The organism is Sphingomonas sp. GW821-FHT02B09, from assembly GCF_059421875.1.
The window spans coordinates 1,074,022-1,525,901 of record NZ_JBWKVV010000001.1 but is presented as its reverse complement, the minus strand read 5'-3'; the positions used below and the strand labels follow the sequence as shown (position 1 = coordinate 1,525,901).

At 68.3% G+C, this 451,880-nt stretch carries 409 protein-coding genes, 7 tRNA genes, 1 other RNA gene, 2 pseudogenes and 2 riboswitches (1 of these 421 running past the window's edge); of the genes and pseudogenes, 217 read left to right on the top strand and 202 right to left on the bottom strand.

From position 1 onward, the window contains the following. The first annotated feature begins 148 nt into the window (after nucleotides 1-148). From AC07U4_RS07060 to AC07U4_RS07045, 4 genes are read left to right on the top strand one after another with little or no spacing between them, the layout of a single operon-like run. Complete coding sequence (locus AC07U4_RS07060; protein ID WP_495194889.1) at nucleotides 149-1,222, top strand: SufB/SufD family protein; 1,074 nt, start codon at nucleotides 149-151, stop codon at nucleotides 1,220-1,222. Beyond that, nucleotides 1,219-2,421 (top strand): aminotransferase class V-fold PLP-dependent enzyme, encoded by a 1,203-nt coding sequence (locus AC07U4_RS07055; RefSeq protein WP_495194888.1) that lies wholly within the window; start codon nucleotides 1,219-1,221, stop codon nucleotides 2,419-2,421. Before AC07U4_RS07060 ends, AC07U4_RS07055 begins: the two co-directional genes overlap by 4 nt. After that, the gene (locus AC07U4_RS07050; RefSeq protein WP_495180551.1) at nucleotides 2,418-2,876 is read left to right on the top strand and encodes an SUF system Fe-S cluster assembly protein; all 459 of its coding nucleotides are present in this window, start codon (nucleotides 2,418-2,420) and stop codon (nucleotides 2,874-2,876) included. Before AC07U4_RS07055 ends, AC07U4_RS07050 begins: the two co-directional genes overlap by 4 nt. Continuing rightward, nucleotides 2,876-3,229 (top strand): HesB/IscA family protein, encoded by a 354-nt coding sequence (locus AC07U4_RS07045; protein WP_038661475.1) that lies wholly within the window; start codon nucleotides 2,876-2,878, stop codon nucleotides 3,227-3,229. Before AC07U4_RS07050 ends, AC07U4_RS07045 begins: the two co-directional genes overlap by 1 nt. A 46-nt stretch (nucleotides 3,230-3,275) precedes the next feature. Here the strand turns inward: AC07U4_RS07045 and AC07U4_RS07040 are convergent, their stop codons facing one another. Continuing rightward, nucleotides 3,276-4,427, bottom strand: a complete 1,152-nt coding sequence (locus AC07U4_RS07040) for an N-acetyltransferase (protein WP_495180552.1) — start codon at nucleotides 4,425-4,427, stop codon at nucleotides 3,276-3,278. A 155-nt stretch (nucleotides 4,428-4,582) separates the two neighbouring features. Here AC07U4_RS07040 and AC07U4_RS07035 point away from each other — a divergent pair, with 155 nt between their 5' ends. Both AC07U4_RS07035 and AC07U4_RS07030 read left to right on the top strand, forming a co-directional pair. Further along, nucleotides 4,583-5,674, top strand: coding sequence for a fatty acid desaturase family protein (locus AC07U4_RS07035; protein ID WP_495194887.1), 1,092 nt, complete (start codon nucleotides 4,583-4,585; stop codon nucleotides 5,672-5,674). A gap of 55 nt (nucleotides 5,675-5,729) precedes the next feature. Beyond that, complete coding sequence (locus AC07U4_RS07030) at nucleotides 5,730-6,266, top strand: hypothetical protein (protein ID WP_495194886.1); 537 nt, start codon at nucleotides 5,730-5,732, stop codon at nucleotides 6,264-6,266. Between the two features lie 263 nt (nucleotides 6,267-6,529). On the opposite strand, the gene lptG is transcribed toward AC07U4_RS07030, so the two are convergent. The 8 genes from lptG to obgE form a co-directional block, all read right to left on the bottom strand. Continuing rightward, the gene (lptG, locus tag AC07U4_RS07025) at nucleotides 6,530-7,621 is read right to left on the bottom strand and encodes an LPS export ABC transporter permease LptG (protein ID WP_495194885.1); all 1,092 of its coding nucleotides are present in this window, start codon (nucleotides 7,619-7,621) and stop codon (nucleotides 6,530-6,532) included. Then, nucleotides 7,618-8,814, bottom strand: a complete 1,197-nt coding sequence (lptF, locus tag AC07U4_RS07020; protein WP_171009336.1) for an LPS export ABC transporter permease LptF — start codon at nucleotides 8,812-8,814, stop codon at nucleotides 7,618-7,620. Before lptF ends, lptG begins: the two co-directional genes overlap by 4 nt. Nucleotides 8,815-8,894: 80 nt before the next feature. Beyond that, nucleotides 8,895-10,775 (bottom strand): ATP-binding protein, encoded by a 1,881-nt coding sequence (locus tag AC07U4_RS07015; protein ID WP_495195025.1) that lies wholly within the window; start codon nucleotides 10,773-10,775, stop codon nucleotides 8,895-8,897. A gap of 144 nt (nucleotides 10,776-10,919) precedes the next feature. Continuing rightward, nucleotides 10,920-12,182 (bottom strand): serine palmitoyltransferase, encoded by a 1,263-nt coding sequence (gene spt / locus AC07U4_RS07010; RefSeq protein ID WP_495194884.1) that lies wholly within the window; start codon nucleotides 12,180-12,182, stop codon nucleotides 10,920-10,922. After that, on the bottom strand, nucleotides 12,179-12,427 hold the full coding sequence (locus AC07U4_RS07005) for an acyl carrier protein (protein WP_038666809.1): 249 nt from the start codon (nucleotides 12,425-12,427) through the stop codon (nucleotides 12,179-12,181). Before AC07U4_RS07005 ends, spt begins: the two co-directional genes overlap by 4 nt. Before the next feature lie 43 nt (nucleotides 12,428-12,470). Further along, nucleotides 12,471-13,373, bottom strand: coding sequence for an NAD-dependent epimerase/dehydratase family protein (locus AC07U4_RS07000; protein WP_495194883.1), 903 nt, complete (start codon nucleotides 13,371-13,373; stop codon nucleotides 12,471-12,473). A 190-nt stretch (nucleotides 13,374-13,563) separates the two neighbouring features. Then, the gene (gene proB / locus AC07U4_RS06995) at nucleotides 13,564-14,667 is read right to left on the bottom strand and encodes a glutamate 5-kinase (RefSeq protein ID WP_495194882.1); all 1,104 of its coding nucleotides are present in this window, start codon (nucleotides 14,665-14,667) and stop codon (nucleotides 13,564-13,566) included. A 278-nt stretch (nucleotides 14,668-14,945) separates the two neighbouring features. Continuing rightward, nucleotides 14,946-15,992, bottom strand: a complete 1,047-nt coding sequence (obgE, locus tag AC07U4_RS06990; protein ID WP_495194881.1) for a GTPase ObgE — start codon at nucleotides 15,990-15,992, stop codon at nucleotides 14,946-14,948. Between the two features lie 122 nt (nucleotides 15,993-16,114). Between obgE and AC07U4_RS06985 the strand changes: the two genes are divergently transcribed. After that, on the top strand, nucleotides 16,115-17,101 hold the full coding sequence (locus tag AC07U4_RS06985) for a helix-turn-helix domain-containing protein (protein ID WP_495194880.1): 987 nt from the start codon (nucleotides 16,115-16,117) through the stop codon (nucleotides 17,099-17,101). Nucleotides 17,102-17,585: 484 nt separating this feature from the next. Here AC07U4_RS06985 and AC07U4_RS06980 read toward each other — a convergent pair whose 3' ends face one another. Further along, nucleotides 17,586-18,170, bottom strand: coding sequence for a TetR family transcriptional regulator (locus AC07U4_RS06980; RefSeq protein ID WP_495180771.1), 585 nt, complete (start codon nucleotides 18,168-18,170; stop codon nucleotides 17,586-17,588). Between the two features lie 67 nt (nucleotides 18,171-18,237). Here AC07U4_RS06980 and AC07U4_RS06975 point away from each other — a divergent pair, with 67 nt between their 5' ends. After that, the gene (locus AC07U4_RS06975) at nucleotides 18,238-19,089 is read left to right on the top strand and encodes a metal-dependent hydrolase (RefSeq protein WP_495180560.1); all 852 of its coding nucleotides are present in this window, start codon (nucleotides 18,238-18,240) and stop codon (nucleotides 19,087-19,089) included. A 51-nt stretch (nucleotides 19,090-19,140) separates the two neighbouring features. After that, nucleotides 19,141-19,797: a YoaK family protein gene (locus tag AC07U4_RS06970; RefSeq protein WP_495194879.1), complete on the top strand. Its 657-nt coding sequence runs from the start codon at nucleotides 19,141-19,143 to the stop codon at nucleotides 19,795-19,797. Here the strand turns inward: AC07U4_RS06970 and AC07U4_RS06965 are convergent. The 4 genes from AC07U4_RS06965 to hspQ form a co-directional block, all read right to left on the bottom strand. Then, complete coding sequence (locus tag AC07U4_RS06965; protein ID WP_495194878.1) at nucleotides 19,794-20,336, bottom strand: GNAT family N-acetyltransferase; 543 nt, start codon at nucleotides 20,334-20,336, stop codon at nucleotides 19,794-19,796. The two genes, AC07U4_RS06970 and AC07U4_RS06965, sit on opposite strands and share 4 nt — an antisense overlap. A gap of 174 nt (nucleotides 20,337-20,510) precedes the next feature. Continuing rightward, complete coding sequence (gene rpmA, locus AC07U4_RS06960; protein ID WP_037534549.1) at nucleotides 20,511-20,780, bottom strand: 50S ribosomal protein L27; 270 nt, start codon at nucleotides 20,778-20,780, stop codon at nucleotides 20,511-20,513. A 29-nt stretch (nucleotides 20,781-20,809) separates the two neighbouring features. Further along, nucleotides 20,810-21,106 carry a 50S ribosomal protein L21 gene (gene rplU, locus AC07U4_RS06955; RefSeq protein WP_017979337.1) on the bottom strand — a complete coding sequence of 99 codons (297 nt, stop codon included), beginning with the start codon at nucleotides 21,104-21,106 and terminating at the stop codon, nucleotides 20,810-20,812. Nucleotides 21,107-21,243: 137 nt separating this feature from the next. After that, nucleotides 21,244-21,624 carry a heat shock protein HspQ gene (gene hspQ / locus AC07U4_RS06950; RefSeq protein WP_038661436.1) on the bottom strand — a complete coding sequence of 127 codons (381 nt, stop codon included), beginning with the start codon at nucleotides 21,622-21,624 and terminating at the stop codon, nucleotides 21,244-21,246. A gap of 125 nt (nucleotides 21,625-21,749) precedes the next feature. On the opposite strand from hspQ, the gene AC07U4_RS06945 reads away from it, so the two are divergent. Continuing rightward, nucleotides 21,750-21,839, top strand: a tRNA-Ser gene (locus AC07U4_RS06945). Between the two features lie 239 nt (nucleotides 21,840-22,078). On the opposite strand, the gene AC07U4_RS06940 is transcribed toward AC07U4_RS06945, so the two are convergent. The 6 genes from AC07U4_RS06940 to AC07U4_RS06915 form a co-directional block, all read right to left on the bottom strand. Continuing rightward, a complete protein-coding gene (locus AC07U4_RS06940; RefSeq protein WP_495189861.1) occupies nucleotides 22,079-22,420 on the bottom strand; it encodes a hypothetical protein in 342 nt (113 codons plus the stop codon). 80 nt (nucleotides 22,421-22,500) lie between these two features. Next, nucleotides 22,501-23,145, bottom strand: coding sequence for a TetR/AcrR family transcriptional regulator (locus AC07U4_RS06935; RefSeq protein WP_169742527.1), 645 nt, complete (start codon nucleotides 23,143-23,145; stop codon nucleotides 22,501-22,503). A gap of 40 nt (nucleotides 23,146-23,185) precedes the next feature. Continuing rightward, nucleotides 23,186-24,328, bottom strand: coding sequence for an FMN-dependent L-lactate dehydrogenase LldD (gene lldD / locus AC07U4_RS06930; protein WP_137897432.1), 1,143 nt, complete (start codon nucleotides 24,326-24,328; stop codon nucleotides 23,186-23,188). Further along, nucleotides 24,325-25,245 (bottom strand): alpha/beta hydrolase, encoded by a 921-nt coding sequence (locus tag AC07U4_RS06925; protein ID WP_038661301.1) that lies wholly within the window; start codon nucleotides 25,243-25,245, stop codon nucleotides 24,325-24,327. Before AC07U4_RS06925 ends, lldD begins: the two co-directional genes overlap by 4 nt. Then, nucleotides 25,242-26,003, bottom strand: a complete 762-nt coding sequence (gene lra1 / locus AC07U4_RS06920; RefSeq protein ID WP_038661300.1) for an L-rhamnose 1-dehydrogenase Lra1 — start codon at nucleotides 26,001-26,003, stop codon at nucleotides 25,242-25,244. Before lra1 ends, AC07U4_RS06925 begins: the two co-directional genes overlap by 4 nt. Beyond that, nucleotides 25,993-26,733 carry an IclR family transcriptional regulator gene (locus AC07U4_RS06915; protein WP_425423997.1) on the bottom strand — a complete coding sequence of 247 codons (741 nt, stop codon included), beginning with the start codon at nucleotides 26,731-26,733 and terminating at the stop codon, nucleotides 25,993-25,995. Before AC07U4_RS06915 ends, lra1 begins: the two co-directional genes overlap by 11 nt. Before the next feature lie 155 nt (nucleotides 26,734-26,888). On the opposite strand from AC07U4_RS06915, the gene rhmD reads away from it, so the two are divergent. The 10 genes from rhmD (at nucleotide 26,889) to AC07U4_RS06865 (ending at nucleotide 41,911) form a co-directional block, all read left to right on the top strand. Then, entirely contained in the window at nucleotides 26,889-28,070 is a 1,182-nt protein-coding gene (rhmD, locus tag AC07U4_RS06910) for an L-rhamnonate dehydratase (RefSeq protein WP_495194877.1), read from the top strand. Nucleotides 28,071-28,080: 10 nt separating this feature from the next. After that, nucleotides 28,081-28,938, top strand: coding sequence for a 2,4-didehydro-3-deoxy-L-rhamnonate hydrolase (locus tag AC07U4_RS06905; RefSeq protein ID WP_495194876.1), 858 nt, complete (start codon nucleotides 28,081-28,083; stop codon nucleotides 28,936-28,938). Continuing rightward, nucleotides 28,935-29,684: an SDR family NAD(P)-dependent oxidoreductase gene (locus tag AC07U4_RS06900; RefSeq protein WP_038661297.1), complete on the top strand. Its 750-nt coding sequence runs from the start codon at nucleotides 28,935-28,937 to the stop codon at nucleotides 29,682-29,684. Before AC07U4_RS06905 ends, AC07U4_RS06900 begins: the two co-directional genes overlap by 4 nt. A gap of 48 nt (nucleotides 29,685-29,732) precedes the next feature. Then, nucleotides 29,733-30,653, top strand: coding sequence for an amidohydrolase family protein (locus tag AC07U4_RS06895; protein WP_495194875.1), 921 nt, complete (start codon nucleotides 29,733-29,735; stop codon nucleotides 30,651-30,653). Continuing rightward, nucleotides 30,653-31,882 (top strand): sugar MFS transporter, encoded by a 1,230-nt coding sequence (locus AC07U4_RS06890; RefSeq protein WP_495195024.1) that lies wholly within the window; start codon nucleotides 30,653-30,655, stop codon nucleotides 31,880-31,882. The genes AC07U4_RS06895 and AC07U4_RS06890 overlap by 1 nt, the downstream gene beginning before the upstream one ends. A 134-nt stretch (nucleotides 31,883-32,016) precedes the next feature. After that, the gene (locus AC07U4_RS06885) at nucleotides 32,017-34,011 is read left to right on the top strand and encodes a TonB-dependent receptor (RefSeq protein WP_495194874.1); all 1,995 of its coding nucleotides are present in this window, start codon (nucleotides 32,017-32,019) and stop codon (nucleotides 34,009-34,011) included. 32 nt (nucleotides 34,012-34,043) lie between these two features. After that, the gene (locus tag AC07U4_RS06880) at nucleotides 34,044-34,370 is read left to right on the top strand and encodes a hypothetical protein (protein WP_495194873.1); all 327 of its coding nucleotides are present in this window, start codon (nucleotides 34,044-34,046) and stop codon (nucleotides 34,368-34,370) included. Next, a complete protein-coding gene (locus AC07U4_RS06875) occupies nucleotides 34,370-36,580 on the top strand; it encodes a glycoside hydrolase family 3 C-terminal domain-containing protein (RefSeq protein ID WP_495194872.1) in 2,211 nt (736 codons plus the stop codon). The genes AC07U4_RS06880 and AC07U4_RS06875 overlap by 1 nt, the downstream gene beginning before the upstream one ends. 17 nt (nucleotides 36,581-36,597) lie before the next feature. Continuing rightward, nucleotides 36,598-39,462, top strand: a complete 2,865-nt coding sequence (locus AC07U4_RS06870) for a glycosyl hydrolase (RefSeq protein WP_495194871.1) — start codon at nucleotides 36,598-36,600, stop codon at nucleotides 39,460-39,462. Nucleotides 39,463-39,496: 34 nt separating this feature from the next. After that, nucleotides 39,497-41,911, top strand: coding sequence for an alpha-L-rhamnosidase-related protein (locus AC07U4_RS06865; RefSeq protein ID WP_495194870.1), 2,415 nt, complete (start codon nucleotides 39,497-39,499; stop codon nucleotides 41,909-41,911). A gap of 12 nt (nucleotides 41,912-41,923) precedes the next feature. Here AC07U4_RS06865 and AC07U4_RS06860 read toward each other — a convergent pair whose 3' ends face one another. Then, nucleotides 41,924-43,357, bottom strand: a complete 1,434-nt coding sequence (locus AC07U4_RS06860; RefSeq protein WP_495194869.1) for an NAD-dependent epimerase/dehydratase family protein — start codon at nucleotides 43,355-43,357, stop codon at nucleotides 41,924-41,926. Nucleotides 43,358-43,541: 184 nt separating this feature from the next. Further along, nucleotides 43,542-43,691 carry a hypothetical protein gene (locus AC07U4_RS06855; RefSeq protein ID WP_495194868.1) on the bottom strand — a complete coding sequence of 50 codons (150 nt, stop codon included), beginning with the start codon at nucleotides 43,689-43,691 and terminating at the stop codon, nucleotides 43,542-43,544. Nucleotides 43,692-43,815: 124 nt separating this feature from the next. Here AC07U4_RS06855 and AC07U4_RS06850 point away from each other — a divergent pair, with 124 nt between their 5' ends. Continuing rightward, nucleotides 43,816-44,118, top strand: coding sequence for a hypothetical protein (locus AC07U4_RS06850; protein ID WP_038661277.1), 303 nt, complete (start codon nucleotides 43,816-43,818; stop codon nucleotides 44,116-44,118). 164 nt (nucleotides 44,119-44,282) lie between these two features. Here AC07U4_RS06850 and AC07U4_RS06845 read toward each other — a convergent pair whose 3' ends face one another. Both AC07U4_RS06845 and AC07U4_RS06840 read right to left on the bottom strand, forming a co-directional pair. Beyond that, nucleotides 44,283-44,660 carry a response regulator gene (locus tag AC07U4_RS06845; RefSeq protein WP_245640867.1) on the bottom strand — a complete coding sequence of 126 codons (378 nt, stop codon included), beginning with the start codon at nucleotides 44,658-44,660 and terminating at the stop codon, nucleotides 44,283-44,285. Further along, nucleotides 44,657-46,192 (bottom strand): sensor histidine kinase, encoded by a 1,536-nt coding sequence (locus AC07U4_RS06840; RefSeq protein WP_495194867.1) that lies wholly within the window; start codon nucleotides 46,190-46,192, stop codon nucleotides 44,657-44,659. The genes AC07U4_RS06845 and AC07U4_RS06840 overlap by 4 nt, the downstream gene beginning before the upstream one ends. Before the next feature lie 326 nt (nucleotides 46,193-46,518). Here AC07U4_RS06840 and gntA point away from each other — a divergent pair, with 326 nt between their 5' ends. From gntA to AC07U4_RS06825, 3 genes are read left to right on the top strand one after another with little or no spacing between them, the layout of a single operon-like run. Further along, nucleotides 46,519-47,199 carry a guanitoxin biosynthesis heme-dependent pre-guanitoxin N-hydroxylase GntA gene (gene gntA / locus AC07U4_RS06835; RefSeq protein ID WP_081974365.1) on the top strand — a complete coding sequence of 227 codons (681 nt, stop codon included), beginning with the start codon at nucleotides 46,519-46,521 and terminating at the stop codon, nucleotides 47,197-47,199. A gap of 11 nt (nucleotides 47,200-47,210) precedes the next feature. Beyond that, a complete protein-coding gene (locus AC07U4_RS06830; protein ID WP_495194866.1) occupies nucleotides 47,211-47,870 on the top strand; it encodes a DUF1989 domain-containing protein in 660 nt (219 codons plus the stop codon). Next, the gene (locus tag AC07U4_RS06825; RefSeq protein ID WP_495194865.1) at nucleotides 47,867-48,073 is read left to right on the top strand and encodes a ComEA family DNA-binding protein; all 207 of its coding nucleotides are present in this window, start codon (nucleotides 47,867-47,869) and stop codon (nucleotides 48,071-48,073) included. The genes AC07U4_RS06830 and AC07U4_RS06825 overlap by 4 nt, the downstream gene beginning before the upstream one ends. A 96-nt stretch (nucleotides 48,074-48,169) precedes the next feature. Here AC07U4_RS06825 and AC07U4_RS06820 read toward each other — a convergent pair whose 3' ends face one another. Then, nucleotides 48,170-51,622 carry a TonB-dependent receptor gene (locus AC07U4_RS06820; protein ID WP_495194864.1) on the bottom strand — a complete coding sequence of 1,151 codons (3,453 nt, stop codon included), beginning with the start codon at nucleotides 51,620-51,622 and terminating at the stop codon, nucleotides 48,170-48,172. A gap of 363 nt (nucleotides 51,623-51,985) precedes the next feature. Here AC07U4_RS06820 and AC07U4_RS06815 point away from each other — a divergent pair, with 363 nt between their 5' ends. The 5 genes from AC07U4_RS06815 to AC07U4_RS06795 are packed head-to-tail and all read left to right on the top strand — an operon-like array spanning nucleotide 51,986 to nucleotide 59,055. Then, the gene (locus AC07U4_RS06815; RefSeq protein ID WP_495194863.1) at nucleotides 51,986-53,443 is read left to right on the top strand and encodes a tryptophan halogenase family protein; all 1,458 of its coding nucleotides are present in this window, start codon (nucleotides 51,986-51,988) and stop codon (nucleotides 53,441-53,443) included. Then, nucleotides 53,440-54,924, top strand: coding sequence for a tryptophan 7-halogenase (locus AC07U4_RS06810; RefSeq protein WP_495194862.1), 1,485 nt, complete (start codon nucleotides 53,440-53,442; stop codon nucleotides 54,922-54,924). Before AC07U4_RS06815 ends, AC07U4_RS06810 begins: the two co-directional genes overlap by 4 nt. Next, nucleotides 54,921-56,525 (top strand): tryptophan halogenase family protein, encoded by a 1,605-nt coding sequence (locus tag AC07U4_RS06805; protein ID WP_495194861.1) that lies wholly within the window; start codon nucleotides 54,921-54,923, stop codon nucleotides 56,523-56,525. Before AC07U4_RS06810 ends, AC07U4_RS06805 begins: the two co-directional genes overlap by 4 nt. Then, on the top strand, nucleotides 56,522-58,048 hold the full coding sequence (locus tag AC07U4_RS06800; RefSeq protein ID WP_495194860.1) for a tryptophan halogenase family protein: 1,527 nt from the start codon (nucleotides 56,522-56,524) through the stop codon (nucleotides 58,046-58,048). Before AC07U4_RS06805 ends, AC07U4_RS06800 begins: the two co-directional genes overlap by 4 nt. After that, nucleotides 58,045-59,055, top strand: a complete 1,011-nt coding sequence (locus AC07U4_RS06795) for a cupin-like domain-containing protein (RefSeq protein ID WP_495194859.1) — start codon at nucleotides 58,045-58,047, stop codon at nucleotides 59,053-59,055. Before AC07U4_RS06800 ends, AC07U4_RS06795 begins: the two co-directional genes overlap by 4 nt. Before the next feature lie 12 nt (nucleotides 59,056-59,067). Here the strand turns inward: AC07U4_RS06795 and AC07U4_RS06790 are convergent, their stop codons facing one another. Further along, nucleotides 59,068-60,081, bottom strand: coding sequence for a cupin-like domain-containing protein (locus tag AC07U4_RS06790; RefSeq protein ID WP_495194858.1), 1,014 nt, complete (start codon nucleotides 60,079-60,081; stop codon nucleotides 59,068-59,070). Nucleotides 60,082-60,277: 196 nt separating this feature from the next. On the opposite strand from AC07U4_RS06790, the gene AC07U4_RS06785 reads away from it, so the two are divergent. Beyond that, the gene (locus tag AC07U4_RS06785) at nucleotides 60,278-60,799 is read left to right on the top strand and encodes a hypothetical protein (RefSeq protein WP_495194857.1); all 522 of its coding nucleotides are present in this window, start codon (nucleotides 60,278-60,280) and stop codon (nucleotides 60,797-60,799) included. Between the two features lie 11 nt (nucleotides 60,800-60,810). On the opposite strand, the gene AC07U4_RS06780 is transcribed toward AC07U4_RS06785, so the two are convergent. Beyond that, entirely contained in the window at nucleotides 60,811-62,010 is a 1,200-nt protein-coding gene (locus tag AC07U4_RS06780; protein ID WP_495194856.1) for a helix-turn-helix transcriptional regulator, read from the bottom strand. A 294-nt stretch (nucleotides 62,011-62,304) separates the two neighbouring features. On the opposite strand from AC07U4_RS06780, the gene AC07U4_RS06775 reads away from it, so the two are divergent. From AC07U4_RS06775 to AC07U4_RS06755, 5 genes are all read left to right on the top strand, one after another. Next, nucleotides 62,305-64,014: a beta strand repeat-containing protein gene (locus tag AC07U4_RS06775; RefSeq protein WP_495194855.1), complete on the top strand. Its 1,710-nt coding sequence runs from the start codon at nucleotides 62,305-62,307 to the stop codon at nucleotides 64,012-64,014. 65 nt (nucleotides 64,015-64,079) lie between these two features. Next, nucleotides 64,080-64,433 (top strand): hypothetical protein, encoded by a 354-nt coding sequence (locus AC07U4_RS06770; RefSeq protein WP_038661244.1) that lies wholly within the window; start codon nucleotides 64,080-64,082, stop codon nucleotides 64,431-64,433. Then, nucleotides 64,430-65,128: a C39 family peptidase gene (locus AC07U4_RS06765; protein WP_495189865.1), complete on the top strand. Its 699-nt coding sequence runs from the start codon at nucleotides 64,430-64,432 to the stop codon at nucleotides 65,126-65,128. The genes AC07U4_RS06770 and AC07U4_RS06765 overlap by 4 nt, the downstream gene beginning before the upstream one ends. 1 nt (nucleotide 65,129) lies before the next feature. Next, a complete protein-coding gene (locus AC07U4_RS06760; RefSeq protein ID WP_495194854.1) occupies nucleotides 65,130-65,837 on the top strand; it encodes a hypothetical protein in 708 nt (235 codons plus the stop codon). A 30-nt stretch (nucleotides 65,838-65,867) separates the two neighbouring features. Next, nucleotides 65,868-67,211, top strand: coding sequence for a transporter family protein (locus AC07U4_RS06755; protein WP_495194853.1), 1,344 nt, complete (start codon nucleotides 65,868-65,870; stop codon nucleotides 67,209-67,211). A gap of 13 nt (nucleotides 67,212-67,224) precedes the next feature. On the opposite strand, the gene AC07U4_RS06750 is transcribed toward AC07U4_RS06755, so the two are convergent. From AC07U4_RS06750 to cobA, 6 genes are all read right to left on the bottom strand, one after another. After that, on the bottom strand, nucleotides 67,225-68,853 hold the full coding sequence (locus AC07U4_RS06750; protein WP_038661236.1) for a histidine kinase famiy protein: 1,629 nt from the start codon (nucleotides 68,851-68,853) through the stop codon (nucleotides 67,225-67,227). Between the two features lie 101 nt (nucleotides 68,854-68,954). Next, nucleotides 68,955-69,713, bottom strand: coding sequence for a phosphoadenylyl-sulfate reductase (locus AC07U4_RS06745; RefSeq protein ID WP_495194852.1), 759 nt, complete (start codon nucleotides 69,711-69,713; stop codon nucleotides 68,955-68,957). After that, entirely contained in the window at nucleotides 69,706-70,137 is a 432-nt protein-coding gene (locus AC07U4_RS06740; protein WP_137897461.1) for a DUF934 domain-containing protein, read from the bottom strand. The genes AC07U4_RS06745 and AC07U4_RS06740 overlap by 8 nt, the downstream gene beginning before the upstream one ends. Then, on the bottom strand, nucleotides 70,130-71,761 hold the full coding sequence (locus AC07U4_RS06735; protein ID WP_495194851.1) for a nitrite/sulfite reductase: 1,632 nt from the start codon (nucleotides 71,759-71,761) through the stop codon (nucleotides 70,130-70,132). Before AC07U4_RS06735 ends, AC07U4_RS06740 begins: the two co-directional genes overlap by 8 nt. Nucleotides 71,762-72,334: 573 nt before the next feature. After that, nucleotides 72,335-72,631, bottom strand: a complete 297-nt coding sequence (locus AC07U4_RS06730) for a DUF2849 domain-containing protein (protein WP_038661225.1) — start codon at nucleotides 72,629-72,631, stop codon at nucleotides 72,335-72,337. Then, nucleotides 72,628-73,458 carry a uroporphyrinogen-III C-methyltransferase gene (cobA, locus tag AC07U4_RS06725; RefSeq protein ID WP_052075550.1) on the bottom strand — a complete coding sequence of 277 codons (831 nt, stop codon included), beginning with the start codon at nucleotides 73,456-73,458 and terminating at the stop codon, nucleotides 72,628-72,630. Before cobA ends, AC07U4_RS06730 begins: the two co-directional genes overlap by 4 nt. Nucleotides 73,459-73,804: 346 nt before the next feature. On the opposite strand from cobA, the gene AC07U4_RS06720 reads away from it, so the two are divergent. Together AC07U4_RS06720 and AC07U4_RS06715 are read left to right on the top strand one after the other, a co-directional pair. Next, nucleotides 73,805-74,200 carry a hypothetical protein gene (locus AC07U4_RS06720; protein WP_495194850.1) on the top strand — a complete coding sequence of 132 codons (396 nt, stop codon included), beginning with the start codon at nucleotides 73,805-73,807 and terminating at the stop codon, nucleotides 74,198-74,200. Nucleotides 74,201-74,305: 105 nt separating this feature from the next. Further along, entirely contained in the window at nucleotides 74,306-75,085 is a 780-nt protein-coding gene (locus tag AC07U4_RS06715; protein ID WP_495194849.1) for an EAL domain-containing protein, read from the top strand. A 325-nt stretch (nucleotides 75,086-75,410) separates the two neighbouring features. Here the strand turns inward: AC07U4_RS06715 and astD are convergent, their stop codons facing one another. Further along, nucleotides 75,411-76,823: a succinylglutamate-semialdehyde dehydrogenase gene (astD, locus tag AC07U4_RS06710; RefSeq protein ID WP_038661219.1), complete on the bottom strand. Its 1,413-nt coding sequence runs from the start codon at nucleotides 76,821-76,823 to the stop codon at nucleotides 75,411-75,413. A gap of 84 nt (nucleotides 76,824-76,907) precedes the next feature. Next, on the bottom strand, nucleotides 76,908-78,266 hold the full coding sequence (locus tag AC07U4_RS06705) for a protein adenylyltransferase SelO family protein (RefSeq protein WP_495194848.1): 1,359 nt from the start codon (nucleotides 78,264-78,266) through the stop codon (nucleotides 76,908-76,910). A 37-nt stretch (nucleotides 78,267-78,303) separates the two neighbouring features. Here AC07U4_RS06705 and AC07U4_RS06700 point away from each other — a divergent pair, with 37 nt between their 5' ends. From AC07U4_RS06700 to AC07U4_RS06690, 3 genes are read left to right on the top strand one after another with little or no spacing between them, the layout of a single operon-like run. After that, entirely contained in the window at nucleotides 78,304-79,161 is an 858-nt protein-coding gene (locus AC07U4_RS06700) for an alpha/beta fold hydrolase (protein ID WP_495194847.1), read from the top strand. Beyond that, nucleotides 79,158-80,351, top strand: coding sequence for a DUF418 domain-containing protein (locus AC07U4_RS06695; RefSeq protein ID WP_495194846.1), 1,194 nt, complete (start codon nucleotides 79,158-79,160; stop codon nucleotides 80,349-80,351). Before AC07U4_RS06700 ends, AC07U4_RS06695 begins: the two co-directional genes overlap by 4 nt. Nucleotides 80,352-80,394: 43 nt before the next feature. Continuing rightward, nucleotides 80,395-81,528: a glycosyltransferase gene (locus AC07U4_RS06690; RefSeq protein ID WP_495194845.1), complete on the top strand. Its 1,134-nt coding sequence runs from the start codon at nucleotides 80,395-80,397 to the stop codon at nucleotides 81,526-81,528. A gap of 427 nt (nucleotides 81,529-81,955) precedes the next feature. Here AC07U4_RS06690 and AC07U4_RS06685 read toward each other — a convergent pair whose 3' ends face one another. Then, a complete protein-coding gene (locus tag AC07U4_RS06685; RefSeq protein ID WP_137898754.1) occupies nucleotides 81,956-82,414 on the bottom strand; it encodes a hypothetical protein in 459 nt (152 codons plus the stop codon). A 171-nt stretch (nucleotides 82,415-82,585) separates the two neighbouring features. On the opposite strand from AC07U4_RS06685, the gene AC07U4_RS06680 reads away from it, so the two are divergent. From AC07U4_RS06680 to AC07U4_RS06670, 3 genes are read left to right on the top strand one after another with little or no spacing between them, the layout of a single operon-like run. Further along, nucleotides 82,586-83,989: an NAD(P)H-dependent flavin oxidoreductase gene (locus AC07U4_RS06680; RefSeq protein WP_038661204.1), complete on the top strand. Its 1,404-nt coding sequence runs from the start codon at nucleotides 82,586-82,588 to the stop codon at nucleotides 83,987-83,989. 16 nt (nucleotides 83,990-84,005) lie between these two features. After that, nucleotides 84,006-84,308: a nucleotidyltransferase domain-containing protein gene (locus AC07U4_RS06675; protein ID WP_495194844.1), complete on the top strand. Its 303-nt coding sequence runs from the start codon at nucleotides 84,006-84,008 to the stop codon at nucleotides 84,306-84,308. A gap of 9 nt (nucleotides 84,309-84,317) precedes the next feature. After that, on the top strand, nucleotides 84,318-84,470 hold the full coding sequence (locus AC07U4_RS06670) for a hypothetical protein (RefSeq protein WP_495194843.1): 153 nt from the start codon (nucleotides 84,318-84,320) through the stop codon (nucleotides 84,468-84,470). 25 nt (nucleotides 84,471-84,495) lie between these two features. Here the strand turns inward: AC07U4_RS06670 and AC07U4_RS06665 are convergent, their stop codons facing one another. After that, the gene (locus tag AC07U4_RS06665) at nucleotides 84,496-84,693 is read right to left on the bottom strand and encodes a YMGG-like glycine zipper-containing protein (RefSeq protein ID WP_038661201.1); all 198 of its coding nucleotides are present in this window, start codon (nucleotides 84,691-84,693) and stop codon (nucleotides 84,496-84,498) included. Between the two features lie 94 nt (nucleotides 84,694-84,787). Then, nucleotides 84,788-85,780 (bottom strand): 2-hydroxyacid dehydrogenase, encoded by a 993-nt coding sequence (locus AC07U4_RS06660; protein WP_495194842.1) that lies wholly within the window; start codon nucleotides 85,778-85,780, stop codon nucleotides 84,788-84,790. A 100-nt stretch (nucleotides 85,781-85,880) separates the two neighbouring features. On the opposite strand from AC07U4_RS06660, the gene AC07U4_RS06655 reads away from it, so the two are divergent. After that, nucleotides 85,881-86,369, top strand: coding sequence for an SH3 domain-containing protein (locus AC07U4_RS06655; RefSeq protein WP_038666721.1), 489 nt, complete (start codon nucleotides 85,881-85,883; stop codon nucleotides 86,367-86,369). A 267-nt stretch (nucleotides 86,370-86,636) separates the two neighbouring features. Here AC07U4_RS06655 and AC07U4_RS06650 read toward each other — a convergent pair whose 3' ends face one another. Next, a complete protein-coding gene (locus tag AC07U4_RS06650) occupies nucleotides 86,637-87,824 on the bottom strand; it encodes an acetyl-CoA C-acyltransferase (protein ID WP_495194841.1) in 1,188 nt (395 codons plus the stop codon). A gap of 469 nt (nucleotides 87,825-88,293) precedes the next feature. Here AC07U4_RS06650 and AC07U4_RS06645 point away from each other — a divergent pair, with 469 nt between their 5' ends. The 6 genes from AC07U4_RS06645 (at nucleotide 88,294) to AC07U4_RS06620 (ending at nucleotide 93,195) form a co-directional block, all read left to right on the top strand. Then, nucleotides 88,294-88,512 carry a hypothetical protein gene (locus AC07U4_RS06645; RefSeq protein WP_495194840.1) on the top strand — a complete coding sequence of 73 codons (219 nt, stop codon included), beginning with the start codon at nucleotides 88,294-88,296 and terminating at the stop codon, nucleotides 88,510-88,512. Between the two features lies 1 nt (nucleotide 88,513). After that, nucleotides 88,514-89,266 (top strand): prepilin peptidase, encoded by a 753-nt coding sequence (locus AC07U4_RS06640; protein WP_495194839.1) that lies wholly within the window; start codon nucleotides 88,514-88,516, stop codon nucleotides 89,264-89,266. Then, on the top strand, nucleotides 89,263-89,694 hold the full coding sequence (locus tag AC07U4_RS06635; RefSeq protein WP_495194838.1) for a hypothetical protein: 432 nt from the start codon (nucleotides 89,263-89,265) through the stop codon (nucleotides 89,692-89,694). Before AC07U4_RS06640 ends, AC07U4_RS06635 begins: the two co-directional genes overlap by 4 nt. A gap of 129 nt (nucleotides 89,695-89,823) precedes the next feature. Then, the gene (locus tag AC07U4_RS06630; RefSeq protein ID WP_495194837.1) at nucleotides 89,824-91,242 is read left to right on the top strand and encodes a carbohydrate porin; all 1,419 of its coding nucleotides are present in this window, start codon (nucleotides 89,824-89,826) and stop codon (nucleotides 91,240-91,242) included. Between the two features lie 107 nt (nucleotides 91,243-91,349). Further along, on the top strand, nucleotides 91,350-92,312 hold the full coding sequence (gene glpX / locus AC07U4_RS06625; protein ID WP_495194836.1) for a class II fructose-bisphosphatase: 963 nt from the start codon (nucleotides 91,350-91,352) through the stop codon (nucleotides 92,310-92,312). 151 nt (nucleotides 92,313-92,463) lie between these two features. Beyond that, nucleotides 92,464-93,195 (top strand): CPBP family intramembrane glutamic endopeptidase, encoded by a 732-nt coding sequence (locus AC07U4_RS06620; protein WP_495194835.1) that lies wholly within the window; start codon nucleotides 92,464-92,466, stop codon nucleotides 93,193-93,195. On the opposite strand, the gene AC07U4_RS06615 is transcribed toward AC07U4_RS06620, so the two are convergent. The 4 genes from AC07U4_RS06615 to AC07U4_RS06600 form a co-directional block, all read right to left on the bottom strand. Next, nucleotides 93,167-93,928: an ABC transporter permease gene (locus tag AC07U4_RS06615; RefSeq protein WP_038661182.1), complete on the bottom strand. Its 762-nt coding sequence runs from the start codon at nucleotides 93,926-93,928 to the stop codon at nucleotides 93,167-93,169. The genes AC07U4_RS06620 and AC07U4_RS06615 overlap by 29 nt on opposite strands. Then, the gene (locus tag AC07U4_RS06610) at nucleotides 93,925-94,854 is read right to left on the bottom strand and encodes an ABC transporter ATP-binding protein (RefSeq protein WP_495194834.1); all 930 of its coding nucleotides are present in this window, start codon (nucleotides 94,852-94,854) and stop codon (nucleotides 93,925-93,927) included. Before AC07U4_RS06610 ends, AC07U4_RS06615 begins: the two co-directional genes overlap by 4 nt. 250 nt (nucleotides 94,855-95,104) lie before the next feature. Beyond that, nucleotides 95,105-95,818 carry a DsbA family protein gene (locus tag AC07U4_RS06605; protein ID WP_495194833.1) on the bottom strand — a complete coding sequence of 238 codons (714 nt, stop codon included), beginning with the start codon at nucleotides 95,816-95,818 and terminating at the stop codon, nucleotides 95,105-95,107. Further along, nucleotides 95,815-97,167, bottom strand: coding sequence for a M48 family metalloprotease (locus AC07U4_RS06600; protein WP_495194832.1), 1,353 nt, complete (start codon nucleotides 97,165-97,167; stop codon nucleotides 95,815-95,817). Before AC07U4_RS06600 ends, AC07U4_RS06605 begins: the two co-directional genes overlap by 4 nt. 366 nt (nucleotides 97,168-97,533) lie before the next feature. Here AC07U4_RS06600 and AC07U4_RS06595 point away from each other — a divergent pair, with 366 nt between their 5' ends. The 3 genes from AC07U4_RS06595 to AC07U4_RS06585 are packed head-to-tail and all read left to right on the top strand — an operon-like array spanning nucleotide 97,534 to nucleotide 101,949. Beyond that, complete coding sequence (locus AC07U4_RS06595) at nucleotides 97,534-100,053, top strand: penicillin-binding protein 1A (RefSeq protein ID WP_495194831.1); 2,520 nt, start codon at nucleotides 97,534-97,536, stop codon at nucleotides 100,051-100,053. Between the two features lie 55 nt (nucleotides 100,054-100,108). Further along, nucleotides 100,109-101,236 carry a peptide chain release factor 2 gene (prfB, locus tag AC07U4_RS06590; protein WP_038661167.1) on the top strand — a complete coding sequence of 376 codons (1,128 nt, stop codon included), beginning with the start codon at nucleotides 100,109-100,111 and terminating at the stop codon, nucleotides 101,234-101,236. Beyond that, the gene (locus AC07U4_RS06585) at nucleotides 101,233-101,949 is read left to right on the top strand and encodes a class I SAM-dependent methyltransferase (protein ID WP_495194830.1); all 717 of its coding nucleotides are present in this window, start codon (nucleotides 101,233-101,235) and stop codon (nucleotides 101,947-101,949) included. The genes prfB and AC07U4_RS06585 overlap by 4 nt, the downstream gene beginning before the upstream one ends. Before the next feature lie 188 nt (nucleotides 101,950-102,137). Here AC07U4_RS06585 and AC07U4_RS06580 read toward each other — a convergent pair whose 3' ends face one another. Continuing rightward, complete coding sequence (locus tag AC07U4_RS06580) at nucleotides 102,138-102,527, bottom strand: JAB domain-containing protein (protein ID WP_495194829.1); 390 nt, start codon at nucleotides 102,525-102,527, stop codon at nucleotides 102,138-102,140. A 78-nt stretch (nucleotides 102,528-102,605) separates the two neighbouring features. Between AC07U4_RS06580 and AC07U4_RS06575 the strand changes: the two genes are divergently transcribed. Both AC07U4_RS06575 and AC07U4_RS06570 read left to right on the top strand, forming a co-directional pair. After that, nucleotides 102,606-103,400 (top strand): thymidylate synthase, encoded by a 795-nt coding sequence (locus AC07U4_RS06575; RefSeq protein ID WP_137898742.1) that lies wholly within the window; start codon nucleotides 102,606-102,608, stop codon nucleotides 103,398-103,400. Then, nucleotides 103,397-103,861, top strand: coding sequence for a dihydrofolate reductase (locus AC07U4_RS06570; RefSeq protein ID WP_495194828.1), 465 nt, complete (start codon nucleotides 103,397-103,399; stop codon nucleotides 103,859-103,861). The genes AC07U4_RS06575 and AC07U4_RS06570 overlap by 4 nt, the downstream gene beginning before the upstream one ends. Nucleotides 103,862-104,035: 174 nt before the next feature. On the opposite strand, the gene AC07U4_RS06565 is transcribed toward AC07U4_RS06570, so the two are convergent. Both AC07U4_RS06565 and AC07U4_RS06560 read right to left on the bottom strand, forming a co-directional pair. Further along, on the bottom strand, nucleotides 104,036-105,184 hold the full coding sequence (locus AC07U4_RS06565; RefSeq protein ID WP_495194827.1) for a saccharopine dehydrogenase family protein: 1,149 nt from the start codon (nucleotides 105,182-105,184) through the stop codon (nucleotides 104,036-104,038). Between the two features lie 347 nt (nucleotides 105,185-105,531). Next, the gene (locus tag AC07U4_RS06560) at nucleotides 105,532-107,301 is read right to left on the bottom strand and encodes an ABC transporter transmembrane domain-containing protein (RefSeq protein WP_495194826.1); all 1,770 of its coding nucleotides are present in this window, start codon (nucleotides 107,299-107,301) and stop codon (nucleotides 105,532-105,534) included. Nucleotides 107,302-107,475: 174 nt separating this feature from the next. On the opposite strand from AC07U4_RS06560, the gene AC07U4_RS06555 reads away from it, so the two are divergent. Then, a complete protein-coding gene (locus tag AC07U4_RS06555) occupies nucleotides 107,476-108,708 on the top strand; it encodes a polyhydroxyalkanoate depolymerase (protein WP_495194825.1) in 1,233 nt (410 codons plus the stop codon). 39 nt (nucleotides 108,709-108,747) lie between these two features. On the opposite strand, the gene AC07U4_RS06550 is transcribed toward AC07U4_RS06555, so the two are convergent. The 3 genes from AC07U4_RS06550 to AC07U4_RS06540 all read right to left on the bottom strand — a co-directional run bounded on the left by AC07U4_RS06550 (nucleotide 108,748) and on the right by AC07U4_RS06540 (nucleotide 111,279). Continuing rightward, nucleotides 108,748-109,230 carry a pyridoxamine 5'-phosphate oxidase family protein gene (locus AC07U4_RS06550; RefSeq protein WP_495194824.1) on the bottom strand — a complete coding sequence of 161 codons (483 nt, stop codon included), beginning with the start codon at nucleotides 109,228-109,230 and terminating at the stop codon, nucleotides 108,748-108,750. Nucleotides 109,231-109,583: 353 nt separating this feature from the next. Then, a complete protein-coding gene (locus tag AC07U4_RS06545) occupies nucleotides 109,584-110,762 on the bottom strand; it encodes an acetyl-CoA C-acyltransferase (protein WP_495194823.1) in 1,179 nt (392 codons plus the stop codon). 58 nt (nucleotides 110,763-110,820) lie between these two features. Next, nucleotides 110,821-111,279: a MaoC family dehydratase gene (locus AC07U4_RS06540; protein WP_495194822.1), complete on the bottom strand. Its 459-nt coding sequence runs from the start codon at nucleotides 111,277-111,279 to the stop codon at nucleotides 110,821-110,823. Nucleotides 111,280-111,438: 159 nt separating this feature from the next. Between AC07U4_RS06540 and putA the strand changes: the two genes are divergently transcribed. Together putA and vapB are read left to right on the top strand one after the other, a co-directional pair. Continuing rightward, nucleotides 111,439-114,390: a bifunctional proline dehydrogenase/L-glutamate gamma-semialdehyde dehydrogenase PutA gene (gene putA / locus AC07U4_RS06535; protein ID WP_495194821.1), complete on the top strand. Its 2,952-nt coding sequence runs from the start codon at nucleotides 111,439-111,441 to the stop codon at nucleotides 114,388-114,390. A gap of 391 nt (nucleotides 114,391-114,781) precedes the next feature. After that, nucleotides 114,782-114,973: a type II toxin-antitoxin system VapB family antitoxin gene (gene vapB, locus AC07U4_RS06530; RefSeq protein ID WP_495194820.1), complete on the top strand. Its 192-nt coding sequence runs from the start codon at nucleotides 114,782-114,784 to the stop codon at nucleotides 114,971-114,973. A gap of 25 nt (nucleotides 114,974-114,998) precedes the next feature. Here vapB and AC07U4_RS06525 read toward each other — a convergent pair whose 3' ends face one another. Continuing rightward, nucleotides 114,999-116,195, bottom strand: a complete 1,197-nt coding sequence (locus AC07U4_RS06525) for a mechanosensitive ion channel family protein (protein ID WP_495194819.1) — start codon at nucleotides 116,193-116,195, stop codon at nucleotides 114,999-115,001. A gap of 11 nt (nucleotides 116,196-116,206) precedes the next feature. Next, nucleotides 116,207-117,223, bottom strand: coding sequence for a DNA topoisomerase IB (locus tag AC07U4_RS06520; RefSeq protein ID WP_038661134.1), 1,017 nt, complete (start codon nucleotides 117,221-117,223; stop codon nucleotides 116,207-116,209). Nucleotides 117,224-117,334: 111 nt separating this feature from the next. On the opposite strand from AC07U4_RS06520, the gene AC07U4_RS06515 reads away from it, so the two are divergent. Further along, nucleotides 117,335-117,901, top strand: coding sequence for a DJ-1/PfpI/YhbO family deglycase/protease (locus AC07U4_RS06515; RefSeq protein ID WP_038661131.1), 567 nt, complete (start codon nucleotides 117,335-117,337; stop codon nucleotides 117,899-117,901). A 1-nt stretch (nucleotide 117,902) separates the two neighbouring features. Here AC07U4_RS06515 and AC07U4_RS06510 read toward each other — a convergent pair whose 3' ends face one another. The 3 genes from AC07U4_RS06510 to AC07U4_RS06500 all read right to left on the bottom strand — a co-directional run bounded on the left by AC07U4_RS06510 (nucleotide 117,903) and on the right by AC07U4_RS06500 (nucleotide 120,718). Beyond that, a complete protein-coding gene (locus AC07U4_RS06510) occupies nucleotides 117,903-118,937 on the bottom strand; it encodes an acyltransferase family protein (protein ID WP_495194818.1) in 1,035 nt (344 codons plus the stop codon). Nucleotides 118,938-119,199: 262 nt separating this feature from the next. Beyond that, the gene (locus AC07U4_RS06505; protein ID WP_495194817.1) at nucleotides 119,200-120,558 is read right to left on the bottom strand and encodes a putative O-glycosylation ligase, exosortase A system-associated; all 1,359 of its coding nucleotides are present in this window, start codon (nucleotides 120,556-120,558) and stop codon (nucleotides 119,200-119,202) included. Next, entirely contained in the window at nucleotides 120,551-120,718 is a 168-nt protein-coding gene (locus AC07U4_RS06500; RefSeq protein ID WP_495194816.1) for a hypothetical protein, read from the bottom strand. The genes AC07U4_RS06505 and AC07U4_RS06500 overlap by 8 nt, the downstream gene beginning before the upstream one ends. Before the next feature lie 781 nt (nucleotides 120,719-121,499). Between AC07U4_RS06500 and AC07U4_RS06495 the strand changes: the two genes are divergently transcribed. Beyond that, on the top strand, nucleotides 121,500-122,735 hold the full coding sequence (locus tag AC07U4_RS06495; RefSeq protein ID WP_495194815.1) for a TIGR04063 family PEP-CTERM/XrtA system glycosyltransferase: 1,236 nt from the start codon (nucleotides 121,500-121,502) through the stop codon (nucleotides 122,733-122,735). Further along, entirely contained in the window at nucleotides 122,708-123,448 is a 741-nt protein-coding gene (locus AC07U4_RS06490) for a hypothetical protein (protein ID WP_495194814.1), read from the top strand. The genes AC07U4_RS06495 and AC07U4_RS06490 overlap by 28 nt, the downstream gene beginning before the upstream one ends. A gap of 52 nt (nucleotides 123,449-123,500) precedes the next feature. On the opposite strand, the gene AC07U4_RS06485 is transcribed toward AC07U4_RS06490, so the two are convergent. Further along, a complete protein-coding gene (locus AC07U4_RS06485; RefSeq protein ID WP_495194813.1) occupies nucleotides 123,501-126,632 on the bottom strand; it encodes a TonB-dependent receptor in 3,132 nt (1,043 codons plus the stop codon). A gap of 247 nt (nucleotides 126,633-126,879) precedes the next feature. Between AC07U4_RS06485 and AC07U4_RS06480 the strand changes: the two genes are divergently transcribed. Further along, nucleotides 126,880-128,448 (top strand): spinster family MFS transporter, encoded by a 1,569-nt coding sequence (locus AC07U4_RS06480; RefSeq protein WP_495194812.1) that lies wholly within the window; start codon nucleotides 126,880-126,882, stop codon nucleotides 128,446-128,448. 64 nt (nucleotides 128,449-128,512) lie between these two features. Here AC07U4_RS06480 and AC07U4_RS06475 read toward each other — a convergent pair whose 3' ends face one another. Next, complete coding sequence (locus AC07U4_RS06475; protein ID WP_137898728.1) at nucleotides 128,513-129,049, bottom strand: superoxide dismutase family protein; 537 nt, start codon at nucleotides 129,047-129,049, stop codon at nucleotides 128,513-128,515. Between the two features lie 21 nt (nucleotides 129,050-129,070). Then, nucleotides 129,071-129,646, bottom strand: coding sequence for an RNA 2',3'-cyclic phosphodiesterase (gene thpR, locus AC07U4_RS06470; RefSeq protein WP_495194811.1), 576 nt, complete (start codon nucleotides 129,644-129,646; stop codon nucleotides 129,071-129,073). A gap of 134 nt (nucleotides 129,647-129,780) precedes the next feature. On the opposite strand from thpR, the gene AC07U4_RS06465 reads away from it, so the two are divergent. From AC07U4_RS06465 to AC07U4_RS06450, 4 genes are all read left to right on the top strand, one after another. Continuing rightward, entirely contained in the window at nucleotides 129,781-130,533 is a 753-nt protein-coding gene (locus AC07U4_RS06465; protein WP_495194810.1) for a Bax inhibitor-1/YccA family protein, read from the top strand. 79 nt (nucleotides 130,534-130,612) lie between these two features. Further along, nucleotides 130,613-131,392: a transglutaminase-like domain-containing protein gene (locus AC07U4_RS06460; protein ID WP_038661108.1), complete on the top strand. Its 780-nt coding sequence runs from the start codon at nucleotides 130,613-130,615 to the stop codon at nucleotides 131,390-131,392. Between the two features lie 69 nt (nucleotides 131,393-131,461). Continuing rightward, nucleotides 131,462-131,737: a hypothetical protein gene (locus AC07U4_RS06455; protein ID WP_137898726.1), complete on the top strand. Its 276-nt coding sequence runs from the start codon at nucleotides 131,462-131,464 to the stop codon at nucleotides 131,735-131,737. A 400-nt stretch (nucleotides 131,738-132,137) separates the two neighbouring features. Continuing rightward, complete coding sequence (locus AC07U4_RS06450) at nucleotides 132,138-132,692, top strand: hypothetical protein (protein WP_038661102.1); 555 nt, start codon at nucleotides 132,138-132,140, stop codon at nucleotides 132,690-132,692. A 15-nt stretch (nucleotides 132,693-132,707) separates the two neighbouring features. Here the strand turns inward: AC07U4_RS06450 and AC07U4_RS06445 are convergent, their stop codons facing one another. The 3 genes from AC07U4_RS06445 to AC07U4_RS06435 all read right to left on the bottom strand — a co-directional run bounded on the left by AC07U4_RS06445 (nucleotide 132,708) and on the right by AC07U4_RS06435 (nucleotide 134,333). Beyond that, nucleotides 132,708-133,436: an extensin-like domain-containing protein gene (locus tag AC07U4_RS06445; RefSeq protein ID WP_495194809.1), complete on the bottom strand. Its 729-nt coding sequence runs from the start codon at nucleotides 133,434-133,436 to the stop codon at nucleotides 132,708-132,710. After that, nucleotides 133,436-134,182 carry an NUDIX hydrolase gene (locus AC07U4_RS06440; protein ID WP_495194808.1) on the bottom strand — a complete coding sequence of 249 codons (747 nt, stop codon included), beginning with the start codon at nucleotides 134,180-134,182 and terminating at the stop codon, nucleotides 133,436-133,438. The genes AC07U4_RS06445 and AC07U4_RS06440 overlap by 1 nt, the downstream gene beginning before the upstream one ends. Before the next feature lie 75 nt (nucleotides 134,183-134,257). Then, a tRNA-Ala gene (locus AC07U4_RS06435) sits at nucleotides 134,258-134,333 on the bottom strand. 247 nt (nucleotides 134,334-134,580) lie between these two features. Here AC07U4_RS06435 and AC07U4_RS06430 point away from each other — a divergent pair. Both AC07U4_RS06430 and AC07U4_RS06425 read left to right on the top strand, forming a co-directional pair. After that, nucleotides 134,581-135,789: a DUF2171 domain-containing protein gene (locus AC07U4_RS06430; protein WP_038661098.1), complete on the top strand. Its 1,209-nt coding sequence runs from the start codon at nucleotides 134,581-134,583 to the stop codon at nucleotides 135,787-135,789. Nucleotides 135,790-135,899: 110 nt separating this feature from the next. Beyond that, nucleotides 135,900-136,889 carry an NADP-dependent oxidoreductase gene (locus tag AC07U4_RS06425; protein WP_137898722.1) on the top strand — a complete coding sequence of 330 codons (990 nt, stop codon included), beginning with the start codon at nucleotides 135,900-135,902 and terminating at the stop codon, nucleotides 136,887-136,889. On the opposite strand, the gene AC07U4_RS06420 is transcribed toward AC07U4_RS06425, so the two are convergent. Next, on the bottom strand, nucleotides 136,886-138,004 hold the full coding sequence (locus tag AC07U4_RS06420) for a hypothetical protein (protein ID WP_495194807.1): 1,119 nt from the start codon (nucleotides 138,002-138,004) through the stop codon (nucleotides 136,886-136,888). The genes AC07U4_RS06425 and AC07U4_RS06420 overlap by 4 nt on opposite strands. Nucleotides 138,005-139,028: 1,024 nt before the next feature. Then, entirely contained in the window at nucleotides 139,029-141,761 is a 2,733-nt protein-coding gene (locus AC07U4_RS06415) for an Rne/Rng family ribonuclease (protein WP_495195023.1), read from the bottom strand. 473 nt (nucleotides 141,762-142,234) lie between these two features. On the opposite strand from AC07U4_RS06415, the gene AC07U4_RS06410 reads away from it, so the two are divergent. Continuing rightward, the gene (locus AC07U4_RS06410) at nucleotides 142,235-143,479 is read left to right on the top strand and encodes an N-acetylmuramoyl-L-alanine amidase family protein (protein ID WP_495194806.1); all 1,245 of its coding nucleotides are present in this window, start codon (nucleotides 142,235-142,237) and stop codon (nucleotides 143,477-143,479) included. 411 nt (nucleotides 143,480-143,890) lie between these two features. On the opposite strand, the gene ypfJ is transcribed toward AC07U4_RS06410, so the two are convergent. Beyond that, entirely contained in the window at nucleotides 143,891-144,805 is a 915-nt protein-coding gene (gene ypfJ, locus AC07U4_RS06405) for a KPN_02809 family neutral zinc metallopeptidase (protein WP_495194805.1), read from the bottom strand. 102 nt (nucleotides 144,806-144,907) lie between these two features. Here ypfJ and AC07U4_RS06400 point away from each other — a divergent pair, with 102 nt between their 5' ends. Together AC07U4_RS06400 and AC07U4_RS06395 are read left to right on the top strand one after the other, a co-directional pair. Next, on the top strand, nucleotides 144,908-145,693 hold the full coding sequence (locus AC07U4_RS06400; RefSeq protein WP_495194804.1) for a 3-hydroxybutyrate dehydrogenase: 786 nt from the start codon (nucleotides 144,908-144,910) through the stop codon (nucleotides 145,691-145,693). Next, nucleotides 145,690-146,304, top strand: coding sequence for a DUF4893 domain-containing protein (locus AC07U4_RS06395; protein WP_495180628.1), 615 nt, complete (start codon nucleotides 145,690-145,692; stop codon nucleotides 146,302-146,304). The genes AC07U4_RS06400 and AC07U4_RS06395 overlap by 4 nt, the downstream gene beginning before the upstream one ends. 275 nt (nucleotides 146,305-146,579) lie before the next feature. On the opposite strand, the gene AC07U4_RS06390 is transcribed toward AC07U4_RS06395, so the two are convergent. Continuing rightward, on the bottom strand, nucleotides 146,580-147,242 hold the full coding sequence (locus tag AC07U4_RS06390) for a hypothetical protein (protein WP_495194803.1): 663 nt from the start codon (nucleotides 147,240-147,242) through the stop codon (nucleotides 146,580-146,582). Nucleotides 147,243-147,341: 99 nt separating this feature from the next. Here AC07U4_RS06390 and AC07U4_RS06385 point away from each other — a divergent pair, with 99 nt between their 5' ends. The 4 genes from AC07U4_RS06385 (at nucleotide 147,342) to AC07U4_RS06370 (ending at nucleotide 152,416) form a co-directional block, all read left to right on the top strand. After that, the gene (locus AC07U4_RS06385; RefSeq protein WP_495194802.1) at nucleotides 147,342-147,752 is read left to right on the top strand and encodes a DUF2946 family protein; all 411 of its coding nucleotides are present in this window, start codon (nucleotides 147,342-147,344) and stop codon (nucleotides 147,750-147,752) included. A gap of 68 nt (nucleotides 147,753-147,820) precedes the next feature. After that, nucleotides 147,821-149,863: a TonB-dependent receptor gene (locus tag AC07U4_RS06380; RefSeq protein WP_495194801.1), complete on the top strand. Its 2,043-nt coding sequence runs from the start codon at nucleotides 147,821-147,823 to the stop codon at nucleotides 149,861-149,863. Further along, complete coding sequence (locus tag AC07U4_RS06375) at nucleotides 149,860-150,963, top strand: PepSY-associated TM helix domain-containing protein (protein WP_495194800.1); 1,104 nt, start codon at nucleotides 149,860-149,862, stop codon at nucleotides 150,961-150,963. Before AC07U4_RS06380 ends, AC07U4_RS06375 begins: the two co-directional genes overlap by 4 nt. Before the next feature lie 349 nt (nucleotides 150,964-151,312). After that, nucleotides 151,313-152,416 carry a mechanosensitive ion channel family protein gene (locus tag AC07U4_RS06370; protein WP_495180632.1) on the top strand — a complete coding sequence of 368 codons (1,104 nt, stop codon included), beginning with the start codon at nucleotides 151,313-151,315 and terminating at the stop codon, nucleotides 152,414-152,416. Here the strand turns inward: AC07U4_RS06370 and AC07U4_RS06365 are convergent. From AC07U4_RS06365 to otsB, 3 genes are read right to left on the bottom strand one after another with little or no spacing between them, the layout of a single operon-like run. After that, nucleotides 152,355-153,776, bottom strand: coding sequence for an alpha,alpha-trehalose-phosphate synthase (UDP-forming) (locus AC07U4_RS06365; protein ID WP_137899855.1), 1,422 nt, complete (start codon nucleotides 153,774-153,776; stop codon nucleotides 152,355-152,357). The two genes, AC07U4_RS06370 and AC07U4_RS06365, sit on opposite strands and share 62 nt — an antisense overlap. Further along, complete coding sequence (locus tag AC07U4_RS06360) at nucleotides 153,758-155,536, bottom strand: glycoside hydrolase family 15 protein (RefSeq protein ID WP_038661070.1); 1,779 nt, start codon at nucleotides 155,534-155,536, stop codon at nucleotides 153,758-153,760. The genes AC07U4_RS06365 and AC07U4_RS06360 overlap by 19 nt, the downstream gene beginning before the upstream one ends. A gap of 23 nt (nucleotides 155,537-155,559) precedes the next feature. Continuing rightward, nucleotides 155,560-156,306 (bottom strand): trehalose-phosphatase, encoded by a 747-nt coding sequence (gene otsB, locus AC07U4_RS06355; RefSeq protein WP_495194799.1) that lies wholly within the window; start codon nucleotides 156,304-156,306, stop codon nucleotides 155,560-155,562. Between the two features lie 146 nt (nucleotides 156,307-156,452). On the opposite strand from otsB, the gene AC07U4_RS06350 reads away from it, so the two are divergent. Continuing rightward, the gene (locus tag AC07U4_RS06350; RefSeq protein ID WP_495194798.1) at nucleotides 156,453-156,743 is read left to right on the top strand and encodes a hypothetical protein; all 291 of its coding nucleotides are present in this window, start codon (nucleotides 156,453-156,455) and stop codon (nucleotides 156,741-156,743) included. Nucleotides 156,744-157,052: 309 nt separating this feature from the next. Here the strand turns inward: AC07U4_RS06350 and AC07U4_RS06345 are convergent, their stop codons facing one another. Genes AC07U4_RS06345 through AC07U4_RS06330 form a run of 4 tightly spaced genes read right to left on the bottom strand, consistent with a single transcriptional unit; the run spans nucleotide 157,053 to nucleotide 161,793 of the window. Beyond that, the gene (locus tag AC07U4_RS06345) at nucleotides 157,053-157,757 is read right to left on the bottom strand and encodes a phosphocholine cytidylyltransferase family protein (protein WP_495194797.1); all 705 of its coding nucleotides are present in this window, start codon (nucleotides 157,755-157,757) and stop codon (nucleotides 157,053-157,055) included. Then, complete coding sequence (locus AC07U4_RS06340; RefSeq protein ID WP_038661061.1) at nucleotides 157,757-158,848, bottom strand: inositol-3-phosphate synthase; 1,092 nt, start codon at nucleotides 158,846-158,848, stop codon at nucleotides 157,757-157,759. The genes AC07U4_RS06345 and AC07U4_RS06340 overlap by 1 nt, the downstream gene beginning before the upstream one ends. Further along, on the bottom strand, nucleotides 158,845-159,705 hold the full coding sequence (locus AC07U4_RS06335; protein WP_495194796.1) for a CDP-alcohol phosphatidyltransferase family protein: 861 nt from the start codon (nucleotides 159,703-159,705) through the stop codon (nucleotides 158,845-158,847). The genes AC07U4_RS06340 and AC07U4_RS06335 overlap by 4 nt, the downstream gene beginning before the upstream one ends. 42 nt (nucleotides 159,706-159,747) lie before the next feature. After that, nucleotides 159,748-161,793, bottom strand: a complete 2,046-nt coding sequence (locus AC07U4_RS06330) for an NAD(+) synthase (RefSeq protein WP_495194795.1) — start codon at nucleotides 161,791-161,793, stop codon at nucleotides 159,748-159,750. Nucleotides 161,794-162,246: 453 nt separating this feature from the next. Here AC07U4_RS06330 and AC07U4_RS06325 point away from each other — a divergent pair, with 453 nt between their 5' ends. From AC07U4_RS06325 to AC07U4_RS06300, 6 genes are all read left to right on the top strand, one after another. After that, the gene (locus AC07U4_RS06325) at nucleotides 162,247-162,615 is read left to right on the top strand and encodes an ArsC family reductase (protein WP_495194794.1); all 369 of its coding nucleotides are present in this window, start codon (nucleotides 162,247-162,249) and stop codon (nucleotides 162,613-162,615) included. 57 nt (nucleotides 162,616-162,672) lie between these two features. Next, nucleotides 162,673-163,548, top strand: a complete 876-nt coding sequence (gene panB / locus AC07U4_RS06320) for a 3-methyl-2-oxobutanoate hydroxymethyltransferase (RefSeq protein WP_495194793.1) — start codon at nucleotides 162,673-162,675, stop codon at nucleotides 163,546-163,548. A gap of 286 nt (nucleotides 163,549-163,834) precedes the next feature. Further along, nucleotides 163,835-164,590: a tetratricopeptide repeat protein gene (locus AC07U4_RS06315; RefSeq protein WP_495194792.1), complete on the top strand. Its 756-nt coding sequence runs from the start codon at nucleotides 163,835-163,837 to the stop codon at nucleotides 164,588-164,590. Further along, a complete protein-coding gene (locus AC07U4_RS06310; protein ID WP_038661044.1) occupies nucleotides 164,587-165,912 on the top strand; it encodes an outer membrane protein assembly factor BamB family protein in 1,326 nt (441 codons plus the stop codon). Before AC07U4_RS06315 ends, AC07U4_RS06310 begins: the two co-directional genes overlap by 4 nt. Before the next feature lie 211 nt (nucleotides 165,913-166,123). Beyond that, the gene (gene der / locus AC07U4_RS06305; RefSeq protein WP_495194791.1) at nucleotides 166,124-167,497 is read left to right on the top strand and encodes a ribosome biogenesis GTPase Der; all 1,374 of its coding nucleotides are present in this window, start codon (nucleotides 166,124-166,126) and stop codon (nucleotides 167,495-167,497) included. Nucleotides 167,498-167,590: 93 nt separating this feature from the next. Then, nucleotides 167,591-168,004, top strand: a complete 414-nt coding sequence (locus AC07U4_RS06300; protein WP_038661039.1) for an Hpt domain-containing protein — start codon at nucleotides 167,591-167,593, stop codon at nucleotides 168,002-168,004. 128 nt (nucleotides 168,005-168,132) lie between these two features. Here the strand turns inward: AC07U4_RS06300 and AC07U4_RS06295 are convergent, their stop codons facing one another. Further along, nucleotides 168,133-169,710, bottom strand: coding sequence for a glycosyltransferase (locus tag AC07U4_RS06295; RefSeq protein WP_495194790.1), 1,578 nt, complete (start codon nucleotides 169,708-169,710; stop codon nucleotides 168,133-168,135). Between the two features lie 103 nt (nucleotides 169,711-169,813). Further along, nucleotides 169,814-170,104, bottom strand: a complete 291-nt coding sequence (locus AC07U4_RS06290; RefSeq protein ID WP_156143788.1) for a hypothetical protein — start codon at nucleotides 170,102-170,104, stop codon at nucleotides 169,814-169,816. Nucleotides 170,105-170,161: 57 nt separating this feature from the next. Here AC07U4_RS06290 and AC07U4_RS06285 point away from each other — a divergent pair, with 57 nt between their 5' ends. Both AC07U4_RS06285 and AC07U4_RS06280 read left to right on the top strand, forming a co-directional pair. Continuing rightward, nucleotides 170,162-170,809: a peptidylprolyl isomerase gene (locus AC07U4_RS06285; protein ID WP_495194789.1), complete on the top strand. Its 648-nt coding sequence runs from the start codon at nucleotides 170,162-170,164 to the stop codon at nucleotides 170,807-170,809. 71 nt (nucleotides 170,810-170,880) lie between these two features. Then, nucleotides 170,881-171,279 carry a glycine zipper 2TM domain-containing protein gene (locus tag AC07U4_RS06280; protein WP_038661030.1) on the top strand — a complete coding sequence of 133 codons (399 nt, stop codon included), beginning with the start codon at nucleotides 170,881-170,883 and terminating at the stop codon, nucleotides 171,277-171,279. Between the two features lie 51 nt (nucleotides 171,280-171,330). Here AC07U4_RS06280 and bfr read toward each other — a convergent pair whose 3' ends face one another. The 3 genes from bfr to purL all read right to left on the bottom strand — a co-directional run bounded on the left by bfr (nucleotide 171,331) and on the right by purL (nucleotide 174,607). Further along, the gene (gene bfr, locus AC07U4_RS06275; RefSeq protein WP_495195022.1) at nucleotides 171,331-171,846 is read right to left on the bottom strand and encodes a bacterioferritin; all 516 of its coding nucleotides are present in this window, start codon (nucleotides 171,844-171,846) and stop codon (nucleotides 171,331-171,333) included. A gap of 108 nt (nucleotides 171,847-171,954) precedes the next feature. Further along, the gene (locus AC07U4_RS06270; RefSeq protein ID WP_081974359.1) at nucleotides 171,955-172,125 is read right to left on the bottom strand and encodes a (2Fe-2S)-binding protein; all 171 of its coding nucleotides are present in this window, start codon (nucleotides 172,123-172,125) and stop codon (nucleotides 171,955-171,957) included. Nucleotides 172,126-172,387: 262 nt separating this feature from the next. Further along, complete coding sequence (gene purL, locus AC07U4_RS06265) at nucleotides 172,388-174,607, bottom strand: phosphoribosylformylglycinamidine synthase subunit PurL (protein ID WP_495194788.1); 2,220 nt, start codon at nucleotides 174,605-174,607, stop codon at nucleotides 172,388-172,390. Between the two features lie 107 nt (nucleotides 174,608-174,714). Between purL and AC07U4_RS06260 the strand changes: the two genes are divergently transcribed. Further along, the gene (locus AC07U4_RS06260; RefSeq protein WP_495194787.1) at nucleotides 174,715-175,020 is read left to right on the top strand and encodes a polyhydroxyalkanoic acid system family protein; all 306 of its coding nucleotides are present in this window, start codon (nucleotides 174,715-174,717) and stop codon (nucleotides 175,018-175,020) included. Between the two features lie 127 nt (nucleotides 175,021-175,147). Here AC07U4_RS06260 and fghA read toward each other — a convergent pair whose 3' ends face one another. Genes fghA through AC07U4_RS06245 form a run of 3 tightly spaced genes read right to left on the bottom strand, consistent with a single transcriptional unit; the run spans nucleotide 175,148 to nucleotide 177,510 of the window. Then, complete coding sequence (gene fghA / locus AC07U4_RS06255) at nucleotides 175,148-175,984, bottom strand: S-formylglutathione hydrolase (protein WP_495194786.1); 837 nt, start codon at nucleotides 175,982-175,984, stop codon at nucleotides 175,148-175,150. Between the two features lie 3 nt (nucleotides 175,985-175,987). After that, nucleotides 175,988-176,371, bottom strand: a complete 384-nt coding sequence (locus AC07U4_RS06250) for a VOC family protein (RefSeq protein ID WP_495194785.1) — start codon at nucleotides 176,369-176,371, stop codon at nucleotides 175,988-175,990. Nucleotides 176,372-176,403: 32 nt separating this feature from the next. After that, the gene (locus tag AC07U4_RS06245; protein WP_137899019.1) at nucleotides 176,404-177,510 is read right to left on the bottom strand and encodes an S-(hydroxymethyl)glutathione dehydrogenase/class III alcohol dehydrogenase; all 1,107 of its coding nucleotides are present in this window, start codon (nucleotides 177,508-177,510) and stop codon (nucleotides 176,404-176,406) included. A 135-nt stretch (nucleotides 177,511-177,645) separates the two neighbouring features. On the opposite strand from AC07U4_RS06245, the gene AC07U4_RS06240 reads away from it, so the two are divergent. From AC07U4_RS06240 to AC07U4_RS06225, 4 genes are read left to right on the top strand one after another with little or no spacing between them, the layout of a single operon-like run. Further along, a complete protein-coding gene (locus AC07U4_RS06240) occupies nucleotides 177,646-178,299 on the top strand; it encodes a PepSY-associated TM helix domain-containing protein (protein WP_495194784.1) in 654 nt (217 codons plus the stop codon). Between the two features lie 54 nt (nucleotides 178,300-178,353). Beyond that, on the top strand, nucleotides 178,354-178,833 hold the full coding sequence (locus AC07U4_RS06235) for a DUF2271 domain-containing protein (RefSeq protein WP_495194783.1): 480 nt from the start codon (nucleotides 178,354-178,356) through the stop codon (nucleotides 178,831-178,833). Nucleotides 178,834-178,847: 14 nt separating this feature from the next. After that, complete coding sequence (locus tag AC07U4_RS06230) at nucleotides 178,848-179,687, top strand: DUF4198 domain-containing protein (protein WP_495194782.1); 840 nt, start codon at nucleotides 178,848-178,850, stop codon at nucleotides 179,685-179,687. Between the two features lie 10 nt (nucleotides 179,688-179,697). Continuing rightward, on the top strand, nucleotides 179,698-180,663 hold the full coding sequence (locus AC07U4_RS06225; RefSeq protein WP_495194781.1) for an FAD:protein FMN transferase: 966 nt from the start codon (nucleotides 179,698-179,700) through the stop codon (nucleotides 180,661-180,663). A gap of 289 nt (nucleotides 180,664-180,952) precedes the next feature. Here AC07U4_RS06225 and AC07U4_RS06220 read toward each other — a convergent pair whose 3' ends face one another. Together AC07U4_RS06220 and AC07U4_RS06215 are read right to left on the bottom strand one after the other, a co-directional pair. Next, nucleotides 180,953-181,597, bottom strand: coding sequence for a histidine phosphotransferase family protein (locus tag AC07U4_RS06220; protein ID WP_495194780.1), 645 nt, complete (start codon nucleotides 181,595-181,597; stop codon nucleotides 180,953-180,955). After that, complete coding sequence (locus tag AC07U4_RS06215) at nucleotides 181,598-182,056, bottom strand: M67 family metallopeptidase (RefSeq protein WP_052075545.1); 459 nt, start codon at nucleotides 182,054-182,056, stop codon at nucleotides 181,598-181,600. It lies immediately after the preceding gene. Nucleotides 182,057-182,073: 17 nt separating this feature from the next. Here AC07U4_RS06215 and AC07U4_RS06210 point away from each other — a divergent pair, with 17 nt between their 5' ends. From AC07U4_RS06210 to mtgA, 4 genes are all read left to right on the top strand, one after another. Beyond that, on the top strand, nucleotides 182,074-183,021 hold the full coding sequence (locus AC07U4_RS06210) for an RluA family pseudouridine synthase (protein WP_495194779.1): 948 nt from the start codon (nucleotides 182,074-182,076) through the stop codon (nucleotides 183,019-183,021). Nucleotides 183,022-183,083: 62 nt separating this feature from the next. Next, nucleotides 183,084-183,986, top strand: coding sequence for an RNA polymerase sigma factor RpoH (gene rpoH / locus AC07U4_RS06205; RefSeq protein ID WP_038660996.1), 903 nt, complete (start codon nucleotides 183,084-183,086; stop codon nucleotides 183,984-183,986). Between the two features lies 1 nt (nucleotide 183,987). Then, complete coding sequence (locus tag AC07U4_RS06200) at nucleotides 183,988-185,319, top strand: flavin monoamine oxidase family protein (protein WP_495194778.1); 1,332 nt, start codon at nucleotides 183,988-183,990, stop codon at nucleotides 185,317-185,319. Between the two features lie 9 nt (nucleotides 185,320-185,328). Beyond that, complete coding sequence (mtgA, locus tag AC07U4_RS06195) at nucleotides 185,329-186,003, top strand: monofunctional biosynthetic peptidoglycan transglycosylase (RefSeq protein WP_495194777.1); 675 nt, start codon at nucleotides 185,329-185,331, stop codon at nucleotides 186,001-186,003. A gap of 137 nt (nucleotides 186,004-186,140) precedes the next feature. On the opposite strand, the gene AC07U4_RS06190 is transcribed toward mtgA, so the two are convergent. Then, nucleotides 186,141-186,464, bottom strand: a complete 324-nt coding sequence (locus tag AC07U4_RS06190) for a YbaB/EbfC family nucleoid-associated protein (RefSeq protein WP_038660987.1) — start codon at nucleotides 186,462-186,464, stop codon at nucleotides 186,141-186,143. After that, complete coding sequence (locus AC07U4_RS06185; protein WP_495194776.1) at nucleotides 186,461-188,107, bottom strand: DNA polymerase III subunit gamma/tau; 1,647 nt, start codon at nucleotides 188,105-188,107, stop codon at nucleotides 186,461-186,463. Before AC07U4_RS06185 ends, AC07U4_RS06190 begins: the two co-directional genes overlap by 4 nt. 113 nt (nucleotides 188,108-188,220) lie before the next feature. On the opposite strand from AC07U4_RS06185, the gene AC07U4_RS06180 reads away from it, so the two are divergent. The 3 genes from AC07U4_RS06180 (at nucleotide 188,221) to AC07U4_RS06170 (ending at nucleotide 190,479) form a co-directional block, all read left to right on the top strand. Next, entirely contained in the window at nucleotides 188,221-188,499 is a 279-nt protein-coding gene (locus AC07U4_RS06180; RefSeq protein ID WP_495194775.1) for a hypothetical protein, read from the top strand. Between the two features lie 96 nt (nucleotides 188,500-188,595). Continuing rightward, nucleotides 188,596-190,350, top strand: coding sequence for a single-stranded-DNA-specific exonuclease RecJ (gene recJ / locus AC07U4_RS06175; RefSeq protein ID WP_495194774.1), 1,755 nt, complete (start codon nucleotides 188,596-188,598; stop codon nucleotides 190,348-190,350). A gap of 54 nt (nucleotides 190,351-190,404) precedes the next feature. Further along, nucleotides 190,405-190,479, top strand: a tRNA-Glu gene (locus AC07U4_RS06170). Between the two features lie 452 nt (nucleotides 190,480-190,931). On the opposite strand, the gene AC07U4_RS06165 is transcribed toward AC07U4_RS06170, so the two are convergent. Then, nucleotides 190,932-191,153 carry a hypothetical protein gene (locus AC07U4_RS06165; RefSeq protein WP_447797028.1) on the bottom strand — a complete coding sequence of 74 codons (222 nt, stop codon included), beginning with the start codon at nucleotides 191,151-191,153 and terminating at the stop codon, nucleotides 190,932-190,934. A gap of 174 nt (nucleotides 191,154-191,327) precedes the next feature. Between AC07U4_RS06165 and AC07U4_RS06160 the strand changes: the two genes are divergently transcribed. Continuing rightward, nucleotides 191,328-191,546 (top strand): hypothetical protein, encoded by a 219-nt coding sequence (locus tag AC07U4_RS06160; RefSeq protein WP_137899030.1) that lies wholly within the window; start codon nucleotides 191,328-191,330, stop codon nucleotides 191,544-191,546. Between the two features lie 4 nt (nucleotides 191,547-191,550). Here AC07U4_RS06160 and AC07U4_RS06155 read toward each other — a convergent pair whose 3' ends face one another. Together AC07U4_RS06155 and AC07U4_RS06150 are read right to left on the bottom strand one after the other, a co-directional pair. Then, nucleotides 191,551-191,955, bottom strand: coding sequence for an HIRAN domain-containing protein (locus tag AC07U4_RS06155; protein WP_495194773.1), 405 nt, complete (start codon nucleotides 191,953-191,955; stop codon nucleotides 191,551-191,553). A gap of 9 nt (nucleotides 191,956-191,964) precedes the next feature. After that, nucleotides 191,965-193,005: a potassium channel family protein gene (locus AC07U4_RS06150; RefSeq protein ID WP_495194772.1), complete on the bottom strand. Its 1,041-nt coding sequence runs from the start codon at nucleotides 193,003-193,005 to the stop codon at nucleotides 191,965-191,967. 655 nt (nucleotides 193,006-193,660) lie between these two features. On the opposite strand from AC07U4_RS06150, the gene AC07U4_RS06145 reads away from it, so the two are divergent. From AC07U4_RS06145 to mgrA, 4 genes are all read left to right on the top strand, one after another. Continuing rightward, nucleotides 193,661-194,371 carry an ABC transporter ATP-binding protein gene (locus AC07U4_RS06145; RefSeq protein ID WP_495194771.1) on the top strand — a complete coding sequence of 237 codons (711 nt, stop codon included), beginning with the start codon at nucleotides 193,661-193,663 and terminating at the stop codon, nucleotides 194,369-194,371. After that, nucleotides 194,364-196,889, top strand: a complete 2,526-nt coding sequence (locus tag AC07U4_RS06140) for an ABC transporter permease (RefSeq protein ID WP_495194770.1) — start codon at nucleotides 194,364-194,366, stop codon at nucleotides 196,887-196,889. The genes AC07U4_RS06145 and AC07U4_RS06140 overlap by 8 nt, the downstream gene beginning before the upstream one ends. Next, nucleotides 196,889-197,956, top strand: a complete 1,068-nt coding sequence (locus tag AC07U4_RS06135; protein WP_495195021.1) for a lipocalin-like domain-containing protein — start codon at nucleotides 196,889-196,891, stop codon at nucleotides 197,954-197,956. Before AC07U4_RS06140 ends, AC07U4_RS06135 begins: the two co-directional genes overlap by 1 nt. A 79-nt stretch (nucleotides 197,957-198,035) precedes the next feature. After that, a complete protein-coding gene (mgrA, locus tag AC07U4_RS06130) occupies nucleotides 198,036-199,121 on the top strand; it encodes an L-glyceraldehyde 3-phosphate reductase (RefSeq protein ID WP_495194769.1) in 1,086 nt (361 codons plus the stop codon). A gap of 8 nt (nucleotides 199,122-199,129) precedes the next feature. Here mgrA and AC07U4_RS06125 read toward each other — a convergent pair whose 3' ends face one another. From AC07U4_RS06125 to AC07U4_RS06115, 3 genes and pseudogenes are all read right to left on the bottom strand, one after another. Then, nucleotides 199,130-199,465, bottom strand: coding sequence for a hypothetical protein (locus tag AC07U4_RS06125; protein ID WP_495194768.1), 336 nt, complete (start codon nucleotides 199,463-199,465; stop codon nucleotides 199,130-199,132). Nucleotides 199,466-199,583: 118 nt separating this feature from the next. After that, nucleotides 199,584-199,985: a DUF2076 family protein gene (locus AC07U4_RS06120; protein WP_495194767.1), complete on the bottom strand. Its 402-nt coding sequence runs from the start codon at nucleotides 199,983-199,985 to the stop codon at nucleotides 199,584-199,586. Nucleotides 199,986-200,024: 39 nt separating this feature from the next. Next, nucleotides 200,025-200,130, bottom strand: a pseudogene (locus tag AC07U4_RS06115) (hypothetical protein); the annotation flags it as partial. 163 nt (nucleotides 200,131-200,293) lie between these two features. Between AC07U4_RS06115 and AC07U4_RS06110 the strand changes: the two are divergent. Further along, nucleotides 200,294-200,950 carry a sulfite oxidase-like oxidoreductase gene (locus tag AC07U4_RS06110; protein WP_495194766.1) on the top strand — a complete coding sequence of 219 codons (657 nt, stop codon included), beginning with the start codon at nucleotides 200,294-200,296 and terminating at the stop codon, nucleotides 200,948-200,950. Between the two features lie 6 nt (nucleotides 200,951-200,956). Here AC07U4_RS06110 and AC07U4_RS06105 read toward each other — a convergent pair whose 3' ends face one another. Continuing rightward, entirely contained in the window at nucleotides 200,957-201,745 is a 789-nt protein-coding gene (locus AC07U4_RS06105) for a metallophosphoesterase (RefSeq protein WP_495194765.1), read from the bottom strand. After that, nucleotides 201,742-202,488 carry a hypothetical protein gene (locus tag AC07U4_RS06100; RefSeq protein WP_495194764.1) on the bottom strand — a complete coding sequence of 249 codons (747 nt, stop codon included), beginning with the start codon at nucleotides 202,486-202,488 and terminating at the stop codon, nucleotides 201,742-201,744. Before AC07U4_RS06100 ends, AC07U4_RS06105 begins: the two co-directional genes overlap by 4 nt. Nucleotides 202,489-202,685: 197 nt before the next feature. Between AC07U4_RS06100 and AC07U4_RS06095 the strand changes: the two genes are divergently transcribed. Beyond that, complete coding sequence (locus AC07U4_RS06095; RefSeq protein WP_137899040.1) at nucleotides 202,686-203,759, top strand: aldose epimerase family protein; 1,074 nt, start codon at nucleotides 202,686-202,688, stop codon at nucleotides 203,757-203,759. Here the strand turns inward: AC07U4_RS06095 and AC07U4_RS06090 are convergent. Beyond that, a complete protein-coding gene (locus AC07U4_RS06090; RefSeq protein ID WP_495194763.1) occupies nucleotides 203,746-205,002 on the bottom strand; it encodes an MFS transporter in 1,257 nt (418 codons plus the stop codon). The genes AC07U4_RS06095 and AC07U4_RS06090 overlap by 14 nt on opposite strands. A 340-nt stretch (nucleotides 205,003-205,342) precedes the next feature. On the opposite strand from AC07U4_RS06090, the gene AC07U4_RS06085 reads away from it, so the two are divergent. The 9 genes from AC07U4_RS06085 (at nucleotide 205,343) to AC07U4_RS06045 (ending at nucleotide 212,617) form a co-directional block, all read left to right on the top strand. Beyond that, nucleotides 205,343-207,637: a chemotaxis protein CheA gene (locus AC07U4_RS06085; protein ID WP_495194762.1), complete on the top strand. Its 2,295-nt coding sequence runs from the start codon at nucleotides 205,343-205,345 to the stop codon at nucleotides 207,635-207,637. After that, a complete protein-coding gene (locus tag AC07U4_RS06080) occupies nucleotides 207,637-208,062 on the top strand; it encodes a chemotaxis protein CheW (protein WP_495194761.1) in 426 nt (141 codons plus the stop codon). The genes AC07U4_RS06085 and AC07U4_RS06080 overlap by 1 nt, the downstream gene beginning before the upstream one ends. Nucleotides 208,063-208,127: 65 nt before the next feature. Next, the gene (locus AC07U4_RS06075; RefSeq protein WP_038660946.1) at nucleotides 208,128-208,493 is read left to right on the top strand and encodes a response regulator; all 366 of its coding nucleotides are present in this window, start codon (nucleotides 208,128-208,130) and stop codon (nucleotides 208,491-208,493) included. Between the two features lie 17 nt (nucleotides 208,494-208,510). Then, nucleotides 208,511-209,617 carry a chemotaxis-specific protein-glutamate methyltransferase CheB gene (gene cheB, locus AC07U4_RS06070; protein ID WP_495194760.1) on the top strand — a complete coding sequence of 369 codons (1,107 nt, stop codon included), beginning with the start codon at nucleotides 208,511-208,513 and terminating at the stop codon, nucleotides 209,615-209,617. Then, nucleotides 209,614-210,462 (top strand): CheR family methyltransferase, encoded by an 849-nt coding sequence (locus tag AC07U4_RS06065; protein WP_081974355.1) that lies wholly within the window; start codon nucleotides 209,614-209,616, stop codon nucleotides 210,460-210,462. The genes cheB and AC07U4_RS06065 overlap by 4 nt, the downstream gene beginning before the upstream one ends. Before the next feature lie 41 nt (nucleotides 210,463-210,503). Next, on the top strand, nucleotides 210,504-211,193 hold the full coding sequence (locus AC07U4_RS06060) for an N-acetylmuramoyl-L-alanine amidase (RefSeq protein ID WP_137899044.1): 690 nt from the start codon (nucleotides 210,504-210,506) through the stop codon (nucleotides 211,191-211,193). 152 nt (nucleotides 211,194-211,345) lie between these two features. Next, nucleotides 211,346-211,714: RNase P RNA component class A (gene rnpB, locus AC07U4_RS06055), an RNA gene on the top strand. A gap of 43 nt (nucleotides 211,715-211,757) precedes the next feature. Further along, nucleotides 211,758-212,297, top strand: a complete 540-nt coding sequence (locus tag AC07U4_RS06050) for a J domain-containing protein (RefSeq protein WP_038666657.1) — start codon at nucleotides 211,758-211,760, stop codon at nucleotides 212,295-212,297. Next, nucleotides 212,282-212,617, top strand: a complete 336-nt coding sequence (locus AC07U4_RS06045) for a (2Fe-2S) ferredoxin domain-containing protein (protein WP_495194759.1) — start codon at nucleotides 212,282-212,284, stop codon at nucleotides 212,615-212,617. Before AC07U4_RS06050 ends, AC07U4_RS06045 begins: the two co-directional genes overlap by 16 nt. Here AC07U4_RS06045 and AC07U4_RS06040 read toward each other — a convergent pair. From AC07U4_RS06040 to AC07U4_RS06000, 9 genes are all read right to left on the bottom strand, one after another. Continuing rightward, the gene (locus AC07U4_RS06040; RefSeq protein WP_038660940.1) at nucleotides 212,608-213,012 is read right to left on the bottom strand and encodes a SufE family protein; all 405 of its coding nucleotides are present in this window, start codon (nucleotides 213,010-213,012) and stop codon (nucleotides 212,608-212,610) included. The genes AC07U4_RS06045 and AC07U4_RS06040 overlap by 10 nt on opposite strands. A 123-nt stretch (nucleotides 213,013-213,135) precedes the next feature. After that, nucleotides 213,136-213,369 (bottom strand): hypothetical protein, encoded by a 234-nt coding sequence (locus AC07U4_RS06035; RefSeq protein ID WP_038660937.1) that lies wholly within the window; start codon nucleotides 213,367-213,369, stop codon nucleotides 213,136-213,138. Nucleotides 213,370-213,526: 157 nt separating this feature from the next. Then, on the bottom strand, nucleotides 213,527-213,805 hold the full coding sequence (locus AC07U4_RS06030; protein ID WP_137898917.1) for a hypothetical protein: 279 nt from the start codon (nucleotides 213,803-213,805) through the stop codon (nucleotides 213,527-213,529). A gap of 12 nt (nucleotides 213,806-213,817) precedes the next feature. Then, nucleotides 213,818-214,081, bottom strand: a complete 264-nt coding sequence (locus tag AC07U4_RS06025) for a hypothetical protein (RefSeq protein WP_137898918.1) — start codon at nucleotides 214,079-214,081, stop codon at nucleotides 213,818-213,820. 14 nt (nucleotides 214,082-214,095) lie between these two features. Continuing rightward, the gene (locus tag AC07U4_RS06020) at nucleotides 214,096-214,404 is read right to left on the bottom strand and encodes a hypothetical protein (protein ID WP_249340674.1); all 309 of its coding nucleotides are present in this window, start codon (nucleotides 214,402-214,404) and stop codon (nucleotides 214,096-214,098) included. A gap of 44 nt (nucleotides 214,405-214,448) precedes the next feature. Then, nucleotides 214,449-214,823, bottom strand: coding sequence for an envelope stress response membrane protein PspC (pspC, locus tag AC07U4_RS06015; protein WP_038660925.1), 375 nt, complete (start codon nucleotides 214,821-214,823; stop codon nucleotides 214,449-214,451). 1 nt (nucleotide 214,824) lies between these two features. Further along, nucleotides 214,825-215,097, bottom strand: a complete 273-nt coding sequence (gene pspB, locus AC07U4_RS06010; RefSeq protein ID WP_038660922.1) for an envelope stress response membrane protein PspB — start codon at nucleotides 215,095-215,097, stop codon at nucleotides 214,825-214,827. Further along, a complete protein-coding gene (gene pspA / locus AC07U4_RS06005; RefSeq protein ID WP_038660919.1) occupies nucleotides 215,093-215,758 on the bottom strand; it encodes a phage shock protein PspA in 666 nt (221 codons plus the stop codon). The genes pspB and pspA overlap by 5 nt, the downstream gene beginning before the upstream one ends. A 63-nt stretch (nucleotides 215,759-215,821) precedes the next feature. Continuing rightward, nucleotides 215,822-215,959 carry a hypothetical protein gene (locus AC07U4_RS06000; protein WP_169742524.1) on the bottom strand — a complete coding sequence of 46 codons (138 nt, stop codon included), beginning with the start codon at nucleotides 215,957-215,959 and terminating at the stop codon, nucleotides 215,822-215,824. Between the two features lie 174 nt (nucleotides 215,960-216,133). On the opposite strand from AC07U4_RS06000, the gene pspF reads away from it, so the two are divergent. Further along, a complete protein-coding gene (pspF, locus tag AC07U4_RS05995; protein WP_137898919.1) occupies nucleotides 216,134-217,186 on the top strand; it encodes a phage shock protein operon transcriptional activator in 1,053 nt (350 codons plus the stop codon). A gap of 86 nt (nucleotides 217,187-217,272) precedes the next feature. Continuing rightward, nucleotides 217,273-217,878, top strand: coding sequence for a superoxide dismutase (locus tag AC07U4_RS05990; protein ID WP_137898920.1), 606 nt, complete (start codon nucleotides 217,273-217,275; stop codon nucleotides 217,876-217,878). Nucleotides 217,879-218,020: 142 nt separating this feature from the next. Here the strand turns inward: AC07U4_RS05990 and AC07U4_RS05985 are convergent, their stop codons facing one another. The 3 genes from AC07U4_RS05985 to mtaB are packed head-to-tail and all read right to left on the bottom strand — an operon-like array spanning nucleotide 218,021 to nucleotide 220,946. Next, nucleotides 218,021-218,659 (bottom strand): inner membrane-spanning protein YciB, encoded by a 639-nt coding sequence (locus tag AC07U4_RS05985; protein WP_495195020.1) that lies wholly within the window; start codon nucleotides 218,657-218,659, stop codon nucleotides 218,021-218,023. A 35-nt stretch (nucleotides 218,660-218,694) separates the two neighbouring features. Then, complete coding sequence (ftsY, locus tag AC07U4_RS05980) at nucleotides 218,695-219,633, bottom strand: signal recognition particle-docking protein FtsY (protein ID WP_495194758.1); 939 nt, start codon at nucleotides 219,631-219,633, stop codon at nucleotides 218,695-218,697. Further along, nucleotides 219,630-220,946 (bottom strand): tRNA (N(6)-L-threonylcarbamoyladenosine(37)-C(2))-methylthiotransferase MtaB, encoded by a 1,317-nt coding sequence (gene mtaB, locus AC07U4_RS05975; protein WP_495194757.1) that lies wholly within the window; start codon nucleotides 220,944-220,946, stop codon nucleotides 219,630-219,632. Before mtaB ends, ftsY begins: the two co-directional genes overlap by 4 nt. Between mtaB and AC07U4_RS05970 the strand changes: the two genes are divergently transcribed. The 5 genes from AC07U4_RS05970 to rimM all read left to right on the top strand — a co-directional run bounded on the left by AC07U4_RS05970 (nucleotide 220,945) and on the right by rimM (nucleotide 224,421). After that, nucleotides 220,945-221,520, top strand: a complete 576-nt coding sequence (locus AC07U4_RS05970; RefSeq protein ID WP_495194756.1) for a DUF924 family protein — start codon at nucleotides 220,945-220,947, stop codon at nucleotides 221,518-221,520. The two genes, mtaB and AC07U4_RS05970, sit on opposite strands and share 2 nt — an antisense overlap. Before the next feature lie 259 nt (nucleotides 221,521-221,779). Beyond that, nucleotides 221,780-223,288, top strand: a complete 1,509-nt coding sequence (gene ffh, locus AC07U4_RS05965) for a signal recognition particle protein (protein ID WP_137898922.1) — start codon at nucleotides 221,780-221,782, stop codon at nucleotides 223,286-223,288. 40 nt (nucleotides 223,289-223,328) lie between these two features. Beyond that, nucleotides 223,329-223,751 (top strand): 30S ribosomal protein S16, encoded by a 423-nt coding sequence (gene rpsP / locus AC07U4_RS05960; RefSeq protein ID WP_495180683.1) that lies wholly within the window; start codon nucleotides 223,329-223,331, stop codon nucleotides 223,749-223,751. A gap of 57 nt (nucleotides 223,752-223,808) precedes the next feature. Beyond that, nucleotides 223,809-223,955 (top strand): hypothetical protein, encoded by a 147-nt coding sequence (locus tag AC07U4_RS05955; protein ID WP_169742523.1) that lies wholly within the window; start codon nucleotides 223,809-223,811, stop codon nucleotides 223,953-223,955. After that, on the top strand, nucleotides 223,921-224,421 hold the full coding sequence (gene rimM / locus AC07U4_RS05950; RefSeq protein WP_495195019.1) for a ribosome maturation factor RimM: 501 nt from the start codon (nucleotides 223,921-223,923) through the stop codon (nucleotides 224,419-224,421). The genes AC07U4_RS05955 and rimM overlap by 35 nt, the downstream gene beginning before the upstream one ends. Nucleotides 224,422-224,795: 374 nt before the next feature. Here rimM and AC07U4_RS05945 read toward each other — a convergent pair whose 3' ends face one another. Beyond that, on the bottom strand, nucleotides 224,796-225,701 hold the full coding sequence (locus AC07U4_RS05945; protein ID WP_495195018.1) for an NAD(P)/FAD-dependent oxidoreductase: 906 nt from the start codon (nucleotides 225,699-225,701) through the stop codon (nucleotides 224,796-224,798). Nucleotides 225,702-225,755: 54 nt separating this feature from the next. Between AC07U4_RS05945 and AC07U4_RS05940 the strand changes: the two genes are divergently transcribed. The 4 genes from AC07U4_RS05940 to rplS are packed head-to-tail and all read left to right on the top strand — an operon-like array spanning nucleotide 225,756 to nucleotide 227,540. Continuing rightward, the gene (locus tag AC07U4_RS05940) at nucleotides 225,756-226,028 is read left to right on the top strand and encodes an antitoxin (RefSeq protein ID WP_038666638.1); all 273 of its coding nucleotides are present in this window, start codon (nucleotides 225,756-225,758) and stop codon (nucleotides 226,026-226,028) included. 3 nt (nucleotides 226,029-226,031) lie between these two features. Then, complete coding sequence (locus tag AC07U4_RS05935; protein WP_495194755.1) at nucleotides 226,032-226,421, top strand: type II toxin-antitoxin system VapC family toxin; 390 nt, start codon at nucleotides 226,032-226,034, stop codon at nucleotides 226,419-226,421. Further along, on the top strand, nucleotides 226,418-227,143 hold the full coding sequence (gene trmD, locus AC07U4_RS05930) for a tRNA (guanosine(37)-N1)-methyltransferase TrmD (RefSeq protein WP_495194754.1): 726 nt from the start codon (nucleotides 226,418-226,420) through the stop codon (nucleotides 227,141-227,143). Before AC07U4_RS05935 ends, trmD begins: the two co-directional genes overlap by 4 nt. Before the next feature lie 4 nt (nucleotides 227,144-227,147). Further along, nucleotides 227,148-227,540: a 50S ribosomal protein L19 gene (rplS, locus tag AC07U4_RS05925; RefSeq protein ID WP_495194753.1), complete on the top strand. Its 393-nt coding sequence runs from the start codon at nucleotides 227,148-227,150 to the stop codon at nucleotides 227,538-227,540. A 58-nt stretch (nucleotides 227,541-227,598) separates the two neighbouring features. On the opposite strand, the gene AC07U4_RS05920 is transcribed toward rplS, so the two are convergent. From AC07U4_RS05920 to AC07U4_RS05900, 5 genes are all read right to left on the bottom strand, one after another. Then, complete coding sequence (locus AC07U4_RS05920; protein ID WP_137898928.1) at nucleotides 227,599-227,949, bottom strand: hypothetical protein; 351 nt, start codon at nucleotides 227,947-227,949, stop codon at nucleotides 227,599-227,601. Then, complete coding sequence (locus AC07U4_RS05915) at nucleotides 227,942-229,489, bottom strand: PepSY domain-containing protein (RefSeq protein ID WP_495194752.1); 1,548 nt, start codon at nucleotides 229,487-229,489, stop codon at nucleotides 227,942-227,944. The genes AC07U4_RS05920 and AC07U4_RS05915 overlap by 8 nt, the downstream gene beginning before the upstream one ends. After that, nucleotides 229,486-229,803, bottom strand: coding sequence for an iron transporter (locus AC07U4_RS05910; protein WP_137898930.1), 318 nt, complete (start codon nucleotides 229,801-229,803; stop codon nucleotides 229,486-229,488). The genes AC07U4_RS05915 and AC07U4_RS05910 overlap by 4 nt, the downstream gene beginning before the upstream one ends. A 104-nt stretch (nucleotides 229,804-229,907) precedes the next feature. Beyond that, the gene (locus tag AC07U4_RS05905; RefSeq protein ID WP_495194751.1) at nucleotides 229,908-230,288 is read right to left on the bottom strand and encodes a hypothetical protein; all 381 of its coding nucleotides are present in this window, start codon (nucleotides 230,286-230,288) and stop codon (nucleotides 229,908-229,910) included. A 524-nt stretch (nucleotides 230,289-230,812) separates the two neighbouring features. Next, a complete protein-coding gene (locus tag AC07U4_RS05900) occupies nucleotides 230,813-232,003 on the bottom strand; it encodes an MFS transporter (RefSeq protein WP_495194750.1) in 1,191 nt (396 codons plus the stop codon). Nucleotides 232,004-232,115: 112 nt separating this feature from the next. Here AC07U4_RS05900 and AC07U4_RS05895 point away from each other — a divergent pair, with 112 nt between their 5' ends. Continuing rightward, nucleotides 232,116-232,706, top strand: a complete 591-nt coding sequence (locus tag AC07U4_RS05895) for a TetR/AcrR family transcriptional regulator (RefSeq protein WP_495194749.1) — start codon at nucleotides 232,116-232,118, stop codon at nucleotides 232,704-232,706. A gap of 117 nt (nucleotides 232,707-232,823) precedes the next feature. On the opposite strand, the gene rpoD is transcribed toward AC07U4_RS05895, so the two are convergent. From rpoD to AC07U4_RS05880, 3 genes are all read right to left on the bottom strand, one after another. Beyond that, entirely contained in the window at nucleotides 232,824-234,860 is a 2,037-nt protein-coding gene (gene rpoD / locus AC07U4_RS05890; protein ID WP_137898933.1) for an RNA polymerase sigma factor RpoD, read from the bottom strand. Next, nucleotides 234,860-236,740: a DNA primase gene (dnaG, locus tag AC07U4_RS05885; RefSeq protein ID WP_495194748.1), complete on the bottom strand. Its 1,881-nt coding sequence runs from the start codon at nucleotides 236,738-236,740 to the stop codon at nucleotides 234,860-234,862. The genes rpoD and dnaG overlap by 1 nt, the downstream gene beginning before the upstream one ends. A 420-nt stretch (nucleotides 236,741-237,160) precedes the next feature. Further along, complete coding sequence (locus tag AC07U4_RS05880) at nucleotides 237,161-237,613, bottom strand: GatB/YqeY domain-containing protein (protein WP_495194747.1); 453 nt, start codon at nucleotides 237,611-237,613, stop codon at nucleotides 237,161-237,163. A gap of 144 nt (nucleotides 237,614-237,757) precedes the next feature. Here AC07U4_RS05880 and carA point away from each other — a divergent pair, with 144 nt between their 5' ends. The 4 genes from carA (at nucleotide 237,758) to greA (ending at nucleotide 243,018) form a co-directional block, all read left to right on the top strand. After that, nucleotides 237,758-238,939, top strand: a complete 1,182-nt coding sequence (gene carA / locus AC07U4_RS05875; RefSeq protein ID WP_137898935.1) for a glutamine-hydrolyzing carbamoyl-phosphate synthase small subunit — start codon at nucleotides 237,758-237,760, stop codon at nucleotides 238,937-238,939. After that, nucleotides 238,936-239,139: a DUF4177 domain-containing protein gene (locus AC07U4_RS05870; RefSeq protein WP_038660871.1), complete on the top strand. Its 204-nt coding sequence runs from the start codon at nucleotides 238,936-238,938 to the stop codon at nucleotides 239,137-239,139. Before carA ends, AC07U4_RS05870 begins: the two co-directional genes overlap by 4 nt. A 1-nt stretch (nucleotide 239,140) precedes the next feature. After that, a complete protein-coding gene (carB, locus tag AC07U4_RS05865; RefSeq protein WP_495194746.1) occupies nucleotides 239,141-242,464 on the top strand; it encodes a carbamoyl-phosphate synthase large subunit in 3,324 nt (1,107 codons plus the stop codon). Between the two features lie 77 nt (nucleotides 242,465-242,541). Next, nucleotides 242,542-243,018, top strand: coding sequence for a transcription elongation factor GreA (gene greA / locus AC07U4_RS05860; RefSeq protein ID WP_038660865.1), 477 nt, complete (start codon nucleotides 242,542-242,544; stop codon nucleotides 243,016-243,018). Nucleotides 243,019-243,427: 409 nt separating this feature from the next. Here the strand turns inward: greA and AC07U4_RS05855 are convergent, their stop codons facing one another. The 5 genes from AC07U4_RS05855 to AC07U4_RS05835 form a co-directional block, all read right to left on the bottom strand. Then, nucleotides 243,428-243,658, bottom strand: a complete 231-nt coding sequence (locus AC07U4_RS05855) for a DUF4170 domain-containing protein (protein WP_038660862.1) — start codon at nucleotides 243,656-243,658, stop codon at nucleotides 243,428-243,430. A gap of 112 nt (nucleotides 243,659-243,770) precedes the next feature. After that, the gene (locus AC07U4_RS05850) at nucleotides 243,771-244,154 is read right to left on the bottom strand and encodes a hypothetical protein (RefSeq protein ID WP_052075537.1); all 384 of its coding nucleotides are present in this window, start codon (nucleotides 244,152-244,154) and stop codon (nucleotides 243,771-243,773) included. A gap of 44 nt (nucleotides 244,155-244,198) precedes the next feature. Continuing rightward, entirely contained in the window at nucleotides 244,199-244,534 is a 336-nt protein-coding gene (locus tag AC07U4_RS05845) for a DUF3618 domain-containing protein (protein WP_495194745.1), read from the bottom strand. Continuing rightward, nucleotides 244,531-244,872 (bottom strand): phage holin family protein, encoded by a 342-nt coding sequence (locus tag AC07U4_RS05840; RefSeq protein WP_495194744.1) that lies wholly within the window; start codon nucleotides 244,870-244,872, stop codon nucleotides 244,531-244,533. Before AC07U4_RS05840 ends, AC07U4_RS05845 begins: the two co-directional genes overlap by 4 nt. A gap of 8 nt (nucleotides 244,873-244,880) precedes the next feature. Next, a complete protein-coding gene (locus AC07U4_RS05835) occupies nucleotides 244,881-245,336 on the bottom strand; it encodes a hypothetical protein (protein WP_495194743.1) in 456 nt (151 codons plus the stop codon). A 136-nt stretch (nucleotides 245,337-245,472) separates the two neighbouring features. Between AC07U4_RS05835 and eno the strand changes: the two genes are divergently transcribed. Together eno and AC07U4_RS05825 are read left to right on the top strand one after the other, a co-directional pair. Beyond that, nucleotides 245,473-246,750: a phosphopyruvate hydratase gene (gene eno / locus AC07U4_RS05830; RefSeq protein WP_038660852.1), complete on the top strand. Its 1,278-nt coding sequence runs from the start codon at nucleotides 245,473-245,475 to the stop codon at nucleotides 246,748-246,750. A gap of 32 nt (nucleotides 246,751-246,782) precedes the next feature. Then, nucleotides 246,783-247,106, top strand: a complete 324-nt coding sequence (locus AC07U4_RS05825; protein WP_052075787.1) for a septum formation initiator family protein — start codon at nucleotides 246,783-246,785, stop codon at nucleotides 247,104-247,106. 223 nt (nucleotides 247,107-247,329) lie between these two features. On the opposite strand, the gene AC07U4_RS05820 is transcribed toward AC07U4_RS05825, so the two are convergent. Further along, nucleotides 247,330-247,722 carry a hypothetical protein gene (locus tag AC07U4_RS05820; RefSeq protein WP_495194742.1) on the bottom strand — a complete coding sequence of 131 codons (393 nt, stop codon included), beginning with the start codon at nucleotides 247,720-247,722 and terminating at the stop codon, nucleotides 247,330-247,332. 280 nt (nucleotides 247,723-248,002) lie between these two features. Between AC07U4_RS05820 and AC07U4_RS05815 the strand changes: the two genes are divergently transcribed. Then, nucleotides 248,003-248,440, top strand: coding sequence for a hypothetical protein (locus tag AC07U4_RS05815; RefSeq protein WP_038660845.1), 438 nt, complete (start codon nucleotides 248,003-248,005; stop codon nucleotides 248,438-248,440). 247 nt (nucleotides 248,441-248,687) lie between these two features. Here AC07U4_RS05815 and AC07U4_RS05810 read toward each other — a convergent pair whose 3' ends face one another. Further along, the gene (locus AC07U4_RS05810) at nucleotides 248,688-249,266 is read right to left on the bottom strand and encodes a response regulator (RefSeq protein WP_495194741.1); all 579 of its coding nucleotides are present in this window, start codon (nucleotides 249,264-249,266) and stop codon (nucleotides 248,688-248,690) included. Nucleotides 249,267-249,302: 36 nt separating this feature from the next. Here AC07U4_RS05810 and AC07U4_RS05805 point away from each other — a divergent pair, with 36 nt between their 5' ends. After that, complete coding sequence (locus tag AC07U4_RS05805) at nucleotides 249,303-250,874, top strand: alpha-N-arabinofuranosidase (RefSeq protein WP_495194740.1); 1,572 nt, start codon at nucleotides 249,303-249,305, stop codon at nucleotides 250,872-250,874. 186 nt (nucleotides 250,875-251,060) lie between these two features. Here AC07U4_RS05805 and AC07U4_RS05800 read toward each other — a convergent pair whose 3' ends face one another. The 4 genes from AC07U4_RS05800 to map all read right to left on the bottom strand — a co-directional run bounded on the left by AC07U4_RS05800 (nucleotide 251,061) and on the right by map (nucleotide 255,012). Continuing rightward, nucleotides 251,061-252,380, bottom strand: coding sequence for an ABC1 kinase family protein (locus tag AC07U4_RS05800; RefSeq protein ID WP_495194739.1), 1,320 nt, complete (start codon nucleotides 252,378-252,380; stop codon nucleotides 251,061-251,063). After that, nucleotides 252,377-253,444 carry an SDR family oxidoreductase gene (locus AC07U4_RS05795; protein ID WP_495194738.1) on the bottom strand — a complete coding sequence of 356 codons (1,068 nt, stop codon included), beginning with the start codon at nucleotides 253,442-253,444 and terminating at the stop codon, nucleotides 252,377-252,379. The genes AC07U4_RS05800 and AC07U4_RS05795 overlap by 4 nt, the downstream gene beginning before the upstream one ends. 66 nt (nucleotides 253,445-253,510) lie before the next feature. Continuing rightward, nucleotides 253,511-254,188 carry a GNAT family N-acetyltransferase gene (locus tag AC07U4_RS05790; RefSeq protein ID WP_495194737.1) on the bottom strand — a complete coding sequence of 226 codons (678 nt, stop codon included), beginning with the start codon at nucleotides 254,186-254,188 and terminating at the stop codon, nucleotides 253,511-253,513. Next, nucleotides 254,185-255,012, bottom strand: coding sequence for a type I methionyl aminopeptidase (gene map, locus AC07U4_RS05785; protein ID WP_495194736.1), 828 nt, complete (start codon nucleotides 255,010-255,012; stop codon nucleotides 254,185-254,187). Before map ends, AC07U4_RS05790 begins: the two co-directional genes overlap by 4 nt. 50 nt (nucleotides 255,013-255,062) lie before the next feature. Here map and AC07U4_RS05780 point away from each other — a divergent pair, with 50 nt between their 5' ends. Beyond that, a complete protein-coding gene (locus AC07U4_RS05780) occupies nucleotides 255,063-255,821 on the top strand; it encodes a competence/damage-inducible protein A (protein WP_495194735.1) in 759 nt (252 codons plus the stop codon). Nucleotides 255,822-255,949: 128 nt separating this feature from the next. On the opposite strand, the gene AC07U4_RS05775 is transcribed toward AC07U4_RS05780, so the two are convergent. From AC07U4_RS05775 to AC07U4_RS05745, 7 genes are all read right to left on the bottom strand, one after another. Continuing rightward, nucleotides 255,950-257,866 carry an alpha-L-fucosidase gene (locus tag AC07U4_RS05775; protein ID WP_495194734.1) on the bottom strand — a complete coding sequence of 639 codons (1,917 nt, stop codon included), beginning with the start codon at nucleotides 257,864-257,866 and terminating at the stop codon, nucleotides 255,950-255,952. A gap of 159 nt (nucleotides 257,867-258,025) precedes the next feature. Then, nucleotides 258,026-260,347, bottom strand: a complete 2,322-nt coding sequence (locus AC07U4_RS05770; RefSeq protein WP_495194733.1) for a GH92 family glycosyl hydrolase — start codon at nucleotides 260,345-260,347, stop codon at nucleotides 258,026-258,028. Next, nucleotides 260,344-261,870 (bottom strand): glycoside hydrolase family 125 protein, encoded by a 1,527-nt coding sequence (locus AC07U4_RS05765; protein WP_495194732.1) that lies wholly within the window; start codon nucleotides 261,868-261,870, stop codon nucleotides 260,344-260,346. The genes AC07U4_RS05770 and AC07U4_RS05765 overlap by 4 nt, the downstream gene beginning before the upstream one ends. Next, on the bottom strand, nucleotides 261,870-264,416 hold the full coding sequence (locus tag AC07U4_RS05760; protein WP_495194731.1) for a glycoside hydrolase family 3 C-terminal domain-containing protein: 2,547 nt from the start codon (nucleotides 264,414-264,416) through the stop codon (nucleotides 261,870-261,872). Before AC07U4_RS05760 ends, AC07U4_RS05765 begins: the two co-directional genes overlap by 1 nt. Nucleotides 264,417-265,488: 1,072 nt before the next feature. Further along, entirely contained in the window at nucleotides 265,489-268,059 is a 2,571-nt protein-coding gene (locus AC07U4_RS05755; RefSeq protein WP_495194730.1) for a beta-mannosidase, read from the bottom strand. After that, nucleotides 268,056-270,386 (bottom strand): beta-N-acetylhexosaminidase, encoded by a 2,331-nt coding sequence (locus tag AC07U4_RS05750; RefSeq protein ID WP_495194729.1) that lies wholly within the window; start codon nucleotides 270,384-270,386, stop codon nucleotides 268,056-268,058. The genes AC07U4_RS05755 and AC07U4_RS05750 overlap by 4 nt, the downstream gene beginning before the upstream one ends. A gap of 206 nt (nucleotides 270,387-270,592) precedes the next feature. Beyond that, a complete protein-coding gene (locus tag AC07U4_RS05745) occupies nucleotides 270,593-273,382 on the bottom strand; it encodes a TonB-dependent receptor (protein ID WP_495194728.1) in 2,790 nt (929 codons plus the stop codon). Between the two features lie 433 nt (nucleotides 273,383-273,815). Here AC07U4_RS05745 and AC07U4_RS05740 point away from each other — a divergent pair, with 433 nt between their 5' ends. The 7 genes from AC07U4_RS05740 to nagE all read left to right on the top strand — a co-directional run bounded on the left by AC07U4_RS05740 (nucleotide 273,816) and on the right by nagE (nucleotide 284,795). Next, complete coding sequence (locus AC07U4_RS05740; RefSeq protein ID WP_495194727.1) at nucleotides 273,816-274,589, top strand: copper homeostasis protein CutC; 774 nt, start codon at nucleotides 273,816-273,818, stop codon at nucleotides 274,587-274,589. Between the two features lie 76 nt (nucleotides 274,590-274,665). Continuing rightward, nucleotides 274,666-275,403 (top strand): GntR family transcriptional regulator, encoded by a 738-nt coding sequence (locus tag AC07U4_RS05735; protein WP_038660807.1) that lies wholly within the window; start codon nucleotides 274,666-274,668, stop codon nucleotides 275,401-275,403. 40 nt (nucleotides 275,404-275,443) lie between these two features. Then, entirely contained in the window at nucleotides 275,444-276,463 is a 1,020-nt protein-coding gene (locus AC07U4_RS05730) for an SIS domain-containing protein (protein WP_495194726.1), read from the top strand. Next, nucleotides 276,460-277,596, top strand: a complete 1,137-nt coding sequence (nagA, locus tag AC07U4_RS05725; RefSeq protein WP_495194725.1) for an N-acetylglucosamine-6-phosphate deacetylase — start codon at nucleotides 276,460-276,462, stop codon at nucleotides 277,594-277,596. The genes AC07U4_RS05730 and nagA overlap by 4 nt, the downstream gene beginning before the upstream one ends. After that, nucleotides 277,593-280,508, top strand: coding sequence for a beta-galactosidase GalA (gene galA / locus AC07U4_RS05720; RefSeq protein ID WP_495194724.1), 2,916 nt, complete (start codon nucleotides 277,593-277,595; stop codon nucleotides 280,506-280,508). Before nagA ends, galA begins: the two co-directional genes overlap by 4 nt. A gap of 94 nt (nucleotides 280,509-280,602) precedes the next feature. Continuing rightward, nucleotides 280,603-283,092 carry a phosphoenolpyruvate--protein phosphotransferase gene (gene ptsP, locus AC07U4_RS05715; protein ID WP_495194723.1) on the top strand — a complete coding sequence of 830 codons (2,490 nt, stop codon included), beginning with the start codon at nucleotides 280,603-280,605 and terminating at the stop codon, nucleotides 283,090-283,092. After that, entirely contained in the window at nucleotides 283,089-284,795 is a 1,707-nt protein-coding gene (nagE, locus tag AC07U4_RS05710) for an N-acetylglucosamine-specific PTS transporter subunit IIBC (protein ID WP_495194722.1), read from the top strand. Before ptsP ends, nagE begins: the two co-directional genes overlap by 4 nt. Before the next feature lie 12 nt (nucleotides 284,796-284,807). Here the strand turns inward: nagE and AC07U4_RS05705 are convergent, their stop codons facing one another. After that, nucleotides 284,808-285,350, bottom strand: a complete 543-nt coding sequence (locus tag AC07U4_RS05705; RefSeq protein ID WP_495194721.1) for a pseudouridine synthase — start codon at nucleotides 285,348-285,350, stop codon at nucleotides 284,808-284,810. 109 nt (nucleotides 285,351-285,459) lie between these two features. On the opposite strand from AC07U4_RS05705, the gene AC07U4_RS05700 reads away from it, so the two are divergent. After that, nucleotides 285,460-285,533: transfer RNA gene (locus AC07U4_RS05700), tRNA-Gly, on the top strand. Nucleotides 285,534-285,656: 123 nt separating this feature from the next. On the opposite strand, the gene AC07U4_RS05695 is transcribed toward AC07U4_RS05700, so the two are convergent. Further along, nucleotides 285,657-286,163, bottom strand: a complete 507-nt coding sequence (locus AC07U4_RS05695; protein WP_495194720.1) for a hypothetical protein — start codon at nucleotides 286,161-286,163, stop codon at nucleotides 285,657-285,659. Between the two features lie 254 nt (nucleotides 286,164-286,417). Between AC07U4_RS05695 and AC07U4_RS05690 the strand changes: the two genes are divergently transcribed. After that, a complete protein-coding gene (locus tag AC07U4_RS05690) occupies nucleotides 286,418-287,272 on the top strand; it encodes a hypothetical protein (RefSeq protein WP_495194719.1) in 855 nt (284 codons plus the stop codon). Between the two features lie 184 nt (nucleotides 287,273-287,456). Next, nucleotides 287,457-288,890, top strand: coding sequence for an NAD-dependent succinate-semialdehyde dehydrogenase (locus AC07U4_RS05685; protein ID WP_495194718.1), 1,434 nt, complete (start codon nucleotides 287,457-287,459; stop codon nucleotides 288,888-288,890). 212 nt (nucleotides 288,891-289,102) lie between these two features. On the opposite strand, the gene AC07U4_RS05680 is transcribed toward AC07U4_RS05685, so the two are convergent. The 5 genes and pseudogenes from AC07U4_RS05680 to AC07U4_RS05660 form a co-directional block, all read right to left on the bottom strand. Then, entirely contained in the window at nucleotides 289,103-289,495 is a 393-nt protein-coding gene (locus AC07U4_RS05680; protein ID WP_495194717.1) for an MAPEG family protein, read from the bottom strand. Between the two features lie 95 nt (nucleotides 289,496-289,590). Further along, nucleotides 289,591-290,592 carry an inorganic phosphate transporter gene (locus AC07U4_RS05675; RefSeq protein ID WP_038660785.1) on the bottom strand — a complete coding sequence of 334 codons (1,002 nt, stop codon included), beginning with the start codon at nucleotides 290,590-290,592 and terminating at the stop codon, nucleotides 289,591-289,593. A gap of 3 nt (nucleotides 290,593-290,595) precedes the next feature. Continuing rightward, nucleotides 290,596-291,252: pseudogene (locus AC07U4_RS05670) on the bottom strand (DUF47 domain-containing protein); the annotation flags it as partial. A 204-nt stretch (nucleotides 291,253-291,456) separates the two neighbouring features. Next, nucleotides 291,457-292,620, bottom strand: coding sequence for a GGDEF domain-containing protein (locus AC07U4_RS05665; RefSeq protein WP_495194716.1), 1,164 nt, complete (start codon nucleotides 292,618-292,620; stop codon nucleotides 291,457-291,459). A 116-nt stretch (nucleotides 292,621-292,736) separates the two neighbouring features. Then, nucleotides 292,737-294,869 (bottom strand): histidine kinase dimerization/phosphoacceptor domain -containing protein, encoded by a 2,133-nt coding sequence (locus tag AC07U4_RS05660; RefSeq protein WP_495194715.1) that lies wholly within the window; start codon nucleotides 294,867-294,869, stop codon nucleotides 292,737-292,739. A gap of 162 nt (nucleotides 294,870-295,031) precedes the next feature. Between AC07U4_RS05660 and AC07U4_RS05655 the strand changes: the two genes are divergently transcribed. Then, on the top strand, nucleotides 295,032-295,829 hold the full coding sequence (locus AC07U4_RS05655) for a metallophosphoesterase family protein (RefSeq protein WP_495194714.1): 798 nt from the start codon (nucleotides 295,032-295,034) through the stop codon (nucleotides 295,827-295,829). A gap of 29 nt (nucleotides 295,830-295,858) precedes the next feature. On the opposite strand, the gene AC07U4_RS05650 is transcribed toward AC07U4_RS05655, so the two are convergent. The 3 genes from AC07U4_RS05650 to rpoB all read right to left on the bottom strand — a co-directional run bounded on the left by AC07U4_RS05650 (nucleotide 295,859) and on the right by rpoB (nucleotide 305,283). Further along, nucleotides 295,859-296,005, bottom strand: a complete 147-nt coding sequence (locus tag AC07U4_RS05650) for a hypothetical protein (protein WP_495194713.1) — start codon at nucleotides 296,003-296,005, stop codon at nucleotides 295,859-295,861. Between the two features lie 597 nt (nucleotides 296,006-296,602). After that, nucleotides 296,603-300,892 (bottom strand): DNA-directed RNA polymerase subunit beta', encoded by a 4,290-nt coding sequence (gene rpoC / locus AC07U4_RS05645; RefSeq protein ID WP_038660775.1) that lies wholly within the window; start codon nucleotides 300,890-300,892, stop codon nucleotides 296,603-296,605. A gap of 236 nt (nucleotides 300,893-301,128) precedes the next feature. Further along, nucleotides 301,129-305,283: a DNA-directed RNA polymerase subunit beta gene (rpoB, locus tag AC07U4_RS05640; RefSeq protein WP_038660772.1), complete on the bottom strand. Its 4,155-nt coding sequence runs from the start codon at nucleotides 305,281-305,283 to the stop codon at nucleotides 301,129-301,131. A gap of 378 nt (nucleotides 305,284-305,661) precedes the next feature. Between rpoB and AC07U4_RS05635 the strand changes: the two genes are divergently transcribed. Both AC07U4_RS05635 and AC07U4_RS05630 read left to right on the top strand, forming a co-directional pair. Then, nucleotides 305,662-306,831 carry a hypothetical protein gene (locus AC07U4_RS05635; RefSeq protein ID WP_495194712.1) on the top strand — a complete coding sequence of 390 codons (1,170 nt, stop codon included), beginning with the start codon at nucleotides 305,662-305,664 and terminating at the stop codon, nucleotides 306,829-306,831. 83 nt (nucleotides 306,832-306,914) lie between these two features. Beyond that, nucleotides 306,915-307,895, top strand: coding sequence for a PAS domain-containing protein (locus AC07U4_RS05630; RefSeq protein ID WP_495194711.1), 981 nt, complete (start codon nucleotides 306,915-306,917; stop codon nucleotides 307,893-307,895). A gap of 132 nt (nucleotides 307,896-308,027) precedes the next feature. Here the strand turns inward: AC07U4_RS05630 and rplL are convergent, their stop codons facing one another. Then, nucleotides 308,028-308,405 (bottom strand): 50S ribosomal protein L7/L12, encoded by a 378-nt coding sequence (gene rplL, locus AC07U4_RS05625; RefSeq protein WP_038660769.1) that lies wholly within the window; start codon nucleotides 308,403-308,405, stop codon nucleotides 308,028-308,030. Nucleotides 308,406-308,481: 76 nt separating this feature from the next. Beyond that, complete coding sequence (gene rplJ / locus AC07U4_RS05620; protein ID WP_037530318.1) at nucleotides 308,482-308,997, bottom strand: 50S ribosomal protein L10; 516 nt, start codon at nucleotides 308,995-308,997, stop codon at nucleotides 308,482-308,484. Nucleotides 308,998-309,588: 591 nt separating this feature from the next. Between rplJ and AC07U4_RS05615 the strand changes: the two genes are divergently transcribed. The 3 genes from AC07U4_RS05615 (at nucleotide 309,589) to AC07U4_RS05605 (ending at nucleotide 313,666) form a co-directional block, all read left to right on the top strand. After that, nucleotides 309,589-312,081, top strand: a complete 2,493-nt coding sequence (locus AC07U4_RS05615; RefSeq protein WP_495179828.1) for a PhoX family protein — start codon at nucleotides 309,589-309,591, stop codon at nucleotides 312,079-312,081. 141 nt (nucleotides 312,082-312,222) lie between these two features. Next, the gene (locus tag AC07U4_RS05610; protein WP_052075532.1) at nucleotides 312,223-312,744 is read left to right on the top strand and encodes a PilZ domain-containing protein; all 522 of its coding nucleotides are present in this window, start codon (nucleotides 312,223-312,225) and stop codon (nucleotides 312,742-312,744) included. Nucleotides 312,745-312,820: 76 nt separating this feature from the next. Continuing rightward, nucleotides 312,821-313,666 carry an oxidoreductase gene (locus AC07U4_RS05605; RefSeq protein WP_495194710.1) on the top strand — a complete coding sequence of 282 codons (846 nt, stop codon included), beginning with the start codon at nucleotides 312,821-312,823 and terminating at the stop codon, nucleotides 313,664-313,666. A gap of 345 nt (nucleotides 313,667-314,011) precedes the next feature. Here AC07U4_RS05605 and rplA read toward each other — a convergent pair whose 3' ends face one another. Together rplA and rplK are read right to left on the bottom strand one after the other, a co-directional pair. Continuing rightward, entirely contained in the window at nucleotides 314,012-314,704 is a 693-nt protein-coding gene (gene rplA / locus AC07U4_RS05600; RefSeq protein WP_137898387.1) for a 50S ribosomal protein L1, read from the bottom strand. A gap of 4 nt (nucleotides 314,705-314,708) precedes the next feature. Further along, entirely contained in the window at nucleotides 314,709-315,140 is a 432-nt protein-coding gene (gene rplK / locus AC07U4_RS05595) for a 50S ribosomal protein L11 (protein ID WP_037530328.1), read from the bottom strand. 196 nt (nucleotides 315,141-315,336) lie between these two features. On the opposite strand from rplK, the gene AC07U4_RS05590 reads away from it, so the two are divergent. Beyond that, nucleotides 315,337-317,583 carry a S9 family peptidase gene (locus AC07U4_RS05590; RefSeq protein ID WP_495194709.1) on the top strand — a complete coding sequence of 749 codons (2,247 nt, stop codon included), beginning with the start codon at nucleotides 315,337-315,339 and terminating at the stop codon, nucleotides 317,581-317,583. Nucleotides 317,584-317,590: 7 nt separating this feature from the next. On the opposite strand, the gene dinB is transcribed toward AC07U4_RS05590, so the two are convergent. Next, nucleotides 317,591-318,682: a DNA polymerase IV gene (dinB, locus tag AC07U4_RS05585; protein WP_495179832.1), complete on the bottom strand. Its 1,092-nt coding sequence runs from the start codon at nucleotides 318,680-318,682 to the stop codon at nucleotides 317,591-317,593. 68 nt (nucleotides 318,683-318,750) lie between these two features. Between dinB and AC07U4_RS05580 the strand changes: the two genes are divergently transcribed. Then, nucleotides 318,751-319,344: a cysteine hydrolase family protein gene (locus tag AC07U4_RS05580; RefSeq protein ID WP_038660748.1), complete on the top strand. Its 594-nt coding sequence runs from the start codon at nucleotides 318,751-318,753 to the stop codon at nucleotides 319,342-319,344. A 185-nt stretch (nucleotides 319,345-319,529) separates the two neighbouring features. On the opposite strand, the gene AC07U4_RS05575 is transcribed toward AC07U4_RS05580, so the two are convergent. The 3 genes from AC07U4_RS05575 to AC07U4_RS05565 all read right to left on the bottom strand — a co-directional run bounded on the left by AC07U4_RS05575 (nucleotide 319,530) and on the right by AC07U4_RS05565 (nucleotide 320,193). Beyond that, nucleotides 319,530-319,979 carry a hypothetical protein gene (locus AC07U4_RS05575; protein WP_495179834.1) on the bottom strand — a complete coding sequence of 150 codons (450 nt, stop codon included), beginning with the start codon at nucleotides 319,977-319,979 and terminating at the stop codon, nucleotides 319,530-319,532. Nucleotides 319,980-320,007: 28 nt separating this feature from the next. Continuing rightward, nucleotides 320,008-320,084: transfer RNA gene (locus tag AC07U4_RS05570), tRNA-Arg, on the bottom strand. Nucleotides 320,085-320,116: 32 nt separating this feature from the next. Then, nucleotides 320,117-320,193: transfer RNA gene (locus tag AC07U4_RS05565), tRNA-Pro, on the bottom strand. Nucleotides 320,194-320,333: 140 nt separating this feature from the next. Here AC07U4_RS05565 and pnuC point away from each other — a divergent pair. Beyond that, a complete protein-coding gene (gene pnuC / locus AC07U4_RS05560; protein WP_495195017.1) occupies nucleotides 320,334-320,906 on the top strand; it encodes a nicotinamide riboside transporter PnuC in 573 nt (190 codons plus the stop codon). Then, nucleotides 320,903-321,427 (top strand): AAA family ATPase, encoded by a 525-nt coding sequence (locus AC07U4_RS05555; protein WP_137898391.1) that lies wholly within the window; start codon nucleotides 320,903-320,905, stop codon nucleotides 321,425-321,427. Before pnuC ends, AC07U4_RS05555 begins: the two co-directional genes overlap by 4 nt. A gap of 39 nt (nucleotides 321,428-321,466) precedes the next feature. On the opposite strand, the gene AC07U4_RS05550 is transcribed toward AC07U4_RS05555, so the two are convergent. Continuing rightward, the gene (locus tag AC07U4_RS05550) at nucleotides 321,467-322,348 is read right to left on the bottom strand and encodes a CsgG/HfaB family protein (protein WP_495195016.1); all 882 of its coding nucleotides are present in this window, start codon (nucleotides 322,346-322,348) and stop codon (nucleotides 321,467-321,469) included. A 197-nt stretch (nucleotides 322,349-322,545) separates the two neighbouring features. Between AC07U4_RS05550 and lepA the strand changes: the two genes are divergently transcribed. Then, entirely contained in the window at nucleotides 322,546-324,369 is a 1,824-nt protein-coding gene (gene lepA / locus AC07U4_RS05545; protein ID WP_038660738.1) for a translation elongation factor 4, read from the top strand. A gap of 57 nt (nucleotides 324,370-324,426) precedes the next feature. On the opposite strand, the gene AC07U4_RS05540 is transcribed toward lepA, so the two are convergent. The 5 genes from AC07U4_RS05540 to AC07U4_RS05520 all read right to left on the bottom strand — a co-directional run bounded on the left by AC07U4_RS05540 (nucleotide 324,427) and on the right by AC07U4_RS05520 (nucleotide 328,838). After that, a complete protein-coding gene (locus AC07U4_RS05540) occupies nucleotides 324,427-324,840 on the bottom strand; it encodes a hypothetical protein (RefSeq protein ID WP_495194708.1) in 414 nt (137 codons plus the stop codon). Between the two features lie 77 nt (nucleotides 324,841-324,917). Continuing rightward, on the bottom strand, nucleotides 324,918-325,199 hold the full coding sequence (locus AC07U4_RS05535; protein ID WP_495194707.1) for an AbrB/MazE/SpoVT family DNA-binding domain-containing protein: 282 nt from the start codon (nucleotides 325,197-325,199) through the stop codon (nucleotides 324,918-324,920). A gap of 332 nt (nucleotides 325,200-325,531) precedes the next feature. After that, nucleotides 325,532-326,506 (bottom strand): hypothetical protein, encoded by a 975-nt coding sequence (locus AC07U4_RS05530; protein WP_495194706.1) that lies wholly within the window; start codon nucleotides 326,504-326,506, stop codon nucleotides 325,532-325,534. Nucleotides 326,507-326,628: 122 nt separating this feature from the next. Beyond that, entirely contained in the window at nucleotides 326,629-327,087 is a 459-nt protein-coding gene (locus tag AC07U4_RS05525; RefSeq protein ID WP_495194705.1) for a YaiI/YqxD family protein, read from the bottom strand. A gap of 11 nt (nucleotides 327,088-327,098) precedes the next feature. Next, entirely contained in the window at nucleotides 327,099-328,838 is a 1,740-nt protein-coding gene (locus AC07U4_RS05520) for a DEAD/DEAH box helicase (RefSeq protein WP_495179837.1), read from the bottom strand. Between the two features lie 419 nt (nucleotides 328,839-329,257). Here AC07U4_RS05520 and AC07U4_RS05515 point away from each other — a divergent pair, with 419 nt between their 5' ends. The 7 genes from AC07U4_RS05515 to mtnP all read left to right on the top strand — a co-directional run bounded on the left by AC07U4_RS05515 (nucleotide 329,258) and on the right by mtnP (nucleotide 336,842). Then, complete coding sequence (locus AC07U4_RS05515) at nucleotides 329,258-330,517, top strand: MFS transporter (protein WP_495194704.1); 1,260 nt, start codon at nucleotides 329,258-329,260, stop codon at nucleotides 330,515-330,517. A 325-nt stretch (nucleotides 330,518-330,842) separates the two neighbouring features. Then, nucleotides 330,843-332,081: an SLC13 family permease gene (locus AC07U4_RS05510; RefSeq protein ID WP_038660724.1), complete on the top strand. Its 1,239-nt coding sequence runs from the start codon at nucleotides 330,843-330,845 to the stop codon at nucleotides 332,079-332,081. 348 nt (nucleotides 332,082-332,429) lie between these two features. Further along, nucleotides 332,430-332,765, top strand: coding sequence for an iron-sulfur cluster insertion protein ErpA (erpA, locus tag AC07U4_RS05505; RefSeq protein WP_038660722.1), 336 nt, complete (start codon nucleotides 332,430-332,432; stop codon nucleotides 332,763-332,765). A gap of 3 nt (nucleotides 332,766-332,768) precedes the next feature. Then, nucleotides 332,769-333,539, top strand: a complete 771-nt coding sequence (gene xth, locus AC07U4_RS05500) for an exodeoxyribonuclease III (RefSeq protein WP_038660720.1) — start codon at nucleotides 332,769-332,771, stop codon at nucleotides 333,537-333,539. Then, complete coding sequence (locus AC07U4_RS05495; RefSeq protein WP_495194703.1) at nucleotides 333,536-334,333, top strand: transporter; 798 nt, start codon at nucleotides 333,536-333,538, stop codon at nucleotides 334,331-334,333. The genes xth and AC07U4_RS05495 overlap by 4 nt, the downstream gene beginning before the upstream one ends. A gap of 251 nt (nucleotides 334,334-334,584) precedes the next feature. Continuing rightward, nucleotides 334,585-335,982, top strand: a complete 1,398-nt coding sequence (locus tag AC07U4_RS05490; RefSeq protein ID WP_495194702.1) for an amino acid permease — start codon at nucleotides 334,585-334,587, stop codon at nucleotides 335,980-335,982. Then, a complete protein-coding gene (mtnP, locus tag AC07U4_RS05485; RefSeq protein ID WP_495194701.1) occupies nucleotides 335,979-336,842 on the top strand; it encodes an S-methyl-5'-thioadenosine phosphorylase in 864 nt (287 codons plus the stop codon). The genes AC07U4_RS05490 and mtnP overlap by 4 nt, the downstream gene beginning before the upstream one ends. 13 nt (nucleotides 336,843-336,855) lie before the next feature. Here mtnP and AC07U4_RS05480 read toward each other — a convergent pair whose 3' ends face one another. The 3 genes from AC07U4_RS05480 to AC07U4_RS05470 all read right to left on the bottom strand — a co-directional run bounded on the left by AC07U4_RS05480 (nucleotide 336,856) and on the right by AC07U4_RS05470 (nucleotide 341,116). Beyond that, nucleotides 336,856-337,329, bottom strand: a complete 474-nt coding sequence (locus tag AC07U4_RS05480) for a DUF2141 domain-containing protein (RefSeq protein ID WP_137899751.1) — start codon at nucleotides 337,327-337,329, stop codon at nucleotides 336,856-336,858. Nucleotides 337,330-337,622: 293 nt separating this feature from the next. After that, on the bottom strand, nucleotides 337,623-340,307 hold the full coding sequence (gene acnA / locus AC07U4_RS05475) for an aconitate hydratase AcnA (RefSeq protein ID WP_495194700.1): 2,685 nt from the start codon (nucleotides 340,305-340,307) through the stop codon (nucleotides 337,623-337,625). Nucleotides 340,308-340,459: 152 nt separating this feature from the next. Beyond that, the gene (locus tag AC07U4_RS05470; protein ID WP_495194699.1) at nucleotides 340,460-341,116 is read right to left on the bottom strand and encodes a L,D-transpeptidase family protein; all 657 of its coding nucleotides are present in this window, start codon (nucleotides 341,114-341,116) and stop codon (nucleotides 340,460-340,462) included. A gap of 176 nt (nucleotides 341,117-341,292) precedes the next feature. Between AC07U4_RS05470 and AC07U4_RS05465 the strand changes: the two genes are divergently transcribed. The 6 genes from AC07U4_RS05465 (at nucleotide 341,293) to AC07U4_RS05440 (ending at nucleotide 344,588) form a co-directional block, all read left to right on the top strand. Next, the gene (locus AC07U4_RS05465) at nucleotides 341,293-341,847 is read left to right on the top strand and encodes a hypothetical protein (RefSeq protein WP_495194698.1); all 555 of its coding nucleotides are present in this window, start codon (nucleotides 341,293-341,295) and stop codon (nucleotides 341,845-341,847) included. Nucleotides 341,848-342,136: 289 nt separating this feature from the next. Then, the gene (locus AC07U4_RS05460) at nucleotides 342,137-342,394 is read left to right on the top strand and encodes a hypothetical protein (RefSeq protein ID WP_495194697.1); all 258 of its coding nucleotides are present in this window, start codon (nucleotides 342,137-342,139) and stop codon (nucleotides 342,392-342,394) included. Nucleotides 342,395-342,476: 82 nt separating this feature from the next. Further along, complete coding sequence (locus AC07U4_RS05455; protein WP_495194696.1) at nucleotides 342,477-343,196, top strand: helix-turn-helix domain-containing protein; 720 nt, start codon at nucleotides 342,477-342,479, stop codon at nucleotides 343,194-343,196. Nucleotides 343,197-343,239: 43 nt separating this feature from the next. Continuing rightward, on the top strand, nucleotides 343,240-343,605 hold the full coding sequence (locus AC07U4_RS05450; RefSeq protein WP_495194695.1) for a hypothetical protein: 366 nt from the start codon (nucleotides 343,240-343,242) through the stop codon (nucleotides 343,603-343,605). Nucleotides 343,606-343,650: 45 nt separating this feature from the next. Next, a complete protein-coding gene (locus tag AC07U4_RS05445) occupies nucleotides 343,651-344,118 on the top strand; it encodes a hypothetical protein (protein ID WP_495194694.1) in 468 nt (155 codons plus the stop codon). Beyond that, nucleotides 344,115-344,588 carry a hypothetical protein gene (locus AC07U4_RS05440; protein WP_249340769.1) on the top strand — a complete coding sequence of 158 codons (474 nt, stop codon included), beginning with the start codon at nucleotides 344,115-344,117 and terminating at the stop codon, nucleotides 344,586-344,588. The genes AC07U4_RS05445 and AC07U4_RS05440 overlap by 4 nt, the downstream gene beginning before the upstream one ends. 7 nt (nucleotides 344,589-344,595) lie before the next feature. Here the strand turns inward: AC07U4_RS05440 and AC07U4_RS05435 are convergent, their stop codons facing one another. Next, complete coding sequence (locus tag AC07U4_RS05435; protein WP_038660692.1) at nucleotides 344,596-344,781, bottom strand: hypothetical protein; 186 nt, start codon at nucleotides 344,779-344,781, stop codon at nucleotides 344,596-344,598. Nucleotides 344,782-344,924: 143 nt separating this feature from the next. Between AC07U4_RS05435 and AC07U4_RS05430 the strand changes: the two genes are divergently transcribed. Further along, entirely contained in the window at nucleotides 344,925-345,356 is a 432-nt protein-coding gene (locus AC07U4_RS05430; RefSeq protein WP_495194693.1) for a phasin family protein, read from the top strand. A 31-nt stretch (nucleotides 345,357-345,387) separates the two neighbouring features. Here the strand turns inward: AC07U4_RS05430 and AC07U4_RS05425 are convergent, their stop codons facing one another. The 4 genes from AC07U4_RS05425 to AC07U4_RS05410 form a co-directional block, all read right to left on the bottom strand. Continuing rightward, nucleotides 345,388-345,891 (bottom strand): GNAT family N-acetyltransferase, encoded by a 504-nt coding sequence (locus tag AC07U4_RS05425; RefSeq protein WP_495194692.1) that lies wholly within the window; start codon nucleotides 345,889-345,891, stop codon nucleotides 345,388-345,390. 54 nt (nucleotides 345,892-345,945) lie between these two features. Continuing rightward, nucleotides 345,946-347,544 (bottom strand): efflux transporter outer membrane subunit, encoded by a 1,599-nt coding sequence (locus AC07U4_RS05420; protein ID WP_495194691.1) that lies wholly within the window; start codon nucleotides 347,542-347,544, stop codon nucleotides 345,946-345,948. Then, complete coding sequence (locus AC07U4_RS05415) at nucleotides 347,541-350,792, bottom strand: efflux RND transporter permease subunit (protein ID WP_038660681.1); 3,252 nt, start codon at nucleotides 350,790-350,792, stop codon at nucleotides 347,541-347,543. Before AC07U4_RS05415 ends, AC07U4_RS05420 begins: the two co-directional genes overlap by 4 nt. Nucleotides 350,793-350,934: 142 nt before the next feature. Further along, nucleotides 350,935-352,116 carry an efflux RND transporter periplasmic adaptor subunit gene (locus AC07U4_RS05410; protein ID WP_245640851.1) on the bottom strand — a complete coding sequence of 394 codons (1,182 nt, stop codon included), beginning with the start codon at nucleotides 352,114-352,116 and terminating at the stop codon, nucleotides 350,935-350,937. Nucleotides 352,117-352,305: 189 nt separating this feature from the next. On the opposite strand from AC07U4_RS05410, the gene rpiA reads away from it, so the two are divergent. The 6 genes from rpiA to AC07U4_RS05380 all read left to right on the top strand — a co-directional run bounded on the left by rpiA (nucleotide 352,306) and on the right by AC07U4_RS05380 (nucleotide 359,171). After that, complete coding sequence (gene rpiA / locus AC07U4_RS05405; RefSeq protein WP_495194690.1) at nucleotides 352,306-353,013, top strand: ribose-5-phosphate isomerase RpiA; 708 nt, start codon at nucleotides 352,306-352,308, stop codon at nucleotides 353,011-353,013. A gap of 80 nt (nucleotides 353,014-353,093) precedes the next feature. Next, nucleotides 353,094-355,169 (top strand): transketolase, encoded by a 2,076-nt coding sequence (gene tkt, locus AC07U4_RS05400; RefSeq protein ID WP_495194689.1) that lies wholly within the window; start codon nucleotides 353,094-353,096, stop codon nucleotides 355,167-355,169. Next, nucleotides 355,162-356,286, top strand: a complete 1,125-nt coding sequence (gene tal, locus AC07U4_RS05395; RefSeq protein ID WP_038660669.1) for a transaldolase — start codon at nucleotides 355,162-355,164, stop codon at nucleotides 356,284-356,286. The genes tkt and tal overlap by 8 nt, the downstream gene beginning before the upstream one ends. Nucleotides 356,287-356,626: 340 nt before the next feature. Continuing rightward, nucleotides 356,627-357,610 carry a phosphogluconate dehydrogenase (NAD(+)-dependent, decarboxylating) gene (gene gnd, locus AC07U4_RS05390; protein WP_038660666.1) on the top strand — a complete coding sequence of 328 codons (984 nt, stop codon included), beginning with the start codon at nucleotides 356,627-356,629 and terminating at the stop codon, nucleotides 357,608-357,610. Beyond that, nucleotides 357,607-358,428, top strand: coding sequence for a Cof-type HAD-IIB family hydrolase (locus tag AC07U4_RS05385; protein ID WP_495194688.1), 822 nt, complete (start codon nucleotides 357,607-357,609; stop codon nucleotides 358,426-358,428). The genes gnd and AC07U4_RS05385 overlap by 4 nt, the downstream gene beginning before the upstream one ends. After that, a complete protein-coding gene (locus tag AC07U4_RS05380) occupies nucleotides 358,425-359,171 on the top strand; it encodes an HAD-IIB family hydrolase (protein WP_038660660.1) in 747 nt (248 codons plus the stop codon). The genes AC07U4_RS05385 and AC07U4_RS05380 overlap by 4 nt, the downstream gene beginning before the upstream one ends. A 4-nt stretch (nucleotides 359,172-359,175) precedes the next feature. Here AC07U4_RS05380 and AC07U4_RS05375 read toward each other — a convergent pair whose 3' ends face one another. The 7 genes from AC07U4_RS05375 to aroQ all read right to left on the bottom strand — a co-directional run bounded on the left by AC07U4_RS05375 (nucleotide 359,176) and on the right by aroQ (nucleotide 365,514). Further along, nucleotides 359,176-360,522, bottom strand: coding sequence for a glycoside hydrolase family 27 protein (locus AC07U4_RS05375; protein WP_495194687.1), 1,347 nt, complete (start codon nucleotides 360,520-360,522; stop codon nucleotides 359,176-359,178). Nucleotides 360,523-360,672: 150 nt separating this feature from the next. After that, nucleotides 360,673-362,085, bottom strand: a complete 1,413-nt coding sequence (gene glnA, locus AC07U4_RS05370) for a type I glutamate--ammonia ligase (protein ID WP_137899601.1) — start codon at nucleotides 362,083-362,085, stop codon at nucleotides 360,673-360,675. A 96-nt stretch (nucleotides 362,086-362,181) separates the two neighbouring features. Continuing rightward, complete coding sequence (locus AC07U4_RS05365) at nucleotides 362,182-362,520, bottom strand: P-II family nitrogen regulator (RefSeq protein ID WP_495194686.1); 339 nt, start codon at nucleotides 362,518-362,520, stop codon at nucleotides 362,182-362,184. Nucleotides 362,521-362,698: 178 nt separating this feature from the next. Then, nucleotides 362,699-363,040, bottom strand: a complete 342-nt coding sequence (locus AC07U4_RS05360) for an arsenate reductase family protein (protein ID WP_495194685.1) — start codon at nucleotides 363,038-363,040, stop codon at nucleotides 362,699-362,701. Nucleotides 363,041-363,211: 171 nt separating this feature from the next. Continuing rightward, on the bottom strand, nucleotides 363,212-364,561 hold the full coding sequence (gene accC / locus AC07U4_RS05355; RefSeq protein WP_038660647.1) for an acetyl-CoA carboxylase biotin carboxylase subunit: 1,350 nt from the start codon (nucleotides 364,559-364,561) through the stop codon (nucleotides 363,212-363,214). Nucleotides 364,562-364,564: 3 nt separating this feature from the next. Then, nucleotides 364,565-365,065, bottom strand: a complete 501-nt coding sequence (accB, locus tag AC07U4_RS05350) for an acetyl-CoA carboxylase biotin carboxyl carrier protein (protein ID WP_038660644.1) — start codon at nucleotides 365,063-365,065, stop codon at nucleotides 364,565-364,567. Nucleotides 365,066-365,079: 14 nt separating this feature from the next. After that, complete coding sequence (gene aroQ, locus AC07U4_RS05345) at nucleotides 365,080-365,514, bottom strand: type II 3-dehydroquinate dehydratase (RefSeq protein ID WP_495194684.1); 435 nt, start codon at nucleotides 365,512-365,514, stop codon at nucleotides 365,080-365,082. A 340-nt stretch (nucleotides 365,515-365,854) separates the two neighbouring features. On the opposite strand from aroQ, the gene thiS reads away from it, so the two are divergent. The 5 genes from thiS to AC07U4_RS05320 all read left to right on the top strand — a co-directional run bounded on the left by thiS (nucleotide 365,855) and on the right by AC07U4_RS05320 (nucleotide 368,643). Then, the gene (gene thiS, locus AC07U4_RS05340) at nucleotides 365,855-366,862 is read left to right on the top strand and encodes a sulfur carrier protein ThiS (RefSeq protein ID WP_137899606.1); all 1,008 of its coding nucleotides are present in this window, start codon (nucleotides 365,855-365,857) and stop codon (nucleotides 366,860-366,862) included. 104 nt (nucleotides 366,863-366,966) lie between these two features. Further along, a complete protein-coding gene (locus tag AC07U4_RS05335; RefSeq protein WP_038660638.1) occupies nucleotides 366,967-367,149 on the top strand; it encodes a CsbD family protein in 183 nt (60 codons plus the stop codon). Nucleotides 367,150-367,228: 79 nt separating this feature from the next. After that, complete coding sequence (locus AC07U4_RS05330) at nucleotides 367,229-367,513, top strand: hypothetical protein (RefSeq protein ID WP_038660635.1); 285 nt, start codon at nucleotides 367,229-367,231, stop codon at nucleotides 367,511-367,513. Nucleotides 367,514-367,585: 72 nt separating this feature from the next. Next, nucleotides 367,586-367,780 (top strand): hypothetical protein, encoded by a 195-nt coding sequence (locus AC07U4_RS05325; RefSeq protein ID WP_038660633.1) that lies wholly within the window; start codon nucleotides 367,586-367,588, stop codon nucleotides 367,778-367,780. Continuing rightward, nucleotides 367,777-368,643, top strand: a complete 867-nt coding sequence (locus AC07U4_RS05320; RefSeq protein ID WP_495194683.1) for a type 1 glutamine amidotransferase — start codon at nucleotides 367,777-367,779, stop codon at nucleotides 368,641-368,643. The genes AC07U4_RS05325 and AC07U4_RS05320 overlap by 4 nt, the downstream gene beginning before the upstream one ends. Here the strand turns inward: AC07U4_RS05320 and AC07U4_RS05315 are convergent. The 9 genes from AC07U4_RS05315 to AC07U4_RS05275 form a co-directional block, all read right to left on the bottom strand. Continuing rightward, nucleotides 368,640-370,286 carry a thiamine pyrophosphate-binding protein gene (locus tag AC07U4_RS05315; RefSeq protein WP_495194682.1) on the bottom strand — a complete coding sequence of 549 codons (1,647 nt, stop codon included), beginning with the start codon at nucleotides 370,284-370,286 and terminating at the stop codon, nucleotides 368,640-368,642. The genes AC07U4_RS05320 and AC07U4_RS05315 overlap by 4 nt on opposite strands. A 64-nt stretch (nucleotides 370,287-370,350) precedes the next feature. Next, nucleotides 370,351-370,734 (bottom strand): hypothetical protein, encoded by a 384-nt coding sequence (locus AC07U4_RS05310; protein ID WP_038660624.1) that lies wholly within the window; start codon nucleotides 370,732-370,734, stop codon nucleotides 370,351-370,353. A gap of 467 nt (nucleotides 370,735-371,201) precedes the next feature. Then, on the bottom strand, nucleotides 371,202-372,185 hold the full coding sequence (locus AC07U4_RS05305; protein WP_171009555.1) for a type II secretion system F family protein: 984 nt from the start codon (nucleotides 372,183-372,185) through the stop codon (nucleotides 371,202-371,204). A gap of 19 nt (nucleotides 372,186-372,204) precedes the next feature. Then, nucleotides 372,205-373,176, bottom strand: a complete 972-nt coding sequence (locus AC07U4_RS05300; protein WP_495194681.1) for a type II secretion system F family protein — start codon at nucleotides 373,174-373,176, stop codon at nucleotides 372,205-372,207. 10 nt (nucleotides 373,177-373,186) lie between these two features. After that, nucleotides 373,187-374,461, bottom strand: coding sequence for a CpaE/TadZ family protein (locus tag AC07U4_RS05295; RefSeq protein ID WP_038660609.1), 1,275 nt, complete (start codon nucleotides 374,459-374,461; stop codon nucleotides 373,187-373,189). Then, nucleotides 374,461-375,093 (bottom strand): CpaD family pilus assembly protein, encoded by a 633-nt coding sequence (locus AC07U4_RS05290; protein WP_495194680.1) that lies wholly within the window; start codon nucleotides 375,091-375,093, stop codon nucleotides 374,461-374,463. Before AC07U4_RS05290 ends, AC07U4_RS05295 begins: the two co-directional genes overlap by 1 nt. Nucleotides 375,094-375,128: 35 nt before the next feature. Continuing rightward, nucleotides 375,129-376,712 (bottom strand): type II and III secretion system protein family protein, encoded by a 1,584-nt coding sequence (locus AC07U4_RS05285; RefSeq protein ID WP_495194679.1) that lies wholly within the window; start codon nucleotides 376,710-376,712, stop codon nucleotides 375,129-375,131. Nucleotide 376,713: 1 nt separating this feature from the next. Then, nucleotides 376,714-377,748 (bottom strand): Flp pilus assembly protein CpaB, encoded by a 1,035-nt coding sequence (gene cpaB / locus AC07U4_RS05280; RefSeq protein WP_038660604.1) that lies wholly within the window; start codon nucleotides 377,746-377,748, stop codon nucleotides 376,714-376,716. Between the two features lie 78 nt (nucleotides 377,749-377,826). Beyond that, on the bottom strand, nucleotides 377,827-378,294 hold the full coding sequence (locus AC07U4_RS05275; protein ID WP_495194678.1) for an A24 family peptidase: 468 nt from the start codon (nucleotides 378,292-378,294) through the stop codon (nucleotides 377,827-377,829). Between the two features lie 51 nt (nucleotides 378,295-378,345). Here AC07U4_RS05275 and AC07U4_RS05270 point away from each other — a divergent pair, with 51 nt between their 5' ends. Then, a complete protein-coding gene (locus AC07U4_RS05270; protein WP_495194677.1) occupies nucleotides 378,346-379,278 on the top strand; it encodes an alpha/beta fold hydrolase in 933 nt (310 codons plus the stop codon). Further along, nucleotides 379,275-380,354: an NAD(P)/FAD-dependent oxidoreductase gene (locus AC07U4_RS05265; RefSeq protein ID WP_495194676.1), complete on the top strand. Its 1,080-nt coding sequence runs from the start codon at nucleotides 379,275-379,277 to the stop codon at nucleotides 380,352-380,354. The genes AC07U4_RS05270 and AC07U4_RS05265 overlap by 4 nt, the downstream gene beginning before the upstream one ends. 153 nt (nucleotides 380,355-380,507) lie before the next feature. Here the strand turns inward: AC07U4_RS05265 and rnhA are convergent, their stop codons facing one another. From rnhA to ispH, 3 genes are read right to left on the bottom strand one after another with little or no spacing between them, the layout of a single operon-like run. Continuing rightward, the gene (gene rnhA, locus AC07U4_RS05260) at nucleotides 380,508-380,972 is read right to left on the bottom strand and encodes a ribonuclease HI (RefSeq protein WP_038660592.1); all 465 of its coding nucleotides are present in this window, start codon (nucleotides 380,970-380,972) and stop codon (nucleotides 380,508-380,510) included. Next, nucleotides 380,969-381,922 carry a homoserine kinase gene (gene thrB, locus AC07U4_RS05255; protein ID WP_495194675.1) on the bottom strand — a complete coding sequence of 318 codons (954 nt, stop codon included), beginning with the start codon at nucleotides 381,920-381,922 and terminating at the stop codon, nucleotides 380,969-380,971. The genes rnhA and thrB overlap by 4 nt, the downstream gene beginning before the upstream one ends. 52 nt (nucleotides 381,923-381,974) lie before the next feature. After that, a complete protein-coding gene (gene ispH / locus AC07U4_RS05250) occupies nucleotides 381,975-382,946 on the bottom strand; it encodes a 4-hydroxy-3-methylbut-2-enyl diphosphate reductase (RefSeq protein WP_495194674.1) in 972 nt (323 codons plus the stop codon). A 169-nt stretch (nucleotides 382,947-383,115) separates the two neighbouring features. Between ispH and AC07U4_RS05245 the strand changes: the two genes are divergently transcribed. The 7 genes from AC07U4_RS05245 (at nucleotide 383,116) to proS (ending at nucleotide 391,171) form a co-directional block, all read left to right on the top strand. Continuing rightward, entirely contained in the window at nucleotides 383,116-383,751 is a 636-nt protein-coding gene (locus AC07U4_RS05245; RefSeq protein WP_495194673.1) for a hypothetical protein, read from the top strand. A 99-nt stretch (nucleotides 383,752-383,850) separates the two neighbouring features. Next, a riboswitch (glycine riboswitch) is annotated at nucleotides 383,851-383,943 on the top strand. Beyond that, nucleotides 383,944-384,049: riboswitch (glycine riboswitch) on the top strand. A 58-nt stretch (nucleotides 384,050-384,107) separates the two neighbouring features. After that, complete coding sequence (gene gcvT, locus AC07U4_RS05240) at nucleotides 384,108-385,313, top strand: glycine cleavage system aminomethyltransferase GcvT (RefSeq protein ID WP_495194672.1); 1,206 nt, start codon at nucleotides 384,108-384,110, stop codon at nucleotides 385,311-385,313. Next, a complete protein-coding gene (gene gcvH, locus AC07U4_RS05235; RefSeq protein ID WP_495194671.1) occupies nucleotides 385,313-385,684 on the top strand; it encodes a glycine cleavage system protein GcvH in 372 nt (123 codons plus the stop codon). The genes gcvT and gcvH overlap by 1 nt, the downstream gene beginning before the upstream one ends. Before the next feature lie 247 nt (nucleotides 385,685-385,931). Then, a complete protein-coding gene (gene gcvPA, locus AC07U4_RS05230; protein WP_495194670.1) occupies nucleotides 385,932-387,290 on the top strand; it encodes an aminomethyl-transferring glycine dehydrogenase subunit GcvPA in 1,359 nt (452 codons plus the stop codon). Then, the gene (gene gcvPB, locus AC07U4_RS05225; RefSeq protein ID WP_495194669.1) at nucleotides 387,287-388,861 is read left to right on the top strand and encodes an aminomethyl-transferring glycine dehydrogenase subunit GcvPB; all 1,575 of its coding nucleotides are present in this window, start codon (nucleotides 387,287-387,289) and stop codon (nucleotides 388,859-388,861) included. The genes gcvPA and gcvPB overlap by 4 nt, the downstream gene beginning before the upstream one ends. 175 nt (nucleotides 388,862-389,036) lie before the next feature. Next, complete coding sequence (locus tag AC07U4_RS05220) at nucleotides 389,037-389,555, top strand: CcdC protein domain-containing protein (RefSeq protein ID WP_495194668.1); 519 nt, start codon at nucleotides 389,037-389,039, stop codon at nucleotides 389,553-389,555. Between the two features lie 86 nt (nucleotides 389,556-389,641). Then, nucleotides 389,642-391,171, top strand: coding sequence for a proline--tRNA ligase (gene proS, locus AC07U4_RS05215; RefSeq protein WP_495194667.1), 1,530 nt, complete (start codon nucleotides 389,642-389,644; stop codon nucleotides 391,169-391,171). A gap of 275 nt (nucleotides 391,172-391,446) precedes the next feature. Here the strand turns inward: proS and trhO are convergent, their stop codons facing one another. Next, nucleotides 391,447-392,385 carry an oxygen-dependent tRNA uridine(34) hydroxylase TrhO gene (trhO, locus tag AC07U4_RS05210; RefSeq protein WP_495194666.1) on the bottom strand — a complete coding sequence of 313 codons (939 nt, stop codon included), beginning with the start codon at nucleotides 392,383-392,385 and terminating at the stop codon, nucleotides 391,447-391,449. Nucleotides 392,386-392,464: 79 nt separating this feature from the next. Between trhO and AC07U4_RS05205 the strand changes: the two genes are divergently transcribed. From AC07U4_RS05205 to AC07U4_RS05195, 3 genes are all read left to right on the top strand, one after another. Further along, nucleotides 392,465-394,684 carry a ribonuclease R family protein gene (locus AC07U4_RS05205; RefSeq protein WP_038660566.1) on the top strand — a complete coding sequence of 740 codons (2,220 nt, stop codon included), beginning with the start codon at nucleotides 392,465-392,467 and terminating at the stop codon, nucleotides 394,682-394,684. Next, on the top strand, nucleotides 394,681-395,010 hold the full coding sequence (locus tag AC07U4_RS05200) for a hypothetical protein (protein WP_038660563.1): 330 nt from the start codon (nucleotides 394,681-394,683) through the stop codon (nucleotides 395,008-395,010). The genes AC07U4_RS05205 and AC07U4_RS05200 overlap by 4 nt, the downstream gene beginning before the upstream one ends. Before the next feature lie 168 nt (nucleotides 395,011-395,178). Beyond that, on the top strand, nucleotides 395,179-397,689 hold the full coding sequence (locus AC07U4_RS05195; RefSeq protein WP_495194665.1) for a TonB-dependent receptor domain-containing protein: 2,511 nt from the start codon (nucleotides 395,179-395,181) through the stop codon (nucleotides 397,687-397,689). 274 nt (nucleotides 397,690-397,963) lie between these two features. On the opposite strand, the gene rpsI is transcribed toward AC07U4_RS05195, so the two are convergent. The 5 genes from rpsI to AC07U4_RS05170 all read right to left on the bottom strand — a co-directional run bounded on the left by rpsI (nucleotide 397,964) and on the right by AC07U4_RS05170 (nucleotide 402,469). After that, nucleotides 397,964-398,512, bottom strand: coding sequence for a 30S ribosomal protein S9 (gene rpsI, locus AC07U4_RS05190; RefSeq protein WP_038660557.1), 549 nt, complete (start codon nucleotides 398,510-398,512; stop codon nucleotides 397,964-397,966). Next, a complete protein-coding gene (rplM, locus tag AC07U4_RS05185) occupies nucleotides 398,512-398,991 on the bottom strand; it encodes a 50S ribosomal protein L13 (protein WP_038660554.1) in 480 nt (159 codons plus the stop codon). The genes rpsI and rplM overlap by 1 nt, the downstream gene beginning before the upstream one ends. A 138-nt stretch (nucleotides 398,992-399,129) precedes the next feature. Then, nucleotides 399,130-400,167: a COX15/CtaA family protein gene (locus AC07U4_RS05180; protein ID WP_495194664.1), complete on the bottom strand. Its 1,038-nt coding sequence runs from the start codon at nucleotides 400,165-400,167 to the stop codon at nucleotides 399,130-399,132. Nucleotides 400,168-400,484: 317 nt separating this feature from the next. Next, nucleotides 400,485-401,576 (bottom strand): LLM class flavin-dependent oxidoreductase, encoded by a 1,092-nt coding sequence (locus AC07U4_RS05175; RefSeq protein WP_495194663.1) that lies wholly within the window; start codon nucleotides 401,574-401,576, stop codon nucleotides 400,485-400,487. Continuing rightward, on the bottom strand, nucleotides 401,573-402,469 hold the full coding sequence (locus tag AC07U4_RS05170; RefSeq protein WP_495194662.1) for an aldo/keto reductase: 897 nt from the start codon (nucleotides 402,467-402,469) through the stop codon (nucleotides 401,573-401,575). The genes AC07U4_RS05175 and AC07U4_RS05170 overlap by 4 nt, the downstream gene beginning before the upstream one ends. 30 nt (nucleotides 402,470-402,499) lie before the next feature. Here AC07U4_RS05170 and AC07U4_RS05165 point away from each other — a divergent pair, with 30 nt between their 5' ends. Both AC07U4_RS05165 and AC07U4_RS05160 read left to right on the top strand, forming a co-directional pair. Next, the gene (locus AC07U4_RS05165) at nucleotides 402,500-403,585 is read left to right on the top strand and encodes a Gfo/Idh/MocA family protein (protein ID WP_495194661.1); all 1,086 of its coding nucleotides are present in this window, start codon (nucleotides 402,500-402,502) and stop codon (nucleotides 403,583-403,585) included. A 12-nt stretch (nucleotides 403,586-403,597) separates the two neighbouring features. Then, nucleotides 403,598-404,665, top strand: a complete 1,068-nt coding sequence (locus AC07U4_RS05160) for an NAD(P)H-dependent flavin oxidoreductase (protein WP_495194660.1) — start codon at nucleotides 403,598-403,600, stop codon at nucleotides 404,663-404,665. Here AC07U4_RS05160 and AC07U4_RS05155 read toward each other — a convergent pair. Further along, a complete protein-coding gene (locus tag AC07U4_RS05155; protein WP_038660543.1) occupies nucleotides 404,647-405,561 on the bottom strand; it encodes a LysR substrate-binding domain-containing protein in 915 nt (304 codons plus the stop codon). The two genes, AC07U4_RS05160 and AC07U4_RS05155, sit on opposite strands and share 19 nt — an antisense overlap. On the opposite strand from AC07U4_RS05155, the gene AC07U4_RS05150 reads away from it, so the two are divergent. The 10 genes from AC07U4_RS05150 (at nucleotide 405,560) to AC07U4_RS05105 (ending at nucleotide 421,398) form a co-directional block, all read left to right on the top strand. Beyond that, entirely contained in the window at nucleotides 405,560-405,736 is a 177-nt protein-coding gene (locus AC07U4_RS05150) for a hypothetical protein (RefSeq protein WP_171009295.1), read from the top strand. The genes AC07U4_RS05155 and AC07U4_RS05150 overlap by 2 nt on opposite strands. Next, on the top strand, nucleotides 405,733-408,933 hold the full coding sequence (locus AC07U4_RS05145) for an efflux RND transporter permease subunit (RefSeq protein WP_495194659.1): 3,201 nt from the start codon (nucleotides 405,733-405,735) through the stop codon (nucleotides 408,931-408,933). Before AC07U4_RS05150 ends, AC07U4_RS05145 begins: the two co-directional genes overlap by 4 nt. Continuing rightward, on the top strand, nucleotides 408,926-410,101 hold the full coding sequence (locus tag AC07U4_RS05140; protein WP_495194658.1) for an efflux RND transporter periplasmic adaptor subunit: 1,176 nt from the start codon (nucleotides 408,926-408,928) through the stop codon (nucleotides 410,099-410,101). The genes AC07U4_RS05145 and AC07U4_RS05140 overlap by 8 nt, the downstream gene beginning before the upstream one ends. Then, complete coding sequence (locus AC07U4_RS05135; protein WP_495194657.1) at nucleotides 410,088-411,485, top strand: efflux transporter outer membrane subunit; 1,398 nt, start codon at nucleotides 410,088-410,090, stop codon at nucleotides 411,483-411,485. The genes AC07U4_RS05140 and AC07U4_RS05135 overlap by 14 nt, the downstream gene beginning before the upstream one ends. Nucleotides 411,486-411,736: 251 nt before the next feature. Further along, nucleotides 411,737-414,217 carry a glycoside hydrolase family 9 protein gene (locus AC07U4_RS05130; RefSeq protein ID WP_495195015.1) on the top strand — a complete coding sequence of 827 codons (2,481 nt, stop codon included), beginning with the start codon at nucleotides 411,737-411,739 and terminating at the stop codon, nucleotides 414,215-414,217. Between the two features lie 38 nt (nucleotides 414,218-414,255). After that, nucleotides 414,256-416,352 carry a right-handed parallel beta-helix repeat-containing protein gene (locus tag AC07U4_RS05125; RefSeq protein ID WP_495194656.1) on the top strand — a complete coding sequence of 699 codons (2,097 nt, stop codon included), beginning with the start codon at nucleotides 414,256-414,258 and terminating at the stop codon, nucleotides 416,350-416,352. A gap of 93 nt (nucleotides 416,353-416,445) precedes the next feature. Further along, entirely contained in the window at nucleotides 416,446-417,561 is a 1,116-nt protein-coding gene (locus tag AC07U4_RS05120; protein ID WP_495194655.1) for a Gfo/Idh/MocA family protein, read from the top strand. A gap of 237 nt (nucleotides 417,562-417,798) precedes the next feature. Further along, entirely contained in the window at nucleotides 417,799-420,105 is a 2,307-nt protein-coding gene (locus AC07U4_RS05115; protein WP_495194654.1) for a GH92 family glycosyl hydrolase, read from the top strand. A gap of 112 nt (nucleotides 420,106-420,217) precedes the next feature. Then, nucleotides 420,218-420,685, top strand: coding sequence for a sterol desaturase family protein (locus AC07U4_RS05110; protein WP_038660516.1), 468 nt, complete (start codon nucleotides 420,218-420,220; stop codon nucleotides 420,683-420,685). Continuing rightward, entirely contained in the window at nucleotides 420,682-421,398 is a 717-nt protein-coding gene (locus AC07U4_RS05105; protein WP_495194653.1) for a fatty acid desaturase, read from the top strand. The genes AC07U4_RS05110 and AC07U4_RS05105 overlap by 4 nt, the downstream gene beginning before the upstream one ends. Nucleotides 421,399-421,409: 11 nt before the next feature. On the opposite strand, the gene AC07U4_RS05100 is transcribed toward AC07U4_RS05105, so the two are convergent. Then, a complete protein-coding gene (locus AC07U4_RS05100; RefSeq protein ID WP_495194652.1) occupies nucleotides 421,410-421,997 on the bottom strand; it encodes a TetR/AcrR family transcriptional regulator in 588 nt (195 codons plus the stop codon). Nucleotides 421,998-422,145: 148 nt separating this feature from the next. On the opposite strand from AC07U4_RS05100, the gene AC07U4_RS05095 reads away from it, so the two are divergent. Then, nucleotides 422,146-422,958 (top strand): MDR family NADP-dependent oxidoreductase, encoded by an 813-nt coding sequence (locus tag AC07U4_RS05095; protein WP_495194651.1) that lies wholly within the window; start codon nucleotides 422,146-422,148, stop codon nucleotides 422,956-422,958. 218 nt (nucleotides 422,959-423,176) lie between these two features. On the opposite strand, the gene AC07U4_RS05090 is transcribed toward AC07U4_RS05095, so the two are convergent. The 3 genes from AC07U4_RS05090 to AC07U4_RS05080 all read right to left on the bottom strand — a co-directional run bounded on the left by AC07U4_RS05090 (nucleotide 423,177) and on the right by AC07U4_RS05080 (nucleotide 425,220). Next, nucleotides 423,177-424,103 (bottom strand): MlaA family lipoprotein, encoded by a 927-nt coding sequence (locus AC07U4_RS05090; RefSeq protein WP_495194650.1) that lies wholly within the window; start codon nucleotides 424,101-424,103, stop codon nucleotides 423,177-423,179. A 152-nt stretch (nucleotides 424,104-424,255) separates the two neighbouring features. Then, nucleotides 424,256-424,885, bottom strand: coding sequence for a hypothetical protein (locus tag AC07U4_RS05085; protein WP_495194649.1), 630 nt, complete (start codon nucleotides 424,883-424,885; stop codon nucleotides 424,256-424,258). Nucleotides 424,886-424,914: 29 nt separating this feature from the next. Beyond that, nucleotides 424,915-425,220: a hypothetical protein gene (locus AC07U4_RS05080; RefSeq protein WP_495194648.1), complete on the bottom strand. Its 306-nt coding sequence runs from the start codon at nucleotides 425,218-425,220 to the stop codon at nucleotides 424,915-424,917. A 150-nt stretch (nucleotides 425,221-425,370) separates the two neighbouring features. Here AC07U4_RS05080 and AC07U4_RS05075 point away from each other — a divergent pair, with 150 nt between their 5' ends. Both AC07U4_RS05075 and AC07U4_RS05070 read left to right on the top strand, forming a co-directional pair. Continuing rightward, nucleotides 425,371-426,057 (top strand): HAD family hydrolase, encoded by a 687-nt coding sequence (locus AC07U4_RS05075; protein ID WP_495194647.1) that lies wholly within the window; start codon nucleotides 425,371-425,373, stop codon nucleotides 426,055-426,057. 71 nt (nucleotides 426,058-426,128) lie between these two features. Continuing rightward, the gene (locus tag AC07U4_RS05070; RefSeq protein ID WP_038660499.1) at nucleotides 426,129-427,322 is read left to right on the top strand and encodes a DUF2252 family protein; all 1,194 of its coding nucleotides are present in this window, start codon (nucleotides 426,129-426,131) and stop codon (nucleotides 427,320-427,322) included. A gap of 14 nt (nucleotides 427,323-427,336) precedes the next feature. Here the strand turns inward: AC07U4_RS05070 and AC07U4_RS05065 are convergent, their stop codons facing one another. The 3 genes from AC07U4_RS05065 to AC07U4_RS05055 form a co-directional block, all read right to left on the bottom strand. After that, entirely contained in the window at nucleotides 427,337-427,699 is a 363-nt protein-coding gene (locus tag AC07U4_RS05065) for a thiol-disulfide oxidoreductase DCC family protein (protein WP_495194646.1), read from the bottom strand. Nucleotides 427,700-427,832: 133 nt separating this feature from the next. Continuing rightward, the gene (locus AC07U4_RS05060) at nucleotides 427,833-430,913 is read right to left on the bottom strand and encodes a TonB-dependent receptor plug domain-containing protein (RefSeq protein WP_495194645.1); all 3,081 of its coding nucleotides are present in this window, start codon (nucleotides 430,911-430,913) and stop codon (nucleotides 427,833-427,835) included. A gap of 134 nt (nucleotides 430,914-431,047) precedes the next feature. After that, nucleotides 431,048-434,095 (bottom strand): glycosyl hydrolase family 28-related protein, encoded by a 3,048-nt coding sequence (locus AC07U4_RS05055; protein ID WP_495194644.1) that lies wholly within the window; start codon nucleotides 434,093-434,095, stop codon nucleotides 431,048-431,050. A gap of 175 nt (nucleotides 434,096-434,270) precedes the next feature. Here AC07U4_RS05055 and AC07U4_RS05050 point away from each other — a divergent pair, with 175 nt between their 5' ends. After that, nucleotides 434,271-434,855 (top strand): gluconokinase, encoded by a 585-nt coding sequence (locus tag AC07U4_RS05050; protein ID WP_495194643.1) that lies wholly within the window; start codon nucleotides 434,271-434,273, stop codon nucleotides 434,853-434,855. Between the two features lie 126 nt (nucleotides 434,856-434,981). Next, nucleotides 434,982-435,119: a hypothetical protein gene (locus AC07U4_RS05045; protein WP_495194642.1), complete on the top strand. Its 138-nt coding sequence runs from the start codon at nucleotides 434,982-434,984 to the stop codon at nucleotides 435,117-435,119. Nucleotides 435,120-435,217: 98 nt separating this feature from the next. Here AC07U4_RS05045 and AC07U4_RS05040 read toward each other — a convergent pair whose 3' ends face one another. Together AC07U4_RS05040 and AC07U4_RS05035 are read right to left on the bottom strand one after the other, a co-directional pair. Beyond that, entirely contained in the window at nucleotides 435,218-435,895 is a 678-nt protein-coding gene (locus tag AC07U4_RS05040; RefSeq protein WP_038660491.1) for a FadR/GntR family transcriptional regulator, read from the bottom strand. Between the two features lie 21 nt (nucleotides 435,896-435,916). Further along, on the bottom strand, nucleotides 435,917-437,263 hold the full coding sequence (locus AC07U4_RS05035) for a GntT/GntP/DsdX family permease (RefSeq protein ID WP_495194641.1): 1,347 nt from the start codon (nucleotides 437,261-437,263) through the stop codon (nucleotides 435,917-435,919). A gap of 498 nt (nucleotides 437,264-437,761) precedes the next feature. On the opposite strand from AC07U4_RS05035, the gene AC07U4_RS05030 reads away from it, so the two are divergent. Both AC07U4_RS05030 and AC07U4_RS05025 read left to right on the top strand, forming a co-directional pair. Continuing rightward, entirely contained in the window at nucleotides 437,762-438,034 is a 273-nt protein-coding gene (locus AC07U4_RS05030; RefSeq protein ID WP_038660485.1) for a response regulator transcription factor, read from the top strand. Nucleotides 438,035-438,091: 57 nt separating this feature from the next. Next, nucleotides 438,092-441,091, top strand: coding sequence for a glycosyl hydrolase family 28-related protein (locus tag AC07U4_RS05025; RefSeq protein WP_495194640.1), 3,000 nt, complete (start codon nucleotides 438,092-438,094; stop codon nucleotides 441,089-441,091). A gap of 104 nt (nucleotides 441,092-441,195) precedes the next feature. Here AC07U4_RS05025 and AC07U4_RS05020 read toward each other — a convergent pair. Both AC07U4_RS05020 and AC07U4_RS05015 read right to left on the bottom strand, forming a co-directional pair. Further along, nucleotides 441,196-441,270 (bottom strand) — tRNA-Glu (locus AC07U4_RS05020). Nucleotides 441,271-441,351: 81 nt separating this feature from the next. Beyond that, nucleotides 441,352-442,725, bottom strand: a complete 1,374-nt coding sequence (locus AC07U4_RS05015; RefSeq protein ID WP_038660482.1) for a class II 3-deoxy-7-phosphoheptulonate synthase — start codon at nucleotides 442,723-442,725, stop codon at nucleotides 441,352-441,354. A gap of 199 nt (nucleotides 442,726-442,924) precedes the next feature. Between AC07U4_RS05015 and AC07U4_RS05010 the strand changes: the two genes are divergently transcribed. Both AC07U4_RS05010 and AC07U4_RS05005 read left to right on the top strand, forming a co-directional pair. Beyond that, on the top strand, nucleotides 442,925-443,938 hold the full coding sequence (locus AC07U4_RS05010; protein WP_495194639.1) for a hypothetical protein: 1,014 nt from the start codon (nucleotides 442,925-442,927) through the stop codon (nucleotides 443,936-443,938). A gap of 52 nt (nucleotides 443,939-443,990) precedes the next feature. Continuing rightward, nucleotides 443,991-444,983, top strand: coding sequence for a M48 family metallopeptidase (locus tag AC07U4_RS05005; RefSeq protein WP_495194638.1), 993 nt, complete (start codon nucleotides 443,991-443,993; stop codon nucleotides 444,981-444,983). Nucleotides 444,984-445,004: 21 nt separating this feature from the next. On the opposite strand, the gene cysS is transcribed toward AC07U4_RS05005, so the two are convergent. Both cysS and AC07U4_RS04995 read right to left on the bottom strand, forming a co-directional pair. Next, a complete protein-coding gene (gene cysS / locus AC07U4_RS05000; RefSeq protein ID WP_495194637.1) occupies nucleotides 445,005-446,432 on the bottom strand; it encodes a cysteine--tRNA ligase in 1,428 nt (475 codons plus the stop codon). A 47-nt stretch (nucleotides 446,433-446,479) separates the two neighbouring features. Beyond that, entirely contained in the window at nucleotides 446,480-447,967 is a 1,488-nt protein-coding gene (locus AC07U4_RS04995) for an ArnT family glycosyltransferase (RefSeq protein ID WP_495194636.1), read from the bottom strand. 211 nt (nucleotides 447,968-448,178) lie between these two features. On the opposite strand from AC07U4_RS04995, the gene AC07U4_RS04990 reads away from it, so the two are divergent. From AC07U4_RS04990 to AC07U4_RS04970, 5 genes are all read left to right on the top strand, one after another. Next, nucleotides 448,179-449,057, top strand: coding sequence for a glycosyltransferase family 2 protein (locus AC07U4_RS04990; protein WP_495189819.1), 879 nt, complete (start codon nucleotides 448,179-448,181; stop codon nucleotides 449,055-449,057). After that, nucleotides 449,050-449,853: a ChbG/HpnK family deacetylase gene (locus AC07U4_RS04985; RefSeq protein ID WP_495194635.1), complete on the top strand. Its 804-nt coding sequence runs from the start codon at nucleotides 449,050-449,052 to the stop codon at nucleotides 449,851-449,853. The genes AC07U4_RS04990 and AC07U4_RS04985 overlap by 8 nt, the downstream gene beginning before the upstream one ends. Before the next feature lie 63 nt (nucleotides 449,854-449,916). Beyond that, a complete protein-coding gene (locus tag AC07U4_RS04980) occupies nucleotides 449,917-450,423 on the top strand; it encodes an RNA polymerase sigma factor (RefSeq protein ID WP_495194634.1) in 507 nt (168 codons plus the stop codon). Beyond that, on the top strand, nucleotides 450,420-451,370 hold the full coding sequence (locus AC07U4_RS04975) for a FecR family protein (protein ID WP_495194633.1): 951 nt from the start codon (nucleotides 450,420-450,422) through the stop codon (nucleotides 451,368-451,370). The genes AC07U4_RS04980 and AC07U4_RS04975 overlap by 4 nt, the downstream gene beginning before the upstream one ends. Further along, nucleotides 451,324-451,880: the start of a TonB-dependent receptor gene (locus tag AC07U4_RS04970; protein WP_495194632.1), read on the top strand. The gene runs 1,825 nt beyond the window's last position; 557 of the gene's 2,382 nt are visible here — the first part of the coding sequence; the start codon lies at nucleotides 451,324-451,326; its stop codon lies off the right edge, out of view. The genes AC07U4_RS04975 and AC07U4_RS04970 overlap by 47 nt, the downstream gene beginning before the upstream one ends.

Sequence of the window (451,880 nt, the reverse complement as noted above, 5' to 3'; positions counted from 1 at the left end):
TTGTGCTGACGCGCAAGAAGGCTCGCGCTGCAGGCGGCGTCGCGTCTTCTTCTCTTCTTCTCCGCGCCTCTGCGCCTCTGCGCGCAAAAAACCTTTCTTCTCTTCGCGTCTTCGCGCCTTCGCGTGACACCATTCAGCGAGCCGCCGCATGACCGCCGTTCTCGAATTGCCCACCACGCGCGAGGAAGCGTTCCGCTGGGCCGACATGCCCGCGCTGCAAGCCGCCCGCGCGCTGACGCCGCAGTCGGCGTCGGTGCCAGACGCGATCCTGCCCGACGCGGCGCGACTGGTGTTCGTCGACGGCGATCTCGATACCGATGTCAGCCGTCCCGGCGACCTCGCCATCGTCCCGGAAGCCCTTGCCAGCGATCACCCGCTTGCCCGCCATGCTGCGGGCGACGGTCACCGGATCACGCTCGCGCCGCGCACCGTCACCACGATCGAGATCGCCCGCGTCAACGCCGGCGGGGACTGCCAGACGCCGCTCGTCATCACGCTCGGCGAGGATGCCGTGCTGACGCTGGTCGAGAGTTTCACCGGGGCCGGCTGGACCAACACGCTGACCCGGTTCGAGCTGGGACAGGGCGCGCGGGTGATGCGCGCGGTGCGCATCGTGCAGGACGCCGGCTTCGTCTCGACCCGCGACGAGGTGACGATCGCCGAGGCCGCCAGCTTCGTCTCGGTCGCACTCGGCGCCACCGCGGCGGGGACGCGGCTCGACGCGGCGCTGACGCTGAATGGCGACGGCGCCTATGCCGAGCTTGGCGGCGCGCTGCTGACGCGCGACGACCAGCGGCAGGAATGCGCGGTGCGCGTCCGCCACGCCAAGCCCAACGGCCAGTCGCACCAGCTCTGGCGCGCGGTTGCGGCGGATCGCTCGACGGTGAGCCTCGCCGCCGCGGTCGAGGTGGCGCGCGACGCGCAGAAGACCGACGGCGAACAGAGCCTGCGCGGTCTGCTCCTCCAGCGCACCGCGACGGTCAACCTCAAGCCCGAACTTGAGATTTTCGCCGACGACGTGAAATGCGCGCACGGCGCGACGGTCGGCGAACTCGACGCGCGCGCGCTCTTCTACATGCAGAGCCGCGGCATTCCCGCGCCCCGCGCCAAGGCGCTGTTGACGCGCGCGTTCGTGGCGGATGCGCTCGATCGGATCGCCGATGAGACGGTGCGCGACACGTTCGCCGCGGATGCCGACGCGTGGCTGGAGCAGACGCTGTGAGCGAATCCCCCCTCGACCGCGTCGCCGACTTTCCGGCGATCCCGGCGGGATGGGCCTATCTCGACACGGCGGCCACCGCGCAGAAGCCGCAGGTCGTGATCGACGCGATCGCGCGGGCCTATGGCGAGACCTATGCGACGGTGCATCGCGGCGTCTACCAGCGCTCGGCCGACATGACCGTCGCCTATGAGGCGGCGCGCGCCAAGGTCGCACGCTTCATCGGCGCGACGACGTCCGATGAGATCGTCTTCGTCCGCGGCGCGACCGAGGGGATCAATCTCGTCGCGCAATGCTGGGCGGCGACGCAGCTCAAGGCGGGCGACCGCATCCTGCTGTCGATGCTGGAGCATCACAGCAATATCGTGCCTTGGCAGATGGCCGCCGAGCGCGTCGGCGCGGCGATCGACGTGCTGCCGCTGACCGCGGATCATCGCATCGATCTCGATGCGATGGAGCGGATCCTCACGCCGCAGCACAAACTGGTCGCGCTTGCGCACGTCTCGAACGTGCTCGGCTCGGTGCTCGACGCGAAGCGCGCGACCGATCTGGCGCATGGCGTCGGCTCGAAGATCCTGCTCGACGGCTGTCAGGCGGTGCCGCGGATCGCGGTGGACGTCGCGGCGATCGGTTGCGATTTCTACGTTTTCTCCGGTCACAAGCTGTACGGTCCGACCGGGATCGGCGTGTTGTGGGGTCGCGGCGCGCTCTTGTCGCAGATGCCGCCCTATCAGGGTGGCGGCTCGATGATCGACCGCGTCACTTTCGCGAAGACGACCTATGCGCCGCCGCCGGGCCGGTTCGAGGCGGGGACGCCGCATATCGTCGGCGCGCTCGGCCTTGCCGCGGCGATCGATTATGTCGAGGGGATCGGGCTCGACCGCATCCATGCGCACGAAACCGCTCTGGTCCGCGACGCACGCGCGGCGCTGGCGTCGCTCAACTCGGTCCGCCTGTTCGGGCCGGAGGACAGCGCCGGCATCGTCAGTTTCGCGGTCGAGGGGGTGCATCCGCACGACGTCGGCACCATCTTGGACGAAGGCCGGGTGGCAATCCGCGCCGGCCATCATTGCGCGCAGCCGCTGATGGAGGTGCTGGGCGTCGACGCGACCGCGCGGGCGAGCTTCGCGGTCTATAACGGTCCGCAGGACATCGAGGCGCTGGTCAAGGGCGTCGAACGAGTGACGAGGATATTCGGGTGAGCGATGCGATCCGTATCGAGGAAGTGGACGCGGTGACGCCGGCGCCGCGCGCGCGCGTCGAGGACGTGGCGGACAGCGCGCCGCGCGAACGCGACTATCTGACCGGCTTTCTCCAGCAGCAGCCGCAGGGCGATGCGCCGGGCGAGCCCGGCGGCGCGCTGTACGAGGCAGTGATCGACGCGCTCAAGGAGATCTACGATCCCGAGATTCCGGTGAACATCTACGATCTCGGGCTGATCTACGGCGTCGAGGTCGCGGACAACGGTCAGGCGGTGGTGACGATGACGCTCACCACGCCGCATTGCCCGGTCGCCGAATCGATGCCCGCCGAGGTCGAGATGCGCGTTGCCGCGGTGCCGGGGATCGCCTTCGCCGACGTCAATCTCGTATGGGATCCGCCCTGGGACCCGCAGAAGATGTCGGACGACGCCAAGCTCGAACTGGGGATGCTGTGATGGCCACGACCCTGCGCCAGCGGCCGGCGCCGCTGATCCTGACCGCCAATGCCGACGCGCGCATCGCCGACCTGATGGCGCGCGCGCCGGACGGCGCGATCGGCGTTAAGCTCTCGACGCCGCGCCGCGGCTGTTCGGGGCTCGCCTATTCGGTCGATTACGTCACCGAGGCCAAGCCGTTCGACGAGCGGATCGAGACGCCCGGCGGCACTTTGTTCGTCGACGGCGGCTCGATCCTGTATCTCGTCGGGTCGACGATGGACTGGGTCGAGGACGATTTCACCGCCGGCTTCGTGTTCAACAACCCCAATGCCAAGGGCGCATGCGGTTGCGGGGAAAGCTTCACGGTCTGACCCGATCGGCTCCTCCCTCGTGCGGTGGGGGAGGAGCCCGCCGGGTCTAAAGGTCCCGCCCGTAGATGTTGTAGACCTTGTTGACGCGGCTATCGATCGTCTCGGCGATCGAGCGCATGCCCTGATTGTCGTCGAGGATCCAGCCGATCTCGCCGCGGCTCGCGCCGTAATGCTGGACCGAGGCGACGCGGATATATTCGATCATCATGAAGGCGAGCTGGCTCGCCATCCGCGACGCCTGCAATTCCTTGACGACGCCCATTAGCGGCACGCGCATCGTCCGTACCTTGGGCTTGCGCAGCCACAGCAGCAGCTTGGCCCAGCCGAACGGCAGCAGCGAGCCGTTGAGCGGCTTCAGCGGCTCGTTCAGGTCCGGAAGCGTAATCATGAATGCGACCGGCTTGCCGTCGAGTTCGGCAATGCGGATCAGGTCGTTGAACACGATCGGCTTGAGCTTGACGCCGACGTCCTTGATCTCGGGCGGGGTGAGGGGGACGAAGCCCCAATTGTCGCTCCACGCATCGTTGAGGATCGACAGGATGATCGCCGCCTCCTCCTCGAACTTGCGCTTGTCGACCTCGCGCACGACGATGCGCGGGTTGTTCTCGCCGGAGCGGATGATCCGTTTGACGATCGGCGGAAATTCCTGGGTAATGTCGAGCTCGTAGGTGAAGAGCTGCTTGACCTGCTGGTAGCCCGCACGCTCGATCCAGCCCTGATATTCCGGCTTGGCGTGGCCCATCATGATCGTCGGCGAATGATCGAAGCCCTGCACGAGCAGCCCCGGCTCCTCCCACACCGATTGCGAGATCGGACCGAGGGCGCGGGTCATGCCCTGCTCGCGCAGCCAGCCCTCCGCCTTGGCGAGGAGCGCGACGAACACGTCCTCGCGCTCGGCTTCCATCGACCCCCATTGACCGACACCGGGACCGAATCCCTGTTCGGCCGGCATCGTCAGCGCCAGCGTGTCGATATGCGCCGAGATACGCCCGACCACCCTACCGTTCTCGCGGGCGAGGAACAACTGCACCTTGGCGTGGCTGTACCAGCCGTTCTTTTCCGGCGTGATCAGGCCCAGCGCCTCGCCCTTCAGCGGCGGGACCCAGGCGGCATCGTCCTTGTACAGCCGGAACGGCAGGTCGACGAACGCCTTGCGTTCGCTCTTGGTGGTGACGGGGGTGATCGTCAGGTCGCTCATTCGGGCCTCCCATTTTGGCCCGCGATCTAGCACGGCGGCGCGGCAAGGCGAGTGACGTTTCCGTCATCAGTGATCGATATGTTGCGGCGCCGCAGCGACCGGGGCGCCTGTAAATGCCACGCTATCGCCACTATCTTCACGCAATGGACCAAGCCATGGAACGCTCGCTGACCCTATCCCGCGCCCCCGTCGCCGAGCCGGCCGGACGCGCGCCGCGCGTGCGGATCGCCGACGACAAGGCGATGCTGCGTGCGGCGGCGGAGGCGACGCGCGACCTGATCGCGCCACGCCCCGGCGTCTATTGGGCCGACCTGATCGGGTCGGTGGCGGTCGGCTATGGCGCGCTGGCTGCTGCGGTGACCGTCCGGGAGACCGGCTGGGTGGTGCTCGCTGCCGTCGTGTCGGCGCTGGCGCTGTATCGCGCGCTTAGTTTTATCCACGAAATCAGTCACATGAAGCATAGTGCCGTGCCCCGCTTCCGCGGTGCTTGGAATGCGCTGGTCGGCGTGCCGATGCTGGTGCCGAGCTTCATGTACGAGGGCGTGCACAACCTCCACCATGCGAAGACGCGTTACGGCACGTCGGAGGACCCGGAATATCTGCCGCTCGCGCTGATGAAGCCGTGGACGCTGCCGGCGTTCGTGGTGATCTCCGCACTGGCGCCGCTCGGGCTGCTGATCCGTTATGCGATCCTGTCGCCGCTGTCGCTGCTGTCGCCCAAGTTCCGCACGATCGTGATGGAGCGCTATTCGGCGCTGGCGATCAATCCGTCGTTCCGCCGTCGCGCCCCGGAAGGCGAGGCGCGGACGATGTGGGATCGGGTCGAGACTGCGGCGAGCCTGTGGGCGATCGCGGTCGTGGTGCTGACCGCGACGGGGGTCTTCCCGCTGCGCAGCGTCGCAATCGCGCTGGCGATCGGGTCGGGCGTCGCGGTGGTCAATCAGGTCCGTACCCTCGTCGCGCATCTCTGGGAGAATGACGGCGAGCCGATGTCGGTGACCGCGCAATATCTCGATTCGGTCAACGTGCCGCCGCCGGCGCTGTTGCCGGCACTGTGGGCACCGGTCGGCCTGCGCTATCACGCGCTCCACCATCTGCTGCCGAGCCTGCCGTATCACGCGCTCGGCGAGGCGCATCGCCGGATCACCGCGGCGGTCGAGCAGGGGTCGCCCTATCACAAGGCGAGCTATGCCGGTCTGCCGGGATTGGTGAACAAGATCGTGCGGAGCACGTTCCATCCTCGGTAACCAGAGGATTGCGCTATAATAGGGCAGGACGGTTGCCGAAGGTGGGGGTCGGAAGATGATCATTTGGTCCGGCATCGTAGCCCTGCTGGCCGTTCCGGCGGTCGCCGCCGATACCCTGCCGCCGGGGACGGTCACTCTCACCGTCGTCGATGACGGCAAGACCGATGGACCCGAGATTCCTGCGATCGCCGATGCGGTCGGCGATGCCTTCAATTCCGCCAATTATCTCGTCCTGCCGGCGACCGGTCCGAGCCGCTATCGTGCCCGGGTCGCGATCGACCATGAGCAGCGCGGTCTGGTCGGGGCGCCTTCCGGAACCAAGGCGCCTGCCGCCAGCGTCGCCAATTGGGGCGGGGGCGTGCAACTCGCGCTGCCGACGCAGAAGCAGGATCTGCGCGCGCTGATCGTGACGCGGATGACGATCACGCTCACCGTCTGGCGCGACGGGCGGACCTTGTGGACGGGCAGTGCGGTGACCGCGCAGGTCGGCGGCACGCAGGCGAACGCGCCGGCGGTCGTCGGTGCGAAGCTGGCGGGTGCTCTGGTGTCGCGGATGCCGGCGGTGCTCGAGGGGCCTTTGTCGGTGCCGTAAGGTGGTCGGACGGAAGAAGGTTGGTTCGCGCAGAGGCGCGGAGGTGTTGCGTTCGCCGTGTCAGCGGCTCTTCCTACCAAGGTCTCGCAGTTACAGGACCACGGCCGCCCCACACGATACCTTTCCGCGCCTCCGCGCCTCCGCGTGAATCGATAACATCACCCCGTTGGTGCTGAGCCTGTCGAAGCACCCTGAGACTCACCTGCCCTTCGACAGGCTCAGGGCGAACGGTTGGGGGGGCGGAGCAGCTTCTTTCAGCCGTCCTATTCCTCGGTGCGGATCAGGACCGCTTCGCCGATCAGCAGGAACAGCAGGAACGGCGCCCAGGCGGCGAGGAAGGGCGGGTAGGCGCCGAGATTGCCCATTGCGAGTGCGAAATTGTCGGCGACGAAATAGGCGAAGCCCAGCGCCATGCCGATAACCGCACGCACGAACAATTGCCCCGACCGCGCGATGCCGAACGCCGCGACCGCGCCGAGCAGCGGCATCAGCACCGCTGACAGCGGGCTGGAGAATTTGTGCCAGAGCGTGCCTTCGAGCGACTTGGTCGGCCGGCCGGCGTCGCGCAGGTCGCCGATCGCGGCGTGGAGCGCGGCGAAGTCGAGCCCGTCGGGATTGACCGCACCCAGAGTGAACTGGTCGGGGCGGACGCCCGGCGCGACCTTGACCGTGCCGAGGTTGCTCAATTTGCCGGTGGCGACGTCGAAGCGCGTCGCCGGGCTGATCGCCCAGCCGTTGCCGGCATGGCGGCCGATCGGCGCCTTGATGATCGCGACCAGCTCGCCGCCGGTGCGGTCGTAGACGGTGACGTTGCCGAGCCGCACCTGCTCGCCGCGCCCGCGCACCTGCTGCACCGCGATCAGGTCGTCGCCGTCGCGCACCCAGACATTGGTCCGGTCGCCGCGGTCGATCGGCAGCGCGCCGTAATCGGCGTCCTTCCACTGGTCGAGCGTCGCGGTGGCGCGGCTGACGATCCGTTCATTGAACGCGAAGCTGAGCCCGGCGACGCCGAGGCTGGCGACAAGCAGCGGCGCCAGCACCTGATGCGCCGACAGGCCGCCGGCCTTCAACGCGATGACCTCGCTGTTCTGGTTCATCGTGATGAGCGTCAGGATGGTGCCGAGCAGGACCGAGAAGGGCAGCAGGAAGGCGGCGATCTGCGGCGCGCGCAGTCCGACATATTGCCACACCTGTTCCTGCGTATTGCCGGGATGGGCGAGGATCTGGCCCGATTCGCTGAGCAGGTCGAGCGTCTGCAGGATCAGCAACAGCGCGGCGAGCAACCCGAAGGTGCGCACCAGGAACATCCGCCCCATGTAGATCGCGACGGTGCGCGACGGGAAGAAGCTGCTCATGCCGCCTGCTCCTTCTTGCGGCCGCGGCCGGGCAGATAGCGGGTGACGAGCTTGGCGAGCTTCGAGAAGGCGCGTTCGAGCGCGCCGATCGGTTGCCCGCCGGGGACATAGGCGATCTGATAATACATCCAGAGGATGATCCCGGCGAAGATGCAGAAGGGGACCCAGAGCGCGATCAGCGGATCGATCCGGCCGAGCTCGCCGATCGAGGCGGCATATTCGTTCACCTTGTGATAGGCGACGATCATCACGATCGCGAGGAACACGCCGAAGCCCGAATTGGAGCGTTTGGGCGGCACGCCGAGCGCGATTGCGAGCAGCGGCAACAGGAACATCGTCGCCACCTCGACCAGACGGAAGTGGAATTCGGAGCGGCTGCTGTCGCGCTGCTCCTCGCTCTGCGCGCGATGGCCGAGCTTTGCGAGCTCGGGCAAGGTGAATTCGAGGTTGCGGCCGCCGCGCTGGCGGAAATTCTCGTAGCGCGGCAGCGGGATCGGCAGATCGTGCGAGGTGAAGGTCAGCACCCGCGGCACGGTGAAATTGGGCGCCTTGTGCACCAAAGTGCCCTTGGTCAGGCGGAAGATGATCGTGTTGGGATCGTCGGTGGCGAGGAACTGGCCCGACTGGGCGGTGACCGAATAGCTGGTGCCCTTGTCGTTGTAATATACGAAGATGCCGTCGAGCTTGCGGCCCTTGTCATGGCTCTGCTCGATGCGCAGCGTCATGCGGTCGCCGAAATGGGTGAACTCGCCGACCTTGATCGACGCGCCCAGCGCGCCGGTGCGCAGCTCGAAGCGCAACTGCTCGTAATAATAGCGCGCCTTTGGCTGGACGAAGCCGACGATCGCGATGTTGAGCGCCGCGAGGATCAGCGCGTACATGAACGGCACGCGCAGCATCCGCGTATAGCTGACCCCCACGGCGCGCAGCACGTCGAGCTCCGAATTGGCGGCGAGGCGGCGGAAGGCGAGCAGGATGCCGAGCAGCAGACCGATCGGGATACCGAGGCCGAGATATTCGGGCAGCAGATTGGCGAGCATCCGCCACACGACGCTGACCGGCCCACCCTCGGTGGCGACGAAGACGAACAGGCGCTGGATACGGTCGAGCACCAGCAGCATGGCGGCGATGGTCAGCGTCGAGAATAGCGGCAACGCGATCAGCCGGGCCATGTAGCGGTCGAGGGAGGTCATGCGGTCAGGGGCTCGGGCCGGGGCGGGGAGCGGCCGGTATAGGCGCGGGTGTCGGCAACGTCAGCTAAAATTCCCGTGGCTCATTCGGCGGCTATCTGCTGCGGCGGGGCGGGGCGTTCGGTCGCCATCGCCTTGCCGATCGCGCGCTCCAGCCCGCTGAGCGTGAACGGCTTGCGGAGCACCGGATGACGGCCGAATTCGCTCGCATTCGCCTCGCCGGCGAAGCCGGTGACGAACAGCACGGCGATATGCGGGTAATGCGGGGCGAGGGCGGCGATCATCTCCGGCCCGGTCTGCCCCGGCATCAGCACGTCCGAGATGATGAGATCGATGTCGTCGTTGCCGGCGAGCAGCGCCGGCGCCTTGAGCGGCGCGTCGCAGGCGATGGCGCGATGGCCCAGCTCCTCCAGCGCCATCATCGTCGCGGCGAGCACGCGCGGATCGTCCTCGACGACGAGCACGCGCAGCGCCTCGGCGAGCGGCGCGACGGTGACCGGCGCGACGACCGCGGCGGGCGCGGCGGTGCCGGCGCTGGTGTCGCGCGGCAGATAGAGGGTGACGGTGGTGCCGCATCCGGGCGCGGTCTCGATCGCGATGCCACCGCGCAACTGCCGCACGAGGCCGAAGATCTGGCTGAGGCCGAGGCCGGTGCCCTTGCCCGCCGCCTTGGTGGTGAAGAAGGGTTCGTAGACGCGTTCGAGCACCTCGGGCGTCATGCCGGTGCCGGTATCGGTGACCGCGAGCGTGACGTAATCGCCGGCGCAGCAATCGTCGACATGATCGTCGGCGAGCGACGTCGCGCCGGTCGCGATGACCAGCCGGCCGCGACCGTTCATCGCGTCGCGTGCGTTGACCGCGAGGTTGAGCACCGCATTTTCGAGCTGCACACGATCGGCATGGACCTGCCAGCCGCGCGCATCGTCGCGGACGACGACGGTGATCGCATCGCCGAGCGTGCGGTCGATCAGCTCGGACATGCCCGACACCAAAGCCGCCGCGGCGATCGGTTCGGGCTTGAGCGATTCCTCGCGGCTGAAGGCGAGCAGCCGCCGGGTCAGCGCCGCGGCGCGATTGGCGCCGTCGGTCGCATTGTCGAGATGCCGCGCCACCGTCGCCGGATCATGGCCGACCGCGCGCCTTGCCAGTTCGAGCCCGCCGAGGACGACCGCGAGCATATTATTGAAATCGTGGGCGATGCCGCCGGTCAGCTGGCCGACCGCGTCCATCTTGTGGATCTGGCGGACCTTCGCCTCCTGCACGCGCAATTCGTCGGTCGCCTTGGTCACCGCAGCGGCGAGTTCCTCGGCGCGCTCGCGTTCCTCCTCCGCCTCGGCGCGGGCAAGGGCGCGCTCGCCGACCGCGTGCAGCGTGAACCAGCCGAGCACCAGCGCGCCGACGACGATGAGCACGCCGAAGATCGCCAGCACCGTCGCGATGCGGCTCGACCGGTCGACGGTGCGCATCGCGTCGGCGGTGCGCTGGTCGAGCAGGGCGCGTTCGCGGGTGATGATCTGGTCGAGCGTCGTGTCGATCGCGGTCAGCGTCGGCGACTGGCGCGCCTTGTAATAACGGGCGAGCGCCTGGCTGTTCTGGCCGTAGGTGGTGCTGAGCGCGGTCAGCGACAGCTCCTCGCCGCGCCGTTCGTAGGCGGCGCGCAGGCGGCGGACGCGGGCGCTCTGCTCCGGCGTGTCGACGGTCAGCCGTTCGAGCCGGCCGAGCTGCGTTCCGGCGAGGCGCCATTGGTCGTAATAGAGCTGGCCCAGCTCCTTCTCGGCCTTGCCGCTGATGACGTAGCGGCCGAGCGACGCCTCGGAGCGGGCGATCGTGCCCGACACGGTGCGGGCGAGGATCATCACGTCGTAGCTGTGCGCCTGCGCCTGCAACGCGCGGTCGCGCTGGCGGTTGGCCTCGCCCAGCGTCACGATGAGCGCGACGAGCACCGCCGCGCCGAGCAGACCCATCACGACGAGCGTGATCGTCCGCCAGGTCGCGTCGCCCTCCAGGGTCCCTACGGAGACCGTTTCGGCGTCGTTGCGAGTCACGGGCGTGAGGCTAGTCCGTTTCCCGCCGCGTGGAAAGCCGCCGCGGCGTGCGCCGCGGCAGGCTCAGCCGATCGCGCCCACGGCCTGCCCCGCGGCGCGGAAGGCGGCGAGCACCGCGTCGAGCTGCGCTGCGCTATGTTCGGCGCACAGCGAGCAGCGCAGCAGGAAGGTGCCGGCGGGGGTCGCCGGCGGGCGCGCCATGTTGACGTAGACGCCACCGTGCAGCAGCCCCTGCCACATCGTCACCGCCTGTTCCTGGTCATCGAGGATCACCGCGACGATCGCGCTGTCGGGGGCCTCGGTGCCGAGCCTGAAGCCCATCGCCTTGAGGCCGCCGTGGAGCTGGCGGGCGTTCGCCCAGAGCTGCGCGCGCTTGTCGTGCGCGGTCATCAGCTTGCGGATCGACGCCGCGGCGGTCGCGACGACCGACGGCGGCAGCGAGGCGGTGAAGATATAGGCGCGGCAGGCGAGGCGGATCGCCTCGAACTTCGGATGGTTCGACACGCAGAAACCGCCGACGGTGCCGACCGATTTCGAGAAGGTGCCGACGACGAAGTCGACGTCCGCCTCAAGCCCCTGATCCTCGTACACGCCGCGGCCGTTGGGGCCGTAGAAGCCCATCGAATGCGCCTCGTCGCTCAGCACCATCGCATCGTGCTTCTTCGCGACCGCGACCATCTCCCTGAGCGGCGCGACGTCGCCGAGCATCGAATAGACGCCTTCCAGCACGACGAGCTTGCCCGCCTCCTTGGGCAGGCGGCCGAGCCTTTTGTCGAGATCCTCGACGCTGTTGTGGCGAAAGCGGACGATCTCGGCATTGCCCTGCTTGCAGCCGTCGTAGATCGAGGCGTGGCTGTCGGCGTCGAGGATGACATATTCGCCCTTGCCGACGAGCGTCGAGATCATGCCGAGATTGGCCATATAGCCGGTCGAGAAGACGATCGCGCCGGTCGTACCGTAGAAGTCGCGCAGCGCCTGTTCCGCTTCCATATGGTCGCGGAAGGTGCCGTTGAGCATGCGGCTGCCGTTGGTGCCCGAGCCGAACCGGTCGAGCGCGGCATGGCCGGCGGCGATGACGTCGGGGTCGAACGTCATTCCCATGTAATTGTAGGTGCCGAGCAGGATCGTGTCGCGGCCGGCGATCACCGCCTCGGTCGGGCTCTTCACCTGTTCCATCACGATCGCGAACGGATCGGTGACGCCGGTGTCGATCAGCGCCTTGCGCTCGGCGATGAGCGAATCGAACTTGCTCATCAGGTCGCGCTCGGGCGCGACCGGGGCGGGGTCGAGGTCGAGCGTTTCGGACTGCAGGCCGGTCTCGGTCATGCGTCGCCCTTCAGCTTGGCGACGGCATCGGCGAGCTGGCCGACCGTCTCGATCTCCGCCTGCATGTTCATCGTGATGATGATCTCGAACTCGTCCTCGATCGCCGCGACGAAGTCCATCACGGTCAGGCTGTCCCACTCCAGATCGCCCTGGAAGGTGGTCGCCTCGGTCAGCGCGACGCCTTTCTTGTTGAACGGTTCGATCTGGGCCTTGATCGTGTCGAGGATCTGGGTGCGGTCGGTCATCATACTATCCTGGATGGCGGCCAAATACGGCAGGGTTGCGGCGCTATAGCAATCCGTTGGCGCGATACCATCGCGCGGTTGCGGCGAGGCCTGCCTCCGGGGCGACGGACGGCGTCCACAGATCGGCCGGCGGGCGCAGCGCAGGGCGGGCGGTCCAGTCCGGGTGGGCGAGATAGTTCGCGCGATCGGCGGTGAGTTTGGCGGCCGATCCGCGCAGGCCCCTGTCGAGCTTCGCACCGAGATGGAGGATCGCCCTGGGCAGGTGCACCGCGAGCACGTGGCTCCGGCCGACCGCGCGGCCGATCGCCTGCGCCATCTCGTCATGGGTGAGCACGTGACCGTCGTCGACCTCGTAGAGCGCGGGCGGCAGGTCGCGCGTGGCGAGCGTCAGCAACAGGCGGGCGAGATCGTCGACCGCGACCAGCGACACCTTGCCGCGCGGCGGCAGCAGCGCGAGGCCGAGCTTCGCGGCGCGGAACAGGTCGCGCATCTCCATGTCGCCGGGGCCATAGACGCCGCTCGGGCGGACGATGCTCCACGCGAGGGGGCTGGCCTCGACCAGCGATTCGGCCTCCGCCTTGGACCAGCCGTAGTTGGACAGCGCGGGTTCGCGTGCGGACAGCGACGAGACGTGGACGAAGCGGCGGACGCCGGCGGCGGTCGCGGCGGCGAGCATGGCGCGCGTGCCGTCGATATTGCCGGCGACGAAGCCGGTGCGGTCGGGCGCGTTCACCACGCCGGCGACATGGACGATCGCGTCCGCGCCATCGGCGAGCGCGGCGAGGCTGTCGGGCCGGTCGAGCGCGCCTTCGATCCAGATGACGCCATTGCGGCCGGGTTGCGGCCGGCGGGTGAGCGCGCGGACGTGATGGCCGGCGGCGAGCGCCCGATCGAGGAGGGCGCCGCCGACGAACCCCGTCGCGCCGGTGATGGCGAGGGTGGTCATGAAGCGGCTCCTGCGATCGCGCCGGTAATGCTCGCGACCTCTACAAAGGACGATTTGTGCTCCTGCGAAAGCAGGAGCCCAGGGGTTTCGAAGACGGACAGCGGTCGTCTGCTTGGCCCTGGGTTCCTGCTTTCGCAGGAACACTGGAATGGTCGGGCCACCGGTCGGCCTCTCGAAGAGGCTGGCGATCTCACAGCAGCGCCAGATGGTTGCGGTGGACCAGTGCGGCGCGGGGCGCGTACCCCAAGATCACCGCCTGATCTTCCGAGCGCGTGCCGAGCAGACGCAGCGCCTCGTCCGCCGCATATTCCGACAGGCCGCGCGCGATCGTGCCGTCCGGCCCCTCGATCGTCACCAGATCGCCGCGGCCGAACGCGCCCTCGACCCGCGTCGCGCCGGCGGCGAGCAGGCTGCCGCCTGCAACCAGCGCGCGCGCCGCGCCGGCATCGACGTGGATGCGGCCGCGGGCGGTCAGCCCGCCCGCCAGCCACGCCTTGCGCGCCGGTGCGGCGCGTTCGGCGACGAACAAAGTATGCCGCTGCGCCCCGGCGAGCGGGTGATCCAGCCGTCCGCTGGCGATGGCGAGATGCGCGCCGGCACCGGTGGCGATCCGTGCCGCGGCGATCTTCGACACCATGCCGCCCGATCCCATGCCCGACGCCGATCCGGCATCGGCCATGCCCGCGACCGCGTCGATCCGCTCGACCCGTGCGATATGCCGTGCCGCCGGATTGGTGTGCGGGTTGGCGTCGTAGAGGCCGTCGACGTCGGACAGCAGCACGACGCCCTGCGCCCCCGCCGCCTGCGCGACGCGCGCGGCGAGCCGGTCGTTGTCGCCGAAGCGGATCTCTTCAGTGGCGACGCTGTCGTTCTCGTTGATGACCGGCACCACGCCGAGCCCGAGCAGCCGGCCCAGCGTCGCGGCGGCGTTGAGATAGCGGCGGCGGTCCTCGAGATCGTCGAGCGTCACCAGCATCTGCGCGGCGGTGAGGCCGTGGTTGCCGAGCAGCTCCGCCCAGGTCTGGCTGAGCGCGATCTGGCCGGTCGCGGCGGCGGCCTGCGCGTCCTCGAGGCTGGCGCGGCCGCCCTTGGCGAGCCCGAGTCGCCGCGCGCCGAGCGCGATCGCACCCGACGAGACGATCGCGACCTGCTGGCCGTCGCGGACGCGCGCGGCGATGTCGGCGACCAGCGTCGCAAGCCAGTCCCGCCGTACCGCGCCATCGGGGGCGACGAGCAGGGCGGAGCCGACCTTGACGATCAGGCGCGGGCAGGAGGCGGGCGGGAAGAGGGGCATGGGGTGGGGTCTAGCGAGGGATGACCGACAGCATAAGTCCTCGGTTACCTGTCGACGCAGGGCCGATAGATATGGCCGCTTGGTTGTCGTCGCCCTTTCCACACTCCCTCGTCACCCCGGACTCGTTCCGGGGTCCACTCCGCGGCGAGGAGGGGGCTCGAGGCGAGAGCGCACGCTTGCGGTACGGTGGACCCCGGAACGAGTCCGGGGTGACGGTCCCGGGGTGCTATCGATCGAGCCCCATCGCTGTAGCGATTCAGACGAACGGGCGCATCGCCTCACACCGGCGACCAGGTGATCTCGTCCTCGCCCTCGTCGCTGTCCGGCACCGTATCGGGCGCCGGGTCGATCGCCTCGAGCAATTTGTCGAGCACCCAGTCGACGCCGGTGCCGGCGGCGCCCGACAGCGGGATGACGTCGGTGCCGCTTTCCTCCGCCAGTTCGGCGGACAGCGCCTCGATCAGTTCCTCGTCGAGCATGTCGATCTTGTTGAGCGCGACGATATGCGGCTTGTCGACCAGCCCGCCGCCATAGGCCTCCAGCTCGTCGCGGACGATGCGATAGCTTTCGGCGACGTCGTCGTCATTGGCGTCGACCAGATGCAGCAGCACGCGGCAGCGTTCGATATGGCCGAGGAACCGGTCGCCGATCCCGGCACCGTCGGCGGCGCCTTCGATCAGGCCGGGAATGTCGGCGACGACGAACTCGCGGCCGTGGTGGCGGACGACGCCGAGCTGCGGCCGCGTCGTGGTGAAGGCATAGGCGCCGACCTTCGCCTGCGCATTGGTCACCGCGTTGATGAAGGTCGATTTGCCGGCATTGGGCAGGCCGACGAGCCCGGCGTCGGCGAGCAGCTTGAGCCGCAGCCAGACCCACGCCTCCTGCTCGGGCCAGCCGGTGCCGTGCTGGCGCGGCGCGCGGTTGGTCGAGGTCTTGTAGCTGGCGTTGCCACGGCCGCCGTCGCCGCCGCGCAGGAACATCTCGCGCTGGCCGACATGGGTGAAGTCGAGCAGCACCTCGTCCTTGTCCTCGGACAGCACCTGCGTGCCGACCGGGACCTTGATGACGAGGTCGTCGCCCCCGCCGCCGGTGCGGTTGCTGCCCGAGCCGCCCGAGCCGCGCGGCGCGCGGAAATGCTGGGTGTAGCGGAAGTCGATCAGCGTATTGAGGCCGGCCACCGCCTCGAAGATGATGTCGCCGCCCTTGCCGCCGTTGCCGCCGTCGGGGCCGCCATATTCGATGAATTTTTCACGTCGGAAGCTGACGGCGCCGGGGCCGCCCGAGCCGGAGCGGACGTAGATCTTGGCCTGGTCGAGAAAATGCATGCCGCCTCTTTAGCGTGCCCCGCGCGAACGGCCACCCCCGCGGCGGCGGCGCCATCGCCGATCGCGTGCGACAAGAGCAGTGTACGGCGATTTCGGCGGGCGCTAAGATCCGGCGGGTGACGATGCCGCGCGATTCCCGGGCCGATCCGGCCGCCGAACGACTGGCGTGGCAGCGTGTCTTCAGTGCGGACGGGCTGCCGGCGAGCGAGCGCTATGCCTGCTGGCGCGACGCCGATATCGCCGGCCTGTCGACGCGGTTCGACACGACGCCGCACGAACCCTTCACCGTCGCGATGGACTGGCTCGATCTCGGCACGATCGGCATCGGGCAGGCGCGGATCACCGCGCAGGACTGGGTGCGGCGGAGCGACACGATCGCGCGCGACCGAAGCGACGATCTGGTCGTCAACGTTCGGCACCACGGCGGCGCGCGCGGCGACATGGCCGGCCGCGATCTCGTCGCGCCGGGCGGATCGATCGTGCTGGCCGACCTCGCGCAGACGCAGGCGCATGGATCGGAGGCATCGGTCAGCACCGGCTTCACGCTGCCACGCGCGATGGCGGAGCGGCTGCTGCCGGCGACGGTGCGCAGCCTGCACGGCCATGTCATCGCGCCGGAGCAGGCGGCGCTGCTCGTCTCGCATCTCGCGACGTTGCGCGACACCGCGCATCATCTGCCGGTGACCAGCGGCCCGGCGCTGGCGCAGACCGTGCTCGATCTGTTCACCATCGCGCTCTCCGCCAGCCTCGGCACCGCACCGGCCGATACCGAACAGCATGAGCGCGGCCTGTCGTTCGAACTGCGCGAGACGATCGAGCGGCACCTGGGCTCGCCGTCGCTCAACACGACGCGGCTCAGCCGCGCGCTCGGCGTGTCGCGCTCGACGTTGTACCGGCTGTTGCAGGAGGAGGGCGGGGTGCAGGCCTATATCCGCACCCGCCGGCTGGCGAGGATCGCCGAAAGCCTGCGCACGGCGGGGGACCGGCAGACGATCGCGATGCTCGCGGAGCGATGGGGCTTTTGCGATGCCGCCTATCTCGGCCGGGCGTTCCGCGAGGTCTATGGCATCACGCCGGGCGACTATCGCGCGCGGCATACGGGGAGCTAGGCGGAAACGACGTTCGTCCGTCACCCCGGGCTCGACCCGGGGTCCCGCTTCTTCTGATCGGCACGCGCAAAGGGATGAAGCGGGACCCCGGATCAAGTCCGGGGTGACGGATCGAAGGTGTGGGACGTCGTGGCACCGATGCATGGCGATCGGTCATGGACAGCGGTAACCGCCGACCGGCGTCGCGACCCCCATCGCGATACCGATCGACGGCACCGTCAGGCAGATGCCTGGAGCATCCGCCTATCCGTGCATCCTCCACCCGTGGCAGCGTGCCTTGCTGCGGCCGCCGCCTTCGCTTGTCCGAGTCGGCGCCATCGGCCGTCCGACCGGCCTTGGCGTCGTGCGGGTGATCGGCGGTCGAGCGCGCGATATATCACGCAATCGCGGCCGCCAGCCCCTCGTGCCGCCGTCCTACCGGCTCGTGCCGCGGCGGTGCAGGGGCGGCGGCATTGACGCCGTGCCACGCGACATTGGCGATGGCTCAGCCGTCCGCCGCGAGCGGCGCGGCGAGCATCGTCGCGGCAAGCGCACGCGCCCGGTCGCGCGGCAGGCCCAATGCGCGTGCCATCGGCGCCCCGAGCAGCGCGTCGCCCAGCGCCATCAGCACCAGATGCAGCGTTTCGTCCTGGATCGGGCGGCAGGCGGGTTCGACCCCGGCGGCGAGGTCCTCGACCAGCGCGCGCACCGCGGAGAGGATGGGATCGAGCGCGTCGCGGTTGCCGGTGAGGATCATCCAGCTCGCCAGCGCGCCGGCGCCACCGCCGTCGAAGGCGTCGAACACCAGATCGACGATCCGACGCGGGTCGGGCTCCGCCGGCCGATCGAGGAGCAGCGCATCGCGGATCGTCGCGGTGATGTCGCTCGTCATCCGCGCGATCAGCGCCAGCTGCAGCCCCTCGGCCGAGCCGAAATGGTGGAGCAGATTGGCGTGGGTCCGCCCGATCCGGCCGCCGACCGCCTTGAGCGTCACCGCCTGCGGGCCGGCCTCGATCAGCAGCGCCTGCGCGGCGGCGAGCGCCGCCTCGCGGGCGTCGGCGGGGGACAGGCGTTTGCGGAGGGTTGCGATCGACACAGCGGAGGCCTATTTACATGAATGTCAGTATGAGGACGCGAGTCCTGTGTTGGAGGTTTCCATGGCGAAAGCAACCACGCCCGACGATCTGGTCATCACCCCGCGCGACCGCCGCTTCGGCCGGGGCACGCGCATGGGCCGCTGGTGGCTCAACGACGATCCGGTCGCGACCGCCTTCTACAATGCGCTCTCGGTCACCTTTCCCAAGGGCGAGGGCTATTTCGTCGACAGCGTGCGCAAGTTCCGCGACGGCACCCCGCCCAAGCTGACCGGCGAGATCAACGCCTTCATCAAGCAGGAGGTGATGCACACGCGCGAGCATGTCGCGTTCAACCGCCATGTCACCGATCAGGGCTATGACGTGCGCCGGCTCGACAAGGACGTCGACGACGCGCTCGCGCTGACCAAAGGGCGGCCGCCGATCGCCAGCCTCGCCGCGACCACCGCGCTCGAACATTTCACCGCGATGCTGGCGCACGAGCTAATCGCCAATCCCCGGCATCTCGCCGGCGGCGAGGAACAGGCCAAGGCGCTGTGGTTGTGGCACGCCGCCGAGGAGATCGAGCACAAGGGCGTCGCCTACGACACCTGGCTGCATGCGACCAAGGACTGGCCGCGTTTCACGCGCTGGCGGGTCAAGTCGATGGTGATGCTGATCACCACCTGGCGGTTCTTCACCGGGCGGACGCGCGGCATGCTCGAATTGCTGCGGCAGGACGGAATGACCGGGCCGAAGGTGTGGGCGCGGCTGTTCTGGTATGCGTTCGGCAACCCCGGGATGGCGCGCAAGGTCGCCGGGGTCTGGGCGGCCTATTTCCTGCCCGGTTTCCATCCCTGGAAGCATGACGACCGCGCGTTGATCGGGCTGGCGGAGAGCGATTACGAGGCGGCGGTGCTGCCGCGCCCGGCGTGATGCGCCACGACGGGCTTCAAACGCTGCCGTGAAACGCGCTAGGGTCGCGGCATGACGCGATACGGCAAAAGGTTCTGGCTCCTGGGTGCGGCGATGGCCGGGCTCGCCGGTTATGTCGACGCGATCGGATTTCTCAAGCTGGGCGGGCTGTTCGTCTCGTTCATGAGCGGCAATTCGACGCGACTCGCGGTCGGGCTGGCGCTGGGACTGCCCGTCGCCGGAGTCGCGGCGGGGCTGATCGCCGCTTTCGTCGGCGGGGTGGTGGCGGGCACGATCGTCACCGTCGCCGCCGGGGCGCGCCGCAAGCCGGCGGCATTGATCGGCGTCACGCTGCTGCTCGCCGGTGCCGCGGCGACCGACGGCCGGGTGTCGGTCGGCGCCACCACCGCTTTGCTCGCCGCGGCGATGGGGATGGCCAACACCTTGTTCCAGCACGATGGCGAGGTCAGCGTCGGCGTCACCTATATGACCGGGGCGCTGGTCAAGTTCGCGCAGCGGCTGGCGGCGGCGATGATGGGCGGGCCGCGCTGGGCGTGGCTGCCCTATCTGTTGCTGTGGTGCGGCCTCGTCGGGGGCGCGGTGCTCGGCGCGCTCGTCTATCCGCGACTCGGTACCGTCAGCATCACCGCGGCGGCCGGGGTCGCGGCGCTGCTGACGGTCTATGCGGCGCTGCTCGGTCCGGCCGATCGCGTCGCGGTGAGAGCCTAAGCGGCGATCGGCATCGGCTCGCATCGGTCGACGAGGTCGAGCTCGTAGCTGAGCGTCGCCGCCGCCTCGGCCCGGGCCGGCGAGTGCCGCGTCGCGGTCCGGCCGGTGGCGCGGAAGCCGAGCTTGCGCAGCACCGCGCCCGAGGCGGGATTGTCGGCGAAATGCCAGGCGTCGAGGCGGCGCAGCGGCAGCGCGTGGCGCGCCATGTCGATCACCGCACGCCCCGCCTCTGTCGCATAGCCGCGTCCCCAGGCCGACGGCGTCAGCCAATAGCCGAGGTTGGGCGCGCCTTCATGCTCCGAGATGCCGATCCCGCCGATCAGCGCCGGCGCGCCGCGGTCATGCGCGACGATCACGAAGCGCGCCTCGTCATGCGCACGCGGCGCGGCGCAGAACGCCTCGGCATCGGCGAGGCGATAGGGGTGGGGGACGCGCAGCAGCATCCGGATGACCGCGTCATGCCCGATCGCCTGCGCCAGCGCCGCGGCATCCTCCGGCCATGCCGGCCGCAGCGTCAATCTCTTGGTCCTGGCGAACATTTCTCGCTCTCTCCTCGGCCGCGCCCATGCCACGCGCCTGTGACGCGGCAGGGACAAAAGGTTGGGGAGCAAGAAAAAAGGGAGCCGGGGTGACCCGCCTCCCTGATTTGGTTGGCACCGCCTGGGCGGTGCGACCGGGTCACCCTGGTGGGCAACCCGGCTGGTCACCCGATGTTATTCGGCGGCTTCCGCCATAATCTGCACCGAGCAGAATTTACGGCCGAGCTTGCCCTCGTGGAATGCCACGCGGCCGTCGACGAGCGCGAAAAGGGTGTGATCCTTGCCGATGCCGACATTGGCGCCCGGATAGAATTTGGTGCCGCGCTGACGCACGAGGATGTTGCCGGCGATCGCTTCCTGACCACCGAACTTCTTCACGCCGAGGCGACGACCGGCCGAATCGCGACCGTTGCGCGACGAACCGCCTGCTTTCTTATGTGCCATGCTGCTCTACTCCTGTTCGCGCTTGTGGCTCAGCCGACCGAGACGATCTTGAGGATCGTGTGGTTCTGGCGATGGCCGTTCTTGCGGCGATAATTGTGACGGCGGCGCTTCTTGAAGACGATGACCTTCTCGCCCTTCGCCTGCGCGACGATCTCGGCGGCGACGGTGAGGCCCTCGACGCTCTTCAGCTCCGAGCCTTCGCCCGCGAGCAGGACGTCACCCAGCGTGATCGATGCGCCGGCTTCGCCGTCCAGCTTCTCGACGACGATCTTGTCTCCGGCGGCGACGCGATACTGCTTGCCGCCCGTGCGCACGACTGCGAACATGGCTTTAGTCACTTCCCAAAAAACATATGCCCACTCGGGAAGGCCCGGCGGGATGAGCGGTGGCAGCTAAGGAAAACGCGGGGCGCTGTCAACCACCGGCGCCGCGATTCTGCGGTCCGCCGGCGATTCCGCTCGACTCAGTGGCGATGTTCGCGGCGCAGGGCGTAGCGGCCGTCGGCGAAATCGGTGAACAGGCCGGCGATCGCCGGATGATCGATCGGCTCGTCGCTTTCGTCGGCGACCAGATTCTGCTGGCTGACATAAGCGATGTAGCTCGATTCCATATTCTCGGCGAGCAGATGGTAGAACGGCTGCTCCTTGGTCGGGCGCACGCTCTCCGGAATCGCCTCATACCATTCGTCGGTATTGGAAAAGACCGGATCGACGTCGAAGATCACGCCGCGGAAGTCGAACAGGCGGTGACGGACCACGTCGCCAATCGAAAAGCGGGCATGGGCGATCGCGGGGACATCGATGTCGCCGAAGGGCAGCACACCGGTAGGATCGTGACGAGGCATGAGCGCAATCTAGGGGTCTTTCTGCGCCGCACAAGCGCAAGGGTGCTTGCCAGCGCAAAACGAACCCGTTAGAGGCGCGCCCTCGACCGACCGATCAGGCCCTCGCGCCTCGAAACGTCTTCTGCGGAGAGGTGGCAGAGTGGTCGATTGTACCGCACTCGAAATGCGGCGTGCCTTTGCGGGCACCGAGGGTTCGAATCCCTCCCTCTCCGCCACTTACCGCTGACGATACGAGACATTTCCCGATCCACGGGGCCTGTCCGGCTAACCGGGGCAAATACCGGAACACCCATTCGGATGGCGTTGCGCGTAGATCGCCAATGACGCCTGCTGCGCGGTCGCTGGCGAGGCGTCGGCCACCGGGCGGTCGATACTGCCCGAGCGGATCAGCAGGCGCAAAAAAAGGCTGCCGATGATGTCTCGGCAGCCCATGGCATCGGATAAGGGTCAGGCATTACTTCGCCGCTGCGGCCGGCTTGGCGGGCAGTTTCGCGAAGTCGGCGTCGATCGCTGCCAGCACCTTGTCGGTCACCGCATCGGGCGAATATTGCTGGATGTCCTTCAGCGTCATCGCCCGCGCCATGTCGATCTGGTCGTTGGTCGTCATCCCCGGGACGTGCTTCTCGATCACGGCCTTGGCGGCCGGATCGTCGAGCAGCGTACCAATCTCGGTCGTCGACGTCGAATAATGGGCCGCCGTCGCGGTCGCGGACGCGGCGGGCGGCTTGGCGGCCTGCGCGTTCACGAGCGTCGCGGGGGCCAGAAGAAGGGCGGCAGCTGCCATCAACGTACGCATAGATATCCTCTCATCACGCAGCGTCGGGGCTGCCAACAGTTATATCGTACGGTACCGTATCTATGTCAATGACTGGCCGGTCACCAGATCGCGCGGGCGGCCATGATGATGTCCACCGTCCGCTCGCCGTAAGCGTCGAATTCCGCGTTGCTGACGGTCCGGATCAGGCTTTGCTGGAGATACCAGCCCGTCATCGACGCGACGATGCGCGTGGCGATGCTTTCCGGATCGCGCGCGGGAATGCCGTCTCTTGCGGCGGCGTCGCGGATGTCCCGAGCGATCAGGTTGATGATATAGAGCGAGCCGACGTCGTGCATCGATTTGGCGAGTTCCGGAAAGCGGCCGGCGGTCGAAACGATGATCCGCTGGAACGCCTGCACTTCGGGATTGTCGTGCGACCGGGCGATGACGCGGACATGGTGGCGCAGCCGCTGGTCGATGTCGTCGGTCAGTTCGCTATCGGCCTCGGACGCCTCCGCCGACCATCGCGCGACCGCATCCTCGACGATCGCGTGGAACAGCGCCTCCTTCGAGGGGAAGCGACCGTATAGCGTCGTCTTGGACACGCCGAGTTCGAAGGCGATCGCTTCCATCGCGACGGCATCGAAGCCGTTTTCCAGAAAATGGCGACGCGCGGTGGCGATCAGCGCATTGTCGATCGCCTCGACCTGCTTGGCCGTCGGCCGGCCGCGGCGGGGTACGAATGTCGGAGCAGCCTTGGTCATGGCGTCGCCCATATAAGACTGGCCCCGCGATACCAAGCCGTCAGCGGACCAGCGCGCTGCGGTCGAGCGAGGCGATCGTCGTGCGCGCGGTCAGCGCCATGGCCACGCGCATCTCCGCTTCCATGAGCTGCAACATGTGGGTGACGCCCTTTTCGCCGGCCGCGGCCAGCGCGTAGACCCAGGCGCGGCCGAGCAGCACGCCGTGCGCACCGAGCGCGAGCATGCGGACGACGTCCAGGCCGGAGCGGATGCCGCCATCCGCCAATACCGTCAGCCGATCCCGCACCGCATCGGCGATGATCGGCAATGCCGCGGCGGTCGACGGGACGCCATCGAGCTGGCGCCCGCCATGATTGGACACGACGATCCCGTCCGCCCCGAGCGTCGCCGCGGCGCGCGCATCCTCCACGTCGAGAATGCCCTTGATGACGAGCGGCCCGTCCCAGCTCTCCCGGATGAACTCGAGGTCGCGCCACGAGACCGTCGGATCGAAATTGTTGCGCATCCACGCGAAGAAGTCTTCGAGACCGGTGTTCTTGCCGAGCACGGGGGCGACGTTGCCGAGCTGATGCGGCCGCCCGCGGACGCCGACGTCATAGGCCCAGGCCGGCCGCAGCATTGCCTGGACGGTGCGCCGGGCGGACCCCATGAACCCCGACGCCCCCGCCAGCCCCGATCGATAGTCGCGATAGCGCGACCCGGGGACGGGCATGTCGACGGTGAAGATCAGCGCGGAGCAGCCCGCGTCCTTCGCCTGTGCCATCAGGTCGCGCATGAAGCCGCGATCGCGGATCATATAGAGCTGGAACCAGAAGGGCGCATCGGTGCCGGCCGCGACCTCGGCGATCGGGCAGGCGGAGACCGTCGACAGGCAGAAGGGTATCCCCGCCTTGCTTGCCGCGCGCGCCGCCTGGACCTCGCCCCGTCGCGCGTTGAGGCCCGCGAGGCCGATCGGCGCCAGCGCGATGGGCATGGCGAGATTCTGCCCGAACAATTCGGTCGTCAGGTCGAGCGCCGAAACGTCGGTGAGGATCCGCTGCCGCAAGGCGATCGCCTCGAGATCCGCGATGTTCCGCCGCAACGTCACCTCGGCATAGGAGCCGCCGTCGATATATTCGAACAGGAAATGCGGGAGCTTGCGGCGCGCGAGGTCGCGGTAGTCGAGAGCCGATGCAGCCTTCATGGTCTTGCCTTCAGGAAGCCGTTGAACGTGATCCAGCGCAACAGCCCGTCGATCCAGCCTTGCGTCGTGGTGCCCTTGACGCCCAATCCGAAGCCATGTCCACTGCGTTGATAGGCATGGAATTCGAACGGACGGCGTGCCGCGGCCCAGCTTTCGAGCAGACCGTAGCCGGCGCGACCGGACAGCGGATCGTCGGTCGCCATCGCCACGAACATCGGCGGCGCATCGGCGGGTACCGCGATCCGCTCCATCGGCGGGTAGATCGGCGCGATGAAGGCGGGCCGATCGGCGGGCGCCGCCTGAAGCGTGACCCCCAGCGTCGTCCGCGCGCCGGCCGAGAAGCCGATCATGCCGACCCGCGTCGGATCTATTCCCCATTCGCCCGCGCGCGCGCGCACCAGGCGCAGCGCGGCGATGCCGTCGGCGACGGCATAGGACGGCGTCGTGATCTTCAGTCCCTCGCCGGGCTTGCCGATCCAGTTCGTCATCCGCGCCGACATCGCGCGACCAAAGCCGGCCGGGTCGCGCGGCGTCGGGTCGACGCGGTATTTCAGGACGAAGGCGGCGATGCCATGATCGGCCATGACCCGGGCGACCTCCATCCCCTCGTGGTCCCAGGACAGCGTCATGAAGCCGCCGCCCGGGGCGATCACCACCGCGGCGCCGGTGCGCTTGCCGACATCGGGGAGCACCGGCACCAGACTCGCCGACACGGTGTTCCGGACCGACATCGCCCCCGGCTTGCCGTTCCACTGTTCGGGACCGTTGCCGTTCGGCACATCGCCGGTGCGGAGCGGCAATGCGGTCGCGAATTCCGCGGGGACGGGCAGCGACGGCGGCACGGTCTGCGCGGGAGCCGCGAGCGGCGCGAGGAGGAGGGCCAGAAGGGCGGCGGCGCGCATCGGTCTGCCGATCATTGCAGGTTCACATAGGCGCCGCCGTCGACGAGCAGCGCCGCGCCGGTGACGTAGCGCGCCATGTCGGAAGCGAGGAAGACGATCGGACCGGCGAGATCCTCGGGTTCGCCGAGCCGGCCGAGCGGAACCCGCGCCGCCATCCGCTCGCGCTTGCCGGTATCCGCCAGATCGTCGCGGTTGATCTCGGTGAGGATCGTGCCCGGCAGGACCGAATTGCAGCGGATGCCGTACCGGCCGAGCGCGATCGCGGCGGATTGCATCAGCGAATGCACGCCCGCCTTGGTCGGCGTGTAATGCGTCTGATATTCGCCCCCGACCAGCGCCGATATCGACGAAACGGCGACGATCGCGCCGCCACCGCCCTGCGCGACCATCCGGTTGGCGGCGGCCTGCACCATATAGAAGGCGCCGTGCAGGTTGACCGCCATGGTCCGCTCGAACGTCGCGGCCGGCATGTCGAGAAACGCATGGAACGGACAGATGCCGGCGTTGGACACGAAGACGTCGACCCGGCCCAGCGCATCCGCGGCCCGGCCGACGAACGCCGTCGCGGTATCGGGCTCGGCGACGTCGCCCTTCAACGCGACGCCGCGACGCCCGAGCGCCTCGATGCGGGCGACGACGTCGTGCGCGCCTGCATCCGCGCCGATATAGTTGATCGCGACATCGGCACCCTGACGGGCCGCCTCGACCGCGGCGGCGGCGCCGATCCCCGACGACCCGCCGGTGATGAGGACCGTCTTCCCTTCAAGCAACAATGGGGCTCTCCTTGTCGGACCATCCGAGGTCCCGGCTGATGTCGTGCGCGGTCGTGACGACCAGATCGGCCAGATCCCGCATGCGCGCGTCGTTCATATATTGTGCGGCGCTCGACACGCTGAGCGCGCCGACGATCGCCCCGCCGGCATCGCGCACCGGCGCGGCGACGCAGCGGATCTGGTCTTCGTTCTCCTCGAGGTCGAAGGCGCAGCCGGTCGCGGCATAGTCGCGCATCCGCGCCAGCCACAGGTCGCGATCGACCGGCAGGCCGCCGTCGCGCGCATCGGCGTCGAGCTGCGCGATCCAGAAGGCGGCGGGCCGGTCGATCATCAGCGCCTTGCCGAGCCCGGTCGAGGTGAGCGGCTGCCGGTCGCCGATCCGCGACGAGATCGTGATGCGGCGCCGGCCGGGCATCTTGTCGAGGTAGAGCGCGCGGTCGCCGTCGAGCACGCCGAAATGCACCGTATCCTCGGTCCTGGCGGACAGCTCCTCGAGATGCGGCCGCGCGACCTGGACGATGTCCGCCTGCTCGTGCGCAAGCTGTCCCAGTTCGAGCAGCTTCGGCCCGAGCCGATAGCCGGCACGCGGCGTGAACGCGAGATAGCCGCGCTCCACCAGCGAGGAGGCGAGGCGATGCGTCGTGCTGCGACTGAGCCCGAGCTGCGCCGCCATCGGCGTCAGCGTCGTCGCGCCGCGCGCGACCGCCTCGACCACGTCGAGGCCCCGCATCAAGGTCTGGCTGCCGCCCGCCCCGGTCTGGGGCTGGGCCGCGTTTCTCTCCGGTTCCATCCCACGGGCTTACACCATGTTTCATCATGTGGAAAATATTTATTGTACGTAGTCGTATCCTTTAGGTATGCGAGGGGCAACGCAGGAGAGGAATCATGCTGGCGAAGATCAAGCACGTGCGGGCATTTGTCGTGCGCGGCGGTGGCGCGGACTATCACGACCAGGGGGAGGGCCACTGGATCGACGATCACATCGCGACGCCGATGGCGCGCTATCCCGAATACCGCCAATCGCGGCAGAGCTTCGGGATCAACGTGCTCGGCACGCTGGTGGTCGAGATCGAGGCGGACGACGGCACGATCGGCTTCGCGGTGACCACCGGCGGCGAGCCTGCCTGCTATATCGTCGAGAAGCATCTCGCGCGCTTTCTCGAAGGCCGCAACCCGGCCGACTACGAGAAGATCTGGGACCAGATGTACTTCTCGACCCAATATTACGGGCGCAAGGGGCTGGTCATCAACGCCATCTCGGGCGTCGACCTCGCGCTGTGGGACCTGCTCGGCAAGCTGCGGCAGGAGCCGGTCTATCAACTGCTCGGCGGCGCGGTGCGCGACGAGCTGCAATTCTATGCCACCGGCGCGCGCCCCGATGTCGCCAAGGAGCTGGGCTTCATCGGCGGCAAGCTGCCGCTGCACCATGGTCCGGCCGAGGGGCTGGAGGGACTGCACAAGAACGTCGCCCTGCTCGCCGACATGCGTGAGAAGGTCGGCCCCGATTTCTGGCTGATGTACGATTGCTGGATGGCGCTCGACGTCGATTACGCCACCCGCCTCGCCATCGCCTGCCATGACCATGGCCTCAAATGGATCGAGGAGGCGATCAGCCCCGACGATTATTGGGGCTATGCCGAGCTGAAGCGCAACGTCCCCAAGGGGATGCTGGTCACCACCGGCGAGCATGAGGCGACCCGCTGGGGCTTCCGCATGCTGCTGGAGATGGACTGTTGCGACATCATCCAGCCCGATGTCGGCTGGTGCGGCGGCGTCACCGAATTGCTCAAGATCTCCGCGCTGGCAGACGCCAAGGGCAAGATGGTCGTGCCGCACGGCTCGTCGGTCTACAGCTATCACTTCGTCGTCACGCGCCACAATTCGCCGTTCGCCGAATTCCTGATGATGCATCCCGGCCCGACCGAAGTCGTGCCGATGTTCGCGCCGCAGCTGCTCGGCGAGCCGGTGCCGGTCAACGGCCGCCTCAAGGCGAGCGCCCTGGATAAGCCCGGCTTCGGCGTCGAGCTGAACCGCGCCGTGCCGCTCCACCGCCCCTACACCCATTGAGGATCGACCCATGAAGCTCTGCCGCTATGGCCCCAAGGGCGACGAGACGCCCGGTCTCGTCGACGCCGACGGCCACATCCGTGACCTGTCGGGCATCGTATCCGACATCACCGTCGAGGCGCTGCGGACGCTCGCCGGCGTCGACGCGGCGACGCTGCCGCTGGTCGGGGGCGACCCGCGCTACGGCGTGCCGCTCGCCGGGATCGGCAAGATCGTCGCGATCGGCCTGAACTATCGCGATCATGCGATCGAATCGAACCTGCCGATCCCGACCGAGCCGATGATGTTCATGAAGGCGCTGTCGAGCCTGAACGGACCGGACGACGACGTGATGCTGCCGAAAGGCGCGACGCATGGCGATTGGGAAGTCGAGCTGGGCGTGGTGATCGGCAAGACCTGCCGGTACGTCGATCGCACCGCGGCGCTGGATCACGTCGCCGGCTACGTGCTGGTCAACGACGTGTCGGAGCGGTTCAACCAGAAGCAGCGCGGCACGCAATGGTCGAAGGGGAAGGGGCACGACACCTTCTGCCCGGTCGGCCCGTGGCTGGTGACGCCGGACGAGATCGGCGATCCGCAGGATCTCGCCATGTCGCTCGACGTCAACGGCGTGCGGATGCAGACCGGCAACACGAAGACGATGATCTTCGCGGTCGACGAACTGATCTCCTACGTCAGCGAATATGTCACGCTGGAGCCGGGCGACCTGCTCATCACCGGCACGCCGCCCGGGGTCGGCGAGGGCAAGAAGCCCGACGCGATCTACCTCGCGGCCGGCGACACGATGACGCTGTCGATCGCGAAACTGGGCACGCAGACGCAGACCGTCGTCGCCTGGCGGCACCCGCGCACGGGAGAGGCGGCATGACGATCTTCCCCGGCCGCTTCGCCGGCCGCGCCGCGATCGTCACCGGCGGCGCCTCCGGCCTCGGCAAGGCGGTCGCCAAACGGATCGTCGCCGAGGGCGGCACGGTCGCGCTGTGGGATCTCAACGCCAGCATGCTCGAGGCCGCGGCGGCCGAGGTGGGCGCGACGCATGTCGCCGCGCTCAACGTCGCCGAACTGTCCGAGGTGGAGGGCGCCTTCGCCGAGAGCCATGCGGCGCTGGGCAGGGTTGACGTGCTCGTCTGCTCCGCCGGCATCACCGGCGCCACCGCGCCCGTGCACGAATATCCCGTGCAGAGCTGGCTGAACGTGATGAGCGTCAACGTCGACGGGCTGTTCTATTGCAACCGCACGATCGTGCCGGCGATGCTGGCGCAGGGCTATGGCCGGATCGTCAACGTCGCCTCGGTCGCGGGCAAGGAAGGCAATCCCAACGCCTCGGCCTATTCGGCATCGAAGGCGGCGGTGATCGGCTTAACCAAGAGCCTCGGCAAGGAACTGGCGGGGAAGGGCGTCGTCGCCAATGCGATCACGCCGGCGACGTTCGAAAGCCCGATCCTCGCGCAGCTGCCGCAAAGCCAGGTCGACTATATGCGCTCCAGGATCCCGATGGGACGGCTCGGCGAGGTCGACGAGAGCGCCGCGATGGTCTGCTTCATGGCGTCCGAAGAGTGCAGCTTCACCACCGCGGCGACCTTCGACACGTCGGGCGGCCGTACGACCTTCTGATACGAAATCGCGGTGACCCGGAACGCCGGGCGCCCCGGGGAGAGGATTATGAACGACATCCCCTTCGTCGACGCGCACGTCCATTTCTGGGACCTCGCGCAGCTGCGCTACGATTGGCTCGCCCCGCCGTTCGGCGACGGCGGGCCGAACGGCGACGTCTCGGCGATCGCGCGAACCTATCTGCCCGCCGATTACCGGGCGGAGACCGCCACGTGGACCGTCGCCGGCGTCGTCCATATCGATGCCGGCGCGCGGCCGGACGAGGATCTGGCGGAGACCGCCTGGCTCGACCGGCTGGCGGATGCGGGCGGTCTGCCGACGGCTATCGTCGCTTTCGCCGACCTGACCGCGCCCTGCGTCGACGATGCGCTGCATCAGCAGGCGCAGTCGCGGCGCGTCCGCGGCATCCGCCAGATCGTCAACTGGCATGCCGAGACCCGGCGGACCTATACGTTGCAGGATATGACGCTGATGCCGGAATGGCGCCGCGGCTTTGCGCGACTGGCGGTACATGGCCTGTCGTTCGATCTGCAATGCTATCCCGGCCAGGTCGCCGGCCTCGTCCCCGTCCTGTCGCGGCACGACGACGTGCCGGTGTTCCTCAACCACATGGGGATGCCGGTGCTGACCGATGCCGATGGCCTTGCCCGATGGCGGGAGGGCATCCGCCAGCTCGCGGCGCTGCCGCACGTCGCGATCAAGATCTCCGGCATGGGCTTTGCGTGGCGCGACTGGACCGAGGATCGCGTCCGCCCGCTCATCCGCGAGGCGATCGAGCTGTTCGGCACCGACCGCGTGATGTTCGCCAGCGACCTGCCGACCGATCGATTGTTCGGGACGGTCGACCGGCATCTGTCCGCCTATCATGCCATCGTCGCCGATTTCAGCCGCGCTGAACGCTGCGCCTTGTTCGGCGGCAACGCCAATCGCCTCTACCGCCTCGATCTCGATCTGGAGACCCGCCCGTGATGCCTCCCGTCCCCGTCCATGCGGCGGAGGTGCCGCGGCGCACCCTGCGCGTCGCGCTGTCCTTCGCGATCAGCCTCTTCTTCATCTGGGGGCTGGCCTACGGCCTGCTCGACGTGCTCAACAAGCATTTCCAGGACACGCTGCACGTCGGCACGGCCGAATCGACGTGGCTCCAGATCGCCTATTTCGGCGCCTATCTCGTCGTCAGCCTGCCCGCGGGGCTGTGGCTGGCGCGGGCGGGCTACAAGATTGGCATCCTCACCGGGCTGGCGGTGACGGCGATCGGCGCCTTCCTGTTCATCCCGGCGGCGGCGTCGGGTACGTTCCTGCCGTTCGTGCTGTCGATGTTCGTGCTCGCCGCGGGCCTCGCCTGTCTCGAAACCGCCGCGGACAGCTATGTCGCGGTGCTCGGCCCGCCCGAGGATGCCTCGCGTCGGCTCAACCTCGCCCAGTCGTTCAACGGGCTCGGCACGTTCATCGGGCCGCTGATCGGCGGGACGCTGTTCTTCGCCGACGGTCCTGCCGCGGCGGGCGGCGCGCATGACAACGTGCGGATGATCTATGCCGGCATCGGCGTCGCGATCGTCGTCTTCGCGCTCTTCGTGGCGCGGGCGCATCTGCCGGAGATTTCGGAAGACAGCCACGCCGTCGAGGGCGGACGCAGCGGCGGCATCCTCGCGCGCCGCCACTTCGTGCTCGGCGTGGTGACGCAGGCGATCTACATCGGCGCGCAGGTCGGCATCGGCGCGTTGTTCATCAACGTCGCGGTGACGACCTGGGACGGGCTGACCGCGCGCGGCGCAGCCTATCTCCTGTCGTTCGCGCTGATGACCTATATGGTCGGGCGGTTCGCCTCGACCGCGTTGCTCGCCCGTGTCGGACCGCGCCAGTTGCTGACCGTGTTCGCGGTGGCGAACGTCGTCCTGTCTCTCGTCGTCGCCGCGGGTATCGACCGCGTGTCGCTGATCGCGATGATCGGCGTCTTCTTCTTCATGTCGACGATGTTCCCGACCATCTTCGCGCTCGGCGTCCGCGATCTCGGCCGCGGCGCCAAACGCGGCGCGTCGGCGATGGTGATGGCGATCGGCGGCGGCGTCGCCTTGCCCTATCCGATGGGGTTGCTTGCCGAGCGCTACGGCGCACCCGCGGCATTCGTGCTGCCGGCCGTCTCGTTCGCGATCGTCGCCCTCTACGGCTGGCGCTTCTCGAAGCTCGAGAACGAGCGCTGAGCCCATCGTCACGGGATAATATGATACGAGACCGAACTATATATTGACTCTCGATAGATCAGCCTGCAAGAACTGATCCCACAATATGGTACGTTCCACGTAAGGCGCGGCCATCCGCTTAGGGGAGGACGATCATGCGTCTGAAAACCGTTTCGATCTTGTCGGTATCGTGCACCGCGCTGATGACGGCGCCTGCGTTCGCGCAGCAGGCCGCGGACTCCGCGACCACGCCGGCGCCTGCTGCGACCCAGTCGGCGACCGATACCGCGACCACGCCGCCCGCGCCGGGCGATAGCGGCGACATCATCGTCACCGCCAACAAGCGCGCCGAGCGGCTGCAGGACGTGCCCAAATCGGTCGACGTCGTGCAGGGCGACACGATCCAGAAGCTCAACCTGCGCAGCTTCGCCGAGATCGATCAGCTCGCGCCCGGCCTCAGCCTGACGGCGAAGGAACCGACGACGAATTCGGTCACGCTGCGCGGCGTCGGCTTCGATCCGAATTCGGGCACGTCGCCCACCGTCGACATCTATTTCAACGAGACCCCGCTCGACGCGAGCAGCGCCTTCCGCGCGCTGTACGACGTCGGCCAGATCGAGGTGTTGCGCGGTCCGCAGGGGACGCTGCGCGGCCGGACGTCGCCCTCCGGCGCGATCACGATCGCGACGCGGCGCGCCGACCTCAACGAGATCGACGGCTATTTCCAGCAGACGCTGACCACGCAGCAAGGCATCAATTCGCAGGGCGCGGTCAGCGTACCGCTGATCCCCGGCGTTCTTGCCGTTCGCGCCGCGGGCCTGTTCGACCGCAACATCGGGACGGGCGTCACCAATTTGCGCACCGGCGATCAGGATCGCGACAAGACCGAGAGCGGCCGTCTCAGCGTCGCGTTCCAGCCGACCTCGCGGCTCAATTTCGATCTGACCTATCAGTATCTGAACAACCGGACGCTCACCAGCCCGATGCTGTTCACGCTGCCGGGCCAGACCACGAACCCCGTGCTCACCCCGTCCGACCGCAGCGCGCTGGTGACCAAGCCGGGCCGCTACAATTACAAGGGGCATATCGTCAGCCTCGCCGCCGGACTCGATCTCGGCGGCGTCGCCGTGAATTACATCGGCGGGTATCAGAATATCGATCAGGGCCGGGTCAACGACATCGCTTATGGCGGATCGCTGCCCAATTTCTCGCAGAACCAGTCGTTCCAGACCAAGAACGAGCAGATCTCGCAGGAGCTGCGCCTGACCTCGCAGGGCAATCGATTCTGGAACTTCCTAGTCGGCGGCTATTACGAGCACAGCACCTCGAACACGACGGTGGCACAGGACCAGTATCTGTTCCAGTTCGTGCCGGCCGGGACGCCGCCGCAATTCGTTCCCAAGCTCGACGTCGGCGTACTCGTGCCGAGCAAGTCGGATACCTATGCCGTCTTCACCGATCACCGTTTCCAGGTGACCGGCAAGGATCAGCTGCAGGTCGGTCTGCGCTATCAGGAGACGAAGGTCCGCAGCGACTTCGTCCAGACGCTGAGCGGCGCGATCCTCGGCCCGGTGCCGATCGTCAGTTCCGGGGGCAGCCCGGACAATCGCAACCGGACCTTCCGTCAGCTCACTGGCGGCGCCAGCTTCCGGCATGAATTCAGCCGCGACCTGACCGCCTATGCGACCTACGGGCGGTCGTATCGACCCGGCAGCCTCAATACCACGACGGCGCGGCTCGACGAGAGCCTGCTGGTCACCAAGCCGGAAACGTCGAACAATTACGAAGTCGGCATCAAGGGGGCGTTCGCCGACCGAAAGGTGCAGTTCACGCTGGCGCTCTACCAGCAGGACTTCAAGAATTACCTGCCTATACCAACTCCTACCTCGCCGTATCGACGGGCAAGGACGGCGTGGTCGACAACAATGCCGCGCTCACCTTCAACGGCGATGCCCGCGTGCGCGGCGTCGAGGGTACGCTGTCGACGCGCATCGGCACCCAGCTCCAGCTCGGGCTCAGCGCCACCTACAACGATGCCAAGTTCAAGAATGCGACCGCGCCCTGCAACGACTTCAACGGTGACGGCATCCCCGATTCGGTCGGTGCGCAGCGCGTGCCGGTCGGCCAGAACGTCGCCTTCTGCCGCTTGAACGGTCGCCTCAGCGATCAGGCGCCATGGGGCGTGAGCGTCAACGCCGAATATCGCGTGCCGGTGAGCGGCAATCGCGAACTGTTCCTGCGCGGTCTCGCCAATTACGTACCGAAGCGCGAGGATCCGTTCATCAACGTCAAATATGGCGACCTGCTCAACAACAGCGTCTTCTTCGGCGTGCGCGGACCCAACGACAGCTATGAATTCTCGGTATTCGCCAAGAACCTCGCCAACGTCGCGGTGCTGACGACGCGGGGGTCGACCCAGGTCGACTATAGCGCGTTCCCGACCGGCTATTCGGTCGGCACGGCGGTGCGGCCCCGCGAATTCGGCCTCAACTTCCGGGTGACCTACTGATGACGATGCGGCGGATCGCATGTGTGGCGCTGCTCGCGACGTCGTCGATCGCCACCGCGCAATTCGCAGATCGTGCACGATCTGCGGATGCGCGGGCGGCGGCGACGGTGCAGGCGATGACGCCGGAAGAGAAGATCCGGCTGCTGCACGGCCCGATGCCGTCGCTGCTCCCCGCCGCCAAACGTCCGGCCGGCGTGCCGATCGGCGCGGGGATCATCATGGGGGTGCCGAGGCTCGGCATCCCCGATCTCACCGAGACCGATGCCAGCCTCGGCGTGTCCAACCTCAACGACCTGCGCAAGGGCGACGTCGCGACCGCGCTGCCGTCGGGGATGGCGCTGGCGGCGAGCTGGGACCCGGCCGTCGCGCGCGAGGGCGGCGCGATGATCGGCGGCGAGGCGCGCGACAAGGGCTTCAACGTCATGCTGGTCGGCGGGGTCAATATCGTCCGCGACCCGCGCGCCGGCCGCAATTTCGAGTATCTCGGTGAGGACCCGTTGCTTGCCGGTACGCTGGTCGGCGCGCAGATCGCCGGCGTCCAGTCCAACCACATCATCGCGACGATCAAGCATTTCGCCGCCAATGCGATCGAGACCGGGCGCAGCGTCCATAGCGTCGACATGGCGGAGGCGCCGTTGCGCGAGAGCGACTTGCTCGCCTTCGAGATCGGTATGGAGAAGGGCGATCCCCATGCGGTGATGTGCGGCTACAATCGCGTGAACGGCGTGTACTCCTGTGAGAATCCGTTCCTGCTCAACGACGTGCTGCGGCGGGACTGGGGCTTCGAGGGCTTCGTCATGTCGGATTGGGGGGCGGTGCATTCGTCCGAGGCGATCCTGAAAGGGCTCGACCAGCAATCGGGCGAGCAGATCGACGGCAAGCGCTGGTTCTCCGACCTGATGCAGACCGCGGTCAGCGAGGGCCGCGTGCCGCAGGGCGCGATCGACACCTCGGTGCGCCGTATCCTGCGCACGATGTACGACAGCGGCGTCGTCGATCACCCGGCGACCGGCGGCGCGACGATCGACTATGCGAGGAACGGCGCGGTCGCGCTGCGTGCGGCGGAGGCGGGGATCGTCCTGCTGCGCAACGAGGGCGGGGTGCTGCCGCTCGCCGCGACTGCGCGCACGATCGTGGTGATCGGCGGCCATGCCGATATCGGCGTGCTGTCGGGCGGCGGGTCCAGTCAGGTTCGCCCGGTCGGCGGCTTCACGCTGGAGGAACGGCAGACGGGTGGCGGCGCGGCATCGTTCGCCAAGCGCAGCTATGGCGGCACCGCGCCGCTCGCGGCCCTGAAGGCGATCCGGCCCGACGCGCACATCACCTTCGTCGATGGCAGCGATCCGGCCGCCGCCGCGGCCGCCGCCAGAAGCGCGGATGTCGCGATCGTCTTCGGCGAGAAATGGTCGACCGAGGCCGCGGACAACAAGGACCTGTCGCTCGACCGCAACGGCGATGCGCTGATCGCCGCGGTCGCCGCGGCCAATCCCCGCACCGTCGTGGTGCTGGAGACGGGCAATCCCGTCGCGATGCCGTGGCGCGACCGGGTGCCGGCGATCGTCGCGGCATGGTTCCCCGGCCAGCGCGGCGGAGAAGCGATCGCGCGCGTGCTCACCGGCGCGGTCAACCCGTCGGGGCATCTGCCCGTCACCTTCCCGGCGTCGCTTGCGCAACTGCCCAATCCGGTGCTGCCGGGCAGCGATGCGGTGCCGGCCGATGCGGCGACGCGGGCGACCTATGGCCTGATGGCCGGCACCAAGCCGTTCGCGGTGACCTTCCCCGAAGGCGCGGACGCCGGCTATCGCTGGTATGCGGCCAAGGGGCTCGTGCCGCTCTATCCGTTCGGGCACGGGCTCAGCTACACCAGCTTCCGCTACGACCGGCTCGCCGCGACCGGCGGCAAGGCGTTGACCGTGCGCTTCTCCGTCACCAACACCGGGCAGCGCGCCGGCGCCGACGTGCCGCAGGTCTATGTGACCCGGCCGGGCAAGGCCAAGCGCTTGATCGGCTGGGGCAAGCCGATGCTGGCGCCGGGCGAGACCCGCGAGGTGTCGGTGGTCGCCGACCCGCGCGTGATCGGCGATTACGACGCCAAGGCGCGCCGCTGGATCGTGCCGGCCGGAGCCTATGGCATCGAGGTCGGGCCTTCGGCGACGCAGACCAGCCTGCGTGCGCAGGTCAGGCTCTCGAAACAAACCCTGAAGCCCTGATAGAGGATCGAACCGCCATGCGGCTCCACGCGATGATGACCGGGGCGTGTCTCGCCGCATTGATGCTGACGGGGGCGCCCGCGGTGGCGCAGTCGCTGGAGGACGGGTTCCGTAATCCCCCCAAGGAAGCGCGCCCGCGCTTTCGCTGGTGGTGGCCGGGCGGGGCGGTCAACGATGCCGAGATCGAGCGCGAGATCGGCGTCATCGACGCGGCGGGCTTCGGCGGCGCGGAGATCCAGGCGCTGGCCCCCAATTTCGCGACGCTGACGCCCGACGAAAAAGCGCGCGTCAACGATTATGCCGAACCCGCTTTCTTCGGCCATGTCCGCGCAGCGGCGAAGGCCGCAGCGGCGCGCGGGCTGACGCTCGACTATACGCTCGGATCGGCATGGCCGTCGGGCGGCGGGTTCGCCATTCCGCCCGAAAAGGCGTTCGTCGAGCTGACCATGGCGCGCACGCAGGTGACCGGCGGCACCGGGGCGCCGGTCAAGCTGGTCATGCCGGCGCGGACCAAGCGGCTCGGCGCGCTTTCGATGTTCGACGCGCGCGTGAAGGACCCGCGCGTGGCGGACTGGCCGGCACGGATGGACGCGCAGGCGAGGATCGTCGCGGTCGTGGCGATGCGCGGCACCGCGCCGCAGCTGAAGACCGATGCGAGCACGATGATGGGGGTGGAGCTTTCCCCGTGGAAGGACGTCATCGCTTCGGGTGCGCTCGACACGGCCAGCGCGGTCATCCTGACCGACAAGCTCCGGACCGACGGCACGCTCGACTGGCAGGCGCCGGCGGGGACATGGCAGGTCTTCGTCTTCAAGCAATATGCCTCGAACATGGGCGTGCTGGGTTCGGCCGGGCAGGGGCCGCAGCTCATCCTCGATCACATGGACCCGGCCGCCTTCGCCGCGCATGCCGCGCGCATCGGCGATCCGCTCGGCACGAAGCCCGTCGGCATCCGCTCGACCTTCGTCGACAGTCTGGAGCTGATGCAGGACCTGCCGTGGGGGCGTCAGTTCCTCACCGAGTTCCGCAAGCGGCGCGGCTACGACCTGACGCAATATCTGCCGCTGACCTTGCAGCCGGGCTGGATGCAGGCGTGGAACGAGCATTTCTCGCCGCCCTATTTCAAGGCCGGCGACGCCACCGCCGAGCGCGTCCGCAGCGATTATCGCCGGACCGTGTCCGACCTGATGTTCGACGGCTTCATCAAACCCTATGTCGCGTGGAACCACGCGCACGGCCTGCAAGCCAAGTTCCAGGCGCACGGCGGCGCGATTGACATCGTGCGCGGTTACGGCATCGTCGATATTCCCGAGACCGAGGATCTGGTCCACGAAGGCGATCCCTATTTCATGCGGTTCGCGCGCTCCGGTGCCGACCTCTACGGCCACCGGATCGTCTCCGCCGAAAGTCTGGTGTGGAAGGATCACCCGTATGACGTGACGCCGGACCAACTGCGCCGCCGCGCCGACCTGATCTTCGCCGGCGGGGTCAACAGCCTGGTCGTGCACGGCCATGATTATCGCCTGACCGATGGCGCGTGGCCGGGCTGGCACGCCTTCCAGCCCAGTCCCTTCGCGCTCGGCTTCAGCACGATGTTCACCGAAAGCAATCCGATCTGGGCCGGCGTGCCGACGCTCGCGCGCTATCTCGGCCGCATGCAGTCGGTGTTGCAGCAGGGGCAGCCCGTCGTGCCGCTCGCCTATTTCTACGGGCAGACCGGCTATTATGTCGGGATCGAGGATGGGGGGGCGGGCAAGCAGGCCGCCGAAAAGGCCTTCATCGCGGGCGGTTACGATTTCGACCGGATCAATCCCGATGCGATCGCCGACGCCCGCGTCGAACGGCGCCAGCTCGTCGCCCGCGGTGGCGCGCGCTATCCTGCGCTGGTGCTGCCGCCGATCGCGGGCATCCGCGCCGAGACCGCCGAGGCGATCGCCCGTTTCGCCAAGGCCGGATTGCCGGTGATCTTCACCGATCGCACGCCGGATCGCGACGAAGGCCTGGCGGATGCGGTCCGGCGCGACCGTCGCGTCAAGACCGCGATCGCCGCGACGCTGAAGGCCGGCGGCCGGGTCCTGCCGCTCGGCGGGATCGTGCCGGCGCTGCGCACGGCGCGCGTGCCGGCCAATCTGGCCTTCATCACCGGCGATGTCGCGGATGTCGTCTATGTCCAGCGGCGCGTCGGCGACCGCACGGTGACCTTCGTCCACAATCTGGCCGACAGCCCGCGCGATGCCGGCATGATCCTGCCCGGCGCGGGCGGCGTGTCGCGCTGGAACGCGATGGACGGGTCGATCGCCCCCGTCGCGGTCGAGCCCGGCGGTGCCGGCGTGCGCATCGCGCTGCCGCTGGCGGGGGGCGAAAGCGCCCTGCTGGTAGCCGATCCGGCCACCGGGCCACGGGACGTGATCCCGCGGGTCGCGGTCGAACGGATCGCGCTGCCCGCCTCGGGCTGGACGTTCGGCGCGGCCGGACATAGCGGACGGCAGCCGTTCAGCAGCACGATCGATGCCATTACGTTAGGCGACTGGCGTTCGATCGACGGTCTTTCGTCCTTTTCGGGAACGGGGACCTACCGGCGGCGGATGCAGGTCGAGCCGGGCTGGCTTTCCGGGGGCAAGCCGCGGATCATCCTCGATCTCGGCGCGGTGCACGACATGGCGACCGTGTCGGTCAACGGCCGTGCGCTGCAACCGGCGATCACCGCGCCGTTCCGCGTCGATATCACCGACGCGGTCCGCGCCGGAACGAACGATCTGGCGATCGCGATCGCCAATACGCCGCAGAATGCGATGATCGACCCGAAGCTGGCGGGATACAAGATGTTGAAGCCGGTACCCGCCGGCCTCGTCGGGCCGGTGACGATCGAGATCCGGCGATGATGCCGGCACAATGGTGCGCGACGGAGAGTCCATGATGAAAGCCTCGGCATCGATCGCGCTGATCCTCGCGGGCGTCAGTGGCGCAGCCATCGCCCAGCCGGCGGCGCAGGGCTGGATCACCCAGGCGGATCTGCCCGCAGCCGCCAATCCGGTGGTTCTGCATTTCCGGCGCACGGTCGATCTTGCCGTGCAGCCCCGCCGCTATCCGGTGCGGGTGAGCGCGGACAATCGCTTCATCCTCTACGTCAACGGCCGGCGGGTGGCGGCAGGGCCATCGACCGGCGACGTCGCACATTGGCGCGAGACGGCGGTCGATCTCGCACCCTATCTGACGCGCGGCCGCAACGTCGTCGCCGCGGTCGTATGGAACGGCGTCAAGCCGCTGAAGCTGCCGCCGGACCCGACACCGCAACAGGTCCGGAACGCCGAGGGGGCCGCGCTCTTCACGCAGACCGCGCCCAATTTCCAGCAGAGCGTCGCGACCGGCTTCCATCTGGCGGGCGATGGCGAGGCGGCGGCGCTGTCGACCGACCGTCCCGGCTGGCGGGTGCGCCGCGATGCGGGGCACGGCTTCGAGAACGGCTGGCGACAGATCATCAAGGGCGGCTGGTTCTATGTCGCCGGTCATCCCGAAACGATCGACGCGGCCAAGGCGGATGTCGACTGGACCGGCCCGGTCGAGCGCGGCGCCGGCTGGCAGGACGCCGTGGCGGCGCCGGAGGCGGCCGGGCGCACGCTCGTCGCTGACCGCTTGCCGCTGCAATCCTATGACGCCACCACGCCCGGTACGGTCGTCCGCACCGACCTTCCCGGCGGCGCGCGTTTTCCACGGCAAGCCGTGACGGTGCCCGCCAACAGCAGCGTCAAATTGCTGATCCAGCGCGACGCGATGGTCTCCGCCTATCCCGAACTCGACGTGAGCGGCGGGGCGGGATCGACGATCACGCTGACCTGGTCGGAGGCGCTGTACGATGCCAACCGCAAGAAGGGCGACCGCAACCTGATCGGCGATCGCGCCATCTTCGGTATCCACGACACCTTCCTGCCCGATGGCCGGCCGCGGACCTTCGCACCCTTGTGGTGGCGGACGTGGCGCTATGCCGAGATCGCGGTGACCACCAAGGCGCAGCCGCTCGTGCTGACCGGGTTGCGCGCGTTCGAGACCGGCTATCCGTTCCGTCAGGTCGGCCGTTTCGCCAGCGACGATCCGACGCTGACCCGCATCTTCGACGTGGGCTGGCGGACGGCGCGGATCGACGCGCACGAAACCTATATGGACACGGCCTATTGGGAGCAGCTACAATATACCGGCGATACCCGGTTGCAGATGCTGATCTCCTACGCGGTCGCCGGTGATCCCCGCCTCGCCGAACAGGCGATCGATGCCTATGCCGGATCGAACGTCGACGGCGGCCTGATGGACGGTGCCTATCCGCAGCGAACCAGCAACGTCATCGCGCCGTTTTCGCTGATCTGGGTCGCGATGCTCGACGACTGGCGGATGCGGCAGCCCGACACGGCGCCGATCGTCCGCCATCTGGATCGGATGCGGCAGGTGATCGACTGGTTCCAGCCGTGGCAGCAGCCGAGCGGCCTGCTCGGCAAGAACCCGCAATGGAATTTCATCGACTGGGTCGGCCAGCCCGCCACCGACCGCAAGATCTTCCCGTCCTATGGCAGCACCAATGAAAGCTGCCTGATGAGCGTCAGCTGGCTGGGCGCCTTGCAACAGGGTGCGCGGATCGAAGCGGCGTTGGGCGACAGGGCGCGGGGCGAGGCGGACGCGGCGAAGGCGGAAGCGGTCAAGCAGGCGATCCGCACCCGCTGCTGGGTGCCCGCCCGCGGCCTGTTCGCGGACAATCCCGACGGCACGGTCTTCAGCCAGCATATGAACGCGCTGGCGATCCTGTACGATGTCGCGACGCCGGAGGAAGCGAGGGCGATCCTCGACCGGATCGTCGCGCCGGGGAAGGGGATCGACGCGCCCGCCGGCATGTTCACGACCAGCTATTATTTCGCCTGGTATCTCGCACAGGCGTTCGTCCACGCCGGGCAGGGGGACCGGTATCTGCGGCTGCTCGATACGTGGCGGGATCTGCTCAAGCTCAACTATACGACTTGGCCGGAGGAACGCGGCGACACGCGCTCGGACAGTCACGCCTGGAGCGCGCATCCGACCGCGGACCTGCTCGGCATCGTTGCCGGCATCGGGCCGGGCGAGGCCGGATACCGGTCCGTCCGGATCGCGCCGGCGCTCGGCGATCTGAAGCGGGTCGATGCGACCGTGGCGACGCCTGCCGGCCCGGTGCGTGTCCGTTATCGGGTCGAGGGCAGCAGCATGACGGCGGAGATCACCCGGCCCGCGTCCCTGCCGGGCAGCTTCGCTTGGCGCGGGCGCAATTACTCGCTCAGCAGGCCGACGACGCGGCTCACGCTGCCGCTGCGCTGACCCGACGCCGCGTCACGCATCGGCGGCGGCGGTCGGTTCGGTCCAGACCTGCTGAAAGAACGGGCTGCGCTCGGCGGCCCGATCGTAGGAGGTGCTGTCGATCTGGCAGGTCGGGCACCAATGGCCGCCGCGCAGCAGCAGGTTGGGCGTCATCGCGAAGCGGTGGCCGAGCGCGCAAGACCAGTCCACCGGCCGATCCGGTCCGTCGCAACTCTCCGCGTGACACTGGCCACCCCGGAAATGCGCCGCGTCCTGCAGATCGGCGAGCCGCCAGTCGGCGGGCGCGATCGTCTCGTCATAGCCGTGGTCGAGCAGCGTCGGCGTGCGCGACGGCTGCTTCAGTTCGAACGCCGCCCAGTCGCGCGGGATCGCTTCCCACGCGGCGCGCGAGCCGAAATAGGCGGCGATGTGCGCCGCGTCGTCGGTTGCGAACCAGTGCAGCGATCCGCCCGGCGCGGCCGCGAGGTTTTCAATGCGCTTGCGCACCATCTTCGGCAGCAGCTTCGGCACGAGCCGGGCGAGCGCCGGCATATGCCGGGGCGCTTCCGCCAGATAATCGGGCACCGACTGTTCGCGGAACGGCACCAGCGCCTCGAGCCGGTCGCTATCGGCATACCATTGGCCGTGAAAATTGCGCGTCGCGAACCAGTGCGGGCGCAGGACGTCACGGTAACCGGCCATGCTGCCGGCCATGAATTCATGGTTGACGACGCGCGACGCGGCGCCGCCACCGATATTGTAGAAGCCGCGCCAGAAGCTGTCGGGAACCGCGTCGTCGCATACCGCCGCCATCAGCCGGCCGCTGTCGTTGGCCGTCGACCATTCGAATACGCCGTTGAGCGGATTGTGGAACATGATCGGATCGAACATCCGCCACATGTCGAAATGCGCCATGCCGCTCTGGCGCAGGGATACCCAGTGCCGGATGCCGCTTTCGGCCACGATCGCCTCAGCCTGGGTCTTAGTTACGGCATAATGATCGTAGGTGCTGATCTTGATCGGATCGCCGGTCCGGCCCCAATGGATCGGCGCGTTGCGGCTGCCGGTCTGGGCGACCGTGCCGATATAGACCAATCGGGTACGATCCGGATCGCCGACACGCTTGATTGCCGCGACGATATTGCGCGCGCCCCCGACGTTCACCGCGCTCACCGTCGCGGGCGGCAGATGATCCGCCAGCGGGGAGACCAGTCCCCCGACGTGCAGCACGACATCCGCCCCACGGACGCCGGTCTCGATCGAGCGCGCATCGGTCAGATCGCCGGTGACGATCTCGACGCCGTTCATGCCCATCATCCGCCGCGCGAATTTTCCGTCGCGCTCCTCCGGGCGGAGGAGGACACGGAGCGCGATATCGTCCTTCGCGGTCAGTCGCTTGACCGCCTCGCGACCCATGTTGCCGGTCGCCCCGGTGAGAAACACGACCTTCGTCGACAACGACCCCATCCTGACGCCCCTCGTTCTACGTTCGCTTTTGATTAGTACGCTATCGTATCTTAATCAACCGGTCGTTCGCAGCGGTACGGTGGTGTCGTGAGCCGGCAGGCGGAGAGGCGTTCAGCGAGGCAGGTGCGGGTCCTGCTGCCGCTCTGACGGCAGGATGCCGGACGTGATGGTGTGGATGCTCAGGTCAATGACCGCGCATTCGGCCATTGTTCTGCACCGTGGCGATGCATTCGGTGAGCAGCGCCGCGGCGAGCGTGTGTCCGATCAGATCGGCTTCGACGAGGGCCGCATCCAGCAATGCAAGCAGCCGACCGTTATCCATTTGGCTCGTCATTCGCGTCTCCCTGTGGCATTGGACGCGTGCCGCGGACGGTCGATACACCGCCAGCTTGGTGGCGACTACCGAAATGCGGATGGATCAGGGGTCAACAATGGCGTCATTCGAAAGCTGTCTTGATATGGCCAAGACGCAGGTGGCGCTGAGGGCCTTGCGCTATGGCCATTTTCCCGCCGACATCTTCGATGAATATGCGTGGGACATGATGCTTCACATGTACATTGCCGCGCTGCGGCGACAGACGATGTACATCGACAATGCCGTCAATCTCACGTCGAAGAACAAGATGATCGGTGACCGCTGGATAAAGCACCTGCGGGCGGAAGGCATGATCGAAGTCGACGACGATGTCGTGGCGCTGAGCGAGACGGCGTTGCAGCGGATGAACGCCTATCACGAAGAAGCCCTGACCGCGGTCGAATAGGCCGGATCGACGCTCGTCGGCGCCGCGACTTCTCCTTCCCTGCCGTCACCCCGGGCTCCCACTTTCCCGATGGGAACCCGTGAAGGATGTAGCGGGACCCCGGATCACGTCCGGGTGACGGACCGCCAGAGCAAGAGCCGCTGCGATAATGGATGTCGAGCGGCTCAGGCCGCCATCTGCTGGATCGTGCTGATGACGCGATCCTGACGATAGGGTTTGGAGAAGAAGATCGCATCGGTCGGCAGCGTGACGCCGGTCGGCCACGGCTTTTCCGAGGTGATGATGATCTTGATCGGCGGCCATCGGTCGCGGACGCACGCGGCGAGTTTGATGCCGTCGATGCCGCCGGGCATGTCGATGTCGGTGAAGACGATGCGGATGTCCGGGCGCCTCTCCAGCACGGCGATTGCCGCGCTGGCGCTGCCGACGTCGATCACCGCGAAGCCGGCATCCTCGATCATGTCGGTGGCGAACAGGCGGAGAAGCGGTTCGTCTTCGACGACGAGCACGACGGGACGTTCGATGATAGCTGTCCCGATCACGTCTGCGCCAACTGGCGGACCGACGCGCGCAGGTCGGCTTGCAGCCCGTCGGGTTCGAAGCGCAGGTCGACGCCGCCGGTCCCCGCCAGGCCGAGCCGCACCAGCTTCGACCCGAAGCCGCGCCGGCTCGGCGCGATGACGGGGGGTCCCCCCGTCTCGCGCCAGCGCACCACGAGCTCGTCGCCAGCCTGCGTCGTCTCCACGCGCCAATTCACCTCGACATGCCCTCCGGTCTGACACAGCGCGCCATATTTGCATGCATTCGTCATCAACTCGTGCATGACCAACGAAAAAGACAAGGCCGCGCGCGAGCCGAGCGCAACCTCGGGACCGTCCATGTGAACGCGATCGCTGAAGCCGACCGCCTCGACGACCGCCGCGGCGACGACGCGCAGGTCGGCATCGGTCCAGCTCTTCTGCAACAGCACGTCATGCGCCGCGCTGAGCGCCATCAGCCGCTGCTCGAAGCTTTCGACGGGGCGGCGATCGGGAACGTCCCGCAGCGTCTGGCTCGCGATCGCCTGTACCATCGACAGCATGTTCTTCAGGCGATGCGCGATCTCGCCGTTCAGCATCTCCTGCTGCTGCTCGGCACGCACGCGCGAGACGCCGGCTTCCAGCCGGTCGGCGACGCTGCGCAGGAAGGTCAGCTCCTCCGGCTGCCAGATGCGCCGCGCGGCGGCGTTGACGATCAGCACCGCCACGGTGCGGCCATGCTGGCGAACCGGCATGTTGACCAGCGCGTGGACACCGATAGCCGTCATGGCACCGGGATTGTCGATGGTCCGCGGATCGGTCAGCACATTCTCGATGACGAGCGGCTCGCCGCGCACGAGGTGATCGCGGATGGCGCCATAATCCTCGAACCGGTGCCGGCCCGCGATGCTGGCGGTGCCGGGCGCCGTCCAGTCGGGCTCGACGTCGATGTGGCGGACATCCTCGTCGACCGAGCCGAATCCGGCTCTCGACACCTGGAGCACGGCGCCAACGATCGCCGACGCGGCGCGGGTCATCGCCTGAACGTCGTGGCTGTTGCGGATGCTTTCGCCGATCTGGACGAGCGCGGTCTGCAATTCGGCGAGGCGTTCGCTGCCACGCGCGATCCGCCGCAGTTCGAGATGGTCGCTTGCCTGCCGGGCGAGCGCATTGAGCAAGGTCTTCTGCGTATCGCTCAACCCGCCGGGACGCGCCTCGGTATCGATCACGCACAGGCGTCCGACGATTTCGCCCGACCGCAGCGTCAACGGCGCGCCGGCGTAATAGCGGAACGCGCGGTCCCCGGTCACGAGCGGATTGTCGTTGGTCCGCATGTCTGCGGTCAGATCGGCGACCTCGAGCACGCCGGGATCGTCGATGTCGAGCCGGCACACCGACTGATGGATGGGCGTTTCGCTGACATCAAGGCCGATCCTCGCCTTGAACCACTGGCGATCGGTGTCGAGCAGACTGATCAGCGCGATCGGCGCATCGCACGTCTGCGAGGCGATGAAGACGATGTCGTCGAACGCCTGCTCTTCAGGCGTGTCCAACACGAGCAGTCTCGCAAGCGCTTCTGCCCGACGGGCATCCTTATCGTCTGCCACCCTGCGCCCTATCGTTCTCAGATCCACCCCCCGGCGGACGTTACGTAGGGTAAGCTACTGTTATCGGGTCAGTGTCAAGCCGGCATCGCCGGATCGCGACCGGCCGGCGCGGTCGCCGAGTGGTTCGTCGAGAGAAGCCCTTCGTTGCGATCACGGATACCGGCATTCGCTCATTCCCCGATGTGGCTTTTCTGATTGAGCCGGATCAAGGTCGGCCCGGATCAGGAACGCCGCGAAGCGCGCCTCGTTCTCCTGTCATGCTATCAACGAAACCGATGTTCAGCTGGGCGGACCCCAGTGAGGACGAAGCGAGCCTGCTGCTCTCCGCCTATATCGCCGATCAAGGCTTCCCCTGCGTCGGCGCCAAGGCGGCGCTGGCGAAGGGGACGCTCGACATCCTCGGCGCGCGCGACATCGCGAGTGCGTGGGACGATCTGCGCATTCACGATCGCCTGCGCTGTTTTGCCGCGCAATATCGGGCAGAGCCGTCGTTGTTCCGCAGTTTCGCCGTCGTCTTCTCCGGGCCGGACGACCTCAGCGAGGAAGCGTTCGAGCGGGCGATCTGGCAGCGCATCCAGTCGCTGTCGGACAAGGACGTGTGGCTGGGGCAGGCGTGGGACGAACGCGTCAGTCCCGATCCGTCCAACGCGCATTTCTCTTTGTCCTTCGGGGGCGAGGCGTTCTTCGTCGTCGGGCTCCATCCGCGTGCCAGTCGCCCGGCACGGCGCTTTTCGCGCCCGACGATGATCTTCAACCTGCACGATCAGTTCGAGACGCTGCGCGAGCAGGGCAAGTATGAGACGATGCGCGAGAAGATCATGGTGCGCGACGAGGTGCTCGCCGGTTCGCGCAACCCGATGCTGTCGCGCCATGGCGAGGCGAGCGAGGCGCGCCAATACAGCGGCCGGGCCGTCGATGGCGGCTGGCAGTGCCCGTTCCGGTATTCCGGCAAGTGAGGGATCATCAATTGGCCGATCGAACCGTCGAGATCCCGGAGCGGAGCGGCGACGCGTTTCGGCTCGCCAAAGGGCAGGTTCTCACGGTGATCGATCCGCGCGGATGCCAGGTCGCCGATCTCCTCGCCTTCCGGGCCGAGGACCTGGGTGAAGTGCTGTCGTCGGGCCGGACGCTCGATTATGCCGAGACGATCCGCCTGACCACGGGGCACACGCTCTACTCCAATCGATCGAATGCGATGCTGGAGATCGTGGCGGATACGGTCGGCGTGCATGATTTCCTGCTGACGCCATGCTCCTACGCGACGTTCGACCATTTCTATCCCGAACTCCCCCGGCACCGGGGATGTTTCGGCAATCTGGCCGCGGCGCTCGCACAGTTCGGTGTGACGCCGGATCAGATTCCGGTCGCGTTCAATTGCTTCATGAACGTGCCAATCGATGCGGCGACCGGCAGGCTCTCGGTTTTGCCACCGATCAGCAAGGCCGGCGACAGCATCAGCTTCGTCGCGCAGATGGATCTGGTGATCGGTCTCACCGCCTGCTCGGCGCCGGCGTCGAACGGCGGATCGTTCAAGCCTATCCATTATGTCGTCCACGATCAGGCGTTGGGCGGCCCGTCGTACGAAGGCGGCGCGGTCCTTTCGTCAGGAGAGCAGGCAGACCCATGAACGCCAATTCCCCAATCGACATCAACACGGCGACCGCCGACGCGCTGGATGCGATTCCCGCGCTGAAGGGCCACGGCTTCGAGATCGTGCGCTATCGCGACGATCGCGGCGGGTTCAGCGATCTTCGTCAGCTGGCGGAGGTGCCGGGCATGGCGCATGTCGCGGACAGTCTCGGCGACGCGGTGACGATCGGCAGCGGCTGACCGTCCAAGCGGGACGGCGAGCTGTCACGAATCGGACAGCCGCCCCACCCCATCTGTGGACAGAAGGGGAGGGGCGGCTGCTGCAAGTGCCGACCGTCAGTAGTTGGCGCGCAGGATGATGGAATACCGACGATCGTTCGTGAAATAGGATCGCGGCGCCAGATCGTTGGATCCGGCTTTATACGCCTGCAGAAGCTTGGTGGTCGTATTCGTCAGGTTCACCCCCTGAACGCCGAGCTTGATGTACTTGTTGATATTGATGAACGCCGAGGCGTCGAGCTGCCCGGTCGAGTCGTTGAAGATCGACGTATAGGGGAAGATCACGTCGGCTGCGGTCAGCAGGAACCGCGAACGCCAGTTGTAGGCGGCGCGTAACGAGATCGGTCCCTTTTCGTAGAAGGCCGTCGCGTTGAAGTTGTGCTTCGACAATCCTTCCAGCGGCAGATTGCCCTTGGCGACGGTCGACCCGGACGACGGCGTGCCACCGTTCAGGAAGGAATTGGGAAGGCCCGAACTGTCGATGAACGTATAGTTGCCGTTGAAGCCAAGACCATTCAGGAAGCCGGGCAGGAAGTCGAACGTCTGTTGATAGGCAACCTCGAAGCCCCTGATCTTGCCCTTGCCGGCGTAATTTGCCGGACCACGCGCCTGGATGTTCTGCGTGATGCCATTGTTGGTGATCGAGCGATTGACCAGCGACTGATAGAAGAAACCGTCGACCGTCTTGTAAAAAGCGTCGACCGACAACTGGCCGACACGGGCGAAATACCATTCCGCGGTCGCGTCGAACTGCCACGCCGTGGCCGGCTTCAGGTAGGGATTGCCGGCGTTGATCGTGACGGTGCCCGAACCCGGCTCCAGTGCATAGGTCACATAGGGGCGGATGTTGGCGAAGTCCGGACGCGTCAGCACCTTCGATCCCGCGAGGCGGATGACCACGTCGCGCGTTACCCCCACCTTGAGGTTCGCGCTCGGCAGGAAATAGCCGTAGCTGTTGGTGAAGAACGCGGGTTGTGACGCATAGCCTGCGGTGGCGAACGACCGCAGCCGCTCATATTCGGTCGCGCCCAGATTGCAGACGCCGCCCGGTTGCGTGACCTGGACGGTGCCGTCCGGCAAGGTTCGCGACGTCGCGACGCAGCGGGTGGCATAGGGATCGACCACGCCCAGTTCGCTGCGATTGGGTACCGCCGTTTCGGACTGCGAATTGACCGTCGTGCGGACGTAGCGCAGGCCGACGTTACCCGACACGCGGATGTTGCCGAACAGCGGATCCTTGCTGCCGAACTGCAGCATCGCATAGGCCGAGCTGTCCTGTTGCGTGACGTTCGACACTTCCGAGGGGAGGAACGACGTTCCCGGGATCGCGCCGGCGCGCTGGCCCGCTGCCAGGAACCGGTTCGTCGCGGTGGCGCCGTTGGTGTTGCGCCAGATGTCGTTCTGCGTCTGGAAGAAGCTGGTCGCCGAATTGTAGCCGTTGATCAGGTCGCCGTTGTAGTAATAAGCGCTCGGCGGAGCGCTGGTCTTGCCCCTAAAGAAATTGTCGAAATTGTACAACGACGATCGGCTGGTGTCGCCCTGGTTGAAGGTGACCGGCGCACCCGACCAGATCTCGCTGATCGCGCCCCAATTGTATGCCGTGTAGCGTACGTCCTGCGTCCGCTCGGCATAGCGTGCGCCGAATTTGATCCGGTTCAGGAAATTGCCGTCGTCGAACTTGTAGGCGAAATCGCCCTTGATCTGATATTCCGAGCCGACGCTGTGCTCGATGTGGTCCATCGCCGCGCGCCAGAACTGGAAGTCGCGGCTCTGGAAATACTGGCTGTCGGTCGCGGCGGCGAGCGCCGGGTTGGGCGTCGCCCAATTGGCGGCAAGCGTCAGCGGCTTGTGCGGAACGACGATCGGCAGATTGCCGGTCAGGTCGAGTTCGGAATCGGCGAAGGTCGAGCCGAACACGCTGAGATCGGTCACGTCGTGCTTGGCATAGGTATAGTCGACGTCGAGCCCGATCGACCAATGATCGTCCGGATTGATCTTCAGGTTGAAGCCGGCATCCTTGACGAGGTTCTCGTCATAGACCTGCCGCCGCGACAGCGACTGCTGCGTGCCGCCGGTCGGCACGGTGGTGGTCGCCGTTCCGCTCGACGCGGTCCGCCAGCCGGCGCCGGGGAGGGTGACGAAGCCGCTCTGGAACAGCCCGTTGCTGTCATAGGTGAAATTGGGATAGGCGCCGCCGGCCGGATTGTAGCCGTTGCCGCGCTGGTTCGCGCCGAACTGGAACTGGCCTGCGCCATTGAGCTGGCATTCCGCGCGCGTCGTCGCATTGCCCGCGCCGTTGATCGGTCCGTTGCTGTTCTGCTGACAGCCAGCCGGATAGGTGCTGTATTCCGACAGGTCGGGCGCGGTCTCGAACGTATGTTCGCCCCAGGCATTGGTGGAATGGGTACGCAGGAACTGCGCGGTGAAGGTGGTGCGCTCGTCTGTGCTTTCCCACTGGACGGCAAGCGCCTGACCATCGCGCTTGCGATCATAGTCCTGGCTGCGGAACTGGCCGCCGATCGGGGCATAGGCGATGCCGGTGGGGTCGGCGAAGCCGTCCGCGCCCGCCGTACCGGTGGCGCCGCAGACGTTCGCCGGGTTGGGGAAGGCCGCGCCGCCGACGCCGTTGATCGTGCCGGGCGGCAACGTGAAGGCATCGGTATTGCCGGGGAGCTGGTTGCGGCAGGTCACCGTCGTGTTGGTTCCGGTACCGGTCGCCGCCTGGACGCCATCGCGGGTCTGGAAGTTGGTGACCTGAATGCCGTCGGCGCGGCTCTTCAGGCGCGAATAGGATCCGTTGACGAGGATGCCGAACCGGCCGATCGGCGTGTCCCAGGTATCCGAGACGAGCAGCGAGCCGGTCGGCGCCCACTTCTTCGCGAAGTCGCCATAATTCGCCTCGAGGCCGCCACCGATGTGGAAGCCCTTGTTGTCGAACGGCTTGCGCGTGTTGAGATTGACCGTGCCGGCGAGCCCGCCCTCGATCAGATCGGCCGTGGCGTTCTTGTAGACCTCGACCGAGCCGAGCAGTTCGGAGGGCACGTCGGCGAAGTTGATCGCCTGACCGCCGATACCGGCGGAGAAGGTGTCGCGGCCGTTGAATTCCGAGCGGACGAAGTTGAGGCCGCGGACGTTGACACCCGAGCCCTCGACCGAGAAATGGTCCGGATCGTTGTTGCCGGCAAAGCGGTTGATCGACACGCCGGGCACGCGTTGCAGCGCCTCGGTCACCGAGCGATCGGGAAGCGCGCCGATGTCCTGCGCCGTGATCGCGTCGACGACGGTGTCGGAATTGCGCTTGATCGTCTGTGCATTGGCGAGGCTCTGCCGGATGCCGGTGACGACGATGTCGTTCTCACCCGCCTCGTCGCGGGCATCGGCTCCCCCGCTCTGCGGTGCGGCGGGATCGCCACCCGGCACGTTGGTCGACGTCGCCGCCCCCGCGGTGTTCTGGCCGCTGGCGGCACCGGTCTGTGCATAAGCGGGTACGCCGAGTGCGAATACGCACATCGCGGTAGCCGAAACGCTGCTGAGAATAGCCCGGCTACGAGTCCGGGTACGAACCACGCGCGCAAGCTGCCTATCGTCGGCCATCATAACATCCCCAACTGTCTTCCCTATCGATGTCTCGGCACGGCAGACCGTGCGGCATCTTGGAACTTCAGGTACGACCGGAAAATGCTCAAGGCAAGCCAATTTGTTTGCGCTACCACGAACTTCCGGATTGCGGGCGAAAGACGGTTCCCGGGCACCCAAATTCCGGTATGACGCGGACAAGGGCGGAGGAAATTACCGCGCTGGTCATGGGCAGAGTGGATGGAACGGGCGGAGCGGCAGCGGGTAGTGGTCGTCGGAGGGGGGGCATCCGGCTGGATGGCCGCCACCGCGCTCGCCAAGCTGTTGCCCAGCCGATGCACCGTTGCGCTGATCGAATCGGAAGCCATTGGAATCGTTGGGGTTGGGGAAGCAACCCTGCCGCATATCCGGGCCTTCAACGAGCGCCTCGGCATCGTCGAAGCCGAGTTCATGGCGGCGACGCGCGCCACTTTCAAACTCGGTATCGAGTTTCGCGACTGGGGGCGGATCGGGGACAGCTACATCCATCCCTTCGGCACGTTCGGACGCGGCAGCGGCGAGGTGCAGTTCCACCATTATTACTCCCGCCTGCTACGCGCCGGCGTGCCGCTGCCGCCGATCGAGCATTATTCGATGGCCTGTTCGCTGGCGCGGGCCAACCGCTTCGGCCAGCCCGCGCGCGACCCGCAGCAGATCGCTTCGACCTTCGGGTATGCCTATCAATTCGACGCGGTCGCCTTCGCGCCCTATCTGCGGCGCATTGCCGAGGGGCTCGGCGTCCGTCGTACCGAGGGCAAGGTCGTCGCGGTGGAACGCGATGCGCAGAGCGGCGACGTCACCGCGCTCGTGCTCGCGGATGGGCGACGCGTCGAGGGCGATCTGTTCGTCGACTGTTCGGGCTTCGCCGCCTTGCTGATCGGCAAGGAATTGGCCGAACCGTTCGAGGACTGGTCGCGCTGGCTGCCGGCCGATCGCGCCGTCGCGATGCCGTGCCGGACCGCGACGGCGGTGACGCCGTACACCAGCGCGATCGCGATGCCGTCGGGCTGGCGCTGGCGTATCCCGCTGCAGCATCGCACCGGCAACGGCTATGTCTTCGCAAGCGACTTTCTGTCCGAAGGCGCCGCGACCGACGCATTGCTCGCCGCGGTGGAGGGCACGCCCCTCGCGGATCCGCGCGTTCTGCGGTTCAAGGCCGGACGACGCACGCGCAGCTGGGTGAACAACGTCGTCGCGGTCGGCCTCGCGTCGGGATTTCTCGAGCCGCTGGAATCGACGAGCCTCTATCTGGTCCAGCAGGCGATCACCGCGCTGATCGAGCTGTTCCCCGAGAAACGCATCGCCCCGGTCGATCGCGACGAGTTCAACCGCCTGATCAACATGGAATATGATCGCGTTCGCGATTTCCTGATCCTGCATTATCACGCGACCGAGCGCGACGATTCGCGGTTCTGGACCTACGTCCGGACGATGCCGATCCCGGACAGCCTTGCGGAGAAGATGGCGTTGTTCAGGCGCCGCGGCCGCGTCGTCAAATATCGCGAGGGCGCGTTCCTCGATGCCAGCTGGGTCTCGGTTTATCTCGGGCAGCGCGTCGTTCCGACGGGCGCAGACCCGCGGGCGGCGGCGCCGTCCACCGACAGCCTCGTCGCGGGGCTCGAACGGATGCGGGGCGAGATCGCCGCGGCGGTCGGCGCGATGCCGGCGCATGCCGCCTTTCTCGCCGATTATTGTCCGATGCCGGCCGCCGCGTGACGCCGCTCGACGCGCCCATCACGCGCATCGCGGTTGTCGGCGGCGGGATCGTCGGCTGGTCGGCGGCGGTGGCGCTGCGCCGGCGCGTGCCCGGCGTGGCGGTGACGATCGTCGCGACGCCGCCGCCGCCCGACGCGCTCGCGGATCGCATCGCGCAGACGCTGCCGTCGACGATCGGCTTCCACGACGACCTCGGCCTGAGCGAGGACGATGCGGTGTTGCGCGCCGGCGGCATATGGCGGCTGGGCAGCGCGTTCGAGGGCTGGGCCGGGGATCTGCCGCCCTATGTCCATGCTTATGGGCCGTGTGGCCAGCCGTTCGGAACCGCCTCTTTCCACCATCACTGGCTGCGCGCGGCGCGGGCGGGGACCGCGGCGCCGTTCGAGGCGCATGCACCCGCGGCGATGCTGGCACGGGCCGGGCGGATGCCGATCCCGCCGGCAGGAATCGTCGCGGAGGTGCAGGCGGCGGTGATGCTGGACGTGCCGCGCTATCGGGCGATGCTGGAGGCGTTCGCGCGGCATCTGGGGGTCGAGGTGCGCGACGGCGAGGTCGCCACGGTGCGGCGGCGCGGCGACGACGGGTTCGTCGAAGCGCTGCTGTTGACGGACGGCACCGTGGTGGCTGCGGACCTGTTCGTCGACGCCTCCGGTCCCCGCGCGACCGTGCGCGCCGCGATCGACGATGTCCGGGAGGACTGGCAGCGCTGGCTGCGGTGCGACCGGCTGGTCACGGCGGATGGGCCGCCGGAACGAATGACCGCGCTGGATCAGGTCCATGCCATGCCGGCAGGCTGGCGCTGGCGCACGGCGACGGTGGACCGGACGTCGCATGGCCTTTGCTTTGCGGGCGCCTTCCTGTCCGAGGCCGACGCGCAAGAGGCGCTGGCGACGGCGGGCGCGACGGCGATCGCGCCGGCGGTCGCCTTCCGCCAGGGCACCCGGCCAGAGCCGTGGGCGCACAATTGCGTGGCGGTCGGCGATGCCGCGACGGTGATCGAACCGCTCGACTTCACCAACCTGCATCTCGCCCACAGCGCGATCGACCGGATCGTCGCAATGCTGCCGGGCCGCGCCTGCCATCCGCTGGAGATCGCCGATTACAACCGGCAGGCGCAGGCGGAGGTGGTCCGCGTGCGCGACTTCGTGCTCTGTCACTATGCCACGGCGCAGCGCCCCGAACCGTTCTGGCGCGTTTCCGAACCACTCCCGGACAGCCTCGCCCGGACGCTGGCGGCGTTTCGGGAGCGTGGCCGCCTGCCGTTCTTCGAGGAGGAGACCTTCTCGCGCGACGACTGGCTGACGGTGCTGATCGGGCAGGGAACGATGCCGCGCCGCATCGATCCGCTGATCGAGACGACCGACGCCGCCGACAGCGATCGCGCCATGGCGGCCTATCGCGCGGCGATCGGCCAGGCGGTGTCGCGATGTCCCGATCTCGACGCGTATTTTCACTCACAGCGGAAACGGCTCGGCAGATGAACGAACATACGATCCGCAGCGTGGTCATCCTCGGCGGGGGAACGGCAGGCTGGATGGCGGCGGCGGCGATGGCACGCTTCCTCAACAACGGCGTCACGCGCGTCACGCTGATCGAGTCCGAGGAGATCGGTACGGTCGGCGTCGGCGAGGCGACGATCCCGCCGCTGCGCACCTTCAACAGCATGCTCGGCATCGACGAGCATGAGTTCATCCGCGAGACCGGCGGCACCTACAAGCTGGGGATCGAATTCGTCGGCTGGGGCGACATCGGCGAACGCTATTTCCATCCGTTCGGCGCGCACGGCCACGACCTCGGCGGGGTGCATTTCCACCAGCTCTATCTGCGCGAGCGGCAGCGGCGGGTGCTGCCCGATATCTCCGCTTGGTCGATGAGCGCGGTGGCGGCGCAGGCCGGCAAGTTCGCACCCCCGGCACCGCAAGCGCAATCGGCGGTCAAGGACCTGTTCTATGCCTATCACTTCGACGCGATGCGCTACGCCGGCTTCCTGCGCCGCTTCGCCGAACGCAACGGGGTGCAGCGGATCGAGGGCAAGGTCGTCGCGGTGGCGCAGCGGCCCGAGGACGGTCATGTCACCGCGCTCAAGCTGGAGGACGGGCAGACCGTCGGCGGCGACCTGTTCATCGATTGCTCCGGCTTCCGCGGCGTTCTGATCGAGGAGACGCTGGAGACCGGCTATGAGGATTGGCGGCACTGGCTGCCGTGCGATCGTGCCGTCGCGGTGCCGAGCGCCTATAGCGGCGATCCCGATCCGTTCACCCGCGCTACCGCGCGCGGATCGGGCTGGCAGTGGCGGATTCCGTTGCAGCAGCGCATGGGCAACGGGCTCGTCTATTGCAGCGACTTCCAGCAAGCCGATGACGCCGAGCGCGAATTGCTAGCCAATCTGGAGGGCGCACCGCTCGCGGCGCCGCGTCATCTCGCCTTCACCACCGGTCGCCGCAAGCTGGCGTGGAACCGCAACGTCGTCGCTTTGGGACTGGCGAGCGGCTTCATCGAGCCACTCGAATCGACCTCGATCCACCTCGTCCAGTCCGGTATCGCGCGGCTGATCGCGCTGTTCCCCGACCGGCGCTTCGATCCGGTCGAGCGCGACGAATATAACGCGCAGATGCACGAGCTGTATGCCGACGTCCGCGACTTCGTCATCCTCCATTACAAGGCGACGCGGCGCCGCGACACGCCGTTCTGGGATCGCTGCCGCACGATGGACATCCCCGACAGCCTCGCGCGCAAGCTCGCGCTGTTCCGCGGCAAGGGGCGGGTGTTCCGCGAGAACCGCGAGCTGTTCGCGACGACGAGCTGGGTCAGCGTGTGCCTGGGCCAGGACATCGTGCCGCAGGAGTACGAACCGGCGGTCGACGCGCTCGACGAAGAGCGGGTCGCCGGCGCGCTGGAGGAAATGCGCCGCGAATATCTCGACATCGCCGGTCGTCTGCCGAGCCATGGCGACTTCCTTCGCCATATCTCCGGCCAGCCTGCCGCGCCGGCGACCGCACCCGCGGCGCCGACCACAGCCGCCGGTCCGACCTTCTCGTTCGCATCGGAATCGCCGTTCGATTTCTCGGCGGACCCGCTGTGAGGGACGATGCGATCCGCCGCGTCGTGATCGTCGGCGGCGGCACCGCGGGATGGATGGCGGCGGCGGCGATGTCGCGCGTCCTCGGCGAGATGCCCGGGCTGACGATCGAACTGATCGAATCGGACGAGATCGGCACCGTCGGCGTCGGCGAGGCGACGATCCCGCAGATCGTCCTGTTCAACAAGATGCTCGGCCTCGACGAGGCGCAGTTCATGCGCGAGACGCGCGCGACCTACAAGCTCGGCATCGAGTTCGTCGACTGGGTCCGTCCCGGCCACCACTACGTCCACCCCTTCGGCAGCTACGGGCTCGACATGAAGGGGATCGAATTCCACCATTTCTGGCTGAAGGGGCAGGCGCTCGGCGATATCACGCCGCTCGACGCCTATTCGCTGGCGATCGTCGCCGGCCTGCAGGGGCGGTTCGGCCATCCGCGGCCGGACCAGCCGGGATCGCCGCTGTCGAAGCTGAGCTATGCCTTCCAGTTCGATGCCGGCCTGTACGCACAGCTCCTGCGGCGGCTGGCGGAGGCGAACGGCGTGCGCCGTATCGAAGGGCGGATCGTCGCGGCCGAACGCGACGGCGAGACCGGCCACGTCAGCGCGGTATCGCTCGCCTCGGGCACGCGGGTCGCGGGCGACCTGTTCATCGATTGCTCGGGCTTTCGCGGCCTGCTGATCGAAGGCGAGATGCAGGCCGGGTTCGAGGACTGGAGCGCATGGCTGCCCTGTAACCGCGCGGTGGCGGTACCCTGCACGCACGGCGGCGACCGGCAGCCGCTCACCCGCTCGACGGCGCGTGCGGCGGGGTGGCAGTGGCGCATTCCGCTGCAGCATCGCATCGGTAACGGCTACGTCTATGCCAGCGACCATCTGTCCGACGACGAGGCGGCCGCGACATTGCTCGCCAATCTCGACGGTGCGCCGCTCGGCGATCCCCGCTTCCTGCGCTTTACCGCCGGGCATCGCCGCCGTGCCTGGGTCGGGAACGTCGTCGCGCTGGGACTGGCCGGCGGGTTCCTCGAACCGCTGGAATCGACGAGCATCCACCTCGTCCAGTCGGCGATCGCGCGGCTGCTGACCTATTGGCCGACGCGCCGTTTCGACCGAGTCGAGATCGACAAGTTCAACGCCGCGCATGTCGCCGATTATCTCGACATCCGCGATTTTCTTGTTTTGCACTATAAGGCAACGCAGCGTCGCGACACCGCCTTTTGGGATTATTGCCGCATGCTGGCACCGCCGCCGGGACTCGCCGAGAAACTCGCCGTCTTCGCCGCCAACGGCCGGGTCTTCCGTGAGCACGACGAACTGTTCACCGAGACGAGCTGGCTGTCGGTGATGGTCGGGCAGGGCGTGGCGGCGGGCGGATATCATCCCGCCGCCGATCTGCTGTCGGATGCCGAGACGCTGTCGCGGCTCGACCATATCCGGCGCGTGGTGGAGGAGACGGCGCATCTGCTGCCCCGGCAGGACGAGCTGCTGGCACATTACGGCTGCGCGATGACGGGCGTCGCTGCATGACCGCGCAGGCGCTGCCCGAGATCGCTAACGTCGACCGGCGCACCTTCGACAACGAAATCCGCCCCGCCGGCCGGCCCGTGGTGCTGCGGCAGGTCGGGCGCGACTGGCCCGCGGTGCAGGCCGCGCAGCGTTCGGCGGAGGAGGGCGTCGCCTATCTCCAGCGGTTCAGCCACGGCGAACCGGTCGCCGCGATCCTCGGCGAACCATCGATCGGCGGCCGGTTCTTCTACAACGACGATCTCACCGGGATGAACTTCGTGCGCGGGCAGACGCCGCTCGACCCGTTCCTCGCGCGGCTGCTGCGCGATCGGGATCGCCGCGAACCCTTCGCGATGGCGGTCCAGTCGGTGCCGCTGCCCACCTTGCTGCCGGGGTTCGCCGAGGCGAATGCGACGGATCTGGTCGCGCCGGATGTGGTGCCACGAATCTGGCTGGGCAATGCGATCCGCGTCGCGACGCATTACGACCTCATGGAGAATATCGGCGTGGTGGTGATGGGGCGGCGACGCTTCACGCTGTTTCCGCCGGATCAGGTCGCCAACCTCTACATGGGGCCGCTGGAACTGACGCCGGCGGGCACGCCGGTCAGCCTCGTCGATCCCGACGCGCCGGATCTCGCGCGCTTCCCGCGCTTCGCCGACGCCGCCAAGGTCGCCCAGACCGCGACGCTGGCGCCGGGCGACGCGATCTACATCCCGTTCCACTGGTGGCATGCCGTCGAGTCGCTCGATCCGGTCAATGCCTTCGTCAACTATTGGTGGAATGCGGCGCCGGCCGAGCTGGGCAATCCCTATGACGCGCTGCTCCACGCGCTAATGGCGATCGCCCCGCTGCCGGCGGATCAGCGCGACGCGTTCCGCGCCGTCTTCGACCATCTGGTGTTCCGCGGACAGGGCGATCCGGCCGCGCATCTGCCGGATGCGGCGAAGGGCGTGCTGGGACCGATCGACGCGACCACCGCGGCCCGCATCCGCGCGACGTTGCGCGACGGCCTCGCCCGGCCGTAACCGCGGGCCGGCCTAGCGCTTGCCGCCGAGCAAGCGGACTAGGAAGTCGCGCAGCCGCTCGGTGCGGGCGGGGCTTGCCGCGGCGAGGATGCCGCGCGCCGCGACGGGGAGATGGTCGCCGACTTCGTCGGCACCGTCCGCAAAGACATAATGGTCGAACCATCCCCGCCACGCGAGGCGCTGCGCCGGCGGAAGATCGCGCACCGCCATCAGCGCGTGGACCAGCGCGCCGAAGGGCGATGCCGCCTGCGCGTCGCCCCACCAGTAATTCACCAGCACGTTGAGCGGGTCGAGCGCCGCGACGTGGTGCCACCAGATCGCCGGCACGAAGATCGCATCGCCCGGTCCGAGCTCCGCGACCTGTGCGTGTGCCAGCGCCGCGGCGAACCGCGGATAGCGGGCACGATCGGGATTCTCGGGATCGACCATGCTCGACGGCGGTCCGGCCATCGTATGGTCGAGCGGGCCGACGTAAAGGTTGGCGATCTGGTCGGGGGGGAACAGGGTGAATCGCCGCCGCCCGTGGACGACGCAGGCGATGTTGCTCGATTCGTCGTAATGCGTCGCGACGCGGGTGGCGTTGCCGATCCACAGCCGCGCGGGCGCATCGCCGGTCGGCAGGCCGAGGTGGTTCTCCGCGTCCCAGCCCGGCAGATGCTCAGGCGCCGTCGCCGCGTTGGCGTAGAGCGCGTGGGCATCGACGGCGCCGTCTTCGCTGTAGCGGACGAGCTGACCGAGCAATTGCCGCAACGCGACCTTCTGCCGCTGGAAGTTGAAGCCGGTCAAATCGTCGTTGTAGAAGAAACGTCCGGCGATTTCCGGCGCGCCGATCATCACGTCGAGCGTCTGCCCGCCCTCGAATGCGGCGAGATAGGTCGCCATCGCGCGATCGCCGCCGCGCCCGGCGCGCACCGCCGCCCACGCGCCGACCTGCCCGCGCAGCACGACCGGCACATAGCCCCCCGCGATCTCGCGCGCGAAGGTCGCGGCGTCTACCGCAGGGCGCTCGATGACGGCCGATGTCATCCCCGGTGGCTTTCCATGTCTCTTGCCTCTCGATGGGTGGCGCCGTGCATGTGGTTAGAGGGCCGGCTTCGATACAAATGAAGCGTGATTTCCGACTGTTACCGGTCCGCCGCAGCCATGGAATTGTCAAGAGCGCGCCGCGCGGCTTGTGGACAAAAGGGGTACATATAGTTAACGGCCGCGGATGGCGGCATCCTTGTTTCTTCTTCTCGCGGTGGTGTTCGCGTTTACCGGCGGCAATGGGCCGTGGGTCATGATCGCGACGATCGTGCTGGCGGCGGCGGCGGGGACGCGGCTGCCCGACCTCGACACGCCGCTGCGGCTGCGGCATCGTAGCGCGCTGACCCATGGTATCCTGCCGCTCGCGGTCGCGCTGCTCGATCATCGGACGTGGCCGGTGGCGGCCGGGCTGGGGTTCGGGATCGGCGTCCATCTCGCGGCGGACCTGTTTCCGGGCACGATGCGGGGCTATGCGACGATCAAGCTGCCCCTGTGGGGCGCGATCGGCGTGGTGCCGTCCTATCTGTGGATCGCGATCAATGCGGCCGCCAATCTGGTCGGCGGAATCGTTGTGCTGGAGCGGATCGCGACGCAGCGGGTGGTCGCCGGCACGCTGGCGGCGACGGGCGTGCTCGGCGCGGCCTATCTGCTGCGCGCGCAGGGCGGGTGGCCGGCGCTGGCGATGCTGGCATTGCTCGGCTGGCTGATGACGCGATAGCGCGGCGGCCATCAGCGCAGGCGGGCGTGGTCGCGGTGCGCGGTGCGGATGAGATTGCTGAAGATCAGGCGGACGAGATCGACCTGCCGGTTGCTGCCGGTCTTGACGAACACCTGCTTGAGATAGCCGCGCGCGGTGCTGACCTTGACGTGGAGCGATTGCGCCGCCGCCGCCAGCGTCTGGCCCGAGGCGAGCAGGCAGGCGAGTTCGGTCTCGACCCGCGACAGGCGGAACAGCTTGCAGACGGGCTCGGCGAGCTGGTGGATGTCGAGCCCGGGATCGACGAAGAACAGCAGCGCGCCGCCTTCGTCGGGCGCGTCCGCCGCGCGTGGCGTGCAGACGAACGACGTCACCAGCGGCGGGCCATGGTCGCGGTGCAGCATCAGCAGCGACATCGGCGCGAGCGCCGCGGTCGATCCGGCATGCGCCAGCACGTGGCCGACCGCGTTGGAGAAAGCGCCGGCGTCGCCGCGGTGGGTCGCCTGCACCTGGCCACGATGTTCGCGGATGCCGTCCTGCCGGTCCATCAGCAGCCGTGCCGCATCGTTGGCGAAAGCGATCTGGCCGTCGCCGGAGAGCAGCACGATGCCGATCGCGACCAGGTTCAGCCCGGCGCTGACCCCCTCCGCGACGCGCCGCTCGAGCCGCGTCGATTGCCACAGGCGCAGATAGGCGGAGACGCTGGGCCATTCGCGCAGCGACGCGCGCTCGATGGCGATGCGACGGTGCTCGTCGACCGCCGCGAAGAGCAGATTGACGAAGAGGGCGGCGTGGCCCGGCGTGTGCGGGACCGGGATCACCAGCGCCGCGGCGTCGTGCGGCGGCGCCAGCTGTTCGCACCAGACCGGCGCCGGCAGGCGGCGATCCGCCGCCGAGTCGATCCGGTCGGCGATGCGCAGCAGCGATGCGACGAAGGCGTCGCCGAGGCCGGCGGCGGCAAGGCAGCTCGGCACGCCCTGGCGCGGCGAGCCGGTCAGCGCCCAGCCGTCGGCCCCGAGCGCACGCGCGAAATGACCGACGACCAGGGCGATGTCGTCCGCCGCAGAGGTGGGCTGGTCATCGGTATCCAGAACGATGCGGGCGATACGATCGGCGACCGGCGCCGGTTCCGTCGTAGAATATAGCGCGCCCTGCTCATCGTACGGCGGCAGCCCGTCGCTGCATATGGCGGCCGTACGGAAGAGCAGGGGCAGATGTCTGTCTGCCGCCACCGGACCATCTCTCCCTGCGTCGACCCGTTCGACTCCCGTCGGGCCTCTCTTCGCACGCCTACTCGTCGGTCATTCTTGCAACATAGGATAACCTGTTTTGAAACAACGACAATAGGGGGAATTCACCCCCCATTTGGGGGTAAAGGCGGCCCCCAGATGGATGGGGAATTGGCCCGCAAAGGGGGGTAATCGTGAACGCAGCATTAACTCTATGAGTCGGTCCGGCTCGGTCAGCAGCAGCGTTGCCGGGCTTAGAGGATCGCCGGGGGTACCGGCCAACAAGGGATGCCTGCCATGAAATCGCGCCTTCTGATCGCCGCATCACTTCCCGTCTTGGCATGGACCGCATCGGTCCAGGCCCAGACGACCCAGCCGGGCTCGACCTATTCCACCACCACGACCAACACCGGCACCGCGGCCGGCGGCGACGCGGCGAACGGCTCGTACAATGCCGACAATTCGCGGGTCGACACCAACAGCTCGACCAACACCGATGCGTCCAACCGCTCGCTGACCTATGCGTATACGTCGAATAAGGCGGTGACCGACAATTCGGTGCTCACCCACACCGACACCGATACCAACAGTTCAGTCAACGACAGCAACAACACCGCGACCAACACCGACGCGTCGGATCGGTCGACGAGCTGGACCGACGGATCGAACCGGTCGACGACCAACACCGACAATTCCAACCGCTCGACGACGAACACGGACGGATCGAACCGGTCGACGACCGCCACCGACAATTCGAACCGCTCGACGACGAACACCGACGCATCGAATCGCTCGACGACCAGCACCAACAATTCGATGAACGACAGCAACAACACGGCGACCAACACCGCCACCGACGCCTCGAACCGTTCGACGACGTGGACGGACGGGTCGAATCGCTCGACCACCAACACCGATAATTCGAACCGGTCGCAGACCTCGACGGACAGCAGCGGCGCTTCGGGCGCGCAGGTCGCCGCCAACAACGGCAGCACCGCCACCGACAGCCGCAACCAGTCGGTGACCAGCACCGACAATGCCGACCGGTCGTACACCGACAATTCGGATCGCTCGACCACGACGCACACCAGCACCACCAATTCGGCGGCGAGCGGCGCGCAGGTCGCGGCGAACAACGGCGCCAGCGCGTCGGACAATCGCAACCAGTCGGTGACCAATACCGACAATGCCGATCGGTCGTACACCTATAACGACAATGCCGATCGCTCGACGGTGAACACCGACAATTCGGATCGCTCGACCAGCAACACGACGCGCAATTCGTCCGCCTCGGGTGCCCAGGTCGCCTCGAACGGCAGCGGCTCGGCGACCGACAGCCGCGATCAATCCGACAATTCGCACACGTCGAACACGACGACCAACACCACCACCAACACCGACAATTCGGATCGTTCGACCAACACCTCGACCAGCAGCGCGTCGGGGGCGCAGGTCGCCTCCAACGGCAGCGGCTCGGCGACCGACAGCCGCAACCAGTCGACGACCGACAATTCCGACCGGTCGAACCGCTCGCAGAACAGCTCGGCGACCGGCGCACAGGTCGCGGCGAGCAACGGCGACGCCACCGACAGCCGCAACCAGTCGACCAACGACAATTCGGATCGCTCCAGCCGCAACACCGCGCGCAACGAGGGCAGCGGTTCGGTCGCGACCGGTGGCGACGCTAGCTATGCCGACAGTTCGTCGCGCAGCACCGGCTATGCCACGGCCGGCACCGGCGCCGCGTCGACCTCGAACGTGTTCGGCGCCAGCGCGGTCGTCTCGTCGGCGACGCTGGCCAGCTACGTCACCGGCGTCCGCGTCGATTACAACCAGACGCCGGGTGGCGCGAGCGGCGCGGTCGACAACAGCCTGACCACCGGCGACGGCGCGTTCCAGAACCTCGCCGGGCTGCAGTCGCTCAACATGAACACCGGAGCGGGTGCATCGCAGAACTCGGCGGTCAACGTCAGCGTCTCGGCCGGGTCGATCAACCTCGGTCAATAAGCCGCACGGCGGAAGGGGTGGCGGTGTCACCCCTTCCTTCCATCGATCGATTGGGAGACCGAGCCATGCGTATTCTCTTCATCGGTGCCACGCTGCTGGCGGTCGCGACGCCCGCCATCGCTGCGGCACAGGCCGTCCCGTCGGTGCCGGCGGCCAGCCCGTTCGAAGCGGCGGATGCGGTCGACGATACCGCGCTCAATGCGGTCACCGGCCAATCCGACCTGTCGCAGGTGATCCGCGCGCAGAACACCGGCGTGGTCAGCGGCAACAGCGTCAACGGCCATTCCGAGACCGGCACGATCAGCTTCGATTCCAGCGCGTTCCAGAACCTCAACGGCCTGTCGCTGCTCAGCGCGAACACCGGCAACAACGTGTCGATCAATTCGTCGCTGAACGTGAACGTCGCGATCAACCAATGATGCGTGCGGCGGTGGTCCTGGCGCTGGCGACGATGGTGGCGGGATGCACCGGCATGCCGCTGCCCGAAGGCGGCAACGGCGTGAACTTCTCGCCGACGCTCAACTTCGCCACGCCGGTGACCAGCCTGATCGGCCGCCGGTTCGAAACGGTCGTGCGCCAGCAATATGACTTCAGCTGCGGCTCGGCGGCGCTGGCGACGCTGCTGCGCTATCATTACGACGATCCGCAGAGCGAGCAGAGCGTCTTCCTCGGCATGTTCCGCGACGGCGACCAGGCGCAGATCCGGCGGCTGGGCTTTTCGCTGCTCGACATGAAACGCTATCTGGCGGCGCGCGGGATCGCCGCGGACGGCTTCAAGGTCAGCGTCGAACAGATCGCCAAGGCGGGGATTCCCGGCGTCGCGCTGATCAACTTCGACGGGTATCGCCACTTCGTCGTGGTCAAGGGGATCGACGACCAGACGCTGCTGCTCGGCGATCCCTCGCTCGGGCTGCGGCGCGAGACCATCCGCCGTTTCGCGAAACAGTGGAACGGGGTGTTCTTCGTGCTGAGCGGCCGCAACGCGATCGGCCGATCGCATTTCAACATGGCCGCCGACCTGGTCCGCGCGCCGCACGGCCGCCCCTTCCTCAGCGCCGATCCGCTGGAGAGCGCGCAGCTCGCGCTGACCCGCCCGCAATTGGGAGAGTTCTGACATGCCGATCGCCTTGCTGATCGCCGCGGCGCTCGCCGGCGCCGCCGTGCCGGACGACGATCCACCCGCGGTTCCCGATGCCGAGCTGGCGACGATGCGCGGCGGACTGCTGTTGCCCAACGGACTGAACGTCGCGATCGGCATCGACATCCAGACGCGGATCGACGGCGTGCTCGCGCTTCACACCATCTATTCGAGCGAAGGGCCGAACGCCGGGGTGCGCGTCTATACCGACGGGACGACCAGCCCCAGCGCGGCGCCCGGCACCGTCACCGTCGCGACCGGCGATCCCGACTGGCCGACCGTCTCGGTCTCGCGGACGCCGACCGGGACCACGGTGACCGCGCCGGGATCGGACACGCCGGCCAGCGTCAACATCGTCGCCGGTCCCGCAACCGGCTGGCTGGATGCCGCGGGCCAGACGCTGGTGCCGGTGACCGCCAACGGCCCGGCGGTGGCGGCGAGTTCGGGGAGCGTGCGGCTGACCAGCGACGATCGCGGGACGCAGGTCGCGCTCGTCACCCCGGCGACCGAGATCCGCCATCTCGTCGGCCAGGCGACCGGCGCGGTCATCGCGAACACCGGCAACGACCGCGCGATCGACACGGTCAGCACGATCAACGTCAATCTGGTCGGCCTGCCGGTCGCGCTGATGAACGGCGTGCTGCTGGTCAACCGGATCGCCGCGGATGCCGCCGGACAGCGCTGAACGACAACGACCTAGAGGGGATCACCATCGATGCGACCGGCCGTCTGCCATGCCTTCCTTCCACTCGGCCTGATCGCACTGCCGGCATCGGCCCAACAGACGGTATCCCCCGCCGCCGCGGCCGTGCCTGCTGCCGCCGACGGCACCGAGGATCTGCGCCGCACCCTGGCCAGCGAACGGCAGGAACTGGAGCGGCAACAGCGGGCGCTCGACGAACAGCGCGCCCGTATCGACCGGCTCGAAGCGCGCCTGTCCGGGCGGAGCGAGCCCGATCGTGCGGTCGCGCAGACCGCGCTGCCCCCGGGCGGCGTGCCGCTGCCCGCCTCGCCACCGCCCGCGCCGCCGCGCGCCGCCGCCGCCTCGGGAGCGCAGGTGCAGACGGTCGGCGAGGCGCCGTCCGATCAGCGGCAGGTGCAGGTCGCGGTGCTCGCCGAACAGGGCGGCATCATCACCAAGGCGGGGCGCGCCACCGTCGAGGTCAATTTCGAATATGCCCGCGCCGATCGCAACCAGGTGGTGTTCCGCGGCGTGCAGATCCCGGAGGCGGTGCTGATCGGCGTCTTCGACATCAACGAGAGCCGGCAGGACGTGCTCACCGTCGGCACTGTCGGGCGGCTGGGGCTGACCAGCCGGCTGGAGATCAACGGCCGGCTGCCGTTCGTCTATCGTTCGGACAAATCGGTGCTGGCGCCGGTCGCCAACCCGAACCAGCCCAATGCCGGGCAGCTCGATCGGCCGGTGAGCGGCGCCAATATCGGCGATATCGACTTCGGCCTGCGCTATCAGATCACCGACGGGCGTGACGGCGCGCCCTATCTGATCGCCGGCGTCCAGGCGGTGGCGCCAACCGGCACCGATCCGTTCAAGGTGCCGCGCGACGCGCTCGGCAATGCACTGAAGGGGGCAACCGGCGCCGGCTTCTGGGGCGTGACGCCGAACCTGACCGCGATCCTGCCGACCGATCCCGCCGTGCTGTTCGCGACGCTCGGCTATACCTATAATTTCGCCCGCGACATCAACCGGCAGATCGGCGCCGCCTATATCGAGCGCGTCGCGCCCGGCAACCAGCCGTCGGCCAGCGCGGGGATCGCGATCGCGCTCAACCCGCGGACGTCCATCAGCTTCGGCTATGCGCAGACCTGGGCGTTGGGCACCAAGACGCGGGTACGCGCGCTGAACCAGACCACGCAGGCATTGGGCGAGGCGATGACCGCGGAGAGCCGCGACCTGCAGATCGGCCGGCTGCTCTTCGGCGTGAGCTACCGCACCTCGCCCTCGACGACGCTCAACTGGAACGTCGAGGTCGGCGCGACCGATGACGCCGCCGACGTCCGCACGACGTTGCGCATCCCGTTCACCTTCACCGCATATTAATCGACGCGGCGGGTCAGCCGACGCCGGTGGGGCCGTCGATGACACGGCGGACCTTGGTGGCCAGCTCGCTGCGCTTGTAGGGCTTCTGGATCAGCTCGAACTCGGCGCCGCGCGCATCGACGCGTTCGATCGACGATTCGGCATAGCCGGTGGTGAGCAACACGCGCATCCGCGGGCGACGACGCTTGACCTCGCGGGCGAGCATCACGCCGTTCATCCCGCCGGGCATGATGAGGTCGCTGAACAACAGGTCGATCGTCCCGGCGCCGTCGAGCAGCTCCAGCGCCGCATCGGCATTGTCGGCACGCAGCACCGAATAGCCGAAATCGGTCAGCACCGCCTCGGCATAGTCGCCGACATCGGCCTGATCCTCAACCAGCAGCACCGTCTCGTTGCCGCGTTTGTCGGCGAGCGGGCGCGACGGCTGCGATCCCTGCGGTTCGACCGCGGCGGCCTCGCACGGGAACAGCATCCGCACGGTGGTGCCGTGGCCTTCCTCCGAATAGAGCCGCAACGAGCCGCCCGATTGCTTCATGAATCCATAGACCATCGACAGGCCGAGCCCGGTGCCCTTGCCCTGATCCTTGGTCGTAAAGAACGGTTCGGTGACGCGGGCGAGGATCTCCGGCGACATGCCGGTGCCCTGGTCGGCGATCGTCAGCATGACATATTCGCCGGGTTCGAGCTCGCCGAAGCCCTTGTCGCCCGCCTCGATCGTCCGGTTGCTCGCCTCGATCGTGATCGTGCCGCCGTCGGGCATCGCATCGCGCGCATTGAGCAGGATGTTGATCACCGCCAGCTCGGCCTGCGTGGGGTCGATCCGGGCGTTGCAGATGCCGGCGCCGCGGTGGATGTCGACGGTGATCGCGCCGCCTGCGGTGCGCTCGATCAGCGGCTGCAACTGGTCGAGCAGATCGTCGAGGTTGACGACGCGGCCCTGCAGCTTCTGCTTGCGCGAGAAGGCGAGCAATTGCTGGGTGAGCGACGCGCCGCGTTCCGCCGCCTGCATCACCGCGCGCATCGAGCGGGCCGCCTTCTTGCGATCGAACTCGCCGTCGCGCTCCAGGTTGTTCAGGATGATGTCGCCGAAGCCCTGGATCACGGTCAGCAGGTTGTTGAAGTCGTGCGCGACCCCGCCGGTGAGCTGGCCGACCGCCTCCATCTTCTGCGCCTGGCGCAGCGCATCCTCGGCGTCGCGGCGGCGGGTGACGTCGAGCTGCGAGGCGAAGAAATAAACCAGCTCGCCATCGGCGTCGAACACCGGCGACATGAACAACGCATTCCAGAAGGCGGCGCCATTCTTCTTGTAATTGAGGATCTCGACCGAGGTCTCGTGACGCTGCTCGATCGCCCGGCGCAGGTCCGCAACCGTCTCCGGATCGGTGTCCGGCCCCTGCAACAGGCGGCAGTTGCGCCCGAGCAGCTCGTCGAGGCCGTAGCCGGTCATGTTGATGAAGGCGGGATTGGCGAAGACGATGGGATTGTCGTGCTGATGCGGGTCGGTCACGATCATCGGCATCCGCGTCGTCGACACCGCCGCGAAGAAGATGCCGTTCTTGTCGTCGCCCATGTCGTGGTTGACGAGGCTTTGCAGATGCGGCGGTGGACCACCCCGTGGTTTTTCCGGCGTACCGTCGGCCATGACGTTCCAAGCGCTAGAGTAAGGCTTGGCCGCGTGGCACCGCCGATCGTGCGGGAAAACCCACTTGGGTTACAGTTGTTCCCAGTTCGGGATGATCCGGATCAGAACGCCGGGTCGTCGCCGGGCAGCGTCGAGACGTGGATGCCGCATTCCACCTTGTCCCAGCCGCGCCAGCGACCGGCGCGCGGGTCTTCCCCGGGCTTGACCTTGCTGGTGCACGGCGCGCAGCCGATCGACAGATAGCCCTGCGCCTCCAGCGGGTGACGCGGCAGGTCGTGCTCCTCGAAATAGGCGTCGAGCTGGCTCTTCGACCAGTCGGCGAGCGGGTTGAGCTTGAGCCGGCCCTCGTCCTCCTCGAAGCGCGGCAGCGCGGTGCGGGTGCCCGCCTGGAAGCCCTTGCGGCCCGAGATCCACGCGTCGAACGGCGCCAGCGCGCGGCGCAGCGGCTCGACCTTGCGGATCTCGCAGCAGCCGTCGGGGTCGTAGGACCAGCGCATGCCGGTCGCATCCTTCAGCCCGAGCATACGCGGATCGGGGCGGAAGACGCGCAGGTCGGTGAGGCCGAGCTTCTCCGAAAGCTCGTCGCGATAGGCGAGGGTTTCGCCGAACATCTTCTGCGTGTTGGTGAAGATCACCGGCACGTCCTTGTCGATGCTCGCCACCATGTGCAGCAGTACCGCCGACTCGGCGCCGTAGGACGAGACGGAGGCGATGCGGCCGGCGAGTTCGCCGATCAGCAACTCGCGCAGCATGTCCGCCGCAGGCACGCCGGCGAAGCGGATCTGCATCGCCGCGGCATCCGCCGTGGTAAAGGGCGGCGCGACGTCCATCACGTCGAGCGCGCGGGCGGGCTCACCCATGACGCAGCTTCCACACCGGCACCACCGCATCGGCGGCGGGCTGGTAGCGATAGTCGTAGCGGTCGAGGCTGCGCTGCAGCGTGTCGGCGTCGATCGGGGCTTCGGGCGCGAAGCTGTCGAAGCCGCAACGGCGCATCAGCGGCAATTGGTCGACGAGCACGTCGCCCGCCGCGCGCAGCTCGCCGGTATAGCCGGCCTCGCGCAGCACCCGCGCGGCGCTATAGCCCCGACCGTCGCGAAAAGAGGGGAAACTAACCTCGACCAATGCGAGCTGGCCGAGCTGCGGCAGCAGGGCGCGCGCGTCCTCGCCGGCTTCGAGGCGAACGGCGGTGGCGTTGCTCTGGCCGAGGAAGGCGTCGAGCGTCACCGCGGGCTCGTCGTGCGGCTCGTCGTCGCGGAAGCGGAGCAGGGCTGCATCAACCATAGATCGCCTCCTTGAAGGGTTCGAAGCCGATGCGGCGATAGGTGTCGAGGAAGCGCTCGCCGGGCTCGCGTGTCGCGAGATAGCGGGCGGTGACGCGCTCGATCGCGTCGACGACGCCATCCTCGGAGAAGCCCGGTCCGGTGATCTTGGCGAGGCTGACGTCCTCCGCGCCCGAGCCGCCGAGCGAGAGCTGGTAGTTTTCGGTGCCCTTCTTGTCGACGCCGAGAATGCCGATGTGGCCGGCGTGGTGGTGGCCGCAGGCGTTGATGCAGCCCGAGATCTTGAGCTTCAGTTCGCCAAGGTCGCGCTGGCGGTCGCGGTCGGCGAAGCGCGCCGCGATCTTCTGCGCCAGCGGGATCGAGCGGGCGTTGGCGAGGCTGCAATAATCGAGGCCCGGGCAGGCGATGATGTCGGTGATGAGGTCGAGGTTGGGCTCGGCGAGACCGGTGTCCGAGAGGCGCCGCCAAACTTCACTAAGGTCGCGCATAGCGACGTGCGGCAGGACGATGTTCTGCGCGTGCGTCACACGTAACTCATTGAATGAGAACGTTTCCCCTAGTTCGGCGAGCAGCTCGATCTGGTCGGCGGTGGCGTCGCCGGGGATGCCGCCGGCGGGCTTGAGGCTGACGTTGACGATCGCATAGCCGGCCTGCTTGTGCGCGGCGACGTTCTGGTCGAGCCAGACCGCGAAATCGGGATCGCTGCGGTCGATCGCGGTCGGCGCGTCCGCGTCGAAGGCGGGGGCGGCGAACATCGCGGTGATCCGGTCGAGCTCGGCCCGGGGCGGATCGATGCCGAGCTGCTTGACCGCGAGGAACTCCTCCTCGACCTGGCGGCGATATTCGTCGGGGCCGATCTCGTGGAGCAGGATCTTGATCCGCGCCTTGTAGATATTGTCGCGGCGACCATAGCGATTGTACACGCGCAGGCACGCCTCGAGATAACTCATCAGATCATCCGAGCCGACGAAGTCGCGGACGAGATGGCTGATCATCGGGGTCCGGCCCATGCCGCCGCCGACATAGATCGCCGCGCCCAGTTCGCCGTCGCGCCGGACGAGCCGGATGCCGATGTCGTGGAGGCGCATCGCCGCACGATCCTCTTCCGCGGCGATCACCGCGAATTTGAACTTGCGCGGCAGGTAGCTGAATTCGGGGTGGAAGGTGCTCCACTGGCGGATCAGCTCGGCCCAGGGGCGCGGATCGGCGACCTCGTCCGCGGCGGCGCCGGCATATTGGTCGGCGCTGATGTTGCGGATGCAATTGCCGCTGGTCTGGATCGCATGCATCTCGACCGTCGCGAGGCGGGCGAGGATGTCGCACGTGTCGGCGAGCTTGATCCAGTTGAACTGGAGGTTCTGACGCGTGGTGAAATGGCCGTAGCCGCGGTCGTAATCGCGCGCGATGCTGCCGAGCATCCGCATCTGGCGGCCGTCGAGCGTGCCATAGGGGATGGCGACGCGCAGCATATAGGCGTGAAGCTGGAGATAGAGGCCGTTCATCAGCCGCAGCGGCTTGAACTGGTCCTCGGTGAGCTGGCCCGACAGGCGGCGCTCGACCTGATCGCGGAACTCGTCGACGCGGGCATCGACGATCGCCTGGTCGTATTGGTCGTATTTATACATGATCGGCTTTCCGGCCTGCGTGCGTGGCGAAGGCTGTTGGGTTCGCGCGAAGACGCGAAGACGCGAAGAGAAGAAGGTTTTTGTTCGCTCGGGGGCGCGGGGGCGCGGACATGGCGTTCGTGCAGTGGCCCGGGGCGGCAGACAGAAGAAGGTTTTTGTTCGCGCAGAGGCGCGGAGGCGCGGACGGGGTGCGCTGGTGGCGCGCGGAATGGCCGCCACCCGCCTTCGTCATCCCGGCGAAGGCCGGGACCCACGGTTGCGGTGCCGCTCGGGGGTGGGGGCGCGGCTTGTTCCAGGTAATTTGGGCCTCACTTAGCCTCGACCGATCCGGCACGAAGCTGGTGATAGCGGTGTTACCGTTCCGCGTCTCACTCGTCGCATCGCGTCCATGGGTCCCGACTTTCGTCGGGATGACGGGATGGGGGAGGGCATGCGTGCGTACCAGCCACGGCCCTGCCGGCCGCCGCCGATAAGCGCGCGAGCCGGTTACGGCAGGCGCAACTCCTCCGCGCCTCTGCGCCTCTGCGCGAACCAAAACCTTCTTCCGTTCGCGGCGTCGCGTCTTCGCGCGCATCATATCACCCAGCTTCCCGCGGACGGGTCGGCCGGCTTGAGCGTCAGGTCGGGTCGCACGGTCGGACCCAGCGCACGGATGCGGTCCTTGATATGCGCCGGTCGCGGGCCGTCGGGCGTCGGGATCGCGTCGATCAGATAGGGCACGTTGACGCGGCGTGCGCCTTCCTCGGTGCGCAGGATGCCCTCGCCCTCGGTGCCGACGTCGACCGCATCCTCGACATGGCGCGACCAGCCGGTGCCGGTCCACCACACGACGTCGCCGGTCGGAAGGTCGTTGCCCGTCAACAGTCTCATGCTGCGGTCTCCTCGGCGGGCCCCACGAAAGTATTACTTTCGTGGGTTCCCTCGGCGATCCGCGCCCAGCGGGCAAGCTTGTCCTCGGCGTCCGAGAGTTCGACGACCTCGCCGACGACGATGATCGCCGGGCTCTGCACCGCCTCGCGCGTCACCATCGCGCCGAGATCGGCGAGGAGGGTGCGGATCGCGCGGCTGCCCGCCAGCGTGCCGCGTTCGAGCACCGCGACGGGCATGTCGGGGGCGACGCCGTCGGCCATCAATTTGTCGGCGATGTCGCTGGCGGTGGCGACGCCCATGTAGATCACCAGCGTGCGACCCTGACCGGCGAGGCCCGACCAATCCTGATCGCTGAGCCCCTTGCACTGGCCGGCGACGAAGCTGACCGCGCTGCTGTGGTCGCGATGGGTGAGCGGCAGCATCGCCTCCGCCGCGCAGCCGAGCGCCGCCGAGACGCCGGGGATGACCTCGACCTTGAGGCCGGCGGCGCGCACCGCCTCGACCTCCTCGCCGCCGCGGCCGAAGATGAAGGGATCGCCGCCCTTGAGCCGGACGACGATCGCGCCGGTCTTGACGTGCGCGACGATGAGGGCGTTGATCGCCTCCTGCGGCAGCGTGTGGCGCGCGCGGCTTTTCGCAACGGAGATGCGCTGCGCCTGCGGCGGCGCGATGTCGAGCACGCGCGGATCGATCAGGCCGTCGTGGACGACGATATCGGCACTGCGCAGCGCCTCGACCGCGCGGACGGTGAGCAGGCCGGGATCGCCCGGACCGGCACCGACCAGGATGACGCGCCCGCGGGCGTTGGGGTCGAGAAGCGTAGCCATATCCGCCAGATGGGCCGGGGCGGACGGACGGACAAGCCAGCGTTGCTTTGGCGGGGGTTAGGGGAGCTTGTGGCTACGGTCGGAGAGCGAGTGACGATGGCCGCGAAAAGGAGCAACTCGTTGCCAGTCCAAAACGGACAGGTATACTTCCGGGTGATCAACAGGGAGTATCACGATGTCTGCTGCCGAAGCCGATCTAGTCGAACGTATTGCGCGCCTCGAGCGGCGGTTGCGGATCGCATCCATCGCGGTCGTTCTCGCAGTGGCCTGTTGCGGGTTGACGTTTCTGGGCGCTGTGAGCAACCGGGCCAGTGCGGCGCCGGCAGCGGCGCCGAAAATAGTCGACGTGCTGCGGGTGCGCCAACTCGACGTGGTCGACCACGCCGGCGTCACGCGCGTCAAGCTCGCTGCGCCGCTGCCCAACGCGACGATCGACGGCAAGACGCTGACCCGCGGTGGCCGACCGCAGGATACGATGTCGGGGATGCTGCTGTTCGATGCCGAGGGCGTCGAGCGCAGCGGTTACGTCACGGCCGATCACGGCTATTCCAACGTCCTGCTGACGCTCGACGACAAGCACAAACAGCATGCCATGTTCATCGCCGAGCCGACCGGCGCGACGACGCTTCGCCTTTTCAACGGCAATACGCAGGATCGCGTCGACGTCGGTATCGACGAGGACGGTCCTTCCATCACGATGGTCCGCCGCGGCAAGGAATTCTACCGTCAACCCGCCCGATAGCGATGGCGGCGGCGGGGTGGCGGACGGCATCGTGACCACGCATGAGTGCGAAGGATAACCCCATGTTCACGAAGCCTTAGCACCCGTGTCGATAGGCAAGGCAGCATGATACAGGTCAAGCCAGCCGGATGTCAGGGATGCCGCGGCGAGGAGCATGATTTCGCCATCGCGATGGCGTTCCAGCCGATCGTCGACGTCACCACCGGGCAGCCCTTCGCCTATGAAGCGCTGGTGCGCGGCGCGGATGGCGCCGGGGCGGCGAGCGTGCTGGCGCAGGTGACGCCGGAGAATCGCTACGCCTTCGACCAGCAATGCCGGGTCGCGGCGATCGAGGGCGCGGTGGCGGCGGGGATCCTCGACGGCGATGCGCGATTGTCGATCAACTTCCTGCCCAATGCGGTCTATTCGCCGCTCGCCTGTATCCAGCTGACGCTGAAGACCGCGCATGCGACCGGCTTTCCGACCGACCGGCTGATCTTCGAATTCACCGAGAACGAGGAGATGACCGACACCGCGCACGTCAAGACGATCGTCGAATCCTATACCGCGATGGGCTTCGGCACCGCGATCGACGATTTCGGCGCGGGTCATGCCGGGCTCGGGCTGCTCGCCAAATTCCAGACCGACTATATCAAGCTCGACATGGATTTGATCCGCGGCATCGAACAGAGCCTGCCGCGACGGATGATCGTCGAGGGCGTGGTGCGCATCGCCGAGTCGCTCCGCATCGCGGTGATCGCCGAGGGGATCGAGACGGTCGAGGAATATAAGACGCTGGCCGGGCTCGGCATCCGCTACATCCAGGGCTATCTGCTCGCGCGGCCGGGGTTCAGATGCTTGCCGGCGGTGACTTTGCCCGAGGCGCGTCGCGTCGCGGTCGGGTGAGGCCGGCGGCGCGGTAGAAGGCGATGCGGATCAGAAATAGCTGATCACCGATGCGTCGCCATCGGGATTACGCGCAGCGGCACGGGCGAGGAGCGCGCGCTTTGCGGTTTCCGCGCGAAATGTCATGAGTTGATACGTCCGCGCCCACGCCGTCACCCCGGACTCGTTCCGGGGTCCACGCCGCGGCGAGGAGAAAGGCTGGAGGCGAGGCGGCTTCCCTGCGGCCCGGTGGACCCCGGAACGAGTCCGGGGTGACGAAGCTTTTGGGGTCAGCGGCTCGCGCCTCGCTTGCCTCCGCGTTGCCGCGTTCCTCCTGTGTGCCGCGTCAGGCGTCGCGCAGGCCGATGCCGATGTTGGCGCGGGCGGCTTCGGCTTCGTTGCTGACCACCGGATAGGCGCAGTAATCGGCGGCGTAATAGGCGCTGGGGCGGTGGTTGCCGCTCCAGCCGATGCCGCCGAACGGCGCCGACGACGAGGCGCCGTTGGTCGGGCGGTTCCAGTTGACGATGCCGGCGCGAATGCCCGCCCAGAAGCGGTCGTAGAGCGCCGGGGTCTGGCTGACCAGCGCCGCCGACAGGCCGTAGCGGGTGGTGTTGGCGAGCGCGATCGCCGCGTCGAAATCGGCGGCGCGATAGACTTGCAGGATCGGGCCGAACAGCTCGATGTCCGGGTGTTCGGTGGCCGCGGTCATGTCGATCAGCGCCGGGGTGAGGAAGGGGCGATCGGCCACGGTGCGCTCGAGATGGCGGATCGGGCGGCCGCCGCGCATCAGCAGGGCGAGGAAGCTCTCGCTCAACTGGTCGGCGACGTCATTGTCGATCACCGGCCCCATGAACGGCTGCGGATCGTCGTGCGGGCTGCCGACGATCAGCCGGCCGACCATCGCGCAGATCGCGTCGATCAGCGGCTCGTAGAGACGATCCTCGACGATCAGGCGGCGCGCGGCGGTGCAGCGCTGGCCGGCGGTGGTGAAGGCGGACTGGATGACCAGCACCGCGGCCGAATGCAGATCGGGCGTGTCCCAGACGATGATCGGATTGTTGCCGCCCATCTCCAGCGCGAGGATCTTCTCGGGCTTGGCGGCGAAGGCGCGGTTGAGCGCGAGGCCGGTGCGCGCCGAGCCGGTGAACAGCAGGCCGTCGATATCGTCGTGGTCGGCGAGCGCCTTGCCCTCCGCCGGGCCGCCGATCAGCAGACGGACGCAGGCTTCGGGCACGCCGGCGGCGCGATAGCAATCGACGAGGAAGGCGCCGCTCGCCGGGGTCTTTTCCGACGGCTTGAAGACCACCGCATTGCCGGCGAGCAGCGCCGGGACGATATGGCCGTTGGGCAGGTGCACGGGGAAATTGTACGGCCCGAGCACCGCGAGCACGCCATGCGGCTTGTGGCGCAGCGCCATGCGGCTGCCCATCGGCGATTCGAGCCGGCGCTGCGCGGTGCGTTCGGCATAGGCGCTGACCGAGATGTCGACCTTGGCGATGACGCTGTCGATCTCGGTGCGCGCCTCCCACAGCGGCTTGCCGGTTTCGCGCGCGAGCAGGTCGGCGAAGGCTTCGTGACGCTGGCGGACGACGTTGCCGAAGCGGCGCATCGTCTCGATGCGGACGGTGAGCGGCTGCGCGGCCCAGCGCGCCCAGCCGGCGCGGGCGGCGCCGACCTCGGCATCGGCGTCGCCGATCGCGCCGCTCCACAGCTCGGCACCGGTGGCGGGTTCGTAGGAGATGATCGCGTCGGCCATGCGTACCCTGTCTGTGCTGTTCAAGGGGTTAGGCGAATGGCGGCGGGGCGGCAAGGTGGGGGCGGGGGTGGTGTGGGGAGGCTGCTACGCCAGCGCCTCGCCCATCTGTCGGATCGCGGCTACCTTCGCATTTAGCGCGCTCCAGTCGTCGGCCTCGGCGATCGGCGTCCAGATCGCCTCGACCTCGTCGATCAGCATGCTGCAGGGGTCGCCCTGCCAATAGGCGTGGCTGCGGTCCTTGCGCGGGGCATAAGCGGCGAGCGCGTCGCGGAACGGCTGCCAGTCGTCGCCGTAGCCGTCGGGCAGCGTGCCGCCGAACACGTCGAAGAAGAAGCGGTCGAGCGGCACGGCGGCGCTGCGCAGCGCGCGTTCCATCGTCTGCACCAGCGCCCGGTCCGCCTCGTCGCCGCGCGGCAGCACGCCGAGCCGCCAAAGCAGCGCGGCGGCGATCTCGGGCTGGTAGCGCGGGCCGAACGTCTCGAGCGTGGCGATCAGCGGATCGCTCTCGGCGATCAGGCGCAGCGAGGCGGCGAGCTGCATCACGTCCCAATGGATCGCCTCGGGCTGGCGGCCGAAGGCGTAGAGGCCGGCGTGGTCGAAATAGGCGGCGGTGAACGCCGGGTCCCAGCTCGGGGCGAAGCGCCACGGGCCGTAGTCGAAGCTCTCGCCGGTGACGTTGATGTTGTCGCTGTTCAGGACGCCGTGGACGAAGCCCGCCGCCATGTAGCGCGCCGCTAGCGTCGCGGTGCGGCCGACGACGAGGTCGAGCAGGCGCAGCGGATCGTCCGAATCTTCGTCGTAGAGATTGGCGAGGACGTAGCGGACCAGCGCGCGCATGCCCGCCTCGTCCCGATGATAGGCGAGCCGCTGGAAACTGCCGATGCGGATATGGCCGTGGCTCAGGCGTACCAGCACCGCCGAGCGCGTCGGCGACGGTTCGTCGCCGCGCATCAGTTGCTCGCCGGTCTCGATCAGCGACAGCGTGCGGCTGGTGGGGACGTTGAGCGCCTCGAGCATCTCGGTGGCGAGGATCTCGCGCACGCCGCCCTTCAGCGTCAGCCGGCCGTCGCCGAAGCGGCTGTACGGCGTGGTGCCCGAGCCCTTGGTGCCGAGGTCCATCAGCCGCCCGTCCGCGTCGCGCACCTGCGCGAAGGTGAAGCCGCGGCCGTCGCCGATCTCGGGATTGTACTGGCGGAACTGATGGCCGTGATAGCGCAGCGCGAGCGGCTGCGGCAGCGTACCGGGCAAGGGCACGAACCGGCCGAACGCCTCGGTCCATTCGTCGTCGCCCAGCGTGTCGAGCCCGATTTCGCCGGCGGCGCGGTCGTTGCGGAAGCGCAGCCGAGTTGCGGGGAAGTCGGCGGCGGCGACCGGATCGGCCAGCGTCGGTCCGAGATCGAGCAACGCGGTGGCGGGGCGGTATGCTTGCGGGGATGGGGGCATGTGTGGATATGGAGGTCGCCAACCGCAGGACGCAACCATGGCCGCTTATGAAAACTGCTATTGGCTGTCGGCCGACGGGCTGAAGCTGCATTATCGTTTCTATCCGGGCGACGAGCGCCTGCCGCCGGTGCTCTGCCTGCCCGGCCTCACCCGCAACGCGCGCGATTACGACGCGCTGGCGGCACGGCTGTCGGGGCGGCGGCAGGTGATCGCGGTCGATTTCCGCGGCCGCGGCAAGAGCGAATATGCCAAGGATCCGATGACCTATGTCCCCGCGACCTATGTCGCGGACGTGCAGGCGCTGCTCGCCGAGCGCGGTATCGCGCGCGTCGTCGCGGTCGGCACCTCGCTCGGCGGGATCGTGACGATGCTGCTCGCGCAGGCGGGGGCGGGGATCGCCGCGGCGCTGCTCAACGACGTCGGGCCGGAGATCGAGGCGAGCGGGATCACCCGCATCCGCGGCTATGTCGGCAAGGGGAGCAGCTGCCCGACCTGGATGCACGCCGCGCGCGCGTTGCAGGACGGCAATGCCGACGTCTATCCCGACTGGAAGATCGAGGATTGGCTGGCGATGGCCAAGCGCGTCTACCGGCTGACCAGCAGCGGGCGGATCGTGCTCGATTACGACCTCAAGATCGCCGAACCGTTCCGCACGCCGGGCAACGAGAGCGGGCCGGACATGTGGGCGGCACTGTCGGCGTTGCGCGCGGTGCCGGTGCTGATCGTCCGCGGCGGTCGCTCCGACGTGCTGTCGCAGCCGGTGGCGGAGCGGATGCTGGCGGCGCTCGATCGGGGCGAACTGGTGACGCTCCCCGGCGTCGGCCATGCGCCGACGCTGAGCGAGCCGGCGTTGCAGGCGCCGATCGACGCCTTGCTGGAGAAAGCGGTAGCGTGACGCCCGCCGGCGACGAGCCGGATGGGGCGCCGCGGCTCGTCCTGCTCGATATCCTGCGCGGGGTGGCGATCCTCGCCATTCTGCTGATGAACGTCAGCGAGATGGGCGCGTCGATGACCGCCAATTGGTCCGACATCCGCCATATCGGCTGGAGCGGCGCCGATCGGGTGGCATGGTGGCTCGACACATTGCTGGTCGAGGGGACGGCGCGCGCGCTGCTTGAGATGCTGTTCGGCGCGGGGATGCTGATCCTCACCGAACGGATCGCGGCGGCGAGCGACAATCCGCTGGCGGTGGCGCTGCGTTACGGCTGGCGCAATGCGGTGCTATGGGCGCTGGGCATCGCGCACATGTTCCTGCTGCTGTGGCCGGGCGACATCCTGCACACCTATGCGGTGGCGGCGCTGATCGCCTGCGGCTTTCGGACGCTGTCGACGCGGGCGCTGTTCGTCCTCGGCCTGTCCTATGCGGCGTTCACGCTGGCGAGCGGCTTGACGACCGAAATGCCGGCGGCGGCGCGGGTGCAGATGGCGCGGGAGAATGCCGCCGCGGTGACCCGCGAGGATCGCTTCGGCCACGGCAGCCCTGCCGACTGGACCGCGGGGCAGCGCCGCGTCGGACTGGAGCGGCTCGGCGGCGAAGAGATCGTCTACGTCTGGGAGGCGGCGGCGACGATGCTGATCGGCGCGGGGCTGTTCCGGCTGGGGGCGTTGCAGGGTGGCTGGTCGCGGCGGCGCTATTGGCGGATGCTCGCCTGGGGCTATGGCATCGGATTGCCGCTGCGCGTGTATGGCGCGTGGGAGGCGACGCGCTTCGACGGCCGGATCGGCGTCGCGTGGATGTGGGACGATATCGCGCGGCTCGCGATGACGCTGGGGCATGTCGCGGCGGTCGCGCTGCTCGTCGGCAGCGCACGCGGCGGGCGGTGGCTGGCGCCGTTCGCGGCGGCGGGGCGGACCGCGCTGACGCTGTACGTCGCGCAGACGCTGATCGTGTCGTGGCTGATCTTCTCGCCTTACGGGCTTGGCCTGTACGGGCGGATGGGCTGGGCGGCGATGATGGCGCTGGCGCTTGCGGTCGACGCGCTGCTGCTATGGGCGGCGGTGCTGTGGGTGCGGCGGTTCCGCATCGCGCCGGTCGAATGGGCGTGGCGATCGGTGGTCGAGGGACGCTGGCTGCCGCTGCGGTAAACCGTTCTTCCGCGAACCCCGCCGCGCCGCTACACGACACGGCATGCCGCAACTCGTTCACATCCTGCACCTCCATTCGAGCTTCAGCCTGGGCGGCAAGGAGGCGCGGGCGGTGCGGCTGATGAACGCCTTTGGCGATGCCGCGCGGCACACGATCGTCAGCGGCGTGCCCGACCAGCTCGGCGCGCGCGCCTCGATCGCCAAGGCCGTGCGCTACGAGATCGCGCAGGACCCGCCGGCGCTGACCGGGCGGCCGTCGGTGGCGCGCTACGAGGCGCTGGCCCGATTCATGCGGCGCTTCGATCTGGTGCTGACCTACAATTGGGGGGCGATCGACGGGGTGATGGCGCGGCGCGTCTTTCCCAAGGGCGCGCCTCCGCTGGTCCATCACGAGGACGGTTTCAACGCCGACGAGGCCAAGGGGCTGAAGATCGAGCGCAACGTCTATCGGCGGATCGCGCTCGGCGCGGCGCATGCACTGGTGGTGCCGTCCGAGGTGCTCGAGGACATCGCGTTCAGGACGTGGAAGCAGCCGGCGGCGCGGGTGCATCGTATCGCCAACGGCATCGACACCGCCCGTTACGCGCAGAAGCCCGACCTGCGCGCGATCCCCGGTTTCGTGCCGAACGGCAAGGAGGTGGTGATCGGCGCGCTCGCCGGCCTGCGCGAGGTCAAGAACCTGCCGCTGCTGGTGCGCGCCTGCGGCGGCATCGCCGGCCGGTTCCGGCTGGTCATCGTCGGCGAGGGGCCGGAGCGTGCGGCGATCGAATCGACCGCGCGCGCGATGGGCATCGCCGATCGCGTGGTGATGCCGGGGTTCCTCGGCGAGCCGCATCGCTTCGTCGGCCATTTCGATATCATCGCGCTGTCCTCGGCGAGCGAGCAATTTCCGATCAGCGTCGTCGAGGGCATGGCGGCGGGCCTGCCGGTGGTGAGCACCCCGGTCGGCGACGTACCGCGGATGGTGTCGGCGGAGAATGCGCCGTTCGTCACCGGCGGCGACGAGGTGCTGCTGCGCGATGCGTTGCAGACGCTGGTGTCCGATGCGGCGCTGCGGTCGCGGGTGGGCGCGGCGAACCGGGCGAAGGCGCGCGCCGCGTTCGACGAGGCCACGATGATCGCGCGGTACAAGGCGCTGTACGGCGCGGCGTTGGGACGGCCGGGGGTGCTGGGGTAGGGCTGGTGTTCGTTTCGCGACTTCGTCGCCGGGGCAGGGCTGTCGCATATGAAGTCTTGTGTGGGTCCGCTGTGTTCCAGACCCACCCCGTCACCCCGGACTTGTTCCGGGGTCCACCCTGCGGCGGGGAGAAAGGCTGGATTGGATACCCTTCCCTTGCGGCTGGGTGGACCCCGGAACAAGTCCGGGGTGACGAATCTCTTGGGGAAACCGATCGAGCCTCATCGGCGTAGCCATATGCGATAGCTCCGGGCGCGCGGGCTGCGGGATCAAGTCGCACTTCGGCTCAAGGCGAGCCTTCTGCAGAAATCCGCTTTTTACCTACTGAGCTCGTACCCCGGCCTCCGCCGGGTACGGTCCGGGCGTGGGGCGGAGCGGCTTTCGCACGATGTCCGCCGGCGTGGGAGCGCGGGCCCTGCCGTCGGGCTCACGCCTCCTCGGCGAGTTCCTCGCCGAGCCGTGTGGCGAAGTGGAGCGCGGCGGCGGCGCCGCCGGAGGTCGCCAGCGCAAGGTCGGCGGCGCCTTGCAGCAGGCCGTCCTCGACCTCGGGTTCCTGCGCCTCGGCGGCGGCGATGGTCGCGGCGAGGATCGCGCGGGCGTCGGTTTCGCCATAGGTCAGCGCGAACGCGTCGAGCGCGGCGGCGAAACAGGCGTGGTCGCTGACCGGAGCGGCGCCATGCTGCTGGAGCGAGGCGCAGGCCGCACCAAGGACATAGGCGCGCGACCAGGCCGAGCCGGTCGGACCGTGATCGGGCAATGCGCCAGCGACGCAGCCGAGCTGCGCGAATTGCGGCAGCAGCAGCGTGCCGAGCGGCGACTGGGGCTGCACCGGCAGCAAGGCGCCCGGCGCCCGCCGCGGCGCGATCAGGTGATTGAGGACCCCCATCGGTATTGCCTTCCCCTCGCGTGACGCGTCGATCGCGCCTGTGTGGCGCAACGGGGTTAACCGCGGCCTAAGCCGCGACGGGGGGCGGCGGCGGGCGCGCAATTTCTTCGCTTCCGGGCATCCTTCTTGTATAGCCGGTCGTATTTACCCCCGGATGAGGTGCATTTTTCCGTGTTCAAGGGCCTGAAGCCGATTGTCTACAATGGCCGCGAGGTCTGGCCGCTCGTCGAGGGCGGCAAGGGCGTTGCCGCGACCAACCATGCCTCTGCCGGAGCATGGGCCGCCGCCGGTGGCATCGGTACGGTTTCCGCGGTCAATGCCGACAGCTACGATCCCGAGGGCAAGATCATCCCGCAGGTCTATCGCGCGCTGACCCGCCGCGAACGGCATGAAGAGCTGGTCGAATATGCCATCGAGGGCGCGGTGCAGCAGGTGCATCGCGCCTATGAGATCGCCGGCGGCAAGGGTGCGGTCAACATCAACGTGCTGTGGGAGATGGGCGGCGCCCAGCGCATCCTGCACGGCGTGCTGGAGCGGACGCGCGGCATGGTCGCGGGCGTCACCTGCGGCGCCGGCATGCCCTACAAGCTGTCCGAGATCACCGCCTCCTACGGCGTGTCCTATCTGCCGATCGTGTCGTCGGGCCGGGCGTTCCGCGCCTTGTGGAAGCGCGCCTATTCGAAGGCGGCGGAATGGCTGGCGGCGGTGGTCTACGAAGACCCCTGGCTCGCCGGCGGCCACAACGGCCTGTCGAATGCCGAGGACCCGCTGAAGCCGCAGGATCCGTTCCCGCGCGTCGCCGAATTGCGCGCGGTGATGCGCGAGGGCGGCATCCCCGACAGCACGCCGATCGTGATGGCGGGCGGCGTCTGGTATCTGCGCGACTGGAACGACTGGATCGACAATCCGGAACTCGGCACGATCGCCTTCCAATATGGCACGCGGCCGCTGCTGACGCAGGAAAGCCCGATCCCGCAGGACTGGAAGGCCAAGCTGACCGAGATCGAGGAAGGCGAGGTGCTGCTGCACCGCTTTTCGCCGACCGGCTTCTATTCGTCGGCGGTGCGCAATCCGTTCCTGCGCAATCTGGAAGCGCGGTCCGAGCGGCAGATCGCCTTTTCGACGCAAGAGGCGGGCGATCACGTCTTCCAGCTTGACGTCGGCGTGAAGGGCAAGAATTTCTGGGTAACGCGCAACGACCTGCTGCGCGCGCGCCAGTGGTTCGGCGAAGGCTATACCGATGCGCTGAAGACGCCGGACAATACGCTGGTCTTCGTGACGCCGGTCGAGAAGGGCATCATCCGCAAGGATCAGGCGGATTGCATGGGCTGCCTGTCGCAATGCTCGTTCTCGAGCTGGGCGGATACCGACACCAATTCGACCGGGCGGCTCGCCGATCCGCGCAGCTTCTGCATCCAGAAGACGCTGCAGGATATCGCGCATGGCGGCGACATCGACCAGAATCTGATGTTCGCCGGCCATGCGGCGTATAATTTCAAGCGCGATCCGTTTTACTCGAACGGCTTCGTGCCGACGGTGAAGCAATTGGTCGATCGCATCCTGACCGGGGACTGAGCGGACCGTCGGCGCGATGGACGCGGCGGTCGAGACGGCATTGGTCGCGGTGGCGCAGGCGATGCGCGCCGCGGTCGCGCCGTGGTGGATCGTCGGCAGCGCGGCGGTGGTGCTGCTCGGCGGCGAGACCGCGGTGGCCGATATCGATCTGTTGACCGGCGAGCGCGACGGCCGGGCGCTGGCGGCGCGATTGGGCGTTGCGCTGGTGGCGATCGACGCGCATCCGCGCTTCCGGTCGCGGGTGTTCGCACGCTGGCAGCGAGCGGATCGCGACGTCGAGATCATGGGCGGGCTGATGCTCGCCGAAGGCGCGGGCTGAACGGCGCTGGTGCCGGCGACGCGGGTGGCGGTCGCCGTCGGTGGCGAAACGCTGTTCGTGCCGGCGCGGCACGAGATGATCGCGATCCTCGGCCGCTTCGGGCGGGACAAGGATCGCGCGCGGGCGCGACTGCTTGCCCGGTGTACGGGAGCGCCGGGTTGAGGCGCTCGACGCTCCCGAACCTCGTTTAGTCGGCGACGGTGCCGACGACCGCGCCGCCGGCGCCGCCGACCGCCGCACCCTTTTCGACGCTGCCGCCGGTCGCCGCGGCGACGCCCGCGCCACCTGCGGCGCCGATGCCGGCACCCTTGAGCGTCGAACAGGCCGACAGGCTGATCGCGGAGCCGAGCAGGAGCGCGGAGACGGCGAGCGGCTTGATCTTCATCGTTGATTTCCCTTGCTGATCTGAAGCGGCATAAATGGTGCTGCGCAGCAAGATGTTCCGGCCGGCAACATTTTGTCACCGGGCGGCGGGGCGATCAGGCCCAGCCTTCGAGCACCTGATCGGGCGGGCGATGGCCGTCCGCCCACATGCGGATGTTCTGGATGACGCGCTCGCCCGACGCCTGCCGACCTTCGAGCGTCGCCGAACCCATATGCGGCGTCATCACCACATTGGGCAGCGCGAGCAGCCTAGGATCGATGCGCGGCTCATGCTCCCACACGTCGAGCCCGGCGCCGGCGAGCCGGCCCGCCTCAAGCGCGTCGACCAGCGCGCCTTCGTCGAGGATGCCGCCGCGCGATGTGTTGATGACATAGACGTGGGTGCGCATCAGGCCGATGCGGCGGCGGTCGATCAGGTCGCGGCTGTCGGCGTTGAGCGGCGTGTGGATGCTGACGATATCGGCGAGGCCGAGCAGGTCGTCGAGATCGGCATGGAAGGTCGCGCCCAGCTCCGCTTCGACGACGGCGGGCAGGCGGCGGCGGTTGTGGTAATGGATCGACAGGCCGAAGGCACGCGCGCGCCGCGCCACCGCCTGGCCGATCCGGCCCATGCCGACGATGCCGAGCGCCTTGCCGCCGATCCGGTGGCCGAGCATGCCGCCGGGGCTCCAGCCGTGCCATTCGCCTGAGCGCACCAGTTTCTCGCCCTCGGCGAGCCGGCGCGGCACCGAGACGATCAGCGCCATCGCCATGTCAGCAGTATCCTCGGTCAATACGCCGGGCGTGTTGGTGACGATGATGCCGCGCGCGCGCGCCGCCTTGAGCGCGATATGGTTCACGCCGGCACCGTAATTGGCGATCAGGCGCAGCCGCTCGCCCGCGCCTTCGATCAGCGCGGCGTCGATCTCGTCGGTGACGGTGGGGACGAGCACGTCGCAATCCGCCATCGCCGCGGCGAGCTGGTCGCGCGTCATCGCCGCGTCGCCGCGATTGCTGGTCGTGTCGAACAGCGCCTCGAGCCGGTCCATCACCGTGTCGGCGAGCTCGCGGGTGACGATCACCCTGGGGGTCTTGCGGGGCTCTGGCATCGCGGCATCGGCTTGGCGGAGCGCGTGGGTCGCGTCAACGGATCGTTGCTCCTGCCCGCGTCCGCGCTAGAGAGGGGCATCCAGATTGAGGAATGTTATGATGCGCCATTGGGCTTTAGCGGTCGCGGGACTGGCGATGCTGGCGGTCGACGGCGGCGCGCTGGCCGCCGAGGCGAAGAAGACGTTGCCTTATTATGCGTCGATCAACGCCGGGCGCGCGCGGATGCGCACCGGCCCCGACAAGACCTATCCGGCGAGCTGGCTGTACCAGCGCGCCGATCTGCCGGTGCGCGTCGTCGCGACGTTCAAGCAATGGCGCAAGGTCGAGGATCCCGACGGCACGCAGGGCTGGATGCTCGCCGCGCTGCTGAGCGAACGGCGGACGGCGATCGTCCGCGGCGCGCAGCCGGTCGAGATGCACGAACGCGCGTCGAGCGGCGCGAAGCTGCTGTGGCGCGCCGCACCGGGCGTCGTCGGGCGGCTGAGCGCCTGCGGCGGCGGCTGGTGCCGCTTCGACGTGCGCGGGCAGGCGGGCTTCGTCGAGGTCGGAAGCCTGTGGGGTGTCGAGCCGACCGAGCGGCTGCCGTGATGTGCTAGGCGCTCCCCTCCCGTGCAGGGGAGGGCTATCGCATATGGCTGCGGTAATGAGGTTCGATCGGTGTCCTCATCAGATCCGTCACCCCGGACTCGTTCCGGGGTCCACCGGGCCACAGGAGAACGGTAACGCATCAAGCCTTTCTCCTCGCCGCAGGGTGGACCCCGGAACAAGTCCGGGGTGACGGGGTAGGCCTGGGACACGGCAGGCTCAATCGAGCGTCCATATGCGCTAGCCTCCCGTGCAGGGAGGGGAGGCGCGTCAGTTCATCAGTTCGACCGCCATCGCGGTCGCCTCGCCGCCGCCGATGCACAGCGACGCCATGCCGCGGCGCTGGCCGTTCGTCTCGAGCGCCGACAGCAGGGTCGCGAGGATGCGCGCGCCGCTCGCGCCGATCGGATGGCCGAGCGCGCAGGCGCCGCCGTGGACGTTGAGGCGGGCGGGGTCGATGCCGAGATCGTGGATCGCGATCATCGACACCACTGCGAACGCCTCGTTGACCTCGAACAGGTCGATGTCGTCGCGGCTCCAGCCGGCGCGGTCCATCGCCTTGCGCATCGCGAACACCGGCGCGGTGGTGAATTTGGCCGGATCGTGGGCGTGCGCGGCATGCGCGACGACGCGGGCGATCGGGGTGAGGCCGAGCCGCTCGGCGACGCTGGCGCGAGTCATCACCAGCGCCGCCGCACCGTCGGAGATCGACGAGGCGTTGGCGGCGGTGATCGAGCCCTCGCGCGAGAAGGCAGGCTTGAGCGTCGGAATCTTGGCGACGTCGCCCTTGGCCGGCTGTTCGTCGAGCGCGACGGTGGTCGAACCCTTGCGGCCGTTCACCTCGACCGGCACGATCTCGCGATCGAACGCGCCCGACCCCTGCGCGCGCTGCGCGCGGTGCAGCGACTCGATCGCGTAATCGTCCATCGCCTTGCGGGTGAACTGATAGTCGGCGGCGGTATCCTCGGCGAAATTGCCCATCAGCTTGCCGGGCTCATAGGCATCCTCGAGCCCGTCGAGATACATATGGTCGTAGAAGGTATCGTGGCCGATGCGCGCGCCGCCGCGATGCTTGCGCGAGAGATAGGGGGCGTTGGTCATGCTCTCCATCCCGCCGGCGACGAGCAGGTCGACCGACCCCGCGGCGAGCGCATCGGCGGCCATGATCGCCGCCTGCATGCCCGATCCGCACATCTTGTTGACCGTCGTCGCCTCGACATGCGTGCCGAGACCCGCGCCGATCGCCGCCTGGCGGGCGGGGGCCTGGCCGAGGCCGGCGGGCAGGACGCAGCCCATGTAGATACGCTCGATCGCCTCCGCCGAGGCTCCGGCACGGTCGACCGCGGCCTTGACCGCGGCGGCGCCGAGCTCGGTCGCCGAGGCGCCGGCGAGCGCACCCTGGAACGAGCCCATCGGCGTGCGGGCGTAACTGACGATGACGACGGGATCGGTGGACATACGCTCTCCGGTGTTTCTAGTTGAGGGCGATCTAGGGCGTGGCAGGGGGCGGGGCAATGACGGGATACGGCAGGTCCAGCGTTGCTGCCGGTCGGCATAATGGTCGCGGGAGGAAAGGCCGTTCTCAATCCTCCCCTTGGCGGCAGGGCTATCGCATATGAAGGTCGGTATGGGTCCGCCGTCTGCCAAATCCACCTCGTCACCCCGGACTTGGTCCGGGGTCCACTCTGCGGCGAGGAGAAAGGCATGATCCGACACCATTCTCTTGCGGCCCGGTGGACCCCGGAACGAGTCCGGGGTGACGAAGAAGATGGGCAAGCGGCTCGATCCTCAACACCGCAGCCATATGCGATAGCCTTGCCCTTGGCGGCCGAGGAATTGATCGGCGGGATACAATTCCACGCCCGCTCGCTCAGCCGCCATGGAAGAATATATCGAGCCTATACGGTGGTTTGCGTCGATCAGCGGGATGATTGCGGCGACCGTCGTGGCGTTGGACTGGGGGCGGCGCGATACCGGATGGGCGATGGTGCTGTTCTGCCTGTCGGCGGTCGCGTGGCTGGTCGGTGCGGCGGTGATGCGCGACTGGGCGCTGGGATCGCAGAACATCGTGCTGCTGCTGATCGATCTGCTCGGTGTCTATCGCTATCTCATCCGCGATCCCGATCCGGAGACCGGAGGGGCATGACGTGAGCGCCGTCGGCTGGGCGGCGCTGCTCGGCGGGCTGGGGGCGATCTTCGGCAGCTTCATCGCGGCGCTGGTGATCCGCTGGCCGGCGGGGCGATCGATCGCGGACGGACGGTCGGCGTGCGACGCATGCGGGCGTACGCTCGCGCCGGTCGAGCTGGTGCCGATCCTCAGCTTCGTGGCGCAGCGCGGTCGGTGCCGGGGCTGCGACGCGCGGATCGATCCCGGCCATCTGTGGATCGAGCTGGCGGCGCTGGCGATCGGCATGCTGGCCGGGGCGGTCGCGCCCGGTTGGGCCGGCGTGGCGGGGGCGGTGTTCGGCTGGCTGCTGCTGGCGCTCGCGGCGCTCGATATCGTCGCCTTCTGGCTGCCCGACCGGCTGACCGCACTGCTCGCGCTGGCCGGGCTGGCGAGCGGCGCGGTGGGGCTGGCGCCCGCGCTGGCGGATCGGCTGATCGGCGGCATCGCCGGCTATGCGGCGCTCGCCGGGATCGCGCTGGGCTACAGGGCGTGGCGGGGCCGCGAGGGGATGGGCGGCGGCGATCCCAAGCTGATGGGGGCGATCGGATTGTGGCTCGGCTGGCGGATGCTGCCGGCGGTGCTGGTGATCGCGAGCCTGGTCGGGCTGGGGGTCGCAGTGTTCGCGCATCTCAGCGGGCGGCGCATGGCACGCGACACCGCGCTGCCGTTCGGCGCATTGCTCGGCGTGGCGGCTTACCCGGCGTGGCTGGCCATGGTAACGATCGCGCCATGATCGCGCTGTTCCTCGCCGTCGTCGCCCAGACCGCCGCGCCCGCTGCCCCCGCCGCGCCGTCCGTACTCGGACCGATCGGCCAGCAGCGGCTGCCGGCCAAGGGCTGTGCCGCCTATCTGTGGAACCCCGCGGACCGGCAATTGGTGGCGATGGCGGTCGCCGATCCGGCGACGCTGCGCCTGTCGATCGGCGGCAAGACGATCGACCTGGTACGAAGCGGCGGCGGCGAGGGGCCGGGCCGGCTCGGCTTCGCCGAGGCGATCGACTATCGCGGCGGCGATCTCAGCGTGCGGCTGGCGATGGAGATCGTCCAGCAGGACGGGCTGACCGCGGGGGCGCGGGTGCCGAGCGGGTCGATGCAGATCGAGCGGCCGGGGCAGGATACGATCGCGGTGCCGGTCGCAGGCCTGATCGGCTGTCGCAGCTGAGGCACGACGCGGCGAGCGTTGCCGATCGGCCACAATCGCCAAAATCGTTTCGGCTGGCGAACCAATGGCGGTTCGGTCCGTTGTCGACCCTGCGGGGGCGGGTCTCCGCGTTGCTCCGACGGACCTTCGATGACGCTACGCTTCGTATTCTCCAGCCTTTCCATCGCCATGTTGCTCACCGGCACCGCGCACGCCCAACAGGTCGATGTCGGCGCCTCCGCGCCGCCGCCCGACACCGCCGAGGCGACCCCCGACAGCAGTCAGGGCGATACCCAGCACCGGCCTCGCACCGCAATCGCCCGCACCCGCGATACCTCGCCCTCGGCACTGATCGGTGACACGCAGAGTGCGCCGCCGCCTGGCCTGATCGGCGACTGGCAGGAGATCCGCACCCGGCTCGGCCAGCGCGGTATCGGCGTCACCGCGCGTTATGCCTCGGAAAGCGGCTACAATGTCGCGGGCGGCGACCGGAAGCTGTTCCGCGAGACCGGCCAGTTCGACGCCGGCGTCCTGCTCGACCTCGACAAGCTCGCCGGTCTGACGGGCGGCGCGTTCCAGGCGACGGTGACGTGGCGGCGCGGGCGCAACCTGACTGCGGATGCCGGCATCGACTCGCTGCAGCAGGTGCAGGAGGTCTATGGCCGCGGCCAGACGGTGCGCGTGACGCAATTGTGGTATGAGCAGCGGATCGGCCCGCGCGTCGAGATCAAGCTCGGCCGTACCAATCCGGGCGAGGATTTCGCGGTCTTCTCGTGCCATTTCATGAATTTGAGCTTCTGCGGCGCGCAGCCGGGCAATCTCGTCGGCGATTATTGGCAGAATTGGCCCGTCGGCCAATGGGGTGCGCGGGTCCGGGTCGACCTCCCGCGCGACCTGTACGTGCAGGGCGGCGTCTATGAGATCAATCCGCGCAATCTCGACAACGACTTCTTCGTCTGGCGCTTCCACGGTGCGACCGGCGCGCTGATCCCGGTCGAGGTCGGCTGGACGCGCGGCGGTGACGACGGGCAGGTCGGTTCGTACAAGGTCGGCGCATGGCTCGGCACCGCGCGGGGCGACGACGTGCTGCTCGACGTCAATCGCAATCCCAGCGTCGTCACCGGCCTGTCGCCGCTCCAGCATACGAGTCGCTACGGCGTCTACGGGACGATGCAGCAGCAGCTCACCGGTACGTCGAAGGACGGCAAGGCGCTGACCGGTCTGTCGATGTTCGCCAATGTCACGCAGGCGGACCGGGCGACTTCGGTAACCGACAACCAGGTGTCGCTGGGGGTGTTCTACAAGGGGCTGGTGCCGGCGGTGCCGGGCGACGTGCTCGGTGTCGCCGCGGCGCGGACCAACGTCAACGGCCGCGCCGCGACCGCCGACCGGCTGATACCGGGGACGCCGGTGCGCCATGCCGAATATGCCGCGGAGGTCTATTACAGCATCCATCCGGCCGACTGGCTCGAGCTCAGGCCCAACCTGCAATATATCCACCATCCCGGCGGGGTGCGCGAGGCGCATGACGTCGGCGTATTGGGGATGAAGGCGGCGATCACGCTGTGAGGGGTGGGGTACGATCCTGATGCGCCCCGGCGCGGGACGCGTTGGCGCTTGTCGTTGCCGCTCCGCCGGGGTACACCGCTGTTATACACGTTAAACAGAGGTATAGCATGCAAGCCGCCAGCCAGGTCCTCGATCGCGTCCTCGTCCTCGAGATGGTGCGCGTCACCGAAGCGGCGGCGATCTCCGCCTCGACGCTGACCGGGCGCGGCGACGAGAAGGCCGCCGACGCCGCCGCGGTCGAGGCGATGCGCGCGGCACTCAACGAGCTCGACATCGACGGCACCGTGGTGATCGGCGAAGGCGAGCGCGACGAGGCGCCGATGCTGTTCATCGGCGAGAAGGTCGGCACCGGCAACGGCCCGGAGATCGACATCGCGCTCGATCCGCTGGAGGGCACGACGATCTGCGCCAAGGCGGGACCGAACAGCCTCGCGGTGCTGGCGATCGCCGAAAAGGGCGGCCTGCTCAACGCGCCCGACGTCTATATGGACAAGATCGCGGTCGGCCCGAACCTGCCCGCCGGCGTCATCGATCTCGACAGGACGCCGACGGAGAACGTCCATGCGATCGCCGCCGCCAAGGGCGTCGCGCCGCACGAGATCATCGCCTGCGTACTCGACCGGCCGCGTCACGAGGCGCTGATCGCCGAGCTGCGCAGCATCGGCTGCGGCGTGATGCTGATTGGCGACGGCGACGTCGCGGGGGTGATCGCCACCGCCGATCCCGATACGACGATCGACGTCTATATGGGGTCGGGCGGCGCGCCCGAGGGCGTGCTGGCTTGCGCGGCGCTGCGCTGCGTTGGCGGCCAGTTCAAGGGCCGGTTGCTGTTCCGCAACGACGACGAGCGCGCGCGGGCGCGCAAATGGGGCATCGCCGACCTCGACAAGCAATACGACCTCGAAGAGCTGGCCAAGGGCGACTGCATCTTCGCCGCGACCGGGGTCACCGACGGGTCGCTGCTCGAGGGGGTCAAGCGCCGCAAGGGCAAGATGACCACCGAGAGCGTCGTGATGCGCGCCTCGACCGGCACGGTGCGCTGGGTCAAGGGCGAACACCGCACGGATTGATCCGGGGAGGGGAGTGCGGTTATCCTAGGCGGTCGTCACCCCGGACTTGGTCCGGGGTCCACAGTGCCGCAGGCGAGCGGTGCCGCCTCCAACCCTTCTCCTCGCCGCGGAGTGGACCCCGGAACAAGTCCGGGGTGACGAAGTGATCTGAATGCTCGCCATCCTCCTCGTCCTCACCGTCGGCTATCAGCTCGTGTTGCTGCGGCGCGGGCGAATGTTCGCGTGGCGGCGTATCGCGTTCGGGGCGCGTCATCTGCGTTGGGCGGCGACCTTGTGGCTCGGCTATGGCGTTACCGCGCTTGTCGGCTTGCTCGGCGTGCAGCGTCTGTCGGGTATCGGCACGCTGCCCGCGGAATTCCTGCCGCTCGCTTTCTATCTCGGCGTCCCGCCCGGCACGATCGATGCGCAGACCGTCGCGATCGGGCTCGGCGCGGGGAGCCTGCTCGGGCTGATCCTCACCTGGTGGCGGGCGCGGCGCGGGCGGGCGCCGTGGACCGCGGGCGACGCCCGATCGGTGATGCCGACCAGCGACGCCGACCTCTGGCCTGCCGCGGTGCTGGCGCTGGCCGCCGGGACGGCGGAGGAATTGTTCTACCGCCTCTGGCTGCCGCTGATCGTCGCGATGGCGACCGGATCGGGGCTCGCCGGGGTGATCGTCGCCACCACCGCCTTCGCCGCGATGCACCGCTATCAGGGTCGGGTCGGCATGGCGGCGACCTTCGTCGGCGGCGGACTGCTGACCGCGCTCTACATGGGGACCGGCGCGCTCTGGGTGCCGATGGGCGTCCACGTGCTCGTCGACCTCAACGCGCTCGTGCTGCGCCCGGCATTGTCGGCGCGGGTGCGGCGGCGGCTCAGTTCTTCAGCCGCCAGCCGCTCTTGAAGATCCACGCGATGATGCCGAGGCAGACGACGAGGAAGCCGAGCGTCACGCCGAGGCTGACCGCGATATCGACGTCGCCCTTGCCGAAGAAGCTCCAGCGGAAGCCGCTGACCAGATAGACGACCGGGTTGAACAGGCTGACCGTCCGCCACGGCTGCGGCAGCATGTCGATCGAATAGAAGCTGCCGCCGAGGAAGGTCAGCGGCGTGATCAGCAGCATCGGCACGAAATTGAGCTGTTCGAAGCTCTTCGCCCAGATGCCGAGGATGAAGCCGAACAGGCTGAAGGCGATCGCGGTGAGCAGCAGGAAGGCGATCATCGCGCCAGGATGGAGGACGCGGATCGGCACGAAGAAGGCCGATGTGGCGAGGATGATGACGCCGAGCACCACCGACTTGGTCGCCGCCGCGCCGACATAGCCGAGCACCATCTCCATCGCCGACACCGGCGCGGACAGCAATTCGAAGATCGTGCCGGTGAATTTGGGGAAATAGATGCCGATCGAGGCATTGCCGACGCTCTGCGTCAGCAGCGACAGCATGATGAGTCCCGGCACGATGAAACTGCCGTAGCCGACGCCGTCGACGCTCTGCATGCGGCTGCCGATCGCGCCGCCGAAGACGATGAAATACAGGCTGGTGGTCAGCACCGGCCCGACGAGGCTCTGCCACAGGGTGCGCAGCGAGCGCGCCATTTCGAAGCGATAGATCGCCCAGACGCCGTGGAGGTTCATGCGCGTTGTCCCACCAGATCGACGAAAATGTCCTCGAGGCTGGATTTGGAGGTCTCCAGATCCTTGAAGCCGAGATGCCGCTCGGCGAGTTCGCGCAGCAGCGAGGGGATGCCGGTATGTTCCTCGGTCGCGTCGAAGACGTAGCGCAGCACCTTGCCGTCGCTCTGCAGGCTGAGCTGCCAGCGTTCGAGGCCCGCAGGAACGGCGTCGAGCGGCTCGACCAGCGTCAGGTCGAGCTCGCGCTTGCCGAGCTTGTGCATCAGCGCCGCCTTCTCCTCGACGAGCAGCAGCCGGCCCTTGTCAATCACGCCGACGCGGTCGGCCATCTCCTCGGCCTCCTCGATATAATGGGTGGTGAGGATGATCGTCACGCCGCGTTCGCGCAGGCCGTGGACCAGCTTCCACATGTCGCGGCGGAGCGCAACGTCGACGCCCGCGGTGGGTTCGTCGAGGAACAGGACCTCCGGCTCGTGCGCCAGCGCCTTGGCGATGAGCACGCGGCGCTTCATCCCGCCCGAGAGTTCCATGATCTTGGAATCGCGCTTGTCCCACAGGGAGAGGTCGCGCAGCACCTGTTCGATATAGGCGCTGTGGCCCGAGCGGCCGAACAGCCGGCGCGAGAAGGTGACGGTGGCGAGCACCGTCTCGAACATGTCGACCGACAGTTCCTGCGGCACAAGGCCGATGCGGCGGCGGGCGGCCTTATAGTCGGTGATGGCGTCGTGACCGGCGACCTGGATCGTGCCGGTCGAGGGGGTGACGATGCCGCAGATGATGCTGATCAGCGTCGTCTTGCCGGCGCCATTGGGGCCGAGCAGCGCGAAGATCTCGCCCTTGTTGATCGTCAGGTCGACGTGATGGAGCGCGGTGAAACCGCCCTTGTACGTCTTGGAGACGCCGGCGATGGCGAGAATCGGTTCTGGCATTGGGGTCCCCCGGAGTGGGCCGGAGATAGGGCGGGGGGTGTCGGTTGGTAAGGGGGTGATATCCTTGGGGTTGCTGTTCATTTTCGTCATCCCGGCGAAAGTGATGACGAAGGGTGGCGATACCTTCCTCGACCATTGTCACTCCCACGAAGGCGGGAATCCATAGACGCTGACGATGCGGTTCTTGCCGTGAGGCCTGCGCGTATGGATCCCCGCCTTCGCGGGGATGACAGTGTGTGGGAAGCGGGGTCTATTTCCCCCGCGCGGCGGCGATCGCCTTTTCCAGTTCCTCGACCGGCAGTGCGCCGGACAGCACGCGGTTGCCGACCACCCAGCTCGGGGTGCCGTTCATGCCGAGCTTGGCCGCGGTCGCCATGTTCTTGGCGATCTCGCCATCGATCGCGCCGGTGTCGAGCGCCGCCAGCGTCACGCCCGCCTTCGCCGCCGCGCCCTTGATCGAGGCGTCGCTCACCGGCCCGCCCGCGTAAAGCGCGTCGTGGAAGCCGAGGAACTTGCCCTGCTGTGCCGCCGCGAGGCTGGCGCGCGCCGCGGTGCGGCTCGCCTCCGACAGGATCGGCAGGTCGCGATAGACGATGCGCAGGTTCGAATCGCGCTTGAGCAGGTCGGCGATCATCGGCAGCGACGCACGGCAATAGCCGCAATTGTAATCGAAATATTCGACCAAAGTGACGTCGCCCTTGGGATTGCCGGCCCAGGCGCTGCCGAACGGCGTCAGGATCGCGTCGCGATTGGCGGCGACCGTCTCGCCCGACTGGCGCTCCTGCAACGCCTGCATCGCCTGCGGGATGATCTCCGGATGGGAAAGAACGTAATCGTGGACGACGCGCTCGATCCGCGCCCGATCGGCGCCCCCCGGTGACGTGAAACGCTCGGAACTCCACACGGCGCCGGCGCCGATCAGGCCGCCGAGCACCGCGACCAGCGGCAAGGTGTAACGGCTCATCGTTTCTTATATTTCTTCGGATTGTCGTCCATGTCGTTCTGCGCGGCCATCGTAATGTCTTGCGCGCGGATCCAATCGGACGTGTTGGCGGGAAGGTTGGCGAGCGCATAGCGCGCGCTCTGCGCGGCGGTACGGTGGTCGCCCTCCATGCTGGCACGCTCGGCGGTGGCGAGCGCGGCGCGCGGCGTGTCGCCGGTCAGCTCATAGACGGTGCCGAGCTGATACCAGGCGAACGGATTCTCGTCGTCGCGACCGACCGCGACGCGCAGCACCTTGATCGCTTCGGGATAATTGGCCTTGTTCTCGGTCGCGATCAGCGCGTGGCCGAAGGTGGTGGCGATCAACGGATTGTTGCGCGAGCCTTCGGTGGCGGCGCGTAGCGGCGGAATCGCGTCGACGGGGCGGCCGGCCTCGAGCAGGATCTGGCCACGGATTTCCTGGAAATAGGGATCGTCGGGTTTGGCCTTGATCAGCGCGACCGATTCGGCGTCCGCCTTGTCGGGATAGCCGGCCTTATGCCAGGCATAGGCACGGGCGTAATGCGCGTAGATGCTGCCGTCGCTCTCGGGGAAATCCTTCAGCGTCCGGTCGGGCGTCATCACATAGCCCTCCAATTTCGCCTTCACGCGCCGGAAGCGCTCCTCCAGCGCGGGGTCGGACGGCTTGCTCCATGCCGGCGAATTCTGCAGCACCGCGGTGAGATTGGCGATCCGCTCGCCGGACAGCGGGTGGGTCTGCATGAACGGATCGATATTCTCGACGCCGTAGCGATATTCCTGCTGCTGTAGCGTCTTGAAGAAGCTCAGCATGCCCTTGCCGGTGACCCCCGCGGCGTTGAGGAAGCGCGCGCCGGCGGCGTCGGCGGAGTTTTCCTGCGTCCGGCTGAACGAGAGATATTTCGCCATGCCGGCGGACTGGCCGAGCGCCATCAATCCCGCGCCGGCCTCGCCCGCGCCGGCGGCCACCGCGGCGAGGCCGAGCACCATCGACAGCAAGGTGATGTGCATCGCCGGCTTGATGCCGTTGTCGGCGAGGACGACGTGACCGTCGGCGATATGGCCGAGTTCGTGCGCGATCACGCCCTGCACCTGGTTGGCATTGACCGCCGCCTGCAACAGGCCGGAGTGGACGTAGACCGTCTGCCCGCCGGCGACGAAGGCGTTGATCGATTCGTCGTTGATCAGCACGACCTTGACGTCGCGCGGCGACAGGCCGGCGGCCTTGACCAGCGGCACCGCCATGTCGCTGAACATCGACTCGGTCTCGGCATCGCGCAGGATCGATTGCGCCTGCACGGGCGCAGCGGAGACGAGCGCCGCGACGGCGGCGAAGCAGGCGAGACGTTTCATGCTGGGGACGGTCCGGAAGATCACGGCGTGAGTATAGGCGGGCGGCGTGGGGAGGTCACGGCGAAAGCGGTGCGCGCCTCGGGCTGAACAGGGGATGAGTGGTGTCCCAATTCCTCCCCCGCCAGGGGGAGGTGGCGCCGCGAAGCGGTGACGGAGGGGGAGGACAGGGCGGCAGCTTTACTGCAGGGCTGCCACCCTGTCCCCCCCCTCCACCACTCGGCTTGCGCCGAGCGGTCCCCCTCCCCCTGGCGGGGGAGGAATTGAGAGCCGCTCCCTTCGACTTCCCGGCGTGCACCGGAATGACGGCGTACGTGGGGGTGAGGGTGGCAACCGGGCGCGAACCTGCTACACGCCGGCGCCTGAACCATGGCGTCCGAAGCTCCCCGCACCTCCCGATTCACCGCATTCCGCGATCAAGGCGGGCTGCGCGGCCTCGTGCGTCGCGTCTGGCGGCGCTGGTGGGTCAAGGGGCTGGCGATCCTCGCGCTGCTCGCGGCGATCGGCTATGGCGTGCTGTGGGTGACGATCCTGCGCGACCTGCCCTCGGTCGACCAGTTGCGCACCTACGAACCGCCGCTGCCCACCAACGTGCGCGGCATCGACGGGACGCCGATCCAGTCCTACGCCCGCGAACGCCGCGTCGAATTGAGCTTCGCCGAATATCCGCCGATGCTCGTCCGCGCCTTTCTCGCCGCGGAGGACAAGACCTTCTTCGAGCATCACGGCGTCGACTATCCCGGCCTCGGCGGTGCGGTGATCGATTATGCGCGCAAGTTCGGCACCGGCCGGCGCGCCAAGGGCGGCTCGACCATTACCCAGCAGGTCGCCAAGAACCTGTTGATCGGCAACGCCTATTCGCCGACGCGCAAGCTCAAGGAGGCGATCCTCGCCTATAAGATCGAGGATACGCTGACCAAGCCGCAGATCCTCGAACTGTATCTCAACCAGATCGCGCTGGGGCGGAACGCCTTCGGCGTCGAGGCGGCGAGCCACGCCTATTTCGACAAGGAGCTCGACGAGCTCGACCTCGCGCAGCTCGCCTATCTGGCGATCCTGCCCAAGGGGCCGTCGAACTACGATCCCGTCCGCCACGCCGATCGCGCGATGACGCGGCGCAATTACGTGCTCGGCGAGATGCTGCGCAACGGCTTCATCACCCAGGCACAGCACGACCAGGCGGCGGGCGAGCCGCTCGGCACGATCCTGCGCCGCACGCCGAAATTCGAGCGCGTCGGCGGCTATTTCGTCGAGGAGGTGCGGCGCCAGCTGATCGGCAGGTTCGGGGAAACCGCGCGCGACGGCCCCTATGGCGTCTATCAGGGCGGGCTGTGGGTGCGCACCTCGCTCGACACGCGGTTGCAGGATCTTGCGGCGGAGGCGCTGCGCGATGGTCTGTTGCGCTACGATCGCGGCCGCGGCTGGGCCGGGCCGATCGCGCACAAGGACATCGACGCCGACAACTGGCTGCAGACGTTGCTCAACACCAATATCGGCCTCGACTATAGCGACTGGCGCGCGGGCATCGTGATCGCGCGCGACGGCGACGCGTGGCAGATCGGGTTTTCCGACGGCCAGACCGGTCGTCTGCCGCGCGGCAACGCCCAAATGCCGGTTCGCGGCAAGGGCGGTACGAGCTTCGGCGCGATCGAGCCGGGCGACATCATCGCGGTGGCGCCGGCGGGGGGCGAATACAGCCTGCGCTCGGTCCCCAAGGTCTCCGGCGGCTTCGTCGTCGAGGAGCCGGCGACCGGCCGCGTGCTCGCGATGCAGGGCGGCTTCGACAGCCGGTTGCAGGCGTTCAACCGCGCGACGCAGGCGCTGCGCCAGCCCGGCTCGACGATCAAGCCGATCGTCTATTCCGCCGCGCTGGAGAATGGCATGACGCCGGCGTCGATCATCATCGACGGACCGTTCTGCGTCTATCAGGGCGCGCGGCTCGGGCAGAAATGCTTCCGCAACTTCGGCAATATGCGCGCCGCCGGGCCGCATACGATGCGCTGGGGCATCGAACAGTCGCGCAACCTGATGACCGTGCGCGCCGCCGCGACCACCGGCATGCCGAAGGTGGTCGACGTGATGAAGCGGATGGGGGTGGGCGACTACCAGCCCTATCTCGCCAATGCGCTCGGCGCCGGCGTCACCACGGTCAGTCGCATGGTCAACGCTTATGCGACGCTCGCCAACAACGGCCGCGCGCACGCGCCGACGCTGATCGACTTCGTCCAGGATCGCCACGGCAAGGTCATCCTGCCCGAGAATTGGCGCGCCTGCGACGGCTGCAACGCGCGCGACTGGGACGGCAAGGCGATGCCGCGCCCCGGCGACCGCGCGCGGCAGGTGATCGATGCGATGACCGCCTATCAGATGGTCCATATCACCGAGGGCGTGATCCAGCGCGGCACCGCCGTCGTGCTGCGCGATCTCGACCGGCCGATGTTCGGCAAGACCGGCACGACGACCGGCCCGACCGACGTCTGGTTCGTCGGCGGTACGCCGCAGTTCATCGGCGGGCTGTACGTCGGCTACGACACGCCGACCAATCTCGGCGGCTATGCGCAGGGCGGCACGTTCGCCGCGCCGATCTTCAAGGAGTTCGCGGTCAAGGCGTATGAGGGACTCGAGAAGATCCCGTTCCGCGCGCCCGCCGGCATCCGCATGGTGCGCATCGACCGGGCGAGCGGGCGGCCGGTCTACGGCACCTTCCCGACCGACGCCGATCCCAAGGCGGCGGTGATCTGGGAGGCGTTCAAGCCGCAGAGCGAGCCGCGCCGCGCGATCCATCGCGGGCCGTCACCGACCGCCGCGGCGGCGGCCAGCGCACCCACCCGCGCGGCCAATACGCCCCGCGACAGCGATTTCTTGCAAAGACAAGGCGGAATCTACTAGCGCCTGCTCCTACATAGGCGCTTCCATCGCCATTCAGCTTACCCGGAGAGTTCCCATGCGCGCCGAAGCGCAGTCCCACGTCGACAGCATCAAAGAGGCACTGGCATTGCTGCGCCGGTTCCTCGATTGGGACCGTGCGCTCCGCCGTCTCGACGAACTCAACGCCCGCGTCGAGGACCAGGCGCTATGGAACGACCCCAAGGCTGCGCAGGAGGTGATGCGCGAGCGGCGGCGCCTCGACGAGGCGATCACCGCGACGCGCGCGATCCAGTCCGAGCTCGACGACACGGTCGAGCTGATCGAGATGGCCGAGGCCGAGGGCGACACCGCGATGGAGGCGGAGGGCGTCGAGGCGCTTGCCGCGCTGGCGGAACGCGCCGATCGCGACAAGATCCAGGCGCTGCTCGCCGGCGAGGCCGACGCGAACGACACCTATATCGAGATCAACTCGGGCGCCGGCGGCACCGAGAGCCAGGACTGGGCGGGCATGCTGCAGCGCATGTACACGCGCTGGGCCGAGCGCCGCGGCATGAAGGTCGAGCTGATCGACTATCACGCCGGCGAACAGGCGGGGATCAAGTCGGCGACGTTGCTGGTCAAGGGCGAGAATGCCTACGGCTATGCCAAGACCGAAAGCGGCGTGCATCGCCTCGTCCGCATCAGCCCCTATGACAGCGCGGCGCGGCGCCACACCAGTTTCTCGAGCGTCTGGGTCTATCCGGTCATCGATGACGACATCCAGGTCGAATATAACGAAAGCGACTTGCGCATCGACACCTATCGCGCGAGCGGAGCGGGCGGCCAGCACATCAACACGACCGATTCGGCGGTGCGCATCACGCACATTCCGACCGGCATCGTCGTGCAGTGCCAGAACCAGCGATCGCAGCACAAGAACAAGGCGGAGGCGTACAACCAGTTGCGCGCCCGCCTGTACGAGCGCGAACTCGCGATCCGCGAACAGGCGGCAAACGCCGAGAATGCGACCAAGACCGATATCGGCTGGGGGCATCAGATCCGCAGCTACGTGCTCCAGCCGTATCAGCTGGTGAAGGACCTGCGCACCGGCACGACCTCGACCGCGCCAAGCGACGTGCTCGACGGCGCGCTCGATCCGTTCATGGCGGCGGCGCTGTCGCAGCGCGTGACCGGCGAAAAGGTCGAGGTGGAGGACGTGGATTGAGCCTGCGCCGGACCCTGATCGTCGCGTCCGTGCTGGCGCTGGCCGCGTGCGACGGGTCCAAGCCGCTGATCAAGCGCGACGAACAGCCGATGCTCTTTCCCGTGGCGGATCGGCCGGTGGCGCATATCGTCTCGGCGCGCTGGTCGAACGAGGAGGCGCGCGACCGACTCAACGAGGCGAGCGAGGTGATGAACAAGGCGGGTATCGCCAAGGGCATGACCGTCGCCGACATCGGTGCGGGCGAGGGCTATTACACGATCCGTCTGGCGAGCCGCGTCGGCAAGGCGGGGCGCGTGCTGGCGGAGGATATCGTCGCGAGCGTACGTGACATGCTCGCCGAGCGCGTCGCGCGCGAGGATCTGGAAAACGTCTCGGTCCGGCTGGGCGCGCCCGCCGACCCCAAGCTGCCCGATGCGAGCTTCGACCGGGTGCTGATGGTCCACATGTACCACGAGATCGAGCAGCCCTATGAATTCCTGTGGCGACTGCGGCCGGCGCTGAAGCCCGACGGGCTGGTCGTCGTCGTCGACGCCAATCGCCAGACGCAGAACCACGGCACCCCGCCGGCGCTGCTGCGCTGCGAGTTCGAGGCGGTCGGCTATCGTCAGGCGTCGATGACGGAGATGCCCTCCGCCGGCGGCTATCTGGCGACCTTCCGCGCGGTCGGGCCGCGGCCGGAGCCGGAGGCGATCAAGCCCTGCGTCCTCCGCTAGGCGGAGACGCGCCGAGCGGGATCGTATTCAGTCAAAGTCCTCCCCCGCCAGGGGGAGGTGGCATGCCGCAGGCATGACGGAGGGGGAGGACACGCAGTGGTCGCTTACCTCCCCCTCCGTCACGGCTTCGCCGCGCCACCTCCCCCTGGCGGGGGAGGATTTACGCAAAGCCCTGAGGTCGGGCCCGCCTAGATCAGTCCTGCGTCGCGCAGGCTCGTCACCTCGGCGCCCGCGACGATCAGATGGTCCGCCAGCACCAGATCGAGCGCGTCCGCCACCCGTGCGAGCGCGCGCGTATAGGCCATGTCCGCGGCGCTCGGCCGGGTGCTGCCGCGCGGATGGTTGTGCGCCAAAACCAGCGCCGTCGCGTCGAGTCGCAGCGCCTCGGCGATGATCGTGCGCAGCGGCGGCGTTACCGTATCGGCGGACCCGACGAAGTCGGACCGGCCGAGAAGCGTCCATTGCGGATCAAGATAGAGCACCACCGCGCGCTCGATCGCCGCGTCCGCCAGCCCGGTGAGCAGGACGGCAGCCGCGCGCGCATCGGCGATCACGATCGAAGCAGAGAGATCCGGCACCAGCGATCCTTGCCGCAGCCACCCGCGCTACGCAGCAAAAAGCTCGCCCAAATCGGCCGCAGGCGGTACGCGTCGCGCATGCGGCAATATCTCGATCTCATGGACCGCGTGCTGACCAGCGGCGCGGAGCAGATGGACCGGACCGGCACCGGCACCTTGTCCGTCTTCGGCGCGCAGATGCGCTTCGATCTGGCGCAGGGCTTCCCGGTGCTCACCACCAAGAAGCTGCACCTGCGCTCGATCATCATCGAATTGCTCTGGTTCCTGCGCGGCGACACCAACGTGCGCTGGTTGCAGGAGCAGCAGGTCCGCATCTGGGACGAATGGGCAGACGCGGCGGGCGACCTCGGCCCCGTTTACGGCAAGCAATGGCGGGACTGGGTGGCGGCGGACGGTCGGCACATCGACCAGATCGCGGAACTGGTCGAGCAGATCAAGACGCAGCCCGCCTCGCGCCGCCAGATCGTCTCCGCCTGGAACCCCGGCGACCTCCACGCGATGGCGCTGGCGCCCTGCCACTGCCTGTTCCAGACGCATGTCGCCAACGGCCGGCTGTCGCTGCAACTCTATCAACGGTCGGCGGATATCTTCCTCGGCGTGCCGTTCAACATCGCCAGCTACGCGTTGCTGACCCACATCCTCGCGCAGCAATGCGGGCTCGAGGTCGGGGAGTTCATCTGGACGGGCGGCGACTGCCATCTCTACACCAATCACCTCGATCAGGCGCGGCTGCAACTGACGCGGACGCCGGGGCCGCTGCCGCGGCTGGAGATCCTGCGCCGGCCCGAATCGATCGACGCCTATGCCTATGAGGATTTCGTGCTGCACGATTATGCCGCGCAGCCGCATATCAAGGCGGCGGTGTCGGTGTGATCAGCTTCCACCTGGCGCGCGCCGACAATGGCGTGATCGGTCGCGACGGCGGCTTGCCGTGGCGGCTGCCCGCCGATCTCAAGCGCTTCAAGGCGATGACGCTGGGGCGGCCGATGGTGATGGGGCGCAAGACGTTCGAGAGCTTTCCCGCGCCCTTGCCGGGGCGGCGGCATATCGTGCTGACGCGGGACCGCCGCTGGTCGGCGGCCGGCGCCGAGGTGGTTCACGACGTCGATGCCGCGCTGGCACTGGCGGGCGACGACGTCGCGGTGATCGGCGGGGCGGAGGTGTTCGCGCTGTTCCGCGATCGGGCGGACCGGATCGAGCTGACCGAGGTGCATTGCGCCGCCGAGGGCGACGTGACGATGCCGGGCTTCGACGGCTGGCGTGAGGTGGCGCGGGAGGACGTCGCCGCCGAAGGCGAGCGACCGGCCTATAGTTTCGTGACGTTGGTGCGCTAGGCCGGATCGATATTCGGTCTCCTGTCGGGTCCCGGAGGGCGATGGTCGCCGAAGCTTCGCCCTTTTGTCGCCCCGGCTTGAGTCGAAACCTCTGCAAAAGCCCCCCGGTGCTCCTGCGAGTGCAGGAGCACTATAGTGAACCACGGATGATGCGACCTTTCGCGGAGGTTTCGATCACCCGGCGGTGAAGGTCAGGCCCGCCTTGTCCTGCAACCGGTCGCGCAGCGTCGTGCCGAGCAGCGCGCCCGGCGTCCACACGCCGCCCGCGCCTTCGGTCTCGAGCAGGCAGCGCGCGGTCTCGGCGATCATCTTGCTGGTCGAACCATAGCCGGGATCGCGATCGCCGGTGACCACCGCGTCGAAGCGTGCGCCGTCCGGCATCAGGCCGACGAACAGCAGGTCGTAATGGCCCGCGTCGCGCTCCGCCTTGCTCGGGCCCTCGCCGGGCTTGGGTCCCTTGTCGCTGGCGAGCGGATTGAGCTTGGCGATCGCCTCTGCGGCGGCCTTGCCCATCTCGCCGAGGCCGGCGACCATCATCTCGTCGTAGACGAAATCGGTGCCGTAGCGGTGGCCGAGCAGGAAGTTGGTGCGGTGGACGTTCTTGGTGTTGATCGCCGCCATGATGAACGGCGCGACCCACGTGTTGAGCGTCGCGTCGAATTCCGGGAACAGCCCGGTCGGCTGGTGCGGGCCGCTGAACCCCGGCGTCAGCGCGAAGGGATTGGCGAGCAGCCCGAGGATCGACGGATCGCGCGCCGCTGCGGCGAGCGTCGCCTTGAGGCTGGCCGCCGTGCCGCCTGAGAAACCGCCCTGCATCGCTCGGACGCGGCCCTTCACCCGCGGCGCGGGGTGGCCGTATTTCGCTCGTGCACATTCCTGCAAGGTCAGCACGCCGAGATCGAAGGGGATCGAATCGAAACCGCAGGAAAAGACGATGCGCGCGCCGCTCGCCTGTGCGGCGGCGTGATGCGCGTCGATCATCTGGCGCATCCAGGCGGGCTCGCCGCACAGATCGACATAAGCGGTGCCGGCGGCGACGCAGGCGGCGACCAGGGCTGCGCCGTAGCGTTGGTAGGGGCCGACGGTGGTGACGACGACGCGGGTCGATTCGGCCATCGCCTTGAGCGAGGCGGGATCGTCGGCGTCGGCGACGATCAGCGGCGTGTCGGCGGGCGCGCCGATCAGATCGCGCACCTCCTCCAGCTTGGCGCGGCTGCGCCCGGCCATCGCCCAGCGCGTGACCTGCTGCTGAACGAGATATTCGGCGACGAGGCGGCCGGTAAAGCCGGTCGCGCCATAGACGATGATGTCATGGTCGCGCATGGGTCTCTCCTGTTCTGCTGTCCGTACCGGTGATGGGCGTGGACGGGCGCGGGATCAAGATGCTGCCGTCCTCGCTCACCCCCTCCCGTCATTTCGGCAAAAGCGAAATCTTTGCAAAAGCGCCCCAGTGCTCCTGCGAAAGCAGGAGCACTGGAGTTCCGCACGCCATACGAGGTTGTTTTTGCTTGGCTCTGGCTCCTGCTTGCGCAGGAGCACTGTGACCTCGCCCCACCCACATCGTCATCCCCGCGAAGGCGGGGATCCATAAACGCTGACGTCCGCGATGGAGCCGCACGGTCCGCGCGTATGGATCCCCGCCTGCGCGGGGATGACGGTCAAGGCGAGGGCTAGGCCGCCTCGCTGAACTGCAAACTCGCCAGCCGGGCATACAGCCCGCCGCGGCCGATCAGCGAGGCGTGGTTTCCTTCCTCGACGGTGCGACCCTGGTCCATCACCACGATCCGCTGCGCGGCGCGGACGGTCGCGAGCCGGTGCGCGATCACCAGCGTCGTGCGATTCTCCATCAGCCGGTCGAGCGCCTGCTGCACCAGCCGTTCGCTCTCGGCGTCGAGCGCGCTGGTCGCCTCGTCGAGCAGCAGGATCGGCGCGTTGCGCAGCAACGCGCGCGCGATCGTCACGCGCTGGCGCTGGCCGCCCGACAGCCGCGCGCCGCCCTCGCCGAGGTTGGTGTCGAGCCCCTGCGGCAGCGCGCGCAGGAAGTCGGCGGCATTGGCGACCTCGGCGGCGGCCCAGAGTTCGTCGTCGGTCGCCTCCCAATGGCCGTAGCGCAGATTGTCGCGTGCGCTGGCGCCGAAGATCACCGTGTCCTGCGGCACCATCGCGATCTGGGCGCGCACCGCGGCGGGATCGGCCTCGCGCAGGTCGACGCCGTCGAGCAGGATGCGGCCCTCCGCCGGATCGTAGAAGCGCTCGGCGAGCTGGAACAGCGTCGACTTGCCCGCACCCGACGGACCGACCACCGCCACCGTCTCGCCGGCGCGGATCGCCAGCGTGAAATCCTCGAGCGCCGCCACGTCTGGCCGCGTCGGATAATGGAAGCGGACATGATCGAACGTCAGCGCGCCGCTGACCGGCACCGGCAGCGGGATCGGCGCAGCGGGGCGGGTGATCTCGGGTTGTTCGCGCAGCAGCTCGGCGAGCCGGCCGGCGGCACCGGCGCCGCGCAGCAGGTCGCCATAGACTTCGGTCAGCGCGCCGAACGCGCCGGCGACGATGCCGCCGGTCAGCACGAAGGCGGCGATCGCGCCGCCGGTGATGCGGCCGGCGGCGACGTCGGTTGCACCCTCCCACAACACCAAAGTGATCGAGCCGAAGATCAGGAAGATCATGATCGCGGTCATCACCGCGCGCAGGCCGATGCGGCGCTTGGCCGCGGCGAAGGTGGCATCGACCGCAGCGGTGAAGCGCTGCGCCTCGCGCGGTTCCTGACCGAAGGCCTGGACGATCTTCATCGCGCCCAGCGTCTCGGTGGCGAGCGAGCCGACGTCGGCGACGCGGTCCTGCGACGCGCGCGACAGGTTGCGGATGCGGCGGCCGAGCACGGTCACCGGCAGGATGATGAGCGGGATGCCGAGCAGCAGCATGCCGGCGAGTTTCGGCGACAAGGCGAACAGGTAGATCATGCCGCCGACGCCGGTAAAGGTGTTGCGCAGCGCGATCGACACGGTGCTGCCGACGACGCCCTCGATCAGCGTGGTGTCCGAGGTGAGGCGCGAGGCGATCTCCGATGGGCGGTTTTCCTCGAAGAAGCGCGGCGTCAGGCCGAGCAGATGCGCCTGCACCTGCGTGCGGATGTCGGCGACGACGCGCTCGCCGAGCCAGGAGACAAAATAGAAGCGTATCGCGGTGGCGATGGCGAGCACCGCGACGATCATCAGCAGATAATGGAAGGAGGACGCCACCGAGCCCTCGCCGCCGGGCGTGAAGCCGCGGTCGATCACCCGCTTGAAGCCATAAGGGATGCCGATCGTCGCCGCCGACGTGGTGGTGAGCGCGGCGAGCGCGATGGCAAGCTGGCGCGGATAGGCGAGGACGCGATCCCACACGAGGCGCAGGTCGCCGAGGCGGCGGGTGGTCGGTAGCGGAGGTTTGGCCATCCTTACCGCGCCTAGCAGGCGTGGCGGAGCGGCTCAACGGCACCAGCCGATGCGGGCAGGGGCCTCGTCGGCGATCTCGGGCGTTCAGACTGATCGGAGCGTATCGTTGGTCCGATTGCATCGAACGTGATACGGATTACGTATACGGCAACCTTTTTGGGCGAAGAAATCAGCATGCTCTACGATGCCTATGAAATGCAGCGCTCGATGCTGGCCGGGGCGAGTGCCATGGCCAGCTTCGGTGCCGACTGGATGCGCAATCCCGCCAATCCGTGGTCGTATATGGATGGCGGATCGGTGGTCAGTTCGGCGCTCGAGGTGTTCGCCCATGCCTCGGCGACGCGCAGCAAGCCGGCGTTCGGATTGACGCACACGACCGTTGACGGCCGCGAGGTCGCGGTGACCGAGGAGATCGTGCTGCAGAAGCCGTTCGGTCAGCTCAAGCACTTCCGCCGCGAAGGCGTCGAGGGTGGACCGAAGCTGCTGATCGTCGCGCCGATGTCGGGCCATTTCGCGACGTTGCTGCGCGGTACGGTGGAACGGATGCTGCCGAGCGCCGACGTCTACATCACCGACTGGCGCGACGCGAAGCTGGTGCCGCTGAGCGACGGGCGGTTCGACCTCGACGATTATATCGATTATCTCATCGCGTTCCTGGAGACGATGGGGCCCAACGACGGACAGGGCGGCACGCATATGCTCGCGGTCTGCCAGCCGTCCGTGCCCTGCTATGCCGCCGTCGCGCTGATGAGCGCCGACCAAAATCCGAGCCGTCCGCGCACGCTGACGATGATGGGCGGTCCGGTCGACACGCGCGAGGCGCCGACCGCGGTCAACACGCTGGCCACCGAGCGGCCGCATGCCTGGTTCGAGCAGAATGCGGTGGTGACCGTGCCGATGATGTATCCGGGCGGCGGACGGAAGGTCTATCCGGGCTTTCTCCAGCTTGCCGGCTTCATGTCGATGAACCTCGGCAACCACATGATGTCGCATTGGGAGATGTTCAAACATCTCGTCCAGGGCGACGAGGAAAGCGCCGACGCCACCAAAGGCTTCTACGAGGAATATCGCTCGGTCTGCGACATGACCGCGGAATTCTACCTGCAGACGGTCGAGCTGGTGTTCCAGAAGCATGCCTTGCCGAAGGGCGAGATGATGCATCGGGGGCGGCGGGTCGATCCGGCGGCAATCACCGACGTCGCGGTTCTGGCGATTGAGGGAGAGCGCGACGACATTTCCGGTCTGGGACAGACCAAGGCGGCGCTGACGTTGGCGACCAATTTGCCGGACGAGAAGAGGCGGTATTATATGGCGGAGGGTGCCGGTCATTACGGCATCTTCAACGGCTCGAAGTGGCGCAACCGGGTGGCGCCGGTGGTCGAGGAATGGATCGCGGCAAACGGCTGACCGCGATAACGGGGCGGCGCGGAGCCGCCCCGGTTTCGATCAGGCGACCGAGCCGACCACGGCGTGGCTGCTCGATTCGTCGCCATGAATGGTGCCGCCGAAGAGCATCTTGACGCGGCCCGAGATCGAGATGTCGGTCTCCCACAATTCGGCGCTGTCGATGTCGAAGCGCAGCAGCGTCAGGTTCGGGTCCTGCCTGCCGCCGGGAAACCATGCCTCGACCTGGTTGTTCCAGAGCTTGTCGATCTGCGCGGGATCGTTGTCGGTGGTCACCGAGCCGGCGAGGCAGGCGAAGAAGTCGTGCCCCTTGCCGACGAACTGCGCCATGGCGTCGCCGCCCTTGGCGATGCGATTGTCGCGACCGGCGAAGAAGAACAGCGTGTTGGGCTGATCGTCGTCGATCTGTGCGGTCATCGGTTCGGAATGCTCGCCATCGATCAGGCCGATCATCACGAACGGGCTGCTGCGCAGCTTCTCGAGGAACTTGGCAGCGATTTCCTGCGGGCTGTGCTGATCGGCCATGCGTCTTCTCCTATGGGGTCGGCGGGAGAACGAGCATCGCTGGGGTTGGTTGCGCGATAGGGCCGGTGTGGTCATGATCGCTCGCGGCGGCGCTCCTGCCGTCACGACAGAGGAGTAAGTCTGTGAAGCTTGCCGATCTGTGCCTGATCTTAGGCGTGCTCTTCAGCTTCGGGACCTTCGTCCTGAAGATCATCGAAGTGGCGCGCCACAGATAAGGTGCCGGGCGGGGCTCGTGCTGACACGCGGGCCCCAAACGCATTGAGCCCCGACCGCTGACACAGCCGGGGCTCGAACAGAGGGCAGCCTGTGAAGTTGCCGGAACTTACATACTCGTCCGGACACCGACTTTCAACTCACAGCACCTCGAACAGGCCCGCCGCGCCCATGCCGCCGCCGACGCACATCGTCACGACGACATACTTCGCGCCGCGGCGCTTGCCTTCGATCAGCGCATGGCCGGTCATACGCGCGCCCGACATGCCGTAGGGATGGCCGATCGAGATCGCGCCGCCGTTGACGTTGAGCAGCTCGTCGGGGATGCCGAGCGTGTCGCGGCAGTAGAGGACCTGCACTGCGAACGCCTCGTTGAGCTCCCACAGGCCGATGTCGGCCATCGTCAGGCCGTTCTTCTCGAGCAGCTTGGGGACGGCATAGACCGGGCCGATGCCCATTTCGTCGGGCTTGGTGCCGGCGACCGCCATGCCGACATAGCGGCCGAGCGGGGTGAGGCCGCGCGCGGCGGCGACGCTCTCCTCCATCAGCACCGCGGCCGAGGCGCCGTCGGAAAGCTGGCTGGCGTTGCCGGCGGTGATGACGCCGTCGGGGCCGACGACGGGTTGCAGCGCCTGCAAGCCTTCCAGCGTCGTGTCGGCGCGGTTGCCCTCGTCCTTCGACAAAGTGACGTCCTTGGTGCTGACCGCCTTAGTCGCCTTGTCGACCACGTTCATCGTCGCCGACAGCGGCACGATCTCGGCGTCGAAGCGGCCGGCGGCCTGGGCCGCCGCGGTGCGCTGCTGCGACTGGAGGCCATAGGCGTCCTGCGCCTCGCGGCTGATGCCGTAGCGCTTGGCGACGACTTCGGCGGTCTGGAGCATAGGCATGTAGATGTCGCCGTGCATCGCGATCAGCTGCTTGTCGGGGGCGACGCGCATCTGCGGGGTCTGGACGAGGCTGACGCTCTCGACGCCGCCGCCGACCGCGATGTCCATGCCGTCGAGCACGATCTGCTTGGCGGCGGTGGCGATCGCCATCAGGCCGCTGGCGCATTGGCGGTCGAGCGACATGCCCGGCACCGAGATCGGCAGGCCGGCGCGCAAGGCCGACTGGCGGGCGATGTTGCCGGCCTGATGGCCCTGCTGGAGCGCGGCGCCGATCACCACGTCCTCCACCTCGGCGCCGTCGAGGCCGGCGCGCTGGACCGCGTGGCTGATCGCATGGGCGGCGAGCGCCTGCGGCGTGGTGTCGTTGAAGGCGCCGCGATAGGCGCGGCCGATCGGGGTGCGGGCGGTGGAGACGATGACGGCGGAGCGCATGGGCTAACTTCCCTAACTTCACGCATAAAGCGTGGGGTGGATATCCAGAAAACTTATATTAAACAAAGGCTTGGCTGATCCATTCGGCGATCAGCGCGGGCTTGTCCGCGCCTTCGATCTCGACGGTGAATTCGGTCGACTGTTGATATTGGCCGGGTCGCTTTTCGTCGAAGGCGAGCAGGCGGAAGCGGCCGCGCACGCGGCTGCCCGAGCGGACGGGGGTGAGGAAGCGAACCTTGTTGCCCCCGTAATTGACGCCCATCTTCACGCCCGCAAGCTGCGGCGCGTCGGGCACGCTCGCGGCGAGCAGCGGCATCAGCGACAGCGTCAGGAAGCCGTGCGCGATGGTGCCGCCGAACGGCGTCGCGGCGGCGGCGACGGGATCGACGTGGATGAACTGGCGATCGCCGGTCGCCTCGGCGAACCGGTCGATCATCGCCTGGCTGACCTCGACCCAGTCGGAGACGGTCTCGGTGCCGATCCGGTCCCGCATCTGGTCGGCGCTGATCGTCGTCACGGCAATTCCTCCGTTGGTTTCCGGCGCCGCCTTTTGGCGCCCGACATTTGGCGCTAGATGCGACGCATTCTCTAGGCGCGGGAGGGTGTCTCTCGCAAGCCTTGGCCGACCGAAAGCTTGAACATGTCCTCTGCCGTAACGTCCGATGCCCGCAAAACCATGTCGCAACTGTATCGGGCGAGCGAACCCGATGTTCTAAAACCGTTGCTCGACCGCGCCGCGACCTCGCCTGATTCGCGTGGGCGGATCATCGACCACGCCTCTGGCCTGCTCGCCGACCTGCGCGCAGCGCAGAACCGCGGCTGGGTGAACCAGTTCCTGCAGGAATATCGGCTCAATTCGTCGGAGGGCGTCGCGCTGCTCAGCCTCGCCGAGGCGTTCCTGCGCGTGCCCGATCCGGAGACCGCCGATCTGCTGATCGCGGACAAACTGGGCGACGCCGACTGGCGCGCGCACGCGGGCCAGTCGAACAGCAAGTTGGTCAATACCGCGACCTGGGGTCTCGTCGTCGGCCGCGTGCTGGTCGGCGAGGGGCCGTCGGGGCCGCTGCGCCGGCTGATCAGCCGCGCCGGCGAGCCGTTCGTCCGTCAGGCGGTGGGCACGGCGATGAAGAAGATGGGCGAAATCTTCGTGATGGGCCGGACCATCGACGAGGCGATGCGGCGGATGCGCAAGCCCGACAACAAGGGCTTCACCGCGAGCTTCGACATGCTCGGCGAGGCGGCGCGCACCTTCGCCGACGGCCGGCGCTATTTCGACGCCTATGTCGGCGCGATCGATGCGGTCGGCAACGATCCGGCGGCGGGCCATTCGATCTCGGTGAAGCTGTCGGCGCTGCATCCCCGCTACGAAGTGGCGCGGTGGAGCGAATGCGTGCCGGCGCTGACCGAGATGCTGGAGGCGCTGGCGGTGCAGGCGGCGGGCAAGGGCATCGCGCTGACCGTCGATGCCGAGGAATCCGAGCGGCTGGAGATGAGCCTCGACATCATCGGGTCGGTCGCGGCGCTGCCGAGCCTGAAGGGCTGGGACGGATTCGGCATGGCGGTGCAGGCCTATGGCAAGCGCGCGCGACCGGTGGTCGCCTGGGCGAACGCGCTCGACCGGGTGATGAACGTGCGGCTGGTCAAGGGCGCCTATTGGGACAGCGAGATCAAGCGCACGCAGGTCGAGGGGCTGGCCGACTATCCATTGTTCACCCGCAAGGCGGCGACCGACGTATCGTATCTGGCGGTGGCCAAGGACATGCTGGCGGCGGAAAACATCCGTCCTGCCTTCGCCAGCCACAATGCGCTGACCGTCGCGACGATCCTCGAATGGGCGGGCAATTCGCGCGATTTCGAGTTCCAGCGGCTGCACGGCATGGGCGACGGCCTGTACGAGCGGCTGGTGCGCGAGAACGGCTATCACTGCCGCATCTATGCGCCGGTCGGCGGGCATCGCGACCTGCTGGCCTATCTGGTGCGACGGCTGCTGGAGAATGGCGCGAATTCGAGCTTCGTCCATCAGCTCGCCGATGCGCGGCTGAGCGAGGACGAGATCCTCGCCGATCCGGTGGCGAAGATCGCCGCGGTGGGCGGCGCGCGGCATCCGAGCATCCCATTGCCCAAGGACCTGTTCGCGCCGGGGCATCGCAATTCGCGCGGGCTGGACCTGAGCGACGTCGCGACGCTGGACGCGACGGTGCGGGCGGTGAAGGCGCCGCTCGCGCTCGGCGATACGCCGGCCGCGATCGCGGCGGAGGCGGGTGCCGCGGTAGCGGCAGCGGTCGGACGCGCGCAGGCGGCGTTCCCGAGTTGGTCGCGGACCCCGGTGGACGCGCGTGCCGCCTGCCTCGAACGGCTCGCCGATTTGCTCGAGGAGAATCGCGACCGGTTGATGGCGATCTGCGTGCAGGAGGCGTTCAAGACGATTCCCGATGCGATCGGCGAGGTGCGCGAGGCCGCCGATTTCTGCCGCTATTATGCGGGCGAGGCGCGCAGCCGGTTGCGCGCGGTCGAGCTGCCCGGGCCGACCGGTGAGCGCAACACGCTGCACATCGAGGGACGGGGCGTGTGGGCGACGGTGGCGCCGTGGAACTTCCCGCTCGCGATCTTCCTCGGCCAGACGGTGGCGGCGCTGGTCGCCGGCAACAGCGTCGTCGCCAAGCCCGCGCCGCAGACGCCCGAGATCGCACGTTTCGCGGTGGAACTGGCGCATCGCGCCGGGGTGCCCGAGGATGCGCTGGTGCTGGTGACCGGCGGGCCGGAGGTCGGCGCGGCGCTGACCGCGGACGTGCGCGTCGCCGGCGTCGCCTTCACCGGATCGACCGCGACCGCCAAGCGGATCGCGCGGACGCTGGTGGCCGACGACGATCGGCCGATCGTGCCGCTGATCGCCGAGACGGGCGGGATCAACGCGATGATCGTCGACAGCACCGCCTTGCCCGAACAGGTGGTGGCGGATGTCGTCACCTCGTCGTTCCGCTCGGCGGGACAGCGCTGTTCGGCGCTGCGGCTGCTGCTGGTGCAGGCGGATGTCGCCGAGGCGGTGATCGAGATGCTGAGCGGCGCGATGGACACGCTGCGGCTGGGCGATCCTGCCGACCCCGCGACGGATGTCGGGCCGGTGATCGATCGCGCCTCCTACGACAAATTGATGGCCTATCGGGCGAGCGTGACCGAGCGGACGGTCAAGACGCTGGCGGCGCCGGCCGACGGGCTGTTCGTGCCGCCGACGCTGGTGCGGCTCGATGCGATCGAGGATCTGGATCGCGAGTGGTTCGGGCCGATCCTGCACGTCGCGACCTGGGAGGCGGGCAAGCTGGAGGAGACGATCGCGCGGGTCAACGCCAAGGGCTATGGCCTGACGATGGGGCTGCACAGCCGCATCGCCCGCGCCGCCGAGGTGACCGAGGCGGCGGCGGCGGTCGGCAACCTGTACATCAACCGCTCGATGATCGGCGCGGTGGTGGGGTCGCAGCCGTTCGGCGGCGAGGGACTGTCGGGCACCGGGCCGAAGGCGGGCGGGCCGCATTACCTCTACCGCTTCTGCGCGGAGCGGGCGGTGTCGGTGGACACCACCTCGGCCGGCGGGAATGCGACGCTGCTGTCGCTGGACGAAGGGGGGATTTGAGGGGCGGGGTGTTCGGGGGGCGGGCGATCGTTCCTGAGACTCGTCACTCCGGAACGGGTCCGGCGTGAGGACGTGCATCGAACCTATCTGGCGCTGCTACATGCGGTAACTTTGGCGGAGCCGGAGCCGAGACGGGTGATCAGCACAGTGTTCCTGCGAACGCAGGAACCCAGGGCCAAGCAGAACAACAGCTTGCAGCGTTCGGGACTCCTGGGCTCCTGCGTTCGCAGGAGCACTGGTGGAGTTGCAGCGGTTCGCCTCCAGCGGGAGGTCAGGCGTTTTGCAGAGGTCGATCGGGACAAAGAGATCGTTACACGGAGATATATCGCGCGCCGTCGCTCGCTGTACTATATCCTTGCGTCACATCCCATTCGACCGGGGAGAAGATGCTATGGCCCGTACGACTCTGTTCCGGTCGAACCGGTCGCAGGCCGTGCGCCTCCCCAAGGATGTCGCGTTTCCCGAAGGCGTTCGGGAAGTGACGATCCTGCGTGACGGGGTCCGGCGCGTGATCGTGCCGGCCGATCAGGCGTGGGACGATTTCTTCGCGGCGCCGGGGGTCGAATTAAGCGAGCGCGAGTAGCTTGAGACCGGCAACCTCGGCGAATTCATGCGGGTGGATGGTCTGCGTTGCGAGGATTGGCTGCCGGCGAACTGACCGGCGCATCCGTCGCCGCCGCATAGGGCATCACCAATGTGCCGTCGGGAGCGGCGGTGTAGTTGGTTTGCGTCGGATAGGGGATGGAGATCCCCTCTGCGGCGAAGCGGGTCATGATGCCGACCATGATGCGGTCGCGCATCGGGTGGGCGGTGGCCCAATCGTCGCCGGGGATGTCGAATTGCAGCGCGAAGTCGAGGCTGGAGGCGCCGAACGTCTCGAAGCCGGAGCGGGCGACGGTGCCGCCCTCCGCCTCGACGATCTCGCGGAGCAGGGCCGGGATGCGCGCGAGCGTCTCGGGCGGGGTTTCGTAGGCGGCGCCGATGGTGAAGCCGATACGGATGTGGTCGCGCACGCTGGTGTTCTGGATCTCCTTGTCGAGCAATTGCTTGTTGCTGATGACGCGGAGCTCGCCGGTGAAGGCGCGGATGCGGGTGCTCTTGAGGCCGATCGATTCGATGACGCCGCTGGTGGTACCGTAGCTGATCTTGTCGCCGCGGCGGAACGGACGGTCGAAGATGATCGCCAGCGCCGCGAACAGGTCGCCGAAGATGCCCTGCGCGGCGAGGCCGATGGCGATGCCGCCGACGCCGAGACCGGTGACGTTGACGCCGAGATTGTCGAGCACGACGACCAGCGCCACCGCGAACAAAGCGACGGTGACGAGCAGGCGGATGAGGCCCATCGCGCTGAGCAGCGCCTCGCCGCTGTAATGTTCGCTGCTGGTGCGATGCTCGATCGCGCCGAGGATCAACTCGCGCGCCCAGATCGCCGCCTGGAAGACCGAGGCGACGGTCCACAGGAAATTGACCGTGGTGGCGACCTGGCTCGGTGCGCCGGCGTAGCCGACGACCAGTTTGGCGGCGAGCATCACGATGAAGAAATTGCTGGTGCGGGTGATCGCGCGGCCGAGGATCGTGCCCCAGCCGCGACGGCCGACGTCCTTGCCGCACAATTTCCTGCCGAGCCGACGCAGGCCGTGCAGCGCGATGACGATCACCGCGCCGATCGCGAAGGCGATGAGGATCTGCAGCCAGTGGGTGTGCAGCCAGATCTCGCTGGCGGTGTAGAATTCGCCGATCTGGTTCTGGACGGTGTCGGCGTCGAAGATCGGCGCCTTGGCCGCGGCGGTGGTATTGGCAGACATGACGGACCTTTTCAGGCGGCGGCCTTGAGGACGGGCAGCGCGGCCGGCGTTCCCGCTTCGAGGAACGCGATGAGGCCGCGTTCCTCGCGGCTGAGATAACGCGCCGAGCGCGGCAGGCGGAGCGCCTTGCGGAAGGCGCTCTGTCCCTTTTTCACGAGGTCGATGAGCGAGGGGTGAACGTAGCTCTTGCGCGCGATCGCCGGCGTGTTGCCGAGCCGCGCGACGACGGGTTCGAGCAACGCCTTGAGGCTGAGATCGGCCTCGGCCGAGGCGAGCGCCTCGAACGCGGTGACGCTGGCGCCCCAGGTGCGGAAATGCTTGGCGGTGAAGTCGCCGCCGCCGGCGCGGCGGATATAGTCGTTGACGTCGGACGAGGTCACCGGATGCGCCTCGCCGGCATCGTCGACCCAGGCGAACAGATGCTGTTCGTCGAGATCCTGCATCTTCTTGACGGTGGCGGCGAGGCGCTTGTCGGTCACCTGCATGTCGCGCTCCTTGCCCGACTTGCCCTTGTAGCGCAGCTTCAGCGTGTCGCCGCGGACGCTGCCGTGATCCTTGCGCAGCGTGGTCGCGCCGTAGCTCTCGTTCGCCTCGGCATAGGCTTCGTTACCGACGCGGATATGGCCGATGTCGAGCAGCCGGACGACCGCGGCGATCGCGCGGTCCTTGCCCAGGCCGCGCGCGGACAGATCGGCTTCCACCCGCTTGCGGATTTTCGGCAGGCAAAGGCCGAAATCGGCGCATTTCTCGTATTTCGCCGCCTCCTGCGCCTCGCGGAAGCCGGTGTGGTAGCGATATTGCTTGCGGCCCTTTTCGTCCCAGCCGATCCCCTGGATATGGCCGTTGGCGCGCGGGCAATACCAGGCGTCGCGATAGGCGGGGGGCAGGCCGACGGCGTTGAGCCGGTCGATCTCGTCGCGATCGGTGATGCGGGTGCCGTCGGGGGCGAAATAGGCCCAGCCGTTGCGCACCTTCTTGCGGGTGATGCCGGGTTTCGAGTCGTCGCAATAGACTATTCGCGCTGCCACCCTTTGCTCCTTGTGTGCGGGTCGTCCGAAAATGCGCGGGGGTCGCCGTCTGTTCCGGAACGTGCGGCGGGCGCGACTGTTGGTGCGTCGCATCCCCACAGGAGACATGACATGGCCGACCTTGCCCAAGCGCGCGTGCTGATCCTCGCCACCGACGGTTTCGAGCAGGACGAACTCTTCAAGCCGCGCCAGGCGCTGCTCGACGCGGGGGTGCAGATCAGCCTCGCCTCGATCAAGACCGATCCGATCCAGGGCGTCGTCAACGACAGCGAGAAGGGGGAGAGCATCACCCCCGACCTGACGCTCGACGACGTCGACACCGACGATTACGACGCGCTGTTGCTGCCGGGCGGCGTCGGCAACCCCGACAAGATGCGGTTGCAGGACCGGGCGATCGAGATCGTCACCGAATTCATGGAGGACGACAAGATCGTCGCGGCGATCTGCCACGCGCCGTGGCTGCTGGTCGAGGCGGACGTGGTCGACGGACGCCGGGTGACGAGCTGGCCGTCGGTGCGCACCGATCTGGAGAATGCCGGCGCCGACGTGGTCGACGAGCAGGTGGTGGTCGACGGCAATCTGATCACCAGCCGCAAGCCGGACGATATCCCCGCGTTCAACCAGGCGATCCTCGATGCGCTGGCGGAAGAGCTGGCCGAGGAGAGCGAAGAGGCGTGAGTCAGCGCGATTCCTCCCCCTGGCGGGGGAGGAACAGGCGGTTGACGTGGTGTTGCGCGGGGCGTTCGACCAAGCGGTACAAGGCGGCCGACACGATCAGCACCAGCAGCAGGTAGAGCGCGATCAGCGGCGGGGCGAGCGTGGCGGCGGCGAGCGGGAGCTTGAACGCCTTCCACAGCAGGAAGTGCGACAGATAGGTCGCGTAGCTGATCTCGCCGAGCCAGTGGAGGCGGCGGCCCTCGAGCGGATGGCCGGGGCGGCCGGCGGTGAGGGCCAGCAGCAGCAGGAGCGCGGCGAAGGTCGCGGGCGCGACGAGCGTTTCCGGCGTCCCGAGCACCCATGCGGCGGCGGTCGTGAGAGCCGCCAATGCCGGCCAGATCGCGCGTGGCTGGCGCAGGTAGAGCGCGGCGAGCAGCGTGCCGGTGCCGAATTCCGTCAGGCAGCGGGTGAGGCCGTGGCGGGGAATGTCCTCGCCCAAGGATGCGGCGCCGTGCATCGCGATATTGAGGGCGAGCAGGAGCGCTGCGACCAGCGCGAGCAGCGCGACGCTCGGCAGCTTGCGCCAGTCGATCGCCAGCGCGAGCAGCGGAAACAGCAGATAGGCGGCGAGTTCGCAGCTGATTGACCAGGCGGGGTCGTTCCAGCGCAGCGCGTCGGTGACCCCCCAATTCTGGACGAGCAGCAGGTGCAGCGGCAGTTCGGCGAAGGGAAAGGCGGGGTCGGTGCGGCCGGTCGTGCGGAGCAGCAGCGCGAGCGCCACCGCGGCGGCGAGCATCACCGCGTGCAGCGGCCAGATGCGGGCGATGCGCTTTTGCAGGAAGCGCGGGATGGCGGCGGGATCGCGCAGCCGCGCGTGCCAGCTCAGCCAGATGACGAAGCCCGACAGCAGGAAGAAGACATCGACCGCGAGATAGCCTTTGGCGAGCACCGCCTCGACGGCGGGCGGCAGGCCGGCGATGCCGCCGCGGATATGATAGAGGACGACCAGCCACGCCGCGATGCCGCGGACGCTGGTGAGCGCGCGCAATTCGGTCATCGGCGGGATGGGGTGCGCGCGGGTGCGACACGCGGTTCGTCACCCCGGAGATGATCGAGACCTCTGCGAAAGTCGCCCAGTGCTCCTGCGAAGGCAAGAGCCCAGAGCCAAGCAAAGAAACGTCTTATGGCGTTCGAGACTCCTGGGCTCCTGCTTTCGCAGGAGCACTGGGTTGGTTTGCCGGTAGTCGGGACGTTCGCCGAGGTCTCGGATGAGCCCGGGATGACGGATTGGGCTCGGTCCGGCCAGCGCAGGGGACGGGTCACGCCGTCACCGACCCTGCCGCGCGTGGCCGCCGCATCGGTGCCTGCGCCGTCTCCGCGCGGCGCCGCGCGAGATAGGAATCGAGGCCGATCTGGGCGCCGATCAGCATGTAGACGAAGGGCTGGAAGGCGATCGCGATGAAGGCGGCGCCGAGCAGATAGACGAGGTGCGCGGTCTGCAAGGCCGCCGCCAGCGGTCCCGCCCAGCCGAACGGCCCGGCGGGGTCGCGGTAGCGGCGGCGCAGCACCTCCATGCGGACGATGCCGATCAGGCTGATGCCCAGCCACAAGGCGAGGCCGAGATAGCCCTGTTCGCCGAGCATCTCGAAATAGGCGCTGTGATAGCCGCGCGCCTTGTCGGTGACCGCCTGGTCGGACACCGCGGGGGCGGGGCCGGCGCCGTCGGTCTTCTTGATCTCGTAGCGGATGTGGTTGCCGCGATACGCCTCGAAGCCGCCGCCGAACGGATGCGCCTTGGCGTAGTCGATCGTCCATTGCCACACCGCGAGCCGGGTCGAGGCGGATTCGTCGGCGTCGTGGCTCTTGATCGTGCTCATCCGGTCGGTGAAGCTCGCCGGCAGGAACGGCACCGCGATCACCGCGGCGGCGGCGATCATCGTCAGATACAGCATCTTGCGGCGCGCGTTGCGCAGCGACAGCAGTGCGACGAGCACGATGCAGAGCAGCCCGGTGCGCGTCGAGGTGCCGATCGGGATCAGCAGGCAGGCGAAGATCAGGCACAGACAGAAGCCCTTCACCTTCCAGTCGGGGCGGAAGATCGTGCCGTAGCGCATGAACCACGCGATCAGCGGCACGATCGCGATCGCGACGGTGGAGATGGTGCTGCCTTCGTAGAGGCCCGAATTGTTGTTCACCATGAGGTCGAGCTGGCCATAGCCGCCGCCGCCCGCCGCGGTCTTGATGCCGCCGACGATGATGATCGAGGCGGCCGACAGGATCATGAACAGCAGCAAGGCCTCGATCCTGAGCCGCGTGCGCAGCGTCAGCGGCAGGAAGGCGGCGAAGGCGAGGCATTTCCACACCCAGTCCCATTTGTCCTTCGCATCGAGCGGAAAGTCGGCGCCGAGCGTGGTCGCCCAGCAATAGAGCAGCAGCGCGACGATCAACCCTTGCCGCGGCGTGAAGCGGCTGTCGCTTTTGTCGTCCATCAGCAGCCAGCCGCCGACCGCCAGCGCCACCGCGATCAGCGAGATCGGCACGGTGTTGAGCAGGATGTAGGTCAGTCGCTGCGGTGAGACGATGTCGATATAGACATAGGCGAGGACGAGGATGAACGGCCGCCGCAGCCCCATGCCGAAGATCGCGGCGAGGAAGGCGACGAAGACGAGGTCACGCACCGGGCCGGTCGTCCTCGGGCGGGTTTTGGGGGGGATTGCCGCGGGCGCGCCAGTGGCGGGGCGGCGGCGCTTCCGAATCGAGATCGGTGCGCTTGAACAGCAGCCATGCGGCGAGCAGCATCAGCCCATGGGTGAGCGCCAGCGACAGATTGTCGATCATCGGGTCGGGGCGTCTGCGGTCATCCGCCAAGCCTATGGGATGGTGGGGGTTGATGCCACGTTAAGTGCGTTGCGGGTCGGGGGGGGGTAGAGGCGGCCGGCCGGGGGTGTGGGCTGTCCTGTATCGCTACGATGATGACGGGCGAGCCGCTTCCCCATCGTATTCGTCACCCCGGACTCGTTCCGGGGTCCACCGGTCCGCCGGGAAACGGCATGACGCTCAAGCCTTTCGCCTCGCCGCGGCGTGGACCCCGGAACAAGTCCGGGGTGACGGGGATGGGTTGGGAAAGGCCGGCGTTCCTCATGCGCAACTCTGCCAGTGCTCCTGCGGACGCAGGAGCCCAGGAGTCCCGGACGCTGTAAGCCGTTGCTCTGCTTGGCCTTGGGTTCCTGCGTTCGCAGGAACACTGTGAAAGGCGTGCCAAGGCTTTTTCAACAGTTCGCCTGCGCCGGGGTATGCAGCAGAGCGGCGGCGACACGTTTCGGGCGACGGGAAGAAGGGTGGTTCGCGCAGAGGCGCAGAGGCGCAGAGGCGCGGAGGCGCGGAGGTGTTGCGTGTGTCGGCGCCGTGGCGATCTTCATTCAGACGAGAGAGCGGGCCACGCTTCACTATGCGCTCCATCTCCGCGCCTCCGCGCCTCTGCGCGAACATATCTTCTTCTTACATGAAGGTGTGGGCGGTGCCGCCCGGCCCCGGATGCCGGTCGGGTTCGGCACGCCGGTGCAAAGGGGCGCCGCACCAATTGACGCGTCCTTAAGCCGCTGTGGCATAAGCGTGGGTGATGCGTATCCTCCACGTCCTCGATCACGGTCTGCCGCTCCAGAGCGGCTATACCTTCCGTACGCGCGCGATCCTGAAGGCGCAGGAGCAGCGCGGTTGGCAGGTGGCGGCGGTGACCGGGCCGCGGCAGGGTGCGGTGGCGGATGCGGTCGAGGCGGTCGACGGGCTCACCTTCCATCGCACGCAGGCGGCGTTGAAAGGCGGTGTCGTCGGCGAGCTGGCGGGGATCGCCGCCTTCGCGCGGCGGATCGCGGCGGCGGTCGATTCGTTCCGGCCCGACGTGCTCCACGCGCATTCGCCGGTGCTCGACGCGCTCGCGGCGCTGCGCGTCGCGCGGCGGCGGGGATTGCCCCTGGTCTATGAAATCCGCGCCTTCTGGGAGGATGCCGCGGTCGGCAACGGCACCGGGCGCGACGGATCGGCGCGCTATCGCGCGACGCGGGCGCTGGAGACCTGGGCGGTGCGGCGCGCCGATGCGGTGGCGGTGATCTGCGAGGGGCTGCGCGGCGATCTGATCGCGCGCGGCATCGACGGCGACAAGATCGTCGTATCGCCCAATGGCGTCGACCTGACGGTGTTCGGCGCACCGGTGGCGCGCGATCCGGCACTGGCGGCGGAACTGGGGCTGAACGAGGCGGAGACGATCGGTTTCATCGGCAGCTTCTACGATTACGAGGGCCTCGACGATCTGATCGCGGCGATGCCGGCGCTGGTCGCCGCACGGCCCCGTGCGCGGCTGCTGCTGGTCGGCGGCGGGCCGATGGAGGCGGCACTGCGCGCGCAGGCGGCGGCGTCGCCCGCGGCGGCGGCGATCCGCTTCGTCGGGCGCGTGCCGCATACCGAGGTGGAGCGCTATTACGCGCTGGTCGACGTGCTCGCCTATCCGCGCAAGGCGATGCGCCTGACCGAGCTGGTGACGCCGCTCAAGCCGCTGGAGGCGATGGCGCAGGGCAAATTGGTCGCCGCCTCGGACGTCGGCGGGCATCGCGAGTTGATCCGCGACGGCGAGACGGGCACCTTGTTCGCGCCCGACGATCCGGCGGCGATCGCCGGCGCGCTGGCCGGGCTGCTCGCCGACCGCAGCGGCTGGGACCGGCGCCGCGCGGTGGCGCGGGCGTTCGTCGAGCAGGAGCGTAACTGGTCGTCAAACATTTGTCGTTACGAACCGATTTACCAGCGGCTGACGGCGGCCGCGACAGTGGATGGATCATGGCAGCGTTCCCCGGCCGGTATATGAAGCGGTCTCACGTCACCGCATGGATCGCGCCCGCGGGCGGCGCGCTCGCCGGGCTCGCCGTAGCGGCGCTGTTCCTGCTGCTGCCGCAGACGACGCTGGAGGATTGGGTATGGCAGAGCGGCTTGCCCGCGCTGGTCGCGGTGGCGGCGCCGCCGCTCGGCGACACGGCGCGTGCGGTGCTCGCGCTGGCCGGCGGCGGGCTGGCGGCGGCGGTGACGTGGTCGGCCTTGTTCCTGCTGTTCGGTGCAGGCGGACTGTTCGCGCCGAGGCCGGCGGCGGACGGCGGCGTACCGGTGCTGCGCCGGGCCGACGCGCATCCCGACGCGCCGGCACGCCGGCCGATGTCCGCCGCCGACCTCGGTACGCCGCTGCCGCCGCCGGCACCGCCGGCGAGCGACGCGGCGACGGTGGCGCAGGAGGGAGCGCCGGCGAGCGATGCGGCATTGCCCGAGGAACGGTCGATCCCGGCCGATCTCGACCTGCCGCTCGCCGCCTTCCACCCCGACGCCTTGCCCGAAGTCCCGCGCGAGCCGGTGCGCCCGGTACTGCCGCTGCGGCCGCCCGCCACCGTTGTAGCGGAAGTTCTGCCCGCGCCGTCGGAACCGCCTCAGCCCGTCGCACCGACGGACCCAGCGGGGCCATCGGAGGTGCCGTCAATCGAGGCGCTGATCGACCGGTTGGAACGCAGCACGCGCCGGAAAGCGCGGGCATAAGAAAACCGGCTCCGCGCGACACGCGAAGCCGGTGATCGGTTGGTCGAGCCGTTTAGAAGTCGAAGGAGAGTTGCAGACGTGCGCTGCGGCCATCCTGATATTGGGTTACGGTGCGATAATAAGGCGAAGCCTTCCCCTCACCGTCGGTGCCGTTCTCGTTCAGGTTGAGCTTGGGTTGACGATTGAAAACGTTAAACACCGTTGCCCGCAACGTCATCGCTGCCGAGCCCACGTCGAACTTATAACTGACGTCGAGGTCGTTGACGAACAGCCAGTCGCTCTTGAACACCGAGCCACGAGGGATGAGTTGCACCGGACGCGACACGGTCGGATCGGTATTGATCGAGCCATCCGCATTGACCTGGCAGAACAGACCCGCTGCGCCGTAAGCCGCCGAATACGGATCGATAGCCTCGGGCACACGGCCGATGCAACCATAGCGACGCGGTGAATAGGCCTGCAGCTTGCCGCCAATGTTCAGTCGATCAAAGAGCAGATAGCTGCCCGCCAATTTGATGACGTGACGCTTGTCATTCGGCGAATAGCCGTAAGTGCCCAGAGTAAGGCCGGGTTGATCGAAGTCGGTGGTCAGTCCGGTGTCACTCTGACCGTTGTCGGTCTTCACGCCACCCTCATAGTTACCAATGGTCTTTGAATAGGTGTACGAAGCATCGAGGCTCCAGACGCCGTCAAATTCTCGATGCGCCTCGAAGGTCATGCCCTTGTAAGTCCGACGGGCTTTGTGGTAGCCGAGGTCCGCCGCAGAAAAATCCACCGTTCGCAATGTCGTCTCGCCGTTGATCGGGTCGGACAAGGTAATCCGTGACGCGCTGCCCGGATTGATCAGGACATATTGATGGAAGCCGTCCCAGATCGTGTTGCAACCGCTGACCTTCTGCTTCACACAATAAGCATTGACCGCTTGGTCGATCGACGAGTCTTCCAGCACTTCATTGAGCTTGGTGTAGGTGAAGTAAGCGCCTACGCGCCAGCGCGTTCCGAGCCGCTTTTCATAACCGAGGATATATTCGTCAGCGGACTGAGGCTTTAGCTGCCGGGCCACCGTCGTCTCGGCCGACTTCGGCTGACCGTTGCCGGTCACGCTGCACGCCAACGCACCATCGTCAGGGCATGCGGCCGCATTGGTATAATTGATCGGGTTTCCGAGGATCGGCACATTGGCATTGGTCAGTCCGTTGAAGAGGGCAGTACGCGTGTAGTAGGTTTCGCCTCCTGTCAGCCGGATATTGGTGTTGGAGGCGACGGGAACAAACAAGCGACCGAAGCTGCCGTAGATCTTGTCACGGCGGTCGCCGACGGGATCGAAGGTGAAGCCAAGGCGCGGCCCCCATTGGTTGCCGGATTTGTAGAACGTCTGCTTCAACGCATTGTCGTTGGTGAAGCGGTCGTTGCGAATTCCGAGATTGACCGTCAGCCGATCGCTGAACAGGGACCAACTGTCCTGCAGATAATAGGCTTCATTGAGCGACGTGAAGCGGCCTTCGTTGAAATAGGTCGTGCGACGCACATAATTCGTGCCGACGGCGAGGTTGTAAGGATTGCCGGTCTGCGCGGTGTACACGGTGTAGAACAGGCCGCCACCGCCGCCGCGGGATGCGGTGACCGAGGTCAGTTCCTCGCGATCATAGCCGCCCTTGAAATGGTGCGATCCCAGAAAATTGAAATAGATATCCGCATCAGCACGATAGAATTTGCGGACGTCGTTATCGTCACTGCGACCGCCGCTGGAGCGCGTCAACGGCACCACGGCTAAAGGATTGCGGGCGTCGCTGACGGAGGGAGTGTTGGCATTGCTCTCGTTAAAGGACTGGGAGAAATAATTGTTCTCATTGCGGCCATATGCCGCCGAGACGGTCAACCACTTGCTGAAGACCCCCGTGTAGCGTCCGACATAATTTTCACCGCCGTAGGAGGCAAGCGTCCGCCCGGCGTAGGGGCCATCCTTGTTCGTGAGATAGTTGTAGCGTCCGTAACCCGGCGCCGCACTACCGTAGGTGTTGAAGAACTGGTCGCCCTTGGTGCTCCAGTAGGTGAACTCCAGGCGCTGGCCATTGACGATCACCGCATCGATCTTGCCGCCGTAGAAAGGGGACGACGTACCGAAATACGTCCGCGACGTGCCGAGATACTTCGAGGGATCATTGACGTCGGCGGTACGCGGATCGCCGAGGAACTGACGGGACGCGGTCACGCTCCTATTGTTGCGCGCCTGGTAGAGGCCGTAGAAGAACAGATGGTCCTTGATGATCGGGCCTGACAACTGGAATGTTGTGGATCGCGACTCGATCCTCCCCCCGTCATTATCGGAATAGAAGGTGTCGTGGGTCCGCGTGCGCAATCCGTCGGGGTTCCAGGAGAAGAGCAGACCGCCGTGGAACTCGTTCGAGCCGGACTTAGTGGTCGCGCTGGTGAAGCCGCCGGTCGACCGGCCGAACTCCGCAGCATAGCCCCCGGATTTGACTTCGATCGTTTGATAGAAGTCAAACGGCACGCCCGCAGGGCTGAGGCCCTTGCGGAAGTCGGTGATGTTGAGGCCGTTGACGAAGAAAGCGTTCTCCGACACCGCACCGCCGTTAGTAGAGGCGAGACCACCGAACGCGCCTGATCCGCTCGCCGTCCCCGGCGCCAGCAGCAGTACCGAGGTGAGATCGCGCGCAACGGGTAGCCGTGCCGCAACGTCCGCGACGTTGATGACCTGGCCGGTCGTCGTCATATCAAAATCCGCGGTCGCGATACGCTTGCTCGTCACGACGATATCCGTGCCGGCGGTATCGCTGCTACCAGCCTTGGCGAGCCGGAACTGATTGGACGCGGAGCCGGGCGCGAGACGGATGTTCGTCTCGACATAGGTATCGTAGCCATCGGCATCCACGGTGAATTGATAGTTGCCTTGGCGTAATTCGGGGATGCCGTAGACGCCGTTGTCGTTGGTCGTGACGGTGCGCGTGAAGCCCTGATCGACGGATCGGATCGTGACGCGCGCCTTGGGAATCGGGCGGCCCGACGAATCAAGCACCGTTCCACTCGCACTGAAACTAGAGAATCCCTGCGCCTCTGCGGCGGGCATCAGGCCACCGCCAACATTAGCGACTGCCATCATTCCAATTGCCACCGATGCGAGGAGCTTCGTGCGCAGCCCCTTTCCGTCATTCATCATTGTCATGCCCCTCTTTCACCCTGTTTTCGGATATCGTATCCGATATAAGAGAATGATCGTTATGGACATGAACTCAATGCAGATATTGGTTCGGCGTACAGAAGGTGCGTAGAATGTCGCTATTTTGTCACATAATGGTTACGAATGTTACGATCGCATCGGTAGCGATGTTGGTACGGTAACTCGATCGAAAGTCAGGCTATCGCTTTCCAGCGGCTCTGTTAGCCTCCGGCGAAACGCGCGGGAGAGGGCGATGGGCGGGACGGTGGCGGAAGCGGGCGGTGGGGAACAGCAGGCGTCGCGCTACGCCTGGTACGTGCTCGGTATCCTGTTCGTCGTCTACGTGCTCAACTTCATCGATCGGCAGGTGATCTCGATCCTCGCCGAGGACATCAAGCGCGATCTCCACCTCAAGGACGAGGACCTCGGCTTCCTCTACGGGACCGCGTTCGGCGTCTTCTATGCGCTGTTCGGAATCCCGCTCGGGCGGCTGGCGGACAGCTGGCATCGGGTGCGGCTGATGACGGTCGGGCTGGCCCTGTGGTCGACGATGACCGCGCTGTCGGGCTTCTCGCGTACCGGCGGGCAATTGGCGCTGGCGCGGATCGGCGTCGGAGTCGGGGAGGCGACCGCGTCGCCGTCGGCCTATTCGCTGATCTCGGACTATTTCCCCAAGCGGCTGCGCGCGACGGCGCTGTCGATCTATTCCGCGGGGCTGTACGTCGGTGGCGGCGTGTCGCTGTTCATCGGCGGGTTGATCGTCCAGGGCTGGAACCGGGCATGGCCGGGCGGCGGGCCGCTGGGACTGGTCGGCTGGCAGGCGGCGTTCCTCGCCGTCGGGCTGCCGGGGCTGGTCGTCGCCGGGTGGATCGCGACGCTGCGCGAGCCGGTCCGCAGGCTGGTCGAGGGGCTGCCCGAGCCGGAGCGGCATCCGGCGCCGTTCCAAGCCTTCTTCGCGGAGTTGCTGACGATCATCCCGCCGCTGACGCTGATCGGTGCGGCGCGGGGCGGGGTGCGGGCGCTGCTCGTCAATCTTGCCGGGCTGGCGGTGGTGAGCGGCGTGGTGGCGCTGCTGATCGCGCTGGGCGAGCCGAAGCCGCAATGGCTGGCGGTGGGGACGGGCGTCTATGCGGTGTTCTCGTGGGGGTGCGCGTTGCGGCGGCGCGATCCGGCGACCTTCGCGCTGATCGTCGGGACGCCGGCGTTCCTGTGCACGGTGGTGGCTTATGGGCTCAACGCCTTCCTGAGCTATGCGGCGAACTTCTGGGCGGCGCCTTATGCCTTGCGTACGCTCGGCGAGACGCCGGCGCGGGCGGGGCTGTTGCTCGGCAGCAGCGGCGCGCTCGCCGGCTTCCTGGGGGTGACGATCGGCGGGGTGGTCGCCGACCGGCTGCGGCGGGGCAATCCGGCGGGGCGGCTGATCGTGGTGATGGTCGGCGCCGGCGTGCCGGTGCCGTTCCTCATCGCGGCGTTCACCGCGAGCGATGTCTGGGTCTTCTATCCGTGCCTGTTCCTCGCCGGGATCACCGCCAGCGGTGCGCTGGGCTCGGCGGCGGCGACGACGCAGGATCTGGTGCTGCCGCGGATGCGGGGGACGGCGACCGCGACCTTCTTCATCGGGACGACGTTGCTCGGGCTGGCGATGGGGCCGTATCTGGCGGGGCGGATCTCGACGCTGTCGGGGAGTTTGTCGGTCGGGATGCTGTCGCTGCTCGCGGTGGTGCCGCTGACCTTGGGCTGCGCGGTGGCGGCATACAGGTTGGTGCCGGCGGCGGAAGCCTCGCGCGAGGCACGGGCGCGGGCGGTGGGGGAGGTGGTTTAGGAGGACTCCTGCCGGCGGTGCCGGAGTGGGCGCTGCCCACTCCGGTCGTCCGTTACGGCGCGGCTTAGGCGGCGCCGAAGACGCCGCAGGCGATGCGGCCGCCGCTGTTGCCGGCGGGGTCGGTCATCAGGTCGTCGGGGCCGGCGTGGATGACGATCGCGGCGCCGTCGGTGTCGAGCAGACCGGCCATCGTCGCGCCGGGCACCGTCACGCCGAGCGTGCCGCGGCCGTCGGTGCCGACGATCAGGTTGGGCAGATCGCCCTCGTGCGGACCCTGCGGGTTCATGCTGCCGTGCTTCATCGTCGTCGGGTTCCAATGGCCGCCGGCGGTGGTGAAGTCGGGCGCGTCGCAGCGGCCGGTGGTGTGGATGTGCGCGCCGTGCGTACCGGCGGGGAGGCCCTTGACGTCGACGGTGTAGCGGATGCCGCCGGCGACTTCGGTGGCGGTGGCGCGGCCGGCGTCGAGGCCGGTGGCGGTGCGCAGCGATGCGGTGGCGCGGGCACCGCCGGCGGTGGGGCTGCCGACTGCGACCTCCTCCTTCTGGGTGCAGGCGGCCAGCGCCAGCGAGGACAGGCCGGCGAGGATGAGGATAGCGCGCATCAAAGGTCTCCCGAGGTTTCCTTACGAACCCGGCATGACCTGCGGCGGTTCCGCGGGCGGCGCAAGGGGCCAGCGCATCACCGGCGCATAGCTGGCGCCCTCGCCGCCGAGATGGCTTTCGTAGAGGATCAGATGCGGCATGGTGAAGGCGGGGCTGGCGAGGCCGGCATGGACCGCGAGCCAGCCGTCGATCTCCGGTGCGGCACCGGCGCTGCGCGGCAGGCGGGCGAGCGTGACGTGCGGCCGATAGGCGCGTCGTTCGGGCGGCAGGCCGGCGCGGACGCAGGCCTGATCGACCTTGCGGGCGAGATGGTGGAGCGCGTCGCCCGGCGCGAGCCCGGCCCACAGGGTGTCGGTGCGGCCCTTGTGCGCGAAGCGGCCGACGCCGGCGATCCTGACCTGCGGCGCAGGGGCGTACAGGCCGGCGAGCGCGGCGGCGACATCCTCCGCCTGCGGCCGGTCGACGTCGCCGATGAAACGCAGGGTGCAGTGGAGTTGCGCATCGTCCTGCCAGCGGGCGTGCGGCACCCCGCCGGTCGCGGCGAGCAGCGATTCGCGGATCGCGGGGGGCGGACACAGGGCGACGAACAGGCGCATGGCGGGACCGGCGGCTCTTTGTAAAGTTCTGTTGCTTCGGAACCGAGGCTTAGCCGGTTTCGCTTGAAAAGGGACCGCGGCAGGCCGATATTTCGGTCATCCGACATCTGGTCGGTAAAGGAGTTTTGGATACCATGGCTAACTGGTCTGACCCCCGGCCGAGCGCCGCGCCGTTCGGGGCCTCGCGCACCGACGCAGCGCGCAGCGGTGCCTATGACGCGGGTCTGCGCTCGTACATGCTGTCGGTCTACAATTATATGGGATCGGGCGTGCTGCTGACGGGCATCGTCGCGCTGCTGTTCGCCTGGGGCGGGGCGTCGTCGCCGGCCGCACAGGTGTTCATGGGTGGCGGCATCCTGCGTTACGTGCTGATGTTCGCGCCGCTCGGCGTCGTCTTCGCGATGAGCTTCGGGCAGGGGCGCATGCAGACCTCGACGTTGCAGATGCTGTTCTGGGCGTTCGCGGTGCTGATGGGCCTGTCGCTGTCGACCATCTTCCTGGTCTATAGCGGTACGTCGATCGCGGGTGCGTTCTTCTCGACTGCGGCGGGCTTCGCCGGTCTCAGCCTCTACGGCTATACGACCAAGAAGGACCTGTCGGCGTTCGGCACCTTCCTGCTGATCGGCCTCGTCGGTCTGATCGTCGCGAGCCTGATCAACCTGTTCCTGCAGTCGAGCGTGATGGAGCTGGTCATCAGCATCCTCGGCGTGCTGCTGTTCGCGGGCCTCACCGCCTATGACACGCAGCGCACCAAGAGCCTGTACTTCCAGGTCGCAGGGTCGGACATGGTCGGCAAGGCCGTGATCATGTCGGCGCTGTCGCTGTACCTCGACTTCATCAACATGTTCCTGTTCGTGCTTCGCCTGTTCGGCGCACAGCGCAACTAAGACCGACGTTCGATCGTCATATCGGGAGCCCGGTGGCCGATGCCGCCGGGCTCTTTCGTTTGTCCCGAAGGAATGGCCGATGCGGATCTCGATCGAAGTCGACCTCGATTATGCCATCATGGGGCCGCCGACCGACGTCTTGCTGCAGATCGAGGCAGCGGCGATGGCCGACCAGCGTATCGTCTCGGAGGCGCTGACGGTGTGGAGCGACACGCCGGTGGTCGCGGTCCGTGGCGAGGAGGGCATCGGCCAACGCTGCTGGATCCGCGCCGAGAACTGGCTGAAGGCGGAATATCGCGCGGTCGTCGAGATCGACCGGCAGCCGGTCGATCTCGCGCGCCTGCCGGCGACGCCGGCGCGGGCGCTCGACGGGGCGCTGGTGCCGTACCTATTGCCGAGCCGCTATTGCCAGTCGGACCGGCTGGAGGGCTTCGTGCGGCGCGAGTTCGGCGGCATGGGCGGCGGCGCGCTGGCGGTGGCGCTCACGGACTGGGTGGCGGATGCGCTGGAGTATCGCGCCAATACCAGCAGCGGCGAGACGACGGCGATCGATACCTTCGCCAGCCGCTCGGGCGTGTGCCGCGATTACGCGCATCTGCTGGTCGCGCTGGCGCGGGCGGGGGAGATTCCGGCGCGCTGCGTCGCTGCCTATGCGCCGGGCGTCGATCCGCCCGATTTCCATGCGGTCGCCGAATTGTGGCTCGACGGCGCGTGGCGGATGATCGACGCGACGCGGATGGCGCCGGCCGAGACGATCGCGCGCGTCTGCGTCGGCCGCGATGCAACCGACATCGCCTTCATGACGGTGTTCGGCATCGCCCAGTTCGTCAACCAGCGGGTGCAGGTGACCGCGGGCTGATCGCCTGACCGGCAGGAACGGAAACGATCCGGCAATCGTTGCTCCTTGGTAAACTCAGGAGGGTGTCACATGACCGGAATCGACGAAAAGGCTCTTGACAGCCTGTCGGTCGCGCCGTCGGCCAGCAACCAGGAGCGCGACCCGCGCCAGGATGCCGGACAGGACAAGTCGATCAACAAGCGTCTCGAGAAGAACCCCGGCAGCGCGGATGCGCGGCTCGACGCCGGTCTGGACGAATCGATGGATGCGAGCGATCCGCCGTCGCTGACGCAGCCTGGTCACGATCACGATCCGGCGCCCTCGTCGGGCTATGACGAGGATGCGGAGCGCAACCGGCAGGGTTGAGGCTTCGCGCGGAATGGAGCGAACGGCGGTCCCGCGAGGGGCCGCCGTTTTGCTGTGTGGAGACTGGATGCGGGCGTTCCGGTTCCTAAAACGATCCGTCACCCCGGACTTGTTCCGGGGTCCACGGGGCCGCAGGCGCGCGGTCTCGCCTCAAGCCTTTCTCCTCGCCGCGGGGTGGACCCCGGAACGAGTCCGGGGTGACGGGGTGGGTTTGGCGGCGGACCGCCATAGCCGCCGCGAGCGCCTTTGCGACCAAATGCACTCCGCTCGTCGCAACGGATGTTGCGCTGCAACAGCTTTCGTGATGCTTTTGTTACGTCGGACGGTCCCGCGTTAAGGATGCTGTTAACCATCGTGGCGCAGGATCGGCCCGACTTCTCTGGCGGGGTGGGTGACGATCATGGGTGCCAAGAACAGACCGGCCGAAGGCGCGATGACGCTGGCGGAAATGAAGGAATTCGCGGGGTTTCCGAGTTCGACGCAGCGGTACATCCGGCGCAGCCTCGATATCGGGCTCGACCGCGACGATGCGATGACGCGCTGGTCGCGCGACATCGTCGAGGCGGCGAGCATCCGCGCGCAGGCGCGCCTGTATCGCGCGCTGCCCGAACTGCGCCAATTGGTGCCCGACGATGCCGATCTCGCCGCGGTCGAGCCGTTTCTGGCGCCGCTGGTGACATTGGTCGGGTTCGATCTGGGGCAGGGGCGGCTGACCAGCTTCTCGGCCTTCCGCTTCCTGTACGAGCGGCTGATCGGCGCGTCGGCGCGGCCATGGCTGCCGAGCGCATTCTGCGCGGCGGCGGCGCTGCCGCACCTGCACCCCGAGGTGCGGCGCAAATTGCTCCAGTCGATCAGCGAGGCGGCGGCCACCGCGTCGGGCTGGTCGAACCGGCAGCCGGTGTTCTTTCCGCACTGGGTGGAGAAGGTCGATACCGGGGCGGCCTTGCCGCACTGAGCGGGAGGCGCCGCATCATCGGCAGGCGCGCCACCCCGCGGCCCGGTCCGCCTGGTCGAGGTGGAGGTGATCGCGGTGGGCGGCGTTGTAATCGGGGGACAGCGTCGTCGCGAACAGCTGGCAGGCGCCGTCGCGGACCTCGTGCAGGAAGGCCGCCTTCGCGCCCTCGCCGCGCCAGTCGCCGACGACGGTGATGCGGCGGCCGTCGGCAAGGCGGAAGCCGGCGACGTCGACCGCGTCGGCGGTCGCGTGTTCGCTCCACGTGCCGGCATCGCGGCCGTAGATGCGGCGGCAGGAATAGCTGCCGAAATGGTCGATCGTCACGACGCGGCTACCGAAATGGCGTTGTGCGGCGGGCTGGACGACGTTCCATTCCCACGTGGCGAGCGCGGCGGCGACCGGACAGGCGACGCCGAGGCCGGCGGGGCTGAAGCCGATCGTCCGGGCGCCGCCTGTGGTCAGGCGGATGCCGTCGTCATACCCGCAATCCCCCGCGCCGCGCCGCGGCGGCAGCACGGTATAGCGGACGCCAGCGTGGTCGAGCAGCGCGCGGCATTGCGGAAAGTCGCGGGTGAGCGCGGTGAGCTTGCGGCCGGTGAACAATCCGGTCGGCGCGCCGAGGTCGAGCGGGGTCCACGGCATGTCCTGCGGCCGCCCGCGGGCGATCGCCCACAGCAGCAGCGCCGCCGCGCCGAGCGCGAGCAGCGCCGCGATCCAGCCGATTGCCCGACGCAAGGCACGCATCAGCCGCGCTGCGCCCGCGTCATCGCCTCGCCGGTGACGGGATAGCCGAGGTCGTCGGGGATGCAGAGGTGCGGCACGCCGTCGCGCGTCTCGACGAAGGGCGTGATGGTGCGGATCGGATAGGCGCGCGCCTGCGCGACCGCTGCGCCGTGATCGGCGAATAGCGCGAGCCGTTCGAGCGTGCGGCGCGTGGGGTAGATGATCGTCGCGCGGCCGGCATCCGCCTCGGCGAGCAAAGCGGCGGCGCCGGTCCAGACGAGGCGGACGTTCTCGGTCGCGTCGACGGTCGCCGCGGCGCCTTCCGGCGCGCGGGCGAGGAAGAAGAGCGTATCGAAAATCCGCGTCGTCCGATGATCGGGCAGCCAGCGCGCGAACGGCACCAGGGCGTCGAGGTCGAGCGTCAGCCCCGCGTCGGCGAGAATCGCGGCGAATGGCGCGCCGCCGTGCAGCCGCGCGCGGATCGCCGCCAGCGTCGCCGCCGGGGGAACGGGGTGGAGGCCGATGGCGAGGCCGGCTTCCTCGATCGTCTCGCGGATCGCGGCGATGCGCGCGGCGCCGTCGTCGCCCGCGCCGATCGTCGCGGCGAGCGCGTGGTCGCCGGGATCGATCTGGCCGCCGGGAAACACCATCGCACCGCCGGCGAAGACCATCGCCTTGGCCCGCTCGACCATCAGCAGGTCCGGCGGCGCATCGCGACGGTCACGGAAGACGACGAGCGTCGCGGCGGGGATCGGTGCACTGGCCATAGACCGGTGTAACGCGGCAGCGGGCCGTTGGTAGCGCCGGCACTGTCGGGGATCGGTGGAGGGATAGCGGGGTGGTGGTGGAGCTGAGGGGAATCGAACCCCTGACCTCTGCAGTGCGATTGCAGCGCTCTCCCATCTGAGCTACAGCCCCGCACCCCGGCTCGGGCGAGCCCGAGAGCGACGCCATTAGCCGCCCCTTGCGGGCGATGCAACAGGCCCGATCGACCCATCCGAAAATTCCCATGCGACGGACCGATGGCTGCGTGCGACGCAAAATCGTTGCCCTGCCGTAACTTCAGGAACGAAGGCGGGACCTGATCTTTATCTGGATCAGGAGCACGGTCGCGCAGCAACGACGCGACCGGCACCCGCAGGAGCTATCCTACAAGGAGACGATCATGGTCTACGAACGCAATCCCCGCAGCAACGCACCGGGTGACACGTACGGGCGCGACGACGGTCAGGGCTACGGCCGCGACTATGGCTCGGGCCGGGACTATAGCTATTCGAGCGCACGCGAATATCAGGCGGCCGGCCGGCTCGATGGCGACCGCCAGGGCTATGGCGCGCGCGACTATGGCAACCAGCGCTACGATCGCTACGACCAGAGCCGCGGACGCGACGATTACGGCGCGACGCGCGGCGGCTATGATCGTTACGCCAACGACGGGCGCGACAGCCACGGCCGGTACGATCAGGACCGGCAGTCCGACTATCGCTATGGCGAGCGCAGCCGCTACGGCGCCGACGCCGGCCGCGATCGTGGCGAACGCGAATATCACGGCAGCTACGGGTCGGGCGGTCACCGGTTCGAGGATTTCGGCCCGTCTCGTCATGCCGACGACGACGATTATCGCAATCGCGCCCGCGGCGGCCGGGATCAGGGTCAGGGCCGGCAGGGCTATGGGCGTCAGCCGCAAGGCTATGACTATGAGGATCGCGGCTTCTTCGCACGCGCCGGCGACGAGGTGCGCTCGTGGTTCGGCGACGAGGAAGCGGAGCGCCGTCGCGACTTCGATTCGCGGCTCGACGAGCGCGCCTATAACGATCGCGACAACGACTATCACAGCTGGCGTCGCGGCCAGATCCAGTCGCTCGATCGCGACTATGACGAATATCGTCGCGAGCATCGCTCGAAGTTCGAGAATGAGTTCAGCTCGTGGCGCACCAACCGCCAGTCGCAGCGCGACCTGCTCAACAAGGTCGAGGAGCATGCGGACGTCGTCGGCTCGGATGGAGAGCATGTCGGCACCGTCGACAAGGTACGCGGTGACCGCATCCTGCTGACCAAGAACGACGCCGACGCCGGCGGTCGCCATCACTCGATCCCGTCGAGCTGGCTGCAGTCGGTCGACGGCAAGGTGACGCTGAGCAAGACTGCGGCGGACGCCAAGAAGGCGTGGCGCGACGAGGAGCGCAACCAGGCGCTGTTCGGCGACGATGACGACGGGGCGCGCCGCGAACCCTATGCGACGGGTCGTTCGGCCGCGACGCAGACGCAGGCGGACGGCACGCGTTCGACCTCGTCGGCGAGTGCCAGCAGCAGCGGTACGACCGGCACCGACGGCGACAAGACGCTGAACCGGAGCTTCTCGGGCACCTATTGAGCCCGATCGAAGACCCACGCGAAGGCCCGGGCTTGTCCCGGGCCTTTTGCGTTGCGATCTGCAACGGATCGGCCCAGACTGGTCGGCCGGATTTTGAGGAGAATGAAACGATGGCACGAGCGTGGAGCCTGACGTCGCGGCCGCAGGGCCTGCCGACCAGCGACAATTTCGCGCTGATCGATCTCGATCGCCGCGACCTCGGCGAGGGCGAGGTGCGGATCGCCAATAGCTGGCTGTCAGTCGATCCGTATATGCGCGGGCGGATGAACGACGTGAAGAGCTACACGCCGCCGTTCGAGATCGGCAAGCCGATGGACGGCGGCGCGATCGGCACGGTGGTCGAGAGCCGCTCGGACCGGTTCAAGGAAGGCGACACCGTCCAGCATTTCGCCGGCTGGCGCGACGAGGCGGTGCTCCCCGCCGACCAGGTCCAGCCCCTGCCCGAACTCGACGTCGATCCGCAGGCCTATCTTGGCCAGCTCGGCATGCCGGGGATGACCGCCTATTTCGGCTTGCTCGAGGTCGCCGGCGCCAAGGAGGGCGATACGGTGTTCGTCTCCGCCGCGGCGGGTGCGGTCGGATCGACCGTGGTGCAGATCGCCAAGGCCAAGGGGCTGCGGGTGATCGGCTCGGCGGGTGGTGCGGAGAAATGCGCCTGGGTGGAGTCGCTCGGCGCCGATGCGGTGATCGATTACAAGAGCGGTACGCCGGTGGTGAAGGCGCTCGGCGAGGTCGCGCGGAACGGGATCGACGTCTATTTCGACAATGTCGGTGGCGAGCATCTCGATGCGGCGCTGGCGCATGCCAATTTGCACGCACGGTTCGCGGTGTGCGGGATGATCGACGTCTACAACAGCAGCAAGCCGACCGAATTGCGCTACCTCGCGCGGCTGATCGGCAATCGTATCCGCATCCAGGGGTTCATCGTCAGCGACTTCAAGGATCGCTCCGCCGACTTCTATCGCGACATGGGCGGTTGGCTGAAGGACGGCAAGCTCAAGCGCAACGAGACGGTGTTCGAGGGGCTGGAGACGATGCCCGAGGCGTTCCTCGGCCTGTTCTCGGGCGGGAACATGGGGAAGATGCTGGTGCGTCTCTAATCCATGGCGCGGGCGTAGAGGCGGTCGATGCGCTCGCTCAGCACCGAGCGGTCGACCAGCCGATAGTGCCGATCGAGTTCGCGCTCCATGAATTCATAGGCGGCGCGATCGGTGACGGCGGGATCGACGCTGCTGATCACGACATAGCCCGGGCGTCGCGCCATCACCCGCCGCAGCTCGGCGTGCGGGTCGATGCCGGTCGTCCGGTTGTCGCCCCGCTCGCTGAGGAAGGTCGGGAAGGCATAAGCGGTCGGGACGCAGGAGCGGGTGAGCTGGTAGAGGATCGGATCGCCCTGGAAGACGAACAGGCACCCCGCGGGTGACTGGCCGATCCGCGCCGCGAGGCGGCGGACGCCTGCGCCATCGCCGCGGGTGGTGCGCAGGATCGCGGTGTTGATCGCGACATAGGCGAGACCGATCAGCAGCACGGGAACGACGACCGGCACCCTGCTGATCCGATGCGCGAGCAGCGGCGCGGCGAGGATCGACAGCGGCAGGACGAGCGGGAGCGCGTAATGATCGAAATAGGTCCCGAACACGAGCAGACCGACGATCGCCGCGGCGGCCCAGCCGGCGAGCAGCGGACCGATCGGCCGTATCCTGCGGAGCCGTGGAACCGCGAGCGCCGCGACGATCGCGATCGGCAGGAGATGCGCGCCGATCAGCGCGAGCCGCGCGATCATCAGCGCGGCGTCGGGGGGCTGGCGGAGGAACACCGATTGGAAATTGGCGAACACCAGCGTGTCGAGCGCGCCGATATGCCAGTAGAAGGCGACGACGGCGGCGGTCGGCAGCAAGGCGATCAGGCACCATGACAGCGCCGCGATTGCCGTGGCCGGCAGGCTTGCGCCGGTACGCAGCGCGCGGACGACGAGCGCGAGGCCGAAGAACGTGCCTTCGAACAGCACCGAATATTTGATCTGCAAGGCGAGGCCGAACAGGGCCATGACGAGGCACGACCGGGCGTAGGCGCTGCGGTCGAAGCGGCGGCGGCGATAGGCGCCGACGACGCACCACGCCGCGAGCGCGACGGGCAGGTTGTAGAAGACCGGGCTCTGGCCGCCGTCGCCGGCGTTGACCGAGAGGTAGACGATATAGACGAGGCCGGCGAGCATCGCCGCGCCGGGCGGCGCGACGTGGCGCGCGATACGTGCGACGCACCATGCGGTCAGTGCGGCGAAGATTGTGGCGACGATCTGATAGGCGAGGATGCCGTCACCGCCGAAGGCGCGGATCGCGGCATAGATCAGGAACAGGCCGAACGGCTTGCGATCCCAGAAGTCGATGAAGGGCAGGCCGAGGCCGTGCCAGAGCCGATCGCCGACCAGCAGATAGAATTGCTCGTCGATCTGGATGACCGGATTGCCGAACTGCCATCCCCGGATGGCGAAGGCGGCGAGGGTAAGGAGGAGCAGGCTCGGCCAGCGAGACGCCGACGGTTCTGGAGCGACGGCGGAAATGGCACGGACCTCAGCGGAGTGGAAGGGTCGCTATCGGGGGACGGACGGTGTTCGTCAAACGTCCAATTTGGTCCGGTACGGGTGCGGTGTGGTTTGGAGGCTCTGGCAGGCCGTTTAGCGGTCGTCACGGGGCCTTGGTGCGGGGTCCCGTTCCTTTCGTGGTGGCGGGAAGAAGCGGGACCCCGGCGCAAGGCCGGGGTGACGGGAGGGTTGGAGGTTACCCCGAACGGGTTCTTCCCTCCATGGCGGGCGGGGCTATCGCCTATGGCTATGGTGATGAGGCTCGATCGATTTCCTCACTAGGTTCGTCACCCCGGACTCGTTCCGGGGTCCACCGGGCCGCGAGGGAATGGTCAAATCGAGCCTTTCTCCTCGCCGCCGAGTGGACCCCGGAACAAGTCCGGGGTGACGGGGCGGTTTGGAACGTGAGGGACTTACACTTACGTCCCTATCTGATCCCTCCTGGGGTAGGCCTATCGCCTATGGCCGTCTGCATGCTTCGGACGGTTTTCCAAAACCACCCCGTCACCCCGGCCTTGCGCCGGGGTCCCGCTTCTTCCGACGGTGCGGAGAAGCGGGATGCCGGATCAAGTTCGGCATGACGGAGATATAAATGCCGTCGCGCAACTTCAAATGGTCATCTGCGCTCCCCCTCCCATGGAGGGAGGGGGAGTGGGGATCAGGCGCCGAAGGTGCGCTGCCACCAGCCGCGGCGCGGCGTGTCGCCGGCCTCGTCGGCAGCAGCGTCGGTGTCGACCTCGGCTGCCGGGGTGGCTTCCTCCTGCGTCGGGGCGGGCGTCGGCTCGACCGGGGCGGGGGCCTCGATCGTGTCCGCCGGCGCCGCCTCGGTCGTCGCGGCCTTGCGGGTGCGGCGACGCTTCGGCTTGTCCTCGGCGACGGGGGCCTCCGCCGGTGCTTCCGGGGCGGGCGCCTCGGTCACCGCCTCGACGTCCGCCTTCTTCTTGCGGGTGCGCTTCGGCTTGGCGGCCGGTTCCTCGGCGACCGGTTCGGCGACCGTCGCGGGTGCGGCTTCCTCGGCCACCGTCTCGACGGCGGCTTCGGTCGCCGGGGCGGCGGCGCTGCGGGCGCGGGGACGGCGGCGCGTCTTGGGCGCCTCGACCGGGGTCGCGTCCTCGACCGTCGCCGGTTCGGGGGCGTTGAGGCCGGTGATCACCGGACCGGCATCGCCGGCTTCGACGATCGGCTCGAGATCGGCGGGCGGCAGATCGTCCTCGGCGGTGTCGCCACCGGCCTCGACGGTCTGCGCGGCGTCGGCGCCGCCCTCCTGACGACGGCCACCGCGGCGACCGCGACGGCCACGGCGACGACGGCCTTCGCCCTCGGGACGCTCGCCGGTCTCGGCATGCGTCGTCTCGGCGTCGCCGGCAATCGCCTCGGCCTCCACGCCGTCCTCAGCCTCGCCTTCGGTCTCGCCGCCGGTCTCGTCCTGCGACGCCTCGCCATTCTCGTCCTTGCGGCCGCGACGACCGCGGCGGCGACGACGGCGGCCACGACCGCGGCCCTCGCCCTCGTCCTCGCCGCGCTCCTCGCGCTCGGGACGACGGCCGCCTTCGCGACGCGGCTCTTCCTCCGCCTCGACGATCTCCTCGTCTTCCTCTTCCTCCTCGATCTCCTCGGGGACGTCGTCATATTCCTCTTCGACGAGCGCCTCGATCTTGGGGGCGTAAGCGGGCGGCGGGCCGGAGGCCTCGACCGACATGCGCGCGCCCTCTTCCTCGCGATCGGGGATGATCTCGACCTGGACGCCGTAGCGATCCTCGATTTCGGCGATATCGGCGCGCTTGCGGTTGAGGACGTAGATCGTCGCTTCCTGGCTGGCGCGCAGCGTCAGCAGCGAGCCGCGGCCGCGCGCGGCCTCTTCCTCGATCAGGCGCAGCGCCGACAGGCCCGCCGACGAGGCGGTGCGGACGAGGCCGGTGCCTTCGCAATGCGGGCAGGCGCGGGTCGAGGCTTCGAGCACGCCGGTGCGCAGCCGCTGACGGCTCATCTCCATCAGGCCGAAGGACGAGATGCGGCCGACCTGGATGCGGGCGCGATCGTCCTTGAGCGCGTCCTTCATCGCCTTCTCGACCTTCCGGACATTGGAATTGTTGTCCATGTCGATGAAGTCGATGACGACGAGCCCGGCCATGTCGCGCAGGCGGAGCTGGCGCGCGATCTCCTGCGCGGCTTCCAGATTGGTCGCGGTCGCGGTCTGCTCGATATTGTGCTCGCGCGTCGAGCGGCCCGAGTTGATGTCGATCGACACCAGCGCCTCGGTCGGATTGATGACGAGATAGCCGCCCGACTTCAGCTGCACGACCGGATGATACATCGCGGCGAGCTGGTCCTCGACATGCGCGCGCTGGAACAGCGGCACGGCGTCGGCATATTGCCGCACGCGGCGTGCGTGGCTGGGCATCAGCAGCTTCATGAAGTCCTTCGCCTGGCGGAAGCCTTCCTCGCCCTCGACGATGACCTCGTCGATATCCTTGTTGTAGATGTCGCGGATCGCGCGCTTGATGAGGTCGCTGTCGCCATAGACGAGCGCCGGCGCCGCCGAACTCAGCGTCGCCTCGCGGATACCGTCCCACAGCCGCGCGAGATAGTCGAAGTCGCGCTTGATCTCGACCTTGGTGCGCTGGAGGCCGGCGGTGCGGACGATGCAGCCCATCGACGGCGGCAACTGCATGTCGGCCATGATCGACTTCAGGCGCTTGCGATCCGACGCGTTGCTGATCTTGCGGCTGATGCCGCCGCCATGCGACGTATTGGGCATCAGCACGCAATAGCGGCCGGCGAGCGACAGATAGGTGGTCAGCGCCGCACCCTTGTTGCCGCGCTCTTCCTTGACGACCTGGACCAGCAGCACCTGACGGCGGCGGATGACGTCCTGGATCTTGTAGCGGCGGCGCAGGTTCATGCGACGCTGGCGCAGCGCCTCGACCTCCTCGTCATTGGCGCTGCGCGGCTTCTTCGACGTGCCCTCGGCGGCGCCTTCGCCCTCGTCGTGCTCGCCGTCGTCGTGATGGTCGGCGTCGTCGAAATCGTCGTGGTCGTCGTCGCCGTGCTCGTCGCCGTCGTGATCGTCGTCGTCGCCGTCATGTTCGGCGCGCAGCGCGGCTTCCTCGGCGGCATGCTCCGCCTCCTCGCGCAGCAGCGCGTCGCGATCCTCCTTGGGGATCTGATAGTAATCGGGGTGGATTTCGCTGAACGCGAGGAAGCCGTGGCGATTGCCGCCGTAATCGACGAACGCCGCCTGCAGCGACGGTTCGACGCGGGTCACCTTGGCGAGATAGATATTGCCCTTGAGCTGCTTGCGCTCGGCGCTTTCGAAATCGAATTCCTCGATCCGGTTATTCTTGACGACGGCGACCCGGGTCTCTTCCCGGTGGCGTGCGTCGATCAGCATACGCGTGGTCATTGAACGGTCTCCGCGCGCGTGGCGCTCCTGCAACCGGGTCGCAGGGCGCGCATGCGCGTTGATAGATGGCGCCGGGCGGACCGGCGCGGGATGGTGAGAATGCGTCTGCTCGCCGCGCACGTCGGGGGGCACGGCCCTCCCACACGCTCGCCACGCCGCCGGCCGAGGCCGGGCGGTGTCGAGCGTTGGATAAGTGCGTCATGCGAGCGTCAACCTGGTTAGAACCGCGCCAGGACGGCGCGGGGACCGATGCGTCGCTTGCACGAATGAAGCGCGACGCACGGGTGCAGTCCGTTGGTAGCATTGCGCTTCTCGTATCGCAACTGGCACGAATCTGCCGGAGCGGCGGCAAATTCATGCCGAATCGTGCATTAACCGCGCCGCGCAACCGGGCGTTGGCGCCTGCCGGTCATGATGCTCGTTCAGGCACCGGCCAGACGCCGGCGCCCAAGGAACGTGCCATGGCTTTTCGCTGGACCGGCGCCCCCGCGGCGCGGCAAGGTCGCCCGATGATCGCGATCGTTGCCCTGATCCTCGGCTGGTGCGCGAGCGTGCCGGCGCATGCCGCGACGGCGATCCGCAGCGTCGTGGTCGACGGCGGCCGCATCGTCGTGCGGTTCGACGGGCCGGTGATCGACGCGACGGGCGTGGTGCTGCGCGGCAGCCGCCAGATCGCGGTCGACGTCGCGCAGGCGATCCCCGGTGCGGAGGTGGTCACCGGCGGGCTGGTGCGGAGCATCAGGCAGATGCGGCAGGGCGACGGCACGCGGTTGCTGCTCGATCTCGCGCGACCGGCGGTGATCGCCGACGGCGGCTTCGATGCCGACGGCAATCTGGCGCTGTCGATCGCACCGGCGACCGCGGCGCGGGTCGCCGCGGCGGCTGCGGCGGGGCCGGTGCGCTTCTTCGCGGTCGATCTGGGCGAATGGGGGGCGCGGCCCAAGTACAAGCTGTCGATTCCCGTGCCGCCGCCGGCGCGTGCCGCGGCGCTGCCACGCGTGCGTGGCGACGACAGCCGGCCGCTGGTGGTGATCGACGCCGGTCATGGCGGGGTCGATCCGGGCGCGATCAACGCGGTCACCGGGCTGCGCGAGAAGGACGTGACGTTGCGCATCGCGCGCTCGATCCGCGATGCGTTGCTGGCGAGCGGGCGGGTGCGGGTGGCGCTGACCCGCGACGACGACCGCTATCTGGTGCTGCGCGAACGCTATGGCATCGCGCGGCGGCTGAAGGCGAGCCTGTTCATCTCGGTCCATTGCGACAGCGTCGGCAGCGGCGATGCGAGCGGCGCGTCGGTCTATACCCTGTCCGAAGTGGCGTCGGACAAGGAGGCGGCGCGGCTGGCGCTGCGCGAGAACAAGGCGGACGTGATCGCCGGGGTCAATCTGGGCGATGCCGGGGCGGACGTCTCGTCGATCCTGATCGATCTCGCGCAGCGCGAGACGATGAACAGTTCGGCGAGCTTCGCCCGGCTGCTCGGCCGCGAGGCCAAGCCGCGCATTCCGACCAAGCCGGTGTTCCACCGCATGGCGTCGCTGATGGTGCTCAAGGCGCCGGACATGCCGTCGATCCTGTTCGAGACGGGCTATATCTCCAACCCGGTCGATGCGGCGTTCCTCGACAGCCCGGCGGGCCGCGAACGGATCGCCGACAGCGTGACCAAGGCGGTCGAGGTGCATTTCGCCCGGCAACTGGCGGGGCGTTAAAGCGGATTGCCATTCACCCAAATTCCTCCCCCGCAAGGGGGAGGTGGCAGGCCGGAGGCCTGACGGAGGGGGAGGGCACGAAACAGACGTGGTCGCTTACCTCCCCCTCCGTCACGGCTTCGCCGCGCCACCTCCCCCTGGCGGGGGAGGAATTTTGCGTCGACGACCTCGAATGTCGATCCGGTCTAGTTCGCCTTCATTCGGGGGAGGGGGATCGGATATGCTCGTCCGAGTGATTCGGACGACTTTATAAAGCTACTCCGTCACCCCGGCCTTGCGCCGGGGTCCCGCTCCTCCAGACGGGGCGAAGAAGCGGGATGCCGGATCAAGTCCGGCATGACGGGGGCTGTAAATGCTGTCCCAGCTTCCAGTCGGTCCTATGCGATAGCGGGGTCGAGGGCGGGGCGGCCGTCAGATCGCGCCGCTGAACGTGTCGCACTGGGCGGGGTCGCCGGTCTGGATGCCGCGTTGCAGCCAGTGCATGCGCTGCGCCGAGGTGCCGTGCGTGAAGCTGTCGGGGACGACGCGGCCGGTCGATTCCTTCTGAAGCGTGTCGTCGCCGATCGCCTGCGCGGCGGTCAGGCCCTCTTTGAGATCGCCCGGCTCCATGCGGCTGCGGTTCTGCGCGGCCCAGACGCCGGCATAGCAATCCGCCTGCAGTTCGAGGCGGACCGAGGCGGCATTGCCTTCGGTTTCGCTGCCGCTGCGCTGGACGTTCTGCACCTTGTCCGACGTGCCGAGGAGATTCTGGATGTGATGGCCGAATTCGTGCGCGATCACGTAATCCTGCGCGAAATCGCCCTTGGCGCCGAAACGGTTGGCGAGTTCGTCGAAGAAGCTGGTGTCGAGATAGATGCGCTGGTCGGTCGGGCAATAGAACGGCCCCATCGCCGATTGCGCGGCGCCGCAGCCCGACTGGCCGTTCTGCGAGAAGAAGCGCAGGCCGGGCGCGGCGAAACGCTGGCCGCTCTGCGCGAACAGCGCGGTCCAGGTCTTCTGCGCCGAGCTGAACGCGTCGCAGGCCGCTTTCTTGGCGGGATCTGAGGTGCAGACCGCGGTGGCCGAGCCGCCTTCGGACGGCGCGCTCCGCGTCACCTGCGTGCCGCTGCCGCCACCGCCGCCGACGAGGCTGCCGAGATTGCCGAGCCCGCCGAACACCGCCATCAGCAGCAGCACGACGACGATGCCGCCGCAGCCGAAGCGGCTGCCGATCAGCGGCAGCAGGCCGAACAAAAGGCCGCCGCCGCCACCGCCGCCACCGAAACCGCCGCCGCGGTTCCCCTGATCGCCGACGTCAATATTGGGATCGAAATCGTCGAGGCGCATGCAAGGCTCCGTTTAGCTTGCGTTACGAATGCCCAACCCCGCCCCCGGTTGCAACAGCGCGCGCATCGACGCAGACGGGAGGCATAGCAGGAGAGCACGTCTATGGTCCTCAAGGGCAAGACCGCGATTGTCACCGGGTCCACGTCGGGTATCGGCCTCGCCTATGCGCGGGCGTTCGCCGCGGAAGGCGCGGCATTGGTCATCAACGGCTTCGGCGAGGCGGAGGCGATCGAGACGATCCGCGCCGGGCTCGCCGCGACGAGTGGCGCGGCGGCGCTGTACGATGCCGCCGACATGACCAAGCCCGACGAGATCGCCGCGCTGGTCGAGCGCGCGGTGCGCGAGACCGGCCGCGTCGACATCCTCGTCAACAATGCCGGCGTCCAGCATGTCGCGCCGATCGAATCGTTTCCGCCCGAGCGGATGGAGGCGATCCTGGCGATCAACCTGACCAGCGCCTGGTATGCGATGCGCGCCGCCGTTCCGCACATGAAGGCGCAGCGCTGGGGGCGGATCATCTCGACCGCTTCGGCGCACAGCCTCGTCGCGAGCCCCAACAAATCGGCCTATGTGATGGCCAAGCACGGGCTGGTCGGGCTGACGAAGACGGTCGCGCTGGAGACGGCGCAGCATGGCGTGACGGTCAATTGCATCTCGCCGGGCTATGTCTGGACGCCGCTGGTCGAGGCGCAGATCCCAGATACGATGACCGCACGCGGGCTGACCCGCGAGCAGGTGATGAACGACGTGCTGCTCGCCGCGCAGCCGACCAAGGAGTTCGTGACGCCCGAGCAGGTGGCGGCGCTTGCGCTGTTCCTGTGCCGCGACGAGGCGAAGGCGATCACCGGCGCCAATCTGTCGGTCGACGGCGGCTGGACCGCGGCATGAGGGTGGGGCGTTTTCTGGCGGTGACGCTCGCCGGCGCGATGCTCGCCACCGCCGCGGTGCGCGCGCAGGACACGGGCGACAGCGACTGGCGCAAGGTCGCGACGCGGCAGGACCGCGAACGCCTGCGCGGCTGGCGCGACGCCTGGATACAGGCGCTGACCAAGGTGCGTGCGACGCCCGAGGGACGCGAGCGGCTCGCCGCCGACGCGGACCTGTTCGACCCCGACCGGGTGATCGAGGGCGCGGCGCTGCTGCCCGGCGTCTATCGCTGCCGGGTGCACCGGCTCGGCGGGATCGGACCGGGGGCGCGACCGCTGCTGAGCGGCGGCTGGACGAGCTGCCGGGTGAGCGAGACGGGGATCGTCCGCCAGTTCGTCACCGACGGCGACCAGAGGGCGAGCGGCAATCTGTTCGACAGCACCGATTCACGGACGATCTTCCTCGGGACGCTGGCGCTCGGCGACGAGGACCGGCCGATGCGCTACGGCCGCGACCGGCAGCGCGACATGGCGGGGCTGGTCGAGCGGATCGGCACCGCGCGCTGGCGGCTGGTGCTGCCGTTCCCGGGCTTCCATTCGACGCTCGACGTGATGGAGATCGTGCGGGGCTAGGCGGGGGATCTAGGCGGGATCGACCTTCTTCGTCTTAGCATAGTTCCTCCCCCGCCAGGGGGAGGTGGCATGCCGCAGGCATGACGGAGGGGGAGGTAAGCCACACGTCCGTTCCGTGTCCTCCCCCTCCGTCACGGCTTCGCCGCGCCACCTCCCCCTGGCGGGGGAGGATTTGTCACCTTCCACGAGTTGAATGTCGATCGATCCTAGCCTCTACCAACGCGGTAGCCTCACCGTGCTTCGACAGGCTCAGCACGAACGGGGAGGGGGTGCGGTCAGTGTGCCGGTAGCGGCTGGACCATCGCTACCGGCGCCGCAACCGGTGGCACCGGGCCGGTCGCCGCCGCGCTCACCGGCACCGCCGTCAACGGCGGCAGCGAGGCGAGATAGGCCTTGCCGTGCATGTGGATCACCGCGACGCGGTCTGGGTTGGCCGCCGCGACCGCCTGCAGATAGGATCGCGGCTTCTTCATCAATTTGGGATGATCGAGGCCGGTCAGGCCGGCGATGCGGGCGGCTTCCTTGACGAAGTGGATGCAGTTGCGATCGTTGAGATTGTAGCGTCCGTCGCCGGTCTTCTCGTCCCAGGCGGCGATCAGCGTCAGCATCTGCGCATATTGTGCGTCGCTCAGCACCACCGAGAATTGGGCGTCGCTGGTGCCGATGTAGAAGGGGCGCGAGATGTCGAGCCGACCGGCGACGCTGCCCATCAGCAGCGCGGGCGAAACCGACTTGGCGGTGAAGCCGTAATTGACGTCGACCGGCGGCCCGCCGGCATCCTGCACGCCGCGCAGCGTGAAGAAGGCGTGCGGGAAGCTGTTGCCCAGTTCGTGGCTCCAGAAGGTGATCGTCACCGCCGCCCACGCCGGAGCCGACCCGAACAGCGTGCCGAGCAGCAGCAGCGTAGCGAGGAGCGGGCGGAGCAGGGACCGGTGCATGGTGTTCATACTAGACGGAATATTAGCCCGCGGACATTACGATTATCCTACCTGATCCAGGTCGATGACAGGGGCTGCGGCCTCGCCTAAGACGCAGCCGTGACGTCGCTCCGCCGCCTGTTGCTGGATCATCGCACGCTCGCTTTGTGGCTGGCGGCGCTGGCGCTTGCGGTGCGGCTGCTGGTGCCGGCAGGGTTCATGGTCGGCAGCGTCGACGGGCGGCCGGTGCTGCAAATGTGCAGCGGCTACGGTCCGGTCGCGCCGATGGCGATGGCGCATGGCGGCCATCACGGTTCGGGCGGCCATCGCGAGGCCGATCATCCCGCCACCGACATGCCCTGTCCCTATGGCGCGCTGGCGCAGGCGGCGACGACGCCGGTCGATCCGGTGTTGCTGGTGCTCGCGATCGCCTTCGTCATGGCGCTCGGCGTGCGCGCGATGCGCTGGCCGGCGTTGCGCGACCGCGCGCATGTGCGGCCGCCGATGCGCGGACCGCCGCAGCTTTCCTGATCCATCCACAACGACACTGACGGTGCGGCCCGGGAGAGGGCACGCGCCAGGATCGGGAATTGCCTGCAATGATCTTCCTACGAACCGCCACGGCGGCGGCGGGCGTCGCGCTCGCCCTCGCCCCCGTCCTCGCGACTCCGGCATGGGCGCAGCGCCACGACCATGATGCTGATACCAACGACACCAGTTTCTCGGTCGGCGACATCGTCGTCACCGCGCGCGACATGGCGCGCTCGACCAGCAATATCGTCACCTCGATCGACCGGCTCGGCGGCGACGTCGCGCAGCGGCAGAGCGTCGACAACACATGGGAGCTGTTCGCGCGGTTGCCCGGCGTCTCGCTGACCGACTTCAACCAGGGGACGACCTCGGGCCGCTTCTCGATCCGCGGCTTCAACGGCGAAGGCGAGATCAATGCGGTCAAATTGCTGATCGACGGCGTGCCGAGCAACGCCAACGACGGCGGCATGCCGTTCATCGACGCGGTGATGCCGCTCGACATCGCGCAGGTCGAGCTGGTGCGCGGCACCGCCGATCCGCGCTACGGCCTGCATGCGATCGCCGGCAGCGCCGATATCGCGACGCGGATCGGCGGCACTTATCTCGACGCACGGGGTCTCGGCGGGGCGTTCGGCACTGCTGAGGGACAGCTTTCGGCGGGTGTCGAGACGGGCAGGCTCAGCCAGAATTACTTCGTCGGCTATCGCCACAGCGATGGTTTCCGCGATCACGCCGGGCTCGACCGGGTGAGCCTCGCGGGCAAATGGTTCTACGACTGGGGCGCGGTGCGGCTCGGCGGGATCGCGCGCTACGCGCAGGTCGAGGCGCAGGAGCCCGGCTATCTCACCGACGCCGACGCTTATGCCGACCGGCGGCGCTCCTATCCGGTCTCGGCGACCGACGGCGGGCGGCGGCAGATGAGCCAGTACAGCCTGCACCTCGATGCCGATCTCACCGATACGCTGGCGCTGAGCGCCAAGGGCTATGCCAACGGGCTGCACGACGACCGCTTCGTGCGCTTCTCGGCGACGGTGGCGCAGCAGCGGCGGCTGGCGCGCGAGGACCAATATGGCGGACTGGCAACGCTCCATTATCACCCGAGGGTCGCCTTCCTGCACCGGCTGATGCTGGAGATCGGCGGCGACGTGCAGGTGCAGGATAACGAAAGCCTGCGCTGGCTGACCGCCAGCCGCATCATCACCAGCCAGACGCGCGACCAGGCGTTCGGCCTGACCGTCGCGGGCGGCTATGCGCAGGCGGTGATCGAGCCCACCGCCTGGCTGAGCATCACGCCGGGCTGGCGGTTCGACACCGTCTCCGGATCCCTGCGCAACCGGCTGAACGGGCAGCGCTATCCGATCAACGACTATGGCACGATCAGCCAGCCCAAATTGAGCGTCGCGATCACCCCGCTGGCGGGCGTCACCGCTTACGGCAATTACGGCCGGACGTTCCAGATCGGCGTCGGCGCGGGAGCCTATAAGGTGCCGCCGCGCACCACCGACCTCGCGCCGTCGATCAACGAGGGCTGGGAGGCGGGGGTAAAGCTTGCGCGCGGCCGCTGGCTGGAGGCGCGCGTCGCGCTGTGGGAGCAGACCGCGAGCGGCGAGATCAAGCGGCGGCTCAACGATCCTTCCGGCGACAGCGACAATCTCGGCGCGACGCGGCGGCGCGGGCTCGACGTGCAGGTCAGCGTGACGCCCGTGAAGGGGGCCAATCTGTGGGGCGCCTATTCGTACCAGCGGGCGCGGATCGTCACCCCCGATCCGGCGACGCCGTCGCAGGCGGGCAATTGGATCGACCATGTGCCGCAGAATTTGTTCTCCGGCGGGGTCGATGTCGTTCCCGTCGAGCGGTGGCGCGTATCGCTGTGGGGCAATGGCCAGTCGAGCTACGAGTTGACGCCCGCCAATACCTTGCCGCGCTACGGCGCCTATCTGGTGGTGACCGGCGAGGTGGCGTGGCGGGTGCTGCCGCAGCTCGAGGTGGCGGCGCAGCTGAAGAACATCGGCAACCGTCGTTACGAATATGTCTGGTATGACGGGACGCAGCTGCTGCACTCCCCGGCCGACAGCCGCGCGCTTTATGGCAGCGTGCGGCTGACGCTGTGAGGGCGCGGGTCGTCGTCCGGCGCATCCATCTGTGGCTGGGGCTGAGCGTGGGCGCGTTGTTCGCGCTTACCGGGCTGACCGGGAGCGTGCTGGTCTTCTACACCGCGATCGACGGCGCGCTGCATCCGGGCCTCGCGCAGGTGGCGGCGGGGGCGCGGCCCACGTCGTGGCAGGCGGTCTATGGCGCCCTGCACCGTGCCGAGCCGGGGCGGACGGGCGCGTGGCGGATCGAGGTGACGCCCGACGGCGGGCCGATCCCATTGCGCTATTACCAGCCCGTCGAGACGCGGGGGCGGGCGTTCGCGCCGCTGATGCTGTGGCTCGACCCGGTCAGCCTGCGGGTGGTGCGGCGCAGCCATTGGGGCGATTACTGGACGACGTGGATCTACGATCTCCATTACCGGCTGCTGCTCGAGGCGCCGGGGGCGATCGTGATGGGGATCGCCGGGATCGTCATGCTCGCGATGCTGGTCAGCGGCTTGTGGGCGTGGTGGCCGCGACCCGGCGGATGGCGCCGTTCGCTGGCGTGGAAGCGCGGTGCGGTGCGGTCGCGGCGCCTGTACGACTGGCACAAATGGACGGGGATCGGCGGGGCCTTGGTGCTGATCGTCGTGACGGTGACGGGGGCGATGCTCGACCTGCCCGATCAGGTGCGTCCCGTGGTGGCGCGAACCTCGCCGTTGTTCGCGCCGCCGCGATTGTCGAGCGTGCCGCGGGCGGTCGGGGCCTTGCCGCTCGACGATCTGGTGCGGCGGGCGGAGCGGGCGCTGCCGGGCGGCGCGCTGGCGTGGATCGAGACGCCGACGGATGCGCGCGGCGTGGTGCGGATCAATTTCGCGCTGCCCGGTGAGCCGAGCCGGCGCTTCCCGCGCAGCAACGTGTGGCTCGACCCCTATGACGGGCGGGTGCTGGCGGTACGCGACGCGCGGCGCGACAGTGGTGGCGACGTGCTGCTGACGTGGCTGCATCCGCTGCACGACGGCGAGGCGTTCGGGTTGCTCGGGCGGTGGCTGGTGTTCGTGTCGGGGCTGCTGCCGGCGGCGCTGTTCGTCACGGGGGTGTGGCGGTGGCGGGTGCGGGCGCGTTCCGCGGCTGGCTGAGGAGGTGATCACGCGAAGACGCGACGAGAATGGTTCACGCGGAGGCGCGGAGGCGGGGAGAAGAGATACGTGTTTTCGGAGACATGCCTGATCTCGCTGATCCACCCCCGGCCCGTTCGCCCTGAGCTTGTCGAAGGGCAGGTGAGTCCCACCGTACTTCGACAAGCTCAGTACGAACGGTGGTGGAAGGATGCCGGGTGATCCACGGACCCGACCCTCAATCTCACAGGCTCAACGCTTCAGCGTAAATCATTCGTCTCACGCCTCCGCGTAAACACCCTTCTTCGCAGCCGCAGCATGAACCATCGCAAGCAAGGGAGCCTTAACCGCGGTCGTGCGTGTTAGCCCGATGCGTATCCCCTATCTCGACGTGACGTTGCCCGAATGGCAGGCCCGGCTGGCCGGGGTATTGGTCTTCGTGCTGATCCTGGCGGTGGTGCATCGCATCCTGTTCGCGGTGCTGCGCAAGGTCGCCAGCCGGACCGCGACCAAGACCGACGATATCCTCATCGCGCGGCTCGGGCGGCCGACCTTCTGGCTGATGATCGGCGTCGCACTCGCCGCGTCGGGGCCGGGGCTCGACCTGCCGCGCTATTGGGAGACGATCTGGCAGCGGGTGATCGGATTGCTCACCCCGGCGATGTTCGGCTGGATGCTGCTCGCCGCGCTCACCGCCTATCGCGACCTCAGCGAGGTGCGGTTCGACATCACCGCCACCGACAATCTGCGCGCGCGGCGGCGGCGTACGCGGATCAGCATCCTCCACCGAATCGGCGTGTTCGTGCTGATCCTGCTGACCGTGATGATGATGCTGATGAGCATCCCCAGCGTCCGCACGATCGGCGTGACGCTGGCGGCCTCCGCGGGCGTCGCCGGCCTCGCGATCGGTGCCGCGGCGCAGCCCGCGCTCAAGAACCTGATCGCCGGCATCCAGATGGCGTTCACCGAGCCGATCCGCATCGACGACGTCGTCATTATCGACAATGAATGGGGGCGGATCGAGGACATCCGCCTGACCTATGTCGTCGTGCGGATCTGGGACGACCGGCGGCTGGTGGTGCCGGTGTCCAAGTTCCTCGAGAACAGCTTCCAGAACTGGACCCGCGAGACGAGCGCGTTGCTCGGCTCGGTCTTCTGGTATCTCGATCCCGCCGCCGACGTGCCGCGCATCCGCGCCAAGCTGGAGGAGGTCGTCCGCGCCAATCCGCGCTGGGACCAGCGCTTCTTCAATCTGCAGGTGACCGATTCGAAGCCGGACGGGACGATGGAGCTGCGCGGGCTGATGACCGCCAAGGACGCCTCGACCGCTTTCGACCTGCGCTGCGACGTGCGCGAAGCGATCTATGCCTTCATCCGCGCCGAAATGCCCGAGGCGCTGCCCCGGGAACGTCTCATGCGGGCTCCGTCTGCTCCTGCTCCGTCTCCACCGTCGGACCCATCAGCGCATCGGTGAAGGTCTTGCGCCACCAGCCGATATCCTCGCGGGTGATGACGTCCATCATCTTGGTCCAGCGTTCGATCCGTTCCTCGCGCGGCATGCGCAGCGCGAGCATGATCGCGTCGGACATCTCCTCGGCGGAATAGGGATTGATCAGCACGGCGTCGGTGAGCTGGCAGGCGGCACCGGCGAAGCGCGACAGGATCAGCACGCCGGGGTCCTCCGGATTCTGCGCCGCGACATATTCCTTGGCGACGAGGTTCATGCCGTCGCGCAGCGGCGTGACGAGGCCGATCTTGGCGGCGCGATAGATGCCGGCGAGCACGTCGCGCGGATAGCCCTGGTTGACGTAGCGGATCGGCACCCAGTCGATATCGGCATAGCCGCCGTTGATCCGCCCCGCGAGACCTTCGAGCGTGCTGCGGATCTTCTGATAGCTGCCGACGGTCGCGCGGCTGGGCGGCGCGATCTGGAGCAGGGTGACTTCCTTGCGCTCTTCCGGATGCTCGTTAAGGAAGCGTTCGTAGCCGAGGAACCGCTCCTCCAGCCCCTTGGAATAATCGAGCCGGTCGACGCCGACGATCATATCGCGGCCGACCGCGGCGTCGCGCATCTGGCGGAAGGCGAGGCGCCCGCGCGTGCTGGTGGCGAGGCCGGCGAATTCCTTGGCGTCGATGCCGATCGGGCAGGCCATCACCTTCACCCGGCGATCGTCGAGCACCAGCTCGTCGCCTTCCATCCGCGCGCCGAGTTCGGCGAGCGCATAGTCGCGGAACGAATGCAGCCATTCGTCGGTGTGGAAGCCGATGACGTCATAGGCGAACAGGCTGCGCACCAACGCCTGTGCTTCGGGCAGGATCGACAGCAGCCGGCGCGGCGGCCAGGGAATGTGCAGGAAGAAGCCGAGCCGGTTGGTCGCGCCGCGTTTGCGCAATTCCTCGCCGAGCGGGAACAGGTGATAGTCCTGGATCCAGACCGCGTCGTCCTCTTCGATCAGCGGCTGGACGGTATCGGCGAAGCGTTCGTTGACGCGCTGATAGCCGCCGGCGAATTCACGTTCGTATTCGGCCAGATCGACCCGGTAATGGAACAGCGGCCAGAGCGTGCGGTTGGCATAGCCGTTGTAGTATTCGTCGATATCCTGCTCTTCGAGGTCGACGGTGGCGGTGGTGACGCCTTCGTTGCGCTGGAAGGTGATCTGGCCGGTATATTCGTCGGTCTGATCGCCCGACCAGCCGAACCAGATCCCCTTATATTCGCGCAATGCGGAGGCGAGCGCGACCGCAAGGCCGCCCTGTGCACCGGAGTCGGAGCCCTTCGGGGCAGAAACGCGATTGGATATGATGATCAGGCGGCTCAGCGGATCGAACTCCATGGTTTAGACAACAGGGCGGCACAGTTGATCATGCCGACCAGCGAATAGGTCTGCGGGTAATTGCCCCACAATTCCCCCGATGTCGGGTCGATATCCTCGGAGAGAAGCCCCGCTGCGGTGCGCCGTGCCAGCATCTCGTCGAACAGCGCGCGCGCATCGGCGTGGCGGCCGGTGAAATGCAGCGCCTCGATCAGCCAGAAGGTGCAGACGTTGAACGCCGTTTCGGGCAGGCCGAAATCGTCTTCGGTATCGTAGCGCAGCATGTGGCTGCCACGGCGCAGGCCCTTTTCCACCGCCTCCAGCGTGCCGATGAAGCGGGGATCGTCGGGCTCGAAGAAGCGCAGGTCGAGCAGCTGGATCAGGCTGGCGTCGAGATCGTCGCCCGAGAAGGTCGCCGACATGCGGTTGGTCTCGGGCCGCCACGCGCGCGTCTCGATTTCGGCGCGTATCGTGTCGGCGCGATCCTGCCAGAAGGCGCGACGATCTTCGAGGCCCAGGACGTGCGCGGCATTGGCGAGCCGGTCGCACGCCGCCCAGCACATCGCCGACGAATAGGTGTGGACGCTCTGCCGCGTGCGCAGCTCCCACAATCCGGCGTCGGGCTGGTCGTGGAACTGCCACGCCCGTTCGCCGACATGTTCGAGGCTCTCGAAATCCTCGCGCCCCGACTGGCGGAACAGCCGCTGGTCGAAAAAGGCGTGGACGCTGCACAGCACGATCTGGCCATAGGCGTCGTGCTGGATCTGCTCATAGGCCTGATTGCCGACGCGCACCGGTCCCATGCCGCGATAGCCGGTGAGGCCGGGGGCGAAGCGTTCCTCGAGCGTCGGTTCGCCGAGCACGCCGTACAGCGGCTGGATATGACCGCCCGCCGCGCTGTCGACGATGTTGCGCAGATAGCCGAGATAGCCCTCCAGCACGTCGAGCGCGCCGAGCCGGTTGAGCGCCTGTACGGTGTAATAGGCGTCGCGCACCCAGCAATAGCGATAGTCCCAGTTGCGCTCCGACCCGGCGTGTTCGGGGATCGAGGTGGTGAGCGCGGCGACGATCGCGCCGGTCTCCTCGTGCTGGCACAATTTGAGCGTGATCGCCGAGCGGATCACCACGTCCTGCCATTCGAGCGGGATGGCGAGGCCGCGCACCCATTCCTGCCATTCGGTGATCGTCTGCGCGAGCATCGCCTCGAGCGTCTCGGCGAGGTCGCCGCTGAAGCTTTCGTCCGGCCCGAGGAAGAAATGCAGCGGCCGTTCGAGGCGGAAGGCGCGCTCTTCCTGCACCATGCCGATCGGCGCGGTGGTGGTGAGACGCAGCTGCATCGAATCGAGCAGGATGCGCAGATGGTTGGAGCCGCCTATCTGTTCGCGGCAGGTGCCGCCCCAGCCGCAGGTGGTGCGCAGCTTGACGGTGACGCGCGGGCTGCCGGCGATCGGCCGGACGATGCGCGCGAAGGCGACCGGGCGATAGGTGCGCCCCGTCCGCACGAAACGCGGGCAGAAGTCGGTGACTTCCAGCACGTTGCCGGCATCGTCGGTATGCGTGCTGACGAGGATCGGCGTGTTGCGGATATAGTGCTGTTCGACCTTGACCGAATTCTCGATGCCGATCGACCAATAGCCGCTGTCCGGCTCCGCGCCGCCGACCAGCGCCGAGAAGAGCGGATCGCCGTCGACGCGCGGCACGCACGCCCAGACGAAGCGGCCGGCCCGGTCGATCAACGCGCTGACCTGGCAATTGCCGATCGGCCAGAGGTCGACGCTCATCGCGGACGCATCGGGCTCAGGGGTCATGCGGCGAGGCTTTCGGTTGCGGCTTCGAGCCATTGGAGGGTCTGGGCGACGGTATCGAGACGATAAGCGGCGGCAGTGTCACGCGGCGCGCCGATCAGCACGCCGGCGCCGCCGAGCGTACGCGCGGCGACCATCGCCGGCTCGTCGGTATCGTCGTCGCCGAGGAAGACGGGGCGGCGGCCGGCCATCGCGGGACTCTGCATGAGCGCGTGGAGCGCCGTGCCCTTGTCGGCGCCGGGGACGCGCACCTCGACCATCATCTTGCCGGTCTGGAGGTGCAGGCCGGCGTCGGCGGCGAGGCGGGTGGCGAGGGCGTGCGCCGCGGTTTCGGCGGCCGGCTCGGCGCGATAGTGGAGCGCGGCGCCGAGCGGCTTCTCCTCGACCAGCACACCCGATGTTGCAGTTGCGAAGGCTTTCATCTCGGTCACTATACGGTCGAGGGTGGCCGGGCGTTCCGCGCGTTCGTGCCGTCCGTCGGGCCAGCGCACCTCAAGCCCGTGGCTGCCCGAGATGGCGAAATGCGGATCGCCGAACAGGGCGCGGATGCCGCCGACCGGGCGGCCGGAGATGATCGCGACGCGACCGTCGAGCCGATCCGACAGCCGCTCGATCAATGCGGCGAGGCGCGCGTCGACCGCGACCGCCTCCGGATGCTCGGCGAGCTCGACGAGCGTGCCGTCGAAGTCGAGGAACAAAGCGGCGTCGCGGAGCAGGTCGGCGGGGGGCGGGGGGAGGTGCGTCACGCGGCGCGGTGTCGGGGATCAAGCGGCGGGGGTCAAGGTGGTGGCGGGCGGCTGATGCGGACGGGCTACCGGGAAGATGATGGCGTACGGAACAGTAGTGGTGCTAGGCTGTTGTTCTAGACGTTAGAACAAAAGGCTGAGTCACCATGAAGCTTGCCGTTTCGATCATCGTAAGTCTGGCCGTCTGCGGGTCGGTTTCGGCACAGACGCGGGCAGGAACGCCGTATCCTTCGACTGCGGAGGTTCGCGGTGCGGGAGAGAATGCACTGAACCGAATGGCGTTCAATGCTTATTACGGATCCGGCACGCGGGGTGCCGAAAAGCAGTGCCTGACGGTACGCAAGACCGGCCGGACGGTCTGCAAGACCCAGGACGACTGGAAGCGCGAGGCCACGCGGATCGCATCTGCGCAGCGACAGGATAGTATCGACCGCTGACGTTCGTTGCGAAGACGTTTCTCTAATTCGCCAGTTTCGGCATCGGATTAAACAATCCTCCCCCGCGGGGGAGGGATGTCGTATATGGCTGCGGTGATGAGGTTCGACCGGCTTCCTCATATGGTTCGTCACCCCGGACTCGTTCCGGGGTCTACTGGGCCGCAGGGGAACGGTGTCGAATCAAGCCTTTCTCCTCGCCGCAGGGTGGACCCCGGAACAAGTCCGGGGTGACGGAGTAAGCTTAGAACACGGCAGGGTCCAAATGAACGGCTAGGTGCGAAAGCCCAATCCCGCGAGGGGAACGCCGGGTCAGGCCGCGAGCTTGGTCATCCAGCCTTCGGCGTGGGCGAATGCCGGCGCGTCGTCGACGTCCAGCCAGTCGAGGTCGCTGCAATCGACGATCTTGGCGCTGCCTTCGGCGGCTAGCAGGCGGACGCCTTCGGTGAGCGACGGGCTGTCGAGCGTTGCCAGCACCTCGAAGAAGCGTTGCGAGACCGCGAAGATGCCGGTGTCGTAGCAATCGTGCGGTTCGAGGCCCTTGCCGATCGCGACGATCGCGTCGCCGCGCGTCGCGACGCAGGTGACGTCGAGCGGGTCGACCCAGGCATGGCCGAGACGGCGGTCGATGCCGAGCCGCAGGCCGTCGCCGGCGCCCGCCCTGGCGAGACGGCGATAGTGGCGCGGCTGGACGAGGTGATCGCACATCGCGAGCACCGCGCCCTGGGGCCCGATCAGCGCGCGCGCCGCCAGTGCCGACACGCCGTTGGGCTGGTGATAGTCGGTCATCACCGTCACCACCTCGAGCGGCCATTGCCGGCCGGCGAGGTGGGCGGCGATCGCGTCGGCGCCATAGCCGAGCGAGACGATCGCGCGGGTCAGCCCCGCCGCCGCCATGCCGTCGAGCGCATGGTCGATCAAGGCGCGCCCCGCCACCGGGCAGAGCGGCTTGAACGGCGTCACCGCACGGAGCCGGCTGCCCTGTCCGGCGGCGAGCAGCAGGCCCGTGGTGATCATCAGGCGGCCTTGATGAACGCTTCGACCGCGGTCTGGGCGAGGTCGTCGGTCATCTGCGTGCGCGGATGCTTGCAGAAATAGGCGCTGGCGGGATCGATGACGCCGGCGATGCCGCGGTCCTTGGCAATCGCCGCGCAGCGGATCATGTCGATCGCGACGCCCGCCGAATTGGGCGAATCCTCGACCGAGAGGCGCAGTTCGAGGTTCATCGGCACGCCGCCGAACAACTGGCCTTCCATGCGCAGGAAGCAGACCTTGTTGTCGTTCTGCCACGGCACGTAATCCGACGGGCCGATGTGGACGTTGTCGTCGTCGAGCCGCTCCGCCGCGACCGACTGGACCGCCTCCGTCTTCGAGATCTTCTTCGATTCGAGACGGCGGTGGTTCGACATGTTGAGGAAGTCGGTGTTGCCGCCGGTGTTGAGCTGATAGGTCCGGTCGAGCTTGACGCCGCGCTTGGCGAACAGGTCGGTCAGCACGCGGTGGACGATCGTCGCACCGAGCTGTGCCTTGATGTCGTCGCCGATGATCGCGACGCCGGCATCCTCGAACTTCTTCGCCCATTCGGGGTTCGACGCGATGAACACCGGGATGTTGTTGACGAAGGCGACGCCCGCCTCGAGCGCGCATTCGGCGTAGAATTCGGTCGCCTGCTGGCTGCCGACGGGCAGGTAGTTCATCAGCACGTCGGTGCCGCTCGCCTTCAGCTCGGCGACGACGTCGGCCTTGCTCGGCTGCGTGTCGTTGGCGACGATGAAGGTGCGGTCGTCCTTATAATCGGCCATATGGTCGGCGACGCCGTCGAGCACCGCGCCCATCTTCACGACGGTGCCGGTCGCCGGCACGTTGGCGGCGAAGACGGCGGTGCAGTTCGGCTTGGCGAAGATCGCCTCGGCGACGTCCTTGCCGACCTTGCGCGTGTCGACGTCCCAGGCGGCGACGACCTTGATGTCGGAAGGCTTATAGCCGCCGAGTTCCCAGTGCATCAGGCCGACGAGATCGTTGGCGCCTTCGCGATAATGCTCCAGCCCCTGGACGAGCGAGCTCGCGCAGTTGCCGATGCCGACGATGGCGATGTTGATGCTCTTCATGAATGACCCTGTTCGCTTGGATAAAGAATGGACTGCGGCGTGGCGCCGTGAACGAAACGGCGCTCGACGCGCCGGTGGCGGTAAAGACCGACCGCGCAGACCAGCGTCAGCGGGACGATCTCGAACCAGAAAAAGAGGCGTGGGCTGCCGAGCAGGCACGCGGCGCACACCGCCCAGACGCGGACGTTGGCGGTGAGCAGCGACTGCAGCCGCATCACCGGAACGGCGGCGGCGGCATAAGCGGCGGCGAAGGCGGACGGGTTCTCGGCGGCTCCGAAGCGGCGCTCGAACGGCATCGAGATGCGGTCGACCGACCCCGCGACGCTGTCGTACAGGCGGACGAGGACCATGCCGGTCGGCACCGGCACCGTGGCAAGCGGCGTGCCGCGGGTGCGGCGGTGGAAGCGGGCGCGCTCGCCTTCGTAAAGGCTCGACTGGACCGCGTGGCAGCCGCCCGCGGCGATGGCGAGCATCCAGCCGCCGGTGGTGCCGATCGTCCAGGCGAGCGACAGATAGATCAGCGCGAAGACACCGTGGTCGCACAGCCCGTCGAGCGTGCGGCCGAGCGCGCTCGCGGTCTTGGTCGCGCGCGCGATCATGCCGTCGAGTCCGTCGGCGACCAGCCAGGCCACCGAGAACACCAGACCGACCAGCGCCATCGCCGGATCGCGCCAATGCGCATAGGCGATCGCCGCGACCGTGCCGCAGGCGAGGCCGATCAGCGAGACCATATTGGCCGAGACACCGTGCCGCAGGGCAAGGGGGAGCAGGGCGTGCGACGCTGGGTGAATCAAATAGAGATTCGATGGGTCCTCGATCCGGCGATCGCGCGAGCCATCCCGGGGAGGCGGTGTCATCAGATCTTCATAATGCGCCTGCCCCCTTATAAAGGCAAGATTCTATGGAACGTTTCGGCGCAACTCGTCGAGCCACACGGCCGCCGTGCCGTCCGAGGGCGCGCGCCAGTCGCCGCGCGGGCTCAACGCGCCGCCGCCCGACACCTTCGGCCCGTTGGGAATGGCGGAACGTTTGAACTGGCTGAGCTGGAAGAAACGGACGACGAACCGCTCCAGCCAATGTTTGATCGTCGGCAGATCGTAGGCGGTGCGCGCCTCGGCGGGAAAGTCCGCCGGCCAATGCCCTGACGCCGCGTCGCGCCACGCATGCCAGGCAAGAAAGGCGACCTTCGACGGGGCGAGCCCGTGACGGACGACGTAATGCGCGAAGAAGTCGTTGAGCGGATAGGGGCCGATCATCGACTCGGTGCTCTGCATCGTGCCGTCGGCCCCGGCCGGGACGAGCTCGGGGGAGATCTCCTGGCCGAGGATCGTCGACAGCACCCCGTTGGTGGCCTCGTCATATTGGCCGGTGCGGATGCACCAGCGGATCAGGAACTGGATCAGCGTCTTGGGCACGCCGCTGTTGACCGCATAATGGCTCATCTGGTCGCCGACGCCATAGGTGCACCAGCCCAGCGCCAGCTCGCTGAGGTCGCCGGTGCCGAGCACGATGCCGCCGCGCTGGTTGGCGAGGCGGAACAGGTAATCGGTGCGCAGCCCCGCCTGCACGTTTTCGAAGGTGACGTCGTAGATCGCCTCGCCTTTGGCGAAGGGGTGGCCCATGTCGGCGAGCATCTGGCGCGCGGCGGGACGGATGTCGATCTCGTCGGCGGTGCAGCCGAGCGCGCGCATCAGCGCCCAGGCGTTGCTCTTGGTGGCGTCGCCGGTGGCGAAGCCGGGCATGGTGAAGCCGAGGATGTCGGCGCGCGGCCGGCCGAGCCGGTCCATCGCCTTGGCCGCGACGATCAGCGCATGCGTCGAGTCGAGGCCGCCGGACACGCCGATGACCAACGTCTTCGATGTCGTGGCGGCGAGCCGCTTGGACAGCGCCTCGACCTGAATGTTGAAGGCTTCGTAACAATCCTCGTCGCGGCGGGCGGGGTCGTTGGGGACGAAGGGGAAGCGGCGGATCGGCCGTTCGAGACCGATGTCGGTGAGGCTCGGCTGATGCGCGAAGCCGATGCGGCGGACGCGTGTCTCGGGATGACCGGCGGCGGCGGCCGAATCGTTGAACGTGCCGTTGCGCAGCCGCTCCTGCACGATCCGTTCGAGATCGACGTCGACGACGGCGAGTTCGGGCGCCTGCACGAAGCGCTTCGATTCGACCATCAGGTCGCCGCATTCGTAGACGAAGCCCTGACCGTCCCACGCGACATCGGTGGTGCTCTCCCCCGGTCCGGCGGCGGAATAGACGTAGGCGGAAGACGTGCGCGCCGATTGCGCGGCGGCGAGCAGCATCCGCTCGCGCCCCTTGCCGATGACGATGTTGGAGGCGCTGAGGTTGCAGCAGATCGTCGCGCCCGCGATTGCGCCGGCGGTCGAGGGCGGGGTGGGCGCCCAATAATCCTCGCAGATTTCGGCATGGACGACGAAGCCGGGCAGATCGTCGGCGGCGAAGAGCAGGTCGGTGCCGAACGGCACGTCGGCGTCGCCGAGGCGGATCGTCAGGCCGTGCAGGCCGAGGCCGGAGGCGAACCAGCGCTTTTCGTAATATTCGCGGTAATTGGGCAGGAAGGTCTTGGGCACGACGCCGAGGATGCGGCCGCGGTGGAGTGCGACCGCGGTGTTGTAGAGCCGGCCGTTGCGGACCAGCGCGGCGCCGACGAGCAGCAGCGGGGCGAGACCGGCGGTCTGTTCGGCGACCGCGAGGACCGCGGCCTCGCTGGCGCGCTGCTGCGCCGATTGCAGATGGAGATCGTCGATCGCGTAGGAGGTGAGGTTGAGCTCGGGGAAGACGACGAGATCGACGCCGCGATCGTGCGCCTCGCCCGCCATCGCGACGGTCGCGGCGACGTTGGCGGCGACGTCGCCGACGCTGGCGAGCGGCGTCGCGGCGGCGACGCGGGCGAACTGATGGCGGTGGATCGAGGGGAAGGCGTCGGTCATGGGGCGGTGGTAGCCGTGATGGGATGCGGGTTCTACCCGTGCAACGAGCGGGTTCAGGGGATGATCCGGGGAGGGGGCCGCGGATCGCGTGAGGCCGCCCCTCCGCGATCGGATAGGTCGTGCGGATGCGCGTTCTCCCATCGTCATCCCGGCGCAGGCCGGGACCCATGGATGCGGAACGCCGATGGTGGGGCCGACGCTGGTTGCATCGTGTCCATGGGTCCCGGCGTTCGCCGGGATGACGATAGGGCGTACGTCCGATCACCTCGGGGCAACGCGGAGGGTCATACGGGGACACCCCTTCCGTCGTCATCCCCGCCTGCGCGGGAATGACGGTTTTGGGGGTGGGGGATACGCTCTCTCCCAACCGTCATTCCGGCGCAATCCGAACCCTTGGGGCGCGGTGCCGATGGCGCGCGTGGCGTCCTGCTCACGGCGTGGTAAGGGCGACGCATGAGCACGATCGTTTATGGCATCCGCAATTGCGACACGGTGAAGAAGGCGCGGGCGTGGCTGGACGGGGCGGGGATCGCCTACGATTTCCACGACTATAAGACGCAGGGCGTCGATCGGGCGCGACTGGAAGGCTGGGTGGCGCGGCGCGGCTGGGAGGTGCTGCTCAACCGCGCCGGGACGACGTTCCGCAATTTGGCCGAGGCGGACAAGGCCGATCTCGACGCGGCGCGCGCGGTGGCGCTGATGTGCGCGCAGCCGTCGATGATCAAGCGGCCGGTGGTCGAGGCGGACGAGACGCTGCTCGTGGGGTTCAAGCCGGCCGAATGGCAACAGGCGTTGGGGGAAGGCGACGCCGCGACACGGTGAGCAGGGCGCCGATCGTCGGCTCTGGATCGCGTCCGCGCCGCGCGGTACAGCCGCGCGATGTCCACCACCTATACCATCGATACCGCCACCAGCCGCGCCAATCCCACCCCGGCGCCGCGCAAGCGCTTGACCGTGCCGGCGATCCGCCGGCGCAAGTCGAGCCGGGAGGGCGGCGGCGAGCCGTTGGTGATGCTCACCGCTTATACCGTGCGTACCGCGCAGTTGCTCGATCCGCATTGCGACATGCTGCTGGTCGGCGACAGCCTGGGGCAGGTGATCTACGGCCTGCCGTCGACGGTGCCGGTGACGCTGCAGATGATGGCGGCGCATGGCGCGGCGGTGGTGCGTGGCAGCTATCATGCCGTCGTCGTCATCGACATGCCGTTCGGCAGCTACGAGGCCTCGCCGCAGCAGGCGTTCGAAAGCGCGGCGTTCCTGCTCAAGGAAACCGGCGCGGCGGCGGTGAAGCTGGAGGGCGGCGAGGCGATGGCGCCGACGGTGCGCTTCCTCAGCGAACGCGGCATCCCGGTAATGGGCCATGTCGGGCTGACGCCGCAGGCGGTCAACGTGCTCGGCGGCTATGGCGCGCGCGGCAAGAGCGAGGCGGAGGCGGCGAAGATCGTCGCCGACGCCACCGCCATCGCCGAGGCGGGCGCCTTCGCGGTGGTGATCGAGGGCGTGATGGAGCCGATCGCGATCCGCATCACGCAGGCGATCGCCTGTCCGACGATCGGCATCGGCGCCTCGGCGCAATGCGACGGGCAGGTGCTGGTGGCGGAGGACATGCTCGGCCTGTTCGAGCGGACCGCGCGCTTCGTGAAGCGCTACGACGACATGGCCGGACGGATCTCCGCCGCCGCCGAAGCCTATGCCGACGAAGTCCGCGCGCGCGTCTTTCCGGGACCCGAGCAGATCTATCCCGCGAAGGACTAGGGTTGATAATATTCAGTCGAATTCCTCCCCCGCCAGAGGGAGGTGGCGCGGCGAAGCCGTGACGGAGGGGGAGGACACGGAACCGAAGTCGTCGCTTACCTCCCCCTCCGTCATGCCTGCGGCATGCCACCTCCCCCTGGCGGGGGAGGAATTTGGTTGCGGCGAGGAGTGTCGCTCTTGCTCAGGAACGCGACGCCCTCAACCCGCCACATTTCCCGTGCTTTCGTTTCGCCGACGTCGCCGCTAAGAGTGCGCGCCACTTCCTCTGTCTGTTCCGGAGCCCTCCTTGGCCCTCACGCCGCAAAACAACCAAGCGTTCCTGCGCGAAGTCGACGACGAGCTGCGCCGCGATCAGTTGACCACCTTCTGGGAGCGCTACGGGCGCTGGACGATCGCGGGAATCGTGGTGGCGCTCGCGGCCTTCGCCGGCGTCCTCTACTGGCAGCATCGCCAGACCGAGGCGGCGGGCGTCGAGGGCGAGCAATTGCAGGCGGCCTATGACTCGCTCGGCGCGGGGCAGGCCGATCAGGCGAACAAGGCGCTCGCGCCGATCGCCAGCTCGGGCCGCGAGGGCTATCGCGCGCTCGCGCTGATGACGCAGGCCGACATCCTGCTCGGCAAGAAGCAGGACAAGGCCGCCGCCGCGCTCTTCGCCAAGATCGCCGCCGACACGAGCCTCGCGCAGCCGTTTCGCGACATCGCGCTGATCCGCCAGACCACCGCCGAATTCGACACGCTGAAGCCGCAGGTCGTCATCGAGCGGCTGCGGCCGCTGGCGGTGCCGGGCAACGCCTATTTCGGCAGCGCCGGCGAGCTGGTCGCGATCGCCTATCTCGACAGCGGCCGCAAGGACCTCGCCGGCCGGCTGTTCGGCCAGCTCGCGCAGAGCGACGCCGTCCCCGACTCGATCCGTCAACGCGCGGTTCAGATGGCCGGCACGATGGGGGTCGATACCGCGGGTGCCGACGGCGGCGCGACCGTGCGCATCGTCTCTCCCGCCAGCGCGGCCGCGGCACAATCGAAGGAAGCACCTGCGCAATGACGACCAGATATCGGGCCTCGGTGGCCGTCGCCGCGCTGATCGCGCTGTCTTCCTGCGGCATCTTCAAGGGCGGCGCCAAGAAGACCCCGACGGTCGGCGAGCGCGTGCCGATCCTCGCCTCCGAAAACGCGATCGAGGCGGACAGCACGATCGCCGACATCCAGGTGACGCTGCCCGCTGCCGAGGCGAACGATGCCTGGACGCAGCCGGGTGGCAATGCCGCCAAGTCGATGGGTCAGCTCGCACTCGCCGCGACGCCGTCGCGCGCGTGGCAGGCGTCGATCGCCGGCGGCTCGAACCGCGAGCGGCTCGGCGCGGCGCCGGTGGTCGCTGACAACAAATTGTTCGTTGTCGACGTCGCCGCGCAGGTCCATGCCTTCGCCGCTGATACCGGCGCGAAATTGTGGGACGCCTCGGTCAGCAGCGGCGACGAGAACCGCCCGGCGCGCTTCGGCGGCGGCGCGAGCTACGACGAGGGCCGCGTCTTCGCGACCGACGGCGTCGGCGACGTCGTCGCGCTCAATGCCGCGGACGGCAAGGAGATCTGGCGCGCCAAGCCGGGCGGGCCGCTGCGCGGCGCGCCGACCGTCGCCAACGGCTCGGTCTATGTGCTGAGCCAGGACAATCAAATCTTCGCGCTCGATCAGAGCGACGGCAAGGTCCAGTGGGCGCAGTCGGGCACGCTCGAGACGCAGGGCGTGTTCGGCGTCGCCGCGCCCGCCGCCAGCCAGGGGACGGTCGTCGCCGGTTTCTCGAGCGGCGAGCTCAACGCCTATCGCTACGAGAACGGCCGCGTGCTGTGGGGCGATGCATTGTCGCGCACCTCGATCACCACCTCGGTGTCGAGCCTGTCGGACATCGACGCGGCGCCGGTGGTCGACAATGGCCGCGTGTTCGCGGTCGGCCAGGGCGGACGCATGGTCAGCCTCGACCTCGCCACTGGCCAGCGGCTGTGGGAGCAGAATTTCGCCGGCATCTCGACGCCGTGGATCGCGGGCGAGTGGCTGTTCGTCGTCACCGACGACGCGCGCCTCGTCTGCCTCGCTCGGTCGAACGGCAAGGCACGCTGGATCGCGCAATTGCAGCGGTTCAAGAACGCCAAGAAGAACAAGGGGCCGCAGGTCACCTGGTTCGGCCCGGTGCTGGCGGGCGGGCGGCTGGTGCTGACCAATTCGCTGGGGCAGGTGGTGTTCGCCTCGCCGACCGACGGCAGCATCGCGACGACGGTCGAGGCGAAGGACAGTTTCGCGCTGCCGCCGATCGTGGTGAAGTCGACGCTGTATACGCTGGGGCAATCGGGCAAGATCACCGCATATCGATAATTGCAAAATCCTCCCCCGCCAGGGGGAGGGGGACCGCTCGGCGCCAGCCGAGCGGTGGAGGGGGAGGACAGGGTGGGAGCCTCGTTATCGAAGCTCCCGCCCTGTCCTCCCCCTCCGTCAGCGCTACGCGCTACCACCTCCCCCTAGCGGGGGAGGAGTGAGGGTCGTGCGGGAGTTGGTATTTCCCGCCACCTCTTCTAAGAGCCGGGGCATGTCCCGTATTCCCACCGTCGCGATCGTCGGCCGTCCCAACGTCGGCAAGTCGACGCTGTTCAACCGTCTGGTCGGCAAGAAACTCGCGCTCGTCGACGACCGGCCCGGCGTCACCCGCGACCGGCGCGAGGGCGATGCGCATCTGATCGGCCTCGACTTCCGCGTCATCGACACCGCGGGCTATGAGGATCACGACGCCCAGACGCTGCCCGGCCGGATGCGCATCCAGACCGAGGCGGCGATCGGTCAGGCGGACGTCGCGCTGTTCCTGTTCGACGCGCGCGCCGGCATCGTGCCGCTCGACGAGGAGATCGGCCGCTGGCTGCGGTCCTCGACCACGCCGGTGATCCTCGCCGCCAACAAGGCCGAGGGCAGGGCGGGCGAACAGGGTATCCTCGAATCGCTCAGCCTCGGCTTCGGCGACCCGGTGCAATTGTCCGCCGAACATGGCGAGGGGATGGGCGACCTGTTCGAGGCGCTGCTGCCGCATATCGAGAAGGCGCTCGCCGCAATTCCCGAGGAGGACGGGGACGATCGGCCCGACGCACCGCTCAAGCTCGCGATCGTCGGTCGGCCCAACGCGGGCAAGTCGACGCTGATCAACCGCATGCTCGGTGAGGACCGGATGATCACCGGCCCCGAAGCGGGGATCACGCGCGATTCGATCGCGGTCGACTGGCTGTGGCAAGACCCGAAGGGCGAACCGCGCCCGGTGCGGCTGATCGACACCGCCGGCATGCGCAAGCGCGCCAAAGTGCAGGACAAGCTCGAGAAGATGTCGGTCGCCGACGCGCTGCACGCGGTCGATTTCGCCGAGGTCGTCGTGCTGCTGCTCGATGCGACGCTGGGGCTGGAGGCGCAGGACCTGCGCATCGCCGACAAGGTGCTCGAAGAGGGGCGCGCGCTGGTGATCGCGCTCAACAAATGGGACGTGGCCGAAAATGCCTCGTCTTTGTTCAACGGCGTCAAACGCGCGCTCGAGGATGGCCTGTCACAGGTGAAGGGCGTCACCGTGATGACGGTGTCGGCGGCGACCGGCAAGGGCATCGACCAGCTGATCCAGGCGGCGTTCGATACGCGCGAGGCATGGTCGAAGCGCGTCGGCACCGGCGAGATGAACCGCTGGTTCGAACGCGCGATCGAGGCGAACCCACCGCCCGCGCCCGGCGGCAAGCGGATCAAGATGCGCTACGTCACGCAGGTCAAGACGCGGCCGCCGAGCTTCGTGGTGTTCGGCACCCGCGTCGACCAATTGCCGGCAAGCTACGAACGCTATCTCGTCAATTCGATGCGCAAGGAACTGGGCTTCGGCGCCGTTCCGGTCCGCATGACCTTTCGCGCGCCGAAGAATCCGTTCGACAACAAGGAATAAGCGGCAAGACTTGGCAACGTCGTGTTTACCGCTTGGGCTTAGGATCGCCGGCGAACCGATGTGGGATGTCCCCACGGCCGAGGGGAGAAGGCAGTGTCGTTCGCAGGCAGCACGTTGGTGGACTGGGCCGTGTTCGCGCAGGCGCGCAGCGACCTCGGCGCCGGTTTCGTGCGCATCCTCGGCTATTTCCGCGAAGACGGCGTCAAGTCGGTGGTCGCGATCGAACAGGCGATGCGTACCAGCAGCGCCGCGGCGATCGTCATCCCCGCCCATACGCTGAAGGGCGAGGCGCGCCAGTTCGGCGCCGAGCCGCTGGCGACGCTGGCCGAATCGATCGAGGAACTCGCCCGCGGCTGCGTCGAGCGGCAGGACACCTGCGAGGAGGCGCTGGAACTGGTCGTGCAACTGCGGCCGCTGTTCTTCGAAACGCTCGGCCTGCTCGAACGCGAAGCCAATCCGCTCGTCCCGCGCCGGCCGGTGCCGGGGGGCTTCGGGCGGAAGATCTGAGGCGGGATCGACCTTCACTGGCGCCGCGGCTCCTGGGCTTTTGCGTCCGCCGCAGGAGCACCGCGCTTTCTCAAAAGTCTTGATCAAGCCCCGGGTGACGAAAGAGCGAACTTAAACGATTAAGGCCGTCAGGCCAAGCCGTTGATACCGGCGACGGCACCCGCGAATATCGTCGGCAGGCCATGATCGACATACAGCGCGCGGGCATAATCGAGCAGGACGTCGTGGCGATAGGCGGTCATGTCGTTGCCGAAAGCGATCACCGCATAATGTTCGGCCAGCGCTGCCAGCAATCCTTGCTGGTCGGCGGGATCTAGGCATTGGATCTCAAAGTGGATCACCTGCGGCCGGGCGCCGTGCACGAGGATGTCGTCGATGATCTCGCGGTCCATGCCTTCGGAATCGACGCCGAGGATGTCGGGGGCTCGCCCGCCCGCTTCGGCAAGCATCATCGGGTGATCGATGACCGGAACGGGGATGCGATCGATGCAGCGCTGGATCCGCTCGGTCGTCGCCGCGTCGATCGTCTTGCCGCCAAGGGCGTTGCGGTCGTCGTAGACCGAAGAGATACCGAGCACCCAGTCGGGAAGGGCGAGAGCGACGGCGCGGGCCGGATCGATCGCGTTCAGGATCAATGTGCCGGCGCGCGCGCCATAAGCGACGGGAAGCAGGCGGCTGTTGCAATTGCCGGCATAGGCCTGTTTCAGCATCGCGAAGAGATGCGGGTTGGGCTCGAGCAGTACCGCCGGCGGGTCGTAATTGACCAATGCCGGGCGCAGCGGGTCGACCAGCGTGCCGTCGGCGGCGCCGATCTGCCACACCATGCGATTCGCATCCTGCGACAACAGCCAATCGACCACTTTGGCGAATTCGAAGGCAGGCCGATCATGGGATCTGATCGCCAGATCCGGGAACAGCGCGGGGCCGACCTGCAGCGTCTTTTCCCGGATGTCGCGGATCGTGTCGATCATTGCGGCGGCATCCTGCGCCCATGGTCCGTCGAGGCGCGCAACGATGGCGGCGGTCTCGGCGATATCACCCTTGCCGAGCAGCTTTAGCGCGATGTCCTGCTTCGCGGCGGGTGTCAGCCACGATCCGCCCCAGATATGCACGCCGAACGTCTGATCGAGGTCGCGCATCCGGGTCGCCGCCAGCGGTTCGTCGTAGAGATAGGGATAGAAAGCGGCGGGTGGCAGCCGCCGGTGCGGGTGCCGTTGCAGCGCCGCGCCGAATAGCCACGGACCGGTGGCGACATTGGGACGCGTCTCGTCGATCGGGCTTTGCAGGATATGGTTGGTCAGTTCCAGGAACAGCGGGTGGCCGGGCGGCGTGGCGATGAAGCCGATCGAGCAGTAATCGGTAGCCTCGGTCTCATTGCAGACCGTAAGCCGGCTCGTCATGTCATCGACGGCGAACGGCATATGTGGCTTGATGTCGCAGTCGAGATAGATGCCCCCCTCCGCATGGAGGATCTCGTAGCGGGCGAGGTCGGCCCGGGTGGCGTGGCTCCTGAACTCGCGAAGGCGATCGCGGCTGAGCGGCAGTCGATCGATGTCCGCATCCGTCCAGGTGACGAACCGGCATTGCGGAAACTGACGCTGCCACGCCCGCCAATATTGCTCGTACCGCTCGGGAATTGTCGCATCGCCGAACCAGATGCGATGGAAGGTCGTCACTAAGGCATTGCGGCGGCTGGAACAGGTCATCGTGCGTCATGTCTCCCCGGCGGACATCCGCAGCGTGGGCATGTCGTCCAGGGATATTGTAGACGTGGGGGAAGGTCGGCGTTTGCCGCGATGGAAGATTGGATCAGGGAAACCGCGGGGGAGAGTCCGTCAGCCGGTACACTCGATCCCCCGCGTCCCGAAACGTGCCGGTGCCGGCTTTTACCGGCTGGCTCCGCTCCGTATATTTCGTTGACGGCGCGTTCTGGGCAAGGATCGAATAGCGTAGTCCGCGGCCAAAAAAAAGGCCGGTCTTGCGACCGGCCGAAAAGTTTTTAGGAGAGGATGCCTGAAAGGCACGGTCTTTGTGCATCGCAGCAAGGATCGGTGCAATTGCAAAAGGCGCAATCACGCTTTCGTTAATGACAATCGTCATGCCGCCTCGGCGACCGCGACGGTTGTGCCCGCGTCGGGATCGGCATAGCGGGGTGGCATGCGTCTGCCCCTGATCCTGCTTGCCACCATCGCTCTGTCCAGCGCCACGCCGGCGGCGGCACCGCGCGAGCCCGCCGTCGTCCGGGTGCGGCTCGACACGCCTTATGGCCCGATCGTGCTGGCGCTGGATGCCCGCCATGCGCCGCGGACGGTCGCCAACTTCATGGGCTATGTCGATGACGGGCGGTTCGACGGGATGAGCTTCTATCGGTCCGCTCGCAATCGCAGTGCGCCGACCTATGGCTTCATCCAGGGCGGTATCCGCACCGATGCGCGGCGCATCCTGCCGCCGTTCCCGCTGGAGACGACAGCGATGACGGGGCTGCGCCACGTCGACGGCACGATTTCGATGGCGCGGCGTGCCGAGGCCGGGTCGGCGGGTGGCAATTTCTTCATCACCGTCGGCGCGATGCCGAGCATGGACGCCAAGGGCGACTATCCCGGCTATGCAGCCTTCGGTCATGTCGTGTCGGGCATGCCGGTGGTGAAGCGTATCCTGGCGCTGCCGACCGGGGGCGGGATGGGCGGACAGTTGCTGCTGAAGCCGATCCGGCTGGTCGCCGCACGCCGGCTGACCGGCACGCCGCACCCCACGGGGCTGGTCAAGCCGTGGCTGATGAAGACCACGGATCGCAAAGCGAATTGAGCCATATCAAGGGGCTGGTGCAACCATTGCCCGCCGGCCCGGTTATCACGCTATCTTTCAGGAGAGCAGCGATGAAGACCGGATTTCTAGCCGTACTGGCGACCGTGGCGATGGTATCGCCGATCGCCATGGAGCCGGCCTCCGCGCAGCGCGGTGATCGGTATCAGGATCAGCGGCGCGACAATCGCTGGCAGGGCGACAATGACGGCAATTGGGACCCCGCCAATTCCTATCGCGACGGCCGCTATCGCGAGCGCCGCCTCGGCCGCGACGACCGGATCTATCGTGGCCGCGACGGCCGCGCCTATTGCAAGCGCAACGACGGCACGACGGGCCTGGTGGTCGGTGCAGTCGGCGGCGGCGTGCTCGGCAACCTCGTCGGCGGCGGCACGCTGGGCACGCTGCTCGGCGCGGGCGGCGGCGCGTTGCTCGGCCGGTCGGTCGATCGCGGCAAGGTCAAGTGCCGCTAAGCTGAACGTGCGACGGCCCCGCGATCACGCGGGGCCGTTTTGCATTGGAGATCAGCCGTTGAGGTGCGGCGCGGCGCCGGTTTTCGGCGAGTCATGCTCGCTGATCGAGTTGAGCTGCACGTAATTGTGGATACCCATCCGCTCGATCATCTCGAACTGGCGCTCGAGCGTGTCGACATGCTCTTCCTCGCTGGCGAGGATCCGCGTGAACAGGTCGCGGCTGATGAAGTCCTTGACCTCCTCGCAATAAGCGATCGCGCCCTTGAGCTGGACGACGGCTTCTTCCTCCATCGCGAGATCGGCGCGGAGGATCTCCTCCACCGTCTCGCCGATGCGCAGCCGGCCGAGCAGCTGGAAATTGGGGAGGCCGTCGAGGAAGAGGATGCGCTCCGACAGCCAGTCGGCGTGCTTCATCTCGTCGATCGATTCCATCCGCTCATACTGGGCGAGCTTGTAGACGCCCCAATGGTCGAGGACGCGATAGTGCAGCCAATATTGGTTGATCGCGGTCAGCTCGTTCTTGAGCGCTTCGTTGAGATATTCGATGACCCTCGGGTCGCCCTTGATCGCCATATGTCCACCCTAGATTGTCCGTGTTGCGGACGATCTAGGCTTCGGAAGGGTAGGGCTGCAAGCAAAAAACCGCAGAAATCTGCCGTTTTTACGTTGCGAACGTCAGGCAGCAGCGCGTTCGGTGTCGATAATGGCTCTCGCTACCACGACGCATTGGCCGCATTTCGCCCGGCAGCCGAGCGATTGATAGGCCTGGCAGGCCGTCTGGCAGCCGCTGCGTGCGGCGGCACGGACCTGGGATTCTCGTATGGCATTGCAAACGCAGACAACCATGGATGCTCCTCGCTTCGCCGCCTGTATGCGGATACTGCGAGACGTTCGCAAGTGGATTTGCGACTAATTCGCAGTCGCTAACACACGGTTCGTCGCAACTGCGAAAATCCTCCCCCGCCAGGGGGAGGGGGACCGTTCGGCGTTAGCCGAATGGTGGAGGGGGAGGACAGGTGGGAGTTCCGTTACGGAGCTCCCACCTGTCCTCCCCCTCCGTCACGCCTTCGGCGCGCCACCTCCCCCTGGCGGGGGAGGAATCGGAACCTCAAGCCAGCGCCGAGTCGGTACCCATCAGTTTCGGGAAGAAGCCCTCGTGGGCGCTGCGCAGCGCCTCGATCGTGACGACGTCATCGCGGTCGGGGCGTTCGAAGATCAGGCGCTTGCCGCCGGTGCGGCCAAGCGGTTCGGCTTCGACGCCGGCGGCGTGCGCGGCGCCGAGGAAGTCGAGCAAAGCATGGTCGTGGACGGTGACGACGTAGACGCCCTGATCCTCGGCGAAGAAGGCGCGGGCGCAGTCGAACGGCTGCTTGCGGTCGATCATCGCGCCGATGTTGCCCGCGAGCGCCATCTCGGCGAGCGTCACCGCGATGCCACCGTCGGAGACGTCGTGGACGGCGGAGAGCTGGCCGTCGGCGATCGCCGTCCGGATCAGGTCGCCGGCCTTGCGCTCGGCGGCGAGATCGACCGGCGGCGGCGGGCCTTCCTCGCGGCCGTGGCATTCGCGCAAATAGAGCGACTGGCCGAGATGGCCGCCGCGCTTGCCGACGGTCAGGATGATGTCGCCGGTGCCCTTGAAGGCGATCGTCGCGTTCCTGGTCCAGTCCTTGAGCAGGCCGACGCCGCCGATCGCCGGGGTCGGCAGGATCGCGCTGCCGCCGCCGGTCGCCTTCGATTCGTTGTAGAGGCTGACGTTGCCCGAGACGATCGGGAAGTCGAGCGCGCGGCACGCCTGCGCCATGCCGTCGAGACAACCGACGATCTGGCCCATGATCTCGGGCCGCTGCGGATTGGCGAAGTTGAGGCAGTTGGTGATCGCGAGCGGCGTCGCTCCGACCGCGGTCAAGTTGCGCCACGCCTCGGCGACCGCCTGCTTGCCGCCCTCGACCGGGTCGGCGAAGCAATAGCGCGGCGTGCAATCGGTGGTGATCGCCAGCGCCTTGTCGGTGCCGTGGACGCGCACCACCGCGGAGTCGCCGCCGGGGGCCTGCACCGTGTCGGCGCCGACCATGTGGTCGTATTGCTCCCAGATCCAGCGGCGGCTGGCGACGTCGGGCGAGCCCATCAGCGTCAGCAGGTCGGCGGCGATGTCCTTGCTTTCCGGCACGTTGGCGAGCGGCGCGGGCTTGGGCGTCGGGACGTGCGGACGATCGTACAGCGGCGCCTCGTCGGCGAGCGGGCCGAGCGGGATGTCGCAGACGGTTTCGCCCTTGAAGGTCAGCACCATGCGACCGGTGTCGGTGACGCGGCCGATGACCGCGAAGTCGAGCTCCCATTTGCGGAAGATCGTCTCCGCCTCGGCCTCGCGGCCGGGCTTGAGAACCATCAGCATGCGCTCCTGCGATTCGGAGAGCATCATTTCGTACGGCGTCATGCCGGTTTCGCGCTGGGGGACGTCGTCCATCACCAGTTCGATGCCGACGCCGCCCTTCGACGCCATCTCGACCGAGGAGGAGGTGAGGCCGGCGGCGCCCATGTCCTGGATCGCGACGATCACGTCGGTCGCCATCAGTTCGAGGCACGCTTCGATCAGCAGCTTTTCGGTGAAGGGATCGCCGACCTGCACGGTCGGGCGCTTGGCGTCGGCGTCCTCGCCGAAATCGGCCGAGGCCATCGTCGCGCCGTGGATGCCGTCGCGGCCGGTCTTGCTGCCGACATAGACGATCGGATTGCCGATGCCGCTGGCGGCCGAATAGAAGATCTTGTCCTGATCGGCGACGCCGACGGTCATCGCATTGACGAGGATGTTGCCGTCATAGGCGGGGTGGAAATTGACCTCGCCGCCGACCGTCGGGACGCCGACGCAATTGCCGTAGCCGCCGATGCCGTGGACGACGCCGGCGATCAGGTGGCGCATCTTGGGGTGCGTCGGCGAGCCGAAGCGCAGCGCGTTCATATTGGCGACCGGCCGCGCGCCCATCGTGAAGACGTCGCGCAGGATGCCGCCGACGCCGGTCGCCGCGCCCTGATAGGGCTCGATATACGACGGGTGGTTGTGGCTCTCCATCTTGAAGATCGCGGCTTGGCCGTCGCCGATGTCGATCACGCCGGCATTCTCGCCGGGGCCGCAGATCACCTGCGGGCCTTCGGTGGGGAGCTTCTTGAGGTGGATGCGGCTCGACTTGTAGCTGCAATGCTCGGACCACATCACCGAAAAGATGCCGAGCTCGACGAGATTGGGCTCGCGGCCCAGCGCGTGCAGGACGCGCTCATATTCTTCCGTGGACAGGCCGTGGTCGGCGACGATCTGGGGCGTGATCTCGGTCATGCGCGGGGCCTTAGCGGGGCGGGGCGGGTTCGTCACCATCGCTGATCGGTTGACGCTGCCCGACGGACACGGGCAGGGCGCGCGGCACTTGATTTCTGGAGACGATGATGGCCGCGATTCCGTTCGACATTCCCCACAGCCTCGGGCGCGCGGAGGCGCGGCGGCGGATCGAGGCGGGGCTGCCCAAGCTGGCGCAGCATATTCCCGGCGGCGGCACGGTCGATGCCGAATGGACCGGGCCGGATGCGCTCGCGCTGGCGATCGTCGCGATGGGACAGAAGGTCGCGGTCGACATGGCGGTGGGCGAGGGCAATGTCAGCGGCACGGTCAAGGTGCCGATGATGCTGGCGATGATGTCCGGCCCGATCGCCGAATTCGTGAAGACGAGTGCGGAGAAGATGCTGAAGGTATAACCTCTCCACGCCGACATCGTCCTCACCCATCGCCGGCTTCGCCGTCTCTCCCTCTCCCGGTGGGAGAGGGAAGGGGCCCGCCCGGCGCAGCCGGGTGGGAAGGGTGAGGACGGGGCGCTTCGCTGCCTTACGTCAACCGCTCGACGTGCCACGCGAGGTGGTCGGCCATGAAGGTCGAGATGAAATAATAACTGTGGTCGTAGCCCGGCTGCATGCGCAGCGTCAGGTCGATGCCCGCCGCTTCACATGCCGTCGTCAGCAACTGCGGCTTGAGCTGTTCTTCGAGGAACTGGTCGGCATCGCCCTGATCGACGAGCAGCGCGGGCACGCGCGCACCGTCCTCGATCAGCGCGACCGCATCGTGGCGGCGCCACGCGGCGCGGTCGTCGCCGAGATAGCCGCCGAGCGCCTTCTCGCCCCACGGCACTTGGCTCGGCGCGACGATCGGCGCGAAGGCGGAGATCGCCCTGAACCGCTCGGGCAAGGTCAGGCCGATGGTCAGCGCGCCGTGGCCGCCCATCGAATGGCCCATGATCGACTGGCGATCCATGTCGGCAGGGAAATGCGCGGCGACCAGCGCCGGCAGCTCCTCGGTGACATAGGACCACATGCGGAAATGCGGCGCCCACGGTGCCTGCGTCGCATCGACGTAGAAGCCCGCGCCCTGACCCATGTCATAGGCGCGATCGTCCGCGACGCCCTCGCCGCGCGGCGAGGTGTCGGGGGCGACGAAAATGAGCCCGAGTTCGGCGCAGGCGCGGCGGTATTCGCCCTTGTCGGTGACGTTGGCGTGGGTGCAGGTCAGTCCCGACAGATACCAGACGACCGGCAGCCTCTGCCCTTCGTCATGCGGCGGCACGTAGACCGAGACGGTCATCGGCGTGCCGGTCACGGTCGAGTCGTGGCGGTAGACGCTCTGCGTGCCGCCGAAGGCTTTGGCGGTGGAGACGGTCTCGAACGTCATCGCTCAGGCCGCCATGCGATGCGCGGCGCACACCTTGTTGCCGGCGGGATCGCGCAGATAGGCGAGATAGAGCTTGCCGAAGGGCGATTCGCGCGGGCCGGGCGCCTCCTCGATCGCGGTGCCGCCGTTGGCGAGGCCTGCGGCATGCCATGCCTCCACCGCCTCGGGTGAGCCGGCGGCGAAGCCGATCGTGCCGCCATTGGCGTGGCAGGCGGGCTCGCCGTTGATCGGCTTGCTCAGCAGCAGCCGGCCACCGGCATGCATATAGGCGGTACGGCCCTTGGGATCGCTGATCCCGGCAGGCACGCCGAGTGCGCCGAGCGCTGCGTCGTAGAAGGCTTTCGAGGCAGCCATATCGTCGGTGCCGAGCATGACGTGGGAAAACATCTGGTTTGTCCTTGTAGCGCCGAATGCGCGGGTCAGTAGATCACGACGCTGCGGATGCTTTCGCCGGCATGCATCAGGTCGAAGCCCTTGTTGATCTCGTCGAGCGTCAGGCGATGCGTGATCATCGGGTCGATCTGGATCATCCCGTCCATATACCAGTCGACGATCTTCGGCGTATCGGTCCGCCCGCGCGCGCCGCCGAAGGCGGTACCGCGCCAGTTGCGCCCGGTGACGAGCTGGAACGGCCGCGTGCTGATCTCCTTGCCCGCCTCGGCCACGCCGATGACGATCGACGTGCCCCAGCCGCGGTGGCAGCATTCGAGCGCCTGGCGCATCACGTCGGTGTTGCCGGTCGCATCGAAACTATAGTCGGCGCCGCCGTCGGTGAGCTGGACGATATGCGCGACGATGTCGCCGACCTGCTTGGGATTGGCGAAATGGGTCATGCCGAAGCGGCGGCCCCAATCCTCGCGGTCGGGGTTGATGTCGACGCCGACGATCATCTTCGCGCCGGCGAGCTTCGCGCCCTGGATGACGTTGAGGCCGATGCCGCCGAGGCCGAAGACGACGACGGTGTCGCCCGGCTGCACCTTCGCGGTGTGGACGACCGCGCCCACTCCGGTGGTAACGCCGCAGCCGACGTAGCAGCTCGTGTCGAACGGCGCGTCGGGGCGGATCTTGGCAACCGCAATCTCGGGCAGCACGGTGAAGTTCGAGAAGGTCGAACAGCCCATGTAATGGAAGATCGGCTGGCCCTTGTAGCTGAACCGGGTGGTGCCGTCGGGCATAAGCCCCTTGCCCTGCGTCGCGCGGATCGCGGTGCACAGATTGGTCTTCTGGCTGAGGCACGACTTACACTGGCGGCATTCGGGCGTGTAGAGCGGGATGACGTGATCGCCGACCGCGACGCTGGTCACGCCCGCACCGACCTCGCGGACGATGCCGGCGCCCTCGTGGCCGAGCACGCTGGGGAACAGCCCCTCGCTGTCGAGCCCGTCGAGCGTATAGGCGTCGGTGTGGCAGATGCCGGTCGCCATGATCTCGACCAGCACTTCGCCGGGCTTCGGCCCTTCGAGGTCGAGTTCGACGATCTCGAGCGGCTTCTTGGCTTCGAAGGCGACGGCGGCGCGGGTCTTCATGGGGCAGGCTCCGGTAAGGCGTGCGCGGCGGTTACCGCCTGTCGGTAGGGCAGGGCAAGCACAGGGTGGGCCATGCGGATGATACTCATTCGCAAGACGGTTGAAATATGTGGCTTTGCCCGCTAGCCGGGAGCGGTGAGCACCGTCCGATCCGTTTCCGCCGCTCCGGCACGTCAGGCCAAGCGCAAATGGCGCGGCTGGTGGCTCAAGCAATTGCACAGCTGGCACTGGATGAGTGCGGCGGTGTCGCTGATCGGCATGCTGCTGTTCGCGGCGACCGGGATCACGCTCAACCATGCCGCGTCGATCGGCGCGACGCCGGTGGTGACCGACCGGGCGGGGACGCTGCCGCCGCCGTTGCTGCGTGACCTCAAGGCACCGGCGGCGGCCGATGCGGCCTTGCCGCCGCGGGTTGCGGCGGCGGTGGCGCGCGCTGTGGAGCTCGATGCGGCGGGCAAGCCGGGCGAATGGTCGGACAGCGACGTCTATGTCGCGCTGCCGCGGCCCGGCGGCGACGCCTGGGTCAGCATCGACCGGACGAACGGCAGGATCACCGCCGAAGTGACCAGTCGCGGCTGGATCGCCTATCTCAACGACCTACACAAAGGCCGCAATGCCGGAGCAGCGTGGGGCTGGTTCCTCGACGTGTTCGCGGTCGCCTGCATCCTGTTCACGCTGACCGGACTGCTGCTGCTGCAGATGCACGGCAAGCACCGGCCGGCGACCTGGCCGATCGTGGCGCTCGGCGTGATCGTTCCGGTCGTGCTGATCCTCGTCTTCATCCACTGATGCCGTGCCGCCGATATCCGACGAGAATTGATTGATTTGAAAGGGGAACGAACCATGCGCCCAACGACCTTTGCCCTGCTCGGCGGCGTGATCGCCGCGCCGGCGGGTGCCGCGACCGTCACCGTGACGATCCCCAAACAGGACGTCGCCGAATATCATCGGCCCTATGTCGCGATCTGGCTGGAGCCCGCCGGCGGCGGCGCGGCGCGGACGGTGGCCCTGTGGTACGAGACCAAGAAGACCGGCAAGGATGCGGGCACCAAATATCTCGCCGATCTGCGCGCCTGGTGGCGCAAGGGCGGGCGGTCGATGACCGTCCCCGCCGACGGCATCAGCGGCGCGACGCGCGCGCCCGGCCAATATAGCGTCAAGCTGCCCGACGGGCTGAAGCCCGGCGCCTATGTGCTCACCGTCGAGGCGGCGCGCGAGACCGGGGGACGCGAGCTGGTGACGTTGCCGCTGACCGTCCCCAATCCCAGCGCGCGCGGATCGGGCAAGACCGAGCTCGGCGCCCTCACCGTCTCCGCCCGCTGAAAGGAGCGCATATCATGAAGCCCTTCACCGTCCGCCTGCTCGCCGCCGCGGCGCTGCTCGCCACGCCGGCGATGCTCTCCGCGCATCGCATGTGGCTGCTGCCGTCGGGCACGGTCTTTTCCGGCACCGACAGCTGGGTGACGATCGACGCCGCGGTGTCGAACGACCTGTTCTTCTTCGATCACCAGCCGCTGCGGCTCGACGGGATGAAGGTCTGGCAGCCCGACGGCACGCCGGGGCAGCTCCAGAATGGCGCGACCGGGCGCTATCGCTCGGTATTCGACGTCCAGCTCGACAAGCCGGGGACGTGGAAGGTCGGCACCGCCATGTCGGGGGTGATGGGCAGCTTCAAGGTCGACGGCGTCGAGAAGCGCGTCGGCGGTCGCGGCGGCCCGCCGCGTCCCGGCCAGCCGGCGCCGCTGACCGTCGCCGACATCCCGGCCAATGCGACCGACGTAAAGCTCACCGAGATGTTGTCGCGCAACGAGGTGTTCCTGACCGCGGGCGCACCGACGACGACGGTGTTCGCGCCGACCGGCAAGGGCCTCGAATTCGCGCCGGTGACGCATCCGGACGAGCTGATCGCCGGCGAGGCGGCGAAATTCCGATTCCTGATCGACGGCAAGCCGGCGGCGGGGCTCAAGGTCACCGTCATTCCGGGCGGCAAGCGCTATCGCAACGACGAAAACGCCATGACCCTGACCACCGGCGCCGATGGCGTGGTGAGCGTGACCTGGCCGGCGGCGGGTATGTATTGGCTCAACGCCACCGCAACGGACGCGAAGACCACGACGCCGCGCGCGACCGAGCGACGGATGAGCTACGTCACGACGCTGGAAGTGCTGACGCCGTGACGGCGGCGCGGTGAGGATCGCGCTTCCCGCGGCGATCTCCGCGGCGGCGATCGCGGCCTGCGATCCGGCGGTGGTGGTGACCGACCTCGGCGGCGAGACGATGGGGACGCGGTGGAGCGTGCGCGTCGTCCTGCCGACCGGGCTGGATGCGAGCGCGGTGCACGCGGCGGTGGTCGCGCGGCTCGACGCTATCATCGCGGAGATGAGCCACTGGCTGCCTACGTCGTTGCTGTCGCGCTTCAATCGCGCGGCGGCGGGGAGCGCGATGGTGCTGCCGCCCGACTTTGCGGAGGTCATGGCGGGTGGGCTGGCGATCGCCGAGGCGACCGGCGGCGCGTTCGACCCGGCGATCGGACGGCTGGTCGATCTATGGGGTTTCGGGCCGGTGCCGGTGGCTGCGGTGCCGGATGCGGCTGCGCTCGAAGCGGCGCGGGCCGCCTCCGGCTGGCGGCGGCTCGGCTGGAGCGCCGGCGATCGGCGGCTGTCGCAGCCGGGCGGGGTGGCGCTCGATCTGTCGGGGATCGCCAAGGGCTTCGCCGTCGATGCGGTGGCGGCGACGCTGGCACGGCTCGGTGTCGTCCATACCCTGGTCGAGATCGGGGGCGAACTGGTCGGGCGCGGGGTGCGGCCGGACGGCCAGCCGTGGTGGGTCGATCTGGAGGCGCCGCCGGGGGTGGATGTCGCGCCGCTGCGCATCGCGCTGCACGGGCTCGCGGTGGCGACCTCGGGGGATTATCGGCGCGGGGGGCATACGATCGATCCGCGGACGGGGCGGTCGACGGATAACGGCGTGGTGTCGGTGAGCGTGATCGCGGCGGATGCGCTGAGCGCGGATGCCTGGGCGACCGCGCTGACCGTGCTCGGGCCGGACGCGGGTCGCGCGCTGGCGGCCGGGCAGGGCGTCGCGGCGCGGATCGTGGTGGAGGGTGGGGACGAGACCCTGACCCCGGCGTTGGAGGCGATGCTGGCGGACTGAGCGGGATGGTTGGAGGCTGCTGAATTGTATGCCCGCGAAAACGGGCGTTCAGGTCGGCCCTACGCTTTCCCAACCCACACCGTCACCCCGGACTCGTTCCGGGGTCCACCAGGCCGCGAGAGAGCGATTTCGCCTCAAGCCTTTCTCCTCGCCACAGGGTGGACCCCGGAACGAGTCCGGGGTGACGGATCCTTTGGGGATATTGATCGAGCCTCATCGCCGTCGCCATATGTGATCGCCCTGTGCGACCGCGGCCGCACATTGGGAGATCAGCGGCGCCCCCCTCCGCCTACTTCCCCCGGAACACCGCGCCGAAGATCATGATCGTCTCGGTGGGTTCGCTGATTTGGATCGTGCCGCCGACCTGCGTCACCAGGCTGTGGACGAGATAGGCGGCGGCGGTGCGCGGGGTGACGCCTTCGGGGCCTTCGCCGTGGTTGAGCGCGGTGCGCAATTCGGGCGCGAGGATGATGCGCGGCCCCTCGATCTTGACGACGATCTCGAGCTGGCCGTTGTTCTCCTCGCCGCCGACGTCGAGCGTGCCGCCGCGCACCAGCGATTCGCTGGCGATCAGCGTCAGGTTGAGCATTACCTTGAGCGCCGCCTTGGGCAGCGTCTCCGCCTCGACCCACCAGTTGAAGGTGGTGCGCTTGTTGTCGATCAGCAGCCCCTCGATCGCCGCCTTCGCCTCGCGGCTGTCGACCTGCTCGCCGAAGCCGCCGGCGCCGCCGAAGGCGAGGCGGAAGAATTTGAGCTTGTTGGCCGAGGCGCGGGCACTTTCGCTGAGCAACTGGAAGACGCGTGCGCGCATCTCCTCGTCGGTCTCGTCGGTCAGCAGTTCCAGCCCGTTGTTGAGCGCGCCGACCGGCGAGAGCAGGTCATGGCACAGCCGCGAACACAGCAGGCTGGCGAAATCGACCGGGCTGACGGACATTCAGGTTCCTCGAAAAAGCGACGACCGATGTGGCCGAGCCGGCTCCGGTGCGCAAGGGTCGTCGCCGAGCGCGACGGGATCGAACCGTCCCTCGACGGCACCGCCAGCGCCGGCACGCCAGCCGCGCAGCACGCCACCCGCGGCGATCAGCCACAAGGCGCCGTCCGGCGCGGCGCTCGCCGCGTCGCGCGGGGAGGGGCGGGGATCGCCGTTGGGGTGCGAATGATAATGGCCGACGATCGCCGGACCGCCGCTGCGCTGCGCGCGATGCGCGGCGATCAGCGCGGCGGGGTCGATCTCGAACCAGCAAGCCGGATCGGCCGCGACGTTGCGGCACGGCTGGATCGCGGTGATCGCGGTCGCGGTGCCGAACAGCAGGCCGCAGACCTCGGCTTGTGGCGTAGCGGCGGCGTCGCGCAGGATCTGTCCGACAAGATCGCTTGTAATCGCCACCGTCATGCCCACATCCCTACCCCATGGACCGGGGGGTTTCCATCATCGACGCGACGATCGCACCGGCGGCGAACGGCTGGCGGCTGGATCGCGCGCTCGCCGACGCGGTGCCGACGCTGTCGCGCGAGCGGCTCAAGGTGCTGATCGCCAGCGGCGCGGTGACCCGCGACGGGCTGATGGTCCGCGATGCCGCGAAGAAGGCGGCGGCGGGCGATACGTTCGCGGTCGCCGTGCCGGTGCCGACGCTGCCGCATAACGAAGCGCAGGATATCCCGCTCGTCGTCGCCTATGAGGACGAGCATCTGATCGTCGTCGACAAGCCCGCCGGGCTGGTCGTCCATCCCGCCGCGGGCAATCTCGACGGAACCCTGGTCAACGCGCTGCTCCATCATTGTCAGGGCTCGCTGTCGGGGATCGGCGGGGTCGCGCGGCCGGGGATCGTCCACCGCATCGACAAGGACACGTCGGGGCTGATGGTCGCCGCCAAGACCGACCGTGCGCATGAGGGGCTGGCGCGCCAGTTCCACGACCACAGCATTGACCGCCGCTATCGCGCGATCGTCGGCGGCGTGCCGCGGCCGGCGGCGGGCAAGGTCGACGCACCGCTCGCGCGCTCGGCGACCAACCGCAAGAAGATCGCGATCGTCCAGGGCGGCAAGCGTGCGGTGACGCATTTCGCCACGATGCAGGTGCTGCGCGACGCGGCACTGGTCGAATGCCGGCTGGAGACGGGGCGGACGCATCAGGTCCGCGTGCACATGGCCTCGATCGGCCACGCCTTGCTGGGCGACCCGGTCTATGGTAGAACAAAGGGTGCTCAAAAGGCGCTGCTCGAAACCCTCGGTTTCCGCCGTCAGGCCTTGCATGCGGCGCATCTGGGGTTCATCCATCCGGTGAAAACCACCGCTTTGGCGTTCGATAGCGTTATGCCTGCCGATATGCAGGAACTGTTCACCGAGCTTCACGTATAGGTTCGAGCCGTTCGTCGCCGCAGTGCGGGACGAATGCCTCCGCAAGAAAGGGAGATCAGATCATGGCAGCCCGCAGCAACGTCCCCGCGACGATTCCTGCCCTCGGCGGGGAGCAGAGCCTCAACCGCTACCTGTCCGAGATCAAGAAATTTCCCATCCTCGCGCCCGAGCAGGAGTTCATGCTCGCCAAGCGCTTCCAGGAGCATGGCGACACCGATGCGGCGGCGCAGCTCGTCACCTCGCACCTGCGGCTCGTCGCCAAGATCGCGATGGGCTATCGCGGCTATGGCCTGCCGACGTCGGAGCTGATCTCCGAGGGCAATATCGGCCTGATGCAGGGCGTGAAGAAGTTCGAGCCCGATCGCGGCTTCCGCCTCGCCACCTATGCGATGTGGTGGATCCGCGCGTCGATCCAGGAATATATCCTGCGCTCGTGGAGCCTGGTGAAGATGGGCACCACCGCGGCACAGAAGAAATTGTTCTTCAACCTGCGGCGGATGAAGTCGAAGCTCGACGCGTTCGAGGACGGCGACCTGCGGCCCGAGCATATCACCAAGATCGCCACCGATCTCGGCGTCGCCGAAAGCGACGTGATCAGCATGAACCGCCGCATGGCGATGGGCGGCGACACGTCGCTCAACGTCTCGATGCGCGAGGACGGTGAGGGCCAGTGGCAGGATTGGCTGCAGGACGACGCGCCGTTGCAGGACAGCGTCGTCGCCGAGGCGCAGGAGGCGGATGTCCGCCACGGCATGCTCGTGTCGGCGATGGACGACCTCAACGACCGCGAAAAGCACATCCTGACCGAGCGCCGACTGACCGACGATCCGAAGACGCTCGAAGAGCTGAGCCAAGTCTATGGCGTGTCGCGCGAGCGCGTCCGGCAGATCGAGGTGCGCGCGTTCGAGAAGCTCCAGAAGGCTATGATGCGCATTGCCGGCGAGAAGCGGCTGCTCGCGGCGTAAGATGGTCGGCACCGTCGTGATTGGCGGCGGTGCGGCCGGCATCGCGGCGGCGCGGCGGCTCCGCGATGCCGGCGAGGACGTGCTGCTGGTCGAGGCCGGGAACCGGCTCGGCGGGCGGGCGCATAGTCTCCGCCTGTCGGACTTGCAGCGCGCCGCTTCCCCTATCCCGTTCGCCCTGAGCCTGTCGAAGGGCCTCTCTCCGCCGCCGACCGGGGCTTCGACAGGCTCAGCCCAAACGGACCGGGAGGCGGTCCTCGACGCCGGTTGCGGCTGGCTCCATTCCGCCGGACGCAATCCGTGGACTGCGATCGCCGAGCGCGAGGGGTTTATGATCGACCGTTCGTCGCCCAATTGGGGCGTGCAATGGCGCGGCCTCGGCTATCCGCCGGAGGAACAGGCGGCGTTCCGCGCGGCTTACGAACGATGGGACGAGTCCGCCCATGCGGCGCTCGACGGTTCCGATCGGCCCTTGTCCGACTTCGTCAGCGCCGGGGACGCGCCATGGCGGCCGATGATCGATGCGATCTCCGGCTATGCCAATGGCGCGCCGCTCGACCGCGTCTCGCTGCACGACTGGGCGGCATATGAGGATGCGGCGACCGAGGACAATTGGGCATTGCCGGCGGGCTATGGCACGCTTATCGTCCACCACGCCGGCGATGTGCCGGTGCGGCTGAACACGCCGGTGACGCGGATCGATCATGCCGGCCGGACGATCCGTCTCGACACTCCCGCCGGGACGATCGCAGCCGACCGCGTCGTCCTCGCCATCCCGACCACCGCTTATGCGGAGATCGTCTTCGATCCGCCGCTGCCCGAGAAGCAGGAGGCTGCGGCGGCACTGCCGCTGGGGCTCGCCGACAAGGTGTTCCTCGCGGTCGATTGCCCCGAATGGCCGGCGCAGGCGCATCTGATCGGCGATCCGCATAGCGCCTGCACCGCGAGCCACCGGCTGTCGCCCTTCGGCCTGCCGATCGTCGAGAGCTTCTTCGGCGGCGCCTGCGCCGAGGCGATGCCCGACGGACGTGCCGCGAGCGACTTCGCGATCGAGGAACTGGTCCGCCTGCTCGGCGCCGATTGGCGCAAGCGGCTCGTCCCACTGCGCGCGACGCACTGGCGCGGGCAGGCGTATATCCATGGCAGCTACAGCCATGCCCGCGTCGGTCAGGCCGGCGCCCGTGCGATCCTCGCCGCGCCGGTCGACGACCGGCTGTTCTTCGCCGGCGAGGCGTGCTCGCCGCACGATTTCTCCACCGCGCACGGCGCGTATCGGACCGGCACCGCCGCCGCCGCCGCGATCCTCCACTTGAAGGGGGCTGCGCCGCCCCCGTAAGGAGCGGGGATGATCCGCATCCTCCTCCTCCTGTTCAAGGCCGGTCTGGTCTTCGTCGCGATCAGTATATTGTGGGTCGGCATCTACCGCTTCGTGCCGGTGCCGTTCACCTGGACGATGGCGGGCGACCTGCTCGGCGGGCGCAGCGTCACCAAGGACTGGATGCCGCTGTCGCAGATGGACTCGGACATGCCGCGCGCCGCGATCGCCGGCGAGGATGCGCGCTTCTGCGAGCATCACGGCTTCGACTGGAAGGGAATCGCCAGCGCCGCCTATAGCAACGCGCAGGGGAAGCGGCTGCGCGGTGGCTCGACGATCAGCCAGCAGACCGCGAAGAACGTCTTCCTGTTCCAGGGCGGCGGCTATGTTCGCAAGGCGTTCGAGGCCTATTTCACCGTCCTGATCGAGACCTTGTGGGGCAAGCGGCGGATCATGGAGGTCTATCTCAACGTCGCCGAGACGGGGATCGGCACCTATGGCGCCAATGCCGCGGCGCTGCGCTATTTCCACCACGATGCGTCGCACCTGTCGCCGACCGAGGCGGGACGGATCGCCGCGGTGCTGCCGCTGCCCAAGAAGCGCGCGGCGATCGACCCGCACGGCTTCGTGCGGCGGCATGGCAACGCACTGTCGCGCTACGTCGGCGTGGTGCGACGGAGCGGGCTGGATAGCTGTTTGAAATAAGGGGCTTCCCGCTCCTCCCAAATCATCGTCATCCCCGCGCAGGCGGGAATCCATAAACGCTGGCGTTGCGGCTCAAGAGAAATCCGCGCGTCTGGATCCCCGCCTGCGCGGGGATGACAGTCTTTGATGAGGAAAGGTCAGAACGGCAGTTTGAAGCCCGGCGGGAGGGGCAGGCCGCTGGTCATCTTCGACATTTCGGCGCCCGACACCGCATCCGCCTTGGTTCGCGCGTCGTTGAACGCCGCCGCGAGCAGATCCTCGAGCATCTGCTTTTCCGACACTTCGATCAGCGAATCGTCGATCGCGATGTTGATGATCCGGCCCTTGGCGCTCGCCTTGACCTTGACGAGGCCGCCGCCCGAGACGCCCTCGACCTCGATCGTGTCGAGCTGGTCCTGCGCCTTCTGCAATTCGTTCTGGACGTTCTGCGCCATGGCGAGGATTTCGTCGATATTCTTCATGCGTTGCTCCGTTTGCCCGGCCAGGCTTCCAGTTCGGCTTCGGGAAAGGCCGCGAAGGCCGCCCTCACCAGCGGCGTGGCGAGGATCGCCTGCCGTGTCGCCTCTTCATCCGCCTTGGCCTTCTCGCGCAAGGTAGGCGCGCCGGGCGCATCCTCCAAGACGATCTTCCATACCTGCCCCGTCGCCGCCTTCAGCGCCTCGGTAACGTCGCGCAGCGTATCCGCCGACATCGGCCGCGATCCGCTGAGGACCAGTTCGGGCGCTTCGTAGCGGACGACGCGCGCGCCGTGACTGAGCTGCGCGGCGACGGCGAAATGGCCCTTGTCCTCGAGCAGGGTGACGAGGCCCTCGAAATCGGCGGGCGCACCGGGCCGCTCGACAGCGACCGGCGCGGCCGGTGCTGCGGGGGCAGCCGCCGCGGGCGCCGACAATGCGCCGAGCTTGCCGCTGGCGATCTGCTTCGCCAGCTCGCCGGGATCGGGCAAGGTCGAAGCGTGGATCGCGCGCAGCAGCGCCATCTCCGCCGCCTCGATCGGCAGTGCCGCCTTGGCGACCTCGTCATGCCCCTTGAGGAAGAGCTGCCAGAGCCGGTGCAGGGCAGGGAAGGACAGCTTTTCCGCCCATTCGGCGCGCGCGTTGCGCTCCTCGACCGGCTGCGCCGGGTCTTCGGCGGTGCCGACCTTGGCGAGCGTGATGCCGTGGACGCTCTCGAGCATCGCGCGCAGCACCGACTGCGGATCGACGCCGTAATCATATTGCCGGCGCAGGCTGGCGAGCGCCCCCGCCGCATCGCCGGCGAGCACGAGGGCGAGCAGGTCGCGTACCGCGCCGCGATCGGACAGGCCGAGCATCTGCCGCACCGCCGCCGCGGTCACGCCGCCGCCCTCGAGCCCGGCATGGGCGATGCCTTGGTCTAGGATCGACAGGCCGTCGCGCGCCGAGCCTTCCGCCGCACGCGCGATCAGCATCAGCGCCTCGGGCTCGGCCTCTACGCCCTCTTGCCTGCAGACGAAGGCGAAATGCGCGGCGAGCTGCTCCGCCGAGATGCGGCGCAGGTCGAAGCGCTGGCAGCGCGACAGCACGGTGATCGGCACCTTGTTCACCTCGGTGGTGGCGAACAGGAATTTGACGTGCGCGGGCGGCTCTTCAAGCGTCTTCAGCAACGCATTGAAGGCGTTCTTTGACAGCATGTGGACCTCGTCCACGATATAGATCTTGTAGCGCGCCGACACCGCCGCATAGCGCGCCGCGTCGATGATCTCGCGCACGTCGTCGACGCCGGTATGGCTCGCGGCGTCCATCTCAATGACGTCGATATGGCGGCCTTCGGCGATCGCGCGGCACGGTTCGCAGACGCCGCACGGATCGATCGTCGGCCCGCCGGTGCCGTCGGGACCGACGCAGTTGAGCGCCTTGGCGATCAGCCGCGCGGTCGAGGTCTTGCCGACGCCGCGCACGCCGGTCATCAGAAAGGCATGCGCCAGCCGGTCGCGCTTGATCGCATTGCCGAGTGTGGTGACCATCGCATCCTGCCCGATCAACTCGGAAAAGGTCTGCGGACGGTATTTGCGCGCGAGCACGCGATAGGGGGCGGCCTTGGCCGCGGGCTGCGGCGGTTCGCCCAGATCGAAGGAATCGGCCATTGGCTTGCATATAGGGCGGCGGGGGGCCGGTGTCGAAGGTGCATAGGGTCGGCACTCCGTCGCGCGCGCTATTCGATCTGGCCATTGGTCGCGGAGCGGCATAGCCTGTGGCGATGGATTTGCTGTCGCACCTGCTGAACGCCTTCGGTTCGACGCTATTGGTCGCCGCGGTGGCCTTCTGGGGAATACGGTGGTTGGCGCCGCTCGCTCCGGCGCGGTTCGGCGCCTTCACCTTGGCGATCGGCTATGCCCTCGCCCGGTATAGCGGGTCGGCGCCGCCCTGGGCGGCGATGCCCTTGCTCGTCCGGGCGATCGGGACGCTATCGGCGCTGACGCTGCTTTGGGTCTGGTGGTTCCGACACGCGCATGCGAGCGAGGAAGCAAATAGCTAGAGTTACCTCGGGCAATATGGTTACGATAACGCCCGTTCTGCCCTAAGGCATGAGGGTGCCTGATCGTGGCACCCATCCCGGAACCCCTCGACACCCATGACCCCCGTTCTCGGCGTATCGCATTCGATTCTCGGCCAGCCCTGGCATTGGCGCAGCCTCGCCGCCGACGCGCGCGACGGTTTCGGTGCCGACGATCTCGTCACGCAATTGCTGCTCGCCCGCGGCGCCGAGCGCGAGACGCTCGACCAGCATCGCGCGCCGTCGATCCGCGCCTTCATGCCCGACCCGTCGGTGTTCCGCGACATGGACCGCGCCGCGATCCGCCTCGCCGATGCGGTGCGGGCGGGCGAGAGCGTCGCGGTGTTCGGCGATTACGATGTCGACGGCGCGACCTCGGCGGCGCTGATGATCCTCGTGCTGCGCGATCTCGGGCTCGAGGCGCGGCCGTATATTCCCGACCGGTTGCTCGAAGGCTACGGCCCGTCGGGCGACGCGCTGGTCCGGCTCGCGGGGGAGGGGGCGTCGCTGATCGTCACCGTCGATTGCGGCGCACAGGCGTTCGAGGCGCTGGCGATGGCGCACGCGCACCCGGTCGACGTCGTCGTCGTCGACCACCACAAATGCGCCGCCGCGCTGCCGCTGGCGCATGCGCTGGTCAATCCCAACCGGCTCGACGAGGACGAAGGCGCGGCGCACGGCCATCTCGCCGCGGTCGGCGTCTGCTTCCTGCTCGCCGCGGCGCTGCTGCGCACGCTGGAGGCACGCGGCTTCTTCGCCGATCGGCCCAAGCCCAATCTGATCCACCATCTCGACATCGTCGCGCTCGGCACCGTCGCCGACGTCGCGCAGCTGCGCGGCCTCAACCGCGCCTTCGTCGCGCAGGGGCTGAAGGTGATGGCGCAGCGTCGCAACGTCGGCCTCGCCGCGTTGATCGAGGCGTCGCGGCTGACGCGCGCGCCGACGTGCAGCGACCTCGGCTTCGCGCTCGGGCCGCGGATCAATGCCGGCGGCCGGGTCGGCCGCGCGGACCTGGGCGTGCGGCTGCTCACCACCCGCGATCCCGACGAGGCGCGTACGATCGCCGAGGAGCTCGACCGGCTCAACGAGGAGCGCCGCCTGATCGAGGCGGGGGTGCAACAGGCCGCCGAACTGCTCGCCAACGACGGCCGCCGCGTCGTCGTCGTCGCCGGCGACGGCTGGCATCCCGGCGTGATCGGCATCGTCGCCGGACGGCTGAAGGAGAAGTTCGGCCGGCCGGCGATCGTCATCGCGATCGGCGAGGACGGGCTCGGCAAGGGCTCGGGCCGGTCGATCGCCGGGGTCGATCTCGGCGCGGCGGTGCTCGCGGCGAAGGAGCAGGGCCTGCTCGTCGCCGGCGGCGGCCATGCGATGGCGGCGGGGCTGACGATCGCCGCCGACGGCATCGCCGCCTTCGCCGATTTCCTCGAAGAACGGCTGGCCGCCGGCGTCGACCGCGCGATCGGTGAGCGGGCGTTGCTGGTCGACGCGGTGCTCGCGCCGGGCGGGATCAACCCGCTGCTGGTCGAATCGCTCGATGTCGGCGGACCGTACGGCATGGGCTGGCCGGCGCCGCGGATCGCCGCCGGGCCGGTGCGGATCATCAAGGCGGACGTCGTCGGCAACGGCCACGTCCGCGCGGTGGTGGCGGGCGACGACGGCCGCAGCTTCAAGGCGGTGGCGTTCCGCGCCGCCGACACCGCGCTGGGGCAGGCGCTGCTCGCCGCCGCGCCGCACCGCCGGCTATGGCTCGCCGGCCGCGCCAAGATCGACGATTGGGGCAGCCGCCCGGCGGCGGAAATGCACCTGGAAGACGCCGCCTGGGCGAATTGATGCATCACAACCCCTTGACCGATCGCCGACCCCCCTCTAGCAGCACCCCTCGCTGGCCCCTTCGTCTAGCGGTTAGGACGCGGCCCTTTCACGGCTGAAGCACGGGTTCGATTCCCGTAGGGGTCACCAGCAGCGCAACCGGCCATGGTCGGCATGCCGCTGGTGACGGCATTCGCAGAGTTCCAGCATCATTCCGGTGACAGCGGTGCGGCGGGGTCGCTCGGCGCCGGTCCGGCTTCCTGCGGGCGGTCGAAGGTGACCACCCATTGCGGATAGCCGTCGGGTGCCATGATGATGTCGGCATGGCCGACGGGGTCGTTGCCCGTCTCGATCCAGCCGGCGCCGTGACAGGTGTCGCAGATCGCGCGCTTGCAGCGGAAGCTGACCAGGTCGATCTCGACGTTCCACTGGCCGTAGCCGTGGCAGATCGGGCATTTCGCATCGAGCGTGCCGTTGCGCGGCTGCAGCGCGATGATGTCGAAGGCATGCGGGCTGTTGGGGCCGTCGCAATAGACGACGTTGCTGGCATGGGCGATCTTTGGTCTCCTCGGGCACGCACGGGTGGTCGGCGGCGTGGCGGATCAGTCCGGCACCACCCAGTTGAGTTCGTCCGCCGCCGCCTCGGCGGTCTTGGCGAGATGGCGGACGTAATCCTGGAAGATCGGCACCGTGAAGGTGACGAGCACCGGATCGGCGTCGGGCTCGTTGAAGGTCAGCACCACGAAGCGGGTGCCGGTCTCGTCGATCATCAGGCCGGCTTCCATCGCGCCGGGCCCGCTCGGGCTGATTACCACCTCTGCCATGGATCAGCGCGGCTCGCCGGCATGGGACGGTCGGAGGATTTCGGGTCTTGGCATGGAGGCTCCTACACGGGTCGGACGGGTATAACGCCCGATGACGGTTTCCGCCCACGCGTCTTTCGCGGCGGTGGTTCGTTTCCTGCCGACGCGTTGATGCAATGCGACTGGGAGAAGACGATGCGGTTCGTTCAGATCGAGATACTGCCCACGGGCAAGGCGCTGGTCGATATCGACAAACTGACCCATGCGGTGCCGGAGGGCGAGGGCAGTCGCCTGTTCCTGGGGGCGCAGCATCTCGATGTGCCGCATACGCTCGCCGAACTGGAGAATATCCTGGCCGGACGCGAACGGACCGATGACGGCGAGAGCAGTGCCGCCGGTTTCGGCCTGCGCTAGGCGGTCAGGCGCCCCATTCCGGCCCGTCGTCGTCGGAATAGAAGGCGTCCGGGTCATAAGGTGCGGACCGTCGCGCCGGCGCGGATGGCGTCGGCAAGGTCGGCTGGCCGCCGCCGAAGCGCAGCCGGATATAGGCCGCATTGCCGTCCATGCCCTGGAAGATCGCCGCCGCCGCTTCGCCACGATTCAGGCGCATGCCGACATAAGGCGCCCGCTCGGCGCTGAGATAGCCGAGCTGCACGCCGCGCGGGCCGATGACCGCAATGGCATTGCCGTCGTGCTTGTTCTTCGGTTCCGGCACCAGGGCGACCGGCTCGCCGGGCAGCGTCATCATCGTTTCGGAGCGGCGGTTGCTGCCGTCGGCATTGGCGAAGTCGATGCCGACGACGGCGAGGGTCAGTTCCTGCATCGCCGCGGTTCAGATCTTGGTCGCATCGGCGGCCTCGACCAGCTCGATCACCCAGTCGCCGGCGCGCAGCTCGCGCGCCTCGGGTTGCAGGACGCCGATCGCCCGGTCGTCGCGATAGATGCGGACGATCTGGCCGTCGGTGCCGTCGCGCGGCGCGGTGCCGATCTCGTCGGCGCGAACCGGGCGTTCGCGCAATTCGATCTGGCCGCCGCGGGTGACGAGGTCGGCGACATAGTCGGCGACGTGCGGGCCGGCGGTGCATTGCGCGAGCAACTGGCCGCCGAAGCTCACCGGGTTGACGATGATGCTGGCACCGGCGTCGCGCGCCAGCAACTCGTTCTCGATCGCCGCGATCGAGACGGCGATGCCGGCATGCGGCGCGAGGCGACGGCAGGTGAGGATGATCAGCACCGCGGTGTCGTCGCGGCCGGGGCAGATGATGACGTTGCGCGCGGCACCGACCTTGGCGGTTTCGAGCACCTTGTTGTGGGTCGCATCGCCTTCGACGGTGGCGACGCCCCATGCCTCGGCGAGGCGCAGCCGGTCGGCGTTGGCGTCGACCACGACGATCCGCTCCGGCTGATGGCCGCGTTCGATCAATTCGCCGACCGCCGCCGAGCCCGAGCGGCCGAAGCCGCAGACGATGACGTGATCCTTCAGTTCGTGCCTGACCAGTCCCATACGCCACCGCTCCCATCCCTGCCGCAGCATGAAGCTGTAGGCGCTTCCCAGGAAGATGAGGAACACGAAGATGCGGATCGGCGTGACGACGAACGTATCGAACATCCGCGCCGAATCGCTGACCGGGACGATGTCGCCATAGCCGACCGTCGTCACGGTGATGACGGTGAAATAGACGATGTCGAGGAAGCTGACCGCGCCGTCGGTATTGTCGCGCAGGCCCGCCCGGTCGATCCAGTGACCGCCGAGCGCGATGCCGACGAGCAGCAGCACCGCGGCGGCACGGATCGCCAAAGTGGTGAGCGGGCCGAGCCGCCCGGCGCGATAGAAGCGCGGGCGCACCGGGCGCAGGGCCGCCGGTGCGGCCATCCGCCCGGGTGCCAGCGCCGGCCGTGGGGTATGATGCCGGTTCACGGGGCGGGGGCGGTGCTGACCATGCGCTTGTGGTGCGGGAGGTTGCCGGTGGAGTGCAAGCGTCGCGTTGCGAGACCTCTTGCAAAATTGGTGTGTTACCTGCCGTGGGGTGAAACCTCCAAAAACACGATCAGTGCTCCCGCGCAGGCGGGAGCCCAGGAGTCACGCACGCTATAGGATGTTGTTTTGCTTGGCCCTGGGCTCCCGCCTTCGCGGGAGCACTGGCTTGGGTTTGCCAAGGTTCCGCCTCCACGGGAACGCTGAAGAGGGCGACCTCTGCCGGGGTACATCGCGGCGCTATCGCGTATGGCCGTTCACATGGGCCCGGCGCTATCCAAGCCCACTCCGTCACCCCGGACTGGTTCCGGGGTCCACGGCTGGGGGCGCGGCGTTGCCCTTGCGGCGCGGTGGACCCCGGAACGGGTCCGGGGTGACGGGTCTGTCGGGGAAACCGATCGAGCCTCATCATTGCCTGCGACCGCCTGCGTTACTTGCGGGTTCGCAAAACCCTCGCGTTGCGCGCCCGACAGCGGCGGGAACCGAATGGGCGACCAGATGTACCGACTAGGTGCCGGCGCAGCCTGCGGTGCGCGCAGCGGGGGGCGGGACGATGAGCATGGGCGCTGGGACGAGCGGTGGACACGGAGAGCGGCCGTTGCTCGCGGTACGCGCGCTCGGCAAATCGGTGCCCGGACCGCGACGGCTGTTCCGCAATCTCGACCTGTCGGTCGCGGCGGGAGAACTGGTCGCGATCATCGGCGAATCCGGCGTCGGCAAATCGACGCTGCTCAACATCCTTGCCGGGCTCGACGACGCCGACGAGGGCAAAGTCGCGATCGACGGCATCGATCTCGGCACGCTCGACGAGGCGGCGCGCACGCGGCTGCGTCGCGAGCGGGTCGGCTTCGTCTTCCAGGCCTTCCATATCCTGCCCTATCTGACGCTGCGGCAGAATGTCGCCTTGCCGCTGGCGCTGGTCTCGCCGGACGCGGCGGAGGCCGACCGGCGGGCCGATGCGATGCTCGATGCGGTCGGGCTGGACGGGCGCGGCGCCGGCTATGCCCGCGACCTGTCGGGCGGCGAGTTGCAGCGAGTCGCGATCGCGCGGGCGCTGGTCCATCGCCCGGCGCTGATCCTCGCCGACGAACCGACGGGCAATCTCGACCCCGATACCGCGGCGCGGGTGCTGGCGCTGTTCGCCACCGCGGTGCGCGGTCATGGCGCCGCCGCCGTGATGGTGACGCATTCCGAGGCGAGCGCGGCGATCGCCGAACGCGTGCTGACGCTCGGCGCGGACGGACTGGTCGATCGGCGTGGCTGAGCGCGCCGGGCTGATCCGGGGACGGCTGGCGCTCGGCTGGCTGATCGGCGGCGAGTGGCGGTTCCATCCGGCGCGCTTCCTGACCACGGCGGTCGCGATCGCGGTCGGCGTCGCGCTGGGGTTCGCGGTGCATCTCGTCAACGGATCGGCGCTGGCGTCGTTCGACGGCGCGATGCGCGGCGTCAGCGGCGCAGCCGAGCTGTCGGTGCGCGCGACCAGCCCGCTCGGCTTCGACGAGGCGCTGTATCCGCGCGTGGCGACGGCGCGCGGCGTCGCCGATGCCAGCCCGGTCGTCAGCCTCGACGCGCGGATCGGCGGCACGCGCCTGACGCTGCTCGGCATCGACGTGATCCGCGCCGCGGCGGTGACGCCGTCGCTGATCGGCATCCGCTCCGCCGGCCCCGATACCGGCAACGACAACGTGTTCGACGAGGCGGCGTTGTTCCTCTCCCGCCGCGCGCTCGCGCAGACGAAGGCGCGGGTCGGGGAAATCGTTCAGGCGACCGTCAACGGCCGGACGGTGCCGCTGCGGATCGCGGGGACGCTGCCGGGCGCGGACGAGACCGCGGTCGGCGTGATCGACATCGCCGCGGCGCAATGGCGATTCGGCCGGTTGGGGCGGATCGACCGGCTCGATCTCGCCATGTCCGATCGCGACGCGGCCGAGCCTGCGCTGCGTGCGCTGCTGCCCGCCGATGCCGTGCTGTCCTCTCCGGCGTCGCAGAACGCGCAGGGCGATGCGCTGTCGCGCGCCTATCGCGTCAATCTCGACATGCTGGCGCTGGTCGCGCTGCTGACCGGGGGGTTCCTCGTCTATTCTGCGCAATCTCTGTCGGTGGTCCGCCGGCAGCGCGCCTTCGCCTTGCTGCGGACGCTCGGCATGCCGCGCGGCGGGGTGATCGCCGCGGTGGTGGTGGAGGGTGTCGCGATCGGGCTGGTCGGGGCCGCCGCGGGCCTGCTCGCCGGCTACGGCCTCGCCTGGGCGGCGCTGCACTGGTTCGGCGGCGATCTCGGCGCGGGCTATTTCGGTGGCGGTCGTGCGCAGGTCGTTTTCCAGCCCGCGGCGGCGTTCGGCTTCTTCGCGCTCGGTCTGGCCGCGGCGATCCTCGGCAGCGCGCTGCCGGCGCGCGTCGCGGCGCGGGCGGCGCCGGCGGCGGCGCTGAAGAACGCCGGCGACGTGCTCGATCCGCGCCGGCCGGTCGCCTGGTGGCCCGCCGCGACCCTGCTCGCCGCCGGCGCGGTGGCGGCGCTGCTGCCCGCGGTCGCCGGCCTGCCGCTGTTCGGCTTCGTCGGCATGGCGCTGATGCTGGCGGGCGGGGTGGCGGGCGTGCCGTGGTTCGCCCGGACCTTGCTGGCGCCGCTCGCGCGTCGCGGCGGTGGCGACGTGCCGCGCCTGCTGGCGGTGCGGCACCTGCACGGCGCGCCGGGCGAGGCGGCGACCGCCTTGTGTGGCATCGTCGCATCGACCGCGCTGATGATCGCGATGGCGACGATGGTGACGAGCTTCCGCGGCGCGGTGGACGATTGGCTCGGCGACGTGCTCGGCGCCGATCTTTACGCGCGCACCACCGCTGGGGCGTCGTTCGATCCCGCGACGCGCGCGCGGCTGGCGGCGACGCCGGGCATCGCGACGGTGGCATTCAGCCGGCAATTGCCGCTGACGATCGCCGCCGACCGCCCACCGGTCAGCCTGATCGCGCGGCCCGAGCGGGGCGGCCGCGATCCGCTGCTGGTGCTGATCGACCGTGCGCCGTCGCTGCCGCCCGGCGCCTTGCCGGTATGGGTGTCGGAGCCTGCGCAGCGTCTGTACGGCTGGGATCCCGGCGAGACGATCGAATTGCCGATCGCCGGCCGCACCCGCTTCGTCGTCGCCGGCGTGTGGCGCGACTACGGCCGGCAAGCGGGCGCGGTGCTGGTCGACGAGCGCGACTATCAGCGGCTGACCGGCGACGAGGGCCGCGACGAGATATCGGTGATGCTGACGCCGGGGCAGGACGCCGGCCGCGTCGCCGCCGCGCTCACCGCGCGGCTGCCCGCGAGCCTGCGCGGGCAGGTCGAGATCACCCGGCCGGCGACGTTGCGGCAATTGGCGCTGACATTGTTCGACCGCAGCTTCGCGGTGACCTATCTGCTCGAGGCGGTGGCGATCCTCGTCGGGCTGGCGGGGGTGGCGGCGACGATGTCGGCGCAGACCATCGCCCGCGAGCGCGAATTCGGCATGCTCCGCCACCTTGGCCTGACGCGCCGCCAGTTGACCGCAATGCTCGGGATCGAGGGCGCGATCGTCGGCTTGACCGGGGCGCTCGCCGGCATCGGCCTCGGCCTGCTGCTGGCGCAGGTGTTGATCCACGTCATCAACCCGCAGTCGTTCAACTGGACGATGACGACCCGCATCCCGGTCGGCACGCTGGTCGGCGTCGCCGCGGCGCTGACCGGGGCGGCGGCGGTGACGGCGGTGCTCGCCGGGCGGCGCGCGACCGCACGCAGCGCGATCAACTCGGTACGGGAGGATTGGTGATGAAGCCGCTGGCGACGATGACGGGCTGGCTGGCGGCGGTCGCGGTGGCGGCCCCGGCGGCGGCGCCCTATCCGCAGGTGCGATCCGGCATCGTGCTGCGCTTTCCCGCCGATCATGGCGCGCACCCCGCCTTCCGCACCGAATGGTGGTACGTCACCGGCTGGCTGAAGACCGCGGAGGGACGCGATCTCGGCTTTCAGGTCACCTTTTTCCGCACGCGTCCGCCGGTCGATCCGCGCAACCCCAGCCGGTTCGCCGCCGGGCAGGTGCTGTTCGCGCATGCCGCGCTGTCCGATCCGGCCACCGGGCGGCTGCTGCACGGCGAGCGCTCCGCGCGGCAGGGCTTCGGTCTCGCCGCGGCGCGGACCGGCGACGCCGACGTGGCGATCCGCGACTGGCGGTTGCGGCGCGCCTCCGACGGGCGCTGGCAGACCGCGGTGACGGCGGACGGATTTCGGCTGGCACTGGCGTTCCGGCCGACGCAGCCGCCGCTGCCGCAGGGACGCGGCGGCTACAGCCGCAAGGGGCCGCGCCCCGAAGAAGCGAGCTATTATTATTCGATCCCGCATCTGCGGGTCGCCGGGCAGGTGCAGATCGGCGGGCGCGCGGTCGCGGTGACCGGCGAGGCGTGGCTCGATCGCGAATGGTCGTCCAACTATCTCGCCCCCGCGGCGCAGGGCTGGGATTGGACCGGGCTAAACCTCGACGACGGATCGGCGTTGATGGCGTTCCGCATCCGGCGCAAGGGCGGCGGGACGCTCTGGACGGGCGGATCCTTGCGCCGGCCCGACGGGCGGACCACGGTGCTGGCGCCGGGGGACGTCGCCTTCCGGCCGGTCGCCACCTGGCGCAGCCGCGCGACCGGGGCGGTCTATCCGGTGATGCAGGATCTCAGCATCCGCGTCGACGGCAAGGTCACGACGCACCGGCTGACGCCGCTGTTCGCCGCGCAGGAACTCGACGCGCGGCGCGGCGGCCTGCCGGTCTATTGGGAGGGGGCGGTGCGCACGCCCGGCGGTCGCGGCTATCTGGAACTGACCGGCTACGACAAGCCGCTGGCGATGTAGTCGCCGGCGATCCGGCAACCTTTTGCCCGGGCGATGGCTTTGGTCGCTGTCTCCCCAGCTGCGTGATCGAGGATTTTTCATGGCCTTTCCCGAACCCTATACCGCCGCTGCCGGCCGCTACGATGCCGGCATGTCCTATCGCCGCACCGGCCGCAGCGGTTTGCGCCTGCCGGCGATCAGCCTCGGGCTGTGGCAGAATTTCGGCGGCACCGACGTCTTCGAGACCGGCCGCGCGGTGCTGCGTCGCGCCTTCGACCGCGGCGTCACCCATTTCGATCTCGCCAACAATTACGGCCCGCCCTACGGATCGGCGGAAGAGAATTTCGGCCGCGTCCTCGCGACCGACTTCAGGGCGCATCGCGACGAGCTGATCCTGTCGACCAAGGCGGGGTGGGACATGTGGCCCGGTCCCTATGGCGACATCGGCTCCTCGAAAAAGTATCTGATCGCCAGTTGCGACCAGAGCCTCAAGCGCATGGGCGTCGATTACGTCGACATCTTCTACTCCCACCGCGTCGATGCGACGACGCCGCTGGAGGAGACGATGGGCGCGCTGGTGCAGCTCCACCGCCAGGGCAAGGCGCTATACGTCGGCATCTCCTCCTACGAGCCGGGGCTGACCCGGCAGGCGGCGGCGATCCTCGCCGAGGAGAAGGTGCCATTGTTCATCCACCAGCCGAGCTACTCGATCCTCAACCGCTGGATCGAACGCGAGCTGCTCGCGACGCTGGCGGATCTGGGCACCGGCTGCATCGCCTTTTCGCCGCTCGCACAAGGTATGCTCACCGCAAAATACCTCGATGGCGTGCCGGGCGATGCGCGGGCCAGCCGCGACGGTTCGCTGTCGCAGACCTTGCTCAGCGAGGCGAACGTGGCGGCGATCCGCGCGCTCGACGGGATCGCGCGGGCACGGGGCCAGACGCTGGCGCAGATGGCGATCGCCTGGGTGCTGCGCGATCCCCGCGTCACCTCCGCACTGATCGGCGCGCGATCGGTCGCCCAGCTCGACGATTCGCTGAACGCGCTGAACAATCCGGCATTCTCGGCGGACGAACTCGCCGCGATCGACGCGGCCGCGGTCGATGGCGGGATCAATATCTGGTCGGATTCGTCGGACATCGCCGAACTGCCGGCGCCGCAGGGGGGCCCGCTCGCGTCACGATAGACGCCGCGTCAGCGCTGCTTCTTGGTGATGGTCGCGGTGAAGTCCGGGTCCTTGTTCGCCACCCAGTCGACGAACTTGCGCGTCGCCGGGTCGGCGAGCAGCCCCTCGGCGTTCATGCCGTGGCGCTGCAACTCGGAATTGGTGAAATTGGCGGTCACCGTCTGCTGGCAGATCGGATGCATCGGTACGACGTCGCGCCCGCCGCGGCTCTTGGGCACCGGATGATGCCAGACGATCGTCTTGCCCGTCGGCCGGCCGCACAGCCAGCAGGGGGGCACGGGGGCCGCCTCCTCCTCGGCGGGGAGGTCGTCGTCGTACCGGTATTTGCCGTGCTTGCGGGCCATGCGTCTGCCTCGATCGGTCGCCCACAGGGGCGGTGTCGTGCGCTTCGCTACACCAGCATGCGGGCCACGCCGAGCGGGAAGTGACGATGGTCCGGCGCGGCACGGCCCGCGCCGGCACCTACCAGTCGCTGCTGTCGTTGCTGTCGTCGTCGTCGCCGTAATTGTTGATCACGACATTCTCTTCCGGCGTACCGAGGAAGCCCTGGCCGCCGCCGCCGAAGCCGCCGCCGTGGTGGCCGCCGAACAGGTCGGAAAGCCCGCTGAACAGCATCTCGCCGCCGGCGACGCCCGCCGCCGTGGTGCCGGCCGACCGCAGGAAACTGCCGAGGCCGCCCCCCCCCCGACAGGATGCCGGGCCGTGCCTCCGGTGCCGGTGGCGCATAAGCGGGTTGCGACCCGCCCCATGGTCCGCGGTCGGTCGGCAGAAAGCTTGGCGATGGCGCCGGCGGGGCGATTTGTCGTTCCAGCTCCGCGATCCGGGCCTGCGCGGCGTGCAGCGACTGGTCGGCGACGATCGCATGCTGGACCAGCACGTAGCCCGCGTCGGGATTGGCGGCGAGCGCCTGCCGGATCAGCGCGTCCGCCTCATTGTCCTTGGCGACGCCGCGTGTCGCGACCAGCTCGTTGAGGAAATTCGTCAGAAGGGTGCGTTCGTCGGGTGTCATGCTTCGTCCTCGCGGTGAACGGCGGCGGAGATCGGTCGCCGACCCGCCGCGTTCAACCTCGCCGTGCCCCCGACACGTCATCGTGACGCGGAATTCACCTGCCCGTCATCCCGCTTGCCATCGGGGGCGATGATGCGGGATGTACGGCAGAACGGAGATCGACATGACCGACGATGCGACGCCGCCCGACAGCAAGCTGACCCGCTCGAAGCGGCGCTGGGCGAGCGAGCACAAGTTCCTGACCGGCCATGGCGCGCGACCCGAGGACGAGCGGTTGCCGCCCGGGCAGCATCTGGTGCGCGACTGGCCGGTGCTCGATCTCGGTCGCCAGCCGGATATCGCCACCGACCGGTGGGAATTGCGTATCGGCGGCCTGGTCGAGCGGCCGGTGACGCTCGACTGGGCGGCGTTCATGGCGCTGCCGCAGACGCAGGACCGGTCGGACATCCACTGCGTCACGACCTGGTCGCGCTACGACAATGAATGGGCCGGCGTCGCGACACGCGACCTGCTCGACGTGGTGCAGCCGAGCGCCGCGGCGGCGTTCGTCATGCTGCACGGCTATGACGGTTACACCACCAATCTGCCGCTCGCCGATTTCGCGGCGGAGCAGGCGATGGTGGCGCACAGCTGGGACGGCGCGCCGCTGACGCGCGCGCATGGCGGCCCGGCGCGGTTGCTCGTCCCGCACCTCTATCTGTGGAAAAGCGCCAAATGGTTGCGTGCCATCGACATCCTCGGCGCCGACGCGCCCGGCTTCTGGGAGGTCAACGGCTATCACATGCGCGGCGATCCCTGGACGGAGGAACGCTATTCGTGAATCCGGTCAGCGCGCGGTGCTACCGTCGATCGCCTTGATGATCTCGGCGCGATCCTCGCAAAGGTGCAATGCGGTGAGTACGCCGGTCTTGTAGGCGCCGGTGTCGATGCCGATACGGTGCGGCAATACCGTCGGGCGGTCGCCCGTCCAGGTGTGGCCGTGGACGATGATCGACGCGGCGGGTTTCGGATGGTCGAGGAACCCCTCGCGGATCCACAGCAGGTCGTCGCGGCGCTGGGCGTGCAGCGCGACGCCGGGCACGACACCGGCGTGCACGAAGGCATAATCGCCGATCTCGATCAGCAGTTCGAGCCGGAGAAGCAGATGATAATGCGAGGTCGGCATCGCATCGAGCAGGCTGTCGCGCAGCGCGGTCAGCGCCGCCGGCCGTTCCAGCTCGGCCGGCTCGGGCAGGTCGACGCCGTACGAGCGCACCGTCGCGGCGCCGCCGACCGCCAGCCAGCGGCCATGATCGGTGGGCCGTTCGAGGAAGTCGCGCAGCATCGCTTCGTGATTGCCTTCGAGCAGCCGCGCTTCCACGGCGGTCGAGCGCAGCAGCCAGGTCAGCGCGGCGAGCACCTCGGCGGACGCCGGCCCGCGATCGACATAATCGCCGCACAGCACCAGCAGCGGCGTCACGCCCGGATAGCGCTCCGCCGCATCGCGATTGATCTCGGCGAGCAGTGCATGCAGCAGATCGTAGCGGCCGTGGACGTCGCCGATCGCATAGAGCGGCTGCACGCCCGCCCGCACGCCGTCCGCCGGCGCGAGCCGCTCGCGCCGGAAGCCGATCATTGCAGCGCCACGCGATCCCCCGCCGGCGCGTCCTCGGCGAAGACGCGCAGGTCGGCGGCGATCATGCCATAGATGCGCAACGCCTCGCGCGGCCGCCGGACGGCGGCGCGACGGGCGCGGAGCCATTCGTCGCGATAGTCGCGCAGCGTGCCGGCACGGACCTGTGCCATCGTCGCCTGGTCGTAGGCGATCGCGACGGTGCGCTCCGCGCTGCGCAATTGCGGCGCAAGGCAGCTCGCCTCGTCGAAACAGGCGCTGCGGACCGGTGCCGTGGCCAGTACGGCGGCACGCTCGGGTGCATAGCTCGGGCGTTCGACGCGGGGCGCAACCGGGCGCGGTTCGTCAACGCTCATCTCCCGCGCCGGCGTATAAGGACGGGGGGCGGGGGCCTCGGGCGTCACCGGCGCGTCTTCCGTGCCGGCGTCGGGCGAGGGCGGCAAAGCGGAAGTGGCGTCGGCGATCTGGACGGGCTGCGGCGCGACGGCCGGTACGGCGGCGGGTTGCGGCAGGGGTTGCGGTCGCTTCGTCGCGACGCGCTTCGCCGGCACGGCGACTGGTGCCTCCATGACGTTGCTGCCGCCGACGATTCCCGCGGTCAGCATCGTCAGCACGCCGCCGGCGGCGAGCATCGCCAGCCACGGGCGACGCCTGCGACGCAGTCGTTCCGGGTGGGCGAGGACCGGCAGTGCCGCGGGCGCGCTGCGCACTTCGCGCCCGAAGATCGCGGCCATGTCGTCGGCCACGCCTTTGATCTTGGGCGTCGCCTGCGGCGTTTGCGGTCCGGTTGCTGGCAGATCGGAGTCAATCATGACGGCGACATTAAGCATAAGCGCTGAACCTTGGCTGTATCCGATGTTCAAGAATCGTACCCTGCCGGCGCGCCGTGCAACGTGAAAAGAAGCTCGCGCCGATGGAAGCGCTGCCATAGAACCGGCGGGTGATGCTTCTCCTGCTCCTCGCCGCCGCCACCGCGCCGACCCCGGCCGATCCGACGATCACGCTGCGCAGCGGTAAGGGGATGGCGGTCCGCCTGATCCCGCAGGGTGCGATCGTGACCGCGATCGAGGTGCCCGACCGGACCGGCCGCGTCGCCAATGTCGTGCTCGGCTATCCCAGGGCCGCGGATTATCGGACCAAGATCCGCAAGAACGGGTTCGGCGCGACGATCGGGCGCTATGCCGGGCGGATCGCCGGCGCGCGCTTCGCGATCGATGGCCGGACGGTGAGCCTGGTCGCCAACGACGGCGCCAACGCGCTGCATGGCGGCGGCCCGTTCGGCTTCGACACCGCGGACTGGCGCGTGAGCCGCCGATCGGGCGGCGACCGCGCGACCTTTACGTTGGTCAGCCCCGACGGCTTCCAGAACTTTCCGGGCCGCCTGACGGTGACGGTGCGCTACCGGCTCGCCGCCGACAATGCGCTGCACATCGACTATACCGCGCGCACCACCCGGCCGACCGCGCTCAACATCACCAACCACAGCTATTTCAATCTCGCGGGCGAGGGCAGCGGCAGCGTGTTCGGCCAGTGGCTGCAGCTCAAGGCGGCGCAAGCGATCGTCACCGATGCCGGCGGCATACCGACCGGCGCGCTGGCGCCGGTCGCCGATACGCCGATGGACTTCCGCTGCCCGCGCCGCATCGGCGAGCGGATCGCCAGCCCGGTGCTCAAGGGTCGCGGCTACAATCACGCCTGGCTGTTCGACAAGCCCGTCGGGACGCTCGCGCCGGTGGCGCGGCTGATCGATCCGGCGTCGGGCCGGACGCTGACGATCGAGACGACCGAGCCGTCGGTGCAGGTCTATACCGGCGGCTATATCGACGGCAGCGACGCCGGGCCGAGCGGCCACGTCTACCAGCCCGGCGACGGCGTCGCGCTGGAGATGCAGCACGTCTCCGACAGTCCGCATCATCCGCAATTCCCGACGACGATCCTGCGACCGGGCCAGACCTATCGGCAGACGACGATCTGGCGGTTCGGGACCGACGGCACCGAATCGCCTAGCTGCCGCTGACCGCCGCCCGCAGTCTCGCGCCGGACGCTGCACGGTGTCGGCAGGCGAGCGCCAGCGCGACGCACGTCGCCGCCAGCGTCGTCAACGCCGCGACGATCAGCAGCGACGGCGGCGAGTGCGGATCGGCGAGCGTATCGCGATAGGCGGAGCCGGCGAGGACATGGCCGAGCAGCAGCATCGCCGCCGCCTGCGCCAGCTTCGACACGCAGGTGAAGACGCCGACATAGCCGGTCGCGCCGCCCGCCGCGGCGCGGTGCATCATCGCCGCCCATAGCATCAGCCACAGGCCGCTCGTCCCCGCACCGAAACCGAGCCCGGCGAGGATTACGCCCGCCGCCGTGGTCCGCAGCGGACCGAGCAGGATCAGCGCCGCGAGCAGCAACGCCAGCGCCGCCGCGCCCAAGGCGCCGCTGGTCCGCACCCGGCGCCGGCAGGCGAGCCACGCCGGCTGGCTGACGAGCCCGCCGATCCCCGCCCATAGCAGCAGCCCGACACCCCCCGCGGCATAAGCGGCATAATACGGCTCGAGCGCGCGGAACAACGAACTCGCCGCCACCATCACCGTCAACGCGGCGAGGATCGTCGTGAATGGCAGGGCCTCCCCGTCCCCGTCGCACCGCACCGGCGGCCCTGCGATCCCGGTGACCGGCGTGCGCGCCAGCCACCAGCCGGTCGCGCAGACCAGTAGCGACAGGGTCGCCGCCCAGGCCAGCCACGGCAGATCGGCACGGCCGTGGATCAGCAGCGGCCCGCCGCAGCCACCGACCGCGATGCTCGCCAGCCCCGAGGCGACGTTGCGCCGCGCGAGCAGCGTGCAGCGTCCGTCCTCGTCGAGCGGCGCCAGCGCGACCATCGCATTCTGCGGCACGTCGATGAACGGATAGGCGACACGGAACCCCAGCAACGTCGCCAGCGCCCACGGCAGCCGCAGTTCCGCCCCGATCAACGGCGTCGCGCAGAACGACAGGAAGAACAGGCACGTCGCCGGCGTGGCGCCGAGCTGCAACCGCGCCGCGACGGCGAGACCGACCATCCGCCCGCGCCAGTGGACCCCCAGCGCCGCATCGACCACGCCGTTGAGCGCGAGCGTCGCGGCCATCACCAGGCTCATCGCCGAAGCGTTCAGGTCACAGGCCTCGGTGAGGAAGAAGCCGAACAGCAAGGTGCTGGCATGCCACAATTGGCTCTTGGCGAAATGCGCGAGCAGATAGGGCGAGACTGCCGCCGCCAGCGCCGATCGCATCCGGCCATCACGAGCTGGCGAGGTCACCATACGCGCAGGCTAGCCGGCCTCTGTGTGCCTTTTATGTAAGCGCCGCCGCATCGCATCGAAGAAATCCCCGCGGAACTTCTGCAAAGCTGCAACAGTGCTCCTGCGAACGCAGGAGCCCAGGGTTCCGGATGCCGTCAGCTGTTGTCCTGCTTGGCCCCTGGGTTCCTGCTTTCGCAGGAACACTGTGTTGATCCGCCGACATTGCCGACTTTCGACGAGGCCCCGCGTCCTCCGCGATACACGCCCCCGACGACTAAACGCCGCCTTAACCTGTCTCCCCCCATGAGCCGTAACGAACTGCCGGGGACCCATGGACGACCTTTTACAGGAATTCATCGCCGAGACCCGCGAGACGCTCGAGGCGCTCTCGGGGGAGATCGTCGCGTGGGAGGCGGCGCCGACCGATCGGGCGCGGCTCGATGCGATCTTCCGCTTCGTCCATACGGTGAAGGGCAGCTGCGGATTTCTCGATCTGCCGCGGCTGGCGCGGCTCAGCCACGCCGCCGAGGACGTGCTTGCCGCGGTGCGCGACGGCAAGCGCGTGCCCGACACGTTGCTGGTCGACGCGGTGCTCGCGATCGTCGATCGCATCGGCGAACTGGTCGAGGCGATCGATTCGGGCACGGCGCTCGACGATTCCAGCGAGGATCTGCTGATCGCCGCGCTCGCCGAGGACGCTCGGCCCGTCGCACAGGTCCAGCCCGCCGCGATGGTCCGCGCCAGCAGCCGTTCGGTCCGCCTCAACGTCGACCTGCTCGACCGGATGATGAGCGGCATGTCGGAGATGGTGCTGGCGCGCAACGAACTCGCCCGCCGACTCCGCGACGAACAGGTCGATCCCCTGGTCGAGGCGGCGCTGGAACGGCTGTCGCTGACCGTTTCCGACATGCGCGACACCGTCACGCGCACGCGGATGCAGCGGATCGACGCGCTCTTTTCGGCGCTGCCGCGGATGGTGCGCGATACCGCCGGCGAACTCGGCAAGCAGGTGGCGCTCAGCATCGACGGCGCCGACGTCGAGCTCGACCGCGAGATGATCGAGCTGATGCGCGATCCCCTCGTCCATATCATCCGCAACGCGGTCGATCACGGCATCGAGCGCCCCGCCGAGCGGCGTGCCGCGGGGAAGCCCGACATCGGCCGTCTGTTCGTCTCGGCGCGCCAGTCGGGCAACCAGATCCTGGTCGAGATCGCCGACGACGGCCGTGGCATCGACGTCGACCGCCTCGCCGCCAAGGCGCGGGCGCAGGGGCTGGTCACCGATGCCGCGCTTGCCGGCATGGACGCCGCGGCGCGGCTTGATCTCGTCTTCCACGCCGGCCTGTCGAGCCGCGACACCGTCACCGCCATCTCCGGCCGCGGCGTCGGCATGGACGTGGTGCGGTCCAACATCGAACATATCGGCGGACGTATCCAGCTCGCCAGCCGGCCGGGGCAGGGGCTGACGATCGTCATCGCGGTGCCGCTGACGCTGTCGATCATGTCGACGATCGTCGTCGGCGTCGGCGACCAGCGGTTCGCGATCGCGCGCCAGTCGGTCGACGAGATCCTGCGCGTGCGCGGCGAATCGGTGCGGATCGACACTGTCGGCGATGCCGAGGTGGCGACGGTGCGCGGCCGGCGGCTGCCTTTGGTGTCGCTTGGCCGGCTGCTCGGCATCGGCGACGGCGGCGAGACGACGCTGGCGATCGTCTCCACCCGCGACGGCGATTACGCGCTGGCGATCGATCACGTCATCGATACCGAGGAACTGGTGGTGAAGCCCGCCGCGCCGGCGGTGATGGCGACCGGCGTCTATGCCGGCCATACGTTGCCCGATTCGGGCCTGCCGATGCTGCTGCTCGACGCATCCGGCATCGCCGCGGTCGCCGGCCTTCGCTTCCTGCACGGCCTCGCCGCCGAGCAGGACGCTGTGGTCGCCGCGGCGGCGCCCGGCGTACTCGCGCTGATGTTTGAGGATCTCGACGGCCAGCGCCGCGTGCTGCCGCTCGCCGCGATCGACCGCGTCGAGCCGGTCTCGACCGAGACGATCCGCCGTACCGGCGGCCAGTTGCGGCTGGCGATCGGCGGCAGTCTGGTACCGCTTTATTCCGTCGCGCCGATCGGCGATCGCCGCGACGTCCCGGTGCTGCGCCTCACCGATGGCGTCACCGAGATCGCCTATGCGATCCACGAACCGGTCGAGATCGTCCAGCTGCCGACCGAGGTCGCGCCCGCGCGCGGTGTCGGGCCGGTCGCCGGGGTGGTGATGATTGACGGCGAACAGGTCGAATTGCTCGATGCGCATGCGCTGTTCGCCGGCGCGCTGCAACCGCTCGCCGGCGATCGTCTGTGCTGGCTGCAACCCGATGCCGGCGGCTGGATGGAGACGTTCCTGCGGCCGATGCTGGAGGCGCTCGGCTATCGCTGCGTGATGCAGCCGCCGCCCGACGGCCCGGCCGATGTCGCACTCGTCATGGACGACGTCGCGATCGCCCCTGCCGCCGCGCGCAACGTCGTGCGGCTGCGTCAGGAGCGTCACGATGTCGGCGATCCCGCGAGCATCTATCGTTACGACCGGCCGGCGCTGCTCGATGCGCTGGCGCATGCCGTGGGAGGCCGCTGATGGGCTTGTTCCTGATCGCGCAGATCGCCGGCCGCGGCGTCGCCATCGAGACCAGTCAGGTCGATTCGGTGGTCGACATCGCCGAGATCGTCGCGGTGCCCCGTGCGGAGGCGGCGGTGCGCGGGCTGGTCGCGCTGCGCAGCCGGGTGGTCACCGTCATCGACACCGGCACCGCGCTCGGCCTCGATCCAACCCCCGATTCGACGCGGCGCGCGGTGATCACCCGGATCGACGGCCATCATTATGCGGTTCTGGTCGACGAGCTGGAGGACGTGTCCGTCTTCGATCGCCAGCCGCTGTCGCCCGGCCTCGCGCTCGATCGCGGCTGGGCGCAGGTCGGCGTCGGGCTGGTAGAGCGGGACGGCGAACCGTTGCTGATCGTCGATCTCGCCGCTCTCGTCCCGCAACAGGTGCTGGCCGCTTAACGCGACGCTTACGCTTCGCTGCCATCATGCCAAGCAGCGGTCATCGCTGGTAAAAAGGCTTATCCATGAAGACGTGCCTCGTAGTCGACGATTCGAAGGTGATCCGGAAGGTCGCGCGCCACATTTTGGAGACGCTCGATTTCACCGTGGCGGAGGCGTGCGACGGCCGTGAGGCGCTGGACGCCTGCCTCGCCTCGCCGCCCGACGTGATCCTGCTCGACTGGAACATGCCGGTGATGAGCGGCATGGATTTCCTGCGCGCGCTACGCGAGGCGCCGATCGCCTCGCGCCCCAAGGTGGTGTTCTGCACCACCGAGAACGGCATGGCCTATATCCGCGCCGCGATCGAGGCGGGGGCGGACGAATATGTAATGAAGCCGTTCGACCGCGACACGCTCGAATCGAAGCTCCAGATCGTCGGCATGGCCTGACGGGCGGCAGCCCTGCCATGGCCACCGCCGCCCATCCCCTCCACCAGCCGGACGCCGCAGCGGGCCGCCGCTCGCCCGCGCGCGTGCTCATCGTCGATGATTCGGCGGTGGCGCGTGCGGTGATGGAGCGGATCATCGCCGCGACCGACCGTTATGTGGTGGTCGCCAGCGTCAGCACCGCCTCCGCGGCGCTGGCGGTGCTCGCCCGCGAGCGCGTCCAGTTCGTGCTGCTCGACGTGCAGATGCCCGGCGTCGACGGCCTCACCGCCTTGCCCGGCCTGATCGCGGCGGGGCAGGGGGCGAACGTCCTCGTCGTCTCCGGCCAGGCCGCCGAGGGCGCCGCGACCACCGTTCAGGCGCTGGCGCTCGGCGCGACCGACACCGTCTTCAAGCCGGCAAGCGGCGAGCGGCTGGGCCAGTTCGGCGAGATCCTGATCGACAAGCTCGACCGGCTCGCCAGCGTCGCCTGCGCCGGCCGGCCGGCGCCTGCCGTGGTGCCGCTGCGCACCGCAGCCACGCCGGTACCGCGCGCCGCGCCGGCGGCCGACGAATATGACGTGATGGCGATCGGCGCGTCGACCGGCGGCATCCACGCGCTCAGCGCGCTGCTCGCGCAGATCCCGGCGACCTTTCGCCTGCCGATCCTTATTACCCAGCATCTGCCGGCATCGTTCATGCCCTATTTCGCCGCGCAGCTCGCGGTGATCGGCAACCGCCCGTGCGAGGTCGCGATCGACCGGTTGCGGCTGCGGCCCGGCCGGATCATCGTCGCGCCCGGCGACGCGCATATGCGCTGCGTGGCGCTCGGCGACGGATCGGCGGCGATCCGCCTGACCCACGATGCCGCCGCGAGCGGCTGCACGCCCTCGGTCGATCCGATGTTCGCCTCGCTGGCCGAGGTCTTCGGCGCGCGCATGCTGGCGGTGGTGTTGAGCGGCATGGGCCGCGACGGCGCCGAGGGCGCACGGTTGGTTCGACAGGCCGGCGGGTGCGTGCTTGTGCAGGATCAGGCGAGTTCGGTGATCTGGGGCATGCCAGGCGCGGTCGCCGACGGCGGCAGCGCCGATGCGGTGCTGCCCCCCGACGCGATCGGCCGCCTCGCCGCGGCGCGGCGGCGGCCATGACCGCCGCGCCGCGCCCCGCCGCTCCGCCCGCAATCTCCCAGGTCGCCCTCAACGTTTTCAGCGCCTTGCTCGAGGCCCGCACCGGCCAGCAGATTGCCAGCTATCGCTCGTGGCGGATCGATACCGCGCTCAAGCCCTTGCTGCGCGAACGCCGGCTCGACACGCTGGACCAGCTCGTCACCTTGCTGCTCGACGGCCAGGATGCGCGGGTCGGCGACCAGATCGTCAACGCACTGGTCAATCAGGAAACCTCCTTCTTCCGCGACGCGCCGATCTTCGATCTGGTGCTGGAGGCGGTCGCCGCTGCCGAGGCGGCGGGGCGCCGGCCGCGTATCTGGTGTGCCGGCTGTTCGACCGGGCAGGAGCCCTTGTCGCTGGCGATGCTGTTCGCCGAACGGGCGGAGGGCGGCGCGGCGGTGCCCGAGATCGTCGCGACCGACGTGTCGGAGGCGGCGGTCACCCGCGCCCGCGCCGGCCGCTACACGCAATTCGAGATACAGCGCGGTCTGCCGATCCGGCGGATGGTCCGCTGGTTCTACGCCGATGGCGGCGACTGGGTCGCCAAGCCCGAACTGACCCGGCTGGTGACGGTGCGCCGCCACAATCTCGTCGCCGAACCGCCGCCGCCCGGCGCGTTCGACGTGATCCTGTGCCGCAACGTGCTGCTCTACCTTTCCGTGGCCGCCAAGAGCGAGGTGTTCGCGCGCTTCGCGGCGGCGATCCGGCCGGGCGGCACGCTGGCGCTCGGCGCGGGCGAGACGGTGATCGGCCAGACGAGCGCGTTCGAGCCGAGCCGGGCCCTGCGCGGGCTGTACCAACGCACCGCCGCCCGCGCCGCCGCCTGACCCCCCTTACGCGTCGGTTCGGCCTTCGCTAGGCTGCGCGGATGACAATCCTCGAGACGCCCTCGCCGAACTTCGACGAGCGGTCGCTGCCGATCACCATGATCGTGCTGCATTATACCGGCATGCAGGACGGGCCGTCGGCGCTGGCGCGGCTGCGCGATCCCGAGGCGAAGGTGTCCGCGCATTATCTGGTCGAGGAGGATGGCACCGTCTGCCGGCTGGTCGACGAGGCGATGCGCGCCTGGCATGCCGGTCGCTCGCATTGGCGCGGCATCACCGACATCAATTCGGCGAGCGTCGGGATCGAGATCGTCAACCCCGGCCACGAATGGGGCTATCGTCCCTTCACCGAGGAGCAGATCGACGCGCTGATCCCGCTGGTCGCGGCGATCAAGGCCCGCCACGGCATCACCCGCGGCAATATCGTCGGCCATTCGGACATCGCACCCGCGCGCAAGCGCGATCCCGGCGAGCTGTTCCCCTGGTATCGCCTCGCCAAGCTGCGCCTCGCGCTGCCGCGGCCGACGCGCAATCTGATGGACCCGATGTGGCCGCAGGGCGGCTTCCTGCTCGCGCTCGAACGCTTCGGCTATGACGTCAGCGATCCGATGGCGGCGATCATGGCGTTCCAGCGCCGCTACCGCCCCGAACTGGTCGACGGCGAGATCGACGCCGAATGCCGCATGATCCTGCTCGCGCTTTTGCTTCCCAAACCGCAGGGGGATGACTGATTTTGCTGAACGCTGCGGTAGAGCAGCGTTCAGGGCGGTGCCGGCCCGCGCCCCCTCCCGGCCACCCACACGGTATCTTGATGGGTGGCCGGGAGGGGGCGCGGGCCGGCACCGCTTCCCTAGCGCGTATTCACGCGCTAGGGCGACCAGCGTCAGAGGGTCGGGCGGCCGCGGGTATCTCTTGAGATACGCGAGGAAAGTCCGGGCTCCGCGGAACGACGGTGCCGGGTAACGCCCGGCGGGGGCGACCCCAGGGAAAGTGCCACAGAGAGCAGACGGCGCCGGCTTCGGCCACGCCACGGTGAAAGGGTGCGGTAAGAGCGCACCGCGCGCCTGGTAACAGGGGCGGCACGGCAAACCCCACCGGGAGCAAGACCGAATAGGGGCGGCATATGGGCTTCGTTTCAGCTCGTCGCCCGGGTTGGTTGCTTGAGGCGGCGCGCAAGCGTCGTCCTAGAGGAATGGTCGCCTATCCTCCGCAAGGGGGTGGACAGAACCCGGCTTACAGACCCTCTGACATCATGCCCCCGTTGCGCCGCGCCGCCCAAGGCTTATGTGGTCCCGATGGCGCGCAGCACATCTCGTTCGAACGATTGGGGGTTTCCGCGCTGGCGCGGCTATGGCTCGGGCCGCGAGACGACGACGGTGCGGATCTGCGACCGCCACGGCTGCGACGAGCCGGGCAACTGCCCCGCGCCGAAGTCGCCCAACAGCCCGGATCGCTGGTATTTCTGCGCGACGCACGCGGCCGAATACAATCGCGGCTGGAATTATTTCGAGGGGCTTTCGGCGGAAGAGGCGGCGCGCCGCGAGGCGTCGGAAACCAGCGCCGCATCGGGCTATGCCAATGCCAGCCATTACGCCTGGGGCGGCTCGGGCGACGGCAGCCGCTCGCGCGACGAGATGCATGCGCTCGAGGCGCTGGGCCTCGACACCGACGCGGACTTCGATGCGGTGAAGACGGCGTGGCGCAAGCTCGCCAAGGAAAACCATCCGGACATCCGCCCCGGCGACAGCAATGCCGCGGTCCGCTTTCAGGCGGTGCAGGCCGCCTATGAGGTGTTGCGCGCGGCAGAGGAGCGGCGCGAGTGGCGCCCCCGCTGAAGCAGGTCCCCAGCGCCTGGCAGGGCGCGATCCTCGTCTGCGGCAAATGTTCGAAGAAGCTCGACGGCGGTTTCGGCAAGAAGGGGCGCACGCCGCTCGCCAAGGTGCTGCGTAAGATCCTCGGCGTGGGCAAGGGGCGCAAGGCGACACTCGGCGTGGTCGAGACGCGCTGCCTCGGCCTGTGCCCGCGCAATGCGGTGGCGATGATCGACGGTCGCGCGCCCGGCACGTGGCTGGTGGTGCCGAAGGACGCCGATGTCGCCGAACTGACGGCGCGGCTGGCGGCGGGGCCGGCCCCCGCCGCCCGCAATCAGACGTAGCGCGCCGCGGTCTCCCGGATCAGCGCGATCATGTTGGGAATGCCCTGCGTCCGGTTCGAGCTGAGCTGGTTCTTCAGATCGAACGGCGCCAGCTCGCCCTCGATATCCGCGCCGGCGATCGCTGTCGGCGAGCCGTCCTGCACGGTGAGCAGCACCAGCGCGATGATGCCCTTGGTGATCGCGGCGTTGCTGTCGGCGAGGAAGTGGAGCGTGCCGTCGTCGCGCCGCGTCGGATAGACCCAGACCGACGCCGAACAGCCGCGTACCAACGTCGCCTCGGTCTTCAACGCCTCGGGCATCGGCTCCAGCGAGCGGCCGAGATCGATCAACAGGCGATAGCGATCGTCGGGATCGAGGAAGTCGTATTCGTCGCGAATGTCGGCGATGCTGGTCATGCCCTGCGCGGTACAGGCGGGGACGGGGAGGGGCAACCGTCGGGCCGTAAGTCCCGCCTATTCCCTCTTCGTCATCCCCGCCTTCGCGGGGATGACGACGGTGGGTGGGGGGAGGACTTCCCGTTACAGATCCACCCCCGCCGCGATCGCCTCCAGCTTGCGGATGCGCTCCTTCAGATCGGCGATCTCGATCCGCGAGCCAGCGGAGGGGCCGGCCGCGATCGGCGCCTGCGCGTCGAGCTGCTGGTGCTTGAGCGCCAGCCAACCACGCCAGCCCGAGAGGCAAGCGGTGACGAGCATCGCCAGCCCGGCCAGCGCCACCAGCGAAAGGGTGAGATAGACGTTGGGATCGGTCATGATCGGCCTCCGTTAGCGGTCGCGCAGCCTTCGATCGCATAAGCGGGGATCGGCGGTGCTGCGGATGTGGGTGATGACGCGCGCCAACATGGGGCGCGTCGGTCGGTCGGTGCCTCGCGGGCGAGGCGGTCGGTATCGTGTCTGCGGGCAGCGCCGGTCAGTTGATCGGCAGGCGCGTGACGTGCGGATCGCGCAGCCCCTCGATCTCCTGCGCCAGATCGGCGCCGCGATCGGTGACGATGCGTTCCAGCACGCGGACGCGCTCCTCGAGCCGCTCGGTCTGCGCGGCATATTGCGCTGCCTTTTCGGCGACCTTGTCCGCCTCGATCTCCATCCGGCGGTGCTGGAGCGCGAACCACGGCTTGACGAAGACGCCGCCGAAGATCGCGAGCAGGCCGCAGCAGATGCCGAGGATGGGGATCATCATGGGGTTCATCGGTCAGTCCTTTCAGCCGGCGCGCAATTGTTCGATTTCATGGCCGAGCCGGTGCGCCCGGTCGGTGACGATGCTCTCCACCGTCGCCAGCCGTTCTTGCAGCCGGTCGATCTGGCCGATGCGGCGGGCGTTCTCGGCGTCGAGCAGGTCGATGTTCTGGCGCGCTTCCAGATCGGGGGCGACGGTCGCCTGCCGCACCTTGCGGCGGCCGTACCACTGGATGGCGAGCGTGATCGCCGCGCCGAGAACCATGCAGAAGACGTGATCGGGACCCATGATGCCGGTTCCTTCTATTTGTCGCGGAGCGCTTCGATCTCGCGGGCGGTACGCTCGGCGGGATCGGTGGCGATGCGTTCGAGGACGGCGATCCGTTCCTCCAGCCGGCTGACCTGCCCGGTCAGCTTGTCGTTCTCGTTGCTGAGCAGCATGATCTTGCGCTCCGCCTCGATATCCTCGGCCCCGGTGGCGCCGCGCCAGCGACGGCGGCTGCGCCGGTTGTCGTCTTCGATCGGGTAGCCATGCTTGGCCTTGACCCAGGTGGTGAAGGCGTGGCGCGCACTGATCGCACCGACGACGCCGACCGGCACCATCCAACCCATGTCCATCGTGATTCTCCCTGAGCCCTGCCGGGCCGAGTCGTTGCTCAGCGCAGGCTGTCGATTTCCTCGGCCAGCCGGCTGTTGCGGCTGGTATAATGCAGCTCGATGTCGGCGAGCCGGCGGTCGATGTCGCGGAACTTGCTGCGCACCTCGGCAGTGGAGCGTTTGGGATTGGTCCGGACACCCTGCCAGAATTTGGCGTCTTCCTGTGTCTCGTAGAGGCCCAGCGGCTTCTTTGGCGCCAGCCAGCCCGCCGCGACATAAGCGACGAACACCCAGCCCGAGGTCGCCAGCGTCAGCACGATCATCGCGACCCGGACGAGCGTGATGTCGAAGCCGGTGTAGTCCGCGATCCCGGCACAGACGCCGAGCCACTTGCCTTCTTGCTTGTCGACGTAGAATTTGGTGCGGGCGGACATCTCAGTTCCTCCGGTCGATCTGGTAAGGGGTGGACTGGTGCGGGGCATTGAGGCCCGGCTTGAAGTCCGGATTGTCGGCGGCGACGATCCGCTCGACGGTGTTGAGGCGGTCTTCGAGGCGGCGGGCGAGATTGAACATCTCGTCGAGCAGCTTCTCGTCCTCGTCGGTGATCTTCGGCGCCTGCTTCCACTTGGTGATGTAGTGGAAGATCAGCCACGGCAGGCCGATCAGCGCTAGGAAGATCGCCAGAACTCCTTCGAAGTCCATCTCAATCCTCCTTCTTCATGCGCGCCTTGAGCGCAGCGAGCTCGGCGTCGACCTTGTCGCTGGCGCGCAGCTCGGCGATCTCGTCCTCGAGGCTCTTCGGCGCGCCCAGGCCCAGCGCTTCTGCACGGCCCTCCGCGTCGTCGACGCGGCGTTCGAGGATGTCGAAGCGGCTGAACGCCTCGTGCGTCTTCGGCCCCGAATACATCTCGCGCAGGCGGTAGCGGTTGTTGGCGCTCTCCAGCCGGGTCTGGACGTTCGACTGCTTCGTGCGCGCCTCGGTCAGCTTCTTCTGCAGCTTGGCGATATCCTCTTCCGACGCGCGCAGTGCATCGTCGAGCACCTTGACCTCGATCTTGAGCTGCTCGGCCATGTCGGCGGCCTTCTGCTTCTCGACCAGCGCCGCTTTGGCGAGGTCCTCGCGGTCCTTGCTCAGCGCCAGTTCTGCCTTTTCGGTCCAGCTGTCCTGCAGCTGTTCCAGCTTGCTGATATGGCGCCGCATCTCCTTCTGGTCGGCGATCGTGCGCGCCGCGGAGGCGCGAACCTCGACCAGGGTTTCCTCCATTTCGAGGATGATCATCCGGATCATCTTCGCCGGATCTTCGGCCTTTTCCAGCAGGTCGGCGAAGTTGGCGGCGACGATGTCACGGGTGCGGGAGAAAATGCCCATCGGTATCGGTGCTCCTGAATACGGGCCGGGGCGGTTTGGCGTGCGCCCCGGTTTGGAACCGCTTTACGCCGTCTGGCGGGCGGTCGTCACGCTCTGGCTCCCTCCCGTCGCCGGGCCGACCGCGCCAGCGACGCAGGTGGCGCTGAACAGGACGGTGCAGGCGATGGCGGCGAGCTTGCGAGCGATCTCGGACTTGAACATGGAAACCTCCTGAATTCTGAACCTTGTCACCACCTTGTGGCGGTATGCCAGGATCATTGCAGGGAGCGTGCCAATTCAAGAAATGGCGGATTTGCGTGCTTTGATCGTGTCTTATGTTTGTAAAACACGGATGAACGCTTGCGTAACGTTGGCGTTTTCCGCCAGATGTTGGCGATGGAACGAACGTCGCAGGTCATCGGCCAATCGGGCGCCTTTCTGGACGCGCTGGAACGTGCCAGCCGCGCGGCGGCGCTCGACCGGCCGGTGCTGGTGATCGGCGAGCGCGGCACCGGCAAGGAGCTGGTCGCCGAGCGTCTCCATCGCCTGTCGCCGCGCTGGGACCAGCCGCTGGTGGTGATGAACTGCGCGGCGCTTCCCGAGTCGCTGATCGAGGCGGAATTGTTCGGCCATGAGGCGGGCGCCTTCACCGGCGCGACCAAGGCGCGCACCGGCCGTTTCGAGGAGGCGCATCGCGGCACCTTGTTCCTCGACGAACTGGGGACGCTGTCGATGGCGGCGCAGGACCGGTTGTTGCGCGCGGTCGAATATGGCGAGGTGACGCGCATCGGGTCGTCGCGGCCGCTGCGGGTCGACGTTCGCATCGTCGCCGCGACCAACGAGCATCTGCCCGACAAGGTCGATCGCCACGAGTTTCGCGCCGATCTGCTCGACCGGCTCTCGTTCGAAGTGGTGACGCTGCCGCCGCTGCGCGCGCGTTCGGGCGATATCGCGGTGCTCGCCGACCATTTCGGCCGGCGGATGGCGTCGGAGATCGGCTGGGACCGCTGGCCCGGCTTCGGTCCGCGCGCGCTCGACCAGCTCCACAATTACCGCTGGCCCGGCAACGTCCGCGAGTTGCGCAACGTCGTCGAGCGCGCGGTCTATCGCTGGGAGAGCGACGGTCCGGTCGACGGAATCGAGATCGACCCCTTCGCTTCGCCGTTCCGGCCACAAGGCGGCCCCGGTGGCGGCCCAAGCAAGGCGCCCGCCGCCGACGCGCCCGCACCCAACCGGCAGGAGCCCGAGGACAGTCCGGTCGCCGCCTGCGACGCCGGCCCGTCCGACTTCAAGTCGCGCGTCGCCAGCTTCGAACGCGAATTGCTCGCCCGCGCGCTCGCCGAGCATCGCTTCAACCAGCGCGCCACCGCCGAGGCGCTCGGCCTCAGTTACGACCAGCTCCGCCACGCGCTGCGGCGACACGAACTGATCAACGCGACGGGTTCGTGACGCTTGCGTAACGGGGCGGGAGCGTTAGGCCGGCTTTTGCGTTAACGCGGGGACGACACCGTCCCTATCGAAGAGGAGCCTTTCCCATGGCATTCGAACTGCCGCCGCTGCCGTATGACTATGACGCGCTGGAACCGGTCATCTCCAAGGAAACGATGACCTTCCACCACGACAAGCATCACGCAGCCTATACCGCGAAGCTCAACGAGGGCGTCGCCGCCGACTCCAGCCTCGAAGGTCTGTCGATCGAGGACATCCTCGGCCGCATCTCGTCGCTGCCGCCGCTCGTCCGCAACAATGGCGGCGGCTATTGGAACCACGATTTCTTCTGGAAGATCATGGGCCCCAAGGGCTCGACGCAGCCGTCGGGCGCACTCAAGGACGCGATCGACGCCTATGGCGGGCTCGACAAGCTGAAGGAAGACTTCAACACCAAGGGTGCGGGCCAGTTCGGCTCCGGCTGGGCCTGGGTCATCAAGGATTCGAGCGGCGCGCTCAAGGTCACCTCGACGCCCAATCAGGACAATCCGCTGATGGACGACGCCAAGGACAAGGGTACGCCCATCCTCGGCAACGACGTGTGGGAACACGCTTATTACCTCACCTACAAGAACGACCGGCCGGGCTATCTCAAGGCGTGGTGGGACGTGGTGAACTGGGACGAGGCCGGCAAGCGCTTCGACGCGGCGTAACCATCAGCTCCTCCCCGCTTGGCGGGGAGGGGGACCAGCCGCAGGCTGGTGAGGGGGGTTTCCGCAAACGGTGTGCTGCGTGGCGATCCCCCTCCACCACCGGCTTCGCCGGCGGTCCCTCTCCCCGTGACGGGGAGGATTTTCACTCCGGCGGGATGCCCGCCTGCGGGTCGTCCGTCTTCAACCCGTGCCGCAGCAGCATCGGGATATTCGCGAAGGCGAACAGCAGGGTGAGCGGGATCGCCCCCCACAGTTTGAACCCGACCCAGAAGTCCCAGTTGGTATTCCGCCACACCGCCTCGTTGAGCGCGGCCATGGCGACGAAGAACAGCGCCCAGTTGCGCGTCAGCTTGCGCCACCCTTGCGCATTCAGCCCCGGATAGGCGGTGCCGAGCAGGCCCTGCAGCAGTGGCCGCCCGGTGATAAGCCCGAAGGCGAGCACGGCGGCGAACATGCCGTAGACGAAGCTCGGCTTCATCTGGATGAACTTGGGGTCGTGGAACCAGACGGTGAGCCCGCCGAACACGACGACGAACCCGCCCGAGATCCACAGCATCGGCGAGATCGTGCCGAGCTTCGACTTGGACACGACCATCGCGATCACGGTGGCGATGACGAAGGCGGTGGTCGCGACGATCACCTTGGCGATCACCAGCGCGCCGGCGCGGTCGAGATCGGAGAGGAAGCCCGTCCCCGACGCGACGATCCGCATCGCGAGGCTCGCGGGGAACAGGAAATTGACCGCGAAGAAGACGAGCAGCGGGCCGTATTCGACCCCCATCCGCAGGCCGGGGGATTGCTGCGTCGTGCCGCCGCTCACTTGCGCACCCCTTGGTCCACGCCGGCGATGATCCGCGCCACCTCGTTGGCGTCGAACGGCCTGAGGTCGGTCATCCCTTCGCCGACGCCGATCGCGTGGATCGGCAGCCCGTATTTCTCCGCCGCCGCGACCAGCACGCCGCCGCGCGCGGTGCCGTCGAGCTTGGTCATCACGAGGCCGGTGACCCCGGCGACCTCTTTGAACACCTCGATCTGGCTGAGCGCGTTCTGGCCCGTCGTCGCATCGAGGACGAGGACGACGTCGTGCGGGCTCGCCGGGTTGATCCGCCCCAGCACGCGGCGGATCTTGGCGAGCTCGTCCATCAGCTCGCGCTTGTTCTGCAGGCGGCCCGCGGTGTCGACGATCAGCACGTCGATGCCGGTCTCGGTCGCCTTCTTGACCGCGTCCCAGACGACGCCGGCGGCATCGCCGCCCTCCGGCCCGGTGACGATCGGCACGCCGACCCGCTCCGCCCAGGTGCGCAACTGGCCGATCGCCGCGGCGCGGAAGGTGTCGCCCGCCGCCAGCATCACGCCGTAATCCTGTTCCATCAGCAGATGCGCGAGCTTGGCGATCGTCGTCGTCTTGCCCGAGCCGTTGACGCCGATGACGAGGATCACCTGCGGCCGCGGGAAGGCGGTCACCTCGATCGGGGTGGCGACGCGCGCCAGCGTCTTCTCGACCTCCTCGGCGACGACGAGGCGGATGCCGAGCTCCTCCATGTTGCGCTCGAACGTCCCCTCGGCGAGCCGGGTGCGGATCTTGCCCGCGGTATAGGGGCCGAGGTCGGAGGCGATCAGCGCCTCCTCGACCTCGTCGAGCGTATCGTCGTCGAGCCGCGCGCCGCCGAGGCCCGCCAGATTGCCGACCAGCCGGTCCGAGGTCTTCCTGAAGCCGCCGAGCAGCCGCTCGTGCCAGGTGGGGGTGGTGCTCATATCATCGTACCTAGAAGGTGGGAGTCGGTGGCGGCGGTGATGCGCAACTCTGCGATCGTTCCCGTTCGCCCTGAGCCTGTCGAAGGGCTGCCATCCGCGGGCGTCACGCCCGTGGAGCGCAGGGCTTCGACAGGCTCAGCCCGAACGGGGGAGGGGGAGAGCCGTACTTCCGCGAAATTGCCGGCATGGCCGCGGTCGCCGGGGCGTTCGAGCAGCACCTGCTGCACCGATCCGACGTGCGCCGCCAGCCACGCCGCCTTGCGCTGCGCCGCCGCGTCGCGCAACCGCTCGGCGCGCGCCCGGATCGCCGCCGCCGCGACCTGCGGCATCCGCGCCGCGGGCGTGCCGGCACGCGGCGAATAGGGGAAGATATGGCCGTGGACGATATCGGCATCGTCGATCAGCGCCAGCGTATCGGCGAACATCGCCTCGTCCTCGGTCGGGAAGCCGGCGATCAGGTCGGCGCCGATCGCGATATCCGGCCGTGCCGCCTTGAGCCGCGCCACCGTCGCCACCGCCTGCGCGCGGCTGTGCCGTCGCTTCATCCGCTTGAGGATCAGGTCGTTGCCCGCCTGGAAGGAGAGATGGAGGTGCGGCATCACCCGCGCCTCGCCGGTGACCAGCTCGAACAGGCGTTCGTCGATCTCGATCGAATCGAGCGACGACAGCCGCAGCCGCGCCAGCTTCGGCACATGGCGCAGGATCCGCTCGACCAGCATCCCCAGCGTCGGCGCGCCGGGCAGATCGTGGCCGTAGCTGGTCAAATCGACCCCGGTCAGCACCACCTCGGCATGGCCGGCGTCGACCAGCCCGGCGATCCGCTCGACCACCGCGCCCGCCGGCACCGACCGGCTCGGGCCGCGCCCGAACGGGATCGCGCAGAAGGTGCAGCGATGGTCGCAGCCGTTCTGCACCTCGACGAAGGCGCGGGCATGGCCGGTGAAGCTCGCGGCCAGATGCGGCGCGGTCTCGCGCAGCGCCATGATGTCGCCGACCACCACGGGGGCGAGGCTGTTCCAGGCGGCGGGCAGTAGCTTCTCGCCATTGCCGATCACCCGGTCGACCTCGGGCATCGCCGCGAAGCCCGCGGGATCGAGCTGCGCGGCGCAGCCGGTGACGACCAGCTCGGCGCCGGGCCGCGCGCGGCGGGCACGGCGGATCGCGACCCGCGTCGCCTTGACCGCGGCATTGGTCACCGCGCAGGAGTTGACGACCACGGTATCCCGCCCGGCGATGAGCGTCCGGATCGTTTCGCTCTCGGCGATGTTGAGGCGGCAGCCGAGGGAGATCACCTCTGGCGCGGGAGCAGACATGGCGGGCGATTTAGTCAACGAAGGCGGTCAAGTCCATGACATGGCGGCGGCGGTGCTCGACTTCTGGTTCGGGCTGACCGGCGAACAGCAATTCGCGAAGGACGACGCGCTCGACCGGACGATCGCCGACCGGTTCGGCGCGATGCGCGACGGCGTGCTGCGCGCGCGGGCGGAGGGGTGGCGCGACGATCCCGACGCTTTGCTCGCGGCGATCATCCTGCTCGACCAATTCTCGCGCAACCTGCATCGCGGGTCGGCCGAGGCGTTCGCAGCCGACGCTCTCGCGCTCGAACTGACGCGGCTCGCGATCGGCAACGGCTGGGAGGATCGCTATCCCCCCGAGCGGCGGGTGTTCCTCTACATGCCGCTGATGCACGCCGAAGACCTCGCGATGCAGGACCTGTCGGTGGCGAAGTTCGAGGCGCTGGGGATTGCGGAGAACCTCGCCTTCGCCCGCGACCATCGCGACGTCATCGTGAAGTACGGGCGCTTCCCCAGTCGCAACGCCGCGCTGGGACGCGAGTCGACGACAGAAGAAGAGGCGTATCTCGCGCAGCCCGACGCCGGCTGGTAACGCGCCTCCCACCTTCGTCATCCCGGCGTCCGCCGGGATGACGAAAAGGGGCAGGGGCCCGGGGGGCAAGCCCACATCCACGCGTTGCCACCCACCCCCAAATCCACCAACCTTGCGCCCCGCCGCGATTTCCCCTAAGCCCCCCGCACGTTCCTCCACGGAATGCGATCGATGAAGCGCCCACGGGTGCACGCTGGCCGGCGAGGTTTCGCCCGCCGGCGTCTTTTGCGTTGCGTGGCTTGATGAGGGTTTCGAGGCGATGTTCGACAGTCTGAGCGACCGGCTAGGCGGAGTATTCGACCGTCTGCGTGGCCGTGGCGCGCTGACCGAGGCCGATGTGCGGACCGCGATGCGCGAAGTGCGCGTCGCGCTGCTCGAGGCCGACGTCGCGCTGCCGGTGGCGCGCAGCTTCGTCGACAAGGTCACCGAACAGGCGGTCGGCCAGAACGTGCTGCGCTCGGTCACGCCGGGGCAGCAGGTCGTCAAGATCGTCAACGACGCGCTGGTCGAGATGCTCGGCGCCGACGCGTCGGAGCTCGAACTGTCGGTCACGCCGCCCGCGGTGGTGATGATGGTCGGCCTGCAGGGCTCGGGCAAGACGACCACCACCGCCAAGATCGCCAAGCGCCTCGTCGCCCGCGAGCGCAAGAAGGTGTTGATGGCGTCGCTCGACGTCAATCGCCCCAATGCGCAGGAACAGCTCGCGACGCTGGGTACGCAGATCGAGGTGGCGACGCTGCCGATCATCGCCGGCCAGCAGCCGGTCGATATCGCCCGTCGCGCGCTCCAGGCCGCGAAGCTCCAGGGCTTCGACGTGCTGATGCTCGACACCGCGGGTCGCCTGCACGTCGATCAGGCGTTGATGGACGAGATGAAGGCGGTGGCGGAGATCGCCACGCCGCAGGAAATCCTGCTGGTCGTCGATTCGCTGACCGGTCAGGACGCGGTCAACGTCGCGCAGAACTTCTCCGAACAGGTGCCGCTGACCGGCGTCGTGCTGACCCGGATGGACGGCGACGCGCGCGGCGGTGCGGCGCTGTCGATGCGCGCCGTCACCGGCAAGCCGATCAAGTTTGCCGGCACCGGCGAAAAGCTCGACGCGCTCGAGGCCTTCCACCCCAGCCGCGTCGCCGGCCGCATCCTCGGCATGGGCGACGTCGTCAGCCTCGTCGAGCGCGCCGCCGAATCGATCCAGCAGGAAGACGCCGAGCGGATGACCGCGCGGCTCGCCAAGGGTCAGTTCGACATGAACGACCTGCGCGGCCAGCTGCAGCAGATGCGCCGCATGGGCGGCCTCGGCGCGCTCGCCGGCATGATGCCGGGGATGAAGAAGGCGCAAGGCGCGCTCGCCACCGCGGGCGGCGACAAGATGCTCATCCATATGGAAGCGATGATCGGCTCGATGACGCTGAAAGAGCGCGCCAAGCCCGAACTCATCAACGCCAAGCGCAAGATCCGCATCGCCAAAGGCTCCGGCACGACGGTGCAGGAGGTCAACAAGGTCCTGAAGATGCATCAGGAAATGTCGACCGCCATGAAGAAGATCAAGAAAATGGGCGGCCTCAAGGGCATGATGGCGATGCTCGGCAAGGGTGGCATGGGCGGCCTTGGCAATGCCCTCGGCGGCGCCGGTCTCGGCGACATGATGGAGAAAGCCGGGGGTGGGGCCGGCGGCGGGCTGCCCAAGGGTCTCCCCGGCCTCGGCGGCGGTCAGGATGGCATGCCCAAATTGCCCCCCGGCTTCGAAAATCTTCTCAAGAAGAAATAACAGATCAACGTAACCGACTTAGAACGAAGGAATATCTACAATGGCACTCAGCATTCGCCTGTCGCGCGGTGGCTCCAAGAAGCGTCCCTACTACCGCATCGTCGTCGCCGATGCGCGCTCGCCCCGCGACGGCAAGTTCATCGAGAAGATCGGCAACTACAATCCGCTCCTCGCCAAGGACGCCGAGAACCGCATCGTGCTCGACGCCGAGCGTGCGAAGTACTGGCTTTCGAACGGCGCACAGCCGACCGACCGCGTCGCCCGCTTCCTCGACGTCGCCGGCGTGCGTGAGCGCGCCGCCCGCTCGAACCCGAACAAGGGCAAGCCGGGCGAGAAGGCGACCGAGCGCGCCGAGGAGCGTGCCGAGAAGCTGAAGGCGCAGGAAGAGGCCGCAGCGGCCGCCGCCGCCGCCCCGGCCGCCGAGGAGGCTCCGGCCGCCGACGCCGAGACCACCGAGGCGTAAGCATCGAAAGCCGGCCGTGATGCGTTGACCTCTTCCCAGCGAAGGAGTTGACGCATCATGGCCGTTCCACCCGATCCCCGCACCGCCGCCGACGACCTCGACGACGCTGCCACCGACGACGCCACCAACCAGGGCGTGTCGGCGACCGAGCCCGCAGAGGGAGACGATGATGCCCCAGCAGGAGACGGCGGATCGCCGGGCTGAGCCCAGCGTCACGCTCGCGGTGGTGATCGGCGCACATGGCGTGAACGGCCAGGTGCGCCTCAAGGTTTTCGCCGAGGATTTCGGCAGCTACAAGAGCTTCAACCATGGCGCGCTGACGCTCAAATCGGCGCAGGCCGGCAACAACGGCCTGATCGTGCGCTTCGCCGAGGTCGTCGACCGCAACGCCGCCGAGGCGTTGCGCGGCACCGAACTCACCGTGCCGCGCTCGGCGCTGCCGCCGCTGGCCGAGGGAGAATATTATCACGCCGATCTGCTGAACCTGCCCGCCGTCTCCACCGACGGCAGCGCACTGGGTCAGGTCGTGCTGATCGAGAATTTCGGCGCGGGCGACGTGCTCGAGATCGAACGGCCAGACGGCAAACGCTTCATGGTCCCGATGAACGCGGACGCGGTGCCCGAATGGGACGCCGGCCGGCTGGTGGTGAACGCCGACTTCGTCGAGTGACGCGCGACCTCTTTCACGGCGGTGAGGTCCGCCCGGGTTTCTCATGATAGCCGTCACCCCGGACTTGTTCCGGGATCCACCGGGCCGCAAGAGAACGGCTGGATCTCAGGCATTGCTCCTCGCCGCAGCGTGGACCCCGGAACCAGTCCGGGGTGACGAATCTCCCGTGACGGCCGAGTGTGCGTCTCCACCGCAGCTCATGCGATATCGCCCCCTCGATGGGGCGGCGCCTCCCCCACGCTGTCCTACACTTCCCTATTCTGCTATACCCCGCTCGCTCTTTCTCATCGAACGATCGCGATCACCACAGAAATGGAAACGATCGGAGTGGATCGTTTCCATTAAGGTGTCCATCTTGTCCATGTCGTCCAACATCAGCGCCGGATCGGCTGGCGCTCGCTGAGCAGATTGCGGATCGTCGTCGCTGCGACCCCGGCCTCGCCCATCGCATGGCTGATCTGATCGAGCCCCTTCACGACGTCGCCGGCGGCGAACAGGCCGGGGATGGTGGTGCGCTGGTGATCGTCGACCTCCAGGCAGCCTTCGTCGGTGGCACGGGCACCGGCCGCGACCGCGAGCCGGGACCGGATACGCGATCCCAGCGCCGGATAGACGCTGTCGAACGCCATCCGCCCACGCGCGGTGTCGACCGCCAATTGTTCGCCCTCGATCGCCCAGCCGCCGCACGGCCCCTGGACGCGGGCGATGCCGGCCTCGTCCAGCTTCGCCGCGCAGGCGTCGTCGAGCAGATGCTCCGCCTCGGGCGAGATCAATGTGACGTCGCGCGTATAGCCGCGCAGGAACAGCGCCTCGCGCATGCCGTGGTCGCCGGTGCCGATCACGCCGACACGCTTGTCGGTGACCTCATAGCCGTCGCAGATCGGGCAATAGCGGAACAGGCCGCGTTCCAGCGCCGGATCGTGCACCGCCGGCGGGATGTTCGGGCGATGGTTGACCACCCCCGTCGCCAGCAGCACCGTCCGCGCGCGATAGCGCCCGTGATCGGTGACCACGACGAACGTCTTGCCGTCGGGCTCGATCGCGGTGACCTTCTTCTCCTCGCGCCGCGCGCCATATTTCTCCGCCTGCGCGAGCATCAGGCCGAGCAGGTCCTTGCCGGCGATACCCTCGGGATAGCCGGCATGGTTGTGCGTACACGGGATCATCGCCGCCCGGCTCGACCCGCTGTCGAACAGACGGATCGAAAGATGGAAGCGCGCCAGATAGATGGCGGCGGTCAGCCCCGCGGGGCCGGCGCCGATGATGATGCAATCGTCGATCAATCTTGCACCTGTATCGTCATGTATATACATCCCGTGTATACGGAGGCCGTCATGAGTAACGAATATCGCGCCAAGGTGTTCAAATCCGGCAACTCGATGGCCTTGCGCCTGCCGAAGGGCGTGGGGCTGAGCGAAGGCGATGACGTCACGCTGGTGACCCATGGCGACGGATCGTGCACGTTCTGGCGGCATAGCAATGCCGCCACGGTCCTGGACAGCCTGTACGGCGCCTTCTCGCCGGGCTTCATGGCCGACGGGCGCGGCGATATCGAGCAGGGTGAACGTGACTGGAGCGTCGGCCCGACGCGAGGCGCGGCAGCCTGACGTATGTACCTGCTCGACACCAACGTCTGTATCGATTTCGCGAAGGCGCGCAGCGACGTGCTGCGCGCGCGTATTCGTGCGAGAAATGGGCAGGGTATGAGCCTGTCCGCCATCACGCTTGCCGAGTTGCGCTACGGAGCCGCTCGACCGGAGGCCGATCCTGGCGACGAGGCAAGGCTGGATATTTTTGTCAGTGTGCTCGCCGTCCATGACTTTGGTCGTGCCGCGGCAGAAAGCTATGCCAAATTGGCCGGAACGATGCCCTTCCAGCGCCATAGTTTCGATCGACTGATCGCAGCGCATGCGCTCGCGCTCGATCTGACGCTCGTTACGAACAATACCCGTCACTTCGCCGATATCCCCGGCCTGCGCGTGGAAAACTGGACCCGATGACCTTCACCGCGACGATCCTGACGCTTTACCCGGAGATGTTCCCCGGCCCGCTCGGCGTGTCGCTCGCCGGCCGAGCGTTGCGGGAAGGGGGGTGGCGCTGTGAGCCGGTCCAGATCCGCGACTTCGCCACCGACAAACATCGCTCGGTCGATGACACGCCCGCGGGTGGCGGCGCGGGTATGGTGCTGCGCACCGACGTGCTCGCCGCCGCGGTCGACAGCGTCGCCGACGATCGCCCGATCCTCGCGATGACGCCGCGCGGCCGGCCGCTGTCGCAGGCGCGCGTGCGTGAGATCGCCGCCGGCCCGGGCGTGATCGTGCTGTGCGGCCGGTTCGAGGGGTTCGACGAGCGCATCTTCGAGGGCCGCGAGATCGAGGAGGTGTCGATCGGCGACTATATCCTGTCGGGCGGCGAGATGGGCGCGCTGGTGCTGCTCGATGCTTGCATTCGCCTGCTCCCCGGCGTAATGGGCGCGGCTTCAAGCGGTGTGGACGAGAGCTTCGAAACGGGGCTGCTCGAATATCCGCAATATACCCGACCATTCGATTGGGAAGGGCGCACGATCCCCGAAGTGCTGCGATCGGGGGATCATGCGAGGATCGCGGCCTGGCGCAAGTCGAAGGCCGAGACCGATACACGGCTACGGAGGCCGGACCTGTGGGAGCGCCATGAGGGTGCTCGGGTCCAGCCTCCCTCTGGCGCGCGGCGAACGAAGGACTGAAGACATGAACCTCATTCAGCAGCTCGAAGCCGAGCAGATCGAAAAGCTGACCGCGAAGCGCGCGATCCCCGAATTCCGTCCCGGCGATACGCTGAAGGTCGGCGTGAAGGTGGTCGAAGGCGAGCGCACCCGCGTCCAGAATTACGAAGGCGTGTGCATCGCGCGGTCGAACAAGGGCATGGGCTCGTCGTTCACCGTGCGCAAGATCAGCTTCGGCGAGGGCGTCGAGCGCGTCTTCCCGCTGTATTCGCCGAACCTCGATTCGATCGACGTCGTCCGCAAGGGCGCCGTGCGTCGTGCGAAGCTCTATTATCTGCGTGGCCGCACCGGCAAGTCGGCGCGTATCGCCGAGCGTCGCGACACGCGTCCCGCCAAGGGCAGCGTCGCCGCGGAGTGATCCGCCGCTACCGGTGACAGACAGGGCGCGGGAGGCTTCCTCCCGCGCCCTTTTTGCGTCAGCCGTTGGCGGTTGTCTGCGGCCGCAGCATCGCCTTGATCGGGGCGATCGCACGGCGTTTGGCGAGCAGCAGCCAGCGCACCGGCGCCATCGCATGGACCGGCTGCGCCGACAGCGCCAGCACCACCAGCACCGCGCCGATCGACGCGCCGGTCAGCAGGTGGACCCAGCGTTCGCCGGTCAGCGGCGCGCCGCAATGGAGCAGCGCGATCGCGAGCAACGCCGATGCGACGATACGGAGCAGGCGGACGTCGCCGCGCCCGTTCGTCCCGGCCTCCCGCCGGAAGCGGAACGAGGCGCCGGCGAACAGCAGCCAGGCGGTGGCGGAGAGCAGGATGGTCTCAGGCATGGATCGTCTCGGCTTGGCGGGTGCGGCGGGGGACCTGACGCGGCGGCTTGCCGGCGCGCCAGCTCGCGACGCCGAGCAGCAGCGCAATGGCGAGCATCGCCAGGTCGAAGGCGGCGAACAGCGAGTCGCCGGCGAGCAGCGAGCCGGGCAGGCCGCGGCCGGTGGTGATCGCGTCGGCAATTGGGATCGCGAGGAAGACCAGTGCCCCAAGAGCGAAGCCCTCGGGCCAGGCGCGGCGGGCGGGGCGGGCGAATTGGCCGACCGCCACCGCTGCCCAGGTCCAGAACATTGCCTTGACCTCCCAATCGGCGCGCGCGGCCATATCGGCTGGAATCAAGCGGTTGGCGAGCAGGAACGCGGCCATGCCGACCGGCAGGCCGACGATCGTGGCGATGTTGAGCCGCTCGACCAGCTTCAGACCGAAGAACGGTCTGGCGTTCGGCCGGCGCCGCGCCGCGGTCCACAGCAACAGCCCGGTGCCGACCATCGCCGCGCCGGTCAGGCCGAGCCCGAACAGCGTCCAGCGCAGCGCGGGTCCGGCGAATTGCGCCACGTGCAATCCGAGCATCACCCCGGCGGTGGCAAGCGCCGGTCCGGGATCGCCGGCCTGTGCGATCAGCTCGCCCGTGCTGCCGGCATAGGTCAGCGAGGGGCCGCGGGCGTTGAGCGAGGCGCGGGGCGTTCGATAGACGGTGACGGTGGCGGCGGCATCATTGGGGTTGCTGACGACGATCCGTGCCGCCGGCGCGCTCCAGCGCCGCTCGGCATCGGCGACGAGCGGCGCGACGGCGACCAGCGGCGCGGCGCGCCCGGTGGCGGGCTGTTCCGCCGGTATGCCGTAAGCGGCGTTATAGAAGTCTTCGGGCTTGGCGTAATTGGTAGTGACCGGCCATGGCATGTACATCGCGATCAGCGTGATGATGCCGGTATAGGTGATGACCGCATGATAGGGCAGGGCCAGCACGGCGGAGACGTTGTGTGCGTCGAGCCAGCTGCGCTGCCCCTTGTTCCAGCGCAGGGTGAAGAAGTCCGCGAAGATGCGCTTGTGCGTCACCACGCCCGAGATGATCGCGCCGAGCATGAACAGCCCGCACAGGCCGGCGAGGAAGCGCCCCCAGGGGTAAGGCAATTGCAGCTGGAAGTGGAAGCGGTAGAAATGCTCGCCGCCGCGGGTGTCGCGCCCTGCGACGGGCCGGCCGGTGGCGCCGTCGAGCACCAGTTCCTCGCGGCGGCGCGGCTTGGCGACCGCCTTGGCGTTGGGCTGGGCGTAGACGCGGGTGACGACGTCGCGCTCGTTGGGCAGCAGGATGTACCAGGCCGCATCGTCGGCGCCGACGGTTTGCAGATAGGCGACCGCGCTGCGAGCGGCGGTGGCGGCCGGGACCGGCGCCGCCGCGATCTCGGGCTGCATCCAGCGGGTGATCTCCGGGCGGAAATAGCTCGCGGTGCCGGTCAGGAACATCGCGAACAGGATCCAGCCGGCGACGAGCCCGAGCCAGCCGTGGATCCACGCCATATTCTGCCGCAGATTGCCGTTCACGGCCGCAACCCGAGCAGCCAGACCAGCGCGCCGCCGCCGATCGCCAGACCCCATGTCCAGGCGGCGACCCGGCCGAGTCGGGGTTCGTGGAAGCACCACAGCCCGATGAGCGCGTAGAGCAGGACGGAAAGAATCATGCCGAGCGCGGTCGCCTCGGCCCGGTCGATCGGCAGCAGCCGGGCGAGGAGCGTGGCGAGCGCCGCGGCGGCGCCGTAACCGCCGACCAATGCGGTGAAGCAGCGCGCGACCATCGACCAGCGGGCCGTCGCGGCCGGCGTCGGGGTCGGGCAGGGCGGGCTCGCCTGCATCAGCATCGGGGGGTCGTCGGAGCGGCCATGGGGCGCCTTATAAACAGTCTTGCGAGTGCCTATCAATAGCGAAGTTCGGAGGACGGATAGCTTACCCGCTGCGCCGGGTTTCAGCTCTTGGGCGAGGATTGGCCAGCCCGCGTATAGTCTCCGCTTCCGTCAGGTGGGACGAGATGGCCCGTCTTCTTATCGAGCACATACGCGCCGAGCCCGCCAGCGACCTGAAGTTCTGCATCTTTGAGCACGGCTGGCTCCTTGTTTTCCGGATAGGCAAAGGGCTTATCGCCACCTTGGGTCAAGGTGCGCTTATGATGGAGCAGATAGCCGTCGCCGTTGCGTTCGATCGTCAGCGTGTCGCGGATGATATCAACGGTCTCGCCGCTTCCAAAATTTGCCTGCCGGGATTCCGAGTGCCTCGACCAGGTCCCGATGTAATCACTGCCTGCCTGGCCGCCGCATCCGGCCAGCGCAAGTAACAGACTAGATCGCATGAATAATCGCTGCACGATGTGCCCCGCTTCTTGTGTCCTACGCCTTGTATTATAGCGCGGTTCTATGCCGTAGCTCTCGGCGAACGTCAGGCACGTTGAAATTTTTAATATCAGAAGCAGGAAAGGTTTACGCTAAAGTGATCTGCTTTGATCCTTGATTGCGCAGCCGGGAACGTCTCTCGCGGTGTTCTCGCAACGTCGTCACGCGGCTATATTGACGGTCTAGCGGGCGTCGATCGGCGCAACATAGGACCGGCGGAATGTGGCCGAATTGCGGCAACGTGGACAAGATGGACACCTTAACGGAGACGATGCACTCTTATCGTTTCCGTTTTGATGTGTAAGTCGAGCAGCGGCTGGATCGCTTGTGCTCGGGAACACGATGATGCGGCGATGGGAAAGAGCGGCTTAATGGTAGCAAGGCGGCGTCCTGTAGGACAGCGCATTTCCTTCTTCCGCACCGCAGCCGCCGCGTCCGACATCTCGATGAAAAGATACCGTTCCACGACGTGGATCGGTGACCGTCATGCGCGGCGGAGCGAGGGCGGGGCGAGACTGAGCAGACCCAGTATCGCCAGCGCGACTCCGACCCAGAGCGGCGCGGTGAGGCCATAACCGCGATCGATCGCCGCGCCGCCCGCCCAGGTGCCGAGCGCCAGCCCCGCGGTGATGACCGACGTGTGCAGGCTGTTGACCAGCGGCCCCGGATGCGCGGCGCGCATCACCCGCGCGACCATCGCCGGATTGAGGGCCACGCCGACGAGGCCGATGACGAGGAACGCGGCGATCGCCACCGCCGGCAGCGTGGCGCACAGCGCCAAGACCGCCAGCGCCGCGGCCAGCGTGGCCAGTCCGGACGCCAGTATGAGGATGGTGAAGCGATCGGCGAACCGTCCGATGACGATATTGCCGAGGATGTTGGCCACGCCATAGCCGGCAAGCAGCAACGGGATCGAGCGTGGCGACAGTCCGGTCACGGTGGTGAAGATCGGCGCGACATAACTGAATGCCGCGAAGGTCGCGCCGATGACGAGCCCGCTCGTTGCATAGACCGCCCACAGTCGCGCGGACAGCAATGCGGCGGCGCTTCGTCCCAGATCGATATCCGCGTCGGGGGGCGAGGCGGGCAGGCCGGTGGCGATCAACGCGATGCAGACGAGCGTGACCGCCACGATCGTCCAGAACGCGGCCTGCCACCCCGCCGCCCCTGCGATCAGCGCAAGCGTCGGCACGCCCGCCACCGGAGAGAGCATCAGCCCCGCCAGCACATAGGACGCCGCCCGGCCGCGCAGATTGGGGGCGACCAGTTCGGCGCAGATCGTCAGGGCGACCCCAAAATATCCGGCGCTCGCCACACCCTGAATGATCCGGCCGATCGCCATCGCCGGATAGCCCCGCGCGGTCGCCGCGATCAGACTGCCGCCGAGAAACAGGGCCAGCAGCCATAGCAGCCCGCGTCGGTGCGGTACCTTGAGATGGAGGAGCAGTGCGGTGACCAACGGTCCGCCGACCGCCATGCCGAGCGCGTAGAGCGAAATGAGATAACCGATCGATCCGATCGAAACGTCGAACGCCCGCGCGAGCATCGGCAGCATCCCCGCGACCATGAATTCCGAACTGGTGATCGCAAAGGTCGTCATCGCCAGCAGCCACACCGCAGGCGGAATCGCGCGCGATGAGACGGGCGAGGGGGCGGCGACAGCGATGGTCGACATGGTCCCGGTCATGACAAGACACCTATTTCTGTATCGAGGTTTATAGAAAAGCTATGGCGCTTGCGGCGAGGCGTCAAGAGATTATATAAATTACGCTACAGAAAGGATTTGTATGGCGACGAGGGGACGCCCGCGCAGTTTCGACCGGGACATCGCGCTACGCCGCGTGATGGAGGTGTTCTGGGCGAAGGGGTATGACGGTGCGCAGCTCAACGACCTGACCGCCACGATCGGGGTGACGCCACCGAGCTTCTACGCCGCATTCGGATCGAAGGAGGCGGCATTCCGCGAGGCGGTCGATCTGTATATCGCGACGATCGGATCGGGGCCGATGATCGCGCTCGCGGCGCCTACCGTGCATGCCGCGATTACCGGCGTGCTCGCCGAAAGCATCGATGTCGCGTTGTCCAATGGGGGGGCGGGGTGCCTGCTGATCCTCGGCGTGGTTCATGGCCAGCCCGGCGTATCCGGCGCCTGCGACTATCTGCGGGTCGCCCGGCGGCGGACGGTGGCGTTGCTGCAGGCGCGATTGATGCGCGGGATCGATGAGGGCGAACTCGCGCCGGATAGCGATCCGGCGCAACTCGCCGCTTTCTATCATGGGATCATGCAGGCGATCTCGTTCCAGGCGCGGGACGGTGCATCGCGCGTCGAACTGGAGGGGCTGTTGGCGCCCGCGCTGGCGGCGCTCAGGCCAGCCTAGCGTCGGTTGTGTCGGATGGTGGCGCGGTCCCGGCCTCGGCCGCGTCCGTCGATCCAAATGGAAGGGGCCGCCGGATCGTCTCCGGCGGCCCCTTCGCAATCGCAACCGTCGGCGGCGTTACTGGTCGAGGAAGCTGCGCATCTTGCGGCTGCGGCTCGGGTGCTTGAGCTTGCGCAGCGCCTTTGCCTCGATCTGGCGGATGCGTTCGCGTGTCACGCTGAACTGCTGGCCGACTTCCTCGAGCGTATGGTCGGTGTTCATGCCGATGCCGAAGCGCATGCGCAGCACGCGCTCCTCGCGCGGCGTCAGGCTGGCGAGGACGCGGGTGACCGTCTCCTTGAGGTTCGCCTGGATCGCCGCATCGACCGGGATCACCGCATTCTTGTCCTCGATGAAATCGCCGAGGTGCGAATCCTCCTCGTCGCCGATCGGCGTTTCGAGGCTGATCGGCTCCTTGGCGATCTTCATCACCTTGCGCACCTTCTCGAGCGGCATCGACAGCCGTTCGGCCATCTCCTCCGGCGTCGGCTCGCGGCCCTGCTCGTGCAGGAACTGGCGGCTGGTGCGGACCAGCTTGTTGATCGTCTCGATCATATGCACCGGAATGCGGATCGTCCGCGCCTGATCGGCGATCGAGCGGGTGATCGCCTGCCGGATCCACCAGGTCGCATAGGTGCTGAACTTGTAGCCGCGGCGATATTCAAACTTATCGACCGCCTTCATCAGGCCGATGTTGCCCTCCTGGATGAGATCCAGGAATTGCAGCCCGCGGTTGGTGTATTTCTTGGCGATCGAGATGACGAGGCGCAGGTTGGCCTCGACCATTTCCTTCTTGGCGATTCGCGCCTCGCGCTCCGCCTTCTGCACCATGTTGACGATGCGGCGGAATTCGGTGAGCGCCATGCCGGTCTGCTGCGAGATCTCGCTGATCTCGCCGCGGATGCGGTCGACCGCATCGGCCTCGTTGGTGGCGAAGGCGGTCCACTTCTTGTCGAGCTTGCCGACCGATTGCAGCCACGTGTCGTCCATCTCGTGGCCGACATAGCGGTCGAGGAAGTCCTTGCGGCTGACCTTGTGGCGCTCGGCGAGGCGCAGCATCTGGCCGCCCAGCGCGGTCAGGCGCCGGTTGAAGGCATAGAGCTGATCGACGAGATATTCGATCTTGGCATTATGGAACTGGACGCTCTCGACCTCGGCGGTGAGGTCCTCGCGCAGCTTCTGATATTTGCGCTCGTCCGCGGCGGACAGCTCGCCGCCGGCCTGCATCGCGTCGAGGCGCGCCTGCTGGATCTTGCTGAACTTCTTGTAGAGCGCGGTGATGTTGGCGAACCGCTCGAGCGCCTGCGGCTTGAGCGTCTCCTCCATCTGCGCGAGGCTGAGCGTATTGTCCTCGTCCTCGTCGTCCGACGGACGCGGCACGCGGCCCTCGCCGGATTCGTCGTCCTCGTCGGCCGACGGCTCCTCGGGCTCTTCCTCTTCCTTGAAGCTGGCGCCGGCGGTCTTCTCGCTGATCTCACCCGATTCATCGTCCTCGGCGCCCTCGACCTGCTCGGCCGACGGACCCTTGGAGAGCATCGCGTCGAGATCGAGAATCTCGCGCAGCTGCATCGTGCCCTCGTTGAGCGCGGTCGACCAGTCGATGATCGCGTTGAAGGTGATCGGCGATTCGCACAGGCCGAGGATCATCGTGTCGCGACCCGCCTCGATCCGCTTGGCGATGGCGATCTCGCCCTCGCGGCTGAGCAGCTCGACCGCGCCCATCTCGCGCAGGTACATGCGGACCGGATCGTCGGTACGATCGACGGTCTCCTTCTTCTTGGTCTCGAGCGCGGGGGCGGCGGAGCCGTCGCCGTCGGCCTCGACGGGCTCGGCCTCGTCGTCCTCGGCCTGCTCCTTCTCGTCGCCGTCCTCGCCGGCTTCCTCGTTCTCGACGATGTTGACGCCCATCTCGTTCAGCGCGGACATGATGTCCTCGAGCTGGTCGGACGACATCTGATCCTGGGGCAGCGCCTCGTTGAGCTGGTCGTAGGTGATGTAGCCGCGCTTCTTGGCGCGGGCGACCAGCTTCTTGATATCGGCGTCATTGAGGTCGATCAGCGGCGCGTCGGTCACGTCCGCACCCTCATCGCCACCGTTACCGTTAACCTTCGCCATCAATTACCCTCGGATCCAAACGATCGGGCGTCTTCGTTCGACTGCACCAGATTTGCAAGTCGAAGCTCCAAGCCCTGTTTCTCTTTCACCAACGCCACTTGTCGTTCGAACGCCTCGGCGGTGAAGTGCGCCTGCATCGAGGCGGTCGCTTCACCGAGTGCCATGTCGACTTCCGGGCGCGCCACCATGATGGCGATCGCTTCGTCGAGGTCGGCACGGGCGCGGGCGGGATCGCCGCCGCTTTGCGTGAACGAATAGGGCATCGTATCGGCTCTCAACAAATCGCTTGCGATCGCATCGAAACCGGATTTCGCCAATATGGTGCGCAGACGCGCGCTATCAAGCGCCTGGTCCTCCAGCGCGACGTCGACCACCGCCTCGAACAGCCGGCCGAGTGCGCCGCCGATCAGCTTGAGGCTGCCGAGCACCTCCATATGCCGCGCGATCTCGACCGGGTGGCGGATCAGCCCGGCGAGGATCGCCTTGGCGATGACCGGATCGATGCCGGCGGCGTGGAACGCCTTCACGTCGTCGGTCGGCGGCGCGATCGGCTGTTTCCACTGGCCGTCGGGGCCGCGCTTGCCCTGCGCGCGCGGAGCGGCGGGGGTGAAGGTGCGGCGCTTGGGCGCGAAATGCTCGTAGAAGCGGTTCTTGAACTCGTTCTCATATTCCTTGCGCACCGACGGGTCGGCGATCGTCGCGGCGAGTTCGTGCAGCCTTTGCTTGAGCCCGGCGCGCTGCTCGGGCGTGTCGAGCGGGCCGGCGGCGACCTCGCTCTGCCATAAGCGCTCCACCAAGGGCTGCGGCTGCTGGAGCAGCGCCTCCATCGCCTGGCGACCGCCGGCACGGACGAGGTCGTCGGGGTCCTGGCCCTCGGGCAAAGTGACGAAGGCGAGGCTGCGGCCGTTGCCGAGCATCGGCATCGCGCGATGCGCGGCGCGCAACGCCGCCTTCTGCCCGGCGCTGTCGCCGTCGAGGCAGAGGATCGGCACGTCGCTGATCCGCCACAGCCGTTCGAGCTGCGCCTCGGTGAGCGCGGTGCCGAGCGGGGCGACGGCGTCGTTGATCCCCGCCTGCGCCAGCGCGATCACGTCCATATAGCCTTCGACGACGAGGATGCGCGCCGACTTGCGCGCGGCAGGCGCGGCGCGGTCGAGATTGTAAAGCGTACGACCCTTGTCGAAGAGCGGCGTGTCCGGGGAATTGAGGTACTTGGGTTCGCCCTCGCCGATGACGCGGCCGCCGAAAGCGATCGTCCGCCCGCGCGCGTCGCGGATCGGGATCATCAGCCGGCCGCGGAACCGGTCGTAGGGCTCCTTGCCGTCGACCTGGATCAGCAGGCCGCATTCGACCAGCGCGGGGTCGCCATAGTCCTTGAGCGCGGTCTTGAGCTTGCCGCGGCTGTCGGGGGAGAAGCCCATGCCGAAGGCGCGGGCGGTTTCGGGTGTGATGCCGCGTTTGGCGAGCACCGCGCGTGCCTCGGCGCCGCCGATGCCGTTGAGCTGCTCGGTGAACCAGGTCGCGGCGTCGGTCATCGCCTCGTGCAGGCCCTTGGCGCGTTCGGCCTTGGCGGCGGAGGCGCGGTCCTGCGCGGGCATCTCCATGCCGGCGGCCTGCGCCAGTTCCTTGACCGCATCGATGAACGGCAGGCCGCGCTGGTCGGTCATCCACTTGATCGCGTCGCCGTGCGCGGAACAGCCGAAGCAGTGATAGAAGCCCTTGTCGTCGTTGACGTAGAAGGACGGGGTCTTCTCGTTATGGAAGGGGCAGCAGCCGCGCATCTCGCGGCCGGCCTTCTGCAGCTTGGTCGTCTTGCCGACCAAAGCGGACAACGACGTGCGGGCACGCAGTTCGTCCAGAAAGGCAGGGGAGAGACTCATGCCGTGATTTTACCATGCGCGCTGCGGCGGCTTTCGGCAAGTCGGTTTGGGGGTGTTTCGCGCGAAGACGCGAAGATGCGAAGGCGCGAAGAGACGAAGAAGGTTGGTTCGCGCAGAGGCGCGGAGGCGCGGAGGTGTTGCGTATGGGGAGGGGGCGTGATCGCCTCACGGTAGAGAGAGCTGCCGCTGCCCCCATTCGTCATCCCGACGCACGTCGGGACCCATGGACGCGCTGGTGGAGCGGTGGCGCGCAACCTCGGGCCTCACCGCAACCATGGGCCCCGGCGTTCGCCGGGGTGACGAATGAGGGGGAGGTGTCGCGTTTACAGGCGCGACACCTCTGCGCCTCTGCGCGAACCAACCCTTCTTCCCTCCGCGCCTCCGCGTGCACCGATCTTCGTCGCGGCTTCGCGTGGATGCTTAGGACAGCGTCGCCTTCACCAAGCCGCTCGCCTTGCTCATGTCGAGGCTGGCGGCATGGCGCGCCTTCAGTTCGGCCATTACCCGGCCCATGTCCTTCATGCCCGTAGCGCCGAGCTCGTCCTTGATCGCGAGGATCGCGGCGGTGGTGTCCGCCTCGCTCATCTGTGCCGGGAGGAAGCGTTCGATCACCGCGACCTCGGCCTTTTCCGCATCGGCGAGTTCCTGGCGGCCGCCGGTCTCGTACATCGCGATCGATTCGCGGCGCTGCTTGACCATCTTCTGCAACACCTCGACCACCAGAGCATCGTCGTCGGGCGTGTTGCCGCTGGTCCGCAGCTCGATGTCGCGGTTCTTGATGGCGGCCTGTATCAGGCTGATTGCATTGCGCGATTCCTTGTCGCCGGCCTTCATGGCGGTGACCTGGGCGGCCTTGATGTCGTCGCGAATCATGGGGAAGCTCTCGAAGAAACACTGGAAGCGACCGAGCCTAGCGGAGGAACGGCCGCCCGTGAACCGGTTGACCTGAGGGGGGCAGGGGTCTAGCGGGCGCCACTTAGCGACATAGACGAAATCTGTAGGAGTGCCCGCCAAGCCATGGCCGACGCCAAGCCCATTGCCATGCCTGCGAAGCCTGACGGCGCGACGGGTGTTCTGGTCCTCGCCAACGGTGATGTGGCCTGGGGTCGCGGCTTCGGGGCGGAAGGCGCCGCGGTCGGCGAGGTGTGCTTCCACACCGCGATGACCGGCTATCAGGAGATCATGACCGACCCCAGCTTCGCCGGGCAGATCATCACCTTCACCTTCCCGCACATCGGCAACGTCGGCGCCAATCCCGACGATATCGAGGCGGACGCGCCGCACGCGCTCGGCATGATCGTTCGCGAGGACGTGACCGCGCCGTCGAACTTCCGCAGCGTCGAGCGGCTCGACGGCTGGATGCAGCGCCATGCACGGATCGGCCTCGCCGGGATCGACACGCGCGCGCTGACCCGCCGCATCCGCGCGGGTGGCGCGCCCAACGGCGTCGTCGCGCATTCGGCGAGCGGCGAGTTCGACCTCGACGCGCTGCTGGCGATGGCACAGGGCTGGCCCGGGCTGGAGGGGATGGACCTCGCCAAGGACGTCTCCACCGCGACGCATTATGCGTGGGGCGAGGGCCGCGAGGGCGGGCCGTGGCGGCTCGGCTTCGGTTACGCCGGTGCCGACGAGGGCGAGCGCCCGCATGTCGTTGCGATCGATTACGGCAGCAAGCACAATATCTTCCGCAATCTGGTCCATGCCGGCGCGAAGGTCACGGTGCTGCCCGCCGCGGCGACGTTCGACGAGGTGATGGCGCTCGGCCCCGACGGCATCTTCCTGTCCAACGGTCCCGGCGATCCCGCGGCGACCGGGGACTATGCGGTGCCGGTGATCCGGCAGTTGCTCGACACCGGCAAGCCGCTGTTCGGCATCTGTCTGGGGCATCAGTTGCTCGGCCTCGCTGTCGGCGCGACGACGACCAAGATGTTCCAGGGCCATCGCGGCGCCAACCATCCGGTCAAGCGCCTGTCCGACGGCGCGGTCGAGATCACCAGCATGAACCACGGCTTCGCGGTCGAACGGGACTCGCTGCCCGCCAACGTCCGCGAGACGCACGTGTCGCTATTCGACGGCTCGAACGCAGGGCTGGAGCTGACCGATCGACCGGCATTCTCGGTGCAATATCACCCGGAGGCGTCGCCGGGGCCGCAGGACAGCCTGTACCTCTTCGAGCGGTTCGTGGGGTCGCTGCGGTGAGCAGTCGCTGGCTTTACAAGACCGCGACACTGCAAGCCGGCTTGCTGCGCTACACGTGGAAGGGTGAATCCGCCGAGATCACGGTGGATCAAGCTCTCCTCAATTTTGGCATGGACGGTTGGGAACTGGTGAGCACCCCGAGCTACGAAGCCGGGGGTACGACCAGCGAGATCATGTTCATCTTTAAGAAGCCCGCATAATATGCCCAAACGCACCGACATCTCCTCCATCCTCGTGATCGGCGCGGGGCCGATCGTCATCGGGCAGGCGTGCGAGTTCGATTATTCGGGCACGCAGGCGATCAAGGCGCTCAAGGAAGAGGGCTATCGCATCGTCCTGGTCAATTCGAACCCGGCAACGATCATGACCGATCCCGAACTGGCCGACGCCACCTATGTCGAGCCGATCACGCCGGCGGTGGTCGCCAAGATCATCGAGAAGGAGCGGCCCGACGCGGTCCTGCCGACGATGGGCGGGCAGACCGCGCTCAACACCGCGCTGGCGCTGTTCCACGACGGCACGCTCGAGAAGTTCGGCGTGCAGATGATCGGCGCCGACGCCGAGGCGATCGACAAGGCGGAGGACCGGCTCAAGTTCAAGGACGCGATGACCAAGATCGGGCTGGAAAGCGCCCGCTCGGCGATCGCGCATACCGTCGAGGAGGCGCTAGCCGGCCTCGAGATCACCGGCCTGCCGGCGATCATCCGGCCGAGCTTCACGATGGGCGGGTCGGGCGGCGGCATCGTCTACAATCGCTCGGAATTCGTCGACATGGTCCGCAAGGGCCTCGACGCGTCGCCGACCACCGAGGTGCTGATCGAGGAATCGCTGCTCGGCTGGAAGGAATATGAGATGGAGGTGGTGCGCGATCGCAACGACAACGCCATCATCATCTGCTCGATCGAGAATGTCGATCCGATGGGCGTCCACACCGGCGATTCGATCACCGTTGCGCCGGCGCTGACGCTGACCGACAAGGAATATCAGATCATGCGCAACGCATCGATCGCGGTACTCCGGGAGATCGGCGTCGAGACCGGCGGCTCCAACGTCCAGTTCGCGGTCAATCCCAGGGACGGCCGCCTCGTCGTCATCGAGATGAACCCGCGCGTGTCGCGGTCGTCGGCGCTCGCCTCCAAGGCGACCGGTTTCCCGATCGCCAAGGTCGCCGCCAAGCTGGCGGTCGGCTATACGCTCGACGAGATCGAGAACGACATCACCGGCGCGACGCCGGCATCGTTCGAGCCGACGATCGACTATGTCGTCACCAAGATCCCGCGCTTCGCCTTCGAGAAGTTCAAGGGCGCCGAATCGGTGCTCGGCACCGCGATGAAGTCGGTCGGCGAGGTGATGGCGATCGGCCGCAACATCCACGAATCGATGCAGAAGGCGCTGCGCGGGCTGGAGACCGGCCTGTCGGGCTTCAACGCGGTCGAGCGGCTGGTCGGTGCGCCGCGTGCGGAGATCGAGGCGGCGCTCGCGGTGGCGACGCCGGACCGGCTGCTGGTCGCCGCGCAGGCGCTGCGCGAGGGCTTCACCGTCGCCGAGATCCACGCGATCGCCAAATTCGATCCGTGGTTCCTCGAACGGCTCGCCGAGATCGTCGCCGCCGAGGAGGAGGTCAGCACCAACGGCCTGCCGATCGAGGCTGCGGGTATGCGCCGGCTCAAGGCGATGGGGTTCAGCGATAAACGGCTCGCCTATCTGGCGCTGCAGTCGGCCAATCTGCGCGGCAATGCGCGCGGCATCGCGCGCGGCTCGGGGCTGATCCACGATGCGGTGGTGGCGATGACCGGCGGCGTCACCGAGGACGAGGTGCGCAGCCTGCGCCACCGGCTCGGCGTACGTCCGGTGTTCAAGCGCATCGACACCTGCGCGGCGGAGTTCGACGCCAAGACGCCCTATATGTATTCGACCTACGAGGCGCCGAGCTTCGGCGAGCCCGAGGACGAGAGCATGCCGTCGGATCGCCGCAAGGTGGTGATCCTCGGCGGCGGGCCGAACCGGATCGGGCAGGGCATCGAGTTCGACTATTGCTGCTGCCACGCCTGCTTCGCGCTCGCCGATGCGGGCTATGAGACGATCATGATCAACTGCAATCCGGAGACGGTGAGCACCGATTACGACACGTCCGACCGCCTGTATTTCGAACCGCTGACCGCCGAGGACGTGCTGGAGATCCTGTACGTCGAGCAGAGCCGCGGCGAATTGGTCGGGGTGATCGTCCAGTTCGGCGGGCAGACGCCGCTCAACCTCGCGCGCGCGCTGGAGAAGGCGGGGATCCCGATCCTCGGCACCAGCCCGGATGCGATCGACCTCGCCGAGGACCGCGAGCGGTTCGCGGCGCTGGTCAACAAGCTGCGCCTCAAGCAGCCGGCGAATGGCCTCGCGCGCAGCCGCGACGAGGCGGTCGCGGCGGCGGAGCGGATCGGCTACCCCGTGCTGATGCGGCCGAGCTACGTGCTCGGCGGGCGGGCGATGGAGATCGTCGATTCGCTCCAGCAGCTCGACGATTACATCCAGACCGCGGTGCAGGTGTCGGGCGAGAGCCCGGTGCTGATCGACCAGTATCTGCGCGACGCGATCGAGGTCGACGTCGACGCGATCTGCGACGGCGAGGATGTCGTCGTCGCCGGCCTGTTGCAGCATATCGAGGAGGCGGGCGTCCATTCGGGCGACAGCGCCTGTTCGATCCCGCCTTATTCGCTGACCCCCGAGACGATCGCCGAGATCGAGCGGCAGACGGTGGCGCTGGCGCATGCGCTGTCGGTCAAGGGGCTGATGAACATTCAGTTCGCGGTGAAGGACGGCGAGGTCTATCTCATCGAGGTCAACCCGCGCGCGTCGCGCACCGTGCCGTTCGTCGCCAAAGCGATCGGCGTGCCGATCGCCAAGATCGCCAGCCGGGTGATGGCGGGCGAGATGCTCAGGGACCTGCCGCCGATCGACCGCCACATCGATTATTATGCGGTCAAGGAAGCGGTGTTCCCGTTCAACCGCTTCCCCGGCATCGATCCCGTGCTGTCGCCAGAGATGAAGAGCACCGGCGAGGTGATGGGGATCGACCCCGATTTCACCACCGCCTTCGCCAAGTCGCAGCTCGGCGCGGGCACGGTGCTGCCGACCGGCGGCACCGCGTTCGTCAGCGTCAAGAGCGGCGACAAGCCGCATATCGTGCCAGCGGTGAAGTCGTTGCTCGCGCATGGCTTCAAGGTGCTCGCGACCGGCGGCACCGCGGATTATCTCGAAACCGTCGGGCTGACGGTGGAGAAAGTGAACAAGGTGGCGCAGGGGCGGCCGCATATCCTCGACCGGATCATGGACGGCGAGGTGACGCTGATCTTCAACACCACCGAGGGGTGGCAAAGCCTGAAGGACTCGAAGCCGATCCGTCAGGCGGCGCTGGCGCAGAAGATCCCGTATTTCACCACCGCGCCGGCCAGCGTGCAGGCGGCGGCGGCAATCGGGGTCACCTCCCTTGAAGTACGGCCGTTGCAATCCTACTATTCGCAGTCGCACAACTGATCCCGACATAATGACGTGATGTGCGGGGCGGGCCGACAAGGTCCGCCGCGGGGAATGAGTGAATTGGGGACGTAGATATGGCGACCGTCGAAAAGATGCCGATGCTCCAGGAGGGCTATGACACGCTCGTCGCGGACCTGAAGCGTCTGAAAGCCGAGCGTCCCCAGATCGTGGATGCGATCGAGGAAGCGCGTGCGCACGGCGATCTGTCCGAAAACGCCGAATATCATGCGGCGAAGGAACAGCAGGGCCAGAATGAGGCGACGATCAGCGACATCGAGGACAAACTGTCCCGCGCGCAGATCATCGATCCGCTGGAACTGTCGGGCGACAAGGTGGTGTTCGGCGCGACGGTGACGCTGCTCGACGACGACGACAAGCCGGTGAAGTATCAGATCGTCGGCCAGACCGAGGCGAATGCCAAGACCGGCCGCATCTCGTACAATTCGCCGCTGGGGCGCGCGCTGATCGGTCGTCGGGTGGACGACGAGGTCGAGGTGTCGGTGCCGGCTGGCGATCGCTATTATGTCGTGTCGAAGGTCGAGTTTATCTGAGCTGGTTTGGGCGCGTCTGAGCCGGGCGGTGTGGGGCGTGTCGTATACGATCGCTGGCGCCGTATCCTCCCCGTCCGTCAGGCCGCGGCCTGCCATCTCCCTTTGGCGGGGGAGGACTTTTGTTCGGTCGCCGAAGCCCTCTTCGTCATCCCGGCGAAAGCCGGGACCCATGGGGGCGGAACGGGCGTAAGGCGCGCCCACGCAGATGTCATCGTGTCCATGGGTCCCGGCTTTCGCCGGGATGACGAGTAAAAGACTGTCTCCTCTCAAACGACGTCATCCCCGCGCAGGCGGGGATCCATGAACGTCGACGTGGCGATGGGGTCGCAAGGTCCGCGCGTCTGGATCCCCGCCTGCGCGGGGATGACGATGGTTGGGGCTGGTGCGGCCTACGCCGCCGTCCCGTGCCTCACGCCGCCGGCGGGGTCAGCAGTTCCGGCTCGAGCAGGCGGTGCAGGTGGACCACGACGAACTTCATCTCGGCGTCGTCGACGGTGCGTTGCGCGTTGGCGCGCCAGGCCTTTTCGGCGCTGGCATAGTCGGCGAAGATGCCGACGACCTCGAGCTTCGACGGATCGGCGAATTCGAGGGTGCGGGGGTCCTTGACGCGGCCGCCGAAGACGAGGTGGAGCTTGCTCATGCGCGTATCCCGGGTGTGAGGGTCAAGCCCAGCGCCCTAGCGTGTTGCGCTGCGATATTGAACCCCCGACGCCATCAGCCGCCGCCGGACCCTCCGGCAGCGGCACGCGGCGTCAGCCCTTGTTGGCGGCGGTCTTGACCGCGGCCGAGCCGGCGGTGGTCGCCGCCTTGGCGATGCCCTGGAACAGCGACTTGACCTGATCCTTGGCCGCGTCCTTCGACAGGCCGGCATTCTGCAGCTCGCCGGCACCCGCGTCGCGGGCGGCCTGGATCGCGCCGCGCGCGCGTTCGCCGAGCGTGCGGCCGAGCGGCGCGAGCAGCTCCTTCTCCTTCTCGGACCGCGGGATCAGCGCGCCGGCGAGCGCGCCGATCGCGAGACCGCCCGCGACGATGGCGAGCGGGTTGTGCTCGACCGCGTCGACGGTGCGGCGGGCGGCGTCGGTCGCGACATGCTTGGCGTCGTCGATACGGGCGTGGATGTCGTGATTGTCGGTCATGCGTCTATCCTTCGTGCGGGGGCGCTATGGGGCGGTGCGAGTGGTCAGTCCTGCGGGCCGAGACCGGGTTCGTGGTCGCGATGGCCGGGCTTGTGCTTGGGTTTGCGCCGGAACAGCGCGACGATGCGATGGCGGGCGAGGAACAGGCCGGCGACCGCGGTGGCGCCGGCGACCGCACCGGGGTTGCGCACCGCGGTGTTGAGGCTCGCCTGCGCCGCTGCGCCGCCCTTGTCGGTGAGCTCGCGCGCCGCCTGCAAGGCCAAAGCACGCGGGTTGAGCCGCACCTGAAGCTTGCCGAGCGTCGCGTTGAGGCGCTCGCGCGCGGCGAGTGCTTCGGCTTCCGCCTCGGCGAGGCGCAACGTCGGGAGCGGCGTGCTCATCGCGGCGTCCCCGGCGCTAGCCGGCCCTTGCCGACGATCGCCAGCACCGCCGCGATCGCGAACACGCCGATCACCACCGCGGCGGTGGCGAAACCGGGGCCGATCAGCGTCGCCAGGCTGAGGATCAGCCCGACGAGCAGCGCGACCAGCCCGGCGAGCGCAAGCACCGCAGCGGCGACGAAGAAGATCGCCGCGTTCTTATAGGCGCTGGTGCGCTCGCCGACGCGTGCCTTGACCAATGCCACCTCGGCACTGGCGAGGCCGCGCGCGTCATCGACGAGCTGCGTGACGAGCGTGGCGATGCTGTCGTCTTCGGTCATCGGCTGGATCGTCGCCATGGGGTCGATCAGGCCTTGTTGCCGTCGATACCCGACTGGACGAGGCGGGCGACCGCGAAGCCCAGCGCGGCGGCCACGCCGACCGCGACGCCGGGGCTCTTGCGGACGAACTCGCGCGCCTCCTCGATCAGCTCCTCGGTGTCCTTGCCCTTGAGCTGCTCGGCGAAGTTGGACACCGTGCCGGCGGCAGTGCGGGCATAATCGCCATAGTGCGCGCCGAGCTTCTCATCGACCTGCTGCGCGGCGTCGTTGATCAGCTGCGACAGCTGGTCGAGACCGCCCACGGCGCGCTCCTTGCCGGTGTCGGCGAGGGTGCGGATGCGGTCGGTCGCCTGCGCGCCGTATTTGGACGAATAGTCCTTCACCGTCTGCTTGGCCTGGTCGGTCTTGCTCGCGGCGGCGTCGGTGGTGCCGGCAGCGGTGCTGTCGCCGTCGGTGACGGTCGTGAAATCGGTATCGGCCATGGCTCACCCTTCCTATGTTCGACACGCTCAACCCCGGCCCGACCGGCCCGGTTCCCTCGTCGTCGCGGAGATTGCCGCGACCCGGCCGGCGCGGTAGAGCGCGCGCATCACGCCCCAGAGGTAGGAGCATCGTTACGTGACCGCAATCATCGACATCCATGGCCGCCAGATCCTCGACAGCCGGGGCAACCCGACGGTAGAAGTCGACGTGCTGCTGGAGGACGGCAGCTTCGGCCGCGCGGCGGTGCCGTCGGGCGCCTCGACCGGCGCGCACGAAGCGGTCGAGAAGCGCGACGGCGACAAGAGCCGCTGGGGCGGCAAGGGCGTCGACGAGGCGATCGAGGCGGTCAACGGCGAGCTGGTCGAGGCGCTGCTTGGCCTTGACGCGGAGGATCAGGCGGATCTCGACGCGGCGATGATCGAGCTCGACGGCACCGAGAACAAGGGCCGGCTGGGCGCGAATGCGATCCTCGGCATCAGTCTCGCCGCCGCCAAGGCCGCGGCGGAAGCGCGTGGCATGCCGCTCTACAAATATGTCGGTGGCGTCTCGGCGCACGTGCTGCCGGTGCCGATGATGAACATCATCAACGGCGGCGAACATGCCGACAATCCGATCGACTTCCAGGAATTCATGATCGTGCCGGTCGGCGCGGCGAACATCGTAGAGGCGGTGCGCTGCGGCTCGGAGATCTTCCACACGCTGAAGAAGGCGCTGCACGACAAGGGTCTGGCGACTGGCGTCGGCGACGAGGGCGGCTTCGCGCCGAACATCGCCTCGACCGAAGAGGCGCTCGGCTTCATCATGCAGAGCATCGAGAAGGCGGGCTATACGCCGGGCGACGACGTGATGCTGGCGCTCGATTGCGCCGCGACCGAATTCTACAAGGACGGCCGCTACGATATCTCGGGCGAGGGCAAGGTGCTCGAGAGCGGCGCGATGGCGGAGTATCTCGCCGACCTCACCCGCCGCTATCCGATCTTCTCGATCGAGGACGGCATGAGCGAGGACGATTGGGAGGGCTGGAAGGCGCTCACCGACCTGATCGGCGACAAGGTGCAGCTCGTCGGCGACGATCTGTTCGTCACCAACCCGAAGCGCCTGAAGCGCGGCATCGAGGGCGGCTATGCCAATTCGCTGCTGGTCAAGGTCAACCAGATCGGCACGCTGACCGAGACGCTGGAAGCGGTGACGATGGCGCAGCGCGCGCGCTACACGGCGGTGATGAGCCACCGTTCGGGCGAGACCGAGGATGCGACGATCGCCGACCTCGCCGTTGCGACCAATTGCGGGCAGATCAAGACCGGCTCGCTGGCGCGCTCGGACCGGCTCGCCAAGTACAACCAGCTGATCCGTATCGAGGAAGAGCTGGGCGATTCGGCACGTTATGCCGGCCGCGACGTTCTGAAGGCTTGATCCGGCACGAACGGCAGGCGAGGATGCAGGGCATGGCGGCACGCGGACAGAGACCATCGGCTTTTGCCCGGACGATGCGCCGGGCCGCGCTGCCGGCGCTGGGGCTGACGATCATGGCGTTCTTCGGCGCCTATGCGGTGCTCGGGCCCAACGGCATCCTCGCTTACGGCGATTACAAGAAGCAGCTGGTGCGGCGGGAGAAGCAGTTCGCCGCACTCGATCAGAAGCGCGCGGTGCTCAAGAATCGCGTGGCGCTGCTCGATCCGGATCACGCCAATCCGGATATGGTCGACGAGATGGTGCGCAAGGAACTGAACGTCGCGCATCCCGACGAGGTGATCGTCCCGCTGAAGTGATCGTCTATTCTTCGTCGGCGGCGAGGGGCAGCCGCATATGCGCGTCTGTTCAGACCCACGCCGTCACCCCGGCCTTGTGCCGGGGTCCCGCTTCTTCTTCGGACGTTGCGAAGAAGAAGCGGGATGCCGGATCAAGTCCGGCATGACGGGGAAGGGGAATTGCCGTCGTGACACCCAATAGGTCGTAAGAAACAGTGCTTCCCGCCACGGGGTGGATTGCGGTTCATTCGCTGACGTGGCCGGGTCCGAGATCGCCGTCGCCGCCTTTCGGTCGGCCTTCGCCGCCGGTGACCGGATAGCCGTCGCCGGTCGCGGCGTCGGAATCGAAATCCTCGCCGGGGTTGCCGCCGCCGGCGCCGCTGCCGCTGCCGTGGACCTCGCCGGTCGTAGGGTCGAACGAGGCGCGGCGGCCGTTGTCGGGCGGGATCGCCGGATCGTGCGGCGGTGCCGGGTCGCCGGGGCGGGCGGCGACGGTGCCACCGGGGCGTTGCGCGCCGAGCGCCGCCTCGCGGTCCTTGTTATACTCCTGACCGGAATGGCCGTCGGCGCGATCGAACGGATTGCCGGTCGGATCGCGCTCGGGATCGGCCTTGGTATCGCGGGACGTGTCGGACATGGGGACCTCCTGATCTCTCGAAACGGCAACGCCCCGGGCTTCACCGGTATCCGCCGGCAGCTTTTCTACCGAACGGTATAAAAGCCGTTGACGACCGCCGCAGCCGCTTCTATACCGAACAGTATAGAAGATGGCGGCGAGGGATCGCGGGCATCGGACGGAAACACCCGGATGCCCTTCGCAGTGCGGCGGCAAAAGGGGTGCAACAATTCGCACGTATCGGTCTGCATCGCCATGGATGCGGAAGGGTGGCGTGCGATGTCGAGAAGGGAGTGACGCCATGGCTTTTCTTGCTTTTGCCGAACCGGGCAACGCCGGTTATGCGCGGGTGAGCGCGCCCGTCGCGCGGCCGGTCGTGGTGTCGGAGACAGCGCCGCTGGCGCAGGCTGCAGAGGAGGAACGGCCGGTGCTGACGGAGCTTGAGCGTTCGGTGATCGGGATCGCGCGGCAGGACGGCCTGTCGACGCTGCGCCAGCCGGGCCGGTTGACCCGTTGGCTCGGCCTCGTGTTCGGCGTGCGGATCAGCCCGCAGCTCGCCGACCCCAAGCTCGAGGCGTTGCGCCGGATCGCGGTGCTGAGCTGGAAGCGCGGCTATGCGATCGCGTCGGCCGAGGTGAAGGCGTTCTTGGCATCGGGCTATTCGCCCGCCTTCTACGAACTGGTGGTCGATACGATCGCCTCGGCCCGGCAGGCGGAAGCGCGGCGCGGGCGGGCGTGAGGTTTGGGGGACGCTAACGGCGTATCCTTAGTGTTCTCAGTGTTCCCGCGAAAGCGGGAACCCAGGATCAAGCAAAACAACGTCTTATAGCGTAAGTGACTCCTGGGCTCCCGCCTGCGCGGGAGCACTGGCAAGGTTGTTCGGAGGTCTCGCCCTCTGCCTCCAGATGGGATGACGGACAGCGATTGCGGACAGTGCGCGCATCCGCGGATCTTGTATTTGTCGGAGTGTCCAGCGGGTAGTGGCTCTATGCATCGCCCGACGTCTGCCTCTCTTCACCGAACAGCGCCGCAATTACGTCGGCGGAATGGACCGGCTTTTCGTGGCGCGGGACGTTGCGAAACCGGTTATCGATCGTCCAGGCGTCATAGCCAGTGACGAACAGGAACTTCGTCCCGGCGGCGGCCAGCAGCGCCGCGACAGGGTAGCTCATCTCGCCGTGCAGATTGATGTCGAGCACCGCACCGTCGAGCGGCGGAGCGGTCGCGAGCAGTTTCACGGCGGCGGCGAGCGTGCCGATCGGGCCGACGATCTCCGCGCCGAGGCCGCGCAGGTCGCGCGCGAGGTCGTCCGCGACGAGATATTCGTCCTCGACGATCAGGATGCGCCGGCCGTGAAGATCGGTCATGCGCGCGCCCGCTCCGCCGCCGGTCGAGACATGGCCGCAGGCGGTGTTCGGCAAGGGGCGGAGCAGACCGGCATATCCGGCAGGCCTAGCATGGACTTGGTAGTGCGACGCAACATTCGCCGCTTCCTGCCGCGGTTCGTCGCGCGACGCCACCCATTTGTCCGGCAAATTGACGAATACCAAAACGGGGGATAGCATCGGCGGGTACGCGCTGGGACGCGTCAGGGGAGAGTGATGAAGGTGATGTCGAGGCTGTTGTTCTGTTCCGCGCTGGCGGTTCTGGTCTCCGGCGGCGCAGCGGCGCAGCAGGCCACGCCGGCGGCCGCGCCGTCCGATATCGTGTCGGTGCGTGGCGATCGTCCCGGTCCGAAGTTCGACAAGCGGCTGTTCGGCCAGTTCGCCGAACATCTCGGCACCGGCATCTATGGCGGCATCTGGGTCGGCCCGAACAGCAAGATCCCCAACGTCCGCGGCTATCGCAGCGACGTGATCGAGGCGCTGAAGGCGATCAAGGTGCCGGTGGTGCGCTGGCCCGGCGGCTGTTTCGCCGACGAATATCATTGGCGCGAAGGCATCGGCCCGCGCGGCAAGCGCCCAGTCAAGGTCAACACCAATTGGGGCGGCGTGACCGAGGACAATGCGGTCGGGACGCACGAATTCATGGACTATTCCGAGCTGCTCGGTGCCGAGGCCTATGTGTCGGGCAACGTCGGCTCGGCGCCGCCGCGCGAGATGGCCGAATGGGTCGAATATATGACCTCGCCGACCGGCTCGACGCTCGCCAAGGAGCGCGCCGCCAACGGCCGCAAGGAACCGTGGAAGGTGCCGATGTTCGGCGTCGGCAACGAATTGTGGGGCTGCGGCGGCAATATGACGCCCGAATATGCCGCCGACGAGACGCGCCGCTACGCGACCTTCGTCAAGGCGCCCGACGGCGTGCCGATCATGAAGGTGGCGAGCGGCGCCAATGCCGAGGACTACAATTGGACCGAGGTCATGATGCAGAAGGCGGGCAACGCCTTCTCGGGGATCGGCGTCCATTATTATACCGTGCCCGGCAGCTGGGAGAAGAAGGGCGCGGCGACCGGCTTCGACGAAGAAGCCTGGGCGCGGACGCTCGCCAAGACGATGAAGATGGAGGAATTGCTCCAGGGCCATTCGCGAATCATGGACAAATACGATCCCAAGAAGCGGGTGGCGCTGCTCGTCGACGAATGGGGCACCTGGTACGATCAGGAGCCGGGGTCGCATCCGGGCTTCCTCTACCAGCAGAACAGCCTGCGCGACGCGGTGGTGGCGAGCCTCAACCTCGATATCTTCGCGCGCCATGCCGATCGCGTCCGCGGCGCCAATATCGCGCAGATGGTCAACGTGCTGCAGGCGATGCTGCTGACCGAAGGCAACCGCATGGTGAAGACGCCGACCTATTGGGTGTTCGACCTGTACAAGGGCTATCAGGACGGCACCGTCCTACCCGCCGAGGTCAGCTCGCATTGGTATAAGAACGGCGGGCACGAGTTGCGCGCGGTCAGTTCGAGCGCGGTGCGCGGCACCGACGGCGTGGTGCACGTCGCGCTGACCAACGTCGATCCGAACCAGCCGGCGAACGTGACCGTGCAGCTCGCCGGGATCGCCGGGGGGACCGTGACCGGGCGTATCCTGACGGGCACGACGATGGACGCGCACAACACCTTCGATGCGCCCGACGTGGTCAAGCCGGTGGCGTTCACCGGGGCGACGCTGTCCGGCGGCACGCTGTCGGTGACGCTGCCGGCGAAATCGGTGGTGATGCTGGACATCCGATAAGCATAGGGGCGACGCCGGTGGTGCCGCCCCCGATGTCGGAGGCTGTGACGGCGCTCATATCTCCCGTCATGCCGGGCTCGGTCCGGCATCCCGCTTCTCCGCTTCGTTCGAAGTAGCGGGACCCCGGCTCGAGGCCGGGGTGACGGTGGGAAGGAAGACCGATGAAGCGACGCAATCGTCTGCGTGTTACACCCGCCCGTCCACCATCGCGCGGATGTCGACGCGCGCCTTCAGTCGTGCGGCCAACAAAGCCGTGCCGCTGATCTTGCGCTGGACGAACAGCGTGTCCGCGGGCGGGACGTGCCAGGTGGCGCGATCCTGTGCCATCTCCATCCCCTGTTCGCGCACGACGCCGACGAAGGCGCGATCGCCGAAGTCGAACGGGCCGGGGCGGTTGAGCTCGCCGAGGATCACGTCGATCATCGCATCGACCAGCGGGCGGTGCCGCGCCGCCGCCGCCTCGCCGAGGAAGCCTGCCGCGACCGCCGCTTCGCGTACCGCATCGCGGTTTCCCGACAGGCCGGCAGCGAGCAGGCGGCGATAGCCGCCGGCCGTCGCCGCCGGCACGGCGCGGGCGGCGCCGAAGTCGAGCAGCACGATCCGCCCCGTTTCCGGCTGCCAGCGGTAATTGGCGAAATTGGGATCGGTCTGCATCAGTCCCCAGTCGAGCAGCTCGCGCAGCGCCAAGGCGATCAGGCTGTGCATCGCGGCGTCGCGCACCGGCTGTTCCGCGGCCTCGAGCGTTTCGATCGGCACGCCGGCGACATAGGTCATCGCGAGCACGTTGGGGGTGGTCAGCTCAGCGTGCAGCTCGGGGATGACGAAGGCGGGATCGTCGACGAGCAAGTCGCGGTAGCGGCGCATCATCGCGCCTTCGCGCAGATAGTCCGCCTCCTCGTGGAGCTGGCGCTTCGCCTCGCCGAGCAGCGGCGCGATGTCGAGGTCCTTGGGGAGGAGGCCGGAGACGCGCAGCAAGGTGGCGACATTGTCGACGTCGGCGTCGATGCTCTGCATCACACCGGGATATTGCACCTTGATCGCCAGTTCGCGCCCGTCGGGCAGGCGCGCACGATGCACCTGCCCGATCGAGGCGGCCGCGATCGGATGCGCTTGAAAATGGGCGAAGCGGCTGCGCCAGTCGCGGCCCCATTCCTGCGTCAGCACGGTGTTGAGCTGCGCCGGCGGCATATGGTGCGCGTCATTGCGCAGCCGGGCAAGAATCGTCGCCAGTTCCGGCGGGAGCATGTCGCCCGCGTCCATCGAGATCATCTGGCCGAGCTTCATCGCCGCGCCGCGCAGATGCGCGAGCTGGTCGGCGACGCGCGTCGCATTGGCGGGGGTGAGCAGCAGGTCGCCCATCCGCGGCCGCTCTCCCGCCGCCAGCCGACGCGCACCCTCGGCGACGACGCCGCCACCGACCCCCGCGGCGAGACGCCCGAAGGCGCCGAGCCGCGACAGCCGGCCGCTGGGAACGGCGCGGCCCTTGTCGGGGCGCTCGTCGCTCATGCCGGGATCAGGCGATCGGCACGCAGCCGCTCGAACAATGCGAAGAACGCATCGTCGGTCGGCTGATAGGCGGTGAAGCCGAGGCGGCGGCTCTTCGACATGTCGGTGACCACCTCGATCGGGCGACCGAGATCGGCGTCGGTATGCCAAGGCGAGGCGAGGCGGGCGAGATCGGGCTCGGCCAGCCCTTCGCGCTCGGCGATGCGGCGCCAGAGGTCGGCGTCGTCCGCCATCTGCGTCTCGAGCGGCTCGACGCTGCCGTCGAACGGGGCGGCCTCGACGCCGAACCAGTCCGCGATCCGGCTCCACATCCAGCTCCAGCGGAAGACGTCGCCGTTGACGACGTTGAACGCCTCATTCGCCGCGGCGGGGGTGGTCGCCGCCCAAAGCAGATGTCGCGCGAGCTGGCCCGCGTCGGTCATGTCGGTGAGGCCGTCCCATTGCGCCGCCGAGCCGGGGAAGCGGAACGGCCGGCCGGTCTCGCGACACAGAGTGGCATAGACGGCGAGCGTCGTGCCCATGTTCATCGCATTGCCGACCGCCTTGCCGATCACGGTATGCGGACGATGGACGCTCCAGGTGAAACCGTCGCGCTCCGCCGCCGCGAAGACCTCGTCCTCCTGCGCATAATAGAAATTCTCGACGTCGAGCCGGCCTTGCTCCTCGCGGAACGGCGTCTGCGGCAGCGCGCCTTTGCCATAGGCCTCGAACGGCCCGAGATAATGTTTCAGGCCGGTGACGAGCGCGACATGCCCCACGGCGGCGTCGTTGGCGCGCAGGCCGTCGAGCAGGTCGCGGACCATCGCCGAATTGACGCGGATATTCTCTGCTTCGCTGTCCTGCCGTAGCCAAGTGGTGATGAACACCGCGTCGGGGCGGATGCCGGCGAGCGCGGCGGCGGTGCCGGCGGCGTCGAGCAGGTCGGCGGCGACCGGCTGGACGCCCGGCTGGTCGCCGGGGCGGCGGGCGAGACCGTGGACGGTCCAGCCCTGTTCGACGAGCAGCGCGGCGGTCGCGCTGCCGACGATGCCGCTCGCACCGACGATCAATGCGTGTTTGGTCATGTATCTGCCTTTTCCGGTAAGACGCTGCCAACGCAGGCCCTGCCGCAAGGGTCCGAACTTATTGGATTACCGTCGTTCGAACAGGCTGAAGACGAGGTCGCGGCGGGGCGCGAAGCCGAGGCGGCGGTAGAGCGCGATCGCGCCCGGATTGTCGGCGTAGCTGGTTAGGAAGGGCGTATCGCCGGCCGCGTGAATCGCACCGGCCACCGCGGCGATCAAGCCGGCGGCGAGGCCGCGGCCGCGGAAATCGGGGTGGGTGCAGACGCCGCTGACTTCGCGATAGCCGGGGAGCCCAAGCCGCGTTCCGGCCATCGCGGCGAGCCGGCCGTCGATCCGGATGCCGAGGAAGCCGCCGAAGCGATGCGTATGGCGGAAGAAGGGACCGGGGCGCGTCAGTTCGGCGAGCGCGACCATCTCCGCCGCATCGGTGTCGCCGAGCGGGACCGCGTCGGTCGTGGGGGACGGAGGATCGGCGGCGACCATCTGCACGCAGTGCGCCGTCGTGATGCTGCGAAAGCCGGGCAGGGTAGCCGGCGGCGCCGGCTCGAACAGCCCGATCGTCTCGCCCGGCGCGACGAGATCGGCGAGCGCGGTGTGATGACGAACGTCATGCGCCGCCACCGCCGCGAACAGGCCGTAATCGGGGTCGATCCGCCGCGCGTCGTCATTGCCCAGCGCCAGCGGCGCCTGCCGCGTGGTCAGCGCCTGCCAGACCGGTGCGTCGAGCGGATGCGCGGGGCTCACTGATAGGGCGGCTGGTGGTATCCGGCGGGGGAGGTGGTGAAGATCTCGCACCCGTCCTCGGTGATGCCGATCGAATGCTCGAACTGCGCCGACAGCGAACGATCGCGCGTCACCGCGGTCCAGCCGTCGTCGAGCAGCTTCACGTCGGGCCGGCCGATGTTGATCATCGGTTCGATCGTGAAGATCATGCCGGGCTTGAGTTCCGGACCCGTGCCGGGCTTGCCGACGTGGACGACTTCGGGTGCGTCGTGGAACAGCCGGCCGAGGCCGTGGCCGCAGAAGTCGCGGACGACGCCGTAGCGATGCTTTTCGGCATGGCGCTGGATGGCGTTGGCGACGTCGCCCATATGGTTGCCGGGCCTGGCCTGTTCGATGCCGAGCATCAGACATTCATAGGTGACCTCGACAAGGCGCTTCGCCTTCAGCGGCACGTCGCCGATCAGGTACATGCGGCTCGAATCGCCGTGCCAGCCGTCGACGATCGGGGTGACGTCGACATTGACGATATCGCCCGACTTCAGCGTCTTCTCCGACGGAATGCCGTGACAGACGACATGATTGATCGAGATGCAGGTCGAATGCGTATAGCCACGATAGCCGAGCGTCGCCGGCACGCCGTCGCCCGCGACGATGAAGTCGTAGATCAGCTTGTCGAGTTCGGCGGTCGATACGCCCGGCACCATATGCGGCGTCAGCATGTCGAGTGTCTCGGCGGCGAGCCTGCCTGCCTTGTGCATGCCGGCGAAAGCGGCGGGGCCATGGAGTTTGATGGCGCCGGTGCGCCCTTCCGGCGCGTCGGAGGTGACGGTCACGTATTCGGTCATCGCGGCGATATAGCGTGGTCGCGGCGATTTTGCGAGGCTATGACCGGGCGATGGAGCAGGAACGTATCTGGACCGCTGCGCTGGTCGTGATCGGGGATGAGATCCTCTCCGGCCGGACGCAGGACAGGAACATCGCGCAGCTCGCGAGCTGGCTCAACGTGCAGGGCATCCGCCTCGCCGAGGTGCGCGTGGTGCCCGACCGGACCGCGGCGATCGTCGAGGCGGTCAATACCCTGCGCGCGCGCAACGATTATCTGTTCACCACCGGCGGCATCGGGCCGACGCACGACGACATCACCGTCGACGCGATCGCGGAGGCGCTGGGCGTCGGGGTCGAGCATCATCCCGAAGCGATGGCGGTGCTGGAGGCTTATTATGCGACGCGTGGCGGGCTGACCGAGACGCGCGCGCGGATGGCGCGGGTGCCGGCGGGGGCGGGGCTGATCCCCAATCGCGTGTCGGGCGCGCCGGGTATCCATATCGGCAATATCTTCATCATGGCGGGGGTGCCGCATATCACCGCCGGGATGCTCGATGCTCTGACCGGCACGCTGGAAGGCGGGCGGCCGGTGGTGTCGGGGACGATCGGCTGCTGGGTCGCGGAGAGCGAGGTCGCCGACCTGCTGCGCGATGCCGAGAAGGCGCATGAGGGCGTGTCGATCGGCTCCTATCCGTTCTTCCGCGACGGGCGGACGGGGGCGAATTTCGTCGTGCGTAGTGCAGACGAGGCGCTGGTGACGCAGTGCCTGGCGGATCTGACGCGCGAGTTGCAGGCCGGCGGGCGCGAGGTCTTCGCGGACGGAATCTGACGGTCGCTTTTTGGCCGAGTGCTCCTGCGAACGCAGGAGCCCAGAGCCAAGAGGTCCGTCGCCCGTGACCCTGGGCTCCTGCTTTCGCAGGAGCACGATGGGGCGTAGGGGCATGCGCCCACGCACGATCAACGCGTGAAGGCGCCGATGTCCGTGATCGCCAGTTTTTCGGCCGGCACCGCGGTCGCGGCGAAGGTCAGGCGCAGGTAGCGTAGCGGGCGCGGCGCGGTGAAGGGGATGCGTTGCGTCGCCAGCGCGTAGGCGATGTTCTGGAACTCGCCATCCGCGGCCGCGGTCCAGGTCTTGCCGTCGGTGCTGGTCTCGGCGCGATAGTTGCGGGGCGGGGCGCTGACCTTGTCGGGGTGGCGCCAGGGCGTGAGGCTGAAGCCGGCGACCGTCTGCGTGGTGCCGAGGTCGAGCGTCACGCTGGCCGGCGTCGTGGTCGGTGCGGGTTGCGACCAGATCGTCGCGCCGTCGCCGTCGAGGAGTGCCTCCGCGCCGGGCGCGGTCGCGGTGACGACCTTCCAGTCGCGCGGCGAGATCAGCGTCGCGTCGCTGCTGCGCGGGGCGGCGACCGGGACCGGTGCGACGCTGCGGAACAATGCGACCTCGCTGATCGCCGGGCAGGCAGGGGCGTCGAGGATCACCAGCCGGATGCGGCGCGCGGTGATCGGCGCGTCGAGGCGGATGATGCGCTGCGCACCGATCGCGGTCTTCTCGGCGAGGCGCTGCCAGCGACCGGCGACCTCCGCCTCGATCGCGAAGCGGGTGACGCGGACGCCGAGCGGCAGATGTTCGCGGATGCGGATCAGGTCGAAGCTGCGGTTGGGCGGCAGGTCGAGCGTCAGCGTCGGCGTGGTGACGCGGTCGGGGGTCGACCAATAGGTGTCGCGGTTGCCGTCGAGCACTTTGGCCGGTGCGAACGCCGCACCGCGGGTGGCGCTCGCCGAGGCGATGGCGCCCTGCGCGAGATCGGTGGCGAAGCTCGCCTCGAGCGCCGCGCCGAAGCTCTTGAGGACGGCGACGTCGTGATCGGGGATGCGGCCGCGACGATCGGGCGGCAGGTTGAGGTTGAGGTTGGTGCCGCGACCGATCGATTCGTCGTGCAGGCGGATCAGCCGCTGCGGGTCCTTGACCTTGGCGTCCTCGTCGGGGTGGTAGAACCAGCCGGGGCGGATCGACACGTCGGTCTCCGCCGGCCACCACAGCGCCCCGTTGCGGACGCCGCTATTGCCCTCGGACTGGACATAGGGGTGGTCGGGCATCGTCGGCCAGCAGGGATCGCCGGCGACGCCGTCCTCGTTGCCGACCCAGCGGATGTCGGCGCCGAGCGGATCGAAGGTGCAGGCCATCGGCTGATGCTGGTGGACGAGCGCGATGATCGACGGCCAATTGTAATATTTCGGCGCGTCGATCTTGCGGGTTTCCCTGGCGCCGCCGTAATAACCGTCGCCGCCATTGGCGCCATCGAACCAGAATTCGAACAATTCGCCATAGCGGGTGCAGAGTTCCACCACCTGCTTGCGATAGTAATCGACATAGGCCGGACGGCCGTATTCGGGGTGGTTGCGGTCCCACGGCGAGAGATAGAGGCCGAAGGCGAGGCCGGCGCGACGCGTCGCCTGTTCCATCTCACGGACGATGTCGCCCTTGCCGTTCCTGTACGGGCTGTTGCGGATGCAATGGTCGGTGAGCTGCGTCGGCCACAGGCAGAAGCCGTCGTGATGCTTGGCGGTGAGGATGATGCCGCGCATGCCGCCCGCCTTGGCCGCGGCGACGATCTGGTCGGGTGCAAAGTCGGTCGGGTCGAACAGCGCCGGGCTTTCGTCGCCATAGCCCCATTCACGATTGGTGAAGGTGTTGATCGAGAAATGCACGAAGGCGTAGCGCTCGCGCCGGTGCCAGGCGAGCTGGCGCGGCGACGGGGTGGCGCCATAGGGGGCGGGGGCATTCGCCGGGGTGGTCGTGGCGGCGAAGGCGGGGGTGGCGGTCGCCGTCGCGGCGAGGCCGGAGGCGATGAGGGTGCGGCGGCTGAGGTCGGTCACGGGGTCGCTCCGTATGGCTGTATTGGATGCTGTACCCCGGCGAAGGCCGGGGCCCAGTCAGGAGACGCTGCTGTTTTGATGCGGCGCGTCGTTACCGCGCTTCCCGCAACTGGGCCCCGGCCTCCGCCGGGGTACAGCGGGTCGATCGCGACGCGTGCCTCACGCCGCGCCGCGGCCGTTCGACGGCGGGCGATCCGCCTTGGCCTGTCCGAAGCTCTTCACCGGCGTCGCGCTCATCGCGAAGGTGAGGCGGCCCCCCTGCATCAGCTCGGCATGGCTGATCCAGTTCTTCGTCCAAGGCTTGCCGTTGCGGCTGACCGCGCGGACATAGGGCGTGTCGGCGCGGTTGCCGGGCGCCTCGATCGTCAGCCGCTTGCCGCCGGGCAGGCGGATCTCGGCGCGCTCGAACAGCGGCGAGCCGAAGACGTACACCGCCTCGACCGGATCGACCGGGTAGAAACCGAGCGACGACAGCACGAACCAGGCGCTCATCTGGCCGCAATCGTCGTTGCCGATGATGCCGTCGGGGTCGTTCTTGTACATCTCGACGCACAGCCGGCGGACCATCGCCTGCGTCTTCCACGCCGCGCCGGTGTAGGCGTAGAGATAGGCGACGTGGTGGTTGGGCTCGTTGCCGTGCGCATACTGGCCGACGAGGCCGCTGATGTCGGGCGGGGCGTTGGCCGGCAGCGTCGAGGGCGCGGTGAACAGCGCGTCGAGCCGGGCCTCGAACGCGGCATCGCCGCCCATGTGCGCGATCAGGCCGTAGACGTCGTGCTGGTTGAGGAAGGTCGCCTGCCAGCCGTTCGCCTCGGTATAATCGCGCCACCACGGCTTGGGCATATGGCCGAGCTGGATGGGGTCGTAGGGGCTCCACCAGCGGCCGTCGGCGAAGCGCGGCTTGGCGAAGCCGGCCTTGCCGTCGATGACGTTGCGCCAATTGCCCGAGCGCTTGAGCAGCCGGTCCGCCTCCGCCGTCCGGCCGGCGGCGCGGGCGAGATGCGCCGAGGCCCAGTCGTCATAGGCATATTCCTGCGTCCGGCTGACGCTCTCGAACCAGACGTCGGCGGGGACATAGCCCTTGGCGTCGTAGACGTCGCGACCCTTGCTGTTGTCGCGATCGGGCGCGGTGAAGTCGAAGCTGCGCTTGGCGATCGCCGGCCAGGCGGCGGCGTAATCGGCCTCGATGCCCTTCGCCTGCGCTTCGGCGAGGACCGAGACGGCGTGCCAGCCGATCATCGTGCCGGTCTCGACGCCCTGTAGCGGCCAGACCGGTGGGCCATAGGGGCTCTGCTGCGTCTGGCGGATCAGGTCTGCGACGAGGCTTTGCGCCTTGTCGGGGGCGACGATGGTGAGCAGCGGGTGGAGCGCGCGATAGGTGTCCCACAGCGAGTAGCTGCTGTACGCGGCTTCGCCCCTGGCGAGCGCGTGCGGCTTGCGGTCGAGGCCGATGTAGCGGCCGTCGACGTCGGAGAAGAGCGTAGGCGCGATCAGCGCGTGGTAGAGCGCGGAGGCGAAGATGGTGCGTTGGTCGGCGGTGCCGCCCTCGACGCGCATCGCGTCGAACTCGCGCGCCCAGGTGGTCTGCGCGGCGCGGCGGACGGCGTCGAAGTCCCAGCTTCTGCCCTCGGCGGCGAGGTTGGCACGGGCACCCGCGACATCGACGCCGGAGATGCCGCAGCGGATCAGGATCGGCGCGGCGCCGGCGTCGTCATAATGGAGGACGGCCTTCAGACGCATGCCCTTGACCGCGCGGGCACCCGCTGGCTGCTGCGCATCGCCGTCGCCGTAGAGGGTGACGCGGCTCGGCGCGCGCGAGGTCTGGAGCGCGAAGTGGATGTGGCGGCCCTTCGCCCAGCGGTGGACGGTGCGGCTGCCGGTCAGCGTGCCGTCGGGATCGAGCGTCAGGCTGGCGTCGGTGACGAGCGGCGGCTGGTCGCTCTTGTCGAGCACGAGGTGCGAGAGGTCGACGAGGATGTGGGCAGGGCCGGTGGGGAAGGTGTAGCGGTGGTAGCCGGTGCGGTCGGTGACGGTCAGCTCGGCGCGGACGCCGCTTTCCAGCGCGACGCGATAATAGCCGGGCTCGGCATGTTCGGCGGTGAAGCGCTGGCGGTAGCCGGCGTCAGGGTTGTCGAGCGGGCCGGGGAGGAGCTGCACCGGGCCGCGGGTCGGCACGACCAGCACGTCGAGCATGTCGCCGATACCGGTGCCCGACAGGTGCGTGTGACTGAAGCCCATGATCGACGTGTCGGTGCGGTGATAACCCGAGCAGGCGTCCCAGCGCTCGACGTCGGTGTCGGGGCTGAGCTGGACCATCCCGAAGGGCAGGGTCGCGCCCGGATAGGTGTGGCCGTGGCCGCCGGTGCCGATGAAGAGGTTGGCGGCGGCGGGCGTCGGGGCCGCGGCGAGCGCGGGCAGCGGCAGGCCGGCGGCGGCGGTGCCGGCGAGGAGGGTGCGGCGGGAGATCGTGCCTTCGGTCATAGGGGCGCCTTCAGCAATGCGGGTCGGGTGGCGGCGAGGTGGAGGATCAGCTCGCCGAACAGGCCGTTCGCCCAGGCGAACCAGCTGCGGGTGAATTTGGCGGGATCGTCCCGGTCGAAGCTCTCGTGGATGAAGCCGGTGCCGCCGTCAGTGTCGCGCAGGGTGCGCAGGGCGCCGCGGATCGTGGCGTCGTCGGTCGCGGAGAGGGCGCGGATCGTCAGCGACATCGGCCAGATCTGGCCGGCGCCGACGTGCGGGCCGCCGATGCCCTCGCCGGCCTTGCCGCGGAAGAACCAGGGGTTGGCGTCGCTCCAGCAGGCTGCCCGGGTGCGCTGCCACAGCGGGTCGGCGGGGTCGACGCAGCCGAGATAGGCGAGGCCGGAGAGGCTGGGGACGTTGGCGTCGTCCATGAAGACGGCGTTGCCGTAGCCGTCGACCTCATAGGCCCAAACTTCACTATCGTCACGCAGACGCATCGTGCCGTGGGCCTTGAGCGCCGCCGCGACCTCCGCCGCCAAAGCCATGGCGGATTGTGCTAAGTCATTGTCATTGCTTGCTTCTTTGGCGACGGTGGCGAGTTCGCGCAGCGCCGTCACGGCGAACAGGTTGCTGGGGATGAGGAAGGGGTAGAGGCAGGCGTCGTCGGAGGGGCGGAAGCCCGAATGGATCAGGCCGACCGGCCGCGTCGGGTTGCCGTGGCCCCAGAGCAAGGTCTCGGTCGGCTGCGGCGCGGAGCGGCGGAAGCTGTAGGGGCCGGGGCCGTCCTTGCGCTGCTGTTCGCGGAAGGTGCGGATGCTGGCGCGGGCCGCCGCCGCCCAGGTCGCATCGAACGGCGCCGCATCGCCGGTGGCGCGCCAATAGCCGTGCGCGAGGCGCATCGGGTAGCAGAGCGAGTCGATCTCCCATTTCCGCTCGGCGACGCCGGGCTTCATCTCGGTCTCGTCCTTCTGCGACCATTCGAGGTTCGATTTGGCGGTCGGGTCCTCCATGAAGGCATTGGCATAAGGATCGAGCAGGATGCAGCGCGATTGGCGCGCGATCAGGCCGCGGATCAGCCGGCGCAGCTCGGGCGCCTGTCTGGCGAGGTGGAGATAGGGCTTCACCTGCGCCGAGGAATCGCGCAGCCACAGGCAGGGGATGTCGCCGGTGATGACGAAGGCGTCGGGCGCCGCCGCGGTGCCGCTCATGCGGACGGTGGTGTCGAGCGTGTTCGGATAGCAATTGCCGAACATCCAGCGCAGCTTGGCGTCGCCGATCTGCGCCGAGACGCGGGCGAGCTCGCGCTCGACCGCCGGGCTGGTGAAACGGCGGTCGGCGGCGGCGGGGCGCTTCGAGGGCAGCTGTGGCGCGGCGAAGGCGGGGGTGGCCAGCGTCGCCGCCGACGCGGCGGTCGCGGTGAGGAAGTGGCGGCGGTTGAGGCCGTCGTGCTCCTGCGGACGCAGGAGCCCAGGGTCGCGGGCGCCGTCTCGTGTGGCCCTGGGTTCCTGCTTTCGCAGGAACACGGTCAGAGGTGTATCGCGCATCACTTGGGCAGCTCCGTGTCGGCACCGGTGACGGTGAAGGCGAACCACTGGCCGGCGCCGTCGCCCGGCTGGCCGCCGCCGACGTAGAGGCGGTAGGCGCCGGGGACGACGTGGCGGCGACCGTCGGGATCGACGATGCTCATCGCGCGCGGATCCAGCGTGAAGGCGACCTTGGCGCTCTTGCCGCGGGCGACGGCGATACGCCGGAAGCCGACGAGCTGACGCTGGAGGACCGGCACGTTGCCGCCCACCGCTTTGGCCGCCGGGGGGACGAGATAGGCCTGGACGACCTCCTCGCCGTCGCGTGCGCCGGTGTTGGTGACGCTCGCCTCGACGCGCAGGTCGCCGCCCGCCGCCACCGAGGCGGGGCCGCGCGGCGCGGCGTAGCGGAAGCTGGTGTAGCTCATGCCATGGCCGAAGCCCCACAGCGGCTTGCCGGTGAAATAGCGATAGGTGCGCTCCTTCATGCCGTAATCGGTGAAGGCGGGCAGATCGGTGGTTGCATGGTAGAGCGTCACCGGCAGGCGGCCGGCGGGATTGACGGTGCCGGACAGCACGTCGGCGAGCGCGGTGCCGCCCGCCTCGCCCGCATACCAATTGGCGAGGATCGCATCGGCGGCGGCGGGATCGACCGACACCGCGCTGCCGCTGGTCAGGACGAGGACGATCGGCTTGCCGGTCGCCTTGAGCGCGGCGAGCAGGCGAAGCTGCGGTGCGGGCAGCGCGATGTCGGTGCGGTCGCCGCCGACGAAGCCGGGGACGGAGACGGACAGCGCCTCGCCCTCCAGATCGGGCGACAGGCCGGCGACGACGACGGCGACATCCGCCTGGTTCGCCGCGGCGACCGCCTGCGCCAGCAACGGTTCGGCGGGGGGCAGCCACAGCAGGCGGAAGCTGTCGTCCTCCGACCGGTGATCGAGGAGGATGTCGATCGGCTGCGGCGTGCCGTCGCTGTCGATGACGAGATCGACGCGCCCCTTGGGCAGGTCGCCGTCGTGGAGCGTCTTGCCGCCGAGCGTCAGCCTGGCGCGATCGTGGACCGTGCAATCCTTCCAGCATTGCGTCTGATCGAGGATCAGATGGTAGCGGCCGGGGGCGGGGGGGACGAACTCGCCCGTCCAGCGCGCGGTATAGCCGATCGCGGGCAGGCCGGGCGCGGGCGGCGCACGATTGACGTCGAGGTCGATGCGGCGGTCCTGGCGGACGGTCGGCGCGCCGCTGCCGCCCGTATAGGTGGCGCGCAGGCCGGGCTTGCCGTCGGCGCGCAGGGCGGTTTCGGGGACGGCGATCGCCGCGGTCTCGGCGAGCAGCGAGCCCTGCGCATAAGTGACGTTGGCGGCGCCGAAGCGGGTGCGCAGGCCGTCGAGCGGGGTGACCGGGGCGACCGCGGTGCCGTGGTAATTGCCCTGCAACACGCCGAGGTCGTCGGCATTGGCGCCGATCACCGCGATCTTCGCGCCGGCCTTGAGCGGCAGGCGGTCGGCGTTGTTCTGGAGCAGCACGATCGACTTGCGCGCGGCGTCGAGCGCGGCGGCGCGGTGCGCGGGGGTGGCGACCTCGCTGGCGGGGATCGTGCTGTACGGGCTGGTGCCGCCGAAGGCGATGCCGAGCGCGCGGCGGGCGCGCAGCGCGCGGGTCAGTGCGGTATCGACCTCCGCCTGGCTGACCAGCCCTGCGGCGAGCGCCTGCGGCAGCGCGCCATAGGCGCTGCCGCAATTGACGTCGGTGCCGCCGCGGATCGCCGCCGCCGCCGCGCCGGCGCTGTCCTTGCGGTAATGGTGATAGACGCTGATGTTGCCGACCGCGTCGCAGTCGGAGACGGTGAAGCCGGTGAAGCCCCAATCGTGGCGCAGCCGGTCGTTCATCAGCCACGAGGCGGCGCAGGCCGGCACGCCGTGGATGCTGTTGTAGGCGCACATCAGCGAGGTCGCCTTGCCCTCGATGATCGCGCGGCGGAAGGCGGGGAGATAGGTCGCCTCGAGATCCTGCGGGCTGGGATCGACGTCGAAGCTGTCGCGGCCGGCTTCGGGGCCGCTGTGGACGGCGAAATGCTTGGGCGTGGCGACGACGCGGGGGTGGCTGGGATCGGGGCCCTGCAGGCCGTGGATGAAGGCGACGCCGAGCGAACCGGTGAGATACGGGTCCTCGCCATAGGTCTCCTGCCCGCGGCCCCAGCGCGGATCGCGGAAGATGTTGATGTTGGGCGACCAGATCGTCAGCCCTTCGTAGATGCGGCGATCGGCGGCGACGGGTCTGGCGTTGAACTTGGCGCGCGCCTCGGTGCTGACGATCGTGCCGACGCGGTTCATCACGTCGACGTCCCAGGTCGCGGCGAGGCCGATCGCCTGCGGGAAGACGGTGGCATAGCCGTCGCGGGCGAGGCCGTGCAGCCCTTCGCTCCACCAGTCGTAGGCGGGCAGGCCGGCGGCGGGATCGGCGGGGGCGGTGCTCTGGAGCTGCGCCGCCTTGCGCTCGGGGGACATGGTGGCGACCGTCGCGGCGATCGGGTCGGCGGCCTGCGCGAGCAGGAGGAGGGCGGGGATCATACGGACGCTCCTGGGGAGGGGGTTGCGCGCGAAGGCGCGGAGGACGCAGAGGGGTGGTGCGGCGTGATTGTGCGTGCGGACGTGTCGCGGCGGGGGCTGGGGTCCAGTTGGGGGACGAGCGCGATGGCGCGCTGCCGGTCCGACCTGCGCGCACACTTGCGGACGCGAAACCCTTGCGAAACCAAGCCAGTGCTCCCGCGAAGGCGGGAGCCCAGGGTCCCGGACGCTATAAGACGTTGCTCTGCCTGGCTCTGGGTTCCCGCCTTCGCGGGAACACGGGAGGGGGGGCGCGCGAAGCCGCGAAGACGCGAAGTGGGAGAGCAGGAAGAGGAAGAAAAGGGGACGTTCGCGCGGAGGCCGGGGTCCAGTTGGGGGACGAGCGTGATAATGTGCTGCCGCTCCGACTTACGTGTGCTTCTGCGGACGCGACACCCTTGCGGAACCAAGCCAGTGCTCCCGCGAAGGCGGGAGCCCAGGGTCCCGGACGCCATCGGACGTTGCTCTGCCTGGCTCTGGGTTCCCGCCTCCGCGGGAACACTGGAGGGGGGGCGCGCGAAGACGCGAAGGCGCGAAGTGGGAGAGCAGGAAGAGGAAGAAAAGGGGACGTTCGCGCGGAGACCGGGGTCCAGTTGGGGGACGAGCGTGATAATGTGCTGCCGCTCCGACCTACGTGCGCTCTTGCGGACGCGAGATCCTTGCGGAACCAAGCCAGTGCTCCCGCGAAGGCGGGAGCCCAGGGTCCCGGACGCTATCAGACGTTGCTCTGCTTGGCTCTGGGTTCCCGCGTTCGCGGGAACACTTGAGGGGGGTCGCGCGAAGACGCGAAGGCGCGAAGTGGGAAAGCAGGAGGAGGAAGAGAAGGGGAAGTTCGCGCGGAGGCGCGGAGGCGCGGAGGGGGTGGGCTTGGTGGTGCCCGGCCGCGATTCTATGCCGGGGGCGCTTGTTGCCGGGGGGATTTTGCGGGTGGCTGCGCCGCTGGGGCTTTGCGCTGCTGCGCGCGCATCTCTTCGCGGCTTCGCGGTTTCGCGTGACCCCGATCCGCCGGATGCGATGAGACGGGTGTGCGCCGCCATCAGCGCGCCAGCGTCCTGAGCGTCGGGGTCTGCTTGCCGGTGAGCGTCACCGTGACGCTTTCGCCGGGGAGCAGGTCGAAGCCGTTGTTGGACGCTTGTCCGGGGGTGTCGCCCATGTCGATCATCACCGCGCGCGCGAGGTTGGTGGCGGTGATCGTCGCGGTGTCGCCCGAGCGGCGCAGCGTCAGGCCGGGGTCCGGATAGGCCATGTCCCTGGGCACGAGACGCTCGACGAGGGTGCGGCTGACGGTGCGGCCGTCGACCAGCAGTTCGGCGACCGCGTAGCTCTGCGCCGGCGCGGCGGTGCCGAACAGATCGGCGTCGGGCAGCGTCGCGACCGTCGCCGCGGAGAGCGGGGCGAGCGTCGCCGCCTCTTCGCGGGTCGACAGCGTCGCGCCGGTCATGTCGCGGACGGTGAGCCGCCAGCGGGCCGGCAGCGGCGTGGTCGCGTCGGAGAGCAGCACGACGCGGGTCGCGCTATCCTTGTGCTCGGCGACGATCGCCTGCGGGGCGAAGAAGCGCTTCGCCTCATATTGCAGCAGCTTCCACTGGCCGAGATGGTCGATGCTCGCCCAGCTGACCGACGGCCAGACGTCGTTGAGCTGCCAGAACAGCGAGCCCATCGTCACCGGCCGGCAGGCGCGATGGTGGAGGGCGGCGAGGCTGATCGCCTGTGCCTGATCGACCTGCGTCAGATAGACGAAGTCGGCGAAGTCCTTCGCCGGGCGCAGCCGCTGGTCGAGATAGAGCTGGAGGCGCGCATTGCCTTCGCCGGACAGGAACTTCTGGTGCGCCTTCATCACCGCGCTGTCGGCGGCGAGCTGCCCCAGCCCGGCGAAGTCGCGGATCGTCGCCATCGTCGGCATCGACTGGAAGCCATATTCGGACATGAAGCGCGGGCAATGGTCGAGATATTGCTCGACCGGCTTGGAGCCGGACCAGACGTCCCAGAAATGGCGGTCGCCGTTGGCGTCGGTGTCGTTGGGGCCTTCGTAATCGCTCGACGGCGAACCGGGCATATAGGGGGTGCCGGGGCTGTTGCGGGTCACCGCGTCGCGCAGCACGCGGTCGAACAGCACCGCCATGCCGGTGCCGATCCGCTCCTGCTCGTCGGGGCCGATCGCGGTCTTGAACGCCTTGCGGTCGCCCCAATTCTCCCAGCCGGACAGGACTTCGTTGTTGCCGGTCCAGATGACGATCGAGGGATGGTCGCCGAGGCGCGCGACCTGTTCGTCGGCCTCGATGCGGACGTTCTCGCGGAACGCCGCGTCGGGGGGCGTGACCGAGCCGCCGAACATGAAATCCTGCCAGATCATCAGGCCCATGCGGTCGGCCATCTCGTAGAAGGCGTCGTCCAGATAATAGCCGCCGCCCCAGATGCGGATCATGTTCATGTGCGCGTCGCGCGCGCCGGTGAGCAGCGACTGCATCTCGGCGCGATCGACGCGGGCGGGGAAGCTGTCGAACGGGATGAGGTTGGCGCCCTTGGCGAAGATCGACGTGCCGTTGACGATGAAGCCGAACGCGCCGTTGCGGCGGTCGAGCGTGACGGTGCGCAGGCCGATGCGGCGCTGGCTGCGATCGGATTCGACGCCGTCGACGACGAGGCTGGTGGCGACGGTGTAGAGCGGCTGCGCGCCATAGCCGACCGGCTGCCAGCGCTGCGGCGTGGCGACGGTGAGCGGGATGGCGACGGCGTTGCTGCCGGGCGCTACCGCGACCGGGCGGTCGATCGTCTGCGTGGTGCCGTCGGGGGCGGTGAGGAGGGTGCGCAGCGTCACGGTCCTGGCGCGGTCGGCGACGATCGTCGCACGGGCGGTGAGCCGCGCCTCGGCGTCGTTGAGCGCGTCCTGCTCGACGCGCAGCGTGTCGAGCCGCGCCTCGTCCCATGCCTCGAGCCGGGCGGGGCGCCACAGGCCGACGGTGACGATGCGCGGACCCCAGTCCCAGCCATATTGGTATTTGGGCTTGCGGATATAGGGCGAGGTCTGGCGGTCGCCGGGATCGTCCTTGAACGCCGAGACATATTCGCCCGGCAGCGGATGCTGCTCGGCGAGGACGAGCGGCGCGAGCTGCTTGATCGGCGAGGCGATGGTGACGAGGATCTCGTTGGCGCCGGCCTTGAGCAGCGGCTTGGCGTCGGCGCGCCAGCGGCGGTGGGCGTTGTCGGCGGAGAGCAGCACCGTGCCGTTGACGCGGACGGTAGCGAAGGTGTCGAGGCCGTCGAAGACGAGGTCGAGATGGTCGCGCGCCAGCATCGCCGGGGTGACCGACAGGCGGGTGCGGAACTGCCAGTCGGACAGGCCGACCCATTGGATCGCCGCCTCGTTGGTGCCCTTGAACGGATCGGGGACGCGCTTGGCGGCGATCAGGTCCTGCTGGACGCTGCCGGGGACGCGGGCGGGCAGCCAGCGCGTCTCCTTGGGGTGCGCCTTGGCGGCGGCGGCGTCGGCGGGGTCGAGGCGGACCTGCCAGTCGCGATCCAGCGGCACCGCCTCGCGCGGGGCGGCATAAGCGGGGGTCAGCGCGAGCAGCGCCAGCGTGAGCAGGGCGGGGCGGAGGGGCTTCACGAATTGGGCTCCGTCAGTTGCACGCGCTCGACCCCATAGAGCGGGTCCGAGAGCGGCGAGGTGAATTGCAGGCAGAGGTCGGGATCGCCGCTGCGCCGGGCGACGGGCGCGGTGACGCGGAATCGGTTGGGCGCGGTCGCCGGGTCGGGCAGCGGGAAGGTCGCGACGACCGGCGGGCGCGGGCCGTCCTTGACCGGGCAGCCGGCGGTAACGACCAGCTCGCCATAAGGCGTGACGTTATAATGCGCGCGCAGCTGGGTGAAATCGTGCGCGAGGCCGAACGGGCGCGGCAGGCGAGCGATGTCGAGCGTGATGCCGCTCGCCACGTCGAGCGGCGCGGCGGGGTAGACCGAGCAGGTGTCGAACAGGTCGATGTCGTACGCCGGCGCGTCGGCGGTGGCGTCCGCGGTCAGCGGCACGCGCAGCGCGAGCGACCCGGTCGGGCAGGCGGTCAGGTCGCTGTTGCCGCGGGCGAGCAGCGCGGCGCGGTCGGTCGCGAAGGCGCGCGGGGTGGCGAGCGCGGTGCCGGTGGCATCGAAAGCGGCGGCGCGGATCGTCGCGCCGGGGGCCAGCGTCAGCGGCGCGGCATAGGCGCGCGAGCGCGGCGTCGGGTCCTTGCCGTCGAGCGTATAGCGGATCGTGCCGAGCGGCGCTTGCGTCGCCAGCGCCACCGTCACCCGGCCGGCCCGCAGCGCATCGCCGCGGCGGCCCTGGATCGTGTAACCGACCGCGAAGGCGCTGTCGGCGACCTCCAGTCCCGAGCGGCGCCAGCGTGCGAGCTGCGGCTGGACGCGCGATACGAAGCCGGGGAAGTCGCGCGCGGCCTTGGCGGACCAGGTGATCTCGGCGAGCGCGGCGGCGCGCGGGAAGATCGCATGCTGCACCTGCGACGCGGTGATGAGATATTCGCTGAACGCATTGCCCTGCGCGCCGAGGACGTGGCCCGCCTTGTCGGGAGCGATGCCCGCCGGCATCGGATCGTAGCGATAGAGATCGGCGAGCGTCTGGACGGCGAGCCGGCCGGGCGGTTCGTCGTCGCGGCGGCTTTGCGAATTGTCGAGATAGAGCGTCGGGCCGGGCGACAGCACGACGTCGTGGCCGCGCGACGCCGCCTCGACCGCGCCCTTGTCGCCCCGCCACGACATCACCGAGGCCGACGGCGACAATTCGCCCTCGAGGATCTCGTCCCAGCCGATCAGGCGGCGGTCGTGCTTGGCGAGATAGGCGCCGAGCTGATCGATCAGCCAGCTCTGCATCTGCATCTCGGTCTTGAGGCCGAGCGACGCCATCTGCGCCTGCACCTGCGGCGATCGTTCCCATTGGTCCTTGACCGCCTCGTCGCCACCGAGGTGGATGTACGGGCCGGGGAACACCGCGAGCAGTTCGTCGAGGATGTCCTCGACGAAGCGCACCGTCTCGGGCCGCGGGTTGAGCAGATAGGGGTTCACCCCCCAATCGTGGCCGACCGCGGGACGATCGCCGAGCACGCCGTGTTCGGGATAGGCGGCGACCAGCGCCTGGGCGTGGCCGGGCAGGTCGATCTCGGGAACGATGACGATGCCGCGCTCGGCGGCGTAGGCGACGAGGCCGCGCAACTCGCCCTGCGTGTAGAAGCCGCCGACGCGCGGGCCGGGCGCGCCGCCGGCCGAGGGCGGGGTGCGCCATGCGCCGATTTCGGTGAGCCGGGGATAGCGCTTGACCTCGAACCGCCAGCCCTGGTCGTCGGTGAGATGGAGATGGAGCGTGTTGAGCTTCACCGACGCCATCTGGTCGACGATGCCGCGGAGGAAGCCGATCGGCTGGAAGTGACGCGCGGGGTCGATCATCAGCCCGCGCCACGCGAAGCGCGGCGCGTCGGTGATGGCGAGCGCGGGCACCGCGACCGACCGGCCATAGGCGCGATCGGGGCTGAGCAATTGCGCCAGCGTCATCGCGCCGTGGACGAGGCCGCGGTCGCCGGACGCGGCGATGCGGATGCCGCGGGCGTCGACGTCGAGGCGATAGGCCTCGTCGCCCGCGATCGTCGCGTCGCGGACGAAGCGGATCGGTGCGTCGCCGGCGATCGGAGCGAGGGTGAGGCCGCGTTCGACGCGGACGTGCGCCGCGAGCAGCCGGGCGGCGGCCTCCGCCGCCGCGTCGCCGGCGGGGACGGCGAGCCGGGCGCCATCGGTGACGGTGAAGCTGCCGCTGCCACGGGTCACGGTCTGCGGCATCGGCACGAGCGGCAAGGGAGCGGGAGCAGGAGCGGTCCGGGCGGTCGCCGCGGCCGGCGACAGCAGCGTCAGAACGCCGCCGACGATGGTCGCGAAACCGACATGCTCCCTCATGACAACCCCTTGGTCCTGTTTTGGTATTTGATGGTATCTTGCAGGACCGATGCCGCGGCGTCCATGCCTGACGCGCAAAAAAAGACCCCGGCGATCGCAACGCGATGCCGGGGCCGAGGGCCGGAACACCCCCAGGGGAGGGGCGCTCTGCGGGGAAACGAGCCGGGGAGCCGGACCAGGTCCGGACCGGTGGTATCAGCCGAAGGTTACATTCTGAAGGACAGCGCCGCGGCGAAGGTGCGACCGTTCTTGTAGAAAGCGGTCGGCCGGTCGGGCGTCGCGTTATACTGGCGATAGGTCTCGTCGAGCAGGTTCTGCGCGTTGACGCTCAGCACGATGCCCTTGGTGAGGTTGAGCGAGGCCGAGGCGTCGAGCTGGCTGTACGGCGCGACCATCTCGCGCGAGCCGAGGCGGCCGATCGTGCGGAAATAGCTCGACCGGTAATTGTAGCTGACGCGCGCCTGGAACGGACCCTTCTCGAAATAGGGGATCACGTTGACGGTGTGCTTCGACAGATAGGGCAGGTTGAGCGTCGTGCCGGTGACGTCGGTGTTGGAGGTGGTGCTTTCCTGATAGGAATAGTTCGCCTGCAAGCCGAAGCCGCCCCAGATATCGGTCTGCGCCGATGCCAACGCGCCGTTGACCTTGGCCTTGCCGCCGTTGATCGGCTGGTTGACGTTATAGGTCGCCAGTGCGTTGGTCAGCGAGTTGAAGAACACCGCATTGGTGCGCGTGTTGAAGATGTAGTTCGAGATCTCGCGACGGAACAGCTCGACGGCGAGCAGCGTGCCGGCGCGCGGATAATATTCGGCGGTCAGCTCGTAATTGGTCGATTCGTACGGCTTGAGGTTGGGATTGCCGCCACCGCCGTCGAGCGTGACGTTGTTGAGCGAGGTCGCCGCCGCCAGATCCTCGTAGCGCGGCCGGGCGATCACGCGCGCGACCGCACCGCGGACGATCACCTTGGGCGTGATCGAATAAGCGATGTTGAGGCTGGGCAGGAACTTCAGATAATCGGTGGTGGTACGGGTCGGCACCGGTGTCGGATTGACCGTATTGCTCAACGTCGTCGCGTAATTGGAGACGTCGCGGGTATAGACGAGGCGGCCACCGATATTGCCGCGCACGCCGCCCTGATCGAAATTGGCCTGCGCATAGGAGGCCATTACCGTCTCGCGGACTTTGGTCGAGGCGGCGACCTTGGTGACCAGCGGGCTGTTGATCGCGTTGGCGAGGATGTCGATCACCGCCTGCTGCGGCAGGTTCAGATATTTGGTGGCATTGCCCATGCCGCCGCTGCCGTCGAACGTGCCGTCCGGAGTGGACAGCGCGGTGACGCCGAGCTGGGTGACGTTGAACGACTGTTGCAGATAGGTGTTCACGCCACGCGCGTTGATCCGGTTGACGTGATCGGTGACGCGGCTGCCGAGCAGGATTTCGGTGAACGGGCCGAAGTCGACCGGGATGGTCGCGTCATAGCCACCGAAGATGTCGCGATCCGTGGTGACGCTATAATCGAGCCCGCCGATCTGCGCAGCGACGAGCTGCGCGCCGCTGGCGGTGGTGACCGGACGGCCTTCGATCTGCGCCGGATTGTTGTTCGGGTTGGTGAAGTAATTGGCCGGATTGGTGGGATCGCCAACGTAATTCACCGTCGCGCTGTCGCTGGTGAAGGCATAGCTGTAAGGCAGCTTGGTCTGCACGTTGAACAGATATTCGGGATTGCGGCCGCCGGTCGCCTTGGACCAGCCGCCCGCGAAGTTGACCTTGGCGCCGCCGTCGCCTTCCCAGTCGGCGAACAGGTTGAGATTGTCGGTCTTCAAGCTGGTGCGGCGGACGAGCGTGTCGAGCTGCGACGCCTGCTGCCGGGCCGCGCCGAAGCTCGCGGCGGTGACGACGCCGTTGCTGATCGTCGCGGACTGCAGCACGTCGCCGGTCCAGGCGCCGGGGATCGTGTACATCGACTGGCTGTAATTGTTGTAATTGCCGTCGATATGCGTGCCGTTGAGCGTGAAGGTCAGTTCGCTGGTCGGGCGGAACTGCATCGTGCCCGACACACTCTTGCGCTGCCGCTGCTGTTGGAAATAGGCGTAGTTGATGCCGAAGGGCGAGGCCGCCTTGTAGAGGTCGGCGATGGTGCCGCCGTTAATCGTCGCGCCGGGGCTCTTGAGGCTGAGCGTGCCGTCGCTGGCGCGGTTGACGAACGGGCTGTTGTAGGTGCCGTCGGCGTTGGGCGCCGTATTGTCATAGCCGAAGAATTCGACGCCGGCGCGGGTCAGGTTCTGCTTGTCGTAGGTGGCGGCGACGAGGACGCCGAAGGTCTCGTCGGCATTGCGCCAGCTATACAGGCCCGAGGCGCGGACGTTGCCCTTGTCCGACCGGTCGTTGTACGAATAACCGCCCGAGGCGAAGATCGAATTGGCGGGCAGGTCGAGCGGACGGCGGGTGCGGACGATGACGGTGCCGCCGAGGCTGCCTTCCTCGATACGCGGTTCGGGCGACTTGTAGACTTCCAGCCGGTCGACGAGTTCGGGCGCGAGCAGCGAATAGTTGAAGGTGCGGCTGGACGGATCGTTGTCGTTGCCGCCCCAGTCCGCCGAGGCGAGCGCATGACCGTCGAGCAGCATGCGGTTGAGCGCGGGATCGGTGCCGAGGATCGCGACCTTCTCGCCCTCGCCGAAGCGGCGGTCGATGCTGACGCCGGGAATGTGCGACAGCGATTCGGCGACGTTGCGGTCGGGGAATTTGCCGACGTCTTCCGAGGTGATGACGTCGACGACGGCATTGGCGTTGCGCTTGACGTTGATCGCCTCGCGCAGGCTGCCGCGATAACCGGTGACGACGATCTCGTCGCCGCTTTGCCCGCCGTCGGCGGCGGCGGGCTGCGCCTGCTCGCTGCTGCCCGGCGGGGTCGTGGTCGGCGTGGTCTGCGCCTGCGCCGCCGCAGCGGAGAGGGTGAGCGCGGTGGTCGCCAGAATCGCGTGGCGGAGGTGCATAAGGTTCAGTCCCCTTCGCGGAACACGCCCGGCCGCGTGCCCCCCTATCCCAAGCTGCCGCAGATGCCGGCGACAGGCGTGGCGAGCGTGCCATTTCGGCATCGTGTCTCGCGTCGTGCGTAGTAAGGTATAACCAATGTAAACCAATCTATGCAGTAGATTATGTCAAATTTGTTTCCAAAACGCGCCGAACCGTGCGCGATGGGGCCGGAGTGGCCCTGAGTGGGCGGTTCCGAAGTGACAAGATCAAGCGTCAGATCAATGGTTTGCGAGACGTGGTCGTGGGCGGGCGAGCGGTGCCGGGGGGTCGGGGCGGAGGCGGCTCTGCACTCGGTTCGTCGCAGGTTCGGTGGCGATCACGGGTTGCGTGCAGCGTCAAAACGCGTTTTGCACCGGCGCTCGATAGGTCCCGTGCAGTGTCGGAGGAATGAACATGGTGCCGTCTGACAGTCCCGCCTCCCGTCCGCGAATCGCTTTGGAAATATGCGTCGAATCGGCGGAGGGCGCGGCGGCGGCGATCGCCGGCGGGTGCGACCGGATCGAATTGTGCGCGGCGCTGGCGCTCGGCGGGTTGACGCCGTCGGCGGGGCTGGTCGCGGCGGTGCTCGACGTGGCGCGGCCGGCGGGCGTGCCGGTGCGGGCGATGGTCCGCCCGCGGCCCGGCGGCTTCGACTATGACGCGGCCGATCTGGCGCTGGCAGGGCGCGAGGCGGCGGCGCTGCTCGCGGCGGGGGTGCAGGGGCTGGTGTTCGGCGCGACGCGCGACGGGCGGCTCGACCGGCAGGCGCTGGCGGCGTGGCGCGCGGCGCTGCCGGAGCTGCCGGCGGGACTGACGCTGCATCGCGCGATCGACGTGGTCGACGATCCCGTCGCGGCGGTGGAGGAGGCGGTGGCGCTCGGCTTCGATCATGTCCTGACCTCCGGCGGGGCGGCGTCGGCGCCGGCGGGGACGGCGACGATCGCGCGGATGGTGTCGCGGGCCGGCGGCCGGCTGGTGGTGATGGCGGGGGCGGGGGTCGCGCCCGGCAACGTCGCCGGCCTGATCGCGGCGACCGCGGTATCGGCGGTGCACGGCTCGGCGAGCGAGCCGGCAGCGGCGGAGGATGCGCGGCTCGACTTCGGCCCGCTGCCGCGGGTGACGAGCCGTCGGCTGGTCGCAGAGCTGCGCCAGGTGATTGACGACAAGTCCAATCTAAGACAATTGTAGGGCAAGGCGCCACTGGCGCCGCTCTGCGAGCCGTGGCACCCGTTGACGCCACAAGCAGCAGGACAGGGAGTGAGGGATGAGTTTCGTGAGCCGGGTGGGGCGGTTTCGTGCCGACAATCCCTCACCGCTCTATCTGCAGCTGCAACAGCTCATCCGCGACGCGATCGGCGGCGAGGTGATCGTGCGCGGCGACGCCATTCCCGCCGAGCGCGATCTCGCGGTGGAATATGGGGTGTCGCGGATCACCGTGCGCAAGGCGATCGAGGGGCTGGTCGAGGAAGGGCTGCTCACCCGCCGGCGCGGCGCGGGCACCTTCGTCGCCGGCCGCGTCGAGAAGAATTTCAGCAAATTGTCGTCGTTCACCGAGGACATGATCGCGCGCGGGCTGGTGCCGAGCAGCAGCTGGGTGTCGCGCAGCGTCGGCACGGTCAGCCCCGAGGAATCGATGGCGCTGGCGCTGTCGCCGAGCGCGCCGGTCTATCGCTTCCAGCGGCTGCGCTTCGCCGACGAGGTGCCGATGGCGCTGGAGGTGTCGACGATCGCCGGCTTCTGCCTGCCGTCGCTCGATGCGGTCGACGCCTCGCTCTACGCGGCGCTGACCGATGCGGGGCATCGGCCGGTGCGGGCGCTGCAACGGCTGCGTGCGGTACCGTTCGGCACCGATCATGCGCGGATGCTCGGCGTCGACCCGGGCTCGCCCGGGCTGCTGATCGAGCGGCGCGGTTTCCTGCGCGACGGCCGTGCCGTCGAATTCACCCGATCCTATTACCGCGGCGACAGCTACGATTTCGTGGCCGAGCTCGCCGATAGCTGACACACGCCCGGGGGCCCTGATCCAAGTGACGACCGATACGATGACGGGCACGCTGATGCGCGCCGAGACGCTGGAGGCGGGAGCGACCGTCGCACGGCTGGTGGCGCGCAATGCCGAGGCGCTGCGCGCGCTCGGCGAGCGGCTGCGCGCGACGCCGCCCGACGTGGTGGTGACCTGCGCGCGCGGATCGTCGGACCATGCGGCGATGTACGGCAAATATCTGATCGAGACGCTGATCGGCGTGCCGGTCGCCTCGGCGGCGCCGTCGGTGGTGTCGCTGTTCGACGCGCCGGTGACGACGCGGCGGGCGCTGTGCATCGCGATCTCGCAATCGGGGCGCAGCCCCGATTTGCTCGCGACGGTGGAGGCGCACGCCAAGGCCGGCGCCGAGGTGGTCGCGCTGGTCAACGACGAGACGTCGCCGCTCGCCGAGATGGCGGATACGCTGCTCGCGCTGAGCGCCGGGCCGGAGCGGTCGGTGGCGGCGACCAAGTCGTGCATCGCGGCGATGGCGGGGCTGGCGGCGCTGGTCGCGGCCTGGTCGGGCGACGACGCGCTGACCGCGGCGGTGGTGGCGCTGCCCGAGCAGCTCGACCGTGCCGTGGCGCTCGACTGGAGCGCGGGCGTCGAGCCGCTCGCCGAGGCGAAGCAGATGTTCGTGATCGGCCGCGGCTATGGCTTCGGCGTCGCGCAGGAATGCGCGCTGAAGCTCAAGGAGACCTGCCAGGTGCAGGCCGAACCGTTCAGCGCGGCGGAAGTGCGCCACGGCCCGATGGCGATCGTCGGCGAGGGCTTTCCGGTGCTGGCGCTGGCGACCTCCGACGCGGCGGGCGACGACGTGATGGCGGTGGCGGAGACCTTCGCCGGACGCGGCGCGACGGTGCTGTCGGCGCATGCCGGCGGCGCGCGCGCCAATTTGCCGGCGCTCGATGCGCATCCGGCGGTGCAGCCGATCCTGATGCTGGCGAGCTTCTACGGCCTCGCCGAGGCGCTGTCGCGACGGCGCGGGCTCGATCCCGATACGCCGCCGCATCTCGCCAAGGTGACGCGCACGCTATGAGCGAGGCCTATCGGTTCACCAACGGTCACGTCGTCGTGGCCGATGCGGTGTGGCGCGGCGCGGAGATCGTCGTCTCGGGCGAGCGGATCGCCGCGATCCGGCCGCTCGACGGCGAGGCCGGCGACGCGGTCGACCTCGACGGCGGCTGGCTGATGCCCGGCTTCATCGACACGCAGGTCAATGGCGGCGGCGGCGTGCTGTTCAACGACGAGACGAACGTTGCCGGTGTCCGCGCGATCGCCGAGGCGCATGCGCGCTACGGCACCACCGCGCTGCTGCCGACGCTGATCAGCGACACGCCCGACCGGATCGCGCTGGCGCTGGATGCGGTGGACGAGGCGATCGCGGCGGGCGTGCCCGGCGTGGTCGGCGTGCACATCGAGGGGCCGTGGCTCAACGTCGCGCGCAAGGGCATCCACGATCCGACGCGGTTCCGCCTGCTCGACGCCGGGATGATCGCGCTGCTCACCCGGCCGCGGCGCGGCAAGGTGATGGTGACGCTGGCGCCCGAGCTGGCGCATATCGACGACATCGCCGCGCTGACCGCGGCGGGGGTGCTGGTCAGCGCCGGCCATACCGAGGTCGGCTATGACGGCGCGCTGGCGGCGTTCGACGCAGGGCTGAGCGGCATCACCCATCTGTTCAACGCGATGCCGGCGATGGTGCAGCGGACCCCCGGTCTGGTCGGCGCCGCGCTCGACGATCCGCGGCCGTGGTGCGGGCTGATCGTCGACGGCGTGCATGTCGCCCCGGCGGTGCTGCGCATCGCGCTGCGCGCGCGCGGCATCGAGCGGATGATGCTGGTCACCGACGCGATGTCGTCGGTCGGCGCCGAGCAGAAGGATTTCGTGTTGCAGGGCCGGCAGATCCGCGTGCGCGACGGCATCTGCTCCTATGAGGACGGCACGCTGGCGGGGTCGGACCTCGACATGGCGGCGGCGGTGGCCAATGCGATGGGGATGCTCGGGCTGGCGCCGGCGGTGGCGGCGCGGCTCGCGGCGGGCAATCCGGCGGCGTTCCTGGGGCTGGCGGCGGAGCGGGGCACGCTCGCCACGGGGCTGCGCGCCGACTGGGTGCAACTGACCGCGGCGATGGCGCCGGTCGCGACGACCATCGGAGGACGACGGGCATGACGATCGACCGGCGGCAGCTTCTCGGGTCCGCCGGTGCCGGTCTGACGCTGTCCCTGCCGGGCGCCGCGCTGGCGGCGCCGGGCAGCCGTTACGGCGCGTTGCCGATGCCCGCACCGGTCGACGGCCTGTTGCCGCCGCTGCCGGTCGGCGACCCCTCGCGGATCGGCTTCGACCAGGGCTGGCTGTTCCACGAAGGCGACATCGCCGTGCCACCGGCGGCGACACACAACGAGACCTATCTGCGCGCCAAGGCGGGCAACGCCACCGGCGCGGCGGCGATGGACTATGACGACAGCGAATGGCCGGTGGTGACGCTGCCGCACGATTGGGCGTCGTTCCAGCCGTTCGTCGAGACGGCCAACGTCGCGCAGGGCTATCGCCCGCGCGGCATCGGCTGGTACCGGCGCAGCTTCCGGCTCGATCCCGCCAGCCGCGGCCGCTATCTCGAACTGCAGTTCGACGGCATCGCGACCAATGCGACGATCTGGGTCAACGGCAGCGTCGTCGCGCACAATTGGTCGGGCTATAACAGCGTCTATATCGACATCACCCCGTTCGCGCGGTTCGGCGACGAGACCAACGTCGTCGCGATCCGCGTCGATGCCGAGGCGATGGAGGGCTGGTGGTACGAAGGCGCCGGCCTGTACCGCCACGCCTGGCTGGCGACGCGCGCGCCGATGTCGATCGTCACCGACGGGGTGCATTGCGACCCGCGGCGCGGCGCGGATGGCGGCTGGACGGTGCCGGTGGCGGTGACGATACGCTCGACCGAGGCGGCACCGGTGACGGTGCGGGCGGTCGCCACGCTGATCGATCCCGACGGCCGCACCATCGCGACCATCAACGTGCCGCCGGTGACGGTCGCGCCGCTGGACGAGGCGGTGACGCAGGCGGTGGTGCCGGTCGCTGCGCCGCGCCTCTGGTCGGTCGAGACGCCGACGCTCTATACCGTCGCGGTGACGCTGGAGCGCGACGGCGCCGCGGTCGACCGGCGGCGCGTGCCGATCGGCTTCCGCACGATCCGCTTCGATGCCGACAAGGGGCTGTTCGTCAACGACGCGCCCGTCAAGCTGAAGGGCGTGTGCATCCACCACGACCATGCCGGCGTCGGCGTGGCGCTGCCCGACGGGCTGCTCGCGTGGCGGCTGGAACGGCTGAAGGAGCTCGGCTGCAACGCGATCCGCTGTTCGCACAATGCACCGCCGGTCGCCTTCCTCGACCTGTGCGACCGGATGGGCTTCCTCGTCATGGACGAGAACCGCAACTTCAATCCCTCGCCCGATTATATGGCGCAGCTCGAATGGCTGGTGCGGCGCGACCGCAACCACCCGAGCGTCATCCTGTGGTCGGTGTTCAACGAGGAGCCGATGCAGGGCACCGCGGCCGGCGTGCAGATGGTGCGGCGGATGGCAGCGGCGGTGAAGCGGCTCGACGACAGCCGGCCGGTGACCGCGGCGATGAACGGGTCGTTCTTCAATCCAGAGAACGTCTCGACCGTCGTCGACGTCGTCGGCTTCAATTATTATCCGGGCGATTACGACCGGTTCCACGCGCTCAACCCGACCAAGCCGATGACCAGCTCGGAGGATACCAGCGCGTTCGAGACGCGCGGCGCCTATGAGACGATCCCGGAGAAGCACGTCCGCTCGTCGATGGACGACGATGCCGCTGGCTGGGGCGAGACGCACCGCAAGGGCTGGGCGGAGATCGCCAAGCGACCGTTCGTCGCGGGCGGCTTCGTGTGGACCGGCTTCGACTATCACGGCGAGCCGACGCCGCACGTCTGGCCGACGATCGCGAGCTTCTTCGGCATCCTCGACCTCTGCGGGTTCCGCAAGACGGCGTATGACATCCATCGCGCCGGCTGGATCGACGAGACGCCCGTCGTCGGCCTCGCGCCACACTGGACGTGGCCGGGCCGCGAGGGGCAGCCGGTGCCGGTGCTCGTCCTGTCCAATGCCGAGCGGGTCGTGCTCAAACTCAACGGCCGCGTCGTCGGCGAGGCGGCGGTCGACCGGCTGATGGGCAATGCCTTCACCGTCCCCTATGCGCCGGGCACGCTGGAGGTGATCGCGCTGTCCGGCGGACGCGAGGTGGCGCGCGCCGGTCACGAGACCGCGGGCGCGCCGGTCGCGCTGCGGCTGACGCCGGCGCGGCGCGCAATGGCGGGCGACGGCGAGGACGTGCAACCGGTGACGATCGATGCGATCGATGCGCGCGGCCGCCACGTGCCGACCGCCAATCTGCCGACGCGATTCACCATCGCGGGGGCGACGATCATCGGCGTCGGCAACGGCGATCCCAACAGCCACGAATCCGAAAAGGGCGACGGTCCGACCAGCGGCGCGCGGTCGCTGTTCAACGGGCTGGCGCAGGTGCTGGTGCAGGCGGATGCCGCGGCGCGCGGGACGATCATGCTGCGCGCGACCGCGCCGGGGCTGAAGCCGGCGCGCCTGACGATCGACCGCGTCGCGGTACCGGCGCGGGCACAGGTGCCGCGGGTGGCGGCGGTGCGCGCGATCGCCGACTGGCGGCGCTCGCCGCTGCTCGCCGCACGGCCCGATCCGGGGCTGGCGCCGGCGAGCGACGACAACAACAGCTGGGCATTCGTGCGTAGCGGCACCCCGACGCCGGCCGAGGCGCAGGGTGGCTGGCAGGTCTATCGCGCGCGCGTCACGCCGGTGCGCGCGGTGGCGGCGCGGGGCGGGCGGATCGCCTTCGCCGGCGTCGCCGGGCGCGCGGAGCTATGGGTCGACGGGCGCCGGCTCGCCGCCAAGACCGACGCCGCGGTCGCACCGATCGAAGCGATGCTGCCGCCGGGCAGCGGCGCGCGCGCCGTGGTGCTGATCGTCCAGCCGGAGGCGGGAAGGCCGTCGGGACTCGTCGGCGGAGTGACCATCCGCGCCGAATGACGCGCAAGGTCCTACGCAAAGGTATTCAATAGGTATTGTCAGCAGGTTAGCGTGCGATACACTGCGCGGGAGACCGGCCAGAGGTGAATGACGAATGACGGATGTGCAGTTGGTGGCGCCGCTCGCGGGATGGGTCCTGCCGCTGACTGCCGTTCCCGATCCGGTCTTCGCCGAGGGGATGATGGGGCCGGGTCTGGCGATCGATCCGACCGGCGATACGCTGCACGCGCCGTGCGACGCGCAGGTGCTCACCATCCACGCCGCCGGCCATGCGGTGACGCTGGATGTCGGCGGTGGCGTCTCGCTGCTGATCCATATCGGCATCGATACGGTGAAGCTGGACGGGCAGGGGTTCACGCCGCTGGTCGCGGCGGGCGACCGGGTGCGCGCGGGCGATCCGCTGATCCGCTTCGATCTCGACGCGGTGGTGCAGGGCGCTGCGGCGGCGGTGACGCCGGTGATCCTCGTCGAGGGCGAGGGGTCCGTCGAGACGATCGCCGCCGAGGGGCTGGTTGCGGTCGGCGCGCCGCTGGCGCGGATCGTCGTGGGCGCGCCGGTGGCGGCGGAGGCGGGTGCGGTCGCTGGCGAGACGCTGCGGCGCGATGCGGTGGTGCTGCTGCCGCACGGACTGCACGCGCGGCCGGCGGCGCGGATCGTCGCGGCGGTGCGCGACAGTGGCGCCGAGGTGACGCTGACCAGCAACGGCGAGACCGCCTCGGCGAGCAGCCCGATCGGGCTGTTGTCGCTGGGGCTGGCGCAGGGACGCCACGTGACGATCGCGGCGCGCGGCGGGCAGGCGGCGGCGGCGATCGATGCGGTGGTCGCCTTGCTCACCGCCGAGGTCGATGCCGCGCCGGCGCCTGCGCCCGCACCGCGGTCGCCGGTCGCGCGGGACGTCGAGGCGGGCGCGCTAGCCGGCGTGCCGGCGGCGCCGGGGCTGGCGATCGGGCCGGCCTTCTGGCTGCGGCTCGAGATGCCCGAACTGCCGACGATGGGCGAGGGCGTCGCGGTTGAGCAGGCGCGGCTGGCGGACGGTATCGCCGCGGTGGCGGCGACGCTCGATGCGGCGGCGGGCGGGCCGGGGCAGATGGGTGGCGTGCTCGCCGCGCATCGCGCGATCCTCGACGATCCCGATTTGCGCGGTCGCGCTGAGGCGGGGATCGCCAACGGCATGGCGGCGGCGGCGGCGATGATGACCGCGGCCGAAGGGCAGGGCGCGCAGCTCCGCGCGACCGGCAACGCGCGCATCGCCGAGCGCGCCGACGACATCCGCGACGTCGCGCTGCGCGTCGTCCATGCGATCCTCGGCACCAGCGCGGCGGCGCTGACCGTGCCGGCGGGCGCGATCGTCTTCGCCGACGATCTGTTGCCGTCGCAACTGTCCGCCCTGACCGCGGCCAAGGTCGCCGGTTTCGCCGTGGTCGGCGGCGGCCCGACCTCGCACGTCGCGATGCTCGCCGCGGGAATGGGCGTGCCGATGGTCGTGGCGCTCGGCGCACCGGTGCGGGTCGTCACCGACGGGATGCAGGTCATTCTCGACGCCGATGCCGGCGCGGTGATCGTCGATCCGCACCCCGACCGTCAGGCGCAGGCGCGTGCGGCGATCGCGCTGCGTGCGGAGGCCGAGGCGGCGGCGCTGGCGGCGGGCGACCGGCCGGCGGCGACCGCCGACGGACGGGCGATCCACGTCTATGCCAATCTCGGCTCGGTCGCCGATGCCGAGGCGGCGGCGGCGGCGGGCGCGGAAGGCTGCGGCCTGCTGCGCACCGAAATCCTGTTCCTCGACCGGTCGGTCGCACCCGACGTCGCCGAACAGGCGGCGGATTATCGCGGCGTCGTCGCCGCGCTGCCCGGCCGGCCGGTGGTGATCCGGCTGCTCGACGTCGGCGGCGACAAGCCCGCGCCCTATCTGGCGATCCCGCCCGAGGAGAATCCGGCGCTCGGCCTGCGCGGCATCCGCGTCTCGCTGGCGCGGCCCGAGGTGCTCGATACGCAGCTGCGCGCGATCCTCGCGGTGCCCGAGGTCGAGCGCTGCCGCATCATGGTGCCGATGGTCGCCAGCATCGACGAGCTGATCGCGGTGCGCGAGGCGCTCGACCGGCTGCGTGCCGAACTGGGCGTCGGCCCGGTGCAGCTCGGCGCGATGGTCGAGACGCCCGCGGCGGCGGCGACCGCCGACCTGATCGCGGCGCATGCCGACTTCCTGTCGATCGGCAGCAACGACCTCACCCAATATGTGCTGGCGATGGATCGCGGCAATCCCGCGGTCGCCGCCGGCATCGACGGGCTGCATCCGGCGGTGCTGCGGCTGATCCGCATGACCTGCGAGGGCGCCGCGACGCGCGGCGTGCCGGTCAGCGTCTGTGGCGGGCTCGCCGCCGATCCGCTCGCCGCGCCGATCCTGGTCGGGCTCGGCGTGCGCACGCTGTCGGTGCCGCCGGCGCGCGTGCCCGCCACCAAGGCGCTCGTCGCCCGCCTGACGATGGCGGCGGTGCGCGACCATGCCGCTGCCGCGCTCGCCGCGGCCAATGCCGCCGGGGTGCGCGCGCTCGCCCGCCGCTTCGCCGAGGAGATCAGCCGATGACCCGTCCCGCCTCCCGTTTCTCGGTGATGAGCTTCCTCCAGCCGCTCGGCCGCGCGCTGATGCTGCCGATCGCGGTGATGCCGATCGCCGGGCTGATGCTGCGCCTCGGCCAGCCCGACCTCCTCGATATCGCCTTCCTCAGCGCGGCGGGCGACGCGATGTTCTCCAACCTCGGCCTGCTGTTCGCGGTCGGCGTCGCCACCGGCTTCGCGCGCGACGGCAACGGCGCTGCGGCGATGGCGGGGGTCGTCTGCTATCTCGTCTCGGTCAACGCCGCGCAGACCTTCCTGACCGTTCCCGCCGCGACGCTCGCCAACGTGCCGGCGGCGCTGGCGGCGGGCGTGTCCGCGGCATGGAAGACGGCGGCGATCGACCGGCTGGAGGTGCCGATCGGCATCGTCTCCGGCCTCGTCGGCGGCGGCTTCTACAATCGCTTCGCGACCTTCAAGCTGCCCGATTACCTCGCCTTCTTCGGCGGGCGGCGGTTCGTGCCGATCATCGCCGGCATCGCCGGGCTGGTCATCGCGCTGGCGGTGGGGCTGAGCTACGGCACGATCAACGCCGGGATGGACGCGCTGAGCAACGGCGTCGTCGCCGCCGGCGGGTTCGGCCTGTTCGCCTTCGGTCTGCTCAACCGGCTGCTGCTCGTCACCGGGCTGCACCATATCCTCAACAACGTCGCCTATTTCGTCGTCGGCGATTATCAGGGCAAGACCGGCGACCTGACCCGCTTCTTCGCCGGCGATCCGACCGCGGGCGGATTCATGAGCGGCTTCTTCCCGGTCATGATGTTCGGCCTGCCCGCCGCCTGTCTCGCCATGTACCACGCCACCGCGCCCGATCGGCGCAAGGAAGTCGGCGGGATGCTGTTCAGCCTCGCGCTGACCTCGTTCCTCACCGGCGTCACCGAGCCGATCGAATTCAGCTTCATGTTCCTCGCGCCGGTGCTCTATGCGATCCACGCGCTGCTCAGCGGCCTCGCCGAGGCGATCATGAACGCGCTCGGCGTCAAGCTCGGCTATGGCTTCTCCGCCGGCCTGTTCGATTACGTGCTGAATTACGGCAAGGCGACGCGGCCGCTGATGCTGCTGCCGGTCGGCGCCGCTTATGCGGTGATCTATTATACGTTGTTCCGCTGGGCGATCGTGCGCTTCAACCTGCCGACGCCGGGTCGCGAGGCGCCCGAGGCGACGCCCGCCGTCCCGGCGGTGGCGGCGGATGCCAAGGCGGCGGCGTTCGTCGCGGCACTGGGCGGCGCGGCCAATCTGCGCGGCATCGATGCCTGCGCCACCCGGCTGCGGCTGGCGGTGGCGGACGCGCAGGCGATCGACGAACCGCGGCTGCGCCAGCTCGGCGCGCGCGGCGTGCTGCGCCCGTCGCCGACCGCGGTGCAGGTGATCGTCGGCGGCATCGCCGATGGGCTCGCGATGGAGATGCGCGCGGCGCTCGACGCCGCGCCGCCCGCCGCGGCGGCGGCGGTGGTCGCGCCGCCGCCCGTCGCGGCTGCGCCGGTCGCATTGTCCGATGCGCTGCTCGCCGCGCTCGGCGGCCGGGGCAACGTCGGTGCGGTGAGCCGCCACGGCAGCCGGCTGCGCGTCGTCGTCGGCGACCGCGCGCAGGTGGACGAGGCGGCGCTCGGCGGCGACGTGCGCGCCGTCGTCTGGCCCAGGCCCGACGTCGTGCATCTGCTGATGCCGGCCTGAGCCGGGCGCGGCTCAGCCGATGATGCGATGCTGCCCCGGCGGCAGGTCGGCGAGCGTCCAGTCGCCGATCCGCCAGCGCACCAGCCGCAGCGTCGGATGCCCGACCGCCGCGGTCATCCGCCGCACCTGGCGGTTGCGGCCTTCGCAGATGGTCAGCGACAGCCAGCAATCGGGGATGTGGGCGCGGACGCGGATCGGCGGATCGCGCGGCCACAGCGCCGGATCGGCGATTCGCTCGACCTCGGCCGGGCGGGTCGGTCCGTCGTTGAGCGTGACGCCTGCGCGCAGCCGCGCCAGCGCGGCATCGTCGGGGACGCCCTCGACCTGCACCAGATAGGTTTTGGCGAGCTTGAACCGCGGATCCGCGATCCGCGCCTGCAGCCGGCCGTCGTCGGTGAGCAGCAGCAACCCCTCGCTGTCGCGATCGAGACGCCCGGCGGGATAGACGCCGGGCAGATCGATATGATCGGAGAGCGTCGCCCGCGTGGTCGGCGACCCGCGATCGGTGAACTGGCTGAGCACGCCGAACGGCTTGTTGAACAGCACGAGGGTCATGGCCGCGCGGTATCGCCTGGACGCGCGCGTGTCGATGATCGCCGTTGCATTGCCCCGGCCGGCGGATTACAGCCTGCGCTCAGCCAAGCCGCGCATCGCCGCGGCCTGTGCGGGTGTAGCTCAATGGTAGAGCAGAAGCTTCCCAAGCTTACGACGAGGGTTCGATTCCCTTCACCCGCTCCACGCTCCTCCTTGACGCGGCCCGGCCCTTCATACCGGAGGGTCATTCCCCATCCGTGATGCTGCTCGATAGGCCATGGTTGGAAAAGGGGGCGTAAGAGCGCGTAAGCCTACGATGTTCCTCGATCATCTCAGCTCGCTAGGGAGCGTCAGATCGGGGCGTTTCGTCCGCAGGCGCTTGGTGAAGGAGCCATATCCGGGATAGAGATAGCTCCAATACACTCTGCGCCCGTCACCGGCTTGAACAAACCAGAAGCTCGTGATTGTTGCGCCGACCGTGCCGATCTCTTCCCAACGGATCGAAGCCCTACTGAGGCCGAGAGCAGGACCAAAGAGCCGAGACGGACCGTGTACTCCAGCATCGTCCCAACTCAGATCATGCCGGTGTGTCAGCGACAGCATCATGAAAAAGGCCAGCATAAACCCGACGATGGCGCACGTTGCGCCTATGGCTGGGTCGCCGGAACAGACCTTCCCGACGCCAAGTCCAAGCAATGCGATGCCAATCATGGTCACGATCAGCGCACTGGCCTTACCGGGAGAGATGGTGCCGCTGTATCCCGACACGCGGTACGGAGGTCGGCGATGGTTTATGAAAGACCAGCCCACGGCGATCAGTCCGACGATCGCCATGATTATCAACGAACGCACGTGCAAGCTCCGGCCGAATTACCGGCAAACTGAACGACCCGCCGCTTTGGGGCAAGCGACGCTGGCCCTGCTACGAACACAAATTGGCAGTCGCGGGTGCGCTGCTGCCCAGCGCGCCTTCGGGAGGGTGCATTATGGCCTGTCCCTTTCATCCGGCCCATTCCTGACAGCGGATGGGGCCGTGCCTTTACCCGATTTGCTGGATCGGCGAAGGCGAAGCCTGTATCGACAAGCATATGGCTGCTTCTTCGAGGTTCGTTGCACCGTCTCCACTTACCCTCGTGGCCGTGGTCGGAGCGATCGTCGGCATTTCCCTCAGCATCCACGTGGTGATGCTTCAGGTTCTCTGGGTGCCATATCCCGATACCTCTCGCATAGGCCGGCTCGGCCTGTTCTACCCCCTGGCGCAATCGCTCGGCCTCGTCGCGCTGGCGGCGGCTCTTCTACCGTGGCTTCGTCGCTTTCATCCCGCTGCACGCGGCCCGATCGTCGGTTTGCTGTTCGCGACCATGAACGGCGTCCTCCGGAACGCTCTGATGGCAGGCTTTGCGACAACAGACTTCCGCGGATCCGTGGGCGGGTTCGTACAGCAGGGGCTATTCGACCTGCTGCTGGGGACGCTCGCCTTCGCTGTTGTCCTGCTGGTACGCAGCACGGCGGTTCGGCTGGCCGCCGCGGTGATACTGGCAGGCGTGGGGACGTTCTGGCTCAACCCCGCGCTGGCATCGCTCCTCGGACCATTGTTGGCCTGGTCGGCGAGGCACGTTCGTCCCGACGTCTACGTCGTCCCGTACGGTGCCAATATCCTGGTGCCAAGCTATCTGTTGTTTGCCGAGACGGTCATCGCGTGTCTCCTTGCACGTTACGTCATAACGTTGCGGCCTGCCGCCTGGGATCCTCGCGGGCTTTTCCGCTACGTCGGATTGGTGCTGCTGGTACGAGGTGTCTGGGTGATGATGTTCGTCTGGGGGCCGATCATCGGCATGCTCAGCGTCAGCCAGTTCTTCTTTCAGGACCTCGTCATGGTATTGCTGATCCAATTGGCATGGCGGCGTCTTGGTGGGCCTTCCGCATCGGATGCACATCACTAGACTGTGCAGCTTCCGCGGCGGCTATCGCCCGTGTCGCCACCTGCCGCTCCTACCGCCTTCCACCCCGCGCCGCGCGCCCCTACATAGCCGCCGTGGTCCGTGGCGGCGTCGGTGGCACCGGCGTCCTCGCGACCGTTCGTCCCGCCGCGCGGCGGGGCATCACGCCTGACGAAAGCGGAACGTTATGACCGATACCTACGATACGCGCCTCGGCCTCTTCATCGACGGCGAATGGATCACCGCCGGTCGCGAGACGCAGGCGGTGCTCGATCCGGCGAACGGCCGGACGCTGGGCGAGGTGCCGCTGGCGACGCCGGCCGATCTCGACCGGGCGCTGGCGGCGGCGGATCGCGGCTTCAAGACGTGGCGGGCGACCGCGCCGCAGGAGCGCGCGGCGGTGCTGTCGCGGACCGCGGCGCTGGTGCGCGAGCGCGCCGACCTGCTCGCGCGGCTGGCGACGCTGGAGGAGGGCAAGCCCTATACCGAGGCCAAGGGCGAGGTGATGGCGACTGCGGCGCTGCTCGACTTCCACGCCGGCGAGGCGGTGCGCATCTATGGCCGTGTGCTGCCGCGGCCGACGGGTACGCGCTCGCTGGTGCTGCATCAGCCGGTCGGGCCGGTGGCGGCATTCTGCGCGTGGAATTTCCCGGTGATGAACCCGGTGCGCAAGCTGTCGCCGGCGATCGCCGCGGGCTGTTCGGTGATCCTCAAGCCGAGCGAGGAGACGCCGGGCGCCGCGGTCGAGATCCTGCGCTGCTTCCAGGATGCGGGGCTGCCCGACGGGGTCGCGCAACTGGTGTTCGGCGTGCCCGACGCGGTCTCGCGGCAGCTGCTCGCCTCGCCGGTGACGCGCAAGCTCAGCTTCACCGGCTCGGTGCCGGTCGGCAAGCATCTGCTCAAGCTGGCGGCGGAGACGGTGATGAAGTCGACGATGGAGCTGGGCGGCCACGGCCCGGTGCTGGTGTTCGACGATTGCGATCTGGAGCGTACCCTCGACACGTTGGTGGCGCACAAATTCCGCAACGCCGGCCAGGTCTGCGTCGCGCCGACCCGCTTCCACGTCCAGCAGGGCATCTACGAGCGGTTCGCCAAGGGCTTCGCCGAGCGCACCGCGGCGATCAAGGTCGGCAACGGGCTGGAGAAGGGCACGCAGATGGGGCCGATGGCCAATCCGCGCCGGCCGGAGGCGATCGCGGGGATCATCGAGAATGCGGTCGGCGCGGGGGCGCGGCTGCTGACCGGCGGCGTGCCGGGCGAGGGCGACGGCTTCTTCTTCGCGCCGACCGTGCTCGCCGACGTGCCGCTCGCCGCCAGTGCGATGAACGAGGAGCCGTTCGGGCCGATCGCGCTGATCGGATCGTTCGCCAGCGCCGACGATGCGATCGCCGAGGCGAACCGCCTGCCTTACGGTCTCGGCGCCTATTGCTTCACCGAGAACGGCCGCTTGCAGAACCGGCTGGGCGACGAGATCGAGGCGGGGATGGTTGCGATCAACACCGTGCGGCTGAGCTGGGGCGATGCGCCGTTCGGCGGGGTCAAGGACAGCGGCTTCGGATCGGAGGACGGTCCCGAGGGGATCGCGGCGCATCTGACCACCAAGGCGGTGCATATCGCGTGAAGAGGGCCGGGGCTCGCGTGACGGGCCCCGGTTCCGGACTTATCCTTCGCCGAGATCGACCGCACAGGCGGAGGCGATGAGCACCGCGGCAAGCGGCAGGATGACGGTGAGCGCGGGAATGAACGCGGCGGGAAGATCGGCCATGTCCCGCAATACGTCCGTGGGCTTAATGGTCCGTTACTGACGTAAATTTATCTTGGGCTCGCGGACGTTTAGAAGAAGCGGACGAGCATCAGCAGCAGGCCGAGCATGGCGGCGACCCAGGCGAGGCTGCGGACATAGGGAATGCCGAGCAGGTAGAGCGGGATGTAGACGATGCGGGCGATCAGCCAGAGGATCGCGCCGGCCGCACCGAGCCCGCCGGTCTGTCCGGTGACCGCAAGGCCGAGCGCCAGCGCGACGAAGGCGGGATAGGTTTCCTGATAGTTCGACAGCGCGCGTGCGGCGCGGCCGGCGAGGGGGCCGAGCGGCTTCTCGTCGGCGCCGTCGCGCGGGCCGGCGTTCCAGGCGAGACCACGGTCGCGGGTCGCCGTCTGCCCCTGCAGCATGATGTGGACGACGAGCAGGATGACGGACACGCCGAGGATGGTGAGTTCGGTCGGCATGGGGCGGCTCCGCTATGGTGTAGGACGATAACGGTGGAGCGGGGTGGAAGGTCCGCGGGTGACGGGAGGATGGCTGCATCCCCCCGTCACGCCGGTCAGCGCGACAGCAGCGCGGCGATCTCGTAGAAGGTCGCGCCGATCAGGCCGGCGGCGGGGAGGGTGACGACCCAGGCGACGACAATGCGGCTCGCGATGTTCCAGCGCACCGCGGACAGCCGCCGTGCCGAACCGACGCCGACGATCGCGCCGGTGATGGTGTGCGTCGAGGAGACCGGGATGCCGCCAACGGTCGCCATGAACAGCGTGATCGCGCCGCCCGTCTCGGCGCAGAAGCCCTGCGCCGGGGTGAGGCGCGTGATCTTCGATCCCATCGTGTGGACGATCTTCCAGCCGCCCGACATCGTGCCCAGCGCCATCGCCGCCTGACAGGAGAGCACGACCCAGAAGGGGACGTGGAAGCCGCCCTGGAGCAGCCCCTGCGAATAGAGCAGGACGGTGATGATCCCCATCGTCTTCTGCGCGTCGTTGGCGCCATGACCGAGGCTGTAGAGCGCGGCGGAGACCAACTGGAGCTTGCGATAGCGTTTGTCGACGCCCATCGGCGTCAGCCGCAGCGAACTCCATGCGACGACGAGCACCAGCAGCAAAGCGAGGATCATGCCGACCGTCGGCGACAGGAAGATCGCCCCGACGGTCTTGCCGACGCCCGCCCAGACGACGCCGTCGAAGCCGGCCTTGCTGATCCCGGCGCCGAGCAGGCCGCCGATCAGCGCATGGCTGGAGCTCGACGGAATGCCGTAGCGCCAGGTGATGACGTTCCAGACGATCGCGCCCATCAGCGCGCCGAAGATCACCTGCGGATCGATCACCGTGGCGCTGACGATGCCCTTGCCGACGGTCTGCGCGACATTGTGGTCGAAGACCGCGAAGGCGATGAAGTTGAAGAAGGCGGCCCAGATCACCGCATGATGCGGCTTGAGCACGCGCGTCGAGACCACCGTCGCGATCGAATTGGCGGCATCGTGCAGGCCGTTCAGGAAGTCGAACAGCAAGGCGACGCCAATCAGCGCGACGAGCAGCGTGAAGGAGATCGTCATGGCCTAGGCGTGGTCGATGACGAGACCCTGGATCTCGTTGGCGATGTCCTCGAACCGGTCAGCGATGCGTTCCAGATGGCTGTAGATCTCGCGCTCGACGATGAAGCGCATCGGCTGATCGTTGCCGCAGGATTTGAACAAGGCGTGCAGCCCCTTGGCATGATGATCGTCGACCTGCCCCTCGAGCTGCACCAGCCGTGCGGTGAGATCGTGGAGACGGCCGGCATTGGCGTCGAGCTTGCGTAGCAGGGGAATCGCCTCTGCGGTGACGCGCGCCGCCTCGACGATGAGGTCGACCATCGCGCGCATGTCGTCGGCGAAGGTCTTCACCTCGTAGAGCGCGATAGTGGTCGCGGTCTGGTTCATCTGGTCGATCGAATCGTCCATGACGCCGATCAGGTCGGTGATCGCCGACCGGTCGAACGGGGTGACGAAGACGCGGCGGACATCCTGCAGCACGTCGCGGGTGATATCGTCCGCCTCATGCTCGCGGTCGACGATCTCGGCGATATGGACCGCGATCGCACCGTCGCCGCTGAACAGCTTCTGCAAGGCGTCGGCACCGGCGACCAGCGTGGCGGCATGCGCCTCGAACTGATCGAAGAACCGACCTTGCTTCGGCATCAGCGCCTGGAACCAGGCTACCATAAGAAACCTTTCGTAGAGGGCGGGGGGCGCATGGGGCGGGACGCCCCGCCACGCAAGCCGAAACTGGGTAATGCATCATCCCGGGACGGCGACGCGCGACCGCGATGCGGACCCGCTCCGGACGAACGGCAGGAGATCGGGCGATGCATGAGGCTATCTTAGCACGGCCTGCGCAAAAGACGACACGGATGGGTGGTTAAGCGCGCGCAGACGAACTCAGGCGATGACGATGCGGTCCTTGCCGGCGCGCTTGGCGCTGTAGAGCGCGGCGTCGGCGGCGCGCATCGTCGCGGCGACGTCGTCGCCGAGCATCGCGATCCCGGCGGAAAAGGTGAGGCGACCGATGCCGTCACCCGAATTCTGGTCGATCAGGCTGCGCGCGCCGAGTTTGCCGCGCACCCGGTCGAGCGCCGCAAAGGCATGATCGGGGCGGCAATCCTCGAACAGGCAGGCGAATTCCTCGCCGCCGTGACGCGCGACGAGCACTTTGGCACCGAGTCCGGCGGTCAACTTGCGCGCGACGAGCTTGAGCACGCGGTCGCCGGTCTCATGACCGTGGCGGTCGTTGATCGCCTTGAAGTCGTCGACGTCGCAAAGCGCGATGCAATGGTCCGACCCCGGCTGACGCGACGCGACCAGCGCGACGAGCCGGCGGTCGTAGCAGCGGCGATTGGGCAGGCCGGTGAGATGATCCTCGTCCGCCGCGCGTCTCGCCTCCTGCAGGTTGCGGCGCAGACGGTTGGTTTCGCGATGCGTCTCGCGCAGCTGGTCGGCGAGCTGGCGGGTGCGGGCGATGGAATCGTTGGTGAGCGCGAGCAGGCGTTTGATCGTGCCGTCGGCGTCGCCGTCGCGATCGGCGTCGACCGCCGCGGCTTCGGCGATGAGGGCGCTTTCATAGTCGGAGGCCGCGGCCTGCCCCTGGCGGAAGGCGGTTTCCGATTCCGCCAGCCGCGCGGCGAGCGCGTCGGCCAGTTCGGCGATGCGCTCGGGATGCAGCGGGCCGAGCAGCTCGCGGACCACCGGCCGGGCGAGGAAGGCGGCGTCGAGGCGGCCGTGTTCGCGGATATGATCGTCGACCGCGCGGGTCAGCGCGATGTCTTCCCCGAGGATGTAGCAGCGGGCGACGTGGAAGTGATCCACCGTCGGCGCGAAATCGTGCGCGTCGAGGAAGGCGCCGATGCGGGCGAACGTCTCGCGCGCCGCGGCGCGCCGGACGCTGGTCACCAGCGGTTCCGCCACCGGCGGAGCGGCGGGCGCGGCGGCGGTGGCGGCGGCGGGACCGTTGCCCCACCAAGCCGTCAGCCGCGCCCACCGCGAACCATGTGCCGCAACGATCGCCATCAGCGGCGACGGCTTTGGCGCATCGCTTTGTAATACCAAGTAAAAATCATTGCAGGCGTTCCGCGATGGCCGATGTCGCGTCCGTCCTAGCAAATGGCCGTAAAGTTTTCCTTAGATTTCGGCATCTCGTCGACAGCAACGTCCCGCGGTGATCGTCAGACTTCTGCGATGGGTGCCGTCATGATCGCGCGGAGACCGGGCGCATTGTCGCCGAATTCGATGATACCGGACAGGCGCTGGACCATGGCATCCATCATCCGGCTGCCGAAGCCTTCGCCGTCGCCCTTGCCGCGGCCGTCGTCGGCGACGATCAGTCGCAGCTTGCCGCCATGCTGTTCGAGCGCGATGGCCACCGGTCCGGCGTCGCCGCCATAGGCATATTTGGTGGCGTTGATGACCAGCTCGGTGAGGATCAGCCCGATGTTGACCGCGCGATCGGTCGGCACCAGCACCGGCGCGAGATCGAGCTTGATGTGCCGGCCCCATTCCGCGCCCAGCGAGACACGCATGTCGGCGATCAGCTCTTCGATGTAGCGCGACAGGTCGACGCTCTCGACCTGATCGTCGCGGTACAATCGGCGATGGACCAGCGCCACCGCAGCGAGGCGCGCCTGCGCTTCCGCCAGATGATCGGCGACGACGGTGCTGTTGGCGGTCTTGGCTTGCAGGCGGAGGAAGGAGGCGACCAGTTGCAGGCTGTTCTGCACGCGATGGTTGACCTCCTTCATCAGGACGTCCTTCTGCGCGAGCAGCGCATCCTTCTCCGCCAAGGCGCGGTGATATTCGCGGTTGAGGATGCGGACCTGAAGGTGCTGGCGCGCTTCGTGGAAGCGGCGGCGCAGGCGATGGCCCGCCTCAATCTGTTCGAGCGTCCAACGCTGCGAGCGGCCGCTCACCGTCTCGGTATAGACGGCGAAGGAGGCACGCGGGGTCAGCATTGCGCCAGGCTCGACCGCGACCGACTTGTGCGGATTGCCGGCCCATTCGATCGTCTCGATCGTCTCGGCACGCAGCCAGAGCAGGATCGCATCCTCCTCGTGCAGCGGTACCGCGAGCAGGCCGCTCGCCGTCTGCTCGTGCCCGCGCGCGATCGGCAACAGCGCGCCGAGTTCGTGCGTCGCGATCGGCTCGCCGCCGCGTTCGCGCACCCAGCGGGCGATACCGACCAGCACGTCATCGTTGGGGCAGCGGCCGAACCGCTCGACCTGATCGCCGGCGATCATCGCGAAGCCGTCGGCATGGAGCATCGCACACAATTCGTCCTTCACCGCGACGATCGCGGCGCGCAGCGGCTCTTCGCTGTTCAGTCGCGGCACGACCGAATCCTCGGCGACGCGCAGCGCGAGCCGCTCGCGATAGGCCGCAGCCTCTTCCTTGGCGCGGATCTGGCGGGCGAGGCCGCTGGCGAGCGTCGCACCGGTGCTGCGGACATCGGGCGGCAAGCGGCGCGGGCCGTTGTGATGGCAGGCGACGAGGCCCCACAGCAAGCCGTCCTTGACGATCGAAATCGACGCCGACGCCTCGACCCCCATATTGCGCAGATATTGCAGATGGACCGGCGAGACGTGACGCACCGCGATGTCGCTGAGATCGAGCTGCGCGAAGCCGGCCGGGCGCAGCGGCGCCGGATCATAGTCGATCGTCGGGATCACCCGCGTCCGGTTGCGGACGTAGAGCGCGCGCGCTTGGCGGGGAATGTCCGACGCGGGGAAGCGATGGTTGCGGAAGGTCTCCAGCGCCGGGTCGCGATCCTCCGCGACGACCTGTCCCGCGTCGTCGTCGAGAAAGCGGTAGATCATGACCCGGTCGAAGCCGGTCAGGCGGCGGAAGGCGCTGGCCGCGCGATCGTAGAGCGTCTGCAGATCGGCGGCGCGCTCGAAGCTGCCGGCGACCGCGTCGAGCCAGCCGAGCGTCGTCGCCACCGAGGTCGGCTCGTCGGCGACGGGTTCGAGCTCGACGAGCAGATGCGTACCAGTGCGGTGCAGCGTGGCGACGAAGCGCTCGCCGATCCCCTCGACCGGGAGTTGGCCGACCGCGTCGAGGCCGCCGGGCAGATGATCGAGCAGCGGTGCGACGTCCTGCCCGAGCAGGTCGGACAATCGGCGTCCCTGCCAGTCCGCCGCCAGCCGCGCCTCGATCGCGCCGGCGCCGGCAAGCACCTGATGCTCGCCACCCGCCGCGGCGACGAGCAACAGGCCATGGGGCTGGATAGCACCGGGGATGTGGATCGGTTCGCGATCGCAGACCGTGAGGTCCAGGGTCGGGTCGGTCTCGAGAGGAATCGCCATTGTCACCGTTGTAACTCGTCAGTCCGACATGATCCGACCCATGGCGCATTACAAATTAACGTGTGTTGATACAAATCAATACGATAGTGCCTGAGCGCCGAACTTGTGCCGGAACGACGATCGGGATTAGCAGCCTTCGGGCGGCAGCAGCGTTCGGGCACCATGATCAGATTATTCCACGTCAGCGACGTTCATTTCGGTGCCGAAGATCCCGACGCGATCGCCTGGTTCGGCGAACGCGTCGCGGCCGAGCGGCCCGATGCGGTGATCATGACCGGCGATCTCACGATGCGCGCGACGCGCGGCGAGTTCCAGCGTGGCGGCGACTGGCTGCGCAGCCTTGGCGTTCCGGTGACCCTGGAGGTCGGCAACCACGACATACCCTATTATTGGGACCCGTTCCGCCGACTGCTGGCCCCGTATCAGCGTTATGCGGCGGTGGAGAAGATGATCGAGCGCGAGCTCGATTTGCCGGGGGTGACGATCGTGCCGCTCAAGACGACGGCGCGGGCGCAATGGCGCTGGAACTGGTCGAAGGGGCGGGTGAGCGCCGGCTCGCTGCGCAAGGCGCTGGCGATGATCGCTGCGGCGCCCAAGGATCGGCTGATCTTCGTCGCCGCGCATCATCCGCTGATCGAAGGGGGCACCAAGGGGACGGCGAGCACCCGGCATGGCGACAGCGCGTTGACCGCGCTTGCCGAGGCGGGCGCGGACGCGGTGATGTCGGGCCACGTCCACGATCCGTTCGACGTACCCGTCGAGCGCTCCGGCCGGACGATCCGGATGATCGGCGCGGGCACGCTGTCGAAGCGGGTGCGCAATTCGCCGCCCGCCTTCAACGAGATCCGCATCCGCAACGGCGCTTTCGAGACGATCGCGCGGACGATGCCCGGCGATACGGCGCCGGCGGGCGGGGCGGTGCGTGCTACCGCCGTCGCGAAAGATCCGGCAAGGGCCTGAACGCCGCCTGCCGGTGGCAGGCGCGCCGCTTAGTTGAGGACGCTCATCGTGCCCCAGGAGTCCTGCCACAGCGGATTGCTGCCGCAGGGGTCGCGCGCGACCATCAGTGCCTCTTCGATGCGAATGGCGGCGAGGTCCAGACCCAGCGCATCGGCGATCTGGCATGCCTGGCTCAACAGGGCTTCCAACGTTTCGAGAGGCTGCGACTGCGAGGTCATATCAGGGGCACCGTATCCGTGATCCGCGGCGGATGATCAGCACCGCCTTCATTATCATATACGATATAACGCAGAACATGACCATAGTGGTGCAAGTTTTTGTTGCACGTCGAGAAGTGTCCGCTCGCATCTGCAACCAATAATCGCCGAACGGCATAGCGGGCGGCGTTCCGTTTCGCGTTAGCAGTCGAGGTCGGCATGACGCCCGCACGGTATCAAGACTCGGTACCGCCGTTAGGCGAGTCGCAAACCTTGATATCGATCAATGAGGCTCTTGCCCGTCGTCATCGGGGCGGCAAATTGCCATGTGCTATAGTTAGTTTCGAACGATACGACTTTCAGACGAATAGTTCTGATCGGCCCCAGCATGGGCAGCGTCTTACATGCCTTGCCGGCATATCGCCGTATCGATCGAGGATCGTCAGACTGGATGCTGTCGGAACGGCAGCCAGATCGTCACGCTCGCTGATCCTCGCCGCCCCCAACGAAAAACCGCCGCCCGGTTGCCCGGACGGCGGCTCTTCGTTCAGTCAGGCCGGAGCCTGAACCGGGAGATCACTCCTGGTTCAGATACTCGCCCGCAGCCTCGTCGCTGCCGTCGCCCGAGGGGACGACCTCGGCGAGCGGGTCGGACCCCGTGCCGACGTCCTCACGCTTCGAGCGCAGCGCCTCGGCGGCGCGGAGCTCGGCGGCCGAGGCCGGGGCGACGATCGCCGCGGCCATCGCACGCTGCTGGACGCGCATCGCCGCATCGCGCGACGAGGCCGCGACCCGCAGGCGGTTCATGCCCGCACCGGTACCCGCCGGGATCAGGCGACCGACGATGACGTTCTCCTTGAGACCCATCAGCGTGTCCTGCTTGCCCTGGACCGCCGCCTCGGTGAGGACGCGGGTGGTCTCCTGGAACGACGCCGCCGAGATGAAGCTGCGGGTCTGCAGCGACGCCTTGGTGATGCCGAGCAGGACAGGCTTGCCCTGTGCCGGCTGCTGGTTCTTCTCCAGCTTCTCGTTGGTCGCGTCCATTTCCTCGCGATCGACCTGCTCGCCCTTCAGCAGCGTGGTGTCGCCGCCGTCGGTGATCTCGACCTTCTGCAGCATCTGACGAACGATCGTCTCGATGTGCTTGTCGTTGATCTTCACGCCCTGCAGTCGATAGACTTCCTGGATTTCGCTGACGAGATATTCGGCCAGCGGCTCGATCCCCATCGTCTCCAGAATGTCGTGCGGGTTGGGCGAACCGCCGATCAGATTGTCGCCACGCTTGACGTAGTCGCCTTCCTGAACGTCGATCACCTTCGACTTCGGCACCAGATACTCGACGACGTCGCCGCCATCCTCGGGCTGGATGCCGATCTTGCGCTTCGCCTTATAGTCCTTGCCGAACACGACCCGGCCGGAAACCTTGGCGATGATCGCCGCTTCCTTGGGGATGCGCGCCTCGAACAGTTCGGCGACGCGCGGCAGACCGCCGGTAATGTCGCGGGTCTTGGCGGACTCGCGGCTGACACGGGCGAGCACGTCGCCGGCCTGGACCTGGGCATTGTCGTCGACCGAGAGCACCGCACCGGCTGCGAGCATGTAGCGCGCCGCTTCGCCGTCTTCCGAGGTCGTGAGGGTCAGGCGCGGACGCAGATCCTCCTTCGACTTGGTCGAGGTGCGATATTCGATGACGACGCGCTGGGCGATACCGGTCGCTTCGTCGGTCTGCTCGGTGAGCGTCTTGCCCTCGGTCAGGTCGACGTATTTCACGATGCCCGAATTCTCGGTGATGACGGGCATGGTGAACGGATCCCACTCCGCCATGCGATCGCCCTTCGACAGCATGTGGCCGTCGTCGAACATCACATAGGCGCCATAGGGGATACGGTGCGTCGACAGCTCGCGGCCGTCCATGTCGAGGATCGCGATCTCGCCCGAACGCGACAGCGTCACGCGGCGACCACGCTGGTCGACGATGAGGCGCAGATCGCGGAACTGGGCGGTACCGTCGACCGGCGCCTCTAGGTTCGACTGCTCGTTGAGCTGCGCCGCGCCGCCGATGTGGAACGTACGCATCGTCAGCTGCGTGCCGGGCTCACCGATCGACTGGGCGGCGATGACGCCGACCGCCTCGCCGATGTTGACCGGCGTACCGCGGGCGAGGTCACGCCCGTAGCACTTGCCGCAGACGCCGATCTTGCTCTCGCAGACCAGCGGCGAGCGGATCTTCATCCCCTGGATGCCGATCTTCTCGATCTGCGTGATCATCGCCTCGTCGAGCAACGTACCCGTCGGGATGATGACTTCGCCGGTCTTGGCGTCGACCACGTCCTCCGCCGTCGTGCGGCCGAGGATACGCTCGCCGAGCGAGGCGATCGTCGAACCGCCCTGCACGATCGCCTTCATCTCCAGCGCGCGCTCGGTGCCGCAATCCTCCTCGACAATGACGCAATCCTGCGACACGTCGACGAGACGGCGGGTGAGATACCCCGAGTTCGCCGTCTTCAACGCGGTGTCCGCGAGGCCCTTGCGGGCGCCGTGGGTCGAGTTGAAATATTCGAGGACGGTCAGGCCTTCCTTGAAGTTCGAGATGATCGGCGTCTCGATGATCTCGCCCGACGGCTTGGCCATCAGGCCGCGCATGCCGGCAAGCTGCTTGATCTGCGCCTGCGAACCGCGGGCACCCGAGTGGGCCATCATGTAGATCGAGTTGATGTCCTTCTCGCGGCCCTTGTTGGGACCGTCTTCATAGTGACGGACGGCCTTGATCTCGTTCATCATCGAGTTCGCGACCTGGTCGCCGCAACGGCTCCAGGCGTCGATCACCTTGTTGTACTTCTCCTGCTGCGTGATCAGGCCGTCCTGATACTGCTGCTCGAAGTCCTTCACCTGATCGCGCGTCTCGTCGACCAGCTTGTCCTTGTCCGGCGCGATGATCATGTCGTCCTTGCCGAACGAGATGCCGGCGCGGAATGCGTGACGGAAGCCCAGTGCCATGATCGCGTCGGCGAACAGCACGGTCTCCTTCTGGCCGGTGTGACGATAGACCTCGTCGATCACGTCGCCGACGTCCTTCTTGGTGAGGAGGCGGTTGACGGTCTCGAACGGCACCTTGTGGCTGTGCGGCAGGGTTTCACCCAGCAGCATGCGGCCCGGCGTCGTCTCGTAGCGCTTGAGGTACTGCTTGCCAGCCTCATCGGTCTGCGGAACGCGGCTGATGATCTTGGTGTGCAGCGTCACCGCACCTGCGTTGAGCGCCTGATGCACCTCGGCCATGTCGCCGAGCAGCATGCCTTCGCCCGGCTCGCCTTCCTTCATCATCGACAGATAATAGAGGCCCAGCACCATGTCCTGCGACGGCACGATGATCGGCTTGCCGTTGGCGGGCGACAGGATGTTGTTGGTCGACATCATCAGGACGCGCGCTTCGAGCTGCGCTTCCAGCGACAGCGGGACGTGCACGGCCATCTGGTCGCCGTCGAAGTCGGCGTTGAACGCCGAGCAGACCAGCGGGTGAAGCTGGATCGCCTTGCCCTCGATCAGCACCGGCTCGAACGCCTGGATGCCGAGACGGTGGAGCGTCGGTGCGCGGTTGAGCATCACGGGATGCTCGCGGATTACCTCGTCCAGGATGTCCCAGACTTCCTTGCGCTCCTTCTCGACCCACTTCTTCGCCTGCTTCAGGGTCATGGACAGACCCTTGGCGTCGAGGCGCGCGTAGATGAACGGCTTGAACAGCTCGAGCGCCATCTTCTTCGGCAGGCCGCACTGGTGCAGCTTGAGCTCGGGACCGGTAACGATGACCGAACGGCCCGAATAGTCGACGCGCTTGCCGAGAAGATTTTGGCGGAAGCGGCCCTGCTTGCCCTTCAGCATGTCGGACAGCGACTTCAGCGGACGCTTGTTGGCGCCCGTGATCGTGCGACCGCGACGGCCGTTGTCGAACAAAGCGTCGACCGCCTCCTGCAGCATGCGCTTTTCGTTGCGGACGATGATGTCCGGCGCGCGCAGCTCCATCAGGCGCTTCAGGCGGTTGTTGCGGTTGATGACGCGGCGATACAGATCGTTGAGATCAGAGGTCGCGAAGCGACCGCCGTCCAGCGGCACCAGCGGGCGCAGCTCGGGCGGGATGACCGGCACGACTTCGAGGATCATCCACTCGGGACGGTTGCCCGATTCGAGGAAGCTCTCGACGACCTTGAGGCGCTTGATGATCTTCTTGGGCTTCAGCTCCGACTTGGTCGTTGCCAGCTCTTCGAGCAGCGCGACCTTCTCGCCTTCGAGGTCGAGGCTTTCGAGCATGATGCGCACGGCCTCAGCACCGATGCCGGCCGAGAACGCGTCCTCACCGTACTGGTCCTGCGCCTCGAGGAGCTCGTCCTCGGTCATCAGCTGGAACTTCTCAAGCGGGGTCAGGCCCGGCTCGATGACGATATACGCCTCGAAATACAGCACGCGCTCGAGCTGCTTGAGCTGCATGTCGAGCAGCAGGCCGATGCGGCTGGGCAGCGATTTCAGGAACCAGATGTGCGCGACCGGGGCGGCGAGCTCGATATGGCCCATCCGCTCGCGGCGAACCTTCGAGACGGTGACCTCGACGCCGCACTTCTCGCAGACGATGCCCTTATACTTCATGCGCTTGTACTTGCCGCACAGGCATTCGTAATCCTTGATCGGACCGAAGATGCGCGCGCAGAACAGGCCGTCACGCTCGGGCTTGAACGTGCGATAGTTGATGGTTTCGGGCTTCTTGATCTCGCCGAACGACCACGAACGGATCTTGTCGGGCGAGGCAATGCCGATCTGGATCTGGTCGAAGGTCTCGGGCTTAGCGATCGGGTTCGCGAAGTTGGTCAGTTCGTTCATGAACCTGTCCTCTTAGAAACTGTTTGCTCTCCCCTTGTGGGAGAGAGTGTTAGGTCGTCTATGCTCCCAGCATAGACTAAACAGCACGGGGTGCTGTTTACCTAACACTGGGCCCGCTGCCGAAGGCAGTGGGAAGGTGAGGGGGAAGCGATGCGGCTGCCGTGCCGCACTGCCCCTCACCCCGCGCCGCGTTCCGCGGCTTGCCCCTCTCCCACAGGGGGAGAGGGGACTTGAGGTCACTCCGCGGCGATCGCGATGCCGTCCTCGTCGACCTGGTCCTGCATCGTCTTGAGATCGACGTTGAGGCCCAGCGAGCGCATTTCCTTGACGAGCACGTTGAAGCTCTCGGGGATGCCGGCCTCGAACGTGTCGTCGCCCTTAACGATCGCCTCATAGACCTTGGTGCGGCCGACGACGTCGTCGGACTTCACCGTCAGCATCTCCTGCAAGGTGTAGGCGGCGCCGTATGCCTGCAAGGCCCAGACCTCCATCTCACCGAAGCGCTGGCCGCCGAACTGCGCCTTGCCGCCCAGCGGCTGCTGGGTGACGAGGCTGTACGGCCCGATCGACCGGGCGTGGATCTTGTCGTCCACGAGATGGTGCAGTTTCAGCATGTAGATGATGCCGACGGTCACCTTGCGGTCGAACTTGTCGCCGGTGCGGCCGTCGAACAGCTCCGACTGGCCCGACGTGTCGAGACCCGCCAGCTCCAGCATCGCCGACACGTCGCTCTCGCGGGCGCCGTCGAACACCGGGGTGCCCATCGGGATGCCGGTCCGGATGTTCTTGACCAGCTCGACGATCTCCTCGGGCTCGCGGCTCTGGATGTCCTCGGCATAGTGATCGCCATAGACTTCCACGAGACGCGACCGCACCGCGTCGGGCATCTCGCCCGCCTTGGCATCGGGGTTGGCCTCGCGCCAATCCTCGAGCGCGGTCGCGACCTGCATACCCAGATTACGGGCGGCCCAGCCGAGATGCGTTTCGAAGATCTGCCCGACGTTCATGCGCGACGGCACGCCCAGCGGGTTGAGCACCAGATCGACCGGCGTGCCGTCGGCGAGAAACGGCATGTCCTCCTGCGGCAGGATGCGGCTGATGACGCCCTTGTTGCCGTGACGGCCGGCCATCTTGTCGCCCGGCTGCAGCTTGCGCTTCACCGCGACGAAGACCTTGACCATCTTGAGCACGCCGGGCGGCAGCTCGTCGCCACGCTCCAGCTTCTCGCGACGATCGTGGAACTTGTCCGTGATCCGCTTGGCGGCTTCGTCATACTGCTGCTTGACGGCTTCGAGATCGCCCTGGACCTTGTCGTCGGCGACCGCGAACTTCCACCATTCGTGGCGGTCGACGCTGTCGAGCAGGTCCATGTCGATCGTCGCGCCCTTCTTCAAGCCCTTCGGCACCGCCGTGGCGACCTGATCGAGCAGCATCTCGCGCAGACGCGACCAGGTCGCGCGGTTGAGGATGGTGCGCTCGTCGTCCGAGTCCTTCTTCAGGCGCTCGATCTCCTCGCGCTCGATCGCCATCGCGCGCTCGTCCTTGTCGATGCCGTGACGATTGAAGACGCGGACGTCGACGATCGTGCCGGCAACGCCCGGCGGCAGACGCAGCGAGGTGTCGCGGACGTCAGACGCCTTCTCGCCGAAGATGGCGCGGAGGAGCTTTTCTTCCGGCGTCATCGGGCTCTCGCCCTTCGGCGTGATCTTGCCGACGAGGATGTCACCCGGCTCGACCTCGGCGCCCACATAGACGATGCCCGCCTCGTCGAGGTTGCGCAGCGCTTCCTCGCCGACGTTGGGGATATCGCGCGTGATGTCCTCTGGCCCGAGCTTCGTGTCGCGGGCCATCACCTCGAACTCGTCGATATGGATCGACGTGAACACATCGTCCTTCACGATCCGCTCGCTGATGAGGATCGAATCCTCATAGTTGTAGCCGTTCCAGGGCATGAACGCGACGAGCGCGTTGCGGCCCAGCGCCAGCTCGCCGAACTCGGTCGACGGGCCGTCGGCGATGACGTCACCGGCGTTGACCACGTCGCCCACCTTCACCAGCGGACGCTGGTTGATGCAGGTCGACTGGTTCGAGCGCTGGAACTTCATCAGCGTGTAGATGTCGACGCCCGACTTGGCCGAATCGACCTCGCCGGTGGCGCGCACGACGATGCGGCTGGCGTCGACCTGGTCGACGATGCCGGCGCGCTTGGCGGCGATCGCGGCGCCCGAGTCACGGGCGACCGTCTCTTCCATGCCGGTACCGACGAACGGCGCTTCCGCCTTCACTAGCGGCACGGCCTGACGCTGCATGTTCGAGCCCATCAGCGCGCGGTTGGCGTCATCGTTTTCCAGGAACGGAATGAGCGACGCGGCGACCGACACCAGCTGCTTGGGGCTGACGTCCATCAGCGTGACGTTGTCGGGGAGCGCCATCAGGAACTCGCCCGCCTGACGCGACGACACCAGCTCCTCGGTGAAGCCCTTGTCCGGACCCAGCTCTGCCGAGGCCTGCGCGATCGTGTGCTTGGCCTCTTCCATCGCCGACAGATACACCACGTCGTCGGTGACCTTGTGGTCGACGACCTTGCGGTACGGCGTCTCGATGAAGCCGTATTTGTTGACGCGGCTGAACGAGGCGAGGCTGTTGATCAGGCCGATGTTCGGGCCTTCCGGCGTCTCGATCGGGCAGATGCGGCCGTAATGCGTCGGGTGAACGTCGCGGACCTCGAAGCCCGCACGCTCGCGCGTCAGACCGCCCGGCCCGAGCGCCGAAACACGACGCTTGTGCGTCACTTCGGACAACGGGTTGGTCTGGTCCATGAACTGCGACAGCTGCGACGAGCCGAAGAATTCGCGCACCGCGGCGACCGCCGGCTTGGCGTTGATGAGGTCGTTCGGCATCACCGTCGACACGTCGACGGAGGACATGCGCTCCTTCACGGCGCGCTCCATGCGGAGCAGGCCGACGCGATACTGGTTCTCGAGCAGCTCGCCGACCGACCGCACGCGGCGGTTGCCGAGGTTGTCGATGTCGTCGATCTCGCCCTTGCCGTCCTTCAGGCCGACCAGCGTCTTGATGACGGCGAGGATGTCCTCGCTGCGCAGCGTCGTCACCGTATCCGGGCAGTCGAGGTCGAGGCGCATGTTGAGCTTGACGCGGCCCACCGCCGACAGGTCGTAGCGGTCCGGATCGAAGAACAGGCCGGCGAACAGCGCTTCGGCGGTCTCGAGCGTCGGCGGCTCGCCGGGGCGCATGACGCGATAGATGTCGCTGAGCGCCTGCTCGCGCTCTTCGGCCTTGTCGGCCTTGAGCGTGTTGCGGATCCACGCACCGGTCGAGACATGGTCGATGTCGAGCAGCTCGATCGTGTCGATGCCCGCCTTGTCGAGCGCCTCGAGATTCTCGGCGCCGATCTCGTCGCCGGCCTCGACGTAGATCTCGCCCGTCGTCTCGTTGATGAGGTCATAGGCCGAGTAGCGGCCGAAGATCTCTTCGGTCGGGATCAGCAGCTGGGTGAGGCCGTCCTTGGCCGCCTTGTTGGCGGCACGCGGGCTGATCTTCTGCTGCGCGGCGAACACGACCTCTCCCGACGAGGCGTCGACGATGTCGAACAGCGGCTTGACGCCACGCCAGTTCTCCGGCGCGAACGGGATGATCCAGCCGCCCTGGCCGCGCACATAGGTGACGCGGTTGTAGAAATAATTGAGGATGTCCTCGCTGGTCATGCCGAGCGCATAGAGCAGCGCCGTCACTGGCAGCTTGCGCTTGCGGTCGATACGAACGTTGACGATGTCCTTGGCGTCGAACTCGAAGTCGAGCCACGAGCCGCGATAGGGAATGACGCGCGCGGCGAAGAGATACTTGCCCGAGGCATGGGTCTTGCCGCGGTCGTGATCGAACAGCACGCCCGGCGACCGGTGCATCTGGCTGACGATGACGCGCTCGGTGCCGTTGATGAAGAAGGTGCCGTTCTCAGTCATGAGCGGCATGTCGCCCATGTAGACGTCCTGCTCCTTGATATCGATGACCGACTTGGCCTCGGTATCCGGATCGACCTCGAACGCAGTGAGGCGCAGGGTGACGCGCATCGGCGCGGCATAGGTGATGCCACGCTGGCGGCATTCCTCGACGTCGAACTTCGGCGGCTCGAGAACATAGTCGTCGAAATCGAGATAGGCGGTGCCGGCGAAATCCTGGATCGGGAAGACGCTGCGCAGCGTCTTTTCGAGACCCGACACGTGGCCGGTGCTCTTGTCCGAACGGAGGAACTGCTCGTAGCTCTCGCGCTGAACCTCGATCAGGTTCGGCATCTGGATGACTTCGTGGATGTCCCCGAAGATCTTGCGGATGCGCCGCTTCGCGGTGCTGCCCTGGATCGCCTTGCTGGCCATGGTGTTATGCCCTCAGTCGTGGCCGGCCCGTCGGAAACGGGCGTCGGCCGGAATATCGTGCCCGGGAACCCCCGGAGCGGGACGCGAGGTGCGACGCAAAAAAGCCGAGCGCATCGCAGTGCGTCGGCCTTCGGCGTCTATGAACCAGAACCCTCTATCCGTACGATGCACTGCGCGACGGCGCATCATGTCCCGAAAGCTGTGGTGAAACGCGGATATAGGCGCAGGTGTGGACGCTGTCAAAGGGGGTGTATCCAACCTTCGGGCATCGCATGGCTTCGCCCCGTCGTCGTACCGGGGCGGTTCGTCGCAGCGAGGGTGGCGGTCGTGAACCGTTCACTAAGGAACGCGCAAGCGTTTTGGGTGAGATCAGGGTACATGAACATGAAGCGGGGCGCGCGGCTCAGCGCGGTCGCCCTTTTGGTGGCGGGCGCGGCTGCGGCTCCCGGCGTGGCGCAGACGTCGAACACGACCGCGCCGCAGACGATTCCGGGGCTGGACAATTTCAGCCTGACGCCGTCGCAGCAGACCCCGATCCCGCAGCCGACGCCAGCGCCGCAGCCGAGCCCGGCGCCGGTGGTGACGCCGACGCCGCGGGCGACCGCAACCCCCGCCGCGCGTCCCACGCCGCGCCCGACCGCCACGCCGACGCCACGCGCCACGCCGACGCCGAGCCCGACGCCGACGCCGACGCCGACGCCTGCTCCCAGCGCGACGCCGGTGACGGTAGCGCCGACGCCGGCGGCCGAGCCATCACCGATCGCAACGAGCGCGCCGACTCCGGTTCCGGTCGCGACGCCATCGGCCGTCCCCGTCGATGCGGCGACGCCTTCGTCGGAGTCCGCTACGGGGTGGTGGCTGGGCGGGGCGGCGCTGCTGGCGATCGCCGCTGCAGCCGGCTGGTGGCTGTTGCGGGGCCGGGCGAGCGAGCGGCCTGCGCAGGTCGCGGTCGCCGAGCCGACGCCTCGCCCGCGCCCCCCGGCACCTGTGCCGGTGCCGGCACCGGCAGCGCCGCAGCCGGCGATGCTCGCGCCCGAGCCGCCGGTCGACCGCGCACGGCTGACGCTGGCGCTGCACCCGCGCCGCGCCGGGCTCAACCTGCTCAGCGCCACCGTCGAAGCGGAGCTGGAGGTGCGCAACCTCGGCACCGTGCCCGCGACGGCGATCCGCGTCGGCGTCGCGCTGACCGGCGCCGGTCCGGGGCAGGAGGGCGACGTGGCGGCGGTATTCGCTGCGCCGGTTGGCCGTACCGCGGTGCCGCCGTTCGCGCTCGCGCCGGGCGAGATGCGGCGGGTGCGGATCGTTGCCGCACTCCCGCGCACCGAGATCCGGCCGCTGGAAGCCGGGGGGCGGGCGATGTTCGTGCCGGTCGTGGCGGTCAATCTGCTCTACGATGCGGGCGGCAGCGAGGGGCAGAGCGCAGCGGCCTTCGCGGTCGGCGTCGAGCGCGTCGATTCCGCCAAACTGGTCCCGTTCTGGTTCGACCAGCCCGCCCGGATGTACGACGCGCTCGGCGTTCGTCCCTATGCGGTTGCGGTGGAACGATGATTCGCGCGGGTTGCATAATGGTCGGGAGCGGGTAACGGCTGACGGCGTGTCCACTTTGGTCCGATTACGGGCCAGGAGAATATATGGCTGCCGAACGTCATGGTGCCGAGATCTGGGCAGCGGTGTGCCGTGCGACCAACGTCGTCCAGTTCGACCATGTCGGTCACGTCATCTGGGCGAGCGAGCGGTTCTGCACGACGATGGGCTATGGCCTGGCGGAGATGCAGGGTTTGCATCACCGCGTATTCTGCTCGGCGCAGGAACTGGCGTCGCCGGGCTATCGGCGGCTGTGGCATGATCTGGAACGCGGCCGCGCGGTCTCGGGCGAATGCACGCGCATCACCAAGGACGGCCGCGAGGTCCGCCTGCATGCCGCTTACGATCCGCTGACCGACGACGACGGCGCGGTCTGCGGTTTCGTCAAGGTCGCCACCGACGTCACCGATCGCCGGCGCAGCGATGCCGAGCGCAGCGCGCGGCTCGCGGCGCTCGACCGCAGCCAGGCGGTGGTTGAATTCTCACCCGACGGCGTGGTGCTGCATGCGAACGAGCGGTTCCTCGCGCTGACCGGCTATCGGCTGGAGGATGTCGTCGGGCGGCATCATCGCAGCTTCTGCGACCCCGGCTATGTGGCGTCGACCGGCTATGCCGCCTTCTGGGCACGGATGGCCGGCGGCGAGATCGACAGCGGCGTCCACTGCTGGCGCGCCCGCGACGGCGAGGAATGCTGGCTGCAGGCGAGCTATACGCCGGTGTCCGATGCGACGGGGCGGCCGTTGCGCATCGTTGCGATCGCCAGCGACGTCTCGCGGCAGGTGCGGCTCGACCGTGCCGTCGCCGAGCGGCTCGACGAGCAGCAGCGCTTCCAGTCGGCGCTCGAGGCCAAAACCGCGGAGGTGCAGGAGATGATGACGCAACTCGCCGGCGTCGTCGGCACGATCAAGTCGCTGTCGGCGCAGGCCGATCTGATGAAGCTCAACGCGGCGATCGACGCGGCGCATGCCGGCGAGGGGGCGGTGCACGGGATCGGTACGGGCGCATGGCGGGCGCGCCGACGCGGCTGACCGCAACGGGCGCGGATACGAAAAAGGGCGGCCTCCTTGCGGGGGCCGCCCTGATCCTGTCGCTGGCCGACCGGAGACCGGCCGGGCCTTGCGGAGGGGCGCCCAGCGTGCTGGCCGACCCTCCGCTGCGGCTTACTTGAGCTCGACGGTCGCGCCGGCGTCTTCGAGCTGCTTCTTGACCTTCTCGGCCTCGTCCTTGCTCACGCCTTCCTTGACGGCCTTCGGCGCGCCTTCGACGAGCGCCTTGGCTTCGGTCAGGCCGAGACCGGTGATGGCGCGGACTTCCTTGATGACGTTGATCTTCTTGCCACCGTCGCCGGTGAGGATCACGTCGAACTCGGTCTTCTCTTCGGCGGCCGGAGCCGCTGCACCGGCGCCGCCGGCGGCAGGCGCCGCAACCGCAGCGGCGGCCGAAACGCCCCACTTCTCTTCGAGCAGCTTCGAGAGCTCGGCGGCCTCGAGGACGGTCAGTTCGCTCAGCTGGTCAACCAGCGCGTTCAGGTCTGCCATGATATTTCCTTCATATGTCGGGGCCGACGGCCCCAAGTGTCAGTTGAAAATTCGCTTGTCAGCAAGCGCCTGAAATTCAGGCGGCTTCCTTCTCGGCGTAGGCCGACAGCACGCGCGCGATCTGCGCCGCGGGAGCCTGGGTGATGGTCGCGAGCTTCGTTGCCGGGGCAACGATGAGGCCGACGATCTTCGCCCGGAGTTCATCCAGCGAGGGCAGGGTGGCGAGCGCTTGCACGCCGGCAACGTCGAGAGAGGTCGCACCCATCGCACCGCCGACGATTTCGAACTTGTCGTTCGTCTTCGCGAATTCGACCGCAACCTTGGCTGCGGCGACGGGGTCGATCGAGGTGGCGAGGCCGACCGGACCGGTGAGCAGGTCGCCCACAGAGCCGTAATCGGTGCCATCGAGTGCGATCTTGGCAAGCTTGTTCTTCGAGACCTTGTAGGTCGCGCCGGCATCACGCATCGCGTTGCGCAGTCGGGTGGACTGGGCAACCGTCATTCCGTTGTTGCGGGTAACGACTACCACGCCGACTTCGGAAAAGGTGCGATTCAGCTCGGCAACGGCCGCGGCCTTTTGAGCACGATCCATGCCATTCTCCACGTTTTGAGAGTGCCGCACGAAGCGACCCTCCCGGTTACAAACCGGAGGGGGAAAACCCCGCCGGGGTTGTCCATCGATGGGGAAGGCACCCGTGAAGGGCGGCAGACCGGCGCGCAGCGAGGCGAACCGATCGTCAAAATCCTGTCCCCGTCTCGGCAGGACATTAAGCCGCGGCAAATCCACGGCACCTGCTGTCTTGGACGGATGCGCGACGGGCGAACCCACCGGCAAGCGCGTGCCTCTAGTGGAATGCGGGGCGGAGTCAAGACTCGTCCGGCATCGCTCCACCCGCCGGTGGTTCGACGTGCGGGAGTTGGGCAGAAATTCCTCCCCCGCCAGGGGGAGGTGGCATGCCGCAGGCATGACGGAGGGGGAGGTAAGCGACACGTCTGTTCCGTGTCCTCCCCCTCCGTCACCGCTTCGCCGCGCCACCTCCCCCTGGCGGGGGAGGAGTTCGGGTTGTCATCTTCGCGTCATCTGAACTTCATCTTCCCGTCACCCCGCTGCAACCCCGCTGCCGCTTTTCGCGGCCAAAGACAGCGGCATAGCGGCAGTTCGCCGCGCAGCGGGGGAACCATCATGACGATCCAGAGCCTGTCCACCATCGGCTATGACGATGGCGACATCGACACCAACGTCAGCGCCAATCCGCATATCGGCGAACTGATCGCCAGCCGCTATTCGCGCCGCCAGACGTTGCGCGGCGGCATCTCGGCGATGACCGCGGCGGTGTTCGGCGCCGGCATGCTCGCCGGCTGCGATCAGGATGACGAGCGGCGCGCGACCACGGTCACCGCCGGCGGCGCGATCACCACCTCGGCCGGGAAGACCGTGACGCTCACCGGCACGGTGACCAGCGGCAAGTCCGCCTCGACCGCATGGACGCAGATCAGCGGCCCGATCGTCAGCCTTACCAACGCGACGAGCGGGACCGCCAGCTTCACCGCACCGGCAGTGACCGCCGCGACGCCGCTCGCCTTCCAGTTCACCAGCACCTCGACCGACGGCATCCGCTCGATCGCCGACACGACCGTCACCGTCGCGCCCGCGACGCTCGACTTCACCGCGGTGCCGAAGAGCCTCGCCGACGTCGTTGCGGTGCCGTCGGGCTATCAGGTCACCGTGCTCTACCGGCTGGGCGATCCGATCAACGGCAGCGTCGGTGCCTATGCCAACGACGGCAGCGACACGAACTTCTCGGCACGCGCCGGCGACCATCACGACGGCATGAGCTTCTTCGGCCTCGCCGCGACCGGCACCGCGCCCGATCCGACCAACAGCAGCCGCGGCCTGCTCGTGCTCAACCACGAGAATATCACGCAAAGCTATCTGCATCCCAACGGGCCGACGACCACGGGCGGCGTCCGTCCGACCGCCGAGGTGCTCAAGGAGATCGAGGCGCACGGCGTCAGCGTAATCGAGATCAACCGCGGCACCAGCGGCTGGAGCTACGTCAACAGCAGCAGCCTCAACCGCCGCATCACCCCGTTCACGCCGATGGACGTCTCCGGTCCCGTGAAGGGCAGTGCGCTGCTGTTCACCGCTTACTCGCCGACCGGCGTCGCGGCGCGCGGCACGATCAACAATTGCGCCAACGGCACGATGCCGTGGAACACCTATTTGACCAACGAAGAGAATTGGGCCGGCTATTTCCGCCGCGAGGCCGGCGACAACGCCCGTCGCACCGCCGCACTCGGCGCCAAATCGGTCGTCGCGTTCAGCCGCTACGGACTCAACACCGGCAGCAACGACGCGCTGAAGGCGGGTAACTACAATTGGGCGACCGCCGCCGCGCCGGCGGCCGGCGACACCCGCATCGCCAAGTTCAACGCCACGGTCGACGCGACCAAGGCCGCCAACGGCACCGGCGACTTCCGCAACGAGCCCAACCAATATGGCTGGGTGGTCGAGATCGACCCGTTCGATCCCGCCTCGACGCCGCGCAAGCGCACCGCGCTCGGCCGCATGAACCACGAAGGTTGCGTGATTGGCCGGACGATCGCCGGCGTGCGCCCCGCTTTCTACATGGGCGACGACGCGCAGAACGAATATGTCTACAAGTTCGTCTCGTCGGCGACCTGGTCGGCGGCGGATGCGAGCGCGACCAACCGGCTCGCGATCGGCGACAAATATCTCGACACCGGCACGCTCTACGTCGGCAAGTTCAACGCCGACGGCAGCGGCCAGTGGTTGCCGCTGGTGTTCGGCCAGGGGCCGCTGACCGGCGCCAACAGCGCTTATGCCTTCGCCGATCAGGCTGACGTGCTGACCCACGCCCGGCTGGCCGGCGACGCGCTCGGCGCGACGAGGATGGACCGGCCGGAATGGACCGCGGTCAATCCGGTGACCGGCGAGATGTATCTGACGCTGACCAACAATTCGTCCCGCACCGTCGCCACCACCGATGCCGCCAACCCGCGCGCCTATAGCGACCCCAAGACCACAGGAGGGGCGAGCAACGGCAATCCCAACGGCCATGTCATCCGCCTGCGCGAGACCGGCGACAGCAGCGAGGCGCTGACCTTCGCCTGGGACATCTATGCCTTCGGCGCGGGCAGCGATCTCAACCCGGCGAACATCAACCTGTCCAACCTCGATGCCACCAACGATTTCTCCTCGCCGGACGGCCTGTGGTTCGCGCGGCCGAGCAACGTCGCGGGGCAGGGCACGCCGCTGCTGTGGATCGAGACCGACGACGGCGCCTATACCGACGTGACCAATTGCATGCTGCTCGCCGCGATCCCGGGGACGGTCGGCGACGGCGGCACGCGCACCTTCACCAACAGCCTCGGCGGCCAGACCGCGTCGCAGACCACCCGGATCGGCAAGGCGCCGGGGACCGCGCTCAAGCGCTTCCTGGTCGGGCCGAAGGAATGCGAGATCACCGGCATCGATTCGACGCCCGACGGCCGTTCGATCTTCGTCAACATCCAGCATCCCGGCGAGGGCGGCGGCCCGTCGAACCTCACCAGCAACTGGCCGCAGAGCCAGGCGAGCGGCACCGGCAGCGGCCGGCCGCGCTCGGCGACGATCGTCATCACCAAGAGCGACGGCGGCATCATCGGCCTGTGATCCGTCGGGTGCCGCGCCCCGGTCGGGCGCGGCACCGTCTTGGTCGAAAACGGATTTGTCGATTACGGACGTTTAAGGTTTCGGGGGCACAACGACGCTCATGCCCGCGTCCGCCTCCTTTCCGATTCATCGGTCCCAGCGATGAAGACGCGGGAACCGCGGGTGAAGGTGATGGTCCGCGCCCGGATGCGCGCCGGCGCCGACTGGACCGACGTGGTCATCCACAACATGTCGTCACGCGGCCTGCTCGCATCGTCCAGCCCAGTCTGCCGGCCGGGAACGGTGATCGAGATCCGCCGCATCCATCATATCGTCGTCGGCCGCGTGGTCTGGCAGAAGGGCGCCTTCTTCGGGGTGCGGACGCAGGACCCGATCGATATCCAGGGTATCGTCACCGCCCAGCCGCCGGCGCACAAGCCGCAGCGGAGCGATGCGGGCGACGACGACCGCCGCGCGGTCCGCCGCGTGCCGGCTGCCGAGCGCGAGGCGCAGAGCCGGCGCTTCGCCTCGGCATTCCAGTTCGTCGTGCTGATCGCGGCGGTCGGTGCCGCGGCGCTGTTCGCGGCGCAGGAGGTCGGGTCGGTGCTGTCGCGGCCATTCGCAGCAGTGGGCGCGGCGCTGGCGGGCGGGGCCGATGCGACGGGAAGCGCCGCCGGAAACTGATCGCGGCGAGGAACCGGGACCGGGCTGCGGCATTGCCGATGTTCGATCCTTTCCCTTGCTCCAAGGCTTTCCGATCATGACGCTGCCATCCTCCCCCGTCTGGTTCATCACCGGCTGTTCCACCGGCTTCGGCCGCGATCTCGCGCGTCTCGTCCTCGATCGTGGCTGGCGCGTCGTCGTTACCGCGCGCGATGCGGCGCGGGTCGCCGATCTGGTTGAGGGCGCCGAGGATCGCGCGCTGGCGCTCGCGCTCGACGTCAACGACGCCGGGCAGGTGCGTGCGGCGGTCGCGGCGGCGCAGGAGCAGTTCGGGCGTATCGACGTGCTCGTGAACAATGCCGGTTACGGCTATCAGGCGAGCGTCGAGGAAGGCGAGGAGGCGGCGATCCGCGCGCAATTCGACACCAACGTCTTCGGCCTGTTCGCGCTGACCCGCGCGGTGCTGCCCGGCATGCGCGCGCAGCGGGCCGGTCACGTCATCAACTTCACTTCGGTCGCCGGGCTGATCGGCTTTCCGGGATCGGGCTATTATGCCGCGTCCAAACATGCCGTGGAGGGCTGGTCGGACAGTCTCGCCGCGGAGGTCGGGCCGCTCGGCATCGCGGTGACCTGCGTCGAGCCGGGGCCGTTCCGCACCGATTGGGCCGGCCGGTCGCTGCAGCAGACGCCGGTGCGGATCGCGGATTATGCCGAAACCGCGGGCAAGCGGATGGAATCGACCAAGCAGATCAGCGGCGAACAGGCCGGCGACCCGGTACGGGCAGGCGAGGCGATCATCGCCGCCGCTGAGGCGGCCACGCCGCCGCGCCATCTGGTGCTCGGCAAGTTTGGCTTCGCGGCGGTGACCGCCAAGCTCAAGGAGCGGCTCGCGGAGATCGAGGGCCTGCGCGAGCAGGCGCTGGGGGCGGATTTTCCCGAGTAAGGCGGATCGCTTTCTCAAGGCTCATTCGAGGCTTTGCCGAAAGTCGGCCCGATACCCGTCAAGGCTGTACCCCGGCGAAGGGGTACATACGTTTGTTTGCACTTCCGTCACCCCGGGCTTGACCCGGGGTCCCGCTTCTTCCTGCTCGGCAACCTTGGGGTCGATAGCGGGACCCCGGATCAAGTCCGGGGTGACGGATTGAATGTGCGAAGTCACCGCGCCAATGAATGTCGATCCCACCTAGATCCAGTCCGGGCCGACCAAGCAATCTGGATACCTACCCGCCCAAACAAAAAGGGCCGGGATTGCTCCCGGCCCTTTTCGTATTCGCGTGGCGCGAAAGGCTCAGGCGCCTGCGACCTCGGTGGTGTCGACGCGGATGCCCGGGCCCATCGTCGAGCTGACGGCGACCTTGCGGACATACTTGCCCTTGGCGCCCGACGGCTTGGCACGCACCACGGCGTCGACCAGCGCGTCGAAGTTGCGACGCAGGTCTTCCTGCGTGAACGACGCCTTGCCGATCCCCGAGTGGATGATGCCGGCCTTTTCGACGCGATACTCGACCTGACCACCCTTGGCGGCCTTGACCGCTTCGGCGACGTTCATCGTCACGGTGCCGAGCTTCGGGTTCGGCATCAGGCCCTTGGGCCCGAGCACCTTGCCGAGGCGACCGACGACGCCCATCATGTCCGGGGTCGCGATGCAGCGATCGAAATCGATCGTGCCACCCTGGATCGTCTCCATCAGGTCTTCCGCACCGACGACGTCGGCACCGGCGGCCAGAGCCTCCTCGGCCTTGGCGCCGCGGGCAAAGACGCCGACGCGGACGGTCTTGCCGGTGCCGGCGGGCAGCGTCACGACGCCGCGGACCATCTGGTCGGCGTGGCGCGGATCGACGCCCAGGTTCAGCGCGACCTCGATGGTCTCGTCGAACTTGGCGGTGGCGTTCTGCTTGGCCAGCGCGATCGCCTGGTCGACGCCGTGCAGCGTCTCAGGGTTCACGGCGTTGGACTTCTGCTTCTTGGTCAGCTTGGCCATGATCTCAGCCCTCCGTCACTTCGAGGCCCATCGCGCGGGCGGAGCCTTCAATGATCTTGGTCGCAGCCTCGATGTCGTTGGCGTTCAGATCCTTCATCTTGGTCTGGGCGATCTCGGTCAGCTTGCTGCGCGCGATCTTGCCCGCGACGACCTTGCCCGGCTCCTTCGAACCCGACTTCAGGCCGGCGGCCTTCTTGATCAGGAACGACGCCGGCGGCGTCTTGATCTCGAAGCTGAACGAACGGTCGGCATAGACGGTGATCTTGGTGGGCAGCGGCGTGCCCTTGTCCATGTCGGTCGTCTGCGCGTTGAACGCCTTGCAGAATTCCATGATGTTGACGCCGCGCTGACCCAGCGCCGGGCCGATCGGCGGGGCGGGCTTGGCGTCGCCTGCAGGAACCTGCAGGTTGATGTAACCTGTGATCTTCTTTGCCATGTCACTCTCGTTTCAAGTTTAGCGGTCCGAGCGGGCGTCTCCGCCCTCCCGCAAGCATCCAGCCAAAGCGTGGAAGCCGCGGCCGTTAGCGGAAAGCGGGCGGCGGGGCAAGGGCGGTGCGGATCGGACGATCGTATACGGGGACGGGATCGTGCGATACCATCTCGCAAACAGCAGATGGGGAAGTTTCAAGACGATGCGCAATGCCCTGATCCTCGCCGGCCTCGCCACGATGTCGCAACCCGTGCCCGCGGCGGCGCAATCGATGCCGCTGACGCTGGAGCGCATCTTCGGCGACAAGGCGATCCCGATGGATCGCGTCGAGGGCGGCGAATGGACAGCCGATGGCAAGGGCTATGACGCGATCGAACCGTCCAAGGCGGTCGCCGACGGCACCGACCTCGTCCGCTACGACGTCGCGCGCAACACGCGCACCGTGCTGGTCGCGGCAGGTGACCTGGTCGTGCCGGCGACGGGCAAGCCGATCGCGATCCAGAGCTATGCCTGGTCCGCGGACGGCAAGCGGCTGTTGATCTTCACCAACGGCACGCGCTTCCGCCGCACCCGGGCGCTCGGCGACTATTGGCTGTTCGATGTCGCCGCCAAAACGCTGCGCCGGATCGGCGGCGATGCGCCGCCCGCCAGTCTGATGTACGCGGACTTCTCGCCCGACGGCAGCCGCATCGCCTATGTCCGCGCCAACAATCTGTACGTCGAGCCGAGCGCGGGCGATGCGCCGCCGCAACAGCTCACCCGCGACGGCAGCGACTTGATCGTCAACGGCCTCGGCGACTGGGTGTATGAGGAGGAATTCTACCTCCGCAAGGCATGGTCGTGGAGCCCGGATTCCAAGACGATCGCCTTCTGGCGGTTCGACACGTCCGGAGTTGGCACCTTCTACATGATCAGCAACACGGTGGGGCAATATTCCCGGCTGATCCCGCTGCAATATCCCAAGGTCGGCACCACCAATTCGGCGGTGCGCGTCGGCACGATCGACGTGGCGAGCGGCGCGACGCGATGGATCGGCCTGACCGGCGATCCGCGCCAGAATTACGTGCCGCAGATGAGCTGGGCGGGGACCAGCGGCAAGCTGTTCCTGCAATATGCCAACCGGCTGCAGAACACCTATCGGCTGCTGCTCGCCGACCCCGCCAGCGGGACGACGCGGCCGGTGTTCATCGAACGCGACGCCGCATGGGTCGAGGCCAATGGCGATCCGACCTGGCTCGACGGCGGCAAACGCTTCACCTGGCTGAGCGAGCGCGACGGCTGGCGGCATCTGTACGTCGCCTCTGCCGACGGCAAGCCGCCGAGCCTGCGCACCCCCGGCAGGTTCGACGTCGTCAGCCTGCTGCGCGTGGACGAGGCGCAGGGCTGGGCGTGGTTCACCGCCTCGCCGGACAATCCGACGCAACGCTATCTCTATCGCGCCACGCTGACCGGCAAGCCGCGGGTCGAGCGGGTGACGCCGGCGGGGCAGGCGGGGACGCACGGCTATGACATCGCCCCCGGCGCGCATTGGGCGCGGCACACCGTCTCGGCGATCGACCGCGCGCCGGTGACTGAAATGATCGACCTCACCACGCAGACCCCGGTGCGCGTGCTCGCCCGCAACGCCGCCTTGCAGGACGAGATCGCGCACGAGCCGCTCGGGCCGACCGAGTTCACCCGGCTCGATCTCGGCAAGGGGGTGTCGGTCGACGCCTGGATCATGAAGCCGGCGGGCTTCGATCCTGCCAAACGCTATCCGGTGCTGTTCCAGGTCTATGGCGAACCCTGGGGACAGACGGTCGCCGACGCCTGGGGCGGCAATACCGCCTTGTGGCATCGCATGCTCGCCGAGCGCGGCTACATCGTCGCCAGCATCGATCCGCGCGGCACCAACACGCCGCGGGGACGCGACTGGCGCAAGAGCATCTATCGCCGGCTCGGCGTCATCGGGCCGGAGGATTATGCCGCCGGCGTCCGCAAGCTGATCGCCGAGCGGCCCTATATCGATCCGGCGCGGATCGGCATCTGGGGCTGGAGCGGCGGCGGATCGAGCACGTTGCACGCGATGTTCCGCTTCCCCGAGCTGTTCAAGACCGGCATCGCCGTCGCCGCCGTCTCCGATCAGATGCTCTACGACACCGTCTATCAGGAGCGGTACATGGGTCTGCCGGCGGACAATGAAGCGGGCTACAAGGCGGGGTCGCCGATCACTTATGCTACGGGGCTGACGGGCAATCTGCTCGTCATCCACGGCACCGGCGACGACAACGTCCATTACCAGAATCTCGAACAGCTCGAGGATCGGCTGATCGCCGCCAACAAGCCCTTCACGATGATGGCCTATCCCGACCGCACGCACGGCATCTACGAGAAGCCGGGGACCAGCCTGCATTTCTATTCGCTGATGACGCGCTACCTCGAGACCAATTTGCCGCCGGGCGGCCGGTGATCCGCGCTCACAGCGGCAGGCTGGGCTGAACCTCCTCCGCGTCGGCGGCGTCGCGCAGGATGCCCGACAGCGTCAGGCCGAGCAGCCGCACGCCGTCGGGCACCGGCAGCTGTGCGTCGAGCAGTTCGTCGCCGATGCGCAGGAAGTCGGCCTCGCTGGTGACCGGCAGCGCGAGCGAGCGGGCTCGCGTCATCGTGCGGAAGTCGGCGTGGCGGAGCTTCAGCGTCACCGTCCGGCCCCGCACCCCCGATCGTTCGATCCGCACCCAGGCCGCCTCGGCGACGCGGGCGAGCGCGGCGTGCAGCTCGTCGGGCGCGGACAGATTGGTCTCGAACGTCCGCTCGGCACCGACCGATTTGGCCTCGCGGTGGGCGCGCACCGGGCGATGATCGACGCCGCGCGCCGCTGCGAACAGATAGTCGGCGTAGGAACCGAAATGTGCCTGGAGGAAGGGCAGGGGGCGGTCGCGCAGGTCGGCGCCGGTGAGGATGCCGAGCTGCTCCATCCGCTTGGCGGTGACCGGTCCCACGCCGTGGAAGCGCTTGACCGGCAGCGAGGCGACGAACGCCGCGCCCTTGTGCGGCGGGATGACGCAGAGCCCGTCGGGCTTGTTCTGATCGGAGGCGAGCTTGGCGATGAATTTGTTGTAGCTCACTCCGGCCGAGGCGGTGAGGCCGGTATCGGCGCGGATACGGGCGCGGATCTCCTCGGCGATCGCGCTTGCCGAACCGAGCCCGCGTACGTCGGTGGTGACGTCGAGATAGGCCTCGTCGAGCGACAAGGGCTCGATCGCGTCGCTGTAATCGGCGAAGATCGCGCGGATCTGCTGCGAGACGGCGTGATAGACGTCGAAGCGCGGCCGGACGAAGACGAGATCGGGGCAGCGGCGCAACGCGGTGACCGACGGCATCGCGGATCGCACGCCGAACGCCCGCGCCTCGTAGCTCGCCGCGGCGACGACGCCGCGCGCGCGCGATCCGCCGACGGCGACGGGCTTGCCGCGCAACGTCGGATCGTCGCGCTGCTCCACCGACGCATAGAAAGCGTCCATGTCGACATGGATCACCTTTCGCTGAGGAGGCGTTTCGCCATCGGCCATGATCCCGTTTCGTTCCAAACGCATTACAGATCAAGGCGCCGCCGCGGCAAAAGCGCTACGGATGTTCCATGGCGCAACAGCAGCTTCCTCCCGCCGCGGGGCATACCGCGCTCATCATCATCGACATGATCAACGCACTCGACTTCGACGGCGGCGATCGGCTGAAGGAATCGGCGGAGGCGACGATCGCGCCGATCCTCGCGCTGCGCGACGCGGCGGACGCTGCCGGCGTGCCGGTGATTTACGTCAACGACAACGACGGACAATGGCATTCCGATCGCGACAAGCTGATCGAGGAGACGCTGTCGCGCGCATCGCTGGGGCAGGCGCTGACCGAGGCGCTGCGACCGCGAGATACCGACTATTTCATCATCAAGCCGCAGTTTTCCGGCTTCTACGCGACCAACCTGCCGGTGCTGCTGCCGCAATTGGGCGCGAGCCGGCTGGTGCTCACCGGGGTTGCCGCCGACATTTGCGTGCTGTTCACCGCTGCCGACGCGCATATGCGACAATATGATTTATGGGTGCCGTCCGACGGGGTAGCGGGCGACCACGATGCGCGGACGCGCTGGGCGCTGGAGATCATGGCGAACAGCATGCAGGCGGAAATCCGGCCGACCGGCGAATTGTCGCTGGCCGAGTGGGTCGCCGCCGCCGGTTAGGACGATTGTTCGCGCTGCAACCGGGACGACCGAGGTTGCATTTGTGCACGCGGGCAGCGCGGCACATAGGCGCCCCCATGAGCCGCACCCCTGCGGCATTGCCGAGGTGTTAAGTGCTGAGCCTGATCGTCCACATCATCGCTTACCGTCGCCAGCGCGCCGGCTGATCGGCAGGGCCGGGACCGTCAGTCGCTTTCTGCGAGCGCCGCCTCGACCGCTTCCACCGAAATTCCGAAGGCGCCGGCGAGGCCGGTGAGCGAGGCGCCGCGCTTCGCCAGCTCGCGCATCCGGGCGATATCCACCACCGTGGCATAGCCGCGCGTATCGCGCTGTTCGCGCACCACGTCCTTGCGGCCCGAGCCGCGGCGGCGCTGTGCGGCGGCGGCATGGGGATCGCCTTCCGCCAGTCGCTGTTCCTCCTCGCGGCGGGCTTCGCGGGCCTGTTCGCGCTCGCGCATCTCGGCCTCGCGGCTGGCGAGCCGTTCCTTCAAGCGCTGTTCGGTGTCGCCGGCACGCTCGCGTGTCCGCGCCTCTCGCGCGGCGGCGCGTTCGGCCGCGCGTTGTTCGAGGGTGAGATTGCTGCGGACGCGGAAGTCCGCCGATGGCGAGGGCGTGCCCCAGCTCTTGTCCACCACGATCGTGGCTCCGGCATGATTTGAAAAATGGTGCACCCAGAGCGATTCGAACGCCCGACCCTCAGATTCGTAGTCTGATGCTCTATCCAGCTGAGCTATGGGTGCATGTGCCACGGCGGGAGCCGCGGCGGATATAATGGTCGGGAAGAGAGGATTCGAACCTCCGGCCCCTGCCTCCCGAAGACAGTGCTCTACCAGGCTGAGCTACTCCCCGACGGAGTACGTCCGGGGCCCTTGGAAAGGGTCCGTCCGTGCTTGGAGGCGCGCCTATACCCACGCCGGATAGCGGATGCAAGCGCCGGAATCGCACCCTTGCGAAATCCGCGTGCAACGTCCTAGGCAGAGCCGGTGAATATGGTCGAAGCGCTTGCCGCCGCACTCGTCATCGTCAACGTCGCGCTGGTCGCGGCGCGCAGCGTGTGGAACTATCCGGTCGCGCTCGCGGCGGTGGCGATCTACGGCTGGGTGTTCGTCGGCGCGCATCTCTACAGCGACGCGCTGCTGCAGGGCTTCTTCTTCGCCGCCAATCTTTATGGCTGGGCCAATTGGGCGCGCAGCCGGGCAGATGCGGGCGAAGTGGTGGTCGAGTGGCTCGATCCGGTGACGCGCCTGACGTGGCTGGGTGGCGGCATCGTCGCCTGCCTGGTCTGGGGCACGCTGATGCACCGTTATACCGATGCCTCCTATCCGTGGTGGGACGGCGGCATCGCGATCGCCTCGGTCGCGGCGCAGGTGATGCAGGCGCGGCGCGCGATCGAGAGCTGGTGGGTGTGGATCGCGGTCGATGTCGCCAGCGTGCCGCTCTATGCCGCCAAGGGATTGATGTTCACCACCGGCCTGTATCTGGTGCTGCTCGGCCTTTCGATATGGGGGCTGGTCGATTGGCGGCGCGCACGCGGGCGGCAGGGCAGGATGGCATTGGCATGACGTTGCGTTCGATCTGTCTGCACGGGCCGGAGAGCACCGGCAAGTCGACGATGATGCCGCGGCTGGCGCAGCATTTCGGCGGCGTGCCCTGCGTCGCCGAGTTCGGCCGCGCCTATTGCGAGGCGTTCGGCACCGATCTGACGATGGCCGACCTCGTCGAAATCGGTAAGGGCCACGATGCCAAGGTCCGCCATGCGCTCGCCGAGCGCAGCTATCCGGTCATCATGGATACCGATCCGCTGATGACCGCGGTGTGGGCGGACATGATGTTCCGGCGGCGCGACGCATGGTTCGCGACGTGGAGCAACACCGCCGATATCTATCTGCTGTTCGACATCGACCTGCCGTGGGAGGACGACGGCACGCGGATGTTCGGCGGCGAAGCGGCGCGGCGGCGCTTCTTCGAGCTGAGCAAGGCGGTGCTGGAGGAGCGCGGCGTGCGCTGGGCACTGGTGTCGGGGCAGGGCTCGACGCGCTACCTCAACGCGCTGCGCGCGATCGAGGCGCTGAGCCGCGATTGAGGGGACGGCCTGCCGAGTGGCGGGCCGTCCCCCTGCGCATCAGCTCGACGGAGCGAGCTTGGTGTTGAGCACCCAGCCGACGTTGTCGTTCTCGTCGGCGACCTCCCACCACAGGCCGTCCTTCTTGCCGGTCGGGTAGACGATCGCGCCGGTCGGCAGCGTCCGCAGCACCTTGCTCGACGCGAGCCCGTTCTCGCGCAGCGCGACCGGCGCCTGCGCGGTGAAGGTCTTGGCGGGAGCGGCCTGCGCGGTGCCGGCGTCGCCCGGGGTGACGAGGCCGAGGCCGGTGACCAGCTTCGAATAGGCCTGGATGAACGACAGGGTCACGATCCGGCCGATCTCGGTATTGTCATAGCCGCCGCCCGCCGCGCCGGCGACCGACAGGAAGCCGCCACCGCCGAAGGCGAGGTTGTTCTTGGCGGCATAGCCTTCCTCGGTGGCGAGCGTCTCGGTGGTGCGGACGTTGGTCAGCGACAGGACGGTGTTCGCCTCCATCTTCTTGCTCTTGAGGCCGCCGAGCAGGCCGCCGACCGCGCCGCCGAGCAGCCCGCCCGCCACGCCCGCGACGGCATTGCCGCTGACGTTGCTGTTGGCGCCCTGGATCTCGGCGACCATCACGTAATCGGCCGCCTTGATCTGGCCTAGGCCGACGTTGGCGCCGCGCTGCAACCCGAGGTTGCCGCCGATGTTGCGCTCGATCTGCGCCGCGTTGAGGCCGGTGCCGCGATCGACGAGGTTGAAACAGCCCGACCGCTGGACGAGCACCTTGAGCAGCTTGGAGGGCGGGGCGAGGCTGTATTGCGTCCACCAGTGCGGATCGTCGCCGTCGGCGATCGAGAGGGTGCCGAGCTTGCGTGCGCAATGCGGCACCTCGGCGGACAATTTGGTCTGGAGCTTCTGCCCGCTCGACTCGCGGGCCAGCTTCTGCGCGTCCGCCACCCCGGACACGACCAGTCCCACGCCGGCCAATGCGGCGATAAGTATCTGCTTTCTCACTTCCACTGTTCCTCCCAAGCGATCAGCTCGCTCGGGACGTCGTCGCGGAGCCCCCTTGATCGGCGTCCCGGAGCCGTCGGCATCTAGCACCCGGCCCGCTGGTGCGCTAGGCGCGTGGCGATATGGCTACTCCTCCCGACACGATCCGTAACTTCTCAATCATCGCGCATATCGACCATGGCAAGTCGACCCTCGCCGACCGTCTGATCCAAAGGACAGGAGGGCTGACCGATCGTGAGATGTCGAGCCAGGTGCTTGATAACATGGATATCGAGAAGGAGCGCGGGATCACGATCAAGGCGCAGACGGTGCGCCTGTCCTATCCCGCCAAGGACGGCGTGACCTATACGCTCAACCTGATGGACACGCCGGGGCACGTCGACTTCGCCTATGAGGTCAGCCGCAGCCTCGCCGCCTGCGAGGGCGCGCTGCTGGTGGTCGACGCGGCGCAGGGCGTCGAGGCGCAGACGCTCGCCAACGTCTATCAGTCGATCGAGCACGACCACGAAATCGTGCCCGTCATCAACAAGATCGACCTGCCCGCCGCCGAACCCGAGCAGGTGCGCAAGGAGATCGAGGACGTCATCGGCATCGACGCGTCGCAGGCGGTGCTGGCCAGCGCCAAATCGGGGATCGGCATCGACGAGATCCTCGAGGCGATCGTCACGCGCATCCCGCCGCCCAAGGGCGATCCCACCGCGCCGCTGAAGGCGATGCTGGTCGACAGCTGGTACGATCCGTATCTCGGCGTCGTCATCCTCGTCCGCGTCATGGCAGGCGTGCTGAAGAAGGGGCAGCAGGTCAGCTTCATGCAGGCCGGCACCACGCATCTGGTCGATCGCGTCGGCTGTTTCCGGCCGAAGATCGAGCAGCTCACCGACCTCGGGCCGGGCGAGATCGGCTTCATCACCGCGCAGATCAAGGACGTCGCGCAGGCGCGCGTCGGCGACACGCTGACCGACACCAAACGCCCCGCCGCCGAGGCGCTGCCGGGGTTCAAGGAAGTCCAGCCGGTGGTGTTCTGCGGGCTGTTCCCGGTCGACGCCAACGACTTCGAGAAACTGCGCGAATCGATCAGCAAGCTGCGCCTCAACGATGCCAGCTTCAGCTTCGAGATGGAGACGTCCGCGGCGCTCGGCTTCGGCTTCCGCTGCGGCTTCCTCGGCCTGCTCCACCTCGAGATCATCCAGGAGCGGCTGACCCGCGAATACGACCTCGACCTCATCACCACCGCGCCGTCGGTGGTCTATCAGATCGAGCTGACGCATCCCGATCCGGCGGGGATCACGCAGATCGACCTGCACAATCCCGCCGACATGCCCGACGTCAACAAGATCAAGACGATCAGCGAGCCGTGGATCAACGCGACGATCTACGTCCCCGACGAATATCTCGGCTCGATCCTCAAGCTCTGCCAGGACCGGCGCGGCATCCAGCAGAATCTGACCTATGTCGGCGGGCGCGCGCAGGCGACCTACGAACTGCCGCTCAACGAGGTGGTGTTCGACTTCTACGACCGGCTGAAATCGCTGTCGAAGGGCTATGCGAGCTTCGACTATCAACAGATCGGTTATCGCGAGGGCGACCTCGTCAAGATGAGCATCCTCGTCAACGAGGAGCCGGTCGACGCGCTCAGCATGATCGTCCACCGCGGCACCGCCGAGGTGCGCGGCCGCGGCATGGTCGAGCGGCTGAAGGAGCTGATCCCGCGCCACTTGTTCAAGATCCCGATCCAGGCGGCTATCGGCGGCAAGGTGATCGCGCGCGAGACGATCAGCGCGATGCGTAAGGACGTGACCGCTAAATGCTATGGCGGCGACGCCACCCGCAAGCGCAAGCTGCTCGACAAGCAGAAGAAGGGCAAGGCGAAGATGCGCGAATACGGCTCGGTCAGCATCCCGCAGGAGGCGTTCATCGCCGCGCTGCGCATGGGCGACGAGAGCTAGGCCCGAAGCCGCGACGCCCGATCATGGTCGGGCGTCGCGGTTCGAGCGCGGACAGGATTACATGTAATTGGCGGGGTTCGGGCTCGGCATGCGGCATGCGCGGGTGCGGCCGCGCTTGCAGGCGGCGACCTGATCGCGCCAGTCGGCCATCGCCATCGCATAGGCGCGCTCGCGATCGGACTGGAGCGCGGCATCGGCGGCGATGGTGTGGCGGCGCGCGCGCATCGCGGCACGGTAGCGGCGCACGTCCGCCTGATAGCGCGCCTCGTTGGCGGCATTGACCGCGGTGACCGCGCCATTGTCGAAGCTCGCCACGGCGCCGACCTGACGATTGGCGGCGGCGACTTCGGGTGCGGTTTCGGCCGCGACGGCATCGTCGTGCTGCTCGGTCGGGGTCGGCGGCGTGGGGGTGGTCTGCGCGACGACCGGCGCGGCGATCAGCGCGGCGCCGATCAGGATGGGACGAAACATGGCATACTCCTCGTTACGCTCGCGATAATGGGCGGGAGGAGTGATGGTTCCGGGTCGGCTGGATGCGCGTGATCGCGTCACGACGGCGAAGACCAGACCTCCAGTTTGAGTCCCGGTGCCTCGATAACGTCGCGCTCCTGCACCGACGGTGGCAGCGGCAGACGTTCGAGGTCGGCAAGCATTTGGTGCCAGTGTATGCGATCGTCTTGAGGAAGGTCGTCGTCAATCGGGCGGATCGTCAACACGTTGCCGTCTCGTTCGACGGTGACCCTGATCCCGGGGGCCAATGCGACGGCCGCCGGCAGTCCCACCGCAACGCCATGGTCGCTTTGAAACGTCGTGCTTTCGATCGTGCCCATGACGCATGCTCCTGTTGTAAAAGTATGCCTCTGCACCCGACAGGACAAGCAGCGGTTCGCGGACGGGCGATCCTCGCGATCCGGAATTTCAGTTCAGCGCTGTCAATCGCCACTTACACCGCGCGATGGCGAGGCCGCATCGACATTCGTTGGTGCCGCGACTTCGACACCTTCGATTCGTCACCCCGGACTTGATCCGGATTCCCGCTAAACCCTTACGGTTGCCGATCGGGAAGGAGCGGGACCCCGGGTCGAGCCCGGGGTGACGGAAAGGGAGGCTTCGGCGATCATCGTCGTCAGGAACCGGCGAGGATATCGACTGTCGAGCCGGCCTAGTCCTCCACATATCCCTCCCAGCCACCTTCGAGCCGGGCGTCGCGGTCGGCCTTGCGGGTGCGGTCGGCGGACAGCTTTTCGCCCTCACGGTCCCAGTCGCCGCTGATCCTCGCGTCCGCGACGCGTCGGGTCGCCGTCTCGATCGCGTCGAGCGCGGCGGGATCGTCGAGCAGGCGCCATTCGGGCTCGCCGGACGCATAAGGGGGCGGCATGTCGTCGCCGACCCCTTCGAGCAAGGCGTGATGGTGGCCGTCCGCGTCGAGCGGGAGATAGGGAACGTCGGGGTCGTCCTCCGGCGGCAGCGCGTGGGCGCGGGCGGCGTTGGCGGCGAGCGCGGCGAGGATTTCGGCCTGCGCCGCCGGATCGAGCGGGACGCCGGCGAAGGCGGCGAGCGTCGCGGCGTGCGCCGCGTCGTCATCGGCTGCGGTTGGGGTGCCGGCGGTGATCGTCGCCTGCGCGGCGGCTTGCGTGGTGGCCGCGTCGGGGGCCGTGGCATCGGGGCTCGTCGCAATCGCGACGGCGGTGGCCTGCGCGGTGATGTGGCGGATGGTGTGGCGGCGGTCGTCCGGCGTCGCGCCATAATGGCGCAGGATGAACATCAGCAGCCGGTCGTTGCGCTTGCGGCGGAAGCCCATCAGCTTGCCGGCGGACATCACCGGCACGAGTTCGCCGTGGATCGCGCGCTCGAAGGCTTCGTCCTTGAGGCGGAGCACGCCCATGCCCTGCGCGGCGTGCCAGGCGGCGCGGAAGCCGGCGGCCTGCGGATGGCGGCGCAGGGCATAGGCGCTTTCCGCCGACATATTGACCATGGCGGCGGCGCTGCGCACCGATCCGCAATCGGCGAGCGCGGCGATGAAGGCGCGCTGGCGCTCGGGTGTCCAGCCGTCGTGGCGGTCGCGCAGGCGCGGGACGGGAGCGAAGCCGGCCGGGGCGGGGCAGGCTTCGGGCGGGCGGGGGGCTTGGTCGCTCATGAGTCGCGGACGAACCATATCGGTTCCAAATAGGACAGAGCGGACGGGGAAGCTGTTGGGCGGCTTGGGGTAAGTCTCGGGATGTAGCGGACCCGGCTTGCCCGATCCGCGACGACGCAGGGTCAGCCGCGTTGCAGCTTGGCCAACACGGTATCGAGCGCCTGCAAGAAGCGGCTGCGGTCCTGCGCGGCGAAGGGTTTGGGGCCGCCCAATTGGTCACCGCCGGCGCGCAGGTCGGCCATGATCGCGCGCGTCGCGATCGCGCCGCCGATCGAGGCGGTGGTGAAGGGCTTGCCGGTCGGGCTCAGCACGTTCGCACCCGCTTTCAGGCAGCGGTCGGCGAGCAGGATATCGGCGGTGACCACCACCGCTTGTGCGTCAGCCGCCGCGGCGATCCAGTCGTCGGCGGCGTCGAAGCCGTCGCCAACCACGACGCGGCCGACCAGTGGATGCTGGGGGATGCGGAAATGGCTGTTGCTGACGATCGTCACCGGCACCGCACGGCGCCAGGCGACCTTGTAAATCTCGTCCTTGACCGGACAGGCGTCCGCATCGACCAGAATGCGGACGCCCTCCGTCATCGGCCGCGCCCTTAGCCCCGGGGGCCCTTGCGGTACGGCTTGGCCTGATGGCGCGCGGGAGCGCCGCCGGGTGCGTTGCGGGTGCGCGGGGCGCCCGAGCCGCTCCGCGGTGCGCGGTCAGAGCGGTCGCTGCCGCCCGCCTCGCGCGGGTTGCCGGTGAAGGGGACGATCTGCAGGCTGCCCTCGTCGCTTTCCGGATTGGCGGTGCGCTGGACGCTGGCGAGGACGCGGTCGGCGACGGTGCGCGGCACCTCGAAGATCGTGTCGTTCGGGTTGATGCGGATCGCGCCGATCTCCGCCTTGGTGATGTGGCCGCGGCGGCAGATCAGCGGCAGCAGCCAGCGCGGGTCGGCGTTCTGGCGGCGGCCGATGTCCATGCGGAACCACACCGTGTCCTCGAAGCCGGGGCGGTGTCCCTGCGTGCGATCCGACTGCTGCGGGGCGGCGGAATCGAGCAGATCCTCGGCCTGCGGCATCGCGGCGCGGTGCGCGTGGACGAGCGCGGCGGCGATATCCTCGGGGCTCTTTTCCGCGATCAGGCGCGTCGCCAGCTCGCGATCCTCGTCGTCGAACTCGATCGGGGCGAGCAGCGTGGCGATCAGCCGCTCGCGATCCTGCTTGCGGATGTCGTCGGCGCTGGGGGCGGGGATCCACTCGCAGGCGATCTTGGCCTGCTTGAGCATCATGTCGACGCGGCGGCGGCGCGGATAGGGGACGATGAGCACCGCGGTGCCCTTCTTGCCGGCGCGGCCGGTGCGGCCCGAACGGTGCTGGAGCGTCTCGGCGTCGCGCGGCATCTCGACGTGGACGACGAGGCTGAGGCTGGGCAGATCGATGCCGCGCGCGGCGACGTCGGTGGCGACGCAGACGCGGGCGCGGCGGTCGCGCAGCGCCTGGAGCGCCGAATTGCGCTCGCTCTGGCTGTGCTCGCCCGACAGCGCGACCGCGGCGAAGCCGCGTTCGACGAGGCTGGCGTGGAGGTGGCGGACGTTGTCGCGGGTCGCGCAGAACAGCATCGCCGTCTCCGCCTCGTGGAAGCGGAGCAGGTTGATGACGGCATGTTCGATATCGGCGGGCGCGACGGTGACCGCCTGATAGGCGATGTCGCCGTGGCCGCGATCCTCACCGACGGTCGAGATGCGCAGCGCGTCGCGCTGGTAGCGCTTGGCGAGCGCGACGATCGGGCGCGGCATCGTCGCCGAGAACATCAGCGTGCGGCGCTCGGTGGGCGAGGCGTCGAGGATCTGTTCGAGGTCCTCGCGGAAGCCCATGTCGAGCATCTCGTCGGCCTCGTCGAGCACGGCGACGCGCAGGCTGGCGAGGTCGAGCGCGCCGCGCTCGAGATGGTCGCGCAGACGGCCCGGCGTGCCGACGACGATATGCGCGCCGTGGCTGAGCGAGCGGCGCTCCTTGCTGGCGTCCATGCCGCCGACGCAGGTGGCGATGCGGGCATGCGCCTCCTTGTACAGCCACATCAGCTCGCGGCTGACCTGGAGCGCGAGTTCGCGCGTCGGCGCGATGATCAGTGCGAGCGGCTTGCCCGGCGGCGGCAGCGCGCCGTCGGCCATCAGCTCGGCGGCCATGGCGAGGCCGAAGGCGACGGTCTTGCCCGAGCCGGTCTGGGCGGAGACGATGAGGTCGCGGCCGGCGGCCTCGGGCTCGATTACCTGCGCCTGGACGGCGGTGGGAGCCTCATAGCCACGGGCAACGAGCGCTTCGGCGAGAAGCGGGGGGAGCGAAGAAAAGGGCATCGGGTAACCTAAATGGAAGCGGCGCCCCGACAGCATGGCTCGGGGCCAGGACTGGGGCGCGGCAGAGGACAGTACAGTCGCGAGTCCGTTGGAAACGCGGGCCAATCGCGGGCGGCAATACGGACGCAACGTGGCGCTTGTATCGCGCGCATCATGGCCGTTTCCGTGACCCCAGAGACCCTGCACCGCCTAATCCGCGAAGCCGAGGCCGAGCGAGGCCGCGCCGCATCCCCTACGCTGAAACGTTGCTTCGCGCAACTCGCCGCCGCTTATGCGCTGGAACTGACGCGACGGGAGGCGCGCGCGGCAACATTGCGTAACATTTATCAGTCCGAAGCGGGATCATCCGCAACTTACCTACGTTAAGCGGCCACGCGGAGAGACGGACCAGAACGGTCCGAACGCGGTGGAGCACATTCATGGCCAGCCTTGCCCCCTCCGCCTTGCCCCGCGCACCCGAAGCCGGACCGGCCCCCGACGCGGGGCGGACGCTGGATGCGCTCAACTTCTTCCTCGCCGACGTGCGCGACGGGCTGGGGCCGTATCTGGCGATCTATCTGCTCGCGGTGCGCGGGCCGGCGCACGGCTGGAACGAGGCGACGGTGGGGCTGGTGCTGACGATCGCCGGGATCGTCGGGCTGGTGTCGCAGACGCCGGCGGGCGGGCTGATCGACCGGAGCCGCAGCAAGCCGCGCATCGTCATCATCGCCGCGCTGCTGGTGACGCTGAGCAGCGTGTCGCTGCCGTTCGTCACCGGCTTCACGATGGTCGCGGCGACGCAGTCGATCGCGGCGGTGGCGGGCGCGGTGTTCGCGCCGGCGATCAGCGCGATCACGCTCGGCCTGTTCGGGCCGAAGCTGTTCTCCAAGCGGGTCGGGCGCAACGAGGCGTTCAACCATGCCGGCAATGCCGTCTCGGCGGCGCTGGCGGGGGCGCTGGCATGGAAATTCGGGCCGGTCGTCGTCTTCTGGCTGATGGGCGGGCTGACCGTCGCCAGCGTCTTCGCGGCGCTGCGCATCAGGAACGGCGACATCGACAATGCGGTGGCGCGCGGCCTCGACTGCGAGCCCGACGAGGGGTGCGAGGAGCCGGGCGGGTGGGAGGTGCTGGTCGAGAACAAACCGCTGCTGCTGTTCGCGGTGATCGCCTTCCTGTTCCACCTCGCCAACGCGGCGATGCTGACCTCGGTCAGCCAGTTGCTCGCCAAGACGGTGGGCAAGGATTCGGCGACGTCGCTGACCGCGGCGTGCATCGTCGCGGCACAATTGGTGATGGTGCCGGTGGCGGTCGTGGTCGGGCGCAACGTCGATCGCTGGGGACGCAAGCCGCTGTTCCTGATCGCGTTCGGCGTGCTCGCGGCGCGCGGCGCGCTGTACACGATGTCGAACGATCCGTGGTGGCTGGTCGGCGTGCAGGCGCTCGACGGCGTCGGCGCGGGGATCTTCGGGGCGCTGTTCCCGGTGGTGATCGCCGACCTGACCAAGGGCACCGGGCGGTTCAACGTGTCGCAGGGCGCGGTGGCGACCGCGCAGGGGCTGGGCGCGGCGCTGAGCGCGTCGCTGGCGGGGGCGATCATCGTCGGCGTCGGCTATGGCGCGAGCTTCCTGACGCTGGCGGGAATCGCGGCGGCGGGGCTGGCGCTGTACGCGCTGGCGATGCCGGAGACGAAGCCGGCGTGAGGTGCGTATGTCTCGCGACGATGCCGTTGCCGTTTCTCCGCAGGGGCGGGGATACGAGCTTGGGCAGAGTAATGCAGGTCGGTTCTCGGGACTCCTGGGCTCCCGCTTTCGCGGGAGCACTGGTGGTGCGGGTGGTTGGCGTCATGGACCAATCCGTGGGTATCGGTCCCTGCCTTTGCCAAACCTCCGCGAAGCACGCCGGGGTACGATATAAAAGTGTGACGAACCGATCTTCGCCGATGGCTCGCCTTCGCGAGGATATTATGGGTCACTTGGGTGGGATCGTGCCTTCGATCGGGGCGTGTGTGCAAAGGGGTAGGGGTCGATGATCGCCACCGTTGGGATATGCGCCGCCGCGACCGCGGGGGTGATCATCCGGCCGTTCCGCTGGCCCGAGGCGATATGGGCGGTCGGTGGCGCGCTGCTGCTGCTGCTGTTCGGGCTGATCGCGCCGGCGAGCGCGTGGGCGGCGGTGCTCAAGGGGACCGACGTCTATCTGTTCCTGATCGGCATGATGCTGCTGTCGGAGGCGGCGCGGGCGCATGGCGTGTTCGACTGGGTGGCGCATCTGGCGGCGGCGGGCGCGAACGGGTCGGCGGCGCGGCTGTTCACGCTCGTCTTCCTCGTCGGGGTGGTGGTGACCGCCTTCCTGTCGAACGATGCGACCGCGGTGGTGCTGACCCCGGCGGTCTATGCGGTCGCGCAGCGCGCCAAGGTCAAGCCGCTGCCGATGCTGTTCGCCTGCGCGCTGGTCGCCAATGCGGCGAGCTTCATCCTGCCGATCTCCAATCCGGCCAATCTGGTGCTCTATGCCAGCGACCTGCCGCGGCTCGGCGCATGGCTGGCGGCGTTCGCGCTGCCGTCGGTGCTAGCGATCGCCACGACCTATCTCGGGCTGCGCTGGCTGTTCCGCAGCGAGCTTTCCGGTGCGGCCGAGCAGGGCGAGAGCGTCGCGCTGTCGGGCAACGGGCGGATGGCGCTCGCCGGGATCGGCGCGACCGCGGTGCTGCTGACGGTGGCGTCGGCCTCGGGCTGGGACCTCGGCTGGCCGACGTTCGGCGCGGGCGTCGTCACCGCGCTGGCGGTGCAGCTGAGGGCGCGCGAGTCGCTGGTGCCGCTGGTCAAGGGCGTGTCGTGGCTGGTGCTGCTGCTCGTCGCCGGATTGTTCGTGATGGTGCAGGCGCTGGCCGAAACCGGGCTGATCGGTTGGCTGGCGGCCCAGCTCTCCGCGGCGGCGGCGACCGATCCGCGCGCGGCCGCGGCGGCGGCGGGCGGGTTGCTCGCGGTCGGCAGCAATCTGGTCAACAACCTGCCCGCCGGGCTGATCGCGGCGCAGACGATCGCCGCGGCGCATCCGCCGGCGCTGGTGGTCGATGCGTTGCTGATCGGGGTGGATCTGGGGCCGAACCTGTCGATCACCGGGTCGCTGGCGACGATCCTGTGGCTGATCGCAATCCGGCGCGAGGGCGAGGATGTCACCTTCGGGCAGTTCCTGCGCGTCGGGGTGGTGACGACGGTCCCCGCGCTGGTGCTGGCGATCGGGGTGCGGGTTTTGATGGGGTAGGGGGGTATATTTCACCCGGCTTGGGGCAGGGCTTCCGCCTATGACGATTGGTGTGAGCCGTCGTAGTCCAAGCCCACCCCGTCACCCCGGACTCGTTCCGGGGTCCACCCCGCGGCTAGGAGAACGGCTTGAGATGGCACCATTCTCTCGCGGCCCGGTGGACCCCGGAACGAGTCCGGGGTGACGTATGTCGAGAGGAAGCCGATCGAACCTCATCACCACAGCCTTATGCAATAGCCCTGCCTGCGACAGGCGAGTGGCAAGCCGCAGGGAGGATAAGGCGCACGCCGCGGCCGACCACCGCCATCCCCTGTTGCCCCGCGCCCTTGCCGCGCCTATCTCGCAAACATGGCCACGTCTCCCGAGATCCTGCTCACCCCTGCCGCGGCGAAGCGTGTCGCGGCGATCGCCGGCAAGCAGAACAAGCCCGCGATCCTCCGCCTGTCGGTGGATGGCGGCGGCTGTTCGGGGTTCCAGTACAAGTTCGGCTTCGCCGAGGCGCCCGAGGGCGACGACACCGTCGCCGAGACCGACGGCGTGCGGCTGGTGGTCGACAGCGTCAGCCTCGATCTCGTCCGCGGCTGTCAGGTCGATTATGTCGAATCGCTCGGCGGTGCCGCGTTCCGGGTCGAAAACCCCAATGCGGCATCGGGTTGCGGCTGCGGCTCCAGCTTCGCGATCTGACGGTTGAAGCTCGTCACCTATAACGTCAACGGGATCAAGGCGCGCCTGCCCCGGTTGCTGGAATATCTCACCGAGCAGCAGCCCGACGTGGTCTGCCTGCAGGAGATCAAGTCGAGCGACGACACCTTCCCGCACGCCGATATCGAGGCGTTGGGCTATGGCGCGGTGTGGCACGGCCAGAAGGGTTTCAACGGCGTCGCGGTACTCGCGCGTGGGCAGGTTCCGGTGGAACGCCAGCGCGGTCTCGCCGGCGAGGACGAGGACGATCACAGCCGCTATCTCGAATGTGCGGTCGACGGACTGGTGGTCGCATCGATCTATCTGCCCAACGGCAATCCGCAGCCGGGGCCGAAGTTCGACTATAAATTGCGCTGGATGGAGCGGCTGGCGGCGCGTGCGCGGGTGCTGCTCGACGAGGAAGTGCCGACCGTCCTGATGGGCGATTACAACGTGATCCCCAATGACGACGATACCTTCTCGGTGCGGGCGATGGCGACCGATGCGCTGATGCAGCCGGAAAGCCGTGCCGCCTATCGCCGATTGCTCGCGCAGGGGTGGACCGATGCGCTGCGCACGCGCCATCCGACCGGCAAGGTGTGGACCTTCTGGGACTATCAGGCGGGGGCATGGCAGCGCGATGCGGGGTTCCGCATCGACCATCTGCTGCTCAGCCCGCAGGCCGCCGACCGCCTGGTCGATGCCGGCGTCGACAAGGACTATCGCGGCCGCGAGAAGGCCAGCGACCATGCGCCGACCTGGGTGCGGCTGACGTGAGGCGCCTCGTCGCGGCGGGCGGGCTCGCGATGACGCTCGCCGCCGCGCCGGCGCTGGCCCAGAAGAGCTATTGCCCCGAACGGCCGGGGCTCGACACGCCGGCGTGCATCACCGCGCCCGGCCGCGTCTCGGTGGAGACGGGCGTGGTCGACTGGACGCTCGACCGCCAGCCCGACAGCCGCACCGATACCGTGCTGATCGCGGACACGCTGGTGCGCGTCGGCGTCGCCGACCAGATCGAGGCGCGGATCGGCTGGACGCCTTATGGCCACGAGCGGGTGCGCGACCGGCAGACGGGCGCGATCGATCGCGTCGGGCAGAGCGGTGACGTGTCGCTGGGGATGAAGGCGGGGCTGCTGCATCCCGACGGCGACGGCCTGTCGCTGTCGCTGCTGCCCTATGTGACGCTGCCGGTCGGCGGCAGCACGATCGGGTCGCGCGTCGCCGGGGGCGGGTTGCTGGTGCCGGTGACCTTCCGGTTGAACGACACGGTGCATCTGGATGCGACGCCCGAGGTCGACGCGCAGCCCGACGAGGAGCGGGCCGGACGGCATCTGCGCTACAGCAGCGCGGGCGGGGCGACGGTGAAGCTGAACAAGACGGTGTCGGCGGCGCTCGAGGCGCAGGTGATTCGCGACGACGATCCGGACGCGCACAGCACGCAATGGCTGAGCGCGGCGTCGGTGACGTGGAAGCCGAAGAAGGACTGGCAGTTCGACATGCAGACGACGCTGGGCCTCAACCATGCGGCGCCCGACGTGGAACTGGCAGGGGGTGTTTCGCGGCGGTTCTGAGGCGGCGGAGGTAGGTCGCCGCGCTTTCATTCTCACCGTCACCCCGGACTCGTTCCGGGGTCCACTCCGCGGCGAGGAGAAAGGCTGGAGCCTCTTGTCGTTCCCTCGCGGCGCGGTGGACCCCGGAACCAGTCCGGGGTGACGGTGAGAATGAGGCGGTGGTATCGCCAGCCTTGCGGCTCCCGCCGTTCGCTGCTCTACCCACCACGGCAGCGACCGCTTATACCTCCGCCATCGAGGGAGGGACCCACATGAGCTTATTGCGTCGCAAGACGATCCACGCCCAGCCGCCCGAGCAGCAGCTCGCACGGACGCTGAGCTGGCCGCATCTGGTCGCGCTGGGGGTGGGCGCGATCGTCGGCACCGGTATCCTGACGCTGATCGGCGTCGGCGCCGATCGCGCCGGGCCGGCGGTGATCCTCGCCTTCGTCGTCGCCGGTGCGATCTGCGCCTGCGCCGCGCTCTGCTATGCGGAGATGGCGACGATGATCCCCGCGTCGGGATCGGCCTATACCTATAGCTATGCGACGCTGGGCGAGGTGATCGCCTGGGTGGTCGGGTGGAGCCTGATCCTCGAATATTCGCTGGTCGTGTCGACCGTCGCGGTCGGCTGGTCGGGCTATGCGGTGGGGTTCCTCAAGGGGCTGGGCGTGACCGTGCCCGCGGCGCTCGCCAACGGGCCGGGGCTGGGCGGCGTCGTCAATCTGCCCGCGGTGGCGATCATCGCGCTGGTCGCCGGGCTGCTGATGCTGGGGACGCGCGAGAGCGCGCGGGTCAATACCGTGCTGGTGCTGATCAAGATCGTCACGCTGGCGCTGTTCGTCGGCGTCGCGCTGCCGCATTTCGATGCCGCCAATCTGCACCCGTTCACGCCCTACGGCTTCGGCAGCCCGACCGGCGCGGGCGGCGTCAAATATGGCGTGATGGGCGCGGCGGCGATCATCTTCTTCGCCTTCTATGGCTTCGACGCGATCTCGACCGCGGCGGAAGAAGCGAAGAACCCGGAGCGCGATCTGGCGATCGGGATCGTCGGATCGATGCTGGCGTGCACCGCAATCTATATGATCGTCGCGACCGCGGCGGTGGGGGCGCTGAGCTATACGCGGTTCGGCAGCAGCCCCGAGCCGCTGGCGCTGATCCTGCGCGAACTCGGCCAGCCCAAGGTGGCGACGGTGATCGCCGCCGCCGCGGCGGTCGCGCTGCCGACGGTGCTGCTCGCCTTCCTCTACGGGCAGAGCCGCATCTTCCTCGTCATGGCGCGCGACGGCTTCCTGCCGCAGGCGCTCGCCAAGGTCAGCAAGCGCGGCGTGCCGGCGCGGATCACCGCGATGACCGCGGTGTTCGTCGCGGTGATCGCCGGGCTGGCGCCGCTCGACGTGATCGCCAGCCTCGCCAATGCGGGGACGCTGTGCGCCTTCGTCGCGGTGGCGGCGTGCGTCCTGGTGTCGCGGCGGCGCGATCCCGACGCGCGGCGGCCGTTCCGCACGCCGTTCGCCTTCGTCGTCGCACCGCTCGCCATCCTCGGCTGCCTGTATCTGTTCACCAGCCTGCAGGTGCGCACGCAGATCGCCTTCCTGGGCTGGAACGCCTTCGGGTTGCTGGTCTATTTCCTCTACGCGCGAAGCCGGGCGGAGATCGCGCGGGCATGAGCGGCTGGCATATCGGCATCATCGGCGGCTCCGGCCTCTACGACGTCGAGGGCGTCGAGGACGGCCATTGGGTCGAGGTGACGACGCCGTGGGGCGCGCCGTCGGATGCGATCTTCAGCGGGCGGATCGGCGCGGTCGCGGTGTCGTTCCTGCCGCGGCACGGTCGGGGTCACCGGATCAGCCCGGAGGCGATCAACGCGCGCGCCAATATCGACGCGCTGAAGCGGCTCGGCGTGACCGACGTGCTGGCGGTGTCGTCGGTCGGATCGTTGGTCGAGGCGCGGCCGCCGGGCAGCTTCACGATCGTCGACCAGTTCATCGACCAGACGAAGGGGCGGGCATCGAGCTTCTTCGGCACCGGCTGCGTCGCGCATGTCTCGATGGCCGATCCGGTCTGCCCGCGGCTGAGCGACTATGCCGCCGATGCGGTCGGCGCGGGGGTGGATCGCGGGGGCACCTATCTGGCGATGGAGGGGCCGCAATTCTCGACGCGCGCGGAGAGCCGCCTCTACCGGCAATGGGGCTGCGACGTGATCGGCATGACCGCGCTGCCCGAGGCGAAGCTCGCGCGCGAGGCGGAGCTACCTTACGCCTTAGTCGGGATGGTGACCGATTACGATTGCTGGCGCGAGGGCGAGGCGGCGGTCGACGTCGCGCAGGTCGTCGCGCAACTGGCGGCCAACGCGGCCAAGGCACGGGCGATGGTGGTGCGGCTGCTGCGCGCGCTGCCCGAGAAGCGACCGGCGTCGCCGATCGATACGTGCCTCGACAGCGCGATCATCACCGCCAAGGGCGCGCGCGATCCGGCGCTGGTGGCGAAGCTCGACGCGGTGGCGTGGCGGGCGTTGGGACTGCGCTGAGCCGCCGGTCCGGTCAGCGATCCGGGCCGACCGAGAAGCCGTGGCGGTAGTTCATCGTCACCGCGATCCGGCTCGTCCCGGCGGCGAGCGGCACCGCCACCTGCGCGAAGGCGGGCTTGAGCCTGAGCAGCGAGAGGCCTGGATCGCGCGAGAAGGCGCCGCCGTCGCCGCCGTCGGACTTGCCGTTGGCATTGGCGTCGTGACGGACGGCGACGCCATAGGTGCCGGGGCGGGGGACGGGGATACAGACCTCAAGCGTGCGGCGGCCGTTGGTCGGCGCCTCGACGCGGCCGAGCCAGCGGCCTTTTTCGAGAAAGCCGGGTTCGTCGTAGAGCTGGACGCGGACGTCGCCGGTGCCGGCGCGCACGCCGCGTATCGTGACGATCAGCCGGTGCGGGGTCGCGGCGGTGCAGCCGGTGGTGTTGCGCTGCGCGGTCGCCGGCGTGGCGAGCGCGAGCAGCGCGAGTGACAGGATGAGGCGGGCCATGCGGCGGTAACGCTCCGGAAAAGCGTGATTATACCGTTGGATGTGGCGAGCGTGTGGCCGCCGCTTGGCGGATCGTGGCGGTTGGTGGCTGCGCGACTTCGTAGCGTAAGCTGGTGACGCGACCTTCAGTGTTCCCGCGAAAGCGGGAACCCAGGGTCGAGCAGAGCAACGGCTCGCGGCGTTCGGGACCCTGGGCTCCTGCGTTCGCAGGAGCACTGGTTCGGTCTCGCGCACGAAAAAGGGGAGGCGCCTTTCGGTGCCTCCCCTTTTGATCGCTGGGCTTGCGTCCCGGCTTATGCGGCGAGGTTGCGCAGCACGTACTGGAGGATGCCGCCGTTGAGGAAATATTCCAGCTCGTTGACGGTATCGATGCGGCAGCGCGTCTCGAACGTCTCGGTGCTGCCGTCGGCGCGGGTGAGCTGGACCTCGACGGTCTGGCGCGGGCGCAGGTTGGCCACGCCGGTGATCGTGAACGTCTCCGAGCCGTCGAGGCCGAGCGTCTGGCGCGTCACGCCCTCGGCGAATTGCAGCGGCAGCACGCCCATGCCGACGAGGTTCGACCGGTGGATCCGCTCGAAGCTCTCGGTGATGACCGCACGCACGCCGAGCAGGTTGGTGCCCTTCGCCGCCCAGTCACGGCTCGAGCCGGTGCCATATTCCTTGCCCGCGACGATGACGAGCGGCGTGCCATTCTCCTTGTGGCGCATCGCCGCGTCGAAGATCGGCATCACCTCGCCGTCGAATTTGGTCATGCCGCCCTCGATCCCCGGCACCATCTCGTTCTTGATGCGGATGTTGGCGAAGGTGCCGCGGACCATGACGTTGTCGTTGCCGCGACGCGCGCCATAGCTGTTGAAGTCGGCGCGGCTGACCTGCCGCTCCATCAGCCACTTGCCCGCCGGGCTGTCGGCCTTGATCGAGCCGGCCGGCGAGATGTGGTCGGTGGTGATCGAGTCGCCGAGGATCGCCAGCGGCTTCGCCTCGATGATGTCGGTGACCGGCTTCGGGGTCATTTCGAGACCGTCGAAATAGGGCGGGTTGGCGACATAGGTCGAACCCGACGGCCAGGCATAGGTGTCCGATTCGGTGATCTGGATCGACTGCCACTTGGCATCGCCGGCGTAGACGTTGCCGTAGCGCGAGCGGAACATCGTATCGTCGATGTTCGCCGCCATGACGTCGGCAATTTCCTGATTGGTCGGCCACACGTCCTTGAGGAACACGTCCTGACCGTCGGTGCCCTGACCGAGCGGCGTCTCGGTCATGTCGAGCGTTACCGTGCCCTTGAGCGCATAAGCGACGACGAGCGGCGGCGAGGCGAGGAAGTTGGCGCGCACGTCGGGCGAGACGCGGCCCTCGAAGTTGCGGTTGCCCGACAGCACCGAGGCGGCGACGATGTCGTTGCCGTTGATCGCCTTCGAGATCGGCTCGGCGAGCGGACCCGAATTGCCGATGCAGGTGGTGCAGCCGTAACCGACGAGGTTGAAGCCGATCGCGTCGAGATCGGCGGTCAGGCCCGCCTTGTTGAGATAGTCGGTGACGACCTGCGAACCGGGGGCGAGGCTCGTCTTGACCCAGGGCTTGGGCTTGAGGCCGAGCGCGTTCGCCTTGCGCGCGACGAGGCCGGCGGCGACCAGCACCGACGGGTTCGAGGTGTTGGTGCAGCTGGTGATCGCCGCGATCACCACGTCGCCGTCGCCGATGTCATGGCTGCGCTCGGGCACGTCGACGCGCTCGGGGCGCTCCTTGTGGTAGATCTTGAACAGATCGCCGTTGAACACCTCGTCGACCTTGCCGAGGCTGACGCGGTCCTGCGGACGCTTCGGGCCGGCGAGCGACGCGGTGACGGTGCCCATGTCGAGTTCGAGCGTGTCGGTGAACACAGGCTCGGGCGCGTCGTCGAAGCGCCAGAAGCCGTTCGCCTTGGCATAGGCCTCGACCAGCGCGACATTCTCGTCGGACCGCGCGGTGAGGCGCATATAGTCCATCGTCTTTTCGTCGATCGGGAAGAAGCCGCAGGTCGCGCCATATTCCGGCGCCATGTTGGCGATCGTCGCACGGTCGGCGAGCGTCATCGACGACAGGCCGGGGCCGAAGAATTCGACGAAGCGGCCGACCACGCCCTTGGCGCGCAGCATCTGCGTGACGGTGAGCACCAGATCGGTGGCGGTGATGCCCTCGCGCAGCGCGCCGGTCAGCTTGAAGCCGACGACCTCGGGGATCAGCATCGACACCGGCTGGCCGAGCATCGCCGCTTCCGCCTCGATGCCGCCGACGCCCCAGCCGAGCACGCCGAGACCGTTGATCATCGTCGTGTGGCTGTCGGTGCCGACGAGCGTGTCGGGATAGGCGATCGCGGTGCCGTCGCCATGGTCGCCGACGCTGTCCGACGACCAGACCGCCTGACCGATATATTCCAGGTTCACCTGATGGCAGATGCCGGTGCCCGGCGGCACGACCTTGAAATTGTCGAGCGCGGCCGAGCCCCACTTGAGGAACTCGTAGCGCTCACCGTTGCGCTGATATTCGAGATCGACGTTATCCTCGAACGCCTGCGGCGTGCCGAATTCGTCGACCATCACCGAGTGATCGATGACGAGATGGACGGGAACCTGCGGGTTGATCTTGGCGGCGTCGCCGCCGAGCTTGGTGATCGCATCGCGCATCGCGGCGAGATCGACGACGCAGGGCACGCCGGTGAAATCCTGCATCAGCACGCGCGCCGGGCGATACTGGATCTCGCGGTCGGAGCGGCGCTCCTTCTGCCAGTCGACGATCGCCTGCACGTCGGCTTCGGTGACGGTCTTGCCGTCCTCGAAGCGCAGCATGTTCTCGAGCAGCACCTTCATCGAGAAGGGCAGGCGGCTGATGTCGCCGAACTTGGCGGCGGCCTTTTCGAGGCTGTAATAAGCGTAGCTCTTGTCGCCGACCGTCAGGGTCGTGCGGGTGTTCAGGCTGTCCTGGCCGATGGCGGTCATTATGATCCCTTCAATTTGGCCCAGGGCGCTCGGGGAGGCGGCCATGGGGCCGCGCGGGCGCGCGAGAGCGCTTCAGCGAAAGCGTATGTCGCGGCGGCCTTAGCAAGGGCTGTCCGGCGGGGGAAGCGCCTATGCCCACCTGCGGATGACTCTCAAGACACGAGCGTTTCGCCGGTCGCCAGCGTCTTGCCGCGGGTGATGATGACGCGGTCGCCGACCTTCGCCTCGCGGAACAGCAATTTGGCGAAGGCGGTCGGCACGCCGATACAGCCGTGCGTGGCATAGCCCCAGGCGACCTCGGTGCCGTGGACCGCGACGCCGTCGTTGGTCAGCCGCATCGTATAGGGCATCGGCGCGCCGTAGAGGCTGGAGACGTGGTGCGCGTCCTTCATCAGGATCGGGAAGCTGCCGAGCGGGGTGGGCTTGTCGTCGGCGCCATAGAGGATTGCGGTGGCGCCGATCTCATAGCCGTCGCGGAAGACCGACAGCGTCTGCGCGGCGAGATCGACGGTGACGATCAGCGGGCCGGCGGGCACGCCCGCATCGTCCCAGGTATAATCGCCGAACTTGATCGGGCCGATGTCGAGCACGCGCTTGACGATGAGCGGGTTGGGCGTGGGGCGCGCAACGGGGCGGGGCTCGGGTGTGGGTGGGGGCGAGGCGATGGCGGCGCGGACCGGGGGCGCGGCGGGCGTCGGCGCGGACGGCGCGGCGGTCGGGCGGAGGGACGGCACGGTGGCCGCGGCGGCGACGCCGATCCCGACGGCGGCGAGGATGAGCTTGGCCGCGAGGGCCCGACGTGCGGCCATGAGACGCTCCCGGTGGAGATGCGGGAATGCGCCGGTTGCGGGCGCTTGGCTAGGGGTGTCGCGCGGCTGTGCCGGCGCGGGACGGCGGGGCGCGGCGTCAACCGTGTTGGTGGGCGCAAGTCGGGACCTGCGCGAAAGGGGGAGCCATCGGCGGGCGGGGCGGTTAGGCTGGCGGCATGGCGAAGCTGAAGGTCTATCGTACGCCGATCGGGTTCCACGACGCCTATGTCGCGGCGGCGAGCCAGAAAGCGGCGTTGCAGGCATGGGGGAGCGAGCGCGACCTGTTCGCCCGCGGCATCGCCGAAGTGGTGACCGACCCGGAACTCACCGCCGAGCCGCTGGCGCAGCCGGGCACGGTGATCAAACGGTCGCGTGGTACCGCGGCCGAGCAGATCGCGGCGCTGCCCGATACGCCTGCGAAGGCGCCGCGCCGCCGGTCCGACGATGCGGCGGATGCATCTGCGCCCCAGCCGAAGCAGAAGCCGGCACCAAAGCCGGCGCCCAAACCCGATCGTCGCGCGCTCGATGCGGCGGACCGGGCGATGGCCGAGGCGGAGGCGCGGCATCGCAGCGAGGCGCGTGCATTGCGCGCCGAGGAGGCGGCGCTCGCCAAGCGGCGACGGACGATGGAACGCGCGCAGGAGGACGAACGCGCGGCGCTGGACGAGGCGCGGCAGGCGGCGGCGGACGCCTACGAGCGCGCGATGCGGCGGTGGAAGGGGGGCGGCTAGGCGGGACCGGCATTCGGAGACTCATGCGTAATTCCTCCCCCGCCAGGGGGAGGTGGCATGCCGCAGGCATGACGGAGGGGGAGGTAAGCGACACGTCTGTTCCGTGTCCTCCCCCTCCGTCACGGCTTCGCCGCGCCACCTCCCCCTGGCGGGGGAGGAATTTGACCGAATGGCGGTCCCACTCCGGCCCCGCACCAGCCAAGGCGTTGCGCTGGCGGAACAATGCTCGGGTACATGGGGTTGGTCCGGCCAGAAAGGATCCTCCATGTCCCATATCCCGAGTTCCGCCATGAAACACGCCGGCCCGGTTCATCACGACGAGGCCAAGGCGCCGCCGAAGCCGAAGAAATCCCCCAAGCGGCAGCCGGCCGGCCTCGGCACCGGCGCGTGGCTCGCGATCGGCGGGACGATCCTCGCCGGCGCCGCCGCCGCGATCGCGGTGCCGCTGCTGCGCGGCGACAAGCCGCAGGTCGCGACGCGCCGCGGCAAGAAGGCCAATAGCGGCAAGGGTGCGCACAAGAAGCCCGCCAAGGCCGCGCACGGCTGACCGTGACCCATGCGCCGCCGCCGGGATACTGGCGGCGGCGCGCGATGGGCGATAAAGCGCCGTCTTTCCCGCAACCTGTGGAATGACGATCTTGGCTGCCGTGCACCCCATGCCGATCGACCGCGACGATGGACCGCCTGCCGATGCCGACGAAACCACCGGTGTCGACCGTGAAGCGCTTGCCATGCCCGCCGTCCCGCGGGACAGAGGGCAAGTGACCGATCCAGCCCCTTTCGAACGCCTGTCGCGACGCCACCGCGAGTGCCTGCGCGGCGTGCGCGAGCTCAAGGGATCGAAGGAGATCGCCGACGAGCTCGGCATCGAGAAGAGCACCGTCGACAAATATCTGACCGAGGCGGTGAAAGTACTCGGCGCGCGCAACCGCCGCGACGCCGCATTGCGCCTCGCCGCGCACGAGGAGGCGGCCGGGCAAGGCGCTTCCGACCCCCAGAACTCGCAGATTTCCGCCATTTCGGCGGCGCAATCCGACCCCGATAAAATGGGGGGTCATTCTGCACGGCTAGTCGATCCGGCGATCGGCCTGCCATTGCCGGTGGTGCCGGACGACACGATCGTCAGGGCACCGGGGGTTTCCGGGGAGCCGCCTTCGAGGCACAGCTTCCCGGAAATACGGCTGCCCTTCCGGCGGAAGGGACAGCGGGGCAACGACTTGTCGGTCGGAGGCCGGTTGATCTGGATACCGGCCATCGCCATCAGCCTCGCCATCGGGTTCGGCATGCTGATGACCGGCCTCCAGGTCCTCACCGGCATCATCGAGACGATCGCCCGCCGCCTTTCCTGATCTTCAGCGAAAGCACCCCCATCGGGGGTGAACGGGGTGGCCAATGTCTTACGCGAACGCTCATTATGCCGATTCCCAGGTTGCCGCCGATGCCGTCGCCACATTGCTGTGGCGGCTCGAGACGCAGCTCGACGATGCCTTCGCCACCGGCGGCGAACTGCTCGCCGCGCTGCCGCGGGCGCGCACCGCCGCCAAGCTGCCCGCGATCGCCGGGCAGCAGGCCTTCGAAACACTCAGTCAAGCCATCCTCGCGATCGGTACGGCGCGCGGTCACACCGTCGCCGGTCACCGCGTCATCGAGAAAGTTGGCCGCCAGATCGGGTATGAGACGAGTTTCGGCGACGAACAGCCGAAGCCCGATTTCGTCCCGACGGGCGTCGGCGCCAGTCATCTGCGCGTCGCCGCCTAGGTGTCATGGCTTGACCACCAGATTGCTCCTTTGGCCGGTCAAGTCATGACACACGTCATCCTCTTCAACATCGTCCTGCTCAGTGCGTGCGCCTATGCCCTGGCGGCAGGGGGCGCGCCCGAGCGGTGGACCGCGGCGGTCTTCCTCGTCGGGGCGGCGACCACCTTCGCGCTGCCGTTCCAGCCGCGCGTCAGTTATCATTCGGTGCATCTGATGATCCTGGCGGTCGATTGCGCGGTGCTGCTCGGGCTGCTCTGGATCGCGATGCGTGCCGACCGGTTCTGGCCGCTCTACGTCGCCGCGCTCCACCTGATCACGATCGCGATCCATGGCGTGAAGGCGCTCGATCCCCATCTGGTGCCGTGGATGTACGCCGGGGCGAGCGCCAAGATCGCCTATCCCATGCTGGTGCTGCTGGCGATCGGTGCGTTGCGCCATCGCCACCGCCTGGCCCGTTTCGGGAGCGACCGCGATTGGTCGCCCCTGCGCAGACCGGACTACGAACACCCATGAACGCCGATATCCGGTTGCTGCGCTGGCCCGAGCGCGATCGCGAGAACCATGAACGCCTCGTCGCCGCGATCGCCCGCGTCCGCTTCGCCGCGGCGCAGGGGCGGGGCGAGATCGTCGCCTCCACCTTCGTCGGTCCGGAGGAGCCGGACGACGCCGACCGCGCCCGCGCGCTGCTGGCGCAGCGACGGAGCCGCGACGCGGCGGCGGGCAGCTTTGCCGAGCTGTTCGGCGAGCCCGGCTGGGACATCCTGCTGATCCTGTTCGTCGCCTATGAAGACGGGCGGACGATGACCAGCGGGCCGCTGCTCGACGAGATCGGGGTGCGCGGCGCGGTCGGGCGGCGCTGGCTGCAGGTGATGCAGGCGCGCGGCCTCATCCGGTGGGACGCGATGGAACCGCGGGATAGCGCCGCGGTGGCGCTGACCGACGAAGGCGTCGTCTTCGCGCTGCGCTGCATCGCCGCGGCGTGAGGCAGGATCAGGCGGGGCCGAGCAGCCGCTCCGCCTCCTCGCGCATCATCTCGACGCCCTGGCAGATGTGCAGGCTTGCGACGGTATGGCCGAGGTCGTCCGACAGGCGCATCAGCTCCTCACCGAGCCCGATCGCGCGGTGGAGCAGTTCGCCGCGGATTCGGGGCGGCATCGGGTTTTCGATCTTCGACATGGAACGGGCCTTCTACCGGCGCGCGAACGGGACGCAACGGCTGCTTCGTCGCGGTGCCGGAGCCAAGCCCGCTATCACACGTTGCAGTCGGGGTAACCAAGCGGGCGGCCGGAACGGCGTCCCAAGATGAGAGGAGAGCGATGATGGCCGAGGATTTCGGTGGTGCCGGCAACGGCGCGGGCACGGATGCCGGTGCGGTTCAGGGCGCTGCGGATGCGATGCGCGATGCCGCCGAGCGCGCGCGTGCGGGCTTTTCGGACCATGTGCTCGATCCCGCGCGTCGGGCGGGAGAGGCGTTGCGTGCCTCCGGCCAGAAAGCGGCGGACAATGGCGCGACGATCGGCCTGAAGATCATCGAACAGGCCGAGCAGAATTCGCGCGAGGCGTTCGAGGCGATGCGCGAGGCGGCGCAGGCCAAGGACCTCAGCGAGGTGATGCGCATCCAGGGCGACTATCTGCGCGAACAGGGCCAGCGGGCGATGAACCAGGCGCGCGAGATGGGCGAGCTCATCATGCAGTTCGGCCGCGACGCGGTGTCGCCGATGCGGTCGGGGGGCGACGGCAAGGCCGACTGAGCCGAAAAGGCCATCCCGACCCGGCCGGCGGTCAGCCGGTCGGGATCGGGCGGGCGAGGATCAGCAGGTCGTGCGCGATGCCGTCGCGGGCGCGGACGTGGCCGGCGAGCAGCGCCTCGCGGCGGAAGCCGAGCCCTTCGAACAAGGCGATCGAGCCGGCCTGATCGGGCGTCATCGTCGCGCTGAGCTTGGCGAGGCCGTGCGCGCGGGCGATCGCGAGCAATGCCTCCAGCAGGTCGCCGCCGAGCCCCGCACCGCGGCGGTCGGTGGCGACGAGCAGCCGGATCTCGCCGACATGGCCGCTCCAGCCGAGCGGATCGCGGACCAGTGCGCCGGTCGCGACGATGCGGCCGCCATCCTCCGCGATCAGGCTGTCGATCCAGCCTTCGCCGATCGCCTGCTGCCACGCCTCGATGACGCGCTCGTGGCGCAGGTCGCGGCCGAGGAACAGCAGGTCATGTTCGGGCAGGCTCGCGGCGAAAGCGAGCATCGCCGCGTCGTCGGTCGGGCGGAAACGGCGGATCGTGTGGCTCATGCGTGCGGTTCCTGCCTGATGGACGCTAACCATCGGGGATATCACGCATAAGCGTCAACCGCTGCGTGGCGTTCCGTTGAGCGTCACCGGTTGCGGGCCCTGCGGCGTCGCCTCCAGCGTCGAATCGCCGCCGAGCACGCGATACAGCGTGACGCGATTGCTCGCACCCGTCAGCGTCGTGGTGATCAGCGTGCGCTGCGCGGTGTAGAACGAGCGCTGCGCATCGAGGCTCGACAGGAAGGTGTCGATACCGCCCTGATAGCGCGCGTTGACGAGTTGCAGCGTATCCGCCGCCGCCGCCTGGAAATTGGTCTGCGCGCGCAGCTGGTCGGCGATCGTGCCCTGCCGGGCGAGCGCGTCGGCGGTTTCCTGGAATGCGGTCTGGATCGTCTTTTCGTAGGTGGCGAGCGCCGCGTCGCGCTGCGCCTCGGTATAGCGGACGTTGGCGCGACCCGCGCCGGCCTGGAAGATCGGATAGCTGACCGAGGGCGCGACCGAATAGTTGAACGCGCCGCCGGCGAACAGCGACGACAGCGCGGTGCTGGCGAAGCCGACGAGCCCGGTCAGCGAGATGCGCGGGAATAGCGCGGCGCGCGCCGCGCCGATCTCGGCATTATAGGCACGCAGCTGATATTCGGACTGGACGACATCGGGGCGGCGCAGCAGCACGCCGCTGTCGATTCCGGCGGGCAGCGTCGCGATCGTCGCCTGCGCCTCGTCGATCGAGACGGGGAGCAACGTCGGGTCGACCGGTGCGCCGACCAGCAATTGCAGCGCGTTGACGTCCTGCGCGACCAGCGTCTTCTGTTCGGCGAGATCGGCGTTGGCGGTCTCGAGGATCTGCTCGGCCTGACGCAGGTCGGTGCGCGCGCTGACCCCGCCCTCGAGCCGGGCGCGGGTGAGGCGGACGCTGACCTGCGCGCTGGTCGCGGTGTCCTGCGCGACCTTGAGCAGGCTGCGGTCGGCGGCATAGGTCAGCCACGCGTCGGCGATGTCGCCGACCAGCGTCAGCCGGGTGGCGCGTGCCGCCGCCTCGGTGGCGAAATAGCGGTCGAGCGCGGCGCGCGACAGCGACCGGATGCGGCCGAACAGGTCGAGTTCGAAGGCGGTCACACCGAGCTGCGCGGAAAAGGCACTGTTGCCGTTGCCGGTGGTGGTGATCGTGCCGGTCGAGCCGTTGCCGGTGCCGACGCCCGTGCCGGTCCCCGTATTGCCCGTGCCGGTGTTGCCCGTGCCGGTGTTGCCCGTCCCGGTGTTGCCGGTGCCCGTATTGCCGGTGCTGCCGCTGCTCGCGGTGCTGCGCGCGCCATTGCCGCCGCCCGAATAGGTGTAGCGGCCCGAGGCGTCGACCGCGGGGAACAGATCGGCGCGCTGGATGCGATATTGCGCACGCGCCGCGGTGATGTTGGCGGCGGCGACGCGCAGGTCGCGGTTGTTGACCAGCGCCTGGTCGATCAGCGTCTGGAGCCGGCGGTCCTTGAAGATGTCGCGATAGGTGAAGGCGGGCAGGGTCGCCTCGCTCTGGCGCAGATAGGCGTCGCCGACCGGCCACGACGTCGGCACCGGCGTTTCCGAGCGGACGTATTTGGGCTCCATCGAACAGGCCGACAGCGCGGTCGCGGCGAGCGCCAAAGCGAGGATCGGGCGGGTCATCGGGCGGGCTCCGGCTCGGCGGCGGGCGGCATCGGCGGGGCGGGGGGTTCCTTGTCCTCCTTGCCACCCTGATGGCCGGTCGGGCGGCCGCGCAGCTTGGCGATGCCGTCGCGGACGCCGCGGCGGACGAGCACGAAGAACAACGGGATGTAGAAGATCGCGAGGAAGGTCGCCGACAGCATGCCGCCGATCACCGCCGTGCCGATCGCGATGCGGCTGTTGGCGCCGGCACCGGTCGAGATCGCCAGCGGCAGCACGCCGAAGATGAAGGCGAAGCTGGTCATCAGGATCGGCCGCAGACGGATCTTGGCGGCTTCCAGCGCGGCGTCGAAGACGCGCGCACCCTTGCGCTCCGCCTGTTCGGCGAATTCGATCATCAGGATCGCATTCTTGGCGGCGAGGCCCATCGTGGTCAGCAGGCCGATCTGGAGATAGACGTCGTTGGTCAGCCCGCGCAGCGTGACGAAGGCGATCGCGCCGATCAGCCCGAGCGGGATGATGAGCAGCACCGCGAAGGGGATCGACCAGCTCTCGTACAGCGCCGCGAGGCACAGGAAGACGACGAGGATCGACAGGCCGTAGAGCAGCGGTGCCTGACCGGAGGACAGCCGCTCCTGATAGGACAGGCCCGCCCAGCTCACCGAGGTGCCGGGGATCTGCGACGCCAGTTCGGCCATCCGCGTCATCGCATCGCCCGAACTCTTGCCGGATGCGGCCGAGCCCTGGAATTCATAGGAGGAGATGCCGTTGAACCGCGACAGCGTCGTCGGTGCGGTCGCCCAGCCGGTGCTGGCGAAGGACGAGAAGGGCACCATCTGCCCGTTCGAGCCGCGTACGAACCATTGCTTCAGGTCCTCGGGCGAGGCGCGATATTGCGCATCGCCCTGGACGTAGACGCGCTTGACGCGGCCGCGGTCGATGAAGTCGTTGACGTACTGGCCGCCCCAGGCGGTGGTCAGCGTGCTGTTGGCGTTGCTTTGGGTCAGGCCGAGCGCCGACAGCTTCTGCTGGTCCATGTCGACGCGCAGCGTCGCGATATCGGGCAATTCGGTGAGGCGCACGGAGGCGAGCATCGAATCGGCATTGGCCATCGCCAGCAACTTGTCGCGCGCGGCGTTGAACTGGTCCTGCGACAGGCCGCCGGTGTTCTGCAGCTCCATCGTGAAGCCGTCGGACTGGCCGAGACCGCGGACCGCCGGCGGCACCAGCGCGAACACCTGCGCGTCGCGCAGCCCACGGAAGGCGGCGGAGGCGCGACCGGTGATCGCGTCGGCGGTATTCTCCTTGCCCTTGCGCTCCGACCAGTCGACGAAGTTGAGGAAGCCCTGGCCGGTGTTCTGGCCGCTCGCGCCGCCACCGCCGCCGCCGGCGACGGTGAACAGCACCGAGGCGTTCTTGCCTTCGTTCTGGATGAAGTAATTCTCGACCTGCTTCTGCACCTCGATCGTCCGCGCCTGGGTGGCGCCGGCGGGCAGGCGGAACTGGACGATCGCCGAGCCCTGATCCTCGGTTGGCAGGAAGCCGGTGGGCAGGCGCAGGAACAGGATCGCCAGCAACGCGACCACGCCGAGATATATCAGCAGGAACAGCCATTTGCGATCGACGACCGCGCGCACCGCATTGGTGTAGCGCTCGACACCGCGTTCGAAATTGGTGTTGAACCAAGTCGACGCCTTGGTCCCCCAGCCGGCGACGCGCGGGAAGCGGCGCTTGAAGCCCTGCGCCTCCTCGGCCTCCTGCGACTTCTGCTTGAGCAGCGAAGCGGTCAGCGCCGGCGACAGGATCAGCGCGACGAGCACCGACAGCACCATCGCCGCGACGATGGTCAGCGAGAATTGACGATAGATCACGCCGGTCGAGCCGCCGAAGAACGCCATCGGCAGGAACACCGCCGACAGGACGAGCGCGATCGCGATCAGCGCGACGGTGATCTCGTTCATCGACTCGATCGTCGCCTCGCGCGGGCTCATGTCGGGATTCTCCTCCATGAGCCGCTCGACGTTCTCGACGACGACGATGGCGTCGTCGACGAGCAGGCCGATGGCGAGGACGAGGCCGAACAGCGTCAGCGTGTTGATCGAGAAGCCGGCGAGATGGAAGACGGCGAACGTCCCCAGCAGCACGACCGGCACCGCGATCGTCGGGATCAGCGTCGCGCGCCAGCTCTGCAGGAAGACGAACATGACGATGACGACGAGGATCACCGCCTCGATCAGCGTCTTGACCACCTCTTCGATCGACAGTTCGATGAAGGCGGTGGTGTCATTGGCATAGGCCACCTTGAGGCCGGGCGGGAAGGTCTTGGCGACGCGCGCCACCTCCGCCTTGACCAGCTCGGCGGTCTCGAGCGCGTCGGCGCCGGGGGCGAGCAGCACGGCGATGCCGGCGCCGGGATGGCGGTTGATGCGGCTGACCGAGGCGTAGCTTTCCGCACCGAGTTCGATCCGCGCGACGTCCGACAGGCGGACGGTGGCGCCCGAGGGCAGCGTCTTGACGATGATCTGGCGGAACTGTTCGGGGGTCTGGAGGCGCGACTGGGCGGTGACGGTCGCGTTGAGCATCTGCTCGGGCGCGGAGGGCAGGCCACCGACCTCGCCCGCCGCGACCTCGGTGTTCTGGTTCTGGATCGCGGTGCTGATATCGGCGGGGATCAGCGAATAGCTGGCGAGCCGCGACGGATCGAGCCAGATGCGCATCGCATATTGTGAACCGAAGACGTTGACGTCGCCGACGCCGTGGACGCGGCCGAGCGGGTCCTGGAGGTTGGAGACGAGATAGTCCGACACGTCCATGTTGGTGCGCTGATCGGTCTCGTCATAGACGCCGACGATCAGCAGATTATCGGGGTTCGACTTGCGGACGACGAGGCCCTGCTGCTGCACCTGCTGAGGCAGGCGCGCGACGCCCTGCTGCACCTGGTTCTGCACCTGCACCTGCGCGATGTCGGGATCGGTGCCCTTCTCGAACGTGGCGGTGATCGTCACCTGGCCGCGGCTCGACGAGGACGAGGCGAAATAGAGCAGGCCGTCGATGCCGGTGAGCTGCTGCTCGATGATCTGCGTCACCGAATTCTGCAGCGTCTGCGCGTTGGCGCCGGGGAAGGTGGCGCGGATCGACACCTGCGGCGGCGCGACGTCGGGATATTGCGCGATCGGCAGGCTGAGGATCGAGCCGACGCCGGCGAGCATGACGATGATCGCCAGCACCCAGGCGAAGATCGGGCGATCGATGAAGATGCGGCTGATCATAGGACGACACAGCCTGACGCGGTGATGAGAGACCGTTCGCCCTGAGCCTGTCGAAGGGCAGCGTCACGAATGGAACGCGTATTCGCGGCAACCCGTGCTTCGACAGGCTCAGCACGAACGGGGGAAGTATATGGCATCAGGCTCAGCCCGCCTTGCTTTGGGCGTTACCCTGTTGGCCGTCCTTGCCCTGCGGCGGTTTGACCACCTGCGGGCTGTTCGCCGGCACCGCCTTGATCTGCGCGTTCGGCTTCAGGTTGTTGAGCCCCTGCGTGATGACCTTGTCGCCGGCATTCAGGCCGGACGTGACCACCCAAAAGCGGCCCTGCGTTCGCGAGGCGGTGACGGGCTTCTGCACCGTCTTGCCGTTCGGTCCGACCAGCATCACCGTCGCGGCGCCCTTGGCGTCGCGGGTCAGCGCCTCCTGCGGCACCAGGAAGGCGCGCTGGTTGATCGACTGGGCGAAGCGGGCACGCACGAACATGCCGGGCAGCAGCAGCCCCTGCGGATTAGGGATGCTGGCGCGCAGCGTCACCGTGCCGGTCTCGGTGTTGACCAAGGCCTCGGAGAATTCGACGCTGCCGGTCTGGCCGTAATCGCTGCCGTCTTCCAGCTTGAGCCGCACCACCGCGCGGGTCGGCACCACGCCGTTCTGGGCGAGGCTGCGGCGCAGCGCGAGCATGTCGGCGGCGGATTGCTGGATGTCGACGAACATCGGGTCGAGCCGCTGGATCTGCGCGAGCGGATCGGTCTGGCTCGCCGAGACGAGCGCGCCGACGGTGAACAGCGAGCGGCCGATCCGCCCGGTGATCGGCGCGGGCACGGTGGTGAATTTGAGGTTGATCCGCGCCGTCTCGAGCGCCGCGCCGGTCTGCGCGACCGAGGCGGTCGCTTGCCGCGCGGTGGCGACGGCGTTGGTATATTCCTGCTGCGAGACCGCCTGGATCGCGGCGAGCGGCTTGTAGCGCTCGGCCTGCACGCGCTGCGCTTCCTGATTGGCGCGCGCGCTCTGCAAATTGGCCTGCGCCTCGTTGACCGCGGCGCGATACAAACGCGGGTCGATCTCGTAGAGCGGCTGGCCGCGCTTCACCAGCGAGCCTTCGGTGAAGAAGCGGCGACGGATGATGCCGTTGACCTGCGGCCGCACATCCGAGCTTTCATAGGCGTTGGTGCGCGCGGCGAGTTCGGTGACCATCGCGGCGTCAGTCGGCTGGACGACGACATAGCCGACCGTGGTCGGCCCCTTGTTGGGACCACCCGCACCGCCCTTGCCCTTCGATTGCGACTCGCCACCGCCACCGCAGGCGGCGAGGGTCAGCAGGACCACGGCAGTAGCGGCGCCGGCACCTAGCCGGCGGCCCCGAAAGGATAATGTGGTCAAGTATGTCACCCGGCTCGTGTCTCGACTCGCGCAGCCGTGACCGGCGCAACAATGCGTGGCCATGGCGATTGGTTGCTCTTGCTGGCCCATTGGCGGGGATCGTGGCGTAAAAGCAACCCGACACCCATGTTATTAATGTCGCAATTTGTCGCAGTGTGGAAAGGAGGCGGCATGGACGCGGACACGGAAAAGGCGCGCGCCGGTGCGGCCGCCGCACAGGAGGTGCAGGACGGCATGCTCGTCGGGCTGGGCACCGGGTCGACCGCCGCGCATGCGATCGCGGCGATCGGCGCGCGCGTCGCGACGGGGCTGCGCATCCGCGCGGTCGCCACCTCGCGCGCCAGCGAGACGCTCGCGCGCCGCGCCGGCATCGCCATGCTCGACTTCGCCGACGTGCCGCGGCTCGACCTGACGATCGACGGCGCCGACGAGATCGATCCGCGCTTCTTCGCGATCAAGGGCGGCGGCGGCGCGATGCTGCGCGAGAAGGTGGTCGCCGCCGCCTCCGACCGGATGGTCGTCATCGCCGACGGCGGCAAGCGCGTCGCCGCGATCGGCGCCGGCGCACCCGTGCCGGTCGAGATCCTGCCGTTCGCCCGCGCCTCGCTGCTGGCGCGGCTGGGGGAGGGGGCGGTGCTGCGTCCCGGTCCCGACGGGCCGTATGTGACGGACAATGGCAACAATATTGTCGATTGCCGGATCGACCTGCAAAATCCCCGCGAATCAGCGGCTTGGCTTGACGGAATTGCCGGTGTCCTGGGCCACGGACTGTTTCTGGACGAGGTCGATGCCGCCTATTTTGCCCAGGATGGGACCGTTTCGCGGCTGGAACGGCTCGATTAGTCTCGCTAAGGCCGATCCAACCGCAACAGATCGGGCGTGCAGGCGTTCGACGCAGGGTAAGAGCGAGGGCCTTTAATCCCATGACCGATACCAACACCGCGATCCACGAAGACGGTTCGCTGGAACGCCTCACGATCGATACCATCCGCACCCTGTCGATGGACGCGGTACAAAAGGCCAATTCCGGCCACCCCGGCACGCCGATGGCGCTCGCGCCGGTCGGCTATACCTTGTGGTCGCAATTCCTGCGCTACGATCCCGCCAAGCCCGACTGGCCGAACCGCGACCGCTTCGTGCTGTCGGTCGGCCATGCGTCGATGCTGCTCTATTCGCTGATCCACCTCGCCGGCATCGAGGAGATCGACGCGGAGGGCAACAAGACCGGACGTCAGGCGCTGACGCTCGACGATCTCAAGGGTTTCCGCCAGCTCGCCTCGCGCACCCCGGGCCATCCCGAATATCGCCACACCACCGGCGTCGAGACGACGACCGGGCCGCTCGGTGCGGGTTGCTCGAATTCGGTCGGCATGGCGATCGCCGAGCGCTGGCTCGCCGCGCGCTACAACCGCCCCGATTTCACGCTGTTCGACCATGACGTCTATTCGCTGTGCGGCGACGGCGACATGATGGAGGGCGTCGCCGCCGAGGCCGCCAGCCTCGCCGGCCACCTCAAGCTGTCGAACCTCTGCTGGATCTACGACAGCAACCATATCTCGATCGAGGGCGGCACCGAGCTGGCGTTCGACGAGGACGTCGGCCTGCGCTTCCAAGCCTATGGCTGGAACGTCATCCACCTCGACGACGCCAACGACACCAAGGCCTTCGCCAAGGCGATCGAGACGTTCAAGGCGACCAACGACCGGCCGACCTTCATCGTCGTCCATTCGGTGATCGGCTGGGGCAGCCCCAAGGCGGGCAGCGAGAAGGCGCACGGCGAACCGCTCGGCGAGGACAATGTCCGCGCCACCAAGAAGGCCTATGGCTGGCCCGAAGACAAGGACTTCTACGTCCCGGAAGGCGTCGCCGAGCATTTCAAGGGCGCGCTTGCCGACCGCAGCACCGGGTTGCGCGAGGAATGGGAAGCCAATTTCGCCAAATATGGCGAGGCTTATCCCGACCTTGCCGGCGAGCTGAAGCTGATGCTCAAGGATGAGCTGCCCGAGGGCTGGGACGCTGACATCCCCGAATTCCCCGCCGACGAAAAGGGTCTCGCCAGCCGCGATTCGGGCGGCAAGGTGCTCAACGCGCTCGCCAAGCGGGTACCGTGGCTGATCGGCGGTTCGGCCGATCTGTCGCCGTCGACCAAGACCGACATCAAGGGCGCGGCGTCGTTCGAACCCGGCAATTACGGCGGCCAGAACTTCCACTTCGGCGTCCGCGAACATGGCATGGGCGGCGTGGTCAACGGCATGACGCTGTCGCACCTACGCAGCTACGGTTCGACCTTCCTCGTCTTCGCCGACTACATGCGCGCGCCGATCCGCCTGTCGGCGATCATGGAGCTCGCCAGCATCTGGGTGTTCACGCACGATTCGATCGGCGTCGGCGAGGATGGCCCGACCCATCAGCCGATCGAGCATCTCGCGACGCTGCGCGCGATCCCGGGGCTCGACACGATCCGTCCGGGCGACGCCAACGAGGTCGCCTATGCGTGGCGTGCGGCGCTGGAGGATGCGAGCCGTCCGACCGCGCTGATCTTCTCGCGTCAGGCGCTGCCGACGCTCGACCGCAGCAAATATGCGCCGGCCGAGGGGACGCTGAAGGGCGGCTATGTCCTCGCCGATTGCGACGGCACGCCCGAGGTGATCCTGATCGCCACCGGCAGCGAGCTGGCTTTGGTCGTCAAGGCGCACGAGCAATTGCTCGCCGATGGCGTGAAGAGCCGCGTCGTGTCGATGCCGAGCTGGTATCGCTACGAGCTGCAATCGGAAGAGTATAAGGAAAGCGTGCTGCCGTCGTCGGTGCCGTCGCGGCTCGCGGTCGAGCAGGCGGGCGAGATGGGCTGGCATCGCTATGTCGGATTGAAGGGCCGCACGATCACCATGTCGACGTTCGGTGCCTCCGCCCCCATATCGAAGCTGCAGGACAAATACGGCTTCACCCTCGACAATGTCGTCAAGGTGGTCCGTGAGATGCTGGAGACCAACAATGGGTAAGCTCAACGACCTGAGCGCCGCGGGCACCGCGGTCTGGCTCGATTTCGTCGATCGCAAGTTCCTCGAGGCCGGTGGCCTCGAGACGCTGGTGAAGGAGGACAGCCTGACCGGCGTCACCTCCAACCCGTCGATCTTCGAAAAGGCGATGGGGCATGGCGACGCTTATGACGCGACGCTCGCCGCCTTCGACAAGGAGAATCCCGGCGCGGCGACGATCGACCGCTACGAGCATCTCGCGATCCAGGACATCAAGGCGGCGGCGGAAACGCTCAAGCCCGTCTACGACCGGCTCGCCGGCAAGGACGGTTACGTCAGCCTTGAAGTGTCGCCGTATATCGCCGACGACACCGATGCGACGATCGCCGAGGCCGACAAGCTGTGGCATGCGGTCGATCGCGAGAATCTGATGATCAAGATCCCTGGCACGCTCGCCGGCGGACCCGCGATCAGCGCGACGATCGCCAAGGGCATCAACGTCAACGTGACGCTGCTGTTCGCGCTCGACGCTTATGTCCGCGTCGCCGAGGCCTATGCCGCCGGTCTCGAGGAGCGGGTGCGGCAGGGGCAGCCGATCGACAGGATCGCCAGCGTTGCCAGCTTCTTCGTCAGCCGCATCGATGCGGTGATCGACAAGGAGATCGACCGCCGCGTCGCCGAGAACGACCCCGAGGCGGAAACGCTCAAGGGTCTGCGCGGCAAGGTCGCGATCGCCAATGCCAAGATGGCCTATCAGTGGTTCCTCGACTTCGAGAAATCGGATCGCTGGCAGGCGCTCGCCGCCAAGGGCGCGCAGCCGCAGCGGTTGCTGTGGGCATCGACCGGCGTCAAGGACAAGGCCTATCCGGACACGCTCTATGTCGACACGCTGATCGGCCGCGATACGGTCAACACGATGCCGCCCGCGACGATGGACGCGTTCCGCGAGCGCGGCACCGTCGCCGAGACGCTGACCGCCGACGTCGAGGACGCGCGTCGCGTGCTCGCCGAGGCGGAACGGCTCGGGCTCGACCTCAACGGCGTGACCGATACGCTGGTCGAGCAGGGCGTCGCCTCCTTCGCCAAGGCGTTCGACGACCTGCTGGGCTCGATCGCCGCCAAGCAGCCGGCAACGGCATGACCCGCCGCCCCGTCCTGATCCAGGGCGGGGCGACCCGCTCATCCTCCCGGTTACTCCGCTCGCGGTCGCGCGGGGCGGCCGTCCCCATCGCACCGTCACCCCGGACTTGTTCCGGGGTCTACTCCGCGGCGGGGAGAACGGCTGGAGGTACGGGCGAAACCCCCGCGGCCCGGTGGACCCCGGAACAAGTCCGGGGTGACGGGTGGGAAGCTGAGATGCTCCGAGCCCGACCGCGCAAGCTCGGCGACCTTCGGCGAAACGCAGCGTCTCGCGACCCGTCGCAACTCCGACGCCGCCGCCCCGTTTATCACGCATCATAACAATCGGCAGGACAGCAAGCATGAAGATCGGACTGATCGGCCTCGGCCGCATGGGTGGCAATATCGCGCGCCGGCTGATGCAGGCGGGGCATGAGATCGTCGCCTACGACCGCAACGCGGACGCCGTACAGGCGCTCGCCAAGGACGGCGCCGAGGCGGCCAATTCGCTCGACGACGTGCGGGCGAAGCTCGACAGCCCGGCGATCTGGTGGGTGATGCTCCCCGCCGGCGGCCCGACCGAGGACACGATCGGCGCGATCGGCGAAGGCGCGAAGGACGGCGACATCGTCATCGACGGCGGCAACACCTTCTACAAGGACGATATCCGCCGCGCCAAGGCGCTGGCCGAAAAGGGCGTCCATTATGTCGACGTCGGCACCTCGGGTGGCGTCTGGGGGCTGGAGCGCGGCTATTGCATGATGATCGGCGGCGACACCGAGACGGTCAACCTGCTCGACCCGATCTTCGATGCGCTCGCGCCGGGCCTCGGCACCATTGCGCGCACCCCGGGCCGCGTCGCCGACGTCGTCGATGAACGCGCCGAAAAGGGCTATATCCACGCCGGCCCCGCCGGCGCCGGCCATTTCGTCAAGATGATCCACAACGGCATCGAATATGGCCTGATGCAGGCCTATGCCGAGGGCTTCGACATCCTGAAGTCGAAGAACAGCGACAAATTGCCCGAGGACGAACGCTTCGACCTCAATATGACCGATATCGCCGAAGTCTGGCGCCGCGGCAGCGTCATCTCGTCATGGCTGCTCGATCTCACCGCGATCGCGCTCGCCAAGGACGAGAAGCTCGAAGGCTTCTCGGGCAGCGTTGCCGATTCGGGCGAGGGCCAGTGGACGATCGATGCGGCGATGGAGGAGAAGGTGCCGGCCAACGTGCTCACCGCCTCGCTGTTCGCGCGCTATCGCAGCCGCGTCGAGCATACCTATGGCGACAAAGTGCTGTCGGCGATGCGCTTCGGCTTCGGCGGCCATGTCGAGATGCCGCAGTGAGTCCGCCGATCCGGCTGGTCGTGTCCGACATCGACGGCACGCTCGTCGACAAGCAGAAGACGCTCACTCCCGCCACGACCGAGGCGGTGCGCCGGCTCGAGGCGGCGGGAATCGGTTTCACCGTCATCAGCGCACGTCCGATGTCGGGCATCCTGCCGATCGCCGAGACGCTGGCGATCGACGCGCCGATGGCCGCGTTCAACGGCGGCATCATCTTCCGCCGGGACGGCAGCGTCGCCGAACATCATATCGTCGACGAGGCGGTGACGCGCGGCGTGATGGCGATCGCCGCCGACAGTCCGGTCGACGTCTGGGTCTTCGCCGACAACCTCTGGTATGCCTCGACCGATGTCGGCGCGCATGTCGACAGTGAGCGGCGCGCGTCCAATCAGGACCCGATCGTCACCAGCGATTTCGCCGATCTGCTCGACCATGCCGACAAGATCACCTTCGTCAGCGACGATCATGCGATGCTCGCCACCCTCGCCGAACGCTGCAAGGCAGCGCATGGCGCGGATGCGACGATCGTGCAGAGCCAGGTCTATTATCTCGACGTCACCGCGCTGGCGGCCAACAAGGGCGACGGGCTGATCGCGCTCGCCAAGACGTTCGACCAGCCGCTCGCCGCGGTCGCGGTACTGGGCGATCAATATAATGATGTCCCGATGTTGGAACGCGCCGGGCTCGCAATTGCCATGGGCAACGCCCCCGATCCAGTTAAGTCTATTGCTCATGAGGTTACGAGCGGCAATGACGCGGACGGCGTCGCGCACGCGATCGACACCATCATCTTTCCCCGCATTGGAGTGGCTGCATGAAACAACTGGTTGCCTTCGACCTCGACGGAACGCTGGCCGAGAGCAAGCAGCCCCTGCAGGAGCCGATGGGCGAAGCGCTCGCCGACCTGCTTGGCGTGGCGCATGTCGCGGTGATCTCGGGCGGCGACTGGCCGCAGTTCCAGAAGCAGGTGGCGAGCCGCCTGCCGGCGCGCGCCGATCTGTCGAAGCTGTGGCTGATGCCGACCACCGGCACCAAGCTCTACACCTATCGTGACGGTCAGTGGACGTCGGTCTATGCCGAATTGTTCGACGACGAGACCAAGGCCAAGATCCTCAAGGCGTTCGACGAATCGCTCGAGGCGACTGGTTTCACCCCCGAACAGACCTGGGGTGAGCGGATCGAGGATCGCGGCAGCCAGATCACCTTCTCCGCGCTCGGCCAGGAAGCGCCGATCAAGGAGAAGGAGCATTGGGATCCCAAGTTCGAGAAGCGCAAGGTCATTCAGGCCGATCTCAAGCAGCGCCTGCCGGGCCTGTCGATCAACATGGGTGGCGCGACCTCGATCGACATCACGCGTGAGGGCGTCGACAAGGCCTATGGCCTCAAGAAGCTGCGCGACGAGAGCGGCATTCCGTTGGACAGCATGATGTTCATCGGCGACGCGATCTTCCCGGGCGGCAACGACTATCCGGCGAAGGAGCTCGGCCTCGACACGGTGCGCGTCCGCGACCCGGAAGAAACGATCTCGGTCGTCACCGCGATCGTCGCCTGCCAGAAATAAGCCCTCAGGGCTGTAATCGATACAGCCCCGCACCATGGGGCGGGATCGGCCGGGTGAAGCGATGGCTTGCCCGGCCGATCGTCTGTCCGGCCCACAGGTCGGTCGCGGTCACCGTCGCCGGCAGTCCCAGCATCGCGAGTGGCAGGCCGACCTCCATCGCTTTCGCTGTCGTGTTGAACAGCGCGACGTAGACGCCTCCGCCATCCACCGGGCGCGCCGACCAGATGCGCGTGCCGTCGGCGACGAAGTGCGGGCGGTTGTCGCGGCTCGCCTGATTGACCGCGAGCACCGCGCGATTGGTGAGCAGCGCCAGCGTCGGGGCGTCGAGGTGGCGCAGGTCGCCGCCCATGATGAGGGGCGAGCGGGCGATCGCCCATAAGGTCATCAGCGTGCGCTGTTCGTCGGGGGTGAATTTGGTCGTGCGGGCGCCGAGCGCGAGCTGGCCGAGCGGCAGCATGTCGGCATCGGGCCAGCCGCCGCTGGTGTCGACCGCGTGCCAATTCTCCAGCCTTGTGAATTGCGCCTCCAGCATCGACCATTCGTCCCAGAAATCGTCGCTGATCCGCCACATCTGCGCATGGCGGCGGACGTGGTCGGCGCGGGCCACCGGCGTCTCGCCGGGCGACAGGCTGAGCACGATCGGTCGGCCGCTACGCTGGATCGCGGCATGTGCCGCCTCGATCTCCGGGGCGTGCGCGTCATAGGGGCGGCTCATGTCGTCCATCTTGACGAAATCGACGCCCCAGCTCGCATAGAGCGCAAACACGCTGTCGTAATAGGCCTGCGCGCCGGGGCGGGTCATGTCGACGCCGTACATGTCCGGGTTCCACGGGCAGATGCTCGTCGTGTCGGCGATATCCTTCGCCCGGTAGCGGGTGCCGAAGACGGGCAGGTTGCGCTCGACGGCGAGGCGCGGAATGCCGCGCATTAAATGGATGCCGAAGCGCAGGCCCATCGCATGCACGTCGGCGGCGAGTGGCGCGAACCCCTTGCCGCCTGCGCTCGACGGGAAGCGATTGGGGGCGGGGAGCAGGCGGCCGTAGCCGTCCAATGTCGGTTGCGGCGTGTCGCTATAGGTGTAGCTCGACGCGCCGGGTTCGTACCATTGGATGTCGATGGTGAAGACGTCGTAGCCGAAGGGGAGCAGCTTGGCCTGCATGATCGCGGCGGTCTCGCGGGCCTGCGCCTCGTTGATCGTCGTCGCGAAGCTGTTCCAGCTGTTCCAGCCCATCGGCGGGCGCGGGGCGAGGGGGGCGGTCGCCGCCGATGCCGTGCCGGCAGTGGTCGCGGCAAAAGCGGCAGCGGTGCCGGCGCCGAGCAGGGCACGGCGGTTGAGATGCGGCTGGGTCATCAGTCCTCTCCAAAGCAAAAGGGCGCCCGATCGTTGCGGGCGCCCTTCCTATTCTAACAAATCACCCCGTTTGCCCCGAGCTTGTCGGAGGGCCTTGCGTCCCATGGTGCTTCGACAGGCTCAGCACCAACGGATCGGGGGTGGTACGTCTTACGCGCTGTAATACATATCGTACTCGACCGGCGACGGGGTCATTTCCCAACGGGCGACCTCGCCGCGCTTGATCTCGACATAGGCCTCGATCTGGTCCTTCGAGAAGACGTCGCCCTTGAGCAGGAAGTCGTGATCGGCTTCCAGGCTGTCGAGCGCCTCGCGCAGCGAACCGCAGACGGTCGGCACCTGGGCGAGTTCTGCCGGCGGCAGGTCGTACAGGTTCTTGTCCATCGCCTCGCCCGGATGGATCTTGTTCTGGATGCCGTCCATGCCCGCCATCATCAGCGCCGCATAAGCGAGATAGGGGTTGGCCATCGCGTCGGGGAAACGGATCTCGACGCGCTTCGCCTTGGGGCCGGTGCCATAGGGGATGCGGCAGGAGGCCGAACGGTTGCGCGCCGAATAGGCGAGCAGCACCGGCGCTTCGTAACCCGGCACCAGCCGCTTGTAGCTGTTGGTAGTCGGGTTGGTGAAGGCGTTGACCGCCTTGGCGTGACGGATGATGCCGCCGATGAAAAACAGGCACATCTCCGACAGGCCGGCATAGCCTTCGCCCGCGAACAGCGGCGTCTTGCCGTTCCAGATCGAGAAGTGCGTGTGCATGCCCGAGCCGTTATCTTCCTTGATCGGCTTCGGCATGAACGTCGCCGACTTGCCATAGGCGTGCGCGACCTGGTGGACGACGTATTTGTAGATCTGCATGCGGTCGGCGGTGGTGGTCAGTGTGCCGAAGGTCATGCCGAGCTCGTGCTGCGCGGCGGCGACCTCGTGGTGATGCTTGTCGCAGGGGAGGCCCATCTCGATCATCGTCGAGACCATCTCGCCGCGGATATCGACGGCGCTGTCGACCGGCGCGACCGGGAAATAGCCGCCCTTGGCGCGCGGACGGTGGCCGAGGTTGCCGCCCTCATATTCGCGCCCCGTATTGGTCGGCAGCTCGATATCGTCGATCTTGAAATAGGACGCGGCATAGTTCGTGTCGAACTGCACGTTGTCGAACATGAAGAATTCGGCTTCCGGCCCGACGTACACGGTGTCGCCGATGCCGGTCGTCTTTAGATAGGCCTCGGCGCGCTTGGCGGTCGAGCGCGGATCGCGGGCGTAGAGCTCGCCGGTCGAGGGCTCGACGACGTCGCAGAATACGATCAGCATCGGCGTCGCCGAGAAGGGATCGGTGTAGACCGCGTCGAGATCGGGCTTGAGCACCATGTCGGACTCGTTGATCGCCTTCCAGCCCTCGATCGAGCTGCCGTCGAACATCAGGCCGTCGGTCAGCTCGTCCTCGCCGATCAGGCCGGCGACCATAGTGAGATGCTGCCATTTGCCCTTGGGGTCGGTGAAGCGCAGATCGACCCACTCGATCTCTTCTTCCTTGATCTTGTTCAGGATGTCGTTGGCGGTGGCAGCCATGATCAGCTCTTTCCTTATCGGTGCCCCGGCGACGGCCGGGATCGTGTCGTAACTAGGCGACCCCGACGGACATCGGGGTGACGGTTCGGTGACGGTTTAGATCGCGGCCTCGTCGCGTTCGCCGGTGCGGATGCGCAGCGCGGCCTCGACCGAGATGACGAAGATCTTGCCGTCGCCGATGCGGCCGGTCTGCGCGGCATTGGCGATCGCCTCGACCACCCGCTCGGCGAGCGCGTCGTCGACGACGACCTCGAGCTTCACCTTAGGCAGGAAGTCGACGACATATTCGGCGCCGCGATAGAGTTCGGTATGGCCCTTCTGGCGGCCGAAGCCCTTGGCCTCGGTCACGGTGATGCCGCTGACGCCGATCTCGTGCAGTGCTTCCTTCACCTCATCCAGCTTGAACGGCTTGATGATGGCTTCGACCTTCTTCACGGCAATATGCCCCCTAGCGGAGCCCGCGCTCCGAGCGCGGACAGTGCACCAAACGTGCCAGCCCAAGGCCCTCGGGGCAACCGGGATTCGGCGCGAATTGCTGCTTGGAAAACGGGCAGATGCGGCCGGTTTGCCCGTTGCGCGGGCATTGCCGCGGGATGCGGCGGGAGGAATGGGGTTACAGGATCGTGCGGACGGTTTCGGGTGGTCTGGCGAGGACGACGCCTTTGTCGGTCTCGACCAGCGGGCGCTGGATGATGATCGGGTTGATCGTCATGGTTTCGAGGATCGTCGCGTCGTCCGCGTCGCTCTCGGCGAGCGCCTTGGCGTCGGGCTCGGTGAGGCGCAGGCCGTCGCGCGGGCTGATGCCGGCGCGGGCGTAGAGCCGCGCAAGCTCCGTTACGGTCGGCGGGTGCTTGAGATATTCGATGACGGTGACGTCTGCGCCCGCGTCGGTGAGCAGCGCCAGCGTGTTGCGCGACGTGCCGCAGCGCGGATTGTGGTAGATGGTGGCGTTCATGGGAGGAGCCTTTCATTCCTCCCCCGCCAGGGGGAGGTGGCAGCGCGAAGCGCTGACGGAGGGGGAGGAAAGGGTGGGAGCCTTGTTACAACGCTCCCGCCTTTTCCTCCCCCTCCACCACTCGGCTAACGCCGAGCGGTCCCCCTCCCCCTGGCGGGGGAGGATTTTGGGTCAGGCCTGTTTGGCCAGCCATTCTTCCAGCCACTTGATCGTATATTGGCCGTCCTGGAATTCCGGATCGTCGAGCAAGGCCTGATGCAGCGGGATCGTCGTCGTCGGGCCTTCGATCACGAATTCCTCGAGCGCGCGGCGCAGGCGGCGCAGCGCACCCTGACGCGTGGTGCCGTAGACGATCAGCTTGGCGATCATCGAATCGTAATAAGGCGGCACGCGATAGCCGGCATAGAGGCCGCTATCGACGCGGACGTGCATGCCGCCAGGCGCGTGATATTGCTTCACCAGACCCGGCGAGGGGGCGAAGGTACGCGGGTCCTCGGCGTTGATGCGACATTCGATCGCGTGGCCGCGGAACTGGACGTCCTCCTGCCGCAGCGTCAGCGGATGGCCCTCGGCGATGCGGATCTGTTCGCGGACGAGGTCGAGACCGGTGATCATCTCGGTCACGGGATGCTCGACCTGCAGCCGGGTGTTCATCTCGATGAAGTAGAAGTCGCCGTCTTCCCACAGGAATTCGATCGTGCCGGCGCCGCGATAGCCCATGTCGGCCATCGCCTTGGCGACGATGCCGCCCATCCGCTCGCGCTCCTCGGCGGTTATGACCGGGGAGGGGGCCTCTTCGAGCACCTTCTGGTGGCGGCGTTGGAGCGAGCAGTCGCGCTCGCCGAGATGGATGGCGTTGCCGTTGCCGTCGCCGAAAACCTGGAATTCGATATGCCGGGGGTTGCCGAGATACTTTTCCATATAGACGGTGGCGTCGCCGAACGCCGCCTTCGCCTCGGTGCCGGCCTGCTGCATCAGCGTTTCGAGATGCTCGGGGCCGGTGCACACCTTCATGCCGCGGCCGCCACCGCCGCTCGCCGCCTTGATGATGACGGGATAGCCGATCTCCGCCGCCAGCGCCTTCGCCTCGGCGACGTCGCTGATCGCGCCGTCAGAGCCGGGGACGAGCGGCAGGCCGAGCGCGCCCGCGGTGCGCTTCGCCTCGACCTTGTCGCCCATCGTGCGGATATGTTCGGGCTTGGGACCGACGAACAGCAGGTCGTGCATCTCGACGATCTCGGCGAACCGCGCGTTCTCGCTGAGGAAGCCGTAGCCGGGGTGGATCGCGTCGGCGCCGCTGATCTCGGCGGCCGAGATGATGTTGGGGATGTTGAGATAGCTGTCGGTCGCCGCCGGCGGCCCGATGCAGATCGCCTCGTCGGCGAGGCGCACGTGCATCGCATCCGCGTCGGCGGTGGAATGGACCGCGACGGTGGTGATGCCCATTTCGTGGCAGGCACGATGGATGCGTAGCGCGATCTCGCCGCGGTTGGCGATCAGCAGCTTCTTGATCGGGCGCATGCCTTACTCGACCACCACGAGCGGCTGGTCGAACTCGACCGGCTGGCCGTTCTCGATCAGGATCTGGCGGACGGTGCCCGCGGTCGGCGCGGTGATCGGGTTCATCACCTTCATCGCCTCGACGATCAGCAGCGTGTCGCCCGCGGCGACGGTGCTGCCGACCGCGACGAACGGCTTGGCGCCCGGCTCGGCGGAGAGATAGGCGGTGCCGACCATCGGCGACTTGACCGCATTGGCGGTGCTGACGGTCGGTGCCATCGCGCCGGCCTCGGCGGCGACGGGGGCCGCGGCGGGCGCGGGCGCGGCGGCCATCGGCTGCGGCGCATATTGGACGGGTGCGGCGACGGCGGCGGCCTTGCGCGCGACGCGGATCTTGCGGTCGCCTTCCTCCACCTCGATCTCGGTGAGGTGGGTGGCGTCGAGCAGTTCGGCGAGCTGGCGCACGAGGTTCACGTCAACCTGCATCGATTGGGTCTGGGCCCCGGAGTTGGTCTGGTCGGTCATGGGGGAGCCTCCTGTCAGAAGCGCGCCGCGGCTTCAAGCGCAAGGGTGTAGGAGAGCGCACCGAAACCGGCGATGGTTCCCTTCGCAGCGCGGCCGACGAAGCTGACGTGGCGGAAGTCTTCGCGGCTGTGCGGGTTGGAGAGATGCACCTCGATGACCGGGGTCCTGATGCCCTTGATCGCGTCGTGGACGGCGATCGACGTGTGCGTGAAGGCACCGGCGTTGAGGATCACCGCCTTGGCACGGCGTGCCTGCGCCTCGTGCAGCCAGTCGACCAGATGGCCTTCGTGGTTCGACTGTCGCATGTCGATTTCCAACCCCAGTTCGCGGGCGCGATCCTCGAGCTGGCCGGCGATGTCGTCGAGCGTGTCGGAACCGTAGATCTCGGGCTCGCGCGTGCCGAGCAGGTTGAGGTTGGGGCCGTTGAGGACGAAGATGGTGTCGGTCATAGCGCGGGCTTATCGTTGTTCGGCGGACGGTGCAAAGACGGTCTGTTTTCACGCGAAGGCGCGAAGGCGCGAAGAAGGAAAAGGGTTGGTTCGCGCAGAGGCGCGGAGGTGCAGAGAGGGCGCGCGCGGGACGATCTCAGTCCTTTCCCGCGCAGCGGCTATCTACGGTCGCCCGGAAGAGGGAAAGCCCGCTGCCGCGGGCAAGCCATCTCTGCGCCTCCGCGCCTCTGCGCGAACAAAGCTACTTCCTTCGCGCCTTCGCGCCTTCGCGTGAATCAGCCTTGCGAAGGTGGACACCGACGATCACGCGCCTAGATGGGGCGCCAAGGAGTTAAGCCTGATGCCCCATAGCGACGGAACGGTTTCGATCACGGTCAACGGCGCGCACAAGCGCGTCAATGCGGGGCTGAGCCTCGCCGAACTGGCTACCGAGCTGGGGCTGGTGCCGGAGAAGGTCGCGGTCGAGCGCAATCTCGAGGTCGTGCCGCGCTCGACGCTGAAGGACGTGCGGGTCGAGGACGGCGACGATATCGAGATCGTCCATTTCGTCGGCGGCGGCGATCATCAGAAGCCGATCGCGGACGACAGCTGGACGGTGGCGGGGCGGACGTTCCGGTCGCGGCTGATCGTCGGCACCGGCAAATACAAGGATTTCGCGCAGAACGCCGCCGCGCTCGAAGCATCGGGGGCGGAGATCGTCACCGTCGCGGTGCGCCGGGTCAACGTCAGCGATCCCAACGCGCCGATGCTGACCGATTTCATCGATCCCAAGAAGGTCACCTATCTGCCCAACACCGCGGGCTGTTTCGACGCGGAGAGCGCGATCCGTACGCTGCGGCTGGCGCGAGAGGCGGGCGGCTGGGACCTCGTCAAGCTCGAGGTGCTGGGCGAGGCGAAGACGCTGTATCCCGACATGCACGAGACGCTGCGCGCAACCGAGATCCTCGCCAACGAAGGCTTCAAGCCGATGGTCTATTGCGTCGACGATCCGATCGCGGCGAAGCGGCTGGAGAATGCCGGCGCGGTGGCGATCATGCCGCTGGGCGCGCCGATCGGGTCGGGGCTGGGCATCCAGAACCGCATCACGATCCGGCTGATCGTCGAGGGCGCGGGCGTGCCGGTGCTGGTCGACGCCGGGGTCGGCACCGCGTCGGACGCGGCGGTGGCGATGGAGCTGGGCTGCGACGGCGTGCTGATGAACACCGCGATCGCCGAGGCGAAGGACCCGGTGATGATGGCGGCGGCGATGCGGTCGGCGGTGGAGGCGGGGCGGCTCGCCTATCGCGCCGGGCGGATGGGGCAGCGCCGCTATGCCGATCCGTCAAGCCCGCTCGCCGGGCTGATCTGACCGCCTGACGCATTTGTCACGGAACCGGTCCGTTCCCAACCCGTTGTCCTTGCTGTAGATCAAGCGGCCCGGTTGGCGGGGCGCGGTCATAGCAGGAGGTCCTCATGGGCGAGCTCACCGACAAGATCAAAGGCACCGTCAACGAAGCCATCGGCAACGCCAAGGAAGCCATCGGCAAGCACAATGACGATGCCAGCCTGACCGCAGAGGGCAAGGCCCAGCAGGCCGAAGGCAAGGGCGAGAAGTTCAAGGGCGGCGTCAAGGGCGCGCTCGGCGACAACATCTGACCTTCGGGTGAGATGACCGGCAAAGGGCCGTCCCGGGGAAGCGGGGCGGCCCTTTCCATATCCAACAGGGACGACGCAGATGAAGAAGATGATGATCGCGCTGAGCGCAGGCGCGATGGCGCTGTCGCTCGCCGCATGCGGCGGCAAGGGCGACGACAAGCTGGGCAGCGACGTCAAGGCCGCGGCCGACAACCGTGCCGACTCGCTCGAAGCGCAGGCGGACAATCTCGAGGATCAGGCCAAGGCCGAGCGCAAGAGCGCGAGCCAGCAGGCGGATGCGATTGACGATGCCGACGTCAACGCCGCCGCGATGTCGGACGGCGAGAAGGCCGCGTTGATCAACGGCAGCGACAAGCTGCGCTGACCGCATGGCCTGACCGAGGACAATTTTGTCCTAGTGACGGACACATCGGTTAATATGGCTTGTTAGTGTCTAATGACCACGCCGTACAACACTCCGTCCTCGGTCAGCCATGAACATGGTGAGATCATCGTCGATGGCCCCGATGGGGTCGCCGTGTCGCTGACGCCGGAGGCCGCGCTGATCACGGCGGGGCGTTTGGAGACCGAGGCGATCGACGCGCTGATCGAGCGCGGCAGGACCGTGACGACGAAACCGGCCGACGGATGACGATGCCCTTGCGGTTGCTGGTGGCCGAAAGCGAGCCGCCGGCGGCGTGCGAAACGCGGCGCGAGAGCGTCGGGCGCAGCTCGGGCGAGACGTTCCTCAAGCGGCTCGGCGCGCTGTTCCCCGATGCGGTCTGCGAGCGGGTCAAGCCGGCGGATCACGATGCGGCGGCGCCGGCGGGCGGGCTCGACGGCTATGACGGGGTGATCCTGACCGGTTCGCCGCTTCATCTTTACGAGGACACGCCCGAGGCGCGGCGCGAGATCGACTTCATGCGCGCGGTCTATCGGTCGGGGACACCGGCGTTCGGGTCGTGTGCGGGCTTGCAGGTCGCGGTCGTCGCGGCGGGCGGCACCGTGCGGGCGATGGGCGCGCGACGCGAGGCGGGGTTCGCACGGCGCATCGTGCGGCAGCCGGCGGGGCAGGATCATCCGCTGCTCGCCGGTCGGCCGCCGGCCTATGACGTGCCGGCGGTGCATAGCGACGAGGTGGCGACCCTGCCCGCGGGCGGCAGGCTGCTCGCCTCGAACGGCGTCACCGAGGTGCAGGCGGCCGAGATCCGCCACGACGGCGGCATCTTCTGGGGCGTGCAATATCATCCCGAAATCTCGCTGCGCGAGGTCGCGGCGGCGCTACGGCGGCAGGCGGACGATCTGGTCGCGCTGGGGCTGGCGCGCGACGCGCTCGACGTGGCGACGCATGCGGCGCTGGTCGAGGCGTTGCACGAGGCGCCCGACCGGCGCGATCTGGCGTGGCGGCTGGGTCTCGACGAGCAGGTGACCGAGCCGCGCACGCGGATGACCGAGTTGCGCAATTTCCTCGACCGGCTGGTGGTGCCGACCCGCGCGGCGCGCGGGCGGGGCTAGGCCGATCGCTTACCGAGCGTGGTGGCGGGGGTGATCACATCGACGTCGGTGCGCAGGTGGAGCAGGCGGACGCCGCGCTGTTCGATCGCTCGGGCGAGTGCGGGGGCGAAATCGCCGGTGCGCTCGACGGTCTCGGCCCAGCAGCCGTAGGCGCGGGCGAGCGCGGCGAAATCGGGGTTGGCGAGCGTGGTGGCGGCGACGCGGCCGGGATATTCGCGCTCCTGGTGCATGCGGATCGTGCCATAGGCCTGGTTGTCGACGACCAGCACCAGCAGCTGCGCATCGTGCTGGACGGCGGTGGCGAGTTCCTGACCGTTCATCAGGAAGCAGCCGTCGCCGGCAAGCGCGACCACCTGCCGCTCGGGATAGCGGAGCGCGGCGGCGACCGCGGCGGGCAGGCCGTAGCCCATCGCCCCGGCGGTCGGCGCGAGCTGCGTGCCGGGGGCGGGATAGTGCCAATAGCGGTGCCACCAGCCGCTGTAATTGCCGGCGCCGTTGCAGATGATCGTATCGGCGGGGAGCTGTTCGCGCATCGCGGCGACGCAGGGGCCGAGGTCCATCGTGACGCCGTCGCGCGGCGCGGGCGTGGACCATTGCAGCCACTCGGCATGCGCCTCGGCACCGCCGGGATGGGGCGGGCCGTCGAGCGCGACCAGCGCCTCGGCGAATTCGGCCATGCCGGCGCAGATCGCCAGATCGGTGCGATAGGTCATGCCGAGTTCGTTCGCATCGGGATGGACGTGGACGAGGCGCTGGCCGGGGTGATCGGGGGTGATCAGCGTATAGCCGTCGGTCGTCGCCTCGCCGAGCCGCGCGCCCGCGACGATCAGCAGGTCGGCATCCTTCACCCGCGCGACGAGCGCCGGATTGGGGCCGTAGCCGAGATTGCCGGCGTAGCTGGGGCAGGCGTTGGGGATGGCATCCTGCCGGCGGAAGGCGGTGGCGACGGGGACGCCGGTGCGATCGGCCCAGGCGGCGAAATCCTGCGCGGCGACGCCGTCCCAGCCGGCGCCGCCGACGATCGCGAGCGGCCGTTCGGCGGTGGCGAGCAGATCGGTGAGCTGTTCGAGCGGGGCTTCGTCGCAGCCCTGCGGCAGGCGTTCGACACGGGGCCGGTCGGCGACCGCGGCGGTGTCGCGCAGCATGTCCTCGGGCAGCGCCAGCACCACTGGGCCGGGCCGGCCGTTCATCGCCACCGCATAGGCGCGGGCGACATATTCGGGGATGCGCGTGGCATCGTCGATCCGCGCCGCCCATTTGGCGATCGGGGCGAACATCGCGGGAAAATCGATTTCCTGGAAGGCCTCGCGGTCGCGGGTGGTGCGGTCGACGTCGCCGATGAAGAGGATCAGCGGCTGCGAATCCTGCCGCGCGACATGGACGCCGATCGCGGCATTGGTCGCACCCGGCCCGCGCGTCACGAAGGCGATACCGGGGCGGTGGGTGAGCGTGCCGTCGGCGCAGGCCATATAGGCCGCGCCGCCTTCCTGCCGGCAGACCACCGTCGCGATGTCCGGCGCGTCGTGGAGCGCGTCGAGCACGGCGAGGAAGCTTTCCCCCGGCACCGTGAAAATCCGCTCACAACCCTGTGCAAGCAATTGATCGACCAGAATTTGGCCGCCGGTGCGCGAGATGGTCTCCATGATGCGATCTTGCCCGGTCACGCCGCGGAAGTCGAGCGGCGGCGATCCGGGCGCGGCGGTCGCGTCAGACGCGCGAACGGTCGCCGAAATCGAACCAGCCGGGGCGGTTGCCGGCGGGATAGGCGGGGCGGACGGTGCGCACCGGGCGGGCACTGCCGGTGAGACGCTCCCCGATGGTCGGTGCGGCGGCGACGGGGGCGGCGGCGACCGGGACGGTTTCGCCAGCGCGGGCGAGACGGTCGTTCTCGCGCTCCAGCTCGGCGATGCGGCGGTTGGCGTCGACAAGCGCGGCGTCGCCCTGCTTGCGATAGCCGGCATGCGCCTCGCGCTCGTCGGCATAGCGCGTCTTCCACTTGCGGCCACCGCCGTGGCTGGCGAGCCCGAAGAACCAGCCGGCGACGAGGCACAATGCCAAAGCGACGAACTGCGTGGTGGTGGTGAACAGCATCCGAGCCTCCCTGTTACGGGTGCATAACGAGCGCGGCGGGGGTTGGTTCATCGGGCCGGGAGCGTCACGCTGCGTGGAAGCGGTGTCGTTGCGGTGGAATGGGTTAGGCGCCGAACGTGGACAAGATGGACACCTGAATGGAAACGATCCGGGTTTATCGTTTCCGGAAACGTGCTGATCGATGGCGATGAGAAAGAGCGTGTGGGGGGAAGCTCTTTAGCATTTGGGGCGGGTGTAGGACAGCAGGCTCCGGCAGATCTGCGCAGTGTTCCTGCGAAAGCAGGAACCCAGGGCCAAGCAGAAACGGCTTTCGGCGTTTCGGACTCCTGGGCTCCTGCTTTCGCAGGAGCACTGGTGGCGTTTCGCGGGAGGTTCGAACACGTCCGGGGTGATGGATATGATGTGGAGCCGGATCGGGTCTCACCTGCCCTTCGACAGGCTCAGGGCGAACGGTGGTGTGGGGATCCCTAGAAGGCGTCGCTGATCGAGCAGGCGGCGGGGCCGAGGATGACGATGAACAGCGTCGGGAGGATGAAGAGGATCAGCGGGATCGTCATGATCGCCGGCAGGCGCGCGGCCTTCTCCTCGGCGCGCATCATGCGTTCGTTGCGGAATTCGGCGGACAGCACGCGCAGCGCCGAGGCGAGCGGCGTGCCGTATTTCTCGGTCTGCACCATCGTCGTGACGACGCCGCGGATCGCGTCGAGGTCGACGCGGGTGGCGAGATTCTCGAACGCCTGCCGCCGCTCGGTGAGGAAGCCGAGTTCGATCGCGGTCAGCGTGAATTCGTCGCCGAGTTCGGGATAGGCGCGGCCGAGTTCCTTGGCGACGCGGTGGAAGGCGGCGTCGACGGTCAGGCCCGCCTCAGCGCAGATCACCAGCAGGTCGAGCGCGTCAGGCAGGCCCTTGCGGATCGCGTCGCTGCGCTTGGTGATCTTGTTCTTCAGATAGATGTCCGGCGCCTTGTAGGCGAGGATGAAGGTCACCGCGACGAGCGCATAGCGTTTGAACGGCGACCAGTCGGGGAAATAGTCGAGCCCGTAGACGACGACCACCATCAGCCCGCCGAACACGATCGGCAGCGCGAGCCGGCCGAAGATGACGCCGACCGCCCATTCCTTCGACCGGATGCCGGCGCGCATCAGCTTGAGCTGCGCGTCCTTGACCTGGCTGTCCTGCAACACCTTGAGCGACGAGAGCAGGCCGCGCATCCAGTCGGTGGTGTCGCTGCGCTGGACCAGCTTGGCGCGGCGCTTGGTCGAGGCGGTGATGCCGGCCTTGAGCTGTTCGCGGCGTTCGTTGAGCGCCTTGACGCGCTTGGTCATCGGATCGGTGACGGTGCGCATCACCGTATAGATGGCGAGCATCACCGCGAAGGCGGCGACCCCCGACAGGATGGTCGCGACCCAGAGCACGTCGATGCCCATCAGCGTCGGTCCGGAAGCCTGCATGTCTATTCGCCCCCGGCCATCAGATTTCGAAGCTGACCATCTTGGCCATAATGAATACGCCGATCCCCATCCACAGCAGGCCGCCGATGCCGGCGATGATCAGCCGCGGTTCGGAGAAGAAGCCCTGCATATAGCCGGCGTTGATCATCCAGATCATCCCGAAGACGATGAACGGCAGCGACCCGACGATATAGGCCGACGCCTTGGATTCGGACGACATCGCCTTGATCTTCAATTTCATCTGGCCGCGCTGGCGCAGCACCGTGGCGAGATTGGCGAGCGTTTCGGCGAGATTGCCGCCGGTCTCGCGCTGGATCGCGATGGTGATGACGAAGAACTGGAATTCGGGCGTGCCGAGCCGGTCGGCGGTGTCCTGCAAGGCCGCGTCCATCGACATGCCGATCTTCATCTTGTCGGAGACCATGCGGAATTCCTCGCCGACCGGCCCCTCCACCTCGTTGCCGACGACGCCGATCGTCTCGCTGACCGGCAGGCCCGAGCGCAGGCCGCGGACGAGCAATTCGATCGCATCGGGGAATTTGGCGGTGAAGCGGGTGACGCGGCGGCGGATGAAATAGCCGACCATCCAATGCGGCACGCCGGCGCCGACCGCGACGCCGAACAGCAGGGCGAAGAGGAACGGCGCGCCCTTGAGCATCAGCAGCCCGGCGACGATGACGATCAGCCCGGCGCTGACCATGCCGTAGCGGCCGACGCTCCAGTCCTTGCCGGTCATCGCCAGCCGGTGGGCGAGCTGCGCCGGATTGGGCAGCAGCCGGCCGACCGCGAGGTCGGTGCGGGTCTGGACGCGGCCGGCGGCGATGCGCCGCATCTGCGATTCGACCACCGCGAAGTCGCCGTGCCGCATCCGCATCGCGGCGACGCGGCGCGTCTGCGCGCGCTGCGGCGACGGGCCGGCGAGCGCGAAGGCGACCAAGGCGATCGCCAGTCCGCCGCCGAGCAGCACCATCGCGAGAGGGAAGAGGTCCATCGCCGCGACGCTATTTCTTGGCGCGGCGCGGCAGCAACGCGGAGAAGCCGCCGATCAGCGACTTGCCCTTCTTGCGCGTCTTGCCGTCGCCGCTGCCCGCGACGAGTTCCTCGCCGGCGTTGAGGACGTGGCGGGTGAGGTCGATCAGCGGTGCGATCGTCTTGGTGTTCTTGCCCGCCTCGGCGAGCGGCTTGCCAAGCTTGGCCGATTGCGCCGCCAGTTTCTGGTCGAAGGGGACGAGGAAGTCGATCTTGCGCTCGATCGAGCTTTCGAAATCCTTGCGGCTGATCTCGAGCTGCGCGGCGGGGTGGACGCGGTTGGCGACGACGGTGAGGTGCGTCTGCGGCGCATGCGTCTTGAGCCACGACAGAATGCGGATCGTATCACGCGCCGAGGCGAGGGTGAGTTCGGTGACGATCACCGCGGCCTGGATGTCGCTGATGAGCTGCGGGTGCTGGACCAGCATCGCACGCGGCAAATCGACCACCGTCGCCTCGAAGGCGGCGCGCATCTCTTCCTGCAACTGATAGAAAGCGGCGCCGTCGGTAACCAATGGTGCGTTGATCGGTGCCTCGGCGGAGAGGACGGCAAGCTTCTCGGTCGCCTTGACCATCGCGCGTTCGATGAACAGGCCGTCGATGCGGCTGGGATTCTCGATCGCGTCGGTGAGGCCGCGGCCGGGCTCGAGATCGAGCGTCAGCGCGCCGGTGCCGAAATGGACGTCGAGATCAAGCAATGCGGTGGTGCGCTTCTCGCGCTCGGCGAGCAGCCAGGCGGTCGAGGTGGCGACGGTCGACGCGCCGACGCCGCCGCGCGTGCCGATGACGGCGATCGCGCAATGCGGCCGGTCGATGCTGGCCTCGGCGAGCTTGGGGGCGTTGAGCATCGCCTGCGCGTGACCGAAGGCCTCGCGCATCGCGTCGGGATGGAGCGGCTTGAGCAGATAATCCTGGATGCCGCTGGCGATCAGGTCGCGGTAGAGGCGCACGTCGTTGACCTGGCCGGCGGCGATCACCACCGTGCCGGGCTCGCACACTTCGGCGAGGCCGTTGATGTCGCTGAGCGGGTCGCCCGATTCGGCGAGATCGACGAGCAGGATCTGCGGGCTGGCCGAGACCGACAACGACTGGACGGCGTTGCGCAGCCCGCCCTTGTAGACCTTGTCGACCGACCAGCCGAGTTCGGCGGCGATCGGGCGCAGCGTTTCGGCGGTGGTCTCGTCGCAGACGTAGGCGGCGAACGGCTCGCGCGTCGAGAGGCCGGCGGGTTTCCAGGGAGCGTTCATCAATTGGCTCCGCGGGCGCTGGTCGCCTGCAGCGCGGCGGCGCCGGTCGGCGCCTTCTTGCGATAGGTGTCGATCGCCTTGGTGTTGGCTGCGGTGTCGACGAGCGGCTGCGCATCGGTGCCGGAGATCAGGTCGCTCGGGCGGGCGATCATCGCGGCGAGGTTGGCGTTGATGGCGCAGCCGTAGTTGGACGAGGTGTTGGCGTCGAATTCGTTGCTCGAATTGCGGCTCCAGTCGGGGCAGCCGGGCACGCTGGCGTGCATGCGGCTGACGACGACGCGCAGCGTGTCGGGCGTCACCGGCGCGGCGGTCACCGGCCGGTCGTCGGAGAGCAGCAGGCCGTAACTGGCGACGACGGCGGCGATCTCGTCGCGCGCGCGGCCGGCGCCGTCGGCGCTCTCGTCGATCGCGACCTTGTCGCCGAAGCCGAGGTGCATCGTGTCCATCCAGCCGGCGAGCCGGCGGCCTTCGCCGGCGGCGAGGCCGGCCCCGGCGGTGGCGAGGTCGAGCGCGTAATCGCTGCGTGCGACGACCGGCTGGTGGACCGATTCGAGGCCGCGGTTGGTGGTGCCCATGCAGCCGCCGAGAAGCAGCGCGGGCAGGGTGGCGAGGAGCAGCTTGTGCTTGGTCATCGGAGCCTTGTCCTTGGTCGGGGCCGGCGCGGGCATCAGTTGGAAAATCCGGGGGCGGGGACGGCGCCCTTCTTCTTCGACGTGGCGCGCGGATCGGCGGCGGCGGGGGCCGGCTGACGCTGCGGCACCGGCGGCACCGCCGCGGCGGCGCCGATCGTCGGCGCGGGCGGCTGGCCGCCGGGGACCATCGTCGGCACCGGACGCGGACCGTTGCCACCCGAACCGACCTCGCCGAGCAGGATGCGTGCGGCATCGCTCGGCGCGCGATAGCCGTCGTGCGGCAGCGCGATCTGGGCGGGATCGCTCACCGGCTTCACCAGATAGGGGGTGATGATGATGACCAGCTCGGTCTCGTTGCGCTGGAAGTTGGTCGAGCGGAACAGCGAGCCGATGATCGGCAGGTCGCCGAGGAACGGCGTCTTGTCGATGTTGTTGCCGTGGCTGTTCGACAGCAGGCCGCCGATCATCATGCTCTGGCCCGAGCCGAGCTCCAGCGTCGTCTCGGCGCGGCGGGTGGTGATGCCGGGAACGCGGGTGCCGCCGACGCTGACCGCATTGGCATTGTCGATCTGCGACACCTCGGGACGGACGCGCAGCGAGATGCGGCCGTCGGACAGCACCGTCGGCGTATAGGCGAGGCTGACGCCATATTGCTTGTACTCGACGGTGACGGTGCCGAGTCCGCCGGAGAGCGGGATCGGGATCTCGCCGCCGGCGAGGAAGGTCGCGGTCTCGCCCGACAAGGCGGTGAGATTGGGGTTGGCGAGCGTCGTCACCTGACCCAGCGTCTCGCCGAGATCGACCGCAGCGAGCAGGTCGAGGCCGAGCAGCCTGCCGGCGAGGCCGAGCGTCGAGCCGGAGCTGCCGTTCGGGATCAGGGTGGTATTCGTACCTGTGTTGAAGCCGGTCGCCAGCGGGAAACCCGGCGTATATTGAGGGCTGACGCCGCCGCGACCAATGCCGAATTTGAACCCGCCGGTCGAGTCGACCGAACCGAGGTTGACGCCGACGTTCTTGATGAACGTCCGGCTGACCTCGGCGATGCGGACCTGCAGATTGACCTGCAGCGGGGTCGCGGTCTTGAGGCGCGAGAGCACCTTGGTCGCGTCGCCGACATAGGCCTGGACCAGCCGTTCGGCCTCGGCGGCGTCACCGGGGCCGGCGACGGTGCCGGTGAGCAGCACGATGCCGTTCATCGGCGTCGCGACGAGCCGCGCGTCGGGCATCGCGAGCTGGAGCATCGCCGCGATCGAATCGAGGTTGTTGCCGACGCGGACGGTGGTCGCATAGACGACCGCGCCGCCGCGGGTGGTGGCGGAGATCGTCGTCTCGCCGGTCTTCTTGCCGAAGATGTAGAGCTGCGTCGGCGAGCGGACCTGGACGTCGGCGATGCTGTCATCGGCGACGAAGACGTCGCTCATCGGTCGCGACAGCGTCACCAGCCGGCCGCGGCCGGTGTTGACCTGGACGACCGACGAACTGCCGCCGGCGACCGCGGCATCGGCACCGGTGCCGCGCGCATCGGCGATGGCGAGCGGCGCGGCGACCGTGGTGGCGAGCGCCAGCGCGACGGCGGCGGTGCGGCCGCAGCGGGTGCGGAGGGGGTGGACGAGAGGCATGTCAGTTTTTCCCTCCGACCGGAACGACGGTCACGGTGTTGCCGCGGGCGATCCGCACGGCCGGGCCCTGGATCGTCGCGCCGCCGGCGCCGGGCGCGCCACCCGGTGCGGTGCCGGTGCCCATCGGGGTGCCGGCGGCCGGTGCGCGTGCCGGCACGGTGCTGCGCTGGAAGCGCGAGACGTCGGCGCCGGTGGCGAAGGTGGTGCCGCCGGTCTGCGGCTGGGTGGCGAGGCGCAGCATCATCGCCTTTTCGGCGCGCGGGTCGCCGTCGGGCACCTTGACCGCGCCGCTGGCGATCGCCTCTTCGAGTTCGGTCGAATTGTCGGCGAGCGCGCGCAGCGACAGCGACAATTCGCCGATCGTGCGCGCCACCGCGACCTGTTCGGCCATCTTCGGCGTCGCCTCCAGCGTCACCGTCGAATAGCTCGTGACCTTCGACTTGCCGTCCTCGCCGACGACATTGTCGGTGCGCTGGTCGGTGGCGAGCACGCGGACGTTGCGCATGATCGTCTCGGACACCTTGAGCGGCTGGCCGTCGCCGCCGCCGTTGACGGTCTGGGTCAGGACGAGGTCGATGCGGTCGCCGGGGAAGACGAAGCCGGCGACCGCCGCCTGGCTCGACACGCTGACGGTGACCGCACGCATGCCCGGCCCGAGCGCGGCGGCGAGGAAGCCGCGGTCGCCCGGCGACACCAAAGCGCCGCGGGTGACCGGCTGGCCGGCGGTGATCGCGTTGCGCACCACGGTGCCGGTCAGTTTCGCCACGTCGGTGCCCGCCTTGAGATAATAGGCATTGTCGACGAGCTGCTGCGGCCAGGGCTGGAACTTGAGCGCGGTGGCGTCGAGGATCGTGCCGACGGGCAGCGCGCGGGTCGCGACCAGCACTTCCGGGCCGGTGACGACGACCGGGGCGGGGGCGCCCATTGCCACCGCCTGCGGCGCGGAGGCGCCGACGAGCAACGAGCGGGCGAAAAATGCCGTGATGCCGGCGACGAGCAACGCGCCCACCAGCAAAACGATCTTGCGACTATCCATGGTCTCAACGGGCCTTTCAGCGCACCGGTGGTTGATTGGGCCATCTTGGCCGCGGACTGGTTAAAATCCGGTTCGTCTTCAAAGGGATGGCAGAGTGGCGGGCAGCGCGAGCAGCGCCGCCGCGGCGATTGCGACGCCATAAGGCACCTCGACCTCGCCGATTCGGCGCTGCCAGCGGCGCTCGATCATCATCGCGACGGTGATCGCGCCGCCGAGCACCGACATCAGCATCAGCATCTGCAACAGGCCGCCGAGCGGCAGCCACAAGGCGAGCGCGCCGATCATCTTGACGTCGCCGCCGCCCATCCAGCCGCAGGCGAAGGCGCCGACGAACGCCGCGAAGACGATCGCCGCGACAAGCAATTGCACCGCGACGTCGCCCCAGCCGAGCCCCATCGCCCACCACCACAGCGGCGCGAGCAGCGCGATCGCCGCATTCTTGCCATTGGCGATCTCGCGGGTGCGGGCATCCTCGATTCCCGCGGCGACGAGCAGGCCGCCGAGCGTGACGGCCAGCGCCGCGATCAATAGACTATCCCATCCCATCGGACGCGACAGGTAGACGGCATGGCTTGCGAAACCGTAACCAAAGCAACGATGACCGACCAAGCCGAGCTGCGCCGCGACCTGCCCGCCGATTCGCGCCTGACGCAATGGCGGGCGCCCGACGGCTGGCGCCACCGCCGCTTCGACTGGCCGCATCCCGACGCCCGCGGGCGTATCCTGGTGCAGGGCGGCCGCGCGGACATCATCGAGAAATTCCTCGAGACGATCCGCCACCTGCATGCCCGGCGCTGGTCGGTGACCGCGTTCGACTGGCGCGGGCAGGGCGGCTCCGGGCGGCTCGCCGCCGATCCGCACGTCGGCCATGCCGCCAGTTTCGACGCGTGGGTGGGCGATCTCACCGCCTTCTGGCGCGACTGGACGCGCGAGGGGAGCGGACCGGCGGTGCTGCTCGGCCATTCGATGGGCGGGCATCTGGCGCTGCGCGCGATGCTCGACGGCGGCGTCGTGCCCGATGCGGCGGTGCTGGTGTCGCCGATGATCGGCGTGCGCTCACCGCCCGGCGCGCGGGCCGGTCGTGCGGTCGCCTGGGCGATGACGAAGATCGGCGATCCCGCCCGGCCGGCGTGGACGGTGCGGCCGGGCAAGGCGTCCGCCGGCCATCGCCAGCAGCGGCTCACCCATTCCCTCGATCGCTATGCCGACGAGGCCTTCTGGTATGCGCGCGATCCGTCGCTGCTGCTCGGGCCGCCGAGCTGGGCGTGGGTGCTCGAGGCGTTCGACTCGGGCGCGCGGCTGCAGGCCGACCCGCGGCTGGCGGCGCTCGCGGTGCCGATCCTGATGCTGGTCGCCGATGCCGACCGACTGGTCGATGCCCGCGCCGCGGTGCGGCTGGCGGCGCGGCTGCCGCGGGTCGAGCTGGTTCGCTTCGGTGCCGAATCGGCGCATGAGATCCTGCGCGAGGACGATGCGGTGCGGCGGCGTGCCTTCGACGCGATCGACGCGTTCCTGGACCGGCTGCGATGATCCACGATGTCGCGATCATCGGCGCGGGGATCGCCGGCGCCAGCCTCGCCGCCGCGCTCGCGCCGCACGCCCGCGTGCTGCTGCTCGAGGCGGAGGCGCAGGCGGGCTATCACAGCACCGGGCGCTCGGCCGCCTTCTGGTCGGAGACCTATGGCGGGCCGGGCATCCAGCCGCTGACCAGCGCCTCCGAAGCGGCGTTGCGCGGCGGCGGCTATCTCGCGCCGCTGGGGTCGCTGCATATCGGGCGGGCGGCGGATGCCGGGCGGGTCGACGCCTTCCTCGCCGCGTTCGAGGGGACCGCGGTGGTGCTCGACCGCGTCGATCCCGCCGCGTTCGTGCCGGGGCTGCGGCCCGAATGGACGCTAGGCGTGCACGAGCCGAGCTGCGCCTATATCGATGTCGCGGCGCTCCATGCCGCCTATCTGGCTGGATTTCGCCGCGCCGGTGGAGCGATCGCGACGCGCGCCGGGCTGGACGAGGCGCGGCGTGCCGACGGCATCTGGACGATCGCGACGCCGGCGGGGACGTATCGCGCGCGCGTGCTGGTGAATGCGGCGGGGGCCTGGGCCGATCGCATCGCCGTGCGGCTGGGGGCGGCGCCGCTCGGCATCCAGCCCTATCGGCGGACGATGGTGCAGTTGCGCACCGATCCGCCCGCGGGCGCCGATCTGCCGCATGTCGCCGATATCGCGGGGCGGTTCTATTTCAAGCCGGAGGCGGGGCGGCTGTGGCTGAGTCCGCACGACGAGACGCCGGTCGATCCGCACGACGTCGCGCCCGAGGAGATCGACGTCGCATTGGCGGTCGACCGGTTCGAGGGCGTGGTCGACTGGCGGGTCGCGGCAGTCGAGCGGCGCTGGGCGGGATTGCGCAGTTTCGCGCCGGACCGGTTGCCGGTGTACGGCTTCGATCCGGCGGTGGCGGGGCTGTTCTGGTGCGCGGGGCAGGGCGGCTTCGGTATCCAGACCGCGCCCGCCGGCGCGGCGGTGGCGGCGAGCCTGTTGCTGGGGACGGCCCTGCCGGCGGGGTTCGAGGGGGTCGACGTCGCGCGCTATGCCGCGGGGCGGTTCGCTTAAATCCTCCCCCGCAAGGGGGAGGGGGACCGCTCGGCGTCAGCCGAGTGGTGGAGGGGGAGGATAGGGCGGGAGCAAAATTGGCGGCTACCACCCCATCCTCCCCCTCCGTCACGGCTGCGCCGTGCCACCTCCCCCTGGCGGGGGAGGACCAGGTCACCCCGCCGGGCGGCTCGCCGCAATCGCCGCGTCACTCGCCAGTTTGTCGACGCGTTCGTTGTCGGCGTTGCCGGCGTGGCCCTTGACCCAGATCCATTCGATCTCGTGCTTCTGCGTCTCGGCGAACAACGCCTGCCAGAGTTCGGCATTCTTGACCGGCTTCTTGTCGGCGGTGCGCCAGCCGTTCTTGCGCCAGCCATGGATCCAGCGGGTCAGGCCGTCCATGACGTATTTGCTGTCGGTGCTGAGCTTGATCCGGCACGGGCGGGTGAGCACGCGCAGCGCCTCGATCGCCGCGGTCAGCTCCATGCGGTTGTTGGTGGTCAGCGTCTCGCCGCCCGACAATTCCTTCTCGTGGCCGCCGAAGCGGAGCAGCGCGCCCCAGCCGCCGGGGCCGGGATTGCCCTTGCAGGCGCCGTCGGTGGCGATCTCGACGAGCTGGGGGGCGGCGGGGTCGGTCATGCAAAGGCCTCCGGATGGGCGTCGTACCAGTCGAGCCGGCGCAGATAGGCGAGCGGGTCCTTGCGCGTCACCAGCGCATCCGCCGGCGTGTCGAGCCAGTCCCATGCGCGGGTGAGCAGGAAGCGGATGCACGCGCCGCGCGCGAGCACCGGCAGCGCGGCGCGCTCGGCGGCGGACAGGCCGAGCGCCCCGCCATAGCCGGCGAGCAGCGCCGGGCCGACGCCGGCGAGCGGCGCGCCCTGCGGATCGAAGGCCCAGGAGGTGTGCATCACGGCGACGTCATAGGCGCGTATGTCACGGCAGGCGAAGTAGAAATCGATGAGTCCGGTCACCCGTGCGCCGAGCATCAGCACGTTGTCGGGAAACAGATCGGCGTGGATGACGCTGGTCGGCAGATCGTGCGGCCAGGCCGTCTCGACCGCCGCCAGCGCGGCATCGACGCGCGCGAACAGGCCCGGCGCGATGGCGTCGAGATCGCTGCCGCAGCGCATCAGCAGCGGCCGCCAGTCGGCGATACCGAGGCTGTTGGGCCGGCCGCCGTCGAAATCGGCGACCGCGGCGTGTAGCGCGCCGAGCGCGGCGCCGGCGGTGGCGGCCTGATCCGGCGTCGGGCGGGTCACCGAGACGCCGTTTAGGAAGCGGATCAGGCAGGCGGGGCGGCCCTCCAGCGTCTGGATCGCGACGCCGTCGCGGTCGCGGATCGCGGGCGGCACCGGCAGGCCGCGGTCCGCCAGATGATCGAGCAGGTCGAGGAAGAAGGGCAGGTCGCCGGCGTCGACGCGCTTCTCGTAGAGCGTCAGGATGAAACGCGCGGTCGTCGTGTCGACGAGATAGTTGCTGTTCTCGACGCCCTCGGCGATGCCCTTGGCGGAGACGAGCTCGCCGACCTCGGCGTAGCGGCGCAGGAACGCGGACAGCGCCTCGGCCGAGACGTGCGTGTAGACGGCCATGATCCCTCCCCAGTCTCCACGTCCCCCGGACGTGCGCCGGGGGACGGTCAGCCTATGCCGCGGCGTCGAGGCCGCGTGGCAGTTTGAATGCGATCGTCTCGCGCGTCGTTTCCTCCTCGCGCTCGGTGATCGCGAAGCGGGTGGAGAGCAGGTCGACCAGCTCGCGCACCAGCAGCTCCGGCGCGGAGGCGCCGGCGGTGATGCCGAGCGTGCCGACGCCGTCGAGGAACGTCCAGTCGAGATCGCCGGCGCGCTGGATCAGCCGCGCCGGAATGCCCTCGCGCTCCGCCACCTCGACCAGCCGCACCGAGTTGGACGAATTGGGCGCGCCGATCACCAGCATCGCGTCGCACGCCGCGGCGATCGCCTTGACCGCCGCCTGCCGGTTCGAGGTGGCGTAGCAGATGTCCTCGCCGCGCGGCGGCAGCATGGTGGGGAAGCGGCGTTGCAGCACCGCGACCACCGCGGCGGTGTCGTCGACCGACAGCGTCGTTTGGGTGAGGAAGGCGAGATTGTCGGGATCGACCGGCGCGAAGATCTCGGCATCGGCGGCGGTCTCGATCAGCGACATCGCGCCGGCGGGCACCTGACCGAAGGTGCCGACGACCTCGGGATGGCCGGCGTGGCCGATGAAGACGATGTGGCGGCCCGCGGCGACGAGCCGCTCGGCCTGACGATGGACCTTCGACACCAATGGGCAGGTCGCGTCGAGATAGTCGAGGCCGCGGTTCTGCGCGTCGACCGGCACCGACTTGGGCACGCCGTGCGCGGAGAAGACCACCGGCGCGCCGTCGGGCACCTGGTCGAGCTCCTCGACGAACACCGCGCCCTGCGCCTTCAGCGTGTCGACGACGAACTTGTTGTGGACGATCTCGTGGCGGACGTAGACGGGCGCGCCGTGCTTCTCGATCGCGAGTTCGACGATGCGGATCGCGCGGTCGACGCCGGCGCAGAAGCCGCGCGGTGCGGCGATCAGCAGTTCGAGGACGGGCTTGCCGCCGTCCGCGGGGAATTGGGAGGCCATGCCGGCGGTTCTACGCGATTGGTGCGGCGCACGGAAGTACGCGATTGGCTCACCGCGCGGAAGTACGCGATTGCTTGCACGCGGGAAAGCCGGTTCCTATGGTGCGCCGCGCATCGCCCGGGTTCTCCGGCGGGGCATCACTGTCCGTTCGACAAAGGTACGCGTCCTCTTGAAAACCTCGGCTTTAGGCCTGTCCGCCCTCGCGCTGATCCTCTCGGGCTGCGCCAGCAAGGGCGAGATCGTCGAAGGCGGCATCTCCGCCGTGCGCTCCGCCTGCCCGACGGTCGGCGTCGCCGCCGGTACCGGCGACATCACCCTGTTCGATCCTGCGACGAGCCGCGACGCGAGCGCGATCGACGTCGTCGCCAGCATGACCAACGTGCGCGGCGCCTGCAACGACGCCGGCGAGCAGATCGCCACCAGCGTCACCTTCGACGTGCTCGCGCGGCGGACGCGGACCGAGGGTCCGCGCGACGTGGTGCTGCCTTATTATATCGCGATCGTCCGCGGCGGCTCGGCGGTGACCGCCAAGCGCAAGGGGCAGATCGCGGTGCATTTCGACGCCGGGCAGGCGCGCGCGCAGGCGCAGGGCACCGCCTCGACGCAGATCGCGCGGGCGGCGGCGACCTTGCCCGACGAGGTGCGCAACCAGCTCACCCGCAAGCGCAAGGCGGGCGACGAGGATGCCGCGACCGATCCGCTGGCGCGGCCGGAGGTGCGCTCCGCAGTGCTGCGCGCGACCTTCGAGGCGCTGGTCGGCTTCCAGCTCACCGACGACCAGCTGAAGTATAACGCGCAACGCTGATTCTCATCCCTTCCCGCGCAGGGAGGGGAGGGCGTTTCCGCATTGACTAAGGCCCCGCTGCCCGTCACAGCACCACGCGTCGATGCCGGGCGACCGGCATGGGCGGGCGCGGGAGAGAGCCTCTGCACAAGGAGGCCGCCGAAGGAGCAACCACCCCGGAATCTCTCAGGCAAACGGGACCGCGCGCTGCCTTATCGACACTCTGGAAAGCGTTCCTTTGAGGAGCCACCGAAGGGGTAAGCCCGCCGCGCCAAGCGCCGGGTCAAAGCTCTCAGGTCACCGTGACAGAGGGGGTATGACGGATCGATTGCGGCCCCGTGCCGTCTTTGGTCCCGTGCCTTTCTTGGAGACGGTTGATGAGCGATTCGCTGCCAGACACCTTGCCCGACCCGCTCGACGACCTCGACGGCGACGAGCCCGCAATCCAGCTGCTGCCGCTCGACGGCTGGCACCGCGCCCGCGGTGGCCGCATGGTGCCGTTCGCCGGCTATGAAATGCCCGTTCAATATGAGGGCATCATGGCCGAGCATCTGTGGACGCGCGAGTCCGCCGGCCTGTTCGACGTCAGCCATATGGGTCAGGTCGGCTTCACCGGCGACGGGCTCGACGCCGCCGGCGTCGCCAAGGCGCTCGAAGCGGTGCTGCCGGGCGATATCGCCGGGCTCGCCGCGACCAAGATACGCTATTCGCTGCTGCTCAACGACGAGGGCGGCATCCTCGACGATCTGATGGTCACGACGCTGCCCGCCGAGGGCGCACATCCGTTCGGCGCGGCGAGCCATTATGTCGTCGTCAACGGCGCGACCAAATATGACGATCTCGCCTATCTGCTCGACGTGCTGCCCGACGATCTGACGATGAACCTGATGGAAGATCAGGCCTTGCTCGCGGTGCAGGGGCCCAAGGCGGTCGCCGCCGTGTCGCGCCTGATCCCCGGCGTCGAGGATCTCGTGTTCATGACCGCGGGCGCGTTCGACTGGAACGGCCATGCGCTGTGGATCAGCCGTTCGGGCTATACCGGCGAGGACGGCGTCGAGATTTCGATCCCCGCCGAGGCCGCCGCCGATTTCGCCGATGCGATCTGCGCCGAGCCCGAGGTCAAGCCGATCGGCCTCGGCGCGCGCGATTCGCTGCGGCTCGAGGCCGGGCTGCCGCTCTACGGCCACGATCTCGATCCCGAGACGACGCCGGTGATGGCCGACCTCGGCTTCGCTCTGTCCCAGCGCCGCCGCGAGGCCGCCGATTTCGCCGGCGCCGCGCGTATCCTCGCCGAGCGGACCGATGGTCCCGCGGTCAAGCGCGTCGGCCTGTCGGTCGCCGGGCGCCAGCCGGTGCGCGAGGGCGCGAGCGTCGTCGACGCCGAGGGCGCGGTGATCGGCCGCGTCACCAGCGGCGGCTTCGCGCCGAGCGTCGGTGCGCCGATCGCCATGGCCTATGTTCCCGCCGCGCTCGCCGAGGCCGGCACGCCGCTGCGCCTTGTCCAGCGCGGCAAGATCCACGAGGCGACGGTCGCTCCGATGCCGTTCGTTCCCCACCGCTATGTCCGCGCAGGAGGCAAGTGATGAGCCGTTATTTCACCGAAGATCATGAGTGGGTCGATGTCGATGGCGACACCGGCACCGTCGGCATCTCCGATTATGCGCAGGGCCAGCTCGGCGACATCGTGTTCGTCGAGGTGCCCGAGACGGGCAAGCAGCTCGGCAAGGGCGACGAGGCCGCGGTGGTCGAATCGGTCAAGGCCGCGTCGGACGTCTATTCGCCGGTGTCGGGGACGGTGACCGAGGGCAATGCCGCGCTGTCGGACGATCCCAGCCTCGTCAACTCGGATCCGGAAGCGGAGGGCTGGTTCTTCAGGATCACGCTCAGCGATCCGGCCGAGCTGGAGACGCTGATGGACGAAGCCGCCTATGCGGAGTTCGTCGCCAAGCTGTAACGATCAGCCTCGCAATTGGTGCTCCGCTCTGGTCGATGCTTCGCCGCGCTTGATACGTCACCCCGGACTTGTTCCGGGGTCCACGCGGCGGCGAGGAGGATGGTCTGAAACGATAGGGCGCCCCTGCTGCCCGGTGGACCCCGGAACTGGTCCGGGGTGACGGGATCTGCGGGGATGATGGATCGAACCTCAGCCCGTCGCCATAGGTAAAGCCCTTCCCACACGCGGGGCTCTCAAGGGAATGATGATGCGCTACCTGCCGCTTACCCAGCCCGACCGCGACGCGATGCTCGCGGTCATCGGTGCGGGATCGATCGACGATCTGTTCGTCGACGTGCCCGAGGCCGCCCGCCTGTCCGGCCCGATCCACGACCTGCCGAACCACGCCTCCGAACTGGCGGTCGAGCGGCACATGACCGCGCTCGCCCGCCAGAACACGGTCGCGGGCGAAGTGCCGTTCTTCCTCGGTGCGGGCGCCTATCGCCATCACGTGCCGGCGAGCGTCGATCACCTGATCCAGCGTGGCGAGTTCCTCACCGCCTATACGCCGTATCAGCCCGAGATCGCGCAGGGCACGCTGCAGATGCTGTTCGAGTTCCAGACGCAGGTCGCGCGGCTGCTCGGCACCGACGTGGCGAACGCGTCGATGTACGACGGCTCGACCGCCTGCTGGGAAGCGATCGGCATGGCGCGGCGCATCACCCGCAAGGGCAAGGCGATCCTGTCGGGCGGGCTCCACCCGCATTATGTCAGCGTCGCCAAGACGATGGCGAAATACACCGGCGATCATCTCGAAACCTCCGCGCCGGCGCTGACCGCCGAAACGGATATCGACGCGCTGATCGCCGCGATCGACGGCGATACGTCGTGCGTCGTCGTGCAATATCCCGACATCCTCGGGCGCATCGCCGACCTGACGCCGCTCGCCGACGCCTGTCACGCCAACAAGGCGCTGCTGATCGCGGTCGTCACCGAGCCGGTGGCGCTGGGCGCGATCACCTCGCCGGGCGAGATGGACGCCGATATCGTCGTCGGCGAGGGCCAGTCGCTCGGCGTCGGCCTGCAGTTCGGCGGTCCGTACGTCGGGCTGATGGGCTGTAAGGAGAAGTATATCCGCCAGATGCCGGGCCGCTTCTGCGGCGAGACGGTGGATGCGGAGGGACGCCGCGGCTTCGTGCTGACGCTGTCGACGCGCGAACAGCATATCCGTCGCGAAAAAGCGACGAGCAACATCTGCACCAACTCGGGGCTCTGTGCGCTCGCCTTCTCGATCCACATGACGCTGCTCGGCGAGGCGGGGCTGCGCCGGCTGGCGGGGATCAACCATGCCGCGGCGTGCCGCGCCGCGGATCGCCTCGCCAAGGTGCCGGGCGTCGAATTGGTCACCGAGACCTTCTTCAACGAATTCACGCTGAAGCTGCCGGTCGAGGCGCGCCCCGTGGTGCGGACGCTCGCCGATCGCGGTATCCTGGCGGGTGTATCGCTCGGCCGGCTGTATCCGGACGAGGCGGGCCTCGCCAACGGGCTGATCGTCGCGGTCACCGAGACGACGACCGCGGAGGACGTCGAAACCCTTGCCGCCGCACTCGAGGAGGTTCTGGCATGAGCATCAATCAGAGCGGCTGGCGTCCCGAAATGACCGCCGGCGGCAGCAATGGCGCCGCACCGACCTTCACCGGCAACAAGGCGCTGATGCTGGAAGAGGCGCTGATCTTCGAGATCGGTGATACGCAGACCACCGGCGTCGATTTCGCCGAGGGCGACGTCGCGGGGTCGCGGCTCGGCGATCTCAGCCGCAAGGCGCCGATCGGGCTTGCCGGCCTGTCCGAGCCCGAGACGATCCGTCACTATACGCGGCTCAGCCGCCAGAATTACGCGATCGACCTCGGCCTGTTCCCGCTCGGCTCGTGCACGATGAAGCACAATCCGCGGCTCAACGAGAAGATGGCGCGCCTTCCCGGTTTCGCCGACGTGCATCCGTTGCAGCCGGTCGACACCGTGCAAGGCGCGCTCGCGGTCATCAACGAACTGGCGGTGTGGCTGATCAAGCTCACCGGCATGCACGGCGTCGCCATGTCGCCGAAGGCCGGCGCGCACGGCGAATTGTGCGGCATCCTGTGCATCAAGGCGGCGCTGGAGAAGCGCGGCGAGGGCCATCGCAAGGTCGTCCTCGTGCCCGAATCGGCGCATGGCACCAATCCCGCCACCGCGGCCTTCGCCGGCTTCACCGTCGAGGATATCCCCGCCACCGCCGACGGTCGCGTCGATACCGCGGCGTTGAAGGCACGGCTGGGGCCGGACGTCGCCGCGGTGATGATCACCAACCCCAACACCTGCGGCCTGTTCGAGCGCGACCTGAAGTCGATCAGCGATGCGGTCCATGACGCGGGCGGCTACGTCTATTGCGACGGTGCCAATTTCAACGCCATCGTCGGCCGGGTGCGGCCCGGCGACCTCGGCGTCGACGCGATGCACATCAACCTGCACAAGACCTTCTCGACCCCGCACGGCGGCGGCGGACCGGGGTCCGGGCCGGTGGTGCTGTCGGAGGCGCTCAGCCCCTTCGGACCGCTGCCGTTCACCGCGCGCATGGCCGACGGGCATATCCAGCTCATCGAGGAAGAGACTGCGGGCGACGATCATCCCGACACGTTCGGCCGGATGACCGCCTTCCATGGCCAGATGGGGATGTTCACCCGCGCGCTGACCTATATCCTCAGCCACGGTGCCGACGGCCTCAAGCAGGTCGCCGAGGATGCGGTGCTCAACGCCAATTACGTACTGCGCTCGCTGGAGGGAACGCTCGACGCGCCCTTCGCCAAGTCGGGGCCGTGCATGCACGAGGCGATCTTCTCCGACGCCAATCTCGCCGAGGGCTTCTCGACGCTCGACGTCGCCAAGGGGCTGATCGACGAGGGCTTCCACCCGATGACGGTCTATTTCCCGCTCGTCGTCCACGGCGCGATGCTGGTCGAACCGACCGAGACCGAATCGAAGGCGGCGCTCGACCAGTTCGTCGGCGCGCTGCGCAGCGTGGCGGAACGGGCCAAGGCCGGCGACGCCAGCCTCAAGACCGCGCCGCATTTCGCGCCGCGTGCGCGGCTCGACGAGACGCAGGCGGCGCGCAAGCCGGTGCTGGTGTGGAAGGAACAGCCGCTGGCGCAGGCGGCGGAGTAATGGCAGCTCCCTCGTCACCCCGGCCTTGAGCCGGGGTCCCGCTACCTTCGCGCTTCGGGCGTAGCGGGACCCCGGGTCGAGCCCGGGGTGACGGAGGTTGGGGCTAGGATACCCCCTTTCGCAATGCCGTCGGTGGCTTTAGTTTCTGTCCCGTAACGGGCGGGGACACGGACATATGCAGGCACAGCAACCGGGCGGGTGGATCAGCTATGCGATCCCGCTCGTCGTCGTCGCGGTGGTGATGGCGATCCGCTGGAAGCGGATGAGCCGGGTGCGGCCGCTCAAGCTCGAACATCTGTGGATCCTGCCGGCTTTCTATGCGGTGGTGATCGGCTTCACCTTCACGCGCTTTCCGCCGCATGGCTGGGGCTGGGCCTTCTGCCTCGTCGCTTTGGCACTGGGGGCGGCGCTCGGCTGGCAGCGCGGCAAGATGATGCGGATCACGCTCGATCCGGAGACGCACAGGCTCGGCCAAACCTCGTCACCGGCGGCGTTGCTGTTCATCGTGCTGCTGATCGTCGTGCGCAGCAGCGCGCGCGGCGCATTGAGCTATGCGGGGCCGGCGGCGCTCGATCCGATGGCGATCACCGACGTGCTGATGGCGCTGGCGCTCGGCCTATTCTCCGCGCAGCGGCTGGAGATGTATCTGCGCGGCAAGCGGATGTTGGCAGCCGGCCCGGTCGTGACTCCGTAGCCCTTGCCACGTCGCGCCGATCACGGTTCGCGGCCAGTGCGTGAGGGGGGTGACGCGCCGAAGCGCTTTGGCTAGGCGTCCACGCCATGAAGCACGCTCTTTCCGTCACGCGCGACGCCGACTTCGCCGCCTGGTATCAATCCGTCATCGCCGAGGCCGATCTTGCCGAGGAATCGGGCGTGCGCGGCTGTATGGTCATCCGCCCGTGGGGCTATGGCATCTGGGAGCGGATCCAGCGGCTGCTCGACGACCGGATCAAGGCGACCGGCCATGAGAATTGCTATTTCCCGCTGTTCATCCCGCTCTCCTATTTCGAGAAGGAGGCGGAGCACGTCGAGGGTTTCGCCAAGGAGATGGCGGTCGTCACCCACCATCGGCTGATCCCCGACGGCAAGGGCGGGCTGATGCCCGATCCCGCCGCCAAGCTCGAGGAGCCTTTGGTGGTGCGGCCGACGTCGGAGACGGTGATCGGCACGGCGTTCGCGCGCTGGGTGCAGTCTTGGCGCGACCTGCCCGTACTCATCAACCAATGGGCGAACGTCGTGCGCTGGGAGATGCGGACGCGCATGTTCCTGCGCACCAGCGAATTCCTCTGGCAGGAGGGCCATACCGCCCACGCCACCGCCGACGAGGCGCGCGACGAGACGCGCAAGATGCTCGAAGTCTATCGCAGCTTCGCCGAGGACTGCCTCGCGCTGCCGGTGGTCGCCGGCGAGAAGCCCGAGAACGAGCGCTTCCCCGGTGCGGTCGCGACCTACAGCATCGAGGCGATGATGCAGGACGGCAAGGCGTTGCAGGCGGGCACCAGCCATTTCCTCGGCACCAATTTCGCGCAGGCGCAGAACATCCGCTTCCAGAACGCCAGCGGCGAGCTGGAACTGGCCAATACGACGAGCTGGGGGGTCAGCACACGGATGATCGGCGGCGTCATCATGGTGCATGGCGACGACGACGGCCTGCGCGTGCCGCCGCGGATCGCGCCGTGGCAGATCGTGATCGTGCCGATGCTGCGCGATCAGCCCGAGGACGAGGCGCTGATCGCTTATGCCAGGGACATCCAGTCGAACCTCGCCGGCCTGTCCGCGCTCGGCGAGCCGGTGCGCGCATTGCTCGACCTCAAGCCGGCCAAGGCGGCGACCAAGCGCTGGGGCTGGGTGAAGAAGGGCGCGCCGATCGTCATCGAGATCGGCGGGCGCGACATGGCGGGCGGCAACGTCTCGGTGATCCGCCGCGACCGGCTGTATCGCGAGGACGGCAAGCTCGATAGCCAGGTGATGGCGCGCGGCGATTTCGAGGCGGAGGCGCCGGCGTTGCTCGCGGCGATCCAGCAGGCGCTGCACGACGAAGCGCGGGCGCGGATGCAGGCGGCGATCGTGCCGGCGGCGGACTTCGCCGCGGTCGAGGCGCATTTTGCGGAGGGCGTTAAGAATCCCGGTTGGGTCGAGGTGCAATGGGCGCGGCCGACCGGCGCGGCGCTCGACGCGGTGGTCGAGCGGCTCAAGGCGCTCAAGCTGACGATCCGCAACGCGCCGTCCGATGCGGCGGCGGCGGATGGCGCCTGCGTGTTCACCGGCGAACCTGCGGTCGAACGGGTGCTGCTTGCGCGGAGTTACTGAGGCGGTTCGGTACGCCGCTCAGCCGTCCTAGAGGAAAGACGGGAGGATGAGGCTCGATCGGGCTCGTCCAAAAACTCGTCACCCCGGACTTGTTCCGGGGTCCACCGAGCCGCAAGAGGATGGTTTCCCCTCAAGCTAGTCTCCTCGCCGCGGCGTGGACCCCGGAACGAGTCCGGGGTGACGGAGTATGCTTGGCGAGCGGGGGAGCGACATGCGACGGTGCGACGCACGGTCGTGAGACGCATCTCTAACGCGGGACACCCCGGCCGCTGACTTCAGGAAGGAGAGGCGTCCTCTTCGTACCGCCGGCCGACATGCGCCTCGCCGCGCGCCTCGGCGAGCAGAGCCTGGCGGTGCCGTTCGGCATAGCGGGCGCGATCCATTTCGCTGCGCGCGGCGTGGCAGCGTGGGCAGCTGACGCCCTCTTCGAACAGCGGCGAGGCGCGGTCGGCTGGCGACACCGGCATCCGGCAGGCGCGGCACAGGCCGTGGGTGCCCGGCGTCAGGCCGTGACCGACCGCGACGCGTTCGTCGAAGACGAAACATTCGCCCTGCCAGCGGCTCTCTTCCGCCGGCACGTCCTCGAGATATCGTAGGATGCCGCCCTTGAGGTGGAAGACGTCGTCGACGCCCTCGGCCTTGAGGAAGGCGGTCGCCTTCTCGCAGCGGATGCCGCCGGTGCAGAACATCGCGACCTGCTTCGTGCCGGCGAGCAGTTCGTCGCGATGTTCGCGGAACCACGCCGGGAATTCGCGGAAGGTGCGCGTCTGCGGATCGACCGCACCGGCGAAGCTGCCGACCGCCACCTCGTAATCGTTGCGCGTGTCGATCACCAGGGTCGCGGGATCGGCGATCAGCGCGTTCCATTCGGCCGGATCGACGTAATGGCCGGCGTCGAGCGGGTCGATCGCGGGTTCGCCCATCGTCACGATCTCGCGCTTGAGCCGCACCTTGGTGCGGTGGAACGGCATCGCGTCGGCGCGCGCTTCCTTGACGTCGAGCGTCGCGCAGCCGGGTAGCGCGCGGATATGCGTCAGCACCACCTCCATCCCCGCATCCGGCCCGGCGATCGTGCCGTTGATCCCCTCGCGCGCGAGCAGCAACGTGCCGCGCACGCCGGCGGCCTCGCAGGCGGCGAGCAGCAGCGCCTGCAAGGCCGCGGGGTCGGGGAAGGGGGTGAAGCGGTAGAGCGCACAAACGCGGATCGGCGGCATCGTGCGCCTGTAGACCCTCCGGCGCGTCCGCGCAAAGTTGGGGCATGACGGCGGCGGGTGCAGTCCCTATCTCTGGTCTGTGAAAAACAAGACCAGACCCGGCCTGCCGACGCAGGCGCAGATCCTCCAGTTCATCGAAACCTCGGACGTTCCCGCCGGCAAGCGCGAGATCGCCAAGGCGTTCGGCCTGACCGCGCAGGAGAAGATCGCGCTGAAGGCGATGCTCAAGGACATGGCCGACGAGGGGCTGATCGACGGCGCCCCCGGCCGCGCCTTCCACAAGATGGGCGGCCTGCCCAAGGTCACGGTGCTGCGCGTCGCCGACGTCGACGACGGCGGCAACGTCTGGGCGGTGCCCGATCGCTGGGAGGCGGAAACGCCGCCGCCGCGGCTGCGCGTCCGCGAACGCAAGCGGGGCGCGCTGGGGATCGGCGAGCGCATCCTCGCGCGGACCGAGGAGGCCGGGAACGGCTGGATCGCGCATCCGATGAAGGTGCTCGCCAAGGCGTCCGAACAGGTGCTCGGCGTGCTGCGCCGCGAGGGGGAGCGGTTCTGGCTGACCGGGGTCGAGAAGAAGGACCGGCGCGAATTTCCCGTCTCCGACACCGGCGGCGCCGAGGCGGGCGATCTGGTGATGACGGAGATGACCGGCCGGCCGCCGCGGATCAGCGTGCGCGTCGTCCAGCGGCTGGGTGATCCGTTCGCGCCGCGCAGCTTCTCGCTGATCGCGATCCACAAGCTCGGCATCCCCGACGTGTTCACCGGCGATACGCTCGACGAGGCGGCGCGCGTGTCGCAGCAGCCGCTCGGCGACGATCGCGAGGATCTGACGCATCTGCCGATCGTCGCGATCGATCCGGCGGATGCGCGCGATCATGACGATGCGGTCTGGGCGGCGCCCGACGACGATCCCGCCAATGCCGGCGGCTGGCAGGCGGTGGTGGCGATCGCCGACGTCAGTTTCTACGTGCGGCCGGGGTCCGAGATCGATCGCGAGGCGCGGCGGCGCGGCAATTCGGTCTATTTCCCCGACCGCGTCGTGCCGATGCTGCCCGAGATCCTGTCCGCCGAAGTCTGTTCGCTCAAGGAGGGCGAGGATCGCGCGGCGCTGGTCTGCCATTTGCAGGTCGGCAAGTCGGGCGCGCTCAAGAGCTGGCGCTTCACGCGCGCGCGGGTGCGGATCGCGGCGAACCTGGCGTATGAGGATGCGCAGGCGATGATCGACGCCGGCGAGGGGCGGATGATCGACGTGCTGACGCCGCTCTGGGCCTGCTGGCGTGCGCTCGCCAAGGCGCGGGATGCGCGCGAGCCGCTCGATCTCGACCTGCCCGAGCGGCGGGTGGTGCTCGACGAGATGGGGCGGATCATGTCGGTGGCGCCGCGCGAACGGCTCGACGCACACCGGCTGATCGAGGATTATATGATCGCCGCCAACGTCGCCGCCGCCAAGGCGCTGGAGGCGAAGAAGGCACCGGTGATGTATCGCGTCCATGAACCACCGAGCCGCGAGAAGCTGGTCGCGCTCAAAGACTATCTGGAGACGTTCGACGTGCCGCTGGCACTCGGGCAGGTGATCCGCCCGGCGACGTTCAACCACGTGCTCGACCGCGTCGGCGACGCCGATTTCCGGCCGCAGGTGATGGAACAGGTGCTGCGCACCCAGACGCAGGCCTATTACGCCCCGGCCAATCAGGGGCATTTCGGCCTGTCGCTCGGTTCCTATGCGCATTTCACCTCGCCGATCCGGCGCTATGCGGATCTGCTCGTCCACCGGTCTTTGGTGTCCGCCTATCGGCTCGGCGAGGGCGGGCTGGGCCAGACCGACGCGGCGGCGATGGACGTCATCGGCGAGACGATCAGCGGCCTCGAACGCCGTGCGATGGAGGCCGAGCGCGACACGATCGACCGCTATGTCGCCGCCTATCTCGCCGAGAAGGTCGGCGAGACGCTGTCGGCGCGGATCACCGGCGTGCAGAATTACGGCTTCTTCGCCACCGTCGAGGGGATCGGTGGCGACGGGCTGATGCCGGTGCGCGATCTGGGCGGCGAATATTTCCGTTTCGACGAGGCGGCACGCAAATTGATCGGCGAGCAGACCGGCGAGGAATATACGCTCGGCCAGCGTATCGACCTGCGGCTGGCGGAGGCGAATCCGGTGTCGGGCGCGCTGCGCTTCGAACTGCCCGGCGGCAAGGGCGCGGCACCCGGACCGCGGCACGTCGGGTCGGGGCGCAAGGATCGCGTCATCAAGCATCGCGGCCGCCCGGCGAACGTCCGCCACCAGGGCAAGCGGCGATGAGCGGCCGGCTGACCCGCGTCGAGCCACGCGGCACGGTGCGCGACCGCTATCTGGTCCACGGCACGATCGCGCCGCGCTTCGTCGAGGCGCGGGCGGTGACCGCGTCGGATGCGATGCCCTTCACCCCCGCCGCGGGCCGCGAGGCGAAGGCGTTCGCGGCGATGATCGCCGATGGGTCGATCCGCATGCCGGCTGCGGGGCGCTTCTATTTCGACATGGATGCCTACGAGGCCGCCGCGGCAGGCCGTAGGGCGCGGCGCGTGCCGGTGCTGCTGATCGTATCGCTGCTGATCGTCGTAGTCGCGTTGGTGTTCTACCGCGGATAATCGCCGATATCGTCAAGTTTCGGCGCTGAACTGTCCTGCGCGAACAAGACGATCGCACAATCGATTTGTCACCTCGTCTTTCGCTCCATAGTCTTCGTCTTTCGACGCGGGCGGCGGGGAAGGTCGGGGGGGGGGATGGCGGTCGGGAGAGGATATCGGCTCGCCGGCGTGGCGCTATTGGCGACCGCCCCGGCCGTACAGGCGCAGGAGGCTGCGGCGCCGGCAACCCGAAACGATACGCCGCAGGACATCGTCATCACCGGCGAACGGCTGCGCGGGTCGGTGATCGGCGATGCTGCGCCGGTCGCGGTGCTCGACGCGCAGGCGCTCAAGGCGCTGGGCGCGACGCGGATCGACGACATCCTCAAATTGCTCAAGCCGCTGACCACCTCGAACAGCGGCGCCGATCCGGTGTTCCTGCTCAACGGCCGGCGGATTTCTGGCTATGGCGAGCTGCGGACGCTGCCGCCCGAGGCGATCGAGCGGACCGAGATCCTGCCCGAGCAGGAATCGGCGCGGTTCGGCTTTCCGCCGACGGTGCGGGTGACCAACTTCATCACCAAGAAGCATTTTCGCTCGCTCGCGGTGGAGGAGGGCGCGGGCACCACCACCGATGGCGGCGCGAGCACCGCCGCGCTCGAACTCGGCTCGACGCGGCTCGACGATGCGCGCCGCACCTCGGTGACGATCAACTACGACCGGCAGGACCCATTGTCCGGGGCGCGGCGGTCGACGGTGCCGGATGCGAGCAACCTGTTCGACCTGACCGGCAACGTCACCGGCAACAGCGGCGGTGCGATCGATCCGGCGCTCGATGCGCTGGCGGGCAGGGCGGTGACCGCGGCGGCGGTGCCGGGAGATTCCGTCGCGCGCGGCACGCTCGCCGGTTACGCCGCGGGGGTTCCCCGGGTCACCGATCTGGCGCCCTATCAGTCGCTCGCGAGCCGCGATCAGTTGCGGGTCGACGGCACGCAGTCGGTGCCGATCGGCAAGACGGTGACCGCATCGCTCAACCTGACGATGGAGGCGCAGCGCGGCGTCGGGCTGGCGGGCCTGCCGACCGCGGTGCTGCGGGTACCTGCCGGCAATCCGGCGTCGCCCTTCGCCACCGACGTGCTGCTCTATCGCTATCTGCCGGAGGCGGGGACGCTGCGTCAGCGGACGCAGGCGCTTTCGCTTCATGCCGGCAGCACCGTGCAGGGCAGTCTGAAGCGGTGGATCTGGACGGTGACCGGCAGCTACGATCGGGCGCGGACCACCGCCGCGGTCGATCGCGGCATCGCGACCGACGCGATCCAGGCGGCGATCGACGCCGGCGCCGATCCGTTCCAGCCGCTCGGCGCGAATGCCGTCGTCGACCGGCTGGTCAGCCGCAGCCGCACGGTGGTGCAGACGCTGGTTGGCAAGGCGACCGTGGTCGGGCCGTTGCTGGCGCTGCCCGCGGGCGATGCGCAGATGACGCTGACCGGCGATTTCGCCCGTTCGTCCAGCGGCGGCGTCGCGACCGACACGCCGGCGGCGCTGCTCGACCTGCGTCGGGTGATCAAGAGCGGTAGCGTCGCGCTCGACCTGCCGATCGCCTCGGCGAGCCGCGGCGTGCTCGATGCGATCGGGTCGCTTTCCGCCAATGCATCGCTCGGCGTGTCGGCGGTGTCCGATTACGGCAGCCTCGCGAGCCGCAATCTCGGCCTGATCTGGACGCCGGTCGCGCCGTTGCAGGTCTCCGTCTCGACCAACGTCAGCCAGACGGCACCCGATATCGCGTTGCTGACCAACCCGGTGGTAATCGTTCCCAATGCGCCGTTCTTCGATTTCGTCACCGGCACCAGCGGCCTCGTCGCGGTGACCGCGGGCGGCAATCCCGCGCTGGGGCCGGAGCGGCGGCAGGTCGATACCGCCGGGCTGGCGTGGCAACCGATCAAGGGCAAGGAGCTGCGCTTCAACCTCGACTATATCGCGACGCGGATCGACGGCCAGATCGGCTATCTGCAGGCGGTGACGGTGGCGCTGCAATCGGCGTTTCCGGACCGGTTCGTCCGCGATGCGGCCGGGCAATTGACCAGCGTCGACGTCCGCCCGGTCAATCTGGCGCGCGAACGCGAACGCAAGATCCAGGGCAAGATGTCGCTCTGGACGATGATCGGCCCGGAGCCGAAACCGCCCGCCACGCCGCCGGCCAAGGACGCGCCGCCACCGCCACCACCCAAGCCGCGGCCGTCGCTCTATGCCTTCGTCACCATGACGGCGCGGATCGACGACCGGTTGCTGGCGCAGCCCGGTCAGCCGACGCTCGATCTGCTCGACGGCCAGTCGATCAGCGGCAATGGCGGCCGGTCACGCTACGAGGCGCAGGGATCGCTCGGTGGGTCCTACGGTCCGGTCCAGGGCGGTATCTTCGGCATGTGGCAGGCGCCGACGCGCGTCCGCAGCACGATCGCGGCATCGGACCTGCGCTTCTCGGCGCGGACCTTCCTCGCGCTCTACAGTACGATCGAAGCGGAGAAACTGACCAAGGCGAGCTGGGCGAAGAGCCTCAGCTTCCAGCTTCAGGTGAACAACATCCTCAACGACCGGATCGCGGTGCGCGACCGCAACGGGGTGACGCCCTATCGCTTCCAGCCGGCGTTCCTCGATCCTTATGGGCGGATCGTAAAGCTGTCGGTGCGCAAGCTGTTCTGAAGCGGGCGCTGCGCCTTGTTCGCCAATCCGACGATCGCGACACCCTACGAGCTCCACCAGTGCTCCCGCGTAGGCGGGAGCCCGGGAGTCACGCACGCCATCAGACGTTGTTTCGCTTGGCTCTGGGCTCCCGCCTGCGCGGGAGCACTGGAGGGGGGCGGGGGGTAATCAGGCGTTTCGTATCGGTCGCGGCGTTCGCCGGGCTGAGCGCGCCCACGAAAAAGGGCGGCCCGTTGCCGGACCGCCCCTTTCGGAACCGTGGTTCGCGAACCGCTTAGCGCTTCGAGAACTGGAAGCTGCGGCGTGCCTTCGCACGGCCGTACTTCTTGCGCTCGACGGTACGGCTGTCGCGGGTCAGGAAGCCTGCCGCCTTGACCGGGGCGCGCAGCACCGGCTCGAAGCGGGTCAGCGCCTGGCTGATGCCGTGCTTGACCGCGCCGGCCTGGCCCGAGAGGCCGCCGCCCTTGACGGTGCAGATCACGTCATACTGACCTTCGCGCTCGGTGATGCCGAACACCTGGTTGATGACGAGACGCAGCGTCGGACGCGCGAAGTAAACTTCCTGATCGCGACCGTTGATCGTGATCTTGCCCGAACCCGGCTTCAGCCAGACGCGGGCGACGGCGTCCTTGCGGCGGCCGGTCGCATAGGCGCGGCCGTATTTGTCGAGGACCTGCTCGCGCAGCGGGGTGACCGGGAGCACCTGCGTCGGGGCGGCGGGCGCCTCACCGTCGGTGGTGATCGCGGGCGCGCCGGCGGCGGCCGGAGCGGGCTGCTGCGTCAGCGACGCGAGATCGGAAAGCGACTGGCGATTGTCGGTCATTACGCGCCCACCTTGTTCTTGCGGTTCATGCCGCCAATGTCGAGAACGTCCGGGTTCTGAGCTTCGTGCGGATGCTCGCTGCCCTTGAAGATGCGCAGGTTGCGCATCTGCTCGCGACCGAGCGGACCGCGCGGGATCATGCGCTCGACGGCCTTTTCGAGAACGCGCTCCGGGAAGCGGCCGTCGAGGACCTTGGCGGCGGTGATGCCCTTGATGCCGCCGGCATAGCCGGTGTGCTTGTAATAGACCTTCTTCGCGGCCTTGTTGCCGGTGAAGCGGATCTTGTCGGCGTTGATGACGATGACGTTGTCACCGCAATCGACGTGCGGGGTGAACGACGTCTTGTGCTTGCCGCGCAGGACGTTGGCGATGATCGTCGCCGCGCGACCGACCACCAGGCCGTCGGCATCGACGATATGCCACTTCTTCTCCACCTCATGCGGCTTGGCCGACTTGGTGGTCTTCATGAGCGCCTTCATGGCGTTGGACCTTCCAGTTTGAAACGATGCACGCCGCCCCGGAGGACGGCGTGATTGACCGCGCTACTGCTGGAAGCCCCCCCGAAAGTCAAGCAAAGCGCGGCTTTGCTGACGGGTAAAATAATACCATGGGCTCGTTCAGGCGGTCTGGCGGCCCACCGCATAGGCGGCGAAGACGGTGGCGATCAGCAGCAGGGCGGCATTGGCCTGATGCGCGACGGCGAGGTCGATCTGCACGCCACTGAGCAGGGTCGCGATGCCGAGCACGATCTGCAACGCGACCAGCGCGATGACCCACCAGCCCGCCTTCGCGCCGGTGCGCGTCGCGCGCACCGCCAGCCAGACCAGTCCGGCGGCGGTGACGAACGCCCACCAGCGGTGGATGAACTGCACGACCACCGGATTGTCGACCGCGTTCCGCCAGCCGGGATCGACCATCGGCACGTTGGCGGGGAACAGCGCATCGCCCATCAGCGGCCAGCTCGCAAAGGCATAGCCGGCGTCGAGCCCGGCGGTGAACGCGCCATAGAGGAGCTGGACGACGAGCAGCGCCAGCGCGGCGATCGCGACGCCGGTCAGCCGCGCCGGATGGGCGAGGGGGCTGCGATGCAGCGCAAGCAAGTCGAGCGCGGTCCAGACGATGCCGGCGAGGATGGTGAGCGCGGTGAGCAGGTGGATGGCGAGCCGCACGTGGCTGACGTCGGTGCGCACCGACAGGCCGGAGGCGACCATCCACCAGCCGATCGCACCCTGGAAGCCGCCGAGCGCGAGCAAGGCGACCAGCCGCCAGCCGTAGCCGGACGGGATCTGCTTGCGGATCGCGAACCACAGCAGCGGCGCGGCGAAGGCGAGGCCGATGATCCGGCCGAGCAGGCGGTGTGTATATTCCCAGAAGAAAATGTGTTTGAAGCCAGTCAGCGTCATCCCCTGGTTGAACGCGGCATATTCGGGGATACGGCGATAGCCGGCGAATTCGGCCTGCCATTGCGCCTCGGTCAGCGGCGGGACGATGCCGCTGATCGGCTTCCACGAGGTGATCGACAGGCCCGATTCGGTGAGCCGGGTGATCCCGCCGACGACAACCATCGCGACGATGAGACCGGCGACGACGAACAGCCACCGCGCGACGCTGCGTGGCCGGGCACGCGAGAGGAAGGCGGCACTGGGCTGGAGCATGGCGCCGCCATACGCGCTTTGCGCGGGCGTCGCCAGCGCGTTGGGGGCTTGCCTGTCGAAGCGCGGTGGGACTCACCCGCCCTTCGACAGGCTCAGGGCTAACGGGGATTGATATTCAGGGGCTAAAGAAAAATCTCCCCCGCCAGGGGGAGGTGGCAGGCCGAAGGCCTGACGGAGGGGGAGGACACGAAACAGACGTGGTCGCTTACCCCCCCTCCGTCACGGCTTCGCCGCGCCACCTCCCCCTGGCGGGGGAGGACTTTGAAAGAATGCCGGTTGATCCGATGGGGGCAGTAGCCGCGCCGGATCGATCGCCCTCACACCACCAATGGCGCGTGGTCGATGCGGGGGAGGACGTGGCGGGCGAACAGGTCGGCTTCGGCGGCACGCGGGTAGCCCGACAGGATGAAGGCATCGATCCCCGCGTCGCGATAGGCCGCCAGCTTGGCGAGCACCTGGTCGGGGTCGCCGACGATCGCCGCGCCGCAGCCCGATCGGGCGCGGCCGATGCCGGTCCACAGATTGGCCTCGGCATAGCCGTCCTGCCGCACCGCTTCCTCGCGCAGCTCGGCCTGGCGGCGGACGCCGGCCGATTGCGAATCGAGCGAGCGGGCGCGGATCGCCGCGCCGGTGTCGTCGTCGAGCTTCGACAGCAAGCGGTCGGCGGCGGCGCGCGCCTCCGCCTCGGTTTCGCGGACGACGACGTGGACGCGATAGCCGAAGCGCAGGGTGCGGCCATGCCGCTCGGCCCGCGCGCGGAGGTCGGCGACGATCGCGCGGACGCCGTCCATCGTGTCGGGCCACATCAGATAGACGTCGCAGCCCTGCGCCGCCGCCTCGCGCGCCGCCTCCGACAGGCCGCCGAAATAGAGCGGCGGGCAGCGGCCCGAGACCGTGCCGATCCGCGGCGGATCGATCCTGAGCTGCCAGAATTCGCCCTGATGATCGAGCGGCTTGCCGTCGAGCAGGGTGCGCAGGATGGTCATCGCCTCCAGCGTGCGGGCGTAGCGCGGGCCGCTCGCCAGCGTCTCGCCGGGCAGGTCGCTGGAGATGATGTTGATCGCCAGCCGCGCGAGCCCGCCGGCGCCGGCGCCGAGCATTTGGTCGATCGTCGCGATCTGGCGGGCGAGCTGCGGCGGCCAGCTTTCGCCGATCCGCACCGCCATCAGCATCCGCATCCGCCGGAGCAGCGGCGCCATCGCCGCGGCGAAGGCGGTGGTGTCGATGCCGAGCGCATAACCCGACGGCAGCAGCACGTTGTCGAAGCCGCCGCTCTCCGCCTGCAACACGATGTCGCGGCAATGGTCGAAGCTCGATTGCAGCCGGGGATCGGGGACGCCGAGGAATTCGTAATCGTCGTCGCACAAGGCCGAGAACCAGCTGATCTCGCAGGGGCCGCGCGCGGTCATGGCAGACGCTCCGCCATGCCGGCCTGCAACACGTCGTACCAGGCGGCGCGCGTCCATTCGACCTTATAGGCGTCGGCGGAGGCACGGATGCGCACCGGCGTCTGCGAACCGACGATCGGGATGATCCGCGCCGGATGCGCCATCGCCCAGGCGAGTGCGGTCGTCGCGGCGTCGACCCCGAACTGCGCGCCGTGCGCCGCCAGCACCTGTGCCGCGGGATGGCTGCCGTCGGCGAGCCGGCCGCCGCCGAGCGGCGACCAGGCGAGCATTGCCAGATCGTGCCGCATCGCCTGGTCGAGCGTGCCGTCGAACAGCGGCGCGACGTGCAGGGGCGAGAATTCGGGCTGGACGCTGACGATCGGCCGGCCGAGGAAAGCTTGCAGCGTATCGACTTCGGCAGGGCTGTGGTTGGAGACGCCGATCGCGCGGACCTTGCCGGCGTCGACCATCCGGTCGAGCGCCGCCGCTACCTCCTGCGGGTGGGTGAGCAGGTCGCGCCGGTGGATCTGGTAGAGATCGACGTGGTCAATCCGCATCCGCGCGAGCGAGTCGTCGAGCGCGGCGGCCAGATAGGGCGCGCTGCTGTTATAGGGAATGCCGGGGCGGATGCCGCTTTTGGTCGCGATCACCATCGTGTCGCGCAGGGCTGGCGCCTCGGCGAGCGCGCGGCCGAACAGCGTCTCGGCCGAGCCGAAGCCGGCGGGCTGGTCGGCGCCATAGATGTCGGCGGTGTCGAACAGGGTGATCCCAGCTTCGAGCGCGGCGTCGATCCGCGCCCGTACCGCGGCAAGGTCGTCTCCGGCCAGCCGCCACATGCCCCAGGCTATCGGCGAAACGAGGATATCGCTCTTGCCGAGCGGGCGGGGTTGGCTTGAAAGGCGCAGCGTCGTCATGACCGGCGACATGGCATAGGGAGGCAAGCGATGGTAGCCGCGATCAGATACGCCGTGGTCGGCACGGGGATGATGGGCGTCGAGCATCTGCGCAACATCGCGCTCGTTCCCGGCGCGGAGGTGGTGGCGATCGTCGATCCGGTGGCGACCTCGCTCGGCTGGGCGCGCGACGCACTCGGCGAACACGCCGCCGGTGTCGCCGCCTATGACGATGTCGCCGTGTTCGCGCGCGAGGCGACGGTCGACGCGATCGTCGTCGCCGCGCCCAATCACACCCACCGCGCCGTGCTGGAGCCGTTGTTCGGCATGGATGCGGCGATCCTGTGCGAGAAGCCGCTGGCGACGACGATCGCCGACGCGCGCTGGATCGTCGCGCAGGCGGCGGGACGCGCGCGGCCGTTCTGGACGGGGATGGAATATCGCTTCATGCCGCCGGCCGCCGCGTTCATCGACCAGATCCATGCCGGCCGCGTCGGCCGGCTGCGCATGCTGTCGATCCGCGAGCACCGCTTTCCCTTCCTGCCCAAGGTCGGCGACTGGAACCGCTTCGCGCGCAACACCGGTGGCACGATGGTCGAGAAATGCTGCCATTTCTTCGACCTGATGCGGCTGATCGTCGGCGCGGAGGCGGTGCGTGTCCATTGTTCGGGCGCGATGGACGTCAACCACCGGGACGAACGTTATGCCGGCGAGGCGCCCGACATCATCGACAACAGCTTCACGACTGTCGATTTCGCCAATGGCGTGCGCGCGATGCTCGATCTGTCGATGTTCGCCGACGGCGCCGAGCATCAGGAAGAGATGAGCGCGACCGGCGACGCCGCGCGTCTCGACGTGCTGATCCCGCCGGGCGAGCTGGTGTTCTCGCCGCGCGTCGGCTTCGGCAACCCGAAGCGGGTCGAGCGGACGCGGATTGCGGTCGACCCGACCGCGCGCGCCGCCGGATCGCACGAGGGCGCGACCTATTACCAGCATCTCGCCTTCGCCGCGGCGGTGCGCGGCGAGGGGCCGGTGCTGGTGAGCGCCGAGGACGGCCTCCGCGCGGTCGCGATCGGCACCGCGGCCGAGATCAGCGCGCGCGAGCATCGCGTGGTGGAGATGGCCGAGATCGCGTGACGGGAGGCGGGCATGACGTGGTTCGATCGGTTCGGATGTTCGGTGCCGCTGATCCAGGCGCCGATGGCGGGCGTGTCGACGCCGGCACTGGCCGCGGCGGTGTGCGAGGCGGGGGCGATGGGCTCGATCGGCGTCGGCGCGACCGATGCCGCGGGCGCGCGCGCGATGATCGCGGCGGTGCGGGCAGCGACCGGGCGGCCGTTCAACGTCAATCTGTTCGTCCATCGCACGCCGCGGGCCGATCAGCCGCGCGAGGCGGCGTGGCTGGCGGCGCTCGCGCCTTTTTTCGCCGAATTCGGCGCGACGCCGCCGGCGACGCTGCGGACGATCTATCGCAGCTTCGCGGACGATCCCGAGATGCTGGCGATGCTGCTGGAGGTGGCGCCGCCGGTGGTCAGCTTCCACTTCGGCCTGCCTTCGCCGGAGACGATCGCCGCATTGCGGGGGCGGGAGATCGTGCTGCTCGCGACCGCGACGAGCCTCGCCGAGGCGCGGGCGATCGAGACGGCGGGGATCGACGCCGTCGTCGCACAGGGGATCGAGGCCGGCGGGCATCGCGGCATCTTCGACCCCGCGGCGCCCGACGATGAACTCGGCACGGTCGCGCTGACCCGGCTGCTGGTGCGCGAGACGCGTTTGCCGGTGATCGCGGCGGGCGGGATCATGGACGGCGCCGGGATCGCCGCGGCGCTCGATCTCGGTGCGGTCGCGGCGCAACTCGGGACCGCGTTCGTCGGATGCCCTGAATCGGCGGCGGACGATGCCTATCGGGCGGCGCTGGCGGGGCCGGGGGCCTATCACACGCGGATGACCGCGGCGGTCTCGGGGCGGCCGGCGCGGGCGCTGGCCAATCGCTTCACCGCGCTCGTCACCGATCGGCGGCCGCCCGATTATCCCATCGCCTATGATGCCGGAAAGGCGCTGCATGCCGCGGCGCGGGCGCGCAGCGAGCACGGCTTCGGCGCGCAATGGGCCGGGCAGGGGGCGCCGCTGGCACGGCCGATGCCGGCGGCGGCGCTGGTCGCCACGCTGCGGGCGGAATTGCAGGCGTGCCGCGCGGATTATGCCGCGACGGCGTGATCCGCGGCGAGGCCTTCCTCGACGATCGCGATGAAATGGCGGCAGGGCAAAGTGGCGGATTGGCGGTGGTGGATCAGCCACATGTCGGTGCGCGCCTGCGGGTCGAGCAGCGGCAGATAGGTGAGGCCGGTCGACTGCAAGGCGCACAGCGACGCGGCGACGATCGTCACACCGACCCCCGCGGCGACGAGGCCGAGCAGGGTCGAGGCTTCGCCGACGCGCTGCGCGACCACCGGCTCGCCGCCGCCCTCGCGGATCATCGCGAAGATGCGGTCGCTGAAACAGCCGCTGCGGTCGCGACCGTAGACGACCATCGGCTCACCGGCGATATCCGCCAGCCGCAGCGCACTGCGCGTCGCGAGCGGGTGATCGGCGCGCATCGCGACGAACAGGCCCTCGCTGAGCAGCCGCGTCGCGGCGACCCCCTCGGGCAGCGCCGGCGGCCCGAAGTGGCGGACGAAGCCGATGTCGAGCGCGCGGCTCTCCACCGCGGTGATCTGGTCGGGCGCGCCCATCTCGGTCAGCGACAATTGCACGTCGGGATAGGTGCGGCGGTAGGCGTTGATCGCCAGCGCGACCGGCGGAATGAACGGTGCCGACGGATTGAAGCCGATGCTCAGCGCGCCGATGTCGCCCCGCGCCGCCCGGCGGGCGATCTCCACCGCGCGATCGGCCTGGCGGATCGTCTCGCGCGCGGCGTCGAGGAACAATGTGCCCGCGGGGGTCAGCGCGACGCGGCGGCTGGTCCGTTCGAACAATCGCACGCCGATCTCTTCTTCGAGCTGGCGGATCTGCTGGCTGAGCGGCGGCTGCGAGATGCCGAGCCGCGTCGCCGCCCGCGCGAAATGCAGATCGGAGGCGACCTGGATGAAATATCGGAGATGGCGAAGTTCCATGATCCATATCTACTACGTCTCGATCCGGCGTAAACCGATATTGGACAAGCGCATGGTTAACCGCGCAATCGCTGCGGTGCAGCAAGGGTTGCGCTGCGGTTCGAAGCCGATGGAGCAGGTCGTGTCCCACGCTGCGTTGAGAATGCCCGCCGCCCCGGCGCAGGGTCGGCCATGATCGGTCTCGTCCGCACCGCGCTGGCGCGCCCGCTCACCTTCGTGGTGATGGCGATCGTGATCGGCATCGTCGGCGTGCTCGCCGCGCTGCGCACCCCGGTCGACATCTTCCCCGACATTCGCGTGCCGGTGATCGCCACCGCGTGGCAATATAGCGGCCTGTCGCCGGACGAGATGTCGGGACGGATCATCACCCCGTTCGAACGCGTGCTGACCACCACGGTCAACGGCATCGATCATATCGAAAGCCAGTCGCTGCCCGGCATCGGCGTGGTGAAGATCTATTTCCAGCCCGGCGCCGACATCCGCACCGCCACCGCGCAGGTGACCTCGGTCTCGCAGACCGTGCTCAAGCAGCTCCCGCCCGGCATTACCCCGCCTCTGGTGCTCAACTACAGCGCCTCGACCGTGCCGATCGTCCAGCTCGCGCTCTCGGGCAAGGGCCTGTCGGAGGGGCAGATGTTCGATCTGGCCAGCAACCAGATCCGCCCCGGCCTGGTGACGGTGCCGGGCGCAGCGATCCCCTATCCGTCTGGCGGGCGGCAGCGGCAGATCCAGATCGACATCGATCCGCAGGCGTTGCAGTCGAAGGGGCTGTCGGCGCAGGACGTCGGCAATGCCATCGCCGCGCAGAACCAGATCAACCCGGCGGGCTTCGCCAAGATCGGCGGCTTCCAATATGCGGTGCGGCTCAACAACGCGCCGGGCAGCGTCGAGGAACTGAACAACCTGCCGATCAAGGTCGTCGGCGGCGCGACCATCTACATGCGTGACGTCGCGCACGTTCGCGACGGCTCCGCGCCGCAGACCAACGTCGTCCACGTCGACGGCGCGCGCTCCGTCATCATGACCGTGCTGAAGAACGGCGCGACCTCGACGCTGGCGATCGTGCAGGGGATCAAGGACGCGCTGCCCAAGCTGGAGGAGACGCTGCCGCCCGGGCTCAAGATCGTGCCGATCGGCGACCAGTCGCTGTTCGTGAAGGCGGCGGTGGAGGGCGTGGTCAAGGAAGGCGCGATCGCCGCGGCGCTGACCAGCCTGATGATCCTGCTGTTCCTCGGCTCGTGGCGCTCGACCGTCATCATCGCGATCTCGATCCCGCTGGCGATCCTCGCCGCGATCATCGGCCTGGCGATCACCGGCAACACGCTCAACACGATGACGCTGGGCGGCCTCAGCCTCGCGGTCGGCATCCTCGTCGACGATGCGACGGTGACGATCGAGAACATCAACTGGCATCTCGAACAGGGCAAGCCGGTGCGGACCGCGATACTCGACGGCGCCGCGCAGATCGTCACGCCCGCCTTCGTTTCCCTGCTTTGCATCTGCATCGTCTTCGTGCCGATGTTCTTCCTGCCGGGGGTCGCCGGCTTCCTGTTCGTGCCGCTGGCGCTGGCGGTGGTGTTCGCGATGATCGCCAGCTTCATCCTGTCGCGCACCTTGGTGCCGACGATGGCGATGTACCTGCTCCGCCCGCACGGCGCCGGCGACGATCACGACCAGCATAGCGCCGGCACGCCGCAGTCGCGCAATCCGCTGGTCCGCATCCAGCGCGGTTTCGAGACGCGGTTCGAGGCGATCCGCACGCGCTACGGCGGGCTGCTCGAACGCGCATTGGCGACGCCGCGGCCGTTCGTGATCGGCTTCCTCGCGGTGACCTTGCTGTCGTTCCTGCTGGTGCCGTTCCTCGGCCAGAACTTCTTCCCGGCGGTCGATGCCGGCCAGATGGCGCTGCACGTCCGTGCGCCGGTCGGCAGCCGTATCGAGGATACGTCGGCGCAATTCGACCGGATCGCGCGCCGCATCCGCCAGATCATCCCGGCGAACGAGCTCGTCTCGGTGGTCGACAACATCGGCCTGCCGGTCAGCTCGATCAACACGACCTACAACAATTCGGGTACGGTCGGGCCGCAGGACGGCGACATATTGATCCAGCTCGCCGAGGATCACGCGCCGACCGCCGATTACGTCCGCACGCTGCGCGAGCAACTGCCGCGCGACTTTCCGGGCGCGACCTTCTCGTTCCTGCCCGCCGACATCACCAGCCAGATCCTCAACTTCGGCGCGCCCGCGCCGATCGATATCCAGGTGGCGGGCAAGGATGCCGCGGCCAATGCCGCTTATGCGCGGCTGATCCTGCGCCGCATCCAGGCGATCCCCGGCGTCGCCGACGCGCGCATCCAGCAATCGGCGCGCTATCCGCAGCTCGACGTCGCGGTCGATCGCAGCCGCATCGGCCAATACGGGCTGACCGAGCGCGACGTCACCACCAGCGTCGCCAATTCGCTCGCCGGCACGTCGCAGACCGCGCCGGTGTTCTTCCTGAACCTGGAAAACGGCGTGTCCTATCCGGTCGTCGCGCAGGCACCGGAATATCGCGTCGGCTCGATCGACGATCTGTCGAACATCCCGGTGTCGGGCAGCACGGGGCCGGCGCAGGTGCTCGGCGGGCTGGGCACGATCCGGCGCAGCACCGCCGCGGCGGTGATCTCGCATTACAATATCGCGCCGGTCGTCGACATCTTCGCGACCCCCAACGACCGCGATCTCGGCGCGGTGTCGGGCGATATCAACGCGGTCCTCGCCGCGCTCAAGGATCAGGCGCCCAAGGGCGCGACGGTGACGCTGCGCGGCCGATATGCGACGATGAACAGCGCCTTCTCCGGCCTCGGCTTCGGGCTGATCGGCGCGGTGCTGCTGATCTACCTGCTGATCGTCGTCAATTTCCAGAGCTGGCTCGACCCGTTCGTGATCATCACCGCGCTGCCCGGCGCGCTTGCCGGGATCGTGTGGATGCTGTTCGTCACCGGCACGACGCTGTCGGTGCCGGCGCTGACCGGCGCGATCATGTGCATGGGCGTCGCCACCGCCAATGCGATCCTCGTCGTCAGCTTTGCGCGCGAACGGCTGGCGGACCTCGGCGATGCGACCGCAGCGGCGCTGGAGGCGGGGATGACCCGCTTTCGCCCGGTGCTGATGACCGCGCTGGCGATGATCATCGGCATGCTGCCGATGGCGCTGGGGCTGGGCGAGGGCGGCGAGCAGAATGCGCCGCTCGGCCGCGCGGTGATCGGCGGGCTGGTCGTCGCGACCTTCGCCACCTTGTTGTTCGTACCCGTCATCTTCAGCCTCGTGCACCGCCGCCGCGCCGCGGTCGCCGCACCCGAGGCAAATCGTCTGGAGGAAGTCCATGGCTGAGCAGGAGGCCGTGCAGCGCACCGGCAAGCCGCTGCGCCCGATCGTGATCGGCGCGGCGTTGCTCGCGGTCGGCGTCGCCGGGGCCGGCATCGCGATCCGCTCGCGCGCGGAGCATCGGCTCGCGAGCTGGACCGACGCGCAATCGACGCCGGCGGTCACCGTGCTGCATCCGGCGGCGGCGACGACGCAGGGCAATCTGTCGCTGCCGGCGGCGTTGCAGGCGCTCAACAGCGCGCCGATCTTCGCCCGGACCAGCGGCTACGTCCGGCGCTGGTACGTCGATATCGGCGATCCCGTACGCGCCGGGCAGGTGCTCGCGGTGCTCGACGCGCCCGAGGTCGACCAGCAGCTCGCCGCGGCGCGCGCCAATCTGCAGACCGCACAGGCCAATCGCCAGCTCGCCGCCTCCACCGCGACGCGCTGGCGGACGATGCTCGCCGAGGATGCGGTGTCGAAACAGGAGACAGACGAGAAGATCGGCGATCTCGCCGCCAAGACCGCGGTCGCCGAGGCGGCGCGCGCCGACGTGTCGCGGCTGCGCTTCACCCAGGGGTTCATGCGGCTGGTCGCGCCCTTCGCAGGGGTGGTGACGAGCCGCGCCACCGATGTCGGCGCCTTGGTCACCGCCGGCACCGCGGGATCGACGCCGCTGTTCACCGTCGCCGACGTCAGCCGCATCCGCGCCTATGTCCGCGTGCCGCAAAGCTATTCGGCGCAGGTCCATCGCGGCCAGCACGTCACGCTGGCGCTGCCCGAATATCCCGGCCGCCGCTTCGACGCCGAGCTGACGCGCACCGCGGATGCGGTCGATCCCGCGTCGGGGACGGTGCTGGTCGAGGTGCAGGCGGCCAATCCCGACCGCGCGCTCAAGCCCGGCGCCTATGCGCAGGCGAGCTTCCCGCTGGCGAGCGGCGGCAATGCGCTGACGCTGCCGGCAAGTGCGCTGATCATCGGCCAGAAGGGCACGCAGGTCGCGATCGTCGGTGCCGACCGTCGCGCGCATCTGCGCACGATCACGATCGGTCAGGATCGTGGCGCGACGGTCGAGGTCAGCGCCGGGCTGAACCGTGGCGACGACGTGATCGACAACCCGCCCGATTCGCTCGCCGAGGGTGATCCGGTACGCGTGACGGGGACAGCCAAGGCGACGGTCGATGCCAAACACTAGGAGCCTGCTCGCCACCGTCGCCGCGCTGGCGATCGCCGCCTGTTCGACGGCGCCCGACTATCGCCGGCCGACCGCGTCGACGCCGCCCGCGTTCAAGGAAGCGGCGGGCTGGCAGACGGCGGGCACCGCGGTGCCGCCCGCGGGCAAATGGTGGCAGGCGTTCGGCGATGCGACGCTCGACGGCCTCGAAGAGCAGGTCGCGGGGGGCAATTTCGATCTCGCCGCCGCCACGGCGCGCTACGACCAGGCGCGCGGGCTGGTCCGTCAGGCCCGGTCCGATCTGTATCCCGAGATCGGCGTCGGAGCGTCGGCGGGGCGCCAGCGCGTCTCGGCGGGACGGCCGCTGTCGCCCACCGATTCCGCCGCGACCTATACGGTGGCAACGGTCGGCCCGTCGCTCGAGTACGAGGTCGATCTGTTCGGCCGGGTGCGCAATTCGATCCGCGCCAGCACCGCCGCCGCGCAGGCCAGCGAGGCCGATGTCGCCGGGCTGCGGCTCGGCTTGCAGGCGCAGCTCGCCACCGCCTATTTCGACATGCGTGGGCTCGACGCGCGGATCGTGCTGTTGCGCGAGACGGTGACCGCGTTCGAGCGCGCCTTCCGCCTCACCGACACGCGCCACAGCGGCGGCATCGCCTCGGGCATCGACGTCAGCCGCGCGCAGAGCCAATTGTCGAGCGCGCGGGCGGAATTGTCGTCGGTGGCGATCGCCCGCCAGCGCGACGAGCATGCGATCGCCGTCCTCATCGGCCGCCCGCCCGCCGAGGTAACGATCGCGGTGGTCGACCGCCAGCTCGCGCCGCCCGCGATCCCCGCCGGCCTGCCTTCGACGTTGGTCGAGCGCCGCCCCGATATCGCCGCGGCCGAACGCCGCGTCGCCGCCGCCAATGCGCGGATCGGCGTCGCCCGCGCGGCGCTGTTCCCGTCGCTGACGCTCGGCGCGTCGGGCGGCTTCCAGGCGGCGACCGGCGCCTTGTTCAGCGCCTCCAACACCTTCTGGGCGCTCGGCCCGGTGTCGGCGGCGCTGGCGGTGTTCGACGGCGACCGGCGGCGGGCGGGCGTCCACATCGCCCGCGCCGACTATGATGAGACCGTCGCGACCTATCGCCAGACCGTGCTCGATGCGTTCCGCGAGGTCGAGGACGACCTGTCCGCACAGCGCCTGCTCGCCGCGCAGGAGAAGGATCAGCATGTCGCGGCCGACGCCGCGGCGCGCACCCGCGATCTCGCGCTGACGCGCTATCGCGACGGTGCCGCGGACTATCTCGACGTCGTCACCGCGCAGACCGCCGCGCTCGACGCGCAGCGCGCGCTGCTCGACCTGCGCAGCCGCCAGTTGCAGACCGCGACCGACACGATCCGCGCGCTTGGCGGCGCATATTGACCCGGACCGACCGACCTATCGCTCCGCCCCATCGCCCCGGCGCTCCGTTGCACTCGCATCGCGGATCGCCTTGAACTCCGAACCGGGCCGCCACGCCGAGCCGCCACGCCGTCGATTCGCTCCGCACCGATGTTTTTCTCAATCGCCGCATTGCCGGATGGTAGCGCTATCGATAGGTCTGTGAAAACAAGGACATAACGATCTGCCGGCGCAAGACCGGCTCGACATCTGGAGGGATGCTTGTGGCACGAATGATCTGGAATGCCTTGCTCGGTTCGGTGAGCATCGGCGTCATTGCCGGCGCGGTCCACGCGCAATCGCTTACCGTCACGCCGTCGGAGACGCTGGAGACGCAGGGGCTGACGGTCATCGTCGACCAGAACCACTTCAGCCCGATCTTCTTCGACGAGAAGAACGCCGGCATCCAGATGGTGCTGCATGGCGAGCGGATCGCCACCGACGGCGCCGTGCGGCTCGACCGTACGCCCGAGCAATGGGCGCCGGTCCCCGCCTTCGTCGGCCGGACGCGCGGCAGCGAACCCAATCAGTTGGTCGTGCGCTCCGCCTACACGCAGCAGAAGCTGTCCTATAGCGTCAAGGTCACCGCCGAACCCGGCGGCTTCCGCATCGCGGTCGATCTCGACCAGCCACTGCCGGCCAGTCTCGCCGGCAAGGCGGGGTTCAATCTCGATTTCCTGCCGACCGCCTATTTCGGCAAGACCTATCTCGTCGATGCCGCGCCGGGGCTGTTCCCGCGCCATCCGACGGGGCCGATGGCCAAGGACGGATCCGGCGATCCGCTGCCGCTCGGGAGCGCTACCAAGACGATCACGCTCGCACCCGAGGACCCGCTGACGCGGGTCAGCATCACCTCCGACACCGGGCCGATCGATCTGTACGACGCCCGCGCGCGCGCGCAGAACGGCTGGTTCGTCGTCCGTTCGCTGATCGCCGCCGGCGCGAAGGAGAATGCGATCGTCTGGCACGTCCGGCCGAACGTGGTGAAGAACTGGACGCGCCAGCCGGTCGTCTCGTTCAACCAGGCCGGCTACACGCCGGGGCGGCCCAAGGTCGCGCTGATCGAGCTCGATCCCAATTTCAAGGCGCCGGGCGAGGCGGAACTGGTCCGGCTCACCGCGGACGGTGGTAAGCAATCGGTGTTCCGCGCCAAGGTGCAGTCGCGCGGCCACTGGACGCGCTACGATTATGCCGCCTTCGACTTCTCGTCGGTGCGCGAGCCCGGCCTGTATGCGATCAGCTATGCCGGGCAGACGACCAACCCGTTCCGCATCGCCGCCGACGCCTATCAGCGGATCTGGCAGACCTCGCTCGACACGTTCATCGCCGAACAGATGGATCACGTCGGCATCCGCGAGCAATATCGCGTCTGGTCGGCGCCCTCGCATCTCGACGACGCACGGCAGGCGCCGCCGAACATCACCCATTTCGACGGTTACAAGATGGGGGCGAACCTCGACTCACCGTTCAAGGCCGGCCAGCACATTCCCGGTCTCGCCGTCGGCGGCTGGCAGGATGCCGGCGATTACGACATCCAGACGCCGGAGAATGCGGCGGTGACGCGCGACTTGGTCTGGGCCCGCGAATTGTTCGGCCTCGATTGGGACGAGACGAGCATCGACGAGGCGGCGCGCAAGGTCGAGATCCGCAAGCCCGACGGCGTCGAGGACGCGGTGCAGCAGATCCGTCACGGCACGCTGCAATTGCTCGCGCAATACAAGGTGTTCGGCCACGCGATCGTCGGCATCGTCGATCCGGCGCTGCGCCAATATGCGCATCTCGGCGATGCCGGATCGCAGACCGACAATCACCTCTACGACGCCAAGCTCGGCGCGGAGGAGATCAAGGGCGGTGCGTCGGGGACGCCCGACGATCGCTGGGCGTTCACCACCGATCTGCCTGCCAACAACCTCGCGGTGGCCGGCGCGCTCGCCGCTGCCAGCCGGGCGCTGGCCGCGAGCGATCCGAAGATGGCGGCGGAGGCGCTCGCCGCGGCCAAGGCGTTGTGGAGCAAGCAGCAGGGCGGGGTGGTCAAGGCCGGCGACGGGCGCGACGATTCGTCGTCGCCACGTTCGGCCGAGGCCGCGAACGTCGTTGCCACCGTCGAGCTGCTGCTGACCAGCCGCGGCGATCGCGTCTATGCCGACCGGCTGCGCCAGTTGCAGCCGGTGATCCGGCAGAACTTCCCGTGGCTTGCCGGTGCCGCGGTGCGCGCCATTCCGCTGATGGGCGCGGACTATCGCGCCGCCCTCGTGCCGCTGGTGCAGGACATGAAGGCCAAGGCGGACGGCGGCATGACCAACAATCCGTTCGGCGTGCCGATCGCCGACGGCACCTGGGCGGGCTCCAACCAGGTGGTCAGCTTCGGCACGACCATGTACCTGTTGCACAAGGCGTTCCCCGAGATCGTCGGCACCGCCTACACGCTGAATGCGATCGATTACGTGCTCGGGCGGCATCCGGCCAACAACCTGTCGCTGGTCTCGACCGTCGGCACTGCGTCGAAGCTGATCGGCTATGGCCACAATCGCGCCGACTATAGCTTCATCCCCGGCGGGATGGTGCCGGGCGTGCTGATCGTCAAACCCGACTATCCCGAGGCGAAGGTCGACTGGCCGTTCCTGTGGTTCGAGAACGAATATACCGTCAGCACCACCTCCGCCTACATCCTCGCCGCGCGCGCGGCGATGGCGGTCGCCGGCGAGACGCAGTGAGGGCAGGGGCTGGCAACGGGGCGCAGTGAGAAGACGAGATGCGGAAGTATCGGGCGCTGACGGTCGCGGCCGTCGTCCTCACGGTCATGCCGGCGGGCGCGCAGCTGCCCGCCGGCCCGGTGCTGCCGCGGGTCGCGCCGCCGGCCGCCCAAACCGGGCCGCACCGGATCGTCATCCCCAACCGGCCCGATCCGGTGCCGATCGTCCTCCACGTCGCGCCCGAGGGGTCGGACGACGGCGACGGGTCGGCCGCGCGGCCGTTCGCCAGCCTGACGCGGGCGCAGGCGGCGGTGCAGCAGCGCAACAAAGACCATGACGTCACCGTGCGGATCGCCGCCGGCACCTATCGGCTGGCGGCGCCGCTGCGCTTTACCGCCGACGACGGCGGGGAGAACGGCTTCACCGTCCGCTGGGAGGGGGCGGCGGGCGCCTATCCGACGCTGTCGGGCGGCGTGCCGGTCGAGGGCTGGCGGCTGGCGGATCGCAAGCGTGGCATCTGGGCGGCACCGATCCCGCCGGGCAGCGATCCCTTGCAACTCAGCGTCGGCGGCCGGCTCGCGCAACGCGCGGCGATCGAGATCCCGCGGGCGGCGGTGACGTTCGCGCCGTGGGGACTGACGATCACCGACCCGGCGTGGCGGACGCTCGCGCAACTGCCCGACCAGCGCCGCATCGCGGTGGAAGGGATGAGCTGGTTCACTCACCGCCACGCGATGGTCGAGCGGATCGAGGGCGACCGGATCGTGATGCAGCAGCCCGGCTGGCGCAACAATCTGGTCGGCTACGACACGTTCGCGCGCCCGGTGTCCGCGGAGGTGGCGCGCATGTTCCTCGTCAATGCGCTCGCCTTCCTGCGGGAGCCGGGCCAGTTCTACGCCGATCCCGCTGCCGGGCGCCTCTATTACAAACCCCGCGCCGGCGAAGCGATGGACCGGGTCGCGGTGGTGCTGCCGCGGCTCGACCATCTGCTGTCGATCGCCGGCAGCTACGACCGGCCGGTGCGCGACCTTCAGTTCCGCGGGCTGGACTTCCGCGACACGAGCTGGCGGCAGCTCGCCGGGCCGGAGGGCTATGCCAGCCAGCAGAGCGGCTCCTATCTCGCCGGCGAACTGCCCGATTATCCCGCCGATCCCATCCGCGATTGCAGTTGGGGCTGCCGCCCGTTCGAGGCGGTGCGCAACCGCTTCCACCAGCAGCCCGCCGCGGTGCAGGTCGCGGCGGCGAGCCGCATCGTCTTCGACGACGACCGGTTCGCACAGCTCGGGCAGGTCGCGCTCGGCATCGGCAACAACGCCGACGCCAATTCCGCCGGGGTCGGTCTCGGTACCAGCGCGATCGAGGTGACGCGCAGCCGCTTCACCGATCTCGCCGGCGGTGCGATCATGGTCGGCGGCGTCCAGCCCGACGCGCATCATCCCGCCCGGCCCGAGATGGGGCTGCGCGACATCCTGATCCGCAACAACCGGATCAGCGGCGTCTCGCGCGACTATAAGGAGCAATCGGCGATCCTCGTCACCTACGCCTCGGGCACCGTCATCATGAACAACGACGTGTCCGATGCGCCCTATGACGGGATCGACGTCGGCTGGGGCTGGGGGACCAACGATCCGGGCGGCAGCGCCGAATATTGGCGCGCGCAGCGCGGCTATTACGACGCGCCCGGCAACCGCATCTACGACACGCCGACGACGCTGCGCGACACGGTAATCGTCGGCAACCGCGTGTCGCGGGTGAAGCAATGGTTCCCCGACGGCGGCGCGATCTATCATCTGTCCGCCGATCCGGGTGCGCTGATCGCGGAGAATTACGTATCCGACATCGCCGGCTCGGGCGGCATCGCCATCTATCTGGACGAGGGGTCGCGCTACGTCACGGTGCGCGGCAACGTCGTCGACCGGGTCGGCGGCGTCTGGCTCAACCTCAACACGCAGGACCATATCGCGCCCAAGCGCACCGCGATGGACAATCGGGCGATCGGCAATTGGTACAATTCCGGCCGGCTGCAGGGGAATTGGACCGATTATCTGAACAACGTCGCCGAGCAGAATGTCGCCGTCGCCGGCGATGCCTGGCCGGAGGCGGCGCGCAAGGTGATCGCTTCGAGCGGGGTGCAGGCCGAGCCGCGGCGTCCCTGACTGCCCGTCGGCGAGGGGATGGTGCGGTGCAACGATCGCAAGGGCGCTTCGTTCGTGCCGGCATCCCCTTTGATCGACTAGAAAGGCCGAAACATGTTCGGACACACCAAGAAGGTGCGCTACGCCGTCGTCGGCGGCGGCCAGATCTCGCAGCAGGCGTTCATGCCGGGCGTCGCGCGCACGAACAATTCGGAACTGGTGGCGCTGGTCACCGGCGACCCGGTCAAGGCCGACAAGCTCGCCAAACTTTACGGCATCAAGGCGTGGACCTACGAGCAATATGCCGAATTGCTCGCCTCGGGCGAGATCGATGCGGTGTACATCGCGACGCCCAATTTCCTCCACATGCAATATGCGGTGCCGGCGCTCGAGGCGGGCATCCACGTCCTGCTCGAAAAGCCGATGGCGTCGAGCGTCGCGGAGGCCGAGCAGATCCTCGCCGCGCAGAAGACCCGGGGCGCCAAGCTGATGATCGCCTATCGCCTGCACCACGAACCCGGCACGGTCGAGATGATCACCCGCGCGCGAAACAACGAATTCGGCGAGCTGCGCAGCTTCGTCTCGGCCTTCGCGCAGAACGTCGCCGAGGCCAATTCGCGCGGCCACAACGGCTATTGGGGCGGGCCGGTGCCGGACATGGGCACCTATCCGCTCAACGCGGTGCGCAACCTGTTCGGGCTGGAGCCGATCGCGGTCCACGCCGTCGGCACCAAGACGTCCGATCGCGGCTTCAACTTCCACGACACGGTCGCGGTCACGCTGCGCTTCCCCGGCGAACGCGTCGCGCAATTCACGGTGAGCTACGCCACCGCTTCGTCGGAATTCTTCGAACTGGTCGGCACCAAGGCGAGCATCCATGCCTCGCCGAGCTTCATGTTCGGTCCGAAGATCGGCATCCGCTACGTCGAGAAGACCAGCGAGGGCAGCAAGGAGCATAAGTTCGATCCCGTCGAGCAATTCGGCAACGAGACGCAATATTTCTCGGACTGCATCCTCAACGACGCGCATCCCGAGGCGGATGGCGAGGAAGGCCTGCTCGACATGCGCGTGCTGGCCGCTGTCGAGCGCTCGCTCGAAACCGGCGAGGCGGTGACGCTGGAGCCGATGACGCGCAGCCGCCATGTCGAGCCCGACCAGGCGCTCAAGCTCAAGCCCGCCAAGGAGCCGGGCGAGGACGACATGATCAGCATCATCCCGCAGTCGGCGTAGGCGGGGCGGGCGGGGCCCGTCCATCCACCCGTCATGCCGGACTCGTTCCGGCATCCACCGACCCGCAGGAGCGGAAGACGTTGCTCCTGCGGGATCGTGAACCCCGGAACGAGTCCGGGGTGACGGGGTGTTTTGCGATCGGTCGGTGCGAAACCCATCGCGCTCAGCCCGCAGCCCCGGCGACGTAACTGCATCCGCGGCCTTTCCCCGTCGCGCGACACCTGCTTAACTCGCTGCATGCGCAACGCTTTCCTTCTCGCCCTGCTCCTGTCCGGCCCCGCTTTCGCACAGAGCGCGGGGGCGCCGATCGACGCGGTCGATCCGATGATCGGGACGGCGGGGGAGGGCCATACCTTCCCCGGCGCGACCGCACCGTTCGGCATGGTCCAGCTGTCCCCCGATACCGATACCGGCTGCGAGATCCGCGCCTGCTACGGCCATGCCGCCGGCTATCGCTACGAGGATCCGACGATCCAGGGGTTCAGCCACACCCATTTCTCCGGCGCCGGCCATTCCGACCTCGGCGACGTGCTGGTCGCGCCACAGGCGGGGACGGTACGGCTCGATCCGGGCGATCCGGCGAAGCCCGGCTCGGGCTATCGCTCGCGCTTCGACCACGCCAGCGAGACGGCGCGGCCCGGCTATTATGCGGTGACGCTCGCCGACGGCGGCATCCGTGCCGAGCTGACCGCCGGCACCCGCACCGGCGTCCACCGCTACACCTTCCCCGCCGGCACGCCCGCGCATCTGGTCATCGACCTGCGCTCGTCGCTCTACAATTACCCCGGCAAGATCCTGTGGTCGGGGCTGCACCTGCGCCCCGACGGCACGCTGACCGGCTTTCGCGAGACGCGCGGCTGGGCGCCGGGCCGCAAACTCTATTTCGCAATGCGCTTCTCCGCACCGCTGACCGGCCATGGCTTCGTCGATCGCGACGCCGCGGTGACCTACAAGGGCTTTCAGGGGCCGGGCCGGGGCAGCGAGGCGGTCGCCGAGAAACTCGGCAAGGCACTGGAGGCGCGGCTCGATTTCGGTACGCTCGCCGCCCCGCTGGAGGTGAAGGTGGCGCTGTCCGGCGTCGACGAAGCCGGCGCCGTCGCCAATCTCGAGGCCGAGGCGGGCGGCTTCGACGCGATCCGCGCGCGCACCGCCGCCGCGTGGACGCAGGCGCTCGGCGCGGTCGAGATCGCCGCACCCGTGCCGATGCGCCGCACCGTCTATACCGCGCTCTACCATGCCCTGCTCGCGCCGAGCGTATGGAGCGATGCCGACGGTCGCTATCGCGGGCCGGACGATCAGGTGCATCGCGCCGACGGCTTCACCTTCCGTTCGACCTTCTCGCTGTGGGATACGTTCCGTGCCGAGCATCCGCTGCTGACGCTGGTCCAGCCGACGCAGACCACGGTCGACGTCGTGCGATCGCTCGTCGCCAGCCGCCGGTTCAGTCCCGACGGCATCCTGCCGGTATGGCAATTCGCCGGGCGCGAGACCTGGACGATGATCGGCTATCATGCCGCGCCGGTGATCGCCGACGCCTATCTCAAGGGCATCCGCGGCTTCGACGCCGATGCGGCGCTCGACGCGATGGTCGCGAGCGCAGACTATGCCCCCTATGGCGGGCTCGGCGACTATATGGCGCGCGGCTATGTGCCGATCGACAAGGAGCCCGAGGCCGCGTCGAAGACGGTCGAATATGCCTATGACGACTGGACGATCGCACGAATGGCGCGGGCGATGGGGCGCGACGCGATCGCCGCGCGGTTCGAGAAACGCGCCGCCAATTGGCGCAACAGCTTCGACACCAAGAGCGGCTGGCTGCGCGCGCGCCTGTCGAGCGGCGCGTTCCGCACGCCCTTCGATCCCACCGCGATCAATTACGGCTCGGATTATACCGAGGGCAATGCCTGGCAATATAGCTGGTTCATGCCGCAGGATCAGGCCGGGCTGTTCCGCCTGCTCGGCGGCGACGCCAGGGCGATCGCCAAGCTCGATGCGATGTTCGACTATGACAATTCGAAGCTCGACTATAGCCATGCCGAGGATATCGCCGGACTGATCGGCCAATATATCCACGGCAACGAACCCAGCCATCACGTTGCCTATCTGTACGATTACGCCGGGGCGCCGTGGCGGACGCAGGAGCGGCTCGCGCAGATCGTCGCGTCGCAATACAAGCCGACGCCGGACGGTCTGGCGGGCAACGACGATCTCGGCCAGATGTCGGCGTGGCTCGTCTTCACCGCGCTCGGCTTCTACCCGGTCGCGCCGGGGTCGAACGAATATGTCATCGGCCGGCCGTTCGTCGATCGCGCCACGCTCAACCTGCCCGACGGCAAAAGCTTCGTCGTCGTCGCCGACGGCCTGTCGGCGACCAACCAATATATCGCTGCGGTGACGCTGAACGGCGTGCCGCTGGCGCGCAGCTATCTGCGCGACGCGGAGCTGCGGGCGGGCGGCGAATTGCGCTTCACGATGGCGGCGGTCCCGAACAAAGGCTGGGCGACCGGGCGGGCGGCACGGCCCTTCTCGATGACCGCGCGGTGACGGCAGGGCGGCGGCGACCGGCCACTACGGCCTTGTTTGACCGCGGTTATGGCATAGATACTGGAGACGTCGTCCTCCCCGAGTGATGGCTCGGACGCGATAGGAGTAGGCGGTGGCCTGGTACGAGAAGCTGGCCGTGGTTGTCGGCATGGTGCTGTTCATGGAGTGTTTCGCCTGGGCGACGCACAAATATGTCATGCACGGCTGGGGCTGGGGCTGGCACCGGTCGCATCACGAGCCGCACGAAGGCGCGTTCGAGAAGAACGATCTGTATGCGATCACCTTTGCGGTGATCGTCGTCACCTTGTTCGTCGTCGGCCTGCGCTGGGAGCCGTTGTGGTGGGCGGCGCTGGGCATCACCGTCTATGGCGGTATCTACGCCTTCGTCCACGACATGATGGTCCACCAGCGGTTCGGCATGCGCTGGGTGCCGCGGCGCGGCTATTCCAAGCGGCTGTTGCAGGCGCACCGGCTGCACCATGCGGTGAAGGGCAAGGAGGGCGGCGTCAGCTTCGGCTTCCTGTTCGCACCCGATCCGGCGAAGCTGAAGCGCAAGCTCGCTGATCGCGTCGGGCGATGAGCCCCGATCGGGGCAATACGCGCCACAGCCTGCTGCTCGCCGCCGCGATCGGCGCGGCCTGGCTCGCCATCCATATCGGCGGCATCTTCTTCTGGCAGTGGCGTGCCGCCACGGTGCCGGTCGCATTGCTGCTGATCGTGGTGCAGGCGTGGCTGAGCACCGGCCTCTTCATCGTCGCGCACGATTGCATGCACGGATCGTTCGCACCCGGACGCCGGGCGTGGAACGTCGTCGTCGGCACCCTGTGCCTCGGCGCCTATGCCGGCCTGTCCTATCGCGCGCTCTACCCGATGCACCACGCGCATCACGCCGCGCCCGGCACTGAGCACGATCCCGACTTCCACGCCGCCGCGCCGCGCCGCGCGCTGCCGTGGTTCGTCCATTTCTTCCGCGGCTATTACACCCATGGCCAGATCCTGCGGATCACGCTGGCGGCGATCGTCTACATCCTGCTCGGCGCGTCGTTGCTCAACATCGTGCTGTTCTGGGCGGTGCCGGCGCTGCTCGCGCTGGCGCAATTGTTCCTGTTCGGCACCTATCTGCCCCACCGTCACGGCGAGACGCCGTTCGCCGACACGCACAATGCCCGCAGCAATTCGTTGTCGCCGCTCGCCTCCCTGGCGACCTGCTTCCACTTCGGCGCCTATCACCACGAGCATCACCTCAGCCCGCAGACCCCGTGGTGGCAGCTCCCGCGCATCAAGCGCGGCTGACCGGCAAGGGGCTATCCCGACGGCAGACCGACGAGCCGGAAACCGTGATCGACGATACGACGGGCGAGCGCGTCGCTGCCGCCATATCGGCCGGCGTCGAGGATCACGCCATGCAGCGCGTTGAACAGGAAGATGGCGGTGAACCGCGGGTCTTCGAGCCGCCATGCTCCCGCAGCGTCGCCGGCGGCGAGCAGTTGCGTCAGACCGTCGATCAACGGATTGTCGGCCAGACCGGCGTTTGTCGGCGGCGGGACATCGCGGAACACCATGTCATGCAACGAGGCGAACGTCGCATAGCCCTCCGCACAAGCGGTCAGCCAGGTGGCCAGCCGTTCGCTGCAGTCATCCATGGCGACGCGATCGACCGCGCTGGTGATGATGCCGCCGACGCGCTCGGCGAAGCGAAGGCGTAACGCCGCGACGACATCCTCTTTGGCGGTGAAATGCAGATAGAAGCTGCCTTTCGCCACACCCGCCCCGGAGGTGATCTGCTCGATCGTCGTCGCGGCGACGCCCTGGTCGAGGAACAGGCGCTCGGCAGCGTTCATCAGATCGTCGCGCCGTTGATCGGCAGGCTTGGTGCGGGGTTTACTCGCCACGTCGGCTCCCATGATGGTGCAGGCGACGATCCCTGCCGCGAAACCGAGAGCAAGAGAAGAGCTCTGCGTATCGACTGACCACCAGTCATATCGTTAATTCGGTTTCACGGGCGCGGGTTTGATCGCGCCGATGATCGAGGAGCCGCGAATGACCAGCATGCCGAAATGCCGTCAGGTACGCCTTGCGCGCCACCCGGAGGCGATGATCCAGCCGTCCGATCTCGTGATCGCGGAAACGCAATTGCCGGCACCGGGGCCGACGGACGTCGTCGTGCGCAATCGCTGGTTCCGGGTTTCGATCTCGACGCGGCTGATGGCCGATCGCGACGCGCAGGCGGTCGAGGGGATACCTTTCCCGGCGCTCAGCCCCGGCGATACGCTGGCGGACGGTGCGATCGGTGAGGTGCTTGCCTGTCCGCCCGGCAGCGGCTTTGTGGTCGGCGAATTCGTCTCGCATCCGTTCGGCTGGCGGGACCATGCCGTCGTGCCGGTCGGGCAGTGCGTGGCGCTGGGACGCGGGCCGATCGAACCCGCGGCCTATCTCGGCCATGGCTGGACGGCCTATGCGGCGCTGACCCGCGGTATCCGGATCCGCCCCGGCGACACCGTCTTCGTGTCGAGCGCCGCCGGCGCGATCGGATCGATGGCCGGCCAGATCGCGCGGCGGCTCGGCGCGGCGCGGGTGATCGGCAGTACCGGGAGCCGCGACAAGGCGGACTGGATGCGCGCCGACCTCGGCTACGATGCGGCGGTGCTGCGCAACGGCGGCCCGCTCGCCGACCAGCTGGCGGCCGCGGCGCCCGACGGCATCGATGTCTTCGTCGACATGGTGGGCGGCGACCACCTCGTCGCCGCGGTCGGCGCCGCGCGTGAGGGCGCGCGCTTCGTGCTGCTCGGTGCGTTGACCGCGGAACTGGACCGGCAGGGCGCCAGCATCGTCGCTCCCGCGGCGCTCGACTAGTTCCAGCTCATCCTCAAGGACATCACGCTGCGCGGCTATAGTGCCGATCGCGACATCGCCGCCTTCGCCGAATGGATCGCGTGGCAGCGCGACGCCGGGCTTCACTTCGCCCGGACGATGGTGGCGGGCCTGGACGATGCGCCGCAAGCGCTGCACGATGCCTGCGAAGGGCGGCTGCGCGGCGTCGTCATCGTCGCGCTAAAGCAAGGGTGACCGCCTCACGGCGCCGTCTTCACCTCGCGACCGCGCTCGTCGATCGGGGCCTTGGGCGCTTCGGACATCGGGCTCGAACTGCCGGTACCGCGGCCGCGGAGATGGTCGATCTCGGCCTGGCGGCGCTGCAGGTAGAAGGTGCGGGTGTTGGCGTAGGGATCGGCGGCGTCTTCGTGCAGCGTGCGCAGCGTTTCGTCGAACTCGGAGCGGTGATCGAGCACGCCGAGCACCGCGGCGGGGATGACGAAGGCCGGCCTGGTCACGCGGCGGCCCGCGGCGATCGGCAGGACGAGCCGGTCGACGCCGCCGCCGATCAGGTCGCGCACCGTCGTCGGGCCGACCAGCGGCAGGAACATGAACGGACCCGGCGGCACGCCGTAGAAGCCGAGCGTATCGGCGAAGCCGTTGCCGCGGCGGGGAAGTTTGAAGGGCTTGCGCTTGGCGATGTCGAACGCGCCGAGCAGGCCGATCGTCGTGTTGATCCCGAAACGGCCTACCGTCTCGACCGCCTTGCCGATCTTGTGCTGGAGCAGGAAATTGATGAACACGACCGGCTCGCGCAGATTGTACAGCACGTTGTGGACGCCGTCGCGGAACGGCTTGGGCGCGGTCTTCTTATAGGCGCGCGCGATCGGCGCGACGAGCGCCTTGTCGACGGCCTCGGTCGCCTCGAACGAGCGCTCGTTGAGCGCGCGCAGCGGATCGATCTTGGCGGAATTCTCCCGTGCGGTGACGACGATGTCGGCGGACTCGGTGATCGTCGGCTCGACGCGGCGGGTGTCCTGCGCGGGCTCGGGTGCCGGCACCGCGGTCTGGACGGGCAGGGGCGCGATCAGCGGGGCCGTGACGGGATCAGCGGGGAGGGCGACGTCCTGCATCACGGGCGCAGGGGCCAGTGCCGATACCGTCGTCCACAACACTAGGCTCAGCATACCACCCCATCAGCCGCTTTCGACAATTGTAGGCGGACGAAGGACGATCAACCACAGCCGGACTTAACAAGCCACCAAGAAGCGCCAGGGCGCGTGACGATCTGCGCAAAAAGTACCGCTCCCGCCAGTTGTCGGCGGGAGCGGCGGGGTTATTAGAGGCGCGAGCCGGTCGTGTAGCGCGCGCGCTCCTCATGCACTTGGTCGGCGGTATAGGCCGGGGCGGTGTCGTCGAAGCTGCTCCAGCCGGACTCGCGATAGCTCGCGCCGCGGCTCTGCGCGTCGACCGAGCGATTGCGCTCGAGCACGGCTTCCGCTTCGCTCACCAGCTCGTCCGGCACCTTGGCGCTGACCAGCGAACCGCCGCGACGGACGCCCTCGGCATAGACGTGCGCGTCATTCTCGTCATGGCCGGCGTTCTTCAGCGCGCCGACGATGCTGCCGGTCGCCGCGCCGCCTGCCGCGCCGATGCCGGCACCGGCTGCGGTCGCCGCGAGCCAGCCGGCCGCGACGATCGGGCCGAGGCCGGGGATGGCGAGCAGGCCGAGACCGGCGAGCAGACCGCCCGCACCGCCGAGCACGGCGCCGGTCGATACGCCGCGGCTGACGTCGCCATGATCGTTGATGCTGTCATCGTCCTGGTCGACGTGCTCGCCGTGGCGCTTGTCGGCATTGCTGGCGACGATGCTGAGATGGTCGTGGGGGACGCCGATCGCCTCGAGCTCGCGGATCGCATTGGTCGCGTCGGCATAATCGTCGAACAGGCGCGTGATGGTCTGGGTCATGAAATCTCTCCTGGAAACAATGGGCTCGATCAGCGGCTGGTGACGTTGCCCTTATAGTCGAGCATGACGGTCGCGCGCTTGCCGGCCTTCATCGCGGTGCCCTGCCACAGGCCGTCGCGCTTGGTCAGCTTGGTGATGCCGGTATAGCCGGCCTTGGCGAGACGGCCGCGTGCCTGATCCTCGGTGAAGGAGTTCGCGCCCTTCGCGGGGGCGGCGATCGTGTGCGGCGCGCCATTCTTGACGGCGGGGTTGTGCGAGCCCGTCTGGGCGGTCTGCGCGAAGGCACCGCCGGCGAACAGGGTCATGGCGGTTGCCGCGATCACATAACGAAACATGGACGTCTCCTCTTCAGATGCCGGCCAACGCGCGGCACCGAGAAAAGGGGACAAGCCCCTGAAAAGGAACGTTAGCGCTCGATCGCTGGTTGGCGGTGGGACGAGGTGGCCGATCGCGCCGCCGATTTTACCCCAATCATCGGACGCATCATGCCCAAGCAGATCAAGGCCATCCTCTTCGACATCGACGGCACGCTGGTCGACAGCAACGATTTCCACGTGCTCGCCTGGGAAGAGGCCTTCGCCGGGATCGGCGCCCGCTTCGACCGGCAGACGATCCACGACCAGATCGGCAAGGGCACGGACAATTTGGTGCCGACGCTGCTTCCCGATCTCGACGACGACGCGGTCGAGAAGCTCGGCGACGCCCACGGCGCGGCGTTCAAGACCAAGTATCTCGATCGCGCCAAACCCTTCGCCGATGCGCGGGCGCTGCTCGCGCACGCTCATGGCAACGGCCAGCAGGTCGTGCTCGCCTCATCCGCATCGGGCGAAGAGCTCGACCATTATCTCGGGCTGCTCGATGCCCGCGCGTTGGTCGGCGAGGCGACCAGCGGCGACGACGTCGAACAGACCAAGCCGGCGCCGGACATCTTCGCCACCGCGCTCGCCAAGCTCGACGGGCTGACTCCCGACGAGGTGATCGTCGTCGGCGATACGCCCTACGACATCGAGGCGGCGGCGAAATGCGGCATGGCCGCGGTCGCGGTGCGCTCCGGCGGCTTCCCCGATGCGGTGCTGACGCGCGCCGGTGCGGTGGCGATCTACGACGATGCCGCCGCGTTGCTGGCCGATTATGCGGCGTCCCCGCTCGGTGCCGGTTACCCGACCGCCTGAAATTCGCCGGTCCGATGTAACCCATGCGGGTCAGCGCGCGTTACATAGTATTGCTGATCCGAAGGACATCGATGCCGACACCCCGTCCCGCCGAACGCGGCGCCATCCTCGAAGCCAAGCGCAAGTTGAAGATGGCGCGTTCGACCCATGCCTATGTCCGGGGTAACACGGTCAAATTCTACGAATGGCTGGCGGAGTCGCGGGCGTCGCGCCACGTGCCCGAAGGACCGGCGATCTGGATCTGCGGCGATTGCCACCTCGGCAACCTCGGGCCGATCAACGACGGCGACGGACGGATCGCGATCCAGATCCGCGACCTCGACCAGGCGGTGATCGGCAATCCCGCGCACGACCTCATCCGCCTCGGCCTGTCGCTGGCGACCGCGGCGCGCGGCTCCGATCTGCCCGGCGTCACGACCGCGCATATGATCGAGGAGATGGTGACCGGCTATGCCCGCGCGATGCGCGATCCCGGCGGCGACGACAGCGGCCCCGAGCCCGAGGTGGTGCGCAGCGTCAGGCGGCGCGCGCTCGGCCGGCGCTGGCGGCACCTCGCCAAGGAGCGGTTGCGTACCGCCGAGCCGACGATCCCGCTCGGCGACAAATTCTGGCCACTCGACGGCGAGGAGCGCGGCGCGCTCGCGACGGTGCTCGCCGAGCCCGACGTCACCGCACTGGTCCTCGCGCTCGACGACAAGGATCGCGATCGCGCGGTGCGGCTGGTCGATGCGGCCTATTGGATGAAGGGGTGCAGCTCGCTCGGGCTGTTGCGCTTCGCGGCGATTGCCGGATTGAAGAACGCCAAGGGCCGGTCGGATTATGCGCTGATCGACCTCAAGGAAGCGACCGCGCCGATCGCACCGGCGGCGCGGGGTGCGACGATGCCGGCCGATCAGGCGGTGCGGGTGGTGACCGCGGCACGTGCGCTGTCGCCGCATCTCGGCAGCCGGATGGTCGCGGCGCGGATGCTCGACCGGTCGCTGTTCGTCCGCGAACTCTCGCCGCAGGATCTGAAGCTCGAGGTCGAGCAGTTCAGCGCCGGCCAGGCGGTGAAGGCCGCGCATTATCTCGCCTTCGTCGTCGGCAAGGCGCATGCGCGGCAGCTCAGCCGGGACGAGCGCGCCGATTGGACGCGAGTGCTCGATGCCGACCGGCGCGGCGCGATCGACGCGCCGGGCTGGTTATGGGAGAGCGTCGTTGCGCTCTCCGGGCTGCACGAGGCGGGCTATCTCAACCATTGCCGGCAATATGCGATGGGCGCCTGACGGCGCCCGTCGGATCACCGGAGCAGGCGCTGGAGCCGGGGGCGGAGACGCAGGAAGCGGCGATACCCCCGTTCCATGACCCGCAACGCCAGCGGCCGGCGGGCGAGCAGGCCGAGCGGGCGCAGCAGCGGAATCGCGCGCCACATCGCGGCGAAAGCGGCTGCGCCGGAGAGCAAGGTGCCGTTCTCGCTGGCGTGGAACTGGTCGAGCAGCGCGCCGCGGTCGATCGGGCAGATGCTGTCGGTGTCGGCCGCATCGACGAAGGTGATCGCGCCGCGTCGGTCGAGCCGGCGCATCAACGCGATCTCCCGCCGGCATAGCGGACAATTGCCGTCGTGCCAGACGGTGACGCCGGTAGCGGGAATGGGGGGTGTCATTCCCCCTCAATGGCTCGGGCGTCGCGCCGTTCCCCCGGCCGCAGGACGCGGGCGTTCAAAAACGCCCCGTCATGCCGGATCAGGTCCGTCATGACGGGGGAGGTGGGGGACGCCTTTGAAGCCTTAGTCCGGGTCAGAACCGCGCGCGGACACCCAGACGGTAGAAGCGGCCCAGCGTGTCATACAGCGCCGGATTGACGTCGAGGCCGGTGTTGGTCTGCGGCGAGGCTTCGGGATCGTGATCGAACAAATTGTCGACCTTGAAGAACATGCTGACCTGCTTGGTGACGTTGAGCGAGCCGCCGATGTCGAAGTAGAAGGCGCCCTTCATCTTGTTATAGTCGATTGTCGGATTGTTGGCGGTCGAGACCGGGCAGGCGGTCGAGCAGACGACATATTGATTGCCGAACACGCCGTCGCTGAACCAGCGCTCCTGCAACAGCAGGCTGAACTGATCGTTGTCGTAGCTCTGGATCGCCAGCCACTTCCAGCTCGGCGTCGCGCCCGAATTGGCGCCGGCGCTGTCGACCGGGATGGTACCGGGCAGACCGGGATCGGTGATGAAGTTGATGACGTGGGTGCCGAGGCCGCGCAGCGTGAAGTTGCCGCCGAGGCCCAGCGGATTGCGCCACTGGTAGCTCGCCTCGATGTCGAAGCCCTCGGTCTTGATCGAGGCGAGGTTGAACGACTGGACGTTGACGAACGCGGTCTGGTTGCTGCCGGGCGCGATGTCGAGATTGAACGCGCCGCAGGTGTCCGGCAGGTTCGAGATGTAGCACAGATTGACGATCTGCTGCGCCGACAGGCTGGAGACGACGTCGCTGACCTTGATCTTGTAATAGTCGAACGAAAGGCTGAGCCCCGGCAGCCAGGACGGGCGCGCATAGACGATGCCGGCTTCGGTGCTGCGTGCGGTTTCGGGGCGCAGATTGGGATTGCCGATCGTGTTCTGGATGATGAGCAGCTGACGCCCGTTGGGATTGGCCGCCGTCGTGCGCGGATCGGTGAAGTTGGGGACGGTGGTCGTGGTCGGCGCGGCGAACAGTTCGGACAGGTTCGGCGCACGTACGTCGCGCGACGTGACGGCGCGCAGGCGCAGGCCGTCGAGCGGGGTTTCCCAGGTGCCGCCGACCTTCCAGGCGTAGATGACGCCCGAGGTCGAATATTTGGTCGCGCGGCCCGCGCCGTTGATGCTGGCCTTGCCCAGCGCCGCCGAGTCGAGGATCGGCAGGTTGAGCTCGAGGAAGCTCTCGTAGACGTGATATTTGCCCGAACCGTTCTTGTAGTTCCCGGCGTACCAGTTGCTGCCGATCGTCGAGTTGAGGATCGGATCGGCCGGATAGTCGGCCGAATTGGGGCTGATCGCCGATACGCCGGCGCCATACGGATCGGCGTTCACGCGATAGGCCTCGCGCCGGTATTCGACGCCCATCGCGATCGCGAGCGGACCCGCCCACAAATCGAGCGGCGTGCCCGAGATGCTGGCCGCGGCGGCATCCTGCGTCTGGCGGGTATGCTGGAACGGGCCGTTCTCGGGCACGACATAAGCGAGCGCCGCGGCGGACGGCGCCGCGCCGCCGAAGATGTTGATCGGCTGGCAGCCGTTGGCACGCGCGGTCGCATTGGCGCAGACGATCTGGCCGTTGAGCGTCGTCGCGTTGATCGCCTGATTGTACCGGCCGTTCAGGCTGATGTTGTCGACGTTGATGTCGGTGATGTTGATGCCGTGTTCGTAATAGATGTCATAGGTCCAGTTGGACCCGAGCACATCGGCCTTGCCCTTCAGGCCGCCGACGAAGCGATACTGGCGGCGGTCGGTATTGACCTTGATGTTCGGCAGGATCGCGTTGCTGAGGCCGTAGCCGAAGGTGGTGATGCCGTTGGCGGCGCAGGCGGCGCTGACCGATGCGGGCAGATAGGGGTTCGAACACTGGATGGTCAGGCCGGTCTTCGAGGCACCGGGGTTGGGCTGGTTGCTGGTCTTGACCTGCGCGATATTGGCGGTGACGTACAGCTCCGTGTCCGGCGCGATGTCATAGCCGACGCGGGTATAGCCGTTGATCCGCTCGAGCGCCGATTGCAGCGACGTGCCCGATCCGACATGGCCCGACTGATCGCCACCGACGCAGAAGCCGACGTAGCAGCCGATGACGTTGCCGCCCGCGGTCTTCGACGGCACGCCGTTTGATCCGTACTGGAACGGGAAGGGGTTGCCGTTGAAGTCGAATGCCGTGCCTTGCAGCGGGCCGCTGCTGATCAGGCCGTACTTCGTATATTGATAGGCCTGGGCATGGTCGCGGTAGAGGAATTGCGGCGTGCCGCCGGCGCGGTTGCCGGTGTCGACCAAAGTCGAGGCGCGATACCAGTCGCGGCTGCCGGCGAGATCCTCGCCGAAATTGCCGGGGCCGACGCCCTGATCCTTGGCATATTCGCCACTGAGGATGACGTGCAGCTTGTCGCCCGCGAACGCCTTGCCGACCGCGAGCTGCGCCAGCACCTGACCGTCGTCGCCGTACGTGGTGACGCCGGTCTGAAGGTTGCCCTTGACGCCGGTGAAGCGGGTATCGGTGATGAAGTTGACGACGCCGCCGACCGCATCCGATCCGTAGGAGGCGGAGGCGCCGCCGGTGACGATGTCGACGCGCTTGATGAGCAATTGCGGGAACTGGCTGATGTCGGTGACGCCGGTGACGTTGGCGCCGATGACGCGCTGTCCGTCGAGCAGCGTCAGGGTGCGGATCGTGCCGAGCCCGCGCAGCGACAGCGAGCTCAGCCCCTGCTGGCCGCTCGACGTGCTGAACGTGCCCGTCGTCGCACCGGTCGATCCCTGCAGCGAGGGCAATTGCACGACGGTGTTGAAGATGTTCGCCTGGGCATTCTGCTGGATCTGCTGTTCGCCGATCACCGTCGTCGGGGTCGGCGCGTTGAAGCCGTTGGCGGTGATGCGCGTGCCGGTCACGACGATGTCGCTCGCCGGCGCCTCGGCCTGCGGCGCGTCGGCGGTGCCGTCGGTGGTGGTGGTCGGCTTGGTCAGCTGATCGGGCGCGGCGGGGTCGGCCGAACGGGTCGAATCGGGCACCGCCGACTGGTCCTGCTGCGGCAGCGGCCGCGCGAAGGCCGGCACGGACACCAGCATCACCGCAAGTGCCGCGACGCTGGTAACGTTACCTGAAATGCCTGCAAGCCGTCGCCGATCGCGCGTGACCATCTTCATCATCCATCCCCTTTTTCTGCAGGGTCCGCGCCGGGCTCCACCGGTCTGATTCCCTGATACCGCGATCATTCTAGCCAAAGACGGGCGCCGCGGCATCTACGACCAAAGTCGATTCGTACCGCTTCGGCAGGACGTCAGGGGCGTGCCGTGTAGAGCGCGTGGTGGGTCAGAATGAACAGCGTGCGACCGTCGGCGCCGCCGAACAGCAATTGCAGCGGCCGGTCGGGCACGTCGATGCGGCCCTGCTCGCTGCCATCGGCGGCATAGACGAATACCTGCCCGTTGGCGACGTAGACGCGCCCGTCGGGACCGGCGACGACGCTCTCGCCGCCGCGCGCCGCGAACGGCTTGAGATCGGTCACCGTACCGCCGGCACCGACCAGACCGCTGTAGGTGCGATCCTCCGAACCATTGGCGAGATAGACGCGCGTGCCCGGCCTGGCGGTGATCAGGCCATAAGTGTCGAGCGTATCCGAGAAGCGCCAGCCGCGGTGATCCGCCGGCCCCTGCTGCCAGACGCGGAAGGCGGGGAGGGCGAGGCTGCCGTCGGGCGAGACGTATTCGCGGGGCTTGGCGATCGCCATGTCGCGCGCGAACATCTCGGCGAGCGTGGTGAAGCGGTCGGTCGCCGGATCATATTGGTCGCGGAACTCGCCGTTGTTCCACAGGCTGCCCGGCAGGACGATCCGCGGGTGGGCTGCGGCCGGACGGGCGGCCAGCACGTCAACCGCGCCGGGGCGCCGGGGATCGAGGCTGTAGACGGTCGCGGCGGCACCGGCGGAGGACAGCACCATCAGCCGGTCCGATCCGTCGACTGCGAGATTGACCGCGTCGAGCGGCGCGTCGGACACCACCGACAGGCCCTCGCCGGCGCTCCAGCCGTGGATGCGTTGCATCGGCCGGTCGACGAAATAGAGCTTGCCGGCCCGGTCGACCGCGCCGCCGCCGAGCGCGTGAAAGCCGCCCGCGACCCGCGTTACCGGGATCGCGGTGGAGGGGGCGACGACGGACGCGTCGGTGACGTCGAGCACCGCGAATTCGCGCTCGCGGACCTCGGCGCCGCGCGTGATGTCGCGGATCGCGTTTTCATACGGATATTTGCTCGCGCGCAGATAGGTGCCGCAGCCGGCGGCGTCGCAGGTCGAAAAGCCGCTTTCCGCATTCACGTGCACGTTGCGGAAGCGGATGCCGGTCGAGCCGGTCAGCGTGATCGCCGCCGGCGCGCCCTGCAGCGAGCGGGTGACGCGATAGGCGTGGAGGTTGGCGAACAGGATGTCGCGCGAATTGCGAATCTCGAACGCCACCGTGTCGCGGCTTTCGCCCGCCTCCTCCTCGGTCTGCGGCGCGAGGAACTCCCAGTTGCGCACCCGGTCGAGCACGATCTCGGCGCGGCGGTGATGCTCGGCGGACATCTGGTAGACGTGGCCCGGCGTATCGGTGTCGGAGACGAGCAGCCCGGCGGCGGCATAGGTGCTCGGCGTCCACAGGCCGTTGAACGTGCCGCCGCCGCCGTCGGTCACCCACAGGCTGGCATATTGGCCGTCCCAGCGCTGTTTGGGATCGGCATCGCCGCTGTGATCGGCATTGTAGGGATCGAAGCGGCTGCCGTCGGCGCGGAAGGTGCCGTGACCGCCCTGGAACTTGACGTCGTCGACCAGCGACCGCTCGCCGGCGCGCCATAGCAGGGCGGTGGCGCGCGGGTTGCGGCCGCCGGTGGCGAGGCCGAGGCCGGAAACGATCGCGTCGCCACCCTTGGCGCTGGCGAGCAGCGCGCGCGGGCTGCCGACGCCGCGGAAGGCGGGGCTGTCGTCGGCGAGGACGATCTGGGTCAGGCTGGGGTGGAGGCCGATCAGCACGCTGTCTGCGCGCAGAATCAGCGTGTCGCTGACCCGGTAGAAGCCGGCGGGGAAATAGAGCACGCGCCGGCTGGCGATCGCGCGTTGCAACGCCGCGGTATCGTCGGTGCTGCCGTCGCCGGTGACGCCGAGGTCGCGCACGTTGGTCCAGGCCGCGACCGGCGGCAGCGCGCGGACCGCCGGGGCGGGGCGTTTCGGATCGCGGGCAAGGGGGGTGGCGTCCATCCGGGTCGCGAAGCTGCCCGTCGCGCCGAGCGCCGGTACGGTAAGCCCGTAGTTGAAGGCGCGGACGCGATAGCGGGCACCCGATCCCGCCACCGTCCTGCCGCTGTCGCGGAAGCGCGCGAACACCGGCGTGCCGACCGCGGTCGCATCCTCGAAGCCGATCTGCGTATAGGCATTGCCTTCGTTGCTGATGACGACGCCGGCCTGCGAGACATTCTCGAACCGCACCTGCTTGCCCCACAGCCAGTCGCCATAGCCGCGGTCGATCTCGACGCCGACGGGCACGTTGCGGAACACGGTGTTGACCAGGGTCAGACCCGCCTCATGCTCGCGGATCGCGGCGTCGCGCTGGCCCTCGAAGGTCGCGTCGAGCAGCGTATATTGCCACGCCGGCGAGGGCTTTTCGGTGAGGATACCGTAGCGGCCGCCGAAGAAGCGCAGATCCTGGCCGATGTTGCCGACCTGATAGATGCCGGCGAGGCCCGGGCCGAGATGGAAGTCGATATGGCTAAGATAGGCGTGCTGCGCGGCGTGGAAGCGCACCGCGGTCGCCGCCGGATTGCCGTCGCCGATCTCGAAATCGACGTTGGCCATCGCCGAATAGAAGGTGCCCGAATTGGCGTCGGCGATGCCCGGATCGAACGGCACGCTGGTCGGCGGCGGCACCGGCACCGGCGGGCGCGGCGGCTCGCCGGGGCGGACGGGCAGCGTGCCGGTGAAGAACACCATGCTGCCGACACCGCGCTGGAAACCGGGCGTCTGCGGCGCGAGCAGGATGACCGGGCGGCGCTTGCCGACCCCGAACAGCCGCACGCCAGGCCGCATGAACAATGTGCGGGTGATGCGATAGCGGCCGGTCGGCAGGAAGACGAGCCCGCCGCCGCCCTGCGCCGCGACCGAATCGATCGCGCGCTGGATCGCGGCGCTGTCGTCGGCCGTGCCGTCGCCTTTGCCCGCGACCGTCACCGCACGTGGGTCGGCCGGTGCGGTCGCGAAGGTGGAGACCGACGGCGTCGCGGCGAGCGACGGCGTCGCGGCGCCGGCGAGCAGCAACGCCGCGAGGGGGCGGAGGCGGCGTGCCGCGCGGGATTTGGCTGTCATCACGGCGTTATCCTTGAAGAAGTCGTGGGGCATCCGGCTATCGAACGGGAGTAGGATCGCGCGCGCGACGCGACGATTGCGACAAAGGTCGTAATGGTCAGCCGGGCACGGACGCGGGATAGCGGCGTTATCGTCACGCCGGCAGCTCGGCCGGCCTCGAACGCAAGGGTAGCGCGTGCAGGGACAAGCAGGGACCGATCGCGCATATGCCGTCGTCGTGATGGGCGTGAGCGGCAGCGGCAAGTCGACGCTGTCGACGCGGCTCGGCGCGGCGCTCGCCTGTCCGGTGCTGGAGGGCGACGCATTCCACTCGCGGGCCAATGTCGCCAAGATGCAGGCGGGGCATCCGCTCACAGACGAGGATCGCTGGCCGTGGCTCGACCGGCTCGGCACGGCGCTCGGCGAGGCGGCGCTGGCGGCGCCCGGCCACGTCGCGGTCGCCGCCTGTTCTGCGCTCAAGCGCAGCTATCGCGAGCGGCTGTCCGCCGCCTCGGCGGTGCCGCTGCTGTTCGTGCTGCTCGACACCGGCGCGGCCGAAATCGCCCGCCGGATGGAGACGCGCTCGGGCCATTATATGCCGCCCAGCCTGCTCGGCAGCCAGCTCGCCACGCTCGAACGCCCGGCGGCGGACGAACCTGCGGTGACGCTCGACGCCGCCCGGCCGGTGGAGGTGCTGACCGCGGAGGCGCTGGCGTGGATCGGCGACCGGCAACCCGCGGTCGCAGGTTCGGACCACCGGATATCCCACCGTTCGCCCTGAGCCCGTCGAAGCCTGTCCTGGGCGACGCCGCAGGCGGCGGAGAGTCTCAGGCCCTTCGACAGGCTCAGGGCGAACGGCGCGGGTAGGGAAACGCTCGACGACCAACTCGCCATACGTGAGCAGCCCGTGCCCAACGAGCCCTCGGTGACGCTCGACGCCGCCCGGCGGGTGGAGGTGCTGACCGCGGAAGCGCTGGCGTGGATCGGCAACCGGCGCCCTCCGCTCGCAGGTGCAGACCACCACATATCCCACCGTTCGCCCTGAGCCTGTCGAAGGGCAGGTGAGACTCAGGCCCCTATACCGGCTGAAGGCCAACGGCGAGGATAGGGAAACGCTCGGCGACTGAGGGAACCCGGCCTGCCTCACGGCATCAGCCGCTTGCGCCCCTGCGACAGATGCCAGCGCATCGCCAGCGCGGCGCCGTCGGCATCGCGGGTGCGGATCGCATCGACGATCGCGTCATGCTCCGCCATCATCGCGCCGATCACCTCGGGCGGTCGCGAGCGCGAGATGTCGACGCCGGCACGCAGGATGCGCATCACCTCGTCCTGCAGATGGTCGAACACCGGCACGAAGGCGGAATTGCCCGTCGCCTCGACGATCGCGCGGTGGAGCAGCCAGTCCTCGTCATGCGCTGGCGCGTTCGACAGCAGGGCGCTGCGCAACGCCGCCAGCGTGCGTTCGATCTCGTCGAGCTGCTGCGGCGAGCGGCGCTGCGCCGCGAGCCTCGCCGCCTCCGATTCGAGCACGAAGCGGACCTCGTAGGTGCCGAGCGTCTTGGCGAGCGCATCCATCGGCATGTGCGTGCTCAGCCGCTCCGACGGCCGCCGCTGCACGTAGGAGCCGGCGCCACGCCGCGCCGCGGTGATCCCGTCCGAGGCGAGCCGCGCCAGCGCCTCGCGGACGATCGTCCGCGACACGCCGAACGACGCGGCGAGCCGCGATTCGGAGGGCAGGCGGTCGCCGATCGCGAGCCGCTCGTCGTTGATGATGGCGACGATCGCGGTGTACGCGCGATCGACCAGCCGGACTTCGCTCATGGCTGTCTTCCCCCGCGCGTGTCAGACGACATAACTGAGCGCGATCACCAGCGCGAGCCCGACCACCGAAATCGTCGTCTCGAGCAGCGACCAGGTCCTGAACGTGTCCGCGGTGCTAGTGCCGACATAGCTTTTCACCAGCCAGAAGCCGGGATCGTTGACGTGGCTGAAGAACACCGAGCCCGCGCCGATCGCCAGCACCACCAGCTCCGGCGAGACGCCCGATCCGGCGACGACGCCCGGCATGATGCCGACCGCGGTGATCGTCGCCACCGTCGCCGACCCGGCGGCGAGGCGGATGCCGACCGCGACCAGCCAGCCGAGCAGCAACGGCGACACCGCATACATCAGCACCAGCCGCGCGAGCAGATCGGACAGGCCGGCGCTGACCAGAACCTGCTTCAACGCGCCGCCGGCGCCGATCGCCAGCAGGATCGCGCCGGCGGCCGCCATCGTCTCGTGCCACACCGCGTCCTGGATCTTCGCCTCGCGCAGCCGCCGGCCGAACAGCAGGGGGAGCGCGAGCAGGTTGGTGACGAGCAGCGCGATCACCGGATTGCTCGCCGCGACCAGCCAGCCGGTGCCCTTCAGCCCCGGCGCCATCTGGCCGAGCTCGCCGGTGGCGATCAGCAGCACCGGCAGCAGCACGATCGCCAGCGACGCCAGCCGCCCCGGCGTCGCGAGATCGAGCCGGTGGTCGTGGAGCAGCGGCGGCGCGAGGCGGACCCCCGGGGTGACGAAGCGGGCGAGCACCGGGCCGGCGAGGATCGCGGTCGGAATGGCGATCAGGATGCCGTACAGCATCGTCTTGCCGAGATTGGCGCCGAGCGCCTCGACCGCGAGCAGCGGACCGGGATGCGGCGGCACCAATGCGTGGACGACGCCGAGCCCGGCGAGCGCGGGCATGATCAGCCGCAGCTTGGCGGCGTCGCGGTCGGCGTCGTCCGCGCCGGCCATCGCTTCGGCGGCGGCGACGACGATCGGCAGCAGCAGCACGAGCCCGGTCTCGAAGAACAGCGGCAGACCGATGACGATCGCAATGCCGAGCGTCGCCCATGGTGCGGCGCGCGCGCCGGTCAGCCGCAGCGCGATCTGCGCCAGCGCCGCGGCGGCGCCCGACAGGTGCAGCATCGCACCGAGCGACAGGCCGAGCGCGACGACCAGCCCGGTGCCGCCGATGATGTCGCCGACGCCCTTCTGCACCGCCTTGGCGATATCGGGCAGTGGCAGCCCGGCGAACAGCCCGACCGCGAACGCGCCGCACAACAGGCCGATGAAGGGATGCAGCCGCCCGCGCACGATCATCAGCACCGCGAGCAGGATACCGGCCAGCGCCGCGACGACGAGACGGATGTCCGCGCCGGTCATCGCGACACCGCCGCGGCGGGGGGGCGGTTCGACTGGGGGAGTGTTCCCACCCATCTCGTCACCCCGGACTGGTTCCGGGGTCCACTCCGCGGCGAGGCGAATGGCTTGAAGCGGTACGATGAGCCTGCGGCCCGGTGGACCCCGGAACCAGTCCGGGGTGACGGCGCGCGGGGGGAGGGCGTGGGAGTGCCACGATCCCGTGCGCGCGACGTCGCCTCACGTTCCAACCGCGGCGACATGCGCACTTCGGCGCTGGCCTGCCTGTGCCGCATCGACACCCTCCCTCCGTTTCGGCGACGCCTTCGTCTGCCGTTCTCCTTCTATCTGTAGGACAGGTTTTTGCCGTCCGCCAAGAAAAAAGGCTTGATCCCCACAGGTTGTCGAGATCATACAGGAAATCTGTCTAACCGAATCCGGCCCAAACATCGGATCGATCGACCAAAATGGAGCGTCCGACACGGGCGACCGCCGGCTTATGGCCACCAGAGGAGGATGACGATGGAAGGGACTTCCCCGATCGCCCGCCAGCCCGCGATCAACGCCGCTGCGGCGCCGGTTGCGGCCTGTGCGCTCGACCAGTTGACGCCGACGCAGATGAAGGTGCTGCGCGGTGTCCACTCCGGCTTGCTCAACAAGCAGATCGCCTACGATCTCGGCATCGCCGAGGCGACGGTGAAGGCGCACATGACCGCGCTGATGCGCAAGCTCAACGTGCGCAACCGCACGCAGGTCGCGCTGGCCGCACAGACTTTGGGCCGCCGCGCCTCCTGAGCCTCTTCCGCCGGTCCGGCGGACCGTGCGGCACGACCGATCCCGGGGAGACCTTCATTGAAGCATATCTGGCTGCTCGGCGCAGCGGCGCTCGTCGCGCCTGCGCCCGCTCTGGCGGCGACGACGTCCGTCTACCTGACCGCGCCCAAGGACGCGCGGGCGATCACCGTCCGCGGCGTCGGCGACGGCCGCGCCGACGACAGCGTCGCGCTCCAGCAGGCGATCGATGCCGCGGCGCAGGGCGGTAAGGGCGGGATCGTCTTCCTGCCTTCGGGCCGCTACCGGATCAGCCGGACGATCTTCGTGCGGTCCGCGGTGCGCATCTTCGGCATCGGCGCGACCCGGCCGGAGATCGTGCTCGGCGACAATAGCGAGGGCTTCGGCGCGGGCGTGGCGGCGATGCTCGCCTTCACCGGCGAGGATCAATATCGCGTCGGCAAGGCGCCGGTGCCGCCGCGCACCAGCGTGCCGTTCGATCCCGCCATCTTCGACGCCACGTCGAGCACCTTCTATTCGGCGCTCGCCAACGTCGATTTCCGCATCGGCGAGGGCAATGCCGGCGCGGTGGCGGTGCGCTTCCGCGTCGCGCAGCACGGCTATATCCGCCATGCCGACTTCCACATCGGCTCGGGCCTCGCCGGCATCTATCAGGCGGGCAACGAGTGCGAGGACCTGCGCTTCTTCGGCGGCCGCTACGGCATCATGTCGGAAAAGACCTCGCCGGCGTGGCAGTTCACGCTGATCGATTCCGAATTTCAGGGCCAGCGGGATGCGGCGATCCGCGAACATGAGGTCGACCTGACGCTGGTCAACGTCGCGATCCGCGACACCCCGGTCGGCATCGAGATCGACCGCGGCTATTCTGATTCGCTGTGGGGCAAGGACGTCCGCTTCGAGAACGTATCGCAATCGGCGGTGCTGATCTCGGAGAAGAAGAGCGTCTTCACGCAGATCGGCTTCGACAATGCGATCGGCATCGACACGCCGACCTTCGCGCGCTTCCGCGACAGCGGCACAACCGTCGCGGGCAAAGGCGCGCGCTACCGCGTCAGCGATTTCTCCTACGGCCTCAAGCTGGCGGGGCTGGGAACGATCGGCGATTATGCCACCGACGTGACGATAGCGCCGCTCGCCCGCGTGCCGGCGCGACCGCGGCCGGCGATCGCCGCGCTGCCGCCGGTCAAGGCGTGGGCGAACGTCCACGATCTTGGCGTCAAGGGCGACGACACCACCGACGACACCGCCGCGCTGCAACGCGCGATAGACACGCATCGCGTACTCTATCTGCCGATGGGCCGGTATCGCGTCACCGACACGCTGAAGCTGCGCCCCGACAGCGTGCTGATCGCGCTCCACCCCAGCCTCACCCACGTCTATCTGCCCGACGAAACCCCCGCCTTCATGGGCGTCGGCGGCGCCAAGGCGCTGATCGAGAGTGCCAAGGGCGGCAATGCCATCGTCCATGGCCTCGGCCTGTGGACCGGCGGGGTCAATCCGCGCGCGACCGCTTTGCTGTGGAAGGCGGGCGAGGCGTCGATGGTCAACGACGTCAAGATCCAGGGCGGCGGCGGCACTTTGCTGACCAAGGGCAGCCCGATCGGCTTCGGCGATCCGCGCGCGCGCTTCGACGGCCAATATCCCAGCATCTGGGTGACCGACGGCGGCGGTGGCACCTTCTCGGCGCTCTGGTCGCCCAATACCTTGGCGTCGGCGGGCTTCTACGTCTCCGACACCAAGACGCCGGGCCACGTCTACCAGCTGTCGGCGGAGCATCACTACCGCCACGAGATCGTCCTCGACCATGTCGAGAATTGGGAGTTCCTCGCACCGCAAACCGAGCAGGAAGTCCGCGACGGCGTCAACGCGATCTCGACCGAATTCCGCAACTCGCGCAACATCCTCTTCGCCAATTACCACGCCTATCGCGTCACCCGCTCGATCAAGCCGATGGACACCGCGGTGCGGCTCTACGACTCGGGCGACATCCGCTTCCGCAACGTCCATGTGAACGCCGAGAGCGGCTTCGCCAGCTGCGACGCCAAGGGCTGCGGCACCTATTTGCGCGCGAGCAAATATCCGTTCGAGAATGCGATCAAGGACATGACGCGCCAGCAGGAGGTGCGCGAGCGCGAGTTCGCGAAGCTCGACGTGCCGGCCGCGCCGGCGACCGCGGCCGCCGCCTCGGCCATCCCGGTCTCACCGGGCGTGCGCAAGCTGGCCGACGGCTTCTATTCGATCGCGGGCGCGGCGACCGACAAGGTCGGCAAACTCTATTTCATCGACCGCTTCTTCCAGCGCATCCACGGCTGGTCGCAGGCGGAAGGACTGACGACGCTGGCCGACGCGCCGCTCGACGCGGTCAATCTCGCGGTCGACCGATCGGGGTCGCTGCTCGTCCAGTCGTCGGCGGGGCGCGACGGCAGCGTCTACAGCATCGATCCCGCCAGGCCCGCCGAGGTCCGCGTCATCGCGCCGACCCCAGTGCGCGCCGGCCGCAAGGCGGCGACGCTGCTGCCGGTCAACGTCTGGGCGAACGGCGAATTCGCCGATCGCATCGATCCCAGGACCTATACCTATCCGACGATCGCCGACTTCTTCACCGGCAAGATGGGCGAGGCCAAGGCGCAGGAATATGTCTCGCCCGACGGATCGCTCGCGCTGCCCGCGTTCCGCGTCTGGAACCAGGGGCCGGACGATCACCAGGGCTGGCGCTGGTCCGACACGCTCGATTCCTACGGCTTCGTCGCGGCGGCGCCGGGCAGCCGGGTGACGCTGACCAACGGGTCGGAGAACCGCACCTACAGCGGTCTGGTCGGCGAGGGCGGGCAGGTCACCGACCTCAAGGTCGTCGCCGACCGCGGCGGCGAGAGCGTCGCACGGGATGATGCGGGCAACCTCTACGTCGCCAACGGACAGGTGTTCGTCTACGGCGCCGACGGCGCGCTGCAGCGGCGGATCGACGTGCCCGAACGCCCGCTGCAACTGGTGATCGGCGGCACCGACCGGAAGACGCTGTTCATCCTGACGCACCACACGCTGTACGCGACGGACCTCTGATCAGGGGCCAGGGTGGGCGGGGGTCGCTGCCCACCCGGTCAGACGCAGGCCGTCACAGTTTTGTCTCTGGCGGTCGCTTCGATACCAATGTCGGATGTAGCCGCTGGTGACCCCTACGAGAATCGAACTCGTGCTTTCGCCGTGAGAGGGCGACGTCCTAACCGCTAGACGAAGGGGCCGTGTGCGGTGAGCGAGCGCCTTTAGGCCGCGGGGGCGGGGGCGTCAAGCGGCAATCGCCGACGCCCCCATATTCAACCGGCTTAGGCCGCGGCCTTGCGGCGTTCGGCCATTTCCTCGTTGAGCATCTCGGCGAGCAGGAAGGCGAGTTCCAGGCTCTGGCCGGCGTTGAGGCGCGGGTCGCAGTGCGTGTGGTAGCGATCCGCGAGGCTCTGCTCGGTGACGTCGATCGCACCGCCGGTGCATTCGGTGACATTCTGGCCGGTCATCTCGGCGTGAATGCCGCCGGCGTGCGTGCCCTCGGCGCGATGCACCGCGAAGAAGCCGCGCACCTCGGCGAGGATCCGGTCGAACGGCCGCGTCTTGTAGCCGGTCACCGCCTTGACGGTGTTGCCGTGCATCGGGTCGCAGCTCCACACCACCGGATGGCCTTCACGCGTCACCGCGCGGACCAGCTTCGGCAACGATGCCTCGATCTTGTCGTAACCGTAGCGGGTGATCAGCGTCATGCGGCCCGGCACGCGGCCGGGATTGAGCGTGTCGAGCATGCGGAGCAGTGCGTCGGGGTCGAGGCTCGGCCCGCACTTCACGCCGATCGGATTGCCGATGCCGCGCAGGAATTCGACGTGCGCCGAGCCCTCGAAGCGGGTGCGGTCGCCGATCCACAGGAAGTGCGCGCTGGTGTCGTACCAGTCGCCGGTCAGCGAATCCTGCCGGGTCAGCGCCTCTTCGAACGGCAGCAAGAGCGCTTCGTGGCTGGTGTAGAAATGCGTCTGCGCGAGCTGCGGCACCGTCTCGGGATCGATGCCGCAGGCGGCCATGAACTCGAGCGCCTCGCCGATGCGGTCAGCGGTCTCGGCATATTTCTTCGACCACGGGCTGCGGCCCATGAAGTCATGCGTCCAGCGATGCACCTGATGCAGGTTGGCATAGCCGCCCTGCGCGAAGGCGCGGAGCAGGTTGAGCGTCGCCGCGGACTGCGAATAGGCGCGGATCATCCGCTGCGGATCGGGGATGCGGCTTTCGGGGGTGAAGGCGATGTCGTTGACGTTGTCGCCGCGATAGCTCGGCAGCTCGACGCCATCGATCGTCTCGTTCGGGGCGGAGCGCGGCTTTGCGAACTGGCCGGCCATGCGGCCGAGCTTCACCACCGGCAGCTTCGACGCATAGGTCAGCACCACCGCCATCTGCAGGATGACGCGGAAGGTGTCGCGGATGTTGTTGGCGCTGTGCTCGGCAAAGGATTCGGCGCAATCGCCGCCCTGCAGCAGGAACGCCTTGCCGGCGGCGACATCGGCGAGTTCGGCGGTGAGATTGCGCGCTTCGCCGGCGAAGACGAGCGGCGGAAAGGTCGCCAGCGTGTCGGTCGCGCGGGCCAGCGCCGCGGCGTCGGGATAGTCGGGAAGCTGGCGGGCCTCTGCCTTGGTCCAGCTGTCGGGGGCCCAGTTCGCGGCCATGATCTGTCGTCCTTCGGGTCTAAACGCGTCGCGACATGCGCCCAAAACGGCCTTGACGCAATGAAGGAAGGCTTTGGCGTCGCATGGCGGGGGCTTTGTCGGTGCCGTCGGCGGCGACGGATGCTGGCGGAGTCGACCGCCGGTCTGCTAGCAGGCTGATCCGGTTTGGGGCCATGGGGGACGGGCGATGAGACGGGCGATGATGATCCTGGCGCTGGCGACCGCTGCGCCAAGTGCCGCGCGCGATTTGCCGGTGCCGCCGGACAAGAGCTGGCAACATGCGGAGACCGGATTGATCCTGCGGCCTCAGCTCGCCGGCCTGCCGCGCGGCGCGCTGACCGACGCCACGCAGAGCGAACACGATGTCGCCGCGCAATTCGAAGCGCCGGATGGCAGCGTCAGCGCGACGGTCTACCTCTTCCATCCGGCGGTTGCCGACGTCGCGCTGTGGTTCGACCGGTCGCGTACCGCGATCGAGAGCCGCGACCTGTTCCGCAATGCGGCGCCGGCGTCCGCGGATCCGATCGCCTTCGCCGCGCCGGGTGCGACCGCCGCGTCGTCCTTGCGGCAAGTGTATGCCAATGCCGGCAAGGGGTATCGCAGCACCGCGCTGGCGGTCGTCCCGGTGGGCGAGTGGATCGTCAGTATCCGGATGAGCGCCAAGGCGCTGACCGCCGAGTTGCTCGACGCGCAATTGCAGCAGGCGATCGCGACGATCCACTGGCCACGGCCGGCCGGTACCGTGGCGCAAGCGGCGACGCCGATCAGGGCGTGCGCCACGCCGCTGGTCTTCGCGCACGCCAAGCCGATCAAAGCCGCGGGCGGCGACATGCTGATGGCGTTGCTCGCCGGGGGGATCGCGGCGAAGGCGAAGGCCGATCCCGCCACGCCGCCCGAACCGCAAATCGTGTGGTGCCGCGAGGGCGAGGCGCGCCTCGAATATGGCGTCTATCGCGCCACTGGGGCGGGCTATGAGATGGCGTTGTACGATGCGGGCCGGACGGTCAGCGTCTATCCGTCGCTGATGGGCCAGATCGACAAGAGCGGAACCTATACGGTGGCGCTGACCGACGTCGACGGCACGGTGTCGAGCTTCCCGTCCTTCGACGGATTGCCGACCCCCAAACAGGTGTGGGAGCTGGTCGCCAGCGGCAAGCGCAACGGCGTGTCGAAGGGCAATCGGGTGACCATCGATGCCAAGGCTCTTCGGTAGACGAAGCGTATCGAAGGTTTCGCAGGCGAACGCGCTGTTCTAGGGCGGCGGGATGAACAAGGCTCTGCTGTGCATCGCGCCCATATTGCTCGGAATCGGCAGCCCGTCGCCGGCCCGGGCGCAGGATAGCGCCGTGACCTTCACGGCGTTGCGCGCGGTGGACGGGCGGATGGCGGGGATCGCCTATCGGCTGACCACCGCCAACGTCGCGCTGTGCCGCGAGACGGCGCCGACGCCGGGCTGGGCGATCCATGCGATCGACCAATATGACGCGCCGCTGCGTGACCAGGCGCGCCGCAGCTTCGGGTTCGAGACGCCGATCGCGGTCGAGGCGGTGGTGCCGGGCTCGCCCGCGGCCGCCGCGGGGGTGCGCGAGGGCGATTCGATCGTCGCGATCGACGGCAAGCGGGTCGATGGCGCGGCATCGGGAAAGACCGCGACCAGCGCCGCGCGCGACGCGGTGACCGCGACGATCGCCGCCTTGCCTGCCGACCGGCCGCTGCGCATCGACCTGTTGCGCGACGGCAAGCCGCGCAGCGTCAGCATCGCTGCGTCGCCGGGGTGTCGCAGCGCGTTCGAGGTACTGCTCGGGCCGGGGATGGACGCATCGGCCGACGGGCGGATCGTGCAAATCGCGGTGCGCTTCTTCGAACGCTATACCGACGACGAGGTCGCGGTGGTCGTCGCGCACGAACTGGCGCACAACATCCTCCATCACGCCACGCGGCTCGATGCCGCCGGGGTGAAGCGCGGTCTGCTATCGGAGGTTGGCCGTAACGGCCGGCTGTTCCGCCTGACCGAGGATCAGGCCGATCTGCTCGGCATGTATCTGCTGCGCAACGCCGGCTACGACCCACGGATCGCGGTGCGCTTCTGGCGCGACCATGGCGGCGACGTCGACGGCGGGCTGTTCCGCAGCCGCACGCATCCGTCCTCGGCGGCACGCGCCAAAGCGCTGGAGGCGGAGATCGCGCGCATCCCGGCGAATGCCCCGAAGCCGTACGTGCCGCCGATCATCGCGACGGTGGATCAGCCGCTGGAATAAGCGGACGCGAACCGTCTCCGGTTACGGCGCCACCTTCCAGTCCCAGCCGAGCGGATCGCCGTCCATCACCTCGACCCCCAGCGCGGCGAGGTCGTCGCGGATCGCGTCGGAGCGCGGGAAGTCCTTGGCCGCGCGCGCGTCGCGACGATCCGCGAGCCGTGCCGCGATCCCGGCTTCGTCGATGCCGGCGCTGGCCGGGCGGACGCGCAGGTCCTCGCGCGACAGCGTCGTCAGGCCGAGGCCGAGCACCGCATCGAAATCGCCGAGCGCAGCCAGTCTGCCGGCGGGGCTGATCGCTTTGTCGGCGAGCAATTCGTCGAGCACCGGCAACGCCTTGGGCGTATTGAGGTCGTCGGACACCGCCGCATCGAGCCGCTCGATATAGGGCGTGGCGGACGCCGCGCCCTTGCCCTCGCCGCGCGCGCGGAGCGCCGCGACGGTCTGCACGTAGCGTTTCAGCCGCGTCTGCGCCGCGGCGAGATTCTCCCACGAAAATTCCAGCTCGCTGCGATAATGCGCCTGCAGGCACATCAGGCGATAGGCGAGGGGGTGGAAGCCACGCTCGACCAGCGTCGGCAGGATGAGGAACTCGCCCGAGGATTTGGACATCTTGCCGGTGCGATCGACGAGGAAGTTGTTGTGCATCCATAGCGTCGCGCCGGTGTCGGCGGTGCCGCTGAACGCCTGATTCTGCGCGATCTCGTTGGGGTGGTGGATCTCGCGATGGTCGATGCCGCCGGTATGGATGTCGAAATGCGCGCCGAGATACTTGCGGCTCATCACCGAACATTCGAGATGCCAGCCGGGCGCGCCGCGGCCCCACGGGCTGTCCCATTCCATCTGGCGGTGCTCGCCCGGTGCGCTCGTCCGCCAGATCGCGAAGTCGGCGGCGTGGCGCTTGCCCGCCACTGTCTCGATCCGGCCCTCGGCGGGGCCGTCGTCGCGCGTCCCGGCGAGCCGGCCGTAATCGGGCACGGTCGAGGTGTCGAAATAGAGGCCGTCGGGAAGCCGGTAGCAATGTTTCTCTGCGATCGCCTCGCCGAAGGCGATCATGCCGGCGACGTGATCGGTGGCGAGCGGGAAGCGGGCGGGATCGCGGACGTTGAGGTCCTTGAGGTTCGCCTTGAACGCCTGCGTATAATGCGCGGCGACCGCCCAGATGTCGCGACCGCTGGCGCGCGCCGCCGCCTCCATCTTGTCGTCGCCGGCGTCGGCGTCGCTGGTCAGATGGCCGACGTCGGTGATGTTGATGACATGGGTGAGGCCATAGCCCTTCCACGTCAGCACCCGCCCGAGCGTGTCGGTGAACAGATAGGCGCGCAGATTGCCGATATGCGCATAATGATAGACCGTCGGCCCGCACGAATAGATGCGGACGTCGGCGGGGTCGGCGGGCTGGAACAGCTCCGCCATGCGGGTCAGGCTGTTGTGGAGCGTCAGCGGCGTCATGCGGGCGCTCTAGCCCGGCGGAGGCGTCCGCGCCAAGGGGCCTGCGATCAGCGCCGCAGCGGCAGATCGTCGCGCAGATAGACGAGCAGATGCGCGTCCTCGCGCGGGACGGTCAACACCCGGCGATAGCCGGCGGCGAGCGCCTGCGTCATCGCCGCCTGGCTCGCGCGGTTCCACGGCGCCATCGGCGCATCCATCGTCACGATCACCGGCGGCCGGCGGGCGAGGATGCGGCGTACCTCGGCGGCCTCGTCGATGCCGGTGGCGCCCTGTTCGGCTTCATAGGCCAGCGTCGAGGGGAAGGCGTAGGCGGTCGGGATGCAGGCGTCGGCGAGATGGTAGAGGATGGCGTCTCCGGCGAAGACATAGGGACAGCCGCCGCGGTCGTTCGCCGCCATCACCCGCGCCACCGCGCGCGCCGATGCGGCCTCGGTCGGCACCAGCGCCACCCGTACGACGAACAGCAGCAGGCCGTAGCCGAGCAGCGCCACGGGTGCCGCCCGGTAACGGCCGAGCGCCACGCCGGCGATCATCGCCAGCGGCACCATCAGCGGCAGCGCATAATGATCGAAGAAGGCGCCGATCATCGCGAAGGCGACGAGCGCCGCAGCGAGCCAGCCGAAGGCGATACCCATCTCGGGCCGGCGCGGCCGCACGCGCCACGCGAGCGCTGCGCAAGCGATGAACGGCAGCAATTGCGCGGTGGTGCCCGCGAGCCGTGCGGCGATCTTGGCGGCGGGATAGCCCTTGCGCAGCGACACCGAGGCGAAATTGGCGAACCAGAAGGCGTCGAACGCCGCCGGCCCCTGTGACCGGTAGAACAGCACGACCGCTGCGGTCGGCACGATGCCGAGCACCGCCCACACCAACGCCGCTGCCGAGAGCGGCGCGAGCGAAGTGCCGGCGCGGCGGAGATACCAGAGGTGGACGAGCCCGAAGAACGCGCCTTCGACCACCGGCGTATATTTGGTCTGGATCGCGAGACCCGCAAGCAGGCAGGCGGCGCAGCCATTGGCGACGATCGCGCCGCCGGCACCACGCGCGGCGAGCTGCGGCAGGCGCAGCGTCAGCACCGCAGCGGCGGCGACGAACAGATTGTAGAAGACCGGCGACTGCCCGCCGCGCCCGCTGAGCAACGACAGCCACAGCACATAGGCGAGGCCGGCGACCAGCGCCCCGCGCGGCGTCGCGCCGAGCCGCCGGCTGCCGCGCGTGACCAGCCAGGCGGTCGCCGCGGCGAACAGCGTCGCGACGAGCTGATAGGCGAGGATGCCGTCGCCGGGCAGCAGCCGCATCGCCGCGAAGATCAGGAACAGCCCCAGCGGCTTGCGGTCCCATAGATCGACATAGGGCAAGGCGCCGTGGAGCAGGCGGTCGCCGACGAGCAGATAATATTGCTCGTCGACGTGGATGATCGGATTGCCGAAGTCGCGACCGCGCAGCAGCAGCGCCCAGCCGAGCAGCAGCAGGAAGGTCGCCACGGCGCCGGGCCGGCTGGCGGGGACGCTCGTCGCTGCGGCCGGGGAACGCGCCATGGAGATCATGGCGCCCCCATAAATCCGGCGATCCCTACCGTCATGCAGCATTTTTTTCGGGGGCAGGTGTGGAATGTCCAGATCGGCATCGTCTGTCATTCGGGGCATCGCAGCGACTGACGCGCGGCGCCGACATGGCCTTCCGGGGGGTAGACCATGTCGGCATGCGTCGCAGTCCGCGATGCCGCCAGGACCGTCTGCCGGGGGCATCATGTTTCTGATCAACGACCACGATCCGATGTCCCGCAGCGCGGCGGGGTCGTCGATCGCCGCGCGGCGGCTGGATCGCCGGCCGACACCGCTGTGGACGGTGCTGATCCCGTTCTTCAACGAACGCGACTATCTCGCCGCGACGATCGCCAGCCTCGCCGCGCAGAGCGTGCGCGCGATCCTGATCCTGGTCGATAACGGGTCGACCGACGGCAGCGCCGAGGTGGCACGCGCCGCGGTCCGCGCGCACGGGCTCGATGCCCTCGTCATCACCGAGACGACGCCGGGCAAGGTCGCGGCGCTGCGCACGGGGCTCGGCTGGGTCCGGACGCGCTATGTCGCGACCTGCGACGCCGACACGCTCTACCCGCCGCACTATCTCGCCGAGGCGGAGCGGCTGTTGCAGCGCGACCGCTGCGTCGTCGCCGGCGCCTATTTCGTCGACCCCGGCGCCGATCAGGCGGCGCTCGATGCCGAGGCGCGCAAGATCCTGTCGGCGGCCAAGCTGCTGCCGCGGCAATGTCATGCCGGCGGCGCCGGCCAGTGCTTCGACGTCGAGACGCTGCGCGCGGTCGGCGGCTTCGATGCCGCGATCTGGGGCTATATCCTCGAGGATCACGAGGTCATCCACCGCACGATGGCGCGGGGCCGGATGCTCTATTCGCAGGATCTGTGGTGCATGCCCTCGCCACGCGAGCGCGACCGCGATTCGATCCGCTGGACGCTGTTCGAACGGCTGGTCTATTCGGCGACCGCGCCGTGGGCGGGCAGCTGGTTCTTCTATCGCTTCCTCGCGCGCCGGCTGCAGCGCCGCAAGCTGCTCAGCGTCCAGATCCGCGAGCGCGCGCATCAATGTGTGGAGGGTGCGGCCGTTGCGTAACCTGGTCCTGTGCGCCGACGATTTCGCTTATTCCCGCGGCGTGAGCGAGACGATCGCCGAGCTGGCGGCGAACGGCAAGCTCAACGCGACTAGCTGCATGACGCTGATGCCGGGGTGGATGGACGATGCCGCATTGCTTCGCGACCTGCCGGCGCACGTCTCGATCGGGCTGCACCTGACGCTGACGCAGGAACGGCCGCTGACCGACATGCCGCTGTTCGCACCCGACGGCAGATTGCCCGAGATCGATCCGCTCGCCGGCCGCGCCGCACGCCGGCAATTGCCGCTGGAGGAGATCGCGGCCGAGATCGCCGCGCAGTTCGACGCCTTCACCGCGGCGATGGGCCGCGCGCCCGATTTCGTCGACGGCCACCAGCATTCGCACGCCTTGCCGGGCATCCGCGACATCGTGCTGTTCGAGACGGCGAGCCGCGCGCCCGAAGCCTGGGTGCGCGACTGCACCGATCGGGTCGATGCGATGTTGGCGCGGCCGTTCGTCGGCAAGGCGATCGGCAGCGCCTTCCATTCGCGCGGGCTGCGCCGGGCGGCGGCGCGCTATCGCTTGCGCTGCAACGACAGTTTCGCCGGCCACTATGATTTCTCGACGGATTACAAGCGGTTGTTCCCGCGCTTCCTGCGGCGGGCGGCGGGCATGCATCTCGTCATGTGTCATCCGGGGGCGGGCAGGCGCGCCGGCGACGCGATCGCCGAGGCGCGGCCGCGCGAAGCGGACGTCTTGCGGAAATGGCCGATAGCGGACATGGCGGCGGCGGAAGGGCTGGCGTTTCCAGCCTGACGGGAGCGCGGACGCAGATTGGCCGACGGCGGACTTCGCGCCATCTTCCTCGAACAACGCGCGATGTTGTCGCGTCTGTTGACGGCGCGGCTCGGGAACCGCGACGATGCGGAGGATGCGCTGCAGGACATGTGGTTGCGGATCGACCAGCTCGCCGATCAGCCGATCGCGCAGCCGGCCGCCTTCCTGTATCGCGTCGCCAGCAACCTGGCGACCGACCGGCGGATCGCCGCCGCGCGCCGCGGCGCCCGCGAGGCGGCGTGGCTGGAGGAGCAGCCGACCGCCAACGACCTGCCCGATGCGGAACGGACGCTGGTGATGCGCGACGAGCTGCGCGCGATCGAGGCGGCGATCGCCGACATGCCCGAACGGATGGCCACCGCATTGCGACTATATCGCGTTGAAAACAGGCCGCAACGCGCCATCGCCGAGCAATTGGGGATCAGCGTCAGCGGTGTCGAGAAGCTGTTGCAGCGGGCGTATCGGATTATTCATGCCCGCGCCGAACAGAATGCTGCGGATATGCCGGTGGCGCATCGTCATGATGATGGAAGGGGGCAGCGCCTGTGAGCCGTGACGCACCGAACATCATCGACCAGGCGATCGCCTGGCATCTGCGCCAGGAGCATATGGCGGCGGAGGATTGGGAAGGCTTCGTCGCCTGGCTCGAGACCCCGGCCCATGCGCGCGCGTATGACGCGGTGGCGATGCGCGACCGGCTGGTCGCCGCGGCGGCGTTTCCCGAACCCGATGCGATGCCGATTGCGGCGAACGACGACCAGCCGGCCTCGCGCGGCTGGTGGCGATTGGCGGGCGGCGGCGCGATCGCCGCGGCACTCGCCCTTTGGCTGGTGCCGACGACGTTCGGCTCGTACGCGGCCGAGACCGTCTATGCCACAAGCGACGGCGAGCGGCGCGACGTCCGCCTGGCCGACGGGACGCAGATCGCGCTCAACGGCGGCAGCCTGCTGCGGGTGAGCGGCACCGATCCGCGCAGCGTCGCGCTCGATCGCGGCGAGGCGACGCTCCACGTCGTCCACGATGAAACGCATCCGTTCGAGCTGCGCGCCGGCGACCAACTGATCCGCGATCTCGGCACCACCTTCGACGTGCTGCACACCGGCGAGCGCCTCTCGGTCGCGGTGGCGGAGGGGTCGGTGCTGTTCCAGCCCGACGGCGCCGGGCTGCGGCTCGGCGCCGGCGACACGGTGACGATGGCCGCCGACCGCCGTATTGTCCGCAGCACGCTGCCGACCGCCGCGGTCGGCGGCTGGCGCAGCGGCGATCTCAGTTTCGAGGGGATACCGGTCGGCGAGGTCGTGGCGAGCCTGCGTCGGCAGCTCGGCGTCGACCTGCGTATCGTCGGCGACTTGTCGCGCCGCCCGTTTACCGGCATGATCCACGTCACAGGCGCTGCCGATCGCGACGTACCGCATCTGGCCGAACTGATCGGGGCGACATGGCGGCGTAATGGCGAAGGCTGGGTATTGGCGGACCGCGCTACCGCGACACGTTAAGCTCGTTTCCGCCGCCTTCGCGGCCGCCGCTTGCCTGCCGTCGATCGCGCGCGCGCGCGATGCGGCGATCACCGTCGCCATCCCGGCGACGACGCTCGACGCGGCGGTGTTGACGCTGGCGCGGAGCAGCGGCGTCGAGATCGTCAGTACCGAGCCGGGGCTCCACGCCATCCGCTGCCGTCCGCTACGCGGAACGATGCCCGTCGCGCGGGCGCTCGCGCGGCTGCTCGCCGACACCGGCTATCGCGCGGTGCCCGGGCCGGGCGGCGTCTATCGCATCGTCGCCGCGCCGCGTCGCGTGCGGCCGCCACGGCCGACGCCGCCTCGCCCCGTCCCGCCGGCGGACGTGCCCGCCGACATCGTCGTCACCGCGAGCAAGCAGCGCGTCCCCTTGCTGCGCTATCCCGGCAGCCTGACCCTGGTCGGCACGACGGCGCAGCCCAATGGCGCGACCGGGGCGATCAGCGACCTCACCAATGCGGTGCCGGTGCTGCAGAGCACGCAGCTCGG

Coding starts and splice junctions, on each gene's coding strand:
- AC07U4_RS05285 (WP_495194679.1), bottom strand. CDS start 376,712: ATGCCTCTCGTCCACCCCCTCCGCACCCGCTGCGGCCGCACCGCCGCC.
- rpoB (WP_038660772.1), bottom strand. CDS start 305,283: ATGGCCAGCAAGGCGATCCAGGGCAGCACCGCGAAGCGGCGCATCCGC.
- AC07U4_RS05935 (WP_495194755.1), top strand. CDS start 226,032: ATGTACCTGCTCGACACCAACGTCTGTATCGATTTCGCGAAGGCGCGC.
- AC07U4_RS05380 (WP_038660660.1), top strand. CDS start 358,425: ATGAAACAACTGGTTGCCTTCGACCTCGACGGAACGCTGGCCGAGAGC.
- AC07U4_RS06250 (WP_495194785.1), bottom strand. CDS start 176,371: ATGTTTTCCCACGTCATGCTCGGCACCGACGATATGGCTGCCTCGAAA.
- AC07U4_RS05035 (WP_495194641.1), bottom strand. CDS start 437,263: ATGACCGGCGCGGACATCCGTCTCGTCGTCGCGGCGCTGGCCGGTATC.
- cysS (WP_495194637.1), bottom strand. CDS start 446,432: ATGACGCCGCTGACGCTCCACAACAGCCTGACCCGCATGGCGGAGCTG.
- AC07U4_RS05325 (WP_038660633.1), top strand. CDS start 367,586: ATGACCACGCCGTACAACACTCCGTCCTCGGTCAGCCATGAACATGGT.
- AC07U4_RS07040 (WP_495180552.1), bottom strand. CDS start 4,427: ATGAGCGACCTGACGATCACCCCCGTCACCACCAAGAGCGAACGCAAG.
- AC07U4_RS06325 (WP_495194794.1), top strand. CDS start 162,247: ATGAGCACGATCGTTTATGGCATCCGCAATTGCGACACGGTGAAGAAG.
- AC07U4_RS05525 (WP_495194705.1), bottom strand. CDS start 327,087: ATGACGGAGGGCGTCCGCATTCTGGTCGATGCGGACGCCTGTCCGGTC.
- gcvH (WP_495194671.1), top strand. CDS start 385,313: ATGAGCCGTTATTTCACCGAAGATCATGAGTGGGTCGATGTCGATGGC.
- AC07U4_RS06495 (WP_495194815.1), top strand. CDS start 121,500: ATGCGTATCCTCCACGTCCTCGATCACGGTCTGCCGCTCCAGAGCGGC.
- astD (WP_038661219.1), bottom strand. CDS start 76,823: ATGGCCGACGCGATCATCTCCTACGAACCCGCCACCGGTGCCGAGCTG.
- AC07U4_RS06145 (WP_495194771.1), top strand. CDS start 193,661: ATGAGCATGGGCGCTGGGACGAGCGGTGGACACGGAGAGCGGCCGTTG.
- AC07U4_RS05810 (WP_495194741.1), bottom strand. CDS start 249,266: ATGCTATCCCCCGTTTTGGTATTCGTCAATTTGCCGGACAAATGGGTG.
- rhmD (WP_495194877.1), top strand. CDS start 26,889: ATGCTGGCGAAGATCAAGCACGTGCGGGCATTTGTCGTGCGCGGCGGT.
- AC07U4_RS07000 (WP_495194883.1), bottom strand. CDS start 13,373: ATGACCACCCTCGCCATCACCGGCGCGACGGGGTTCGTCGGCGGCGCC.
- erpA (WP_038660722.1), top strand. CDS start 332,430: ATGGCCACGTCTCCCGAGATCCTGCTCACCCCTGCCGCGGCGAAGCGT.
- AC07U4_RS05675 (WP_038660785.1), bottom strand. CDS start 290,592: ATGACGATCTCCTTCACGCTGCTCGTCGCGCTGATTGGCGTCGCCTTG.
- AC07U4_RS05145 (WP_495194659.1), top strand. CDS start 405,733: ATGATCGGTCTCGTCCGCACCGCGCTGGCGCGCCCGCTCACCTTCGTG.
- AC07U4_RS05155 (WP_038660543.1), bottom strand. CDS start 405,561: ATGGAACTTCGCCATCTCCGATATTTCATCCAGGTCGCCTCCGATCTG.
- AC07U4_RS06340 (WP_038661061.1), bottom strand. CDS start 158,848: ATGAAGAGCATCAACATCGCCATCGTCGGCATCGGCAACTGCGCGAGC.
- AC07U4_RS06575 (WP_137898742.1), top strand. CDS start 102,606: ATGCGGCAATATCTCGATCTCATGGACCGCGTGCTGACCAGCGGCGCG.
- AC07U4_RS06330 (WP_495194795.1), bottom strand. CDS start 161,793: ATGACCGACGCCTTCCCCTCGATCCACCGCCATCAGTTCGCCCGCGTC.
- AC07U4_RS06490 (WP_495194814.1), top strand. CDS start 122,708: ATGGCAGCGTTCCCCGGCCGGTATATGAAGCGGTCTCACGTCACCGCA.
- AC07U4_RS06985 (WP_495194880.1), top strand. CDS start 16,115: ATGCCGCGCGATTCCCGGGCCGATCCGGCCGCCGAACGACTGGCGTGG.
- AC07U4_RS05120 (WP_495194655.1), top strand. CDS start 416,446: ATGTTCGGACACACCAAGAAGGTGCGCTACGCCGTCGTCGGCGGCGGC.
- rpsI (WP_038660557.1), bottom strand. CDS start 398,512: ATGACCGACAATCGCCAGTCGCTTTCCGATCTCGCGTCGCTGACGCAG.
- AC07U4_RS06080 (WP_495194761.1), top strand. CDS start 207,637: ATGGGCTTGTTCCTGATCGCGCAGATCGCCGGCCGCGGCGTCGCCATC.
- ffh (WP_137898922.1), top strand. CDS start 221,780: ATGTTCGACAGTCTGAGCGACCGGCTAGGCGGAGTATTCGACCGTCTG.
- AC07U4_RS06765 (WP_495189865.1), top strand. CDS start 64,430: ATGATGCGTGCGGCGGTGGTCCTGGCGCTGGCGACGATGGTGGCGGGA.
- AC07U4_RS06465 (WP_495194810.1), top strand. CDS start 129,781: ATGGCTAACTGGTCTGACCCCCGGCCGAGCGCCGCGCCGTTCGGGGCC.
- AC07U4_RS05540 (WP_495194708.1), bottom strand. CDS start 324,840: ATGTTTCGTCCCATCCTGATCGGCGCCGCGCTGATCGCCGCGCCGGTC.
- AC07U4_RS06090 (WP_495194763.1), bottom strand. CDS start 205,002: ATGCGATCGGCGCTGGCGGCGGCAGTCTCGCCCTATCTGCTCGCGCAT.
- AC07U4_RS06755 (WP_495194853.1), top strand. CDS start 65,868: ATGCGACCGGCCGTCTGCCATGCCTTCCTTCCACTCGGCCTGATCGCA.
- AC07U4_RS06110 (WP_495194766.1), top strand. CDS start 200,294: ATGACCGACGATGCGACGCCGCCCGACAGCAAGCTGACCCGCTCGAAG.
- AC07U4_RS06230 (WP_495194782.1), top strand. CDS start 178,848: ATGAAGCCCTTCACCGTCCGCCTGCTCGCCGCCGCGGCGCTGCTCGCC.
- AC07U4_RS06850 (WP_038661277.1), top strand. CDS start 43,816: ATGGCCAAGACGCAGGTGGCGCTGAGGGCCTTGCGCTATGGCCATTTT.
- AC07U4_RS04990 (WP_495189819.1), top strand. CDS start 448,179: ATGTTTCTGATCAACGACCACGATCCGATGTCCCGCAGCGCGGCGGGG.
- pnuC (WP_495195017.1), top strand. CDS start 320,334: ATGGTCGAAGCGCTTGCCGCCGCACTCGTCATCGTCAACGTCGCGCTG.
- AC07U4_RS06860 (WP_495194869.1), bottom strand. CDS start 43,357: ATGGGGTCGTTGTCGACGAAGGTCGTGTTTCTCACCGGGGCGACCGGC.
- AC07U4_RS06870 (WP_495194871.1), top strand. CDS start 36,598: ATGCGGCTCCACGCGATGATGACCGGGGCGTGTCTCGCCGCATTGATG.
- rimM (WP_495195019.1), top strand. CDS start 223,921: ATGCCCCAGCAGGAGACGGCGGATCGCCGGGCTGAGCCCAGCGTCACG.
- AC07U4_RS06450 (WP_038661102.1), top strand. CDS start 132,138: ATGGGTGCCAAGAACAGACCGGCCGAAGGCGCGATGACGCTGGCGGAA.
- AC07U4_RS06915 (WP_425423997.1), bottom strand. CDS start 26,733: ATGCGGGGCCTCGACGTGGTCGAGGCGGTCGCGCGCGGCGCGACGACG.
- AC07U4_RS06875 (WP_495194872.1), top strand. CDS start 34,370: ATGACGATGCGGCGGATCGCATGTGTGGCGCTGCTCGCGACGTCGTCG.
- AC07U4_RS06065 (WP_081974355.1), top strand. CDS start 209,614: ATGACCGCCGCGCCGCGCCCCGCCGCTCCGCCCGCAATCTCCCAGGTC.
- AC07U4_RS06485 (WP_495194813.1), bottom strand. CDS start 126,632: ATGACAATGATGAATGACGGAAAGGGGCTGCGCACGAAGCTCCTCGCA.
- AC07U4_RS06700 (WP_495194847.1), top strand. CDS start 78,304: ATGGCCGCTTATGAAAACTGCTATTGGCTGTCGGCCGACGGGCTGAAG.
- AC07U4_RS05940 (WP_038666638.1), top strand. CDS start 225,756: ATGAGTAACGAATATCGCGCCAAGGTGTTCAAATCCGGCAACTCGATG.
- AC07U4_RS05085 (WP_495194649.1), bottom strand. CDS start 424,885: ATGACCCAGACCATCACGCGCCTGTTCGACGATTATGCCGACGCGACC.
- AC07U4_RS05055 (WP_495194644.1), bottom strand. CDS start 434,095: ATGACAGCCAAATCCCGCGCGGCACGCCGCCTCCGCCCCCTCGCGGCG.
- AC07U4_RS06560 (WP_495194826.1), bottom strand. CDS start 107,301: ATGGCCAAACCTCCGCTACCGACCACCCGCCGCCTCGGCGACCTGCGC.
- AC07U4_RS05150 (WP_171009295.1), top strand. CDS start 405,560: ATGATCCATATCTACTACGTCTCGATCCGGCGTAAACCGATATTGGAC.
- mtaB (WP_495194757.1), bottom strand. CDS start 220,946: ATGTCTGCTCCCGCGCCAGAGGTGATCTCCCTCGGCTGCCGCCTCAAC.
- rplL (WP_038660769.1), bottom strand. CDS start 308,405: ATGGCAGACCTGAACGCGCTGGTTGACCAGCTGAGCGAACTGACCGTC.
- AC07U4_RS05160 (WP_495194660.1), top strand. CDS start 403,598: ATGACGTGGTTCGATCGGTTCGGATGTTCGGTGCCGCTGATCCAGGCG.
- rpoH (WP_038660996.1), top strand. CDS start 183,084: ATGGCAGCCCGCAGCAACGTCCCCGCGACGATTCCTGCCCTCGGCGGG.
- AC07U4_RS06665 (WP_038661201.1), bottom strand. CDS start 84,693: ATGAAGATCAAGCCGCTCGCCGTCTCCGCGCTCCTGCTCGGCTCCGCG.
- AC07U4_RS05825 (WP_052075787.1), top strand. CDS start 246,783: ATGGCGGCACGCGGACAGAGACCATCGGCTTTTGCCCGGACGATGCGC.
- AC07U4_RS06515 (WP_038661131.1), top strand. CDS start 117,335: ATGGCCGACCTTGCCCAAGCGCGCGTGCTGATCCTCGCCACCGACGGT.
- AC07U4_RS06135 (WP_495195021.1), top strand. CDS start 196,889: ATGAAGCCGCTGGCGACGATGACGGGCTGGCTGGCGGCGGTCGCGGTG.
- AC07U4_RS06165 (WP_447797028.1), bottom strand. CDS start 191,153: ATGGCAGAGGTGGTAATCAGCCCGAGCGGGCCCGGCGCGATGGAAGCC.
- gcvPB (WP_495194669.1), top strand. CDS start 387,287: ATGAGCATCAATCAGAGCGGCTGGCGTCCCGAAATGACCGCCGGCGGC.
- lepA (WP_038660738.1), top strand. CDS start 322,546: ATGGCTACTCCTCCCGACACGATCCGTAACTTCTCAATCATCGCGCAT.
- AC07U4_RS06190 (WP_038660987.1), bottom strand. CDS start 186,464: ATGAAGAATATCGACGAAATCCTCGCCATGGCGCAGAACGTCCAGAAC.
- AC07U4_RS05460 (WP_495194697.1), top strand. CDS start 342,137: ATGAAACACGCCGGCCCGGTTCATCACGACGAGGCCAAGGCGCCGCCG.
- AC07U4_RS06735 (WP_495194851.1), bottom strand. CDS start 71,761: ATGTATAAATACGACCAATACGACCAGGCGATCGTCGATGCCCGCGTC.
- AC07U4_RS06280 (WP_038661030.1), top strand. CDS start 170,881: ATGAAGACCGGATTTCTAGCCGTACTGGCGACCGTGGCGATGGTATCG.
- AC07U4_RS06400 (WP_495194804.1), top strand. CDS start 144,908: ATGGTCCTCAAGGGCAAGACCGCGATTGTCACCGGGTCCACGTCGGGT.
- AC07U4_RS05685 (WP_495194718.1), top strand. CDS start 287,457: ATGACCGATACCTACGATACGCGCCTCGGCCTCTTCATCGACGGCGAA.
- AC07U4_RS07005 (WP_038666809.1), bottom strand. CDS start 12,427: ATGACCGACCGCACCCAGATCCTCGACACGATCAAGGCCCAGATCGAA.
- lptG (WP_495194885.1), bottom strand. CDS start 7,621: ATGAGCAGCTTCTTCCCGTCGCGCACCGTCGCGATCTACATGGGGCGG.
- AC07U4_RS06370 (WP_495180632.1), top strand. CDS start 151,313: ATGCGTATCCCCTATCTCGACGTGACGTTGCCCGAATGGCAGGCCCGG.
- AC07U4_RS06635 (WP_495194838.1), top strand. CDS start 89,263: ATGATCGCGCTGTTCCTCGCCGTCGTCGCCCAGACCGCCGCGCCCGCT.
- AC07U4_RS06210 (WP_495194779.1), top strand. CDS start 182,074: ATGGACCGGGGGGTTTCCATCATCGACGCGACGATCGCACCGGCGGCG.
- AC07U4_RS06715 (WP_495194849.1), top strand. CDS start 74,306: ATGATACAGGTCAAGCCAGCCGGATGTCAGGGATGCCGCGGCGAGGAG.
- AC07U4_RS05010 (WP_495194639.1), top strand. CDS start 442,925: ATGATGATCCTGGCGCTGGCGACCGCTGCGCCAAGTGCCGCGCGCGAT.
- AC07U4_RS05270 (WP_495194677.1), top strand. CDS start 378,346: ATGACCGACCAAGCCGAGCTGCGCCGCGACCTGCCCGCCGATTCGCGC.
- AC07U4_RS05300 (WP_495194681.1), bottom strand. CDS start 373,176: ATGGACCTCTTCCCTCTCGCGATGGTGCTGCTCGGCGGCGGACTGGCG.
- nagE (WP_495194722.1), top strand. CDS start 283,089: ATGACCCGTCCCGCCTCCCGTTTCTCGGTGATGAGCTTCCTCCAGCCG.
- AC07U4_RS06185 (WP_495194776.1), bottom strand. CDS start 188,107: ATGGCCGATTCCTTCGATCTGGGCGAACCGCCGCAGCCCGCGGCCAAG.
- AC07U4_RS05795 (WP_495194738.1), bottom strand. CDS start 253,444: ATGACCAAACACGCATTGATCGTCGGTGCGAGCGGCATCGTCGGCAGC.
- AC07U4_RS05610 (WP_052075532.1), top strand. CDS start 312,223: ATGAAGACGCGGGAACCGCGGGTGAAGGTGATGGTCCGCGCCCGGATG.
- proB (WP_495194882.1), bottom strand. CDS start 14,667: ATGCCCCTCTTCCCGCCCGCCTCCTGCCCGCGCCTGATCGTCAAGGTC.
- AC07U4_RS05820 (WP_495194742.1), bottom strand. CDS start 247,722: ATGTCCGACACGTCCCGCGATACCAAGGCCGATCCCGAGCGCGATCCG.
- AC07U4_RS05470 (WP_495194699.1), bottom strand. CDS start 341,116: ATGGCCGCACGTCGGGCCCTCGCGGCCAAGCTCATCCTCGCCGCCGTC.
- AC07U4_RS06095 (WP_137899040.1), top strand. CDS start 202,686: ATGCTTCTCCTGCTCCTCGCCGCCGCCACCGCGCCGACCCCGGCCGAT.
- accC (WP_038660647.1), bottom strand. CDS start 364,561: ATGCGCCCGATCAAGAAGCTGCTGATCGCCAACCGCGGCGAGATCGCG.
- AC07U4_RS05770 (WP_495194733.1), bottom strand. CDS start 260,347: ATGACCGAAGGCACGATCTCCCGCCGCACCCTCCTCGCCGGCACCGCC.
- AC07U4_RS05690 (WP_495194719.1), top strand. CDS start 286,418: ATGGCTGCTTCTTCGAGGTTCGTTGCACCGTCTCCACTTACCCTCGTG.
- AC07U4_RS07035 (WP_495194887.1), top strand. CDS start 4,583: ATGGAACGCTCGCTGACCCTATCCCGCGCCCCCGTCGCCGAGCCGGCC.
- AC07U4_RS06200 (WP_495194778.1), top strand. CDS start 183,988: ATGGTCGGCACCGTCGTGATTGGCGGCGGTGCGGCCGGCATCGCGGCG.
- carB (WP_495194746.1), top strand. CDS start 239,141: ATGCCCAAACGCACCGACATCTCCTCCATCCTCGTGATCGGCGCGGGG.
- AC07U4_RS06075 (WP_038660946.1), top strand. CDS start 208,128: ATGAAGACGTGCCTCGTAGTCGACGATTCGAAGGTGATCCGGAAGGTC.
- thrB (WP_495194675.1), bottom strand. CDS start 381,922: ATGGCCGTCTACACGCACGTCTCGGCCGAGGCGCTGTCCGCGTTCCTG.
- AC07U4_RS05095 (WP_495194651.1), top strand. CDS start 422,146: ATGACCAGCATGCCGAAATGCCGTCAGGTACGCCTTGCGCGCCACCCG.
- AC07U4_RS05655 (WP_495194714.1), top strand. CDS start 295,032: ATGATCAGATTATTCCACGTCAGCGACGTTCATTTCGGTGCCGAAGAT.
- AC07U4_RS05895 (WP_495194749.1), top strand. CDS start 232,116: ATGGCGACGAGGGGACGCCCGCGCAGTTTCGACCGGGACATCGCGCTA.
- AC07U4_RS05955 (WP_169742523.1), top strand. CDS start 223,809: ATGGCCGTTCCACCCGATCCCCGCACCGCCGCCGACGACCTCGACGAC.
- AC07U4_RS06825 (WP_495194865.1), top strand. CDS start 47,867: ATGAACGCCAATTCCCCAATCGACATCAACACGGCGACCGCCGACGCG.
- pspF (WP_137898919.1), top strand. CDS start 216,134: ATGGAACGAACGTCGCAGGTCATCGGCCAATCGGGCGCCTTTCTGGAC.
- ptsP (WP_495194723.1), top strand. CDS start 280,603: ATGACGGATGTGCAGTTGGTGGCGCCGCTCGCGGGATGGGTCCTGCCG.
- AC07U4_RS05985 (WP_495195020.1), bottom strand. CDS start 218,659: ATGGGGGTCGAATACGGCCCGCTGCTCGTCTTCTTCGCGGTCAATTTC.
- AC07U4_RS06770 (WP_038661244.1), top strand. CDS start 64,080: ATGCGTATTCTCTTCATCGGTGCCACGCTGCTGGCGGTCGCGACGCCC.
- AC07U4_RS05835 (WP_495194743.1), bottom strand. CDS start 245,336: ATGGCCGATACCGATTTCACGACCGTCACCGACGGCGACAGCACCGCT.
- AC07U4_RS06740 (WP_137897461.1), bottom strand. CDS start 70,137: ATGGTTGATGCAGCCCTGCTCCGCTTCCGCGACGACGAGCCGCACGAC.
- glpX (WP_495194836.1), top strand. CDS start 91,350: ATGCAAGCCGCCAGCCAGGTCCTCGATCGCGTCCTCGTCCTCGAGATG.
- AC07U4_RS06125 (WP_495194768.1), bottom strand. CDS start 199,465: ATGGCCCGCAAGCACGGCAAATACCGGTACGACGACGACCTCCCCGCC.
- AC07U4_RS06675 (WP_495194844.1), top strand. CDS start 84,006: ATGGACGCGGCGGTCGAGACGGCATTGGTCGCGGTGGCGCAGGCGATG.
- AC07U4_RS05745 (WP_495194728.1), bottom strand. CDS start 273,382: ATGCACCTCCGCCACGCGATTCTGGCGACCACCGCGCTCACCCTCTCC.
- AC07U4_RS05070 (WP_038660499.1), top strand. CDS start 426,129: ATGCCGACACCCCGTCCCGCCGAACGCGGCGCCATCCTCGAAGCCAAG.
- AC07U4_RS06900 (WP_038661297.1), top strand. CDS start 28,935: ATGACGATCTTCCCCGGCCGCTTCGCCGGCCGCGCCGCGATCGTCACC.
- AC07U4_RS05910 (WP_137898930.1), bottom strand. CDS start 229,803: ATGCTGATGCAGGCGAGCCCGCCCTGCCCGACCCCGACGCCGGCCGCG.
- AC07U4_RS05800 (WP_495194739.1), bottom strand. CDS start 252,380: ATGAGCGACGAGCGCCCCGACAAGGGCCGCGCCGTTCCCAGCGGCCGG.
- AC07U4_RS05275 (WP_495194678.1), bottom strand. CDS start 378,294: ATGGGATGGGATAGTCTATTGATCGCGGCGCTGGCCGTCACGCTCGGC.
- AC07U4_RS05170 (WP_495194662.1), bottom strand. CDS start 402,469: ATGACGACGCTGCGCCTTTCAAGCCAACCCCGCCCGCTCGGCAAGAGC.
- AC07U4_RS06455 (WP_137898726.1), top strand. CDS start 131,462: ATGACCGGAATCGACGAAAAGGCTCTTGACAGCCTGTCGGTCGCGCCG.
- AC07U4_RS06420 (WP_495194807.1), bottom strand. CDS start 138,004: ATGCTCGCCGGCCTCGTCTATATCGTCTACCTCTCGGTCAACGCCGGC.
- rpsP (WP_495180683.1), top strand. CDS start 223,329: ATGGCACTCAGCATTCGCCTGTCGCGCGGTGGCTCCAAGAAGCGTCCC.
- AC07U4_RS06360 (WP_038661070.1), bottom strand. CDS start 155,536: ATGAGCGTCGACCTCTGGCCGATCGGCAATTGCCAGGTCAGCGCGTTG.
- AC07U4_RS05805 (WP_495194740.1), top strand. CDS start 249,303: ATGAAGGTGATGTCGAGGCTGTTGTTCTGTTCCGCGCTGGCGGTTCTG.
- AC07U4_RS05535 (WP_495194707.1), bottom strand. CDS start 325,199: ATGGGCACGATCGAAAGCACGACGTTTCAAAGCGACCATGGCGTTGCG.
- AC07U4_RS06865 (WP_495194870.1), top strand. CDS start 39,497: ATGAAAGCCTCGGCATCGATCGCGCTGATCCTCGCGGGCGTCAGTGGC.
- spt (WP_495194884.1), bottom strand. CDS start 12,182: ATGACCGAGACCGGCCTGCAGTCCGAAACGCTCGACCTCGACCCCGCC.
- rplJ (WP_037530318.1), bottom strand. CDS start 308,997: ATGGATCGTGCTCAAAAGGCCGCGGCCGTTGCCGAGCTGAATCGCACC.
- glnA (WP_137899601.1), bottom strand. CDS start 362,085: ATGGCTGCCACCGCCAACGACATCCTGAACAAGATCAAGGAAGAAGAG.
- AC07U4_RS05360 (WP_495194685.1), bottom strand. CDS start 363,040: ATGAACGCCACCATCTACCACAATCCGCGCTGCGGCACGTCGCGCAAC.
- AC07U4_RS06335 (WP_495194796.1), bottom strand. CDS start 159,705: ATGACACCGCCTCCCCGGGATGGCTCGCGCGATCGCCGGATCGAGGAC.
- AC07U4_RS05510 (WP_038660724.1), top strand. CDS start 330,843: ATGATCGCCACCGTTGGGATATGCGCCGCCGCGACCGCGGGGGTGATC.
- AC07U4_RS06885 (WP_495194874.1), top strand. CDS start 32,017: ATGCGTCTGAAAACCGTTTCGATCTTGTCGGTATCGTGCACCGCGCTG.
- AC07U4_RS05920 (WP_137898928.1), bottom strand. CDS start 227,949: ATGCCTGAGACCATCCTGCTCTCCGCCACCGCCTGGCTGCTGTTCGCC.
- AC07U4_RS05445 (WP_495194694.1), top strand. CDS start 343,651: ATGACACACGTCATCCTCTTCAACATCGTCCTGCTCAGTGCGTGCGCC.
- gcvPA (WP_495194670.1), top strand. CDS start 385,932: ATGCGCTACCTGCCGCTTACCCAGCCCGACCGCGACGCGATGCTCGCG.
- AC07U4_RS05855 (WP_038660862.1), bottom strand. CDS start 243,658: ATGAGCAAGCTCCACCTCGTCTTCGGCGGCCGCGTCAAGGACCCCCGC.
- AC07U4_RS06440 (WP_495194808.1), bottom strand. CDS start 134,182: ATGGCCAGTGCACCGATCCCCGCCGCGACGCTCGTCGTCTTCCGTGAC.
- AC07U4_RS05065 (WP_495194646.1), bottom strand. CDS start 427,699: ATGACACCCCCCATTCCCGCTACCGGCGTCACCGTCTGGCACGACGGC.
- AC07U4_RS07060 (WP_495194889.1), top strand. CDS start 149: ATGACCGCCGTTCTCGAATTGCCCACCACGCGCGAGGAAGCGTTCCGC.
- AC07U4_RS06855 (WP_495194868.1), bottom strand. CDS start 43,691: ATGACGAGCCAAATGGATAACGGTCGGCTGCTTGCATTGCTGGATGCG.
- AC07U4_RS06395 (WP_495180628.1), top strand. CDS start 145,690: ATGAGGGTGGGGCGTTTTCTGGCGGTGACGCTCGCCGGCGCGATGCTC.
- obgE (WP_495194881.1), bottom strand. CDS start 15,992: ATGCATTTTCTCGACCAGGCCAAGATCTACGTCCGCTCCGGCTCGGGC.
- tkt (WP_495194689.1), top strand. CDS start 353,094: ATGACCGATACCAACACCGCGATCCACGAAGACGGTTCGCTGGAACGC.
- carA (WP_137898935.1), top strand. CDS start 237,758: ATGGCCGACGCCAAGCCCATTGCCATGCCTGCGAAGCCTGACGGCGCG.
- rplK (WP_037530328.1), bottom strand. CDS start 315,140: ATGGCAAAGAAGATCACAGGTTACATCAACCTGCAGGTTCCTGCAGGC.
- AC07U4_RS05130 (WP_495195015.1), top strand. CDS start 411,737: ATGATCTGGAATGCCTTGCTCGGTTCGGTGAGCATCGGCGTCATTGCC.
- rplA (WP_137898387.1), bottom strand. CDS start 314,704: ATGGCCAAGCTGACCAAGAAGCAGAAGTCCAACGCCGTGAACCCTGAG.
- AC07U4_RS05165 (WP_495194661.1), top strand. CDS start 402,500: ATGGTAGCCGCGATCAGATACGCCGTGGTCGGCACGGGGATGATGGGC.
- AC07U4_RS05530 (WP_495194706.1), bottom strand. CDS start 326,506: ATGAGCGACCAAGCCCCCCGCCCGCCCGAAGCCTGCCCCGCCCCGGCC.
- AC07U4_RS05310 (WP_038660624.1), bottom strand. CDS start 370,734: ATGCTGTTCACCACCACCACGCAGTTCGTCGCTTTGGCATTGTGCCTC.
- AC07U4_RS06690 (WP_495194845.1), top strand. CDS start 80,395: ATGCCGCAACTCGTTCACATCCTGCACCTCCATTCGAGCTTCAGCCTG.
- mtnP (WP_495194701.1), top strand. CDS start 335,979: ATGAGCGGCTGGCATATCGGCATCATCGGCGGCTCCGGCCTCTACGAC.
- AC07U4_RS06380 (WP_495194801.1), top strand. CDS start 147,821: ATGATCTTCCTACGAACCGCCACGGCGGCGGCGGGCGTCGCGCTCGCC.
- aroQ (WP_495194684.1), bottom strand. CDS start 365,514: ATGACCGACACCATCTTCGTCCTCAACGGCCCCAACCTCAACCTGCTC.
- pspA (WP_038660919.1), bottom strand. CDS start 215,758: ATGGGCATTTTCTCCCGCACCCGTGACATCGTCGCCGCCAACTTCGCC.
- ypfJ (WP_495194805.1), bottom strand. CDS start 144,805: ATGCGCCTCGACGATTTCGATCCCAATATTGACGTCGGCGATCAGGGG.
- AC07U4_RS06215 (WP_052075545.1), bottom strand. CDS start 182,056: ATGACGGTGGCGATTACAAGCGATCTTGTCGGACAGATCCTGCGCGAC.
- AC07U4_RS06905 (WP_495194876.1), top strand. CDS start 28,081: ATGAAGCTCTGCCGCTATGGCCCCAAGGGCGACGAGACGCCCGGTCTC.
- fghA (WP_495194786.1), bottom strand. CDS start 175,984: ATGACGTTCGAGACCGTCTCCACCGCCAAAGCCTTCGGCGGCACGCAG.
- AC07U4_RS06475 (WP_137898728.1), bottom strand. CDS start 129,049: ATGCGCGCTATCCTCATCCTCGCCGGCCTGTCCTCGCTGGCGCTGGCC.
- AC07U4_RS06660 (WP_495194842.1), bottom strand. CDS start 85,780: ATGCCAGAGCCCCGCAAGACCCCCAGGGTGATCGTCACCCGCGAGCTC.
- purL (WP_495194788.1), bottom strand. CDS start 174,607: ATGACCGAGATCACGCCCCAGATCGTCGCCGACCACGGCCTGTCCACG.
- AC07U4_RS06085 (WP_495194762.1), top strand. CDS start 205,343: ATGGACGACCTTTTACAGGAATTCATCGCCGAGACCCGCGAGACGCTC.
- AC07U4_RS06605 (WP_495194833.1), bottom strand. CDS start 95,818: ATGAGCCGTTACACCTTGCCGCTGGTCGCGGTGCTCGGCGGCCTGATC.
- AC07U4_RS05480 (WP_137899751.1), bottom strand. CDS start 337,329: ATGGCCCGCCTCATCCTGTCACTCGCGCTGCTCGCGCTCGCCACGCCG.
- AC07U4_RS05090 (WP_495194650.1), bottom strand. CDS start 424,103: ATGCTGAGCCTAGTGTTGTGGACGACGGTATCGGCACTGGCCCCTGCG.
- AC07U4_RS06965 (WP_495194878.1), bottom strand. CDS start 20,336: ATGTTCGCCAGGACCAAGAGATTGACGCTGCGGCCGGCATGGCCGGAG.
- AC07U4_RS05905 (WP_495194751.1), bottom strand. CDS start 230,288: ATGCGATCTAGTCTGTTACTTGCGCTGGCCGGATGCGGCGGCCAGGCA.
- AC07U4_RS05315 (WP_495194682.1), bottom strand. CDS start 370,286: ATGGAGACCATCTCGCGCACCGGCGGCCAAATTCTGGTCGATCAATTG.
- AC07U4_RS06480 (WP_495194812.1), top strand. CDS start 126,880: ATGGGCGGGACGGTGGCGGAAGCGGGCGGTGGGGAACAGCAGGCGTCG.
- AC07U4_RS06895 (WP_495194875.1), top strand. CDS start 29,733: ATGAACGACATCCCCTTCGTCGACGCGCACGTCCATTTCTGGGACCTC.
- AC07U4_RS05455 (WP_495194696.1), top strand. CDS start 342,477: ATGACGATCTTGGCTGCCGTGCACCCCATGCCGATCGACCGCGACGAT.
- AC07U4_RS06020 (WP_249340674.1), bottom strand. CDS start 214,404: ATGGGTTGGATGGTGCCGGTCGGCGTCGTCGGTGCGATCAGTGCGCGC.
- AC07U4_RS05970 (WP_495194756.1), top strand. CDS start 220,945: ATGGCGGGCGATTTAGTCAACGAAGGCGGTCAAGTCCATGACATGGCG.
- gntA (WP_081974365.1), top strand. CDS start 46,519: ATGTTCAGCTGGGCGGACCCCAGTGAGGACGAAGCGAGCCTGCTGCTC.
- galA (WP_495194724.1), top strand. CDS start 277,593: ATGACGATCGACCGGCGGCAGCTTCTCGGGTCCGCCGGTGCCGGTCTG.
- AC07U4_RS06890 (WP_495195024.1), top strand. CDS start 30,653: ATGCCTCCCGTCCCCGTCCATGCGGCGGAGGTGCCGCGGCGCACCCTG.
- AC07U4_RS05015 (WP_038660482.1), bottom strand. CDS start 442,725: ATGGCCGCGAACTGGGCCCCCGACAGCTGGACCAAGGCAGAGGCCCGC.
- AC07U4_RS06650 (WP_495194841.1), bottom strand. CDS start 87,824: ATGTCCACCGATCCCGTCGTCATCGTCAGTTACGCCCGCACGCCGATG.
- AC07U4_RS05220 (WP_495194668.1), top strand. CDS start 389,037: ATGCAGGCACAGCAACCGGGCGGGTGGATCAGCTATGCGATCCCGCTC.
- AC07U4_RS05175 (WP_495194663.1), bottom strand. CDS start 401,576: ATGACCGCGCGCGGCCCCTGCGAGATCAGCTGGTTCTCGGCCTTGTGC.
- AC07U4_RS05200 (WP_038660563.1), top strand. CDS start 394,681: ATGAGCGGCCGGCTGACCCGCGTCGAGCCACGCGGCACGGTGCGCGAC.
- AC07U4_RS05635 (WP_495194712.1), top strand. CDS start 305,662: ATGAACATGAAGCGGGGCGCGCGGCTCAGCGCGGTCGCCCTTTTGGTG.
- cheB (WP_495194760.1), top strand. CDS start 208,511: ATGGCCACCGCCGCCCATCCCCTCCACCAGCCGGACGCCGCAGCGGGC.
- AC07U4_RS06820 (WP_495194864.1), bottom strand. CDS start 51,622: ATGTGCGTATTCGCACTCGGCGTACCCGCTTATGCACAGACCGGTGCC.
- AC07U4_RS05115 (WP_495194654.1), top strand. CDS start 417,799: ATGCGCAACGCTTTCCTTCTCGCCCTGCTCCTGTCCGGCCCCGCTTTC.
- AC07U4_RS06815 (WP_495194863.1), top strand. CDS start 51,986: ATGGCCGCCACCGCGCTCGCCAAGCTGTTGCCCAGCCGATGCACCGTT.
- AC07U4_RS06925 (WP_038661301.1), bottom strand. CDS start 25,245: ATGATCGGCAGACCGATGCGCGCCGCCGCCCTTCTGGCCCTCCTCCTC.
- AC07U4_RS06000 (WP_169742524.1), bottom strand. CDS start 215,959: ATGTTCAAGTCCGAGATCGCTCGCAAGCTCGCCGCCATCGCCTGCACC.
- AC07U4_RS05295 (WP_038660609.1), bottom strand. CDS start 374,461: ATGAACGCTCCCTGGAAACCCGCCGGCCTCTCGACGCGCGAGCCGTTC.
- AC07U4_RS05075 (WP_495194647.1), top strand. CDS start 425,371: ATGCCCAAGCAGATCAAGGCCATCCTCTTCGACATCGACGGCACGCTG.
- AC07U4_RS06565 (WP_495194827.1), bottom strand. CDS start 105,184: ATGCGCGACCATGACATCATCGTCTATGGCGCGACCGGCTTTACCGGC.
- thiS (WP_137899606.1), top strand. CDS start 365,855: ATGCCCCATAGCGACGGAACGGTTTCGATCACGGTCAACGGCGCGCAC.
- AC07U4_RS06500 (WP_495194816.1), bottom strand. CDS start 120,718: ATGATCGACAATCTGTCGCTGGCGCTCACCCATGGGCTGATGCTGCTC.
- AC07U4_RS06025 (WP_137898918.1), bottom strand. CDS start 214,081: ATGGGTCCCGATCACGTCTTCTGCATGGTTCTCGGCGCGGCGATCACG.
- AC07U4_RS05140 (WP_495194658.1), top strand. CDS start 408,926: ATGGCTGAGCAGGAGGCCGTGCAGCGCACCGGCAAGCCGCTGCGCCCG.
- AC07U4_RS06245 (WP_137899019.1), bottom strand. CDS start 177,510: ATGAAGACCCGCGCCGCCGTCGCCTTCGAAGCCAAGAAGCCGCTCGAG.
- AC07U4_RS06430 (WP_038661098.1), top strand. CDS start 134,581: ATGGTCTACGAACGCAATCCCCGCAGCAACGCACCGGGTGACACGTAC.
- AC07U4_RS06365 (WP_137899855.1), bottom strand. CDS start 153,776: ATGGAGTTCGATCCGCTGAGCCGCCTGATCATCATATCCAATCGCGTT.
- AC07U4_RS05580 (WP_038660748.1), top strand. CDS start 318,751: ATGGCGCAACAGCAGCTTCCTCCCGCCGCGGGGCATACCGCGCTCATC.
- AC07U4_RS05900 (WP_495194750.1), bottom strand. CDS start 232,003: ATGTCGACCATCGCTGTCGCCGCCCCCTCGCCCGTCTCATCGCGCGCG.
- AC07U4_RS07015 (WP_495195025.1), bottom strand. CDS start 10,775: ATGGGTCTGCTCGGCGCGGCGGTGCTCGTCGCGCTCATCGTGACGCTG.
- rplU (WP_017979337.1), bottom strand. CDS start 21,106: ATGTTCGCAGTCGTGCGCACGGGCGGCAAGCAGTATCGCGTCGCCGCC.
- AC07U4_RS04995 (WP_495194636.1), bottom strand. CDS start 447,967: ATGGCGCGTTCCCCGGCCGCAGCGACGAGCGTCCCCGCCAGCCGGCCC.
- AC07U4_RS05435 (WP_038660692.1), bottom strand. CDS start 344,781: ATGTCGAAGATCGAAAACCCGATGCCGCCCCGAATCCGCGGCGAACTG.
- AC07U4_RS05730 (WP_495194726.1), top strand. CDS start 275,444: ATGACGGGCACGCTGATGCGCGCCGAGACGCTGGAGGCGGGAGCGACC.
- AC07U4_RS06295 (WP_495194790.1), bottom strand. CDS start 169,710: ATGACCTGTTCCAGCCGCCGCAATGCCTTAGTGACGACCTTCCATCGC.
- AC07U4_RS05450 (WP_495194695.1), top strand. CDS start 343,240: ATGTCTTACGCGAACGCTCATTATGCCGATTCCCAGGTTGCCGCCGAT.
- AC07U4_RS06260 (WP_495194787.1), top strand. CDS start 174,715: ATGGCCGCGATTCCGTTCGACATTCCCCACAGCCTCGGGCGCGCGGAG.
- AC07U4_RS06150 (WP_495194772.1), bottom strand. CDS start 193,005: ATGGCCGCACCGGCGGCCCTGCGCCCGGTGCGCCCGCGCTTCTATCGC.
- AC07U4_RS05590 (WP_495194709.1), top strand. CDS start 315,337: ATGCGCAATGCCCTGATCCTCGCCGGCCTCGCCACGATGTCGCAACCC.
- AC07U4_RS05465 (WP_495194698.1), top strand. CDS start 341,293: ATGGCGAAGCTGAAGGTCTATCGTACGCCGATCGGGTTCCACGACGCC.
- AC07U4_RS05125 (WP_495194656.1), top strand. CDS start 414,256: ATGCGGAAGTATCGGGCGCTGACGGTCGCGGCCGTCGTCCTCACGGTC.
- AC07U4_RS05005 (WP_495194638.1), top strand. CDS start 443,991: ATGAACAAGGCTCTGCTGTGCATCGCGCCCATATTGCTCGGAATCGGC.
- AC07U4_RS05555 (WP_137898391.1), top strand. CDS start 320,903: ATGACGTTGCGTTCGATCTGTCTGCACGGGCCGGAGAGCACCGGCAAG.
- AC07U4_RS06610 (WP_495194834.1), bottom strand. CDS start 94,854: ATGCCAGAACCGATTCTCGCCATCGCCGGCGTCTCCAAGACGTACAAG.
- cpaB (WP_038660604.1), bottom strand. CDS start 377,748: ATGGATAGTCGCAAGATCGTTTTGCTGGTGGGCGCGTTGCTCGTCGCC.
- AC07U4_RS05105 (WP_495194653.1), top strand. CDS start 420,682: ATGAGCCCCGATCGGGGCAATACGCGCCACAGCCTGCTGCTCGCCGCC.
- AC07U4_RS05705 (WP_495194721.1), bottom strand. CDS start 285,350: ATGACCCTCGTGCTGTTCAACAAGCCGTTCGGCGTGCTCAGCCAGTTC.
- lldD (WP_137897432.1), bottom strand. CDS start 24,328: ATGAAGGCTGCATCGGCTCTCGACTACCGCGACCTCGCGCGCCGCAAG.
- AC07U4_RS05615 (WP_495179828.1), top strand. CDS start 309,589: ATGACGATCCAGAGCCTGTCCACCATCGGCTATGACGATGGCGACATC.
- pspC (WP_038660925.1), bottom strand. CDS start 214,823: ATGTCCGCCCGCACCAAATTCTACGTCGACAAGCAAGAAGGCAAGTGG.
- AC07U4_RS05420 (WP_495194691.1), bottom strand. CDS start 347,544: ATGACCCGCCCGATCCTCGCTTTGGCGCTCGCCGCGACCGCGCTGTCG.
- AC07U4_RS06545 (WP_495194823.1), bottom strand. CDS start 110,762: ATGCGCTCCGCCGTCATCGTCTCCACCGCCCGCACCCCGATCGGCCGC.
- ispH (WP_495194674.1), bottom strand. CDS start 382,946: ATGGCCTCCCAATTCCCCGCGGACGGCGGCAAGCCCGTCCTCGAACTG.
- AC07U4_RS06510 (WP_495194818.1), bottom strand. CDS start 118,937: ATGACCGAATTGCGCGCGCTCACCAGCGTCCGCGGCATCGCGGCGTGG.
- AC07U4_RS06975 (WP_495180560.1), top strand. CDS start 18,238: ATGGCGAAAGCAACCACGCCCGACGATCTGGTCATCACCCCGCGCGAC.
- AC07U4_RS06790 (WP_495194858.1), bottom strand. CDS start 60,081: ATGACATCGGCCGTCATCGAGCGCCCTGCGGTAGACGCCGCGACCTTC.
- AC07U4_RS06655 (WP_038666721.1), top strand. CDS start 85,881: ATGCGCCATTGGGCTTTAGCGGTCGCGGGACTGGCGATGCTGGCGGTC.
- AC07U4_RS06425 (WP_137898722.1), top strand. CDS start 135,900: ATGGCACGAGCGTGGAGCCTGACGTCGCGGCCGCAGGGCCTGCCGACC.
- AC07U4_RS05320 (WP_495194683.1), top strand. CDS start 367,777: ATGACGATGCCCTTGCGGTTGCTGGTGGCCGAAAGCGAGCCGCCGGCG.
- trmD (WP_495194754.1), top strand. CDS start 226,418: ATGACCTTCACCGCGACGATCCTGACGCTTTACCCGGAGATGTTCCCC.
- AC07U4_RS05990 (WP_137898920.1), top strand. CDS start 217,273: ATGGCATTCGAACTGCCGCCGCTGCCGTATGACTATGACGCGCTGGAA.
- AC07U4_RS05760 (WP_495194731.1), bottom strand. CDS start 264,416: ATGATCCCCGCCCTCCTCCTGCTCGCGCAGGCCGCCGACCCGATCGCC.
- AC07U4_RS05305 (WP_171009555.1), bottom strand. CDS start 372,185: ATGCAGGCTTCCGGACCGACGCTGATGGGCATCGACGTGCTCTGGGTC.
- AC07U4_RS05040 (WP_038660491.1), bottom strand. CDS start 435,895: ATGAGCGAAGTCCGGCTGGTCGATCGCGCGTACACCGCGATCGTCGCC.
- AC07U4_RS05180 (WP_495194664.1), bottom strand. CDS start 400,167: ATGCTCCAGCCCAGTGCCGCCTTCCTCTCGCGTGCCCGGCCACGCAGC.
- AC07U4_RS04980 (WP_495194634.1), top strand. CDS start 449,917: ATGTTGTCGCGTCTGTTGACGGCGCGGCTCGGGAACCGCGACGATGCG.
- AC07U4_RS06345 (WP_495194797.1), bottom strand. CDS start 157,757: ATGATCACCACGGGCCTGCTGCTCGCCGCCGGACAGGGCAGCCGGCTC.
- AC07U4_RS06040 (WP_038660940.1), bottom strand. CDS start 213,012: ATGACCAGCATCGCCGACATTCGCGACGAATACGACTTCCTCGATCCC.
- AC07U4_RS06120 (WP_495194767.1), bottom strand. CDS start 199,985: ATGCGATCGTCGCCGACCAGTCGCTGCACGCCGCGCAGGCCCGGATCG.
- thpR (WP_495194811.1), bottom strand. CDS start 129,646: ATGCGCCTGTTCGTCGCCCTGTGTCCGCCCCCCGCGATCCGCGAATCG.
- AC07U4_RS07030 (WP_495194886.1), top strand. CDS start 5,730: ATGATCATTTGGTCCGGCATCGTAGCCCTGCTGGCCGTTCCGGCGGTC.
- rpoD (WP_137898933.1), bottom strand. CDS start 234,860: ATGGCGAAGGTTAACGGTAACGGTGGCGATGAGGGTGCGGACGTGACC.
- gcvT (WP_495194672.1), top strand. CDS start 384,108: ATGAGCGATTCGCTGCCAGACACCTTGCCCGACCCGCTCGACGACCTC.
- AC07U4_RS06600 (WP_495194832.1), bottom strand. CDS start 97,167: ATGAAACGTCTCGCCTGCTTCGCCGCCGTCGCGGCGCTCGTCTCCGCT.
- AC07U4_RS06030 (WP_137898917.1), bottom strand. CDS start 213,805: ATGAACCCCATGATGATCCCCATCCTCGGCATCTGCTGCGGCCTGCTC.
- AC07U4_RS05880 (WP_495194747.1), bottom strand. CDS start 237,613: ATGATTCGCGACGACATCAAGGCCGCCCAGGTCACCGCCATGAAGGCC.
- rpmA (WP_037534549.1), bottom strand. CDS start 20,780: ATGGCACATAAGAAAGCAGGCGGTTCGTCGCGCAACGGTCGCGATTCG.
- AC07U4_RS06795 (WP_495194859.1), top strand. CDS start 58,045: ATGACCGCGCAGGCGCTGCCCGAGATCGCTAACGTCGACCGGCGCACC.
- AC07U4_RS05845 (WP_495194745.1), bottom strand. CDS start 244,534: ATGAGCACGCCGCTCCCGACGTTGCGCCTCGCCGAGGCGGAAGCCGAA.
- acnA (WP_495194700.1), bottom strand. CDS start 340,307: ATGACCGCCATCGGCCAGGACAGCCTGAACACCCGCACGACCCTGACG.
- AC07U4_RS05415 (WP_038660681.1), bottom strand. CDS start 350,792: ATGATCAGCCGCATCTTCATCGATCGCCCGATCTTCGCCTGGGTGCTG.
- AC07U4_RS06685 (WP_137898754.1), bottom strand. CDS start 82,414: ATGGGGGTCCTCAATCACCTGATCGCGCCGCGGCGGGCGCCGGGCGCC.
- AC07U4_RS06705 (WP_495194848.1), bottom strand. CDS start 78,266: ATGCCCCCATCCCCGCAAGCATACCGCCCCGCCACCGCGTTGCTCGAT.
- AC07U4_RS05660 (WP_495194715.1), bottom strand. CDS start 294,869: ATGGCGATTCCTCTCGAGACCGACCCGACCCTGGACCTCACGGTCTGC.
- AC07U4_RS05750 (WP_495194729.1), bottom strand. CDS start 270,386: ATGAGGGAGCATGTCGGTTTCGCGACCATCGTCGGCGGCGTTCTGACG.
- AC07U4_RS06615 (WP_038661182.1), bottom strand. CDS start 93,928: ATGAACCTCCACGGCGTCTGGGCGATCTATCGCTTCGAAATGGCGCGC.
- AC07U4_RS06805 (WP_495194861.1), top strand. CDS start 54,921: ATGAACGAACATACGATCCGCAGCGTGGTCATCCTCGGCGGGGGAACG.
- AC07U4_RS06555 (WP_495194825.1), top strand. CDS start 107,476: ATGCTCTACGATGCCTATGAAATGCAGCGCTCGATGCTGGCCGGGGCG.
- AC07U4_RS06595 (WP_495194831.1), top strand. CDS start 97,534: ATGGCGTCCGAAGCTCCCCGCACCTCCCGATTCACCGCATTCCGCGAT.
- AC07U4_RS06525 (WP_495194819.1), bottom strand. CDS start 116,195: ATGTCTGCCAATACCACCGCCGCGGCCAAGGCGCCGATCTTCGACGCC.
- AC07U4_RS06155 (WP_495194773.1), bottom strand. CDS start 191,955: ATGCAGGAACTGACCCTCGCCGTCGTCGGCATCGACTTCGCCAATGCC.
- AC07U4_RS06940 (WP_495189861.1), bottom strand. CDS start 22,420: ATGCGTACGTTGATGGCAGCTGCCGCCCTTCTTCTGGCCCCCGCGACG.
- AC07U4_RS05740 (WP_495194727.1), top strand. CDS start 273,816: ATGGTGCCGTCTGACAGTCCCGCCTCCCGTCCGCGAATCGCTTTGGAA.
- AC07U4_RS06180 (WP_495194775.1), top strand. CDS start 188,221: ATGGATTTGCTGTCGCACCTGCTGAACGCCTTCGGTTCGACGCTATTG.
- AC07U4_RS06105 (WP_495194765.1), bottom strand. CDS start 201,745: ATGATCGGCTTCCGGCGCGAGCGGCTCGCGCCGGCGGACGGCGTGCGG.
- map (WP_495194736.1), bottom strand. CDS start 255,012: ATGACCGAATACGTGACCGTCACCTCCGACGCGCCGGAAGGGCGCACC.
- gnd (WP_038660666.1), top strand. CDS start 356,627: ATGAAGATCGGACTGATCGGCCTCGGCCGCATGGGTGGCAATATCGCG.
- mgrA (WP_495194769.1), top strand. CDS start 198,036: ATGGCCTTTCCCGAACCCTATACCGCCGCTGCCGGCCGCTACGATGCC.
- AC07U4_RS06630 (WP_495194837.1), top strand. CDS start 89,824: ATGACGCTACGCTTCGTATTCTCCAGCCTTTCCATCGCCATGTTGCTC.
- rpiA (WP_495194690.1), top strand. CDS start 352,306: ATGTCGCAATTTGTCGCAGTGTGGAAAGGAGGCGGCATGGACGCGGAC.
- ftsY (WP_495194758.1), bottom strand. CDS start 219,633: ATGAGCACCACCCCCACCTGGCACGAGCGGCTGCTCGGCGGCTTCAGG.
- AC07U4_RS06645 (WP_495194840.1), top strand. CDS start 88,294: ATGATTGCGGCGACCGTCGTGGCGTTGGACTGGGGGCGGCGCGATACC.
- AC07U4_RS05680 (WP_495194717.1), bottom strand. CDS start 289,495: ATGCCGACCGAACTCACCATCCTCGGCGTGTCCGTCATCCTGCTCGTC.
- mtgA (WP_495194777.1), top strand. CDS start 185,329: ATGATCCGCATCCTCCTCCTCCTGTTCAAGGCCGGTCTGGTCTTCGTC.
- AC07U4_RS06290 (WP_156143788.1), bottom strand. CDS start 170,104: ATGACGATTGTCATTAACGAAAGCGTGATTGCGCCTTTTGCAATTGCA.
- AC07U4_RS05515 (WP_495194704.1), top strand. CDS start 329,258: ATGGCCAGCCTTGCCCCCTCCGCCTTGCCCCGCGCACCCGAAGCCGGA.
- AC07U4_RS05375 (WP_495194687.1), bottom strand. CDS start 360,522: ATGACCCAGCCGCATCTCAACCGCCGTGCCCTGCTCGGCGCCGGCACC.
- AC07U4_RS05490 (WP_495194702.1), top strand. CDS start 334,585: ATGAGCTTATTGCGTCGCAAGACGATCCACGCCCAGCCGCCCGAGCAG.
- AC07U4_RS05425 (WP_495194692.1), bottom strand. CDS start 345,891: ATGAGCCACACGATCCGCCGTTTCCGCCCGACCGACGACGCGGCGATG.
- AC07U4_RS05440 (WP_249340769.1), top strand. CDS start 344,115: ATGAACGCCGATATCCGGTTGCTGCGCTGGCCCGAGCGCGATCGCGAG.
- lptF (WP_171009336.1), bottom strand. CDS start 8,814: ATGACCTCCCTCGACCGCTACATGGCCCGGCTGATCGCGTTGCCGCTA.
- AC07U4_RS06235 (WP_495194783.1), top strand. CDS start 178,354: ATGCGCCCAACGACCTTTGCCCTGCTCGGCGGCGTGATCGCCGCGCCG.
- AC07U4_RS06050 (WP_038666657.1), top strand. CDS start 211,758: ATGGCGCGCAGCACATCTCGTTCGAACGATTGGGGGTTTCCGCGCTGG.
- dnaG (WP_495194748.1), bottom strand. CDS start 236,740: ATGAGTCTCTCCCCTGCCTTTCTGGACGAACTGCGTGCCCGCACGTCG.
- AC07U4_RS06760 (WP_495194854.1), top strand. CDS start 65,130: ATGCCGATCGCCTTGCTGATCGCCGCGGCGCTCGCCGGCGCCGCCGTG.
- AC07U4_RS05265 (WP_495194676.1), top strand. CDS start 379,275: ATGATCCACGATGTCGCGATCATCGGCGCGGGGATCGCCGGCGCCAGC.
- AC07U4_RS05840 (WP_495194744.1), bottom strand. CDS start 244,872: ATGGCGACGATCCAGCCGATGACCGAAGACGACAGCATCGCCACGCTC.
- AC07U4_RS05520 (WP_495179837.1), bottom strand. CDS start 328,838: ATGCCCTTTTCTTCGCTCCCCCCGCTTCTCGCCGAAGCGCTCGTTGCC.
- AC07U4_RS06220 (WP_495194780.1), bottom strand. CDS start 181,597: ATGTCCGTCAGCCCGGTCGATTTCGCCAGCCTGCTGTGTTCGCGGCTG.
- AC07U4_RS06970 (WP_495194879.1), top strand. CDS start 19,141: ATGACGCGATACGGCAAAAGGTTCTGGCTCCTGGGTGCGGCGATGGCC.
- rplM (WP_038660554.1), bottom strand. CDS start 398,991: ATGAAGGCGCTCATGAAGACCACCAAGTCGGCCAAGCCGCATGAGGTG.
- AC07U4_RS05605 (WP_495194710.1), top strand. CDS start 312,821: ATGACGCTGCCATCCTCCCCCGTCTGGTTCATCACCGGCTGTTCCACC.
- cobA (WP_052075550.1), bottom strand. CDS start 73,458: ATGGCTACGCTTCTCGACCCCAACGCCCGCGGGCGCGTCATCCTGGTC.
- rnhA (WP_038660592.1), bottom strand. CDS start 380,972: ATGACCGACCCCGCCGCCCCCCAGCTCGTCGAGATCGCCACCGACGGC.
- AC07U4_RS05815 (WP_038660845.1), top strand. CDS start 248,003: ATGGCTTTTCTTGCTTTTGCCGAACCGGGCAACGCCGGTTATGCGCGG.
- AC07U4_RS05430 (WP_495194693.1), top strand. CDS start 344,925: ATGGCCGAGGATTTCGGTGGTGCCGGCAACGGCGCGGGCACGGATGCC.
- AC07U4_RS06550 (WP_495194824.1), bottom strand. CDS start 109,230: ATGGCCGATCAGCACAGCCCGCAGGAAATCGCTGCCAAGTTCCTCGAG.
- AC07U4_RS05290 (WP_495194680.1), bottom strand. CDS start 375,093: ATGACCAAGCACAAGCTGCTCCTCGCCACCCTGCCCGCGCTGCTTCTC.
- hspQ (WP_038661436.1), bottom strand. CDS start 21,624: ATGCCTCGTCACGATCCTACCGGTGTGCTGCCCTTCGGCGACATCGAT.
- AC07U4_RS06410 (WP_495194806.1), top strand. CDS start 142,235: ATGGCTTTTCGCTGGACCGGCGCCCCCGCGGCGCGGCAAGGTCGCCCG.
- AC07U4_RS05630 (WP_495194711.1), top strand. CDS start 306,915: ATGGCTGCCGAACGTCATGGTGCCGAGATCTGGGCAGCGGTGTGCCGT.
- AC07U4_RS06775 (WP_495194855.1), top strand. CDS start 62,305: ATGAAATCGCGCCTTCTGATCGCCGCATCACTTCCCGTCTTGGCATGG.
- accB (WP_038660644.1), bottom strand. CDS start 365,065: ATGACCGACCAGACCAACTCCGGGGCCCAGACCCAATCGATGCAGGTT.
- rplS (WP_495194753.1), top strand. CDS start 227,148: ATGAACCTCATTCAGCAGCTCGAAGCCGAGCAGATCGAAAAGCTGACC.
- AC07U4_RS06935 (WP_169742527.1), bottom strand. CDS start 23,145: ATGACCAAGGCTGCTCCGACATTCGTACCCCGCCGCGGCCGGCCGACG.
- der (WP_495194791.1), top strand. CDS start 166,124: ATGTCCCGTATTCCCACCGTCGCGATCGTCGGCCGTCCCAACGTCGGC.
- AC07U4_RS05850 (WP_052075537.1), bottom strand. CDS start 244,154: ATGACCGACAATCACGACATCCACGCCCGTATCGACGACGCCAAGCAT.
- AC07U4_RS05030 (WP_038660485.1), top strand. CDS start 437,762: ATGGAAGGGACTTCCCCGATCGCCCGCCAGCCCGCGATCAACGCCGCT.
- AC07U4_RS06060 (WP_137899044.1), top strand. CDS start 210,504: ATGACAATCCTCGAGACGCCCTCGCCGAACTTCGACGAGCGGTCGCTG.
- AC07U4_RS05695 (WP_495194720.1), bottom strand. CDS start 286,163: ATGGCGATCGTCGGACTGATCGCCGTGGGCTGGTCTTTCATAAACCAT.
- AC07U4_RS06445 (WP_495194809.1), bottom strand. CDS start 133,436: ATGCGTGCCTTGCGTCGGGCAATCGGCTGGATCGCGGCGCTGCTCGCG.
- AC07U4_RS07045 (WP_038661475.1), top strand. CDS start 2,876: ATGGCCACGACCCTGCGCCAGCGGCCGGCGCCGCTGATCCTGACCGCC.
- nagA (WP_495194725.1), top strand. CDS start 276,460: ATGAGCGAGGCCTATCGGTTCACCAACGGTCACGTCGTCGTGGCCGAT.
- AC07U4_RS06460 (WP_038661108.1), top strand. CDS start 130,613: ATGCGGATCTCGATCGAAGTCGACCTCGATTATGCCATCATGGGGCCG.
- AC07U4_RS05735 (WP_038660807.1), top strand. CDS start 274,666: ATGAGTTTCGTGAGCCGGGTGGGGCGGTTTCGTGCCGACAATCCCTCA.
- AC07U4_RS06270 (WP_081974359.1), bottom strand. CDS start 172,125: ATGGTTGTCTGCGTTTGCAATGCCATACGAGAATCCCAGGTCCGTGCC.
- AC07U4_RS06730 (WP_038661225.1), bottom strand. CDS start 72,631: ATGAGACTGTTGACGGGCAACGACCTTCCGACCGGCGACGTCGTGTGG.
- putA (WP_495194821.1), top strand. CDS start 111,439: ATGTCGCAACTGTATCGGGCGAGCGAACCCGATGTTCTAAAACCGTTG.
- AC07U4_RS05330 (WP_038660635.1), top strand. CDS start 367,229: ATGAAGAAGATGATGATCGCGCTGAGCGCAGGCGCGATGGCGCTGTCG.
- tal (WP_038660669.1), top strand. CDS start 355,162: ATGGGTAAGCTCAACGACCTGAGCGCCGCGGGCACCGCGGTCTGGCTC.
- AC07U4_RS06390 (WP_495194803.1), bottom strand. CDS start 147,242: ATGCACCGGTCCCTGCTCCGCCCGCTCCTCGCTACGCTGCTGCTGCTC.
- trhO (WP_495194666.1), bottom strand. CDS start 392,385: ATGCCGCCGATCCGCGTTTGTGCGCTCTACCGCTTCACCCCCTTCCCC.
- AC07U4_RS05080 (WP_495194648.1), bottom strand. CDS start 425,220: ATGTTTCGTTATGTGATCGCGGCAACCGCCATGACCCTGTTCGCCGGC.
- AC07U4_RS06285 (WP_495194789.1), top strand. CDS start 170,162: ATGCGTCTGCCCCTGATCCTGCTTGCCACCATCGCTCTGTCCAGCGCC.
- AC07U4_RS05060 (WP_495194645.1), bottom strand. CDS start 430,913: ATGAAGATGGTCACGCGCGATCGGCGACGGCTTGCAGGCATTTCAGGT.
- AC07U4_RS06160 (WP_137899030.1), top strand. CDS start 191,328: ATGCGGTTCGTTCAGATCGAGATACTGCCCACGGGCAAGGCGCTGGTC.
- AC07U4_RS05765 (WP_495194732.1), bottom strand. CDS start 261,870: ATGCGCGATACACCTCTGACCGTGTTCCTGCGAAAGCAGGAACCCAGG.
- AC07U4_RS06750 (WP_038661236.1), bottom strand. CDS start 68,853: ATGGCCGACGGTACGCCGGAAAAACCACGGGGTGGTCCACCGCCGCAT.
- panB (WP_495194793.1), top strand. CDS start 162,673: ATGTCCACCACCTATACCATCGATACCGCCACCAGCCGCGCCAATCCC.
- AC07U4_RS05135 (WP_495194657.1), top strand. CDS start 410,088: ATGCCAAACACTAGGAGCCTGCTCGCCACCGTCGCCGCGCTGGCGATC.
- AC07U4_RS05780 (WP_495194735.1), top strand. CDS start 255,063: ATGGAGCAGGAACGTATCTGGACCGCTGCGCTGGTCGTGATCGGGGAT.
- prfB (WP_038661167.1), top strand. CDS start 100,109: ATGCGCGCCGAAGCGCAGTCCCACGTCGACAGCATCAAAGAGGCACTG.
- AC07U4_RS06035 (WP_038660937.1), bottom strand. CDS start 213,369: ATGACCGATCCCAACGTCTATCTCACCCTTTCGCTGGTGGCGCTGGCC.
- recJ (WP_495194774.1), top strand. CDS start 188,596: ATGACCCCCGTTCTCGGCGTATCGCATTCGATTCTCGGCCAGCCCTGG.
- AC07U4_RS06745 (WP_495194852.1), bottom strand. CDS start 69,713: ATGGGTGAGCCCGCCCGCGCGCTCGACGTGATGGACGTCGCGCCGCCC.
- AC07U4_RS06415 (WP_495195023.1), bottom strand. CDS start 141,761: ATGCTGATCGACGCACGCCACCGGGAAGAGACCCGGGTCGCCGTCGTC.
- rpoC (WP_038660775.1), bottom strand. CDS start 300,892: ATGAACGAACTGACCAACTTCGCGAACCCGATCGCTAAGCCCGAGACC.
- vapB (WP_495194820.1), top strand. CDS start 114,782: ATGGCCCGTACGACTCTGTTCCGGTCGAACCGGTCGCAGGCCGTGCGC.
- AC07U4_RS06310 (WP_038661044.1), top strand. CDS start 164,587: ATGACGACCAGATATCGGGCCTCGGTGGCCGTCGCCGCGCTGATCGCG.
- dinB (WP_495179832.1), bottom strand. CDS start 318,682: ATGGCCGATGGCGAAACGCCTCCTCAGCGAAAGGTGATCCATGTCGAC.
- AC07U4_RS06350 (WP_495194798.1), top strand. CDS start 156,453: ATGAAGCTTGCCGTTTCGATCATCGTAAGTCTGGCCGTCTGCGGGTCG.
- proS (WP_495194667.1), top strand. CDS start 389,642: ATGAAGCACGCTCTTTCCGTCACGCGCGACGCCGACTTCGCCGCCTGG.
- AC07U4_RS05335 (WP_038660638.1), top strand. CDS start 366,967: ATGGGCGAGCTCACCGACAAGATCAAAGGCACCGTCAACGAAGCCATC.
- greA (WP_038660865.1), top strand. CDS start 242,542: ATGGCGACCGTCGAAAAGATGCCGATGCTCCAGGAGGGCTATGACACG.
- AC07U4_RS06620 (WP_495194835.1), top strand. CDS start 92,464: ATGCTCGCCATCCTCCTCGTCCTCACCGTCGGCTATCAGCTCGTGTTG.